The organism is Kaistia terrae, assembly GCF_026344005.1.
Lineage (GTDB): Bacteria > Pseudomonadota > Alphaproteobacteria > Rhizobiales > Kaistiaceae > Kaistia > Kaistia terrae.
In genome coordinates, this window is the sequence record NZ_JAPKNH010000001.1 from 680,154 (window position 1) to 1,130,303 (window position 450,150).

The following is a 450,150-nucleotide window of genomic DNA, read 5'->3' on the forward strand; positions in this document are numbered from 1 at the left end:
TGGGAAGGCGTCGGTCTTGCCTCGTATCTGCTGATCGGTTTCTGGTTCAAGCGTCCGGCCGCCAACGCCGCCGCCATGAAGGCTTTCGTCGTCAACCGCGTCGGCGATTTTGGCTTCGCGCTCGGCATCTTCGGCATCTTCGTGATGTTCGGCTCGGTCGATTTCGACACCATCTTCGCCAACACCGGCAGCGTCGCCGGCCAGACCATCCATTTCCTGTCGTGGGATTTTGATGCGCTGACCGCGATCTGCATCCTCCTGTTCATCGGCGCGATGGGCAAGTCGGCGCAGTTCCTGCTGCACACCTGGCTCCCGGACGCCATGGAAGGCCCGACCCCGGTCTCCGCGCTGATCCATGCCGCCACCATGGTGACGGCTGGCGTGTTCATGGTTGCCCGCATGTCGCCGCTGTTCGACCTGGCGCCGACGGCGCTGACGGTCGTGACCTTCTTCGGTGCGACGACGGCGTTCTTCGCCGCAACGGTCGGCCTGGTGCAGAACGACATCAAGCGCGTCATCGCCTATTCGACCTGTTCGCAGCTCGGCTACATGTTTGTCGCGCTCGGCGTTGGCGCGTATGGCGCGGGCGTGTTCCACCTGTTCACGCACGCCTTCTTCAAGGCGCTCCTGTTCCTCGGTGCCGGTTCGGTGATCCACGCCGTCTCGGGCCAGCAGGACATGCGTCACATGGGCGGCCTGCGGAAGCAGATCCCGATCACCTACTGGACGATGATCATCGGCACGCTGGCGCTGACCGGCTTCCCGCTGACCGCCGGCTACTACTCGAAGGACGCGATCATCGAGAGCGCCTTCGTCGGTCACAACGCCTTCTCCGGCTATGCCTTCGTGCTGACGGTGGCGGCGGCCCTGATGACCTCGTTCTACTCCTGGCGCCTGATCTTCATGACCTTCCACGGCAAGCCGCGCGCTTCCGCCGAAGTGATGAGCCACGTGCACGAGTCGCCGCCGGTCATGACCGTGCCGCTGCTGGTGCTGTCGATCGGCGCGATCTTCGCCGGCATGGTCTTCGCCAACCAGTTCATCGGCGAGGGTTATGCCGAGTTCTGGAAGGGTGCGCTGTTCACCAGCCCGGACAACCACATCCTGCACGAGATGCACAGTGTGCCTGCGCTCGTGAAGTACTCGCCCTTCATCGCGATGGTGATCGGTCTTGCCGTGGCCTACTGGTTCTACATCCGCTCGCCGGAGACGCCGAAGCGCCTCGCGGCGGAGCAGCCGATCCTTTACCGGTTCCTGCTGAACAAGTGGTATTTCGACGAGCTTTACGACTTCATCTTCGTCCGTCCGGCCCGTTGGCTCGGCCGCTTCCTTTGGAAGAAGGGTGACGGAATGGTGATTGATGGCCTCGGCCCCGATGGTATCTCGGCGCGCGTCGTCGATGTCACCAACCGGGTGATCCGGCTGCAGTCCGGCTACGTGTACCATTATGCCTTTGCCATGCTGATCGGCGTCGCTGCGCTGGTCACGTGGATGATGTTTGCGGGTTGAGGGGTTTTAGATGACTGACTGGCCGATCCTCTCGACCGTTACCTTCCTGCCAACGGTCGGCGCACTCCTGCTTTTGCTGATCCGCGGCGATGACGCGGCGGCGCGGCGCAACGTCTATTGGATCTCGCTCTGGACGACGATCGTCACCTTCCTGGTGTCGATCCTGATCTGGATCGACTTCGACAATTCGAGCGCTGCGTTCCAGTTCGTCGAGCGCGCCGACTGGCTCGGCGGCAAGATTTCCTATTCGATGGGCGTCGACGGCATCTCGATGCTGTTCGTCATCCTGACCACGTTCTTGATGCCGTTCTGCATCGTGGCGTCGAAGTATTCCGTGAAGGTCCGCTTCAAGGAATACATGCTGGCGTTCCTGGTGCTTGAGACGCTGATGATCGGCGTGTTCTGCGCGACCGATCTGGTGCTGTTCTACGTCTTCTTCGAAGGCGGCCTGATCCCGATGTTCCTGATCATCGGCGTCTGGGGTGGCCAGCGTCGCGTTTATGCCGCGTTCAAGTTCTTCCTCTACACGCTGCTCGGCTCGGTGCTGATGCTGCTCGCCATCATGGCGATGTACTGGCAGGCCGGCACGACCGATATCCCGACGCTGCTCGAGTACCAGTTCCCGGCCTCGATGCAGACCTGGCTCTGGATCGCCTTCTTCGCTTCCTTCGCGGTGAAGATGCCGATGTGGCCGGTTCACACCTGGCTCCCCGACGCGCACGTCGAGGCGCCGACGGCCGGTTCTGTCATCCTGGCAGGCGTTCTGCTGAAGATGGGCGGCTACGGCTTCCTGCGCTTCTCGCTGCCGATGTTCCCGATCGCTTCGGCCGACTTCGCGCCGCTGATCTACACGCTCTCCGTCGTCGCCATCATCTACACCTCCCTGGTGGCGCTCGTTCAGACGGACATGAAGAAGCTGATCGCCTACTCGTCCGTTGCCCATATGGGCTATGTCACGATGGGCATCTTCACGATGAACGCCCAGGGCGTCGAAGGCGCGATCTTCCAGATGCTGTCGCACGGCATCGTCTCGGGTGCGCTCTTCCTCTGCGTCGGCGTCATCTATGACCGGATGCACACCCGCGAGATCGCGGCCTATGGCGGCTTGGTCAACCGGATGCCGTTCTACGCGACCGCGTTCCTCGTCTTCACGATGGCGAATGTCGGCCTGCCGGGCACCAGCGGCTTCGTCGGCGAATTCCTCGTGCTGGTCGGCATCTTCAAGGTCAACACCTGGGTCGCCGCCTTCGCGGCTTCGGGCGTCATCCTGTCGGCAAGCTACGGCCTGTGGCTCTACCGCAAGGTGATCATGGGCGCGCTGGACAAGGCGAGCCTCAAGTCGATGTTTGACCTGTCGCGTCGCGAGATTGCCATTCTCGTCCCGCTCGTCGTGCTGACGATCTTCTTCGGCGTCTACCCGATGCCCGTCTTCAACGTGACGGGGCAGGCGGTCGATAACTTGATCACCAACTATCAGGCTGCGCTTTCCGCTGCCGGCAAGCTCGCGCTGGCAGCGCAGTGAGGAACTCGGACAGATCATGATGGACCTCGCTACGTTCCCCTCGCTCATGCCCTTCCTGCCGGAGCTCACTCTGGCGGTTGGCGCTCTTGTCCTGCTGATGATCGGCGCCTTCGGCGGCGAGCGGACGACTTCGCTCGTCACGACGCTTTCGGTAATTCTGGTGCTGGTCGCGGCACTCGTCCTGATCTTCGGTGCTGAGGACGGCGTCACCTTCAACGGCGCTTTCGTGCTCGATCCGTTCGCGCGCTTCATGAAGCTGCTGGCGCTGATCGGCTCCGGCTTCGCGATCATCATGTCGACCAGCTACACGAAGCAGGAAAAGATCGCCCGCTTCGAGTATCCGGTGCTGATCCTGCTCGCGACGCTGGGCATGATGCTGATGATCTCGGCAAATGACCTGATCGCGCTCTATCTCGGCCTCGAGCTGCAGTCGCTCGCGCTCTACGTCGTCGCTGCCAGCAACCGCGACTCGGTCAAGTCGACCGAAGCCGGCCTGAAGTACTTCGTGCTCGGCGCGCTTTCGTCCGGCATGCTGCTGTACGGCATCTCGCTGATCTACGGCTTCACCGGCCACACGCAGTTCCAGGGCGTGGCGACCGCGTTGGCCGCCGGTCCGGTCTCGGTCGGCGTCGTGTTCGGTCTGGTCTTCGTCATCGCCGGCCTTGCCTTCAAGGTCTCGGCCGTGCCGTTCCATATGTGGACGCCGGACGTCTATGAGGGCGCGCCGACTTCGGTCACGGCATTCTTTGCCGCGGCTCCGAAGGCCGCCGCCATGGCGCTTCTCGTTCGCGTACTGGTTGGGCCGCTTGGCCCGGCGGTTGCGGACTGGCAGCAGGTCATCACCTTCATCGCGATTGCCTCGATGATCCTCGGCGCCTTCGCCGCGATCGGTCAGCGCAACATCAAGCGACTGATGGCCTATTCGTCGATCGGCCATATGGGCTTCGCGCTTGTCGGCCTCGCCGCCGGCAATGAGTCGGGTGTGCAGGGCGTCCTGATCTACATGGCGGTCTATGTCGCCATGACGCTCGGCGCCTTCGCGGTCATCCTGTTCATGCGCCGCCAGGGCCAGATGGTCGAAGACACCAGCGATCTCGCCGGCATGTCGCGGACCCATCCGGTCGTCGCTTTCATCTTCGCGATGATCCTGTTCTCGCTGGCGGGCATTCCGCCGCTGGCCGGCTTCTTCGCCAAGTTCTACGTCTTCCTCGCCGCCATCGAGGCACAGCTCTACGTGCTGTCGGTGATCGGCGTGCTGTCGAGCGTGGTCGGCGCCTACTACTATCTCCGTCTCGTCAAGATCATGTATTTCGACGAGCCGGCCGAAGCCTTCGAGCCGATGCCGGGCGAGCTCCGCGTCGTTCTCGGTCTTTCAGGATTGTTCGTGATCCTCTTCGTCTTCCTCGCCGGGCCGCTCGGCACGGCGGCGAGCGTCGCGGCCAAGACGTTCTTCTGATTTGACGGAGTTCAAGCTCGGCCGGGCCTCAAGCGACAGTCACTACCGCCTCAAGTTCTTTGAGACGACGGGGTCGACGAATGCCGAGGGCTTGGCGGCCGCGCGTGCCGGGGATCCCGGCCGCTGCTGGTTCGTGACGGCGCAGCAGACGGCGGGCAGGGGGCGCCGGGGACGGCCGTGGGCGATGCCCGTGGGCAACCTCGCCGCTAGCCTGCTCGTTGTCGTTCCCAATCACCCGGCAACCGCCGCGACGCTCGGCTTCGTGGCTGGTTTGTCACTCGACGAGGCGCTGCGTTCGGTCGCTCCCGATCTCGCGTTCCGCATCGGCCTGGATGGTGTTGAGGGTACCGGTGCTGCCGGCCGCCGCGATCGCCTTCGCCTCAAATGGCCGAATGACGTGTTGCTGGACGGCGGCAAGCTCGCTGGCATTCTCCTTGAAGCGGAACCGCTCCCGGATGACCGACTGGCAGTCGTCATCGGCATCGGGGTGAATGTGGTCGCGGCGCCAGAAGGCTTGCCCTATCCTGCGACTGCGCTTGCCGATTTGGGCGTAGGGATCGATGCGGCTCGCTTGTTCGAGGCGCTGTCGGATGCCTGGTCCAGCGTATCCCGTGTCTGGAATGAAGGACGCGGCTTCAAGTCCGTCAGAAAATTATGGCTCGATCGCGCGGCCGGTCTCGGGGAGACGGTAGCGGTTCGGGTAGGCGAACAGGTATTCTCTGGAGTATTCGAGACGATTGACGAGGAAGGCCGCCTTGTCATCCGTTCTCCCGAGGGTTTGATCAGGACCATCGCCGCCGGCGAGGTCCATTTCGGTACAGTGGCGACGTCGAGACAATGAGCGCAAAAAAAGCAGCGACGGACGACTTCGTCTTCCTTCCCCTGGGTGGCGTTGGCGAGATCGGTATGAATCTCGCTCTCTATGGATATGGGCCTTCGAATCGCCGGCGCTGGATCGGCATCGATTTCGGCATCAGCTTTGGCGGGCCGGACCTGCCGGGCGTCGACGTCGTACTTCCCGATATCCGCTATATGGTGGAAGAGCGCGATTTCATCGACGCGATCATCATAACCCATGCGCATGAAGACCATTTTGGCGCGCTGCTCGACCTGTGGCCGCGCCTGCGCGTGCCGGTCTATGCGAGCCCCTTCACCGCCGGATTGCTGAACGCCAAGCGCGCAGCCCAGCCTGGCGCGCCTGAAATCCCGATCACCATCGTCAATCCTGGCGACCGCATCACGATCGGTGATTTCGAAGTCGAATTCATCGCGGTGGCGCATTCGATCCTGGAGCCGATGGCTCTGGCGATCCGCACGCCGCTGGGCACGGTGGTTCACACCGGCGACTGGAAGCTCGATCCCGAGCCTGTCATCGGTCCGCTGACCGATGCGGCGCGATTGGCGGCGATCGGCGACGAGGGCGTTCTCGCGCTTGTCTGCGATTCGACCAATGCCATGCGCGAAGGCCGCAGCCCTAGCGAGACGGAGGTTGGCCGCTCGCTGACCGAGATCGTCAAGGAAGCAACCGGCCGCGTCGCCTTCACGACCTTCGCGTCGAATGTTGGCCGCATCAAGTCGATCGCCCTGGCCGCACAGGCTGCCGACCGGCAGGTTGTCGTCGTCGGGCGCGCGCTTCGCCGCGCCATCGAGGTAGCGACCGAGCTTGGCTACATGGAGGGCTTGCCGCCCTTCCTCGACGAGGAATCTTATGGCTATCTGCCACGCACCAAGGTCGTGGCGATCCTGACCGGCAGCCAGGGCGAGCCGCGCGCGGCCCTTGCCCGGATTGCCGAGGATGAACACAAGTTCGTCGGCCTTTCGCCCGGCGACACAGTGGTGTTCTCGGCGCGTCCGATTCCGGGCAATGAGAAGGCCATCGGCAACATCATCAATGCGCTCTGCGACCAGGGCATTGTCGTCATCACCGATCGCGACCGTCTCGTGCATGTCTCCGGACATCCGCGCCGCGACGAACTGGCGGAGATGTATGGCTGGGTTCGTCCCGAGATCGCCATTCCGGTTCACGGCGAGGCGATGCACCTCTGGGCCCATGCGGCGTTTGCCCGCGATATGGGCGTCAAGCAGGTCGTGCTGACGGAGAATGGCAACATTGTCCGTCTGGCGCCGGGACCGGCCGAAGAGATTGACGACGTACCGGTTGGTCGGCTGTTCAAGGATGGCATCATCATCGCCGACGAGGCGGGGGTGGGCGTTCCGGACCGTCGCAAGCTCGCCTTTGCCGGCCATGTCGCTATCTCCGTCGTGCTCGATTCCAAGGGCGGCATCGCCGTTGATCCCGAGATCGCGCTGACGGGCCTGCCGATCCAGGGTGTGTCCGGTCATCCGTTCGAGGAGACCGTGATGACGGCGGTTCTCGGCACGATCGAGAGCATCCCGCGCGCGCGGCGTCGCGACTCCGAACTCGTCCGCGAGGCGATCCGTCGGTCGGTTCGCGCCTCGGTGCGACAGGCTTGGGGCAAAAAGCCACTTTGCACGGTCTTCGTCGCAATCGTATGAAGCCTTTGCGGGCGTGATGCCTGCGGAAGGATCGTTTGCGATGATTGGCCGACTGAACCATGTAGCGATCGCGGTGTCCGATCTGGATGCCGCGACGCGGATTTACCGGGACACGCTCGGCGCGCGCGTTTCCGCGCCGTTGAGCCTGCCCGAACATGGCGTGATCACGGTCTTCGTCGAACTGCCCAACACCAAGATTGAGCTATTGGCGCCGCTGGGCGAGGATTCGCCGATCGCGAAATTTCTCGCCCGAAATCCGGATGGCGGCATCCACCACCTCAGCTATGAGGTGGACGACATCATCGCCGCGCGCGACCGGCTGAAGGCCGAGGGCGCACGCGTGCTTGGAAATGGTGAGCCGAAGATCGGCGCCCATGGCAAGCCCGTGCTGTTCCTGCATCCGAAGGATTTCTGCGGTACGCTGGTCGAACTTGAGGAGGCCTGAACACCATGCCGATCTACAGCATCTTTGCCGTCTATTTCATCGTCTGGTGGCTGGTGATTTTCATGGTGCTCCCGTTCGGGATTCGCACGCATGAGGAAGAGGGCAATGTCCTGCTCGGAACGACCTCGAGTGCGCCGGCTAACTTGCATCTGGCTCGCAAGGTGATCATCACCTCTGTTATCAGCGCCATCATCGTCTATGGCATTTGGTACGGCTACGTGAAGATGGGCTGGACGGCGGAAGCGCTTAGCCACGTTTCCTTCTGATCCAGTCAAGAAACCCGGCAGTATCCGCAAAAAGAAAAAGGCAAGATCCTCGCGGATCTTGCCTTTTCTAGTTCGCGTTCAACCCCTCAGCCGAGCTTTTCGCTCGATTGGCTTTGATCGAGCTCATTATGGTGAGCTCGGCGGCAGCTGCTTTTCAGCGCGCCAGAGGGGGCTTCCTCCCAAGACCTAGACCGCGTGCCTTTGTTGGAGCCTCGCTTTACTGCGAGGTCCTTTATTGTGACCCGACGTTATCCAATGACTTCGCTCTTGTCATCTAATTGTGCATCGGTAGCCCAAATTTTTTGCGTCAGCATGACTGACCTTAGTCCCGGGATTGCGCCAATAGCCAATTTGGCCGTTCGAATGTGCGTCGATCACCTGGATACCCCGGCACGAGGCTCCTTCATTCGCCGCGACAAAGGCGCCAATTTCCGGGACTTGTGTTTTCGTCCGTCTATGGCTTGATGTGCGCCCATTCGACTCGCTGGAGCCCTTTTCTGATGCGCCTTTCCCGCTCATTCCTGCCGACCCTCCGCGAGACACCGAAGGAAGCCGAAATCGTTTCCCACCGGCTGATGCTCCGGGCCGGTCTTGTCCGCCAGCAGAGCGCGGGAATCTACTCCTGGTTGCCGCTTGGCCAGAAGGTTTTGGCCAATATCCAGCGCATCGTTCGCGAAGAGCAGAACCGGGCCGGCGCCATCGAGATCCTGATGCCGACGCTTCAGTCGGCCGATCTCTGGCGCGAGAGTGGTCGTTACGAGGACTACGGCAAGGAGATGCTGCGTATCGAGGACCGGCAGGAGCGCGAGATGCTCTACGGCCCGACGAACGAGGAAATGGTCACCGACATTTTCCGCAGCTATGTGCGCTCCTACAAGGAGCTGCCGATGAATCTCTACCACATCCAGTGGAAGTTCCGCGACGAGCTCCGTCCGCGCTTTGGCGTCATGCGCGGTCGCGAATTCCTGATGAAGGATGCCTATTCCTTCGACATCGACGAGGCTTCTGCCCGCCGCGCCTACAACCGCATGTTCGTTGCCTATCTGCGCACCTTCGACCGTCTTGGCGTCAAGGCGATCCCGATGCGTGCCGATTCCGGCCCGATCGGCGGCGACGCGACGCATGAGTTCATCGTGCTGGCGGCGACCGGCGAAAGCGCCGTGTTCCTCGACAAGCGGGCGCTTGATACACCGGTACCCGGTGACGATATCGACTTCTACGGCGATCTGACGCCGATCGTTTCGGCCTGGACCGAGAAGTACGCCGCGACCGAGGAAATGCACGACAAGGCCGCGTTCGAGGCTTTGCCGGAAGAGAACCGGGTCGAGGCGCGCGGCATCGAAGTCGGGCAGGTCTTCTATTTCGGCACGAAGTACTCGGAGCCGATGGGCGCCAAGGTTACCGGCCCGGACGGCGTGGATCACCCGGTCCACATGGGCTCCTATGGCATTGGCGTCTCGCGTCTGGTCGCTGCCATCATCGAGGCGAGCCACGACGAGTCCGGCATCATCTGGCCGGAGAGCGTTGCTCCCTACAAGGTTGGCCTGATCAACCTCAAGGTCGGCGACGCCGCGACGGATCTGGCCTGCGACGGGCTGTACGAGCGCCTTACGAATGCCGGAATCGAAGTCCTCTACGATGATGTTGAGGGACGCGCCGGGGCGAAGTTTGCGACCATGGATCTGATCGGCCTGCCTTGGCAGCTGATCGTGGGTCCGAAGGGACTGGCGAGTGGTGAAGTTGAGATCAAGCGACGGGCGACGGGCGAGCGCGAATCCGTTAGCCTGGATACGGCAGTGGCCAAACTTCTGGGCAGCTCTTAACGCGCGGCGCGCCGCGATCGGGACAGGAATGGCTGAGCCGACCGGCACGAAACCGTTTTCAACGTTCGAATGGATGCTGGCGGGGCGCTATCTGCGCGCTCGCCGGCGCGAGACGTTCATCTCGATCATCGCGGGCTTTTCCTTCATCGGCATCATGCTCGGCGTTGCGACGCTGATCATCGTGATGTCGGTGATGAACGGCTTTCGCGGCGAACTGATCGGCAAGATCCTCGGCATCAACGGCCACGTTGTGCTGCAGCCCCTGGACACGCCGTTCACGGACTTTGCCGACGTCGCCACGCGGCTGTCGATGGTCAAGGGCGTCACAGCGGCCATTCCGCTGGTCGAGGGGCAGGTACTCGCTTCCGGGGCGAACAACTCGACGGGCGCCCTGGTTCGCGGTGTGCGGGCCGAGGATCTGCCCAGTCTTCCCAGCATCTCGAATAATGTGAAGCTCGGCACGCTCGACAATTTCGATGAAGCCGAAGGCGTGGCGATCGGCACGCGGCTCGCCACCAATATGGGCGTCTCGATCGGTGACAAGCTGACGCTGGTCTCGCCGCGCGGCAATGTCACCCCCATGGGGATGACGCCTCGGATCAAGGCTTACCCCGTGGTGGCGATCTTCGAGATCGGCATGTCGGAGTACGACTCGTCCTTTGTCTTCCTGCCGTTCGCCGAAGCGCAGGCCTTCTTCAATTCGGACGACAAGGCCTCGGCGATCGAGATCTATATCTCCGATGCCGATCAGACCGGAGCGATGCGCGAGGCGATCGAGGCGGCCGCCGGCCGGCCGGTTCTGCTGACCGACTGGCGGGAGCGCAACATGACGTTCTTCTCGGCGCTCGAGGTCGAGCGGAACATGATGTTCATGATCCTGACGCTGATCGTCCTCGTCGCCGCGCTCAACATCATCTCCGGCCTCACCATGCTGGTGAAGGACAAGAGCCACGACATCGCCATCCTGCGGACGATGGGCGCGACGCGGGGCTCGATCCTGCGCGTATTCTTCATAACCGGCGCGGCGATCGGCACGGTCGGCACCGCCTTCGGCGTGTTGCTCGGCACCGTCGTCTGCCTGAACATCGAGTCGATCCGGCAGTTTGTCTCCTGGCTGACGCGGACCGAAGTGTTCTCGCCGGAGCTGTATTTCCTTTCGAAGCTGCCGGCCGATATGAATCCCGGCGAAACGATTTCGATCGTCGTCATGGCGCTCGTGCTCAGCTATCTCGCCACGATCTACCCGGCGTGGCGCGCGGCCCGGCTCGATCCGGTTGAGGCATTGCGATACGAATGAGTGATGCCGTGACCGCAGAACGTCCGTCGCAAAGCGCGCCCGCCGCCGATACTCCCGCCCTTCGCCTCGTCGGCGTCGAGCGCCACTACAAGGAAGGCTCGGGCAAGCTCTCCATTCTCACCGGTGCGGATCTCGCGATCTATCCGGGCGAGATCGTCGCGCTCGTCGCGCCCTCGGGCGCCGGCAAGTCGACGGTCCTGCATATGGCCGGCCTGCTGGAACGGCCGGATGGCGGCGATGTCGAGATTGGCGGCCGGCTGGCCGGCTCGCTCGGCGACGCCGACCGTACGGCCATTCGCCGGCTCGAGATCGGCTTCGTCTACCAGTTCCATCATCTGTTGCCGGAATTCACCGCGCTTGAAAACGTGATGATGCCGCAGCTGATCCGTGGCCTTGGCCGCAAGGAAGCGGCGCGGCGCGCAGCGGAACTGCTCGCCTATATGAAGCTGGAAGCGCGCGTCACGCACCGCCCTTCCGAACTCTCGGGCGGCGAGCAGCAGCGCGTCGCCATCGCCCGCGCCGTTGCCAACGCACCGCGATTGCTCCTGGCCGATGAGCCGACCGGCAATCTCGATCCGAAGACGTCTCACTATGTCTTTGACGCGCTCGAAGCCCTCGTGCGCGCCTCGGGCCTCGCAGCCCTGTTCGTCACGCACAACATGGAGCTGGCGGAACGGATGGATCGGCGCATCACCCTCGAGGCGGGTAAGATCGTCGAATTCTGACCTTTCCGCCTTTTGTGCGCGGGGAGGGCCTTTCCTAGGACAGCCATCCTATCCGGGCCGGCAATTGAGATAACTGTTTCTCGAATGCCTTTCTGGCGCTTGCTACTTTGCTCATCCCATTCCTTGGCTAGGCTTCGTCCGCGCCAAAATCATGAGCAAGGAACCACGATGCGTCGCCTTCCGGTTGTAACGGCTGCGGTCCTTTTTGCGCTCGGCGCGCTGCCGGCATTCGCCGAGGCGCCAAGCTCGATCCTCAATGCTTCCTATGACGTTTCGCGCGAGCTGTTTGTCGCCGTCAACAAGGAGTATGCCGCGAAATACCTGAAGGACACCGGCAAGACGCTGGAGATCAAGCAGTCGCACGCCGGCTCATCGAAGCAGGCTCGCTCGATCCTCGAGGGCCTCGACGCCGATGTCGTGACCTTCAACCAGGCAACCGACGTGCAGGTTCTGGCCGACAAGGGCTTTGTCGCCGCCAACTGGTCGGAAAAATTCCCGCATGGCGCGTCGCCCTTCTACTCGCTGCCGGTCTTCCTGGTTCGCGCGGGCAATCCCAAGGGCATCAAGGACTGGAACGATCTGGTCCGCGATGACGTCAAGCTCGTCTTCCCGAACCCCAAGACCTCCGGCAACGCCCGTTACACCTATCTGGCCGCCACTGCCTACGCGAAGGAAGCGTTCGGCAATGACGAGGCCAAGGTCAACGAGTTCGTCAAGAAGTTCCTGGCCAATGTCGCGGTGTTCGACACTGGCGGCCGCGCGGCGACGACGACCTTCGTCGAGCGCGAGATTGGCGACGTTCTGATCACCTTCGAGACCGAGACGACCGGCATCCGCAAGGAATTCGGCACTGACAAGTTCGACGCCGTCGTTCCCTCCGTCAGCCTGCTCGCCGATTTCCCGGTCGCAGTCGTCGACAAGGTGGCCGAAAAGCGCGGCTCCACGGAGATCGCGACCGATTATCTGAACTTCCTGTATTCGCCGGAAGGCCAGACCATTCTCGCCGAGAACGGCAACCGCGTTCGTGACGAGGCGGTGGCCAAGAAGTTTGCCGCGTCGTTCCAGCCTGTCCGTCTCGTGACCGTTGACGAAGTCTTCGGCGGCTGGCCGGCCGTCAACAAGACCTATTTCGGTTCTGACGGCCTGCTCGATCAGCAGCTCGCCGGCCAGTGAGTTCCGTCGGTTTAGACGGGGGCGGCGTCGCGGCGCTGTCGCGCGGCCGTCCATCGCAGGCAAATGGAAGAAAGCAAAGCCGGGTAGTTCCCGGCTTTCGCCTTTCGCTGGGCATTACGCTTTTCTACGCCGCATTGATCATCTGCCTGCCTCTGGCGACGCTGATTCTGGTCGGCGCGCGATTGGGGCCGGCCGATTACTGGGCCGTCGTCAGTTCTCCGCGCGCGCTTGCCAGCTATCGCGTCACGCTGGGCGCCGCCGCGCTCGCGACGGTTTTCAATACCTTCTATGGCTTCGCGCTCGCCTGGGTGTTGGTGCGCTATGAATTCCCCGGGCGTCGGATCCTCGACGCCATTGTCGATCTGCCCTTCGCGCTGCCGACGGCCGTTGCCGGCGTCGCGCTGACGGCGATCTTCGCCAAGAATGGTTGGTTCGGGGAACCGCTGGGCGCGCTCGGCATCACGGTCGCCTATACGCCGATCGGCATCGCGCTCGCCATGGCGTTCACCAGCCTGCCCTTCATCGTGCGCACCTTGCAGCCGGTGATGGAGGAACTGGACGGCGAGATCGAGGAAGCGGCGAAAACCCTCGGTGCCAACAAGGTCACCATCTTCTTCCGCGTCGTCCTGCCAATTCTCGTGCCGGCGCTGCTGGCAGGCGTTTCGCTCGCCTTCGCACGCTGCCTCGGCGAGTTCGGCGCCGTGATCTTCATCGCCGGTAATCAGCCCTACAACACCGAGATAACGGCCTTGCTCGCCTTCATCCGCATCGAGGAATACGACTATCCGGCCGCCGCCGCGATCGCCACCGTGATGCTGGGCACTGCCTTCGTCCTGCTCATCACCACCAACGCGCTGCAGGCCTATGCGCGTCGCCACGAGATTGCCCCATGAGCGGTGCCTCCAACCTCGATCGCGCGACATCTCGCCAAGGCTGGTCGCGCTTCGTCTTGATTGGGGGCGTGCTCCTGGTCACGGCTCTCGTCATCGGCGCGCCGGTCGTCGCGGTTTTCAGCCAAGCCTTGTCCAAGGGGCTTGGCTACGCGCTCGAATCGCTGGCGCATCCCGATACGCGCGCCGCGATCTGGCTCAGCGTCACCGTCGCGATCGTCGTCGTGCCGATCAACACGGTGTTCGGCATCGCGGCTGCCTGGGCAATCGCCAAGTTCCGCTTCCCAGGCCGCAAGCTGCTGCTGGCCATCGTCGAATTGCCGTTCTCGGTCTCGCCGATCGTCGCCGGTATTTCCTATCTGTTCGTCTATGGCGGGCAGGGGCTCTTCGGGCCGTGGCTGGAGGCGCATGATCTGAAAATCATGTTCGCGCTGCCGGGCATCATTCTCGCCACGACATTCGTGACGGCGCCCTTCGTGGCGCGCGAGCTGATCCCGCTGATGCAGCTTCAGGGCAATGGCGACGAGGAAGTCGCGGCGACTCTCGGCGCGCGGGGCTGGCAGACATTCTTCCGCGTGACGCTGCCCAACATCCGCTGGGGCCTGCTCTATGGCGTCGTGCTCTGCAATGCGCGGGTGCTTGGCGAATTCGGCGCGGTGTCGATCGTCTCAGGCAATATCCGCGGCGAAACCAACACGCTGCCGCTGCATGTCGAGCTGCTGTACCACGATTATAACGCGGCCGGCGCCTTCGCGGCAGCTGCGGTGTTGACGCTCGTGGCGCTTGTTACCCTTTTGGTCAAGACGCTTATGGAACGGGTCATACGCAGCGCCTGATGAGTGACAGAGGGCCGGTGCACCTTCAGCAAAGGCTGAGGCGCTCCAGTTCGATGTGGCGCTTCAGAACCACGTGTCGGGAACTCGGCAGGGCGATGGTGCCGGCGCATTCCAGTTGGGTCATCGTACGGGATACGGTCTCTATCGTGAGCCCGAGATAGTCGGCTATGTCCTGGCGCGACATCGCCAGGTCGATCTCGTCGTCACAGCCTTGCCGTTCCGCCATCTCGCTCAGGAACGAGCCGATCTTCTCCAGCGCCGTCTTGCGACCCAGCAGCAGCGAGTGCTGCTGGCTGGCATCAAGGTTGCGCGCTGTGATGTCCCAGAGTGCGCGGGCGACCTCCGGTTCGCGTCCGGCAGCGGCGAAGGCGGCGCTGCGACTGATCATGTGGACCGTGACATCCGTGATCGCTTCGGCGGCGAAGCAATGGGTATCGCGCGCCTCCATGCCGAAATAGTCGCCCTTCATCAGGAAAGCGCCGATCTGACGGCGGCCGTTGCTGAGCAGCTTGCAGGTGCGCGCGGTGCCGCTGACGATCTGGTAGATGTACTCGGCCGGTTCTTCTTCCGCGAAGATCTCGGCGCCGCGCTCGTAGCGAACGGTGACGCCCATCAGGCCCAACACATTCGACGTCGCAAAGCGGGAGCCGGAGTGGATGACAGAGGCCGCGCGGTCCTTCATTTCCGAAACGATGTTTCGGGTCGTTGCAACCGACGTCAGCATGTCGTCATCCTCGAATTTCATATGCGTTGACGCAGGATTAGGATGACGACTGGCGCTATGAAATTCAGATCATGTACCTAAGGGGTATCCCTTAGGTCCTTGGGGCCGCGCGTGGGCTATTGTTATTGACGATGCGAACAGAGGTGGCCGGGATCGGCGCAGCCGCTGCGCGATGCTGGAGGTTGGCGGTTTGGCCATGAAGCTGTTTTCCTGGCCTGTTACCGGGCGGCGCTGGCTCGTGCTGTCGACGCTCGCGGTAGCACTGCTGATTGCGCTTGCCTCGTGGCTGTCGTTGCAGCCGATCTTCCGCGCCCAGACGACCTTCCTCCTCTATATCCCGGCCGTCATCGTTGCCGCCGGCATCGGAGGTCTTTGGCCAGGGCTGGTCGCGACCGTGATCAGCCTGTCGCTCGGCATGCTGATCTTCGCGGGCTCCAGCGGGCTGGACCAGGCGCATGTCTGGAATGGCGCTGCCTTCGCCGTCATCGGCGGCAGTCTGGTGGCGCTTGGCGAATGGCTGCGGCGGGTGCGCCGGCAACTCGCAACCGTAGCTGTCGACCTTCGTTACCGGGAGGCTCATCTTCGCTCGATCCTCGATACCATTCCGGATGCGATGATCGTCATCGACGAGGCGGGGTTGGTGCAATCGTTCAGCGCCGCGGCACAGCGCATGTTCGGCTACACGGCGGATGAGATCGTCGGGAACAACGTCAAAAGGCTGATGCCATCGTCCTATCGCGAGCATCATGACGGCTATCTGGATCGCTACCGCAAGACGGGCGAGCGAAGGATCATCGGCATCGGCCGCATCGTCGTCGGCGAGCGCAAGGACGGTTCCACCTTTCCGATGGAGCTGGCCATAGGTGAGATGATCTCCGGTGAGCAGCGCTTTTTCACCGGCTTTATCCGCGATCTCTCCGAGCGGCAGCAGACGGAAGCCCGTCTGCAGGAATTGCAGGCGGAGTTGGTCCACATATCCCGCGTAACGGCAATGGGCGAGATCGCCTCGACCTTGGCGCATGAATTGAACCAGCCGCTTTCCGCCGTCGCCAATTATCTGCGCGGCTCGCGGCGCTTGCTCGAAAGCGGTACGGCCGAGAACATCCCCAAGGTGAGGGCGGCTCTCGCGAGCGCCGCCGACCAGGCGCTGCGGGCGGGCGAGATCATCCGCCGGCTGCGCGATTTTCTGGCGCGCGGCGAGACGGAGAAGCGGGTCGAAAGCCTGGCGAGGCTGATCGAGGAGGCGAGCGCGCTGGCGCTTGTCGGCGCCAAGGAAAAGGGTATCCGCATCGGCTTCAAGCTCGATCCGGAGATCGACCTGCTGTTTGGCGACAGGGTTCAGATCCAGCAGGTCCTCGTCAATTTGATGCGCAACGCCATCGACGCTATGGAGGAGGGCGGCGGTCGGGACCTGGTCATCTCCAGCGCGCTGGAGCCTGACGACATGATCAAGGTACAGGTTTCCGATCGCGGTACGGGCATCACCCCGGAGATCATGGCTCGGCTTTTCCAGCCCTTCGTGACGACGAAACAGACCGGCATGGGCGTGGGGCTGTCCATCTGCCGGACCATCGTCGAGGCGCATGGCGGACGAATCTGGGCAGAGAACAACCCGGGCGGCGGCACCGTCTTCAACTTTACGGTGCCTGCGGTCCGCAATGAGGAGACAGAGCGTGTCAGTTGAGACCATCGTTCACGTCATCGATGACGATGATGCAGCGCGGGATTCCCTGGCCTTTCTGTTCGAGAGTGCTGATATCGCCGTCCGGACTTATGCTTCGGCGACTGAATTCCTGGCGGTTGCGCCGGGTCTGTCGGGTGGATGCATCGTCACCGATGTGCGGATGCCGGATATCAACGGCATCGAGTTGCTGAAGCGGTTGAAGGCGCAGGGAATAGCCCTGCCGGTCATCGTCATCACCGGCCATGCCGATATCGCTCTGGCCGTCGAAGCGATGAAGAGTGGCGCCGTCGACTTCATGGAGAAGCCGTTCGACGACGAGGCGATGCTGCGCGCGGTACGGTCGGCTCTCCTGCGTCATGGCCGGACGCGCGAAGAAGGGCAGGAGCGGGCGGCAATCCGGCAGCGGCTTGCCATTCTTTCCAATCGCGAACAGCAGGTTCTCGAAGGGCTTGTGGCTGGGCACGCCAACAAGCGGATCGCGCATGATCTGGATATCAGCCCGCGTACCGTCGAGATCTATCGCGCGCATGTCATGACCAAGATGGCGGCGTCGAGCCTGTCCGAACTGGTGCGCATGGCGCTGATCACCGACGCCACAGGCAAGGTCGCTGCCTCCGAAGGATGAGGCGCGACTTGCGATGGATCAATGCGGATAGGGCGCGACCGGGCATTCTCCGTATTTTCCACGCGAACGTTTTACCGATGGCAGTCCCGACAGCGCACGACCCTCAGCAGCATGGACTGGTCTTCATCGTCGACAGCGATGGCGCCGTCCGGCGCTCGCTCCGTTTCGCACTCGGCATCGATGGCTTTTCGGTCGAAACATTCGGCGATGCCGAGACGTTCCTGCGAATGGCCGACCCGCGATCTGGCGCCTGCATCGTCGTCGACTACAATCTGAAGGGGATGAACGGGGTCGAGCTGATCGAGACGCTGCGCAAGCTCGAATGCCCGATACCCGCGATTCTCACGGTCACCAACCCTTCGCCGGCGCTTGTCCGTCGGGTTGCCGCCGCGGGGGTCGCCCTGGTCGAAAAGCCGCTGCTCGGCTCTGCTCTCCTCGACAGCATTCGTGAGGCATTTGCCGGCCGATCCTCGCTTCCCGATGGGCGTGGCCCTTTGGAGGGCTGAAACGCCAGTCCGTCGTGACGTCCGCAGGCGGCAGTGTCACGATGCCGGGCTACGGCTCGCGTATGGATTGCGCAGTCGAATCAGGCTTCGCGTGATACGACGCTATGCATCGATATCGCGACCATGACCCAGCTAGGTTTTGCAATGAACGAACCGTCCCGCACGACTGAACGCAGCCCGGTTCCGGCGCTGCTCGGGATCTGCACCGTGACCCTGATCCTGGCCGCGATGTACTGGGCGCAGACCGTGTTTGCGCCGATCTGCTTCGCGCTTCTGATCATCGCCATGGTCTGGCCGCTTCAGCGCGCTCTGCAGACGCGCGTGCCGCAGCTGGTGGCACTGCTGGTCTGCCTTGCCGGCACCATCGTCGTGATGACGATCTTCACCGTGCTGCTCGGCTGGAGCTTGAACCGCGTCGGCCTCTACGTGCTCAGCGATACGGCGCGTTTCCAGTCAATGTACAACGACCTCGCGGCTTGGCTGGAAGGGCATGGCGTCGCCGTTTCCGGCCTCTGGGAACAGCATTTCAACGTCAGCTGGATCCTGCGCATCGTCCAGCAGGTCACCGGCCGCCTCAACAGCACCCTCACTTTTTCGCTGGTCGTGCTGATCTATGTCATGCTCGGCCTGCTCGAAGTCGGCGATGTCGGCCGCAAGCTGCGCCGTTTCAAGGCTGGCAGCATCGGCCAGGCTTTCCTCATCGGCAGCGGCGAAACCGGCGCCAAGCTGCGCCGCTACATGCTGGTGCGCACGCTGATGAGCATCATGACCGGCGTGCTCGTCTGGGGCCTGACCTACAGCGCTGGCCTCAGCCTCTCGGCCGAGTGGGGCGTGATCGCCTTTGCGCTCAACTACATCCCGGTGATCGGACCGCTCTTCGCCACCGTGCTGCCGACGCTGTTCGCCATCGCGCAGTTCGAGACCTGGCAGGCGGCCGTCCTGATCTTCGTCCTGCTGAACCTGATCCAGTTCCTCGTCGGCAGCTATCTCGAGCCGCGCATCGCCGGCAAGTCGCTGTCGATCTCGCCGGTCATGGTGCTGTTCGCGGTGTTCTTCGGCACGTTCCTGTGGGGCATTGCGGGCGCGTTCATCGGCGTGCCGATCGTCATCGCCATCGTGACGATCTGCGCCCACCACGAATCGAGCCGCTGGATCGCCGATATTCTCGGCGCCGGCCAAGCCGATCCGGCCGACGCGAACCGGGGTTAACGCGCAGCCGGATTGGTAACGGTTCGTTAGCCCTGCGTCAGCGGCTGGACAATCGCGGGATGCGGCGCCGGAACGACGATCCGTTCCGGCCGCGCCAGCGCCAGTCCCTTGCCGTCGACATGCAGCGTGTGAATGTAGAAATAGCTGTCGTCGGCATTGGTCCCCTCCATCACCGGCGAGGGGGCGGAGATGATGGGCAGGCCGCCGCTCTCGCCGATCCAGTCGACATGACGATGGCCGTGCAGGACGACGGCGCGCCCGGCAAAACGCGTCAGCCGACGCACGAACCAGCTGCCATTGATCAGCGCCGTCCCGATCCGCTCCGATAGCGCATGCGCCGGTTGCGGATATTCGACGACATGATGATGCAGCGCGACGATCCAGGACGCTTCCGGATAGTCCGCCTTTACCGCATCCATCGCCCGCGCCTGCTCCAGCGACACCATGCCGAGCGCGTTGGTGAAGGAGAAATGCGTTTCGGCGTTCGAGTTCAGCACGATGATGCCGAGCCCGTCCGGGCGTGACGGCGGCTGGATCATCGGGAACGATGCTGTCCAGATATCCGAAATCGGTCGCCAGGCTCGGCGCGAGGCACGGTCGGCGAAGGCCTCGATCGAGGCTCGCTGCCGGTTCATCGCCTCGCCAAGCGTCTCGCCAAGGCGACGCTGGTCGCGGTCGACCAGCCGGTAGCGGTCGCCCTGCAGCACCTCCATCGCCGAGAGCGTGCGCAGCTGGCGCAATCGCTTGTTCGGGCTGGTCGGCAGATCCATGCGGGCAGGGTTGTTACGATCGACGACGTTGACGTCGTGATTGCCCGGAAGAACCGTGATGTGCGCCAGCAGCTCCGTGAACGGCTCCAGCGCGTCAAAAAACTCGGCCCATTCGGTCGAGATCCCGGCATCGGTCATGTCGCCGGTGATCAGGATGGCGTCGAGCGGCTTTTTCGCATGAAGCTCGCGCAGTTTCTCCAGCGTTGCCTTGAATTTCTCGTTGCCGCGCGGGCCGACACGGCCGCTCTCGATGCGAAAGCCATAGCGCTCGCCGACGCAATGGATGTCGGAGAGATGGGCTACCCGCCAGTGTGGCGCATCCACAGGGGCGGGCCGAAAGCCGGTGAAGCTGCGCGGCTGCGCCATGGTGGCGTCGGCGATGCCCCAGATGAGGGCGGCGATGGCCAGATAGGCGCATAGCAGCAGCGTGCCGTTGGCGAGCGCGATGATGACGACGCGGCGCGGCGCGCTCAGATCGGCGAGGGTGCCGGTCCAGTGGGTGGCGGGCCAGACGAGACCGGCGATGCCGAGCGCCAGAATGCAGACGGTGAGCCCGGCGACCGCCGCCGTCATGGCGCGCGCCTTGGCAATCATCGCCGGCGGGGCATCGATGCGGCGAAGCAGGCGGTGCTCGATCAAATGGCGCAGCGTCTCGCGGCAAAGCGCATAGGCCGGCTGCACCGCGATCGAGTTCAGCGACCAGAAGCTGCTCTCGATCATCCGGAACAGCGGGCGGCCGCCGAACCAGGCGACCAGGCCGAGGATCGCCAGCAGGAGGACAGGCGCCAGGCCGGTATAGATCTCCGCCGCCTGGCGGGAGACCGTGCCGATCCAGATCGACAGGAAAAAGGGGATCAGCCCGAGCGCGAGCCCAGGCAGGCCCATCAGCAGGGTCCAGGCAAGGATCAGCTTCAGCGGGCTGATCTCGGCCAGGAGCGATCCGGCAATCGAAAACAGCGAACGCTGCTTTGTGCTGGATGCGTCATCTTCAATGTCGCCCTTGCGGGGATCGACGATCGGTTTCATCGGCGGCACAGGAGCAAGGGCGACATCTGGTTCCTTAGCTCGTCGCGCCGGTGGAAGGCGTTGCTTCCGTTGCCGGAACTTCGGCGGGGGCGGCGGAGTGGTCGGCCAGGGCGGCGCGAAGCGCCTTTTCCTGCTCGTCGGTGAGCGAGGTCTGCATGACGGTGCCGCCGACGCCGCGCAGATCCGCCAATACCTTGTCGGTGGTCATCTTGCGGATCAGCAGGAAAAGGCCGGCATTGCCGGGCGCAAGCGACTGGGCCGCGTCCTTCATGAACTGGTCGTTGATGCCGATATCGGTCAGCTTGCCGCCGAGCGCGCCGGAAGCCGCGCCGATTGCCGTGCCGACCAGCGGCATCAGGAAGATGAAGCCGATCAGCGTGCCCCAGAACGCGCCCGAAACCGCGCCGGTCGCGGTGGTGTTCACCAGCTGGTTCAGCTTGATCCGGCCGTTGGCATCGCGCACGGCGACGACCGCGTCACCCAGCTCGATCAGATATTCCTTCTGCATTTCCAGCACGCGGTCGCGGACTTCTTCGGCTTTCTGTTCGGTAGGGAAGGCAATGAAGACGAGATCGCTCATTGGGAAACTCCATCGTTCGGGACGATTCTAAAACAGGGTGCCGGTTGGCCAGGACATCGATTGATAGGTCATGGGCCGCCAGTCGGCCGACGACGCCCCGGAGGGCGCATCATTCGGCGATGCCACCATAGCGCGATGCCAGAATTTTGCGAGCGCCCGAAGTCCCACGGGAAGGCTTTGCGTTCCGAAATTTGGCCGTCCGCGCACTTGGGCTGAGATCGCACTTCACCGAACTCGCCTCGCGAGCGGGGAAACAGACTCACCCCAGTCCGCAGCAACGAGTCGTGCTCTCGTCGGGCTGGCAATGTCGGCTCCCAAACGCCAAGGCGGGACAAGGCTGGCTGAGGGGCCATGTGTCCTGCTACCGCCGTGGAAATGCCCCTTCGACGATGGGGCTTGACCGATAGAACAAAACGTGAACATATGAGATATCGACAGTCCGATAAGGAGTTAGCCATGACCGCCTATATCCGTGACGTTGCCGCCCTGGGTGCGCTGATGCTGTTCATCACGATGGTGAGCCTCTGGTCCGATCTGATCGCTCACGTCGTCTGACCCTCTCCCATGCCCTGAGGCAGAGCGAGTTTGGGGGAAAGGCGGCGATGCGATGGACAGGCGCGGCGCTCTGGACGTAAATCAGGCGGAAGAGGATCGCCTGATGAGTCAAATTGCCCGGGACGTCGGATTTGTGCATCTGCGCGTCCACTCCGCCTATTCGCTGCTCGAAGGCGCGCTGCCGCTGAAGACGCTGATCAAGCTGGCAGCGGCGGACAAGATGCCGGCGCTCGGCCTGACCGATACGGGCAATCTCTTCGGGGCGCTGGAATTCTCGGAAAAGACGGTCGAGACCGGCATCCAGCCGATCATCGGCTGTCAGGTCGCGGTGCAGTTCGACGATGGCTTCGAGCCCTCGCGTCGACCGGTTCCCGGCCAGAAGAGCCTTTCCGATCTGATCATGATCGCCTCGAACGAGGAGGGGTACTGGAACCTCGTCCGCCTCGTGTCGCGCGCCTTCATGGAGACGGATGCCGGCGACAAGCCGCATATCAAGTTTGGTGATCTCGAAGGCGCGCATCAGGGTCTCATTGTCCTGACGGGTGGCGGCACCGGCCCGCTGGATCAGGCGATCCGGATCGGGCAGGGCGACTTTGCCGAGCGGCGGGTCGCGCGCATGGCGGGCCTGCTGGGCGATCGGCTCTATGTCGAATTGCAGCGGCACCACACGATCGAGCAGCAGCGCGCCGAACCGGAACTGATCGATCTCGCCTATCGCCATGGTTTGCCGTTGGTCGCGACCAATGAGGCGTTCTTCCCCAAGCGCGACGATTATGAAGCGCATGACGCGCTGGTCGCGATCGCGGAAGGCTCGGTGGTTGCCGACGAGAAGCGGCGGCGGCTGACGCCGGAGCATTATTTCAAGTCGCGCGCCGAGATGGTCGAGTTGTTCGGCGATCTCAGGGAAGCGACCGACAATTCGGTCGAGATCGCGCTGCGCTGTTCTTATCGCGCCATGAAGCGCAAGCCGATCCTGCCGCGCTTCGCCGGCGCCGATGCCGACGCGGAGGAGGCGGAGCGCGCCGAGGTCAAGGCGTTGCGCGATCTGGCGACATCAGGCCTGGAAAAGCGGCTGGCCTTCCATGGCCTCGCGCCGGGCCTGACCGACAAGGATTATTGGGATCGGCTCGAATTCGAGCTCTCCGTCATCGAGAAGATGAAGTTCCCCGGCTACTTCCTGATCGTGGCCGACTTCATTCAATGGGCGAAGCTGCAGGGAATCCCCGTGGGGCCGGGCCGTGGTTCGGGCGCGGGCTCGCTCGTCGCCTGGTCGCTCACCATCACCGATCTCGACCCGATGCGCTTCGCGCTGCTGTTCGAGCGCTTCCTCAATCCCGAGCGCGTCTCGATGCCGGATTTCGACATCGACTTTTGTCAGGACCGGCGCGGCGAAGTCATCGACTACGTCCAGCAGAAATACGGCGCCGCCCAGGTGGCGCAGATCATCACGTTTGGAACGCTGCAGGCCCGCGCCGTGCTGCGCGACGTCGGCCGCGTGTTGCAGATGCCCTATGGCCAGGTCGACCGGCTCTGCAAGATGGTGCCGCAGAACCCGGCCAATCCGGTGTCGCTGGCGCAGGCGCTGATCGATGAGTCGCGCTTGCGCGAGGCTCGCGACGAGGATCCGGCGGTCGCCCAGTTGCTCGCCATGGCGCAGAAGCTCGAAGGGCTCTATCGCCACGCCTCGACGCACGCCGCCGGTATCGTGATCGGCGACAGGCGCCTTGATGCGTTGGTGCCGCTCTACCGCGATCCGCGCTCGACCATGCCCGTCACCCAGTTCAATATGAAATGGGTCGAAAGCGCCGGTCTTGTGAAGTTCGACTTCCTCGGCCTGAAGACGCTGACCGTCATCGATACGGCGGTCAAGCTGATCGCCAAGCGCGGCATCGCCGTGGACATGGCCGCCATCCCGCTCGACGACAAGCGCTCCTACGAGATGCTGGCGCGCGGCGAGACGGTCGGCGTGTTCCAGCTGGAAAGCCAGGGCATGCGCAAGGCCCTGATGGGCATGAAGCCGGACCGTTTCGAGGACATCATCGCGCTCGTGGCGCTCTATCGCCCGGGTCCGATGGACAACATCCCGACCTACAACGCCCGCAAGCACGGCGAGGAGAAGCCCGACTACTATCATCCGCTGATCGAGGTCGTGCTGAAGGAAACGCACGGCGTTGTCATCTACCAGGAACAGGTGATGCAGATCGCGCAGATCCTGTCCGGCTATTCGCTCGGCGAAGCCGACATGCTGCGCCGCGCGATGGGTAAGAAGATCAAGGCGGAGATGGACGCCCAGCGCGACCGTTTCGTCGTCGGCGCCATCAAGCAGGGCCTGACCAAGGATCACGCCGACACGATCTTCGACATGCTGGCGAAGTTCGCCGACTACGGCTTCAACAAGAGCCACGCGGCCGCCTACGCCCTCGTCGCCTACCAGACCGCCTATCTGAAGGCGAACTACCCGGTTGAATTCCTCGCCGCGTCGATGACGCTCGACATGGGCAACACCGAGAAGCTGAACGACTTTCGTCGCGAGGCGATGCGGCTCGACTTCACCGTCGATCTGCCCTCGGTTAATCGTTCGGGCGCCGTGTTCGACGTCGAGGATGGCCGCATCCTTTATTCGCTGGCCGCCATCAAGGGCGTCGGCAGCCAGGCGGTGGAGCATCTGGTCGAGAGCCGTGGCGACAGGCCGTTCCGTGATCTCGCCGATTTCGCCAACCGCATCAATCCGCGCGTCTTGAACAAGCGCACGCTGGAAAGTCTGATCTGCGCTGGTGCGTTCGATGGTTTCACACCGGACCGCGCCCGCGTCATGGCTGGCGTCGAGCGCATCATGGCGATCGGCAGCCGCGCGGTCGAAGGCGCGGCGATCGGCCAGGATGAGCTTTTTGGCGGTGGCGGGCAGGGCGAGTCGCTCACCTTGCCCTTTGCCGATGCGTGGCTGCCCTCGGAGCGGTTGCAGCGCGAGCACGCCGTCGTGGGCTTTTATCTGAGCGCGCATCCGCTGGATGAATATACGCCGATCCTGAAGCGGCTGCGCGTGCAGACCTGGGCGGAGTTTTCCGAGGCTGTCCGGCTCGGCTCGGCCGCCGGCCGTCTCGCCGGCACGGTGACGACAAGGCAGGAGCGCAGGACGAAGTCCGGCAACAAGATGGGCATCGTCCAGTTCTCGGACCCGACCGGTCAGTTCGAAGCGATCATGTTCTCCGAGACGCTGAACGAATATCGCGACAAGCTGGAGCCGGGCCAGTCGGTGATCGTCCAGGTCGCAGCCGAAGACCGCCCCGAGGGCATCAGCGTTCGCATCGTCACGGTGAAGCCGCTCGACCAGATGACGACGGGCCTGAAGCAACTCCGCATCTTCATGCGCGACGATGAGCCCTTGAAGAGCATCGAGCGGCATCTTTCGCGCGGCAAGGGGGATGGGGATGTCAGCCTCGTCCTGATGCTGGACAAGGGCCAGCGCGAGGTCGAGGTGCAATTGCCCGGCCGCTACCTGCTCTCGCCGCAGATCGCCGGCGCCCTTCGCGCCGTCAGCGGCGTGGTGCAGGTCGAACTGGTTTAGCGAGATCGGGTTCGGGGGCAGGTAGAAAGCAAGCAAGACCCTCACCCTCTCCCGCAAGCGGGCGAGGGCTTTGGGGCCGGTGTTGGGTGTAAGGCCGGGCTCGGTCAATTCCCTCTCCCGCGAGCGGGAGAGGGTTGGGGTGAGGGGCTTTCCTGACAGGGCTTCTCGCCAGCCCGTCTGGCGCTTGCTGCAAACCGCATGATCATCCTCCTGAGGTGCCCGGCAAAGCCGGGCCTCGAAGGAGGGGCCAGATGTCTCCTTGCCTGCGTGCATCCGACGGTTCCTGACAGCTAGCCACAGGATGCGGCGCTCGCAGTCGAGGTTCCGGAGCTTCGCTGGACCCTCCTTCGAGGCTTCGCTCACGCGAAGCACCTCAGGGTGATGGGGAGGGATTAGCGACTGGCACTCCATACTGTCTGGACGACAGCGACATCCTGAGCCTGTGCCTGGGAAAATGGACCTGGCTCCGGCAGGGTGGCGCGCGCCGTCCGCGATCCCCATCTTGTGTTGCGTCAGGGCAGCGAAACCCTTGCGCTCTGGCCTTGGCCCGCCTATAAGGCGCGCATTCCACACGTGGGGCTCGGGCTCCGGCGGCGAATTTTCATTCGTCCGACGGGACCCACCGGTGTCGCAATCGCGGCTTTCCCCACGGAGGCTGAACCGGTAAAAAGGAGATAGGGCTATGGCTCTTCCGGATTTTTCTATGCGTCAGTTGCTTGAGGCAGGCGTTCACTTCGGTCACCAGAAGCATCGCTGGAACCCGAAGATGGCTCCGCACCTCTATGGCGTGCGTAACAACATCCACATCATCGACCTGGCCCAGACCGTGCCGATGCTGCATCGCGCCCTTCAGGCTGTCAGCGACACCGTCGCCGGCGGCGGCCGCGTTCTGTTCGTCGGCACCAAGCGCCAGGCTTCCGAGCCGGTCGCTGCGGCTGCCAAGCGTTGCGCCCAGTATTACGTCAATTCGCGTTGGCTCGGCGGCATGCTGACCAACTGGAAGACGATCTCCAATTCGATCCAGCGCCTGCGTCACCTCGACGAACTGCTTTCGTCGGATGTCCAGGGCCTGACGAAGAAGGAGCGTCTGACGCTGACGCGCGAGCGCGACAAGCTTGAGAACGCTCTCGGCGGCATCAAGGACATGGGCGGCATTCCGGACCTCCTGTTCGTCATCGACACGAACAAGGAAGCCCTGGCGATCCAGGAAGCCCGTCGTCTGAACATCCCGGTCGCGGCGATCATCGATTCGAACTCCGATCCCGATGGCATCACCTACCCGATCCCCGGCAATGACGACGCCGGCCGCGCCCTGACGCTCTATGGCGACCTGATCGCCCGTGCAGCGCTCGACGGCATCATGCGCGCTTCGGGTGGCGCTGGCGTCGATCTCGGCGCTCAGGAAGAAGTCTACGAAGAGGCTCTCGGCGAGGAAGTTTCGGCTGAAGCTGCTGCCGAGGAAGTCCCGGCTGCTCCGGCCGCCTGATTTCTGCCGCTGCTGCGCTCCTGCGTAGCGACGAAATGACCAATTAAATCAGCCGGGCGCTTTTGCCCGGCTGTTCTTTAGACAACGAGAAAAACGAGGCAGACGATGACCATTTCCGCTTCGATGGTGAAGGACCTGCGCGAGAAGACCGGCGCGGGCATGATGGATTGCAAGGCGGCGCTGATCGAGAACGGCGGCGACGTCGAGGCTTCGATCGATTGGCTGCGGACCAAGGGTCTCGCCAAGGCTGCGAAGAAGGCTGGCCGCGTCGCGGCTGAAGGTCTCGTCGGCGTCGCGTCGGAAGGCACCAAGGCTGTCGTCGTCGAAGTCAACTCCGAGACCGACTTCGTCGCCCGCAACGCCGCCTTCCAGGAAGTCGTTTCGAGCGTCGCCCAGGCGGCTCTCGGCACGGACGGTTCGGTCGCAGCGGTTGCTGCAGCCAACTATCCCGGCTCCGACAAGACGGTCGAGGCTTCGATCACGACCGCTGTCGCGACGATCGGCGAGCACATGAACCTGCGCCGTTCGGCCGCCGTCACGGTGACCGATGGCGTTGTTGCCTCCTACGTCCACTCGGCCGTCGCGCCGAACCTCGGCAAGATCGGCGTTCTCGTCGGCCTGCAGTCGACGGGCGACAAGGACAAGCTGGTTGCGCTCGGTCGCCAGATCGCGATGCACATCGCCGCCACCAACCCGCTTTCGGTTCGCAGCGATGAGCTCGACGCCGAGGTGGTTGCGCGCGAGCGTGCCGTTTACGCCGAGACTGCTCGCGAGTCGGGCAAGCCGGAAGCCATCATCGAGAAGATGGTCGAGGGTCGCATCCGCAAGTTCTACGAGGAAGTCGTCCTTCTCTCGCAGGCTTTCGTGATCAACCCCGACCTGACCGTCGAGAAGGCGCTCCAGGCGGCTGAGGCCGATGTCGGCGCGCCGATCGAGCTCACCACCTTCGTCTCCTTCCGCCTCGGCGAAGGCGTCGAGAAGGAAGAGTCCGATTTCGCGGCCGAAGTGGCTGCGGCTGCTGGCACGAAATAATTCGGGGAACATCTGTTCCTTTCCAAGAAAAGACAGGGCGCCGGATGACATCCCGGCGCCCTTCGTGTATCCGAAGGCGCCTTTCATAAAGCGAAGAGGAAGCAAACATGACGGAGTCGGTCCGTTTTCGACGTGTCCTCCTCAAGGTATCAGGCGAAGCCCTTCTCGGTGATCAGCCCTTCGGCATCGATGAAAAAGTCATCGACCGGATCGCCGGTGAAGTCGGTCAGGCCGTCGAACTGGGCGTCGAAGTCGGCCTGGTTGTCGGCGGTGGTAATATTTTCCGTGGCATGACGATCGCCAAGGCAGGCGGCAACCGCGTCGCCGGCGACCATATGGGCATGCTGGCGACCGTGATGAACGCCATCGGCATGCATGAGGCGCTGGAGCGCCGCGGCATCTCCTCGCGCGTTTTCTCGGCCGTGCCGATGCCGACGATCTGCGAGACCTTCAGCCAGCAGCGCGCCGAACGGGCGCTCAAGCGGTCGAAGGTCGTGCTGTTCGCCGGCGGCACCGGCAACCCGTTCTTCACGACGGATTCGGGCGCGGCTCTGCGCGCAGCGGAAATGGGCTGCGACGCGCTGTTCAAGGGCACGCAGGTCGACGGTATCTATTCCGCCGATCCCCGCAAGGATCCGACCGCCATTCGCTTCGAGCGCATCACCCACGCCGAAGTTCTGGCGCGCGGACTGCAGGTCATGGATACGGCCGCCGTGGCGCTCGCTCGTGACAACGGCATTCCGCTTGTCGTATTTTCGATCCAGGAACCGAACGCGTTTGTCGACATTCTGCGCGGCAAGGGCCGTGCGACGATTGTCGCTGACGAATGATGCACGCATCGGTAAACTCCGACGCGCACCAGAATTAAGAGGATGCCATGAACTTGGACGACCTGAAACGCCGAATGGACGGCGCCATCTCGGTCCTGAGGACAGACCTCGCCGGCCTTCGTACCGGCCGCGCTTCATCGGGAATGCTCGACCCGATCATGGTCAATGCCTATGGCTCGCACATGCCGATCACGCAGCTTGCGACGATCAGCGTGCCGGAACCGCGCCTGATCATGGTGCAGGTCTGGGACCGCGCCACGGCATCGGCCGTCGAGAAGGCGATCCGCGAGTCGAGCCTCGGGCTCAACCCGGTCGTCGAAGGCCAGGTTTTCCGCATTCCGATCCCGGAGCTCAACACCGAGCGCCGCATGGAATTCGTCAAGGTTGCGCACAAATACGCCGAGTCGGCCCGCATTTCGGTTCGCCATGTCCGTCGCGACGGCATTGACGGGCTGAAGAAGGCGGAGAAGGACGGCAGCATGAGCGAGGACGACAGCCGCCGTATGGCTGAAAAGGTCCAGAAGCTCACCGACGACACCATCGCCGAGATCGACGCGATTCTCGCGGCGAAGGAAGCGGAGATCAGCCAGATCTGAGCAGGGCGGTAAAGCCATGAACTCGAATGCCGACGATTCGGGCGCCGAGCTTCTGGCGAAGCCCTCTGACATGGCGGTAACCCCGCTCAGCGTGCCGCGTCACGTTGCCATCATCATGGATGGCAACGGTCGCTGGGCGCAGGGGCGGGGCCTCACTCGCACCGAAGGCCATCGCCGCGGCATGGAGGCGGTACGCGCCGCCGTCGAGACGTCGCGCGAACTGGGCGTCTCCTATCTGACGCTGTTCAGCTTCTCCTCGGAAAATTGGTCGCGGCCGCCTCTGGAGATCCAGTTCCTGTTCGGCCTGCTGCGCCTGTTCATCCAGCGCGACCTGGCCGACTTGCATCGCAACAAGGTGCGCGTCACCGTCATCGGCGACCGCGTGCGCCTCTCGGCCGATATACGCTCGCTGCTGGAACAGGCCGAGAAGCTCACCCGCGACAACACGGGTCTTCGGCTCGTCATCGCCTTCAATTACGGCGCGCGCGACGAAATCACCCGCGCCGTTCGCCGGCTTGGCGAGGAAATCGCCAACGGCACGCTCAGCCCGGACGCGATCGACGAGAATGCGATCCGTGCGCGGCTCGACACCGCCGACATGCCGGATCCCGATCTCGTCATCCGCACCAGCGGCGAGATGCGGCTTTCCAATTTCCTGCTTTGGCAGGCGGCTTACGCCGAACTGGTATTTCTGCCGGCCTATTGGCCTGATTTCGACCGCGCTGCCTATGTGCAGGCGCTCGAGGAATATTCGCGTCGTGCGCGGCGCTTTGGCGGAATTGCCGCCCGGAGGAGCGGTTGAAATCCCTGGATCCCGTGGGCTCACCCGCGAATGACGGCAAACCGCGACGAAGCGATCTGGTGCTTCGGCTCTGGTCGGCCGCGGTTCTTGTTCCCGTCGCCCTTCTCATCACCTGGTGGGGCGGCCTGCCGTCCTTCCTGCTGGTGGCACTTGTTTCGGCCATCGTATTCGCCGAATGGGCCAACATCGTCGGTCGTTCGCCGCGCCTTCTTCCCACCACGCCGGATGTCTCGATAGGCGTGGCCTTTGTCGCGCTCTCGGCCATCGTCGCCGGCCTGCAGGGGATTGGCGCCGGTCTCGCCGTGCTGGTCGCTGGTCTTGTCGGCGTCGCGCTGATCTCGCGCTCGGCCTGGCTCGCCGCCGGCGTTGTCTATGCCGGCCTGCTCGGTGTCTGTCTTGCATCGCTCCGCAGCGACAGCGCTTCCGGCCTGTGCGCCGTGGTCGTGATTCTCGTGCTGGTCTGGGGCACCGACAGCTTCGCCTATTTCGCCGGTCGCACGCTCGGTGGCCCCAAGCTCTGGCCCCGCGTTTCACCGAAGAAGACCTGGTCGGGTTCGATTGGCGGCCTGATTGGCGGCGTCATCATCGCCTCGATCACGGCGGCGCTTTTCGGCGTCCGCGTCGGGCCGCTGCTGGTTTTCTGCCTGGTGCTGCTATCCATCGCCTCGCAGGCAGGCGACCTGTTTGAATCCGCCATCAAGCGCCACTTCGACAAGAAGGATTCCGGCTGCATCATCCCCGGACATGGCGGCATGATGGACCGGGTCGATGGCCTGATCTTCGCAGCGATTGGCGCCGCGCTGATCGGCTGGGCCAATGGCGGCGACCATCATCTCGGCCAGGGACTGCTTACATGGTGAGAAGCCCCGCTTTGCCGGAGGGGCGCACCCGCGCTGAAAAAGCCCGCCGTACCCTCTCGATCTTCGGAGCCACTGGCTCGATCGGCCGCAGCACGGCCGATGTCGTGCTCCAGCATCGCGACGCCTTCGACGTCGACGTGGTGACGGCGCAAAGCCGGGTCGAGGAACTGGCGCAGACGGCGATCCAGCTTGGCGCCAGGCTCGCGGTCATTGGCGACGCCACCCTCCATGAAACACTGCGCGCCCGACTGGCGGGAACCGGTATCGCCGTCGCCGCCGGGCAAAAGGCCATCGTCGAGGCGGCGTCGCATCCGGTCGATCTCGTCGTCGCCGCGATTGTCGGCGCGGCCGGGCTGGAGCCAACGCTGGCGGCGATCGAAGCCGGGGCGGATATCGCGCTCGCCAACAAGGAATGCATGGTTTGCGCCGGGGCGTTGTTCAATCGCCGGGCGGCCGCGGCCTCGGTTCGCGTCTTGCCGGTCGATTCCGAGCATGACGCGATCTTCCAGTCGCTGGAGGCCAACAACCTCCATGCCGTCGAGCGGATCACCATCACCGCTTCCGGCGGGCCGTTCCGCACCGCCACGCTCGACGAGATGCGCCGCGCCACGCCCGAACAGGCGTTGAAGCATCCGCGCTGGGCGATGGGGCCGAAGATCTCGATCGATTCGGCGACGATGATGAACAAGGGCCTCGAACTGATCGAGGCGCACCACCTGTTCGATATCGAATCCGCACGGCTCGACGTGCTCGTGCATGCGCAGTCGATCGTGCATGGCTTTGTCACGTATGCCGATGGTTCGGTCATCGCGCAGCTCGGCGCTGCCGACATGCGCATTCCCATTTCTCATTGCCTGAACTGGCCACGCCGGGTCCTGACGGCAACGCCGCGGCTCGATCTTGCTTCCGTTGGGACGCTAACCTTCGAAAAGCCGGATTTGGAGCGCTTTCCAGCGCTCGTGATCGCACGGGCCGCGCTGGAAAATGGCGACTGGGCAACCAATATTCTGAATGCTGCCAATGAGGTCGCCGTGGCGGCGTTCCTCGAAGGCGCCATCGGTTTCCTGGAAATCGCGGCGACGGTCGAGGCGGTACTGGATCGGGCGACCGCCACGGTCGGCGGGACGGTGTTCGACACGGTTGAAACCGTCCTGGCGCTGGATGGCGAAGGGCGGCGACTGGCCGCCGAGCAAATTGAATTCCGAGGACGGCGCGCCCTCTGATGGCGCTGCACGCGAAAGCGGAAAGGTAATGTGAGGAATGGACTTTCTGGCTCCCTTGGGACAATTCGGATCGAGTACGCTCGGCTACCTGATACCGTTCCTCTTCGTTCTGACCATCGTCGTGTTCTTCCACGAGCTGGGCCATTTCCTCGTCGCCCGCTGGTGCGGTGTGCGGGTCAAGGCGTTCTCCATCGGCTTCGGTCCCGAACTGATCGGCTTCAACGACAAGCGCGGCACGCGCTGGAAGATCTCGGCCATTCCGCTTGGCGGCTACGTCAAGTTCCTCGGCGACGAGGACGCGGCCAGCACGCCGAGCCGCAACGCCATTGACGCCATGCCGGAGGAGGACCGCAAGGACACCTTCTTCGCCAAGAACGTCTGGCAGCGGGCGGCCATCGTCGCCGCCGGGCCGATTGCCAATTTCATCCTCGCCATCGTCATCTTCGCCGGCATCTTCACGCTGTATGGCCGTGAAGTAACGAGCGCCCGCGTCGACCAGGTGGTTTCCGGCGGCGCCGCGGAAGCGGCCGGCTTCCAGGTCGGCGATCTCGTGCTGTCGATCGACGGCAGCGAGATTTCCTCCTTCAACGACCTGCAGCGGATCGTCAGCGCCAGCGCCGACCGTCCGCTTTCGATTCGCGTCGAGCGGGCCGGCGGCGAGCTGACACTCGAAGCGACGCCGCAGCGGCGCGAGATCACCGACCGATTCGGCAATGTCCACAAGATCGGCCAGCTCGGTCTTTCGCGCAGCGCCAGCAGCGCCGATGTGAAGCTGGAGCGATTCTCGCCGCCGCAGGCCGTCTGGGAGGGCGCGAAGGAGACGTGGTTCATCGTCACCCGGACCTTCGACTATATCGGCGGCATCTTTTCCGGCCGCGAGTCGACGGAAGAGCTTGGCGGACCGATTCGAGTGGCCCAGGTTTCGGGGCAGGTGGCCACGCTCGGCGTGGTTGCATTGATCAATCTGGCAGCAATCCTGTCGGTCTCGATTGGTCTGCTCAATCTTTTCCCGGTGCCCATGCTCGATGGCGGGCACCTGATGTTCTATCTCTTCGAGATCGTTCGCGGTCGTCCCTTGAGCGAAAGGGCGCAGGACATGGGCTTCCGCATCGGCCTCGCCGCCGTGCTCATGCTGATGATCTTCACAACGTGGAACGATATCATCCACTTGAGTTCGCTTTGAGTGAGCGTGGCCCGTTGGCAACGGACCGTTAAATTCCGTTGTGTCACTATGGGGCTCGGCTTGCGAACGGTCTGGGCGCGTGCCACAAAGCTGCAGTCAATCAGTCCGGTACGAATCCCGTTTCGGGGCTCGGTCTGGGAAGTCAGAATAGAGCAGGGCGTTTGAACCCAATGAATTCCTTCAAGACTTTCACGCGGGGAGCGGCCCGTGCCGCGGCCATCACAGTGGCCGTCCCGGTTCTCGCCGCGCAAATGTCCGTCATTGGGGCAACGCAAGCCCATGCTGACGTAGTGCGTAACATCGTCGTGCAGGGCAACTCGCGCGTCGATCCCGAGACCGTCCGCAACTACCTCACGATCGAACCGGGCCGGAACTTCGGCGCAGGCGAGATCAACGAATCCGTCAAGGCGCTCTACGGCACCGGATTGTTCTCCGACGTGAAGATCACGCGTCAGGGCAACAACCTGGTCGTCAGCGTCAAGGAAAACAACGTCGTCGGCACCGTGCGCTTCCAGGGCAACAAGAAGCTCAAGAAGGACATGCTGCAGCCGATCATCGAGACGAAATCTCGTGGGGTGTTGACCCAGGAGAAGCTCGATGGCGACGTTGAGCGCATCAAGGAAGCGTATCGCCGCAACGGCCGTTCCGAGGCTGGCGTCACGGTCCAGACGACGCCGCGCGACAATGGCCGTATCGACGTCACCTTCGTGATCAACGAAGGCACGCGTACCGGCATCGCTAGCATCGACTTCGTCGGCAACAAGCACTTCTCGCGGACCCGTCTTCGCGACGTGATGACGACCAAGCGGACGAACATCACCAGCTGGCTGTCCAAGCGCGACACGTTCGACGAAGCACGCTTTCAGTCGGACCAGGAACTCATCCGCCGTCTCTACATGCGTAACGGCTTCGCCGATTTCCGCATCGTTTCGGCCGAGGCGAACTTCGACGAGGCGGCCAACCGCTATCGTCTGGTGATCACCGTTGATGAAGGCGCGCGCTACCGTTTCGGCGCCATCAACGTCGATTCGTCGATCCCGGAAGTCGATGCCGCCAATCTCAAGGGCCTGGTTCGTACCCGTGAAGGTCGCGTCTTCAACTCGACCCTGATCGAGCGCACCACCGAGGACCTGAACACGGCTGTCGCCCGCCAGGGTTACTCCTTCGCGCAGATCCGTCCGCGTGGCGATCGCAATTACGAAAACCACACGATCGACGTCACCTATCTGATCGATGAAGGTCCGCGTCTGTATGTCGAGCGCATCAATGTGCAAGGCAACACCCGTACGCGTGACTATGTCATCCGTCGTGAATTCGACCTGTCCGAAGGCGATGCATTCAATCGCGTCATCATCGACAAGGCCGAGCGTCGCCTGCGCAATCTCGGCTACTTCAAGACGGTTGCCGTCACGACCCAGCCGGGCAGCACGCCCGACAAGGTTGTCATCAACGTCCAGGTCGAAGACCAGTCGACCGGTTCGTTCCAGGTTGGCGGTGGCTACACCACCGATCAGGGCGGCGGCTTCATCGCTTCCGTCTCGATGACCGAGAAGAACTTCCTGGGCCGCGGTCAGTACCTCAAGGCTTCGGTCGGCGGCGGTGTCGACGATCGTACCGTGAACCTGTCGTTCACCGAGCCGTACTTCCTCGGTCGTCGCATGTCGCTCGGCTTCGACGTGTTCTACAACCAGGCCAAGGATACGGATTTCCGTCCGTACAACATGGATAGCTGGGGTGGCACGGTCCGTTTGGGCCTGCCGATCACCGACGACTTCAACGTCCAGTTCAACTACAAGCTGGTGCAGCGCGACGTCACGTCGTACGGCAGCAACTATCAGCAGGACATCAACAGCGGTCTGCTGGAGACGCTCTATCCGCTCGGTTCGGAGATCAACTCGTCGGTTGGCTACATGCTGACCTACTCGACGATCGACAACCTGCAGGATCCCCGCGACGGCGTGTTCCTGCGCTTCGCGCAGGACTTCGCCGGTGTCGGCGGCGACGGCCAGTTCGTGCGCAGCATCATCGATGCGCGCATGTACAAGGAGCTGTGGCCGGATTCGGGTGTCGTCGGCTTCGTCAAGGGCGGCGCCGGTAACATCACCGGTTACGGAAGCGATGACGTCGCGGTCCTCGACAACTTCTTCCGCGGTGGCGAGACGATCCGTGGCTTCCAGTCGTTCGGTTACGGCGGTCGCGTACAGGGTGCCAACGACGACTACGCCATCGGCGGTCAGAACTACTGGAATGTGACGGCGGAAGCTCAGTTCCCGCTGCCGCTGTTCCCGGAAGAGTTCGGTCTGCGCGGCGCCGTGTTCGCCGATGCCGGTTCGCTCTGGGGTCACGACGATCTTCAGGGGCTCGACGTTCAGGACAGCTCGATGGTCCGCTCGTCCGTCGGCGCCTCGGTCATCTGGAACTCGCCGTTCGGTCTGCTGCGCGCAGACTTCGCGGAAGCGCTTACGAAGGCTGACTACGACAAGACCCAGGTGTTCCGCTTCAGCGCTGGCACCCAGTTCTAATAGCCTTTATAGACATCTGAGGGGCCGCCGGGTGAGCCGGCGGCCTTTCTATTTGTGGACCTCCGCGGCATGACAGATCCCGTCTTTTTCGCTCCGTCAGGCCCGATCTCGCTCGATGACATTGTTGCCCTTACGGGGGCCCGGATCGCGAATGGCGTCGACGGACGCCGGCTGGTCCTCGGTGTCGCGCCGCTCGATCAGGCGCGTTCGTCGGACCTGACCTTCATCGACAATCCGCGCTACACGCCGCTTCTGGCCGGCACCCAGGCCGCTGCCTGCTTCTGCTCGCCCAAGCAGAGCGCTTCCGTTCCGGCCGACGTCGCGGCGCTGGAAGTCGACAAGCCGCACGACGCTTACGTCGCGGTTCAGATCAAGCTTTACCCATCCGCGCTGCGGCCCGCCTTCGTCTATGGCGAGGGCATTTCGCCGGCAGCCCATATCCACCCATCCGCCCGCATCGAAGCCGGCGCGACGGTCGAGCCCGGCGCCGTCATCGGCGCCGATGCCGAGATCGGCTCCGGCACGCTGATCGGCCCCGGCGCCGTCATTGGCGCGAGCGTCCGCATCGGCCGCGATTGTTCGATCGCTGCATCAACGACGGTCACCAACGCCTTGATCGGAAACAGAGTTATCCTGCATCCGGGCGTGCGCATCGGCCAGGATGGCTTCGGCTACCAGATGAGCGCCAAGGGCCATATCAAGGTGCCGCAGATCGGCCGCGTCGTCATTCAGGACGATGTGGAAGTCGGCGCCAATACGACGATCGATCGCGGCGCCAACCGCGATACCGTGATCGGCGAGGGCACCAAGATCGATAACCAGGTGCAGATCGGTCACAACGCGACCGTCGGACGGCATTGCATCATCATCTCGCAGGTCGCGCTCGCCGGCAGCGCCACGCTGGGCGACTTCGTCGTGCTGGGCGGCAAGTCGGGCGTGCTCGGCCATGTCACGGTCGGTTCCGGCGCGCAGGTCGCGGCGACGGCCAGCGTCAAGGATGATCTCGCGCCCGGTGGCCGCTATGGCGGTGCGCCCGCGCGCAATGTCCGTGATTGGTACCGCGAGGAGGTGGCGATTCGCCGCCTCGCACAGCGTGAAATCAAAGCCGGACACAACAGGGACAACAAGGGGGAATAAGCCCATGACCGAAGACGCCAAGGTTCTGGCCACGGCCGATATCCAGAAAATCCTGGAGCTGTTGCCGCATCGCTATCCGTTCCTCATGGTGGATCGCATCGTCGATATCGACCGCGACGAAAGCGCCAAGGGAATCAAGAACGTCTCCTTCAATGAGCCGCATTTTCAGGGTCACTTCCCGGGGCATCCGGTTATGCCGGGTGTGTTGATCCTCGAGGGCATGGCGCAGACGGCCGGTGCAATCTGCATCGCCAATGCCGGCACGGACGGCCCGCCGAAGATTGTCTATCTGATGACGATCGACGCCGCGAAGTTCCGCAGGCCGGTGGTTCCCGGCGATGTGCTCGAATATCACGTCCGCAAGACGCGTTCGCGCGGCGCGGTCTGGAAGTTCGAGTGCGAGGGGATCGTCGCAGGCACCAAAGTCGCAGAAGCGCAGATCAGCGCCATGCTGATCGAGAAGTGAACGGAGCTTCATGAGCAACATTCATCCCACCGCCGTCATCGAGGACGGAGCGCGTCTTGGCGCCGATGTCCGCGTCGGCGCGTTTTCCCTCATCGGCCGTGACGTCGTTCTCGGCGACGGCGTGGTGGTCCATAACCACGTCTCGATCGCCGCCCATACGACGATCGGCGAGGGGACAACGGTTCACCCGTTCGCCTCGCTCGGCGGCAATCCCCAGTCCGTCCACTACAAGGGCGAAGTGGGACTGGTGACGATCGGCAAGAACTGCGTCATCCGCGAAAACGTCACGATCAGCATCGGCTCTGTCGGCGAGCGGCGCGAGACCAAAGTCGGTGATCGCTGCTTCCTGATGACCGGCGTGCACATCGCGCATGATTGCCAGCTCGGCAACGACGTCATCATGGCGAACTGCGCGACGCTGGGCGGCCATGTCGAGATCGGCAACAACGTCTTCCTCGGCGGCCTGTGCGCGCTGCACCAGTTCGTGCGCGTCGGCGATCAGGCGATCATCGGCGGCCTCTGCCCGATCTGGCACGATGTCATCCCGTTCGGTGCCGTTCGCGAAGGCGCGGAAGGCCTGGGCGGTCTCAACATCATCGGCCTGAAGCGTCGCGGTTTCGACCGTCCGGCGATCCAGCGCCTGCGCGCGGCCTATCGCGACCTGTTCTTCGGTCCCGGCCAGTTGGCCGAGCGCATCGAGACGGTTGCGGAGCGCTATGTCGACGACGCCAACGTCATGCATGTCATCAACTTCATCCACAATCGCGGCAAGCGCCGGCTGACGACGCCGCGCGCCGCTGCGACCGAACACCACGATTCGGACGCGTGAGAGGTTGGCCGTGACAGAAACGGCCCAGACAGCGCCGAGCGCGCCGGATCCCGGCACGCTCGGCATCATTTGCGGTGGCGGGGCGTTTCCCACCGTGGTCGCGGAAGCCGCGCTAAAAGCCGGTCGAAAGGTTTTCCTGCTGCCGATCCATGGCTACGCCGAAGCTGCCGCCGTCGCGCGCTATCCGCATGAATGGATCCATATCGGCGCCTTCGGCAGGCTTTCCTCGGTGCTCCGGCGCAATGGCTGCCGCCAGGTTGTCTTCGTCGGCACGGTGCTGCGACCCAGCATCACCAAGCTGCGCGTCGATTGGGGTTCGCTGAAGCTGATACCGCGCGTGCTCGGCATGTTCCGCGGCGGCGACGATCATCTCCTGACCGCGGTCGGACGCATTTTCGAGGAAAACGGGTTCGAGCTGGTCGGTGCGCATGAAATCGCGCCGGAGCTTCTCGTGCCTGTCGGCGCGTTCGGCGCCCATCAACCCAGCGCCAGCGATCTCGCCGATGCGCATTTCGGCTTTGAGGTCGTGCGTGCGCTCGGGCGATATGACATCGGCCAGGGCGTCGTCGTCGGCAGCCGTCATGTGCTGGCGGTCGAAGCGGCCGAAGGCACGGATCTCATGCTGGAGCGGTGTCGCGAACTGCGCGCGAATGGCCGTATCCGGCGGCATGGCAAGGCGGGTGTGCTGGTGAAGGCGCCGAAGCCCGGACAGGATCGCCGGCTGGATCTGCCGTCGATAGGCCCGCGCACCATCGAACTCGCGGCCGAGGCTGGCCTTGCCGGCGTGGCTGTCGAGGCGGGCGGCGTCATTGCCGCCGAAATCGAGGCCATCGTGCGGATCGCCGACGAAAAAGGCCTGTTCATCATCGGACTCGACTCATGACGTTGCCGGCCAGCAAGCCGCTCGACCTGTTCATCATCGCGGGCGAGGAATCGGGCGACATTCTCGGCGCCGGCCTGATGCGGGCTATCGCGGCCAAGCGCGGCGGCCCGATCGCCTATCGCGGCGTCGGCGGCCATCGCATGGCGGAATCGGGCCTCGCAAGCCTCTATGCGATGGACGATCTGACGGCGATGGGTTTTGGCGCGGTGATCGGCAAGCTGCCGACCATCCTCAAGCGGATGCGCCAGACCGTCGAGGCGATCGTTTCCAACCCGCCGGATGTCCTGATCCTGGTCGATGCGCCGGATTTCACCCACCGCGTCGCGGCGCGGGTGCGAAAGCGCCTGCCCAATCTGCTGATCGTGAAATATGTGGCGCCGACGGTCTGGGTATGGCGGCCTGGTCGCGCCCGCGCCATGCACGGCTCGATCGACCATGTGCTGGCGGTGCTGCCCTTCGAGCCCGAGGTGATGCATCGCCTCGGCGGACCGGATACGACCTATGTCGGCCATCCGCTGCTGAGCGAGATCCCGCAATTGCAGCCGACGGCGGCCGATCTGGCGCTGCGCAATGGCGAGCCGCCGATCCTGCTGGTTCTGCCGGGCAGCCGTCGCATGGAGCTGAAGCGGCTCGGCGAGCCGTTCGGCAAGGCACTCGACCTGCTCAAGGCGCGTGGACACGATTTCCAGCTGGTGCTGCCGACGCTGCCGCGCATGGTCGATGTCGTGACGGAGACGACGAGCCACTGGTCCGTCCGCCCTTATATCGTTTCCGGCGAGGCGGCGAAGCTGGCGGCGTTCCGCTCGGCTCGGGTGGCGCTTGCCGCGTCCGGCACCGTGACGCTGGAGCTGGCGCTTGCCGGCGTGCCGTTCGCCGCCGCCTACCGGGTCCGCGAATGGGAAGCGCGCCTTCTCAGCATGATCATCACCACCCGCATGGCGACGCTGCCCAACATCATCCTGAACGAGATGCTGGTGCCGGAACTGATCCAGCATGATTGCACGCCGGAAAAGCTGGCGGACGCCCTGGAGCCGTTGATTGCGGACGGGCCCGCGCGTCAGCGCCAGCTGGACGGTTTTGCGCGGTTGGACGCGATCATGAGCACCGATGGCGTCGCGCCGTCCGACCGCGCGGCAGAGACGGTTCTGGAGCTGCTGGCAGCGCGCTGAGGTCGGGGCTCTTTCACGCTGCCGGCCCCCCGCGCTCTCCGTCATCCCGGGCGGAGACCCGGGATCCATTCAGCCGGGTTTTGCGTCGCGGCGTGGCAAACATCCCGGCTGCATGGGTCCCCGCTTTCGCGGGGATGACGGCGAGGAATGGGCTACCTCACCCCTTACCCCTTGAACGGCACCAGCGGCAGGCCTTTGACGCCGACGTCGAGGGCGAACAGGCCGCCGGGGTTTTGCTGGCCCGCGAGCTGATCCGGCGTACGATTGTAGATCGCCGTCGTTACATAGAGTGTATCGAGATCCCGCCCGCCGAACTCGCAGCAGGTCGGCAGGTCCGTCGGTAGTTCGATGGTGCGCACCAGCTTTCCAGCCGGGTCGAAGCGCAGCACCTTGCCCTGGAACGGGATCGTCGCCCAGTAGCCGCCCTCGGCATCTACCGTGGAGCCATCGACGACACCACCGCCCATTTCCGAGAGATCGAAATACGGCCTGCGGTTTTCGACATCGCCGGTCAGTGGGTCAAAGTCCCAGGCCCAGACGACCGGGCCGTGGCTGTCGGTGTAGTACATCGTCCGGCTGTCGGGGCTCCAGGCGAGCCCGTTCGAGCAGCCGATACCCTCGACGATTCGGTGGACCGAGAGATCGGCATCCATCCGGTAGAGCGAGGCGTTCTTTACCACCGGCTTGCCCGGCGCCTCGAACATCGAGCCGGACCAGAACCGGCCCTGCCGGTCGGTCTTGCCGTCATTGAAGCGGTTGTCCGGCAGGCTTTCTTCCGGATCGGTGATCTTGTCGAAGTGGCCGGTCGTGGAATCGAAGAAATAGAACCCGCTCGCCATCGTCAGCACCAGCCCGCCGCGCTCGCGCACGGCAATGCAGCCGAGCAGTTCGGGTGCGATGTGGGTTTCCGTCTGGCGCGATACCGGATCGAAGCGGTGGATCGCCTTCTGGTAGATGTCGATCCACCAGAGCGCTTCCGTCGTCGGGTCCCAATAGGTGCTTTCGCCGAGCTGTGCCTTGGCGTCAACGACGCATTCGATGTCGGTCATGAGGATCTCTCAGGCGGCTGGGCCGCGCTGCCGGCCGAAGCGGGGCAGGGCGGCGAAAAGGCTCGATAGGGCTTCGCTGGCGAGCGAGACGGTGACGAGGATGACCACGCCATAAACGATCAGCAGCGCGCCGCTGGAGAGGTTCAGCGCCGGCAGCAGCCCGGTCAGGATCGTCAGCACGAGGGCGCCGGCGATGGTGCCGATATAGTGGCCCGTGCCGCCGAGGATCGATGCGCCGCCAATCGCCACCGCCGCGATCGAGGTGAAGAGATAGGGATCGCCCATGCCGAGATAGGCCTGCGCCGTGTAGCCGGTCAAAAGCATCCCGGCGAGCGCTGCCGTGAAGCCGGACAGCGTATAGGCGAGCACGGTGGTGCGCAGCGTCGGCACGCCGGAGAACTCGGCCACCGTGGCGCTCGTGCCGACGGCATAGAGATGCCGGCCGAACGCCGTCTTCGACAGCAGGATGGTGGCGAAGGCGGCGAGCACGATCCACAGGATCAGCACGACCGGGAAGCCGGCGATGCGGCCGACGGCGAGGAACTGGATCGCTTTTGGCGCGGTCGAGGTCGGTGCACCGCCGGTATAGACGAGGATGCCGCCCTGCAGGATGACGTTGACGGCGAGCGTCATGATGATCGGCGGCACACCGAAGATGGCGACGCCGAGGCCGTTGATCATGCCGACCAGCGCGCCGGCGGCGAGCAGCATCGGCACGATCCAGAGCAGCGGCGCGTCCTGGCTGTTGGCGAGCAGCGTCATCAGCACGGCGGCCGAATTCAGCACCCAGGGCACCGACAGATCGATGCCGCCGCCGATGATGACGAAGGTCTGGCCAAGCGCGACGATGCCGATGAAGGCAGCGAGCACGGCCGTGCTGCGCAGGTGCGTCGCCGACAGGAAGCCGGGTGCTACGACGCTGGTCAGCAGCAGTAGGATGATCATGCCGAGATAGGCAAGCAGGATGGCGCGATGCCGGCGGATGTTCATGAGAGGCTCCGTCGCGCGGATTTCTCGGCGATCGAGCTGGCCAGGACGGCGACGAGCAGGATGATGCCGGAAACGATGGGCTGCCAGTAGCTCGAGACTTCGAGCACGAAGACGAGATTGCCTATGATGGTCAGGATGAAGGCGCCGATGATGGTGCCGACCAGCCCGCCGCGACCGCCGAACAGGCTGATGCCGCCGATCACCGCCGCCGCCACCGAGGGCAGGATGTAGTCCTTGCCGATGGTGGGTGAGCCGGCGCCGGTTTGGGTGGTCAGATACAGCGCGGCGAGCGCGGCGAAGATGCCGGAGAGGCCGTAGGTCGCGATGTTGATGCCGATCGGCGAGACGCCAGAGAGGAAGGCCGAGCGCTCGTTGGAGCCGGTGGCGCGGATGGCGATGCCGAGGCGGGTGCGCTTGAACCAGATCCAGAACACCAGCAGCACGGCGAGCAGCCAGACCGAACTGGAAAGGCCGAGCTTGGTCGAGACGCCGAACATCGTCCAGCCGGAGGGCAGGCTGCCGCCATCGGTCGGCAAAATGATCATCGCCGTGCCGGAAAGGATCGACCATGTGGCGAGCGTGACCAGGAATGGTTGCAGCCGCAGCGCCGTGATCAGGATGCCGTTCAGCGCGCCGACGAGGCCGCCGATGGCGACGATACCGAAGGCCCAGGCGGCGGCCTGCGCCGGGTCCGTTCCGAAGCGGGTGGCCGCCAGCACGGTGCCGAGGCTGATCATGCCGCCGATCGAGAGATCAATGCCGCCGCGCAGAAGCACGATGGTCTGGCCGGTCGCGGCGAGGATCAGCGTCATGGCCGCCGCCGTGTCGAGGTTCAGCTCGTCGAGCGTGAAGACGCCGTCGCGCAGCGACGCATAGACCAGCAGCAGGCCTATTAGCATCACGCAGGGGATGATCAGCGAGGCGCGGTCCAGCAGGGCCGACTTCCAGATCGCCGCGCGGGACGGGCGGTGAGCCAGCTCGCTGGGGCTGGATGTTGCGACCGTCATTTTCAAAGGGCTCATCGGGTCCGCGACGCTCATGCCGCCCTCGTCTCTAGCATTGCGGCGCGCAAAATCTGACGCTCGGAATTCTGCTCGCCTTCGAGAATGGCGGCGAGGCGGCCATTGCGCAGCACGGCGACGCGGTCGGCGACATGCACGAGTTCGGCGAGGTCGCTCGAATAGAACAGGATGGCGTAGCCCTTGGCGGCGAGGTCGCGCATCAGCTGGAAGATCTCACCCTTGGTGCCGACATCGATGCCGCGCGTCGGGTCATAGAGCAGCAGGATGCGCGCCTCGGTCAGCAGCATCTTGCCGAAAATCACCTTCTGCTGGTTGCCGCCGGAAAGGGTCCCGGCCAGTTGCTCCGGCGTGCCCGTCTTGATCTTCAGCGTGGCGATCATTTCGTCGACCAATGCGCCCTCGCGCCTGGGATCGGTGATGCCGAAGCGGGTGAAGCGCTGGATGACCGAAAGGGTGAGGTTTTCGCGCACGCTCTTGGCCAGCAGCAGGCCGTGATTGCGCCGGTCCTCCGGCACCAGCGCCAGCCCGTCGCGGCCGGTCAGCGCCTGGCGCGGGCTGCGGATGGTCTTGGGCTTGCCCCAGACATCGACCGTGCCGCGCGAGCCGCCAATGCCGAACAGCGCCTGGAACAGTTCGCGCTGGCCATGGCCCTGCATGCCGGCGACGCCCAGCACTTCGCCCTCGCGCAGATCGAGATCGATATCGCTCAGGCGATGATCGACGCCGAAGCCGCGCAGGCCGAGCGCGACGGTATCGGTCGAGGTCTTCTTCCGTTCCGGATAGAGCCGGTCCATGCGCCGGCCGAGCATGTCGGTGATGATCGTCTCGTCGTCGACAGCCTGGGTGTCATAGGCGGCGACCGTCGCGCCATTGCGGAACACGGTGATGCGGTCGGCGATCTCTCGCACTTCGCCGAGGCGGTGCGAGATGTAGATCACCAGCGAGCCGGCATCGGCGAGGCCCCTTGCGAGGCCTAGCAGCCACTCCGTCTCCTGCGGACCGAGCGCCGAAGTCGCCTCGTCGAGGATCAGCACTTTTGGATCGCGCGACAGCGCCTTGGCGATCTCGATCACCTGACGTTCGGCCAGGGTAAGCCGGCGCAATTCCTGATCCGGACGGATCGAGGGAAATCGATGCCGGGCGAAAAGTTCCAGCGTCGCCTCGCGCATGGCGCGGGCGCGCACCGTACGGACGGCCGAAAGCGGTTCGTGGCGAAACCAGATGTTCTCCTCGACCGTCAGATCGGGCACCAGCGACAATTCCTGGAACACCGGCGCAATGCCGGATCGCTGCGCTTCCTGCGGATCGCGCGGCCGGTAAGGTGAACCGGCGAGCGTCACCGTGCCGCCATCGGGCCGGACAGCGCCGGCCAGGATCTGGATGAAGGTGCTCTTGCCTGCGCCATTTTCGCCCAGCAGCGCATGGACCTCACCGGCGCGCGCGGAAAAATCGGCCCGGCTCAAGGCGGTGATGCCGCCATAGCGCTTGGTGATGGCCGTTGCGTTCAGAAGTTCGGTCATGGAGGGCCGGACCTTCAGTCAGGAATTTCAGGAACAAGTTATGTTTCGGCAGTCGAGATTGGCTCGGTCTGCTCCCTCTCCCGCTGGCGGGAGAGGGCTGGGGTGAGGGGCTTCCTCACTTTCCGATCTTCCGAGGCAAGACCCTCAGGCTACATCTGGTTGGAAGCGCCATTCTTCACCTCTCCCTCAGGGAGAGGTCGACGCACGAAGGGCGGCGGGTGAGGGTTTACGGCCTCACCGGATGGTTTCCTAAACCCTCACCCGGAGCTTCGCTCCGACCTCTCCCTCAGGGAGAGGTGAGAACGAGTGCCGCCCTTACGTACCGGCGGCTTCCTGCGGGGTGATTTCGACCCAGTCGGGCGAGATCGGCAGCGACAGGCCGGGAGCCAGATCCGGGAAGGCGGTCTTGCCAATCTCGATCTGCTGCATCTTCACGTCCGGATAGAGCTTGGACGGAGCCGGATGCGTCGACTGGAATGGCCCATAGACGAAGATGTGCTTTTCCTTGGCTTCCTTGCCGTCGAGGATGTCGACCGCGAGCTTGATCGCCTCGGCCGAGAGATAGGCCGGGTTGGTCTCGAGGATGCACTGCGCGCCCTCCGTCTGGGCGCAGACGAGCGAGGCCGAGTTGTAGCCGCCGCCGGCGACGGGGACGAGCGGCCGGCCGGCATCCTGCAGCGCCTTGATCGCGCCGGAGCCATAGCCCTGGGTCAGGATCGCATCGACCTGCGGATGGGCGGCGAGCAGCGAGGCGACGCCTTCCTGCTCCGGTCCGAGCGCGTAATTGCCGTTGAAGTAGCCGACGATCTCGATGCCGGGATAGGTCTTCAGCACCTTCTCGAAGCCCGACTGCAACTGCTCGGAGATCGGCGCGCCGGCGAGGCCGCGATCGACGAACACCTTGCCCTTGCCGCCGATCTTCTCGGCGATCCACTCGGCCTGGACGGCCGGGAGCATGTTCCAGTCGGATTCGACCTTGTAGGCGCAATCGGCCGTGACGACCTGGTCAAAGGAGATGACCAGGATGCCGGCGGCGCAGGCCTTTTCGAGGGTCGGATTGAGCGCGGTCGGCGAGCCGGCATCGACCAGGATCGCGTCCGGCTTGGTGCGGATGATGTTGTTGAGCGAGTTGATCTGCGCCTGCGTCGTCGTCTCGACATTCTCGATCTTGAGATCGACGCGGCCGAGGAGTGGCGGCTTCTTCACGACGGTTTCGGCGATGCGCAGCATCTGCTGGCGCCAATCATTGCCGACGAAGTTGTTGGACAGATAGATCTTGTAGGTCTTGCCTTCGGCCATGGCGGGCGGGGCGACGACCCCGGATATGGCGGCGGAAAGGCTGATTGCCGACAAGGCGGCGAATGCGGCGGCTGTGCGCTTCACGGAATTTCCTCCCTCAAGGAACGTTTTTTGGACGTATGCGTGCGGATGCTTCGGACAACCGAAGGCATCCGTCATGGCGACGCGTCATTCCCCTCCCGTTCGAGCGTCTTCCCGCCCTGAACGGTCGCAGCTGATCCTCATCGCTGCGATGAAATGTATGTTATTATAATCTCTTGGGTGTGTCCAGATACGCCGCTGGTTCTCAGACCAGATCGTTGGGGGCGTCGTAGGAGAGGCTGAACAGATCGGCGCGGTTCTTGTTGATCGTCAGTTCGACGGGTTCGCCCGCGGTCGAGAGATAGAGCATTTCGATGACGAGGATCGGGCCGCCGACCCTGTAGTCGAGCGTCTTGGCGAGCGCCTCGTCGGCAATGTCGGCCCGGACGGTGATCTTGGCGCCGGAAAGCTGGATGCCGAGATGGCGCTGGACCGCACGGAAGACGACGACATCGTCGAAATCGGTGCGCTTCAGCCGCGCGCCGATGGCGGGCGGGAAGTAGAAGGTCGTCTGGCCGGTCGGGCCATCCTTCTGATGCAGGGTGGCGCGCAGGCAGTGGCACGTCTCATCCGGCTTGAGGTCGAAGGCGGCGCTGGCAGCGGCGGAGCGCTCCCTGCGGTAGGAATGGATCTCCAGCGCGCGGCCCTTGGTCGAGTCGGCAATCTGCGCAAAGCTGCGGAAGGCGAAGCTCGGCAAGGCCGGCGCTTCCGGCGCGACGACAATGGCCGGCTTCGCGGCGCGCTTCTTGATCAGGCCGTCATTTTCGAGATCGCGCAGCGCCTGGCGCACGGTGATCAGGCTGACGCTGAAGCGATCCGCGAGATCGGCCTCGCGCGGCAGCGAGGTTCCCGGAACCAGCGTGCCATTGGCAATCGGTTCGCGCAGGATGACGGCGAGCTGTCGGTAAAGCGGCCCGTCGTCGCGCGAAAGGGCGCGCGGCATGAAGCTTTCGAGAGAAGCGACGAGGCCTGCTGCCTCGGACTCGTTCTGGGCCGCTTGTCCGGTCTTGCTTGCTTTCAACCTGATCAATCCTCAGAATCGTATTTGTTCGCATCTCAAATTAGCGAAACTTTACCCGACATACTATTCGACCGAGAGCGCGGCGAACGGCGCCGAACGCCGGGTCGAACGGTTGCTGGCCTCCATATTAGATTATAGTATCATAATATATCAATAAGTCCGGCCGGTTCGGACGAATGCCGGGGAGGGCAGGCGCATGCGCAGCGATTTGACGGGGAAGGTCGCCTTCGTGACGGGGGCAGCCGGCGGCATCGGGCGCGGTATCGTCAGCCGGCTGGCGGCGAATGGCGCGTCGATCGTCGTCGCCGACATCAACGAGGAGGGCGCGCGCGACGTGGCGGCCAGCCTGCCGGACGCGCTGCCGGTAACGGTCGACATCCGCGACGCGGATTCGATCGACCGGGCGGTTTCCAGGACTATCGAGACCTATGGCCGGCTCGACATTCTCGTCAACAATGCCGGCGTCAACACGCAGGCGCACCGGGTCAATGTCGACACGTTCCCGATCGAGGAATGGCATCGCATCGTCGGCATCGATCTCGACGGACTGTTCTTCATGACCCAACGCGCGCTGGAGCCGATGCTGGCGGCGGGCCGGGGCGGCCGGGTCGTCAACATCGCCTCGGTCGTCGGCCTCGCGGCGATGCGGTTGCAAAGCCCCTTCGTCGCCGCCAAGGCCGGCATGATCCATCTGACCCGCTCGATGGCGCTGGAACTGGGGCCGAAGGGCATCGCAACCAACGCTATCGCGCCCGGATCGATCATGACCGAGGCGACGAAGCTGTTGTTCTATGGCGAGAAGGGCCAGTTCCAGAGCAAGACCGCAGCGTTCATGAAACACATCCCGCTCGGCCGTCCCGGTACGCCGGAAGAGATCGGCGAGGCGGTACTGTTCCTGTCATCGCCGGAGTCTTCCTACATCAACGGCCAGGTTCTCGCAGTCGATGGCGGCTGGACCGCCGGGTACATGATGTGAGTCTTTGACGGAATGAAAAGGGGCCGGCGCATGAACAGCGCCGGCCCCTTTTTGCTTGTGTAGCTTGGCTGTGCAGACCGGCACGAAACACCGACTTTCCTTCACCTCTCCCTGAGGGAGAGGTCGACGGCGTAGCCGGCGGGTGAGGGTTTACGGCCTCACCGGATAGTTCCCTAAACCCTCACCCGGAGCTTCGCTCCGACCTCTCCCTCAGGGAGAGGTGAAGGAGAGCGCTTCTCAGACCAGCAGGCGCAGCGGCGCTTCGATCAGGTCGCGGAAACCGGTCAGGATGCTACCGGCATCGACTTCGGAGATCGCCTCCGCGTCATGAATCACCAGCGCTTCCGCCGCCGTTGCGTCATCGCTGGCGACGACCAGGATGCGCAGATCGACGCCTGAAGGCAGGCTGCCGGCGACTGGCCGCACGCCCTTCGCCGCCAGCCTTGAGACGACCATCACCTTGTCCGCTGAGACGGAGACATTGGCATCCGACCCGATCAGCCGGTCGATTTCCGTCGGCGCCAGGGCCACAGCGCGCGCGAGCGTCACCGCGCCCCCTTCCGGCCTCATCCAGCGAATGGATGTGGCATGGGCGCCAGCGCTGCGCGCCGCCGCCTTGATGACAAAGGCGTCGATCGACAGGCCGGTTCCGGACGCGGTGATGAACGCGGCCAGCGGCGCCAGATCGATCGTCGCGGCAAAGGCCGAGATCGAACGAGCCGGCGCGAAGGCGGGCGCTGGTGCCGGGGCCGCCATCGGAGCCGCGACGGCTGCCGGGGCTGGTTCCGGAGCTGCGACCGCAACAATCCGCAAGAGATCGTCGGCGACAATGCGGCCGTTCGGTCCTGTGCCGGTGACGAGCGACAGAGTCACGCCGCGCTCGCGGGCGAGGCGCTTCGCATAAGGCGAGGCGAGGGTTCGGGCGTTCATGGCGTTCCCCTCAGCGCCGGACGCTGCCGATGCGGCCGCCCATCGGCACGACCGTGCCCTTGGGCTGCTCGATCGGGCCGAGCGTGCCGTCGATTGGCGCTTCGATCTCGACCACGGCCTTGTCGGTCTCGATCTCGGCGACGATCTCGCCGGCCTTGACCGCGTCGCCTTCCTTTTTCAGCCAGCCGACGATCGTGCCTTCGCTGATCGTCAGATCGCCGAACGGCATGGTGATCGGTTCGCCGTCGCCGACTGCAACCGGAGCGGCGGCTACTGGAGCGGGTGCTGGCGGCGTAACAGCCTTGGGTGCTGCCGGTGCGACCGCCACAGGGGCGGGAGCCGACTGGCCGCCGAGATAGCGCCAGTGTTTCGGCACCGGCGGCTTGCCGTCCAGAACGCCCTTGGCGCCCGCGACGATCTTGTCGGCATCGACCAGCATGGCGCGTTCCAGCGCTGGGGCGAGGGGATGCGGCTGCGGATCGGTATGCAGCCGGCCAACCGGCGCATCGAGATCGTCGAAAGCGAGCTCGTTCATCGCCTGCGCCACCTCGGCGCCGACGCCGAACGCGCCCCAGCCTTCATCGACCACCAGCAGCCGGTGCGTCTTGGCAACCGATTTCGCCACCGTGCCGACATCGAGCGGCATGATGGTTCTGAGGTCGATCACCTCGGCCGAGATATCTTCGGCTGCCAGCTTTTCCGCCGCCTCCAGCGCGCGGTGCACCAGCTGTCCGGCCGCGACGATGGTGATGTCGGCTCCTTCGCGGGCAATCCGCGCCAGGCCGAACGGCACGAAATGCTCGGCGGTGGGTACTTCGCCCTTGGTGGCGAACAGCGCCTTCGGCTCCAGCATCAGGACGGGATCGCCGGCCCGCAGCGCCGTCTTCATCAGGCCCTTGGCGTCGGCGGGCGTCGAGGGCATGCAGACGATCAGGCCCGGAATATTGGCCCAGCTCGGATGATAGGTGCCACTATGGTGGGGACCGGCCGAGCGCACCGCGCCGGAGCCGACGCGCACCACCATCGGCGCGTTCATCTGGCCGTTCGACATGTAGCGCAATTTTGCCGCCTGCAGCACGATCTGGCCGGCCGCCTCGAAGACGAAATCGGCGAACATCAGGTCGGCGATGGTGCGCGATCCCGTCGCCGAAGCGCCGATCGCCGCCCCCGTAAAACCCTGCTCGGAGATCGGCGTATCGACCATCCGGTTCGGGCCGAATTCGGTCCAGAGGTTCTTGGTGTGTGCGAACGTGCCGCCGCGCTCGCCGGTGCCTTCGCCGAAATAGAGGATGTGCTTGTCGCGTCGCATCTCTTCGGCGATGCCGTCGCGCACCGCGTCGAGCCAGCTCTGCGTCACGGTCGCCGTCGGGGCGGCCTGCACCAGCGCATCGGCCGGGTTGATCGGCTCGGCATAGACATAGAGCGAACTGGTCGTCGCGTCCGGCTCCGGCGAATTCCTTGCGAATTCAAGCGATTCGGCGACGATCTTGTCGATCTTCGCGTCGATCGCGCCCAGCTCGTCGGCCGATGCGGTGCCGAAATCATCCAGGATACGCGCGCGGAACAGGTTGATCGGGTCGCGCTTCAGCCAGAGGTCGACTTCCGCCTGCGTGCGGTAGGTGCCGGTGACGTGGTCGCCTTCATGGTGGCCGACGGTGCGATAGGTCTTGGCCTCGATCAGCGTCGGGCCTTCGCCGGAACGGGCGCGGGCGATCGCGTCGGCCATGACCTGCCAGACGGCGATGACGTCATTGCCGTCGACGGCGATGCCGGGAATGCCATAGGCTGCCGCGCGGGTGGCGATCTCCGGGTTCAGAGTCGCCGAGGCGAGCGGCGTCGCGGTGGCGTACAGGTTGTTTTCGCAGACGAGGACGGCGGGCGCCTTCTGGATGCCGGCGAAATTCAGCGACTCGTGAAAACCGCCATGGTTGGTCGCGCCATCGCCGAAGAAGGCGACGCCAACGCCGTCCTTGCCCTGGGTCCGGGCGGAAATGCCGGCGCCGACGGCGTGGCTGATGCCGGCGGCGACGATGCCGTTGGTGCCGAAAAGCCCGGTCTTGCGGTCATAGAGATGCATGGTGCCGCCGCGCCCGCCACAGCAGCCGTCGCGCTTGCCGAACAACTCAGCCATCAGGATGTTGGGCTCCATGCCCTTGGCCAGCGCATGGCCATGGCCGCGATGCGTCGAGGTGATCCAGTCGGTCGGGCGAAGATGCGCGCAGACGCCGACGGCGGTCGCTTCCTCGCCGATATAGAGATGCAGGAAGCCGGGCGTCTCGCCCTTGCGGCAGGCGGTCTGCGCCACGCTCTCGAATCGGCGCAACAGCACCATCCGCTCGTAAAGCTCCAGCAAAGCGGCGGCCGTCAGCCCGGCCGGGACAATCTTGCCGGGCGCGCTGCGAAAGACCGGATTGTGGATTTCCGGGGCGCGGATCGCCGGATTCATCACTTGAGCGCTCATCATCCCTCCCTGACCCCCGCTCCTGCAGGGCGATGCGTCCTCTAGCCCGGTGATGGACATCGCATCTAAAATTATAATAGCATGATGTTATGTTATCGAGCCGTGCCTTGCCAAGGTCTAATCGTGGGTCCGGCTCAATTCACAGGCGGGACGTCGGGCGTTGCGAGAAACCGGCCGATGCCGCATAGGTCCGTTCGGGGGGAACTAGTCATGGAAATCGAGATCTCAGGCCAATCGGTGCGCATCGTGGGCGAGGACAACGCCATCCTGGCGGCCGTCGTCGCGGCGCTCACCGCCAATGGCGCGCTGGTCTCGCGCGAGGCGGGCGAGGGCGCGCCGGACATTCTTATTCTCTCGCACCCGCTCACCCCCGATGCGAGCTACCGGCCGGAAGCCTTGGCGGCGCAAGCGGAATCAGTCGCGAGCGCGATGGTCTCGCGAGGAACGGGCCGCATCGTCCATCTCGCCTCGGCCGCCGGTCTCGTGCCTATGCGTCGCCATCCCGCCTGGTCGGCGGCGATGGCCTCGGTGCTTTCGAGCGTGCGCGCGCTGGCGATGGTTTCTGGGCCAGCCGTGCTGGTCAACGCCGTCGCGGTCGGCCGCGTCGACGAGGCGGGCGACGAGGCGATGCTCTCCCATGTGCCATCCGGCCAGGCCGGCAAGGCGGAAGACGTCGCCAATGCCGTGCTGTTCCTGGTCGATCCGCTCAACAGCTACACGACCGGCCAGTCCCTCGCCGTCGATGGCGGCTGGACGACGGGCTACGGCCGCAATTTCTGAATTTTGGGGACGGTTTCGGGTGGGGGGCGTCCCAAGGCGGTCATGCAGTACCCCCCATGCCCATCATCCAGAGGTGCTTCGCGCCAGCGAAGCCTCGAAGAACGCACGGCCTATCGGCGGGGAGGGCTTCCGTCTTGCACGAGCGCTGTGCGTCCTTCGAGGCCGCCTTGAGGCGGCACCTCAGGATGATGAAGGCCGGGATTTGCAGGAAAGTCGGTAGCCGCATGAGCTTCTTACGAAGAAGCGTAGCGGCACGATCCATCCCGCGTCGCCCCCAGCCGCCAGTCCACGCTCGCCGTCATCCCGGGCAAGCGTAGCGCGACCCGGGATCCATGCAACTGGGTTGTCGGCGGCATGGCTCAACAGGCCGACCGTCCGGATCGCGCGCAACTTCCATTTTTCGACCCACTCAGCACGGCGGGCTCGCTACCATCGCCACAACCAACAAGCCGCCTCAGGAAACGCCAGCATGATCGAACTCGCCGCCGGAGACTTGACCCTCGTCCTCGCGCCGGAGATCGGCGGCTCGATCGCCGCTTTCCGGAAAAGCGGCATCGACATCTTTCGCGCGCTGACGCCGGATCGCGCGGCTGCGGGCGATGTGCTCGGCGTCGGCTCGTTCCCGATGCTGCCCTATGCCAACCGCATCGACGGCAACGCCTTCACCTTCGACGGCGTCACCTATCGCTTCAAGCCCAATAACGGTACCGAGCGTTTCAACGTGCATGGCACCGGCTGGCAGTCGGAATGGCAGGTCGAGGAAGCGTCCAAAACCTCGGCGCGGCTGACGCTGGAACGCCGCGTTGCCGGCGAGCCGTTCCTCTACCGCGCGACCCAGCATTTTGCGCTGGCGCCCGAGGGGCTGACGCTGACGACGAGCCTCGAAAACCTTGGCTTCGTCCGCATGCCGTTCGGCTTCGGCCATCACCCCTGGTTCGAGCGCGACGCCGATACGGAACTTCGCTTCAAGGCCAGCCACTTTTGGCTCGAAGCCCCGGACGGCGTCGCCGGCTCGCGCATCCAGCTTGCGCCCGAACTCGATTTTTCAAACGGCGCGCCGCTGCCAAGCCATTGGCGCAACAACAATTACTCCGGCTGGGACGGCCTCGCCGAACTGCGCTTTCCCACGCGCGGCGTGACGCTGACGATCGAGGCCGACCCGATTTTCCAAAACCTGATGCTCTACGCCGACCCGAAGCAGAGCTTCTTCTGCCTGGAACCCCAGACCAACGTCCCCTGCGCGGTGAACAAGTTTGAAGCCGGCGAGGAAGGGCTGGGGCTGGTGGTGCTCGCACCGGGTGAGGGGATGTGGGGGGTGGTTCGGTTCGGGGTGGGGTGATCTGGTCAGGTTCTATTTGTAGTTGAACCTGAGGGTATTCGCCTATATTGGGTGTATCTGAGTATCTACTCATTGGGATCGAGCTTCGCTGAAATGGTGAGCTAAATTGCAGTTCAGAATCCTGACAGCTCTAGCTATATTCTTGGGATCGTACCTACCTCTGAGCTTTATTTTGCTTGCTCAAGATTTTGCCTACGAGAACCTCAGTGGGCAGATATGCTGGGCTCCCTGGCGGGATGATTGCGCGCTTCCTTTCAAGAATCCATTTTTCTCGATTGGTATATTTCTTGCTTGCGTGATGTGTTTGATTGTCACGCTGGTGAGCTTGAGGTTGATTAAACCAAAGCAAGAGATATTAATCAAAGAAGCTAAGCATGTTCCGTCTGATCTGATGAACTATACTTTGCCTTACGTTGTTTCATTCATGAGTATAAGCTATCAGGATTCGGGAAAATTTGTTGGATTTGTCGTATTTTTAGTATGGATGTTTTGGATATCATATAAATCGGGTCAGATAATTCTTAATCCAATGCTGATTGTATTGAACTGGCGTCTTTATGACGTCTCATATGAATATGTCGGCGGGTCTGGCGTGCAGAAGGCAAATGTCTTGTCAAAGGGCAGTATAGAGGCCGGAAAGCGTTATTTTCAGGTCCCGATTCAAGAAATTCTCGTGATAACCGATACCGATTCGTCGGGGGGATGATATGCCGCTGCCGGAATCTTTTCAGAATTTCGATATAGAAAATTCTAGCGTACAGATTTGGCTGTTCAAGAAGTGGAGCCAGCCAGATGGATTATTACGTTTTTCCGGGCGATGGATTGATACTGATGACGACTTAGACCAAGCCCTGAAGCAGGCGATTGCGTTTAAACGTCAGAGCATTTTGGAGGTTAGTGACTACACGCTGCTAGCCGCGGCCAATGATGGTATTGCGCTACGAATCGATGCGCTGGCCACTCATGCCGGTGTGGTCGCCGCCGAGGCCGCCAACCCTCTTCCTGCTCGAAAAATACGATCTCTCGACGATGTACAGAATACGAAGTTTTACGTGATCAAATTGACCAGTGGCGACAACGTCTTGTACGCGGTCCGGAAGACGGATGCCACATGGCAGTCCAGGCGAGTTAGTGGCTTTCTATCTGTAATATATTCTGATGACCGTCTTGGTCTAAATGAGAATCCGGGATTCAATATTTCGAGAGATATTGATTTTTTTATCATTGAAGATGATGTTGTTATTACCAATAAGCCTGCATTCGAATCTGTTCTTAGCTATAAAGAGGCGCATGTTGCCGACTTTAATCTGCTTCAAGCAGACGATGAATTTTCATCACTCTTCTCTGATCTTGGTCCGCTGATTGATTTCATTGGAGTGAATAAGCTTCATTTGAGGCGCGCGTGCGCAATTCACCAGAAGGGACACTATCGTGATGCAGCGTTCATGACGAGATTGCGCCAACGACATGCTCAATGCGGACTGCAGCTCGTATTCGACGATCAAGGGCGCATAGTAGCTACGCTGGAGAGTTGTTCTGATATCATGCGCGCACTGCTCGACCATCGATTGTCATCGCTCTTCTCTGAAAACAACTATGACGTACCTGATGCAACGGTTGTGGCTTAGGTCGAGTTGCTCCCTAAGGTAACGGTGCCGTCAGGCTGCCATCCGCCGTAAAGGCGCTGTCGGTGATGAAGGACGTGTCGTCGGCGAGCAGGAAGGCGATGGCGCGGGCGAGCTCGCCTTTCACCTCTCCCTGAGGGAGAGGTCAGCGCGGAGCGCCGGGTGAGGGGTTAGGGAACCCTCCGGATAAGGCGTACTGCCGCAGGGTGGTGTGCCGGTGACGCCGTAAACCCTCACCCGCCGGCCTTCGGCCGTCGACCTCTCCCTCAGGGAGAGGTGAAGAGGGGCGCGATCCGGCGCGTGCGCCAATCGCCTGGGCCGATTTCTTGGTGCGAACAATCGCTTGCCGCTGCCGATCCTCGTGAAGCGCGCACAACAGCAGCGCCTTAAGCGCGCCATCCGCCGTGAAGGCGCTCCACGTCACAGGCGAGGCGTCGTCAGAGAGCAGGCAGCCGATAGCCTTGGCGAGTTCGGGTAGATCGGCGACGCGCGTGGCCTTGCGTTCGTCGAAGTAGAGCCCTGCCGCCTCGACCCTTTCTCTATTTCGAACGCTCAGGCGTTCGCTGCCTTCCTCCCCCGGATCCCGATGGAATTGCCCCACGGATCGCGAAACTGCGCCATCCATTCGGCGGCGTCGATTTCCATCGGGCCGCGATAGAGTTTTGCGCCGACTGACTGGAAATGGGTTAGCGCGCGGTCGAAATCTGCGACGGCCCAATAGACCACCGAGCCGGCAGCGCCGCTTGCCACCTTTTCGTCGGCCTGGACCAGTTCGAGCTGGATCGGGCCGATGGCGAGATAGCGGAAGCCGGAGGGTTCGCTCGTCTCGATCCGCGCTTCCGGGAAGGCGTTTGCGTACCAGGCGAGGCCCGCTTCCGGGTCGGCGACATGCACGAGAATGGCGGAGATGAAGTTCGTCACGGTCGGTCCCTGGCTGCGCTGGCGGCGAGGTTCGATGTCGCAAAAGTGGCGCGCGAGATCAACCGGCGGGCGAGGGCGCTCTCGCGCCGGGTGCGGTGCTTCACCTCTCCCTGAGGGAGAGGTCGGAGCGAAGCTCCGGGTGAGGGTTTAGGAAACCATCCGGAGAGGCCGTAAACCCTCACCCGCCGGCCTGCGGCCGTCGACCTCTCCCGTGAGGCGAGAGGTGAAGAGGGGTGAGCCGGCGAGGCGGGCCGGTGTTGCTACCCTCTACCAAAAAACTCCCCCACAAGGAGAGGCGAAGTGCCGAGCCTTGCCCTCAGAGCAGCAGCGCCGTCAGGCCGCCATCGACGACAAAGCCGCTGCCGGTGACGAAGGAGGCGTCGTCGGAGATGAGGAAGGCGATCGCCTTGGCGAGCTCGAGCGGGTCGGCGACGCGCGGCACTTTTCGTTCGTCGAAATAGAGGCCCGCCGCCTCGACCTTTTCGCGCGCGTCCGGCGCGTCGCCGAGCGTCATCCGGGTGGCGACCGAGCCGACGATGACGGCGTTGACGCGGATGCGGTCGCAAGCATAGTCGAGCGCCATCTGCTTCGACAGGCCGACGACGGCGGCCTTGGTCGCGGCATAGGCCGGCACGCCGGGGACGGTGGCGACCGCATGCACGGAGGCAAGGTTGACCACCGAGCCGCCGCCCGAGGCGCGGATCAGCGGCAGGCTCGCACGGCAGACGCGAAAAATCGCGGTCAGGTTTATCGCGACGGTCAGGTCCCATTCGGCATCGGAAACGTCTTCCAGCCTCTTGCCTGTGGCGTAGATGCCGGCGCAATTGACGACGGCGTCGAGCCGGCCATGCTCGTGGTGGCAGGCGGCGACGGCGGCGCGCACCGCCGCGTCATCGGTCAGGTCGACCTCGCGGAACGACAGCGGCAGGTTTTTGGCCGCTGAGGCCGCGTCGAGCGCGCGGCCGGCGTCGCCATCAAGGCCGATGCCGAAGACGCTGGCACCTTGCGAGACGAGATATTCCGCCGTGGCGCGGCCGATGCCGGTTGCAGCGCCGGTAACGAGGACGACCTTGCCGTCGAAGCGTCCCGCCATCATGCGCGTCCCGCGCCGGCGGCGAGCGCCTGTTGCTGCAGGGTGGCCTGCGCCGTCGTGATCGAGCGCAGCACCTTGTCCTCGCTGCCTTCGCCGCGCGTGAACTCGTCGACGATGCGGCCATCGGCGACCACCAGGCAGCGGTCGGCGAGGCCGATCACTTCCTCCAGCTCCGAGGCGACAACGACCAGCGCCACGCCCTTGTCGGCGAGGTCGACGATCAGCCGGTAGATCTCATGCCGCGTGCCGGCGTCGACGCCCTTGGTCGGTTCATCGAGCAGCAACACGCGCGGCGCGCTCATCAGCACGCGGGCGAACAGCAGCTTCTGCTGGTTGCCGCCGGAGAGATGGGCGACGGAGGCCTGCGGCGAGCGCGCCTTGACGTTGAGCGCCCGCATGGCGGCGAGCACGGCGCTTTTCTCGCGGCCCTCGCGCACCATGCCGTGGCTCGACAGCGGCGCCAGATTGCCGATGGTGATGTTGGCGCCGACCGGCAGGTTGAACAGCAGGCCGTCGCGCTTGCGGTCCTCGGTCAGGAGCGCCACGCCGGCGGCGCGCGCGTCGGCCGAGCGCTGGATCGCGACGGGGCTGCCGTCGATCTCGATCTCGCCGGAGAACGGGATGCGGCCGTAGATGGCGTGCAAGATTTCCGTCCGGCCGGAGCCGAGCAGGCCGGCGAGGCCGAGGATTTCGCCGGGGCGCACATCGAACGAGACGTCGCTGACGCCGCGATTGACGCCGAAACGGCCGGCGATCGAAAGGTTTTTTACGGAGAGAAGGGGCGGGGTCTTGGCCGGCGGAGCGACGTGGTCGGGATAGAGGCGCTGCAGCTTCTGGCCGGACATGGCGAAGATGAAGTGTTCCTCGTCAAAATGCTCGCGGTCGATCTCGGCGGCGACGCGACCATCGCGCAGCACGGTGGCGCGGTCGCAGATCGCGAGCACTTCCGGCAGGCGGTGGGTAATGAAGATCATCGTCTTGCCCTGCGCCTTGAGCCGGCGGAGCACGGAAAACAGCCGCTCGACCTCGACGCCCGAGAGCGAGGCCGTCGGCTCGTCCAGCATCAGCACGCGGGGCTTGAAGGAGAGGGCGCGGGCGATCATGACGAGATGGCGCTGCGCTGATGTCAGGCTTGCGACCAGCATGCGCGGATCGATGGCGAGGCCGAGATCCTGGAACAGGGCGCGGGCTTCGGCTTCCATGCGGCGGCGGTTGATGATCGGGCCGCGGCCGAGGCCGGTATGGCCGGCAAAGACGTTTTCGGCGACCGAGAGCTGTTCGAGAACCTCGATCTCCTGCGGCACATAGCCGACGCCCTCGGCGCGGGCGGCCGAGGTGGAGGCGAAGGCGACCGGCTTGCCGTCGACGAGGATTTCGCCCGAATAGGAGCCGGCCTTGTGGACGCCGTTCAGGATCTTGACGAGGGTCGATTTTCCGGCGCCGTTCTGGCCGAGCAGGGCATGGATCTCGCCCGGATGAACCGCGAAATCGACGCCGCGCAGCGCCTGCACGCCGGAGAAGCTCTTGATGATGGCGCGGGTCTGGATGACCGGCGGGGCAGTGATTGGGTCGGTCATGTCGTTGGTCCCCGGATACTTTCTTTTACCTCTCCCGTGAGGCGAGAGGTGAAGGGTAGAAAGTCCCTCACCCAACCCTCTCCCGCAAGCGGGCGAGGGCCAAGGGAGCAAGACCCTCTCCCGCGTGGCGGGAGAGGGCAAGGCAGGTTCGCGGGCTTACTGGCCGGCGCTGTCGAGCATCCTGTAGTAGGGCTCGAGGTCGGCGGCGGTGATGACGCCGGCCGGCAGCGGGTTCAGATAGGTGACCGTCTTGCCTTCGGCGAGGTCGTTGGCGAGTTCGGCCGTCTTGGCGCTTTCCTCGTAAAGCGGCTGGGCGACGACGCCATAGGCAGCGCCTGATTTCACCAGGTCGAGGTTCTGGCGGATGTAGTCCATGCCGATGATGACGAGCGGGCGGTCCGCCTTGCGGGCGGCGCCCGACCAGGTCTGCGCGCCGTTGCCGGTGGTCGAGAAGGCGGCGTTGACGTCCGGATTGCCCTGCAGCAGCGCGACGGCCTTGCCTTCGGCGGCGGAGGGCTCGAAGCCTTCCATCTGCGTCTCGAGGATTTTGATGTCTGGATACTTTTCAGCGATCGTCTTGCGGAACGAGTCCGCCATGACGTTCTCGGTATCGTTGGACGAGCCCTGCGTCAGGGCGATGACACCCTTGCCGCCGAGTTTCTCGCCCATGGCGAGGGCGGCCGAATTGCCGGCGCTCGGAATGTCCTCGCCGACGGCTGCCTTCAGGCCCGGGACGGAACCTTCCGGCGGCAGCACGTGCCAGGTGACGACCGGGAAACCTTCACGGCCGAGCTTGCCGATGAACGGGAAGATTTCGGGGCCGGGGCCATAGACGGCGATGGCGTCGAACTTGGTGCGGGCCATGGCCGCTTCAGCGAGCGGGATCGACGAGGAGACGTCGTAATTGGTCGCGCTCGGATTGCCGACGATCTCGCAGGTGTTGCCGAGTTCCTTGCACTTGTTGAGGAAGCCGGCCTGCATGAGGCGATGCACCGGATGGTCGCGCATCGGCTGCACCCAGAGGATGTTCTTGCCGGCGGCAAGGCTGGCGTCCGGCACGGCAAGCAGGCCGCCCGTCATGGCGACGGTAGCGAGCAGCGCGGTCTTCATCAGGCTGGAAATACGGATCTTCATGAGTAGTCCTCCCTCTGGTCGACCGGCCTTGTGACCGGCCATTTTCGATCCTTCGCGTCGTCCGGGCGCAGGCTCCTCCCTGGCCCGAACTAGCTCAGGATGGATTGCTTGGTGTTTCGGCGACGGGCGCGGAGCTGGAACCGGCGATGAAATAGCGGCGGCGCAGGATGTCGAGGCCGACGGCCAGCACCATGATCACGCCGACGGCGATCTGCTGCCAGTTGGCGTTGACGCCGACGACGACGAGGCCGCTGGTGACGACCTGCAGCAGCAGGACGCCGATCAGCCCGCCGGCCATCGTGCCGGCGCCGCCGAACAGGCTGACGCCGCCGACGACGACGCCGGCAATGACGTTCAGCTCCCAGCCGCTGCCGATCGAGGTGGTGCCGGAAGCGAGGTCGGCCATGACGAACATGCCGGCGACGGCGGCGAGCGCGCCAACCGTCATGAAGGCGCCGATCTTGTAACGGGCGGTGTCGATGCCGACGAGGCGGGCGACTTCCGGGTTGCCGCCGGTCGCATACATGTTGCGGCCGAGCACGGTCCGGCGAAGCACGAAGTCGGCGATCAGGGCCGCCGCGATGAAGAAGACGAAGCTCCAGCCGAGCCCGAACAGGAAGTCTGCATAGCCGATCTCGGTGATCACAGGCGGCAGCGGATAGACCGGATAGCCGTTGGTGACGACTTGGATCAGGCCCTGGCCGATGAACAGCATGCCGAGCGTCTGGATGAAGGCCGGGATCTTGAGCTTGACGACGACGAGGCCGTTGACGAGGCCGACACCGGCGCCAACCAGCACGCCGCCGAGAAGCGCCAGCGGCACCGGCAGGGCGAGCGCTGTCATCAGCTTGGCGCTGCAGACGGCCGAAAGGCCGGCGACCGCGCCGACAGAAAGGTCGAACTCGCCGCTGACGAGCAGGATGGTCTGGCCGATGGCGATGATGCCGATGAACGAGACGACGCGCAGGATGGCGCGGATGTTGCGCTCCGACAGGAACGCCGGCTCCATGATGTAGAAAAAGGTGACCAGCACGATCAGCGCGAGCAAGACGCCCACTTCGCCCACCGCGACAAAGCGGGTCAAACGATCGCGCATCGCGCGGCCAGATCCCTCGAAGCCGGAATCCCGCTCAACGGTACGTTCCATATGTTCCTCCCTTTCCACCAGGCGCGTCCTCCTCGACACGGTCCTCGGCGGGGCTCCTTCAGAACGTTGAAGGGGCCAGATGACATAACATCATGCTATTATAATTTTATCAACGTTCCGCATTGGGCCGCCCCCGAAAAAATATGCGTCGGGCGTTGGGCTGCAAGGCGGGCGCCACGCGCCAGGCGGATGCCGCGGCATGGGGGGCGAAGGTTCGTCGCGATCGACGAGCGAGATGGGTTGGACGTGAGCGCCGCTTGTTTCAGGTCGCGATGACCGGAGCCGAGGCAAGCCCTCCGCTCACGCCAGTGGACGAGGGCTTTTCGACCCGTAGTCGGCGATGCCTCGGGGCATGCGGCCCATCGACCGTCCGGCCCGATCGGTGCGCGCACTCGACGGCTCATCAAGCCGCTACCGCCCAAAAAAAATCCGGCGGGGGCCAAATGACCAACCCGCCGGACCAATGTGTGGGCCGCCTATGCCGCCGCTCGTGAGCGGAGGCGAGGGACGTCGGCCGCAGCTAGCCTAGCGCAGGCTTGCCGCCGCCTGGATGAGGCCGGCGGTGGAGGAGTCGCGCGACGAGGCGTCGGCGCGGCCATCGACCATCGGCAGCAGCTGCATGGCGAGCTGCTTGCCGAGCTCAACGCCCCACTGGTCGAACGAATCGATGCCCCAGATCGCGCCCTGCACGAAGACCTGATGCTCGTAGAGGGCGATCAGGCGGCCGAGCGTGAAGGGATCGAGTGTCTTGTAGAGGATCGTGTTCGACGGCCGGTTGCCCGGGAAAGTCTTGTGCGTTGCCAGACGCTCGACTTCCGTCGGCACCTTGCCTTCGGCTGCCAGCTCGGCTCGCGCCTCATCCGTCGTGCGGCCGCGCATCAACGCTTCCGTCTGGGCGAAGCAGTTGGCGAGCAGCAAGGCGTGGTGAACCTTGTCGGTTTCATGCGCCGTCGCCGCGATCAGGAAATCGCAGGGGATGACGTCGGTGCCTTGATGGATCAGCTGGTAGAAGGCGTGCTGGCCGTTCGTGCCGGGTTCGCCCCAGACGAGGGGACCGGTCGCGAGCGTCACGGCATTGCCCTCGAGGGTCACGCGCTTGCCGTTCGATTCCATGTCGAGCTGCTGCAGATAGGCTGCGAACCGCTCCAGGCGCTGGTCATAGGGCAGCACGGCCTTGGCCGGGAAGCCGAGGACGTTGCGGTTCCAGATGCCGATCAGCGCCAGGATGACCGGAACGTTGCGGTCGAGCGGCGCGGTGCGGAAATGCTGGTCCATCGAATGAGCGCCAGCCAGGAACTCGCGGAAATTCTTGGAGCCGATGGCAATCATCACCGGCAGGCCGATCGCCGACCAGACGGAATAGCGACCGCCGACCCAATCCCAGAAGCCGAACGCGCGCGAGACGTCGATGCCGAAGGCGCTGACCTTGTCGAGGGCGGTCGACATGGCCGCGAAATGCGCGCCGACAGCCGCCTCGCCCAATGCCGCGACGATCCAGGCCCGCGCCGTGCCGGCGTTGGTCATTGTCTCGATGGTGGTGAAGGTCTTGGAGGCGACCAGGAACAGGGTGGTGGCCGGGTCGAGGCCTTCCAGCGTGTCGTGGATATGCGCGCCGTCGACATTCGAGACGAAATGCAGGCGCGGACCGTCATGATAGGGGCTGAGCGCGCGGGTCACCATGGCGGGGCCGAGGTCAGAGCCGCCGATGCCGATATTCACGACATCCGTGAAGCGGCCGCCGACGCCGGCAATCGAGCCGTCGCGGATGCCTTCGGCAAAGGCGGACATGGCGGCGAGCACCGAATGCACGTCATCCACGACATTCTTGCCGTCGACGAGATATCTCTCGTCCGCTGTGGCGCGGAGCGCGACATGCAGGACGGCGCGGTTCTCGGTGACGTTGATCTTCTCGCCGGCGAACATGGCGTCGCGGCGCTCCTCGACACCGGCGGTGCGGGCAAGATCCAGCAGCGCCACTACGGCGGCGGCGTCGATGCGGTTCTTCGAATAATCAAGCAGCAGGTCGTCAGCACTTACCGAAAGTCGGCTGAAACGTGCGGGATCGGCGGCGAACATCTCACGCATGGTCTGTGCTTCAACGCGGTCGCGATGGCTGCGAAGCGTGGCAAAGGCATCGGAGATAGCTGCCGCCGTAGCGGCGGTTCGGGCGACGGTCATGTTCGGACGTCCTTCGAAGCGATGGGCCTACGGGGCAGAGGACGACATACGACGGCATCATCGTCGCGGCAAGTCCGCCTCCCTTTTGAGCGGGTGGACATTACATCGCCACTCTCACTTGCAAAAATTGGTATTCATTGCTGATGTTCGCAAAGAAGAGCGCCTGGGAATCAATTATTGATAGGCCATTCTGCGGGCGCGGAGAAAACTAGTGCAGAGCAAAGCCGACACCGAACTCGTGCGTCGCCAGAACCGAGGCCTGGTCCTGGGAGCGCTGCGGCGTGCCGGACCTTTGGCGCGGGTCGAACTCGGCCGCGAGACGGGGCTGAGCCCCGCCACGATCTCGGCCATTACCGGCGATCTTCTGTCCGAACACATTCTCGTGGCCGCCGATATCGACGAGCGCGCCGAACGGCCGCTGGGTCGCGGCCGGCCGCGCGTGGCGCTGACGCTGAACGACGACGCCGCCTACGTGCTGGGCGTCAAGATCGCGCTCAACACGGTGACGCTTCTCCTCAGCGACTATTCCGGCCATCTGCGCGACAGCCGCCGTCACACCGTCTCGACGATGGGGCTGGATGCCCCAGCCTTCGTGGCGCGCCTGATCGACATCATCCGGGGCTATCTTGCCGATCGGGAGATTGCGCCTTCGCGCGTCTCGGAGATTTCGATCGCCATTCCCGGCACAGTCGACGAGACGACCGGCACCTTGCTCTGGAGCCCGACGGTTGCCGTCGATGTCGGGGCGATCCCCGGCCCGGTTTCCGAAGCGCTCGGCATTCGTGCGTCGATGACCAATGACGTCAACATGATCGCGCAGGCGCTGCATTCGCGCGATCCGGTTCGTTTCGGCGGCACCTTCGCCACCATCTTCATCGCCTATGGCGTCGGCATGGGGCTCTATATCAACGGGCGGATGTTTACCGGCGCCTATGGAGCGGGCGCCGAGTTCGGCCATGCCAATCACATGCCCGGCGGCGCGCTGTGTCGCTGCGGCCGGCGCGGCTGCATAGAAGCGTATGTCGCCGATTATGCGATCTATCGCGCGGTCGAGGACCTGCCGCCGGATCTGTCGCCGACCGAGATCGATCCCGACGCCGAGACGATGGCCAAGCTCGAGGCCAGGGCGCGAGCGGGTGAGGATCGCGTGAAAATGGCCTATCATCAGGCAGGCTTGGCGCTGGGTTATGGCCTGTCGCGGTTGATCGCGCTGCTCAACCCGCAGCGCGTCGCCTTCACCGGGCGCGGCGTCGCCGCCTTCGACCTGATGGAAGCGGGCTTTCGTGCCGGCCTCGATGAGGGGTTGGTGCCCGAGCTGGCGCGCATGACCGAGATCGAGGTTTCCTCCGCCGAGGACGATCTGGTCGATGTCGGCATTCTTGCCGGCGCCATGCAGCGGCTCGACCGCGAGGTTTTTGCCAGTTCCGACCATGATCCGGTCGTGCTGCCGAAGCCGGCGGTTACGCTGCACGCACCGGCCGAATCCGCCAAAGCCTGATCATTCAGGCTAGCCAGTTCTCCAGCCGCTCGGCCGCTTCGGCGATTTCCGTCGTCGCGCCGGCGAAGGAAAAGCGGATATGGGCCGGGCCGTGGATGCGGTCGAAATCCGCGCCCGGCGTGGCCGAAATGCCGGCCTCGGCAAGCATCTTCTGCGCGAAATCGGCCGAATCGTTCGAGAAGCGGCGCACCGACGCGTAGATGTAGAAGGCGCCATCGACGGGGAAATAGTCGTCGAAGCCGATCTTCGGCAGCTTTTCGAGCAGCAGCTTGCGGTTGGCGGCATAGCCGGCCTTGATGATTTCCAGTTCGTCGGTCGCATCGAACGCGGCAAGGGCGGCGCGCTGCGACAGGTCCGGCGCGGAGATGTAGAGGCTCTGGGCGATCCGCTCGATCGGGCGCACCAGAATTTCCGGCAGCACCATCCAGCCGATCCGCCAGCCGGTCATGCAGTAATATTTCGAGAACGAGTTGATGACGATGGCGCGGTCGCTGGTCTTCAGCGCCGTCTCGGCGACGCCGTCATAGACGAGGCCATGATAGATTTCGTCCGAGATGAAGCGGATGCCCAGTTCGTCCGAGGCGCGGATCAGGGCGGCCAGCGCGTCCGGCGTCATCATCGTGCCGGTCGGATTGCCGGGGCTGGCGATCAGGATGCCGGCCAGCGGCTTTTCCGCATGCACGCGCTCCAGCATTTCCGGCGTGATCGCGTGCCGGGTCTCGGCTGATGTCTCGATCTCGACCACCTCCAGCCCGAGCGCACCCAGAATGTTGCGATAGGCGGGATAACCCGGCGAGGCGATCGCGACACGGTCGCCGGCGTCGAAAGCGGCGAGGAAGGCGAGGTTGAAGCCGGCCGATGAACCCGTCGTGATGGCGATCCGCGAGGCGGGAACCTCGATGCCGTGCGTATCGGCATAATATTGCGCGATGCGCTGGCGCAGCGCCCGTGAGCCAAGCGCTTCGGTATAGCCGATGCGCCCCGCGTCGAGCGCGGCGCGGGCAGCATCTAGCACCGGCTTCGGTGCCGAGGCGCCGGGTTCGCCGATCTCCATGCGGATGATCCGCTCACCCTTCGCGATCCGATCGAACGCTGCCGACATCACGTCCATGGCGATGAAGGGGGAGACATCGCTTCGACGCGATGGCGAACGATCGGGAGGCAACATGGCAGGCGGTTCCGGACACGGGAGGAAAAGTCTTGCTATCGCCCCATTTTCTGCGCATCCGTCCAAGGGGGATGTCGTTTGCGATAGCGCAAGGCGGCTTCATACAATTCGCCGGCCGCGAGGGAAAGGCTGGAGGAGGGGGATCCGTGTCGATTGCAGTAGAGCGCGTGGTTCGAGGTATTCTGGGCGGGCTCGTCGCCGTCACCATGATAGGGGTGGCGACGCTGGAACGCGCGCAGGCTCAATCGCGCGTGGCGCTGGTGCGCGATGCGGAAACCGAAGCGCTGATCCAGGATTATCTGAAGCCGATCTTCAAGGCGGCGGGCCTGCGCGCTACCTCGGTCGAGCTCTATCTGGTCAATAATCCGTCCTTCAACGCCTTCGTCGCCTCGGGCGACAAGATTTTCGTCAACACCGGCGCCATCATCGATTCGAAAACGCCGAACGAACTGATCGGCGTGCTCGCGCACGAGACCGGGCATCTCGCCGGCAATCACCAGATCCAGCTTCGCCAGCAGCTCGAGACCGCCAGGACGATGGCCATGATCGGCAGCGTTGTCGGCATGGGCGCGGCGATCGCGGGTGCGGCATCCGGTTCGGGCGACGCGGCGCGCGCCGGTGGCGGCATCGCCATGGGGTCGGGCGAAGTGGTCCGGCGCGGCCTGCTTGCCTATCAGCGTTCGGAGGAGATGGCGGCCGACCGTTTGGCGCTCACCTATCTCGACAAGAGCGGCCAATCGGCCAAGGGCATGATCACGACGTTCCAGCGTTTTGCCGACAACACGCTTTTCTCCAGCCAGGGCACCAATCCGTATCTCCAGAGCCATCCGATGCCGAGCGAGCGCATCGACCTGATCGAGAGCGCGGCCAGAAAGAGCAAGTTCTACAACACCCTGGATTCGAAGGAGCTGCAGGCTCGCCACGACATGGTGCGCGCCAAGCTCTCGGCCTTTTCCGAAGACTCGATGCAGGTGATACGGCGCTATCCGCCGAGCGACACCTCGATGCCGGCGCGCTATGCGCGGGCGATCCTGGCGTACAAGGCCGGCAATTCGCGCAACGCCATCGACCAGGTCGGCGCGCTGATCAAGTCGCGGCCGAACTTCCCCTATTTCTACGAGCTCCAGGGCCAGGTCCTTCTGGAATCGGGACGCGCGAAGGAAGCCGTCGCGCCGCTGCGCAAGGCCGTGGCGGCAGCGCCGCGCTCGGGCCTGCTGCGCATCATGCTGGGGCAGGCGCTGGTCGAGCTCGGCGATCCCAAGTCGATCGACGAGGCGGTGAAGAACCTCACCATCGGCCTGCAGACGGATCCGGATATGCCGATCGGTCATCGCAGCCTGGCGCGCGCCTATGCGCTGCGCGGCGACATCGCCATGGCCGACCTTGCTACCGCGCAGGGCGAATTCGCCGAAGGCAAGTTCAAGGAAGCGAAGTCCCGCGCCAAGCGCGCCCAAACCAAATTTAAGGCAGGATCGCCTGCCTGGCTTCGTGCCGACGACATTCTGTCTTATACACCGCCTTCGAAGAAATAATTGATCCGGTCTGCCTGTCGGTCGCCGCTGGCGATTGGTAGCCCGGCCCCAAACAGGTGAATGCAATGTCGAGACACTTCTTCGCTGCGGCCTTCGCCGCGCTCGCCCTGACCGTTGCCATGCCCGCCGTCTTGCCGGCGCAGGCCGCGAGCTTTTCCGAAAGCCAGCAGACCGAGATCGGCGACCTGGTGAAGGACTACCTGATGAAGAATCCGGAAGTCATTCGCGATGCGATGGAGGAACTCCAGCGCAAGGAGCAGCTCGCGGAGGCCGAGGCCCGCAAGACCGGCGTCGCCAAATATGCCGATCAGCTGTTCAATTCGAAGCGCCACGCCGTGATCGGCAATCCGAAGGGCGACGTCACGCTGGTCGAGTTCTTCGATTACAATTGCGGCTACTGCAAGCGCGCCCATGCCGACATGCAGAAGCTGATCGACGAGGACAAGGGTCTTCGCGTCATCCTGAAGGAATTCCCGGTTCTGGGGCAGGGCTCGGAGGAGGCCGCCCAGGTCGCCGTCGCGGTCAACCGGCTGTCGCCGGAGAAGTACAAGGCGTTCTACGACGAGCTGCTGATGAGCCGCGGAGCGGTCGACGGCGCGCGGGCGCTCGCTGTCGCTGCCGACCAGGGCCTCGACAAGGCCGCAATCCAGGCGCACCTCAAGGATCCCGAAGTCGCCGCCACGATCAACGAATCCTATACCCTGGCGCAGGCTCTCGGCATCAACGGCACGCCATCCTACGTTCTGCAGAACGACGTGGTGGTTGGCGCGGTTGGCTATGATGCGCTGAAGGAGAAGATCAAATCCGTGCGCGCCTGCGGTTCGGTGACGTGCTGATCGTGTAATCGCGCGAGTGTTTCACCGTTTCCCTGAAACGGCGCAACACTCTAACTCTTTGTCTGGTCGCGTTTTCTTCACGCGAACCGCACACACTTCGCTTGAAAACGCTCGAGGGATGAGCCGGTCGAGATTCATGAAACGTTAAGCGAAATTCGTGAATCGCCAGGCCGAGATTCTTGGGACAGTATCCCCGAGGCGACAGTTTCGGGGCTTTTCCTTTATTCCGCGACCCCCTATAACCGGCCAACTTCGCCGCAAGGGTCCATCCTTGCAGGGCCCTCGGTAGAAAAATCATCGATGACAGTCGCAGTACTCGTTCTCAACGGTCCCAACCTGAACATGCTCGGCAAGCGGGAGCCCGGCGTTTACGGCTCCAAGACGCTGGCTGAAATTGAAGTGGAAACGAAGGCTGCCGGCGAGCAGTTGGGCCTGGCGGTTGATTTCCGCCAGTCCAACCATGAAGGCATGCTGATCGACTGGATCCACGAGGCGCTCGGACGGTTCCGGGGCATCGTGATCAATCCCGGCGCCTACACGCATACTTCGATCGCCCTGCACGACGCGATCCGCGCCGTGGGACTCCCCACGATCGAGCTGCATCTTTCCAATGTCTTCGCGCGCGAAGATTTCCGACATCATTCCTATGTTTCCCCTGTCGCCGCTGGCGTGATCTGCGGTTTCGGAGCCGCAGGCTACGGGCTGGCGCTTCAAGCGCTGCAACCGCTCGTCGAGTGAGCGAGGGGGAACGGCCTCAATGAAAGAACAAAGGGCATGACGAGCAAAAATTCGACGATCGATCAGACATTGATCCGGCAGCTTGCGCTGTTGTTGACCGAGACGGATCTCACGGAGATCGAAGTCGAGCACGAGGATCTTCGTATCCGCGTCGCGCGCAACGTCACGGTCGCACCCGCTGCCTACCAGGTAGCGGCACCGGTCGCTCCGGTCGCCGTGGCATCGGCTCCGGCAGCACCCGTGGAAGTCAGCCTCGCTGGCCATCCGGGCGTTGTCCCGTCTCCGATGGTCGGCACGGCCTACCGTTCGGCAGAGCCCGGCGCCAAGACCTTCATCGAGATCGGCGACACCGTCCGCGAGGGCCAGACGCTGCTGATCGTCGAAGCCATGAAGACGATGAACCAGATTCCGTCGCCGCGTTCCGGCGTCGTCAAGGCCATCATGGTCGAGGACGGCCAGCCGGTTGAATATGGCGAACCGCTTCTGATCATCGAATGAGCGCTGTAGTGCCGATGTTCAACAAGATCCTGATTGCCAATCGCGGTGAAATCGCCCTCCGCATCCTTCGCGCCTGCAAGGAGCTCGGGATTCAGACGGTCGCTGCGCATTCGACGGCCGACGCCGATGCCATGCACGTTCGCCTCGCGGATGAGAGCGTCTGCATCGGCCCGCCGCCCGCGCGCGACAGCTATCTGAATATTCCCTCGCTGCTCGCCGCCTGCGAGATCACGGGCGCCGACGCCATCCATCCCGGCTACGGCTTCCTCTCCGAAAATGCGCGCTTCGCGGAAATTCTCGAAGCGCACAACCTGACCTTCATCGGACCGAAGTCCGAGCACATTCGCATCATGGGCGACAAGATCGAGGCGAAGCGCACGGCGAAGCGCCTTGGCATTCCCGTCGTTCCCGGTTCGGAAGGCGCGCTCAAGGACGAAGCCGACGCGATCCGCAACGGAGCCGAGATCGGCTATCCGGTGCTGATCAAGGCATCGTCGGGCGGCGGCGGTCGCGGCATGAAGGTGGCGCGTTCGGAGGCTGATGTCGTCATCGCCTTCCAGACGGCCCGTTCGGAGGCCAAGGCAGCCTTCGGCGACGACGCCGTCTACATGGAAAAGTATCTGGAGAAGCCCCGCCACATCGAGATCCAGATTCTCGGTGACGGCAAGGGCTACGCCGTGCATCTGGGCGAGCGCGATTGCTCGCTGCAGCGTCGGCACCAGAAGGTCTGGGAAGAGGCGGGTTCGCCGGCTCTCAACGACGACGAGCGCCACAAGATCGGCGCCGTCTGCGCCAAGGCTGTCGCCGATCTAGGCTATTCCGGCGCCGGCACGATCGAGTTCCTCTACGAGGACGGCGAGTTCTATTTCATCGAGATGAACACGCGCCTGCAGGTGGAGCATCCGATCACGGAAGCTGTCACCGGCATCGATCTGGTCAACGAGCAGATCCGCATCGCCGCCGGCAGCGGCCTGTCGTTCCGGCAGGAAGATGTGAAGTTCCAGGGCCACGCCATCGAATGCCGCATCAACGCCGAGGACCCGCGTACCTTCGCGCCGTCACCGGGCAAGATCACCTACTACCACCCGCCGGGCGGTTTGGGCGTTCGCGTCGATTCGGGCGTCTATCAGGGCTATAAGATCCCGCCCTATTACGACAGCCTGATCGGCAAGCTGATCGTGCATGGACGCAACCGCGTCGAATGCATGATGCGTTTGCGTCGCGCGCTCGATGAGTTCGTCGTCGACGGCATCAAGACGACGATTCCGCTCTTCCGCCAGCTGGTGGACGATCAGGACATCGCCGACGGCCGCTACGACATCCATTGGCTGGAAAAGAAGCTGGCTGTGGACCAGTAGGTCCATCGCTACATCCCCCTTTGAGGCGGCACGGGAACATGACAATGTTCTCGTGCTCTTCCAGGGAGGGGGCGCGATGCGCGGGAATCAGCCAGCGAACACAGATAGTTCCCCGTTCGATTCGTCACGGCTGGAACGCTATCCTGGTGTTGCGTGATGGCGCGCAAATCGGATCGCTACCCCGAAATAACGCCGCAGATCCTGCTGAAGGCGTATGCGTCCGGCATCTTCCCGATGTCCGACTCGGCCGAGGATCCCGGCCTCTACTGGATCGAACCCGAAAGCCGCGGCATCTTCCCGCTCGAGACGTTCCACGTCCCGCGCCGGCTGGCGCGCACCATGCGTCACCAGCCCTACGAGATCCGTATCGATTCGGATTTTGATGGCGTGATCGCCGGCTGCGCCGGCAATGCCGACACGCCCTATCGCGACAAGACCTGGATCAACCAGCGCATCCGCGCGCTCTATCACGAGCTGTTCACGCTCGGATATTGCCACACCGTCGAGGCGTGGCAGGACGGCAAGCTGGTGGGCGGGCTTTACGGCGTCCGGCTACGCGGCGCGTTTTTCGGCGAGAGCATGTTCAGCCACGCGCGCGACGCATCGAAGATCGCGCTCGTCTATCTCGTGGCGCGACTGAAGGCGGGCGGCTTTACGCTGCTCGACGCCCAGTTCACCACAGAGCATCTGTCGCAATTCGGCGCGATTGAACTCGACAAGGAAGCCTATCACCAGCGGCTTGACGCCGCCCTTGAAGGCGATGGCGAGTTTTACGGCTTGGACGGGCGCGCGACGGTCGACGAAGTCTTGCAGTTGGCAAGCCATACGTCATAGACGGCGTGGTCCACGGCATGCAGGCCGGGGCTGTCCGCGAACATCCAGCCGGTGAAGATCCGGCGCACCTTGCGGTTCAGCGTGATCTCGTCGACCTCGACGAAGGAGTCCGTCTGCGGCTGCTCTGTCGGCGGGCGGGAATAGCACGCCCGCGGCGTCACCTGGAGCGCGCCGAATTGCACCGTCTCGTCCATGTAGACGTCGAAGGTGATGATCCGGCCGGTGATCTTGTCGAGCCCTGCGAACTCGGCGATCGGATTCGTGATCCGCTCCGCGTTGGCGGGCGTGCCAACGAAGAGAGAGGCCAGGGCCGCCACGACAAATGCCGGGCCGCTGCGTCGTGAAATGAAACGTGTCATGGGATCCCGATGATGACCTTGCACCGCCGGGTTGGTGCTTAACACGCGATTCCGGCGGGGAAAAGGCGTTGCGCGCATTGAGGCGGCCCGGCCGTGCCGTCCGGGTCTGAAATCGCGCCATATGGCGACCTTTGCGCCTTGATGCGGCACAACGCGGTTGCACCTCGCGGCGAGCGGGTCCTATGATCGATGGGCTTTAGGGGGATCGATCGAGGAGGCAGCTCTTGCGGGCTGGATCGGCATGAACGAGGCCTCGGCCAATCGCGACACGGCGCCCCGAAAATTCGGCATGGGCGCAGCCGTCCGGCGCAAGGAAGACCCGGCCCTGATTGTCGGGCGCGGCCTGTTTACCGACGATTACGTGCCGGAGGGCCTGCTGCACGCATTTGTCGTGCGCTCCGCCATGGCGCATGCCCGCATCACGCTCAACGGCCTGGAAGCGGCCCGCGCGGCACCGGGCGTCAGCCTGATCCTCACGGGCACCGAAGTCGCCGACTATCAGGGCCCGCCGGCCAAGGAATTCCCGCCGATCGTGCTAGGCACGGAGCGCCATTTTCCGGACCGGCCGCTGCTGGTCGCGGATGTCGCGCGCCATGTCGGCGATCCCATCGCCTTTATCGTGGCCGATACGATCGAGGCGGCGCAGGCGGCGTCCGAACTGATCGATATCGACTATGACCCGCTGCCGACTGTGACGGACGCCAAGCAGGCTGTGTCTCCGGATGCGCCGCTCGTCTATCCGGAATTCGGCACCAATGTCGCCTACACCCATCATCGCGGCAGCAAGGATGCCACCGACGCGGCCTTCGCGATTGCAGCGCAGGTCGTCCGCATCGAGGTCATCAACCAGCGCCTCGTCGCCAACTACATGGAAACGCGGGGCATCGTCGCCGAGTACAACGCGGAGAGCGAGCGCTTCACGCTGACGCTCGGCACGCAGGGCGGCCACAAGATGCGCGATATTATCGCGCAGGACATTCTCCGGATCGACCCGAAGCGGATCCGCGTCGTGACGCCGGACGTTGGTGGAGGATTTGGCACCAAGTCCTTCGTTTATCACGAGTATCCGCTTGCGGCGCTCGCCGCTCAGGCGCTCGGCAAGCCGGTGAAATGGATCCAGGAGCGGGCCGAGCACTTTCAGATCGACGCGCATGGGCGCGACAACATCACGGCGGCCGAGATGGCTCTGGACGGCAATGGCCGCTTCCTGGCGCTGCGGGTCGACCTGCTGTCGAACCTTGGCGCCTATGTCTCGCAATATGGCGCCGACATCGCGGTCGGCGGCATCACCATGTCGACCGGGCTCTATGACATCCCGGCCATGGACGTGACGGTGCGCGGCATCCTGACGACGACGACACCGACCGACGCCTATCGCGGCGCTGGACGGCCGGAGGCGGCATATCTGATCGAGCGACTGGTGGATCTCTGCGGCCGCGAGACGGGCCTTGGCCCCGTCGAGATCCGCAAGCGCAATTTCATCCGCCCCGACCAGCTTCCCTACCTGACGCAGGGCGGCCGAAAGTACGATACGGGCGACTTTGCCGGGCATCTCGATCGCAACCTCGCCATCATGGATTTCAATGGCTTCGAGGCGAGGGTTGAGGCGTCGAAGCAGCAGGGAAAGCTGCGCGGCTTCGGCATCGCGACCTATGTCGAGGCCTGCGCCTTTCCAGGCTCGGAGCCGGCGACGGTGACGCTGAACGGCGACGGCACGCTGACGCTGCTGATCGGCACGCAGACCAACGGGCAGGGCCACGCCACCGCCTATTCGCAGTTCATCGCCGCGCATCTCGGCGTCGAGATGGACAAGATCCGGGTGATCCAGGGCGATACCGACCAGGTGCCGACCGGCGAAGGCACGGGCGGATCGCGTTCGATCCCGCTCGGCGCGGTATCGGTTGACCGCGCTTCGGTCATGCTGGTCAAACAGCTGAAGGAGATCGCCTCGGAGGAACTGGAAGCCGGGGTGGAAGATCTCGAAGTGGCCGACGGCGCCATTCGCGTCGCCGGCACCGATCAGTCGATCACGCTGTCCGAGATCGCCAGGCGGCCCAAAAACCCAGCTCTGCTGACGGCAGTTGGCGAGTTCGTGCAGGACGAATGCACCTATCCGAACGGCACGCATATCGCCGAGGTCGAGATCGATCCCGATACGGGCGTCGTCAGGGTCGTCGATTTCTCGATCTGCGACGATTTTGGCGTGACGGTGAACCCGATCCTGCTGGCGGGACAGGTGCATGGCGGCGTGGTGCAGGGCATCGGCCAGGCGCTTTACGAGCGCACCGTCTTTGACGGCGACGGTCAACTGCTGACGGCGACCTTCCTCGACTATTGCGTGCCGAAAGCCGACCACCTGCCGAACTTCCGCTTCGCGACCCACAATGTGCCCTCGACGACCAATGCGATGGGTATCAAGGGCGCCGGCGAGGCGGGGACGATCGGTGCGACGCCGGCGGTGATGAACGCTGTCGTCGATGCGCTGGCCCGGGCCAGGGGCATCACCCATTTCGATATGCCGGCAACGCCCGAAAAAGTTTGGGCGGCATTGCACGCGAACTAAACTACGGCCCTGCCATCCGGGCAGGACCGCCGCAAGACAAGCTCTGAAGCCGGCCGCGTCCTCCGCGGCCCACGAATGAAGAAACGGACCGTCCCCCGGTCCGATCGGTCTCATGGAAACGCCAGAACGGGGCCAGCCGCTATTCGGCGTGCTGCTCAAGGTCATCTCGACCATCGCCTTCACCGCGATGGCGACGCTGATCAAATATATCTCGGACTTCTATCCGCCGGGCGAGGTCGCGTTTTTTCGCTCGGCCTTTGCGCTCGTCCCCGTGCTGATCTGGGTGGCGTGGCTGGGCAATTTCCCGACCGTTTTCATCACGCCGCGTATCGGGGGCCATGTGCTGCGCTCGATCGCCGGCGCGACGTCGATGTTCTTCGGCTTCTCCGCCCTGGCGCGCCTGCCGCTATCGGACGCGACCGCCATCGGCTACGCCTCGCCGCTCCTGACGGTCGTGCTTGCCGCCGTGCTGCTCAAGGAGGTGATCCGGGTCTATCGCTGGACGGCGGTGGTGATCGGCCTGATCGGCGTGCTGGTCATCCTGTCGGATTATGTCGGGCCGGAGAGCGGCCCGGACCGCAGCACGCTTGGCGCGGTCTTCGCGATTCTTGCCGCCTTCTTCGGTGCGCTGGCGGCGACCCAGACGCGGCGGCTGACCTGGGTCGAATCACCCGGCACGATCGTCGTCTACTTCTCGCTGTTCACGGCGATCTTCATGCTGGTGACCGCGCCGTTCGGCTGGGTCATGCCGGATTGGGAGCATGTGCCGTTCCTGGTCGGCGCCGGTATTTTCGGCGGCATCGGACAGGTATTGCTGACGCAGAGCTATCGATATGGCGAGGCGTCGCTGATCGCCCCGTTCGAATATATCTCGATGCTCTGGGCGATCATTGTCAGCTACCTGCTGTTCAACTCGACGCCCAGCACCACCATGCTGCTCGGTTCGGCGATCGTCGTTGCATCCGGCCTGTTCGTGATCTATCGCGAGCATCGGCTCGGCCTCCGCAGGAGCCGCGAGCGCGCGTCCAAGACCCCGGCGGGGCCGGGCACCTGAGAGACAAGGACAAGCCGACATGACAGCCATCGCCGTTACCATCGCCGGCTCGGATTCGGGCGGCGGCGCCGGCATCCAGGCCGATCTGAAGACTTTTTCGGCGCTGGGTGTCTACGGCGCCTCGGTGATCGCGGCGCTGACGGCGCAGAACACGCTGGGCGTGACGGCCATCCACGATGTTCCCGCCGATTTCGTCACCGCGCAGATCGACGCGGTGTTTTCGGATCTCGCGGTCAACGCGGTGAAGATCGGCATGCTGTCGCAGCCGGGCGTCATCCGCGCCGTGGCAGCCGGGCTCGACCGCTATGCCCAGATGAACGTCGTGCTTGATCCGGTCATGGTGGCGACCAGCGGCGACATGCTTTTGCGCGATGAATCGGTCGCCGTGCTGATCTCGGAGCTTTTGCCCCGCGCGGCCCTCGTCACGCCGAACCTGCGCGAAGCGGCGCGGCTGCTCGAAACCGATGTCGCAGAAGATGAGGCGGGCATGGAGCGCCAGGCGGAGGCGATCCTGCGCCTTGGCGCTCGCGCCGTGCTGGTCAAGGGCGGACATGGCACAGGGCCGGAGAGCGCCGACCTGCTGATGTCGGCCGAGGGCAAGCGATGGTTCCACGCGCCACGCATCGACACGCTCAACACGCACGGCACCGGTTGTACCTTGTCCTCGGCCATCGCCGCCGGCCTTGCGCAGGGACTGGCGCTGGAGCCGGCGGTCGAGGCGGCAAAGCGCTACATCACCGAAGCGATCGCCGCCGCCGACCGTCTGCAGATCGGCCGCGGCCACGGCCCGGTGCATCATTTCCACAAGTGGTGGTGAGGCGCCGGCTCAGGCAACCGCGACCGCGGGCTGCCGGGTAGCTTTCCGAATGCCCGGTGCCAGCGCCTTGAGATCCCGGCCGCTCGGATTCTGGAATATGCAGAGATCGAACTCCGGCAGGATGGCATAGAGGTGATCGAATATATCTGACTGGATACCTTCATAGCTCGCCCAGGCGACGGTGTTGGTGAAGGCGTATATCTCGATCGGCAGTCCATCGGCGGCGGGAACCATCTGTCGCACGAGAATGGTCATGTCCTGCCGGATGCCGGGATGATTTCGCAGATACGTCTCCACATAGGCGCGGAAGGTGCCGATGTTGGTGGATCGCCTGCGGTTCGCGGCGAAGTTGGCGCGCTCGCCAAGCTTGCTGTTCCAATCGTCGAGTTCGGCCTGCTTGCGCGTCAGATAGGTTTCCAGCATGCCGAACTGGGCAAGCTTGGAAAACTCGCCGGGTTCGAGGAAGCGGATGCTCGTCTGGTCTAGGTGCAGCGAACGCTTGATCCGCCGGCCGCCCGACTCCTGCATGCCGCGCCAGTTCTTGAACGGATGGGTGACGAGCGTGCGGATCGGAAGCGTCGTGATCGTCTTGTCCCAGTTCTGCACCTTGACCGTGTGGAGAGCGATCTCGATCACGTCGCCATCGGCGTTCTGACCCGGCATCTCGATCCAGTCGCCGACCCGCACCATGTCGGTCGAGGATATCTGGATGCCGGCGACCAGCGAAAGCAGCGTGTCCTGGAAGACGAGAATCAGGACGGCGGCCATGGCGCCAAGGCCCGAGAGCAGGATGATCGGCGACTTGTCGATGAGGGTGGCGATGATCAGCAGGGCCGCGATCACATACACCGCGATCTTGACGACCTGGATGTAGCCCTTGATGGGTTTCAGTCGCGACGATGGGCGGCGGTGATACAGCGTGTCGACGATGTTCAGCGCCGCGCTTACGGATAGCGCCAGCGACAGGATTATGAAGGCATTCGCGACATTGTGGACGATCGTGACGACCCCGGGCGGCAGATCGGGAATGAGCCCGATGCCAGAGGAGACGACGAAGGCCGGCATGATGTTGGCGAAGCGCTGGATCGCGCCATGGCGACGGATCTGTTCGTCGCGCCCATACGCGGTCAGGCCGATGAAGTGATTGAATACCCGCAACAGCAGCGCCTTGACGACAAAGTTCGCGAACAGCGCGGCGAGGACCAGGGCAGCCAGGGCGAGCAGGGGGCTGACCCAGTGATGTTCCGCGAAAATGCGGTCGATGTTGTTCACCGTTACTCCTCAGGAGGCGTAGACAGCGCTCGGTCCGGGCTCATCGAGAGTTGTGCCGGGATCGGTTGCGCGCCTGATGGGAGGCATCCGTACGCGTTGTGCGGGGCCTGCGCCGACGATCAAGCAGGCTGGATACCGGGAAGGCAGAGGACGCCCGGCTAAGGGGGCTTCATCCACGCGAATGGTCCCTCTGGCGATCGAGGATCCCCGAAAGGACATGGCGCATCGGAACGCGCCGGACCATGTGGCGCAGCCTGCCCGCTGTGGCGGCTTGCGTCAATGCCACCGGACTCCGGGGTGGAAAACAAAAAAGCGGCCGACGCGCAAGGCGTCGGCCGCTTTCAATTCGTCAGCTTCGGTCGCCGGGCTTAGCCCTTGTAGGCGACGAATTCCTGTTCCTGGTCGCCCAGGCCCTGGATGCCGAGGCGAACCTTGTCGCCGGCCTTCAGGAAGCGCGGCGGCTTCATGCCCATGCCGACGCCCGGAGGGGTGCCGGTGGTGATGACGTCGCCCGGATCGAGCTGCAGGAACTGGCTGATGTAGCTGACCAGATGCGCAACGCCGAAGATCATCGTCTTCGTGTTGCCCGTCTGGACGCGCTGGCCGTTCAGGTCGAGATACATGTCGAGGTTCTGGATGTCAGCGACTTCATCCGGCGTGACCAGCCAGGGTCCGAGCGGACCGAAGGTCGGCGAACCCTTGCCCTTCATCCACTGGCCGCCGCGCTCCGTCTGGAAGGCGCGCTCCGATACGTCGTGGCAGACCGAGTAGCCGGCGACGTAGTTGATCGCGTCTTCTTCCGAAACGTAGCTGGCCGTCTTGCCGATAACGATCGCCAGCTCGACTTCCCAGTCGGTCTTTTCCGAACCCTTGGGGATCGTGACGTTGTCGTTCGGGCCGACGATGCAGTTCGGGGCCTTGTTGAACAGGATCGGCTCGGCCGGGATCGGCATGTTGGTTTCATGCGCGTGGTCGACATAGTTCAGACCGACGGCGATGAAGTTGCGCGTTCCGTTGACAACCGGGCCAAGGCGCGTGCCGGCCGGCACGACGGGCAGCGAAGCCGCGTCGACCTTGGCGATCGCAGCGATCGCGCCGTTCTTGAGCGTCTCGGGGGTGATGTCGGAAACGACGCCCGAAAGATCGCGAATGGTGCCGTCCTTGTCGAGAAGGCCCGGCTTCTCCGAGCCAGCGGCCCCGAAACGTACGAGTTTCATTGATATATCTCCGTGTTGGCGGGCGGATCATGGTCGAGGGGACGCTGGCTTGCAAGCGCAGATGTCTGACGACTTGAGCAATGCAGTTTGGCCCACAGGGAACAACTGCGCAGCCACCTTCGCCCTGACTGGAAATGTCAGCATTATTGACCTATTGCGGCGGCCGTGGCATGGAATGAGTCCGGTCTCGGGAGGACCCCATGGAACATGTGCTGGCCATTCTCGGCTTCGCGGCGGTGATGGCGTTCACGCCGGGGCCGAACAACACGATGCTGATGATTTCGGGCGCCAACTGGGGTGTCGTGCCCAGCGTGCCGCATATGCTCGGCATCACGGTCGGCTTTCCGCTGATGGTGTTCGCGGTCGGCATGGGACTTGGCGGATTTTTCGAGACCTATCCCGTCCTGCACGAGATCCTGAAATACGTCTCCTTTGCCTATCTGGTCTATCTGGCCTGGAAGCTGGCGCGCGCCGGCCGGCATGACGCCGACGGGAGGAAGCAGGGCAGGCCGATGACCTTCCTGTCCGCGGCGCTGTTCCAGTGGGTCAATCCCAAGGCCTGGATCATGGCGGTCACCGCCATGGCGCTGTTCGTTCCCGCCGGAAGCGCGATGCTGCCGGCCGTGCTGCTGCTGGCAGCCATCTTCGCGCTGACGTCGCTGCCTTCGGCCGTGACCTGGTGCCTGTTCGGGACGGCGATTTCGCGCTTTCTCGACAGCGATCGCCGCGTCGCGATTTTCAACGCGGCGATGGCGCTGCTTCTCGTCCTGTCGATGGTGCCGACCCTCTTCTGAAGACTGTCACAAATCTGTGGCGCGTGTCGGCTAAGCAATCGACACCGGTCTCATGGATGAGGACGAATCAACATCATGACGAGCGATGTCGCTCCCCGTCATCTCCGCACGCTCTTCCTGTCCGATTTTCATCTCGGCACACGAGGAAGCCAGGCTGATCTTCTGCTCGACTTCCTGAAGTGGCACGATGCCGAGACGATCTATCTCGTCGGCGATATCATCGACGGCTGGCGGCTGAAGAAGAGCTGGTATTGGCCGCAGGCACACAATGACGTCGTGCAGAAGTTGCTTCGCAAGGGACGCAAGGGCGCTCGGCTCGTCTACATCCCCGGCAATCACGACGAATTCCTGCGCGACTATCTCGGCCTGCAAATGGGTGGCGTCGAGATCGCCGACAGCATCATCCACGAGACGGCGGACGGCAAACGCCTGCTGGTGATGCATGGCGACCAGTTCGACGTTGTCGTGCGGCATGCCAAGTGGCTCGCCTTCCTCGGTGACCATGCCTACAACCTAGCGCTGGCGCTCAATACGGTCGTCGGCAAGGTTCGCCGCAAGCTCGGCTTTGAATACTGGTCGCTTTCCGCCTGGGCCAAGCTCAAGGTCAAGAACGCGGTTTCCTTCATCGGCGCGTTCGAGCAGGCGCTGCTGACCGAGGCAAAGCGGGTAGGGGCGGACGGTGTCGTCTGCGGCCACATCCACCACCCGACCATCCGCGACGATCTCGGCATCCGCTACATCAATACGGGCGACTGGGTCGAAAGCTGCACGGCGATCGTCGAGCATCATGACGGGCGGATGGAGATGATCCGCTGGGGCGATATCGCCGGCCAGTATGCGGTCGAATTCGAGGATGAGCCGGAGATCGACAAGGTCGCCGCATGAGCCGGATCCTGATCGCGAGCGACGCCTGGCATCCGCAGATCAACGGGGTCGTGCGGACGCTGGAGCGACTGGCCCGGCATCTGCCGGAATTCGGCGCGACGCCCCTCCTGCTGACGCCGGAAGGCTATCGCACGGTCCCATGCCCGACCTATCCCGAGATCCGGCTGACCCTCGCCGCTCCCGGTGCGATCGGTCGGCGGCTCGACGAGGCAGCTCCCGATCATGTCCACATCGCTACCGAAGGGCCGATCGGCTACGCCGTGCGGCGTTGGTGCCGCAAGCGTGGGCGGATCTTCACGACCAGCTATCACACGCGGTTTCCCGAATATCTCGCCGCACGCCTGCCTGTGCCCGTCGACTGGACCTATGCGGCGCTGCGAGCCTTCCACAATTCCGGCGCGGGATGCATGGTCGCCACCGCATCGTTGCAGGCTGAACTGGCAGGGCGCGGCTTCACCCATCTGATGCGCTGGTCGCGCGGCGTCGATGCGGAGCTGTTCAACCCCGCCCGGCGCAGCGAGATCCTCGATCTGCCGCGGCCGATCTTCCTCTATGTCGGTCGCGTCGCCGTCGAGAAGAACATCGGCGCCTTCCTCGATCTCGACCTGCCGGGCAGCAAGGTCGTCGTCGGCGACGGCCCGGCGCTGGAAAGCCTGAAGCGCGCCCATCCGGAAGTCTCGTTCCTCGGCAGCAAGGTCGGCAACGCCCTGGCCGATGTCTATGCGGCGTCGGATTGCTTCGTCTTTCCAAGCCGCACCGACACGTTCGGCGTCGTCATGCTCGAGGCGATGGCGTCCGGCCTGCCGGTGGCGGCCTTTCCGGTCGCCGGCCCGCGCGACGTCGTCGGCGGGACGGGGGCGGGCGTTCTCGACGAGGATTTGCGCAAGGCGGCGCTGACGGCGCTCGATATCCCGCGCGACGAATGCCGCGCCGTGGCGCTGCGCCATTCCTGGCAGGCGGCGACGCGACAGTTTCTCGACAACGTTCTGGCCGCGCAAAAAGGCTGCGCTGGCCGCGCTTTCGTGTAACGTTAAGGGCGTCCCACACGGCCGTTGGCAGAGTCATGACCCCCACCATTGACGATATCCGCATGGCAGCGAAGCGCATCGCTGCTGAAGCCATTCGCACGCCGCTGATTTCCAGCCCGGCGCTGGACGAGATCACCGGCGGGCGGATTTATCTCAAGTGTGAGAACCTCCAGCGCACGGGCTCGTTCAAGTTTCGCGGCGCCTTCAATGCCATCGCCTCGTTGAGCGAAGCGGAGCGGGCGCATGGCATCGTGGCCTCGTCCTCCGGCAATCATGCGCAGGGCATCGCGGAAGCGGCGCGGCTGTTCGGCGTACCCGCCACCATCGTCATGCCGGGCGACGCGCCCGCCGCGAAACGCGAAGGCACGCGCCAGCGTGGCGCTTCGATCGTCGCCTATGACCGGGCCAGCGACGATCGTGATGCCATCACAGCCTCGATTGTCGCGGAGACGGGGGCGGAGCTCATTCACGCCTATAATGACGGTCGCGTCATTGCCGGGCAGGGCACCATCGGCCTCGAGATCGCCGAGGATCTGGCCAAGCGCGGCGAGCATGCCGATATCGTGGTCGTACCCTGCGGCGGCGGCGGCATGTCGGCCGGCATCGGACTGGCGATCGCGGCGGAAAGCCCCAACACGCAGGTCTTTTTGGCCGAGCCGGCTGGCTTTGACGATTATGCCCGCTCGCTGGCTTCGGGCTCGATCCAGCGCAATCCGCGGACGGATGGTTCGATCTGCGATGCGCTGATGGCGCCGCAGCCGGGAGCCATCGGCTTTGCCATCAACCGCGCGACGGGCGCGCGGGCTGTCGCCGTGTCCGATATCGATGCCATGGCCGCCGTGGCCTTCGCGTTCCGGACGTTGAAGCTGGTTGTCGAACCGGGCGGCGCCGCCGCCTTGGCCAGCCTGCTGTCCGGCCGCATCGATGCGCGTGGCAAGACGGTGGTCATCCTGCTCTCCGGCGGCAATATCGACCCGGACGTTCTGGAGCGCGCGCTCGCGGCGTGATATCGGCTGCTTCCCGTTCGGACGGGAGAATCGATCCGTAGGCGCATCCCCCTGCGCTCTTCTTCTTGCGCCGCGCCATTCGCGCCGGCTTTCAGGTTTCAGGCATCATGGTTGCCGCGCCGCGCCATTTCGGCCCCCGCATCTCGCTCTTCTATACGGGCTTTTTCGTCGTCGGCGGTTTGATGACGCCGTTCTTCCCGGTCTGGCTGCATCAGCGCGGGCTGACGCCGGAGCAGATCGGCGTCTGTCTCGCCTTTCCGCTCGCGGCGCGGCTGCTGTTCATGCCGGTTGGAAGCGCCTTGGCGGACCGCGCCCCGAACCGGCGCTTTGCCGTCATCATCTTCGCGCTGCTCGGGCTACTGTTCTTCATTCCGGCGACGATGGTCGGTGGCTACTGGCCGATCCTCGTCCTGACCGGAATTGCCACGGCGACGCTCGGCCTGACCATGCCGGCCATCGATGCTCTGGCCTTGACCGGCGTACGCCGCTTCGGGCTCGACTATGGCAAGATGCGGGTGTGGGGATCGATCAGCTTCATCGTTGTCAGCCTCGCCGGCGGCGTCATCTTCGGGCATTTCGGCCCCGCTTCGCTCTCGCCCATGCTGATCGGCGGCTATGTCATCGCGGCGCTGTCGGCCTTCCTGCTGCCGGTTACACCGCCCGGGATCCGCGCCGCCGATGATGCGGCGAAGCCGGAGCCCGTTTCGGCGCGCTCGATCCTGATGAGCCGCAGCTTCCTCGTCGTGATGGCCTCGACTGCTTTCATCACAGCGACCCATGCCGTCTTCTACAGCTTCGGCACGATCCAGTGGGAAAAGCTCGGCTTCAGCGGCGGCGAGATCGGCCTGCTCTGGGCGTCGGGCGTCGTCGCCGAGATCGCCATGTTCTTCGTATCGGGCAAGGCGCTTCGCCGCGTGCCGCCCGAGCGGCTGATCCTGATCGGGGCCATCGCGGCGCTGGTGCGGTGGAGCCTGTTTCCGCTGGCGACCGAGCTTTGGTCGTCCCTGGCGCTGCAGATGCTGCATGCACTGACCTTCGCGGCTGTCTATGCCGGCATGCAGCTTGCCATTGCCCGCGACGTGCCGGAGGAAATGACTGCCTCGGCGCAGGGCATTTCGCAGACGACGTCGGGTCTGGCGCTGGCGCTCGCGACCCTGCTGTCAGGACCGCTCTATGCCCATCTTGGCGCGATGGCTTTTCCCGTCATGGGGATCGGCGGCGTCTTGGCCATCCTTGTTCTGCTATTGCCGAAGGATACCCGGCCTAGCCCCATAGCGCGGGAGCGGGCGGGCTGACGAGGCTGCCCTCGTAGACGAGGCCCGGCGAACGATCGCGCGCCAGCAGCAGCGGGCCGTCAAGATCGACGAACTGGGCGTCCTGCGCCAGCAGCACCGCCGGCGCCATGGCGAGCGACGTGCCCACCATGCAGCCGATCATCAGCGTGAAGCCAAGCGCTTCCGCCGACTTGCGCAGGCGCAGCGCCTCGGTGAGGCCGCCGGTCTTGTCCAGCTTGATGTTGATCGCGTCGTAGCTGCCGACGAGATGGCCGAGATCATCCGCGACATGCAGGCTCTCGTCGGCACAGACCGGTACAGGCCGGTCGAGATGGCGAAGCAGTTCGTCCTTGCCGGCGGGAAGCGGCTGTTCGATCAGTTCGACGCCCGCCTCGACACAGGCGCGCATGTTGGCGTCGAAATTCTCCGCCGACCACGCCTCGTTGGCATCGACGATGATCCGGCTCGTCGGAGCGCCGCGCCGGACCGCCGCGATCCGTTCGATGTCGCCGTCGCCGCCGAGCTTCACCTTGAGGAGAGGGCGGTGCGAGGCGACTCGCGCCGCCTCCGCCATGCTGGCGGCTGTGCCGAGGCTCAGCGTATAGGCCGTGATCAACGCCTTGGGCGCGACGATGCCGAGCGTGTCGGCGACGGAGATGCCGCTGCGCTTGGCTTCGAGGTCCCACAGCGCACAATCAATGGCGTTGCGGGCAGCCCCCGGCGGCATCGCGGCACGCAGCGCTTCGCGGTCGGGCGGGCCGGAAAAGGTTTCGAGCGCGGCGCGGATCGTGGCGACGACTCCCTCGACCGTCTCGCCGTAGCGCGCATAGGGCACGCATTCGCCGTGTCCCGTCCACGCGCCGTCCCGCAGCGTGACGACGACGACATGGGCTTCGGTGCGGGAGCCACGCGAGATGACGAAACTGCCGGCGATCGGCCAGCTTTCGACATCGACGGAAGCAGAGAAGGTCATGAGCGAGGGAAGTCCTGCAGGATGCGGTCGACGATCGGGCCGACGCCGGTACGGATCGGATCGACGGCGGGAATACCATGTTCGCTCGCCGCCGCATCGAGCACTTTTCGCGCCGCCTCGTCATCGAGCGCCTGGGTGTTGATGGCGATGCCGACGCAGCGGATGACGGGGTTGGTCAGCCGGCCACAGGCGATCGTCAGGTCGATCACCTGCTGGATCGACGGCAGGGGATGCTCTACGCCCCGCATCGTGATGCGGGTCGGCTCATGGCAGACGACGAAGGCGTCGGGTTGCGCGCCATGCAGAAGGCCCAGCGTCACGCCGGCGAAGGAGGGGTGAAAGAGCGAACCCTGCCCCTCGATCAGATCCCAATGGTTGGTTTCCGCTTCCGGCGACAGCCACTCGACCGCGCCGGAGATGAAATCGGCCACAACGGCGTCAATGGCGACGCCCCGGCCGGAAATGAACACGCCGGTCTGCCCGGTGGCCCGAAAATCGGCATCGAGGCCGGCGGCCCGCATGCCGCGCTCCAGCGCCAGGGCCGTGTATTTCTTGCCGACCGAACAATCGGTGCCGACCGTCAGCAGGCGCAGGCCGCTGCGTTTGGTTCCCTTTCCGGTGGCGAAGCGCTGCGTCGAATGGCGGACGTCGTGCAGCTTGCCGCCGGAGCGCGCGGCCGCGTCGCGGATCGCCGGATTGTCACTGAGGCGCGAGTGCAGCCCCGTCGCCACGTCAAAGCCAGCTTCGAGCGCTTCGACGATCGAGGCGACCCAGTGATCGGGCAGCACGCCGCCGGCATTCACCGCGCCGACGATCATGGTTCGAACGCCGGCCTCTCGGGCCTCGGCGATCGTCATGTCGGGAATATTCGCGTCCGCACGGCATCCGGCGAGTCGCAACTGGCCGAGGCACCACTCCGGACGCCAATCGACGATGCCGAGCGCCGTCTTGGCCGCCAGGGCGTCAGGAACGTCACCCAAAAACAACAGGTAGGGTGTTGCGATCTGCATCCCGACTTCCTTTCCAGCCAAGGGCTTGCCCGCGCTTCCTTGCTCGTGCAAACACCTATGAGGTAGGGAGCTTAGGAGGCGCCCAGCGGCGCCACAAGCCCCGCGCAAGCGCCCCTATCCCGGATGCAGGCTTCGAACGCGGAGCGGTCGTGGCAACGGCAATTGTAGCGCAACTCGATTTTTCGGACACCGACGGGCAAGCCCGGTTGCGGGCGGTTGGCTCATGGACCGTGCGCACCGTTGGCAATCTCGAGCCGTCGATCGACAAGGCAATCTCCGACGTTTCCGGCGCGACGGTCATCGACCTGTCCGGCATCGAGCACATCGATACCGCAGGCGCCTGGCTGCTCACGCGGCTCCACCGCGGACTGAGCGCCAAGGAAGGCGACGTCTCGGTCGAAGGCGCCTCCGAGAATGCCCAGCGGCTACTCGACGCGCTCAATCCGACCGAGCGCGAAACACCGCCACCGCCGCCGCAGATCGGCGCCGCGCAGGAACTCGTCGAGGCCGTCGGCCGGACGATGTATTTCTCGTGGCAGGATCTGCTCGCCGGCCTGAACATTCTGGGCGGCGTCACGCGCGGCCTCGCACGGGCCATACGCCACCCGGCGCGGTTCCGCATCACGTCGATCATCTTCCACATCGATCGCACCGGCCTGCGCGCCGTGCCGATCATCACGCTGATGTCGCTGCTGATCGGCGCGATCATCGCGCAGCAGAGCGCCTTCCAGCTCCGCGCGTTCGGCGCCGAGATCTTTTCCGTCGACCTCGTGGCAATCCTGGTGCTGCGCGAGATCGGCGTCCTGCTGACGGCGATCATGATCGCCGGCCGCTCCGGCAGCGCCATCACGGCCGAAATCGGCTCGATGAAGATGCGCGAGGAGATCGACGCGCTCAGCGTGATCGGCGTCGATCCCGTCGAAGTGCTGATCATGCCCCGGATCGTGGCGCTGATCATCGCCTTGCCGATGCTTGTGTTCCTGGCCGACATCGCCGCGCTCGTCGGCGGTGGGCTGGTGAGCTGGGTGTATATCGGCATTGCGCCGGAGGCCTATATCGACCGGGTGCGCGACGCGGTCGCGCTCAACACGCTCTTCGTCGGCCTGATCAAGGCGCCGTTCATGGCCCTGATCATCGGCATCATCGCGGCCTCGGAAGGCCTGAGCGTGCGCGGCAGCGCCGCGTCGCTTGGCCAGCACACCACCGCTGCGGTGGTGAAGTCGATCTTCATGGTGATCGTCGTCGACGGCCTGTTCGCCCTCTACTTCGCAGCGGTGAACTACTGATCATGGCAGAGCCGTTGAACGGGCATGGCAGCGAGAGGGAAGTCGTTATCAGCGGCCGTGGAATCACGGTCGGCTTCGGCGACCGGCTGATCCTCGAAAATCTCGATATCGACGTCTATCGCGGCGAGATCCTGGGCGTCGTCGGCGCTTCCGGCACCGGCAAGTCGGTGCTGCTGCGCACGATCCTCGGCCTTCAGTCCAAGCGGGCAGGGTCCGTCGAGATCCTCGGCACGCCCTATGACGATGCCGACGCCGATACGCGCGCCTCGATCGATCGCCGGCTCGGCGTTCTGTTCCAGCAGGGCGCGCTGTTTTCGTCGCTGACGGTGCTTCAGAACGTCGAATTCCCGATGCGCGAGCATCTGCATCTGTCGCAGCGGCTGATGGATGAACTGGCGCGCGTGAAGATCGACCTCGTCGGTTTGGCGCCGGAAGCGGCCGACCGCATGCCCTCCGAGCTTTCCGGCGGCATGATCAAGCGCGCCAGCCTGGCGCGGGCGCTGGCGATGGATCCGGCCATCGTCTTCCTCGACGAACCGACCTCGGGCCTCGACCCGATCGGCGCGGCCGAGTTCGATGAATTGATCGCCACCCTTCGCGATACTTTAGGGCTCACCGTGTTCATGGTAACCCATGACCTGGATAGCCTTCACACCGTATGCGACCGAATCGCGGTATTGGGCGAGCGACATGTGCTGATCGAGGGAACCATGCAGGATATGCTGGATTTCGATGATCCCTGGGTTCAGAAATATTTCCGCGGCGTGCGTGCGCGTCGCGTGGAGAACGAAGTTTAATGGAAACGCGCGCCAACTATGCAACGATCGGACTGTTCACGCTGGGCGTGATTGTTGCCTGCTTCGTCTTCATCTACTGGCTCGCGCGTTATGACGAGAGCGGCATCCGCAAGCCGCTGCGCATCCTCATTCCCGGATCGGTCACCGGCCTTGCTCCCGGCAGCCAGGTTCTCTTCAACGGCATCAAGGTCGGCGAAGTGAATACGCTCCGGATCAATCCGGACGATCCGAACGAGGTCGAGGCGATGGTTTCCGTCGACCCGAACCAGCCGATCAAGAAAGACACCAAGGCTTCGCTGGGCATTCAGGGACTGACCGGCATTGCCTATGTCGAGTTGAGGGGCGGCACGGGCTCGCTGCCGAACCTCCTCGACCAGCAGGGCATTCCGACTCTGACGGCGCAGGGATCCGGCCTGCAGGACCTGATCGCCAGCGCCCAGGAACTCGTGGCCAAGGTCAACACGGCGGTCGATCGCGTCAACGGCTTCATCGATACGGCCGAGCCGGCGCTGAACGTTTCCGTCAAGAACATCCAGACCTTCACAGGCGCTCTGGCCGAGAATGCGGACGGCGTGAAGGAATTCATGGCCAATGTCGGCGACCTCTCCAAGCGGATCGGCTCGCTATCGGAAAGCCTGAGCGGCGTCGTCGGCAAGGCTGACAAGATCATCTCGGCGATCAATCCCGCCAAGGTGGCCGATACCCTCGACAACATCGCCAGCGTGACCGAAAAGCTCTCGGCATCGTCGGACGCCTTCCCCGAAATCATCGGCAATGTAAAGCAGATCTCCGAGCAGTTGGAGACCGCGCTGGCCGGTGCCGAGAAGATCATCGCGGCGGTCCAGGTCGAGGCCGTCAAGAGCACGATCAACGACATCGCCATGGTCGCCCGGCGCGTCCAGACGGCCACCGTCGACGTCAACAAGATCGTCGCGGACGCGGGCAAGACCGTCTCCGACGCCAGGGATTTCGTCGCCGGCGTCAAGGAAAAGCAGCCCGACATCGATCTGATCGTCAACAATACCCGCGACATGGTGCAGAAGCTGAATGCCGCCTCGACCCGTATCGACGGCATTCTCGGCAAGGTGCAGGACCTCGTGTCCGATCCAAACGGCAAGAACTTCTTCGCCGAGGCGACCGCCGCCGCCGCCGCGATCCGCAAGGTCGCCGAGGCGTTCTCTGGCAAGGCCGGGCAGATTGCCGACAACCTCGCCAATTTCAGCGGCAGGGGCCTGCGCAACGTGGACGGTCTCGTCGATCAGTTGCGCCGGACAACGACGCAGTTCGATCGGGCGATCAATTCGATCCAGAGCAATCCGCAGCGTCTCATCTTTGGCAATCCGACGGTACAGGACTACAACCGGAAATGACGAACACCGGGGACACGCCAAACATGCGAACCGCCAAGCGATCCCTGTTGCCGGGGATGCTCACGACGATCCTGTGCGCCGCGCTGCTGTCTGGCTGCGTGAGCCGCCTGCTGACGTCACCGCCGCCAACAACCTACGATCTGCCCGGCGTCGAATCGGCGCCGGCCGTCAAGGGCCGGACCTCGTCCCAGGTCCTGGTGCCCGAGCCGTTCGCGCTGCAGACACTGGCCAGCCAGCGCATCGTCGTCACGCGTGGCCCGCTCGTCGCCTACTACCCCAACGCCCAGTATCCCGACACGCTGCCGCGTCTGGTGCAGAGCCGGATCATCCAGGCGTTCGAGAAATCGAAGGGTGTGCGCGCCATCGGCAGGCCGGGCGAGGGGCTGTCGATCGATTACCAGCTGCTGACGAACATTCGCACCTTCGCGTTCGACGTGACGCCGGCGGGTCGCTTCGCCGAGATCGAGATCTTCGCGCAGGTCATGAACGATCGCACCGGCAAGGTGGTCGAGGCGAAGCTGTTCAAGGCATCGGTGCCCGTCGCCGAGGATACGGCTCCCGCCGCCGTAACCGGCCTCAACGCGGCGCTCGATCAGGTTCTGGTCGAGATGGTCGCCTGGGCCGTTCCGCGCCTGTAGCGCGTACCGCGTGACCTCCTCTGTCTTCTCACCTCTCCCGGCGGGAGAGGTTGGCTCGAAGAGTCGGAGAAGGATCAGGGAGCTATCCCGTGAGGCCACAAATCCTCAACCGCCGGCCTTTGGCCGAGCCGGCGAAGGATGAAGCTTCCGCGTGTTCGGCGCGATGCAGCACGCAGCCGTTCGTAACGGCCGCATTTCAGGCTGGGCCGCTTACAACTGTCTGCGATGTCTTTTTGGGAGGTTGTGGCGCGGAGGGAAATTGCCTCGACGCGCGATCCTTGGCCGGCTAATCGCCGGGAACCAGCGGCGGTCGGGCTCAGCCAATTTCCGCCGACCATGCCACCGTCTCGCGGCGGCATGGTGAGATGCCGCGAAGCGGCATCAAACTCAGGAAGACGATGTCGGCAGGCGGACCGGGCGCAGCAGGAACTGCGGCACGTGATCGCCGAGGCCGATCACCTTGTCGTCCGGCTCGTTGCGATCACGACGATCGTTGCGGGCAGGGCGGTCGCGCTGATCACGCTCGCGGCGCGGGTTTTCCTGCTGACGAGACGCTTCCTGCTGACGCGGAGCGTCCGGCTGGCGGGAAGGTTCCTGCTGACGCGGGGCTTCCGGCTGGCGGGCGGTTTCCTGCTGACGGGGAGCTTCCTGCTGGCGCGGAGCTTCCGGCTGACGGGCAGCTTCCTTCTGGCGGGGCGCTTCCTGTCGACGCGGTGCGGGCTCGGCCTTCGGCTGGCGAGCTTCGGCGACGATTGGCTCGGCTGCGACCGGCGCGCTCTCCGGCGTCTCGGCCGCGGTCTTTTCGACCTGGCGCGCTACGCTCGAACGCGATGCGCGCGGCTTGCGCTCGCGCTCGGCGCGGGGCTCTTCGCCCTTGTCGCGGGCACGGCCGCCACGGGGAACCGGAGCCGCCGCAGCGTCGGCCGCTACGGGCTCGCCGATCCACTCGACGCCGTCACCGGTCAGCTTGTCGATCGCCGAAAGATACTTCTGGTCCGACGGTCCGACGAGCGTGATGGCCGTGCCGGAACGGCCGGCGCGACCCGTACGGCCGATGCGGTGGACATAGTCGTCCGCATGGGTCGGGATGTCGAAGTTGAAGACGTGGCTGACATCGGGGATGTCGAGGCCGCGCGCCGCAACGTCGCTGGCGACTAGCAGCGTCAGGCGGTTGTTCTTGAACGCGTCCAGCGTCGCCATGCGGGCACGCTGGTCCATGTCGCCATGCAGCGCGCCGACCGAGAAGCCATGCTTCTCGAGCGAGCGGGCGAGGACAGCCACATCGCGCTTGCGATTGCAGAAGATGATCGCGTTCTTGAGGTCGACCGCCGTGCGGATCAGTTCGCGCAGCGTCTCGCGCTTGTCGAAGGCATCGCGACCGGTGTGGACGAAGCGCTGCGTTACCGTCTTTGCCGTGCTGGCAGGCTTGGCAACTTCGACGCGGACGGGGTTCGACAGGAACGTGTCGGCGAGGCGCTGGATTTCCGACGGCATGGTGGCCGAGAAGAACAGCGTCTGGCGCGTGAACGGGATCAGCTTGGCGATGCGCTCGATATCGGGAATGAAGCCCATGTCGAGCATGCGGTCGGCCTCGTCGATGACGAGGATTTCGACGCCGGTCATCAGAAGCTTGCCGCGCTCGCAATGGTCGAGCAGGCGGCCGGGCGTCGCGATCAGGACGTCGACGCCGCGGTCGAGCTTCTTTTCCTGGTCGTTGAAGGAGACGCCGCCGATGAGGAGGGCGACGTTCAGCTTGTGGTTCTGGCCATACTTGTTGAAGTTCTCTTCAACCTGCGCTGCCAGTTCGCGCGTCGGCTCGAGGATCAGCGTGCGGGGCATGCGCGCACGAGCGCGGCCCTGCTCCAGCAGCGTGATCATCGGCAGAACGAAAGATGCTGTCTTGCCCGTGCCGGTCTGGGCGATTCCCAGAACGTCACGACGCGAGAGCACATGCGGGATGGCCTCTGCCTGGATCGGCGTCGGCGTGGTGTATCCGCTTGCCTCAACGGCAGCCAACACTTTCGGGCTCAGTCCGAGCGTAGAGAAGGTCATGTTTTGAAATGGGGCCCAAAGCCCGATGGGACGACAAACAGGCGCATCGCCATCGATGAAAAGATGCACGCAAATACGAGGTTTTGCGGGCTCTTGTCAATTGTTTCGCGAAGAATGGCGGATTCTGGCCGCTTCCGGCGGCAGGATTCTAGTTGCTGGCAGGGCCGAAACGATAGGTCTCGTCATCGCCGATGAAGAGTTCATAGCTCTCCTTGGCGGCGTTGGGGGCGGTCGGATCTATCATTTCGAGGAAGATGCTGAGACCGTCTGGGTCGGCTTCGGCGACGAGGTTGCCGACATTGCGCTTCAACTCGATCATTTCCTTGATATCGACGCTGCGCAGGACCTGCGCCGTTCCGTCGCTTCCCCGGGCCAGCCACTGGACGAAGATCCGGGCCGTGGGCTCCGGGCCGCTGCGGGCGACGATGATGCGGTAGGCGCCCTTTTGACCATCCTTCTCCCAGGTGCCAAGCACGCGGACATCCTGGATCGCCGGGGACAGCGCCGTGACGCTGTCGGCGACCGGATCGGCGCGCAGCGGCGCCGCCATCGCGACGGAGAGAAGGCAAGCTGCCAGAAGTGAGCGAACGATCATAAGTGAACCTCCGTAGGAAGCGGACCCGATGGCTGGACCCGAGGGCATGGAACGGTCCATGGGCGGATACTGGCTGTTCGCCGCGCTCTCGGCCAGGTTCGGCCGAAAGGCGAGGGCGATCAGATGTCGAGTTCCCGGACGAAGACGGCCCGCTCCTGGATGAAGCGGAAGCGTTCCTCGGGCTTGTTGCCCATCAACTGCTCGACGACATCCTGCGTAAGCTCAATGTCGCCGTCAACGATGCCAACCCGCAGCAAGGTACGCTTCGACGGCTCCATCGTCGTTTCCTTGAGCTGGCCGGGCATCATTTCACCGAGGCCCTTGAAGCGGCCGATCTCGACCTTGGCCTTGCCCTTGAACTCCGTCGAAAGCAGCTCTTCCTTGTGCTTGTCGTCGCGGGCATAGAGCGTCTTGCCGCCCTGGCTGATGCGGTAGAGCGGCGGAACGGCGAGGTAGAGATGCCCCTTGTCGATCAGTGCCGGCATCTCGCGATAGAAGAAGGTGATCAGCAAGGAGGCGATATGCGCGCCGTCGACGTCAGCATCGGTCATGATGATGACCTTGTCGTAGCGAAGGTCGTCGTCGCGATAATGGCTGCGAGCGCCGACGCCGAGTGCCTGCATCAGATCGGCGAGCTGTTGGTTCTGCGCCAGCTTCTCACGGCCGGCATTGGCGACGTTGAGGATCTTTCCACGCAGGGGGAGCACGGCCTGGCTGGCACGGTTGCGCGCCTGCTTGGCCGAGCCGCCGGCGGAATCGCCTTCGACGATGAAGATTTCGCTGCCCTGGGCCGCCGTCTGGCTGCAATCGGCCAGCTTGCCCGGCAGGCGCAGCTTGCGAACCGCTGTCTTGCGGCTGACTTCCTTCTCTTGCCGGCGGCGAAGCCGTTCCTCGGCCCGCTCGATCACCCAGTCGAGCAGGCGCGATGCTTCTTGCGGAGCTGCCGTCAGCCAGTGGTCGAACGGGTCGCCGATCGCCTTTTCGACGATGCGCGTCGCTTCGGCGCTGGAGAGCTTGTCCTTGGTCTGGCCGACGAATTCCGGCTCGCGCACGAACACGGACAGCATGGCGGCGCAGGAGGTCATCACGTCTTCGGCGGTGATGGCGGAGGCGCGCTTGTTGCCGGAGAGTTCGGCATAGGATTTGAGGCCGCGCAGCAGAGCCAGGCGAAGTCCCTGCTCATGCGTGCCGCCTTCAGCGGTCGGAATGGTGTTGCAATAGGAATGGACGAAGCCGTCGCCGGGATACCAGGCGATGGCCCACTCCGCCGCGCCATGACCGCTTGCCTTCTCGGTCCGGCCCGCGAAAATCTGGGCCGTGATCATTTTCTCGTTGTCGAGTTCGGCGGCGAGGAAGTCCTTCAATCCGGCTGGGAAATGCAACACCGCATTGGGCGGTGTCGCGGCATCGGGACCAAGCAGTTCCGGCGCGCAGGTCCAGCGGATCTCGACGCCACCAAACAGATACGCCTTCGATCGCGTCATCGCGAAAAGGCGATCCGGCTTGAAATGCGCGCCGACGCCGAAGATCTGCTCGTCCGGCTTGAAGCGAGTCTTGGTGCCGCGGCGATTGTGGACTTCGCCGACGGTTTCCAGCTTCGAGGTCGCATGGCCGCGCGAGAAGGTCTGGCGATAGAGGCGCTTGCCGCGCGCCACCTCGACTTCGAGAACTTCCGACAGGGCGTTGACGACCGAAATGCCGACGCCGTGCAGGCCGCCCGAGGTCTCGTAGACCTTCGAGTCGAACTTTCCGCCCGAATGCAGCGTCGTCATGATGACTTCGAGCGCGGACTTGTCCTTGAACTTGGGGTGCGGATCGACCGGGATGCCGCGACCATTGTCGGTGACGGTGACGCTGCCATCGGCGGCGAGCTCGACATCGATGAAGGTCGCGTGGCCGGCGACGGCCTCGTCCATCGAGTTATCGATCACCTCGGCGAAGAGGTGGTGCAGGGCCTTTTCGTCCGTGCCGCCAATATACATGCCGGGGCGACGGCGCACCGGCTCCAGTCCCTCGAGGACTTCGATGTCGGCAGCCGAATAGCTTCCCTCAGCGGAGGGCACGGCCGCGATCCGCCGCGGAGCGGGCTCCTCGCGCAAGGGGGCTTCCGGCTTGATCGCTCGTGCGGTCGCACCGGATCCGAAAAGGTCGTCGGTCTCTGCCATGGTCATCCGTAGCTGTGTGGTTGTTGCAATGGCGTGGTCGAGGCGGCGAATCAAGACGGAATTTTGCCACGCCCGGCGCTACGGCGCGAGTGTGTTCCTTGTTTGTTCGTCGTAGAAGTGGATTCTCCGCCGTGAGCTGGAAGAGCGCTGACACTACCCGTCAAACGAGTCTTGGGGAGGTGGTCACGATTCCTTGTTGCGGGCGAGCAACACTCCAATCGCAACTCGCGCACCGCCCCTGATGCCCGCCTCAATCGCCGCCTTTCAGCCATAAAGTGGAACGACCGTGCTCTTCATCCGGGGGCGGATAGGACAAACTTTGCGTATTGTCGGCACACGTTCTCATTCGTCTTTAAGGGTACACGCAGCTGTGATGGCGCGAACGATCGAACGCATGGGTAGCAGCCTCGGATTCGCCCGAAACCAATGCCATATTGGGGCAAATCGGAATCTCCGCCTTTTTGCGGATCAGCAAAAGTTTTTCGCTTCGGCGACCCTGGCGACCCTTTGGTCGTTGGCGGGCGCAAGCGTCTCGAATGGTGTGGCGTGCAATGCGCATCTGTAACGCAATCGGCGGTGTCGCCCTCTTTGGAATTAGCGTGCTCGCCGGCATCAGCGGATGGTCGGGGCAGGCATCGGCGCTCGACGCGCGGACGCTGGATCGCAACGCTACGCCGGTCGAAGCTTTTCGCTTCGGATTCAACGCCTACAAGCAGGGCGACAAGGACACCGCCGTCGAGGCGCTGACCTTCGCGGCCGACAAGGGTCACGCGGTTGCCCAGTGGAAGCTGGGCCGCATGTATGCCGAGGGCGACGGCCTCACCAAAGACGACAAGAAGGCGTTCGAACTGTTCAGCGAGATCGCCGACGCCCATGCCGACGATAATCCCGACGCTCCTTCGGCGCGCTTCGTGTCGAATGCCTTTGTCGCGCTCGGTTCCTATTATCGTGACGGCATTCCCAACAGCTCTGTGCTGCCGGATGTCAGCCGGGCTCGGCAGATGTTCTCCTATGCGGCGTCCTATTTCGGCGACTCCGACGCCCAGCTCAATCTCGCCCGCATGTATTATGACGGCGAGGGCGGCGAACGGGATGCCCGCCAGGCGGCCCGCTGGGCCAAGCTTGCGGCCGACAAGGGCAATGTCGGCGCCCAGGCGCTGCTCGGCCACATGCTGTTCGAAGGCGACGGCGTGAAGCGCCAGCCGGTCGTCGGACTGATGTTCCTGACCATCGCGCGCGGCCGCTCCGGGGCCGGCGATCCCTGGATCCTGAAGCTCCAGGAACAGGCCTTCTCGGTCGCGACCGAGACCGAGCGCCGAACGGCCCTCGCCATGGCGGACGACTGGATCGGCAAGAACCCGCAGACCGTCCAGTAGCTGGCCGCTCGGCGTCCAGCGCCGCCTTCCGGCACTGACATTCGGGCAACACACCCCCACTCTCTCGCATCCCCCGCAAGCTTGCCGGGGATGAACCGATCCGATGCTTGCGGGATGGCCGCGAATGCGGTCAGGATCGCTCCTGCAAACGTCTGTCGACCAGACCGCCCTCGGGGTGGTTCGCATGGGCAGCCGGGAGGGAGAAAAGATGAAGAGCAGCTCGGTTCAACGGGCCTTGTCGGGCTGGTTGTCTGGGTTGTGCCACGCGGGTAAGTGCCGCTCGCTTCCGGCGGTTTTGCCATGAATGCGTGGCGCCTTTCGCTCATCTCCGGTTTTCTGCTCGTCACCATCCTGACCATCTGGGCTCTCGCCAGCACGCTCGGCGAGGTCGAAGCGGATATCGGCGCGCGCGTCGACAGCCAGCTTTCGCTTGATGGCCAGCCCTGGGCCTCGGCCAAGATTCGGGGCCGTACCGTCATTGTGATGGGAACCTCACCGACGCTGATATCGCAGCGCCTCGCCGTCGAATCGGCGGAACGCGTCTGGGGCGTCGGCCGCGTCGTCGACGGCAGCGGCGTCATCCCGCTCCAATCGCCCTATACATGGTCGGCGACGCGCGCCGGCGACCAGGTCGAGATCAGCGGCTTCGTGCCGTCCGAGGAGGCGAGGCTCGCGGTCATGGCCTCGGCCGACCGCGAAATGCCCACGCTGAACCTCGAGGACAAGCTGGTGCTGTCGCGCGGCCAGCCCATCGGCTTCCTCGTCCTGACCGATTTCGCTCTCAAGCGATTGGCCGAGCTGGAGAATGGATCGGTGTCGCTGACCGGTTCCGGCCTCACGATCGACGGCACCGCTGTCGACGAGGCGCGTTTCGCCTCGGCCGCGCGCGCCATCTCCGCCAGCATCCCCGCCGGTGGACAGCTTCGTAACGTGCGCGTCCTGCCGCCTTTGAAAAAGGCGTTCACCTGGACCCTGGTCTATGACGGCAAATCGGTCGAGCAGAAGGGCTACGTTCCTTCGGTCGCCGTCCGGCGCGATATCGCAGACGCGCTGGCGGTGGCTCTGCCCGGCGTGCCCATGATCGATGCTACCCAACTTGCTTCGGGCGGGCCGGAAGGCTTCTCCTTCGCGGCAGTGTTCGCGGCCTATCAGCTGGCACGGCTCGATACCGGCTCGATCTCGATCAACGAGTCGCTGCTTTCCATCGAAGGCAAGGCCAAGACCGTGCCTGACTATGAAATGGCGCTGGCCGAAATCGAGGCTCGCCGCAGCAAGCGCGCGGTCGGGGTCGGCATCGGCTCGGTCGATCTGCTGCCGGCGCGGGTGGATCCCTATGTCTGGCGGGCGGATCGCGCCGGAACCAGCGTCGTCATGACCGGATATGTCCCTTCGGTCGAGGCCCATGATGAGGTTCTGAGCGCCGCGGCTCGCCTCTTCCCTGACCTCACCGTTCTGGACCACGTGCGTGTCGCCGACGGCGACCCGAAGATGGACTGGATCGGTGCGCTCAAATACGCGCTCGAGCAATTGTCCTGGCTCAGCAAGGGCTCGGTCGCGCTGACCGGGCGCCAATACGACATCGTCGGCGAAGCCGTCTCGACCTCCGCTTATTCCAACCTCACCGAAGCGCTCAAGAAGACGCTGCCCGCCAGCATGGAACTGCGTCGGTCCGCCGTTTCACCGGGGGCCGTTTCGCCATTTGTGTTTGCGGCGGCGCGTGTGCCCGATGGCCTGACGCTGAGCGGCTATGTGCCGACCGATGAGGTTGTGCAGAAGATCATCGCCGCCGCCCGACCCAAATTCGGGCCGGACCGCATCGAGCTGCGCTTGTTGCTCGCCGGCGGCGCGCCGGATGGGTTTGTCGAGGCCGTCGACGTCGCGCTTCAGGCTGTGAGCCGGCTGCAGGGCGGTCGCTTCGATCTCGTCGACACCAAGCTGTCGCTGTTTGGTGTCGCTGTTTCGGAAGGGGCGAAGGCCGATATCGAGGCGACGGTCAGGGCGAACCTCCCGGAAGACTTCGAGCTGACGCCATCGCTGACAGTCGCGGTTGGCGGAGATCCGCTTTCAGCGGCGGATTGCCAGGTCGCCCTGCGGACGGAGAGCGTGCGCGAAAAGGTGCAGTTCGATGGGGCGACGGCGCGCATATTGCCCAGCAGCTTTGGGCTTCTCGACAGGATCGCCGCCATCGTCCAGCGTTGTCCCGTCGCTACCGTCGAAATCGGCGCCCATACCGATTCCTCTGGCGGAACGCGCCGGAACCAGGCCCTGAGCGTCGAGCGGGCCCAGTCGGTCGTCAATCATCTCGTTTCCGATGGCGTCCGGCGCGAGCGTCTCAGCCCCGTTGGTTACGGCGGAAGTCGTCCGATTGCGTCGAATTCGAAGGCTGCCGGTCGTGCGCAGAACCGGCGCATCGAATTTGGCATTGTCGGGCAATAGGGGGCGGGATGGCTTACGTGATCGTGCACTATCTGCCCTTCCTCGCCGCCGCGGCCGGCCTTGGCTTCCTGATCGGCTGGTGGGCGACAGGTTCGCGCCGGGGACGCGGCGCCGATGACCTGCCCGCGACCCGCGATGCGGGCGAGGGGGAAACGTCATGATCCGTCACGCTGCCGAAGTCTGGGCGACGCTTGCTGTCTGCTTTGTATTCGGCGCGCTCTTTGGCTCCATCGTCCAGAGGACGGTCGCGCTGACGGCGCTACGGCAGGGACAGGCACGCCTGATCCGGTCGATCGACCGCGCCGTGCTCTGGCTGGAGCGAAACCTCGTTCCCCGCCGTGGCACGGTGCCGACAGTGCTTCCACGTACCGTGCCTGTGCCGCCGCCGGATTTTGGTCATGGTATCGTGGCGGATGAAACGATGCCGCTGGAAGCAACCGAGCCCTTTGCGCCCCATTTGATCGATGAAACAGGTGCGTTTCACCCCGTAGCGCCAAGCACCGGTCAGGTATCCGGCAACGTCCGGGCGGCCGAGCCGACGCCAAGACATGCCGAGGCTGTGGCGCGTGGCGACACCGTGGGCGTCCGGCCTTTGGCCTTGAACGCGCCGCGCCAGGGCGGACCGGATCCGCTGACCTTGATAAGAGGCGTCACCAAGCGGCATGCAGCCAAGATGGCGCAGGTGGGTATCTTCCACTTCAGCCAGATCGCGTCCTGGACGCCTCAGGAAGTGGCGTGGGTCTCTGGCTATCTTGGAGTGGGCGATGCGCTGACGAGCAAGGACTGGGTCGGGCAGGCGATCCTGTTTGCCAGTGCCGACGAGCCCGTCCGGCTGCCTGAGCCCTCGCCGGAAGCGGGTGGCGTCGCGACCCGGAAGAAACGCCAACCGAAGAAGACGGCGGCGGCTCAAGACTCCGTCGGGAGTGAACCGCTGCGTCGCAAGCCGGCCAAGCGCAAGGCAAGAGTGAAAGCTTCGGACGACAGGCAGCAGGAAGACCGTCCGGCCGAACTTGCTATCGCCGAGCGAACCGACAACGGAGATAGCCAGACGTAGGCTACGCCCACGCTGGCTAGGCCGGTTTGATCTGGGAAATTGGAAATGTCCCTGCCGTCGAAACGGCAGGGAGTGTCTCAGCCTCGCCCGCCGCGATTGAGATCGCGGCTGATGACAAGGGCGGGCTCGCCCAGGCGGGCGCGATAGACCTGCAGGTTTTCCATGCAGCGCATCACGTAGTTACGCGTCTCGCTGAACGGAATCCGCTCGATCCAGTCGACCGCGTCGACGTTGGGATCGCGCGGGTCGCCATATTGCGCGACCCACTTCATCACTCGGCTCCGGCCCGCATTGTAGGCGGCGAACGACATGATGTAGGAGCCGTTGAAGCCATCGACGAGCTCAGCCAGATGGGCAGCACCGAGCGTGGCGTTGTAGCCGGCGTCGGAGGTCAGGCGGTCGAGCGAGTAGGGCAGGCCGGACGCCTTGGCGACGATCTTGGCCGTTCCGGGCATCAATTGCAGCAGGCCGCGCGCGCCGGCATGGCTGACGGCACTCGGATTGAACGCGCTTTCCTGCCGCGCGATGGCGTAGACGATCGACTTCTCGATTCTGCTCGTCTTCATGGAACGCGGGATGGCGGCGGTCGGGAACGCCAGCGTCTCGACCGGTAGGCCGCGCGTATACGCCTTCTTGCCGATCTGCAGCGCCATCTGGTGCATGCCGCGCTTTTCCGCCATCTGCGTCAGGAGCGCCATCTCGGCCGGGTTGGTCAGCGTCTCGGACAGGCGGATATAGAACGCGCGAGAGCGATCCTCATACCCTGCTGCCGCGAAGCGCTGGGCAGCCAGCACCATCGGACGGCTGTTGAAGCGCTTCTGAATGGCGCTGTCGGCGGCCGGCGGGGAGGACAATCTCAGCTGCTTGGTGCCAAGCTTGGCTGCGGCGAGCTGTCCGTAAAAGGTGGTAGGGTAGGCTGCGGCCAAGCGATACTGTGCCAGGGCCTCGGCCTTCTCGCCCATGGCCTCCGCCGTCCGTCCAAGCCAGTATTCGGCTCGCGACTGGCTGAGCGGCATGCTCGAAACGGTCTGGATAGCCTGAAAATGACGCCGCGCCGCGGCGGGGCTGTTCAGGAAACGGAGCGCGTACCAGCCCGCGTGGAATTCGGCATCAGCCTGATTGGTGCTCGATTCCGCCGCATGTTCCGACACCAGCTTGTAGGCGAGCTTGGCATTGCCGAGGTCGAGCAGTTCGCGCGAAAGAACGCGCCGCTCGATCCACCATGCATCCGGATCAACCAGCGCGGCGCCGTCGCGCGGCGCCGTCAGCATCAGCGCCGCCGCATCCTGGTAGTTGTCGCCACGGCGCAGGTGCTGGACCTTCGAATAGATATAGCCCGGATCCTTGCGCAGCCGGGCTGGCACCTTGGCGAGCAGCGCGCCGGCGTTCTTGTCCTTGCGCACGACGGCGGCCCGGGCGGCCGCCAGTTGCTGGACGTCGGCGCCGAGCATCTTGGCCATCGCCAAGCCTTCCTTGGCGTCGTTGTCATAGAAGAACTTGTCCATCCGCGCCTTGTGATCGGCGGCGGTCAGCAGGGAGCCAAACTCCTTGAGGATAGTCGCTTCCGTGCTCTCGGAGAACGAATCCTTGCGCCACTTCGGGCGAAGAAGGGCAACCGCGTCCTTGGTGCGGCCGGCGCTCACATACGCACGCAGCAGCAACAGGGTTCCCTCATCGGAGCCGGGCTGCGTGCCGCCGAAAGCGCTGATGACGGTGGCCGGGTCGGCCTTCATGCGGGTCAGCGCCTGCTCGGCGCGACGACGCAGCAGCGCCTGGCTGGGCCAGTCCGGCAGATCTTGCGTCACTTGCGTGATCTGCGAAACCGACACGTCGGGGCTGCCGCTCTGCGCGACCATCCAGGCGATGATGCTCTGGTTGGTGCGGTCCGGCATCATGCGGCCGAGCGCCTGTGCCTTGCCGATCTGGCCGCTTTCAATCAGCTTCAGCGCGGCATCGAGGCCGAGCTGGCTGGGCGAGAAACTTTCAACGAGATCGTTGGCCGGCGACGCGACGCCGGCCCGGGCAGGGCGCGAGGGGCGTGCGACCGGGGTTATGCCGGACGTCGTAAGGTCATCCGATCCCGCATTCGAACCACGGCTGGGATTGAGGCGTGGAACGGGAGCCGACTGAGCCAGCGCGTCTCCCACGATCCCGAGACTGATCAACGCGCAGACAGCGACTTGCGTCAGCATTCCGATGCGACGCGGCAAGCTGCGATCTGCTTTAGCGATCATGTCGTCCCCACTCGTTCTCTCCGCGCCCGTGCGCGGCACACTCATGTACAGTCAGGATGTCGCCACAATGACCGGGGTCATAGGCGCAGCACCTGTTCCTCGATTCCGACCTTACGTCGCCATGGTGAACAAAGGCTTGACGCGACAACGTCCAATGCGGGAGTTCTTGCCCTGTCCATGGGCAGCGACTATGTTCGCCGCCCAAGTTAGTGCAAGAAACAGAGCATGTTGGACGACGCCATCACCGGTCATAATCGGGGCGGATTTCGGCCAATTGACGGCAAAAGGTGGAAGAGCGCGATGTTCAAGGGTTCGATCACGGCCATGGTCACCCCGATGCGGGAGGACTCGGTCGACGAGGACGCGTTGCGTTCCTTCATCGATTGGCAAATCGCAGAGGGAACCCACGGTCTCGTGCCGGTCGGAACGACGGGCGAAAGCCCGACCCTTTCGCATGCCGAGCACAAGCGCGTCGTCGAAGTGACGATCGAGGTTGCCGCGGGCCGGGTTCCGGTGATCGCCGGCGCCGGATCGAACAACACCGCCGAAGCCATCGACCTTGCCCGCCATGCGGAGAAGGCCGGTGCGGACGCCGTGCTCGTCGTCACGCCCTACTACAACAAGCCTAATCAGGAGGGCTTGTACCAGCATTACAAGGCGATCAACGACGCCATTGGTGTTCCGATCATCATCTACAACATCCCGCCGCGTTCGATCATCGACATGTCAGTGGAGACGATGGCGCGGCTGTTCGAGTTGAAGAACATCATCGGCGTCAAGGATGCGACGGCCAAGCTCGATCGCGTCAGCCTGCAGCGCCATGCCATGGGCTCCGACTTCCTGCAGCTTTCGGGCGAGGACGGCACGGCGCTGGCCTTCATGGCGCATGGCGGCCATGGCTGCATCTCGGTCGCGTCCAACGTCGCGCCGCGCCTTTGCGCCGAATTCCAGGAAGCCTGCATGGCAGGCGACTTCGCCAAGGCGCTCACCTATCAGGACCGCCTGATGCCGCTGCACAGCGCCATCTTCGTCGAGCCGAACCCGACCGGCGTCAAGTATGCGCTGTCGTTGCTCGGCAAGATGGAGGATCGCGTCCGTCTGCCGCTCGTCGGCATCACCGAATCCACCAAGACCATCATCCGCAGCGCCATGGCGCATGCGGGACTGGTCAACTGAGGCATTGATCCATGAGTAGCGGCACCGGCGATCCGCGCTATCGGCTTGCCGCCGACAATCGACGCGCCCGATTTGATTTCGAGATTGGCGACGTCTTCGAGGCCGGCATCATGCTGACCGGCACGGAAATCAAGTCGCTCCGTGGCGGCCGCAGCACCATCGGCGACTCCTACGCGGCCGAAAAGGGCGGCGAGGTCTGGCTCTACAACGCCTATATTCCGGAATATCTGCAGGCGAACCAGTTCAATCACGAGACGCGCCGGCCGCGAAAGCTGCTCCTGCACAAGAAGGAGATCGCGAAGCTCTCGCAAGCCGTGCAGCGCCAGGGCATGACGATTGTCGCGTTGAAGATTTACTTCAACGAGAAGGGGCGGGCGAAGGTCGAGATCGCGCTGGCTCGTGGCAAAAAAGAACACGACAAGCGCCAGACCGAGAAGGCGCGCGACTGGAACCGCGAAAAAGGTCGCCTGATGCGCGACAAGGGCTGACTGGTTTTCTCGTCGCCAGATTGGAATTCAAAAAGCCCGGTCGCGATGCGGCCGGGCTTTTTTGTTGCGCCGGCGGAGCGCCGCCTGCGTCCCATAAAAAAAGCCCCGCCGAAATTCGGCGGAGCTTTCTAACCTATGCGTCCGATGGGGAGATCCACCGGACGCGAGATCGCCGAGGCGACCTGGAATTACCAGGAGCGCTTCAGGAACAGGTTTGCGGTCCAGGAGTCGCCCGAAACTTCGGCGACCGGGGTGTCGAGGCTGACGTCCGTGTAGAAGACGTCGGCAACGAGGTCGAGGCCCTTGACCGGGGTGTAGGCGGTGTTGAAGCCAACGCGCCATGCGTCGACAGTCAGGCCGTTCAGGCTGTCGGAACCGTCAAAGTTGGCGTAGCCGCCCGAGAGCGACGACCAGAGCTGCGGGGTCCAGACGTGCTTGTACGAAGCAAGCGCGCTCCAGCTCGAGCCCGAAGCGATGGACAACAGGTTGTCCGGGAGGCCGAGAGCGCCGACGACCGACGTGCCGCCCGAGATGCCCGTGAACGAGTTGGCGTTGTCGCCGTATGCAGCCGACACGAAGAAGCGATCGCCAGCCGAAACGTTGTCGAGAGCGATCTCGAGACCGCCACCGATTGCCCAGCCGTCCTTACCTTCCAGCGTATCGAAATCGACAGCAGAGTTCGTGTACGCGCCAGCAACCTTCGCGCTGAAGATGCCCGACGAGTAGGTGACCGCAGCGACGATGTCCGGAACGTTGTTGTTGCCGAGATCTTCGTCGATGTAGCCGAACGAACCGCGATCGCGCTGGTCTTCGATCGACAGGGCCAGACCGAAGCCGTTGACGGCATAGGTCAGCTGGATGTGATCGGTGGTCGAATCCGAACCGAACATGCCGGTGTCGTCATAGCCACGGCCGAAGTCGAACAGCGACGTGAAGTAACCAGCCTTCAGCGGGCCGAGCTCAAGGTAGGCGCTATCGACGTAAGCCGAATTCGTCGACGTATTGATGTACTGAGCCAGGTCTTCGCCCTGGCCAGCCTCGTTGCCGGTCTTGGCGCGCATGTCGATGAAGCCGGTCAGGTTACCGTATTCGGTGACCGACGAAGCCGTCAGCTGGATCGAAACTTCCGTGTAGAAGTTGCCCCAGTTGTTGTTCGCGCTGTCCAGGCCGCCGAAGTCGCCGCCGCCGAAGGACGTGCCGAACTCGACATAGCCGCCGACCTTGATGCAGGTGTCGGTGCCGGGGGAGTAGAAGAAGCCTGCGCCGAACGCGTCGCAAACCTTCACGTAGTCAACCGGCTCAGCGACGGTGAGATCGGCAGCCTGAGCGCCGCCGGCGAGGATGATTGCTGCGGCGGAGCCGAGCAGAAGGGACTTAAAGTTCATAACCTGACCTCTGGTTGTCAGGGGATTGAGGCGGCCTACTTGCCTTCGGCCCGCACTGTTTCCAGCGCTCCGAAAGGGCGAGTCCATGCCGCGTCCCCCAGCCAATAATCTGCCCACGACCCCCCATGGGAAACAGGCAGAAACTTTCTCCAAATCACTCTTCGAAAGTCAGTTGAACTTAGCGATCAAGGTGATTCACGTAACTCAAAAACAGCCTGATCTCCGATATGGAGGGGTGATTGTAAGCTTGAGTGGCTAATTTGCGACAAGGTGCGTTTGGAGTTGTCTGGAAGTCGAGGGAAACGCTGCGGAATGGGGTGGGGAAAATATCGGGCAGTCCGACGCTTGAGCATCGCGGGCGGCTCGGAGGATGCCCATATTGGCCAAGCGCAGAGCCGATGAGCCCTGCTGAGGGCATATGATGATGCATGGAGCAGCATCAAACCTGCCGGAAATCGCGGCTCTATGGCGGGTTGTTGCGGGTCGAGGCTAGGCGGGCCATGCGGTGCTTCGCGAGGCAACTCATTCAATCGCACGCGTCAGCGCGTGTCGGAATCTATGAATTCGCGAACGTCCGAAAAGACGTCCTGGAACATCTGTGGCGTCAGGACGCCGGTGTTCGTGTTGTATCGCGAGCAGTGGTAGCTATCGAAAACGCTAAGTGCGCCGATGTTATGCCGCGCGCGATGTCCGAATTTGTGCCGCGCCATCCGCTCGCCGAGCGCGACGACGACGCTGTCATGCGCGATCTTGCCGAGAGCGATGATCGCGCGAAGGCGAGGCATCGCTGCGATCGTCGCCGTCAGGAACGGGCGGCAGGTACGGATCTCGTCTGTCGTCGGCTTGTTCTCGGGCGGCACGCAGCGGACGGCGTTGGTGATGGCTGTATCGATCGGCGTCAGGCTGTCGTCCGGCCGCGCCTCGAAGACGCCGCGGGCAAACCCGAAGTCGAGCATGGTCTGGTAGAGCAGGTCGCCGGCATAGTCGCCGGTGAACGGCCTTCCGGTCCGGTTGGCGCCACGCAGCCCGGGCGCGAGCCCGACAATGAGCACGCGGCCATCATCAACGCCGAAGGAGGGGACTGGCGCGTTGTTCCAGTCGGGCTGTTTGGCGCGCCACTCCCGACGGAACGCCACAAGGCGCGGGCAGAGCGGGCAATCTGGCGAAGGATCGGAAGTCGACAGCGGCACGGCTCAGGATTCCACGACTCAAGACTGTTCGCGCGAGCGATCGAGGAAAAGCATGAAGCCGATCAGATCTCGTCCTCGAAGCCGTCTTCGAATCCGCTGGTCGCCTGCTGGCGCTCATGGGTGCGGTGCGCGCGCTCGGCCGGGTCGCGGCCGATCCGGCTCTGCAGCGTGACCAGGTCGATGAAGTGGTCAGCCTGGCGGCGCAGTTCGTCGGCGATCATCGGCGGCTGGGTCGCGAGTGTCGAGATCACGGAAACCTTGCGGCCCTTGCGCTGGACAGCCTCGACGAGCGAGCGAAAATCGCCATCGCCGGAGAAAAGCACGACATGGTCGACGAACTCGGCGACTTCCATGACATGGACAGCCAGCTCGATATCCATGTTGCCCTTCACCTTGCGGCGGCCGGCGGCATCGAAGAATTCCTTGGTCGGCTTTGTGACGACCGTATAGCCGTTGTAGTCGAGCCAATCGATCAGGGGGCGGATCGAGGAGTACTCCTGATCCTCCGATAGCGCCGTGTAATAATAGGCGCGCATCAGATAGCCCTTGGACTGAAATTCGCCGAGCAGCTTCTTGTAGTCGATGTCGAAGGCGAGGGATTTGGTGGCGGCGTAGAGATTGGCGCCGTCGATGAACAAGGCGATCTTTTCGCGAGCGTCAAACATTTTGATTATCCAAAAAAATACGAAAAACAAAAACGGTGTATTCGCCAGCCCCAACGGGTCGGTCCGAACGATGCAATACCGCATCATTATAGGCTCGCTACGCAGGCGGCAAACAATTCATGGTGTACGGTTGCGGGCGTAAGCGCCGACATGCGGCGCGTGCACAGCGGGCGCCGACCCGTCATAATCTCTTGCAATCCGCCGTCCGCGCACTTATTCATGCGCGCTTGAACCCCAGACTATTTCGAACAGGAGACCTGACATGGCGCGCGTCACCGTGGAAGATTGCGTCGACAAGGTCGAGAACCGCTTTGAATTGGTCCTCCTTGCCGGCCATCGCGCTCGTATGATCGCCAGCGGCTCGCCGCTGACGATTGCCCGCGACAATGACAAGAATCCCGTCGTCGCCCTGCGCGAAATTGCCGACGAGACCGTTCACCCCGACGATCTCAAGGAGGATTTGATCCACTCCTTGCAGAAGTATGTCGAGGTCGACGAGCCCGAGCAGGACATGCAGCTTCTCGCCGAGGATTCGGCCGACGAGGACAATGGCGTCGCGTTTGACCGCATGTCGGAAGAAGAACTGCTGCGCGGCCTCGAGAACATGGTTCCGCCGGACAAGCAGGACGACTTCTAAGGCACAACGCCGCATCGCGGCCAAACCGCTTGTCGTTTGGCCGCGCGCGCTGTCCTATATGAACGGATAGCCTTCTGGCCGGGTTATGCCCGGCCTATTCGTGTGCCTTCGGAAATTGCGCCATGATGCGCCAATATGAACTCCTCGAGCGTGTCCAGCGGTACAACCCGCAGGCTGACGAGGGGCTTTTGAACAAGGCCTATGTGTACGCCATGCAGAAGCATGGCTCGCAGCAGCGCGCCAACGGCGATCCCTACTTCTCGCACCCGCTCGAAGTCGCCGGCATCCTCACCGATCTGAAGCTCGACGACGCCACCATCGCGGTCGCGCTTCTGCATGACACCATCGAGGATACGGACGCGACGCGCTCCGAGATCGACGGGATGTTCGGCGAGGATATCGGCCGGCTGGTCGAGGGCCTCACCAAGATCAAGCGCCTCGATCTGGTGACCAAGAAGGCCGCCCAGGCCGAGAATTTCCGCAAGCTCCTGCTCGCCATCTCCGAGGATGTGCGCGTTCTGCTGGTGAAGCTGGCCGACCGGCTTCACAACATGCGCACGCTGCATTTCATGCCGGAGGAGAAGCGCGGCCGGATCGCCGAGGAAACGCTGGAGATCTATGCGCCGCTCGCCGGTCGCATGGGCATGCACGACATGCGCGAGGAGCTCGAAGAGCTGGCCTTCGCCGTCGTCAACCCGGAAGGCCATCTCGCCGTCACCAACCGGCTGGCCGAGGTTCGCACGCGCAACGAGACCCTGATCGAGGCGATCGAGAAGGACCTGCGCGAGAAGCTCGAAAAGCACGGCATGAAGGCCAAGGTCTTCGGCCGGACCAAGCGTCCCTATTCGATTTTCCGAAAGATGGAACGCAAGGCCGTTTCGTTCGAGCAGCTTTCCGACATCATCGGATTCCGCGTCATTCTCGAGACGACGGCCGATTGCTATGCAGCACTCGGTATCGTCCATACGACCTGGCCGACCGTGCCGGGGCGGTTCAAAGACTATATCTCGACGCCGAAGCAGAACGACTACCGCTCGATCCACACTACGGTGGTCGGCCCGGGGCGCCAGCGCGTCGAGCTGCAGATCCGCACGCGCCAGATGGACGATGTGGCGGAATACGGCATCGCCGCCCATGCGCTCTACAAGGACAAGGGCAACGGCAACCTGAACGATGAGAGCCGCGCCTATACCTGGCTGCGCCGTACCGTCGAGATGCTGGCCGAGGGCGACACGCCGGAAGAGTTCCTGGAGAACACCAAGCTCGAACTCTTCCACGATCAGGTTTTCTGCTTCACGCCGAAGGGCCGGCTGATCGCGCTGCCGCGCGGCGCCACACCGATCGATTTCGCCTATGCGGTGCATACCGACATTGGCGACACGTGCGTGGGCTGCAAGATCGACGGCCGCATGATGCCGTTGACGACCGAACTGCATAATGGCGCCGAGGTCGAGATCATCTGCTCCAAGGCGCAGGTGCCGCCGCCGGCGTGGGAATCGATTGCCATCACTGGCAAGGCGCGCGCCTCGATCCGTCGCGCCGCCCGCAGCGCGATTCGCAAGCAATATGCCGGGCTTGGCCGCAAGATCGTCGAGCGCGCCTTCGAGCGCGCCGGGCGCGAGTTCTCCGAGGATCGCCTGAAGGCCGCTCTGCCGCGTCTCGCGCAGCAGAACACGGAGGACATGCTGGCCTCGGTCGGTCGCGGCGAGATCCCTTCGATCAATGTGCTGAAGGCGGTCTATCCCGATCACAAGGAAGAGCGCGCCGCCGTTCCCAAGGGCGGCAATGGCACGGGCGGCGAGCCGGGCTGGTTCGGGCTGAAGAAGGGCTCGGGCATGATGTTCCGCGTCCCCAGCGGCGAGCCGCAGGCGGAACTGCCGGCGATTCCGATTCGCGGCCTGCACGGCGACATGCCGGTTCGCTTTGCGCCGGAGGCCGGTGCCGTGCCGGGCGACCGCATCGTCGGCATCATGACGCCGGGCGAGGGCATCACGATCTATCCGATCCAGTCGCCCGCCCTGAAGGACTTTGATGACGAGCCGGATCGCTGGCTTGATGTCCGCTGGGATATCGACGCCGCGAACCGCGAGCGTTTTCCTGCCCGCATCGAGGTAACCGCGATCAACGAGCCGGGCACCCTTGCCCAGATCGCCCAGATCATCGCCGACAATGACGGCAATATCTCAAACCTCAGGATCGTGAAGAGCGCCCCGGACTTCTCGGAGCTGGCGATCGATCTCGAGGTGTGGGATCTGAAACACCTCAACCGCCTTCTGCGCGACCTTCGCGAACGCCATGTCGTGAGCGCGGCAAGTCGCGTCAATGCCTAGAGCCGCGTCAAGCCAGACGACGCCATGACAAGATCTGAACGGGACACAGAATGAACCAGGCCGAAATCCTCGAAGTTTTCCGCGAATCCGGCGCTCTGCTCGAGGGGCACTTCATCCTGAGCTCGGGCCTCCGTAGCCCGATCTTCCTGCAGAAGGCCCGTGTCTTCATGTATCCGGACCGGACCGCGCGTCTGTGCAAGGCGCTGGCCGAGAAGATCCGCGAAACGGGCATCGAATTCGATCTCGTCGTGTCGCCGGCGCTTGGCGGCCTCATTCCCGGCTATGAAACGGCGCGGCATCTCGGCGTGCCGGCCATGTGGGTCGAGCGCGAGCAGGGCGAGTTCCGCCTGCGTCGGTTCGAGCTGCCGGCGAATGCGAAGATCCTTGTCGTTGAAGATATCGTCAGCACCGGCCTTTCGATTCGCGAGACGATCGCGGCCCTTCGTGGCATTGGCGGCGATGTTGTCGCAGCGGCTTGCCTGATCGACCGGTCGGATGGCGAGGCGGATGTTGGCATCCCGCTCATTTCGCTGACCCGCTACAAGGTGCCGGCATACCCCGCGGATCAATTGCCGCCGGAACTGGCTGCCATCCCGCCCGTAAAACCCGGCAGCCGTAGCCTTTCATAAGGCGCAAGCCTTCGGGCTTAGTCCCCTGGTCCCCCCGCCATGCTGTTTCGCCGCCGCCGCCCGCTCAGGTTTCATCAGAAGCTGAACCACTTCATGTGGCCGAAGGGCGGTTGGTCGCGAGCCATTCGCTACTACTCCAAGCGGCTGTTGCGAATTTCCGGCTCGCCCCATTCGATCGCGAGGGGGTTTGCGTCCGGCGTCGCGCTGGCGATGACGCCGTTTATCGGCTTCCACTATCTGCTCTGCTTCGTCGTCGCCTTCGTGGTTCGTGGCAATCTTCTCGCGGCCGTGCTGGGGACGACGATCGGCAACCCGCTCACCTTTCCCTTGATCTGGGTTGCTACCTACGAGACGGGGAGCCTTGTCCTTGGCTGGTTCGGCATGTCCCCGGAGCCCTTGGACTTTCACCACCTCAGCCATAAATTGCTGACCGAGTCGTGGCGGGAAATATGGCCGGTCGTCGAGCCGATGCTCGTTGGCGCCGTGCCGCTTGCCTTGATGTTCGGCGGGCTTTCCTATGTCCTGGTCTACATCGCTGCCAAAAGTTTCCAGTCGTCGCGCCGACAGCGCTTTGCCGTGCGCCGTCGGACGCTGCATGGTAAGTAGCGACCGTCATCTGATGAGGGGGAATATGCTGTGACTGTCCGCAACGCGCTGCGTCTCGGGATCAATGTCGATCACGTCGCCACCATCCGGAACGCCCGGGGCGGCGAGCATCCCGATCCCGTCCGCGCGGCGGAGATCGCGGTCGCAGCCGGCGCCGATGGCATCACGGCCCATCTGCGCGAAGATCGCCGGCATATCCGCGACGCTGACATTGATCGGTTGCGCGCCGAGATCGACCTTCCGCTCAATTTCGAGATGGCGGCGACCCGCGAAATGGTCGATATCGCGCTGCGCGTGAAGCCGCATGCCGTCTGCCTCGTGCCGGAACGCCGCGAAGAACGTACCACCGAGGGTGGGCTCGACGCCGCTGGCCAACTCGCCCATCTGGTGCCATTGGTGCGGGAACTCAACGCGGCCAGGATCCGCGTCTCGCTTTTCATCGCCGCCGACCGACAGCAGATCGACGCCGCCTTGGCGCTCGGCGCCCCGGTGGTGGAATTGCATACCGGGACCTATTGCGAGGCCTTCCATGAGGGCCCTGAGGTGTTTGAACGCGAGCGCGCCCGCATCGAGGATGCGGCGCGCTATGGCGCCAAGTTCGGGATCGAGATCCATGCCGGCCATGGCCTGAACTACGACACGGTCAAGCCGATCGCCGCGATTCCCGAGATCCGGGAGTTGAACATCGGACACTTTCTTATCGGTGAGGCCGTGTTCGTCGGGCTGGATCAGTCCATCCGCACGATGCGCGCCCTGATGGATGAAGCGCGAAGCGCTGTGGGAGAACCGGCATGATCATCGGTCTCGGCAGTGACCTGATCGACATCCGGCGTGTGGAGAAAACGCTGGATCGTTTCGGCACCCGCTTTACGGATCGTGTGTTTACCGAAGTCGAGCAGAAGAAGTCCGATCGCCGCGCCGAGCGGGCGGCTTCCTATGCCAAGCGCTTCGCCGCCAAGGAGGCTTGCTCCAAGGCGCTGGGGACGGGGCTCAGCCATGGCGTCTTCTGGCGCGACATGGGCGTCGTCAACCTGCCAAGCGGCAAGCCGACGATGGCGCTGACGGGTGGGGCGGCCGAGCAACTGGCGAAAATGATGCCCGCCAACCACCATGCTGCCATCCATCTGACGATCACCGACGACTATCCGCTGGCGCAGGCCTTTGTGATCATCGAGGCCCTGCCGGACCCCGCCTGACACTCTGCGCGCCTGCGGCAGGAGTTAGCCTGCAGAAGGCTCGCGAACTTCGCGCAATTTCCAGGCGAGGCGGGGGCTGCGCGTTGCGCGGAAGCCATCGAGCCGGTATGTACCAACCTCCGCCGGATGGCGAGCTGAGAGACAGATTGGAAGGACGCATGAGCGTGGCGGGCGAAAAATACAAGGCCGAGCGCGGCGGCACCGGCGAGACCGTCAAGATCGTCATCAATGCACTCATCCTGGCGCTCATTGTCCGAACTTTCCTGTTCCAGCCGTTCAACATTCCCTCGGGATCGATGAAGTCTACCCTGCTGGTCGGCGATTATCTGTTCGTCTCGAAATACGCCTATGGCTACAGCAAATACTCGATCCCCTTCGCGCCGGACCTTTTCTCCGGCCGGATCTGGGCGACACCGCCGGAGCGCGGAGATGTGGCCGTCTTCAAGCTGCCGCGCGATCCGTCTGTCGATTACATCAAGCGGGTCATCGGCCTGCCGGGTGACAAGATCCAGATGATCGACGGCGTGCTGCAGATCAACGGCAAGCCCGTGCCGAAGGAAAAGATCGACGACTATGTCACGGCCGATGAGTTCGGAACCCTGACGCATGTGCCGCGTTTCAAAGAAACGTTGCCGAATGGCGTGAGCTATACCGTTCTCGATCTCGATCCGCGCAGCTTTTCCGACGATACGCCGCTGTATGAAGTGCCGCCGGATCACTATTTTATGATGGGCGACAATCGTGACAACTCGACCGACAGTCGTGTTCTGGGCGCGGTTGGCTATGTTCCCTTCGAGAATTTCGTCGGTCGCGCAGGGATGGTCTTCTTCTCCGTCGAGGAAGGCGCGCGGGCCTGGCAATTCTGGAGATGGCCGTGGACCGTTCGTTTCGACCGTCTATTCAAGGTAATCTGAGCTTGGCTTCTGAAGAACCGTTGCAACGTCTTGAAGAAACCATCGGTTACCGGTTTTCCAACCGTGGCCATCTGGTTCGGGCTTTGACGCATGCGAGCGCCATTGCGGAAAGCCATCTTGCGCAGGGCGAAAGCTACCAGCGCCTGGAGTTCCTCGGCGACCGCGTGCTGGCCCTCGTCATCGCCGACATGCTTTTGGCTTCGTTTCCCGGCGCCGAAGAAGGTGAACTGGCGCGACGGCTCACCGGCCTGGTCCGCAATGAGAGCTGCGCCGAAGTCGCGCTCGACATCGATCTTGGCAGCTGGATCCGCCTCGGCGGCGGCGAGGTACAGTCCGGCGGTCGCCGCAAGGCGGCAATCCTCGGCGACGTCTGCGAAGCGGTGATCGGTGCTATCTTCGTCGATGGCGGATTGCCGGCGGCGCAGGCTTTCATCGACAGCCACTGGCGCAAGCGTATGCTGAACTGGACGGGCCCGTTGCGGGACGCCAAGACGACCTTGCAGGAATGGGTGCAGGGACGTGGCCTTGCCGCGCCCAAATACGATATCGCAGAGCGGAGTGGCCCGGACCACGCTCCGCACTTTACCGTTGAAGTGAAGATCGAGGGCATGCCGGTTGTCCTCGGTTCCGGCCGTTCAAGGCGCGAGGCGGAGCAGAAAGCGGCGACCTCCGTGCTGTTGGCCCAAGGCGTATGGAGAGAAGAAACGCATGGCGTCTGATCTGGTAATTCCCGAGGAGACCGCGACCCGCTGTGGCTTTGTCGCGCTGATCGGCGCGCCGAACGCCGGCAAGTCGACGCTCCTCAACCAGCTTGTGGGCACGAAGATTTCGATCGTCACCCACAAGGTGCAGACGACGCGCGCCATCATGCGCGGCATCGCGCTCGAAGGCGCGGCGCAGATCATCTTCGTTGATACCCCCGGCATCTTCCAGCCGAAGCGCCGGCTCGACCGCGCTATGGTCGATACGGCCTGGGGCGGCGCCAAGGATGCCGACCTGATCGCCGTCCTGATCGACGCTGAGCGCAGCAACAAGGGCGAGACCGCCCAGATCCTCGACAAGGTCGCGGCCATCAAGGGCCCGAAGATCCTCGTCATCAACAAGATCGACACGGTCGCGCATACGTCGCTGCTGGAAATGGCCGCCAAGGCCAATGCCACGGTGAAGTTCGAGCAGACCTTCATGATCTCGGCCCTCAAGGGGCATGGCTGCAAGGATCTGATGACCTATCTCGCCGGTCGGGTTCCGCCGGGTCCGTGGCTTTATCCCGAGGACCAGATCTCCGATCTGCCGCTGCGGGCGCTCGCCGCCGAGATCACGCGCGAAAAAATGTTCCTGCGCCTGCATGACGAGCTGCCTTACCAGTCGACCGTGGAAACGGAACTCTGGAAGGATCAGGCCGACGGCTCGACCCGGATCGAGCAGACGATCTATGTCGAGCGCGAGAGCCAGAAGAAGATCGTGATCGGCCACAAGGGCGAGACGATCAAGGGCATCTCGATGGCGGCGCGCACCGAGATCCAGGAGATGGCCGAACGGCCGGTCCACCTGTTCCTGTTCGTCAAGGTTCGCGAGAACTGGGGCGATGATCCCGAGCGCTACCGCGAGATGGGAATCGAATTCCCGCGCTGAGTTTTTGACGATCGGAGCGGGTAAAACCCTCACCCCAACCCTCTCCCGCACGCGGGAGAGGGAGTTCGCCTGTGTTTTTCAAGCGCCAAATCGATGAAGAGCGCCGGCCAAAACCCTCGCCCGCGTGCGGGAGAGGGTAGGGTGAGGGGCTTGCTTGAGCTTCGTCCATCGACAGAGGGCGGCGGTTCGCATCCTGCCTCTGTTCACACCCGTTGCCTCTATCCCTCTTCGCGCAGCCGCTTCAGGTAGTCCGCGAGCGTCTTGCCCTTTTCCGGCCTGAAGATCTCGTCGAGGATCGTCGCCTCAACGATGCGGTCGAGCCGGAACATGCGAAAGTCCTCACGCAGTTCACACCAGGCCGTCGCGGTCCAGGCGTGTCCCCACGCCTCGATCGCCAGCGGGCGGACGGTGCGCGCCGTCATGGCTTCACTGGCGCTTCGATAATTCAGCTGCATCTTGTGCCGTTGCCGGATCGCCTTTCGAAACAGTGCCAGTTGCGTGTTCGAGGCCGTGATCAGGGCCGGTGATTTGACGTTGACCGCGTCGCGCCAGATCTCGCCGCGCCGGGACTCCGGCAACACCGCATCGATCTTGACCAGCGCTTCGCTGACGGCGGCGGCCAGTTCCGGGTCCGCCCATGCCTCGACGAAGCGCGCGCCGAGCGCCAACGCTTCCAGCTCCGCCTGCGAGAAGGCGAGGGGCGGCAGTAGCAGCGTGCCGCGCAGGACATAGCCGACGCCGCGCTCGCCCTCGATGGGGACGCCGGTCGCGACCAGCGCGTCGATGTCGCGATAGACGGTGCGCACAGAGACTTCGAGCTTGTCGGCGATCTCCTGCGCCGTCCGTAAACGAGCGCCTCGAAGCACCTGGACAATCTCGAAAAGCCGATCGGCGCGCCGCATGGCTCAACCGGAATAGGCGACGGGATAGTAGCCGCTCTGGAATGACGGCCTGTCGATCAGTTCGGAGAAGGCGACGGCATCCGGATTGCGCGCCAGCTGCGCACTCGCGGTGCTGGCGGAGTCGCGGTCGAGCCAGTGAACGATCTCCGTCCAACTGCCATCCTCGGCCTTGGCGATGCTGCGGGCGAGGAAGCCGCGCTGCCGGCGCAGCACGCTCATCGCATCGTCGGCGGCACGGACGAACTGACGCTCGTCGATGCCCGGCAACAGCGAATAGGAGCTGATTTCGAGAATGTTGTGGTTCATGGCGATATCCTCGCGGACAGTGTCGATACTGCCAACTTAAGGATACCCAACTGACAGCGTTGTGTCAGTTGGGTTCGCATGCTCGCGTTAATGTGCAAGCCACTCGATAGAGCGGCCGTGGAAGTCCGCGCGGGCGATCTCACGATCGGTCCCACCGGGCCAGAGCCTTAGCCGGACGGCGGCGGTATCCCGTCCGTCCGCTTCCATGCGCAGCCAGGCCACCGGCGCCTCGGGCGTCGCCTGCTGGCCGGCCGCTTCCATCGTCGCTGTGATGGCGGCGCGCGTCGCTTCGGGGAGATACTGCCAGACGATGGTGTGGACGAGCACGCGCGCCGCGCCTGAAGTGGGCGGCGCGGAAAAATGCTTGGCGACCCAGCCGGCAGCATCCGCCTTCTCGACCCGCCAGGACGCTGCGGCGGCGACATCAAGCGCGGCATCGGCGCGGGTCAGCCGCTCGGACTGATCAGCCCAGATATATGAAAGCAGGCGTTCTCGATCCTTTCGCGAGCCGGGATCGAGTGGGTTGAGGTCGCAGCCGGCGCGGGCGCGAATCTCAACCGGCGCAGCGGTTTCGGGACCAGGGCCGCGCCACTCCGAGCGAACCAGCACAGGCGAGTCGGTTGCGCCCCAGGAGGCTGATCCAAAGTCGTAGCGGTAGCGGTCGAAGCCGAGATTGAGGCCCATGCTCGCGCCGATCTCATGCCAGTCGAGCGGCAGGCCCAACTCGCTGCCCAGGATCAGGGCTGCGCCAAGCAGGACGGAGGAACGCGCGACTTCATTGGTCTGCGGTGGGCTGTCGAGCCAGTCATGCAGGAAGTCGTCTTCGGCTATTATGGCGTCCAGCAACGCGTTGGCGAGGGCGTTGCGATCCAGCGGGGCCGGCGGATAGACGCCGGCCAGCCCTGTCGATCGCCCCGCACGTTTCAGCGCGTGAAAGCCAGCGGCGGCGCGTAGCGCCAGCGCGTCGGCAACGGGGTCGCCTTGCCAATCCAGGACGCGTCTTCCGAAGCGGCTGGTCTCGTCGAGGCGTTCGGCGAGGATCGCGCACACTTCCGCCGTGAAGGGCGAACCGAGCTTTCGACAGGCCGTTGCCTGCATTTCGAACGACTTCAACACATCGCCGTCCATCGTCTGTCTCCGCTAGAGCATTTTCCAGTGAAGTGGGAGCCGGCTAGCGTGAAGAAGCGCTCTAGCCGGTCGGCTCGTCGAGATGGGATGGCAGGGTTGTGTCAAAACCTTTGGTGGCGTTGCGCCGGCTGCCGACCCAGATGTTGTGCCCGGCGGTGAAGCGATCCGGCTCGTCGAGCGAGGCCAGCGTCACGTCGATCTTCAGCGGGTCGTCTGTCGTGGTCATCATCAGCGGCGTGCCGCAATCGGCGCAGAAATGGCGGCGTCCGGTGGCGGAGGATTCGTTGACCTTCGGGCGCCCGGCAGTCAGCTGGAACGCGCTGGCGTCAAAGGTCGCCCAGGTCAGGAACAGCGCGCCGCCAGCCAGTTGGCACATCCGGCAGTGGCAGTGGCAGACGATCCGGGGCGGACGATTGATCGTGTAATGGATGCGGCCGCACAGGCAGCCGCCCGTGATCGGCGCCGCGCTCATAACCTGGCTCAAATGCGAAGCTCCACATGGATGGGAACGTGGTCCGACGGCTTGTCCCAACCGCGGACATGCTTGTCGATCCCAACCGACACCAGACGGTCGGCGGCCTGGGGCGACAGCAGCAGATGGTCGATGCGGATGCCGTTGTTCTTCTGGAAGGCGCCGGCCTGATAGTCCCAGAAGGTGTAGAGGCCGCCTTCGTCCGTGGTGGCGCGCAGCGCGTCGGTCAGGCCGAGCGTCTCGAGGGCGCGGAACGCCTTTCGCGATTCCGGCTGGTAAAGCGCGTCATTGACCCAGAGCGATGGATTCATGGCATCGCGCGGTTCGGCGATGACGTTGTAGTCGCCGGCCAGCACCAGCGGCTCTTCATAGGTCAGCCGCTCGGCCGCCCAGACGCGCAGGCGCTCCATCCAGGCGAGCTTGTAGGGGAATTTCGGCGTGTCGATCGGATTGCCGTTCGGCAGATAGAGCGAGGCGACGCGCAGCGCGCCGCTTTCGACCGAAAACACGCCCTCGATGAAACGGGCATGCTCGTCCGCGTCATCGCCGGGCAGGCCGCGATTGACCTCGTCGAAGGGCAGCTTCGACAGCAGGGCGACGCCGTTGAATCCCTTCTGGCCGTGGGTGGCGACATTGTAGCCGAGATCCTCGAAGGCGGAGGTAGGGAACCCCTCATCGACCGATTTGATCTCCTGCAGGCAGGCGATATCGGGCGATGCCTCCTTGAGCCAGGCAAGGGCAGTGTCGATTCGGGCTTTGACGCCGTTGATATTCCAGGTCGCGATCTTCATGGCGACAGACTATCCGATCCTCTGGCAGATGCCATCGGTCGGATTACATCCGCCCCGCATCTTGCACACCTGCCGTCACCGCCTAACTCTAGTGGCTCCGGCAAGGACCGGAGCGGAACGCGAAAGGGAGACAGGAATGCCGGTCAGGACATCGGACGCGAAGTGGCAGGGCGATCTCAAGAGCGGCAAGGGAACCGTTCATCTGGGCAGCGGCGCCTGGGAAGGGCAGTTCAATTTCTCGTCGCGCTTCGAGGAAGGCAAAGGCACGAATCCGGAAGAGCTGATCGCGGCGGCCCATGCCGGTTGCTTCTCGATGGCGCTTTCCGGTGGGCTTTCGGGAGCGGGCTTTACGGTCGATTCGATTTCGACGACTGCCAAGGTGAAGGTCGAGCCGGTGCCCGGTGGATTCGAGATCACCCAGATCACGCTCATCACCGAGGCGAAGGTTCCCGGCATCGACAAGGCGGCTTTCGACAAGATCGCGGCTGCGACCAAGGAAGGCTGCCCGGTTTCGAAGGCGCTCAAGGCCGTCCCCATCGAACTCGACGCCAAGCTCGTCTGATCCTTCGGGAGAAGCGAAGTCATTCAGCCGGCGCGTGTCTTGACCGCATGCGCCGGCTGGCCGACAGTCGCGCCCGAAAGTGGGGGTGACATGAGTACCGATCCCGTTCTGTTCGATACGCCGAAGCCGATTGCCAGCGAGACATTCACCGATCCGGACCTGGCCATCGCCAGGCTCGAGGAAATCTACGATCTGCACACGGCGCATCTGCGCGACCGCTTCGATGCCCTGCTGAAGGGGCATCCCCCCATAGGCCGCGTCCGCGCCACCTATCCCGAGATTCGCTTCACGACGACGAGCTACGCCAAGATCGACTCGCGGCTGGCCTATGGCCATGTTTCGGGGCCGGGCAGCTATGCCACGACGGTGACGCAGCCCTCGCTGTTCCGGAGCTATTTGAAGGAACAGATCAAGCTGCTCGTGCGCAATCACGGCCTGCCGGTCACGGTCGGCCCGTCCAATCTGCCGATCCCGCTGCATTTCGCCTTCCCGAATGGCGTGCATGTCGAGGGGCAATTGGCGGAACGGATCGAGCGTCCGCTTCGCGACATGTTCGACGTGCCGGACCTCGCGGTTACCGACGACGCCATCGTCAATGGCACGTTCGAACCCGCACCGGGCGAGCCCATGCCGCTGGCGCCTTTCACCGCGCCGCGCGTCGACTATTCCTTGTTCCGGCTGTCGCATTACACGGCGACGAGCGCCGAGCATTTCCAGAACTTCGTCCTGTTCACCAACTACCAGTTCTACATCGACGAATTCTGCGTCCGCGCCCGCAAGCTGATGGCTGAGGGCGGCCACGGCTATGAGGCGTTTGTCGAGCCCGGCAACGTCATCACGCCGGCCGGATCGACGGAGCCTGTCGGCGGCATAGCGCCGCCACGCCTGCCGCAAATGCCGGCCTATCACCTGAAGTTCGCCGGCAATGCCGGGCTGACCATGATCAATATCGGCGTCGGTCCTTCCAACGCCAAGACGATCACCGACCATGTCGCCGTGCTGCGCCCGCATGCTTGGCTGATGCTCGGCCATTGCGCCGGCCTCCGCAACACGCAGGCGCTCGGCGACTATGTGCTGGCGCATGGCTATGTCCGCGAGGACCACGTCCTCGACGCCGACCTGCCGACCTGGATCCCGATCCCGCCGCTCGCCGAGGTGCAGATCGCCCTCGAAGACGCGGTCGAGGCGGTCACGGGCCTTGAAGGCTATGATCTCAAGCGGATCATGCGGACGGGCACGGTCGCGACGATCGACAACCGCAATTGGGAGCTACGCGACCACCGCGAGCCGGTGCAGCGTTTCTCGCAGTCGCGCGCCATTGCGCTCGACATGGAGTCGGCGACGATCGCCGCCAATGGCTTCCGCTTCCGCGTGCCCTACGGGACGCTGCTTTGCGTCTCGGACAAGCCGCTGCATGGCGAGTTGAAGCTGCCGGGCATGGCGTCGGATTTCTACCGTCGCCAAGTCGGCCAGCATCTCGAGATCGGCATTCGTGCCATGGAAATGCTCCGCGAAATGGCGCCCGAACGGCTTCATTCCCGCAAGCTGCGCAGCTTTACGGAGACGGCGTTCCAGTAGGAACGCCGTTTTCGGGCTTAGAGCGCGAAGCTGGTGCCGCAGCCGCAGGATGCCGTGGCATGCGGGTTGCGGATCTGGAAGGACTGGCCGATGACGTCATCGACGAAGTCGATCTCGGAGCCATCCATATAGGGCAGCGAGATCTGGTCGATTAGCACGGTCGCGCCGTTCTTTTCGATCACGAGATCGTCTTCGGCGCGGGCCGCGTCGAGATCGAAGCCATACTGGAAACCCGAGCAGCCGCCGCCCGAGACGGTGACGCGCAAGGCCGTGCCGCTCGGTTCCTTCGAAAGGATGCGGGCGATGCGCTTCGCGGCGCGGTCGGACAGGGTGACATCGAGCGTTTCAGTGGTCATGGCTGCTTCCGAAAATAGGGGTACCTTGCAGGTGCCCGAACCCGATAGTTAGGAATGCGATTGGCGGTGTCAATCGTTGCAGTGCAATAGAGGGGCAGAGGAACACGCGAATGGAAGGCTTGATCGGCTTCGGCATCGGTCCGCATGCGGCCTTTGCCGTGGATCCAACGATGAGCCGGGGGCGACTCTATCCCGAGCCCGAAAGCCCGACTCGGACGCCTTATCAGCGCGACCGCGACCGGATCGTCCATTCGACCGCTTTCCGTCGCCTCAAGGACAAGACGCAGGTCTTTCTGTTCGATGAGGGCGATCATTATCGCACTCGGCTGACGCACACCATCGAGGTGGCGCAGATTGCCCGCGCCCTGGCACGGGCATTGCGGCTCGACGAGGATCTCGCCGAGGCCATCGCTTTATCGCACGATCTCGGTCATACGCCGTTCGGCCACGCCGGCGAGCGGGCGCTCGATCGGATGATGCAGGGTCACGGCGGTTTTGATCACAATGCGCAGAGCCTGCGCGTCGTCACGAAGTTGGAGCGGCGCTATCCGCACTTTGACGGCCTGAACCTCTCTTGGGAGGCCTTGGAAGGGCTGGTCAAGCACAACGGCCCCTTGCTCGACGGTCAGGGCAGGGGCGTTGGTTCCTATGAAGGCAAGGCTCTGCCGGCAGCGATTCTTGCCTATACGGCCGAACAGGACCTGCAGCTTGCGACCTACGCCTCGGCCGAGGCGCAGGCGGCGGCGATTGCCGACGACATTGCCTATGACGCGCATGACATCGACGATGGCATGAGGGCAGGGCTGCTGACCGTGGAAGGGCTGCGCGAGGTCGATTTTCTTCGGGAAATTCTCGACGCCATCGAGGCGGAGCATCCGGGACTGGAGAAGCCGCGCCTGGTGAACGAGGTCGTCCGCCGCGTTATCACCCGGATGATCGAGGACGTGATTGCCGAGGCATTGCGACGGCTGGGCGAGACGAAGCCGGCCTCCGCCGATGCGCTTCGCCATGCCGGCCGACCGATGATCGCCTTCTCCGCTGGGCTCGTCGCCGCCGACAAGGCGATCAAGACGCATCTCTGGCACCGTGTTTATCGCCATCCTCGCGTCATGCATGTGATGACGGCGGCGGAGGGCGTTGTCCAACGTCTATTCGAGCGCTACTGGAACGATCCGGATGCCCTGCCGCCGGAGTGGCGGACCGGGCTGGACGCAGCGGATACCGATCGTCGCGCGCGACGAATTTCCGATTTTCTCGCCGGCATGACCGACCGCTATGCATTGCGCGAGCATCAGCGTCTGTTTGACGCCTCACCGGATTTGGGTTAGGCGCGCAGCAAGAATTTTCCTTCCGCCCGAAGGGCTGTATCCCGCTATGAATATTTTTCGCGACTTCACCGCACGCGTAACCTCGGCCGTCGAGGTCATCCTGGCCGCGCGCGACAGCGTGCCTGTCGATCTCTCCCGCATCGTCGTCGAGCCCCCGCGCGACGCCGCCCATGGCGATCTGGCGACCAATGCCGCGATGGTGCTGGCGAAGCCGCTCGGCCTGAAACCGCGCGACCTCGCCGAGGCCATCGCCGGCCGCCTGCGCGATGACGAAGACGTTGCCTCCGTCGAGGTTGCTGGTCCGGGCTTCATCAATCTGACGCTGGCCGCGCCGTATCGCGCCCATGCCCTGAAGTCGTTGATCCAGGCCGGAGGCACCTATGGCCGCAGCCGCATCGGCGCGGACCTCAAGGTCAATGTCGAGTATGTCTCGGCCAATCCGACGGGTCCGATGCATGTCGGCCATTGCCGTGGCGCCGTCGTTGGCGACGCGCTCGCCAGTCTGCTGGATTGGGGCGGCTTTGACGTTACCAAGGAATACTACATCAACGACGCGGGCGGTCAGGTCGACGTCCTCGCCCGCTCGGCCTTCCTGCGTTATCGCGAAGCGCTCGGCGAGGACATCGGCGCGATCCCCGAAGGCCTCTATCCCGGCGACTATCTGAAGCCGGTCGGCGCGGCATTGGCCGATATCCATGGCCGCACGCTTCTCGACATGGCCGATGCCGAATGGCTGCCGATCGTCCGCGACGCAGCCATCGCCGCCATGATGATCCTGATCCGCGACGACCTCGCGCTGCTGAACGTCCATCACGACGTCTTCTTCTCGGAGCGGACGCTGAGCGGCGAGAATGGCGGCAAGATTGCCGAGACGATCGCCGACATGGAGCAGAAGGGCTTTGTCTATACCGGCACGCTGCCGCCGCCCAAGGGCCAGTTGCCCGACGATTGGGAAGACCGCGAGCAGCTTCTTTTCCGCGCCACCGAGGTCGGCGACGACATCGACCGGCCGCTGGTGAAGTCGGACGGCAGCTACACCTATTTCGCCGGCGACGTGGCCTACTTCAAGGACAAGTTCGACCGCGGCTTCCGGCAGATGATCTATGTGCTGGGTGCCGATCACGGCGGCTATGTGAAGCGGCTTCAGGCCGTGGGCCGCGCCATTTCCGGCGGCACCGCCTCGGTCGACGTCCTGCTTTGCCAGCTCGTAAAGCTCTTCCGCGCCGGCGAGCCGGTCCGCATGTCGAAGCGTTCGGGTGATTTCGTCACGCTGCGCGACGTCGTCGAGGAAGTGGGCCGCGACGCGGTGCGCTTCATGATGCTCTATCGCAAGAGCGACGCGCCGCTCGATTTCGACTTCCAGAAGGTAACGGAGCAGTCCAAGGACAACCCCGTTTTCTATGTGCAGTATGGCCATGCACGCGCATCGTCGATCCTTCGCAACGCGGCGCAGGACATGCCGGCGCTCGATCTTTCGGTCAGTTCACTGGCTAATGCGGATCTGTCGCTGCTCGACGATCAGGGTGAAATCAGCCTCCAGCGTCGGCTCGCGGAGTTTCCGCGAATCATCGAATCGGCCGCCGAGGCGCATGAACCGCACCGGATCGCGTTCTACCTTTACGAACTTGCAGCAGAGTTCCATCAACAGTGGAACCGGGGCAAGGATCTGCCGCAATTACGCTTTATTAACTCTGATCAACCACAGTTGACTTTGGCCCGGCTCGCCCTTGTTCATGCCACAAAGCTGGTGCTGTCATCCGGGTTGCTGGTGCTCGGGGTCGATGCGCCCGAAGAGATGCGGTGAAGTCTCTCAGGCAGCTTGGCGTCGGGTTTGACGGGCGGCACCGGTTGAAGCGGAAAGTGGAACGCGATGGCAGATCGCTACGATAATTCGTTCTCGCGACGGCCTGCGCCGCTCGACGGGAACACGGGGCGCCGTAACGAGCAGCCTTCGCCGGTGGAAGATGATCCGCTGGTCGAACTGGCTCGGATGGTCTCCGGCAATTCAAGCTTTGATGACATCGTTGGCGGACGCGGCACGGTCGCGTCGCCGGTTGTGCGCCCGGCGCAGCAGTCCGGCGTTCGCGATACATCGTTCGATCTCGAATCCGAACTGATGAACGATCTCCAGACGTCCTTCGATCCGGCGGTTCGCACCGCTTCGGGGCGTCCCGCGCAGGTCGAGCCGCCGCGTGCCGCTCCGCCGCGTGACGAAGGCTTTGACCATATGCGCATGCGCCCCGGCGCGCCGGCCGCGCCGTCGCAGCAGTGGCAGGCTGCCCAGCCGCCGCGTCAGGCCGAGCGCACGCAGCCGCGCTATACGCAGGAAACCTATGCCCAGCCTGCGGCCGAGGAAGAAGATCCCTATGCCGGCACCGCTTACGCGGGCGCCACGGACTATGGCCGCGAGCGCGGACAGCCCGCCCAGGCTGCAGCCTATGACCAGGGTCAGTATTATTCCGGCCAGGAAAATGGCGCGGATGATCACTCTGCCGGCTACGATGACTACGTCGATGATCCGAACGCCGGATATGACGACAACAGCTATGACCAGCGCCACGATCAATCGGAGCGCTATGCCGAGCCGCGTCGCTCGCGCAAGGGTCTGATCACTGCGGCGGTCGTGCTCGGCGTTGTCCTGGCAGGTGGCCTCGGCGCTTTGGCGCTGAAGGGTGACGGAACCACCAGCGGTGGTGCACCGGCAATCATCGCCGCCGATGAAGGTCCGACCAAGGTTCAGCCGGTAGCGTCGGCGGATAGCGAAGTCGCCCAGAACAAGCTGATCTACGACCGCGCCAGCCCGGAACTGGCCGGCGACGAACAACTCGTTCTCCCCGACGATGGTCCGATCGACGAAACGCCGGCTTCGAACGAATCCCAGGCCAGCCGCGAGATCTCGCGCATCATCTTGCCTGGCGCGCCGGGCGCTGACGGCAATCCGTCGTCGATTGACGATCTGGCGGGTGATTTTCCGGCGGCCCCTGCTTCATCCGCTGAACTGGATGCTGGCCCGCGCAAGGTTCGCACCGTCGTGGTGAAGCCCGATGGCACGATCATTTCGAGCGAGGCGCAGCCGCGCAATGCCGGTTCCAATGCGAACCAGGCAGCGCCTTCGACGAATGCGCCGATAGCGGCCGCTCCGGAGCCTGTCGCAACGCCTGCGACACCGGTTCGGACCACGGACGCCGAGGCTCCGGCCCCGGTTGCCGCCGAGCCGCAGGTTGCGGAAGTGCCGGCTGTCGAGCCGGCCACGCCGCGCGCTCAGCCGGCGGCTCCGGCCGCTGCGGCCCGCCCCGCTGCGTCGGGTGGCTTCGTCGTCCAGGTCGCTTCGCAGCGCACCGAAGAACAGGCGCTTGCCTCCTACAAGGCGATGCAGCGCAAGTTCTCCAACGTGTTTGGTGGACAGGAGCCGAATATCGTTCGCGCCGATCTCGGCGCCAAGGGCATCTACTACCGTGCTCGCGTGGGTCCGATGGCGACCCGCGACCAGGCCGTCTCGTTCTGCGAGAGCCTGCGTGCGGCCGGTGGCGACTGCATCGTCCAGAAGAACTGATCGCGAGAGACGAGCGGCGGATCCAATCCGCCGCTTGCGGCCTGCCCGGCGGGCGGCTAGAGCGTTTTCGAGCGAAGTGTGACACAGTTCGCGTCAAGAAAACGCGACCAAGCAAGGAGTTAGAGTAGGGCGCTGTTTCTGGTAAACGGTGAAATGCTCTAGGGCCGAACAATGACCGCCAAAGCATTCATTTCTGGTTGTGCAGGGCGCAGCCTTTCGGATGATGAAATCGCGTTCTTCCGCGATGAACGGCCATGGGGCCTCATCCTCTTCAAGCGCAACATAGGCACGCCGGAAGAAGTCTGCGATCTTGTCGCGACTTTTCGCGATCTGCTCGGCGATCCGGACCGGCCCGTCCTGATTGATCAGGAAGGCGGCCGCGTCCAGCGCATCGCCTCGCCGCATTGGCGCAATCGCCCGTCCGCGCGGAGCTCCGGTGACCTCTATGCCGAGGATCAGGCAGCCGGTCGACGCATGGCCTGGCTGCAGGGTCGCCTGATTGCCTCGGATCTGATCGATCTCGGCATCACGGTGGACTGCGTTCCCGTGCTGGATGTCGGCACCCCGCAGACCCATGCCGCAATCGGCAACCGCGCCTATGCGGAAGATGCCGAGCTGGTCTCGATCCTGGGTCGTGCGACCGCCGATGGCCTTGCCGCCGGTGGCGTGCTGCCCGTGATGAAGCACATGCCCGGACACGGCCGCGCGACCGTCGACAGCCATCTGAGCCTGCCGGTCGTCGAGGCTAGCCTGCGCACGCTGGAGGCATCGGACTTCGTGCCGTTCAGGGCGCTGAACGATTTGCCCATGGCGATGACAGCGCATATCGTCTTCACGGCGGTGGATCCCGAACGCCCGGCAACTACCTCGAAGATCGTCGTCGACGAGATCATTCGCGGTCGGATCGGCTTTGACGGGTTGCTGATGAGCGACGATCTTTCGATGAAGGCGCTCGGCGGCGACTACGCCAGCCGCGCGGCGGCCGTGCTTTCGGCTGGCTGCGACATGGTCCTGCATTGCAACGGCATCATGGAAGAGATGGCGGATGTGGCACGCTCGGTTCCCGAATTGACGGGCAGGGCGGCCGAACGGGCAGCGACGGCGCTTGCCGCGCGCAAGCCGCCGCACACGCTCGATCGCGAAGCGGCGGAGGCGGAGTACGCCACGCTCACCGACCGCGCCGGCTGGCCACCGGCGGCGGCCTGAGGCGACCGAATCCGATGGCCGCGACCCGCGACAAGGACGGCCAGAGCGAACTCTGGGAGATGGCTCCGGGCGAACGCAAGGATGGCGACGCCGCGCTCGTCGTCGATGTCGACGGCTTCGAAGGTCCGCTCGACCTGCTTCTCTCTTTGGCGCGGACGCAAAAGGTCGATCTCGCCAAGATCTCGATCCTGGCGCTGGCCGAGCAGTATCTTTCCTATATCGAGGAACTGCGGCGCCTCCGGTTGGAGCTCGCGGCCGACTATCTCGTGATGGCGGCCTGGCTCGCTTATCTAAAATCGCGGCTGTTGCTGCCGTCGCCTTCGCCCGACGAAGAGCCGAGCGGTGAGGAAATGGCGGCGGCGCTCGCGTTTCGTCTGCGCCGATTGGAAGCCATGCGCGAAGCGGCGGCCAAGCTGGTCAATCGCGATCGCCTCGGCCGCGAAGTGTTTGCTCGCGGCATGCCGGAGGCGGTCGAGATCGTCCAGCGCAGCGATTATGCCGCCACCCTTTACGACCTGCTGATGGCCTACGCCTCGCAGCGGCAGCGCCAGATGGTGTCGGTCGTGCATGTGCGGCGGCGTCAGGTCTGGTCGCTGGCCGAGGCGCGCGAGGTGCTGACGCGGATGGTTGGCAGCATCGCGGACTGGACGCCCGTCGACGTGTTCCTGTCGCCCTGGATCCTGACGCCCGAAATGCGCGCAACCGTGGTCGCCAGCTCCTTCAGCGCCAGCCTGGAACTGGTGCGCGAGGGCAGGGTGGAATTGCGTCAGACGGCCCCCTTCGCGTCCCTCTACATGCGGGATCGCGATCGCGATGGCGCGGAGACAAAGAACGATGGTTGATCGAGACAATCTGACCTTGCTTGCGCCGGAAGGGCACCGCATGGCGCTGCGCATTGTCGAGGCGATGCTGTTTGCAAGCGCCCATCCGCTTGGCGCCAAGGAGATCGCGGCGCGGCTGCCGGAAGGCAGCGACGTCGACGCGCTGATCCGTGAAATCGAGCACCTCTATTCCGGGCGCGGCGTGAACCTGGTCAAGGTTGCGGGCAAGTACATGTTCCGCACGGCAAGTGATCTCGCCTTCCTGCTGCAGCGTGATTCCGGCGAACAGAAGAAGCTTTCGCGCGCTGCGCTCGAGACGTTGGCAATCATCGCCTATCACCAGCCGGTGACACGAGCCGAAATCGAAGAGATCCGGGGCGTCTCGATCTCCAAGGGTACGCTCGACGTGCTGATGGAGGCGGGCTGGATCAAGATGCGCGGCCGCCGCCGCACGCCGGGCCGTCCCGTGACCTATGGCACGACCGAGAATTTCCTTGTCCATTTCGGACTGGAGATGATCGGCGATCTGCCGGGTCTCGAAGAGCTGAAGGGGGCCGGTTTGCTCGACGGACGCATTCCGCCGGGCTTTTCCGTGCCCGAGCCGCGTGATGGTGACGCGCTGAGGGACGACGAAGACCCGCTCGACCCTGATGACCTCCTCGCGGCCGGCCTCAGCGAACACGACTGAAGCCAGCGATGTGGATGGACCTTCCGGGGAGGCGGTCAGTTCCTGCATGAGGTCTGGCCTGCCCTAGATGTCAGTCATGATGAGTTTTGGAAACTCTACGGCAGATTGGCGCCTTGCGCGTTGAGGGCGGCACCGCGCGTCATGAATATTTAGTCTCCGTTCCTTGACGCGCTCGCCGCTACTTGCGCGGGTCGGGCTCAAGCCTATGCTCCGGCGCGGAGAGGGCCGTCAGACGCGGCCCGGCGTCAGCCTGGGGAGGCAGCTTTGTCCGATTTTTCATTCAATCGTCGTCAATTACTGACCATCGGCACCGGAATAGCCGCGATGGTGGCTCTGCCCGCGCCCGGGTTCGCCCTCTCGCCGACGCATCCGGTGATTGCTACCGGCGGCAAGGGCGGCGTTTTCTATCCGTATGGCAAAGCAATTGCCGACGTCCTGGCGGGCACGGTGGAGGTCACCGGCGGCTCTGTCGACAACGCCCGCCTTGTTCACTCGGGCAAGGCGGCAATCGGCTTTTCGACCCTTGATTCTGCCTATGACGCCGTTCACGGCGTCGGCGCCTACGCAACGGACGGCAAGCTGGATCTGCGCGTCCTGGCCGTGCTGTACGATTCCTTCCTGCATGTTGTGGCGAATGCCGATGCTGGCATCGCGACGATTGCCGATCTGAAGGGCAAGCGCGTCTCGATCGGCTCGGCGGGCTCCTCGACCGAATCGATAGCCGACCGCGTGCTTCAAGCGGCCGGGCTGGATCCCGCCAACGGGGTTGTGCGCAGCAATCTTGGCGTGGCCGAATCCGCCGAGGCGCTGAAGGACGGCAAGATCGACGCTTTCTTCTGGATTGGCGGGGTTCCTACCGCCGCCGTGCGCGAGCTTTCGGAAGGAAAACCCGCTTTGACGTTCATCGCAACGGGCGGTGAATATGCGGCGATCGACCAGAAATACCCCGGCCTCTATCGCCAACTCGTCCTGCCGAAATCGGCCTATGCCGGGTTGAAGGCCGACGTGCCGTCCCTTGGCGTCGCCAATATTCTGACTGTCTCCGCCAAGGCCGAGGACGCGTTCGTCACAGCCACCCTGAACGGAATCTTCGACAATCTCGGCGCGATCCACAAGTCACACCCCGAGGCTGCCAAGCTGGCCTTGACCAGCGCTGGCGTCGCGACGGCCGTACCGTTCCATCCGGCTGCCGAAGCCTTTTACAAGGCAAAGGGCGACTGACATGCCTCCGCCCGTCGGCCGGATCGGATTACTGCAAACTCGACGCCGGCGACGACAGGCGCTAAACCGCATCTATGACTGCAAGCACGCAATGGATTGAACGCACTGCCTGGGGCCGTCGCGGCACCGCCGGTGTCACGATTGCCGCTCGGCTCGGCTTTGACGGTGTCACGCATCACTACGGCGACGAGCCGTCGTTGCGTGGCATCCATCTCGAGGTGGAACCGGGAGAGGTTGTCTGTCTTCTCGGCCGTTCCGGCTGTGGGAAAACGACGCTTTTGCGCGTCACGGCAGGGCTTGAGCGCCCTTCCGGTGGACGCATCACGGTCAATGGCCGCGAAATGGCGTCCTCCACCGTATTTGTGCCGCCGGAGAAGCGCGGCGTCGGCCTGATGTTCCAGGACTATGCGCTATTTCCGCACATGACGATCCTGAAGAACGTCATCTACGGGCTCAATGATCTTCCGCGCGCGGAGGCCGAACGTCAGGGGCGGCTTGCGCTCGCGCGCGTCGGACTGGACGGGTACGCGTCGTCGCACCCTCATGCGCTATCGGGTGGCGAACAACAGCGTGTCGCGCTGGCTCGCGCCATCGCGCCACGCCCTTCCATGCTGCTCATGGACGAGCCGTTTTCCGGTCTCGACAAGCGATTGCGCGATCATGTCCGCGAGGAGACGATGGCGATCATCCGCGAGACGCGGGCGACATGCATCATCGTCACCCATGATCCCGAGGAAGCGATGCGTATGGGCGATCGCATCGCCCTCATGCGTGGCGGCAAACTGCTCCAGGTCGGCACCGCGCGGCATCTCTACGAGAATCCTGTCGACCTCTATGCGGCCCGATTCTTCTCGGAACTGAACGAGTTCGAGGCCATCGCCCGAAATGGTCGCGTGGAAACGCCGATCGGAACTTTTGCCGCGCAGGGGCATTCGGACGGCTCGACGATCTCCATCGGCATTCGGCCGCAGGGTGTCGGGTTTACCATTGCCGGGAACGGCGTGCCGGGACGCATTGTCGGCCACCAGTTTCTTGGAGAGGTTGATCTGCTTAGCGTTGCGATCGACGGCATGGATGTCCCGATCCGTGTTCGCACGCGCGATAACGCCGAACCCTTCGTGGTCGGCAGTGCCGTGTGGCTGACCATAGATCCACGCGACGTTCTGGTGTTTGCTAAACCGGCCGGATAACCCTACATGCGTGTCAGATGGTTGGTTGCGGGCGCAGGGTCCGTCTGCGATAGTCGCCCACCAAACGCATAGCGCGTGATTTTTGTGGAGATGAGTTGATGGGTTCTTTCAGCATCTGGCACTGGCTGATCGTGCTGGTAATCGTCCTTCTGCTGTTCGGCAAAGGCAAGATTTCCGACGTGATGGGTGACATGGCGAAGGGCGTCAAGAGCTTCAAGAAGGGTCTTGCGGACGAAGACGAACCGGTCGCCAAGCCTTCTATCGACAGCAAGCCTTCCGATGTCGTTTCGTCGAATACCGACGAGAAGACCCGCGCCAGCTAAGTCCTGAACAAGGGCCGCGAAGCTGCTTCGCATCCGCGCTTTTTGAGCGCGGATCGCAGGGCAGGTGGATCGGTGTGATATAATGCTGGATATCGGCTGGAGCGAACTTCTCCTCATCGCCGTCGTTGCTATCGTTGTGGTCGGTCCGAAGGATCTGCCGCCGATGCTGCGTGCGCTTGGACGTACCGTGTCCAAGATGCGCAAGATGGCGGGCGAGTTTCAGGGGCAGTTCAATGAAGCGCTCAAGGAAGCCGAGCTCGACGACGTCAAGAAGTCGTTCGACGAGCTTCGCGGCCTGAACCCGCTCAATGACATCAAGAGCAGTCTGAGTTCGCTTCCCGAGGCGATCGCCAAGCCGTCGCCGTCTCCGGTGCCGCCGCCTGCCGATCAGCCGGCACAACTCATGACGGATTCGGATATATTGCCGACACCGCCGCCGGAAGTGTCCAAGTCGCCGGTCGAAGCGTCCAAGGCCTCGGCATCGCCGGTCGAAGCGTCCAAGACCGTGGAAGCGGTTGCGCCGGTCGTCGCGCCGAAGCCGAAGCGTGCCGCAGCGACGAAGGCTGTATCCGCCGAGGGCTCGGTCCCGAAGCCGCGCGCATCGCGGGCGAAGCCCAAGTCGATTGATGGCGTCGCTGCCGTATCGGCAGAAGCCAAGGCGCCGGCTCGGATTCGCAAGCCGAAGCCGACGGTGGAGACCGCCGCACCTGCCGCCAGCCTATCCGCTGCCAACGAGTCGGTAGTTGCCAGCACGACCGAAGAGTCCAAGACATGAGCGACAAGCCTTCGGCCGAAGACGAGATCGAAGCGAGCCGCATGCCGCTCATGGAGCATCTGATCGAGTTGCGTTCGCGACTGATCAAGACGCTTGTCGCGGTTCTCGCCGCCTTCCTGATCTGCTTCTATTTCGCGGGTACGATCTACAATATCCTGGTCATCCCGTATGAGTGGGCCGTCGGCCCGGCGCAGGACGTCAAGCTGATCTACACGGCGCCGCAGGAGTATTTCCTGACGCAGATGAAGCTGGCGCTGTTCGGGGCCGTATTCATCGCGTTTCCGGTGATCGCGATGCAGGTCTACAAATTCGCGGCGCCCGGTCTCTACAAGCACGAGAAGCGGGCCTTCGTGCCCTACCTGATTGCGACGCCGGTGCTGTTCATCATCGGTGCGGGGTTGGTCTATTTCCTTATCCTGCCGATGGCGCTCCACTTCTTCCTGTCGTTCCAGCAGACGGGCGGCGAGGGCAAGGCGCAGATCGAAGCGCTGTTCAAGGTCAACGAGTATCTCGGTCTGATCATGACCCTGACGCTGGCCTTCGGCATCGTGTTCCAGCTGCCCGTCGTTTTGACGCTTTTGGGGCGGGCCGGCATCGTTTCGAGCCAGATGCTCAAGGACAAGCGGCGCTATGCCATCGTGCTGGCCTTCGTGGTCGCGGCCGTGCTGACGCCGCCGGATGTTATCAGCCAGATCTCGCTCGCCATTCCGGCAATGCTTCTTTACGAGCTCTCGATTGTCTCGGTCCGCATGGTTGAGCGCAAGCGCGCCGAAGCCACGGCCGCGGATGACGAGGACGAAGCCGAGGCGAAGTAGGGCGCTCGAAGCCTGAAGCCGGATTTCATTGGAGCCGCGCCATCCCGAGGGATCGCGCGGCTCTTTTTGTTTTCAGCGATGGCGGAGCGACGGTTTCGTCGCTTTCTCTCACCGGGCGCCGTGCTGCCGGGTTGATCCTTCGACAGTCTCCCACTATCCGTCATGCGAATGCTTTGCTCTTCCGCGGCCGGAACGATGGCCGCCATCTCTTCGAGGCACGATCATGCTCGACATCAAATGGATCCGCGAAAACCCTGAAGCGCTTGACCGTGCGCTCGCCAGTCGTGGAGCCGAGCCGATCTCGTCGAAGCTGATCGCGCTTGATGAAGCGCGCCGGGCCCATATCGTCCAGGTCCAAGCCGCCCAGGAGCGCCGCAACGCCGCCTCCAAGGATATCGGCAAGGCCAAGGGCGCCAAGGACGAAGAGACCGCCGCGCGCCTGATGGCGGAAGTCTCGACCATCAAGGAGTTCCTCGCGCATGCCGAGGAGACGGAGCGTCGGCTCAACAAGGAGCTTGATGACGCGCTGGCGGTCCTCCCGAACGTGCCGCTTGAGGACGTTCCTGCCGGCAAGGACGAGAACGACAACATCCAGTACTTCGGCCGCAACCAGACCGAAGAGCACGCGGCATCGGCGCGCCCCAAAAAGCGCGTGCATGCCTTTGCAGCCAAAGAGCATTTTGAAATCGGCGAAGCGCTCGGCCTGATGGACTTCGAGGCGGCCGCGAAGATCTCCGGCAGCCGTTTCGTCGTGCTCAAGGGCCAACTCGCCCGCCTGGAGCGCGCCATTGGCCAGTTCATGCTCGACCTCCACACGAGCGAGCATGGCTACACCGAGGTTCAGCCGCCCTTGCTGGTCAAGGACGATGCGTTGTTCGGCACTGCCCAGCTGCCGAAGTTCGCCGAGGATCTGTTCAAGGCCGGGGAGCAGCATTGGCTGATCCCGACCGCCGAGGTGCCGCTGACCAATCTGGTGCGCGAGAGCATCCTCGACGAGAAGGAGTTGCCGCTCCGCTTCACGGCGCTGACGCCTTGCTTCCGTTCGGAAGCTGGGTCGGCTGGCCGCGATACGCGCGGCATGCTGCGCCAGCATCAGTTCAACAAGGTCGAGCTGGTGTCGATCACCACGCCCGAGACCTCCGGCGATGAACACGAGCGCATGCTCGCCAGCGCCGAGGAAGTGCTGAAGCGGCTCGACCTGCACTATCGCGTCATGCTGCTCTGCACCGGCGATATGGGCTTCGGTTCGCGCAAGACCTACGACATCGAGGTCTGGTTGCCGGGCCAGAACGCCTATCGCGAGATTTCGTCCGTCTCGGTCTGCGACGATTTCCAGGCCCGGCGCATGAATGCGCGCTATCGCCAGGGCGCCGAGAAGGGCAACCGCTTCGTCCATACGCTGAACGGTTCCGGAACAGCGGTAGGCCGCGCGCTGATTGCCGTCATCGAGAACTACCAGAACGAGGACGGCACGATCTCGGTTCCTGACGCGCTCAAGCCCTATATGGGCGGGCTCGACAAGGTTGGGGCGGCATAGCCGCTCCCATCCGGTCTTGGACACCGACCAACGGCTTGCTCTCGACCTGCACCCTGACGAATAGCGAAGGCTGACCCAGACATGCGCATTCTGATCACCAATGACGACGGCATCCACGCCCCCGGGCTCGCGGTGCTGGAGCGCATCGCACGGACCTTGTCCGACGATGTCTGGGTCGTCGCGCCGGAAACCGACCAGTCCGGCCTCGCGCATTCGCTGACGCTGAACGATCCGCTGCGGCTGCGCCAGGTCTCCGAAAAGACCTTCGCGGTGCGCGGCACGCCGACCGATTGCGTGATCATGGCTGTCCGCAAGGTGTTGGACCGCGCGCCGGATCTCATCCTGTCGGGTGTCAATTCCGGCCAGAACGCCGCCGACGACGTCACTTATTCGGGAACCGTCGCCGGCGCGATCGAGGGGACGCTGCTGGGTATCCCGTCGATTGCCCTGAGCCAGGCCTACGAGTCGGTGGACGGTCAGCGCGTCATTCCGTGGGATACCGTGGAAGCGCATGCGCCGCGCATCCTGAAGAAGCTGGTGGATCATGGCTGCCCGCGCGGCGTGCTCTACAATCTGAACTTCCCGAACACGGCGCCCGGCCTCGTCACCGGTATCGAGGTGACGTCGCAGGGTGTCGTCTCGCACGGGCTGAGCGTCGACGAGCGCCATGACGGGCGCGGCAATCCCTACTTCTGGCTGATGCATCGGCGCATCGCCGAGGAACATGCGGCCGGCACCGATGTCGACGCCCTCCAGCGCCGCGTCATCTCGGTCACGCCGCTTCGGATCGACATGACGGCCTACGACCAAGCGCATGGCCTCAAGGCATTGTTCGACTGAGCGCTCTCGCGCCAAATGCTTCGCGGATCGCTGGCTTGAGGGTCTGCGATCCGCATTCTGCCCCGAAATGACGCAAATTCGTCGGCGATGCTGCGTGTAATAAGACGCCGTTTACCACCTTGGCCGCATGAGTAGGGCACATAAGGCGAGGGCGCGTAGCGTATGGCACTCGAGGCAGTTCAGTTTCATCCGATGGACTATGAGGCGTTCGACGATAATCTCGTCCCGATCGCCCAGTTTCTGCTGCGCCTGCGCCAGTTCGGCATCATGGATCGCCGCATGGTGGATGCGTTCGAATCGGTGCCGCGTCAGCCCTTCCAGCCGACCGATGCCAAACGCGGCCCGCTTTTCGGCGAACGGCCGCAGCCGATCGATTGCGGGCAGCTCGACACCCCGCCCATTCTTGCTGCGCGCATGATCGAGGCGCTTGCGCCGACGACCCGCTGTCGGGTGCTCGAAGTCGGCACCGGTAGCGGCTACCTGGCGGCTGTCTTGTCGCGGCTTTCCCGGCGGGTCTATACGGTCGACCGTTTTCGCACCTTGGCATTCGCGGCGCAGGCGCGTTTTGAAATGCTGCGGATCGCGAACATCACGTCTGTCTTCGGCGATGGCCTCGACGGCTGGCCGGAGAAGGGGCCATTCGATCGTATCGTCTCCTCAGCGTCGGCCCAGGCCGTGCCGCCTGCCTTTATCGAGGCGCTTAGCACGAGCGGTACGCTGGTAATGCCGATCGGTCCCGATGACGGCATCCAGACATTGACGCGCTTTATTCGTGTCGATCGCCAACTGGTTGCCACACCGATCTGTTCGGTGCGCATGGTGCCGCTGATCAAGGGCAAGGCAGCACGCCTCTAGGGCATTGCCTGGTTGCGCTTTCTTCACGTGAGCCGTTTCGCGCGACGGTCTAGAGCAAGATTCATCTGGGTCGATTCCTACTTTCCCGCATCTCCCTCAGGGAGAGGTGAAGAACGATGTTTCAAATCAGATGGATCTTGCTCCAACTTCGTCGATCCCGCAGCCTCGATCGCGAACCATTCCACCGAAGCGGATGCTGACTTTCACAACGCTGCTCAAGGCCCGCCCACGCTTGTCGCGGGCGCCTTGTTGGTTAAGGACCTGCGCGCCTGTGGTTCGCGGCCAGGCGCTGGAATAAGGCGCCGGAATGCCGGTTCTCCGGAATTCTGGCATCGCTGCGGCCTGAACCGGGCGGAATCCGGGGATTTCCTGGATCTTTGTTTCCGTTTCGAGTGATGCCGACGAAGTTTCGCATCGTGCTTAAGCCTTTATCAACGTTACCAGCGTCTATTGGCGTCATGTGTGGTGTGGCGTTGCGAGTAGGCTCGATGTGCAGAAATGCTTCCTCTTTTCGGTCTCGGACTCTCTCTCAGGTTGCGGTTATTGCGCTCCTTTCGGGGTTGACCGCGGCCTGCAGCGCTGACGGTTCGCGATATGGTTCGATTTTTACCGGTAGCACGGCGAACCAGAAGCAGATCATCGGCGGTTCGCAGCCGATGCCGGCTCCTGTCGATTACAGCTACAACAACGCCGGCAATGGCGATGTCGTCGCAACGCGGCCTGCTACGCGTGGTGTCAGCCGCTCCGATCTGCCGATGCTGCCGGGCGTGCAGCAGAGCAATCAACCCCTGGCCTCGGCTCCGGCCTACGGGTCGGCTGAGACCTACCAGCCGCCGCGTTCCTACACCCCGCCGACCGATACGGTTGGCTCGGTCCAGTCTTCCGCTCCCACTCAGGTCGCTTCCGCCGCCCAGCCTCCGCGTCGCGGCGGTGCCTGGTCGACCGAAGGCGGCACCTCGGTGACGCTCGGGCCGGGCGAGACGCTCTCGTCCGTGTCCCGTCGCTATGGTGTTCCGATCAAGGAGCTGGCCCGCGTCAACAACATCGGCAATCCGTCGCAGGTTGGCGCCGGTACGCGGCTGACGATCCCGACCTACGGCCAGGGCAACGCTGCTGTCGCCGAAGCGCCGGCTCCGCAGGGTCGTGACAATACGCAGCTGGTTGCCGGACCCGCCCCGGCTGGCGAGCGCAAGAACCTTGCCTCGGCCGAAGGTGCGCCGCTCAACGGTCTGCATACCGTGTCGCCGGGTCAGACCCTGTCGTCGATCGCCCGTCTCTATGGCGTCAGCGCCAAGGATCTGGCGTCCGCCAACGCGCTCGGCTCGACCAACCAGTTGAAGTCCGGCCAGAAGCTCAAGATTCCGGGCCATGACGGCCAGCAGCAGGCTGTCGCCCTGCGCACCGACCCGTCCCGTCGCGAGGAGAAGCCGCGCGGTGAAGATCCGAACGCCAAGCCGGACGCCGCCAATGGGCTGAACAAGTCCCCGAGCGCAGATCCGGCGACGACGGCAAGCGTTGCCAAGCCGGTCGAAACAGCTTCGATCGCCAAGCCGGCGACCCCGAATCAGCCGGTGGCCTACGCGCCGCCGTCCGAGACTGCACCGGCTGCGACCAATGCCAGCGCCGACGCCGGCTCAACCAACGGTACGACGTTCCGTTGGCCGGTTCGTGGACGCATCATCACGGGCTTCGGCGCATCGGCAACGGGCGAAAAGAACGACGGCATCAATCTCGCTGTCCCGGAAGGCACGTCGATCAAGGCCGCCGAAGCGGGCACCGTCATCTATGCCGGCAACGAACTCGAGGGCTACGGCAATCTGGTCCTCGTCCGTCATGCCGACGGCTGGGTCTCCGCCTACGCCCACAACAGCAAGATCCTGGTCAAGCGCGGCGATGCCGTGCGGCGCGGCCAGATCATTTCGCAGGCCGGCTCGTCCGGTTCGGTCAACGCGCCGCAGCTTCACTTCGAGCTCCGTCGCGGTTCGAAGCCGGTCAATCCGCTGGATTACCTGCAGAGCTGACCCGTCGAAGCACTTCGCGCGAAGCGGATAGCCGTTCGCGCGAAGACAATGCGACAGTTGAACCGTGGTTGGTGCCTTTCACCAAACCGTGCAAGACGCCAATCTGGCCGGCCTGATCTCATCTCGTGATGGATATTCCGGCCACAATACTGGCGGGGCGGCTTCAGCCCGCAAGAGCGACCCCAAGTCGTCCCGCCAGATTCTGCACATACTGCCAGGCCACGCGTCCTGAACGCGCGCCGCGCGTTGTCGACCACTCCAGCGCCTCGGCCCGCAAAACCTCCGGCTCCACCTTCAGCCCGAAGTGCTCGGCATAGCCGTTGACCATGTCGAGATAGTCGTCCTGGCTGCACTTGTGGAAGCCGAGCCACAGACCGAAGCGGTCCGACAGCGACACCTTCTCTTCGACAGCCTCGCCGGGATTGATCGCCGTCGAGCGCTCGTTCTCCATCATGTCGCGCGGCAGCAGATGGCGCCGGTTGGACGTGGCGTAGAAGACGACATTCTCCGGCCGACCCTCGACGCCGCCGTCCAGCGCCGCCTTCAGCGACTTGTAGGACGTATCGTCATTGTCGAAGGAAAGGTCGTCGCAGAACAGGATGAAGCGGCGATCCTGGGCGCGCACCAGCGTCATCAGCTCCGGCAGGCTGTCGATATCCTCGCGATGGATCTCGATCAGCTTCATCGGATGACCGCCGGGCAGCGCCGCGGCATTGCTGTTAATCGTCGCATGCGCCGCCTTGACCAGCGAGCTCTTGCCCATGCCGCGCGCACCCCAGAGCAGCACGTTGTTGGCCGGCAATCCGCGGGCGAAACGATCGGTATTCTCGACCAGGATATCGCGTACGCGGTCGACGCCCTTGAGCAGGACCATCTCGACGCGGTTGACCTTCGGGACCGGCTGCAAGGTGCCTGTCGATGCCTGCCAGACGAAGGCGTCGGCGGCGTCCGGGTTGAATTTCGGCCGTGCCGGGGGAACGGCGCGCTCGATCAGGGCGATCAGCCGGTCGAGACGATCGGCGACGGATTTCAGCGTATCTTCTGTCACAGTGCATTTCCTCGGGCCAATCCCTACCTCCCGCGTGTCGAGAGGTCTGAGGGCGTGCCGGCGGCTGGGGTTAAGGCGTTCAGACGAAGGCAAAACCCCTCATCCGGCTCTCCGGGCGATCTCTTCCCGCGTGCAAGCGAGGGCTCCGGACGACATTCGCCACTATCATGCTGGCGCGGCCATTTGCAAAGGCTTGCCGCGTGGTTATATTCCGCGCCGTTTCGCGTATCGCTGTCTCTCCCTATGTGAAGGTCGGCGCCAACCACGCGTTTTGATCGGGCGGGCCAGCAGTGGACCCGTCAACGCTACAGGGAGCAACCATTTCCATGTTCATTACCCCCGCCTTCGCACAGGCTGCCGGCGCATCCGCCGGTGGTGCCGACCTGCTCATCCAGTTTGTGCCGTTCATCTTCGTCTTCGCCATCATGTGGTTCCTGATGATTCGTCCGCAGCGGCAGAAGCAGAAGGCACATCAGGAAATGATCAAGGGCGCCCGTCGTGGCGACACGGTCGTGCTGTCGGGCGGCCTGATCGGCAAGATCAACAAGGTCGTGGACGATTCCGAGCTGCTGCTGGAAGTCGCCGAGGGCGTGCGCGTCCGCGTCTCCCGCGCCTCCATTGCTGATGTGCGCGCCAAGGGCGAGCCGGCCAAGGACGGCGAGTAATCCTCGTCTAGCTCCCCCTTGATGAAACGGCTCCTGTAGGAGCCGAGATCGACTGGAACGGTTTCCATGCTGCACTTCACACGCTGGAAGATGATTGCGATCCTGACCGTAGTTGTGGTCGGGCTTCTCGCCGCGCTTCCCAATCTCTTCTCGAAGGAAACCGTCGAATCCTGGCCGAGCTGGGTGCCGAAACGGCAAATGGTTCTCGGCCTGGATCTCCAGGGGGGCGCTTATCTTCTCTATGAGGTGGATAAGCAGGACTACGTCCAGAAGCGCCTGCGCTCGCTCGTTGGCGACATCCGCAAGGCGATGCTGGAAGAGCCGCGCATCGGCTATTCGGGCCTCGGCGTCCAGGGGCAGGGCGTTCAGCTCCGCATCCGCGACCTGTCGCAGCTCGACGAGGTCAAGAAGCGCCTCGAGCCGTTGCGCAACCAGCTTGCGACCTCCGCGCTCGGTGGCACGGCGGTCAACGAATTCGACCTGACCGTCGGCAACGACGGCCTCGTCCAGATGGCCTATTCGCAGGCCGGCCTCGACCAGCGCATCCGCCAGATCGTCGATCAGTCGATCGAAGTCATTGGCCGTCGTATCGACCAGCTCGGCACCGTCGAGCCTTCGATCCAGCGCCAGGGCGCCGACCGCATCCTCGTCGAGGCTCCCGGCCTTGACGATCCGGAGCGCTTGAAGACGCTCGTCGGCCAGACCGCCCAGCTGACGTTCCATCTGGTCGATACCGGCGTTTCGCCGACGGCCGATACGCGCAAGCCGGGCACGATCGTTCTCAATTCCACAGACAACCCGCCGGTCGCCTACGTCCTCGAAGAAGCACCGCTTCTGACCGGCGAAGACCTGACGGACGCCTCGGCAACCTTCGATTCGCGCACCAACGAACCGGTCGTCTCGTTCCGGCTCTCCAGCGCCGGCGCCCGCGTCTTTGGTGAAGTCACCCAGAAGAACGTCAACCGCCCCTTCGCCATCGTGCTTGACGACAAGGTGATCTCGGCTCCGGTCATCCGCGAGCCGATCCTCGGCGGCTCCGGCCAGATTTCCGGCAATTTCTCGATCCAGTCCGCCAATGACCTTGCGATCCTGCTGCGCGCCGGTTCGCTGCCGGCCAAGCTGACGATCGTCGAAGAGCGCAACATCGGTCCGGGCCTCGGCGCTGACTCGATCCGTTCGGGCAAGATCGCCGCGATCATCGGCACCGTCGCTGTTTGCGCCTTCATGGTCATGACCTATGGCGTCCTCGGCTGGATCGCCAACATCGCCGTGATCGTGAACGTCATCCTGATCTTCTCGATCGTGACGATACTTGGCGCGACACTCTCGCTACCGGGTATCGCGGGCGTGATCATCACGGTGGGAACGGCGGTGGACTCCAACGTTCTGATCTATGAGCGCATACGCGAAGAGTTCCGATCCGGACGCTCCGCCATCGCCTCGATCGATGCCGGCTTCCACAAGGCGCTCGGCACCATCCTGGACGCGAACGTGACGACGCTGATCGCCGCCCTCGTGTTGTTCTACATGGGCTCCGGTCCGATCCGCGGCTTCGCCGTCACGCACGCCATCGGCGTCGCGACGACGATGTTCACGGCGTTCACCTTCACCCGCCTTCTGGTTGCGATGTGGGTGCGCTGGCGCCGTCCGACCACGATTTCGCTCTGAATCGAAGCGAGGACACAAACCCATGGCTCATCTTCGCATCGTTCCCGACAACACCAAGATCCCCTTCATGCGGATGCGGAAGTGGACGTTTCCGCTCGCCGCCTTCCTCTCTGTCATGTCGGTGATCCTGTTCTTCACCGTCGGCCCCAATTACGGCATCGACTTCCTTGGCGGCACCGTCATCGAGATCCAGACCAAGGAAGCGAAGCCGGATCTCGGCAAGCTGCGTTCGACGCTGAACGATCTCGGTCTCGGCGACGTCCAGGTGCAGACGATCGGTTCCGACAACACGATCCTGATCCGCATGGGTCAGCAGGCCGGCGGCGAGGAGGCCCAGCAGGCCGCCATCGGCAAGATTCGTGCGGCGCTCGTCGATCAGGCGGAGTTCCGCCGCACCGAGATCGTCGGTCCGCGCGTTTCGGGCGAACTGGCCTCCCGAGGTGCGCTCGCCTTGCTGGCCACCTTCGCGGCCATCGCCGTTTATGTGTGGTTCCGTTTCGAGTGGCAGTTCGCGGTCGGCTCGATCATCTCGGCCGCCAACGTCGTGGTCATGACCTTCGGCTTCTATGTCGTGACTCAGCACGAGTTCAACCTGACCTCGCTCGCAGCGATTTTGACGACCATCGGCTATTCGCTGAACGACACGGTCGTGGTCTATGACCGAATTCGCGAGACGTTGCGCAAGTACAAGAAGATCCCGCTTGGCGACCTGATCGACCGCGCCATTAACGACATGCTGGGTCGTACCGTCATCACGACGGTGACCACGCTGATCGCCCTGTTCTCGCTTTACCTGTTCGGTGGCGAGGTCATCCAGGCGTTTACGCTCGCCATGATCTTCGGCGTTCTCGCGGCGATCTTCTCGTCGGTCTGTGTGGCGGCTCCGATCCTGATCTATTTCGGCCTGCGCCAGGATCAGATGACGAAGAAGGAAGACGTGGAGGCGGCCGGCAAGGCCTGAGCCGATATGGCGCTTTTCACGCGACCGTCCATATCGGTCCGCGACCAGCATTTTCCCGGTCAGGCTCCGATCGATGTCTACGGCGAAGGGGTCTTCCGCTTCGCCGAGATGTCGCATCCGGGTTCGATTCTCTGCCTGCCGAGCGGCATCTACGGATGGCCGGTCGGCAGCGCGGCGGAAATCACCGCCGAGACGCTGGCGGATGTGTTTGCCGAGGCCGCCGACATCGCCCTGCTGGTGATCGGTTGCGGTCGCGACATCGCCGTCATACCGAAGGGCTTGCGGGAGCAGCTCAAGGAAAGCGGCATCGGCGTCGAAGTGATGGCGACCGGGCCCGCGGTCCGCACATACAATATCCTGCTCGCCGAGGGCCGCCCTGTCGCGGCTGCGCTCGTCGTCATCTGATTGGTTTCGTTCCATGGACGTCTTCGCCCTTTGCGCCGATGAAGTACGCGCGCATGACCGGGATCGGTTTCTGGCCGATCTGTTCGCGCCGGAAGCGAAGCGGCGCTATCTCTTCGCGCTCCACGCCTTCAACCTCGAAATCGTTCGCGTGCGCGAACTCGTCAGCGATCCGATGCCGGGCGAAATTCGCCTGCAATGGTGGCGGGACGTTCTGGCGGGTGAGGCGAGGGGCGAAGTGGCCGGCCATCCGGTCGCCGCGGCTCTGCTGGAGACGATTGGCCTTCACAATCTGCCGCGCGCCGCCTTCGACAATCTGATCGAGGCGCACATCTTCGATCTCTACAACGACCCGATGCCGACGCTTGGCGATCTCGAAGGCTATGCCGGCGAGACCGTCTCGGTGCTGATCCAACTGGCGGCGCTTGTGCTGGCCGGTGGCGAGGATCCGCATACGGCTGACGCTGCCGGCCATGCCGGTGTCGCGCAGGCGCTGACAGGCCTTATGCGAGCCCTGCCGTATCATGCCCGGCGGCAGCAGCTCTTTATCCCGACCGATCTCATGGATCGACATGGGGTGAAGGCGGATGAGATCTTTGCCGGGCGGACGACGCCGGAACTGCTCGCCCTACTTGCCGATCTGCGCAGCACGGCGCGACGCCATCTGGAGGCCGGCCGCGAGGCGCTGGCCCGGATCGACCGCGTCGCTTTGCCTGCGTTCCAGCCGGTCGCCCTGGTTGCTCCCGTCCTGAGCTTGATGGACCGGGCCGACTATGATCCGTTCAAAACGGTGATCGACCCGCCGCAATGGAAGCGGCAATGGTGGCTCTGGCGTGCTGCCCGGCGCGGTTCGTTCTGAGCCACGGCTTTTTCGCGATCCCGGTGCGTCGGCTTTCGTATCCTGGCGCCGTGTATCCGTGAAAATCATCCACGCCAGCAAGGCGTTAACGCCGGATTTTGAATCGATCCCGCAGCCCCGACATCACGCTGCGCCGTGCGTCAGCACGTCGATGTTGTGGGCGTGGCGGACGGCGCCGCGCGCCGCCTCGTTCTGGTTGAAGATCTCGAGCGTCTCGGTCTCGTCGTCGACGACCGGCATCAGGGCCGCGTCCATGTAGCTCGCCTTGTCCGGGGTCGCCTCGATCCGGCGGCGCTGGCGTTCGAGCTTGAGGCCGAGCCAGATCAGCGTCGCGCTCTTGGCCAGCGTTTCCCAGGCATGGCGGGGATAGAAGCGCCAGATCGGTTCGATCGGCATGCCGGGGCGGCGGTCGAGACGGTCCTTGAACCGCACGACGCCGCCTTGCAGCGGGTGCACATGCTCGACATCGACCGAGGTCGAGAACCACATCAGCAGTTTCATGATGCTGGTTGTGCGGACACCCGTGGCGGCGGCGCGACGCAGGATCGTCACCATGTGCTCCGGCGAATAGAACAGCCGCCAGGCCTCGCGATAGATCCCCTCCCATTCCTGCTGCGACATCAGGCCATGGCCGGTGACGGCGTGCTCCAGGTCGTACTTGTTGAGGTCGCTATCCATGGCCACGCCCTTGCGGTGCAACGTCTGGTGATCCTCGGAGCCAGGCAGCGGCGTCAGGAAAAAGAACTCCAATATGTCGAGCGGCAACTCGCGTTGGATGATGCCGATATCGCGGCGAATGCTCTCGGGCGTATCGCTCGGGAAGCCGAGAATGTAGCCGGCATAGGTGATGATGCCCTGGTGCTTCCAGTCGAGCAGCATGCGGCGATATTCGGTGATCTTGTTCTGGCGCTTCTTCGCCGCCATCAGATTGTCGGGGTTGATGTTCTCAAGCCCGATGAACACGCGGCTGACGCCGGCCCGCTTACATTTCTCGATGAAGTTCGGGATCTTGTGGCAAAGCGTATCGACCTGGACCATCAAGCCGATCCACATGCCTTCCTTTTCCTTCAGCGCGATGATGCGGTCGAGGATGATCTCCCAATCCTTGTTGCGGGCGAAATTGTCATCGGTGATGAAGTAGTTATGGATGCCTTGGGCAAGGTTTTCGCGGATCAGTTTTTCGATATCGTCGGGCGAGCGGCGGCGTGATTTGCGGCCCTGCACGTTGATGATGGTGCAGAACGAGCACTGGAACGGGCAGCCGCGGCCCGCGTCGAAGCTGGTATTGCCGCCGAGCGTGCGCGCGACGTAGCCAGCGGGCAGGAAGGGCGGCGGCGTGCCTTCGACGCTCGGCAACTCCTTCATGTAATTATAGAGCGGCTGCAGCGTGCCTGCCGCCGCATCGAGCAGGACGCGGTCTAGCCGTTCCTCGGCCTCGCCGGCAAACAGGCTGACGCCGATGTCGAGCGCTTGTTGCAAATCGACATGCAGATCCGGCAGCATGGCCAGACAGCCCGAGACATGAAATCCGCCCATCGCGACGGGAATGCCGGCTTCGCGTAGCGGCCGCGCAAGATCGAGCGCGCGCGGATACTGGTTGGACTGGACTCCGACGAGGCCGACCAGCCCGAAATTGCCGTTGCTGCGAAACGCCTCGACGATCTGGTCGACGCGCACCCGCGTATTGGTTTCGTCGATGGCGCGGATATCGAGGGTGACGTCCGCGCCGAGTACCTTGCGATCCTCGCAATCGGAGGCGAGCCCATAGAGGCTGGCGAGCGAGTTGGAAGGGATCATGGAGCGGTGCCAGCGGATCACATAGCCGTCGTCGTCATAGTGCGACGGCTTGATCAGCATCAGCAGAAAGGACCGCTTCATGAGCGGATCCCGGAATGCGTTTCGGACTGCATGAGTGGCTTTCCCCCTTACGGCGGCTTTAGCGCATGCGAATTCTCGAAATGAGCATAGCTTGAATCAATGGATAATTACCTTACGGAAGGCCGGCGCATTCGGCAATGCCAAGCGCGCCGGTCTCCAGTCGTGGCTATTCGGCAGCGGCGACCGAGGCAGCGGCGGCCGAGGCCGGGCCATTGAGCCAGGCGGCCGTGTCGGCGCGGGCCCGGGCCGTCAGCGCCTTTCGCTTGGCGACCGTCTTGTCGGTGCCGCGCAGCTTGACGCCGGGCTCCTTCGGAACCTCGATCGGCGGGAACAGGCCGAAATTGACGTTCATCGGCTGGAACGAACGGCTTCCGGCCTCTTCATCGACGATATGACCGCCGGTGATGTGGCCGAGCAACGCGCCGAATGCCGTGGTCACAGGCGGCGGCACGGGCACTTCGCCGAGGCGTTCGGCAGCCGCGAAGCGGCCGGCGAGCAGGCCGATGGCGGCGGATTCGACATAGCCTTCGCAGCCGGTGATCTGGCCGGCAAAGCGCAGGCGCGACTGTGCCTTCAGGCGCAGCAGCGGATCGAGAAGTTTTGGCGAATTCAGGAAGGTGTTGCGGTGCAGGCCGCCGAGACGAGCGAACTGGGCGTCCTCGAGGCCGGGGATCATCCGCAAAACGTCGGTCTGCGCGCCATATTTCAGCTTCGTCTGGAAGCCGACCATATTGTAGAGCGTGCCGAGCGCATTGTCCTGGCGAAGCTGGACGATGGCGTGCGCCTTGACGGTCGGATTGCGCGGGTTGGTGAGGCCAACCGGCTTCATCGGTCCGAAGCGCAACGTCTCGCGGCCGCGTCCGGCCATGATCTCGATCGGCAGGCAGCCGTCGAAATAGGGCGTCGAGGCTTCCCATTCCTTGAAATCGGCGGTGTCGCCGGCGATCAGCGCGTCGAGGAAGGCGTTGTACTGCGCCTCGTCCATCGGGCAGTTGATGTAGTCGGCCCCGTTGCCGCCCGGTCCGACCTTGTCATAGCGCGACTGGAACCAGGCGATGTCCATGTTGATCGAGTCGAAATAGATGATCGGCGCGATGGCGTCGAAAAAGGCGAGCGAATCCGCGCCCGTCAGGTCGCGGATGGCCTCCGAAAGGTCCGGCGAGGTGAGGGGGCCGGTCGCGACAATGACGTTGTCCCATTCGGCCGGCGGCAGGCCGGCCATTTCGGTGCGGTCGATGGTGACGAGGGGGTGGTCTTCGAGCGCCTTGGTGACGGCTTGGGAAAAGCCGTCGCGGTCGACGGCGAGCGCGCCGCCGGCAGGCACTTGATTGCTGTCGCCCATGCGCATGATGAGCGAGTTCGCCATCCGCATTTCCGCATGCAGCAGGCCGACGGCATTGTTCTCGGCGTCGTCCGAGCGGAAGGAGTTGGAGCAGACGAGTTCGGCCAGGCCGTCCGTCTTGTGCGCTTCCGTCTCGCGGACAGGGCGCATCTCGTGCAGGACGACGGGGATGCCGCGATTGACGATCTGCCAAGCGGCTTCTGTGCCGGCAAGACCACCGCCGATGATGTGAATTGGATCTGTTGTCATGGCGCGGAGAATATTGCGCCGGAGCCCTTCGGACAACTGCGCAGTTCGCAGTTTGGTCCGGACAAAAGAAAACGCCCGTCGGGGAGGAGGTCGACGGGCGTTCTCTTGGGATGGCGCATCGCGAGGGAGGAGGTTCGCTAGCGCCGTATCGCTGGGAACAAGGGAGGAGGTTTGTTCCCGCGCGAATTTCGTGTCGGCTTAGTAACCAGCCGTCTGCTTGGCGATCTGGGTGATATCGCCACGGTTGATGCCAAGGTCATTGAGCTCGCGGGACGTCAGACGCATCAATTCGCTGCAGGTCTCGCGATACTTGCGCCAGTTTCTGTAGGAAGTGAGGATGTTCGTAGCCACGGTCATTTTCCTTCGGACATCGGACAGTTAGGGAAGCGGTAGTTGTTGTCTGTGTGTCCACCGCTCTTGTTGATCCCAATGTAGGGGATGCTTCCCAAAACGAGCACTGTGAAAAATCGCATGGCTGCGCTGCGCATGACGCAAAGCAACATACAATTGTGATTATATATTGCACTGCAGCATTGCCCAAAGAGGCAGCATTCGCCACGATGCAGGCGAGTCGAGCCGGTTCGCTTCTACGAACGCGGCTTCCGCCATAGGGGGATTCCGGATGCTACTGAGACGCTGGTCGCAAGGTTTGGCGGCTGTCCTGATCCTTGCCCTCTCCGGACCCGCCGTCGCGCAGTCCCTTTCGCCGATCAAGATCCGCTATTGCCATGGCTATGGCTGCAAGATGCGATCGCCTGTGGTGTTCTCCCGGGCCGACCTGCTGACGTTGAAGCGGATCCTGGAGGCGGGCCGACGTAGTCCCGAGGCGGAGCGGGCGGCCATTTCCCGCGCCGATCAATGGTATGAGCGCAAGGCAGGGGCTGCGACCGGCACATCGAGCGATGCCGCGAAAGGAGAGTTTGGCGTCTATACGCCCCTGACGCAGCTCGATTGCATCGACGAATCGGTGAACACGACGACGCTGCTGAAGTTGCTTGAAGGCCAGGGATGGCTCCAGCATCACCGCGTCGGCAGCGTGGCCAGTCGCGGGCTCCTGTTCGATGGGCGCTATCCCCACAACACGGCAACGATCATTGAAAAAGTGAGCGGCCGGCGTTGGGTCGTGGATAGTTGGGTCCGCGCCAACGCCCAGCCGCCGGATATCAAGCCGCTGGATGTCTGGAAGAAGGAAGGCGGGCGGCGCGGCTGAGGGAGCGTCAGCCGGTGCCCATTCGCCGCGCTGGATGCGGCACTACTCAGCCGCATCGTGGTCTCAAAGGGCACGCCGCCGCCTGGGGCAGGGGCGTGCCGCGCATTCTCTCCGGCCTTCCAGCCTGAACTCCCGATTGCAGCGCTTCCGCCTTGCGTGGCTCGCGGCTAGACCACGACCTTGCGATAGAGATGCCAGGTCGCATGGCCCAGCACCGGCATCACGACAGCGAGCCCGAAGAAGAACGGGATCGAGCCGACAGCGAGCGATACCGCCACGATCAAGCCCCAGAGCGCCATGACGCCGGGGTTGGCGAGTACGGCGCGGATGGATGTCAGGATAGCGGGGGCAAGCCCGACATCGCGGTCGAGCAGGAGCGGGAACGACACCACGCTGATCGTCAGCACCATCAGCGCGAACAGGAAGCCGACGCCGTTACCGACCAGGACGAGCGCCCAGCCAGCCGGTGTCGTCAGCACCCGATGCAGGAAATCGGGCATGGAGGCTGCCGGGCTGTAGCCGAAATACGAGACATAGATGGCGTTGGCGACGGCGATCCAGACGAAAAAGACCACCATCAACCCGACGCCGAGCATCAGGATCGCCAGCATGGATGGCGAGTGCCGGGCCTCCAGTATCTTCGGCAGTGAAATGTCCAAGCCCTGTTCTCGCCGCCGCGACAGCTCATACAGGCCGAGCGCCGCGAACGGCCCGAGCAAGGCGAAGCCCGCCATGATGGGAAAGAGCAGGGGCAGGATGTCCGCCCCAAACACGGCCCGGCCGATGAGAAGGCCGACGATCGGGTAGATCACCACCAGGAAAATTGCGTGGGTCGGCATGGCCGAGAAATCTTCCCAGCCGAGGCGGATCGCGTCCCGGAGATCGGCGACCGTGATGCGCCGCACCGTGGGCATGGCTGTGTCGGGTGAAGTCGAGCCGGTAATCAGATGCGAGTGGGTGGAATAGTCACTCATTTGCGCGGCCATGAGCGTGTTCTCCTGCTCTGCCCCCAAAGTTGAGCAATCACAGCGCCGCCGGGACCAAAGTCGATCGCAGGCCGCAGCGCCCCGATGTACTCCGCGACACAATAGCGCGGAAGCGGTGGTGGCGCGATCACGATTTTGCGTAAGCGCGGCCGTTCTTTTCCCGTCGATGCTGTGGAAGGGCCGAATGGCAGCTCCCATATGTTGTTGAGGGAGCTCTGAGCGTGAAACTTCCGCGCGTGGCCCTTTTCGTCGCGGTTACCGCCGCGATTCCGATTTCGCTACTGGCTGCCTCACCGCCTCCCGCGCCGACAGCGGCGAACCCGTTGCCCTCAGGCCTGATGATCGAAATCGAGGGTGCGATTGGTCCGGCAACGGCGCGCGCGGTGAAGGAAGGCCTTGCTGCAGCCGCGGCGCGATCGGCCGAAATCGTGATTCTCCGCCTCAACACGCCCGGTGGTCTTGCCTCCAGCATGCGCGATATCATTGTCGATATCGTTGCCTCGCCGGTGCCCGTCATCGGCTTTGTCGCGCCGTCCGGTGCGCATGCTGCCAGCGCCGGTACCTATATCCTCTACGCAACCCACATCGCGGCCATGGCGCCCGGCACCAATATCGGCGCCGCGACGCCAGTCGAACTCGGGGCTCCTATTCCTGGGTTGCCGGGTGGCGGCGAGGGCGGAGAACCGACGAAGGGAACGTCGCCAAACACTGGTGGCGATACGTTGACCGCCAAGGCGACGAATGACGCGGTCGCACTGATCCGCAGCCTCGCCGAACTGCGCGGCCGCAATGCCGATTGGGGCGAGAAGGCGGTGCGCGAGGCAGCGAGCCTTTCCGCCAATGCCGCGCTTGACGCGAAGGCGATTGATCTCGTCGCCCGGGATGTACCGGAACTGACGACAAGGATTGACGGTCGCACGGTCGAACTTGCTAACGGTGCCCAACGCACCCTGGCGACACGCGGAATTGCGGTAGACCGCTATGATCCCGGCTGGCTGATCCGCCTTCTCTCCGTCATCACCGATCCGAACATCGCCGTGCTGCTGATGCTCGCCGGCGTTTACGGCCTGCTCTTCGAATTCATGAGCCCCGGCCTGATCGCGCCGGGCGTCATCGGCACCATCTGCCTGTTGCTCGGCTTCTATGCGCTGAACCTGTTGCCGATCGACTATGCCGGTCTCGCGCTCATGTTGCTTGGCCTGACCTTCCTTGCCATCGAGGCCTTCAATCCGACCGTCGTGCTGGGGCTGGGCGGCCTCGTTGCCTTCCTGCTGGGAACGGCAATGCTGTTCAAGGTCGAACAACCCGGGTTCACCCTCTCGAAGCCGGTGGTCGGCGGCGTGGCCATTCTTGTATTCGGTCTTTCCGCGCTCACCGCCCGTGCGCTTTGGCGCATCCGCAAACGTCCGGCCCTGGTCGGCGGCGAAGCGATGCCGGGCATGCCGGCGGAGGTTATCGACTGGCACGGCGACCGGGGCCACGTCTTCGCCCATGGCGAGCGCTGGCGGGCGCAAGGCGGCGAAGCCTTTCTTCCCGGCGATAAGGTTGAGGTGGCGGTGATTGATGGTTTCACCCTGACGGTGCGCCGAACGACCGGCCGCAACGCCGAACCCGATGGAGAACGTCCATGAGTTTGATGCTTGTGCCCTATCTGGTGGTCTTGCTCATCCTGGTCATCTTCCTGCTGGCAGCGATCAGGGTGCTGCGGGAATATGAACGCGGCGTCGTCTTCACGCTTGGTCGCTTCACCGGCGTCAAAGGACCGGGGCTGATCATCCTGGTTCCGTTCGCGCAGCAGATGGTGCGGGTCGATCTGCGCGTCATCGTCCACAACGTGCCGCCGCAGGATGTCATCTCGCGCGACAACGTCCCGGTGAAGGTCAATGCTGTGCTCTATTTCCGCGTGCTCGACCCGGAGCGCGCCATCATCCGCGTCGAGAACTTCATGGCCGCGACCAGCCAGTTGGCGCAGACGACGCTTCGATCCGTGCTCGGCAAGCATGAACTTGACGAGATGCTGGTCGAACGCGATCGCCTTAACGCCGACATCCAGTCGATCCTCGACAGGCAGACCGACACCTGGGGCATCAAGGTCGCCAATATCGAGATCAAGGACATTGACCTGAATGACAATATGGTGCGCGCCATCGCCAAGCAGGCCGAGGCGGAGCGCCTGCGTCGCGCCAAGGTCATCAATGCCGAGGGCGAGCAGCAGGCGGCCGAAAAGCTTGTCGAGGCGGGCCGCATCCTGGCGCGGGAGCCGCAGGCCATGCAGCTTCGCTATTTCGCGGCGCTGCATGACGTCGCCAGCGAACGCACCTCCACCATTGTATTTCCGCTGCCGACGGAACTGCTTGGCCTGTTCAGGCGGCGGCCGCCTGTTTCGGAAGAGGGCGGAAGAGAATAATCTTACCGGGCAAGACAGCGTAGGAGAGCGCTATGGTCACGATCGATCATCTGGATCATCTCGTGCTGACGGTCGCCAGCATTGCTCAAACCTGCGCCTTCTACGAGAAGGCACTGGGCATGAGTGTCGAGACCTTCGGAGCCGACCGGGTGGCGCTCCGTTTCGGTCGCCAGAAGATCAACCTCCATGAGGTGGGCCATGAGTATGAGCCGAAGGCCCGGCTTGCGACGGCGGGTTCGGCGGATCTGTGCTTTCTGACCAGCACGCCGCTGGAGGACGTCGAGACGCATCTCGCACGCATAGGTGTGCCCATCGAAATCGGTCCAGTCCCGCGCATTGGTGCGATGGGAACGATCCTCTCCGTCTATATCCGCGACCCCGACGGCAATCTGATCGAAGTTTCCAATGCGAGCCGCGCTTCTGGCGCTGCGGGCTGAGTTCGGCCTCAGGCTCGCTTGCCGGCGAGTGCGAACATGGCGCCCTGCGGATCCTTGCACTGGGCGATCCAATCGCCGCCCGGAACCTCGATTGGCCCGTTCAACAGCTTGCCGCCGCTGCCTTGGACCCGCATCAGGGCAGCGTCGATGTCATCGACATTGAAATAGAAGAGCCAGAACGGTGGCGGCATGTGGTGTGGCTTGTTGAACATGCCACCGATCGGCGGGCCACCGGCCGTGAACAGCTGATAGATGCCCATCTCACCCATATCCATCGGGTCGCCCTTCTGCCAGCCGAACAGCGCTGCATAGAAGTCGAACGCCTTTTCCCAGTCCTCGGCATAGTATTCGTGCCAGCCGATATAGCCGGGGGTGCCCGGGGCGGGTTCTTCGGGCGCCTGTTCAGGTGGCAATGGCCTGAAGAGGGTGAAGACGGCCTTTTGCGGGTCGGAGACGACGGCGAAGCGACCGACCTGAGGGATCTCGGAGGGCTGCACATGCACCGCGCCGCCGAGGCTCGTCACCTTCGCGGCGGCAGCGTCAACATCCGCAACGGAAATGTAGCCGATCCAGCCGGGCGGCGTTCCCATCTTGCGGGCTTGCTCCGGCAGGTCCATCAGTCCGGCGACCGGGCTCTCTCCGACGGTGAGAAGCGTGTAGGCCATGTCGGGCTGCGAGGCATCTCGCGATCCCCAGCCGACCACCGAACCGTAGAACAGTCTGGCGGCCGCGGTGTCGGTCGTCATCAGTTCATACCAGACGAAACGGCTTGCAAGATCGGTCATTCCGGCCTCCTTCCGTTACGGAGTTGCCAACTTACACGAGATGACGCAGCGACGGAATTGCACGTCGTCGTGTCCGGGACAGCAGACGGATAGTGCTTCGCGCGCAACAAGGAGAGGCTGACTTCATGCCCGAGCCCGGATGCTGTTGCGTCACCATCCTGTCTGGGGATATGAGAAAAGAACTCGACTGGACCCGGTGAAAATCCGGGTGGCTCTTCCGGCCGCCGATCCGCCGGACAACGCAGATTGAAAGCACGGACGGTTCTTGGCGCGAAAGCGCACCCTCCGCATCTGCCGCGAAGCATCCCATCATGAACAGTTTTTCCACCATCCGCCGCGAATGGTTTTCCAACCTGCGTGGCGACATCCTTTCGGGCATGGTCGTTGCGCTGGCCTTGATCCCGGAGGCGATCGGCTTCTCGGTGATCGCCGGCGTCGATCCGAAGGTTGGCCTCTACGCCTCGGTCGTGATCGCCTGCGTCATCGCCTTCACTGGCGGTCGCACGGCGATGATCTCGGCCGCGACGGCGGCTACCGCCGTTCTGATGGGCGGGCTGGTGCGCGAATATGGCATCCAGTACCTGTTCGCTGCGACCATCCTCATGGGCGTGTTCCAGATCCTCGCGGCGCTGTTGAAGCTCGGTCTGCTGATGCGCTTCGTTTCGCAATCGGTGATGACCGGCTTCGTCAATGCGCTGGCGGTGTTGATCTTCATGGCGCAGTGGCCCGAACTGGTAAACGTGCCGACAGCCACTTACGGGCTGATCGCGCTGGGGCTTGCCATCATCTACCTGCTGCCGCGATTCACTCGGGCAGTGCCGTCGCCTCTGGTGGCAATCATCGTCGTGACGCTGGTCGCCTTCCTCTTCAAGATCGACGTGCGTACGGTTGCCCATCTTGGCGAGCTGCCGTCCACCCTTCCGAGCTTTGGTCTGCCGGATGTGCCGTGGACCTGGGAAACGTTGCGCATCCTGCTGCCCGTCTCGCTGCCGCTGGCAGCGGTTGGTCTGTTGGAATCGATGCTGACCGCGCAGATCCTCGATGACATGACGGATACGCCGAGCAACAAGAACCGCGAATGCGCGGGGCAGGGCCTCGCCAACATGGCGTCGGCGCTGTTCGGCGGCATGGGCGGCTGCGCCATGATCGGCCAGTCCGTGATCAACGTTTCGTCCGGCGCGCGCGGGCGGTTGTCGACCCTGGTCGCAGGCTCCTTCCTGCTCGTGCTGCTGGTGGCGATGCAGGACCTCTTGGCGATCGTGCCTGTCGCGGCGTTGACGGCGGTGATGATCATGGTGTCGATCAACACCTTCTCCTGGCGCTCGATCCTTCGGCTTCGAAGCAATCCCTGGCCTTCGTCAGTCGTGATGCTGGCGACGGTCGCGACCGTGTTCGCCACGCATGATCTGGCCAAGGGCGTGCTGGTCGGCGTCCTGCTTTCCGGCGTCTTCTTCGCCGGCAAGGTCGCGCGCCTGAGCCGGGTGACGTCTTCCCTGTCCGAAGATGGGCGGACGCGAACCTACCGTGTCGAGGGACAGATCTTCTTCGCTTCGGCCAGCACCTTTGCCGAGTCGATCGACCTCCAGGAAGATCTGGACCGGATCGTCATCGACGTCCATGCTGCCCATTTCTGGGACATTTCGGCCATTTCCGCGCTGGATCGCGTTGTACTCAAAGCGCGGGCTCGTGGCCGGGTCGTCGATGTCGTCGGGCTCAATGCCGCGAGTTCGACCATGGTTGAACGCTTCGGCGAGCACGACAAGGATGGAACCGTTTCGGCTCCGGTCCATTGAGGTCTCCAATACAGCCTTGCATCGCGAGCGCCTTGGTCGCTTCTACCGCACAACCCTGCTAAACTTACCCCGTCTATGCAACGTCGCGTCCGGCGTCGGCAACCGAACGAAACGCTTTGAACAGAGAAGTCCTCCCATGAATCATAGAATTCCCGCCTTGGTCGCCGTGCTGGCCGCCGTCGCTCTCGCTGGTTGCGTGTCGCAGCCCAGGCAGGTATCAGCGCCTCCCGGCCTTTCGCCGGTATCCGAGCCCCTGACCTGGGTTCGCAAGGACGGCCAGAGCGGACGCGCGAACCCGGCCTTGGCCGATCAGTTCGCCGCCGACCGCGCTGATTGCGTCCGCGCTCCCGGCGACAACGCGGCGCTGCGCGAAGCCGAGGCCTGCATGGGCAATCGCGGCTATGCGCTGGTTCCCGCCTCGCAGGCAGCCTCCCGCGCGGCCCAGTATCGCCGCATGGCCGGCTACTAATCCTGCCTGAATAGGTCTTCGCCGACAGGCCTCAGGGCCTGTCGACGAAGATGATTTCGCGCGTCCTGGCGTCTTCTTCCTGGAAGGAGAGCAGGGCTTCGGCTTCGCGCATCAGCGCCTGTCTATCCCCGCTCTCGAGCCGTATAAGTGGCGTGATCCGCAGCGTCGCCCGGTCTCGATCGCGATCGATCCGCCAGCTTCCAGCAGCAAAGCCGTCGATAAGGAAAGCCGGTATCATCCCGTTTTCCTTCATGAAATGACCCCTGTGGTCATCATGGACGATCCGGCTACGGTCGGCGTGCCCCAGCATGACATTGTCATAATCCGGCAGGAAACGCGGCGGCGCGACCGTGTCCTCCGGTGGCCTTGGCGCCTCTGGCAGGTCGTAGAGCACCTTGCCGTTCTCATCGCGGAATTCGACCAGCCGCGGCTTCAGCCGTTCCATCGCATCGGCGAGTTTCGTCAATCCCGACCACGCCTGAACATCGATAGTCGAGGCTGGGCCAAAGGCGGCGAGATAGCGCAGGATGACCGCATCGGGCTTGTCATCGGTGGAGACATGCTCCCCAGTCCAGTTTTGAAGCGTCGTCGAGATGGCCTGACCGCTGCGGCGCCAGAGACCGCGCGGCGTCACTTGTACCAGCGGCAGGATCGCCCGCACCGCCTGGGACAGCGCATGGCCGTCGCGGCCGGGGAAGTGTGGCGCAAGTTCCGCCTCCAAAGCCTTGTTGGAGCGCGGTTTTTCCGCAAGGATTTTCTCTCCCAATCCAAGCAGAGCGTCCATGTCGAGCCCGGCCAAGGCGCGGCCATAGACACTGCCCGGTGTCATGTTGCGCTCGAAAACCTTCTGCATGACGGGGCGCAATTGGGCGGCGTCGGCGACCGAGACGAGGTGCAGCGTTCCTCGCATCAGCGCAATCCGAACGAGCTTTCGCGCTTCCGTCAGTTCGGACACTTCCTCGGCGCGAAACCCTTCCAAACGGGACCAGAGCCCGAGATAGGGATTGCCGGGGATCTGCGATTGCAGCCCGACCAGCCGCTCGATGGCCGTCGAGGCCGGAAGCGGAACTCGGGCCAGCAACATCTGACGTGCCAGCAGCGCCCGGTTGAGCGCGCGGCGCGAGAGGATGGTGGGTTCCGCTGCCATGCTTTTCGACGTCCTCGCTGTTAGCGCGCCGTTAGCGATCCGTTAGCGGGCTTCAAGGATCAGGCGGATGCCGAGCGCGCCGATGACCGCGCCGGCAAAACGGTCGATCCAGGTCTTGGCGCCGAGATAGAGCGCACGCGGTCGCGACGACGAGAAGGCGAAGGCGACGAGGGCATACCACGCCGTCTCCTGCACGAAGATCAGAGCGGGCAGAGCGAGGTCGAGCCAGAGCGGCCGCTCTGCCGGCAGCAGGGCGGCGAACACCGCGCCGAAGACCGCGACGATTTTTGGATTGCTCATTTGGGTGGCCAAGGCCAGCCCGAACGAGCGGCCAAGGTTGGAGCCTCCCCCGGTGCCGTTTCGGGCGACTTCGACCGGCTGCTTGGCGCCGCACCAGATCCTGTAGGCGAGATAGAGGAGATAGACGCCGCCGGCGATCTTCAGCACCATGTAGAGGCCGGCGGCCTCGTTCATCAATGTTCGCAGGCCGAGCAGGGCAAGCGCTCCAAACAGCGCCGCGCCGACTCCCATGCCGACCGCCGCCGCGAGGCCATCCGCCCGCGACTGGGCGACGGCGGTTCGAACCACGAAGACGAAGCTCGGGCCCGGGCTGATCGCGCCGATCAGCAACGCTCCCAGAATCGCGAACAGCGCGGCAAACGGCGTCATGACGGTTCCTCGGCGGACGAGGCGGTCGATCCGCGCTCGGATTGGGCTTGGACTAGGACATGGATGCGGCCTGGAGAGTAGAGCGCCCGTCGCCGGGGCGGCAAGAGCCGCGCTCCGGCGACGGGACTGTTCCTAGAGACCGCTACCGGCCTGTTCGCCCTCATGCAGGCCGACGCCGGCCGCCGAAAGCTTCGCCCAGACGTCTTCGGCGCTTTCGGCAAAATCGAACAGGGTCAGGTCCTTGGCCGAAATCACGCCTTCCTCGACCAGCGCCTCGAAATTGATGACCTTCTTCCAGTAGGCGCTGTCGAACAGGATGATCGGGATCGGCGGCGCCTTGCCGGTCTGGCGGAGCGTCAGAATCTCGAACATCTCGTCGAAGGTTCCGAAGCCGCCCGGAAACACAACCAGCCCATTGGCGCGCATGGCGAGGTGCATCTTGCGCATGGCGAAATAGTGGAAGCGGAAGGTGAGTTCCGGCGTCGAATAGCTGTTCGGCTCCTGTTCGTGGGGCAGGGTGATGTTGAAGCCGATCGAGGGGGCGCCGACATCGGACGCGCCGCGATTGGCCGCCGCCATGATGCCGGGGCCGCCCCCTGTCGCGATGACGTTGTCGCGAAACGTGCCGTTGGAGACCAGCGCGCCGCCGCGTTCGGAAACAATGCGGCCGACCGCGCGCGCCTCGTCATACCAGCGGGCATGATGGCCGGCGCCACCTTCATGGATGCGGGCGCTGCCGAAAACCACGATCGTCGAGCGCACGCCCCAGAGCCGCAATGCCTCCTCGGCCTTGCTGTATTCCAACATGAACCGTACGCCGCGCATGGAATCGCTGAGCAGGAAGTCCTGGTCGAGGGCCGGCAGACGGTAGGAGGGGGAGCTCATCTGCGGGGTAACTGGAATGCTATCGGTCATATCGCCATCGTTTTCTGAATCGAGCGTGGATTATGCCGCGATGCGGCAATAATCGGTAGGGTGTCGCCTGCGCGGGGTCGTCGCGGCCAGGCTTTTGCCGGAGAGTCCGGGATTGGCCCAGGGCACGGCGCGGACGGAGGGAGCGCTGCTATGTCGAGGTTAGATAGGGATTTCGAGCCCTTCCTGCATCGCTGGAATCTCGCGGCCGATGGCGAGCCAATCGTCACGCACACCAGTCGCCTGTTGCCGGTGCGCCGGAATGACGAGTCGCTGATGTTGAAGGTCTCGCATGCCGAGGAGGAGCGCTTCGGCGGGCTATTAATGCTCTGGTGGGACGGCGAGGGCGCCGTGCGCGTGGTGGCGCATGAGGGAGACGCGCTGCTGATGGAGCGCGCCGAAGGCCCGCTCAGGCTTTCCGACATGGCGCGCAACGGCGAGGACGACGCGGCAAGCCGCATCCTCTGCGATGTCGCCGCCCGGCTACATGCGCCCCGCCCCGGCGCCCTGCCGGAAGCAACGCCGCTCGACCTCCGGTTTCGCGAGCTCTGGCCGGCGGCACAGGCGCATGGCGGGGTGCTCGAAGAAAGCGCCGTCGCCGCCCGCGCTTTGCTGGAAACTCCGCGCGAAGTGCGCGTGCTGCATGGCGACCTGCATCACGAAAACGTCCTCGATGGCGGTGACCGCGGCTTTCTCGCCATCGATCCGAAACGGCTGGTCGGCGAGCGCGGGTTCGACTTCGCCAACATCTTCTGCAATCCCGATGCGACGATTGCCCTGGCTCCGGGCCGCCTGGCGCGACAGGCGGATGTCGTCGCCGAGGCGGCAGGCCTCGATCGGTCGCGGTTGCTGCGGTGGATCCTTGCCTATGCCGGCCTCTCGGCCGCCTGGCATCTTGGTGACGGCAGCGATCCGACGATGGCCCTCGCCGTCGCCGAAATTGCGCTCATCGAGATCCAGGCAGGGTAGAGACGCTGCCGCATGCGTATCCTGGGGCGTAAGCCGAAGGCTCAGCTGACCACAACGCGGACGAAGCGGGTGATCTCGGTCGCGACGTTTTCATAGGCGTAAGGCTGGGCGCTGCTGTAAACCGCATAATCGCCAGCCTCGATGGTCAGCGGCCCTTCGGCCAAGGTGACCCGAAGCCGGCCCTGAACGACGGATATCATTTCATGCCAGCCATCCGGATCGGGTTCGGCGGCATAGCGATCTCCGACGCCCAGCGACCAGGACCAGAGTTGCGCTTCTTTTCTGGCCGGTGTGCTGGCCTGGATCATGCCGATGCTGGCCGGATCCTCCCCGCGCCATACCAGCGCGTCAATGCGGCGGGTCTCCGCTTCGGGATCGCTGACGATGTCGACGAAGCCAACCCCGAGCGCCTCGGCCAGGCGATCGAGGCTCGAAAGGCTGATGTTTTTGTCGCCCGCCTCGACATTGACGATCATGCGGCGGCTCAGGCCGGACGCATCGGCAAGCGCTGCCTGGCTCATGCCGGCCCGTTGCCGCAACAGGCGCAGGTTGCGGCCGACATGCGATAGCACATCGCTTCGCGGGGGTTGATTGTGCATTATATTGCTCATATGGGTATGCGCACTATGGTGCACATTTCCGGTTTCCGCAAGATTCCCTTCTCCCTGTCACGGCAGGAACTCCTTCTCGTCGCCATCACGATGGTCTGGGGAGGGACGTTCCTTGTGGTGCATATTGCCATGCGCCATAGCGGCCCGTTGTTTTTCGTCGGCCTGCGCTTTGTCGCCGCCGGCTTGCTGACGCTGCTGCTGTTCCGGCGAAGCATGGCCGGCCTCACCCGGCTGGAGTTCCGGGCGGGCCTCTCGATCGGCGTAGCGATTTTCCTCGGCTATGCGCTGCAGACCTATGGCTTGCAGACGATCACCAGCAGCCAGTCGGCTTTCATCAGCGCGCTCTATGTGCCGATGGTGCCGTTTCTCCAGTGGTTCGTCCTGCGGCGGGCGCCGCATCCGATGAGTTGGGTCGGGATCGCCTTTGCCTTTGTCGGCCTGCTTCTGCTGGCCGGGCCGGCGGCAGGCAGTGTCGCGCTTGGCAAGGGCGAGGTGGCGACGCTGCTCGGTGCGGTCGCGATCGCGGTCGAGATCATCCTGGTGGGCCGTTATGCCGGCAGGGTCGATACGCGCCGCATCACCATCGTCCAGCTTCTCGCCGCCGGCATGTTTTCGCTGGTCCTGATGCCGGTCGCCGGCGAGGCATTGCCCGAATTCTCCTGGACGCTGTTTGCCTGCGTCATCGGCTTGGCCGTCGCCAGCGCGCTCATCCAATTCTCGATTAACTGGGCGCAGAAGACCGTCTCGCCGACGAGGGCGACCGTCATCTATGCCGGCGAGCCTGTCTGGGGAGGTCTTATCGGACGACTGGCGGGAGACAGGCTGCCGGCTCTCGCGATAGTCGGCGCGGGGCTGATCGTCGTCGGCGTCCTTGTCAGCGAATGGCGGCCAGGTCGACGGAGCCAGCGCAAGACGGCCCGCACCCAGCCTCTCGCCAATCACGTTGAGCCGTCGCAGGCGGAGATCTGATTGGGCGCCGTCCGAGGCGCGGCGCGCGGTACTGTGCCGTAGCGTTCGAAGGGGCTGAACGGCGCCGGATCAAGAAGTCGGTCGCCCGATCTGGCCTCTTGACCCTGCGGCGTCTCGCTCCTGACGTAGCGGCCCGTGCAGGCCTTATGAACGACGCGTGCAAAGTGCATAATTTCGTTTGTGCGCCGGATCAACCTGCGCCATGCTCATCTTTAGCCCCGTTTTAAAGAGGGCATGGGAGGAAACAACATGTCGAATTTCGCAAGGTCTCTGCTCGCTGCCGGCGCGATTTCGCTCGCCGCGATGTCGACTGCACCGGCGCCCGCACTTGCCCAGGACAAGATCGAGATCTTGACCTCGGTCCCCGGTCTGACGTTCCCGTTCTTCGTCCACATGATGAACGCGTTCAAGGCTGAGGCCGAGAAGCAGGGCGTCACCGCCATCGAGAGCGACGGCCAGGTGTCCTCGCCCAAGCAGACGGCCGACGTCGAAGCGGCTATTGCCCGCGGCGTGAAGGGCATCGTCATCAGCCCGAACGAAGTCGACGCCATGGCCCCGGCCTTGCAGCAGGCCGTCGAGGCCGGCATCCCGGTTGTCACCGTGGATCGTCGCGTCGCGCAGGTCGAGGGCATTCTCGGCCATATCGGCGCCGACAACGTCAAGGGTGGCGAGGCCCAGGCCGAGCTGATCCTGAAGCTCTACCCGAACGGCGCGAACATCGTGAACCTGCAGGGCCAGTCGGGCGCCTCGCCGGCGATCGATCGCAACAAGGGCCTGCACAACATCCTCGACAAGCAGGCTGACAAGTACAAGATCGTCTTCGAGCAGACGGCCGGCTTCGACCGCGCCAAGGGTCTTTCGGTGACGGAAGCCGCGCTTTCCGCTCTCAAGGAAGCCCCGCAGGTCATCGTGGCCGCCAATGACGACATGGCGCTCGGCGCGATGGAAGCCGTCAAGGGCCGCAACCTTTCGGGCATCGCGATCATCGGCTTCGATGCTCTGCCGGAAGCTCTCGGCCAGGTGCGTGACGGCGGCCTGACGGCCACCATCGAGCAGTTCCCGGGCAAGCAGAGCGCCATGGGCGTCGACATGCTTGTCGACTTCATCAAGAACGGCAAGAAGCCCGCCGAACCGCTGACCCTGCTGACGCCGGTGGCGATCACCAAGGAAAACCTCAACGTTTCCGAGCGTCTCGGCGAACTGAAGTAGTCCAGCATTCAGGCAAGGCGCTCCGTGCCGCTGGCATGGAGCGCCTTCGCCGCGCCTGTTGCCGCCATTCGTATTCGGGCCCTGTCGGACCTGCCGTTTACGCCGCCTGCTTTCCGGAGCGAGGCGGTTTTCAAAGCGGTTGCATGACAGCGTCTGTCAATCGACAGCTGCGGCACGGATATCGGGCACTCCGGTGCCCCGCCTTTGAAATTGCCGGATCCCGCCGGCCGCTGTGCCGAAGCATGTCCGCGCCGCTTATTCGATCTCGTCCTTGCCCGCGCCGGTGGGGCAGGCGATTCCCTTTCTCCATCGCAAGCGAAGACTGATGACCGATCCGAAACCCCTGCTGAAGATGACCGGCATCGCCAAGAGCTTTCCCGGCGTCAAGGCGCTCGACGGCGTCGATCTTGAGGTCGCCTCCGCCGAAATCCACGCCCTGCTCGGTGAAAACGGCGCCGGCAAGTCGACATTGCTGAAGATCCTCGCCGGTGCGCAATCGCCGGATCGCGGCACCATTTCCTTTGACGGGCAGGAAGTCACGCTCGGCACGCCGCAGGATTCCCAAAAGCTCGGCATCGTCACGATCTACCAGGAATTCACGCTCGCGCCCGACATGACGATCGCCGAGAACGTCTTCATCGGCCGCGAGCCCGGCCCGCGCTTCTTCATCAACTGGCCGAAGATGGAAGCCGAGACGCTGAAGCTGATCCGCCGCATCGGCCTTGAGCGCAGCCCGATGACGCTGGTGCGCGACTTGTCCGTCGCTGAGCAGCAGATGGTCGAGATTGCCCGCGCGCTCTCCATGCAGTCGCGCATCATCATCATGGACGAGCCGACTTCGGCGCTGAGCTCGGCCGAGGTGGAAAAGCTGTTCCGCATCGTCCGCCAGCTGAAGTCGGAAGGCATTTCCATCATCTTCGTCACCCATCGGCTGGAGGAGGTGATCGAGATCTGCGATCGCCTTACCGTGCTGCGCGATGGCCGCAATGTCGGCGCCGGCACGGTGGCCGAGACGACGATCGACGGCATCATCCGCCTGATGGTCGGCCGGGAGGTCAATGCGCTCTATGCCCACCGCGAGGCCGGCGAGGTGGGTCCCATCGCGCTTGCCGTCGAGGGGCTGACCCGGCTGCGCACCGCGCATGACCCGCATGCGACCGAACTGAAGGATGTGACGCTGCATGTGCGGCGTGGCGAGATCCTCGGCATTGCCGGGCTGGTCGGCGCCGGGCGAACCGAAATGGCGCGTGCGATCTTCGGCGCCGATCCGTTCGATTCCGGCCGGGTGCTGATCGATGGCGAGCCGGTCGACATCCGCTCGCCGCGCGACGCCATCCGGCGCGGCGTCGGCCTTGTGCCGGAAGATCGCAAGCAGCAGGCGCTGTTCCTGGCGCAGGCGATCCGCAGCAATCTCTCCATCGCGGCCCTCGACCGCCTCGGTCGCTTCGGTGTGTTCGTCGACGAGCGCAAGGAACGCGACATGGTCGAGGAATACCGCAAGCTTCTGAACATCCGCATGGCGAGCCCCGACCAGGCTGTCGGCAATCTCTCCGGCGGCAACCAGCAGAAGGTGGTTCTCGCCCGCTGGCTGGCGCTGCGGCCCAAGGTCTTGATCGTCGACGAGCCGACGCGCGGCATCGATATCGGCGCCAAGGTCGAGGTGCACAATCTGCTTTTCGAGATGGCGAAATCCGGCATCGCCGTGATCGCCATCTCCTCCGAACTTCCAGAGGTTCTCGCGGTCGCCGACCGGATCGTCACGATGCGCGAAGGGCGCGTCACCGGCGAGACGATGCGCGCCGACGCGAACCAGGAAAAACTCATGACCATGATGACGCTCAGCGCCGCCAGCCGAGCTGCGTGACAAGACAAGGGATACGGTAATGACGGACGCACAACGAGTAACGGCGGAAAGCGCGCGTTTCGACTGGTTCGGAATGCTGGCGCGGTTCGCGCCGCTGATCTTCCTGGTCGCGCTGATGATCATCTTTGCGGTGCTGGAACCGCGCTTCATGTCGTCGATCAATCTGTTCAACGTCATGCGGCAGGTGTCGATCACCGGCTTGCTCGCCATCGGCATGACCTTCGTCATCCTGACGGCCGGCATCGATCTTTCGATCGGCTCGCTGCTGGCCTTTGCCGGCCTGGTCGCCGCCGCCGTCGCCAAAGGCGGCATGCAGGATCGCTTCACCGTGGGCGAGGGCGTTATCGGCTGGGGCTGGGAGCTCGCGGCGCTGGCGGCGATCGCCGTCGGCATCTGCGGCGGCCTGTTGCAGGGCCTGGCCATCACCAAGCTGAAGGTTCCGCCCTTCGTGGTGACGCTGGGCGGCATGTCGGTGTTTCGCGGCGCGGCTTTGCTGTTCGCGGCCGGCGGCCCGATCTCCGGCTTCCAGCCCGATTTCACCTGGTGGGGCCAGGGCAAGATCGGCCCCGTCCCGGTTCCGGTCATCATCTTCCTGGTCGCGGCGCTGCTCGCCCATATCGCGCTGCGCTACATGCGCTATGGCAGGCAGGTCTACGCCGTTGGCGGCAATCCGGAGGCGGCGCGACTATCCGGGCTGAACGTCAACTGGGTGATCTGCAGCGTCTACGTCATCATGGGCTTTTTCGCAGGCCTCGGCGCCTTCGTCCTGTCGGCGCGGTTGAACTCGGCTGAAGCGGTCGCCGGCACGGGCTATGAGCTGACCGTCATCGCCTCGGTCGTCATCGGCGGCACGTCGCTGTTCGGCGGCGCCGGCACGATCTTCGGCACGGTGATCGGTTCGATCCTGATCGGCGTCCTGCTCAACGGCCTCGTGCTGATGAACGTCTCGTCCTACATCCAGCAGATCATCATCGGCGTGATCATCGTGCTGGCGGTCGCCTTCGACACGTTTGCAAAGTCGCGTCGCCGCAAGGCGTAGGCAGAGTCCGGGCGGTTCAAATCCTTCAACAAAAATGGCCGCGCACTGCGCGGCCATTTGCATTTCCCGGGCGCGCATTTCCAGTCTGCTGCCGTAGGGGCGATCACGAGATATCGAACACGATCGCCTCACAACTCGTGATAGCATCCCGCCGCCATATGGCTCTCAGCCGGTCCAGAGGAGGAAGCAATGCTCATGCATGCACTCACGCCGCCATGGGGTTTGTGGCGCCATCGGGGGATGGCGCTGGCCGCAGGCTTCGCAACAATGTTGGCATTTGGCGCCCCGGCAGAGGCCCAGGACGCCGCGGCGAATGCCGAACAGAACCGTCAGCAGGCGATCGAAATCGTCAAGCGCATGGCGACCTATGTCAGCAGCGAGAAAGACCTCACGCTCTCCTATGACAGCGAACTGGAAGTCGTCACGCCGCAGATGGAGAAGCTTCAGTTCAACAGCTCCGGCAAGGCGTCGCTCAGCCGTCCCGACAAGTTCCGTGTCAGCCGCACCGGCGGCTATGCCAATGTCGAGTTGGTCTATGACGGCAAGAGCGTGACCGTGTTCGACAAGGATTCCGATACGTATGCCGTCGAGCCGGCGACCGGATCGATCGACAACGTCGTCGAACGGCTGCGGAGCGAATGGATGCAGGACCTGCCGGCGGCCGACCTCCTGACCACGGATTCGTTCGAAGCGCTGATGGCCGATGTGATCGAGGCGAAATATATCGGTCCCGCCGTCGTCGGCGGCGTCGACTGCGAGCACGTCGCCTTCCGCAATCACGATACGGACTGGCAGCTCTGGGTCGAGAGCGGCGAGCGGCCGATCCCCTGCAAGTTGGTGATCACCAGCAAGACGGTCGGCGGAGCGCCGCAATATTCGGTCCAGTTGACCGACTGGCAGAGCGGCGAATCCTTCCCGGCCGCCGCCTTCACCTTCGCGCCGCCATCCGGCGCCAAGCAGGTCGAGCTCAAGGCGCTGGCCCATGTCGATGAACTACCCTCGGGTGCCACGGTGGGAGAACCGAAATGACCCGTATCCTCAGTTTGCGCCGGCTCGGGCTGGCGCTGGCGATCATCGCTGGCCTGTTCGCAGGCGAGGGCACGTCGTGGACGTCGCCGATTACCGCGATCAGCCAGGCCGAGGCTCGCATCGGCCGGCCGCTGACGCCGCTCAGCTATGCGGGTGTTGCGCGTCGTACGACGCGAAGGGCCGTGGTTGGTGGCGCGGTGGTGGGCGGGGCCTATGTCGCCGGCGCCTATGTGGCGGCGCCCCGCGTTGGCTGCTACCAGGTCGTCGACGCCTATGGCCGCATGATCTGGCGCTGCCCGTAAGGGGCGGCTTTGAATGTGGCCCGACGTGCTTCGAGACGGCCCTGCGGGCCTCCTCAGCATGACTGGACGAGGGCCTTCTGGCTCAGCCGATAGCATTCCGCATTTCAGTCCGAACAGACCCTCACCCCGACCTCTCCCGCGCACGGGAGAGGGGGTTCGCCTGCGCTTGTTGGAACACTCGCTGGAGGTCGTCGGCCGAAACCCTCGCCCGCTTGCGGGAGAGGGCAGGGTGAGGGGATTGATGAATCAATGCTTATTCGGCGGCGATTGCCTTGCGCTTGCGGTTGGCGGCGCGGGCCTTTTCGAGAACCGGCTTGAGGAAGTGCCCGGTGTAGCTGCGCGGTTCCTTGACGATCTGTTCCGGCGTGCCGGTCGCCACGATCTCACCGCCGCCGTCGCCGCCTTCCGGGCCGATATCGATGATCCAGTCGGCCGTCTTGATCACTTCGAGATTGTGCTCGATGACCACGACGGTGTTGCCCTGGTCGACGAGGGAATGCAGCACTTCCATCAGCTTGGCGACATCGTGGAAATGCAGGCCCGTCGTCGGCTCGTCGAGGATGTAAAGCGTCTTGCCGGTGGCCCGGCGTGACAGTTCCTTGGCGAGCTTGACGCGCTGCGCCTCGCCGCCGGAAAGCGTCGTCGCCTGCTGGCCGACCTTGACGTAGCCGAGGCCGACTTCCTGCAGCGTCGCCATCTTGTCGCGAATGCTCGGCACCGCCTGGAAGAACTCGTGGCCCTCCTCGACCGTCATGTCGAGCACGTCGGCGATCGACTTGCCCTTGAACTTCACGTCCAGGGTTTCACGGCTGTAGCGCTTGCCCTTGCAGACTTCGCAGGTGACGTAGACGTCGGGAAGGAAGTGCATCTCGATCTTGATCACGCCGTCGCCCTGGCAGGCCTCGCAACGGCCGCCCTTGACGTTGAACGAGAAGCGGCCGGGACCATAGCCGCGCACCTTGGCTTCCGGCAGGCCGGCGAACCATTCGCGGATCGGCGTGAAAGCGCCGGTGTAGGTGGCCGGGTTGGAGCGCGGCGTGCGGCCGATCGGCGACTGGTCGATATCGATGATCTTGTCGATGAACTCCAGGCCTTCGATGCGGTCATGCGGCGCGGGATGAATATGCGCGCCGTTCAGCCGCCTCGCCACGGCGGCATATAGCGTATCGATCAGGAATGTCGACTTGCCGCCGCCGGAAACGCCCGTCACGCAGGTGAAGGTGCCCAGCGGAATATCGGCCGAGATGTTCTTCAGATTGTTGCCGCGCGCCCCGATCACACTGATTTTTCGGCTTTTGGAGATGGCGCGACGCTCTTCCGGCACTTCGACCGAAAGCTCGCCGGAAAGGTACTTGCCAGTCAGCGAGTTCGGATTGGCCATCACTTCGGCCGGCGTTCCCTTGGCGACGATGTGACCGCCGTGGATGCCCGCAGCCGGGCCGACATCGACGACGAAATCCGCCGTCATGATCGCGTCTTCGTCATGCTCGACGACGAGCACCGTATTGCCGATGTCGCGCAGATGGCGCAGCGTTTCGAGCAACCGTTCGTTATCGCGCTGATGCAGGCCGATCGACGGCTCGTCCAGCACATACAGCACGCCGGTCAGACCAGAGCCGATCTGAGAAGCGAGGCGGATACGCTGGCTTTCGCCGCCCGACAGTGTGCCGGAATTACGCGCCATCATCAGATAATCGAGGCCGACATCGACCAGGAAGGACAGCCGCTCGCGGATTTCCTTCAGGATGCGGACGGCGATCTCGTTCTGCTTGTCGTTCAGCTCAGCCGGCAGCGCCTCGAACCACTTGTAGGCGTTGCGGATGGACATCTGCGAGATCTGCGAGATGTGATTTCCGGCGATCTTCACCGCCAGCGCTTCCGGCTTCAACCGCATGCCGCCGCAGGCCTTGCACGGCGTCGAGCCCATATAGCGCTCGATCTCCTCGCGCGCCCAATTGGACTCCGTCTCGCGCAGGCGTCGTTCCAGATTGGTGACGACACCCTCGAACGACTTCTGCGTCTTGTAGGAGCGCGTGCCGTCATTATAGACGAACTCGATCTCACCCTTGCCTGTGCCGAACAGAATTGCCTTCTTCGCCTCCTCGGGGATCTCATCCCAAGGCGCGGTCATCTTGAATTCGTAGTGGCGGGCGATCGCTTCCAGCGTCTGCGCATAATAAGGCGATGACGATTTGGCCCAGGGCGCGACGGCGCCCTGCTTCAGCGAAACCGAGCCGTCCGGGATCACCAGATCGGGGTCGATCTTGCGCTCCGAACCGAGCCCGTCGCAGGTTGGGCAGGCGCCGAACGGGTTGTTGAACGAGAACAGCCGCGGCTCGATCTCGGTGATGGTGAAGCCGGAAACCGGGCAGGCGAACTTTTCCGAGAAGATGACGCGGCGCTCATTGCCCTTGTCGTCCTTCTCATCGGCATATTCGGCGATCGCGATGCCGTCGGCGAGTTCCAGCGCGGTCTGAAAACTGTCGGCCAGGCGGGCGGAAATATCGCCGCGCACGACGATCCGGTCGATGACGACGTCGATGTCGTGCTTCAGCTTCTTGTCGAGGACGGGCGCCTCGTCGATCTCGAAGAAGACACCGTCCAGCTTGATGCGCTGGAAACCCTTCTTCTGCAGCTCGGCCAGCTCTTTCTTGTATTCGCCCTTGCGGCCGCGGATCATCGGCGCGAGCAGGAACAGCCGCGTTCCTTCCGGCAGCGTCATGACGCGATCGACCATCTGGCTAACCGTCTGGCTTTCGATCGGCAGGCCGGTCGCCGGCGAATAGGGGATGCCGACGCGAGCGAACAGCAGGCGCATGTAGTCGTAGATCTCGGTGACCGTGCCAACGGTCGAACGCGGGTTCTTCGAGGTCGTCTTCTGCTCAATCGAGATGGCAGGCGACAGGCCATCGATCTGGTCGACGTCCGGCTTCTGCATCATCTCCAGGAACTGGCGCGCATAGGCCGAAAGGCTTTCGACGTAGCGGCGCTGCCCTTCGGCATAGATCGTATCGAAGGCGAGCGAGGACTTTCCGGATCCGGACAGGCCCGTCAGCACCACCAGCTTGTCGCGCGGAATGTCGATGTCGACATTCTTCAGATTATGCTCGCGCGCACCCCGGACGGAGATAAACTTGCCGGAACTCGCGCCGGGAAGCCGCGCGTCATCATGCTGAGCCATGTGTCGTCTGTCCAAATGGAAGGGGCCGGCGTCGAGACACCAAGGCCCAAATTTAGGCTGTCGGCCCTTCCATACAAGGAGAAGGTCCGGATTGTCGCGGCATTCGGTTGATTCACCTGACGGGATCTTGCCAGTTTGAATGCGATTGTCTAGAACAAAAAGAGAACATCTGGATTTCAGTGGCCCAAGACCCGATTGTCTGGTGGACAAGGCCTGATTGTCGCGGGCGGGTCGTGTCATTTCGGGATAGTTTGGAGCCAGCAAAGAGGCAGAAGGAACAGACCATGGCCGGAAGTGTCAACAAGGTCATTCTCGTCGGCAATCTCGGGCGTGACCCGGAAGTGCGGCGGATGAATTCGGGCGAGTCGGTCGTCAATCTGAACATCGCGACCTCGGAAAGCTGGCGCGACAAGCAGAGCGGCGAGCGCAAGGAAAAGACCGAGTGGCATCGCGTGGTGATCTTCAACGAGAACCTCGCCAAGATCGCCGAGCAGTATCTGAAGAAGGGCTCGAAGGTCTACATCGAGGGCCAGCTGCAGACCCGCAAGTGGCAGGACCCGTCCGGCGCCGAGAAGTTCACCACCGAGATCGTGCTGCAGCGTTTCCGCGGTGAGCTGACGCTGCTCGACGGTCGTGCCGGTGGCGGCGAGCAGTCGGAGTATCAGGGCGGCGGCGGCAGCGACTTCGGTCGGTCCAGCCCGCTCGAGGCCCCGCGCGGCGGCGGCCAGGCGGCCCGTCCCCCGGCGGCTTCCTCGTCCTACGCGGCCGACCTCGACGACGACATCCCGTTCTAGGATTGGTCCGTTCTGGACCCGAAAGAAAAAAAGCCTGGGAAGCGGTCGCTTCCCGGGCTTTTTCTTGCGGGCCATTCGGCGACAGCCGTCCTTTTGGTCCGATCGATCTCCGGCATCCTCCTTCGAGGCCCGGCTTCGCCGGGCGCCTCAGGATGATGAGTGAGTTTAGGGCGTGAAGGCCCGGACGAGGCTCAGACCATCACACCGTCGAGGATGGCGCGGAACTCTTCCGCCGTCGCGGCGCGCGGGTTGGTGGCGTAGGAGTGATCGGCCAATGCCCGCTCGACCACCCAGGGCAGTACGTCGTCGGTGACGCCCAAGGTTCGCAGGCCGACCGGGATGCCAAGCCGGCGGTTCAGCGCGTCGAGTTCGTCGGCGAGATCGGCGGAGGCGGGCAGGCCCATCGCGGCGGTGAGGCGGTCGACCTTGGCCGGCACGGTTTCGCGGTTGAAGCGCACGATCGCCGGCATCAGGATGGCGTTCAGCGTGCCGTGATGCAGGCTCGGGCTCTTCAGGCCGCCGAGGGCATGGCTCAGCGCATGCACGGCGCCAAGGCCCTTCTGGAAGGCGAGACCGCCTTGCAGCGCGCCCATCATCATCTCGCTGCGGGCTTCCAGATCGCTGCCATTGGTGACCGCGCGCTCGATATGGTCCCAGATCCGGCGCGCGCCATCGAGGCCGATCGCGTCGGCAACGGGGTTTTCGCGGGGCGACAGGAAGGTTTCGATGCAATGGGAGAGCGCGTCGAGACCGGTCGCCGCGGTCAGGCCCTTGGGCAGGCCGAGCGTCAGTTCGGGATCGCAGATGGCGCGCTTGGGGATCAGATGCGGGCTGATGAAACCGAGCTTGCGGCCGTCATTCAGCGTCAGCAGCGCGGCGCGACCGACTTCGGCGCCGGTGCCCGCCGTGGTCGGGATAGCGATGATCGGCGCCACCTTTGCGCTGATGCGGGCGATACCGCCGAGGATCGCCGCATAGGGCTCGAGCGGGCCTTCATGCGTCGCGAGCAGGGCTACGCCCTTGGCGAGATCGATCGGCGAGCCGCCGCCGACCGCGATGACGCCGTCGCAGTCGCCGGCCCGATAGGCTTCCAGCGCTGCCAGCACGGCGGCTTCGGTCGGGTTGGGCGGCACGTCGAGGAAGATCGTTGCGTCGGCGGAAAGGAGATCGGTGACGCGGGAAAGCAGGCCAGAGGCCTGCAAGCCGCGGTCGCTGACGATCAAGGGGCGCTTCACGCCGAGGGCCGCCAGCGCTTCTGGCAGGACCGACACGACGCCGGCTCCGAATTCGATCTGCGTCAGGTAGTTTATCGTGCTCATCAATCTCTCTTCCCGCTAAGCTCCCGGGCCGGGGCCCGGCGGGAGATTGCCAGCTAAGGCGCGGAAGGGACAGGCTGTTTTTGCGTGTCTTTGCGGTGTTGAAAATGTTCGGCCGGCGATAAAAGGGAATACGAGCGATGCCAATTCTGCCGGATGTGCTGGCGCCGGGTTTGAACATCGTCTTCTGCGGCACGGGGGCGGGCGCATGGTCGGCGCGGATCGGCGCCTATTATGGCAATCCCGGCAACAAGTTCTGGCCGACGCTGCACGCCATCGGCCTGACGCCGCGCCGCATTGCGCCGGCTGATTTTCTTGATGTGCTGACCTTCGGCATAGGCCTGACGGACGTCGCCAAGGAGCATGTCGGGCAGGATACGGCGATTGACCTGGAGCTTGTCGACGCGAGCGCCCTGCGCGAGAAGATCGGACGCTACAGGCCCCGCCACTTTGCGTTCACCAGCAAGCGGGCGGCTAGCCTCTATCTCGGACTGGCCACAGGCGCGATCCCTTATGGCATACAGGAAGAGTCCATCGGCGCGACACGCGTCCATGTTCTGACTTCGCCCTCCGGCCAGGCAGGGCCGCACTGGACGATCGAGCCGTGGCGGGAACTGGCAAGCATGGCTACCGGCTAGGCTGGACAAGCCGGACGTTTCGCCTCTCAATGCCGGACACATTCGTGCCCGATGGCGATAGGCCGACCGTGGCCGCACAGGAAATCCGCATGGCTCAGATCGCCTCTCTCTATCGCTATCCGGTGAAAGGCTTCTCGCCGGAAAAGCTCGACACGGCGGCGCTGAGGGCAGGGTACCGGTTTGATAGCGACCGGATCTATGCGGTGGAGAACGGTCCGTCCGGTTTCGATCCGGCCGCGCCCGCGTATAAGCCGAAGGTCAGGTTCCTGTGCCTGATGAAGAATGCACGGCTGGCGCAATTGCAAACCCGCTTTGACGACGCGACGCATGTCTGGTCGATCAAAGGTCATGGCGAGCCGTTTGCCGCCGATCTCTCCACGATCGAAGGACGCGAGGCGACGGAAGCGTTCCTCGCCGAATTCATGGGCGAGGAGCGGCGCGGCCCGCTTAAGGTGCTTTCGGCGCCGGGCCATGCCTTCACCGATGTCGGCAAGCCCTACATTTCGTTTATCAATCTCGCCTCGGTGGCGGCGGTTGCCAATTGGGTCGGCCAGCCAGTCGATCCGCTGCGCTTCCGGGCCAACATCTATCTGGACGGCATGGAGCCGTGGCAGGAGCTGGAACTCGTCGGCCGGGAGGCAACGATCGGCGAAGCAAGGGTGCGGTTCGCCAAGCGGACCCAGCGCTGCGCCGCGACGAATGTGAGCCCCGATACGGCCGAGCGCGACCTCGACATACCCGGAACGCTGCTGCGCAAGCTCGACCACACGGATTGCGGAATCTACGCCGATGTGATCGAAGGCGGGCGCATCGGTGCGGGGGCTGCCATGCGGCTGGACTAGATGGCCCCGGCCGTTTGTCGGACTCGGAGATACCATGCGCGTTGTCGTGATCAATCTGGACCGATCGCCGGATCGGCTTGCGATGTTTCGCGAGCAGGCGGAGAAGCTCGATATCGCTTTCGAGCGGTTGGCCGCGATCGATGCCGCGACGATACGCGAGCAACGCGGACGGATGACGGTCGGCGAAATAGCGTGTTTTGAGAGCCACCGCCTAGCCTGGACGCGGCTGGTTGAGAGTGGCGAGCCTTGGCTTGCTGTGTTCGAGGATGATGTCATTCTGGCACCGCCGATCGCGCCGCTGCTCCGCTCGCACGACTGGATTCCAACGGGTGTCGATCTGGTCAAGGCCGAGACCTTCGAGGCGAGCACCAAGGTCTCGCCGACAGGAATTCCGGTCGAAGGAACGGTGTTGCACAGACTGCTGACAACACACTGCGGAACGGCCGGCTACATGGTTTCGCGCAAGGCGGCAGCGGATCTCCTGATGCGGACCGAACAGTATATGCGGCCTGTCGACATCGCCATGTTCGATCCCGAGCAGGATTCCTGTCGACATCTTAACATCGTGCAGATGATCCCTGCACTATGCATTCAGGAGCGCTTCCTGGCCGACCGGAAGCAAAGCCTGCCGCAGCATGCCGATCTGATCGCTCGATCCGAGGTGTTTGATCCGCCTCCGCGACTTCACGGCGCAGCGAAGTACGGGCGCGAGGCCAAGCGCATTCTGGGTCAGATTGGCCGCCCCCGTAGCCTACTCCGCTCCCTGACGCCTTCTCGTCGACTGGTTGTTCCTTTCCTGGAATCCTAAAAGCGCTCTTTCAGCGTTTCCAGAGCCGGAGCGGGTGGTAAACAGAGCCGGAGGCAGGCCGAGCGCTGCGCTTGCTTACCAGAAGCGCTTGGCAGTGCGGAATTCTTGCCAGAGCTTATCGAGCGCCGCCAGCTGAAACGCCTTGTCGCGGACCGTCCAGCCGGCGATGGCGCCGACCGCGCGCTGGCTGATCGGCGAGGGATCGTCCGAAGCGATCCGGTTGAGGAGCTGTTGCGCCGCCCTCGCGTCGTTCAGCGAGCCGAGCACCGATTGCAGCGCGTTGATCCGCTTCTGGTAGCGCCGGATCCGGTTCGAACGCGGCCAGATCGGCTCGAGCCACTCGATCGTGTAGCGCAGTCTTTTGACCTCGATGCGCAATTCATGGCGCGCTTCGTCGGTGAGGTTTTGAAGCTGCTTGCCATGGTTCCTGAGCTGCCTGTCGGCGCGTGAAATCTCGCGCGTTGCCCTACGGCGAATGCCGCCGGCCAGTCGCTTCGAAATCACGCCGGCCTCACCGCGCCAGTGTTGCTGCGAGAGGGCGAGGGCGAGCCCCAGAAGCAGTTTTTGCGGCAAGGGACCGTCGAGAAGGACGCGGACCCGACGGTAGCTGTCGTGGCGCGCGGTGGCGGCGGCTTCCGTCAGCGCGGCGACATCGGCGATGCCGGCCAGCCTGTCGATATGCGGGGCCAGCGTCTCCTCGATGAGAATATCCCAGTTGCGGCTTTCGCCGAGCGAATCGGAAAGCGCATGCGCGTCGCGCTTGAGATCGTCCAGCGCCTCCGTGTCGGCCCACCGCGTGGAGAGCGCCAGAGCGGCGCGCAGGCGGCGAAGCGCGACGCGCAGCTCATGCACCGTCTCCGGCATCGGCCGGTCGAGCGCCGCACGCAAAGAACCCACCAGGTCGACCTGGCTTTGCGACAGGACGAGGGTGATGGCGTCGTCGACTGTCATGCGGGACGTGAGAAGGCCCAGGGGAGGGACGGGAGCCTTGGCCCGGCTAGCGTTCTTTCGGTCGGACATGGTCTTGGCTCTTGTCGCTATTTTCTAAAACTCGGTCGTTCGCTTGGCCGCTGCAAATCGGCCGCCTGTCACGGGTGGCCTGCGCGAAGCGTCTGAACTCGCATCTGTAGACCCATTTCACCGTTTCCCGGAAACGGCGCAATGCTCCAACACCTGGCGGGCGCGCGTTTTCTTCATGCGAACCGGTTTCCCACTTCGTTCCAAACGCTTGAGACCCATCCAGGCGGGCCTGAAAGGTCGCTAGAGCGGAGATCCATCTGCTTTGGAAAATCGTTCTCCACCTCTCCCTCAGGGAGAGGTGGAAAGTAGGAATCGACCCAGATGGATCTTGCTCTAGCCGACGTGCATCGCTGCTCGGGCAATCTCGGTTACGCCGTCAGCGACGAACTGCACGGCGAGCGCGGAGAGCAGGACGCCGAGAAGGCGCGTCAGCACGATCCGGCCGGTATTGCCGAGGAGCCGGTCAAGCGGGCCAGCGAGCAGGAAGACGAGCAGGCACGAGCCGATCAGCGCGGCGACAATGACCAGTAGGCCGACAAGGCCGAGCGTGCTTGGCGCCGAGGCCGCGATCAGGATGGTGGCGGAAATGGCGCCGGGGCCGGCGATCAGCGGGATGGCGAGCGGGAAGATCGCGAGGTGGTGGATATCGGCATGGTCCGGCACGATCTCCCCGTCGAGGGCCTTCTGGGCGTTGGCCATCTTGCGCTGGTCGCGGCGCTCGAACACCATTTCGAAGGCGATCCAGAACAGCATCAGGCCGCCGGCGATACGGAATGCCGCGAGCGATATGCCGAGGGAGGTCAGGAGCCCTTCGCCCACCACCGCGAAGGCGTAGAGGATGATGGTGGCGGTGACCGTGGCGCGGATCGCGATCTGCCGGCGCTGGTCGCGGCTCATGCCGCGCGTGAGGCCGACGAAGATTGGCGCGAGGCCGATCGGGTCGATGGTGACGAAGAGCGTGATCAGCGCATTCAGAAGATAGTCGAGCACGCCTGGCCCCTCTGCTGGCGAGAAGGGCGCCATCGTGACAGGCGGCGCGGCGCTCCGCCAGTGCGTCCCTCGATGCGAAGAGGCCCTGCGGCGCTGGATTGGCGCCGGCGCGACGGCTCGTCGCCCGACGTTCGCGACGATCCGCCGGGCGGATGACGGAACGCTTGCGACAAAACGGCGTTTAGCGGCGAAAAGCGCCGTGAATCCTGCGGTTTTGGCGGGATTCCTTGATGCGGCCACATGCGGGCTCTATGATGGCTGTAGCAGAAACTGATTCCGGAAAATAACTTGTCCGACACCCACGAGCCGCCGCGCCCCGATGAGCCGGGCGATGGTCGCCCATCCGATCACGAAACGATCTCCATCACCGATGAGATGAAGCGGAGCTATCTCGATTACGCGATGAGCGTGATCGTGAGCCGCGCGCTTCCGGACGCGCGCGACGGCCTCAAGCCGGTTCACCGCCGCATTCTCTATTCGATGCACGAGAACGGCTACGACTGGAACAAGTCGTATCGCAAGTCGGCCCGCGTCGTCGGCGACGTGATCGGTAAGTACCATCCGCACGGCGACGCCTCGATCTACTTCGCGTTGGTCCGCATGGCGCAGGATTTCTCCATGCGCGTCATGCTGGCAGACGGTCAGGGCAATTTCGGCTCGGTCGACGGCGATAGCCCGGCCGCCATGCGTTACACCGAAGTAAGGCTCAGCAAGGCGGCGCATTCGCTGCTGGACGATATCGACAAGGATACCGTCGACTTCCAGGATAACTACGATAGCTCGGAACGAGAGCCCGTCGTCCTGCCGGCGCGCTTCCCGAACCTGCTCGTCAACGGCGCCGGCGGCATCGCCGTCGGCATGGCCACCAACATTCCCTCGCACAATCTCGGCGAGGTGATCGACGGTTGCATCGCCTATCTGGAAAATCCGGGCATCAGCATCGAAGAGCTGATCGAGATCATTCCGGGTCCCGACTTCCCGACCGCCGGTTTGATCATCGGCCGCGCCGGCATCCGTTCGGCCTATCACGAAGGCCGCGGTTCCGTGCTGATGCGCGGTCGCGTGACGGTGGAGACGGTTCGCAAGGAGCGCGAGGCTCTCATTATTCATGAGATCCCGTACCAGGTGAACAAGGCGACGATGATCGAGAAGATCGCCGAACTCGTCCGCGACAAGCGGATTGAGGGCATCTCCGACATCCGCGACGAGTCCGATCGCCTCGGCATGCGCGTCGTCATCGAGCTGAAGCGCGACGCCGTCGCCGATGTCGTGCTGAACCAGGTCTATCGTTATTCGCCGCTGCAGACGTCGTTTGGCGTCAACATGGTGGCGTTGACGGGCGGCAAGCCGCGGCTGATGAACCTGAAGGACCTGATTCAGGCCTTCGTCAATTTCCGCGAAGAAGTCGTCGCCCGGCGCACACGCTTCCTGCTCAACAAGGCGCGTGACCGTGCGCATGTGTTGGTCGGTCTCGGCATCGCCGTCGCCAATATCGACGAAGTCATCCACCTGATCCGCACCGCGCCCGATCCTTCGACGGCGCGCGAGCGGCTGATGGAACGGCACTGGCCGGCGGTCGACATCGCCCCCCTGGTTGCGCTGATCGACGATCCGCGCCACAGGCTGGCCGCGGACAATACCTACCAGCTGTCGGAAACGCAGGCGCGCGCGATCCTCGATCTGCGCCTGCAGCGCCTGACCGCCCTCGGCCGTGATGAAATCGCGGACGAGTTGAACAAGCTCGGCGCCGAAATCGCCGATTATCTCGAAATCCTGCGCTCGCGCGCCCGCATCGTCGCGATCATTCGCGATGAACTGGTTGCCGTTCGCGACGAGTTTGCTACCCCGCGCAAGACCGAGATCCTCGACGGCGGCATCGACTTCGAGGATGAAGACCTCATCCAGCGCGAAGACATGGTCGTCACGGTCAGCCATGAGGGCTACATCAAGCGCGTGCCGCTGGTCACCTATCGGGCCCAGCATCGCGGCGGCAAGGGCCGCTCCGGCATGGCGACGAAGGACGAGGATTTCGTCACCCGTCTGTTCGTGACGAACACCCACACGCCGGTGGTGTTCTTCTCGTCGCGCGGTATCGCCTACAAGATGAAGGTCTGGCGCCTGCCGCTGGCAGCGCCCCAGGCTCGCGGAAAGTTCCTGAACAATCTGATGCCGCTCCAGGATGGCGAACGGATCACGTCGATCCTGCTGCTGCCCGAGGATGAAGAGCAGTGGGCAACGCTCGACGTCATGTTCGCGACGACGCGCGGCACGGTTCGTCGCAACAAGCTGTCCGACTTCGTCCAGGTGAACCGCAATGGCAAGATCGCCATGAAGTTCGACGAGGAAGGCGACGCGATCGTCGACGTCCAGCTCTGCTCAGAGCATGACGACGTGCTGCTGACGACGGCGAACGGCCAGTGCATCCGTTTTGCGACCACCGACGTGCGCGTCTTCAAGGGCCGCGATTCGACCGGTGTGCGAGGTATCTCGCTGGCCGAAGGCGACCGCATCATCTCGATGGCGATCCTGCATCACTTCGACGCCAATGGCGACGAGCGCTCGGCCTATCTGAAGATGAGCCGCGCGGTGCGTGGCGAGGTCGAGGATGCGACGGTCATCGAGCACGATGCCGACGAGACGCCGGGCAATGAGTCGCTGCCACAGACCCGCTATGCGGAAATGAGCGCGGCGGAGCAGTTCGTCCTCACCATCTCCGAGAACGGCTACGGCAAGCGGACCTCGTCCTTCGAGTACCGCATCACCGGACGCGGCGGTAAGGGCATCGTCGCCATGGCCGTCAACGAGCGGAACGGGCAGCTGATTGCTTCCTTCCCGGTCGAGGACTCGGACCAGATCATGCTGGTAACCGATGCCGGCCAGATGATCCGCATGCCGGTCGGCGGCGACAAGCCGATCCGCATCGTCGGTCGTGGCTCGCAGGGCGTCATCGTCTTCAACACGAACGACAAGGAAAAGGTCGTTTCGGTCGATCGCCTGACGGATGTCGAGGAAGACGAGCCCGACGCGGAAGTGCCGGCGGCCGGAACGGACGTTCCACCTGCGCCTGAAGCGCCAGACGCACCGGAGGTGCCGCCTGCGCCGGAATCTCCGCTGGAAGGCTGAGAAGATCCTCAAAAAGAAGACGCCGGCCTCAGGGGAAAGGCCGGCGTTTTCATGAGATGGGTATGCTTGGAGGTCTTAAGGGTGAGGGGAAACCCTCAGTTCGCATCCGCGACGGGGATGCGCGTGATAACGGAATAGCCTTGCTGGTGATCGACGACGGCTATCATGCGCGCGTCGGTATTGTCGGCGGTCGAAACCACCAGGCGATCAGCCTTCTTGGCTGCCGGAACATCCCTTTCGGAATAGACGGCGGCGCTAGCAAAGCCGACTGCGATGGTTGCTGCGGCGCAAGTTGCGAGAATGATGGTATGGAACCACGACGTCATAGCTTGCCCTCCGTGTTCTGTTGCGCCGGAATTTGTACGCAACATGAACTTTTGCCTATGAACCGCATCACAACTCGCCGTTCATTTGCTATTCATCTGGGAAGGCAATGCGCGTTTGGGAAGTTGGTTCCTTAAGGAAGTCCTATTCCCCTTCGTAAAGCTTGCGTGAGAATCCGAGAGCGTTCCGGGAGCGATATGTGATCATGGCGAGCGTTGGACTGTATCCCGGCTCTTTCGACCCTCCGACCAGCGGCCATGTCGACATGTTTCGCGCGGCGCTGAAGGTCGTCGACAGGCTGGTCGTGGCGATCGGAGTCCATCCCGGCAAGACGCCGCTGTTCTCGTTCGAGGAGCGCGTTGCGCTGATCCGGGAGTTGGCAGAGGGCATTGACGGTGCAGCGAGCCGGATCGACGTGATCGCCTTTGACGGGCTGACGATCGACGCGGCGCGCGATTGCGGAGCTTCGGTGATGATACGCGGGCTTCGCGACGGCACCGATCTCGACTATGAGATGCAGCTTGCGGGCATGAACGGCGCGATGGCGCCGGCGATTCAGACCGTGTTTCTGCCGGCAACGCCTGCGACGCGTCACATCACCGCGACGCTGGTGCGCCAGGTTGCCAAGATGGGCGGTGACGTATCCGCCTTTGTTCCGACAAGCGTTGCCCGAAAGCTGACACAAAAATTCAGTTCCTGATGCCGTCGCAAAAGGCGGCGCCGTCTACCGACCGGAGAACTCAGTGACCCGTTTCCTTGGCCTGTTCGCGGCGATCGCCGCCGTATTCCTTTTTGCCGCCGCGCCCGTCCAGGCCGCGAGCGAAAAGCTCGACCCGGAAAATACGATCAATCTCGACCTGAAGGATGGTCGCGTCGTGATCAAGCTTCGCCCGGACCTGGCGCCGAAGCATGTCGCGCAGATCAAGAAGCTGACCCGCGAAGGCTTCTATGACGGCATCGTCTTCCACCGCGTGATCGACGGCTTCATGGCCCAGACGGGCGACCCGACCGGCACCGGCATGGGCGGCTCGAAGGATCCCGACATCAAGGCCGAGTTCTCCAAGGCGCATTTCGCGCGCGGCACGCTCGGCATGGCGCGTTCGCAGAACCCGGACTCCGCTAATTCGCAGTTCTTCATCATGCTCGCCGATGGCGGCTTCCTCGATGGCCAGTATACCGTCTGGGGCGAGGTTGTGAGCGGCATGGATTTCGTCGACAAGATCGCCAAGGGTGAGCCGCCGGCAAACCCCGACAAGATCGTCAAGATGCAGATCGCCGCCGACGCGAAGTAAGTCGGCTCTCGCCGCGCCACCTTCCGGCGCGGCCCCTCAGAAGGAGATAACCGTGGCCGAAATCAAGGACCCGGAAAACACGCTCATCCTCGAGACCACCCAGGGCACGGCGACCATCGCCCTGCGCCCGGACCTCGCTCCGCTGCACGTTGCGCGGATCAAGGAACTGGCTCGCGAAGGTTTCTATGATGGCATCGTGTTCCATCGCGTGATCGACGGCTTCATGGCGCAGACCGGCGATCCGACCGGCACCGGCATGGGCGGTTCTGGCAAGAAGCTGAAGGCCGAATTCTCGCGCGAGCCGCACGTCCGCGGCACCGCCTCGATGGCCCGCTCGCAGGATCCGAACTCCGGCGACAGCCAGTTCTTCCTTTGCTTCGGCGATGCCGGCTTCCTGAACGGTCAGTACACCGTCTGGGGCCAAGTCATTGAAGGCATGGACAACATCGACAAGATCAAGCGCGGCGAGCCTGTCCAGAACCCGGACAAGATCGTCTCGATGAAGGTTGCCGCCGACGTCGCGTAAGCCGTCGCGGTTCGCGGCCGGAATTCCCGGCTGCCATATCTGAAATGCAGCGCGTCCCGGCCATCGCCGGGGCGCGCTTTCTTGTAGTCGGGGGCCATGCCGCGTGCCGTCCGATTCAAACGCGGCGCTACCGTCTGGCCGATCCAACCCTCGCGCCAAACCGAATTTCACAGGATACGGATCATGCTCGGCGTCTCGGTGGCGGGCTTTCCTCGTGCGCGGATCGAACCGCCGACGCTCATCGGCATCAGCGCGGTGCTGATGTGGAGCGCCACGATCGGCCTCTATCGCAATATTTCGGAGACGTTCGGCGCCGTCGGCGGCTCCGCGCTGATCTTTACCTTCAGCGGCATCGTCGCGACGCTCTATGGCGGGCGCGCCGCCTTTCGCGGCCATTCGCGCCTCTATCTGCTCGTCGGCGGCGCGATGTTCGTCACCTACGAGATCGCGCTGGCGCTTGCCGTCGGCCTTGCCCAGGACCGGGTCCAGACGGTCGAGGTCGGCATGATCAACTATCTCTGGCCGAGCTTCACGATCGGGCTCGCCGTCCTGGTCGGGCAGGCGAGGGCGGATTTTCTGCTGATCCCGGGGATCCTGCTCTCGCTCGCCGGCGTGCTGCTGGCCTCGTCGGGCACCGGCATTTCCATCCATTCGATGCTCGGCAACATCGCCGGCAACCCGCTGCCCTATCTGCTGGCGCTGATCGCGGCGATCACCTGGCCGCTCTACACGATCTTCACCCGCCGCCTGTCCGGCGGAAAGAGCGCGGTGCCGCCTTTCCTGCTGATGACGGCGGCGCTGCTGTGGATCCACTATTTCACCAGCGACCAGCCGCCGCTGCACTTTGATATCCGTGGCCTTTCCATGGCCCTGCTGTTCGGCGTGCTGACGACGCTGGCCTATTCCGCCTGGACCTATGGCGTCACCCACGGCAACCTCACCCTCATGGCGACGGCCTCCTACTTCACGCCGCTGCTGTCGGTGATGATCTCCAGCATCCTGCTCGACATGATGCCGGGTATGAATTTCTGGGGCGGGGCGCTGCTCGTGACCGGCGGTTCGCTCGTCTGCTGGTACGCCTCGCGTCAATAAGCCTTGCGGGCGGCTGTTGAGGTCGGGGCCTTCGCCCGCTAGGAAGGGCGCGCATCCGCAGCGGAATGAGAACATGCGCGTCGACCTTTTTGATTTCGATCTCCCCGAGGAGAACATTGCCCTGCGACCGGCCCGGCCGCGCGATAGCGCGCGCCTGCTCGTCGTTCGGCAGGATGCAGCCCTTGAGGACCGCATTGTCCGCGAGCTACCGGACATGCTGCGCCCCGGCGATGCGCTCGTCTTCAACGATACCAAGGTGATCCCGGCCCAGCTTTTCGGCGAGCGCGTGCGCGACGGCGTTTCGGCGCGGATCGGCGTGACACTGCATATGCGCGAGGCAGCCGACCGCTGGCGTGCCTTCGTCCGTCCGGCCAAGAAGCTGCAGCTTGGCGACCGCATCCAGTTTGGCGAAAGCGCCGATCGTGCCTGCCTGATCTCTGGCCTTGCCGCGACCGTGGCGGAAAAGGGCGAGGCCGGCGAAGTCGTGCTGGCCTTCGATCTTTCCGGCCCGGTTCTTGACGAGGCCATCGCCTCGGTCGGCCATATCCCGCTGCCGCCCTACATCGCCTCCAAGCGCGGCGAGGATGGCGAGGACAAGCTCGACTACCAGACGATCTATGCCCGCGAGGAGGGCGCCGTGGCGGCGCCGACGGCGGGCCTGCATTTCACGCCCGACCTGTTTGCCCGCCTGGATGCGTTGGGCGTCGAGCGGCATTTCGTGACGCTGCATGTTGGCGCCGGCACCTTCCTGCCGGTCAAGGCCGACGATACGGCGGAGCACAAGATGCATGCCGAGCGCGGCGAGGTCTCGCAGGCGACCGCCGATGCGCTGAACGCCGTGCGCGCTCGTGGCGGCCGCGTCGTCGCGGTGGGCACCACATCGCTGCGCCTGCTCGAAAGCGCTGCCGGCGAAGACAACATCATCCGGCCGTTCCACGGCCCCACCAGCATCTTCATCACGCCCGGCTATCGCTTCCGCGCGATCGACCTGCTGATGACCAATTTCCATTTGCCACGCTCGACGCTGTTCATGCTGGTTTCCGCCTTTGCCGGGCTGGAGACGATGCGGGCGGCCTATGAACATGCGATCGCCACCGGCTATCGCTTCTATTCCTATGGCGACGCGTCGCTGCTTTTCCCGTCGGAGTCGGGCGGCGGATAAGACGTTTTTCACCTCTCCCTGAGGGAGAGGTCGACGGCGAAGCCAGCGGGTGAGGGTTTAGGAAACTCTCCGGATGCGCCGTAAACCCTCACCCGGCCCTGGCGGGCCGACCTCTCCCTCAGGGAGAGGTGAAGAGATGCGAGACAGAATGACCGAGCAATTCACCTTCACCCTGCTCGCCAAGGACGGTATGGCGCGACGCGGCGAACTCTCGATGCCGCGCGGAAAAATCCGCACGCCCGCCTTCATGCCGGTCGGCACGGCCGGCACCGTCAAGGCGATGTATCCGGGCCAGGTGCGCGACCTTGGCGCGGACGTCATCCTCGGTAACACCTACCATCTGATGCTGCGTCCCGGCGCGGAGCGGGTGGCCAAGCTGGGTGGCCTGCATACCTTCGCCCAATGGCCGCATCCGATCCTCACCGATTCCGGCGGCTACCAGGTGATGTCGCTCTCCAAGCTGCGCAAGCTGAACGAGCGCGGCGTCACCTTCCAGAGCCATATTGACGGTCGTCGCTACGAGATGACGCCGGAGCGCTCCGTCGAGATCCAGGGCCTGCTCGGCAGCGATATCCAGATGCAGCTCGACGAGTGCGTCGGGCTGCCGAACCCGGAAAAGGAAATCGAGCGCGCGATGCAATTGTCGCTGCGCTGGGCCGAGCGCTCCAAGGCGGCGTTCGGCAACCAGCCCGGCAAGGCGATCTTCGGCATCGTTCAGGGCGGCGACAATCCGCGCCTGCGCGTCGAAAGCGCCGAGGCGCTGGCGGCGATGGACTTCAAGGGCTATTCGGTCGGCGGGCTTGCCGTTGGCGAGCCGCAGGAAGTCATGCTCGAAATGCTCTCGATCACCACCCCGGTGATGCCGGAGCTGAAGCCGCGCTATCTGATGGGCGTCGGCACGCCGGACGACATCATCGAGTCGGTCGCGCGTGGCATCGACATGTTTGACTGCGTCATGCCGACCCGCGCCGGCCGCCACGGCCTGGCCTACACTCGCTTCGGCAAGGTGAGCTTGAAGAACGCTCGCCACGCGGAAGACCATCGCCCGCTCGACGAGGCGTCGGATTGCCCGGCGAGCCGCGATTACTCGCGCGCCTACCTGCACCACCTCTTCAAGTCGCAGGAGACGCTGGCGTCGATGCTTCTGACCTGGAACAACCTTGCCTACTACCAGAGCCTGATGGCCGGCATCCGCGCCTCTATCGATGAAGGCCGCTTCGAGGATTTCCGCCTGGCCACCAAGGAAGGCTGGGCGCGCGGCGACATTCCGGCGCTGTAGAGGCCCGCTTTTGTTGAGGTCGGGGGTCGGTTTTCTGCGTACAACTCTGGCGTCATCCCGGACGTAGCGAAGCGGAGATCCGGGATCCATGCAGCGGTGGCTTTGGGAGGTTTGCGTGGCTCGGACCCCGGCTGTATGGATCCCGGGTCAAGCCCGGGATGACGGCGAGGGGGGCGTCGTCAGATCGTCGGTTCTGTGTCCCGGATCAGCGAGCAGCCAGCAATTTTCCAGCTGCCGTCGGGCTGCTTCTCGAACCGGTAGAGCGCCACCCAGTTCTGGCCGTCGGGGCCGGCCACATAGACCTTCTGCACGAAGCCGATCGGGCTGTCGGTGACGTCGCCATAGGCGACGCTGCGCGGCCGGTATATCGGCGGATAGGCCTGGCGGACCATGCTGAGGAAGATGTCCGGCGAGGGAAACATCCGCTGGATGCCCGGCGCGGCCAATCCATAGGCGGCATCGCCGTCGTCACGCTGGAACGCCGCGAGCTGATCGCGGACGGTCTGCTTCATCTGGCTCTTCTCGGCAACAGTCGGCTCTGCGGCTAAGGCTGAGGTGGAAAACAGGGCGGTCGCCAGCAGGAAGACGATGGTGAAGGCAATACGGGACATGACCATTTGCTCCGGCGCTCGGCAAGATCGCGTTGATCCTCTGCCTTGAACTAGCTACGCAGCGCGTCGAGACAAGGTTTCGCCGCGCAATCGATGATTGCGCGGCGGGTCGGGATCGCCCGAAATGGATGATTGGCGACCGCCCTGCTTGTGCGAGCGCATTGCGGGGAGGGGACCGGACCTGATATCCCGTCCCAGAGATAACGCGCTGCCGGAGGCCCCATGCGAGCCCTTTTCGTTCAGATAAAATGCCATCTCGGCCGTGCCTATGAGGTGGCCAACGCCATCGCCGACGCCGAGATCGCCTCGGAAATCTATTCGACGGCCGGCGAGTTCGACCTTCTGGTCAAGTTCTACCTGCCCGACGACGCGGACCCCGGCCATTTCGTCACCGAATCGGTGCAGCGCTTCGATGGTATCCGCGACACCCGCACGATTATGACGTTCCGCGCGTTCTAGAACGCTCCCGCTTCACAGAACCGGCACATTGCTCCGGCTCTCTGCCTTGTCGCGTGTCGTCACGTGAGCCGGTACCCACAGCGAGATCCATGATGAAGAAACTCAGCCTGATCGCTTCCACCCTGATGCTGGCGCTGCCGGCTGCCGGTCATGCCGCCAACAAGCCCGTCGCTCCGCCCGTCATGGTCAGCGCCGGCAAGTGCGACAAGCTGATTGTCGCCGGCAAGGACGCCACCAAGCAGTGCAAGAATTCGGTCGCCAGCGTGCCAACGCCGGGCGGCGTCGTCATGTTCATCTTCACCCAGGGCAAGACCCTAATCGGCTTCAGCGGCGACGCCACGAAGCTGGCGGGCGACAAGAAGACCGGTATTGCCGGCGTGCCGGTGCTGGATGTCACCATCCGCTCCGACAAGGAGCCGCAGGTGATCGCGGCCACCGAAGGCTTCTGCAAGTTCAGCGATCCCTATTCCGGCAAGCCGGCCATCGTTTCCTGCACGGCCAAGACGGCCGAGGGCACGTTCACGGGATCGTTCAAGTCGAACGGCAAGAAGCCCACGGCGCAGTAGGCAGATCCAGGGTCAGCCGCGCGGCGCGAGCAGGATGATCGCCGCGCCGGCGAGGCAGACGGCGGCGCCGGTCAGGTCCCAGCGGTCGGGCCGGGCGCCTTCGATGATCCAGAGCCACAGGATCGACATCGCAATATAGATGCCGCCATAGGCGGCATAGGCGCGACCGGCGGCGGCGCTGTCGACCAGCGTCAGCAGATAGGCGAACAGCGCCAGCGCCAGGACACCGGGAACGAGCCACCAGACGGAACGGTCGAGCTTCAGCCATGCCCAGAAGGCGAAGCAGCCGGCGATTTCGGCCAGCGCCGCGGCGACATAAATCGCGATCGTCATTCTATGAGAAGCCCCGTCCGCGTACCGTCTCTGGCGATTGTGCGCCAGTTCCCTGCGCGCACTCGCCTCGACAAGGCAGCATCGCCTTGGGTGTCATCGGTGGAATATCAGGGGAGTGGTGAGCCCGTCGGGATTCGAACCCGAGACCCCATGATTAAAAGTCACGTGCTCTACCAGCTGAGCTACGGGCTCATCGAGGTTGGGCCTCGAATTCGGGCGGAACCTAGTCGCCACGACGGGGCGGGTCAAGACACCTTCCGGCAACGATCGCTCGGTGGTCCACCGATTTTATCGGTGGCTCAAGCGTCCCTGTCGCATTCGCGCGAGATTGCGGCCTTCGAATGCGTTATGAACGCACCATATTTCTCCATTACACTGCTCCCTTGGTCATTCTCTCGGGAAAATCGAAGGCATCACCATGCGCATCGCGATGATTGGTTCTGGTTATGTCGGGCTCGTTTCCGGCGCTTGTCTGGCGGATTTCGGCCATGACGTGACCTGCATCGACAAGGATGCGGCCAAGATCGAGGCTCTGAAGCAGAATCAGATCCCGATCTTCGAGCCGGGACTGGAGGCGCTCGTCGCCTCGAACGTCCGGGCAGGGCGCCTGTCGTTCACCACCGAGTTCGAGGGGCCGGTCGCGGCCGCCGACGTCGTCTTCATTGCCGTGGGCACCCCGTCGCGACGCGGCGATGGTCATGCCGACCTTTCCTATGTCTACGCGGCGGCGCGCGAGATTGCGCTGGCGGTCAAGGGCTTCACCGTCGTCGTCACCAAGTCGACCGTGCCGGTCGGCACCGGCGACGAGGTCGAGCGCGTCATTCGCGAAGCCAACCCCGACGCGGATGTCGCCGTCGTCTCCAATCCGGAATTCCTGCGCGAAGGCGCCGCCATCGCCGACTTCAAGCGGCCGGACCGCATTGTCGTCGGCCTCGATGGCGATCGCGGCAAGGAAGCCATGTCCGAGGTCTATCGGCCGCTCTATCTCAACCAGGCGCCGATTCTGTTCACGTCCCGTCGCTCGTCCGAGCTGATCAAATACGCCGCCAACGCCTTCCTCGCGATGAAGATCACCTTCATCAACGAGATGGCCGATCTGTGCGAAAGCGTCGGCGCCGACGTCCAGGCGGTCTCGCGCGGCATCGGCCTCGACAATCGCATCGGCTCCAAGTTCCTGCATGCGGGCCCGGGCTATGGCGGCTCGTGCTTCCCCAAGGATACCATTGCCCTCGTCAAGACGGCGCAGGATCAGGGCACGCCGCTGCGGCTGATCGAGACCACGGTGTCGATCAACGACCAGCGCAAGCGCGCCATGGCGCGCAAGGTGATCCAGGCCTCGGGCGGCGAGATCCGCGGCAAGAAGGTCGCCATCCTCGGCCTGACCTTCAAGCCGAACACCGACGACATGCGCGAGGCGCCGTCGCTTTCGATCATCCAGGCGCTGCAGGATGCCGGCGCCAGGGTTTCGGCCTTCGATCCCGAAGGCATGGAGCCGGCGCGCCAGCTTCTTGGCGGTGTCGACTACGCGAGCGATGCCTATGACGCGGCGCAGGATGCCGATGTCCTTGTGATCGTGACGGAGTGGGACGTTTTCCGCGCACTCGATCTGAAGCGCTTGAAGGCAGCGATGAAGTCGCCGCTGATGGTTGATCTTCGCAACATCTATCGCCGTGACGATGTCGTTCGCGAGGGCTTCCGCTATGTCAGCATAGGCCGGCCGGGCGATGACGCTGCGTTCCAGCTGGACGTTGCTGCCGAGTAATCGGCTTCCATGAGTTGCGTCGTCTAGGCGCTTGAATTCATGTAGAAAAGCGACTTGTGGGAGCGGCCGGTCACGTTTTGGTCTGGTCATTCCTCTTGGGAATGGCATGATCCGATAGGGATTCTGAAAAGAATCGCGCGGGGATGCCATGCTCAACAGACGTATTCGTAGGACAATCGCCACTCTTGTGCTGGCCGGAGGAGCGTCTCTGCTTCTTTCGGCGTGCTCGGAGGAGAAACCGGCGCCTTTGCCGCCGCGGGCGGTTCGCACCCTCGTCGTCGAGAAGAAGCCGATGATCCTGACGGCCGAGGGGGCCGGCACGATCCAGGCGCGTTATGTCAATAATATCGGCTTCCTGGTGAGCGGGCGGCTGCTGACGCGAAATGTCGATGTCGGCGCTTTCGTCAAGAATGACGACCTTTTGGCGAGCCTCGATCCTGTCGACTACAAGTCCCGGCTTACGGCGGCTGAATCGCAGGTGACGTCCGCGCAGGCGGCGCTCGACCAGGCAGCCGGCGAGGAGAGCCGCTTCAAGGAACTGCTGAAGAACGGCTTTACCCCGCAGGCGCGTTACGACCAGGCCCTGAAGGATCTGCAGACGGCGCAGGCTGGCGTGGTTGGCGCCAAGGCCAATCTCAAGCTGGCGCAGGACCAGCTTCGCTACACCGATCTCCATTCGCCGACCGAGGGCGTGGTGACCCAGACCGGCGCCAATGTCGGCCAGGTGGTGCAGGCGGGCGAAATGGTCATCCAGCTGTCGAGTTTCAGCGACCGCGACGGCGTCTTCTCCGTACCGGTTCTCTACATCAGCGCCGCCAAAGTCGGCATGGCGGTCAAGGTCTGGTTGCAGGCCAAGCCGACCGAGATCGTGCAGGGCGTCGTCCGCGAGATCGCGCCGAACGCCGATCCGATCACCGGCACCTACACGGTCAAGGTCACGCTCGTCGATCCGCCGGCCGATATGTTCATTGGCGCGGTCGTGGTTGGAGAGGTCGACACCGAGGGGCACGAGGTCGTCACGGTGCCGGCGACCGCCATCCTCCAGACCGGTGACAAGCCGGAGGTCTGGGTTGTCAGCGCCGACAATGTCGTGAAGAAGGTTCCGGTGACGGTCGACCGATACGACACGTCAACCGTCACGATCTCGAGCGGCATCGTCCAGGGCGATCGCATCGTCGTCGCCGGCGTGAATTCGCTCAACGACGGCCAGAAGGTGGCGATCGAACCGACGGACGCACCGTGATGGGGCGCCTCAATCTCTCCGAATGGGCGATCAATCACAAAACGCTGGTCACCTTCTTCATGGTGCTCTGCGTCGTCGCCGGCGTGAAATCCTATATGAGCCTCGGCCGCGAGGAGGACCCGGAATTCGCGGTCCAGACCATGCTGGTGCAGGTCAACTGGCCCGGTGCCACGACGGCAGACACCATCTCCGAAGTCACGATGCGGCTGGAGAAGAAGCTGCGCGAAACGCCGAACCTGGACTACATCAACAGCTACACGACGCCGGGGCAGGCGGTCATCTATGTGAACCTGCTGCAGTCGACCCCGCCGGAGCAGATACCCTTCATCTGGTATGAGGTCCGCAAGAAGGTCCACGACATCCAGACGACTCTGCCGCAGGGCATACAGGGTCCGTTCTTCAACGACGAATTCGGCGATGTGTTCGGCGTCATCTATGGGCTGACCTTCGACGGTTTCACGCTGCGGCAGACGCGCGATTTCGCAGAGCAGGCCAAGATCGCGTTCCAGAACGGGAACGATGTCGCCAAGGTGGTGATGTTCGGCCAGCAGGACCAGACCTTCTACCTGTCGTTCTCGCCGCAGAAGCTGGCGGCCCTCGGCCTCAATCTGAACGACGTGCTTTCCTCGATCGCGGACCAGAACGCGCTCGTCCCTTCCGGTGTCGTCAACACGCCCGACGAAAACATACTGGTCAACGTGACGGGCGGGTTCCTGACGAAGCAGAACCTGGAAGCCGTCAACCTTTTCATCAACGACCGCTTCTTCCACCTGACCGACATCGCCACCGTCCAGGAAGGCTATGTCGATCCGCCGACCAAGATGTTCCGGGTCAATGGCAAGCAGGCCATCGGCCTCGGCGTTTCGATGAAGGCGGGGGGCGACAATCTTGCTTTCGGACAGGGGCTGGCGGCAATCGCCGCCCACCTTGAGCAGGAATTCCCCATCGGCATCGATGTCGTGCTGGTCTCCGACCAGCCGCAGGTGGTCAAGCACGCCATATCCGGCTTCACCGATGCGCTGCTCGAGGCGCTGATCATCGTGTTGGCGGTTAGCTTCCTCAGCCTCGGCCTGCGCGCTGGGTTGGTGGTCGCGTTTTCGATCCCGCTCGTGCTTTCGATCGTCTTCATCGGCATGGAGATGGCGCATATCAGCCTGCAGCGCATCTCGCTCGGAGCGTTGATCATCGCCCTCGGCCTTCTGGTCGATGACGCCATGATCACGGTCGAGATGATGGTTTCAAAGATCGAGGAAGGCTTCGAGAAGGCCAAGGCGGCGACCTTTGCCTATGTGACGACGGCATTCCCGATGTTGACCGGCACGCTGGTGACGATCTTCGGGTTCTTCCCGATCGGCTTCGCGGACAGCAATACCGGCCAGTACTGCTTCTCGCTCTTCGCGGTGATCGCGATTGCCCTGGTCTCGTCGTGGTTCGTGGCCGTGGTGTTCGCGCCGGTGATCGGCGTCTTCGTGCTGCCGAACAAGATCGTCGCGAAGCACAAGGAAGGCGCGCGCGAATACGGGCTCATCACGACGGTCTACAAGCATTTGCTGCTTGCCTGCATGCGAATGCGCTACCTCACCATCGCGGTGACGCTGGGCCTGTTCGTGCTGGCGCTGTTCGGCCAGCAATTCGTGCAGCGGCAGTTCTTCCCGTCGTCCGATCGTCCGGAACTGCTGGTCACGATCGATCTACCGGCGGCGGCGTCGATCTTCGCCACCGAGGAAGTGGTCACGAAGATCCAGACCCTGATCGACGGCGACCCCGATATCGAGCGTTACTCGAATTACATCGGCGGCGGCGCCATCCGCTTCTACCTGCCGCTCGCCGTCCTCAGCGACAACTCCTTCGTTGGCCAGTTCGTCATCGTGACGAAGGGCATCGAGGAGCGGGTTCGCGTCAAGGCGAAGCTTCAGGCGGCTCTTACCGATGCGGTACCGAATGCGACGACCTTTGTGCAGGATCTGGAACTCGGGCCGCCAGTCGGCTGGCCGATCCAGTACCGCGTGACGGGGCGGACCCCGGACGAGGCGCGCCGCTATGCGGATCAGCTCGTCAAGGTAATGGTCGATTCCGGCTACGCGCGCGACGTGAACTTTGATTGGCGCGACAAGAACAAGACGCTGAAGGTCGTGGTCAACCAGGACGTCGCGCGTCGGGTCGGCCTGAGCTCGAAGACACTGTCGCAGGCTTTGCAGGCGGTGCTTTCGGGCACGACGATTACCCAGATGCGGGACTCGATCTATCTGATCAATCTCGTAGCGCGCGCCGACGACAACACGCGCGCTTCTCTGGACGGCGTCCGCGACCTGCAGATCAGCCTGCCGAACGGAAAGTCCGTGCCGCTCCGCGAGGTTGCGACGATCGATTACGTGCTCGACGAAGGCTATGTCGGGATGCGGAACGGCATGCCGACCATGACCGTCCAGGCCAACATGATGCCGGGTCTTCAGGCGGCAACCGTCTATACCCGCCTGCGACCGGCGGTCGAGCAGATCCGCTCCACCCTGCCGCCCGGCGGGCTCCTTGTCGAAGGCGGCACGGTTGAGAAGAGCGCGCAGAGCAACGCCGCCCTGATGGCACAGGTGCCGCTGATGCTCGGTCTGATGCTGATCATCCTGATGGTCCAGTTGCAGAGCGTGTCGCGTCTGCTGCTGGTGATCAGTGTCGCGCCCTTGGGATTGATCGGCGTCGTCGCTGCGCTGCTCTTCACCAACACGCCGATGGGGTTCGTCGCAACTCTTGGCATCATCGCGCTGGCCGGTATGATCATCCGCAACTCGGTCATCCTGATCGATCAGATCGAGACCACGCGCAAGCATGGCGAGGATGCGTGGGACGCGGTGATCGAGGCGGCGCAGCATCGTTTCCGCCCGATCATGCTGACCGCGTCGGCGGCCATACTGGGCATGATCCCGATCATGCGCGACGTGTTCTGGGGCCCGATGGCCTATGCCATCGTCGGCGGTCTGGCGGGAGCGACGCTTTTGACGCTGCTGTTCCTGCCGGCGCTCTATGTGACGAGCTTCCGGATCAAGGAAACCAAGCGTCCGGCGGCTGGGCCCGAAGGGCAGGAGACGGCGGCGGTTCCGGCGCATTAGGGGTGGCCTTCTTTGCAGCCACTGGAGCAAGATCCATCTGGGTCGATTCCGACTTCTCACCTCTCCCTGAGGGAGAGGTCGGCTCGAAAAGCCGGGAGAGGGTTTAGGGAACCATCCGGTGAGGCCGTAAACCCTCACCCGCCGACCTGCGGCCGTCGACCTCTCCCTCAGGGAGAGGTGAAGAATGATGTTCCAAAGATGATGGGTCTGCTCTAGCCGCATCATGCCGCAGATGTCCCAATGGGCCGTCTCGACGCACGCATGGTGTCCATGGCGCCCAATCGCGACCCATCAACCCTATGTCACCTCTTGATGGCGGGCGGCGTGCGATGGATAAGGGGCCATTGGAACCAGTTGGTATGGATCAGATGGACGTAGTGGAACTCCTGGCGGCCCTGCACCAGGCCTTGCAGGCCGGCGCTTCGGTCGAGGACACCGAAAGCTGGATGCAGGCCTATGCCGTCATCCGTCGCGAGGTCGAGGCCGACGCGACTTGTGACAAGTACGATATCGAGACGCTCGACGTGCTGGCCGGCAAGCTGGCGACCCTGATCGCCGAGATCAACGCAGGCAATCCGGAGCCCGATTTCACCCCAGCGCGGACCTGGGTTGCAGCGCTCGCCGCCGCGATCCACCGGCGTCACGCCTAGATTGGCGTCGATGTCGCATCGTTCGGGTGGAACTCGCGAGATGTCACGACATTGGACAAGGGTTGAATTGCCTTCCCCTCAGCCTTCGCTAGTCTGGATTTCATGAGCACCGCTCGAATTCTTTCCTACAACGTCCACGCCTGCGTCGGGACGGACAAGAAATTGTCCCCCGAGCGCATTGCCCGCGTGATCGAGAGCTGCGCCCCGGATATCGTCGCGCTGCAGGAGATCGACGTCGGTCGCCCGCGTAGCGGTCGGATCGATCAGGCGCAGGTCCTGGCCGAAATCCTGGGCATGGACGCGCACTTCCATCCCTCGACCCGGATCGGCGTCGACGAGCACTATGGCGACGCGATCCTGACGCGGCTTCCCTATACGATGAAGAAAATGGGCGTGCTGCCGGGCTTCCACGACCGCATCAAGGTCGAGCCGCGCGGCGCGCTCTGGGCTTCCGTGCAGGTTGGCGGTGTCGAAGTCCAAGTGGTGAACACCCATCTGGGCGTCTGGCCGCACGAACAGATGCTGCAACTCTCGGCCCTGCTCGGGCCGGAATGGCTGGGCCATCCCGACTGTCGCGAGCCGGTTGTCTTCCTCGGAGACTTCAACGCCCCGCCAGGCCTGTCGCCCTATCGGCGGCTCGCCTCGGAGTTTGTGGACGTGCAGAAGGTGTGGGGCGAGCGCAAGGCCAAGCCGACCTTCCCCGGTCGCCTGCCGACGCTGCGCATCGATCATGTCTGGCTGCGCGGCCGGGCGACGGTTCAGAATGTCGAGGTCGTGCGGACGCCGCTGGCGCGCGTCGCCTCGGATCATCTGCCGCTCGTCGTCGATCTGGATTTCAAGGCCCATCGCCGGGAGAACGAACGCGAAGCGACCGTCGGCGCAGCCTGAGGCGCCGTTCGTTGCATCGCCGGATTTTGGTTCTTCTATCCGCCTTGACCCGACCGCTCCACTTCACGCGAGCAACGGGAGGCTCCGTTCAGCGCTTGCGCGCGGCGCGGGCTAATTCGCTGCGACGATGTTCGTCGGAACGGTTGCCGGTTTCGGTACGCATCCTGCAAAGATCTGAGACCAGATCGTCGAAACGCGAAATCTCGGAGCGGTTCATCCGGGAGAGCATCAGCGCCCCCGCGGCAAAATTGGAGCCGAACTGCAGGGTACGCGTGCTCAACGAAGGCTTCAGAGTCGAGTTGGCCATAGAATTCCTCCACGGCTTGCTGCGCTCTGACACAATGATTGTGGTGAAGCGCGGGTTCCATGACGGGGCAGGAACGGCGCCATATTAGATCAGAATCTTTCCCTGTGAAGGTCTCTGTTAATTATTGGTTAAAATAATTGATGAGCGCTCGAATTGCCTTCCGTTACGGTAATCGGATGATTCGGCAAGGTGCGCCCTCCGCCTCCGCTGCGGCGAAGGGCGGTCGCACGATCAGGCAAAGCGCCTGGGCGAAGGTCGACAGCATCGAGCTGTCCTGACGCGGCAAGGGGGTCGCGATATGCCGTCCGTCCGGGAGGTCGACCAGGCTGGCGCGGACATAATCCTGTCGCTTGTCATTTTCGCGCACCGGCGCACCAAGCTCGGCGAACTCCGTTTCATCGAGGAGCGGCAGGCCGAGCAGGCGCTGCATCAGCGGCTTCAGGAAGAGTAGGGCGCAGACGAGGCTGGAAACGGGGTTGCCGGGAAGACCCAGCACGCGCATCGGTCCGAGCCGGCCGAACATCAGCGGCTTGCCGGGCCGCATGGCGATCTTCCAGAAATCGAGATCCATGCCCCGATCCATCAAGACCTCGCGGACAAAGTCGTGTTCGCCGACCGAAGCGCCGCCGAGCGTCACCAGGATGTCGGCGCCGCTCGCCGTCGCGCGGTCGATGGCGTCGGCGAGTTTTGCACGATCATCCGAGACGATGCCGAGATCGATCACGGTGCCGCCCAGCGTCTCGACGAGCGCGGCGATGCCAAAGCTGTTCGAGGCGACGATCTGGTTGGGACCTAGCGCCGATCCGGGCGGGACCAGCTCGTCGCCGGTGGCGATGATGGCGACGCGGGGACGACTGCGGACGGGAATATCGCCATGGTTGAGGGCTGCGGCGAGCGACAGCTGGCGCATGCCGAGCCGTGTGCCCGTCGGCAGCAAAACCTGGCCCTCGACGAAATCGAGCCCCTTGGCGCGAATGTGCTGCTGCAAGCGGACGGCCTCTGTCGCGCGAATGCGCCCATCCGGGTCGACGACAGCGTCTTCCTGCAGCAGGACCGCATCGGCGCCTTCGGGAACAGGCGCGCCGGTGAATATGCGCACGGTCTGGTTCGGGCCGACGAGGCCTTCGAAGGCGTGGCCTGCCGGGGCCGAGCCGATCAGCGTCAGATGCGCAGGGACGGTGGCCACGTCGGCGGCGCGCACCGCATAGCCATCCATGGCCGAGACATCGAAGGGCGGCTGCGTACGCCGTGCTGCGAGCGGTTCGGCAAGGATGCGGTTCAGTGCCATGCCAAGCGGCACGGTTTCGGGCGGGGTCGGCAATACATCCTGCGTGATGCGGGAAATCGCGTCCTCAACCGGCAACAGGGCATCGGCCATCAGTCTGCCTTCCCGGCTTCGGCGTGCCAGTCGCCCGACTTGCCACCGGTCTTCTCAACGAGGCGGATGTTGCCGATCGTCATGCCGCGATCGACCGCCTTGGCCATGTCGTAAATGGTGAGGCAGGCGACGGAGACGGCCGTCAGCGCCTCCATCTCGACGCCGGTGCGTTCGGCGACCTTGGTCGTGGCGCGGATGCGCAGGCCCGGCAGCTGATCGTCGAACTCGATCTCGATCTTGACCTTCGACAGCATGATCGGGTGGCAGAGCGGGATCAGCTCATGCGTCTTCTTCGCCGCCATGATGCCGGCGATCCGCGCCGTCGCGATCACGTCGCCCTTCGATGCCGTGCCGGAACGGATCAGGTCGAGGGTGGCCGCCTGCATGGAGACGGTGCCCTCGGCGACGGCCGTGCGCTGGGTGATGTCCTTGGCCGAGACATCGACCATGTGGGCGGCGCCGGTCTCGTCGAGATGGGTGAGGCGAGGGGACATCAGCCAAGCTCCTTGCGCATGAAAAGCCGGGTATCGAGCGGCAGGCCCGAGAGCTCTTCGCCAGCGTGCAACAGAAAGAAAGCCGGCGTCCAATCGTCCGGCAGGACCTCGACAAAACCGCGCCGCTCATAGAATGGCCGGTTCCACGGCACATCGCGAAACGTCGCCAGCGTCAGGCGCGACAGGCCGCGTTGGCGCGCTGCTTGCTCGGCCGCCGCCAGCAGCGCACTGCCGAGCCCGCGACCGCCATAGGTCGTGGTGACGGAGATCTCGTAGAGGTGCAGCGCATCGTCCAGCCGGCCGGCCAGCAGGAAGCCGACCGGTGCATCGTCCTCTTCGGCCGCGCAAAGCACGACGCCATGCGCGAAGATCGAACGCAGGAAGCCTTCGCTGCAGGTATCGCTATCGGCGACGGCTTCGAGGCCAACCGCGCGAAACCGCTGCGCCGCCTCGCGCTCGATGGCGCGAAGCGAAGGGCATTCGTCCAGGTGGGCAGACCGTATTGAAATAGGCATGTCGTAGAACGATCCATCCAATCGAGACGGCGGACTTTCACCTCTCCCTGAGGGAGAGGTCGACGGCCGAAGGTCGGCGGGTGAGGGTTTACGGCCTCACCGGATAGCTCCGCTCCGACCTCTCCCTCAGGGAGAGGTGAGATCAGGGAGGTCAGGCCAGGGCGCGGCCCAGAAGATGCGCGGTGGCAGCCGCTACATCCTCCTGCCGCATCAGGCTTTCGCCGACGAGAAAAGTGCCAATCCGCGCCTTGCTCATCCGGGCGATGTCGGCCGGCGTGAAGATGCCGCTCTCGCCGACCAAAATCCGGTCTTCCGGCACCAGAGGCGCAAGGCGCTCGGAGGTTTCCAGCGACACCTCGAAGGTGCGCAGGTTGCGGTTGTTGATACCGATCATCGGCGAGGTCAGCTTCAACGCCCGCTCCAGCTCCGCCTCGTCATGCACCTCGATCAGCACGTCCATGCCGAGATCGATCGCCGTTGCCTCCAGCGAGCGGGCGACGTCGTCGGAGACGCCGGCCATGATGATCAGGATGCAATCCGCGCCCCAGGCGCGCGCTTCATGGACCTGATAATCCTCGTAGAGGAAATCCTTGCGCAGCGCCGGCAGGTCGACCGCTTCGCGGGCAGCGATCAGATAGTCCGGCGAGCCCTGGAAATAGGGCGTGTCGGTCAGCACGGAGAGACAGGCGGCTCCGCCCGCCTTGTAGGCGCGCGCCAGCGACGGCGGGTCAAAATCCGGGCGGATCAGGCCCTTCGAAGGGCTCGCCTTCTTGATCTCGGCGATCAGCGCCGGCTCGTTGGCGGCAAGCTTGCGGCGGATGGCGTCGACAAAGCCACGCGCCGGCGGCTGGTCTTTCGCCCGGGCGATGATCTCGGCCGGAGGGACCTTCGCCTTGGCGGCGGCGATTTCTTCGCGCTTGGTCGCTTCGATCTTCTTCAGGATATCGGTCATCGGCTCATCCGTTGGTGATCGCGACCAGGCGATCGAGGCGCTCATAGGCGCGGCCTTCGTCGATCGAGGCGGCGGCGAGCGCCACGCCTTCGGCAAGAGTCGCAGCACGACCGGCAACGATCAGCGCCGCGCCGGCATTCATCAGCACGGTGTCGCGATAGGCGCCTTGCTCTCCTTCGAGCAGGGCGCGAAGGGCTGCCGCATTATACGCCGCATCGCCGCCCCGGATCGCCTCGACAGGCGAGATCGCGAGCCCGACCGAGCCCGGATCGACGGTGAACGTCTCGATCCGACCGTTCTTGAGCGCTGCCACCTTGGTCGGGCCTGCCGTCGTGATTTCGTCGACGCCACCGGCGCCATAGACGATCCACGCACTTTCCGAGCCGAGCGCCGCCAGCACCTGCGCGATCGGCTCGACCCATTCTTCCGAATAGACGCCGATCAGCTGGCGCTTGACGCCGCCGGGATTGGAGAGCGGTCCAAGCAGGTTGAAGATCGTCCGCGTGCCGAGTTCGACGCGGGCAGGGCCGACATGCTTCATCGCCGAATGATGCATCGGCGCGAACATGAAGCCGATGCCGGCCTCGCGGATCGCCCTGCCGATGGCTTCCGGCGCGATGTCGACATTGACGCCGAGCGCCGTCAGCACGTCCGCGGCGCCCGATTTCGACGAGACGGCGCGGTTGCCATGCTTGGCGACCGGCACGCCCGCGCCCGCCACGACAAAGGCCGAGGCGGTCGAGATGTTGTAGGTGTGGGCGCCGTCGCCACCAGTGCCGACAATGTCGATGGCGTCCAGCGGCGCGTCGACTGGCACCATCTTGGAGCGCATGGTCGCAACCGCGCCGGCGATCTCCTCGACGGTTTCGCCGCGTACGCGCAGCGCCATCAGGAAGCCGCCGATTTGGGCCGGCGTCGCCGAGCCGGACATGATCACGTCGAAGGCCGATTCCGCCTCTGCCCGACTGAGCGATTGGCCCGAGGCGACCTTGGCGATATGGGATTTCAAATCATTCATGCTTCGATCCGCCTCACGCGACCGACCGGGAGGCGCGGTTTCGCGCGTTCCACTCGGCCGCCATGTCGAGGAAGTTCTTCAGCATCAGATGCCCATGCTCGGAAGCGATGCTCTCGGGATGGAACTGCACGCCATGCATCGGCAGGGTCTTGTGCATGGCGCCCATGACGACGCCGTCCTCCGATTCCGCCGTGATTTCCAGCACGGCCGGCATGGTCTCGCGCTTCACCGTCAGCGAGTGATAGCGCGTCGCCTTGAACGGGCCGTTGATGCCGCGAAACACGCTCTTGCCGGTGTGAGTGATGGTCGAAATCTTGCCATGCATCTGGGTCGGCGCGCGGATGACGTCGCCGCCCATCGCCTGGCCGATTGCCTGATGGCCGAGGCAAACGCCAAAAATCGGGATGGTGTCGCCGACGCGCTCGATCAGATCCAGGCAGATGCCGGCCTCGTTCGGCGTGCAGGGGCCAGGCGAAAGGACAATGCCTTCCGGATCGAGGGCGATCACTTCCTCGACCGTGATCTTGTCGTTGCGCTTGATGATCAGCTTGGCGCCAAGCTCCCCGAGATAGTGGACGAGGTTGTAGGTGAAGCTGTCGTAATTATCGATGACGAGAAAGGCCATGCTGCTGTTCCCTCCGCTTCGATCTACTGCCCGCGTCCAGCCTGAGAAGCGAACTTTACCGCTTCTTCGGCCGCACGGAAGAGCGCGCTCGCCTTGGCGATGCACTCTTGATGTTCGCTCTCGGGGACCGAGTCGGCCACGATGCCGGCTCCGGCCTGCGCATACATCTTGCCATCCTTGACGATCGAGGTGCGCAGCACGATGCAGGTATCCATCGCGCCATCGGCCGAGAAATAGCCGACGCAGCCCGCATAAATGCCGCGTTTCTCGCCCTCCAACTCGTCGATGATCTGCATCGCGCGAACTTTTGGCGCGCCGGAAACGGTGCCGGCCGGGAAGCCGGCGGCGAGCGCATCCAGCATGTCGTATTCGGACGAAAGCCGGCCGATCACATTCGAAACGATGTGCATCACCTGGCTGTAATATTCGAGGAAGAACTTGTCCGTGACCTGGACCGAGCCGATTTCGGCGACTCGGCCGACATCGTTGCGGCCGAGGTCGAGCAGCATCAGATGCTCGGCCAGTTCCTTCGGATCGGCGAGCAATTCCGCCGCCAGCGCCTTGTCGGCCTCCGGCGTCGCGCCGCGTCGGCGCGTGCCGGCGATCGGGCGGATCGTCACCTCGCCGTCGCGGACGCGCACCAGGATTTCCGGGCTCGAACCCGCGACCGCGAAGCCGCCGAAATCGAGGAAATACAGGAAGGGCGACGGGTTGGTCCGGCGCAGGGCGCGGTAGAGCGCGAAGGGCGGCAGGCTGAAGGGCGCTTCGAAACGCTGCGACAGCACGACCTGGAAGATGTCGCCGGCGGCAATGTATTCCTTCGCCTTGGCGACCATCTCCAGATAGCGCTCATGCGAGGTGTTGGAGACAACCGGCACGTCGAGGTCGATGTCAGAATAGGAGGCGCCGCGGTTCAGCGGGCCTTCCAGCGTATCGACCGCCGCCGTCAGCCGCTCGATGGCGCGGGCATGAGCTTGCGCTGCCGTGACGCCCTCCGTCGGGCGAATCGGCGTCACGAGCGTGATCACGTCCTTGATCGAATCGAAGATCACCATGACCGTCGGCCGCATCATGATGGCGTCGGGAACGTCGAGCGCGTCGGGGTTGGGCGCGCCCAGATCTTCCATCTGGCGCACCATGTCATAGCCGAGATAGCCGAAGATGCCGGCCGACATCGGCGGCAGGCCCTTCGGCAGGTCGATATGCGATTCTGCGATCAGGCGGCGCAGCGCGTCGAGCGAACGGCCTTCCAGCGGCGCATAACCCTCTGGGTCAACCGCAGGCGCGGTGTTGATCTCGGCACGGTCGCCGATGGCGCGGAAGAGCAGGTCGGGCTCGATGCCGATCATCGAATAGCGGCCGCGAACGGCGCCGCCCTCGACCGATTCGAGCAGGAAGCTGTTCTGCCTGCCTGCGGAAAGCTTGAGCATGGCGGAGACGGGCGTCTCCAAATCGGCAACCATTCGGGTCCAGACGACCTGCGCGCGGCCTTGTTCGTAGGCAGGCGAAATCGTCTCCAGCGACGGCTCGATCAACATGGTTTCAGTCCATCAGTTCGGGAAGGCTCATGGAGCCTTGAATGGGTACGCGACGCGGGAAGCGCGGCAATGGCGTGATCAATCCCGGCCGGAGCCGGAGGCGATCAACGCCATCGCCAGGTTTGCGTGCGCCGCCACCCTGCCGTCGACGCCTCATTTCCCGTGGACGGCCAGACGCCGGCCCCGGAAAGGGCCTGCGTTCCGTCGAAGGCAGATCCGGCGGCGTGCGCGAGGCACGTCCGCTCAGATCGCATTTCGGGCAAATGGCGTGGCGACATTGTTTCCAACCAACCCTCAGATGGCGCTGATGATCTGCTGCAGAACGTTCTGGTTGACCGTCACGCCAAGCTGGCGCTGCAACTCGGAAACATACTGCTGCAGGAGATCGTTCTGCATTGCGTCCGCAAGCTGCTGGGTCACAGCCGCATTATCGGTCGCGGGAGTGTAGGGCGTCTCGATGACATCCGCTACCTGCAGGACGATGTGTTCGCCGTCCTGCGCGCCGGGTGCAACCTCCGCCGAACCCTTGGGACCCGCGAAGGCCGCCTTGAGCGCTTCGGTCGAGAAGCTGTCGGCGGGCTTCGAACTGCGGGTCTGCTTGTCGAGGGTCTGCACGGGGAGGCCCAGCGACGTTGCGACGGCCTCCAGCGTCTGGCCCTTGCCGAGCTGGTCCTTGGCTTCCTTCGCCTTGGCAACGAGCTTGTCGGTCGTGGCCTGCTTCTTCCAGGCCTCGATGACCTTGTCCTTGACCTCGTCCAGGGCCCGGTCGTGCGCCTCGTTGATGTCGGTGATGCTGAACCAGACATAGCCGCCGTCATCGGTCGGGATGGCGGCATTGTCGATGCCGATATCGCTGGCGAAGGCGTCCTTGAGCAGTTGCGCCTGAGCCGGGATGTCGGCGAAGGGGTTGCCGGCAGCGTCGTTGCCGGTCTGGTCGACGACGATCTTCTTGACCGTCAGCTTGTTGTTGGTGGCGATCTCGTCGAGCGTTCCGCCGCCGGCGCGCGCATCTTCGATCGAATCGCGCAGGACGTTGATGTCGGCCTTGGCCGAGCTGAGGGACAGTTCCTTCTTGATCGCGTCCTTGACCGTCTCGAAGGCCGTGACCGTGGCCGGAACGACGTCGGTGACGTGGACGACGACGGGGCCGAAGCTGCCCATGACGACATCGCTCGAGCCGTTGGCCGGGAGAGCGAAGGCTGCCTCGGCGACCTTCGGGTCGATCAGCTTGTCCTTGGTGACGACGCCGAGATCGCTGTCGGAGAGCTTCTTGCCAATGCCTTCCAGCATCGATTCGAAGGATTCGCCGGCCTTGAGCTGGTCGGCTGCCGTCTGGGCGCTCGTCTCGTCGGTGAACACGGCCTGGAAGACATGGCGCGTCTCGGGCGTCGTGTAGCGCGCCTTGTCGGCGTCATAGGCCTTCTGGGCGTCGGCGTCGGAGATGTCGCCGGGACGGGCAACGTCTTCCGGACCCAGCGCGATCAACGAGATCGTCCGGGTTTCAGGAGCGCGCCAGTTGCCCTTGTTGTCATTGTAATAGGCGGTCAGCTCGTCGGCGTTCGGCGCCGCGATCTCGCCGACAGACGAAGCCGGCAGCACGAGGTAGTGGATGTCGCGCTGTTCGGTCTGGAAGGCGTGCAGCGCCTTGGCCAGGGCTTCCGGCGCGGTCGCGCCGCCCGAGATCGACTCGGCGATCTGCTGGCGCTTCTCCTGGGCGAGGCGATCCAGGACATAGGCGTCCTCGGTCATGCCGTTGTTGCGCAGGAGCGAAACGAAATAGTTGCGGTCGAACGTGCCGCCGGCGCCCTTGAAGGCGGGGTCCTGGGCGATCTCGCGGATCAACATTTCGCGCGAAACGCCAATGCCCAGATTCGTCGCCTGGTCATCAAGCGCGGCTTCGGTGACAAGGCGGCCGAGAACCTGGTTCGGGATGCCGAGCATCTTGGCCTGGTCCGGCGTGATCTGCTGGCCGACGCGCTGGCTCATCGCCTGCAATTCGCGGCGATAGGCGCGATCGTAATTGACCGACGAAATGTCCGTGGCGCCGACGCGGGCGACGGAATGATTGCCGACGCCGGTGAAGACATCCGCGATGCCCCAGGCGGCAAAACTCAGCACGAGCAGGCCGAGTAAGATCTGTGCCACCCAGCCGGCGGCGTATTTGCGCATCGTATTGAGCATCGACGTCCTCTAACGCGCGGGGGCTTTACCGGCCCCGCTTCGGGCGCGCGATCATAGGAAGGAGGCCCCTCCGGAGCAAGGTGAAGCGACATCTCTCTGCAAGTCGGCTTCGAATCGGCGCTTTGTGCGCGGATTCCCTCGTCTTTAGGCTATCGAGATTGGCGTAGCCGGCGTGCCATCGTGAACTCCAGCGGGAAAATACCGGGTCCTGCAACCGGATTGGCCGGCCGTTTCGCCTGTATTCGGCTCCGGCCCTTGACTTGTCGTGGCCGGGTCGGTGCATAGGATGCAACCAACTCGATCCACATCGTATCTCAGGAAGCGCCATGCCCATTTCCGGAAGCGCCTTGCCCAGCCCGAAGCCGATGATCGCCGGCAACTGGAAGATGAACGGTCTGAAGGCCTCAGCGGCCGAGCTCGGCCAGATCATGGCAGGGTACGGCGCGGATCTGCGGGGCAAGGTGGATCTCGCCATCTGCCCGCCGGCGACGCAACTGACCACCTTCGCCGTCGTCGCGCTCGGCAGCCGCGTGCTGATCGGCGCGCAGGATTGCCACGCCAAGGCGAGTGGCGCACATACCGGCGATATCTCTGCCGAGATGGTCGCCGATACCGGGGCGACGCATGTGATCGTCGGCCATTCCGAACGCCGCACCGACCATGCCGAGACGGACGCGACAGTCCACGCCAAGGCGGAAGCGGCATGGCGCGCCGGATTGGTGGCCATCCTCTGCATCGGCGAGACCGAGGCAGAGCGTCGCGGCGGAACGACCCTTTCCGTCGTCGATACCCAGTTGGCCGGCTCGGTTCCGGAAGGGGCGACAGCGGCGAATCTCGTCATCGCCTACGAGCCCGTCTGGGCTATTGGCACGGGGCTCACCCCCTCCAATGCCGATATCGCGGAAGTTCATGCCCATATTCGCCAGCGGCTGGTGAAGCGGTTCGGTGCGGAAGGCGAGGGGATGCGAATCCTCTATGGCGGCTCAGTCAAGCCGTCCAACGCCGGCGAAATACTCAAGATTGCAGACGTTGACGGCGCGCTCGTGGGTGGCGCCAGCCTGAAGGCCGTGGACTTCCTCGGCATCGCCGCAGCCTATGCATGATGCCGCGTTTGGCTTGTCTCCGGATTTCCGCTCTCCATATCAGGGGCGCGGCACTGGAAACCGCCAGACCGATCGTGTACAAGGCCGCCAGCTTTTTATGAATTCTGATCAGAGACATCGATGCAGACAGTTATCATCGTGATCCACCTTATGGTGGTCGTCGCGCTCGTCGCCGTTGTTTTGCTGCAGCGGTCCGAAGGTGGCGCGCTTGGTATTGGCGGCGGCGGCGGCGGCTTCATGTCGGCGCGCGGTTCGGCCAACGTACTGACGCGTACGACGGCCATCCTCGCGGCGATTTTCTTCGTTACGTCGATGGGCCTGACCTTGATGGCCCGCTACGGCGACCGGCCGTCCTCCATCCTGGACCAGATCCAGGGCCAGTCCTCGACGTCGGCGCCTGTCGGTACGGGCACCGGTATTCTGGACCAGTTGCCCGGCCAGGTTCCGGCGGCGGCTCCCGCTGGCGGCGCGGCTCCGGCCGCAGACGCTCCGGCTCCGGCAACCACTCCGGCTCCGGCTGGCGCTTCGGCTCCGGCAACCGCTCCGGCTCCGGCAACCACTTCGGCTCCGGAAGCTACGCCTGCCCCGGCAACACCGGCACCGGCTGCGCCTGCAGCTCCCGCTGTTCCGAGTTCGCAGTAAGCGCTTAAAAGCCTTTCTCCCTTCGCGTCGCCGCGCGTTTTCGTGCGGCGACGTTTTATTTGGGGCAGGCTGATTGTTGAATTGAGGCTCCGTCGTCATTCTGTGCGACGGCTTGTCTTTGTCGTATGAACCGATCGATCGAAAACTGAGGTAGAGGCCCATGGCGCGGTACGTATTCATAACCGGCGGTGTGGTTTCCTCGCTTGGCAAGGGCATCGCCTCTGCGGCGCTCGGAGCAATGCTCCAGTCGCGCGGCTACAAGGTCCGCCTGAGGAAACTCGATCCCTACCTGAACGTCGATCCGGGCACGATGAGCCCGTATCAGCACGGTGAAGTCTTCGTCACGGACGATGGCGCCGAGACCGATCTCGACCTCGGCCACTATGAGCGCTTCACCGGGCGCCCGGCCTCGAAGGCCGATTCGGTGACGACGGGCAAGATCTACCAGGAGATCATCGCCAAGGAGCGCCGTGGCGATTACCTCGGCGGCACGGTGCAGGTGATCCCGCACGTCACCGATGCGATCAAGGCGTTCGTGCTTTCTGGCAATGACGATGTCGATTTCGTTCTCTGCGAGATCGGCGGCACGGTCGGCGATATCGAGGCGATGCCGTTCCTGGAAGCGATTCGCCAGATCGGCAACGATCTGCCGCGCGGCAACGTCGTCTATATCCACCTGACGCTGATGCCCTACATCCCGACCGCCGGCGAGCTGAAGACCAAGCCGACGCAGCATTCGGTCAAGGAACTGCGCTCGATCGGCATCCAGCCGGACATCCTGCTTTGCCGCAGCGACCGCCCGATCCCCAAGGAAGAGCGCCGCAAGCTGTCGCTGTTCTGCAATGTGCGCGAATCGGCTGTCATCCAGGCGCTCGACGTCGCCCACATCTACGACGTGCCGACGAGCTATCACGCCGAAGGCCTCGACGACGAAGTGCTGGCAGCCTTCGGTATCACCGATGCGCAGCCGCCGGTCCTCGACAAGTGGAAGGCGCTGACCACCAAGCTCCGTCATCCGGAGGGCGAGGTCACGATCGCCGTCGTCGGCAAGTACACCGGCCTGAAGGACGCGTATAAGTCCCTGATCGAGGCGCTGCAGCACGGCGGCATCGCCAACACGGTCAAGGTCAACATCGACTGGATCGAGAGCGAGATCTTCGAGAAGGAAGATCCGTCGCCCTATCTGGAGCGCGTCAACGGCATCCTGGTGCCCGGCGGCTTCGGCGAGCGCGGCTCGGAAGGCAAGATCAAGGCCGCCGGTTTCGCGCGCCGTCGCAACGTGCCGTATTTCGGCATCTGCTTCGGCATGCAGATGGCCGTCATCGAGGCTGCCCGCAGCCTCGCCGGCATCGAGAAGGCCAGCTCGACCGAGTTCGGCCCGACCGAAGAGCCGGTCGTCGGCCTGATGACCGAATGGCTCAAGGGCAACATGCTTGAGAAGCGCCATTCGGCCGGCGATCTCGGCGGCACGATGCGTCTCGGCGCCTATGAAGGCCATCTCGAGCCGGGCTCGAAGATTGCCGACATTTATGGCGCGACGACGATCTTCGAGCGTCACCGCCATCGCTACGAGGTCAACATCGAGTACAAGGATCGGCTCGAGGCCTGCGGCATGCACTTTGCCGGCATGTCGCCGGATGGCGTCCTGCCCGAGACGGTCGAATTGCGGGATCATCCCTGGTTCATCGGCGTTCAGTACCATCCGGAGCTGAAGTCGCGGCCGCTCGATCCGCATCCGCTGTTTGCCTCGTTCATCGCGGCCGCCATCGACCAGTCGCGCCTCGTCTGAGGTTTTTCACGGGTCCTTGTGGCCCGTGATAAACCTCCCGAACGAATGTCGGTCGCGTCCCGCGCGATCGGCCATGGATCCGCCGCGATGTCGGGGTGTCCTCTCTCGCCATGGGCGAGTTTTCCCTCTCGTTTCGCCGCGGCGACATGGTTTTCACGCGAAGGTCGCATCGCCGCCGCTGACGTTGTAAGGATCGAGCCGCGGTTCGACGATTTCCAGGCCGCGACAGTTCTCAGGCACGGTGAGTAATGACGACTGAACCCAATGCGCATGTCTCCGCCGGCAAGGCGACCTTCGGCAATGATCTGCCGCTGACGCTGATCGCGGGGCCGTGCCAGCTGGAAAGCCGGCAGCATGCGTTCGACATGGCCGGTCGTCTCAAGGAAATCACGACCAGGCTCGGCATGGGCTTCGTCTACAAATCCTCCTTCGACAAGGCGAATCGCACCAGCATCGCTGGCAAGCGCGGCGCGGGCCTCGATGCGGCGCTGCCGATCTTCGCTGATATCAAGAAGGAATTCGGCGTCCCAGTGCTGACCGATATCCATGAGCGCGAACAGTGCGCGATCGTGGCGGAAGTCGTCGACATCCTGCAGATCCCGGCCTTCCTGTCGCGCCAGACAGATCTGTTGGTCGCTGCAGCCGAGACGGGCAGGGTGATCAACGTCAAGAAGGGCCAATTCCTCGCGCCCTGGGACATGAAGAACGTTCTCGCCAAGCTGGTCGACAGCGGCAACCCGAACATTCTCCTGACCGAGCGCGGCGCCAGCTTTGGCTACAACACGCTCGTGACCGACATGCGCGCGCTGCCGATCATGGCGGCGATGGGCGCTCCGGTGATCTTTGACGCAACCCATTCGGTGCAGCAGCCGGGCGGGCAGGGTACGTCTTCGGGCGGCCAGCGCGAATTTGTTTCCGTGTTGGCGCGTGCCGCCGTCGCGGTCGGTGTCGCCGGCGTCTTCATCGAGACGCATCAGGACCCCGACAACGCGCCTTCCGACGGTCCGAACATGATCCAGATCGACGAACTGCCGGCGCTGCTGGAGCGGCTGCTGGCATTTGACAAGCTTGCCAAGGCATAAAGAGCCAGTCGTTTTGTCGCGACTTGCGGGATGATGTAAAACGATCGCAGGATGTCACCCTGCGTCATGCTGGAAGAAGCTCTGCCCGATGGACCCGAACGAACTAGTCGTCATTCTCGATCGGGCGATTTCGAACCTTCCCGACCCGTCGGCGGATGGTCGCCGGCGTGTCTATGAACGGGTCGAACGCACCATCCGCGCCACCTGCACGCCGGAAGGCGGCGAGTTGGACATGGAGCGCTATCAGCAGCTCCGGCGCGATCTCGGCACCGCAATCGGCATTATCGAGCAGCAGCGACGGGCACCGGCTCCACCGAAACGTGCAGCGACACCGCCGCCTGCCGTTGCCAGCCCGGCGGTTACAGACCCCACGCCAACTGCTGCCACAGTCACAGCGCGGCGCACTGTCGCCAATCCGGCCGCCGTTGGCCCGACAGCCGCCATCTCTGCTACTGCCGCGCCGCCGCCGCCGTCTGAATACTCCGAACATGACGAGGGCGAACCGTCGTCTCCGCGTTGGCTGAAGCGTGTCGGCATCGCCGCCGGGGCCATAGCGGTCGGGCTCGGCGTCGTCATTGCGGTCCTTCCTGGCGGACCTTTGCGAGGCCTGCTGGCGGGGGGCGACACGAACGTCTCCAGCGAGCCGGCTCAACCCGGGATCCAGCCACCGGCCGATACTGCCGCTCCATCGCCAACGCCGGCACCCGCCGTCGTCGATGTGCCCGCACCGCCAGTCGAACCCGATGCTGGAAGCGATAGCACGACCGCCTTCGCGCCGGTCGCACCGACGCTGCCTGGTGTCCCACGCGTCACCGACGTCAAGGTTTCGATTCTTAACGGCGCCTCGGAATGGCGCACCCAGCGTCTGAATGGTTATGACGACCAGCCCTCCGGCCCGCCGGTCATGGCCATTGCCCAGGACCGCGATTCGCCGCTCGTCGTCTCGCTCTATTGCGACACGCCGGATCTGACGGTTTTCCGCGTCGCCTACGGTACCGATACGAGCACGCTTCGCCAGGAGATCTCCGAGCGCGGCAGCATGGACGGCATCGAGCGTCAGAAGATTCAGATCAAGACGGATCGCAATGAAGGCTTCGCAGGCGAGTTCCTAGCGCTGACGGCCCATAGCTGGGGAATCCGCATGGCGCCGGAGAATATCGAGACGCTGCGGGCCGGCAAACTGATCGAAATCTCCATCGGCGATTCGGTCGCCGGCACGGTGTCGCTGAGCGGCGCAACGCCGGCCATCGACGAAGCACTTAACGGCGGCTCCTGCACCTAGGCCAGATAAGCCGTCGAGCCTTATCGGCCTCAGCCGCGCCCGCGATAGGGGGCAACGCCCTGGTCGGGCAGCCAAAGGTTGGCCGGAACCGGGCCGCTCTGCCAGAACACGTCGATCGGAATGCCGCCGCGCGGATACCAGTAGCCGCCGATGCGCAGCCAATGCGGGTCGAGCAGGTCGATCAACCGCTTGGCGATGTCGATCGTGCAGCCCTCATGAAACGCGCCGTGATTGCGGAACGAGTGCATGTAGAGCTTCAGCGACTTCGATTCGACCAGCCAATTCTTCGGCACGTAGTCGATGACGATATGCGCGAAATCGGGCTGGCCCGTCTCCGGGCATAGCGACGTGAATTCCGGCACCGTGAAGCGGGCGACATAGAACGTGTCCGGATGCGGATTGGGGACGCGGTCGAGGATCGCCTTTTCCGGGCTTTCGGCGATGCCGACAGTCCGGCCAAGTTGCAGTTCGTGTTCCGTCATCATCGGACGCTCCCGGTAAGATGCCCTAGCGCGGCGCAAACAGCTCGCGCGTGTCGCGATTGAAGCGCCATGCGGAGAAGCCCTTCATTTCGGTTCCGCCCCACCAGCGCTTGATGCCATTGGTCGAAACATGGTCCTGGTCGCCGGAAAGGATATCCTCGCCGACCATGCTCAGCTTCAAGGGCGCGGTGACATATTCGGCGTGCACTTCCGAATCGGCATGCGAATAGGGCGTGTAAAGGCCCTCGATCAGCGGGAAATCGCAGAAGGCGAGCGAGTCGATCACGGCGTAGAAGGGCCAGGTGCCCATGAACGCGGCTTCCTCGGCCTGGCGAGCCTGATGGAACAGGGCGGCCGCCGACATATCCTCCATCCCCAGCGAATCGAGCAGCCGCATTTCCGTCCGGTTCAGGCCGGTCTTTGGCTGAGGCAATTCTTCGAGGAAGCGCGCCAGCGCGGCTTGCATGAAGGGGAAGCCCTTGATCGGCTTCGATGCGCGCTTGGCGATCAGCTCCGGTGTCGGCGAGGTCAGCTCGGCCCAGATCTTCGCCGCCGTGTCGAGATGGCCCTGCGTGACGCGCACGCCATCAATCGCGAAGCGCATCACCGTGTCCGGCCGTTCCATGGCGAAGAAGCTGTCGGCCTGGACGATGACGATGCCCTGCGACCGTTTCTCTCTGGCGAAGAAATCAAGGATCTGAAGCAGTTGCAGCTGGTCGTAGAGATCGTGCTCGAACCATAGCTCGATCCGATCGAACTCGGCATGGCGCCCCATCACCGCGTCGCGCTCAGCAAAAGTCGCCGCGACTGTCTCCGGATCGAACTTGAAGACTTCGGCCAGATGCACGGCGCGTACAGCCGAGACCGCCTCGAGCGTATCGAGCGGCGGGATCGGGCCTTCATGCAGCGCGTCGCGCCACGGCATGATGATCGCGCGGCTGCCGGCGGCGGTGAGAAGATCGGCGGTCTGGTCGCCGTCGGTGATGAGGAGCGTCGTCATGACGTCTTCATCATCCGATGCGAGACGGAAGGCAACAGAGAGGGCGCAAACTTCGCGTTCTGGCCGGCCACTGTGGCATGTGTGCCCTGATTATCGGGCCACAGCCGATCACAGTTTCTCGCCGGTCCCCTTCCGCCTTCATTCGCGGCAGGCTAGAAGCTGCCATAGCTGATCCGTACCGTTCGAGAACAAGGATTTCCGCATGACCGCCATCATCGATATCACCGCCCGCCAGATCCTCGACAGCCGTGGAAATCCGACGGTAGAGGTAGACGTTCTGCTGGAGGACGGCTCGCTCGGTCGCGCCGCGGTTCCGTCGGGCGCGTCCACGGGCGCACATGAGGCGGTCGAGCTTCGCGATGGCGACAAGTCCAAGTATCAGGGCAAGGGCGTCCTGAAGGCTGTGGAAGCCGTCAATGGCGAGATTTTCGACGCGATCGGCGGCATGGAAGCCGAAGACCAGGCGATGATCGATCACACGATGATCGATCTCGACGGCACCCCGAACAAGGCCCGCCTCGGCGCCAACGCCATCCTCGGCGTTTCGCTGGCGCTCGCCAAGGCTGCTGCCGAGGCTTCCGGCCAGCCGCTTTACCGCTATGTCGGCGGCGTCAATGCCAAGGTCCTGCCGGTGCCGATGATGAACATCATCAATGGCGGCGCCCATGCCGACAATCCGATCGACTTCCAGGAATTCATGATCCTGCCGGTCGGCGCGCCGACGTTCGCCGAGGCCGTGCGCTGGGGCTCGGAGGTGTTCCACACGCTGAAGAAGGCGCTGAAGGATGCCGGCCACAACACCAATGTCGGCGACGAGGGCGGCTTCGCCCCGAACCTGCCTTCGGCAACTGCTGCCCTCGACTTTGTCGCCAAGGCGATCGAGAAGGCCGGCTTCCGCCTGGGCGAGGACATCTATCTTGGCCTCGATTGCGCCGCGACCGAGTTCTTCAAGGACGGCAAGTACAACTATGAAGGCGAAGGCGTCATCCGCTCGATCGACGAGCAGGTCGCGTACCTTGCCGATCTCGCCTCGAAGTTCCCGATCATCTCGATCGAGGACGGCATGAGCGAAGACGACTGGGCCGGCTGGAAGGGCCTGACCGACAAGATCGGCAACAAGGTTCAGCTGGTGGGCGATGATCTCTTCGTCACCAACACGACGCGCCTGTCGCGCGGCATCAAGGAAGCCACGGCCAACTCGATCCTCGTCAAGGTCAACCAGATCGGCTCGCTGACCGAGACGTTGGACGCCGTCTCGATGGCGCACCGCGCCGGCTACACCGCCGTCATGTCGCATCGTTCGGGCGAGACCGAGGATTCGACCATTGCCGACCTCGCGGTTGCCACCAACTGCGGTCAGATCAAGACCGGTTCGCTGGCTCGTTCGGACCGGACCGCCAAGTACAACCAGCTGATCCGCATCGAAGAGCAGCTTGGCCCGCAGGCGGAATACGCAGGCCGCAGCATCCTGAAGGGCTGAGTTCAGCCTTCCAGTGGCGGATCTCGTTTCTAAATAAATAGCTCTCGGGCGCGGTACATGCGCCCGGGAGCTTTTTTTATCGTGGGCTATCCGGGGAGTCCCACCGGCTGCTGCTGCGTGATGCAGTGGATGTTGCCGCCGCCGAGCAGGATTTCGCGGGCCTCGATGCCGACGATACGGCGGTCGGGATGCAGCGCGGCGATGATCTCCATCGCGGCCGGATCCGTCTTCGGATCGAGCAGCGGCATCACCACGAGGCCATTGGCGATGTAATAGTTGGCGTAGGACGCGGCGAGCCTCGCGCCGCCCTGCCGGACGGCGCTGCCTTCGGAAACGTCGATGCCGGCGGCTTCCGCGTCGGTCATGTACAGCGGCCCCGGCATGGGCAGCTTGACGATCTCCAGCTTTCGCCCCCGCGCGTCGGTCGTGCTGGACAGCCGCTCATGGGCGTCGTGCGAGATCGCATATTGCGGGTCGTCGGGATCCTCGCACCAGGTCAGAGCCACGACGCCCGGCCGCGCGAAGCAGGCGAGATTGTCGATATGGCCGTTGGTCTCGTCGTGGAACAGGCCGGGCCCGAGCCAGATCGTCTTGCTGATGCCGAGGCGCGCGGCGAGTTGTTCCTCGATCTCGTCGCTGTCGAGGTAGGGATTGCGGTTGGGGTTCAGCAGGCATTCCTGCGTCGTCAGCAGCGTACCCTCGCCATCGACATGAATGGCGCCGCCTTCGAGAATGAAGGGCGCGCGATAGCGTGGGGCGCCTTCGATCTCCAGGATCTTGGCCGCGACACGGTCGTCCTGGTCCCAGGGGGAATAAAGCCCGCCATTGAAGCCGCCCCAGGCATTGAAGCGCCAGTCATTGCCGCGCAGGCGTCCGTCGTCGCTAACGACGAAGCTCGGCCCCGTATCGCGGCACCATGCGTCGTTGGTGGTCGCCTCGACGAGACGGATATGCGCAGGCAGGCGCTGGCGGGCGTTTTCCCACTGCGCGGATGACACCAGCATGGTCAGCGGCTCCGCCTCGGCGATCGCCGTGGCGACGGCGACAAAAGCCTGCTGCGCCGGCTTGGCGCCGAGCCGCCAATTGTCGGGCCGCTCCGGCCATATCATCCAGGTGCCGGCATGCGGCTTCCATTCGGCCGGCATGCGGAAGCCGTCGTCGCGGGGGAGGCTCTGGAGCGTTGCGGACATGATGCTCGTTCGTTGTCTTCGGAAGGATGATGCGATCGAAGCGGGAATGCCCTTCGAACGCAAGCGTGCTAGACGTGGCTATCGACGACTTCCAACGGATTACGCCATGCAGCTGCGCGCGCTCCTGTTCGACAAGGACGGGACCTTCCTCGATTTCGCCAAGACCTGGGACGCCGCCACGGGCTCGGTCATCGCCACGCTGGCGGAGGGCGACGCCGCCGTCGCCGCGCGTCTGGCCGCGATCGTCCACTATGATCTGGAGGCGCGGGTTCTGCTGCCGACCTCGCCCTTCATTGCCAGCTCGGTCGGGGAGCTGATCCCGCTTTGGGCCGAAGCGCTCGGCCGTCCGGGCGAAGCCGCTTTCGACCAGCTTCTGCGCGACCTGTTCCATGATGCGACGCTTCATGCCGCGACGCCGATCGGCGAGCCCTCGGCCGTGTTCGAGACGCTGCAGCAGGCGGGCTATCGCCTCGGCGTCGTCACCAATGATTCCGAGCGCGGTGCGCGGTCGCAATGCGAGCGGCTCGGCCTTGTCTCCTGGTTCGATGCGATCTTCGGCTATGATTCCGGCCATGGCCGCAAACCCGAGGCTGGCCAGATCGTGGCCTTCCTCGACCAGTTCGGTTTCCAGCCGGGCGAGACGGCGATGATCGGCGATACACTGCACGATCTGCATGCCGCCCGCGCCGCCGGCGTGATCGCCATCGGCGTCGAGAGCGGTTTCATGTCGGCCGAACAGCTGGCGCCGGACGCTGATTATATCATCAGCGATATCAGTAAATTGTCGGAACTTCTTCAGACGATGAACTAGCCCGCGCGGGTCTCCGGGCGCGCCGGATCGAGATGGTGTCGGATCTCGGCGATGTGCTCCGGGCCGATGCCGCAGCAGCCGCCGACGATCGAGGCGCCGGCGTCGATCCAGCGTGTCGCCCATACCAGATAGCGCGCCGGCGTGACGTCGGCGCGGATGTCCGAAATGCCGGCATAGGGCTCGTCGCTTTCCGCTTCGGCGGCAAAGGCATTGGCATAAACGCCGAGGCTCACGTCGCTGCGGCCGTTTGCATCGAGTGTTTCGCGCGCCTCGCGGATGGCAGCCTCCATGACTTCCGGCTGGCTGCAGTTGAACAGGATCGAGACGGCGCCGGCCTCGACCGCCTTGGTGACGCCGGTGGCAACCGTCTCGCCGGAGCGAAGTTCCGGCGGGCCTGTGCGGCCGGCCTCGTCCTTCAGCGTGTAGGAGACCCAGATCGGCTTCGGATGGTCGGCAATCGCCGCGATCGCGGCCAATGCCTCGACCGTCGAACTCTGCGTTTCGATCAGCCAGAGATCGACATGCGGCGCCAGGCCCTCGACCAGCACGCCGAGGATTTCGGGCGCGCCGGCGGCGTCGAACAGTTCCGGCCGGTAGGATTCGAAAACGGGCGGCAGCGATCCGGCGACGCGGACCGGGCGTCCCGCCTGATCGGCGGCGGCGCGGGCGACACGGCCGGCGCGATCGGCCAGCAGCAATCCTTCCGCCTCGAAGCGCTCGGCGCCGATCTGGTGCGGCTTGATGGCATAGGTGTTGGTGGTGACGATTTCGGCGCCGCTCTCGATGAACTGCTCATGTGCCTTTTGCACCAGATGCGGCGCCTCGATCAGCGCCAGCGCCGACCATTCCGGCAGTCGGAACGGTGCGCCGATGCGTTCAAGCTGCCGGCCCATGCCGCCGTCGAGAATGGTCACCTTGTCATGCGTCGTCATGGTTCTTGTCCTTGCAGGTATCGGACACGTCGTGGCCAGGCCGGCGACGGTCAGGATCGTTTGGTGTTGCTGGTAGCACCCGGAAAGCCGCGCCCAAAGCGTCGTTCGAGCTTGGCCTGGCAGAATTCGAGAAGGATCGACATCGCCCAGTAGATCGCGGCGGCTGTCGTCAGCATTTCCATGTATTTGTAGGTAGAGCGGCCGTAGGACTGAGCCAGGAAGTTCAGTTCCCAGACGCCCATCAACGATACCAGCGCCGAATCCTTCAGCATCGACACGACCTGCGTGCCGGCGGGCGGGATGATGACGCGAAGCGCCTGCGGCGCGATCACCTTCCAGGCGATGCGCCAGCGCGGGAGGCCGAGCGACATCGCGGCTTCCCATTGGCCGGCGGGAACCGAGCGGACGCCGCTGCGGACGATCTCGGCGTTGTAGGCGCCATAGTTCAGCGAGAGCGCCAGGATGCCGGAGGTGAGCGGGCCGAGAATGATGCCGATCTGCGGCAGCGCCAGATAGATCAGCAGCACCTGGATCAGCAGCGGCGTGCCGCGAAACAGCGAGCCGTAGAAGGTCGCGATGGCGAAGCAGAACGGGTTGGAAGACATCCGCCCCAATGCCGTCACCACGCCCAGGAACGCCGCGAAGCCGACAGAGCTTGCCGTGACGAACAGCGTCATCGCGGCGCCCTGGATCATGCCGTTCGGCGTCAGCCGGATGCCGAGCATGAACGGCAGGCGCTGGGCGATGGCGCCGCCATCAAGCCCGAACTGTACAAAGCCGACGACCAGTACAGCAAACAGGCCGGCCCACACGAGGCCGACCTTGATGCCGAACCGGCGTTGCGCCGAGAAGCCCGCGAGCCATGGCGTCGCGCCGGCCAGGAAGCGTGGCCGGCGGACGCCGCTGTCTCGTGGCAGTTCCTGCCTCAGCTCAAACGTCATTGCGCGTGATGTCGGTGCCGAGCCATTTCTCCGAGATTGCCTTCAGCGTGCCATCCGCGCGCAGGCCCTCGATGATCTCGACCACCTTGGCGTTCCACTCGGCGTCGCCCTTGTCGACGGCGATCCAGTTCGGCTCGCCGAACAGAGGTTCACCGACGACCTTGAGCGGTGAACCAGCGTCGATATGGCCCTTGGCGGTGGCGATGTTGGCGACAATCGCGTCGAGCCGGACGCCGGCGCCCAGCGCCAGGTTCTGGAAGTTGATGGTCTCGTCGGTGGGGACCTTGACCGGGTGCTCGAACGGGAAGGCGATGGCCTTCTCACCCGGAATGACGATGGTCTTGTCCAGATAGGCCTCATAGCTCGAACCAGAGCCGACGCCGACGCGCTTTCCGGAGATGTCCTTGATCGACTGGATCGCGGTCTCGTCCTTGTTGACGACGAGGACGGCCGGCGAACTGTAATACTGGACGATGAAATCGAGCACGGTGGCGCGGTCCGTCGTCGGCGTGATCGAGCAGATGCAGATGTCCCAACGCCCGGCCCAGCGGCCGGCGGTGATCACTTCCCAGCCGGGGACGGAATTGACGACCTTGACGCCCAGCTTGTCGGCGACGGCCTGCGCGACGTCGATGTCGAAACCGGCGAGATTGTTGTCCTTGTCGAGGAAGGTGAAGGGTGGATAGTCGTCGACCACGACGTTGTTCAACACCTTGGTGGAAAGCACCCGGTCCAGCGTCTCGCCGGCATGGGCGAAATTGGGCGCAAGCAGAAGGGTCGCCGCAAGAGCGAGCGCAGGACGAAAATTCATTCTATTTGAACTCCAGTGTGACCGTGAAGGTCATGGATCAATATGGATTTGAGCCTGGAGCAAATCTCAAACGCATAGGGAACGTCTGCCCGAAGGTGGACGATTTTTGCTTTCAATCCGAAATATAGGACGAATTCATCCTTCGTTTCAGAGCGCTTGAAACATGCCGGGGCATCAATATTCTTGTTCAAATATTGAACATTGATGTCGGCAAGTTAAGCAACACCATGCCATTTCGATGCGGCGCGGTGGAATGCCGTCCTGCGAAACCGTGCCGTCGAATGATATGAAGGCGATCAGCGCCCGGCGGCGAGGGGATGGCGTCCGTCCAGCGTCGTCAGCGCGCCATAGAGGTCCGGCCGCCGATCGCGAAACACGCCCCAGGAGCGGCGTTGATGGGCGATGGCATCGAGATCGAACGTCGCGGTCAGCACGCTCTCGCTGCCGCGGTCGGCCTCGACGAGCTTGGCGCCGGTTGGGTCGGCGATGAAGGAGGAGCCGTAAAAGGTGATCTCGGTGCCGTTCAGGCCGCGCTCGGTGCCGATGCGGTTGGAGGCGACAAGCGGCATCAGATTGGCGCCGGCGTGGCCCTGCATGACACGCTGCCAGTGTGGGGCGGAATCGAGCGAGGAATCCTGCGGCTCGGAGCCGATCGCCGTCGGATAGAACAGGATCTCGGCACCGCCCAGCGCCATGGCGCGGGCCGATTCCGGGAACCACTGGTCCCAGCAGATGCCGACGCCGATCTTGCCGAAGCGGGTCGGCCAGACGCGAAAGCCGGTATCGCCGGGCGAGAAATAGAACTTCTCGGTATAGCCGGGGCCATCCGGGATGTGGCTCTTGCGATAATTGCCGAGCACGCTGCCATCGGCGTCGACGATGGCGATGCTGTTATAGGCGGTCTGGCCGGCGCGCTCGAAATAGCTGACCGGCAACACGACGGAGAGTTCCGCCGCCAGCGCCGCGAAATGCGCGATCAGCGGATTGCCCTCGAAGGGCTGGGCCAGGTTGAAATGGTCGTGAAACTGGTCCTGGCAGAAATAGGGCGTCTCGAACAGTTCCTGGATCAGGATAATGTTGGCGCCCTCGGCCGCCGCCTGCCGCACCAGGCGTTCCGCCCGCGCGATGTTGCCGGGGCGATCCCAGTCGCACTCCATCTGCGTGGCGGCGACGGTGACTTGGCGCATGGTTCTACTCCCGCTCGGCGAGGCGATTGAGGATGCCCCGATAGGGCGCGAACAGCTTCTCATCGTCAAGCGGGGCATCATCGTTCCAGCTTGCGACGACACAATGAACGCCGCCATCCCTGTTGACGACGCGGGTCGAAAGGTTGAGCACGCCGATCTCCGAACCGCCCTTGTAGGCGACGGATTTCCAGGCCTTGGCGCTGGCGAGGCCGGGATTGATGCCGACGCTGGGAAGCGCGGCTGTCTGGTCGAGCAGGCGGCAGAGTTCGCGCGCCGTGAAGAACCATTCGACCTCATGGGTGGCGCTGGAACTGATCGCCCCAACCGGGGGCAGGGGCTCCTTCGCGATTCCGTCCAGAATGGCGCGGCGCACGGCGGCGTCGCCCGCCACCCATTCGGCCCGCATCGGAGCCTTGTCGGCCGTCTTCAGCGTGAAGAGTTCGCGCGTGGTCGGGAAGGGCGCGTTGGCGGGCGATATGGCCTCGACCACCTCGCGGCCGGCAATGCGGATCAGCGCGTCGGTCGCGGTGTTGTCGCTGATCGAAATCATCAGATTGGCGAGGGTTGCGAGCGTCAGGGGCGTGCCGTCCGGCCAATCCTGCAACTGGCCAGAGGGCAGGGACTTCCACGCCGGATCGAGCGGCACCACCTGATCCCAGCGTAGCCTTCCCTGCTCGACCGCGCCCTGGACCGCGACAAGGACGGCGAGCTTGGCGGCGGATCCGACGGCCAGCGGCTGCTCTGCCGCATGGGCGAAGATGTCCTGGCCGTTGCTGATGACGAGCAGCGCCGTCTTGCCGGGCAGGGCCTGGATCTCCTGCGCGAGGTCCGCGATCGCGCCTTGGGTTTCGGCCGCGCCGAACCAGAGGCCGATGATGCGGTCATCCTTGTCCAGCGTGATCGAGGTCGGCAGGTTTGCCCTGGCGAAGCGCAGCGTGAAGCCTTCGCCGGCCGTGTGTATCCCCTGCAACGGGCCATGCTTGGCGATCAGGCTGGCAACCAGCGCCTCGACCTCTGCGAACGAGACCTGGGCGAGGAAGCGCGCGTCGAAACGGGCGGCCGTCAGTCCTTTGGGCGTCATCAGGGCTTCGAGCGTTGCTTGCGGCGTCATGGTCTCGGCCTTGGCAGGTAGGGAGGTGAGAAGAGCGGCGGTGAGGGCGATGGCTGTCGTCAGATCTTTGAACAGTCGCATGCTCGATCCCGTTTTGTGCCCTCATCGGCAAGGGCGATACGCTCCATGGCGAACCGGACGCCGCCGCGCTATCGTCGGACGGCAAATGGAACGGTTCCAAGCCGCAGCCATTGGCCAATCGACGTGAAGGAGTAGCACCATGGACAAGTCGACCGTCAAGACCTTGAAGCTGATCGATCCGACGCTCGTAAAGGACCAGTGCTATGTCGATGGGGCCTGGGTCGGCCAGCCGTCGATCGATGTCACCAACCCGGCGACGGGCGCCGTCATTGGCCGCGTGCCGCGCTTTGGTGTCGATGAGACGACCGCAGCCGTCGATGCCGCCGCCGCCGCTTTCAAGCTCTGGGCGGCCAAGACCGCCAAGGAACGTTCAAAGCTGGTCCGGCAGTGGTTTGAGCGCATCCGCGCCCATCAGGATGACCTCGCCATGATCCTGACCTCGGAGCAGGGCAAGCCGCTGGCGGAAGCCAAGGGCGAGATCGACTACGCGAATTCCTATGTCGAGTTTTACGCGGAAGAGGCCAAGCGCATCGCCGGCGAGACGCTGCCGAGCCATCGCGCCGATGCGCGCATTCTCGTGCTGCGCCAGCCGACCGGTGTTGTCGCGGCCATCACGCCGTGGAATTTCCCGGCCGCCATGATCACCCGCAAGGTTGCGCCCGCACTGGCTGCCGGTTGCACGGTCGTATTGAAACCGGCCGGCGAGACGCCCCTCACGGCGCTGGCGCTGGCCGAACTGGCCGATCGCGCCGGCATTCCCAAGGGCGTGTTCAACGTCGTCACCGGCAGCGCGTCGGAAATCGGCGGCGTGCTGACGTCGCATCCGGCGATCCGGCTGGTGAATTTCACCGGCTCGACCGAAGTCGGCAAGCTGCTGATGCGGCAGGCTTCGACCACGGTGAAGAAGATGGCGCTGGAGCTTGGTGGCAACGCGCCGTTCATCGTCTTCGACGACGCCGATCTCGATGCTGCGGTCGAGGGCGCCATGATTTCGAAGTTCCGCAACATGGGCCAGACCTGCGTCTGCGCCAACCGTATCTATGCGCAGGCCGGCATCCACGACGCTTTCGTCAAGAAGCTGATCGCGGCGGTCGAGAAGCTCAAGGTTGGCAATGGCACGGACGACGGCGTCACGCAGGGCCCGCTGATCAACGACAAGGCGATCGAGAAGGTCGAGGAGCATCTGAAGGACGCCACGAGCAAAGGCGCGAAGGTGGCTCTTGGCGGCCATCGGCATTCTCTGGGGGGCTCGTTCTACGAGCCGACCGTGCTGACCGGCGCGACGCGGACCATGCAGCTTGCCCGCGAGGAGACGTTCGGCCCGATCGCGGCGGTGTTCAAGTTCGAGACCGAGGAAGAGGTCATCAAGGCCGCTAACGACACCGAATTCGGCCTCGCGGCCTATTTCTATTCGCGCGATATCGGCCGCATCTTCCGCGTCGGCGAGGGGCTCGAATACGGCATGGTCGGCATCAATTCCGGCGTGCTTTCGACGGAATTGGCACCGTTTGGCGGCGTCAAGGAATCCGGCAACGGACGCGAGGGTTCGCATCACGGCATCGATGAATTCGTCGAGAAGAAGTACCTTCTTGTCGCCGGCCTCGACCGGTAGGCTGATTTCACTAGGCACCACAACGCGATAGGCGGGCAACATGTCGAAGGCAGTGCGCTGGCAGAGCTGGGACGGCGAGGGGCTGGAGCATATGGTCTTCAGCGACCGTCCGACGGGGATCGCCGCCGAGGGGGCGATCCTGTCCGGCGGCGAGGCGCGCTTCGCCGCCCATTACGAACTCTCCTGCCACCCGGACGGCCACGTTGCCGAGGCACGGGTCGCCATTGTCGGCGGTCCGTCGATAACGCTGCAATCGGATGGCGACGGGCTTTGGCGAAACAGCGACGGCAAGCGGGTGCCGGCATTGGTCGGCGCCAGCGACGTCGATTTTTCCGCCAGTCCCGTCACCAATATGCTGGCGATCCGGCGGTTGGGGCTGGCCGAGGGGGAGGTGGGCGAGATCACGGCGGTCTATGTCCGTTTTCCGGATCTGGAAGTCGAACTGGATCGACAGCGCTACACCTGCCTGCAGGCCGGCCGCCGCTATCTCTACGAGGCGATCGACGGCACATTCCGCGCCGAGATCGAGACGGAAGAGAGCGGCCTGCCCACGCTTTATCACGGGCTGTTCCGACGCATTCCCTGAGCGTCAGGCCATTTGCATGCTGCATTGCCCGGCCGCAGGAAAATGCGGCGCGGGCGATGCGGCGATGTTGGATCAGGCGTCGGCGACCTTGCCGTTCGTGCCGAGTGGATCGTAGCTGCCGAACGACCACTCATAGCCCTCGCTGTCGCGGCAGGAATACTCCCGCGAGCCGTATTCCATATCTTCCGGCGGGCGGGTGATCTTCGCGCCCGCGGCGACCGCCATGTCGTAGTGCGCATCGACGAAACGGACCGAAACATAGACGCCTCCGGTTCCGCCGCTCGCCGTCCGTCCGCTGGCGACCAGTTCCGGCGTGAAGCCGCCCAGCATGACCATCGACTGCCCCAGTCGCAGTTCCGCATGGACGATTTCGCCGTCCGGTCCTTCATGCTGCGCGTGAATTTCAAAGCCGAACCCTTTGATCAGAAACTCTATCGCGGCTCTTGGATCTCTGTAGCGCAGCACCGGGAAGATATGGGACGTTCGGACCATTCGCGTTTCCTCCAATCGGTTCGCTATTCGTTTCAGGCACCGGCCTCGGCGTCTGCTTCCGTCGCCTGGGCAAGAGCCTGCTCGAACACATCTTCCGGCTGACAGCCGGACAGGGCAAGACGTCGGTTGAAGACGAAGAACGGCACGCCGCTGATGCCGCCCTGGGCAGCGGCGGCAGCTTCCTGGCGCGTGATCTCCAGCTCTGCTGCATCGGTTGCCAGCCGCCGCGCTTCCTCGGCCGTGAAGCCATGCCGTGCGCCGATTTCGGCGAGGACGTCCGGGTCGGCAATGTTGCGGGCATCCATGAAATGCGCCTCGAACAGGGCGGTCGCCAGCGCGTCCTGAGTGCCCTTGTCCAGCGCGTGGCGGATCAGCGTATGCGCCGCAGCCGTCGGGCGCATGCGTGGCTGCTTCGACAGGTCGAGCGCGATGCCGCTCTTGCGGGCTTCGGCCTCGACACGGGCGAACATCGGCCCCGGGTCACCGCCGAACCGCTTGCGCATCTTCTCGGCCACGTCGATCCCTTCCGGCGGCACGGTCGGATCGAGGAAGAACGGATGATGGATGATCTGCGCTTCGGTTCCGGCTTCGGCGAGCACCTTGTGCAGCCGTTTGACACCGATGAAGCACCAGGGGCAGACGATGTCGGTGACGACGTCGATCTGGATCTTCGACATAAAAATCTCCCGTCGCGCGGAAAGGTCGCGTCAACCAATCGGAAATGAACGTCAGCTATACCAAGCCTGCGTGACTGAGGACACAGTCGCGCTTCCGGATCGGTGCTATCCCTTCCGGCGAACAGATTCCAGTCTCAGGACAAAACCATGCGTATCGCTTTCGCAGCCTTTTTCGGTTTGATCTTCGGCGGCATCGTCGGCGTCGGAACGGGAGTGGGCATCGGCATGCTGTTGCAGCGGATAGTGGATGTGGGCTGCAATGCAGGCGGATGCGCAAATTTCGTGATGTTCTGGGCTGGTCTGGGTCTGGTGGTCTGCGCCCTGCTCGGCGCTGTTCTCGCTGGCGTCCTGACCCGCGAAGATGTTCGCGCCAGCATGCCCCGTCCCCAGTAGGCTTCGACGTTTCTACCCGACTTCGGCGAAGGCTGCGTGATAGCGGACTTCGCCTGCTGGCGTTTCCTGTCCTGGCGGCAGGACGAGCGCCATGAAATATTCGGGCGGTATGCCTGACAGGGTCCATCGCGGATCGGCTCGAAAACCGAACCGCTGATAGAATTCCGGTTCGCCGACCAGGACACAGCCGGCTGCGCCCAGCGCCTTGATGCGCTCCAGTCCCGTTTCGATCAGGGCTCGGCCGATGCCGCGCCCCTGCATCTCCGGAAGCACCGCCACTGGCCCCAGCCCGAACCAGCCTTCGTCCGCGCCGTCAATCGTGACGGGGGAGAAGGCGACGTGACCGACGATCTTCCCATCCTCCACGGCGACGAGCGAAACGTGCAGTGCACCATCGGCGCGCAAGGCCTCGACGAGGGCCCCCTCGCGCTGCTGGCTGTGCGGGTGACCCTGGAATGCCGCGGCGATCACCTCGCTTATGGCCTTTCCGTCCCTGGCGGTTTCGTCCCGAATGTTCATTCTTCGATGATCGTCTTGTTCTTCTCGGGAAACAACTACTTTTAAATTCAAATTTTGAACAAATATTCTGCAAGAATAGGAATTAATATTTATTTTCAACATTGTTGTGCGCTGCAAAATGAAGCGATACTAATCGGCGTATCCGAATAACAAGCAAGTTTGTCTAATCGTAATGCTTACGATTTCGACTGGACTGCTCTGCATGAACGGACGCTGCCACGTGAACAAACCTATCAAGAGCCAGTTTGACCCGGTCGTTCCGACGCAAACCAAGGCATCGCTTCGCATGGTGCTCGCCGGCGCAAGCGACCGCGCCGAGTTGGCCGCTGGCCCGCTGGCCCATCTCGTCACTTTTACAGACGAGCTTTTCCGCAGCGATGGCACGATGCGGGATGTCTACCCGGTCCTGGCCGTCGTCGCCTCGCCGGCGGGAGCGTCGGAGATCGACGCCATCTGTGCCGCGCTCGTCAAGATGGCGACCATTCCCGCGCCGCCCGTCATCCGCATCGATCGCGATGTGGATGGTGTCGCCGCGCTGATCCAGACGGTTCTCGAATCCGGCCTTGGGCGCATCTCCAGCTATGCCAGCACCATGGCGACGGAGCTGGTCATGCTGCGCCGGGAGCGCGAGACGCTGTTCGAGAATTTCCGCGTGCTGGAGGATGCTTTCCGGGCTCGCAACTGGGAGCCGGCGAGCGAGATCTTCGCCCATGACGCCTTTGTCGATCCGAAGGACGAGGGCATCGGTCGCCTGATGCGCGAAGGCTGGGTGGAGCAGTTGTTCCCCGTCTCGAGCTTTGGCGTCTCCGGTTTCGCACTGCATTTCCGCAATCTGGCCAAGGGCAGCGGCGAAGTGATCGTCACGCTCGACTATGTCGAGAACGGCGAGGGCGTTGCCGAGTGGATCGTGCCCTTCTCCGATCTCGCGGCGGACTGGAACTTCTTCTCCCTGCCCAAGGCCTGCGATGGCAGCCCGCGCACGCTGCGGCTGCGGATCTCGGCCAATGGTGCCGAGCCGCCCGCGCCGTCGCTGGGCCATCCGATCGCCAGCCGCCGCTACGCAGCCCGTGCCCGCACGCCGCATGGCGATCTCGATCACCGGCCGCTGGCGATCAAGATCTATTCCGGCATTCCCGGCGTCCGTCCGACCGCGCTGCCGAATTCGATCGCACCAAGCTCGCTCATCGGCGGTCGCCGGATCGAGGATTATCGCCTGCCGATCGATGCGCTGCGCGCTGTCGCCGACGTATCCGTCAGCCCGATCGTGCCCGATTTCCAGACCATCCGCTTTCTCGAGCACGAGGACGCCATCGTCTGTCATCCGCTGCCGGCCGGCATTTCGGCCGGTGCGGTCGCCAACGCGGTCGCGCCCGGTACGGTCCGCTTCTCGGCCCGCGCCACCATCGACCATGCAGAGGGGCAGCCGGCGCTCGTCGGCTTCCTGCTGGCGCCGAGTGCCGCCAATCTTCGCTCCGAGATCGCTATTCTCGAGCGGGAGGGAGCGGCCCGACGCTCCGCCTACTTCAGCGGTTGGCGCGACGTGATTGCCGGGGAGTCTGCCAGCATCAACATTGTGCTCGACAGCCCGACGCAGCGAACGATGAACCTCGTCATCCTGAGCCGCGCCAAGGGCGACTCCGTCGATTTCTCCTGGCTCAAGGTGTCCGACTTCCGTCTGGTCCGCCATTTCGAAGTCGAGCCGCGCGGGGAGGTTGCCCATGCGCAGTGAGGCCGCCGATCTCGTCGTCATCGCCATGCCGCTCTATGGTCACGCGGCCCTGGCCGTCGAGGCGCTGGAGACGGCCTTTGCGTCAAGGACCGAGTGCCGCATCGAGGTCGTCGTCTCCGTCGACGGCGATCCGCGCCGCGAAGTGTTCGACGCGCTGACGCTTTATGCTGCGACGCGGCCCGAGTTGCATGTGATCTTCGGGCCGAATGCCGGCCCCGGCGGCGCGCGCAACCGGGCGATCGATTTCATCGTCGAGACGCTGCCGGACGCGAAGGCGGTCTATTTCCTCGACGCCGATAACCGCGTGCTGCCGACGACCATCGAGACGCTGTATGAGCGGCTCAAGGCCGAGCAGTGCGGCTGGGTTTATACCAATATCGACACCTTCTCGGTGCGTTGGGGCGCGCACTATGGCGACGGCTATTCACGCCTGACGCACTGCGTCGCCGATAATATCTGCGACACCGGCTCGATGATCTCGATCGATGTCTTCCATGCCGGCGTCCGTTTCGACGCCGACCGGCAGAATGGTTTTGAGGACTGGGAGTTCTGGCTCTCCTGCATCGAGGCCGGTTTCGTCGGCGTGCCTTGCCACGACACGGCCTTCGAGTACCGGCTGCGCGCCGAAAGTCGCTTCAAGGAGGCGAACCGCGACCGCGCTGCCTCGGTGAGCTTCCTGCGTCGGCGCCACAAGGCGCTGTTCCGCCGATCGACGCTGGTCGATTTCGAGCATGAGGAAGCGCCGCGCTACGCGATGCTGCGCACCGGCGACGGCGCGATCGCCTGCTTCACCGATCCGACCATGCAGCCCTCGATTCTCGATTTCGACGAGGCAATCCGCGCCTTCTGGGGCAGTGCGGCCGAACCCGACAATTTTCATTTTCCGCCATTCCTGGCCGCGGGCAGCGCCGAGACGCTGAAGCTGCTGCAGGAATCGCGTCTCTGGCCAAACCTGCTGGTTCATCTGGAGCGCGCGACCGAGGCTGCCAACGTCGTGTTCGTGCAGATCCGCAATGTCGCGGCCGAGCGCGGCATCGACATCGAGATCCAGCCTTCCGGCCATGTCCGCAAGGGCCGGGCCGACCTCGTCTTCATGTCGTCGATCATCGCGCGCGATGCGATCCAGAACAACGCGATGGACTGGTTTGACTCGATCGCCGCCGACCAGGTCTGGCCGACCGTTGCCGTGGTCACGCTGCGCTTTCCATTCCCCGGCGCCGCACCAAAGCGTTCGTCCGCGACCCCCGAGCAGTCGCTGATCAACCTGGTTCACACCATCGCCACCAGCCCGCTGCGGACCTTCGCCGGCAAGCGCTGGACATGGCGTGGGTCGAGACTTCCCGCCCTGTCGGAACTCTACAAGCAGCTTCGCACCGAAATTGGCGGCGCACCGGTCCTGCCGCTCGGCCATGCCAAGAACGGCAAGCGCACGCTGGCGCTTCTGGTGCCAAACGCCTCGTTCGGCGGTGCCGAAAAGGTCGCTTTCGCGGCGGCGCGCGAGCTGAAGGCAGAGGGCTTCGAAACGCATCTGTTCGTGCTGGGTTCGGCGCGCATGGACGTTCTCGACGAGTTCGACGCCTCATTCGACTACATCCATTTCTGGAAGCAGGGCATCCCGGCCTGGGGCGGCACCAATCGCTTCCTCGGGCAGGACTTCATCGCCGAGTATCACGATGTCGACTGGAATGCGCTGAAGGGCGTGCTTTCTGGCTTCGACCTGATCATCAACAACCACGTTATGGCGGTGCATCCGCTGATGGCGCGGCTGCGTTCCGAGGGTGCGCGCACCGCCTGCTATCTGCATGTGGTGGACGAGACATCCTTGCGTCGCCCGGCTGGCCAGCCCTTCGCGGCGATCGCGCACGAGCATTGCTACGATGCCTTCCTGACCTGCTCCGAGCAGCTCAAGGTCTATCTGCACAGCTATGGCGTGCCGCTCGAGAAGATCTATGCGGTCGCCAACGCCCCGAGCATTTCGGTCAAGCCGAAGATGCTGAGCGAGATCGTGCAGAACCGGCAGGCGCGCCCCACCGATGCGCCACTGCGGATCCTCTACATGGGCCGCTTCGAGCCGCAAAAGGGCATCGACCGCATCCATGCGGCGCTACAGATCCTGCGCGATCGCAACATCCCGTTCGAGGCGTTGGCGGTGGGCGGCGAGATCCTTGCCGATCAGCCGAGCTCCTGGACCGGCAAGCTGCGTGAACTCGGCGTCACCGTCCGGCCGCCGATCTTCAGCGGTCGCGAAATTGCGACGATCCTGGCCTGGGGCGATATCCTGATCATGCCGTCGCGCTGGGAAGGCGCGCCGCTGATGATCGCCGAGGCACAGCTGGTCGGCTGCGTGCCGGTTGCGACAGCCGTTGGCGCTGTCGACGAACTGGTCACCGATGGCCGCGACGGCATCCTGATCGAAGGCGAATCCGACCTCAAGATCGTCGCCGATCTTGCCGGCGCCGTGGAGCTTCTCGCTCGGGACAGGGCCCGTCTCGGCCGTCTTCGCGATGGTGGTCTCTTCACCGCGTCGGGCCGCTCCTGGGCGGCTTCGTTCGGCCCCTTCGTCGAATGGTGCGACAGCACCGTTTCCGCGACACCCCGGATCGTTGCGCGCGCGCCGCGCCGTCCGCTCGATCAACCCATTACCGAGATTGAAGTCCAAGCCGTCGCCTGACGATGGCAGGACAAGAGGAAAGGTGCGTTTGCATGCGTTCGAGAATCCTGATCACGGGCATTCCCGGCCACTATACGAGGCTCGTCCGGAGCGCGAAGGGCGCGACCGTGAACTATGGCGAGCAGCAGCCTCAGCCCGAGAGCAAGGAAGCTTTCCTGCGTGAGCTGAACAACATCAGCAACACGGGCAATTACCTGATCGGTGAGGGCGCCTTGCGGGCCATGCCGGCCGGCGCCACGCAGGTGCCGTTCTGGCACCTCCACAATGCCTGCACCAACGGCACCGGCCTCGATGAGATCAACGCCAATTTCGACATCTGCGTCTTCACCTGCGCCAACCTCCTGCGCAAGGGCCTGTCGGCGGATGCCGAGGCGCTCGTCCTGAAGAACCTCAACATGCCGATCGTCATGCTCGGCATCGGCATCCAGAACCGCGCCGACCTCGAATCCGGCCTGCCGGAAGGCACGCAGGCGCTGCTCGATATCCTGAAGGGCAAGGAGCACTACTTCCTCACCCGCGGCCACGAGACGGCCGAGTTCCTGAAGTCGCGAGGCTTCTCCTTCGTGCGGCCGACCGGCTGCCCCTCGGTCTATTTCCAGCCCCATAACATGCGGGCCTCTCTGAAGCGCCTTCCGGACGTCAAGGTCGGCAGCGGCCGGACGGTATTCTCCGGCTATCTCGGCGCGACGGAAGAAGCCGTTCGCGACGTCAACATGCTGAGCAAGCCGGAAAGCGAGAACTTCTATGTCGTGCAGGACGAATTCCTGCATTTCGACATGAAGGTCGAGCCGAACAAGGACGGCCGGGTCTATGACTCGACCTCCGGCGAGATGATCGGCGATATGGCCTACAAGCATTCGGACCAGATGGAGCGCAAGCTGAAGCTCCATACCTTCTTCGATACCAACCAGTGGCGCGCCTGGACCTCTTCGATGGACTTCTCCATCGGCAGGCGGTTCCACGGCAACATCATCGCACTCCAGGCCGGCGTTCCCGCCCTGATGGTGGCGGTCGATGACCGCATGCGCGAAATGCTGAATTTCACCGGTCTGCCGGCCATCGAGGCTTCCGCGCTCGAAGCGGCCAACGATCGTGCCGAGTTCGTCTCCGACCATCTGGCGGATCTGAACGTCCCGCAGGTCGTGGAGAAATACAACGACCGGGAGACCAACTTCCGGACGGCGCTTCGCGATATCGGCCTGAACTAGCTCTGCGTTTGCCGCCCGCCCGACCCGGTCCGAAAACGGGCAGGGCGGCCTCCCGTTTCCGATAACCAGATCATTCAAAGGACAAGCGTCATGCGCATTTTGCTGACCGGCATTCCTTCCTACCTTCAGCGTACGGTTGCCAGCGCCTCGGGCGCGACGGTGCGCCACCGGCCCTACTTCGACGATATCCGTTCGAAGAAGGACGTCATCGACCAGGTCAAGAAGATCGCCAACACCGGCAACTACCTGATTGGCGAGGGCGCGGGCCAGGCGCTCAAGGGGCATGACGTCACCTATGTGCCGTTCTGGCATCTCGCCAACAGCCTGTCGCAGCCGGGCGCGTATGACGAGTTGAGCCAGGCCTTCGACATCTGCGTTTTCGCCTCCGCAAACCTGCTGCGTCCCGGCTATTCGGCCGATCTCGAAGCGCAGGTCTTCGAGAAGCTGAAGATGCCGGTCGTCGTGATGGGCATCGGCATCCAGAAGAAGGCCAATCTTCGCGACGAGCTCCCCGCCGGCACGCAAAAATTCCTCGACGTGCTGCGCGCCAAGGAGAGCTATTTCCTGACGCGCGGCTACTTCACCTCCGAGTTCCTGAAGGAGCAGGGGATGAAGTTCGTGCGGCCGACCGGCTGCCCGTCGCTCTATTTCAATCCCGATGGCATGCGCCAGGCGCTGACGAAGCTGGCCAATCCCGAACTGGTCGAATCCCAGAAGATCGCCTTCGGTGGCTATCTCGGCAGCGTCGCCGACACGATCGTCGATGCGCATGTGCTGCTGAAGCCCGACAGCACCGCCCACTACGTCATCCAGGACGAAGTCGTCGTCTACAACATGAACATCCAGGGCGATGATGCGACGCCGGCCTATGACGCGCCGTCCGGCCGCATCGTCGCGCCGCTGGAATACAAGCATCAGGAAAAGTGGCAGCGGAAGAACGACCTGCATGTCTTCTTCGACACCAATCGCTGGCGCACATGGGCCTCGCAGCTCGATCTGAGCTTCGGCCGCCGCTTCCATGGCTGCATCATCACCATGCAGGCCGGCGTTCCCTCGCTGATGATCGCCGTCGACGATCGCATGCGCGAAATGCTGGAGTTCATCGGCTTCCCGCATCTCGAGGCCGGCATCTGGAACCGCGAGGCGCAGAAGAAGGCCTATCTGAAGGAGTTCCTCTCGACCATCGACGCCCAGGCCTCGATCGATCGATACAATGCCTGCGAGATCAATTTCCGCACGGCCTTGAACGACATCGGGATCCAGCAGCCGGGCTTCCCGCAGCCGGCGAAGCCCGCCGCCCCGCAGCCGGCAGCCCGTGCTCATGAGCCGGCCTGATCCACGCATGCCTGCACGCATCGCCCCGGCTTTGGCCGGGGCGATGGCGTGGCTAGGCGTCCTCTGCGGTGCTCCCGCCGAGGCCGCCGAACTCGGCTTCAACCGGGTCAATCTTGGCTGGAAGAAGCCGGCCGAGCGGCAGAATGTCATTGATCAGATGAGGCAGAGCGGCGTCGCATCGGTGCGTCTGTCGCTGAGTGCACCGGTTGACCCGAGCCTTGATGCTGTCCGGATCGCGCACGAGGCCGGCCTGCGCATCCTGCTCGAAATCTCGCTCAATAATCCTGACTTCTATCCCAAGGGCACCAAGCGCCGTCCGGCCAAGGGCCAGAGCCACGACGCCTATCGGCTGTCGGATCTCGATCCCGAGCGCTATCGCATCGTCATGCGCGATGCGTTGGCGAAGCTGGACCAGATGGGCGTGACGGTGGTGGCGGTCGAGCCCGGCAACGAGATCAACTGGGCCGGCTACAATGGCGACCTGACCGTTAGGCCTGGCAAGGCCAGTGGCGCCATCACGCCTGGCGACCCGGCCAAGGTCGCGCAGGGGTTGGATCGTTATGTGGAGATCATCCGCGTTACGCATGAGGAGCTTCGTGCCTCGAAGCTGAACCGCGACGCGAAGCTGATCTCGGCCGGTCTCTCGGACATGCCCGTGCCATTCTCTCGCCGCGTCGGGCTGGAAATCATGCCCGCTGCCGATTGGACGGCGCGCATGCGGGAGCGCGGCCTCGATACGCTGGTCGATGCCTATGGCATCCATGTCTATCCCGGCAGCACCGGCACGAAGAAGCGACGGGATACGCTCGTGCGCGAGGCGCTTGCCTTCTGTGGGACCGCCCAGTCGGGCAAGCCGTGCTGGATCACGGAGTGGGGCGTCGCCAACACCTCGCCGACCTGCCCGATCGCGGACGACAAGCGCGCCGCGCTCGTCGACCAGGTCCGCGCCATCATTGACGAGGACATCGAGGCCGGCCGGGTCGAGGCTGCCTACTATTTCGATTGGGACAGCAAGACGCCCTACAGCGTCTGGCGTTGCGGCGGCCTGTCTTCGGCGGGCCGCGCCGCCGTCCGGCCTGTGGCCGACTGAAATCCCGATCCCGTTTTGAAGTTTTAGGGAGGAATGCGCATGGCGCTCCGGACTATCGTCATCGGTGGCTCAAACACGGTCATGCAGCCTGGCTACTGGCCGAGCTTGCTCGCCACCATGGCGCGACGCGGTGTGGCGCTCGACGTGGTCGCGGATCTCTCCGTCGGCGGTACGACGTCGGGCTTCGGCCTTTTCCAGCTGAAAGCGAACGAGCATCATCTCGCCGAGGCCGATGTCCTGATCATCGAATACGCCTTGAACGATGCCTTCGTGTATGGCGACGAACGGCGGCCGTTCCGTCATTGGGCCCGCTTCTACGAAGGCATCATCCGCTATGCGCGGGCGCAGAACCCCAATCTGCGGATCGTCTCGCTGGTGTTCGGAGCCCGCGGCGGCTCGTATGTCAGCGCTGTGCCGGCGATCGATGCGGGCATGCATTACATTTCGGAGTGGTACCAGACCTCGGTCGTCAATGTTTCGCGCCACCTGATGCTTCGCTTCGGCCGAGAGGTCGTCACCGATCCGTCGTTCTATTCGGACCAGGGTCACTATGCTCGCCCGATCCCGACCAGCATCGTCGCCGATATCGTCGCGGGCGAGCTGGAGCAGATCCTCGCCGCGCCGTCACAGCCGCGCGCCCTGCCGCTGCCGATCGATGTGCATCACTTCGCCGAAGCGAAGGTGCTCGACGCGAAGACGCTGATCGATACCTGCGGCCTGCCGGCGCGCGATTATCGCAACCGCCGCTTCGCGGCGACGACGGCTGATCTCGGTCCATACCGGTTGAAGCTCGAATTCGAGAAGGGCAGGCCGCTCGCCTTTGCCTATGTCTGCGCTCCGGAAGTCAGTGCGCTCGAAATCGCCATGCCGGGCGAGACGGTCGAGGCGGCGATGCTGAAGGGGGGCGTCCGCGACGGCGTCTTCAAATTCCTGCTGTCGATGCTCAGCTGCGAATTTCTCTATCCCGGCCCCACTCTGCTGCAGGAGCCGACGAAGCTCTCCTGTTCGATCCAGGTGGCGCAGGGCGTGCCGGGCGTCAATCGCCATGTGCCGAAGGACAATGTCGCCCATGGCGAATTCGACGCCTCGGCCGAGCGCGTGATGCCGCTGCTCGGCATGCTCTATACGGGAACGCTGAAATCCTGCGTCGCCGAGCCGGTCGCGGATATCCGGCCTCAGCCGGCGGCGGCAACCGAGCGCATCGAAGCGCCCAGCAGCTGAGCCATCAGGGATCGCTGCCGCGTCAGGCATTTGCCGAGTGCATAGCGCTCGATGATCGTATGGCGCGCGGCCCTGCGCATGTCGGCGAATGCTTCCGGCCGTGCGAGCACATCAAGAAGAGTGTCCGCCAGCGCCTCGGGCTCGAAGAACGGCACAAGCAGTCCGTTCTGGCCATGCCGGATCACTTCCTGCACTGGTGGTGTCGCCGAGCCGATCACCAACGCTCCGCATGCCATGGCCTCCAGCACGGACCAGGACAGCACGAACGGGTAGGTGAGATAGATATGCGCCGTCGAAATCTGGAATAACTGCGTCAAGATCTCGTGCGGAACCTGCCCGGGAAAGAATACCCGTGTCGGATCCAGCGGGGTTTCTTCCAGGATGGCGTCTTTCCACGACTTTCCATCGCGGCGCGAGGCGCCATAGCTGTTCGAATCGCCGCCCACGAAGACGAAGATCGCGTCCTTGTTGCGTTCCAGAACGCGGGCGGCCGCTTTCACGGCCTGCGGAAAGCCGCGATAAGGCTCGAGGTCACGCGCCGCGAAGGTGATGACGGGATCGCCGGCCTTGATGACACGTCCATCGGGGAGGGAGAGCCCGCGCCCGGCATTGGGGCGGAACCGCTGCACGTCGATGCCGTCATGGCAGACGGCGATCCGGCGCTGGACGCTTTCGGGATAGCGACTGCGCTGCCATCCGGTCGGGCTGATGCCCGCCTCGATGGCATCGAGCGTCACGAGTTGTGCGGCATTGCGCAGCCGGAGCCGCTGTCGCACATCCAGGTCGATGACATCCGCGGGATCAAACCCGACATCGGCGCCCTCGGCGCTGTAGAAGAACTCGCAATAGCCAAGCGCCGGCGTTCGCGGCACGACATCCTTGACGAACATCATGCTGCCCCAGCCGATATGGCCGACGATGATGTCGGGCGGACCTTCGGCTCGCACGAGCGCATCCAGCGTCTCCGCGACCCTGAGGCCGATCCGCACGTGATGTTCAGTGGTCGCCAGCGGGCTGCTTTGCACGACGCCGGGTCTTGGCGGCGGCTCGGCCCGATGTCGCACGATCCGCACACCCGCCAAGCGACGATCCACGCTCTCCGTAACGAGCGTCACCTCGCTGCCCCTGGCGGCGAGGTCGGTGGCCAGATGTTCGAACTGGCCTACCCCGCGTCGGTGAATGAACAGCACCTTCACGCGACAACACCCTGTGGTCCAGCCAACGGGACGCGGACCCGGCTAGACGCCGTATCGCGTCGCATTGGTCCAGACCAACTCCAGCTTCTGGAGAAGGCGATAGGCGTTGTCGAGCTCACGCGATTCGACTTCATCGCGGACGAGAAGGCGATGATAGGTGTCATCCGCAGTGCGCAGAGCGTTGCACAGATCGTGCCCCTTGGGTGACAGGCTGATGCGGGCCGAGCGACGATCGCGCTGTGACGCGACACGGTCGATATAGCCGAGATCAACGAGCTGCTTCAGGTAGTAGGAGACGTTCGAGCCGAGATAGTGGCCCTTGTCGAGCAGGTCGCGTACCGAGAGTTCCCCGTTGCCGATGGTGAACAGCACCATGACCTGCGCGGGTCCGATGTCGCCCACGCCGAGCTTGCCCATTTCGATCCGAAGCAGATCGGTAAAGCGCCGATTGACCCGCTCTATCGTCCTGGCGAGTTCGAAATGCGTGACATGGCCACCGTCGTGTTCGGTAACCACAGTAATCACGCTGGAGGAGGATGGACTGCCGTTCGATGAGTAGATTCTGGCCGACTCTTCGACTTCTACCGCCGCTTGCAGAAGTTCTCGCGTCATTGTGACCCCGCATTGTTAAAATTAGCTAGAATTTACAAGTAATTTTTGATCGCCATGTCATTTGAGTGGATTCCCCAACACTAAAGACGATACCGAATCAAGATCTCAGTAAGACTGTCGTGAATTTGCCCTAGTTGTATGTTCTGGACACCCTTGAAGCAGGACGATAAAGTTCAGAAATGACAATTTCAAGGCAATACAATATTATGCCGAAAATTGAAGCAACCTTGCACAAGCGTTCGGCAAACAAGACGCAGGGGAACGCTGGCCTTTCTCAAACTCTCGTCGTTGTCGAGGCCCGTCGCTCCTTTATGGTTGGGCTGGGGTACGCAGCAACCCTTAGTGCCTTTATCAATGTCCTTCAACTGACGGTTCCCCTGTACATGCTACAGGTACACGACCGCGTGTTGAATAGCCGGAGTATGGACACGCTCGCCATGCTGTCGGCCTTGGCCGCCGGCGCGCTTATCCTGTACGGCATACTGGAATTCATCCGCTCGCAGGTCTTCCTGGTGATGGGCGGCAGGCTGGTGCGCCGGTTGAATGAGCCGGTTCTCTCCGCCTCGATCCGCGCTACGGCGCGCGAAGGGACCGGCAAAGCAGCCCAGGCGCTTCGTGATCTTTCGGATCTGCGCAACTTCCTGACTGGCCATGCTGTGAGCGCGCCGCTCGAAGCGGCATGGAGCCCCATCTTCCTTGCCGTTCTGTTCATGCTGCATCCAGGGTTCGGCATCGCCGGTATCGTCTCGGTCCTCGTCCTGATCCTCTCCAGCGTGGCCATGGACCTGTTCACACGCGGGATTTTGAGCGACGCGAACAGGGAGAATATCGACTCGATCAGCAATATTGCCGGCCAGGTCCGGCATGCTGAAGTGATCGAGAGCATGGGCATGCTGTCCGCCTTGTCGGCCCGTTGGCGCATCGCGCAGTTCCGTGCCCTCGAGTTGCTGGAAACCGGCAATCGCCGGGGCCGAGCCATTTCCTCCATCACGCGTACCGTTCGATATGGCATGCAACTCTTCATCCTTGCCCTTGGTTGCATTCTGGCAATCCGCCAGGAAATATCCAGCGGCGCGATGATCGCGGCGACGATTGTCACCGGACGACTTCTGCTTCCGTTCGACAGCGTCGTCGAAAACAGCCGGCAATGGATTACGGCGAGTGGTGCGTGGAAGCGGGTCCGCAGCCTGCTCGAAACCGAAGGTACCGATCGCCAGACCATGTCGACATCGGTCGCCGATGGGGACCTCGTCGTCGACCGGCTGATCTACGCGGCGCAGGGACAGGATGTCCCGATCATCAAGGGCATCTCCTTCAGCCTTTCGCCCGGCGAAGTGCTGGGCGTTATCGGGCCATCGGCAGCCGGAAAATCGACGCTGGCGCGGTTGCTTGTCGGCATCATCAAGCCGACGGCGGGCGGCGTCTATCTGGACGGTAACAGCGTCTTTCTCTGGGAGCGGACCTCGTTTGGGCAGCTGGTCGGCTATCTGCCGCAATCCGTTTCGCTGCTCGACGGTACGATCCGCGAGAACATTGCGCGGATGGAGGATGGCGATCCGCGTGCCGTCATCGAGGCGGCGCGCATCGCAGATGTGCACGAAATGATCGGTCGCCTGCCGCTCGGCTATGACACGCCGGTGGGCGATGCGCGACTGACGCTCTCTGGTGGCCAGCGCCAGCGCGTGGCCCTGGCGCGCTGCCTCTACGGCCATCCCAGGCTGATCGTTCTGGATGAGCCCAACGCTAATCTGGACTCGAATGGCGAGGCGGCGCTGATCCGTGCGATTCGGGCGGCCAAGGCGGACGGAGCGATCGTCATCATGATCGCTCACCGACCTGCCATCATGGAAATCGCCGACAAGCTGCTGGTTCTCGAGAATGGTCGCGTTTCCCAATACGGACCGCGAACCGACATCATCGCGCCCATGACCGCCGAACGGCAGGGGCCCAAGCCCAGCCCGGCAATTGCGCAAGGTGGAGATCGGCGATGACATTGCCAAAGCAGACCCATACCGAGCTTGAAAAAGCTCGGCGCGAAGCCGTTCCTGCCATCATCTACGCCAACGCAGCCCGCCGCGCCCAACATGAAACGCTGGAGCGCGAGCCAAGCCTGCGGACCCCGATCATCGCTGGGGTCGTGGCGGTGGTTGTCGGCTTCGGCGGCTTTGCCGGCTGGGCCTATTCGGCCAATCTCGATAGCGCGTCCGTCGCCTCGGGCATTGTGATCGCCGATACCAAGCGCAAGACAATCAGTCACTACGAGGGCGGGATCCTGAAGCAGCTTCTCGTCAAGGAGGGCGAACTGGTAAAGGCCGGTCAGCCGCTTATCCTGCTCGACGATACGCGGGCCCGATCCGAGCTGCAGCAGCTCACGTCGCGCAGATTCTCCCTGATAGCGAAATTGGCGCGGCTACGCAGCGAGCAGTCCGATGCTCCCAGCGTGGTGTTTCCCGACGAATTGCTCCAGTCGACTGACGACGCCGCGCAGGATGCGATCACTGCCGAACGGCGGTTCTTCAAGACGCGGGTGGCTGCCAAGAGCGGGCGGCTTGACGTTCAGAAGAAGTCGGTCGAGCAACATGAAGCGGAGGCGCAGGCCCTGTCGGCGCAGATCGACGCGACAATCCGGCAAAAGGAACTGATTCAGGAGCAGCGCGATACGATCGCGCAGCTCGTGGCCAAGGGTTACGCCAAACGCTCACAGCTTCTGGAACTTGATACGCGCGCGAGCCAGCTCGTCGGCAATGGCGGCGAGATGGCTGCCAACAAGGCGAAGGCCGAACAGGCCAAGGCCGGCGCCAAGCTGGAACTGCTTGCGCTCACGTCGGACTGGCTGCAGCAGGTGGCTGGCGACATTGCCACGACACGTGGCGATCTGGCCGATGTCGACGAGAAGATCATTGCCTCGCGCGATGTCCTGCGACGACTGGAGGTGCGGTCTCCCGAGGCGGGCATCATCGTCAACTCCCAGATCCGCACTCTCGGCGCTGCCATCAGCGCCGGGGCGCCACTGATGGATATCGTTCCCGAGAATGAACCGCTGATCATCGAGGCTCGTGTCGCCCCTACCGACATTGACACGATCAGCCTCGGTCAGAAGGTGCGTGTCCGCCTGACGGCCTACAATCAACGCAATCACGCGCCCCTGGAGGGCAGGCTGATTTATGTCGGCGCGGATCAGGAGGTCGATCCGCACACGAATTCCGCCTATTTCGTCACCCGCTCCGAAGTGCTGCCGGAGTCGCTGGCGGCGGCCGCTGGCGTCAAGCTCTACCCCGGCATGCCGGCGGATGTGCTGATCATCAACAAGCCCCGGCTCGCCATCGACTACCTGCTGTCGCCGATCACGGACAGCCTCAACGCCGCCTTCCACGAGGAATGAGCCTACGCTGCAATGCAGCAATTTAAGGCGGAATATAATTCGAAATTCGATTCAAATTAATTCTATAGATCTACAAGTAACGCGGCAAATATCTCCATATACTACAGCAAATGCCTTGTTTTGCTTAAGGTCTTCTGAGTAGATTCTTTGAATTGGCCTTTGAATGTTTTCCGCCTTCGCTTATAGTGCAGTGCGTCATATCTTCCGTAGGCCAATAGGTCGGGAAGATGGGGCAGCCGCGGAGATGCTTCCATCTGTGCGGTATGAACCGACTGGCATAGGAGACTTCCATGGCCACACTAGAAGGCGGGGCGTATGACGACGTCCTTTTTGGATCGCGCTTCAGCGACATCATTTTTGCCCACGCCGGCAATGACTTTGTTTTCGGCGGCGACGGTGACGATACGATCTTCGGCGAAGCGGGCGACGACACGCTTTATGGCGACGCCGGCAATGATCTTCTGTTCGGCGGAGCCGGTTCCGATACGCTCTTTGGCGGCGAAGGGCACGACATGCTCTTCGGCGGCGATGGCGATGATCAGCTCTTCGGTGACGCCGGCAACGATATCCTCGACGGCGGCGCCGGCAACGACGTCCTCGACGGCGGTGCGGGCAACGACATCCTTCTCGGCGGCGCAGGCGATGACGTTCTGCGTGGCGGAGAGGGTAGCGATATCCTGAATGGCGGCGCCGGTAACGACATCCTCGAAGGTGGTGCCGGCAACGACATCCTGACCGGCGGCGCGGGTCAAGACGTGTTCGTCTTCACCGGCGGCGGCGGCAACGACGTCGTGCTCGACTTCCATGCCGGCGAAGATCTTCTGCAGATCTCGCAGAACATCAACGGCACGGACATCTCCAGCGCAGATGATCTCGCAGCGCGTGCCACCCAGGTCGGGGCCAATACGGTCATTGATCTTGGCCACGGCGATTCGATCACGCTCGTTAACGTCAATGCAGACGACGTTCACGGCCATCCGAGCAGCTACTTCGTGATTGGCTGACATTTAGTCAGCTGATGGTCTGCGGCGTCCGGATCCCTCCCGCCGGACGCCGCAGTTCTCTTTTGCGTTTACGATATCGAGGTGCCCGGCATGCTGGAAATCGTCCCGTTATCGTCTCGCGATAACCAAGCCGAAGCGATCCGCAGCATCAAATTGGCCTCGGATGTATCGCTGGTAGTCTGGGATCTGCCCGGACCTTGCGCCGTACCCCCGCGCTGCGCCCGCCAGGATGGCGAGATCATAGCTCCGCTGGCCAGCCTCCGGCTTGGCCGCGTCGATGGTGGGACGCGCATTCTGTGGGCCCTTCGCCCCCGTATTCCGCTGCGTCTGGTCGTGTCGGCTGGTACGCTCGGCCCTTCGGACAGGATCGATGTCGATCCGGCCGATCCGTTCATTGGCTCCGATATCACCAGCCTTGTCGAGGATCTCGACGGTCGCGCGCGCGTCTCGCTGCTGACGGCCTTCCTGACCTCCTGGTGCGGCGCATTTCGCCTGTCGCGCTCGCCGGCCTTTGCCGAGGTCGTGCAACTGCTTGCCGCCGAGCTGCAGCCTGGCAATGCGCAGGCCATGGTGGCCTGCCAGCCGACGCGCGACACGACGCTCATCGAATTTGCCACCAGCGCGGATCTTGGCGCCATTGCCTCGGCCCATCTTGTCACCGCACAGGGTGTGCGGCGGCTCGCCTGCGAAGTCTATGCCCGCAAGCCGGACCGCAGCGGCCGACGCGGCCTCGTCCTTCTCGTCGAGGGCGACGCCACCGCCTTTCCGTCTGGTACGCTGGTTTTGATCGGCGAGCACGGCACCGCCATCCGCGCGCTCGGCAAGAGCGCCAAGGGGCCCGCCGGCTTCCTGCGTTGGTGGGGCACGCGCCGCGGCGACGGGGCGCTGACCGAGTTCCTCGTCCGCAGCCTTTCCGTCAAATCGGAAGAGGCGCGACTTGCCGTTATCGACATGCAGGCGCGGGCCGCCATGCCGCCCAAGGCGGCGGAACTGGCCGCGTTCCAGCCCGGAGCGGAAGTCGATCTCGCTTTGTCGCTGGATGGCGGCCTGCTGGTCGGCGGCTGGTTTCGGGATCCGCAGGGTCTCATTGCCGGCATCGATCATGTCGCCGCCGAGGCGACCCGGTCGCTGGACAAGGTCTGGCATCTGTTCCCCGGCCGCGTCGGCACAGACGAGGGCACCGGCGGCCATGACGCCACCGGCTTCATCGCCTATCTGCCGCATGACAAGCCGGCCGGTCCCATCCTGCAGCCGCGTTTCCGCCTGCGATTGAAGACCGGCGGCGAGATCAGCCTGATCCCCAAGCTGCAGCCGATCGACGCCGCGACCATGCGGGCAGGGGCGCTTCGCTCCGTGCCGCTTCAGCACGCGACCGGCTCGCTACTGTCGACGACGCTGGGCCCGGCGCTGGCCGAAATCCAGGGCCGCGTCGTCAAGTCGGTGGCGGTTGCCAAGGTCGAGCGTTTTGGCCCCGTGCTGGACGAACCGCTGTTCTCTATCGTCATCCCGCTTTACCGCGTGCTTGATTATCTCCGTTTCCAGGTGGCGGCCTTCGCCACCGATCCGGGGCTGCGCGACCAGACTGAGGTCATCTTCGTGCTCGATTCCCCCGAGCAGGCCGACGACGTCAGCCACATGCTGGGCGGGCTCTATCGCCTCTACAAGATGCCGATGACCTTGGTCGTGATGAGCGCCAATGGTGGCTATGCCCGTGCCAACAATGCCGGCGTGGAACTGGCGCGCGGGCTTATCGTCAACCTTCTGAATTCCGATGTCATCCCGACGGAGCACAACTGGCTTGGCAAACTGGCCGACAAGCTCGGCGGCTCGCCGAGCGTTGGCGCGGTCGGTCCGAAGCTGCTGTTCGAGGATGGCTCGCTGCAACATGCCGGGCTTTATTTCCAGCGCGATGCGCGTGGAACCTGGCTCAACCATCACTTTTTCAAGGGCATGCCGGGCGGACACTTGCCCGCGAACCGGGCTCGGCTTGTCCCCGCCGTGACGGGCGCCTGCCTTGTCATGCTGCGCGAAACGTTCAGCGCAATCGGCGGGTTTTCGGAGGACTATGTCATCGGCGATTACGAGGACAGCGACATCTGCCTGAAGATACGCGAGGCCGGCCAGAGCGTCGCCTATGAGCCCGGCGTTGCGCTCTATCACCTGGAGCGTCGCTCCATGCGCCGCAATGGCGACTACATGCGCGGCATCGCCTCCCGCTACAATTCCTGGCTCCACACCCAGCGCTGGGATGGCGTGATCGGCACGCTGATGGATAAGGAAGCCGCCCCGTCCGAGCTGCCGAAAGCGGTAGAGATGACCCATCGCAGGAGCGCTGCATGACGGCTGTTACCGCTTTGAAGCCCGTTCCTGAAGTTTTCGCGCGACCGGATTTCGACGACCGGCGCCTCGACTGGCTGATGGAAAGCGTGAGGGGCAACAAGTTCCTGCCAGAACCAACCATCGATAGCATTTTCGTCGGAGACGGCGACTATCGCGCCATCGGCACCGAGTTCCTCGGTCATCTGGTCCGTCTCGGCGGCATCCAACCGAATGATCGCGTGCTCGACATCGGCAGCGGTATTGGCCGCATCGCCGTGCCGCTGACGCAATATCTGTCGCCGGGCGCAGCCTATTGGGGCGTCGATCCGGTGGCGGAAGGCGTTGCCTGGTGCAGCCAGAACATCACGCCGGTCTATGACAATTTCCGCTTCGACCACATCGATGTCGCCCATCACATCTACAATCCGAAGGGCGCGATCAAGGGCGAGGCGCTGCGCCTGCCTTACGAGCCGGCGAGCTTCGATTTCATCTTCATGATCTCGGTCGCGACGCATCTGCCGCCGCTGGAAATCGCCGCCTATGTCCGCGAGGCGAAGCGCCTGCTCGCTCCGGGCGGGCGGCTGTTCATCACGGCCTTCATCCTGGACGAGACCGCGCAGAGCGCCCTGCCGCAGCGCGATCCGCGACTGGCGTTCAAGCGCGAGGGCGAGGGGCCCGCTTGGCTGGTCGATCGCACCGCGCCGCTCAGCGCGGTCGGGTTCGATGACGGCTTCTTCGAGCGGCTTTTTCGGCACATCGGGCTTTCCGTCTGCCTCAAGAGCCTGGGCCATTGGCGCGGTCAGCCGGCGGCGCACTACCAGGACATCCTGGTCGTCGAGAAGAAGGGGTGAGCATGACGGAACGCATTCTGGTCGTTGCTCACAACCATCCCGACCTCCATCCCGGCGGCACGGAGATCTTCGCCCACGACCTGTTCCGCGCCTATAAGCGGGCGGGCTCCGAAGCCCTGTTCCTGGGTGCCACCAACCGCATCCATCGTGACGAGAAGCCCGGCACCAGCTTTCAGGGCATCGGCGACGGTCCCGACGAGATGCTGCTCTGGGCCGGCCATTTCGACCGCTTCTTCATGAGCCAGGTCGATCTCTATGGCGTCGTCCCGGACCTTGAGGCGCTGCTGACGGAGTTCCGGCCGGACGTCGTCCACATCCACCATCTGCTGTTGATCGGGGCGGAATTTCCAGCCCTCGTCCGGCGTGTGCTGCCGAACGCGCGCATCGTCATGACGCTGCACGACTATTATCTGATCTGCGCCCATGACGGGCTGATGATGCGCACGACCGGGCGCGAGCGCTGCCATGGCGCGTCGCCGGATCGCTGCCATGGCTGTTTTCCCGAGATTGCCGCCGATCAGTTCCTGCTGCGTGAGCGCTATCTGAAGACGCTGCTAACGACGGTGGATCGCTTTGTATCGCCGAGCGCCTTTCTGAAGGATCGCTTTGTCGCCTGGGGCCTGGCCGCTGACCACATTGATGTCATCGCCAACGGCCAGCCGGGCGAGGGGCGGGCGCCGACTCTGCGCGAAGACGGCGCGCCGCGCAACATCTTTGGCTATTTCGGCAATCTCAATCCCTGGAAGGGCGGCACCGTGCTGCTCGATGCCGCCGAGCGGCTGATCTCAGGCGGCGTCGATTTCGGACTCCGCGTCCATGGTGGTTCGCCGTTTCAGGCGGAAGCCTTCCGCACCGAACTCGATGAGCGCTTTGCCCGCACCGCGTCGCACGTAGCCCGGCGTGGCCCCTATCGGCGCGAGGATGTGCCGGCGCTGATGGCGGCGGTCGACTGGGTCGTCGTGCCGTCGATCTGGTGGGAAAACGCGCCTCTCGTCATCCAGGAGGCCCAGCAGCAGGGCCGGCCTGTCATCGTCAGTGGCATTGGCGGCATGGCCGAAATGGTCAAGCACGGCGCCAATGGGCTGACGGTTTCGCCCGATGATCCAATCGACCTTGCCCGCGCCATGCGCCAGGCAGCCAGCGATCCCGATCTCTGGCGTCGTCTCTCCGCCAACGCCACGCAGCCGCCGACCATCGATGCGGTTGCTGGCGAGTATCTTTCCCTTTTTGGTGCGCTCGCGCGCGCCAAGATCCCCGCCTGAAGGAGGTCACCATGCCACCGGTCGCGGAAGCCGTTTCCCTGCAACAGCCCCCCAAGCCCACGGAAGTTCCGCTCGGACTGACCGGGCGCGTCGACGCCATCGACAATGGCCGCCTGTATGGCTGGGCGTTCGATCGCAGTCAGCCCAGCTCGCGCATGCAGATCATCGTGTCGCTCGGCTCCCAGCGCGTTGCCGAAGCCACGGCCGACAAGCTGCGCTCCGACCTTCGCCGCAATGGCGTCGGCGACGGGCAGCACGCCTTCGATATCCCGCTGCCAGAGAGCGTCACGGCGCGGCAGCGCGATCTGTCGATCGTCGCGGTTTCGCCAACGGGCGAGGAACGCATCCTCTACGCCCCGACGCTCGACGAGCAGGCGGCCGAGGCGTTGATCGCGGCGCCGCTCACCCGTGTGCTCGAAAAGCTCGAAGTGCTGATGGCCGCGCAGCGGCAGCTTCAACTGAACCAGCGCGGACTCCAGCGCGCCGGCGAAGCCTCCGCCACCGGCGTGGACGCGCCACCCGCCCAACTCGACCAGATCGAGGTGACGCAGACGGAAATCGTCAGCCGGCTCTCCGAGCTGGAAGTCTTCCTGATGCGTTTCGACGGCATCGTGGCCGGGCTGGAAGGCCGTATCGACACGCTGTCGAAGCGGGGGCGCGGCGACATGAAGCCATTGCTGATCGTCATGGCGGGCCTGACCGGTGCAGTCATCGGCGCCGGCGTGACGCTCATTTCTTTTCTCACCTGAACGGATCGAGCCGGGACAGAATGATGTATCGCGTCGACGAGGAACCGGGGTCAAAGGGCAAGGGCGGGCAGCCGCCAACGGCCAAGGCTGGCCCATTGCCTCCGACCAAGACCGCATCGTCGCAGCCCCGGCGTGGCGGCGAAGCCCAGCCCGTCGTCGAAACCGTGATCGCCTGTCCGATCAACGAGACCCTCGTATTGCTGCTCGGCGCAGGCCCGCTGATGAGCGGCGCGCAGCCTGTTCTTCTCAACGGCGACCCGACGCTGCCGGGCAAGGTCCCGATCGTGAGTTGGCCACTGGTCGACAACAAGGGACACGCAACGCACGGCTTCGTCGCGCTTGTCTTTACCGGCCCGTTGAAGGGCGAACGCCTGAACTCGCTGACATTTCGCGCGCAGGGACGGGCCGTGTCCTACCGTGTCTCGCCCGATCTCATGCGACCCGCGGCGCTTGCCGGCGCGTTGGGTGACCTGGCGGGGCCGGGAATGCCGGCCGTCGTCGATGCCATTGTCGGCATGCTTAGCCAGGGGCCGATGAGCCGGCGCAAGCTCGCTGCGATGACGTCGTTTGTCGAGGCCGGCGCTCAGGCGGATGGGTTCATCGAAATCATCGGCGCGTTCGAGGATGGCGACGTCTACCTGCAGGGCTGGTCGCAGGAAATGACGCCCGGCATCAGCCGCGTGCTGATCGCCGGCGCAACGCCGCAGATCGCTGAATGCACGGCTGCCGCCTTCGACAGGCAGGACCTGAACAACAAGGGCAAGGGCTTCGCCGCCATTCTGGTCGCCCCCGAGGCGATCGATCCCTTCGGCATGCAGCGGCTCTATTTCCGCTGCCGCGACGGCTGGCGCTATGCGGATGTCTACGAACTGCGCCTGCTGGCCTCGCCGCGCGAAACGCCTGGCTATGCCCGCGCCATCCTGCCCAAGGTGCGTGGCTCGGCGGAGGTGGTCGTCAGGCTGCGCCAGGCGGCCTATCGCTATGAAGGACTGGATACAGTTTCTTCTCTGGCGTTGCCGGTCCGGATGGCCATCGATCATGCGCTGCGCACGGAACAGGGCGGCCTGCTGATCAGCGGCTGGTTCCTCGATCCCGACAACCGCGTCCAGGAGATCAAGCTTCGTCGCCGCCAGACCTCGGTCGATCTGAAGCCGGCCTGGAGCCGCATCGACCGGCCGGACGTCTCCAGGGCCTTCGACGGCAAGGCGCCGTTCCTGTCGCAACTCGATCCGGACCGACACAGTCACGGCTTCGTGGCCTTCATCCCCGACTTCGATCCGGACGGCAACGCGCCGGTCTATATCGAATTTGTCATTCCCAATTCACCGCCCGCCTACATGCCGGTCGTGCCGAAGCGTGTGACCTACCGGGACGCGGTTGCGCGGCAGCTCAAGTCGATCAGCGCGCGCGCCGTCTCGATGTCCGAGATCGTCGAACGGCACCTGATCCCGCTGGTCACGACAGCCGCCACCAAGTCGGCCGGTATCGAGACAATCGAGCATGTCGGCGTCGCAGCGTCGGCCGCGGCCGATACGACGCTGGTGATCGGCCTCGACGAGCAGACGACCGATGTCGCTTCGCTGGTCGCGCTGCTGGCGCTCGATGCGCAGATCCGCATCGCGCCGATTGTTCTCGCTGGGCCGGAGCGTACGATCGTCGAACTGCGCGGCGAAGTGCGGCGTCTTGCCCAATTCTATGGCCTGTCGGTGGACCTCGTGGCCGTCAGCGGCTTCACCGACGTGTTCGACGCGCTCATCGTCGGCGCGGGCGCCGCGAAGTCTGATCGTGTCGTGCTTTTCTCAGGCGCGCTCGTTCCTTCCGAGCGTGGCTGGTTTGGCCGGCTGCGGGCTGATCATATCGAGCGCGACGCATCGGCCATCGTCTCGCCGGCGCTGATCTATGAGGACGAGTCGATCCGGTGGGCCGGCTATCGGCTCAGCGCCGATGAGAGCGGGCTTCAACTCGGCGGCCTCGCGGAGAACTATGTCGGCTATCCCGCCGCGACGCTGGATACGATCGTGTCCGCATCCACGCCGGTCGCCAATCTCGAATGCTGCATCCTGTCCAAGTCAGCCATCGCCGCTATGGAGCAGGATGGCTACGGCTATCTGGGCAACCGCGAAAAAGGGCTCGACCTGGCGCTGCGCCTTTCGAAAGCTGGGCTCAAGGCCTTCTGGCTGCCCGGTGTCCGCGTTCTTGGCGCGGAAGCGCCCGCTGACGGAATGAATGCCTGGGAAGTCCACGCCCGCAACATCGATCGCGCCGTGTTCAACGCGCGCTGGGCCGAGACGATCACGACGATGGCGCAGGCGGAGGCAGCATGACGGACAATCTCCGCGTCCTCGTCGTCAGCCACGGCCATCCAAGCCTGTCGCTCGGCGGCGCTGAAATCGCCTCGCACAATCTGCACAAGGGGCTTAATGCGCTGGCCGGGGTCGACTCGGTCTATCTCGCTCGCGTCGGTGCGCCGACGCCGCGCCATGCCGGCACGGCGCTGATGAGCCTGCGACAGAGCGCCTCCGACATCTTGTTCCACAGCGACGACTACGATCATTTCTTCCTGTCGAACCGCAACACTGACGACATCCGGCGCGATCTGGTGCGCTTCGTGCGCGACCTGCAGCCTCATGTCGTTCATTTCCACCATATCCTCGGCCTCGGGCTGGAAGCGCTTTATGCGATCCGCGAGGCACTGCCGGACGCGGCGATCGTCGTGACGTTCCATGAGTTCCTGTCGATCTGCCACCATCACGGACAGATGGTGAAGACGAAGGGCTCGCAACTATGCCGCCGCGCCTCGCCGACGGATTGCCACAGCTGCTTCCCCGACATCGCGCCGGCCCGCTTCCTGAAGCGCGAGCGCTTCGTCCGCTCGATGCTGGAACTCGCCGACGTCTATGTCTCGCCGAGCCGCTTCCTGGCCGAGCGCTATGCCGAATGGGGGCTGTCGCCCGACAAGCTCTTCGTCATCGAGAACGGCCTGGCCATAGCCGAGCCGGTGCCGCCGCGGGTGCTGCCGGGCTCGGAACAACGTCGCAGCCGCTTTGCCTATTTTGGCCAGATGACGCCGTTCAAGGGCGTCGATGTCCTGATCGATGCCGTGGCGCGCGTGCCGGAACGGATCTGGGGCGAAGATTCCCGCCTGATGATTTTCGGCGCCAACCTCGAATTCCAGCCGCCGGAGTTCCAGGAACGGATGAAGAAGCTGATCGAGGATGCGGGCAGCCGCGTTCGTTTCTATGGCTCCTACCAGAATGGCGAAATGCCGGAATTGATGCAGACGGTCGATTGGGTCGTCGTGCCTTCGATCTGGTGGGAGAACTCGCCGGTCGTGATCCAGGAGGCGCTGTTTCATGGCCGCCCGCTGCTGTGCAGCAATATCGGCGGCATGGCGGAGAAGGTGCGCAACGGCCAGGACGGCCTGCACTTTCGCGTCGGCAGCCCCGAAGATCTGGCGGATCGTTTCGTCGAGGTGCTGTCGGATGGCCAGGCCTGGGAGGGACTTCGCGGATCGATGCGCCGTCCCCTCGGCCATATCGATTGCGCCGAGCAACATCTGGCGCTCTATCGCGCCGTCCTCGATCGCCAGTCCCATGCGGACGGCGGCGAAGTCGGCCAACTCGAACGCGCGTAAGCGATTGCGCGCAAACCGCCCGGAACAGGCGCGGAATCCCTGGGGGGATAAGGAGGAGGCCGTAATGGCACGTTTGCTGGTGATTATCCCGTCAGGCGAGATCTACGATCATGACTGTGTGCGCTGGTATCAGTACCAGAACGTGCAGCGCTCTATCGATAGCTACCACAATATAGGCGATGCGTTCGTCTTCGATTCCTCGTTGAAGCTGCTGAACTTCGACAAGATCGGCGTGTTGGAGATCAACAAGCCGGATTGGGCCAGTCTCGATCGGCTGCGCGAAGAATACGACTACGTCCTGCTGCGCGGCTCCAACTACATCCATAGCGAAATGGAGTGGCATGACACAGCCGCCGTCCTGAAGAAGCTCGGCCTGCCGGTGATCGCCTTCGGGATCGGCGCCCAGGCTCCGGTCAAGGGATTGATGGAGCTCTCCGAGTCGACGAAGGAGGTGCTGCGCGTCATCTCGGATCTGAGTACCTCCATTGGCGTGCGCGGCGCCTTTTCCGCTGAGGTTCTCGCCGATATCGGCATCGACAATGTCCGCATCGTCGGTTGCCCGACCGCATTCCGGGGGCTCAATCCCGATCTCAACATCAAGCTGGGGCCGCTCGAGGGTATCGAGAAGGTCGGCATTACCGTCCGGCGAGAAGTGTCGCCGACCTATGCCCAGAACATCGAGCGCTACCTCACCTTCCACCGCGATCTGGTGAAATCGCTCGCAAGGCGCTTCGACACCACGTTGATGGCGCAGGGCGAGGTCGAGGAGAAGAAGCTCGTCTTCGGAACCGACGACCAGAAGGAAGAGGCGATGGCGTCGTTGCGCGCCAATGGCTGGGCTTCCAAATGGTATCTCGATGACGAGATCGAGCGGCTCTATCGCGAGCGGCTGTTCTATTCGGACGTCGTCGCCGACTATGAAACGCTCGTGCGGAAGCAGGATCTGGTGCTCGGCTATCGCCTGCACGGCAACCTGATGGCGCTCGCGAATGGCGTCCCGTCGATCTACTTCACCTATGACAGCCGCACGACCGAGTTCGCTGAGACATTCAGGATCCCGAGCTTCGACGTGTTTCGGGATGGGACTTTTGTGCTCGAGGACTATTGGGAATCCTGGCGCTTCGACGCGTTCAACGCCGCGTGGCGCGATGTCTACGACGAAACCCGCAAATTTCTCGTCGAGAACAACGTCGACAACAAGCTGATCGACCGCGCAGCGCGGACGACAGGGGTCGACATGCTGCAAGTCGCCTGAGGCCTGTCGCCTGAGGCTTAGCGGATGCGAGAGGGGAGCATTCACCATGGTCGACGTTCACGGAACACCGGGCAGCGATACGATTGTCGGTACTGCCGGGCCTGACAATCTTTTTGGTGAGGCCGGTGATGATGTCATCACCGGCAATGGTGGGCTCGACCGCATCGAGGGTGGCGAAGGCGATGACAGGATCATCGTTTCGAGCGTGTCGATTGCCGAGGGAGGCAACGGTTTCGACACGCTTGTCGTCGATGCGTCCGGCTTCCGTTTGGGCGAGGCAGGGGGCCCCGGTTTCATCACTTGGCATCAGCCGAATGGCGATCTGTTCCTGGCCGATGATGGCGACTACATGTCGCCGGAGGGTCAGATGGCGACGGGCTTCGAGCGGCTGGAGTTTCTGGGCTCGGAACATAACGACATCGCATTCGGCACCAGCGGCGACGACATCCTGATTGGCGGCGCCGGCAATGACGATCTGGGCGGCTTCGGCGGAGCAGACTGGATGGACGGCGGCGATGGCGATGACCATCTCTGGCAGGAGCTGGAGTTCAACCTCGCGCCCCCGGCCAATCCGGACACCGTGATGCTCGGCGGGGCGGGTAACGACACCTTCGCCGCGCGGATCAACTTCGGCCTGATCGACGGTGGCGACGGCTTCGACACCGTGGCCATCACCGCCGTCGACTCCGACGGTCCCGTCAGCCTCGATATCCGGCCCTGGACTACGCTCGGCAGCAAGATCGTCAATGTCGAGAGCTTTGATGTCTCTGGCGCCTCCGGCAACGACGTTCTGTTTGGTGGCAATGGCGACGACACCTTCCGTGGCAATGGCGGCGACGACGTGCTGCGCGGCGGCAAGGGCAATGACTGGCTGATGGGCGGCGACGGCAACGATGTGCTCGATGGCGGCGCTGGTGCCGACCGCCTGGAGGGCGGCGAGGGGAAGGATCGTGTCGACTACGGCAACTCGACCGCCGGCATCGACGTCAATCTCGACCGTGCCAGCCAAATCGGCGGCTTCGCCCATGGCGACGTGCTGGTTGGGATCGAGGATGTTTGGGGCAGCAACTACAACGACGTACTCGTCGGCAATGCGGGCGCGAATGTCATCCACGGCGGCGCCGGCGACGACCAGATCAACGGCCGGGGCGGCTTTGATCGGATCAATGGCGGTGACGGCAACGACACCATCTACATGAGCGACATGGGCGCCGACTGGATCGACGGTGGCGACGGTGTCGACATGCTGCAGATCAAGTCGCCATCCACCGGCTCGTACTGGATCGACATGCAGAACGGCGAGACCTCGACCGGCTCGTCCTTCCAGAACATCGAGAAGCTGACCCTGTTCGGTCCCGATTACGGCCCGAACGGCTACACGCCGCCGGTCGCTTTCGACGTCATCGGCGGTAGCGGCGACGACTATGTCCAGATGCTGACGACCAGCGGCCTCGTCACGTTCCATGGCGGCACCGGCAACGATGTCGCCCACGGTGGCAAGGCCAACGACCTGTTGTTCGGGGACGATGGCGACGACCGCCTGCGCGGCTTTCGCGGTGACGACACCCTGACCGGCGGCGCCGGCGCCGATACCTTCATCTTCGACGGCCAATACAATGAAGGCTTCGACACCATCACCGATTTCAGCGCCGCCGAGGGTGACCAGCTCTATTTCCAGCCGGTCACCGGCCGTGCCTTCGCCAACTACGCCGGCTTCCAGGCGCATGCGTACGACACGCCGGAGGGCGTGCATGTCGATTTTGGCGGCGGCAGCGGCTTCCTGATCGCCAATGTCACGCTGGCCGAGATCGGTCCGGATCAGATGAGCTTTTACTGACAACAAACCTCCAGCCAAACAGCAGGAACACGCAATGACCGTTCTCGTCACAGGTGGCGCAGGCTATATCGGCAGCCACATGGTGCTGGCGCTCGCCGATGCCGGGCGCGACACCATCGTCCTCGACGATCTCTCGACAGGCTTCGCCGACCAGATTCCGGCCGGCGTGCGGCTGATCCAGGGTGATTGCGGCGACGAGGCGCTGGTGCAGCGGTTGATCCGCGAATACGGCGTCACGGCCATCGTTCATTTCGCCGGTTCGATCGTGGTACCGGATTCGGTCACGGATCCGCTCGGCTATTATTTCAACAACACCGCCAAATCGCGCGCGTTGATCGCCGCCGCCGTCGCCGGCGGCGTGCGAAATTTCATCTTCTCCTCGACCGCGGCCGTCTATGGCGAGCCGGATATCAGCCCAATCTCGGAAAGTTCCGCGATGCAGCCGATTTCGCCCTATGGCGCGTCCAAGCTGATGACGGAGTGGATGCTGCGCGACACCGTGGCGGCGCATGACATCCGTTCCGTCGTGCTCCGCTATTTCAATGTTGCCGGCGCCGATCCCGAGGGCCGCTCGGGTCAGTCGTTCCCGCGCGCCACGCATCTGATCAAGCTCGCCTGCCAGGCAGCGCTCGGCCAACGCAGCCATCTAGACGTGTTCGGGCAGGACTATGCGACACCGGACGGCACCTGCGTGCGCGACTACATCCATGTCAGCGATCTGGCCCGTGCGCATGTCCTTGCGCTCGACCATCTGCAGAAGGGCGGCGAGAGCCTGACGATGAATTGCGGCTATGGGCGCGGCTTCTCTGTCCTGGAAGTGATCGAGGCGGTGAAGCGCGTTTCCGGTGTCGATTTCGCAGTCCGCCTCGCCCCGCGTCGCGCCGGCGATCCGCCGTCGCTGGTGGCGGCGACCGATCGGATTCGCGAGCGTCTTGCCTTCCGTCCGGAGCGGGACGAACTCGACCTGATCGTCGCCGACGCCCTCGGTTGGGAAGTATCGCTGCAGCAGCGTGTTCAGGAACGGCGCGCCCCAAGGGCGAACTCGGCCACGCAGGGCGCACCAGCCTTCGCGGTTTGATATCTGCCGCAGCGGGCGACGCGAGACGGGCTGCTGGATGTCCGCCTGCATGAAACGTGCGAACAGGCGTTTTGGCGCCCGGTTCGCACGACGCGGATTGGCCAAACCGGGCGAAGATCGCATATAGAAGGGACAAATGGCACACGTTCCCCGGCAAGACCTATAAATATGCAGCAATATCAAAGACATAAACTGTCCGTCGCTCCAATGATGGATTGGACCGACCGTCATTGCCGCTATTTTCACCGTCTGCTTTCGGCGGAAACGCTGCTCTACACTGAGATGGTCGTGGCCGATGCGATCCTGCATGGCGACCGGCAAAAGCTGCTGGGCTTTGACCCGGCCGAGCAGCCGCTGGCATTGCAGATTGGTGGCTCGGATCCGGAGAAGTTGGCCAAGGCGGCCCGGATTGGCGCTGATTTCGGCTATAGCGAGATCAACCTGAATGTCGGTTGCCCGTCCGACCGCGTGCAGTCGGGTACGTTTGGTGCCTGCCTGATGCGCGAGCCACAACTCGTCGCGGAATGCGTCTCCGCAATGAAGGCCACGGTCTCGATCCCGGTGACGGTGAAGTGTCGGATCGGCGTTGACGAACAGGATGTCGAAGTCGCCCTCGACACCTTCGCCGACGCAATGGTAGCCGCCGGCGTCGACGCGCTGTGGGTTCATGCGCGAAAGGCCTGGTTGCAGGGCCTGTCGCCGAAGGAAAACCGCGATATTCCGCCGCTCGATTATGATCGCGTCTATCGCCTGAAGGCGCGTATGCCGGACGTCTATGTCGGCATCAATGGCGGCATCAAGAGCCTCGACGAGGCCGAAGCGCATCTCGCCCATGTCGATGGCGTCATGATCGGCCGCGCCGCCTATCATGAGCCGGAACTGCTCGCCGCCGCTGACCGTCGTCTTTATGGCGCCGACCGGCCGGATGCGGATCCGCGCGAGATCATAGAGGCGATGCTGCCTTACATTGCCAAGCAGCTGGCCGCCGGGACCCCCGTCAGTCACATGGCGCGCCATATGCTCGGGCTCTATCACGGTCGGCCCGGCGCGCGTCGTTTCCGCCAGATCCTGACGGTCGAGGGCGCGGGTCGGCAGGCCGGTATCGACGTGTTCCACCGCGCCATGGACGCCGTCGACGCGATCACGGCAACGGTCGCAGCGAGCGCGGCCGAAAGCGAGGCCTATGCCTTAGCGCATGGCAACATCGCCGCCGCCTGAGACAAGGTGCTGTGCCGGGAAGTCGCTTTCTCGTGACCGTGCGGGCCGGTATGGATGATGGCACAACCGATTCCGGCCCTAGCAAGCCCGTAGCGAAAGCATTCCCGACATGACGATTCGCGGTTTCACGATCGACGGTTTCCTGATCGCGCTGGTGCTCGTGGTTATCGCAGCCATTGCGTTTCCGGGGCCGGGCGAGAGCGGCGGCGTCCTGCATATGGATCTCATCGCCACCTATGGCGTCGCGGTGATCTTCTTCCTGTACGGCCTGACGCTGGCGCCCGAGCGCATGCATGCCGGCATTCGGCATTGGCGCGTCCATATCGCCGTTCAGCTCTGCACCTTCGTGCTGTTCCCCATCGTCGTTCTTACCTTGGGCACGCCGTTCAAGAGCTTCATCCCGGAAGAGGTCTGGATCGGCTTCTTCTTTCTGGCGGCATTGCCCTCGACGGTGTCTTCCTCTGTCGCCATGACCTCGCTGGCACGCGGCAACGTGCCGGTCGCGATCTTCAACGCGACCCTGTCGAGCCTGATCGGCGTCTTCGCGACGCCGCTGCTGATGGCGTGGTTCCTGTCGGCGTCGGGTGTCGGCATGGCGCTGCTACCGGTCATCGGCAAGATCGTTCTGCTGGTCCTGCTGCCGATCATCGTCGGTCAGATCGCGCGTCATTGGCTCTATGCCTGGGCGACGCGCCACATCAAGTCGATCCGTCTGGCGGACCGGGCGATCATCCTGGCGATCGTCTACAACTCGTTTGCCGACTCAATCGCCGAGGGCGTCTGGGCCGGGCATGACGTCAGCCTGATCGCCTCGATTATCGTCGGCGTGATCGCGTTGTTCTTCATCATCTACGGCCTGATGCTGATCCCGTGCCGTCTGATGGGGCTGAACCGGGCCGATACGATCGCCTGTTTGTTCTGTGCTTCGAAGAAGTCGCTGGCGACCGGCGTGCCGATGGCCAAGCTGATGTTCTCCGGCTCGCCGGCCCTCGGCCTGATCATCGCGCCGATCATGCTCTACCATTTCTTCCAGTTGCTGATCGTCAGCGTCATCGCGAACAAGGCGGGCCGTCGCGCAGAGGCCGAGGCAGCTACCGCCTGAAGCCAGACGTTCTCAAGAGGGCGCTGGCCGTTTCCGCCAGCAACAGAACGGCCGCCTTGGGCGGCCGTTTTTTGTCGGTATCGATCGTCGTGAGATTGGCGCTGTGCGTCAGTCCTGCCGCAGAAGCTTCGTTTGGGGCTCGTGGGCCACTTGCTTTCCCGTATGACCGCTGTCACACGCCTTTGACCGGTATAGCGACGAACGGCAGGCGTATTTCTTGGTAATTGAAGAATTTGGTCCGGTCGCCCATGCGTCAGGCGTCAACCTTCGCAAGTCCTTCGAGGCGGATGGCCAACGTGTTCATCACGACTTGGCGTTGCTCGTCGCTCATTCGCGACCAGTGGCTGATCTCGTCCAGCGACCGGCCGCATCCCTCGCAGAGTTCCGTCTCGGGATCGAGAATGCAGAGGCTGATGCAGGGCGAGATCATGACGAGGCGACGATGGCCATCAAATAGGTGATCAGCGTGATCTGCTGCACGGCGCCGAGCGTGTCGCCGGTCTGGCCGGCAATCTGCCATGCACAGAGCTTCTGGAAGGCATAGCCCGCTACTCCCGCCACGGCGAGCGCCACGACTGCCGGGAAAATGCCGGTGCCGATCGCCCCGCAGATCAGCGCGGCAAGGATCGCGATGCCGATGGCCGTCAGGCCGGTATCGCGTGACGGGCGGCCGGTCGCGCTGGCCAATCCCTCGAAGCGAGCGGGGGGCAACGCTGCCCAGAGCTGGACGATCGCGGCGCGGCTGACGATCTCGGCGCCAATCAACGCGGTGGCGACGGGCCAGGCGCCGTAGGGCAGCAGAGCGGCCAGCAGGCTTGCCCGCAACAGCAGGGAGAGCACCAGCGCAACGCCGCCAAACGTGCCGATCCGGCTGTCGCGCATGATCTCCAGCTTGCGCGTCGCCGTGGTGCCGCCGCCGAAACCGTCGGCGGTGTCGGCCAGTCCGTCCTCATGCAGCGCACCGGTCAGCGCGATGGTCGCCGCCAGCGAAAGCGCGGCGGCGGCGATCGTCGGCAAGCCGAGGGCGGAAGCGATCAACAGGGCGAGGGCGCCGACAATGCCGACGATCAGGCCAACGCCCGGAAAGGCGCGGGCGGCAATGGTGAAATCGGGCCGACGTTCGGCTGCGACGCCGAGCCGGGCAGCCGGTAGCCGGGTCAGGAAGGCCGTCGCCGCCGCGAGCTCGGACAACGAGGTGCGAATGGCGGTCCGGTACGAGTCGTCGGTCATCGGAATTGCCCCCGGTCGGCGGATAGTCGCACCGAGTCGCCGTCATCGGCGCTTGCGGTACGCTGAGGGACCGTTATAGATCGCCTCGCGGCCGGCCGCCAAGCGTCGTGAATCACAGCAAGTGTCGTGTAACACGGCCCGGCGCGCCGCTTCCATCCACCCCGCATCAAGCCGAGATACATATGGCCCGCTCCGCTTCCGGACTTCCCTTCGACGACATTCGCGCCCTTTTCGACGCGTTGCCGGGACCCGACGAGGCGGCGGTTCTCGCCATCCGGGCGCGCGACGCCCAGTTGACCAAGCCGGCCGGCTCGCTTGGCCGTCTTGAGGACTTGGCCGAATGGCTCGGCGCGTGGCAGGGCAGGGCTCGTCCCGCCGTCACCCGTCCGCTGGTCGCGATTTTCGCTGGCAATCACGGCGTCGCGGCGCGTGGCGTCTCCGCTTTCCCTTCCAGCGTCACCCAGCAGATGGTCGAGAATTTTGCCGCCGGCGGCGCCGCGATCAACCAGATCTGCATCGTCTACGATCTCGGGCTGAAGGTGTTTGACCTCGCTCTCGATATTCCGACCGGCGATATCACCGTCGAAGCCGCGCTGGATGAAGCGGGCTGTGCCGCCACCATGGCCTTCGGCATGGAAGCAACCGCTGGCGGCATCGACCTCCTGGCGATTGGCGAAATGGGCATCGGCAACACGACGATCGCCGCCGCGGTCGCGGCCGGCCTGTTTGGTGGCACCGGCAGCGAGTGGGTCGGCCCTGGCACCGGCGTCGATGCCGAGGGATTGGCGCGAAAGGTGGTGGCAATCGACACGGCGCTGGAGTTGCATTCGGCCCATCTCGGCGATCCGCTCGAAGTGCTGCGCCGTCTCGGTGGCCGCGAACTCGCCGCCATCGCCGGCGCGATCCTCGCCGCCCGCATGAGCCGCATCCCGGTCATCGTCGACGGTTATGTCGCAACGGCTGCCGCTGCTGTCCTCTACAAGATGGATCCGACATCGCTCGATCATTGCCAGTTTGGTCATGTCTCGGCCGAGCCGGCTCACGCCAAACTGCTGGCGGCGATGGGCAAGACGGCCCTGCTCGATCTCGGAATGCGCCTTGGCGAAGGCACGGGCGCGGCTATGGCCGCAGGCCTCGTCAAGGCTGCGGCCGAGATCCACACCGGCATGGCGACGTTCACGCAGGCCGGCGTTTCGGGTAAGGCCGACTGAGGTCAGCCGGCCGCGCGCCAGAGGATCTCGGTCTCTTCCGCCAGTGGCGTCTCTATCGCTGGAGATTCCGTCTCGATGACGCGGGAGCGGGGGAAGCAGGCGAGGGCTTCCGTGCCGTCGCCAACGCTTGAGCGCAGTTCGAAGGTGCCGCCATGAAGCCGGGTGATCGCCTCGACAATCGGCAGGCCCATGCCGGCGCCGGGTTCGGCCATCCGGATCGTGCTTTCACCCTGCCCGAACGGTGACATCACGGTCGCGATTTCCGCGACCGCGATGCCGGGGCCATTGTCGCGGATCGATATGTACTGGCCGCCCCCCGCCGTCCACCCGGCGCGGATGAAAATCTCGCCGCCCGTTGGTGTGAATTTGACAGCGTTGGACAGCAGATTGAGCGCGATTTGCCGGATACCGCCCGGATCGGCGCGAAGTTTTGGCAGAGCGGGTTCGATCTCCACCAGGATTTGTAACCCGCGATTTCGGGCGCGCGGGCCGACGAGAGCCTCGCAGGCAATCAGGACCTCGGCCAGGTCCACAGCCCCTTCGTTCAGTGCATAGCGTCCGGCTTCGAGACCCGACAGGTCGAGGATCTCGTTGATCAAGCCAAGCAAATGGCGACCGCTGGCATGGATATCACCGGCATAGTCGCGGTAGGCCGGGTTATGCATCGGTCCCAGTACTTCGCTCATCATCACTTCGGAGAAGCCCAGAATGGCGTTGAGCGGCGTGCGGAGCTCGTGGTTCATCGTTGCCAGGAAGCGCGTACGCGCCAGATTGGCCTCATCCGCAATCCGCAGGGAATGCTTCGAAGTCGCCTGCGCCGCTGCCAGCTCGAACGCAAGACGAGCCTGTTCAGCCTGATGCACACGCTCGCTGCGGATGCATCGAAGCGCGCTGAGCAGAGCACAGGCGCTGAGCGCGACGCCGGTCCCCATAACCACTGGAACCGAGGCTGATGGGAGCCAGACTGGTGCCAGGGCTGCGGCCGCCAGAATGAGTGCTGGCACAGTGAGGCAAGCGGCCAATCGCACCGGCGCAGTGTTCGCGCGTAGAGGGCGTCCGGCTTCGGCATTTTGGAAAGGGGCAGGGCCGGCTTCAGTCAGAGGGTCGCGAAAGAGCCTGGTCCCCGCGCGACGCCGTTCAAGGTCGTCGTCGGGCCGGGGAGGGTATTCGCCAATGACCGTCTCTGCCGACAGGCGCTGCATCTCACAACTTCCAGGAAGGAAGTAATCTAGGGTTGTCCTTGAATTTGCGTTTCGAACGCTTAATACCGACTTGATGAGCATGGTTAAGTCATTGCTAAATCCCGCAGCGCCGCCGACTTCCGGGCTGGACAGGATGCTCGCCGACATTCGTGCTTGCCGCATCTGCGTGGAGCACCCCATCGGCCGCCGCTTGCCGCACGAGCCGCGCCCGGTTGTCTGGGGCTCCGCCACCGCACGAATTCTGATCGCGGGCCAGGCGCCGGGGACGCGCGTGCACGCTTCCGGCAAACCGTTCACGGACCCCTCCGGTGACCGGCTTCGCGCATGGATGGGGATCGACGAGGCTGACTTCTACGACGAGACGCGGATCGCCATCGTGCCGATGGGCTTTTGCTTTCCGGGCCTCGACGCCAAGGGCGGCGACCTGCCGCCACGCCGCGAATGTGCGCCTGCATGGCGCCACGAGCTTTTGGCGCGGATGCCGGCGGTCGATTTGGTCCTCGCCGTCGGGCTCTATGCGCAGCAATACCATCTGGGCAAGCGCGCCAAGGGAAGCCTCACGGAAACCGTCGCGGACTGGCGACAATTGCTCGAAGACACGGCGCCTGTGCCGGTCCTGCCATTGCCCCATCCGTCCTGGCGCAACTCCGGGTGGATCAAGCGGAATCCGTGGTTCGAAGCGGAGCTGATCCCGACGCTGCAAGGCCTCGTTAGCGCACGGCTTGCGGGTCAGAGTTGACAACTTCCTGCGATTTGAGCATTTATCGAAGAATAATTTTCCCCATTCAGTGATATCGATAGCCTTCATTGGAAAATGATACTCGATTCACCGGAGTTTTAGGCAGAGGGTTTCTGAATGATCGACCGGCTCGACCGAAAAATCCTGCAAATCCTGCAGGAAGACGCAACCATCCCCGTCGCGGAAATTGGTCGCCGAGTCGGCCTTTCGACGACTCCGTGCTGGCGGCGCATCCAGAAGCTGGAAGAAGACCGCGTTATCACCAAGCGCGTCGCCGTCCTCGATCCGAAGAAGGTCAACGCCAAGGTCACGGTGTTCGTCTCGATCACCACCAGCCAGCACAATGAAGAATGGCTGAAACGCTTCGCGGAAGTGATCCGCGACGTTCCGGAGGTGGTCGAGTTCTATCGCATGAGCGGTCAGGTGGACTATCTGCTGCGCGTCGTCGTGCCGGACATCGAGGCCTACGACCTGTTCTACAAGCGGCTGATCTCGCGGATCGATATCGCCGACGTTTCGTCGGCCTTCGCGATGGAGCAGATCAAATATGCGACGGCGCTGCCGCTGAACTACATCCCGCTCGAAAAAGACAAGGGCATGGCATAGAGCGTTTTCGAGCGAAGTGCGCTGCGGTTCGCGTGACGAAAACGCGGCCAAGCATCTCTACGCGCACAGGCCTTGGGCTGCGGTTGAACCATGTCCGGCGGTGATCCGCCGGACATGGCGATCAGGCGGAGCGGAGGTGCCGGGTGAGACGATGTTCGAGCTTGTCCCACACGCGCCGAATGATCTCGACAACGACCAGATAGAGCACGGCCGCCCAGAGATAGACCTGGAAGTCGAAGGTGCGCGAATAGGCGAGGCGGGTAACACCCATCAGGTCGAACACAGTGACGATCGCCGCCACCGAAGACCCCTTCACCATCAGGATCACTTCATTGCCGAGCGGGCGCAGCGCGATCAGGATCGCCTGCGGCATGACGATCTTGCGGAAGATCTGGCGTGGCTTCAGGCCAAGCGACATCGCTGCCTCGCGCTGGCCGGCCGGCACGGCGCGGATGGCGCCGCGCAGGATTTCGGCCTGATAAGCGCCGGTGTTCAGCGTGAAGGTGAGCACGCAGCAGAAGAACGCATCCTTGAACAGCCACCACAGACCGATTGAGTCGAGCTGTGTCCTGAACTGGCCGGCGCCGTAATAGACGAGGAAGACCTGCGCCAGCAGCGGCGTCCCCCGGAAGAAATACATGTAGCCAAACGAGATGGCCCGCAGGATGCGGCTCCGGCTCATCCGCGCCAGCGCAACGGGGATGGAAAGCAGCGCGCCGAGCGTGATCGAGATGGCGACCAGTTGCAGCGTGACGACGAGGCCCTGCAGCATGCGCGGGCCATAGGTGGCGAGGGCGTCCCAATTCATGACGCTCTCCTCAGCCCGCGATTGGCCCAGCGCTCTATGGCGACGATGCCGATCGACGAGATCATCGACAGCGCCAGATAGATCAGGCAGGCGACGCCGAAGAACAGGAACGGCTCCTTGGTCACTCGCACGGCAAGGCCCGTCTTGCGCAGAAGGTCGTCCAGCGCGATCACCGAGACAAGCGAGGTATCCTTGAGCAGGATCAGCCAGAGATTGGCGAGGCCGGGCAGCGCGAGGCGCACCAGTTGCGGCACGATGACGAGGCGCAGCGTCGTGGCGGGCCGAAGCCCGAGCGCGTAGGCCGCTTCATACTGACCGCGCGTGATATTGTTGAAAGCGCCGAGAAAAACCTCTGACGCGTAGGCCGAGAAAACAACGCCGAGCGCCACCATGCCGGCGATGAAACCGTTGACCTCGACCGTGGCGTCGCTGAACAGTCCGACGATGCGTTGCAGCGCGATCTGGCCGCCGAAATAGACGATGAAGATCGTCAGCAATTCCGGCAGGCCGCGAAACACGGTCGTATAGGCGTTGCCGAAGGCGCGGAGATAGCGGTTGGGGCTGCGTTTGGCCAGGGCGATCAGAAAGCCCAGCGCCAGGCCGAAGGGAACCGTCGCCAGGGCGAGTCGGATCGTGAGCCAGGTGCCCTGAAGCAGTTCGTCGCCCCAGCCATCCGGCCCAAAACTCAGCAGTCTCAGTAGATCCACGCCGCCCGTCCCCCCACGGTCCTTTCATGCGGAACCGCGAGGCAGGGTGGGTGCCCTGCCTCGCGAAATCCTTATTCCTTCCAGATCGAGAAGGGGAAGTACTTGGCGTTGATCTTGTCGTAGGTGCCGTCGGCCTTGATCGCCTCGATCGCCGCCGAGATCTGGTCGCGCAGGTCGGTATCTTCCTTGCGCACGGCGGCGCCGACGCCATCCGTCGGCAGATCGGTGCCGACGAACTCGTAGTTGGCGCCATCCGCGGTCTTCAGCCAGTCGAGACCGGGCAGCTTGTCGACGAAGAGCAGGTCGATACGTCCGGCTACTAGGTCGAGGTTGACCTCATCCTGCGTCGGATAAAGCTTGATCACGGAATCCTTGTACTTTTCCTCGAGCTCGGTCGCCTGGACGGTCGAGGATTGCGCGCCGATCGTCTTGCCCTTCAGGCCTTCCGGCGAGGTGTCCTTGATGCCGGAGGTCTTCGGCGCGACGAAGGAGGACGGAGACTGATAGTACGGACGGGAGAAGTCGACGACCTTCTTGCGCTCGTCCGTGATCGACATCGACGAGATGATGGCGTCGAACTTGCTGGCTTGCAGCGCGGGGATCAGGCCATCCCAATCCTGCACGGTGAAGGTGCACTCGGCCTTCAGATTCTCGCAAATCGCCTTGGCAATGTCGACGTCGAAGCCGCCGATCTGGTTGTCGGCGCTGACGAAGTTGAACGGCGGGAAGGCGCCCTCGACGGCGACCCGGATGTTCTTCCATTCCTTTGCCTGAACGGCGCCGGTGACAGCCATCAAGGCCAGGGCCGCGATGGCGGCCTGCTTAACGATACGCATTTGCATTCCCTTTGACGCGCGTTTCTACATTTTTCGGAGTGCGCCACGCCCTCCGCTTCTTCCCAGGCCGGCGCTCTCTTGCTGTATCTTCCCACCTTTTTCAGGCGGGCCGCAACTCTCCAGGAATTCGAACCAGATTCAGGAGGAATGAGCGTTGGAAAGCCAGGCGTCCGCCTCGTCGCGCTCTTCCGGCGTATTCAGATTGAGGAAAGGGTCAGGGCCCTTGAGTGGCAGTTCGAAGGTGATGACGGTAAAGCCACAGGAAGCAAGGAAGGCCCGCACGCCCTGGCTTCTAGCCGTCTGACGCCACTCCTGCAACGTGTCCGCGAGGGCTACTGGCCAAAGGCCGACGACAGGATGGTCGCGCTCGCCGGATGCCGCGATGGCGATGCGCGGTTGGCCGCTTCGGCCGGCGTCGAGGCGCGCGACCAGATCAGCCGGGAAAAAGGGCGTGTCGATCGGGATGGTGGCGACGAATTCCGGCCGCGTGGGCAGCGTCTCGGCCCAGCGCAAGCCGGCAAGGACGCCCGCCAACGGTCCGGTATCCGCCCGGTCGTCGGCGAGAACCGGCACGCGATAGGCATCGAATCGGGCCGGGTTACCATTGGCGTTGATGGCCAGCGCATCGACCTGCGGGGCTAGCCGTTCGATCGCGTGTTCGATGAGAGGTCGGCCGCCAAGGCGAACAAATGCCTTCTCGCTGCCCATGCGTTGCGAATTACCTCCGGCGAGGATCAGTCCAGCGATCGTCATCGGCTCCATTTTCGGTTGAGGAGCATGAAGGCCCCGCCTGCGACTATCCCCCAGAATGCCGCGCCGACACCGAAAAAGGAAAGGCCGGAAGCTGCCGTAACAAACGTCACGATTGCCGCATCTCTGTGCGCTGCGACGGCGATGGCGCCTGCCAGCGCGCCGCCAAAGGCGCCAAACAGCGCCAGTCCGGTCGCTGCCTGGATCAGAACCGGCGGCGCGACGGTAACCAGGGCAGCGGCAAGCGTCGCGCCGAGGCCAAGGAACAGATAGGCGATGCCTCCGGTAAACGAGGCAATCCAACGCCGCGCGGGATCGGGATGCGCATCCGGCCCGGCGCACATCGCCGCCGTGATCGCCGCGAAGTTGAGCGTGTGGCCGCCAAACGGCGCGGCGAGAATGCTGACGATGCCCGTACCGACAAACACCGGCCCGACCGGCGGCTCATAGCCATTGGCTCGCATGACCGCGATGCCGGGCAGGTTCTGGGACGCCATGGTGACGATGAAGAGAGGGATGGCCAGTGAGATCAGGCCCTGCAAGGTAAAGCTCGGCATGACGAAGACGACGTCGGGCATGGCGTGGTCGATTGCCAGGCCGCCGGGCGGCAGCGTCCAGATGATCAGCGCTACCGCGGTGGCGACCGCGGCCGGAACGGCCCAGATCCGCCGGATCCGGCCGACAAATGCCCATACCAGAACGACGGGGAGGGCGAGTTCCGGTTCCAGACCGACCGCCTTGGCCGGCGCAAGGCAGAGGCTGAGCAGGATGCCGGCCAGCATGGCGCTTGCCAGCACAGGCGGGATCGCCGAGACGATGCGGCCGAATGGCTTGATCAGGCCGGCCGCGATGATCAGAACACCGGTGAGGATGAAGGCGCCGACCGCCGCTGGAAAGCCGCCCTGGATCAGGCCAGTGGCGGCAAACAGTACCGAGCCGGGCGTCGACCAGGCGATGGTGATCGGGATGCGGTAGCGCCAGCTCATGACGATCGCCAACAAGCCCTGCGCGATGCAGATTGCCAGCAGGCCGGAGGCGGCTTGCGCCTGGGTTGCACCGACGGCAACAAACCCTTGCAGAACAACGGTAAACACGCCCGCGAACCCGACAAAGGCTGCGATGATGCCGGCGATGATCGGCTGCACTAGCCCAGCCGGGCGGCTCGAGAACTCAACGTCGCCGGCGCGTTTCGCCGCGTCGAGAGTAGAGGTCCGCGCCTCGGTTGGCATGTTCATGGTCGGGATCCAGATTGCGTTTGTGGGTCGAATTGTTAAATTGGATCCAATCGACAGGCAAGAGCAGCGCTTCGGCTTTTCGCGCGGGGGAATCGAATATGACGGATAGGTTGCTGCAATTGGTCGAAGCCGCCGCGCCGCGTTTTCGCACGGCGACCGAATATGTCGAGGCGACGCTTCGCCAGGCAATCCTTTCGGGGACCATCGCGCCGGGCACGCCCTTGCGACAGGAGGAACTGGCCGCGACCTTCAAGGTCAGTCGAATGCCGATTCGTGAGGCTTTACGGCAGCTTGAGGCGCAGGCGCTGGTCGACTTCGAGCCGCATCGCGGTGCTGTCGTCGTGCAGATCACCTGGCTCGACGCGATGGACAATTACGTCATCCGCGCCGCCCTCGAACCGCAAACGCTGCGCCATTCCATCCCGAACCTGACCGAGGACGACTTTGTCATTGCCGAGGAGATCCTGGCAGAGATCGATCAGGAGCAAGACCCCGGCCGGATGGGCGAATTGAACCGACGCTTCCACATGACACTTTATGCCCAAGCCGGCCTGCCACGCTTGATTGCGCTGACGGAGCAACATCTTGCGACAGCCGATCGCTACCTCCGCTTTCACCTGGCGGCAGTCGGCGACATGGGGCAGGACGAGCATCGCGAGATGTTGGCCGCCTGCCGCGCTCGCGACGAAAACCGCGCTGTCGAGGCGCTGGCGCGCCATCACAACCGCGCCAGCGCGGCGATGAAAGCCTTTTTCGAGGGGCGAAAGTCCGGATAGAGCCGTAAGAGTTCCAGCCACCTCGATGCAAGTTTGGCTGCGGAACTAACGGGTCGAGCTCACCTATCCCTTGAAGCAATGCTCGCGGTGCCATTGCAGGAAATGAGGGTGAGGCCGCTCGCGTTTATGCATGAACGGGGGCGTACAGGCTCGTCCGGTCGGATTGATGAACGCTCTCACACTATCGATATCGTTGACCTGGCGCGAAATGAGGACTTCTAGATCGTCGCTGAGGCTGATGAGCCCGCGGTCAAACATCCAATGCGCCGTGCCGGAAAGGGCAATCCCGTTGCTGACGATGTCGGGGCCATTTGCTTCAACCGGTCGGATATGCGCCGCATCCACTTCCGCCCGACCTCCACCATTTATCAGCTTCAGCCCGGTGATCGCGCAGCGTTTGTCATAGGCTCCAAGGATCAGCCGCCGGAATGCTCTATCTCGAGCGATGCGGGAAGTGACAAGTGTCACGCGTTCGCGCGTTTCGTCGAATATAAAGGGTGCCTGACCGCTGTGAATGTCCGAGAATTCCAGCGCATTCCCAATGCGCGGCAATTCAGCCTCGCTGTCGTCGAGCCCCAACATAACGATGCGGTTGAAATCGGTCGCCGAGAGCGGCCGGACCGCAGATTGGGCACGACCCGATATGCGTCCCAGTTCGTTGAGCACACCAAGTTCGACGAGTCCGTCAGGGCCTTTGAAAGGTACCGGATTGACGAAATCGAGATAGCTGCCCGGCTCGATCATGGCGATATGCATGCCGGGCTGCGATATGTCGGGTATGACGGAATGGATCATTGCTACAGCAAAATAGCCGCGTGTTTCGCGAACTTTGCTGGGCTCATAATAAACAATCCAGTCACCGATACAGGCTTGAACACGCCGTAAATACTGCCCAGGGAACTGATACCGCTCCGCTGGACTGTCATCGTAGATTGAATCTGAGCGATGAATGAAGACCCCGAATCCCATACACTCTGTATAGCGCGCTCCTTATCGCTGTACACGCGCTGATTCGCTCGACCCATGTTCAGTCGCCCCATCTCCATGGATGACCTTCTGTCGTAGTCACTCCGAGTTGGTCGCCTGCGGCTTCATCCGCGACTTCGCTGTCGCGGGATGGTATGAGCGAAACTCGTGTGCCACCCGTCATCCGCGCAGTCCTTTCAAGGGGCCAGTCTAGCAATGCCGTCCATGAACAAAGCCAGAGCGGTATGGGATCCTGCTGTTTGCTCTCAGTCCATTGGTGGTCTCCAAGGCATCAGCCCGCCCTGCGTCGTTCGCTCCAACCAGCGGATTGGTTCGTGATCGATCCTGTTTCGACCTCCCTCGCGCTTGCCAACATGGGCTGGTCCGATTTCTTCGCCGACCAGGTCGAGGGCGACGATCTCGACCTCGTGCCGATGCGGATCGCGACGGTGCATAGGGCGCGGATGAGTGCCTTCTCGGTCGATGGCCCCGTCCGGATGATGCTGCCGCCCCACACCAACACCGGCGACTACGCGGTGGGCGATTGGGTGCTGGTCGAGCGCGGGACAAACTGGCTCCGCCGCCGGCTCGAAAGACGCACGCTGTTGCAGCGCCGGGTCGAGGGCGGCACCGCACCGCAATTGACCGCCGCGAATGTCGACACGCTGTTCATCGTCACCTCCTGCAATGCTGATTTCAACGTTGCCAGGCTGGAGCGCTATCTGGCGCTCGCCAACCAGGCCGGGACGCGCCCGGTGATCATCCTGACCAAGGCCGACACGGTCGAGGATTCGCAATCCTATGCGGCCCAGGTGGCGACGCTGCAGCGTGGGATCGATTGCGTGACGCTGGATGGGCGCAGCGGCGAGGCGGCGGCAGCGCTGGCGCCCTGGTGTGGGTCAGGGCAGACGGTGGCGCTGATCGGTTCTTCCGGCGTCGGCAAGTCGACGCTGCTGAACACGCTGGCCGGACCCGATCAGGACGCGCCGCAGGTCACCGGCGGTATTCGCGAGAGCGACGCCAAGGGCCGTCACACCACGACCTCGCGCTCGCTGCACCGGATTGCCGGCGGTGGCTGGGTGATCGATACGCCCGGCATGCGGACGCTGCATGTCAGTGACTCGGCCGAGGGCATCGATCAGCTGTTCGCCGAAATCACCGAACTGGCGCCAAACTGCCGGTTTCGCGATTGTACGCATGAGCACGAGCCCGGTTGCGCGGTTCAGGCAGCGGTCAAGGCCGGGACGCTCGATCCGGAGCGCCTAAACCGCTGGCGAAAACTGCAGGACGAAAACCGCGCCAAGACGCCGGTTCTGAAAGGGCCGAGGGGCAACAAGCGGTGATCCGGAAGACAGGGGCGCTCGCCTTCGTCATCCCGGCAAGCGGATTGGATCTCTGCCGCAAGTAGCCGGCCGGTCTCGTTGTTGTAACGAACTTTTGTGAGAACGATGCGGCCGAGCGTTTGAGCTTGGCATCGAGGTCTAGTATCGTCCGCGCGTCGTGCGAAAAGCTACTCCTGCAGTAGTCCGAATATTTCATACGTCTGCCATATCGAATTTCAAGGCTGATTTGTCGTCGCAGTGATGTTTTCGCTTTGCGGAGTCACGTCATGATTTCACGAAAACTGTTTTCACTCCTTATGATTTCGTCCGGCCTTTGTATTGCCTCGGCCCATGCGCAGACGATCAACGGAACGCCGGGAGCGCCGAGCGCGACACAGACCATCGACGGGCGCTATATTCCGAGCCCGCCGCTGCCGTTCGGCGGCGTCATCAATCTCGACGCGGCGAACTCGAAGCCGTTCTGGCCGCCGACCGTGGTGCCGCCGGCAGGCGCGCCCAATGTTCTGCTGATCATGACCGATGATGCCGGCTATGGCGTCTCCGGCACGTTTGGCGGCGTTATTCCGACGCCGGCTCTCGACCGGGTCGCCAATGCCGGCCTTCGCTATACGACGTTCAACTCGACGGCGCTGTGCTCGCCGACGCGCGCAGCCCTGATCACCGGCCGCAACCATCACTCGGTCGGCTTCGGCGTCATCACCGAGCAATCGACCGGCTTCCCCGGCTACGATTCCGTCATAGGGCCGGAAAACGCCACTGTCGGCGAAATCCTCAAGGAAAACGGCTTTGCGACGTCCTGGTTCGGCAAGGAGCACAATACGCCGAGCTTCCAGTACAGCCTCTCCGGTCCGTTCAACCAATGGCCGGTCGGCATGGGCTTCGAATATTTCTACGGCTTCATGGGCGGCGAGACCAACCAGTGGACGCCCTATCTCTTCCAGAACACCACCCAGGTTTTCCCGTGGATCGGCAAGCCCGGTTACAATCTGACGACCGACCTCGCCGACAACGCGATCGACTATCTGCGGCAGACCAATGCCGGGGCGCCGGACAAGCCCTTCTTCCTCTATTTCGTGCCGGGCGGCACCCACGCGCCGCACCAGCCGACGCCCGAATGGATTGCGAAGTTCAAGGGCAAGTTCGACATGGGCTGGAACGCCATGCGCGACCAGATCTTCGCCAATCAGAAGCGGCTTGGCGTGATCCCGGCCAATACGGCGCTGACGCCCTGGCCGGACAGCCTGCCGAAATGGGACACGCTCGCGCCCGACGACAAGAAGATGTTCGCCCGCCAGGCCGAGGTCTACGCCGCCTATGTCGCTTACACCGATCACGAGATCGGCCGCGTCATCCAGGAGGTGGAGGACCAGGGCAAGCTCGATAACACGCTGATCATCTACATCGAGGGCGACAATGGCACGAGCGCCGAGGGTTCGACCCTCGGAACGCCGTTCGATCTCGCCGCCATCCAGGGCATCGACATTCCGGTCAAGGACCAGTTGCCGTTCTATGATGTCTGGGGCTCCGACAAGACGACGCCGCACATGTCTGTCGCATGGTCCTGGGCTTTCGATACGCCGTTCAAATGGACCAAGCAGATCGCCTCGCATTTCGGCGGCACGCGGCAGGGCATGGCGATGGCCTGGCCGGCGCGCATCAAGGATGCCGGCGGGATCCGCCATCAGTTCCACCACATGATCGACATCGTGCCGACAATCCTGGAAGCGACGGGTATCCAGGCGCCGGTATCCGTCAATGGCATCCAGCAGCGGCCGATCGAGGGCGTCAGCATGGCCTATAGCTGGGACAAGGCGAACACCGACGCGCCCTCCGCCCGGACGACGCAGTATTTCGAGATGTTCGGCGATCGCGCCATCTATCACGATGGCTGGATCGCCTCGACCAGGCCGCCGCAGCCGCCTTGGCTGCTGGGCCTGGCGAAAATGCCGGACGTGATCGGCGGCTATGATTGGGAGCTTTACAACCTCGCCGAGGACTATTCGCAAAACAACGATCTCGCCGCTGCCAACCCGCAGAAGCTGCAGGAACTCAAGGATCTGTTCCTCGTCGAGGCTGCGAAATACAACGTCTTCCCGCTCGACAACTCGATCGTTCAGAGGTTGCTGGCGCCGCGCCCGTCCGCGACGGCGGGGCGGAACAGCTTTGTGTACGCCAGTCGTTTCTCCGGCCTTCCGGCCAGCGCCTCGCCCGATCTGCTGACCCGGTCCTACACCATCGAGGCGGATGTCGAGATCCCCGATGCCGGAGCGGAGGGCATGCTCGCCACGCTGGGCGGTCACTTCGGTGGTTATGGCCTCTATCTGCTCAAGGGCAAGCCGGTGTTCGCCTACAACCTGCTGGCGCTCGATCACTTCCGCTGGGAAGGCAAGGATGCGCTGACGCCCGGCAAGCATAGGATCGGGTTCGAATTCACCTATGACGGCCCCGGGCCGGGCAAGGGCGGGACGGGTGTCCTGAAGGTCGACGACAACGAGGTCGACCGCCAGCAGATCCCGCATACCACGCCGTTCCTGATGACGATCGACGAGACCTTCGATGTCGGCGTCGACACGCGCACCTCCGTGAACGAGGCGGACTATCAGGTCCCCTTCGCCTTCACCGGCAAGCTGGACAAGATCACCTTCAAGCTGGGCCCGACGCAGTTGAGTGCCAACGAACAGGCCGCGTCGCGAACCAAGCTGGCGCGGGCGAGAGACTAGGCGAGGGGCGGGCGTACATGCTCGCCCCCGGGCACCTCGACCTCTGACACAATTGTGGGTGGGGACCGCAAGCCACATAGGAGTGTCAAATGGGCCGACGCACGGAGAATGCGCCGGCCACCCTGCTCGACATCGCTTTAAGCCCGTTTGGCTTGCTTCGCCTCGTTGAGCGCGATTGCTGCCTTGACCAGCGCTTTGAAGGCGGCGGCGTCGATCGTTTCGCCTTCACGAATGTCTATGGCCCGACGTGTGCCGCCGCCAAAGCCGGCGTTGAACAGCCCTGTGGGATCGTCAAGCGCGGCACCGTGCGCGAAAGTCAGTTTGACGTAGGTCTTGTAGACCTCGCCCGTACAGAGGATCCCGGCATGCTCCCAGGTCGGCACGCCTGAGGGGTTCGTTGGCTTGACCCACTTCACCGCCTCGACCACGTCGGGATCTGCCGCACGGATCAGTTCGCGCATCCGCGCCAGCACCTCGCCGCGCCAGTCGCCAAGAGAAGCGAGCTTCGCGTCGATCCGGCTGGACGGCAAATCTGGATCGCTCATGCATCCTCCCCGATGATCTTCCTGCCGATCCCCAAAGGATCGCGGAATTCCTTGGTACGCAGAAGTAGGCGCAGCAAAATTTGCCCTCAGGCCGTGCTTCCTTCGAGACGGCTCGCTGCGCAAGCCTCCTCAGGATGTTGGAAATCGAGACCTGCACTACCGACATTCGGGTTGTGCGCAGGTCTCCCATGAGCGGCGCATCAGGGCGTGCCGGCGCGTCAGCCGCGCCGCGCGGCCTCGATGGCGGCGACGTCGATCTTCTTCATCTCCATCATGGCTTCAAATGCGCGCTTGGCCTCGGCGCCGCCGGCTGCCATCGCCTCGGTCAGCACGCGCGGCGTGATCTGCCAGGAGATGCCCCACTTGTCCTTGCACCAGCCGCACATGCTTTCCTGGCCGCCATTGCCGACGATGGCGTTCCAGTAGCGATCGGTCTCCTGCTGATCGTCTGTCGCGATCTGGAACGAGAAGGCTTCACTGTGCTGGAATGCCGTCCCGCCATTGAGGCCGAGGCAGGGGATGCCGGCGACCGTGAAGTCAACCGTCAGGACGTCGCCAGCCTTGCCGGAAGGATAATCGCTGGGAGCCTTGTGAACGGCATGGACCGCGCTGTCTGGAAATGTCTCGGCATAGAAGCGGGCGGCCGCTTCGGCATCCTTGTCGTACCACACGCAGATCGTGTTCTTGGCGATCACCATGGCTTGTCCTTTCGCATCTGAAGGCCAATTCCGGTTCAACTTCGCAACAAGGCTAGAATGCGCGCTTGCCGTGTGGCGTTCCGCTGGCTGCGCTCGAAAAAATATAGCGGGCAGGGGGCTGCCCGCTAATTGGCCAGATCTGGCGCTGGTTCAAGGCTGCGTCATGCGCCGGCGCGAAGCCTCACGCCAGATACTCCTTGAACCAGTCGATCGTGCGCTGCCAGGCGAGGTCGGCGGCTTCCTTGTCGTAGCGGGGCGTCGAGTCGTTGTGAAAGCCGTGGTTGGCGCCGGGATAGATGTAGCCCGCATAGGTCTTGCCATTGGCTTTCAGCGCGGCCTCATAGGCCGGCCAGCCCTCGTTGATGCGGGTGTCCAGTTCGCCATATTGCAGCAGGATCGGCGCCTGGATCTTCGGCACGTCCTCGACCTTGGGCTGGCGGCCATAGAAGCCGACGGCGGCGCCGAGTTCGGGATAGGCGACCGCCGCCGCGCTGGCGACGCCGCCGCCATAGCAGAAGCCGACAATGCCGACCTTGCCGGTCGTGCGCTCGTCCTTCATCAGGAACTCGATGGCCGCGAAGAAGTCGTTCATCAGCTTCGTCGGGTCGACCTGTTGTTGCAGCTCGCGGCCCTTTTCATCATTGCCGGGATAGCCGCCTTTCGAGGTCAAGCCGTCCGGCGCCAGTGCGATGAAGCCGGCCTTGGCGACGCGGCGCGCGACATCCTCGATATAGGGATTGAGGCCACGGTTCTCGTGCACGACGACGACGGCCGGCAATTTGCCCTCGACCTTGGCAGGACGAACGAGATAGCCGCGCACTTCGCCATGGCCGTTGGGCGACGGGTAGGTGATGTATTCGGCGACGATGTCCGGATCGGTGAACTGTACCTGCTGGGCCAGCGCGTAATCAGGCGACATCGAGCTCAGCAGCGCCGCGGCTGTGACGCCGGCAACGGCGAACTTTGCCGCACGGTCGAGGAACTCGCGCTTCGTGATCCGTCCATGTGCGTAATAGTCGTAGAGTTCGAGCAGTTCCTGCGGGAAGTCCTTGGCGGTCAGGCGGGTCATGGCGCGTCTTTCTTCCAACTTGAATGGGTCTTACCGATCGCGGATGGCGGGGATGATAGTGGCTGACGAGCCGCTGTCGACCGTCAATCCTGCGCGAAGCCCTCAAGGTTGCGCGGAGCGGTTGTACAGGGGGTGTTGGGGGCGCAATCGCGGGCGCGGCGGAGAGCCGCTCCCGTCACGCGATGTTTTCCTTGGCGGACCGGCGCTAGCGCTCTATCTCGAGGCTGCCTCGCGAACGCCGGATGTTCGCGTTTCGGCCGCCGTGCCGGCGGGACGGAGGCGAAGTCGGGCGGCCAAGCAGATGGGGTTGGTGTGAGAGCAAGGACCAGAGGCGCGGCATGACGCAGGATCCGCGAAGCGGAACGCGCATGCGCGCCGTTCTGCATGCCAGTCGCCGCGCCGGCTACGTCGCGCTCGGCTTTGCCTTCGTGGCGCTCGGCATCATCGGGGCGTTCCTGCCGGTCATGCCGACGACCGTGTTTCTCATCCTCGCCGCCTGGAGCTTTGGCCGGTCCTCGCCCCGGCTGGAGGCGTGGATGCTGAACCATCCCAAATTTGGCGGCGTGATCCGCGATTGGCGCGAGCATGGCGCGGTGCCGCGCCGGGTGAAATACCTGGCCTGCGGCGGCATGGCGTTCGGCTATGCGGTATTCTGGTTGTCGGCCCATCCGTCCTGGTGGCTGGGGGCGCTGGTCGCCCTCGGAATGCTCGCCTGCGCCATCTGGATTTCGACGCGGCCGGAACGGGAAGCAAGCCCGCCAGCCCTGCCCGAATAGGATTTTGTATCAGCCATGGGGCAGCGCGGGGCCGCCCCATGGCGCGTTCGTCAGGCCGCGAGGCCTCGGGTCAGATCCATCGCCTGCCGTTCGAACAGCCTGCGATAGATGCCGTCCTCGGTGCGGACGAGCTCTTCATGCGTGCCTTCTTCCGCGATGCGGCCACGGTCGAAGACCAGCAGGCGGTCGAGCGCGCGCACCGTCGACAGGCGGTGGGCGATGACGATCGCCGTGCGGCCTTCCATCAGCCGCTCCATCGCCTCCTGGATCAACGCCTCGGATTCCGAATCGAGGCTCGATGTCGCCTCGTCGAGGATCAGGATCGGCGCGTCGGCCAGGAAGGCGCGGGCCAGCGCCACGCGCTGGCGCTCGCCACCCGACAGCTTGACGCCGCGCTCACCGACCAGCGTGGCATAGCCCTGCGGCAGGCGCTGGACAAAGTCATGCGCGTTGGCAAGCTTCGCCGCCTCGATGATCTCGGCCATGGATGCGCCGGGGCGGGCATAGGCGATGTTGTCCGCCAGCGAGCGGTGGAACAGGATCGGCTCCTGCTGGACGATCGCGATCTCGCCGCGCAGCGAGGACTGCGTGACATGGGCGATGTCCTGCCCGTCGATGACGATGCGGCCATCCGTGACGTCGTAGAGACGCTGGATCAGCTTGACGAACGTCGTCTTGCCGGAACCGGAATGGCCGACCAGGCCGATCTTCTCGCCCGCCTTAATGGTGACGTCGAAATCCTTGTAGAGCGGCGTTTCGTGGCCGGCATAATGGAAGGTGACGTCGTCGAAGCGGATTTCGCCAGCGCCGACGACCATCGGCACGGCATTAGCCTTGTCCTCGATGCCAAGCGGCTGGGCATGCAGGGCGACCAGTTCCTCCATGTCGTTGACCGAGCGCTGCAGGTTGCGGATATGCACGCCGACATCGCGCAGATAACCCTGCAGCAGGAAGAAGGCCGTCAGCACGAAGGTGACGTCGCCCGGCGTCGCCTGGCCATGCCACCAGAGCAGCAGCACGGTGCCGATGATCGCGCCGCGCAGCAGAACGAGCAGAATGCCCTGCGCCGTGCCGTTATTGGTGCCGCGGATCCAGGTACGCGAGGTGCGGGCGCGCCATTTGGCGACGACGCGCGACAGGCGGTTGTCCTCGCGCTTCTCCGCGCCGAACGCTTTCACGACGGCATTGCAGGAGACCGCATCGGCGAGCGCGCCGCCGAGCTTGGTGTCCCACTGGTTGGCGAGGCTGGCGGCCGGCGCGACGTAGAACAGCGACAGCGACACGGCAATGGCAATGTAGAGCACCGAGCCGACAGCCACGATCAGGCCCATCACCGGCCAGTAGGAGCCGAGCAGGATGGTCGAGCCGATCAGCATCACCACCGAGGGCAGCAGGGCCAGCAGCAGCGTGTCGTTCAGCAGGTCGAGCGCCCACATGCCGCGCGTGATCTTGCGCACGGTCGAGCCGGCAAACGCATTGGCGTGCCAGTTGGTCGAGAAGCGCTGGACGCGGTGGAAGGCTTCGCCGGCGATATCCGTCATCATGTTCAGCGTCAGCCGGATGATGGCGAGGAAGGCGCAATGGCGCAGCGCCATCATGCCGACGCCGAGCGCCATCAGCGCGCCAAACGCATGCAGCGCCGCCGAGAGGGCCTCGTCGCGGTTCGTGATGCCACCGGCGATGGCGTCAACGAGGCGGCCGGCATAGAGCGGCAGCAGCACGTCGGCCATGGTGGAGACCAGCACGGTCAACGCGATGCCGACGATCAGCAGCGGCTGCTTGCGCCAATGGGCGAAGGTGAAGCCCAGCACGTTGGAAAAGGCGTCGGCCCGCCATCGGATACGAAAGCGGGGGAATTTGAATCGAGTCATGGTGACAATCCGGATGCGTCAATGACGCCGATCCGGTCCCTGAAAAAGGAGAAATAGGACTGCGAGCCGACGCGCAATCGGGGCGCGGAGGCTCGCGGCTAAACAGGTTGTTGTCGAAAGGGCGGGTTCTCAGAGAGCCGCGGAATGGAACCGGGGCGATGCCCGCGGAACGTCCGAATTAGCTGCGGGGAAAACCCGAAACCGGCTTTACCGGGGCGACGATCATATGCAGCGATGCCATGCAAATCCCCCGTGCTCGGAGTTGAAGAGGCGTTTTTTATAGCTGCGACGTCATGGATTGCAAGTGCGGCCCGCGCAGTTTGCGCGCCGCGTGTCGTCGCCGCAACAGGGGAACGGACGTGTTTTGCGCGAAAAGGGACGCCAAAATGCGATCGGCCCGGGCAAAGCCGGGCCGATCTGAGGTGTTTTCGTCGATTTCTGAGCGATCCGCTGATTGGCGACGAAGCTCAGTTCACCGGCTTCACTTCGGGGAAGGCCCATTCGCCGCTCAGGATGACCTGCTCCGGGCGATAGAGCCGGGCGGTGTAGTTCCAGCCGTCGACGATCGGCAGGCAGTTCGCGATCTTGCCGTCACAGCCGCCGAACTGGATCGTCACCGAACCATCCGCATTCTTGTCCGCGGTGATGTTGTTGACCGAATAGGCGTTGTGGTCGTTCTTCTCGAAGAAGCCCTGCTTGTTGTAAACGCTGACCGACCAGAAGGCCTGCACCGGCACGTCCTTCGGCAGGGTGACGGTATAGACCGTCTTGCCGTCGTTATTCGCGGGCGCGAAGCTCTGGTAATTAGCCTCGCTGTCCGGCAGGCCGCCCCAGCCGGCTGCCGTGCCGATCAGGTGCTTGATGGGATCGACCTGCTCGCGTGTTCCGAAGGCGCCGCTAAACGACGTCTGGTGCTTTGCCAGCGTGAGCAGCCCATTGCGGATATCGGTGAGGCTGTCCTGATCCCAGTCGGGGAGCTCGAGCTTGCCCGCGTCCGCCTGGCTGACGACGATAGCATCCTGCAGCTTGTGGACCGCCTCGACATCCTTGGGGTCGTTGGGATCGACGAGGGTTCGGATGGCGGCGAAGGCATATCGGGTACCGAGCGATTCCTGCGTCAGCGTAACCGACTCCTTTCCGTGCGCGACGGTCGGGATATAGTGGTCCTGGTCGACGATCATCATCGACATGTAGCGCTCGCCAGAATCCGGCAGCGAAATCGTGGCCGGACCAGCGGCAAGATCAAACACGGCAAAAGAATAGAGCGTATCGCGGTTCATGCGAATGACGGTCTGGTCGTCGATCGAGGCTGGTTCCCGCGAGTGCTGGAACTTGCCCAGGGCGCCCACGACCTTCGCATTCGTCGCGAGGTAATTGTCGGTCTCGGCGCGGACGAAGTTGTCCGTGGTGACCAGAGATTTGCCGTCTGATGCCTGGGCGAATGCACCGCCCGTCAGGGCGACTGACGCGAGGAAAAGACCCAATCCAACCGAGCGAAACATAGACATACCCCTTGATTCCAGACTGCGCTGCGTAACCGCGCGGACGATTTCACAAGGCTCGGCCGTGTGCAACTCAAATGGCACCCAGGGCCGGACCATCCACTAGGGGTAGGTCCGGAAAATGACCGGCATAAAACAACCCGGCGCAATTCCATGCGCTCCGAGGGGACGTCGTGGTGGGGCGGACATAGAGTCTTGAGCGGGCAGACCGTGAGCCTCCACTCTCCAAAATCGGCTACTTTTGACGGGGCCTACCGCATGCGCAAAATGGCCTTGGCCGCAGGGATGCCGTGGCTCCAAAACGCACTCGGCCCGGACATGCCGGGCCGAGGCTTCTGTTCGAACGGGTGTCGAGATCAGCCGATCTTCTTGCCGCGCGCGATGTCCTGATCGAAGCAGAGGTCCAGGATGCGCTGGATCTCGGCGGCGCGGCGGAAGCTCGGATCGCCGTTGACGCCCGAGTTGCAGGCTTTGACGAAGCGCTCGTAGGTCGTGACGACAGGCGGGCACTCGACCGGCTTCCAGGTCTGCGTCTCGATATCCGGGCCGGTGCAGATCTTCAGCGACGAAGCCTTGCCGTCGGTCTTCACCTGAAGCGCGCCTTCGGTGCCGAACAGGAGCAGGGTGAGGTCGTTGGCATGGCCGGTGGCGAAGCGGGTCGCCGTGATCGTGCCGATCGCGCCATTGGCGAATTCGGCCATCATGACGGCCGAGTCATTGGCGTCGAGCTTGTATTCGCCGATCTGGTCGCCATCCGCCTTGTGGAAGGTCTTCAGGCGGCTTTCTACCGTGGTAACGTCGCTATCGGCGCCGAACGAGGCGAAGTCGACGATGTGCACGCCGATGTCGCCCAGCACGCCCTTGGAGCCGTGCTCTTCCGACAGACGCCAGAGCCAGCGCGATTCCGTGCGCCAGTCGCCCCACTGCTTGCCGACCAGCCAGCTCTGCAGATAGGACGCCTCGACGTGGCGGATCCCACCGATCTTGCCAGCCGCTACCAGCTCGCGTGCCTTCTGCAGCGCGGGCGAATTGCGGTAGGTGAGGTTCACCATGTTGATGACGCCCTTCGCCTCGGCCGTTTCGGCCATTTCGAGGGCGTGCGGGTAGTCGGTCGCCAGCGGCTTCTCGCAGAAGACATGCTTGCCGGCGGCGAGCAGCTTCATCGTCGTGGCGTAGTGGACGGCGTCCGGCGTCACGTTGGCGGCGGCGTCGAACTGCCCCCAGGCGATCGCGGCGTCGAGATCAGCGAACAGGTTGGTGATGCCGTGCTTCTTGCCGAAGGCGGCGCGACGCTCGGCATCGGTCTCGACAGCGGCGACGACGGTTGCGCCCGGCGCTGCCTTGAAGGCGACGGCGTGGCTTTCGGCCATGCTGCCGGTTCCGAGGATGAGGATCTTGACCATGGATATCGCTCTTGGCTGACGGGAGGCTCTTGGCGGACGGGAGCGGATCCCGAGGGGGGCAACGGTAAGATTTCATCTCCCGCCGCGCGGGAGAGGTCGACAGCGAAAATGGCGGGGCGGGCGTAAATCGGCCGGGTGAGGGCGCAAACCCTCATCCGGCCTTGAGCCTCTCCCTTCCTGGAAGAGAGAGGCAAACGCGACGCCCGCCAGGCAGGCCTGCTCCGACTAGTGGAAGCCTTCTTCGCCGCGCTTGTGCAGCGTCTCACCCTTGATGGTGAGCGGGCCGTTCGGAGCCTTGTCGGCCGGGGTGTTCGGCGCCTTCTCGATGCCGGCCCAGGCCGGAGCGGGGTTGTAGGCCCACTTCACGGCGTTCTTCAGCACCTGCTTGACGTCGGGGTTGTAATAGATCGGGTAGGTCTCGTGGCCGGGCGAGAAGTAGAACACCTTGCCGCCGCCACGACGCCAGGTCAGGCCCGAACGGAACACTTCGCCGCCTTCGTACCAGGTGACGAAAACCGTCTCGTCGGGCTCCGGAACCGTGAAGGGTTCGCCGTACATCTCGGTCTGCTCGAACTCGAAATAATCGGACAGGCCCTGGGCGATCTGGTGATTGCGGTTGATCACCCAGACGCGCTCGAGTTCACCGGCTTCGCGCCACTTGAGCGAGCAGGGGGTGCCCATCAGGCGCTTGAAGATCTTCGAGAAGTGGCCCGAATGCAGGACGATCAGGCCCATGCCTTCCCAGACGCGCTTGGCAACGCGCTCGACGACGGCGTCGGAAACTTCGCCATGCGACTTGTGTCCCCACCAGATCAGCACGTCGGTATCGGCCAGGCGCTGCTCGGTCAGGCCGTGCTCGGGCTCCTGCAGCGTCGCGGTCGACACTTCGATGACGGGATCCTCGTCGAGGCCCTTGGCGATGGTGGTGTGCATGCCTTCCGGATAGATCTTCCGGACGACTTCATTTTCTTGCTCGTGGACGTTTTCGCCCCAGACAACAACGCGGATCGTCATGACCATGGTCTCCCTAGACGCTTCCTTGAGCGCGATCTTGCCGATCGCGCTATTGCGATGATGATTGCCCTGGTGGACCCGCGGTGGGAAAGCCGGGAGGGGCTGGGTCCATCCAAAGCGCTTTGAATCGTAAACCAGCCCACCATAACCTGCATCCCCGTTGACGCAATATCCCCTGTTCTTGGCCAATCTGTCGCAGAGGCGAGCGCGGGCTGAAAACCCCTCAGGACCCTTTTGCGGGCTCGGCGATTGCCGGGCCCCGGCCGGTCAGGTCGTCGCCCGCGGTTCGCGGCAGGCGCGCACAGACAAAGGCCGCGAGCAGCGAAATGCTGGTGACAGTCAGGAAGGCGGCCGAAAAATCGGCCATGACCGGCTGCGTCCGCCCCGAAACGGCGACGGCGACATGCAGCACGGAAGCCGAGACGCAGATGCCGAGCGACAGCATCATCTGCTGCATCGTCGTGTAGAAGCCCGTCGCCGCGCTCATGCGGTCCCGCTCGACCTCGGCATAGGCGATGGTGTTGTAGGCCGTGAACTGCAGCGACTGCGAGAAGCCGCCGATCAGCAGCACGAGATAGATGGCGGCGAGCGGCCAGTCCGGCCGGAAGGTCGCATAAATCGCCAGGAAGGCGCTGGCGATGACGCTGTTCCAGATCAGCGTGTTGCGGAAGCCGAAGCGGCGCAGGATCGGCGCGGCCGAGGCTTTCATCGCCATCGCGCCGGCGGCCGAAACGAAGGTGACGAGGCCGCTATGCAGCGCGGACATGCCGAAGCCGAGTTGCATCATCATCGGCAGCAGGAAGGGCATGGCGCCCGCCGTGATCCGCGCGAGGCCGCCGGCGATGACCGAAAGGCGGAACGTCTTCAGCCGCATCAGCGTCAGATCGAGGATCGGCGCGGCGTGGCGACGGGCATGGGCGATGTAGAGCGCGCCGGTAACAAGCCCGACAACCAGCAGCAGCAGGGCGGTGCGCGGCGACGCCTCGCCGCGTCCGCCTGTCTCGAAGGCGAAGAGAAGTGAGGCGAGCGATGTGCCGGACAGCAGCAGCCCGAGCACGTCGAATGGCCGGCGGATTTCTTCGCAGACATTGTCGATGTACCGGCTGGCGAGCGCGATGCCGACGACGCCGAGCGGCAGGTTCACATAGAAGATCCAGCGCCAGTCGAGATAGGTAACGATGACGCCGCCGACCATCGGGCCGATCACCGGGCCGATCAGGGCCGGCACCATCACCCACGCCATGGCCGAGACGAAATCGGCTCGCGATACGGTTTTCAGGATCACCAATCGGCCGACCGGCACCATCATCGCGCCGCCGAGCCCCTGCAGCACGCGGGCAAACACCAGGAAGGGCAGGCTATGCGCCTGGGCGCATAGCAGCGATCCCGCCATGAAAATCGCGATCGCGGCGCAGAACACATTCCGCGCGCCAAAACGATCGGCGATCCAGCCGCTGGCCGGAATGAACACAGCCAGGCTGAGCAGATATCCCGTCAGCGCGACGCTCATGTCGAGCGGCGATACGCCAAAGCTGCGCGCCATGGTGGGAAGCGCCGTCGAAAGCACGGTCGAATCCAGCTGCTCCATGAACAGAGCGCTGGCGACGATGAGGGCGGTGATGCGGTAGGTGGGGGCAGGGGCGGCGGGCGAGACGCCTGCGCCGAGGACAGTGTCGCTGGGCATAAAGGCTGCATTTCGTAAGGTGGGCTGTCTATCTGACTGATAGGCCCGCAAGGCGCAATTCACAATCCCGTGGTATAAGGTGGCGGCCCGGCTTGACTTGATCGGCCACGGCAATCTATATCCGGCCACCTTCCCCGGAACGCTTTCTCCGGTCGGCAAGGGCGGTTAGCTCAGCGGGAGAGCATTCGCTTCACACGCGAAGGGTCACTGGTTCAATCCCAGTACCGCCCACCATTTTCCTTTCTTCATCGGCAGCGATTGAGTTGGCTCGCATCACCCTTTCCAGGTGATTTGCGGGCAGCGATCGGGCTTGGACGCGATGGCGGGTCGGCCCGCTGCCGGGTGCGGCTGCTTGATGGTTGCGTCATCCCAAACGCTCGTCTCAGGAAATGTCCCGCGATCGCCCCACTGCTTCTCGACGAGGGCAGACAGGGATGGTGTCCCGGCGACAGGCTTGCTGCGCCTCATTGGCTGTTTCTGGCTGGGGTAGGGCGTCAGAGGGGGCTCTGCCCGTTGGGACAGCCGCGCCGCGCGCGACGGACTGTCCGATAGGTTCTCAAAGGGTGGGGCGCTCAGGCCTGTTCCAGCATCAGGTGGAGCTGGCTTTGCTCGGCGACGCGTTCGTGTTTTTCGAGTTCGCTCTTGATGCGGTACTGCAGCCGGCCGCCGGATTCGGGGAGGGCTGCGATGATGAGATAGGTGCCGGGAGCCGAGCTGAAAATCTTGCTCCTGTCCATGGTGACCCGTTGTCCAACTTTAAATGTATGTGCCATGCTAAATTTATAGCAGAAAAATGCTTTAAAGAGTCGGTCTTTTATGATGCGTTTTTTATCGCTCATCGATCCGGCAGCATGGGAAGATCAGCCGGCCACATTGGCTCGTCCAAAAATGACTTGAAGAATAATTTGCATTTACCGTTTCATTCGTCTAGGGTCTCTCATCCCAGCCGAACAGAGCGGGAGTTCGACAGGCGCATTCGTCAATGCAGCGGTCGTCCACGTTTGAAGCGGACGGATGTACTCCGTTTCTGGTTTTCCCTGATCGTTTGACGATTGATCAGATGCTCTGGTTGGGTTTGCGAACTTGATCGGTGAATGTTGCCGCGCGCCTTATGGGCTGCCGGTGGTGCTCCCGGTCCGGTTCGCTTCGAAGGCGCGCTGGCATGGTGCTGGCGTGAATGACTAAGGTAGTTTTCTAAATGGCCGATATTGGCACCGTTAAGTTCTTCGATTCCACGCGCGGCTTCGGCTTCATCGCGCCTGACGCCGGTGGTCCGGACGTCTTCGTGCATGTGACCGCTCTTGAAGCAGCCGGCATGCGTTCGCTCAATGAAGGCCAGAAGGTTTCCTTCGACGTCATCAGCGATCGCGGCAAGACCAAGGCTTCGAATCTCGCTGCTGTCTGAGCCTTAAGGCCCAGACTTGAAATCGAAGAGCCCGGCTTAGCGCCGGGCTTTTTTGTGTCTGGATTTCTGCGGGGCGGAAGCTAGGCCCTCACCCCAGCCCTCTCCCGCAAGCGGTAGAGGGGGTGGGTCGTGTCCCGTTGCGGGGGCCAGCCACCAGGACCCAGCAGAGCCAATTCGACACACGGCGAGCAAATTGGACCCACGGCGAACCGGTCCGCCCAAGGGGGCTCGATCCCACCAAAGCGCCGGCGGAAAAGCCCTCTACCGCCTGCGGGCGAGGGTTGGGTGAGGGCTTCCTTCGTTTGTGCAACGACGTGCTGCACCGGAACGAGAGCCTTTCAGAGCGGGATCGCCAGTTGTCCGTCGCCGCCGACGCGCGGCACGATGCGGACGTTCATCGCCTTGATTTCCTCATAGCGCTTCATCTCGCGCGAATAGGGGCGCCAGTCGTAGAGCAGCAGCTCGGCCGGACGCCAGAGACCGACCCAGCCGGCGATGATAAAGCCCTCGCCGAACAGGCGACCGACCGCATTGCCCTTGAAGATCAGCTCTTCGAACAGCAGCGACAGCGCCAGGCAGATGCCCCAGAACACGAGGCCGATGCGCAGCGCCTTTCGCCCCTCGAGCCAGATCTCGCGCTTCTTCTGCACGGCGAGGCGGATCTGCGCGTTGCAGTAGTTGGTGATGGCGATGCTCACCTTGGCCGGCAGGCCGGGTTCGATCATCGCTTCCGGCAAGTGGATGACGATACTGCTGATGCCCTTTTTGCCGCCGGGGCGGGCATTCATCGTGTCGATCAGCTGATCGATACCCGACGCCTCGATATTCTCGCCGAGGAACGGATCGACTTCCGGTGTCTGGAAGAAGTTATGGATATCGCTCAGATAAAGATCGACGGTGTCGTCAGCCGGGCTGGTCATTCTGACTGGACTCGTTTCGAGAGAGATATCCGACAAACATGAATGGCCGGCCCAATCTGGACCGGCCATGATTTAGATCACGTTGCTGCCCATCGAACCATCCGCGCGGATGGTTCGAACCGGATCGATCAGACGCTTTGCGCTTCGACCGCCGCGAGCGCCGTCATGTTGACGATGCCGCGCGAGGTGACGGACGGCGTCAGGATATGGGCGGGCTTGGCGGCGCCGAGCAGGATCGGGCCGACATGCAGCGCGTCGGTCATCACCTTGACGACGTTCATCGTGATGTTGGCGGCGTCGAGGTTCGGGAACACCAGCAGGTTAGCCTCGCCTGTCAGCTTGGACTTCGGCATGACGCGGGCGCGCAGCGTTTCCGAAAGTGCGGAGTCGCCATGCATTTCGCCGTCGACTTCGAGGTCCGGCGCCGTCTCCCAGAGCAATTCGGTCGCCCGGCGCATCTTGGCGCTCGAAGCATTATCGCGAGAGCCAAAATTCGAATGCGACAGCAGCGCCGCCTTTGGAGTGATGCCGAAGCGGCGAATGTGGTCGGCGGCAAGCCGCGTCACTTCGGCGATCTCTTCCGCTGTCGGGTTCTCGTTGACATAGGTGTCGGTCAGGAACGTCGTCGCGCCGGACGAGATCAGCAGGCTCATGGCCGAATAGGCATGGCTGCCCGGCCGCAGGCCGACGATGTCGCGGATGACCCGGAAATTGGTCCGGAACTGACCTTCGAGGCCGCAAAGCAGCGCGTCGGCGTCGCCGCGGATCAGCGCCAGCGCGCCAATGACGGTCGCATTGGTGCGGACGATGGTGCGCGCCGCATCCGGGGTGATGCCGTGCCGGCCCATCTTGTCGAGGTAGAGATCGACATAGTCGCGATAGCGCTTGTCGTCCTCTGGGTTGATGATCTCGCAATCGACGCCCGGCTTGAACCGCAACCCGAAGCGCTTGACGCGCACCTCGATCACAGAGGGGCGGCCGATCAGGATCGGCTGCGCCATTCCATCTTCCAGCGCCACCTGGGCGGCGCGCAGAACGCGCTCGTCCTCGCCATCGGCGTAGATGACGCGCTTCACGTCCTGCTTGGCGGCAGCGACCATCGGCTTCATCAGCAGGCCGGACTTGAAGACGAAGCGCGTCAGCCGGTCCATATAGGCGTCGAAATCGGTGATCGGCCGGGTTGCAACGCCGGAGTCCATCGCCGCCTTCGCCACGGCCGGCGCGATCCGCAGGATCAGGCGCTGATCGAAGGGCGAGGGGATCAGGTAGTCCGGCCCGAACGAGAGCTGCACGCCGCCATAGGCCTGGGCCACGACATCGGACGGCTCTTCATGCGCGAGCGCCGCGATGGCATGCACCGCCGCCTGCTTCATTTCCTCGTTGATCGTCGTCGCGCCGACATCGAGCGCGCCGCGGAAAATGTGAGGAAAGCAGAGTACGTTATTGACCTGATTGGGAAAATCCGACCGGCCGGTGCAGATCATCACGTCCGGGCGCACGGCGCGGGCGTCGTCCGGCATGATTTCCGGCTTGGGGTTGGCCAGCGCCAGGATCAGCGGCCGCTCAGCCATGCGGGCGACCATGTCGGGCTTCAGCACGCCGGCGGCCGAGAGGCCGAGGAACACGTCGGCGCCGTCGATGATCTCTGCCAGCGTCCGCTTGTCGGTCTTCTGCGCGAAGACGGACTTCCATTGGTCCATCAGGACTTCGCGGCCCTCATAGACAACGCCTTCCAGGTCGGCGACCCAGATGTTTTCGAGCTTGGCGCCAAGCGCCACCATCTGGTTGAGACAGGCAAGCGCCGCGGCGCCCGCGCCCGAACAGACGATCTTCGCCTCAGCGATTGGCTTCGCCTTCAGCCTCAGGCCGTTGATGACGGCGGCGCCGACGATGATCGCCGTGCCGTGCTGGTCGTCATGGAAGACGGGGATCTTCATGCGGGCGCGCAGCTTGCGCTCGATCTCGAAGCATTCCGGCGCCTTGATGTCTTCGAGGTTGATGCCGCCGAAGGTCGGCTCCAGCGCGGCGACCACATCGACGAACCGGTCGATGTCGCGTTCCTCGACCTCGATGTCGAACACGTCGATGCCGGCGAATTTCTTGAAGAGGACGGCCTTGCCTTCCATCACCGGCTTCGAGGCCAATGCGCCGATCGCGCCGAGGCCGAGCACGGCGGTGCCGTTCGAGATGACGGCGACGAGGTTGCCACGGGCGGTATAGTCGAAGGCCTTGGCAGGGTCGGCCGCGATGGCGAGGCAGGGTGCCGCGACGCCAGGCGAATAGGCCAGCGCCAGATCGCGCTGATTGCCGAGCGGCTTGGTAGCCCGGATCTCAAGCTTTCCCGGCTGCGGGAAGCGGTGATAGAAGAGCGCGCTCTCGTCGAGATCGGCGCCCGCCGGGCTTTTTTCGGTCATTTAATCTTGCCTGCGAACGATACGGATGGATGGCAGTTACCCTGCCGGTTTCCGTCCTAGCCGATCAGGGCAAGCGAGGCGAGCGAATGAGTGTCAGAAAGCCGCGAAGTTCGAACGAGTCGCAGCACCGCAAGCAATACCCTTGGTCATGCACATGCTGATGGCCGAGGTACGCGGATCGCGGAGGTCGGAATGCGAGGGGCGCTGGACGAGTTCGGCCAGGCCGATACCGACCAAGGTTGCAAAAAGGGTGACGGCGAAGAACGAACGGGTGGCCATACGCGATACTCCAGAAGCCTTAGGTCGATCGTCGGATCCTGCGCCCCCGCAACTGAACCCAACCTGAAACCTGCGTTTAGATTGCGTTCGGAATGATTGCGATTTGATTAAAATTGTCCCGATCTTAGGGTTTTGGTGACGTTGATGGCGGGACTGTGGATGGCTTGCGTCTTGACGCTACGGGCGAATTCCTGCATCACGCTGGCATGACGGCTTTTCCGCGTTTCAACGGCATTACCTGCTGCGGGATTATTACCGGCTAGCTCACGCTGGCTGAGGCCGTTCCTCTGTTCCATTCCGATAGAGACGAACGCCAAGGCCGGCGCGCTTTTGTTCATTCGGGATCGTTCAATGACACTGCGCCTCTACAATACGCTGACCAAGGAGAAGGACGCTCTCGCGCCGCTCCTCCGCGATCCCGTCACGGGCAAGGACCATGTCCGCATGTATGTGTGCGGGCCGACGGTCTATGACTTCGCCCATATCGGCAATGCGCGCCCCGTCATCGTCTTCGACGTGCTGTTCCGGTTGCTGCGCCATCTCTATGGCCCGGATCATGTCACCTATGTCCGCAACATCACGGACGTGGACGACAAGATCAACGCACGCGCCGCCGTCGACTATCCCGATCTGCCGCTCAACGCGGCGATCCGTCTGGTGACGGAGAAGACCGACGCGCAGTTCCAGGCGGATGTGGCGGCCCTTGGCTGCCTGCCGCCGACGGAACAGCCGCGCGCCACCGAACATATCGACGGCATGAAGGCGATGATTGAGCGTCTCGTTCAGCGCGGCGTCGCCTATGTGGCAGAGGGCCATGTGCTGTTCTCGCCATCGGCCATGGACAAGCTGAACGGCAAGCTGCCGCGCTATGGCGCGCTCGCCCGCCGCTCGCTCGACGAGATGCTGGCCGGTGCCCGCGTCGACGTCGCCCCCTACAAGAAGGAGCCGATGGATTTCGTGCTCTGGAAGCCTTCGGCCGAAAACGAGCCGGGCTGGCCTTCGCCGGCGGGCATCGATGGGCGCGGCCGTCCGGGCTGGCACATCGAATGCTCGGCCATGTCGATGGCGAAGCTCTTGGAGCCGTTTGGCGGCGGGCTGAATTGCGACGACCCGCTGAAGAACACGTTCGACATCCATGGGGGCGGCATCGATCTCGTCTTCCCGCACCACGAGAACGAGATCGCGCAGTCCTGCTGCGCCTTCGATGCGCCGCGCATGGCCAATATCTGGATGCATAACGGCTTCCTGCAGGTCGAAGGCGAGAAGATGTCGAAGAGCCTCGGCAACTTCGTCACCATCCGCGAACTGCTGGAAACGGGAAGCTTTGGGGAGCGCATCTGGAGCGGACCTGTACTGCGGCTGGCCATGCTGAAGACGCACTACAGGCAACCCATTGATTGGACCGCGCGCGCTCTGGAAGAGGCCGCCGGAACAATCAATGCCTGGCGCGAGATTGTTCGAGGTATTCCACTCGCACCGCAGGACGCGCCAAGGAATGTTTCCGAGGACGTGATCACGTCTTTGGCAGACGATTTGAATTTCTCCCAAGCTCTGGCTGCGATGCATAATTTGGCGCGGGAAGCGCGGCGTGGAAACGCCGAAGCCGCTAAGTCGCTGGCGGCAACGGCGGACTTCATCGGCCTCGATCGGCATCTCTGGGGTGGCAACGAAGACGCAATGATCTTCGCTCGGGCAACCGATAGGGCGCTGGATGACGCAATCGATGCGCTCATCGCCGCCCGTCTCGAAGCCCGGCGTGCCAAGAACTTCGCCGAGGCCGACCGCATCCGCGCCGAGCTCGACGGGATGGGCATCGTGCTGAAGGACGCCAAGGATCCGGTGACCGGCGAGATTGTCACGACATGGGAGGTGAAGCGTTGAGCGCGGCCCCGTCCCACACACAGTCCGTCATCCCCGCGAAGGCGGGGATCCATGCAGCCGGGTTCGTCGTGGTCCGTAAGATCGCAGTTTCAATTCCAAGAGCTTTAACGCCAGGCGCTTCAGCGGAATGGATCCCCGCCTTCGCGGGGATGACGGCGAATGGGCTGCCGTTGACTGCGCTCGCCCCGACGTCCGGCCAAAGAATTCACGCGCGCTGAACCGCGCGCCAACCAGAAAGACAAACCAATGACCAAGATTCCGCTCGACGAAGCCCTGATCGACCAGCTCATTGCTGACCGTATTGCAGCGCGTGCCGACAAGGATTTTGCCAAGGCCGACACCATCCGCAAGCAGCTCGACGCCATGGGCCTCGTCATCATCGACGGCAAGGACGAAGCAACCGGCGAGTTCTGGACCACGTGGGATCGCAAGGCGACACCAGAAGAAGAATCCGAATGACGAAAGAGCGCCTTTATCTTTTTGATACGACGCTGCGCGACGGTGCGCAGACGAATGGTGTCGACTTCTCGGTCGAGGACAAGGTCTTGATCGCCGGCATGCTCGACGCGCTCGGCGTCGATTATGTCGAGGGCGGCTATCCCGGCGCCAATCCGACCGATACCCGCTTCTTCACCGAGAAGCGGACGAACCGGGCGAAGTTCACCGCCTTTGGCATGACCAAGCGGGCAGGGGTCAGCCTCTCCAACGATCCCGGCATCAACACGCTGCTCGCGGCTTCTTCGGACGCGATCTGCTTCGTTGCCAAGACCTGGGACTATCAGGTCAAGATCGCGCTCGGCGCCACCGAGGAAGAGAACCTCGAAGGCATCCGCCAGTCGGTCGAGGCGGCCGTCGCAGCCGGCAAGGAAGCGCTCGTCGATTGCGAGCATTTCTTCGATGGCTACAAGGCCAACCCGACCTATACGCTGGCCTGCGCCAAGACCGCCTATGACGCCGGGGCGCGCTGGATCGTGCTTTGCGAGACCAATGGCGGCACGCAGCCGGATGAGGTCGAGCGGATCGTGCGCGAGGTGGCCAAGGTCATTCCGGGCGATCATCTCGGCGTTCATGCGCATAACGACACCGAGCAGGCGGTTGCCAATTCGCTGGCGGCCATCCGTGGTGGCGCACGCCATATCCAGGGCACGCTGAACGGCATCGGCGAGCGCTGCGGCAACGCCAATCTGACCTCGATCATTCCGACCCTGATGCTGAAGCCGGTCTATGCCGACCAGTTCGAGATCGGCGTGACGATGGAAGGCTTGCAGGGTCTGACGGCGCTGTCGCACCGCTTCGACGAAATCGTCAACCGCGCGCCAAATCGCCAGGCTCCCTATGTCGGCGCGTCGGCCTTTGCCACGAAGGCCGGCATTCATGCCTCGGCCATCGTCAAGGATCCGAGCACCTATGAGCATGTGAAGCCGGAATCGGTCGGCAATCATCGCCGCGTGCTGGTTTCCGATCAGGCGGGCCGCTCGAACCTGCTCGCAGAGCTGTCACGGCTCGGCATCACCGTCGACAAGGGCGACCGTCGTCTCGACGCGCTGCTTTCCGAGGTGAAGGAGCGCGAGGCGGTCGGCTATTCCTACGAGGGCGCCGACGCTTCGTTCGAGCTTCTGGCTCGCCGCACGCTCGGTCATGTGCCGGATTACTTCACGGTCGAGAGCTTCCACGTCACCGTCGAGCGCCGCTTCAACGCGGTCGGCAAGCAGATTTCCGTCTCGGAGGCCGTGGTCAAGCTGATCGTCGGCGGCGAGCGTCTGCTGACGGTGGAAGAGGGCAACGGCCCGGTCAACGCACTCGACCGGGCGCTGCGCAAGGATCTCGGCGTCTACCAGGACATCATCTCGGATCTCGAGCTGATCGACTACAAGGTCCGCATCCTGAACGGCGGCACCGAAGCGGTGACGCGTGTGCTGATCGAGACGCGCGACGAAACCGGCGATAGCTGGATGACGATCGGCGTGTCGGAAAACGTCGTCGACGCCTCGTTCGAGGCGCTGCTCGACTCGATCATCTACAAGCTGGTGCGTTCCGGCGCGAAGCCGGCCAAGGGGTAGGCTGGCCCCGTCATAAACAAACGGCCAGGGCGAAAGCTCTGGCCGTTGGCGTTTCAGAGGTCGGAAATCGGGATCGCCTCGGCAGCCATGCGCTGGGCCGGGGCATGGCGCGCGGCCAACAGCTTCGGCACGATTTCCTCGGCCGTATTGGCGACGATGTAGTTCACCTCGAAGCCATTCCGGATGAAGCCGGCATCGGCCATATGGCGCAGAAGGACGATCAGCGGATCCCAGAAGCCGTTGATGTTGGCGATCAGGACCGGCTTCTTGTGCTGGCCGAGCTGGGCCCAGGTCATCATCTCGACCAGTTCCTCCAGCGTGCCAATGCCGCCGGGAAGCGCCACGAAGGCATCCGAACGCTCGAACATGATGCGCTTGCGTTCATGCATATCCTCGGTGACGACGAGGTCGTGCGCCGTCTCCAGCATCACTTCGCGTTCCTTGAGGAACTGCGGGATGATGCCGGTCACATGGCCGCCGGCGGCCATGACGGAGCGGGCCGTGATGCCCATCAGGCCGATGGCGCCACCGCCATAGACGAGGCCGAGGCCGGCATTGCCCATGGCCGTGCCGAGCTGTTGCGCGGATTCGGCATAGATCGGATCGTCGCCTGCGGAAGAACCGCAGTAGACGCAAATCGAGGAGAGCTGTGTCATGAGGGCTTCGTCGCATCGAAAGGGGCAAGCGTCAAGCCGCTGGCAATTGCATCACAGCGCCCGAAAACTGCGGTTTCGCTGCCTTGTCGCGCTGCGGAAAGCAGGTATAACAGAACCATGAGATGCCGGGAAAACAGCCAAGAATCGGCGGATTCCGGCAGGGGAAATTGAGCCCGCCGGGCGCGGAACCCGAGAGCCGTTCCGTTTTGAGCGACAGGTTTGTGCATCGATGGCTGAGAAGACACCTCCCGGACCGAAGACTTCCGGCCGCGTTGCCGGCGTAGCGGCGGCCGCCGCTATCCTGGTCGGGGGCTATTACGGCCTCGTCGTCAGGCCGGCTTCGACGCCTGCGCCCGAAGCGACGAGCGCCGGCGCAACCAAGGCGCCCGATGCCGCGCCAGTTGCTTCCGACGCGAAGCCCGCCGACAGCAAGCCCACGGAGGCGGCAGCCGCCGCCGCTGCGAAGCCTGCCGAGAAGGCCGAGGCCGCGAAGGACGAAGCCGCGATTCCGACCGAAGGCTCCGTGCCGAGCTTCGATATCGTCCGCGTAGAACCGACCGGCGAAACCGTGGTGGCCGGCCTTGCCGCGCCGAAATCCAAGGTCGAACTGATGGACGGTTCCGCGCCGATCGCCACCGCCGAAGCGAATGAGCGCGGCGAGTGGGCGATGGCAATCGAGAAGCCGCTCAGCCCCGGCACGCATGATCTCTCGATCCGCACGACGTCGGCCGACAAGAAGACCGAAAGCCTTTCCGAGCAAAGCGTCGCCGTGCAGGTGCAGGAGCCCGGCAAGGGCGAAGCGCTCGTCGTGCTGAACACGCCGGACGCCGCCAGCAAGATCCTGCAAAAGCCCGAAGTCGCGGGCGAAACCCAGGTTGCCGCCGCCGCGACTCCTTCGGCGCCCGCCGGGACAGAAACACCGGCCACGCCAGAAAACGCCGCCGCGGCCCCGGCTGCTCCGGACGCCGCGGCCAGGCCTGACACCGCGGTCAAGCCTGACGCAGTTGCCACCGCGTCTAAGTCTGACGCAGCTGCCACGCCTGAAGCAGCATCCCAGCCCGACACGGCGGCCAAGCCTGACGCAGTTGCCAAGACGGATGCGCCCGCGACGCCAGACGCGCCTGCGAACGCGGATACGCTGGCCGAGGCCGACAAGGCTGCCAATCCCGACACCAAGCCTGGTGTCGCCCCCGCGGTTCAAACCCATGCGATGACGGCCGAACAGCCGGCCTCGATGCCGGATACCAAGTCGCCGGATACCAAGACGGCCGAGGTTACGCCGCCCGCCGCGGCGCCACAGGTTACCGTTGATGCGGTCGAGGTCGAGGACGGCAAGACCTTCGTCGCCGGCTCCGCCAAGACGAGCGCGCCGGTTCGCGTCTATGTCGACGAGAAGCCGATCGGCGAGGCCAAGCCGGGCGAGGGTGGCCGCTGGCTGCTCGAGACGCCGACGGCAATCGAGCCCGGCCGCCGCGTTGTCCGCGCCGATCAGGTTGAGCCGGATTCCGGCAAGGTCGTTTCCCGCGCTGAGGTGCCGTTCGAGCGCACCGCCGATGTGGCTGCGCTCTCGCCGGTCGTGGCGGGTGGCGGCGGTGCCGGTGGCGCGAGCGCCGATGGCAATGTGCCGGCCCCGCAGAACGTCATCATCCGTCGCGGCGACAATCTCTGGAGCATTTCCCGCCGCCTTTATGGCCGCGGCATTCGCTTCTCGACGATCTACGCGGCGAACGACGATCAGATCCGCAATCCGAACCTGATCTATCCAGGCCAGACCTTCGTGTTGCCGACTGGCGACGCGAACTGGACGAACTGAGTCAAAATCACCATGTGAGCGGAGCGCGCGGATGCGCGCTCCTTCTTTCCACCGCGCCCGGCCCGATGCCGAGGCGCGGTTTTGCCGTTGCGCCCGCGCGCGGCGACGCCTGCGATAATCTGGAGAGACGCCAATGAGCGCGAACCAAAGCGCCAAGCCGCAGCCCGCCAAGGGCGTGCCGGACGAAGAAAAGGACGCGACCGCGTTCTCCACGATTGCGAGCCTCTGGCCCTACATCTGGCCGAAGGATCGCGCCGATCTCAAAATGCGCGTGGCGGGCGCTCTCGTCATCCTGGTGCTCGCCAAGGTCCTGACGGTCTGCATTCCATTCCTCTACAAATGGGCGACCGACGCGCTCGTCTCGCCCGCCAACGCCGCCGGCGACAAGGCAGGCGTGGCGATGATCATCACCGTGCCGATCATGCTGGTGGTCGCCTATGGCGTCGGTCGAATCCTGCTCAACGCCTTCAACCAGATGCGCGACGCGCTGTTTGCCCGCGTCAGCGAGAACGCGATCCGCAAGCTCGGCCGTCGCGCCTTCGTCCACATGCACCGCCTGTCGCTGCGTTTCCATCTGCAACGGCGCACCGGCGGCCTGTCGCGGACGATGGACCACGGCATGAAGGGCATCGACTCGATCGTCGATCACATCATCCTCAACACCTTCCCGACGCTGCTCGAGTTCCTGCTCGCAGCCGTCGTCATCGCCTGGCAGTTCAACCTGACCTATGTCGCGGTGATCGCCGTGACCATCGTCGCCTATGTCTGGTTCACCATCGTCGCCTCGAACTGGCGCATTTCGATCCGCCGCGAGATGAACGCTTCGGACACGGACGCCAACGCCAAGGCCGTCGACTCGCTGCTCAACTATGAGACGGTGAAGTATTTCGGCAATGAGGCGATGGAGGCCGACCGCTACGACAAGTCGCTGGAGCGCTATGAGGCCGCCTCGATCAAGACCTGGACGTCGCTTGCCTGGCTCAATTTCGGCCAGACGGTGATCTTCACGACCGGCATGACCATCTGCATGGCCCTGTCGGGTGCTGCGATCATGCGTGGCGAGCAGACCATCGGCGACTTCGTCATGATCAACGCGCTGCTGGTCCAGCTTTCCTTCCCGCTGAATTTCATCGGCACGGTCTATCGCGAGCTGAAGCAGGGCCTGGCTGACGTCGAGGCGATGTTCCGCCTGCTCGACATGCCGGAAGAGGTTCAGGACAAGCCGAACGCCCCGGCGCTCGTGGTCAAGGAAGGCACGGTTCGCTTCGAGAACGTGTCATTCCACTACGATCCGGCGCGCGAGATCCTGAAGGGCGTCGATTTCGAAGTTCCGGCCGGCAAGACGGTCGCCATCGTCGGCCCGTCCGGCGCCGGCAAATCGACCATCTCGCGTCTGATGTTCCGCTTCTATGACGTCACCGCCGGACGCATCACCATCGACGGCGTCGATATCCGCGACGTGCAGCAGACCAGCGTGCGCGCCGTCATCGGCATGGTTCCGCAGGATACGGTGCTGTTCAACGACACCATCGCCTACAATATCGGCTATGGCCGTCCGAGCGCGTCGATGGACGAAGTGCGCGAAGCGGCGCAGATGGCGCAGATCGCCGGCTTTATCGAGATGCTGCCGGATGGGTTCGATTCGGAAGTGGGCGAGCGCGGGCTGAAGCTCTCCGGCGGCGAGAAGCAGCGCGTGGCGATTGCCCGCACCATCCTGAAGGCGCCGCCGATCCTCGTTCTCGACGAGGCGACCTCGGCGCTCGACACCCACACGGAGCGCGAGATCCAGGGCGCGCTCGACCGTGTCTCCGCCGGACGCACGACGCTGGTGATCGCGCATCGCCTTTCCACAGTTGTGACAGCCGATGAAATCATCGTGCTGGAGGCGGGGCGGATCATCGAGCGCGGACGCCATAGCGATTTGATGCTGACGGGCGGTCTTTATGCTTCGATGTGGGATCGGCAGCGCGAAGCGGACGAGGCTGCGGAGCGTCTGCGCCGGGTCCAGGAGACGGATACGCTCGGAATCGTGGTGCGCGGACCGAAGGCAGAAATGGAAACCGTAAGCTAGGATCGCTTGGTTCGGGCTTTTCTCATGCCCTGTGCCACGCCTCATCCGCTCCGCCCTCATCCTGAGGTGCTTCGCGCAGCGAAGCCTCGGAGGAGGATTCAGCGGGCGTCCGGATGCGACACGACTGGGAGATTTGGCTGCCATCTACCTTGGGGGATCGCTGGAACCTCCTTCGAGGCCCGGCTTTGCCGGGCACCTCAGGATGATGGTCGAGCGTTGCAGGGATTTACGCGTGCGCTCCCCGCGAGGGGAGGAAACGGGACAGGGCGGCTTCACACCCCGGCCTATCCGTGATTTACCGGACGCGACTTATTCAGGAGACAGGGCAAAGCATGGATTCTGTGCTGAAATCGATCCGGGCGAATTTCGTGCCGATCCACCGCGAAGGTTATCCCTTCATCGCGATCCTCGCCTTTGTCACGCTCTTCCTGGGCTGGCTCTGGGGGCCGTTGTTCTGGCTCGGCCTGATCGTGACGGCGTGGTGCGTCTATTTCTTCCGCGATCCCTCTCGCGTGACGCCGCTCGATCCCGATCTGGTGATCAGCCCGGCAGATGGCCGCGTCTCGGCCGTGGGGCCCTGCGTCCCGCCGCCAGAACTCGAACTTGGCACAGCGCCGCGCGTTCGGATTTCGGTTTTCATGAACGTGTTCAATTGCCATGTGAACCGCGCACCCGTCGCCGGTCGCATCCATCGCATCGCCTACAAGCCCGGCAAGTTCCTGAATGCCGAGCTGGATAAGGCGAGCGAGGACAATGAGCGCAACGGTCTGGTGATCGATAGCGCGCACGGCCAGCTGGGCGTTGTCCAGATTGCCGGCCTCGTTGCCCGCCGCATCGTCTGCTTCACCCGCGAGGGCGTGCAGCTCTCCGCTGGTGAACGTTTCGGCCTGATCCGTTTCGGTTCGCGCCTCGACGTCTACCTGCCCGAGGGCGCCGTTCCGCTGGTGGCCGAAGGCCAGACGGCGATTGCCGGCGAGACGGTTCTGGCTCGTTTCGGCACGGCCAGCAGCGGTGCTGCTTCCGGCGTGCGGATCGACTGACATGGAAACGATTTTCCCGCCGTTCGATCCCGACGACGAGGAAGGCCAGCGGCGGGAGCCGCGACAGGTTCGCCAGATTCCGATCCGGATGATCCTGCCCAATCTGGTGACGCTGCTGGCGCTCTGCGCCGGTTTGACCGCGATCCGCATGGCGATCGAGGCGCGCTATGGCGAGGCGATCGCGATGATCGTCGTCGCCGCCGTGCTGGATGGCATCGACGGCCGCGTCGCGCGCTTCCTGCGCTCGACCTCGCGCTTCGGCGCAGAGCTGGATTCCTTGACCGACTTCGTCAATTTCGGCGTTGCACCGGCGATCCTGCTCTACGCCTGGGCGCTGGACGAGGTTCGTTCGCTCGGCTGGATCGCGGCCCTCGTCTTCGCAATCTGCGCAGCGCTCCGGCTTGCGCGCTTCAATGTTGCGATCGACAACCCGAACAAGCCCGAATGGCAGGCGAATTTCTTCGTTGGCGTTCCGGCACCGGCGGGTGCCCTGATCGTGCTGCTGCCGGTCTATCTCGAATATCTGGACCTGCCGCATGGGCGCTTCACCGCGCCTGTGGTGCTGATCTACACGGTGGCGTGCGGCCTGCTGATGGTGAGCCGTCTGCCGACATGGTCGGGCAAGAAGTTCGGCACCCGCGTTTCGCGCGAAGTCGTGCTGCCGCTGTTCGTGTTTGTCGTCGTGCTGGCGGCCATGCTGTTCAGCTATCCGTGGCATGTGCTGGCAGCGGGCGCGCTCGTCTATCTGGCGGCGTTGCCGTTCGGCTGGCAGGCCTGGCGCAAGCATCTGCGCGAAGAGCCGGCCCCCACTGCCGTGGACACGGACGCCAAATAGCAAAAAGCCCGAAAAGTCGCGGACTTTTCGGGCTTTTTGTCTGTTCGAAAATCTGGATAGGGCCCGATCGTCGCGTGAAGCGGATCGGGCCTTTTCTTGTCAGCCGTGGCTGGCGACGGCCTGCATGCGCTCGTCGAACGGCACATGGCCGAAGGCGGTGTTGGCCGTACCCGGCGCCATCAATTCGAGGACGCGACGCATCTGGGCGATCTGGAGATCGAGCGCTGCCATGAAACGGGGATCGTCGGCGGGAAGGCTGGTTGCCTGAAACTGCGTGTGCGCGGACTGCATTCTGCCCTCCTTGGGGACGGTGGCAGCAGGCGGTCGCTACCAATTATTTAGATTTTGAGCCATGTAGGTTAACGCCGCGTGAATCAGCGAGGCCCGTTAACGCTGTAATTGCAGGCTTGCCGCGAGGCGGAGCCTTCGAAGCGACGACGACGATAACCATTCTGCGAGAGACCGGGATCAGCATGACGACGACCTACCCACGTGACCTCATCGGTTATGGCCGCAATACACCCGATCCGAAGTGGCCGGGCGGGGCGAATGTGGCCGTGCAGTTCGTCGTCAATTACGAGGAAGGCGGCGAGAGCAGCATTCTGGATGGCGACAAGTCGTCTGAGTCGCTGCTGTCGGAGATCGTCGGTGCGCAGCCCTGGGTCGGCCAGCGCAACCTCAACATGGAATCGATCTACGAGTACGGCTCGCGCGCCGGCTTCTGGCGCCTGTGGCGGATGTTCTCCAGCCGGCAGGTCCCGGTTACCTGCTATGGCGTGACGCAGGCCATGGCCCGCAATCCGGAAGCCGTCGCGGCGATGAAGGAAGCGGACTGGGAGCTTGCCAGCCACGGCCTGCGCTGGCTCGAATACAAGGACTTCTCCGAAGAGGAGGAGCGCCGCCATATCCACGAGGCGATCCGCCTTCATACGGAAGTCGCGGGTTCGCGGCCGCTCGGCTTCTACCAGGGCAAACCCTCCGACCACACGCTGAAGATCCTGATGGAGGAGGGTGGTTTCCTTTATTCCTCCGACAGTTACGCCGACGACCTGCCCTATTGGGTGGCGGGACCGAATGGTCCGCATCTGATCATCCCCTACACGCTCGAAACCAACGACATGCGCTTTGCGACGCCGCAGGGTTTCAACTCGGGCGACCAGTTCTTCACCTACCTCAAGGACGCGTTCGACGTGCTCTATGAGGAGGGCGAGCAGGGCGCGCCGAAGATGATGAGCGTTGGACTGCACTGCCGTCTTGTCGGCCGGCCGGGACGCGCTGCGGCGCTCGCCCGCTTCATCGACTACGTCGCCTCCAAGGAGAAGGTCTGGATCCCGCGCCGGATCGACATCGCCTGGCACTGGCACGCGCACCACAGGCCGGCATAAACGGCAGGCTCCTGCGGCTTTTGCTTGAATTGGCTGGGTTCAGCGGATACTCCCATCAGGCATGGGAAAAGCGCTGATTCCGCCGGATGGCGGCCATGTCGAAAGCATCAATCTTCGGGACGCTCTTGAAGAGCGTTATCTCGCCTACGCGCTCTCGACCATCATGGGTCGAGCGCTGCCGGACGCGCGAGACGGGCTGAAGCCTGTCCACCGCCGCATCCTGTACGGCATGCACCTGCTGCGGCTCAGCCCGGATTCGGCCTTCAAGAAGTCCGCGAAGATCGTCGGCGACGTGATGGGCTCGTTCCATCCGCATGGCGACCAGTCGATCTATGACGCGCTCGTGCGATTGGCGCAGGACTTCTCCTCGCGCTATCCGCTGGTCGACGGCCAGGGCAATTTCGGCAACATCGACGGCGACGGCGCAGCGGCATACCGCTACACCGAAGCGCGCATGACCGCCGTCGCGCAGATGCTGCTCGAAGGGATCGACGAGGATTCGATCGATTTCCGCGAGAATTACTCCGGCGATCTGAAGGAGCCGGTCGTCCTGCCGGCGAGCATCCCGAACCTGCTCGCCAACGGCACCTCCGGCATCGCCGTCGGCATGGCCACGTCCGTGCCGCCGCACAACATCGCCGAGCTTTGCGACGCTTCGCTGGTCCTGATCCAGAACCCGGACGCGACGACCGAGGAACTGGTCCAGCACGTTCAGGGCCCGGATCTGCCGACCGGCGGCATCATCGTCGACAACCGGGCGCAGATCACCGAGGCCTATCGCACCGGCAAGGGCGGCTTCCGCGTTCGCGCGCGCTGGCATGTCGAGGATCAGGGTCGCGGCACCTATCTGATCGTCATCACCGAGATCCCCTATCAGGTGCAGAAGTCGCGCCTGATCGAGAAGATCGCCGAACTGATCCAGACGCGAAAAGTGCCGCTGCTGGCGGACGTCCGCGACGAGTCTGCCGAAGACATCCGCGTCGTGCTGGAGCCGCGCGCCCGCACCGTCGACGCGGCGCTGCTGATGGAGTCACTCTTCAAGCTCACCGAGCTGGAGAGCCGCATCTCTCTCAACATGAATGTCCTTTCGAAGGGCATCGTGCCGAAGGTGATGAACCTCGGCGAGGTTCTGCGCGAATGGCTGGAGCACCGCCGTGAGGTGCTGGTAAGGCGCTCGGCGTTCCGCCTGGCCCAGATCAAGCATCGCCTCGAAGTGCTGGAAGGCTATCTCGTCGCCTACCTGAACCTCGATGAGGTGATCCGGATCATCCGCTATGAGGATGAGCCGAAACAGGAGTTGATGAAGACCTTCTCGCTGACCGATTTGCAGGCCGAGTCGATCCTCAACATGCGCCTGCGCTCTTTGCGCAAGCTTGAGGAATTCGAGATCCGCAGCGAGCACGAAAAGCTCTCGGCCGAGATGGCCGAGATCGAGGCGCTGCTCGGGTCCGAGGACAAGCAGTGGAAGACGGTGGCCTGGCAGATCAAGGAGGTCCGCAAGACCTTTGGCCCGGAAACCGAACTGGGCAAGCGACGCACCGGCTTTGCCGACGCACCGTCGCATGATGTCGAGGATATCCAGCAGTCGATGATCGAGCGCGAGCCGGTCACCGTCGTCGTTTCCGAAAAGGGCTGGATCCGCGCGCTGAAGGGCTATGTCAGTGATTTCACGACGCTGACCTTCAAGACCGATGACAGCCTGAAGATGGCGTTCCACGCCGAGACGACGGACAAGCTGCTGGTGTTCTCCACCGGCGGCAAGTTCTACACGCTCGGCGCCGACAAGCTGCCGGGCGGTCGCGGCCATGGCGAGCCGATCCGCCTGATGGTCGATATGGACAACGCCCAGGACATCGTCACGGTCTTCGTCCACAAGCCCGGCCGCAAGCTGCTGATCGCCTCGACGGACGGGCGCGGCTTCGTCGTGCCGGAGAGCGAAGTCATCGCCAATACCCGCAAGGGCAAGCAGGTGCTGAATGTCGACGGCACCGAGGAAGCGCGGGTCTGTGTCGAGGCGGCGGGCGATCTCGTCGCCATCATCGGCCAGAACCGCAAGTTCCTGATCTTCCCGGCCGAGCAGATTCCGGAAATGACGCGCGGCAAGGGCGTTCGCCTGCAGCGCTACAAGGATGGCGGGCCTTCCGACGTCCGCTTCTTCTCGACGGCCGAGGGCCTGACCTGGATGGATTCATCCGGCCGGAGCTTTACCCGTACGATCGATGAGCTGCGGGCGTGGGTGGCGGAACGTGGCCAGGCCGGCCGGTTGCCGCCGGACAAGTTCCCCAAGACGAATAGTTTTGGAACGCCGCCGCTGAAGTAGGGGCGACCCTGCCATTCTTCACCTCTCCCTAAGGGAGAGGTCGGAGCGAAGCTCCGGGTGAGGGTTTAGGGAACTATCCGGTAAGGTCTTAAACCCTCACCCGCCGCCCTTCGGGCGTCGACCTCTCCCTCAGGGAGAGGTGAGGGCCTTGCTTACCTGAAGGCGATCACTCGCTGCCCTGGCCCGCTGGTTCCCAGCCGCGCGGGCCGAGATGCTGCTGGGGCTTGAAGCGGGCCTTGTAGGCCATCTTCTTCGAGCCATCGACCCAATAGCCCAGATAGACATAGGGCAGGCCCATCCGACGGGCGCGGCGGATGTGATCAAGGATCATCAGCGTTCCGAGCGACCGGTCGATGAAATCCGGCTCGTAGAACGAGTAGACCATCGACAGGCCATCCGAGAGCAGGTCGGTCAACGCGGTCGCGATCAGCGGGCCTTCGCCCACGCCGGTGATGCCGCTATCCGGCCCGCGAAACCGGTACTCAACCAGCATCGTGTCGACATGCGTGTCCTCGACCATCATCGCATAGTCGAGCACGGTCATGTCGGCCATACCGCCCTGCGAATGGCGGGCGTCGAGATAGGCGCGGAAGAGCGAATATTGTTCTGAGGTCGGCGCCGCGTCGACGCGTGTCCCGATCAGATCGTTATTCTTTTCGAGCACACGCCGAAAACTGCGCGTCGTTTCGAACAGGTCGACGGGGACGCGGATGGAGACGCAGGCCTTGCAGGCCTCGCAGGCCGGCCGGTAGGCGATATTCTGGCTGCGCCGGAAACCACCCTGCGTCAGCACTTCGTTCAAGGCCGAGGCCTTGTCGCCGACGAGATGCGTAAAAACCTTCCGCTCCATCTGGCCCGGCAGATAGGGGCAGGGCGATGGAGCGGTGAGGAAGAATTGCGGCGTTTCGGTCGAGTGATGGGTCATCGCACAACGGGCCCGGACGATTCAGGCATATACCAACGATAGTACGCCAACACCGGGAGCCAATAGCGAAATTTAATCAGCGCCGGGTCCGCATCAGCGGGCCGGCGTTGAGAATGACCGTGCCGAGCAGCATGTCCTGCAGCAGGCGCTTGCGATTGGAGAACAGGCCAACCAGCAGCACCAGCGGCGTCAGCACCGAGATCGAGAACCAGAAGATCAGCGCATGCGCGGCGGCGATGATCACGCCGATGCGCTGCCCGTCGGTGCTGCGGATCGTTACGCCGGCCATGCGCATGCCCGGTGTCGCCGCCTTGGGGCCGCCCAGCGTCAAGCCGATATAGAGCAGGGCGACGATGGCGAACATCGGCAGGGCGAACAGGAACCACGCCAGCCCGAAGGTGAAAACGCCCATTGCCAGGATGACCAGCGACGCCAGCAAGAGAAAGAAACCGATCAAAATCGCGTCGATGATGCACGCAAAAAAGCGCTTCGACAGCACGCCGTCAAAGAGTTCGGGTTCGCGCACGGGGTCGAAAACCATACCGTCGGAACGATAAGCGTCATCGTAGTGCGTCATGGTCGTTTCCTGCTCGAGTCTCATTGTTATCAAATGGGAGGCACTGAACTCTCATACAAGAAGATCGACGTTCCGGCTGCCTGCCTCAGGGCGGATCCATGCGCTGTACAGAGTAATGGCGCGCTTCCAGGGCGGCAACGATCTCTCGCGCGTGGTCGGGGCCGTGCGTCTCGATCGTCACGTCCAGACTGGCGCCCTTCGCCGGCACCGAGAGCAGATGGCGATGATGCGATACTTCCAGGATGTTGCCGCCGCAATTGCCGATCGTCTCGGCGATGTCGGCCAGCACGCCCGGGCGGTCGGGGATGGTCATGCGCACGGCGACAATGCGTTCCGAACGGGCCAGTTCGCGCACCATGATCGAGGCGGCGATGCGCGGATCGATATTTCCGCCGGTCAGGACCAGCCCGACCCGTTTGCCCCGGAAGCGGTCCGGGTCGGCCAGCATGGCGGCAAGCCCCGCCGCACCGGCCCCTTCGGCCATGGTTTTTTGCAGCGTCAGATAGGCGTTCACGGCGCGCTCAATGGTCGTCTCGGAGACCAGGACGACGTCGTCGACACATTGGCGGACGATTTCCAGCGTCAGGACGCCGACATTCTTGACGGCGATGCCCTCGGCGAGGGTGTTGCCGCCGCATTCGCTCTCGACGCCGTCCAGCGCCGCCCGGATCGACGGATAGAGTTCGGTCTCCACGCCGATCACCTGCGTGTGGGGCGCCAATGCCCGGGTCGCGATGGCGATGCCGCTGATCAGTCCGCCGCCGCCGACCGGCACCAGGATGCAGTCGAGCTCCGGCCCATCTTCGATCATTTCGAGGCCGACCGTGCCCTGGCCGCGAATGACATGCGCATCGTCATAGGGATGGACCCAGATGGCGCCGGTTTCATTGGCGATCGTGGCGGCGATCAACTGGCAGGCCGCCAGCGTCTCGCCCTCGACGACCACCTTGGCGCCAAACGCTTGCGTCGCCTCGACCTTCACGAACGGCGTCGTCTTCGGCATGACGATGGTAGCCGGAATGCCGAGCCGCTGGGCGTGATAAGCGACCGCCTGGGCGTGGTTGCCGGCGGACATGGCGACGACGCCATTGGCGCGTTCTTCTGCTGTCAGCGACAGCAGCTTCACCAGCGCGCCGCGTTCCTTGAACGACGAAGTCACCTGCAGATTGTCGTATTTGACGTGGACCTCGGCCCCTGTCAGCCGCGACAGGCGAGGGGCGGGCAGGAAGGGAGTCCGGATCAGGACGCCGTCGATCTGCCGGGCAGCGTCGCGAATGTCCGCAAGCGTCGGGATCCCGGCCGTCAAAGGCGAGGTCGACGATGTCTCAGCCGGCGATCTTTTGGTCATTGAGCCTCCAGACTTCACGATAGGCGCGTTCCACGTCCCTCTTCCAGCACTGCACTCCGGCCGAGCAGGCCGTCTGGACGCAACAGGAACAGCAGTGTGAGGGCCGAGAGTACGACGATGTCGCGCGAAGATGAGTCGAAATAGGCGGACCAGAGGGTTTCGAGCGTGGCGATCAGCAACCCGCCGAGCACCGCGCCCAGCAGCGACCCGGCCCCGCCGACCAGGCTTGCCAGCAGCGCCTTCAGCCCGACGATCAGGCCCATGGAAAAGTTGATCGTGCCATAGCTCAGGGCGAGGACGACGCCGCCGCCGGCGGCAAGTGCCGATGCGAGGACCAGCGTACCCGTCGTGACCAGCGCCGGGTTGATGCCTGACAGCCGCGCCATCACCCCGTCATCCGCCACGGCCCGCCAGGCCCGGCCGAAGGGCGTGATCCGCATGAGGATCAGGACGGCAGCCAAGACGAGCGCGGAGACTGCGATGATCAGCAGGCGCATCTCGGTGATGACGACGGGAAAGGCGCCGCCGGTCAGGAGCACCGGCGTTTCCAGAATCGGGTCGATCCAGATTTCGCGGGCGCCCTGTGTCAGGCGGAGCATTTCGGAAAGTGCGACGCCGAGGCCGATCGTGGCGATGATGAAGGCGCGGTCCGGCCGGTTGATAAGCGGCAGGACGACAGTGCGCCCGACCAGCCAACCCCAGAGCGCCGCCAGCGCGACCGCGCAGGCAAGCGTCAGCCCGATGGTGGCGGCCAATCCAAGCGAGGGCATGGAAGCGGCTGCGACGATGCCGAAGATCGCGCCATAGCCGCCGATCACGGCGATCTGGCCAAACGCCATGTTGATGCGCCGGATCAAGCCGTAAATCAGCGCAAAGGCCAGCGCCAGCGGCGAATAGAGCGCCGCGAGATTGAGGATGTTGGTGAGTTGCTGAAGCGCGAAGCCGACCGATTTCGCCGGGGCCCAGGAAAAGACCTGGAGGGTCGGCGGTTGCCAGTTCGTCTCGGCCACGGCCCGGTCAACCGCGGCATCCTGGGACAGGAACCAGCGATACATCGTCAAGAGTTGCCGCTCCGAGAGCACGCCGTCATAGCCGCGAACGCCGATGACGTCGCGCCGGCCAGTTTCCAGCGTGCCGCCGCCAAAAGCACAGTCGACATAGAGCGGCAACGGCATCTTGGGGACGCTGTAGTTCACCCGCACCGCGTGGCTGACACCGACGAGCGGGATCACCGACTGGATGGTGACCTTCTGATTTTCCGGGGCGACGGCCGTGGCGACCGCCACGCAGATGCGAGCCTGCTGGCGGTCGACATCCGAGCATGCGGAAAGCAGCGCTGTCGCGCAGAACAGGAGCGCCACGACTATGGCCGTTCTGGCCGCCCCCATCATCGGCGCGTCCCTATTAGCGCGGCAAGAGGGGCGCGACGAGCGGCGCGAAGTAGGTCAGGATTCCGTCCGCCCCCGCCCGCTTGAAGGCGGCGAGGCTTTCGATGAAGGCGCGGTCGCCATCGATCCAGCCATTCTGCGCCGCCGCCTGCAGCATCGCGTACTCACCCGACACCTGATAGGCGAAGGTCGGCATGGCGAAGGTCTCCTTGACCCGCTGCAACACGTCCAGATACGGCATGCCGGGCTTGACCATGATCATGTCAGCCCCTTCCTGAATGTCGAGTTCTACCTCGCGCAAAGCCTCGTCGGTATTGGCGAAGTCCATCTGATAGGTGCGCTTGTCGCCGATCAGCGTCTTCGACGTGCCGATCGCATCACGGAACGGACCATAGAAGGCCGAGGCGTACTTGGCCGAGTAGGCCATGATCTGGATATCGAGGAAGCCGGCGTCGTCGAGCACCTCGCGGATCGCCGCGACGCGGCCATCCATCATGTCGGACGGCGCGATGACATCGGCGCCCGCCTCGGCCTGGGCGAGGGCCTGCTGGACGAGCAGGGCGACGCTGGCATCGTTGACGATCCGATCTCCTTCCAGCACGCCGTCATGGCCATGGCTGGTATAGGGGTCGAGCGCGACATCGGTGATCAGGCCGATATCCGGCACCGCCGCCTTGATGGCGCGACAGGCGCGGCAGACGAGATTGTTCGGATTGAGCGATTCCGAGCCAGTCGGATCGCGCAGCGAGGGCTCGGTGAACGGGAACAGCGCGATGGCCGGAATTCCGAGCTTCGCGGCCTTCTCTGCCTCCACGACAGCCTGGTCGACGGAGAGGCGCTGGACGCCCGGCATCGAGGTGACGTCCTGCCGGACATTCGTGCCTTCGACGAGGAAGATCGGCCAGATCAAATCGTTGACCGTCAGTACCGTCTCCCGCACCAGCCGGCGCGACCAGTCCGCCTTGCGATTGCGGCGCAGTCGCCTGCCGCCCAGGATCGCGTTCATATCGGGCGGGGTGAAGAACTGGCGAGTCATGTTGTTTTCCTTAGAAGGCGCGGCGGCGGGACGTTAGCACCGGGAACACCGGTCGCAAGCGCCGCGCTGTCGCGCCCTCGAATGGTATGGAGCGACTTAGCTCTTTCGGACGAGAACCTTGTCGATCCGGCGGCCGTCGAGGTCAACTACCTCGAAGATCCAGTCCTCGTATGTGAAGAATTCGCCCGGCACGGGGATATGGCCGAGGTGGTGCAGCATGAAGCCGGCGACGGTGGCAAAGTCCTCGTCGCGGCCGAGGTCCTTGAGGCCAAGCGTGCGCTCGGCCGTATCGATCGGCGCGCTGCCGTCGATCAGCCACGAACCGTCGGCGCGCTGGATCGCGTCCGGCACGTCGTCGCCCTCGTGCTCCGGCATATCGCCGGCGATCGCTGTCAGGATGTCCATCGGCGTCACGACACCCTGGAAGCTGCCATACTCGTCCAGCACGACCGCCATATGGACGCTCGACGTCTTGAAACGATCGAGCACCTTCAGGATCGGCATGCGCTCGTCGACATAGAGCGGCTCCCGGATTACCGGCGTCAGATCAACGGTCTGGCCCTTGTAGATCTGCTCCAGCAGGTCCTTGGCGTGGACGATGCCGATAACGGCATCGATCTCGCCACGGCTGACCGGGAAGCGCGAATGGCCGGATTCGATGACCGCGTCGCGGATGTCGCCCGGGCTATCCTCGGAATCGAGCCAGACGACGTCGGGTCGCGCCACCATGATCGTGCGCACCGAACGGTCGGCGACGCGGATCACCGCCTCGATCATTTCGCGCTCGGCCTGATGGAAGACACCGGCTTCGGTGCCTTCGGCGATCATGGTCTTGACCTCTTCCTCGGTCACGCCGCGCTCGTCATTCTCCTGTTTGCCGAGAATGCGCAGCACGGTGTTCGTCGAAAGGCGCAGGAACCAGACGACCGGCAGTGCGAATCGTGCGAGCAGGCCGACCGGCCGCGCGACGAAGCAGGCGAGCCGTTCGGGGTTGGTCAGCGCCAGGCGCTTGGGCACCAGCTCGCCGCAGATCAGCGAGAAATAGGCCAGCCCGACCACGACGATGACGGTCGCGATCGTCGAAGCGCGTGCGCCGAGGCTCGGGAATTCATAGAGCAGGAATTCGGTCAGCGGCGTTGCCAGCGCGGCCTCGCCGAACGCGCCGGACAGGATGGCGACGAGCGTGATGCCGATCTGGACCGCCGACAGAAAGCCGGTCGGGTCCTCCGACAGCTTCAGGGCGGTCGAGGCGCCACGGACGCCTTCGCTGGCCATGAACTGCAGACGGGCGGGGCGGGATGAAACGACGGCGATCTCGGATAGAGCAAAGAAGCCGTTGAAAGCGATCAACACAGCGATGATCAGAAGGTCTTGCCAGGGCATGTGTCGTTTAGCGCGCGGCGATCATTGAGGAGGGCACCATGGGTTCCATTTGGCCGTAGAAAAAAGGCCGGCAAGCAGGGCCGAACGGCCGTGCTCCGGAGTATAACTTCGCATCATCTATCTCGACATGGCGCTGATCATATCGAACGCGGCTTGTTCTCGCCAGCGGACAGATGAAGCAATCGCGGGCGCTCGAATGAGGTGGGGACGGAGCCGATCCACCCTTGCCGCAAAGTCCTCTCCGTTTACCATCGGCGGCTTCGAGCGCCGGAGGCAGAATGGCCGAGCCAGAGATACTTTTCGAACGCCAGGGACATGCGGGTCTCATCACGCTCAACCGGCCTGGCGCGCTCAACGCGCTGTCGCATGGGATGGTGACGGCGCTGTCGGATGCCCTCCGGCAATGGCGCGACGACCCATCGATCCGTCTGGTGATCGTGCGGGCGGTCGGACGCGCCTTTTGCGCCGGTGGCGATGTCCGTACCGTTATCGAGGCAGGGCAGGGCGACCCGGTCCAGAAGTCGTTTTTCGAGGCCGAGTATCGCCTGAACGCTGCCATCAAGGCATTTCCAAAACCCTATATCGCGCTTGTCGACGGCTATGTCATGGGCGGCGGCGCCGGTATTTCGGTGCATGGCTCGCATCGGGTCTTCGGGGAAAAAGCCGTCTTCTCGATGCCGGAGACCGGGATCGGCTTTTTCCCGGATGTCGGCTCCAGCTTCTTCCTTTCGCGCATGCCAAGCCAGATCGGACTCTATTGCGCGCTCGCGGCCGTCCGCCTGGCGCGGGGCGATGCCCTGCACGCCGGCATCGCGACCCATGCGGCGCCGGCGGCTGCGTTTGACGCCATCGTGGCGAGCCTTGCCGAAACGGACGACGTCGACGCGGTGCTTGCCGGGTTCATCGAGCCGGTGGCCCCGGAGACGCTGGGCACGCTCGATGCCGCCATCGAGGTGGTCTTCGCGACAGGATCGGTCGAATCGATCCTGGCCCGGCTGGATGGGTTGGAAGGCGCGCTGGCGGAGTGGGGCGGCCGGACCGCGGCTGCGATCCGTACCAAATCGCCCACCAGCCTGCGGGTCGCCCTGCGGCAGATCCGCGCCGCGCGCGACCTCGAGTTCGAGGATTGCATCCGGCTCGACTGGCGGATCGCCTGCGCCATGCTTGATGGCCATGATTTTTACGAAGGGGTTCGCGCCGCCCTGATCGACAAGGATCAGTCGCCGCGCTGGAACCCGGGCACGCTGGACGCAGTTGACCCGAGGGCGATCGAAGGGCACTTCGTGGCTCCCCTCGATGGAGACATTCCGCTGCCATGATGGACAATGAAGTCACCCAGCTCCCGAGCGAGCCGGACAATCCCTATGATCTGGCGCTCGATGTCTATCTGCGGGGCATCGCGGCCGTCCTGCTCCTGCTCGGACTGCGTCATTGGCTCTATATCGCCGGCGTGTTCCAGGATGATGGCTGGAGCCTGGAGACGATGTCGAACCATTGGCGGTTCGTCACCATCAACCTGGCCGTGGTCGACCTCGTCGCGGCCGTTGGGCTCTGGATGCGCGTCGCCTGGGGCAACGTGATCTGGATCTATGTCGCGCTGTTCGAAGTGGCGATGCACACGGTGTTCGCGGACACGTTCGGTTTCGACTGGTTGATCGTCTCGTTCCACGTCATTTCGCTTCTGGTCTTCGTCGGCCTGCTGGTGATGAGCCGCCGCCACGAGGCGGCGGCCGGCTAAAAGTCAGGCGGGGCCTAGGCTTGGCGGCGAGCATAGTAAGTTTTTAACGATAAGAACCGTTTCGGACGCCAAGCCACGAGGTAATCTGACGTTAAGCCTGATCCTTAAGATGATATTCAAATGATCACTCTAAGTTCCGTTGTCATGAGGTGAGAAGAATACTTGCCGCGGAAACAAGAGGCAGACAAGATGATCAGCGCGAAGCGGGCAGTCGAAACAGCAGTTCAGCCCCAGTTTACTCCGGATCTCAAGCCGCTTTACATGGAAGCGTTGACGCTCGTTGAGCGTCTGCATCGTCGCCTGCTCGACGTCGTCAAGGACGAGTTCGACCGTTCGGGTCGCTCCGACGTCAACAGCATCCAGGCGCTGCTGCTTTTCAACATCGGCGACGCCGAGCTGACGGCCGGCGAGCTTCGCACCCGCGGCTATTATCTTGGCTCCAACGTCTCCTACAATCTGAAGAAGCTGGTCGAGATGGGCTACATCCATCACCAGCGTTCGCGGATGGATCGTCGCTCGGTCCGCGTCAGCCTGACAGACAAGGGCCAGGAAGTCGCCGCGATCGTCGGTGGTGTCTATGAGCGCCACATGAAGTCGATCGAGCAGGTCGGCGGCATCGCTGTCGATGATTTCCAGCAGCTCAACCGCTCGCTGCAGCGCCTCGAGCGCTTCTGGACCGACCAGATCCTGTATCGCCTCTGAAATCGGACTGTCTGACCTTCCAAAAGCCCCGGCCGCCCCTGCCGGGGCTTTTGCACGTTTGGAGCCGGCCGTGAAGGATACGGTAACCATCCTCATGCAGCATGACGGAAGTGCTGCGGTGCAGCGCGGCGACATGAAAGCGCCATACTGACGTGACAGCCAAGGACAGGTGAGTTAAGTCGCGTCCTTCGGTCAATCGCCCTTGTGGCGAGGTCCGATGGCAGGCTGCTTGGCCTTTCGTTCAGGTTGCGACGTCGATGGGCAGTCGACGGTGTTTTCAGGGTTCGCGGCGCGTGCAAGCCGCAGTCGAAATCGGGGGCGGCGATCGGTTCGCGTAGCTCCCTGTACCAGCGGGCTACCAGAAGTATCGACATGAGCGGATCAAAGAACATCACTCTCTTCCCGGCCACCGCGATGACCCGCCGTGGCGCATTGCGCTCCATGGCCGGTGCGCTGGCAGCCTCGGTTGCTATGCCGATCGCGGCGTTTGCCCAAGACATGGACCCGATCAATCAGGTTCTGCAGAGCGGCAGTAGCGACTGGTCCGATGGTTTCGATGCCGCGTCGAGCGGTGCGGCCTCCGTGCGCACCTCGGCGCCGATCCTGTCGCCGGACACGGCGCAGGCCGTGGAATATGCAATCCAGAATTACACCGACATCGTCGCGCGTGGCGGCTGGCCGATGGTTCCCGGCGACAAGAAGCTCAGCCTCGGCCTCAAGGATCCCAACGTCGTCATCCTGCGCCAGCGCCTGACCGTTTCCGGCGATCTGGCCGCCGGCGCCGGCAATTCGCAAACCTTCGATTCCTATGTCGACGCAGGTCTCCGCCGCTTCCAGGCACGGCACGGACTGCCGGCTGACGGCGTCGCCGGTCAGTCGACCATCAACATGATGAACGTTACCGCCAACGTCCGTCTCGGCCAGTTGCAGACCAATCTGGTTCGCCTGCGCTCGATGTCGGGCTTCCTCGGCGAGCGCTATGTCATGATCAACATTCCGGCCGCGGCGATCGAGGTCGTTGAAGGCGGTCGCGTCGTGTCGCGCCATACCGCCGTCGTCGGCAAGGTCGATCGCCCGACGCCGGTCCTGGCCACCAAGATCTATCGCGTGAGCTTCAATCCGAACTGGACCGTGCCGGCGTCGATCATCCGCAAGGATCTGATCCCGCTCATGCGGAAGTCGCCGGATTACCTGACCAGCAAGCACATCCGCATCTATGATTCGGCCGGTGTCGAAGTTCCGCCGACCCAGATCGACTGGAATACCGACCAGGCGACCAAGGGCTACATGTTCCGGCAGGATCCGGGCGACTTCAATTCGCTCGGCAGCGTGCGCATATCGTTCCACAATGACGAGCAGGTGTACATGCACGACACGCCGCAGAAGGACATTTTCGGCCGCGAGCAGCGCTTCGATTCGTCGGGCTGCATCCGCGTGCAGAACATCCGCCAGGTCATCGGCTGGCTGCTGCGCGATACGCCGGAATTCCCGCGCGAGCGCATCGATGCGATCTTCAAGTCTGGCGAGCAGGTCAACGTCAATCCGAAGCCTGAAATTCCGCTTTACCTGCAGTATGTCAGCGCCTGGGCGATGGCCGATGGCGTGACCCACTTCCGCGATGACATCTACAATATGGATGGCATCGGCCAGCTGGCGCTTCAATAGGTCGCTGCTAGCTCTTAAAATGGTTGTTCCGTGCCAAGTGCCCGGAACGACCCCCGTTAATTGAAGGGCCGATGAGGCCCTTTTTCTTGGCGTCTACCCCCACATATGGTACGCCGCGCGAGTCCCGGCCGTGCCGTCATTGGCACGAATCCGGTTCCGCCAACAGGATGGACCGCCCCATGTCTCTGACGGATCGCGCTGATAGCCTTTCCTCGACCTCCGCTTTCTTCAACCGGACCCTGGCCCAGGCCGATCCGGAAATTGCCGATGCAATCGGCAAGGAACTCGGTCGCCAGCAGCATGAAATCGAGCTGATTGCTTCGGAGAACATCGTCTCGCGCGCCGTTCTGGAAGCGCAGGGCTCGGTGCTCACGAACAAGTATGCCGAGGGTTATCCGGGCAAGCGCTATTACGGCGGTTGTGAATTCGTCGACATCGTCGAGACGCTCGCCATCGAGCGCGCCAAGAAGCTGTTCGACTGCCAGTTCGTCAACGTGCAGCCGAATTCCGGCAGCCAGATGAACCAGGCGGTGTTCCTGGCGCTGCTGGAGCCGGGCGATACCTTCATGGGCCTCGACCTGGCGGCCGGTGGACATCTGACGCACGGTTCGCAGGTCAATATGTCCGGCAAGTGGTTCAAGGTGGCGCCGTATGGCGTGCGCCGCGAGGACCAGCTGCTCGACTATGAAGAAATCCAGCGCATCGCCGAAGAGACCAAGCCGAAGCTGATCATCGCCGGCGGCACCGCCTATTCCCGCATCTGGGATTTCCAGCGCTTCCGCCAGATCGCCGATTCGGTCGGCGCTTACCTGATGGTCGACATGGCGCATTTCGCCGGTCTGGTCGCCGGCGGCGCCCATCCGTCGCCGCTGCCGCATGCGCATGTCGTCACCACGACGACGCACAAGTCGCTGCGCGGCCCGCGCGGCGGCATGATCCTGACCAATGACGAGACGATCGCGAAGAAGATCAACTCGGCCGTGTTCCCCGGTCTGCAGGGCGGCCCGCTGATGCATGTGATCGCCGCCAAGGCTGTCGCCTTCGCCGAAGCGCTGCGTCCGGACTTCAAGGTCTACGCGAACAGCGTCGTCGAAAATGCTCGTGCACTTGCAGAAACGCTCAAGGGCTCCGGCTTCGACATCGTTTCGGGCGGTACCGACAATCACCTGATGCTGGTCGATCTGCGGCCGAAGCGCGTGAAGGGCAACGTGTCCGAGAAGGCGCTCGTTCGCGCCGGCCTGACCTGCAACAAGAACGGCATCCCGTTCGATCCGGAGAAGTTCTTCATCACCTCCGGTATCCGCCTCGGCACGCCGGCAGCGACGACGCGCGGTTTCGGCGTTGCCGAGTTCCAGGAAGTCGGCCGTCTGATTGCCGAAGTTCTGGGCGCCGTATCGCAGTCGGAAGACGGTTCCGCTCCGCTCGTGGAAGCTTCGGTCAAGGAGCGTGTCCATGCTCTGACCGCTCGCTTCCCGATCTATTCCTGATCGGAAAAACCCATGCGTTGTCCCTATTGCGGTAGCGACGACACGCAAGTGAAGGACTCCCGCCCGTCGGAGGACAATACGTCCATCCGGCGGCGGCGGGTCTGTGCGGATTGCGGCGGTCGTTTCACGACCTTCGAACGAATCCAGCTGCGTGAGCTGGTTGTTCTGAAGAAGAGCGGCCGGCGCGTTCCCTTTGATCGCGACAAGCTGATGCGTTCGGTCCAGGTGGCGCTGCGCAAGCGGCCGGTGGATCCCGATCGCGTTGAGCGCATGATCAATGGCGTCGTTCGCCAATTGGAAAGCAGCGGCGAGAGCGAGATCAACGCCGAGCAGATTGGCGTTTATGTCATGGAGGCGCTGAAAGGCCTCGATGACGTCGCCTATGTGCGGTTTGCCTCGGTCTATCGCAATTTCCGCGAAGCCAAGGACTTCTCCGCCGTACTCGACGAGCTCTCATCGCAGGACCTTGTGGATACCGAGGACCGCGACTAGGCCAGAATCTGGAGCCTTTCGCCGTTTCGATGAAGCGGGGAAGGGCTCCGGAGTGCTTTCAAGCGACGTGGATTCCGGTTCGCAAGAAGGCGCGACACGACAAAGAGCTAGGCGCTTTCGAACGATCTGCGGGGTTTCGGATGACGACTGAGCGAACCGGCAATTTCGATGCCGAGATGGACCGCCGGCTGATGGCCGTCGCGCTTCGGTTCGGCCGTCGCAATCTCGGTTCCACGGCGCCCGCGCCCGCCGTCGGGGCGCTTGTCGTGGGTTCAGAGAGCGGCACGCCCATTATCCTCGGTCGTGGCGTGACGGCGGCCGGTGGCGCCGCCCGCGCCGAAACAAGTGCGCTCGTCATGGCGGGCGATGCGGCGCGCGGCGCCACGCTCTACACCACACTGGAGCCGTCGCCCGATCCTGTCGAAGGCGTTTCTGTCGTCCAGACGATGATCGCGGCGGGCGTTTCTCGCGTTGTCAGCGCGCTGGAAAATCCCGATCCGCGCGTTGCCGGTCGCGGCCACGCACAATTGCGCGACGCCGGCATCGCCGTCACGACCGGGGTGCTTGGCGACGAGGCGCGGCGGCAGCATGCCGGAGTTATCTCCGTTCTGGCGGCGGGAAGGCCGCATGTCACCCTGAAGCTTGGCGTTTCCGCCGACGGCATGATCGGCCGCGTTTCGGGCGAGCGCATGCTGGTCTCGGGCCGCGAGGCATTCGCGCGGCTTCAGACCATGCGCATCGAGGCTGACGCGACGCTGATCGGCATCGGCACGGCGATGATCGACGATCCGAGCCTGACCGTCCGGGTTCCGGGCCTGCGCGCCCATTCTCCGATCCGCATTGTTCTGGACACGCAGGCGCGGCTTTCGCCTCATTCGTCGTTGGTGAAGGGCGCCGCCGACACCGCACTCTGGGTCGTTTGCAGCGCCGAGGCGCCACTCGTCAATCGGGTCGCATTGAGGGCGGCGGGCGTCGAGGTGCTGGAGGTTGGCACCGGTTCCGGCGGAGTCGATCTTGAGGCCGCCTTGCGCCTGCTGGCTGAGCGCGGCGTCACGCGCCTGCTGGCGGAGGGTGGCGCCAAGGTCGCTGCGTCCCTTTTGGCGCGCGGCATGTTGGACGAGGTCGTCTTGTTTCACGCGCCGGTGGTGGTCGGGCCGGATGGCGTGCGTGCGCTCGCCGGCGGCGCGCTCTCGGCAATCGAGCGCAGTCCGCGCTTCCGCCGCTTCGAAGAAGCGCGTCTCGGCGAAGACCGAATGGTTCGCTACGAAAGGGCAGTCTGAGTATGTTTACGGGCATCATTACCGACGTCGGCAAGGTCGCCGCCGTCGAGCGCCGCAACGACGTCAACAAGATCACCATCGACAGCCGCTATGACGGCGAGACGATCGCCATTGGCGCGTCGATCGCCTGCGCCGGCGTCTGCCTGACCGTGATCTCGATCGACAAGCAGCCGAATGGACGCACCTTCTTCGACGTCGAGGCAGCTCCCGAAACGCTGGCGCTGACGGAAGTCGGTCATTGGGAAGCCGGCCAGCCGCTCAATCTCGAGCGCGCCCTAAAGCTTGGCGATGAACTGGGCGGCCATATGGTCTCCGGCCATGTCGACGGCCTTGCCACCATCGTCAGCCGCGAGGATCTCGGCGAAACGACGCGATTTGTCTTCGAAGCGCCGGCTGATTTGGCGCGTTTCATCGCCACCAAGGGCTCCGTCGCGCTCGATGGAACATCGCTGACGGTGAACTGGGTCGAAGGCAACCGCTTCTCGGTGCTGCTCATCCCGCACACGCTGAGCCCCGATGTTACGACCTGGGGCGCGCGAAAAGTGGGCGACCGCATTCACCTCGAAGTCGACCAGATGGCGCGCTATGTGGCACGTCTGACAGAAGCCGCGTAGGCTGCATCTCCGTGTGGCGGCGACATGCGGTCCCGCCACTCTGGATCGGCATCGCCGGAGCCTTTGCGCCAACGCCCCGTCTGGGCGGGAAGGCGGCGGCTGCGGCGTTCTTTTCCCTTTACAGCGCAGGGACCGCGTGGTTCACCTGCCGCCCGTTCCTATCCGGGTGACCGGTCAAAGTGAGAACCTCAACATGAGCGATTCGGCCCCCCACCTTCTCGTCATCGATGCCCGCTTCTACGACGACATCTCGGACGAGCTGTTCAATGGCGCCAAGGCCGCCATCGAAGCTGCCGGCGCGACCTTCGAGCGTGTATCGGTTCCCGGCGTCCTCGAGATCCCGCCCGCGCTTTCGATGGCGCTGGCTGCCATGGATGAGGGTGAAGTCCAGTATGACGGTTTCGTCGTGCTCGGCTGCGTTATCCGCGGCGAGACCTCGCATTACGACATCGTCGCCAACGAGTCGGCCCGCGCCATCATGGACATGGCCGTGATCGAGTCGCTCGCGATCGGCAATGGCATCCTGACCGTCGAGAACGACGCGCAGGCCTATGCCCGCGCTCGCGTCAGCGAAAAGAACAAGGGCGGCGCCGCCGCCGAGGCCGCGCTCGCCATGGTCGCCCTTCGCACCAAATTCGGCTTCTGATCATGACCACCGCTGACAAAGCCCCGCCGACGCCGCGGGCCTTTCGCCCGGCCAACCAGCGGGGCGCGGCCCGGCTGGCGGCCGTTCAGGCGCTCTACCAGCTTGATGTCGGCGGTGCGCAACTGACCGAAGTCGTGGCCGAGTTCGAGAACTATCGGCTCGGCAAGGAAGTTGACGGCGATCAGTATCGCGATGCCGATGCCGCCTTCTTCCGGGACATCATCGCCGGTGTCGTGCGCGAACAGCGCAACCTCGACCCGGCGATCCACGTCTCCCTGACCTCGGATTGGCCCCTGAAGCGGATCGACGTAACGCTGCGCGCCATCCTGCGCTGCGGTACGTACGAGCTGATGGGCCGCAAGGACGTCCCCGGACGCGTCGTCATCACCGAGTATGTCGACATTGCCCGCGCCTTCTTTGGCACAGGCGACGAGCCGCGCATGGTCAATGGCGTGCTCGACACCGTCGCCCGCAAGCTGCGCGGCGAAGAGTTCGGCGAAGAACCGCCAGCCGACAAGGACTGAGCATGCCGGAGCGGGGAGAACGGCCCGGCGAGTTCGGGATGATCGCCCGCTATCTGCGCCCATTGGCCGATGACCCGGGCGCCTTCGGATTGACCGATGACGCGGCTTTGCTGCGTCCCGAACCCGGCTTCGACCTGGTCCTGACCAAGGACATGGTCGCCGCCGGTGTTCATTTCTTTCCCGACGATCCGCCTGAATCGATCGCCCGCAAGGCGCTGCGCGTCAATCTCTCCGACCTCGCCGCCAAGGGCGCCGCGCCGATCGGCTATCTGCTCGGGCTGGCGCTTCCCGCCGACTGGACCGAGGATTGGATGGCTGCCTTTTCGGCCGGCCTCGCTGAGGATCAGCAGCGCTATGGCATCCCGCTGCTCGGCGGCGATACGGTCAAATCCCCGGATGGACTGATGCTGTCGGTCACAGCGCTCGGCCAGGTTCCGGCAGGCGGCATCGTCCGCAGGGCGGGCGCCAGTGCAGGCGATGTCATCGTCGTTTCCGGCACGATCGGCGACGCGGCGCTGGGGCTGCGGCTTCGACTCGGCACGCTGGACGGCAGCGCGGCAGGCGAGGGCGCTGCCCACCTGCTCGACCGCTATCTGCATCCCCAGCCGCGTCTTGGCCTGGCGGAGGCTGTGCGCCGCTTCGCCACCGCCTCGCTCGACATTTCGGACGGGCTGATCGGCGATCTGAGCCATGTCACCCGCACCTCCGGCGTTTCCGCTCTCGTCGAGGCCGAGCGAATTCCGCTCTCCGATGCGGCGCGAGCGCTGATGGCGGCCGACCCGACGGTACTCGCCAGTGTGCTGACGGGTGGAGATGACTACGAGATCCTGACGACCATGCCGGCAGATCGCTTTGCAGACTACGAGGCGGCCGCCGCCCGCGCGGGAATTTCCGTCGCCCGGATCGGCCGCATCGTTGAAGGTGAGGGCGCGCCGACCGTGATCGACGCGGCGGGAGAAGAAATCACTCTGGGACGCGCCTCGCACGATCATTTCTGATCGCCGAGCGCATTTCTGCTAGAGCGTTTTTGCGCGAAGTGGTTCGCGCGAAGAAAACGCGACCAAGCAGAACCTGTCGCATTGCTCCGTTTCCGCGAAACGGCGAAATGTGACAGACGATTTTGCTTCGGCGCAGATATTGCCGATTCCGGTCGGGCGCAGGAGAGCGGTCGTGGATACCCAGAACAGCTTTGAGCTCGATCGTCAGATCCGCCGCAACGCATTCGTCCTGATGTCGGCGAATGCGGTCAACGCGTCGATCCTGCCGATTGCCGTCACGCTGGGCGGCCTGGCGGGTTTCTATCTGCTCGGAGCGGACAAGTCCCTCTCCACCCTGCCGATCACCGCCTCCACGCTCGGCGCGGCGCTGACCACCATTCCGGCCGCCATGCTGATGGGCCGCATCGGCCGCCGCAAAGGCTTCGTCTTCGGTGCGTCGCCGGCAATCTTCGGCTGCCTGCTGGCAACGTTCGCCCTGTTGCAGGGCTCTTTCTGGCTCTTCGTGATCTCGCTCTTCCTGATGGGCATGTCGAATGCCTTCAACCAGCAATACCGGTTCGCCGCCATCGATGCCGGCAGCCCTTCGGTACGCACCAAGGCGATGTCGCTCGTTATGGCGGGCGGCATGTTTTCCGGCATCATCGGACCGCAGACCGTCATCCTGACCAATGGCTGGCTGGGACCGGTTCCTTTCATTGGCAGTTTTCTGGCCGCGGCAGGGCTCGGCCTAATCGGCCTGCTGATTGCGAGCCAGGTGCGTGACGTCGTGCCGCCGCGGCCGGTAGAGACGCTGCTGGACGCGCCGAAGGGGCGGTCGCTGAAAGTCATCGCCCGCCAGCCGCGCTTCATCGCAGCGGTGCTCTGCGGCATCTCCTCCTACGCCCTGATGAGCCTCGTCATGACCGCCGCGCCGCTCGCCATGATCGGCTGCGGATTCAGCCAGGGCGAGGCGGCGCTGGGTATCCAGTGGCATGTGCTGGCGATGTATGGCCCGAGCTTTTTCACCGGCCGTCTGATCGTTCGATTCGGCAAGGACCGAATCGTCATCGCCGGCTTAGCGCTTCTGACCGCCTGTGCGCTCGTCGGCATCTCGGGAATCTCGCTCGCCCACTTCTGGATCACGCTGATCCTGCTCGGCCTCGGCTGGAATTTGGGCTTCATCGGCGCCACGGCGATGCTCGCGGAAACCTACCGCCCCGAGGAGAGAGGCAAAGTACAGGGTCTGAATGATTTCCTTGTCTTAGGCTCGGCGGCTACAGCATCGCTGCTCTCCGGCAAGCTGATCGGCGGGCCCGGTTGGACCTTCATCAACATGATCGTCTTCCCGGTGGTGATCCTGAGCCTCGTTGCCCTGACATGGTCGTTCGTGCTGCGCCGATCGTCTGGCGGGGAGAAAGCTTGACCGCGTCGTAAAGCCGTTCTCAACTCGCTTGACGGGGGGAAAAGCTGGGAGGAACGCTGCTCTTTCCCGCCGCACGGTTCAGCCGGCGCGGCGTCTTTGGACGGCCGTAATAAAAGGCCGGCCAGAGGAGGAAAGTGGACGTGATCTATCTCATAATTCTATGTGCGTTGCTTGCGCTCGCCTATGGTGTTTGGGCGACGCGATCGGTCCTCGCGGCCGATGCCGGTTCTGCCAGAATGCAGGAAATCGCGGCGGCGGTCCGGGAAGGCGCAAACGCCTATCTCAAGCGCCAATACACGACGATTGCCATCGTCGGCGTCGTTATCTTCGTCATCGTTGCTTGGCTATTGTCGCTGACCGTGGCGATTGGCTTCGCAATCGGCGCCATTCTCTCTGGCCTTGCCGGCTTCATCGGCATGAACGTCTCCGTTCGCGCCAATGTCCGCACCGCCCAGGCGGCAACGAAAAGCCTGGCGGAAGGCCTCGAGATTGCCTTCAAGTCGGGCGCCATCACCGGCATGCTGGTGGCGGGTCTCGCCCTGCTCGGCGTTGCCGGTTACTACCTGATCCTCACGCATTTTGCCGGCTATTCGCCGGATGATCGCATTGTCATCAATGCGCTCGTCTCGCTCGGCTTCGGCGCATCGCTGATCTCGATCTTTGCCCGCCTCGGCGGCGGCATCTTCACCAAGGGTGCGGATGTCGGCGGCGATCTGGTCGGCAAGGTCGAGGCGGGTATTCCGGAGGACGATCCGCGCAATCCGGCCACCATCGCCGACAATGTCGGCGACAATGTCGGCGATTGCGCCGGCATGGCGGCCGATCTGTTCGAAACCTATGTCGTGACCGTGGTGGCGACGATGGTGTTGGCGGCGATCTTCTTCGCGGCCTCGCCGATCTTCGGCAACATCATGCTCTATCCGCTCGGCATCGGCGCCGCCTGTATCCTGACCTCGATCGCCGGTACCTTCTTCGTCAAGCTCGGCGCCAACCAGTCGATCATGGGCGCGCTCTACAAGGGCTTCATCGCCTCGGCGCTTCTTTCGATCATCGGCCTTGCTGTCGCGACTCATCTCTTGATCGGCTGGGGCGAGATCGGCACGGCGGCGGGCTTCCTCATCACCGGAAAGAGCCTGTTCCTGTGCGGCCTCATCGGCCTCGCCGTGACGGGCCTCATCGTCTGGATCACGGAATACTATACCGGCATCGGATATCGGCCGGTCCGGTCGATCTCCCAGGCCTCGGTGACGGGGCATGGCACCAACGTGATCCAGGGCCTCGCCGTGTCGCTGGAAGCAACGGCGCTACCGACTCTTGTCATCGTTGCCGGCATCATCTCGACCTATTCGCTGGCAGGCCTGTTCGGCACCGCCGTCGCCGTTTCGACCATGCTCGGTCTCGCCGGCATGGTGGTGGCGCTCGATGCCTTTGGTCCCGTCACGGATAACGCCGGCGGCATTGCCGAAATGGCCGGATTGCCCAAGGAAGTGCGCAAGTCGACCGACGCTCTCGACGCGGTCGGCAACACCACCAAGGCGGTCACAAAGGGCTATGCCATCGGCTCGGCTGGCCTCGGCGCGCTCGTGCTGTTCGCGGCCTACAACTACGACCTGACCCACTTCATCACCGAGGCGAACAAGGAAGGGTCGACAAGCTTCCAGTACTTCAAGGGCGTCATTCCAGACTTCAGCCTGTCCAATCCCTATGTCGTGGCTGGATTGCTGCTGGGTGGCCTGATTCCCTACATCTTCGGCGGTATCACCATGACCGCCGTGGGGCGTGCCGCCGGCGCGATTGTCGAGGAAGTGCGCAGGCAGTTCCGCGATAAACCGGGCATCATGGCCGGCACGGAGAAGCCGGACTATGGCCGCGCGGTCGACATCCTGACCAAGGCGGCGATCAAGGAGATGGTGGTTCCCTCCCTCCTGCCGGTGTTGGCGCCGATCGTCGTCTACTTCCTGATCTACTGGATCGCCGGCAAGAGCGAGGCGTTCTCGACGGTTGGCGCCATGCTGCTCGGCGTCATTGTCACCGGCCTGTTCGTCGCCATTTCGATGACTTCGGGCGGCGGTGCGTGGGACAATGCCAAGAAGTCGTTCGAGGACGGCTTCGTCGATGCCAGCGGGCAGACCCACTACAAGGGCTCTGACGCGCACAAGGCTTCGGTGACGGGCGACACCGTCGGCGATCCCTACAAGGATACGGCCGGTCCGGCCGTCAATCCGGCGATCAAGATCACGAATATCGTGGCCTTGCTGCTGCTCGCCGTGCTCGCGCAATAGCGCGGACCACCCAAGAAAAAGGCCCTCTCCGCATCGCGGGGAGGGCCTTTTGATTCGTGTCTCGAATCGATTCGGTGACTAGCCGCCGAACGGATTGGCGCCCATGCCGACGGTTCCGGTCAGAACCTGCTCCAGGAAGCCCTGGTCCTTGCCGCTCGTCGGCGTCGTCTGGCTGACGTAATCGAAGATCTTGCCGTCCTGGATGCCGTAATTGGCGACCTGGGACACTTCGCCCTTCTTGTTGAAATAGACCGCCAGGATCTTCTGGTCGACGACCTTGCGGTTCATGAAGGCGACCGGACGCTTGCGCGTCTGGCTGATGTAATAATAAACCTCGCCGTCATATTCGGCCGTGGTCGAGGGCGAACCAAGCACGATCTGGACCTGCTCGCGGCTGGCGCCGACCGGCACCTGCTCGATCGCGTTGCGCGGCGGAACGTAGCCAGACTGGTAGGTTTCGTTGATGCCGCCGAGGCCGCTGGCCCCGCTGGTGATCTTGGTGCAGGCGCCAAGCGAAACGATCGCAACCGCCGCCAGCATGCCAACGCCGGCGCGCCTCACGAAGGGGCTGACAGCCAAGCGTCGATCTCTCATGCTGAACTCCATTCCATTCTCCTCGCCCAGTGACTGGGTTGGCATTCTCCCTAGCGTGCGCTAGGGCTCGTGGCAATCGTCCTTGCAAGGGCGGCGGACAGCACCATCTCTGGCAAGAGACCGCTGTCACCCTGCCCAACGGACCAACCGGATATTGGAGATCGGTCGAATGTTCCGCCGCCTGTTCACTCGCAATCGCAGGAACGAGGCCATAGCATATTCGCTTTACGGCGCCATCGTGGCGCAGGCACGGCAACCCGCGCTCTATACCGAATTCGCTGTGCCCGATACGCTGGATGGCCGCTTCGACATGGTCGTGCTGCATGGCTTTCTGCTGTTTCATCGACTCAAGGCTGAAAGCGCCGACGACCGCCAGGTCGGCCAGGACGTATTCGACATCTTCCTGAAGGACATGGACGGAACGCTGCGCGAAATGGGCGTCGGCGATATTTCCGTGCCCAAGAAGCTGAAGAAAATGGCTGAGGCCTTCTTCGGTCGCATCCGCGCCTATGACGAAGCGCTTCTCTCGGGCGATCGTGCCAAGCTCGTCGATGCGATCGAGCGCAATGTGTTTCCCGACGGCGCGCCGGCGGGCGTCGGGGGGCGGATCGCCGGCTACATGGAGGCCGCCGTCGGCACATTGGCGGCGCAATCGCTGCCGACGATCTTCTCCGGCAAACTCGACTATTCCCCCCTTCCTTCTTCGTCGGCGGCAGCATGATGACCGAACTCACCTTCACCCGCTCTTTTGACGTCTCTCACCTTGGCAAGTCCGGCGCGAAGCAGCACCTCGTCGCCAACGACACCGAGCGCGCTGCCCTCAAGAAGGATTTCGACCTTCTGTCGCTGGAGAACCTCACGGCCGATCTCGATATCGCGCCTTGGGGCCAGAAGGGCGTCAAGGTCGAGGGGCGGATTCTCGCCGATGTCGTGCAGCCCTGCGTGCTGACGCTGCAGCCCGTGCCTTCGCGAATCGATCACCGATTCTCGCTGAGCTTCCTGCCGGCCGATGCGATCGCCGCCGATCCGAAGACGGTCGCCGAGGCCGAGGTGATCGTCGTCTATGACGAGGAAGATCCGCCGGAGCCGCTTGAGGGCAATTCGATCGACTTCGGGCCGATCCTGGCCGAACAACTGGCGCTGGCGCTGGATCCATACCCGCGCGCACCCGGTGCGACGCTGGAGGAAACGGTGGAAGAGGGCGCTGAAAATCCGGCGTCGCCTTTCGCGGCTCTGTCGAAGCTCCGCGACAAATAATACTAGAAGGTCTTGAATCGGCCACACGGTGGTTGAAAGACTGTTGTTTCACCGGCCGAAACAGTTATTTTCCAGCGCCGTCGTCGCCGGGCCTTCGCTCAGAGCGGCCGCGTCGAACAGGGGCGGAATGGTTCAAGCGATTAGAATAGCGATCGACGCGATGGGCGGCGATAACGGTCCCGCGGTAGTGCTCGCGGGCGCCGATATTGCCTTGGTCCGTCGTCCTGAGCTGCGCTATCAGCTCTTCGGCGAGGAGAAGGCGGTTCTTCCGCTTCTCGAGTCGTATCCTCGGGTCAAGGCGGCATCGACCTTCACCCATTGTGAAGTCACCGTCCAGATGGACGACAAGCCCAGCCAGGCCTTGCGCAAGGGCCGCTGGAAATCGTCCATGTGGCGAGCGCTGGAAGCCGTGAAGAAGGGCGATGCCGACGCAGCGCTCTCCGCCGGCAATACCGGCGCGCTGATGGCGATGTCGAAGTTCTGCCTGCGCACCATGGCCGGCATCGAACGCCCAGCTCTGGCCGCGATCTGGCCGACCTTGCGCGGCGAAAGCGTCGTGCTCGACGTCGGCGCGACCATCAACGCCGATGCGCAGCAACTGATCGATTTCGCCATGATGGGCGGCGCCATGGCGCGTGCCCTTCTCGATGTCGAGCGGCCAACCGTTGGCCTGCTCAACATCGGCGTCGAGGAAATGAAGGGTCTCGAGGAAGTCCGCGTCGCCGGGCAGCTCCTCCGCGAGGCCGACCTGAAGCACCTGCGCTATATGGGCTTCGTCGAGGGTGACGATATCGGTAAGGGTACGGTCGACGTCGTCGTCACCGAGGCTTTCGCCGGCAATATCGCGCTGAAGACGGCCGAAGGTACGGCGCGCCAGATCTCGACGCATCTGCGCGACGCGATGAGCCGGACGCTGATGGGCAAGATCGGCTATCTGTTTGCCAAGGGCGCGTTCCAGCAACTGCGCCAGAAGCTCGATCCGCGCGCCTCGAACGGCGCCGTCCTGCTTGGCCTGAACGGCATCGTCATCAAGAGCCATGGCGGCACGGACGGTGTCGGTTTCGCCAATGCGATTGAAGTCGGCTACAGCATGGCCAAGAACGACTTCCTGTCCAAGATTAATCAGGATCTCTCCGACTACCACCGCGCGGGTTTTGCGCGGGGAGTGGCAGCGATCGTCGATGAAGGTGTGATGTGAGTTTCATCCGTTCGGTCGTTCTCGGTTGCGGCAGCTATTTGCCCGAGAAGACCCTGACCAATGCGCAGCTGTCGGAAATTGTCGATACTTCCGATGAGTGGATCGTCCAGCGTACCGGCATTCGCGAGCGGCACATCGCCGCCGACGGCGAGCTGACGTCCGATCTGGCGACCGCAGCGGCGAAGCTCGCGCTGGCCGATGCCGGGCTTTCCATCGGCGAGATCGACATGATCATCGTTGCGACGGCAACGCCCGACGATACGTTCCCCGCCACCGCCGTCACCGTGCAGCGCAAGCTCGGCATGGAACATGGCGCGGCCTTCGATATGCAGGCGGTCTGCTCCGGATTCGTGTTCGCGCTTTCGACCGCCGACGCGTTCATCCGCGCCAGCCAGGCCAAGCGAATCCTCGTCATCGGTGCGGAGACGTTCTCGCGCATCCTCGACTGGACCGACCGCACGACCTGCGTTCTGTTCGGCGATGGCGCTGGCGCGGTCATTCTTGGTGCCTCCGTCCAGGACGGTACGCGCGAGGACCGCGGCGTGCTGACGACGCATCTGCGCTCGGACGGCCGCCATCGCGAAAAGTTGTATGTCGACGGCGGACCGTCTTCGACGGGCACGGTCGGCCATCTGCGCATGGAGGGCCGCGAGGTCTTCAAGCATGCGGTCGGCATGATCACCGACGTGATCGAGGACGCCTTCCGGGCAACCGGCTATGGCGCCGACGATGTCGACTGGTTCGTTCCGCACCAGGCCAACCTCCGCATCATCGATGGCAGCGCCAAGAAGCTCGGCATCGAAAGCGACAAGGTTGTGCGCACGGTCATGCTGCACGGAAACACCTCCGCTGCTTCGATCCCGCTGGCTCTTTCGGTCGCGCGTGACGATGGTCGCATCAAACGCGGCGACCTGATCCTGCTCGAAGCGATGGGCGGCGGCTTCACCTGGGGCTCCGTGCTGCTTCGCTGGTAGGATTCTGCCAGAGATGCCCGGACCTTAGGATGAAGGACGTTGACCGTTCCCTGCTCTGGCAATAGGCTTGCCGGTGGGGAAGTTACGTTGGGTCACCAAGCAGAACATCGGGAAACGAGACCATGTCAGGCAAGACGGTGACGCGCGCCGACCTTTGTGAGGCGGTTTATCAAAAGGTCGGTCTGTCGCGAACGGAATCCGCCGATTTGGTCGAGTCTGTTCTCGACGAGATCAGTGCGTGCATAGTGCGGGGCGAATCTGTCAAACTGTCGTCATTCGGATCGTTCCTGGTCCGCTCCAAGGGGGAGCGGGTAGGGCGCAATCCAAAGACGGGTGAAGAAGTTCCGATCGCACCGCGCCGCGTGATGGTCTTCAAGCCCAGCAATGTCCTCAAGCAGAGGATCAACGGCTCTCTCGTCCCCAACGGGCATGACACGTCCGAGGACGAGTGATCATCTCAGCCGGACGAAGTGGGCGCCGAAGCGTGAGAGTTGATGTCCAAGGGTCCTGACGCCTTCCGGACGATCAGTGAAGTGGCCGAGGAACTCGACCTGCCGCAGCATGTGCTGCGGTTCTGGGAGACCCGGTTCACCCAGATCAAGCCGATGAAGCGAGGCGGCGGTCGGCGCTACTACCGCCCGGACGATGTCGAGCTGCTGCGAGGCATCCGGCGACTGCTTTATGGCGAAGGATATACCATCAAGGGCGTCCAGCGGATCCTGAAGGAACAGGGGCCGAGGCATGTCATCGTCGCAGGGCAGGGCATCGGTCTCGATCCCGCTCCCGAAGGTGGCGAGCCCGACGATTATGGCGACGATACCGCCCAGGATATGGATTTCGAGACGGCTTCCGAGCCAGACGATTTCGACGTCGATTCCGACGAAGTCGACAGCGGCGGTCGGCGCGAGCCCCAGTTCGGAACGCGCGCGGAACCGTCGCTGGATCGCCATCCCGTAGCACCTTCGGTCCACGTATCGGGCGAGCGCCAGTCACCGCCGGTACACTCGCGTATTCCGACGGCTCCGCCCGATTTGCCATCTTCGGCGGAGGACTATCTTCCGCCTCTGGTGTCCGAATCGCCGATGCCGCCCGAGCGGAGCGGCGCGCAATCGCGCCAGCCATCGCAATACGCACCGCAACCGGCACCGGACCGTCGCGATACTCACTATGCACCGTCCCGGGCGCAGGGTGGTCAGGGCGGCTATGACCAGCCCGATTCCGAAGCTGCAGCGCCTGCGTCACGTCCGGCCGAGCGTCACGCCCAGCCACCCGCCGGTCTCGGACATGGCGATCGCGAAAGGCTGCAGTCGACGCTGATGGAGTTGCTCGAGTGCAAGCGCATCCTGGACAACGTCCGCTAGGCGGTCGGCACTGGACGGGTGCGATGCGTGCCGGCTTTCTGTCGAAGAAAGCGAACCATCCACCGAAATGATGAGACCTCGGGACGCGTGTGCCGAATAGCCGGTGACAAGCCCGATCGAACCATGCTACCAGCGGCGCATTGACAGACAACCAGTGACTGTCGATGCGGTTTCGACCGCTTCGGGGCCAAGGCCCTGGAATAGAATGCGGATTTAATCCGATGGTTACGGAGCGTAGCGCAGCCTGGTAGCGCACTTGTCTGGGGGACAAGGGGTCGCAGGTTCAAATCCTGCCGTTCCGACCAACACTTAGCTCTTTGTTTCGGATCGCCCTAAGAGGCTGATTGGGAGCACGAGCGGCTTCCCGTACAATCCCTGCAGATCATCGGCTCGGTCGCATCGACAGCGCTTTTCAGTTAGTTCGCCACCGTTCCGTGCTCATACCAGGCAGAAGTCGCAACTGCCGCCTTTGGCGAGTGGCCGAACATTCCTGAACGATCCGGGTTCGTTGCTCGGCGTGCGATCGGGCGAAGCTCAGGTCACAGTGCCTGCCGAACCGAAGACAGGCTCTTTCGCCAAGAGCGATCGCAGCGCGAATTCCATGAAAATCCACCTTGGCCTTTGTCGAATCTGTGCATAAATAGCGCACCTGCCGCAGGGGATTGGTGGGGAGTTTCGGATTTGGGTCGACGCAGGTTCCTCTGCAGCCGGCCCATACCACGAAGCTAGGGCGGGCATTCATCGGTTGTGGATTGGCAGTGTCGGCGCTCGGTTTGGGCATTGTCCCGAAGACCGTGGCTGGTTTAGCGGGGGAGTAAAGCCAATGATTTTTTCATATCGAGAATTGGTCCGGGCCGGGCTCGCAGCGGGGCTCTTGATGAGCCTGGCCGGGACGGTATCGGCGCAGACAATCAGCTACTCCGAAGCGGGTGCCTTGCTCGCTCAGAGTTGCGGCAAGGACATTGTAAAGTTCTGTCCCAAGGTCAATCTGGGTGGTGGGGCGCTCCGGGATTGCTTGACGCAGCGCGCCGACAAGATCAATCCGCAATGCATCGCCGACTACAAGGCCGTGGTGGCGTCGCTGGACGCTCGCCTCGCGGCACAGGCGGCCGTGACCAAGGCCTGTCGCGGTGATGCGACGCAGTTCTGCCAGGGAACGGCGCCTGGAAACGCGCACTATCTCGGCTGCCTGAACGCCGCCAAGAAAGTCGTTAGCAAGCGCTGCACCACTGCCATCACCAACGCCGGGTGGAATTGAGCGTCATGTCGAGATCAATCCGGAATACATCGTCCCTGTCGTTCGCTGTTGCTGTCGTCGCGTTGCTCGGCGGCGCGCACAGCCCTGCCAGTGCGCAAACAGCGCTAAGCGGCGACCAGATTGTCCAGACCATGGGGAGCGCGGCGCGGGCCGCCCCTCCCGGTCTCACGGCAGCGCTGATCCGCCAGGCGGTACAGCAGCACATGATCGACAATCCCGGCATGCCGATTACCTGGAAGCCGCTGGAATTGCTGAATAATCTCGCCCAGATCGATGTCCAGATCCAGTTTGCGCTGAATTCGGCGATCATCCGGCCCGAATCCTATTCGACAATCGGTTCGATGGCCGATGCGCTGCATCATCCCGTGCTGGGGGGATACAAGTTTGTCGTCACGGGCAACACCGACACGACCGGCAACCGCAAGGACAATCTGGCGCTGAGCCAGGCCCGCGCTGACGCCGTCGTTGAGGCGTTGACGACGACTTTCAGCGTCGACCCAGCTCGCGTCGAAGCGGTCGGCCTCGGCCAGGAGGCGCTGGAAGACGTCAAGAATCCGAAAAACCCGATTAACCGCCGCGTCCAGCTGATCAATATCGGCAAGTATCTGCCGGGCAAGTAACAGAAGCGACCAGGACGGGCGGCACCCAAGGGCGCCGCCCGCTCGGGATCGACACGACCGGGGCAAGAAGACGGAGCTTTGCCAAAGGGCAGGGCATCGCTGGGATCGGCTGCGCCGGCGTCAGATAGCGTCGCCCATCGCCAGTATTATCGCGCCGCCGTTGCCGCCGAATTTTCGCTGCCTGCGCCACAACCAGGACGCTCAGCTCTGTCGCCGACTCGCGCGTCGTCGTACATCTGAATACGCACGCGTCGCCGACTTCATCGCGACGCTGTCCGGCGACGCTCGGATTTCCCCGAGGCCGTTCATTGGATCATTTCGTCAGATCGACAAAAGAGGAACGGGCACCATGTGCGACATCTGTCTGGGACGCGCCGCCGGACGCTACGCGCCTATGCGGGCGAGCGACCACACGCTGGGCGCTGCGGTTGCGCCGCCCGAGCGCGGGGCGGCGACGCCTACCGAGGCGCTGCGGGTGCTGATCGAAGGCAATGCGCGCTATGTCGCCAACGAGCCGCGCGAGCGTGACTTCTCGGCAGGTCGTGCCAGCCGCGCCGTCGGCCAGGCGCCGTTTGCCGCCATCCTCGGTTGCGCCGATTCGCGCGTCGCGCCGGAGCTCGCCTTTGACCAGGGGCCTGGCGATCTGTTCGTCGTCCGCTTGGCGGGCAATTTCGTTACGACGGAAGGGCTGGCAAGCCTCGAATTCGGCGCGGCCGTGCTCGGCACCAAAGTGATCGTCGTCCTCGGTCACAGCAGCTGCGGCGCGGTGAATGCAACGGTTGCGGCCATCCAGAACGGCAATGACCTTCCCGGTCATATCAAGGACCTCGTCGACACCATGTCGCCGGCGATCGTGCCGGTCGTGGACATTCCGGGTGACGATCTGGCGGACCGCGCTGTCATCGCCAACGTCCGCCACAATGTCGAACGGCTGCGTCAGGCGACACCAATCCTCAGCGAGCTCGTCGCCAAAGGCGACTTGATCGTCGTCGGCGCGGTCTATGATCTTCCTACCGGGACAATCAATCTGGTCTAGCCAAATAGCGGTCGCTCGCAGCGCGCGTCGCTGGACGACAGATAGAGAGGGCCGGATCAAAACGGCAAATGATTTGGCCCTCCTTTTGTCCGCGTGCTCTGCGGCGAGCCGATTCTCTTCTTCGGCTCCACGCTCCCCTTCAGCTTGCAGTCGAGGCTGGAGCTTCCTGCGACATAATTCTTGTTATGCGCCGGGGAATTTCCTAAATTGAATCATAGTTTAGTCAGATTCTTGGATTACATGAATTCACTATGCTGATGATGTTTCATTTTTTTGTTGCAAGGCTCTCCGGAAAAACGCGGGGTTTTTCCTGGAGTGGGGTTTTCACGAGCTGACCATCGCGCAGTTCTTTTCCACTCCGGGTGCATCGATCGCCGATCCGCAAGCCAGATCATCGTGTGAAGTGACACGGTGCCGGAGTTTTCTAATGCCAGATTTCAAGTCTATATTTACGTTCCGTTCCGGTAAGTCTTCATCGGGCGACATGTCGCTCGCGCTTGTACGTTCATCTCTGCCTGTCTTCGCTCCTCGCATCGACACCACGCTTCGCGATGTTGCCGCAGCACCTCGGGGGCGTGCCTGATGGACGAGTTGATCATGGAGCGCCCCTCCAGAAGAATTGTTCCCATCGAGGATGGCGACTCGTTCCAACAATTTGGTGCGCTGCCTTGGCGACGCAACAAGCGCGGCGACATTCGCGTCCTGCTCGTCACGTCGCGTGAGCGTGGCCGCTGGCTATTCCCCAAGGGATGGCTGGATGACGGGCGAACGCCGTCCGAGAGCGCGGCTACCGAAGCCTTCGAGGAAGCGGGCGTGATCGGCGACATTTGCGATCGCGATATCGGCTCCTACAGCTACACCAAGATTCTTCGCGACCAGTCGACTGTCGATTGCATCGTCACGATGTTTGCGCTGCGGGTGCGGGGAACGTTGCTGCATTGGCGCGAGCGGGGCGAACGCAAGCGCCAGTGGTGCAATCTCTCAGAGGCGATCGGGATGGTGTCCGACGAGGGGCTGAGCCAGCTTTTGCGCGAAGTAGAGGCCAATGGCAGGTTGCTGGCCGCAGGGGGCGACGCTGGCAAGAGTTGAGGTCGCGCCGCCAAGATCGCGCGGCTTGAGCCCTGCTGCATGCGCGCGGCGTGCCGCCTGGCGCGCATGCCGAGCTCCTAGTTGTCAGAGTTCGTTGAATATGGCGGGGCAGGGTAGATGCCCGTCCGCCCCTCCTCCTGGAGCATTTCACCCTTTCTTTGAAACGGCGCAATTCTCTAGCTGCTTGTTTGGTCGCATTTTCTTTCCGCGAGCCCGTACCCGCTTCGCTAAAAAGGCACTCTAGGCTGCGCGCGGCAGCGCGACCGGTCCGAAGATGATCGGAGAGGCAATGGGCTGCTGGCGAGCGAGGCGTCGTGTTTTCCACTCGACCGAGTAGATGCCCCACAGCAGGCCGTAGAGCAGGAAGAGATGCCGCCAGTGATCGTTATCGATCACGTTGTGGATGATCAGGTGGCCAAGATAGACGGCGTAGACGCTCTGGATGAAGGGCGTCCAGGGTCGCTTCTTGAAGATCAGCGGCGTCGCGATCACCAGCGTCCAGACGACAAGCGCAATATAGGCGAAGCCGCCGAGCCAGCCATAGGCGGTGAAGCCCTTGAGCCACATGTTGTGCTCGTCCTCGCCCATCCGGATGCCAAACTGGAAGGGGCCGAGGCCGAGCGGATGTTCCTGGATCAGGAAGAAGCCGATGATGTGCCGCTCGAAGCGGCCGAGCCTTCCGCCGTCATATTCCTGCACCAGCTTGAAGCGCTGGGCAAAGAGATCCTGTACCAGCGGGATCGATAGCAGCAGCGCCAGCAGCAGCGCGATGACGAGGATTCCCCCGGCGATATAGGCGAGCATCCGCAGCCGGTGGCTTGGGCGTCGCTCGGTCAGGAAGGCCAGCACCGTCACCACGAACAGGGCGAAGACGGCGAGCCCCCATGCCGCGCGCGAGAAGGACAGGAAGATGCCGGCCAGCAGGATCAGGATGCCGGCCATGCGCCAGAACGAATTCGCCAGGCGATCTGTCAGCACGGCCCGGGTCAGCACCACCAGCGGCAGCACGAGAAACGGCCCGAAGACATTCGGGTCCTTGAACGCTCCCTTGGCGCGGTCATACAGCGTGAAAAGCTCCGCGTGAGGGAACTTGCCGAAATAGGCGAGAATGCCGATCAGCGCGCAGACGATGGCGGCAGCGACGTAGCTGCGTTCTATCACCAGCAGCCGGCGCTCCGTATCCACCTGGATGACAGCCGCGAAGAAGATGGACGAGATGACCAGAAAGGCCGTGACCGCCATATAGACGGCCGGCTTCTGAAACGCATCCAATTGGGTGAATGAGAGCAGGCCGCCTGCCATATAGGCCAGCATCAGCACGATCATGGGCAGCATCGGCCGGCTCAGCTTCAGGCCGACAAAGGCCCAGACGGCGACGACGAGGCACAGCAGCAGGTCGGAAGGGGCCGGTTCATAAAGAACGAAGCCGCTGAGAAAGACGAGAGTCCCGATGATCGCGTTGGCGATCATGCGCGCCGGAATTGCGCTGGGTCGCGTCACCACGCGCATCAATAAGCGTTCTCGGTATTGATCAGGCAGAACGGCGTCATCACCAGAATGTACAGATCGAAGGCGACGGACCAGCGCTCGATATATTGCAAATCGAACTCGACGCGACGTCGGATCTTCTCGGGCGTGTCGACCTCGCCCCGCCAGCCATTGATCTGAGCCCAGCCGGTGACGCCGGGCTTGACCTTGTGACGCGCGAAATATCCATCGACGACCTCGTCCCAGAGCCGGTTTTCCGTGTGGGCGTTGACCGCGTGCGGCCGGGGGCCGACCAGAGAAAGGTTGCCGCGCAGCACATTGACCAGTTGAGGCAGCTCGTCCAGCGACGTGAGGCGGATGATGCGACCGACCCGCGTGACACGCGAATCGTTCTTGGTCACGGCGACCTTGGCCTCGGGATCGCTCATGTGATGGTACATCGAGCGGAACTTCAGGACGTCGATGACCTCGTTGTTGAAGCCATAGCGCTTCTGCCGGAACAGGATCGGCCCGCGGCTGTCTAACCGGATGGCGATCGCAGTCGCCAGGATGACCGGCGACAGCAGGATCAGGGCGAGGCTGGCAATGACCACATCGAACACGCGCTTCACGAGCGAGTCCCAGCCGGCAATCGGCCGATCGAACAGGTCGATCAGTGGAACCGGGCCGACATAGGAATAGGAGCGGGGGGTGAAGCGCAGCTTGCTGCCCAAGGCGGAAATGCGAATATCGACGGGCAGAACCCAAAGCTGCTTCAGGACCTGAAGGATCCGGCTTTCGGCGCTCATCGGCAGGGCGACGATCAACAGTTCAATGCGCGCGAGGCGGGCGAACTCGACCAGTTCGGCAATGGTGCCGAGCTTTGGCACGCCGGAGACTTCGTCCGGCGAACGATCGTCGTTGCGATCATCAAACAGGCCGCAAACCCGGACATTGGTCGAGGCCTGGTCCCCGAGGGCTGCCAGAAGCTCGGCCGCTTGCTCGCCACCGCCGACGATCACCGCCCGGCGTTCCAGTCGGCCCTGTCGTGTCCAGCGCCTGACAAGCGCCGCGACCGCGACCCGTTCGAGAATAAAGAACCCGACGCCCATCAGGAACATGATGCCGAGCCACACTCGTCGGCCACCGGAATCCAATCCGAAGAAGAAGCTGGCGGCAGCCATGATGGCGATCGTCAGACCCCAGGCAATGAGGATGCGCGACAGAACCGGCAGATAGTTGCGAAGCGCCCCGACGGTGTAGCCGCCCGTCGAACGGATCGCGAAAATGACGATCAGTGGCGCGGCGATGACCGGTATCGCTTCGCCCCACTCGAACGAGGCGGTATCTGGCGAGGATGCAAGCCAGAAGATGCAGCCGATGGTGACAAGCGCGACGGCCTCTATCGCCTGGATAGTTCCGGCGAGCATGCGCGGCGAAAACGCTTCGGTCGAAAGGCTTGCCGCGACCGTGCGCGCGTGCTCGTTCAGCGAGCTACGCATCATCGTCATGTCGTGGCGCTGTGAGGGATTGATTGTCAATGCGTCGCCAAACTGTAAAGGACGGCAGCAGAATAGCTGTCGAGCGCTAACAAACCTTTGCTGCGAACCACTTTTGGGGAGCGTCGAGAGCCATCGCCTTGCGAGCTATGAAGGGGCTCTTGAAACCCGCCTCTGGCCGTGTGGACGGCCCGCTAAGCGAGCTAAAGGAGGGGTTGCCGGCTACCGGCAGCCACAGTCTCGCCGCTCCGGCAATCACGATACAGCGCATCGACGACATCCGTCATGTGCTGGATCGAGAAGTGCGGGCGCACGATTTCACGCAGCCGGTGCGCCTGTTCGTTGGCGCGGGCAGGATGATCGAGAAGAAGCTCCATCTCGGTCGCCAGGGCGCGGATGTCGCTCGGGGCGACGAGCCGGCCCTGTTCTGTATCGAAAATTTCCGGAATGCCGCCGACTCGGGTGGCGACGATCGGGCGGCCGGCCGCTGCCGCTTCGAGAACGACATAGGGCATTGATTCGGCGCGCGACGGCACGACCACGATATGGGCCATTCCAAACGCGGTCCGCGTCGCCATGGCGGGATGAAACCGCGTCGTTGCCTCCAGGCCCAGCCTGCGGACCTGAGCCTGATATCGTTCCTTGTCGTCGCCGTCTCCAACGATCTCGGCCGTCGGCGCGGCGCCGCGCTTGTCGCGAAGCAGCGCGAGCGCGTCAATGAAGACGTCCGTGCCCTTCAGGTCGCGCATCATGCCGATATAGAGGAAATCCGCTGCATCCGGCCGTGTCTCGACCGGTTCGAATTCCACTTCACTGATGCCGTTCGGCACGATCCGCCAAGGCTTCCGGGGGGCTCCAACCTTTTGCCCGTAGGTCTTTGCCTCGTATGCGCTAACAAACACGAGCGCGTCGGTCAGGCGTTCCAGCAGGTGCTCGATACGGAAGAGCAACCGACCAGACCGCGTCGCGGTGTCGTAGTGCAGGCTGCCGCCATGCGGACAGTAGATTCGGACGACGCGCGAACCAAGAACGCGCAAGAGCGTACCGATCGTTCGCCCGTACACCCCGCCCTTGGCGCCATGCGTGTGGATGATATCGGGGCGCAACCCCTTGATGAGGCGGAAGAGACTTAGCAGCGCCAGGATATCGAACGGCGAGATGTGGCGCCGCATCGGCGTTCGGTGCAGCCCCAGTTCCAGATACGGCAGGAGCGCCTGGATCAATTCCTCTTCGCGAGGACCGCCAGTCGACGAGTCGCACAGAATTCCGACGCTGTGACCAGCGGCGGCCTGTGCCTTGGCGAGATCTCGCACATGGCGAAAGATGCCGCCGACGGGTGAACGAAGACAGTGAACAATCCTGAGGCTGGCGCCCGGATGCGCATGAGAATCATTCAACTGTTCGGACATTTGGCCTTAGAAAAAGCGCTCGCGCACATTGACGGTATCGCCGGGGAATATCGGCTGCGTCGGCAATAGCCGGACAGTCGTGACTTTTCCGTTCACTTGGCGAGTGACGTCTACATCTGCACGCTGGGCTCGTGGCGTAAAGCCGCCAGCGATCGCGACCGCGGTCTGCGCCGTCATGCCGTTCACGTAGGGATACTGGCCTGCGCTCGTTACTTCACCCATGATGAAGAACGGCCGGTAGCGATCGACTTCAACCGAGACATCAGGATCACGCACGAAACCCTTGCGCAGCTTGGCGGCGATGTCGCCTTCCATCTCCTGCGTGCTGCGGCCGCGTGCCGCCACGGCGCCAATCAGCGGCACGGAGATGTAGCCGGCCTGGTCGATGGTGTAGCTGTTCGTCAGATCTGCCTGCCCGAAGACCACGACACGAAGGCGATCGCCGCTGTCGAGACGATAGGGCGCGATCAGCGCCTTATAGGTCGCGGGATCCTGCGGCGGGTAGGGCGAAGCGCAGCCACCGAGCAAGGCAACGCCGATAAGGGTCGCGACAAAAAGGAAAAATCGCATCAGTAGGGCGTCCGGCTCGCGAGGGAATCTGTCGAGCCGACTGTCACCTGTCATGGTTAATGTCTGGTAAAGCGCCCTTACGCTTGCCTTACCTTTAACCAGCGATCTTAACGTCCGCTCGCCAAAGTTAACGCGGTAGTTACCCTGATTTTCGATGATGTCGCATTGGCAGGGAATTGACTCGACGATGACGGATAGCCGCCTCGGGCAAATCGATGATGTAGAACTCGACATGCGGGCGCTGCTCGGGGCGCTTCTGCGTGCGTCGCCATGGCTGCTGCTCGGCAGTATCCTCTTCGCAGGCGCCCTCTACATCGGGCTAAATTTCCTCACGCCGCGCTACTCGGCCGAGACGAAGATTCTCATCGAAAGCGGTGAGTCGGAAATCACCCGGGCCGGGACCGGCACGGAGGAGGCGAGGGCCCTACTCGATTCCGAGGGTATCGCCAGCCAGGTCCAGCTCATCGGCTCGCGCGACATCGCGACAACCGTCGTCAACGCGCTCGATCTGTCCCAGCGCACCGAATTCAACAAACCTCGTTTCCTGCCAAGCTTCGACCAGATGCTGGTGCGTTTCGGTCTCGGCCGCCCGGTTGCGGAAGGCTCCGTCGACGAACGCGTTCTGCAGCGATTCTCCGATCGGCTGGATGTATTCTCGATCGACAAGACCCGCGTCATCACCGTCGGCTTCACCTCGACCGATCCGCAACTCGCGGCGCAGGTCGCCAATGGCGTTGCCGACGAATATCTGGCGCTCGAGCGCGCGGCCCGCCGCTCGACCAACGCCGATGCGACCCGCTGGCTTGAAACGCAGATCGCGGATCTCCGGACCCAGGTGAGGACCGCCGAAGCTCGAGTGGAGGCGTTCCGCACGGAACACGGCCTGTTTTCCGGCGGGCAGAACAATACGTCGCTGGCACAGCAGAAGCTCAACGACCTCAACGCGGAACTCGCCCGACTGGTCGCGGCAAGATCCGCCGCCGAAGCCAAGGCGGCCTCGGTCCGTAAGAGTCTCGCAAACGGGGCAACACCCGATATACCGGACGTGCGCGACTCGCAGTTGATCCAGCGCTTGCGAGAGCAGCAGGTGGCGCTGCGCTCCCAGGTCGCCCAGCTTTCGACGACGTTGCTTTCAGGCCATCCACGTGTCCGTGAATTGAATGCGCAACTGGCTGATCTTGACGCGCAGGTGCGACGCGAAGTGACGCGTATCCTGCAAAGCCTCGAAGGGGATGCGGCGACGGCGCGCGACCGCGAGGTCGATATCGGCAAGGATATTGCCAGCGCCAAGGCCGCGACCGGCCGGACCAACCAGGACGAAGTTGAACTGCGTGCGCTGGAGCGGGAGGCGACGGCGCAGCGCGACTTGCTGGAGAGCTACCTCAAGCGCTTCCGCGAAGCGTCATCCCGCCAGAACGGCGACTACCTGCCGGTCGATGCGCGGATCATCTCGCGCGCCGCCGTCCCGCTGGAGCCGACCTTCCCGAAGAAGCTGCCGATCACAGCCGCCACCACCATCGCGCTGCTGCTGCTGGCGATCGCCATCATCCTGATCCGCGAATTGACCTCCGGGCGGGCGCTTCGCCGGATCTCGGACGATACGCCGCCGCTTGCGCCCAACGTCGTGCCCGTTGAGGAGGCGACGCACCGGCAGGATATGGCGCCGGTTTCGGAGCCCTTGCCGCCGGCCAGCCACCCGCTGCCGACCGAGCCCTTGGCAACGCTCGAGCCAGCACCAGCCCGCGCGCTCAGCGCTGAGGCGCAGGATGCGCTGAACTCGATCGTTGATCACATCGTCGGCGCGAAGGCCCGTCGCGTTCTGCTGTCGACGGCAGCGTTGCATTCACCGGGACGACCACTCGCTGCCGTAGCGCTGGCCCGCATCTTGTCGCGCCGGGGTAATCGGGTCCTGCTGATCGATCTTCATGCCGACGGCGCCGACGGCCAGGCGATGGCGGCCGGCGAACGTCTGCCGGGACTGACCGATCTTTTCGCGGGTATCGCGACGTTCGCGCAGGTCATCTTCCGCGACCGCCGCTCCCACGCGCATCTCATCCCGCACGGCTTGCTCGAATTCGGCCCCGACGCTGCCAAGGGCAAGCGCTTTGTCAGCATTCTGGATGCGCTGGATCAGACCTACGATCAGATCCTGTTCGACGCCGATTCTGACATCGCCATGCAACTGGCGTCACAGGCCGGCGTCGTCGTGATCGTTGCCGATGGCAGCGCCAGCGACCCGGATGTCGCGCGCGTCTACGAGGCGATGAAGGCAGCAAGCCCGGCCGAGGTGATGATGCTGATCGCCGAGGCGCCGTTGCAAACCGAAGATGCCTCGATCGAACCGGCTTTCGCCTGATCAGTCGGCATCGGCCGGAGCGGGCTTCTCGGCCTTGCCGCGCCAGCGCCGGATTGTCTTCGCCAGTTTCCAAAGCTTCGGATTGTCACGGATACGCCGTTCCGCCTGATCCTTGAGGCGGAGCAGGGCGGCGGCGGCGCGGCCAAGCATCGATACCGGCACGATGGCGCGCACATGTGGCTCGACGACATCGAGCCAGGACGCCTTGTAGCGCTCGTCGCCACGGCCGAGATCCAGCGCCGTCAGGCCGCGCGCGCAGCTTGCCGCAATCACCTCATGGAGCATCAGTTCACCGGGGCTGACACGCCGCCATTCATCGTCGGAGACCGACATGAAATAGCCGCTCAAGCGTTTAGACTGCGTTCCGCTGCCGAGAATGGCGCGAATTCCGCCGTCAAACTCTAGTGCGTCCAACTCGATCAGCGACGTGTCGCCGCCGCTCCAGCGTCGTTGGACGAGCGCCCGGAAGAAGTCGGCCACACCCGGCTCGGCGAAGCTGTCGGCGATGCCCTGGCTGCGGAACCAGGTTGCCTTCTGGGCGAAATAGGTGTCGAGGATCGCCAACGCCTCGTCGGCGGAGGCGGCGCGGCGAAGCTGGAAACCGCCAACGGGCTCCAGCGTGTTCGCTTGCCAGCGATGTTTCTTGGCCTTCCTGGCGCCGCGGTGCGCCTTGAGTACGGCGGCAAAGTCCGGCTCAAGCCGCATCCTGCTGACATCGCAGCGCGCAGAGCCGACTCCGGCGAGGGCGGCCAGCGGATTGGCAACGCCGGCCCATTCGACCGGCTGGGCGTCGAGATCGTAGAGGTCGATGCCGCCGATGGCGCGCGCGACGAGGCGGAGCAGGTCGTCGGCCGTGGCTGGATCAAGCGCCGCTCCGAACGCCGTGTCGAAAATTCCCATCCGGATATTGGCGTGTTCACCGCCGAGGAAGCGAGCGACCCGCAAAGGTCCGATCCGCTCGATGCCAAGCGGCAGGATCGCGACGAGGCGCTCCTCGCGACGGATGGCAACGATCGCAGGCCTGATCCGTTGCGGCCCCGTAGCGGCCTCGACCCAGCAATTGATCCAGTCGAAGCTTTGGTACACGGAGATGGGCAGGGCCTTTTCGAGCGCGCGCCAATCATCCTCGATTTCGCGAGCGGAGGCATGAACCGCGATCCGCAGTTCCGCGACGACGATGGGGGCCGCCGCTGCGTCCAATGCGTTCATGCCTTGATTTCCATTGCGTGCCAGAATTGTTGGAAGCCGTATCAACCTATCGTAAACATCGCGTTCGTATGAACCATGCGCCGATTGCACATGGGCCGAATGTAATGGCTCGGACATAGATGGCCCGGATGGCTGGATCGTTGATGCCTGATCTGAAAGTCGCCGGCTACAAGGCGGGCCTGAACGCGCTCTATTGGAGCGGCGTTCACCGGCTCTTTGCCGACCGTACGCAAGGCGCCGGCGCCATTTTGATGTTTCACCACGTCAGGCCCGAAAGCGCCTCGCGCTTCCAGCCCAATGCCCATCTCGAAGTAACCCCGACCTTCCTCGGAGACGTGGTCGAGCGGGTTCGGGCGCGCGGGATGGACATCGTCGATCTCGACGAAGCCATGCTCCGGCTCGCGAATCCAGGCAAGGCGCGCCGCTTTGTGGTGCTCACCTTCGATGACGGCTATCGCAACAATTTTACGAACGCCTATCCGATCCTGAAGGCGCTGGGTGTTCCGTTCACCGTCTATGTCGCAACGGGCCTGATTGATGGGACCGCCGTGCCGTGGTGGGAGGTGATCGTCGCAATCATCGAGCGGGCAGCGGGCGTTCAGATCCGCATCGGCGACCGGGATTTCGACCTCGCGACGGACAGCCTCACAAAGAAGCGCATCGCCGCGCGAATCCTTGCCCGCAAGCTCTGTCTGGTCAGCGAGGATGCGCAGCGCGAGGCCATCGACCGGGCGGCATCGGACTACGCGGTCGACACCCGCCACATGCTCTTGGACGAGATGATGAACTGGGACGAGGTTCGCGCCCTCTCGGCCGATCCGCTGGTAACGATCGGGGCCCATACGGTGGGCCACTATGCCCTGGCCAGGCTGGAACCCGGACGCGCCGAATGCGAGATGACCGAGAGTCGTGATCGGATCGAGGCGATGACTGGCTCGAGGCCCCGCCACTTCGCCTATCCCTATGGCTCGCCCGGCGCGGCTGGTGAGCGCGAATTCGATCTCGCAGAAAAGTTGGGCTTCGCCACCTCCGTCACCACGCGACGGGGCGTCCTTGCTCCGACCAGCCGGATGACGGCATTGCCGCGGATTTCAATGAACGGCCACTACCAGTCGACTCGCTATGTCGATCTGCTGCTGTCCGGCGTTCCTGTCGTGTTGGAGCGCCGGATCCGGAACTGGGCGGGAAGCGCCCTCAGTTCTTCGGCGCGGTAGGCTTCTGCATCCAGGCGATGATGGCGCCGGCGGGGAAGACCCAGGCGAGGCCGACGACGACGTAGTAGATCATCTGCGCCCAGCGCGGCGCTTCCGGGAGTTTCAGCTGGGCGATCACCATCGCCACGAAGGCGTAGACGATCACCAGCACTACGAGCGCAATCATGCCGATGAATTTGCGGAGCCGGATGGGCATGCTTGGCCTTTCGTGCAGGGCGGGCGGTTCGCGATGGCGTAGCCGAGGGCATAGCGCGTTCGTCGCCCAACCGCAAAGCCCGGAATGGCCGTCGCCCACGACGTGACGTTGCGCGACCGGATGTCGCGCGGCCGATTGGTACGGCGATCGCTGCCTCGGTTGTCCGGGGCGCGGCAAGTCGTTAATCCAGCCTCAAGAGCTCTTGAGGTGCGCGATGGCGATCGACGGTTTGGCAGCGAACAGTACAGTGAAGCAGGCTCCCTTGCGGGACAGGACGCGCGACCGCGCGCTGATCCGCATCTGGCTTGGCGCCGTGATTGTGATGGTCATCGCCATGATCATCGTCGGCGGTGCTACGCGCCTGACAGGTTCCGGCCTCTCGATTACCGAATGGAAGCCGATTCACGGTGTCATTCCGCCGATCGGCGACGTCGAATGGCAGGAAGAATTCGACAAGTACCGGCAAATCCCGCAGTACGAGCTCGTTAACAAGGGCATGACGGTCAGCGAGTTCAAGCAGATCTTCTGGTGGGAGTGGGGCCATCGCCTGCTCGGTCGTCTGATCGGCGTCGTGTTCTTCGTCCCGTTCGTCCTGCTCTGGGCAACCGGACGGATTGAGCGCCGGCTGGTTCCGCCGCTGTTGGGCCTGTTTGCGCTGGGCGGCCTTCAGGGCGGTATCGGTTGGTGGATGGTCACCAGCGGGCTCGCGGACCGCGTCAGCGTCAGCCAGTATCGACTGGCGATCCATCTCACCATCGCCTGTTTCATTCTCGCGGGCGCCGTGTGGATCAGCCGTGGGCTCGCGCCCGATCGGGGCGAGAATCGCAAGAACGCAGCGCCGCTCAAGGGCATGGCGACGTTTCTTGTCATTGTTGTTTTCCTGCAGATTTTCCTCGGCGGTCTCGTTGCCGGCCTGAAGGCGGGCCTGACCTACAACACCTGGCCGCTGATGGCGGGCAATATCATTCCCGATGGCGTCTACGACTATGATCCGAAATGGCGCAGCGTCTTCGAAGACGTCATGACGGTGCAGTTCGACCACCGCGTCGTCGCCTATCTGCTGTTCATCGCCGCCCTGATCCATGCCTTCCAGGCCTGGAAGCTGGCGCCGCGTTCGCCGGCCGCGCGCCGCGCCCGCCATCTGGCGCTGTTGGTCACCGCACAGGCCGGAATCGGCATCGCCACGCTGATTGCGGTCGTGCCGTTGGATCTGGCACTTCTGCACCAGTTCGGCGCGGCAGTCGTGCTGTGGGCCGTTGTCGCACACCGTCGGGCGATGAACGAACCGACCCCGGTGACGACGTAGCCGTCATTGTGAAACGGGACGAGACTGCGAGGAAGACTCGCTCGTCTCGTCCGCCTGGCGTTCAGTTCATTCCGCGGGAGCCACGAACACGTCGCGCGGCAACCGGCTGACGATGCGCGGACCGTCCGCTTCCAGAATGACGATCTCTTCCAGCCGGATGCCGAACTTGCCCTGCAGATAAATGCCGGGTTCGATCGAGAACACCATGCCCTCTTCGAGGATGGTTTCGCTCGTCGAGGTCAGATAGGGCGGTTCGTGCCCTTCGAGGCCGAGGCCATGGCCGGTGCGATGGGTGAAATAGGGTCCATAGCCCGCCGCCGTGATGACGCCGCGCGCCGCCGCATCGACTTCCCGAGCCGCGACGCCAGGACGAGCCGCCTCGCAGGCCGCCTGGACAGCGGCTTCAACCACGGCATGAACCTTCAGATATTCCTCGCTCGGTGTGCCGACAAAAGCCATGCGGGTCAGATCGCTGGAGAACGAGCCGGAACGGGCGCCGATATCCATGACGATGGCATCGCCAACGGCCACCGGTTGGTCGCCCGTCGCATAATGCGGGAAAGCGCCATTGCCGCCGGCGCCGATGATGACGAAGAGCGGCGTTGCACCGGCTTCCTCGAACACGGCGCGGGCCGCGTCGGCGATCTCGCGCTCGGTGACGCCGGGACGGATCGCCGCAAACGCGGCTTCCATGGCGCGGTCGTCGATCTCGGCATTGCGCAGGATTTCCGCCACTTCCGCGTCATCCTTCGACAATCGCATCCGGCCGACGCTTTCCGAAGCAAAGGCGGTCTTGGGCCCTCCGAGTGCCTCGATGACGAGCAGCGCGAAATCGGCGCGCATCGTCTCGTCGACCTGCACCAGTTGGGTGTCCTTCTCTATACCGAGCGACTGGATCAGCGCGGCGAGCGCTGCCTGAGGTCCGGTGGCGTCGGACCAGGTGAAGAAGGGCAGGTCGGTCTGCCGGCGCATCTCGTCGGCGTTCAGCTCCGGCATCAGGATGGCCGCGCCGCCGGGTGTCGCGATCAGCAGGCAGGGGCGCTCGTCGGCATGGGGATGAACATCGGCGATATAGGCCATGTGCGGGCCCGGGCCGAGCGCCACGACGTCGACGCCATTCTGGCGGAGCATGGATTGAAGGGTTGCGAGCCGTGTCATGGATGTCCCCTAGCTGAGTTTCACTATTGGTAAAAACTCTACCCGGCGCGGTCAACCGATGCGGCGGTTTCCGTCCACGCTTGCGAAGCGAACTCGATTGCGTCATTCCATTGCAAAGGCCGATCCGGCCGCAGGGTCATGATGCGCGTCCTTCTCGTCAAACTGTCTTCGCTCGGCGATGTCGTCCACACCTATCCGGCGGTGACGGACGCTGTACGCGCCATTCCCGGCCTTGAAATCGATTGGGTCGTCGACGAGGCCTTCGCGCCGCTGGCCCGCCTTCATCCCGCCGTGCGCAACGTCATTGCGCTGCCTATCCGCCGCATGAAGAAGAAGCCGCGCGAGACTTTTGCCGAGATGAAGGACGCCGTGTCAGCACTCCGAGGCGGCGGCTATGATCTGCTCATAGACGCGCAGGGACTGATGAAGAGCGCGCTCGTCGGAGTGTTCTCCGGCGTCACGCCCCGCCATGGCTTTGCCAAGGGCAGCGCGCGCGAAAGCATGGCGACATGGTTCTATCAGGTCGGTCATGACATCCCCGAAACCGAGCACATGGTCACGCGGATCCGAAAGCTGTTTGCGCAGTCGCTCGGTTATCCGATGCCCACGACCGCAGCCGATGCGGGCCTGGTGCCGGATTTCGCCAATTCCGGCATCCGCACGCGCAGCGGCGATGGCATCGTCCTGATCCACGGCACGAGCTGGGCCACCAAGACCTGGACGGTAGAAGGATGGCGCGGCGTTGCCGAGCGCTGTGGCGCAGCCGGCCTCAACGTGAGGCTTTTTGCCCATGGCGCCACGGAAACGGAACGCGCAGCCAAGATCGCTGCGGGCCTCTCGAATGTGGAGCAGGTTCCGGCCGGCGGGTTGGAGAGCATCATCCCGGTGATTGCCAACGCGGCCGGCGTCGTCACCGTCGATACCGGGCTTGGCCATCTCGCCGCCGCCTTTGGCATCCCGACGATCGGCATCTACGGTCCGACCAATCCCGGCCTGACGGGGCTCGTTGGCCCGGACGTGGAAGAATTCCTGTCGACGCGCGATTGCGCGCCCTGCGAACAGGCGAGCTGCCGCATCAAGCCGGATTTCGGCGAGGGGCCGCCCTGCATGGCCGACCAGACACCGGACCGGGTCTGGACGGCACTGGCCAGGCGCCTCCGGCTAGCCTCAGTCAGCAGTCTTTGATCCAAAGGCCTCGTCGGCTTCGAACAGCGCACCCATCATGTGATAGAGCGTCGAAGCCGGCATGTGATCCACCAGCGGCGAACCGTCCGTGTCGATGCGGTCCATCCAGCCGCCTTCCATCGAATCCGGCGCAAAGCTCAACAGGCTCGCCATCAGATGATCGGCCATTTGCGATGCGCCGGGCTGCCCTTCGCGCGTCGCCGCGACGAGCGCCTTGACGCCTTCGGCATGCGGCCACGAGCGGAAGCTCGGGATCATCACGCTGCCTGAATCGGTGACGGCATCGACAATCAGGCCTGTCTCCTGATCCAGTCCGTTGTCGATGGCGAACATCAGCAGACGGTCGGTCACGGTTTCCGGCACCGAGCCACCGAGACGGCGATATTCGCCCAGCAGCCAGTACCACTCGAACTGATGACCCGGCTCGACGCGGTTCTTTCCGCGCGGCTGGAGCGGTGTCCAGTCGGGCGAGAAATCCTCCAGCAACGCGCCGCTTTCCGCGTCGATGAACCGCTCCAGCGCCAGCGACACGAGCGCTCCGGCGCGGGCAAAGTCTCGCGCGCGTCCGGTCGTCTCATAGAGCGCCAGAACGGCTTCCAGCAGATGCATATGCGGGTTCTGCCGACGGGTCGGGTCCGTCGATGGCGACGCGTCGAGATGGCCGCCATGTGGAGCCGCCAGAACCATGTCGACTTCCGCAAGCGTCTCGTCGGCCAAGCGGATCGCGTGCGGATCACCCGTCAGGCGATGGCTCCACGCCAGCGCGTAGATGATGAAGGCATGCGCGTAGAGATCGCGGGCGCGGCTGGCGGGCGTGCCGTCCGGGGCAATCGAAAAGACCCAGCCCGGATGACCATCAGCGCGATGATAAAGCCGCTCGACATTGGCGAGGCAGGAAACGACCGACTCATCTGCGCCCTTGTACCAGCCCTTGAGGCTGGCGCGGGAAAAGGTGGCGATCTGGCGGGCCTGCACCATCAACCGGGTGGCGGGCAGGGCAATCGGCCGGCGGTCGAAATCCAGCCGCTCGTGAAACAGGCCGCGTTGCGTGTCGAAGCCAGCGCCGCTCCAGAGCGGCAGCGCGAGCTCGGTCGCCCAGCCCTTTGCGAAATCGAGACTCTTCACGATTTGGCCGCCGCGACGAGGGCGCTTGTCGAACGCCCGGCCACGAGATTGGCCAGAACGACCTTGCCGCCGCGCGCCTTCACGAAATCGCCGCCGACTACCTGATCCTCCCGATAATCCGCGCCCTTGACCAGGATATCCGGCTGTATCGTCTGGATCGCTTCTAGCGGCGTATCCTCGTCAAACAGCACGACGAGATCGACGGCGCGTAACGCACCCATCACGCGCGCTCGTGCTTGTTCGTCCTGAATCGGCCGGGTTGGTCCCTTGAGGCGTCGCACCGACTCATCGGTATTGAGCGCGACGACCAGCCGGTCGCCCTCTTTGGCCGCCGCCTCGATCAGGGCGATATGGCCGGGATGCAGCAGGTCGAAGCAGCCATTGGTGAACACCACGCGCGAGCCGCGCGCCTGCCAGCGGGCGACAATCTTGGCCGCCTCCTCGCGCGAGACGAGCGCGCCGGCGTGATCCTCGGCATGGCTTGCGCGATCGAGCGCTGCCGTCAGTTCGGCCCGCGTCACGACGGCGGTGCCGAGCTTGCTCACAGCGATGGCCGCGGCTGCATTGGCGATGACGACGCTGGTTTCGAGTGGCTGACCGGTTGCGAGCGCGACGGCGAGCGCCGCAACGACCGTGTCGCCGGCGCCGGAGACGTCGAACACCTCGCGCGCCTCGGCCGGCACATGCGTGACCGAGCCATTCTGCCGCCAGAGCGTCATGCCCTTTTCGGCGCGGGTGACCAGCACGTCGCCATCGAACTGGAGCCCGGCGGCGGCAGCTGCGCGCACGGCGTCCTCGTCCGTATCGTCGTGCAAGCCGGTGGCCTCGAACAGTTCCTTGCGGTTCGGCGTTACCAGCGTCGCGCCGCGATAGACGTCGAACGTACGGCGCTTTGGATCGACGATCACCGGCACGTTGCGGGCCCGGGCCTCGGCGATGAGCGCGGCAACGACGGCATCGGTCAGCACGCCCTTGGCATAGTCCGAGAACACTACGACGTCCGCCTCGGCGATGGCTGTCTTGCCCGCCGCGATCAGATTGGCCTGTGCTTCCGCGCCCGGCACGCCGGGGCTTTCGGCATCGATGCGGACGATCTGCTGGCGACCGCTCATGACGCGGGTCTTGGTCACGGTCGGCCGGGAATTGTCGACGACAAGGTGGTTCAGGCGGATGGCCGGATAGACGGCGAGAACGGTGCGAAGCTCTTCGGCTTCGACATCCGCGCCGACATAGCCGACCAGGGTGACCGACGCGCCAAGGCCTGCCGCATTGGCGGCGACATTGGCAGCACCACCGGCGACGATGCGGACATTGCCGTGCAGCAGCACGGGAACCGGCGCTTCTGGCGAGATCCGGCTGACGGAGCCGGTGATATAGCGATCCACCATGACATCGCCGATGACGGCCACGCGTCCGGAATGCAGTTCGTCCAGCATCGATAGATCCTAGTTAGGCCCAGCGGCAATGCCCGCCTGTAGGAGCACCCCGGCAACGAAAACGTCAAGATCTCCGCCGGGGAAGCGGTATCCAGGAATGCCGGCAGCCGACGCCGCTGCCATGTCGCTCGGTCTGTCGCCGATCAGGAACGACCGGCTCGCATCGATCGGCAGATCCGCAAACGCGCGCAGGATCATGCCCGGCTTCGGCTTGCGGTCCGGGTGATCCACGCGGTACTCGGCCACGGTGCCTTCCGGGTGATAGGGGCAGCTGTAGAATGCGTCGATCCCCGCACCGGCCTTGCCAAGCTCCGCCTGCATATGGGCGTGGAATCGTTCGACGTCCACTTCGCTATAGAAGCCCCGTGCGACGCCGGACTGGTTGGTGACGACCACAACCAGGTAGCCCGCCTCGTTCAATCTGCGGATGGCAGTCCTCGCGCCATCGATGAAGACCATGTCTTCCGGCTTGTAGGTATAGCCGTGATCGACATTGATCACCCCGTCGCGATCCAGAAACGCGGCCGGCTGGAGCGCCTCGCTCAAAGCGCGACGCCCTTGGCAAGATAGTCGCCAACGTAGCTCTGGATGCCATCTTCCAGCGAGCGGAAGTCGGCATTGTAACCGGCGCGGCGAAGCTTCGTCATGTCCGCTTCGGTGAAGTACTGGTAGGCGTTGCGGATCTGCTCAGGCATGTCGACATAGTCGATCACCGGTTCACGACCAGCGGCATGGAACACGGCACGCGCCAGATCAGCGAAGCTGCGGGCCTTGCCTGTGCCGACATTGAAGATACCGCTGACGCTTGGGCTGCCGATCAGCCAGCGCGCGACATCGACGCAATCCGCGACATGGACGAAATCGCGCAACTGGCCGCCATCGACATAATTGGGGTCATGCGAGCGGAACAGCGTCACGGCCTCGCCGGCGGCGGCGGTCGGAAAGATCTTGTGGATCACCGAGCGCATGTCGTCCTTATGCGCCTCGAACGGGCCATAGACGTTGAAGAACTTGAGACCCGCCCATTGCGGCGGCGTGGCACGACCGGCGCGGACATCGTCCATGATGCGGCGATCAACGGCGAGCTTGCTCCAGCCATAGGCATTGAGCGGCTTCAGCTTCGCGAGATGCTCGGGATCTTCGTCATCGACAAAGCCGACCTTGCCGTCGCCATAGGTGGCAGCCGATGAGGCATAGATCAGGCGGATGTCGTGCCTGGTCGACAGAACCCAGAGATCGAGGGTCGCGCGGATGTTGCGCTCGACGATCAGGTCGACGTCAGCCTCGGTGGTCGCCGAAATGGCGCCCATATGGACGATGGCTTCGACGCGACGGTGGTTTTCCTCAAGCCAGGCCAGTGTTGCCTCCGGCCGGATGACGTCATCGAGCCGGATGTCGGCGACGTTGAGCCATTTGCGACCGGTGCCGAACCAGTCCGCAACGACGATCCGCCAGCCATCCGCCGCGAGCGCACGCGCCATGTTGGACCCGATGAAGCCAGCGCCGCCGGTCACCAGAATCGTGTCGCGTCCGTCTCTCGAATTCACGCTCATTGGCATCATCCTCGGGGGCGCGCAGGATCGGCGCAGCGGCCGGTTGGATAGCGCATGTCAGGCTTGGATGGAACTACCGGCCTCGGCGCGCGCTACCGCGATAACTCGTTCCACCGCGTCAAACACGCGACGTGCGTCGATGCCTTCGAGGCAGGCCAGCGTCCCCAGAGGGCACTCGCGCTTGAAGCAGGGACGGCAGGACAGTTCGATCGAGACGATTTCGGCATTGGGCGCGGTTGGCGGCGTCATCTTCTCCGAGCTGGAGCCGTAGACGACGACCAGCGGCCGGTCGAGCGCGCCGGCGACATGCATCAGGCCCGAATCGTTGGAGACGACCGCGTCGCAGCGGCCAAGCAGGGCGGCTGCCTCGATCAGCGAGGTTCGGCCCGATACATCATCGATCGGCACGCCGGCGAGGCGAACGATCTCGGCCGAAATCGCCTTGTCCTTCGGGCCGCCGAACAGGCGAACGCGGTAGCCGGACTCGTCGGCGAGCCGGGCCAGGGCCGCGAACTTCGCTGCCGGCCACTGCTTGGCAGGACCGTATTCAGCCCCGGGACAAAGACCGAGGACCGGACGGTCGTCGTTGAGCCCGAAACGGGCAGCGAGGGCGGCAAGGTCGAGTTTTGGCTGCTGAAGGCGAGGGCGCGGCGAGGCGGGCGGCTGGCCGGCTGGACCGGCCAGCGCGACGAAGCGGTCGATCGTGCGTGCCGTCTTGCGGTCGGAATCATTCCGCGCATCGGTCAAAAGAATGCTGCGGCCCTCGGCGGCATAGCCGACGCGCTCCGGAATCCGGGCGGCGAAGGGCGGGATCGCCGCCTTGAAGGCGCGTGGCAGGACGATCGCCGTGCCGTGACCGGCAGTTTTCAACGAGCGCCCGATCCTCCATCGGCCAACCAGCCCAAATTGACCATGGCCGAAGCCGAGCGGAATGGTGTTTCGCACACCCTCGATCAAAGACGCGATCGGCAGAGACGCGGGCGGCGCGAGCACATCGACGGGGCGGTCGGGAAAACGTTGGCGCAGGGCCGCGACCAGACTCGCAGCCATGACCATATCGCCGACCCAGGAGGGGCCGACGAGAAGGATGGGCGAGGTGGTGTCTGTGGCGCGCATGTGGGTCGGGACTTCATGGCCCCGACCCGTCCGGGCGTCAAGCCGGATCAGCCGCGCGGTTCGGAGATCGGGAACTCCTGCGGCGAATTGCCGGGGAGTTCCTGCGGTATTGGCGGGATATCCGGCGGGCTCGGCTGAGGATCGGGCTGGGGCTGCGGATCATGGACCGGCGGCATGGGCTGCGGCGGCGCAGGATTGGGTACGTCCGGGTTGCCCGGCAATTCCTGTGGCGGAATCGGCGGTATATCCGGCGGCCGCGGGGGTTGGTCGGGCTGCGGTTTCGGATCGTGGACCGGCGGCGCGGGTTTTGGCGGCTGGCCAGGATCTGGGACATCGGGGCCTGGGGCTGCGTAAACCGGACGGTTCGGATCGGACATGTAGTTCTCCCTTCGCTCTATCAACGGGAGCGAGCGAAGGGAGTTCCTGTCAGACGTTGCCAGCGTCGGCTGTCGGGCCGGATTCGGGCGGCGGCTGGTCTGCCTCATCGCTACCCTTCGCGCCGCCGAAGAGCAGGCGCTGGTAGACAAGGCCGATGCCGATCAGCACTGCGCCGAGCCCCATGAAGGAGAGGGCGCGCCAGACCCCTTCGAGATTTGACATGTCGATCAGGAACACCTTCAAGACCGTCACGACGATCAGCAGGGCCGAGGCAAGGCGCGCTGCCCGCTGCTGGAACACCAGCCCGAAGGCAAGCAGCAGGATGCCGAGCACCAGCCATGCCACCGAGTAGGTGTAGGATTCAGCCGAGCCGATCGGATCCCAGGAGAGATCCGGCGAGGTCGCGAACAGGAAGCGGATTTCCAGTGTGACCGCGGCAAAGGCCAGGATCAGCGCCACCACACCCGTAGCCGCCTGCAGCCAGCGCAGACGAAGCGGCGGCGTTCTGAGAGCCACCAGACCGGCCAGCACCGCCGGCAGGCCATAGGCGAGCAGGATTTCGTTGAAGACTGGCCCGCCGCCGACAGCATCGCCGGTGAACAGCGGATTGGCGACGAAGCCGAGGCCGATGACCGCATTGAGCAGACCGAGGACGCGGGCAATCACGCTACCCAGCCCGAAGACGGGGCTCGGCCGGCTCTGGGCAAGGCGCGAAAGCCCGAGCGAGAAGGCGAAGGCCGCCGCCGTCGTCAAACCCTGTTCGCTGAGCGCGGTCGTCGGCGACAGCAGATCGCCGCCAAAAACGATGGCCCGGATCTCGAACACGACGAGCAGGGCAGCCATGATGACGGCCAGCGCTTCCGCCGCGAAAACGCTGCGGTCGACGCGGACGCGACGAAGCAGGACGGAAGCAATGGCGAAGGCCGCGGCCGGAATGCCATAGCCGATCAGGACTGAAAGATAGACCCCGCCTCCGGCGCGAACGCCGAAGATGTACGGGTCCCAGGCGATGCGAGCGAGCACGAGCAGCGCCAGCACGGCGACGGCATAGCGCAGCACGCCGATAGGACGCCGGAGTTGTACCCATGCCGCGCCAAGAGCCGCAAGCGCGAGAGCCGTGGTCAGCATGCCGCCTTCCAGTGCCATCGTGAGCGCCGAAGCACTGGCGGCGATGGCCCCGGCGGCGAACAGGCCCGTCGGCACTTGATCCAGGGCAGATTCAGGGCGCTCACGCCGGGCGAAACGTTCGGTCAGCACGGCGTAAAGTGCCGCAAGGGCCAGAGCGATCGCCGCGAAGGCGATGCTGGAGACGAAGCCGGTGATGCGAAGATAGGCGACGATGGCGACGATGACGGGCCCCGCGCTGGCAGCTGCGGCTTGAGCCGTGGTCGCGAACGGGCCGGCCTCCGGTGTTGCCTGCAACCGCGTCAGCGCCGTCGCGATCAGGGCGGCCGCGCCGAGCAGGCCGACCACGCCGAACATGCGGATGGCGTCGGGCAGGGGGAAGTAGATCGAGAGCGCATCGACGATATAGGTGACGGGCGCAACCGCTGCCTGCGACACGGCCGGCCAGAAATACAGCAGCGCGATCAGTTCGATGGCCGCGACCGGGGCGACGAACGCTACTGCGTCATACCTACGGGAGAGCAGCAACAGCATGGCGCCGCCGACGAGGCAGGCGGCGATGCTGGCGGAGGTGAAATGGCTGGCGATGGCGCCGAGTACGAGGAGAGCGGCGAGGCCCGCCAGCACGCCGATCGCGAACCAGTCGGGCCGGTCCGTCGTCGTATCGCGCTGAACGTCGACGACGAGGAAGATCGAGGTCAGGGTGAGCAGGATGATCGCGTAGATGCCGCCCTCGATGGCGCTCGCGCCACCAACCAGCATGCCAACGCCCCAGAGAATCGCGGCGACGCTGGCCGCGATGGCCAGCCAGCGCCAGAGGCGAAGCCGTGCCAGCGCAAAGGCGAAGGCCGTGACGACGATCAGATAGATCATCAGCGCCAGAATATTGGGCGCGTCGGTGGAGATCAGCAGCGGCGTGACGTAGGAGCCGACGAGGCCAAGGCCGGACAGCCAGGCGCCATGCAGGCCCGCGGCCGCCATCGTTCCCATTCCGATGACCGCGAGCAGGATGAACGCAGCCGTCGGTCCGATCAGGCCGTAAAGCGCATAGGCGGCATAGACGGTTGCGAACAGGCCAACCGTGCCGGCCGCCGTCAGCACGCCCGGCACGTTGGCGGCCGGTATGCGCGAAAATGAGGTTACCCGGTCGGAGCGGCGCAGCCATTCGCCCAGTCCCAGCAGGACAAAGGAGAACAGAGCGCCAAACGCGATGCGCACGCCTGGGCCAAGCAGCCCGGCCTCGATGGAGAAGCGGACAAGGAAGATGGCGCCGAGCGCCAAAGCCAGGCCACCAACCCAGACGGCCCAGCGCGCACCGAGTTTTTGCTCGAAGCTTTCCTTCGGACGCTTCGGTTCCTTGGAAGGCGATACCCCGGTTGCCTCGACCCACTCGGGCAGGGCGGGCTCTTCGGACTCAAAACCTCCGGTACCAGAATCGGACGGGATGCCGGTGGCGGGTACCGTCTTGGGAGTATCAGTCTTGGGAGTATCGGTCTCGAAGGACAACGGGTCGGGAGCGATGTATGGCGGGGTCTCGAAGGGCATGGCGGCAATTGCCCCGGAACCACGAGCCTCCAGCAGGCTTAGCCGTGACTCGAGCGCACGGATGCGACTGCGCGCCCCGAGCGACATCACAAACGCTGCAATGGCCATGATCGGCAAGGCGATCAGGGCGATGATTCCGATGGCAATCCATTCATCCATGCCGAGTCTGTTAGCATGACTTCGACTTGTCGGCTGTGATCGTATTCTCATGCGATTTGCAGCGACGGCCTGCGTTCGATCCGCGCGGAACCGCCGCCGGTGTTGCTGCGGCGCAGACTTCGCTATATCCCGCTGGCTTCAGGCAAGCATATTGAGGACGATAAGCGCGTGGGCAGAGCCGAGGCGACCGCTGGCGGGACGGAGGCGATCTGGTCACGCCTCGCGACGACGATCGAACGCGCGGTGGACCGGATTGCCGGATCATCGACGGCGAGTCTGGCCCTGATTGCCATCGTGGCCCTGCTTTCCTTCCTGCCGGGGCTCGCGACGCTGCCGCCGATCGATCGCGACGAGCCGCGCTTCGCGCAGGCCACGCACCAGATGGTCGAGACCGGCAATTACCTCGATATCCGCCTTCAGGAAGAGACGCGCTACAAGAAGCCGATCGGCATCTACTGGCTGCAGTCCGCTGCCGTCTGGTTGACCGGAACGGGCCCGGATGCGCCGATCGGCGTGTATCGCCTGCCGTCGATGATTGGAGCGATCCTGGCGGCCTGCCTGACCTGGTGGCTGGCAATGGCCTTCGGACGGCCGCGCGCGGCGCTGCTGGCCGGGCTGTTGATGGCCACGACTGTACTCCTCGGCGTCGAGGCGCGCCTCTCCAAGACCGACGCCGTGCTGCTCGCGACGACCCTCGTTGCGCATGGCGCCCTGGCGCGAGCCTGGCTCTCGCCATCGACGGAGCGCAATCTGCGCCTCGCCGCGATCTTCTGGACAGCGCTCGGCGCTTCGATCCTGATCAAGGGTCCTGTCGGGCTCGGGGCCATCATCTGTCCGCTGCTGCTGCTTTCGATTGTCGGCGGATCGTTCCGCTGGCTGAAGCAACTGGCGCCGCTGCCGGGCCTGATCTGGATGCTGGTCGTCGTCGCCCCCTGGTTTGTCGCCATCGGCATCGCCAGCAAGGGGGCCTTCTTCCAGGAAGCGCTGGGCAAGGACCTGATCGGCAAGGTCGTCAGCGTCCAGGAATCGCATGGCGCACCGCCTGGCGCTTACCTGCTGCTGATGTTCTTCACCTTCTGGCCGGTCGCAGCCTATTTCACCGCCAGCCTCTCCTGGATCATGGACCGCTTCAAGCAGCCGGTGGTTCTCTACGCCGTGGTTTCGGTGGTGCCGTTCTGGCTGGCCGTGGAAGCAATGCCGACCAAGCTGCCGCATTACGTCCTGCCGCTCTATCCACTGATGGCGCTGGCAACCGCCGCGGCCCTTGATGGTGGCGGCATCCGCACGAGCGGCTGGTTCGCCCGCTTCGCTGCGTCTGGCGCGGCCTTGTTCCCCTTCGCACTCGCCGTCGCCGCTGGCGTGATCGCGGTGTTACTCGGCGAACCGATGCCGGTCGCTGGCATCCTCGTCTTGCTGGTCGCGACCGCGGTCGGTCTGGTATCCGGAAAGCTCTTCGCGCTTTCGCCGATAGCCAGCAGCGTCGTTGCGGTTCTGACAGCGATGATCACCTATCTCGGCATTTTTGGAATGGTTCTGCCCGGCTATCAGTCGATACGGATCAGCGAGAACCTGGCCCGCACGGGTCATGCCGCCCTGAGCTGTCCCAACCCGCAATTCGCCAGCGCCGGCTATGCCGAGCCGAGCCTCGTCTTGCTGGCCGGCACCAAAACACTGCTGACGGGCGGGGCCGGTGCCGCCGACTTCCTGTCGGCTGGTGATTGCCGCGCCGCCTTTGTCGAAAAGCGTCAGTTACAGACTTTCAACGAGCGAGCCGACGATCTCGGCATGGTGGTGACAGAAGCGGGCACCGTCCGTGGCTATGCCCTCAATGGCGGCCGGATCCTCGATTTCCACGTCTTCGTCGCTCGGAGTGCTACCCCATGAGTGTTTGGCGCTTCCGCCTCTCGAAGCGAATGTCCTGGCCGCGCGAAAACTGCGCCGCGATTGCCGAGCGCGCGCGGCGCGTTCAGTTGCGGCCCTCGATCCACGCTCCGGTTTTCCAGACGTCGGACATCCTCGCGCTGGTGGTCATCAGCGCGGCGCTGGTCGGCATTGTCGGATTTGCCTTCGACGCTCTGTCGGTCGAGCGCGCCCGCGCCCTGCCAAGCGCGGTCCTGCTCGTCGCCAGTTGGCTATCTTATTTCGGCAAGTCGCAATGGGAGCTGATCCCGGCCGGCATCCTTGTGCTCGTCCTTCTCTCCGGCCGCTGGAAGATAGTGCCGCCCTTGGTCCGGGCCGCCTGGGCCGAGATCGGTGCGCTTTCGGCCTATATCTTCCTGGCAATCGCCGGCTCCGGCATTATCGTCAACATCTTCAAGCAGTTCATCGGTCGCGGCCGGCCACCGACCTTTGACGAGTATGGCGCCCTGGCGCTGCATCCGTTCGAATTTGCCTATCGTTTCCAGAGTTTTCCGTCCGGCCATGCGACGACGGCCGGAGCCATTATTGCCATCGGATTCCTGGTCATTCCACGCTGGCGGCTCGGCCTGTTGATTTTCGGGCTTGCCATGGCGGCAAGTCGAGTTGCTGTTGGCGCGCACTATCCAAGCGACATTCTGGCAGGGCTGATCTTCGGCTACGCCTTCAGCCTTTGGTTGGCCGGACGTTTTGCCACCTCAGGCTGGGGCTTTGCACGCGGATCGACCGGCTCTATAACCGCGCGCACTGCGGCGATCCGAACCAGTTTCGAAAGTCCCGCGCGCGTTGCGATCCTGTTTGCCGGGCTTCTGGACGCGCTCGTGGGACGGCGCATCTGGATCGCGGCGCTTAAATCCATCGGAGACGGTTCCTATGACGATGCCCGCTTCCGGCGAGACCGTCTTGAAAAGCCCTGATACGGACGCCGGCCTGATGGCGCGGCCGGACGTTTCGGTGGTCATTCCGTGCAAGAACGAAGCGGAAAACCTGCCCGAGCTTATCGGCGAGGTTGCCGCCGCTCTGGCCGGCCGCAAGTTCGAGTTGATCGTCGTCGACGACGGCTCGACAGACGCCACGCCCGCGGTTGTGCGCGAGATGATGCGTGACCGGCCGTGGCTGCGTTCGATGCGCGATGAGCGGTCGAGCGGGCAGAGCGCTGCCGTGCGCACCGGCCTGTTGGCGGCGCGTGGCGATATCGTGCTGACGCTCGACGGCGACGGCCAGAACAATCCGGAATTCATGCCGGCGATGCTGGAAGCGATGGAGCAGGGTGGCCCCCGGACGGCTCTGGTCGCCGGTCAACGCCTGAAGCGCACTGATTCCGGTGCCAAGCGCATGGCGTCGCGTTTCGCCAACCGCCTTCGCGGCGCCATCCTCAAGGATGGTACGCGCGATTCAGGCTGCGGGTTGAAGGCGATTCGCCGCGACGTGTTCCTGCTGTTTCCCTATTTCGACGGCTGGCACCGCTATCTGCCGGCGTTGACGATCCGCGAGGGCTACAAGGTCGCGCATGTCGACGTGGTCGACCGCAACCGTCGCCACGGAACGTCCAAATACGGCATCCTGGATCGGGGCCTCGTCGGCGCGCTCGATCTGTTCGGTGTCTGGTGGCTTATCCGGCGGCGGAAGAATATTCCCGCGCCGATAGAGGTGAAGATCGATGGTCGGTAATCTTTTCGGCTCTTTTGCCGCCTGGCTGCATCATGTTTTCGTCGAGCAGTTCGACATCTGGATCCTGCTCGGATTCGTCGCGCAAGCGCTCTTCACCATGCGCTTTGTCGTGCAGTGGATCGCCAGCGAGCGGGCAAAGAAGAGCGTCGTGCCCGCCGCCTTCTGGACCTTCTCGATCCTCGGCGGCGCGCTTCTGCTCGTCTATGCCATTTACCGCAAGGACCCGGTCTTCATCGCCGGGCAGGCGGCTGGCCTGTTCATCTATTTCCGCAACGTCTGGTTTATCCTGCACGAGCGGAAGCATGCGCGCGAGACGGGCGCCGTCAGCTGAGGTTGCTGACGCGCGCGAAGCTTGCTTCCAGGTCGGCGATCAGATCGGACGTATCTTCCAGGCCGATCTGAAGCCGGATGATGCGGTCCTCTGCCGGCCAGGCGACCGCGGTGCGGTTGGGCCGACCGATGATGGCGAGGCTTTCGTAGCCGCCCCATGAATAGCCGAGCCCGAACAGCCGCAGGCCATCGAGGAAGGCCTTGACCTTGTCGAGGCTCCAATCGCTCATGACGATGCCGAACAGGCCGCTGGAGCCCGTCATGTCGCGCTTCCAGATCGCGTGGCCCGGGTCGCTGGCGAGGCCGGGATGCAGGACGCGGGCGACCTCGGCACGGCCTTCGAGCCAGCGCGCAATCGACATCGCTGATTGCATCTGCCGATCGAGCCGGATGCCCATCGTGCGGATGCCGCGCAGCGTCAGATAGATGTCGTCAGGCCCGACGCACAGACCCAGATCGCCATGCGTGTCGCGCAGCATCTTGTAGGTCCGCGCATTCGCCGCGACGGTTCCGATCATCACGTCCGAATGGCCGCAGAGATATTTTGTGCCGGCCAGGATGGCCAGATCGACGCCATGCTCCAGCGGCTTGAAGAAATAGGGGGTCGCCCAGGTATTGTCGGCCAACACGAAGGCATCGCGCGCATGGGCGACAGCGGCGATCGCCGGAATGTCGGAGATCTCGAAAGTCAGCGAGCCGGGGCTCTCGAGATAGACGGCGCGCGTGTTCGGCCGGAACAGGGTCGCGATTTCGGCCCCGATCTTCGGATCGAAGAACGTCGTTTCAATGCCGAGCCGATTCAGCAGGCTGCGTGCGACGTTTCGGGCCGGGTCATAGACATTGTCGGCCATCAGCAGATGGTCGCCGGCACGCAGGACAGAGAGCAGGGCGGTTGAAACGGCCGAGAGGCCCGATGGGCAGAGGACGGCGCCCTCGGCGCCCTCCATCTCCGTCATAGCCATTTCCAGCGCTTCGATCGTCGGGGTGCCGCGGCGACCGTATGTGTAGCGCTGCTGGCCACCGAGAAGATCATCCGAGTTCTCGAACAGCACGGTCGAGGCGTGGATGACCGGCGGATTTACGAACGGACCCGTGATGTCGTGATCGCGACCGGAGCGCACCAGGCGCGTCAGCGGCTTTTCCATCGACAGATCACGCTCATTCCGGGACATGCAGGACTCCGAAGAAAATAGCTGGCGGGGGTTGGCTCTTCGATCCTGCGCATGTGCCTCTTTCGAAAACACATGCTGAAACAATGGTCTGCAGTCGGAACCACGCCCCCTTGACCCGCTTGGCATAATGCCATGTGATGCAGGGGTCAATTCAAGTTCTATCAGGCGGTCTATCGATTAAGGTTAGGCAGCGACGCGTCCGGGCAAGATGGAATGCGACAATGAACGCAATCCTGGGACGTTGATTGAATTCGTCGAAGATCTCGGTAACGAGACGATACTGCTTCAAATCGAAAGACTGATATTCCAGGGGAAGAGAAGGCTGTGAAATGAACAGGAATTTTGCATCTATTCTGGTCGGAGCCGCGCTGGCACTGGCGAGCGTTACAGCAGCAGGGGCCGGCACGTTGGAAGACGTGAAAGCCAAAGGTTTTCTTCAATGCGGCGCCAATGGCGGTAATTTGATCGGCTTCGGCGCTACGGATGAAAAAGGCGAATGGAGCGGTATCGACGTCGATTTCTGCCGCGCCATGGCGTCAGCGATCTTCAACGATCCGACCAAGGTCAAGTTCACACCGCTCAACGCCAAGGAGCGCTTCACGGCGCTGCAGTCGGGCGAAGTCGACGTGCTTTCCCGCAACACCACCTGGACGATGTCGCGCGACAGTTCGCTGGGCCTGCAGTTCGTCGGCGTCACCTATTATGACGGCCAGGGCTTCATGGTCCGCAAGTCGCTCGGCGTTTCGTCGGCGCTTGAGCTTTCGGGCGCCAAGGTCTGCACACAGACCGGCACGACGACCGAGCTGAACCTCGCCGACTATTTCCGCTCGAACAACATGCCCTACGAGGTGGTTGCGTTCGAGAAGAACGAGGAAGTCCTCCAGGCCTATGAAGCGGGCCGTTGCGACGCCTACACGACCGACGCCTCGGGTCTCTATGCCGAGCGCCTGAAGCTGGTCGCTCCCGACGATCACATGATCCTGCCGGAGATCATTTCCAAGGAGCCGCTCGGACCGGCCGTTCGCCAGGGCGACGACAAGTGGTTCACGCTGGCGAAGTGGACGCTGTTCGCGCTGCTCAACGCCGAGGAACTCGGCCTGACCAAGGCGAATATCGACGAGAAGAAGACCTCCGATAATCCGGAGATCAAGCGCTTCCTCGGCATCGAGGGCGATTTCGGCACGCCGGTCGGCCTGTCGGGCGACTGGGCCTACAACATCATCAAGAACGTCGGCAATTACGGCGAGATCTTCGATGCCAATATTGGTCCCTCGACCAAGTTGGGTATCGCTCGCGGCCTGAACAATCTCTGGTCGAAGGGCGGCATCCAGTACGCTCCGCCGATCCGCTAGTTTCATCGCGTAAACCACGGGCGGTTTTCCGCCCGTGGTCCTGCCGCGGCTGATGGGCGCCAAGACCCAGGCCGTGCCGATGAACCGACAGTGACCGCCATAGGCCTGTCGTCGAGGGGATACACGTTTGGCTGTACGAGGCGCGGCGTCCGCAGGGGGACGCATGGCTACTTTCCTGAACAATCCGACGATCCGGGGTTGGGTCTTCCAGATCCTCTTCGTCCTCGTGCTCGGCTGGTTCGTCTGGGACATCATCGACAACACCTCCCGCAACCTTCAAAAGGCCAACATAGCTGCCGGTTACGGCTTTCTCGAGCGGACGGCCGGTTTCGGCATCGTTCAGAAGCTCGTGCCATACACCGAGGCTTCGTCCTATGGACGGGCGCTGTTTGTCGGCCTGCTGAACACGCTGTTGGTCGCGGGAATCGGCATCGTGCTGGCGACGCTCCTCGGCTTTATCGTCGGTGTGGCGCGGCTCTCGTCGAACTGGCTGGTGTCGCGGGTCGCGGCCACCTATGTCGAGGTTCTCCGCAATGTCCCGCTGCTGCTGCAGTTGTTCTTCTGGTATTTCGCCGTTCTGCGCTCCGTGCCCGGAATGCGCGAGAAGTGGTCGTTCCTTGGCATTTTCCACCTGAACATCGGCGGACTACACGTCCCCAAGCTGATCCTCGGGGAAAGCGCATGGATGATCTTCGCGGCCATCCCGGTTGCCATCGCCGTCATGATCTTCGTCGCGAAGTGGGGCCATGAACGGCAAAGCCGCACCGGCATCCGTCCCCCGATCGGGCTGATCAATACTGCCGTGCTGATCGGCTTGCCGGTCATCGCTTTCTTCATCGCGGGTCGGCCGCTGCATATCAGTATGCCGGTTTTCACCGAAACGGGACCGCTCCTTCGGCGCGGGTTCCAGACCGATTCCGGCATGACCATCATCCCGGAATTTCTCGGGCTGCTGCTGGCATTGTCGCTTTATACGGCTGCCTATATCGCGGAAGTCGTCCGGTCTGGCATCCAGGCCGTTACCCGGGGCCAAACGGAAGCAGCCGCTTCCCTGGGGCTCCGTCCGCGCCAGACACTGCGGCTCGTCGTCTTGCCGCAAGCGATGCGGATCATCATCCCGCCACTGACCAATCAGTATTTGAACCTGACCAAGAACTCGTCGCTGGCTGTCGCCATCGCCTATCCGGACCTCGTCGCGGTCGGCGGCACGGTCCTGAATCAGACGGGGCAGGCCGTGGAAGTGGTGAGCATCTGGATGATTTTCTATCTGGGCCTCAGTTTCCTGACATCCGCTGTGATGGGCTATTTCAACAAGCGCGTCGCGCTGGTCGAACGGTGAGGGGCGCATCATGAACAAACCCGGCTCCGCCTTCGTTCGCGACTCGCTCCTTCCCGCCAGGGCGCCACCACCAAACTCGGTCGGCATCGTCGGCTGGATGCGCCAGAACCTTTTCTCCACGCCGCTGAACAGCGTCATGACCGTCGTCATCCTGGTGTTCATCGTATGGGCGGTGACCCCGTTCTTCCGCTTCACGCTGGTCAACGCCGTGTGGACCGGCGAGGACCGGCAGGCCTGCGCTACGGCGACGGGCGCCTGCTGGGCCTATGTGAAGGCCTATCTGCCGCAGTTCATCTATGGTCGGTACCCGATCGGCGAGCGGTGGCGCGTGGACGTCGTCTTCTGGACATTGGTTGTCGGGCTCATCCCGATGCTGATCCCGCGCGCGCCATACAAGCGTCTCAACGCCCTGTTCCTGCTCACGGTCTTTCCGGTCATCGCCTATATCCTGCTGACCGGCGGCCACCACCAGTTCTCCGGCCGGTGGATCCCGAACAGCTGGATGTCGCCGTCGCCGCTCCGCTTTGCCGTCGAATATGCGCTGGTCTCGGCCGCGGTGTTTGGCGTCTCGACGCTGTTTTCCTGGATGTCGGGCAGGCCGATAACGGGATCCTGGCGCACGCTTGGCTTCATCCTTGGCGCGTTCGCGATCGTGCTGGCGCTCGTCAGCCTCGATTTCGGTCTCGTGCCTGTGGAGACCGCGAATTGGGGAGGGCTGCTCGTCACGCTCGTGGTCGCCATTACCGGTATGGTGGCCTCGTTACCGCTCGGCATCCTGCTGGCGTTGGGCCGGCGATCGAACATGCCTGTCGTAAAGTTGGCCTCGACCATTTTCATTGAGGTCTGGCGCGGCGTGCCACTGATCACCGTGCTGTTCATGGCGTCGGTGATGCTGCCACTGTTCCTTCCAGACGGCGTGACCTTCGACAAGCTGCTGCGCGCGCTGATCGGTGTGGCGCTCTTTAACGCCGCCTATATGGCCGAAACCATCCGTGGCGGCCTGCAGGCCATTCCGCGCGGCCAGTATGAGGGGGCGCAGGCGCTTGGCCTCGGCTATTGGCAGATGATGCGGATGATCGTCCTGCCGCAATCGCTCCGCATCTCCGTTCCTGGCATCGTCGGCTCGTTCATATCCCTGTTCAAGGATACGACGCTGGTCATCATCATCGGCCTCTATGACTTCCTGGGCCAGATTCAGGCTTCGGCAAACGATGCCAAATGGGCGTCTCCGGTCACCGGACTGACGGGTTATATTTTCGCGGCCATGGTGTTTTGGGCATTCTGTTTCTCGATGTCGCGCTATGCTGCCTATACAGAAAGACGGCTCGACAGGGGCCGCAGATGAAATCGAAGGGGAACTGAAGATGTCGGATCTTTCCGTCGCCGCCGAAGAATTACCGCCGGTAGCGCCCGCCCTGACCGTCTCATCGACCGACGTCGCCGTCGAAATGGTCGACGTCAACAAGTGGTATGGCGAGTTCCATGTGCTGCGCGACATCAACCTGAAGGTCATGCGCGGCGAGCGCATCGTCATCTGCGGACCATCCGGCTCCGGCAAGTCGACGTTGATCCGTTGCGTCAATCGGCTGGAAGAGCACCAGAAGGGCCAGATCGTCGTCGACGGCAAGGAGCTCACCAACGATCTGCGCAAGATCGACGAGGTGCGCCGCGAGGTCGGCATGGTGTTTCAGCACTTCAACCTGTTCCCGCATCTGACGATCCTCGAGAACTGCACGCTTGCACCGATCAACGTCCGCAAGATGCCGAAGCGCGAGGCCGAGGACATCGCGATGCACTACCTGAACCGGGTCAAGATTCCCGAGCAGGCGAACAAATATCCAGGCCAACTCTCCGGCGGACAGCAGCAGCGCGTGGCCATTGCCCGCTCGCTCTGCATGAACCCGCGCGTCATGCTGTTCGACGAGCCGACCTCGGCGCTCGATCCCGAGATGATCAAGGAAGTGCTCGATGTCATGGTCGGGCTGGCGCTCGAAGGCATGACCATGATCTGCGTCACGCACGAGATGGGCTTCGCCCGCCAGGTCGCGAACCGGGTGATCTTCATGGATGGCGGCCAGATCATCGAGCAGAACGATCCGGTCAGCTTCTTCACCAACCCGCAGCACGAGCGGACGAAGCTGTTCCTGAGCCAGATCCTGCACTGAACATCTTGCGACGGGTTCCAGATTGAAAAAGAGCCCGGCAGGTGACTGCCGGGCTCTTTTGTGTTTGAGGGCTTCTAGCGACCCTGCAGCAGGGGCGTGATGTTGCGAATGGTGACGCGACGGTTCTGCCGCTCCGGTCCGTCCGTCGGGATCTTCAGATAGCGCTCGCCATAGCCCTGGCTGACGAGGGCATCGCGCGGAATGTCGAAGTAGTCCGACAAGATCCCGGCGACCGAGGCGGCGCGGCGATCCGATAGCTCCAGATTGGCAAAATCGGTGCCGACGGCGTCCGTATGGCCTTCGATCAGGAACACGGCACCGGGATTGCGATCCACGACACGACTGATGGCGCGGCCAATCGACTTCAGCTTGCGCACCTGGTCGTCCGGGACGCGAGCCGAACCGAACTCGAAGGTGATCGCGTCGAGATCCACGCGGCGCACCATGTCGCGTACTCGCGGATCGCGACGGATCTCATTCATCGAGTAACCGCGGTCGAGCCGCTGGACCGGCGCAGCGCGGAACGTGTCCTCGATCTGCCGCTCGGTGGCGCGGCCGCCATCGATGAAGCGATTGTTGGAGCGATAGGGACGACCGCCATAACCCGGAGGCGGGGGCACCTCGCGGTCGCCGAGGCCGGGGCCGTCAATGAAGATGTCGCGCTGCCGAGGTGGTTCGCGATAGTCATCGCGATACGAGCTATCGTTGTCGCCGGGGCGCGGCGGTCGAGCGTCAGGACGGGGGCGGTCATCGCCGGGGCGAGCCGAATTCGGCCGGCCTTGTTCGCCGCGCGGCGGACGGTTGCTCGTCGCGTCGGGACGGCGGTCCGGCGCAGGACGCGCATCCGGCTGGCCCTTTGGCGGCTGCTGCGGCTTCGGCCGCTGTTCACTCTGGGCGGGCGGAGCGGGCTTGCGATCCGGCGTAGGTGTCGCGTCGGGTGCTGGCTTGGCAGCGGGAGCATCCGGCTTCTTCGCACCTGCCGGCGGCTGGTACGCCTTGGGCTGGCCGCCATTGTCAGGACGCGGGTTCGGTTCTGCCTGCCGGGGGGCAGGGCGCGTCGGCTCCGTCTCAGCCGGAGCCCGTGGCGCGGGCGCGGAAGCGCCGCCGCCACCGGCCGACTCGGCCGCGCGGAGATCCTTCATGGCATCGGCAACGCCGCGACGAGCAGCACGAACGTCACCACCCGTATCTTCTGCCTGCTTGAGCGATTCCTGTGCCTGCTCCAGCAATTGCCGAGCCCGGGCGACGCGGTCCTCAGCCTGCGCAACCACCATCGGGCGGTTGTCGAGACGCGCTTCCTGACCAAAGGCCAGCGACGAGCCACCCAGAAGGACCGGGATCGCCACCGATGAAAACAGAATGAACTGGGAGGGTTTCATAGGCTTCCTACAGCTTGGCTTCAGCCGACGGTTTTGTCGAACACCCGAGCATCACTCCGGCGCCGATACCGTTCTGCTTGCCGCGAAAATGCGGCGACCATGAGGGAAGTATGCGCTGAGGGCCCCTGAACGGTGCCTGAATGCATGGTTCAGCCAGCACGCAGGAATGCCGTGCCGCCTCGGCGAGGTACACCCGAGGCGGTAATGGCTGTGCCGACGCGACATGCGGGCCGCTCAGAGAAATGGATGCACCCGATAGAACAAGATCCATCTGGGTCGATTCCGACTTTTCACCTCTCCCTGAGGGAGAGGTCGACGGCCGCAGGCCGGCGGGTGAGGGTTTACGGCCTCACCGTATGGTTCCCTAAACCCTCTCCCGGCTCTTCGAGCTGACCTCTCCCTTAGGGAGAGGTCAAGAAGGATGCTTCAGAGCAGATGGATCTCGCTCCAGGGCCGCGTCAGGCCGGGTCGGCGGGCCCTGTCACGACCGGGGCATCAGCCGCGCCGCCCCATTCGGCCCAGGAGCCATCATAGAGCGCAACATCTTTCGCACCGATCGTGCCAAGAGCGAGCGCCAGAATGGCGGCGGTCACGCCAGATCCGCAACTGGTGACGATCGGCTTGGACGGATCGACGCCCGCTGCGGCAAATGCCGCTTCGATCTCGGCCGCGCTCGTCAGCTTGCCATCCACCACGAGGGAGCCGGCCGGAACATTGCGGCTGCCGGGCATGTGGCCGGTGCGAAGACCCGCACGCGGCTCGGGCTGTTCACCACGAAAGCGTTCGCCCGGACGCGCATCGACAATCGTCACGCTGTGATCCGCGACCAGCCCGCGCATATCGGCGATAGAACGAACACCCGCTGCATCGAGCTTGGCATTGAAAGTCTTTGGCGTCGGCCTAGAGTCGCCAGCCTCGACCGGCCGCGCTTCGGCGATCCACTTCGGGAAACCGCCTTCGAGGATCCAGACATCCTTCGCGCCCATGATGCGGAACGTCCACCAGACGCGGGGGGCTGAGAACAGGCCCGCGCCATCATAGACGACTATGGTTTGCGTCTCGGATATGCCGAGCTTGCCGACCGTCTCCGCGAACTGTTCGGCCGAGGGCAGCATGTGCGGCAAGCCGGAGCTGGTGTCAGCGACCTTGTCGAGATCGAAATAGACCGCGCCTGGAATGTGCGAATTCAGAAATTCGCCGGCTGCGTCCCGGTTGGCGTTCGGCAGGTACCAGGAGGCGTCGACGATGGCGATCGACGGGTCGCCGAGGTGGTCTGCGAGCCAATCGGTCGAAACGAAGGTGGTTGCGCGGTCGATCATGTCCGTCTCCGGTAGGCAAGAAATTCAGTGGGATTGTCAGACTTGAGAGTCCGACCGACTCCCTCAGGCGAAGCGGATGCGGACGCGCCGGTTCTGCTTGCCCTTGTTCTCGATTTTGGCGACCACAAGGGCGCCGATCTCGGCCGTCGTCTGCACATGCGTACCGCCGCAGGGCTGCAGATCGATGTCGCCGATGCGGACGAGCCGGACACGACCGCTGCCCATCGGCGGCATGACGCTCATCGTCTTGACCAGGCCCGGATTGGCGAGCAGTTCCGCGTCGGTAATCCATTCCGTCGAGACGGAGTGATCAGCGACGGCGAGCGCGTTGAGCAATTCTTCGATCGATTCCTTGGCCGGCACGGCGCCGTCGATGTCAAAATCGAGATGGCCCTCATCGGCGCCGATGCGACCGCCCGATACCGGGAACGGCAGCGCGACGGTCAGGAGATGCAGGCCGGTGTGGATGCGCATGTGGCGGTGGCGTGTCGCCCAGTCTATGTGCTGGACCAGTGTTTCGCCGGACGATGGCAAGGTAGAACCCTCCGCCGGCACATGCACGATCTCGCTCTTGCTGTCGCCATATACGGTAGTGGCAATCTTGATCATCGACCCGTCCTCGCGCTCCAGCGTGCCGGTGTCGCCGGGCTGGCCACCGCCGGTCGCGTAGAAGATCGTCCGGTCGAGGATGATGCCGCCCCGCTCGTTGATACCGACGACTTTCGCCTCAGCGGTCGAAAGATAGGCGTCATCTCGGAAGAGCAGGGTCGTCTCGGCCATTACTGCGCCTTTTCGTATGGGACGATGATGTCGGTTTGGCGTTCGAGCCAGCCGGGGACCGGCAATCCCTTTTCGCGCAGGAAGGCCGGATTGAACAGCTTCGATTGATAGCGCGTGCCGTAATCGCAGAGGATGGTCACGATGGTGTGGCCGGGACCCAGCGCCTTGGCGAGGTGGATTGCGCCGGCGATGTTGATGCCCGAGGAGCCGCCGAGGACGAGGCCTTCATTCTCGGCGAGATCGAAGACGACCTCCAGCGCTTCCGCGTCGGTGATCTGGTAGGCGGCGTCGATGGGCGCACCTTCGAGATTGGCGGTGATGCGGCCCTGGCCAATGCCCTCTGTGATCGAAGAGCCTTCCGACTTCAAAACGCCGGTTGTGTAGTAGCTGAACAGCGCCGCGCCCAGCGGGTCGGCCAAGGCGATCCGGATGTCGGGATTGCGTTCCTTCAAGGCGATGCCGATGCCGGCCAGCGTACCGCCCGAGCCGACGGCCGAGACGAAACCATCCACCTTGCCGTTCGTCTGTACCCAGATTTCCGGGCCGGTTGTCTCGATATGCGCCTGGCGATTGGCAACATTGTCGAACTGGTTGGCCCAGATCGCGCCGTTCGGCTCGGTCCGCGCCAGTTGCTCGGCAAGGCGGCCGGACAGCTTCACGTAGTTGTTCGGATCCTTGTAGGGGACAGCCGGCACTTCGATCAGTTGGGCGCCCGCGAGCCGAAGCGCGTCCTTCTTCTCCTGCGATTGGGTATCGGGGATGACGATGACCGTCTTGAAGCCGAGCGCGCTGGCAACCAGCGCGAGGCCGATGCCGGTATTGCCGGCCGTTCCCTCGACGATCGTCCCGCCCGGCCGCAACTGTCCCTTGGCGATCGCATCCCGAATGATGAAGAGCGCAGCGCGGTCCTTGACCGACTGGCCGGGATTCAGGAATTCGGCCTTGCCGAGGATCTCGCAGCCCGTCGCTTCGGACGCCCGGCGCATGCGGATCAGGGGCGTGTTGCCGATGGCTTCGATGACGGAAGGAAAGACGGACATGATGACTTTCTTATGCGGGATGCAAAGAGGCTAACGGGGCCCACAGACTGGCTTCAAGCGGGCCTGCGGGGCAAAGCACCATTCCCCGGCAGCTTATGCCCGGACGAAATATCATGCTTCAATCATCTGTAAATCCGGAAGACGAATCCACTTCCTCCTCGCGCATTTGCGCAAAGGCGCGCAAAGCCCTTTCGCGTGTAGCACCGAGATCTACAATCGGCTCCGGATATCCGGCGACTCCGCCCGACTTCCAGGGGGCATGGATCTGCTTCGCCGGGACGTTGGCCAATTCGGGAACATAGGTCCGCACATAGTCCCCCCGAGCGTCGAATTTCTCGCCCTGCAGGACGGGATTGAAGACGCGAAAATAAGGCGCGGCGTCGGCTCCTGAGCCGGCTACCCATTGCCAGCTCGCCGGATTGTTCGCGGCATCGGCATCGACCAGCGTGTCCCAGAACCAGGCCTCGCCAATCCGCCAGTCAACCATCAGGTTCTTGATCAGGAACGAGGCGACGATCATCCGCACCCGGTTATGCATGAAGCCGGTCTGCCAAAGCTCCCGCATTCCGGCATCGACGATCGGGATGCCAGTGCGGCCCTGTTGCCACGCAACGAGCGACGCCTCGTTCACAGCGGGCCACGGAAACGCGTCGAACCGCGACTGGAAATTCCGTGTTGCTAGATCTGGCTGATGGAACAGCAGGTGCCACGAGAATTCGCGCCAACCGATCTCCGACAGGAACTTGTCGACATTGGCCAGTTCGATCTTCGGTGTTTCGGCCAGGGCCTCCGGGGAAACGCCATGCCAGAGCTGGAACGGGCTGATCTCGCCGAAGCGCAGATGCGGCGACAAACGCGACGAAACGTCGGCGGCCGGTTCATCGCGGCGAGCGGCATAGTCCTTCAGGCGCTCCGTCCGGAAGGTTTGGAATTGTGTCCGCGCACCGGCCTCGCCGGGCGTCCAGGTAGCCCGCAGGCCAGCGGCCCAATCCGGCTTAGTCGGCATTAGCCTCCAATCGGAAAGGCTGTCGGTACGAACGTCTGGGAGCGGCAAGGGCAGGGCGTCCGGCGCGGGCAAAGGCGTGCGCGGCGGCAGTTGAGCCCGGCACGCCTTCCTGAACGGCGTATAGACCCGAAATGGCTGGCCTGCCTGCGTGCGTACCGTCCAGGGTTCGTGGAGCAGATTGGCCTGAAAGCTCTCCACCACAACGCCCGTTGCCTTGAGTGATGTCTTGATTGCCGCGTCGACGGCGCGCTCGCCGCCGCCATAGCGGCGATTCCAGAAGACGTGGCCGGCACCGATTTCGCCAGAAAGTTCCAGCAGGACGTCCACTGCCGGACCATGGCGCAGCACAAGTCGTTGCCCGCGCGATGCCAGATCCTTGCTCAATGCCTCAAGCGAGCCGTGCAGCCACCATTTCGCCGCCCCGCCAAGCGGACGGATGCCCTCGCTCATCTCGTCCAGAATGTAGACAATGACCAGCGGCGCGCCGAGCTGTGCTCCGGCAGCCAGTGCGGGATTGTCGGCGAGACGGAGATCGTCGCGCAGCCAGACCAGCGTGGGCTTTTCGATATCGGTCATCCTATTGCGCTGGCGCGAGCGCGCCTGCTTTCACACGGTCAATATGGGCCCAGCCAGGCCGCTTGAACAGGAAGCTCAGGCGCGTGTCCCGCACCGCCCAATAGAGCAGTATCGGCACGACCACGCCGGCCGCCGTCACGATCAGCGACACGGTGCCGAGATCGGGAATGATGCCGGTCTTGAGCAGCAAAACGCGTGTCGCCGCCATGGGCAGGAAGAAGGCGAGGTAGATGACGATAGACTGCTGGCCGCAATAGCGCAGCGGCGCCATGAGGTCTGCTTTGGAAAGCAGCGCCGAGAAGGCAATCACGGCGCAGGCGCCAAGAACGCCGAGCCCGAGCCCGACGAAGGGCAACTCGGAGAAGCCGCCGAACACCGCGAAGCCGTTCACGACGGCCCAGGCCAACAAGCCGACTACAGCCAAGGCTGGCCGGTCAATGACGGCGGCCGCCAGCCGGAACACCTGCGGCGCGAATACATATCCGGCATAGAAATAGACGAAGCGTGAGGCGAATTCGTCCGGGAGCGTCCATCCTGTATGGATCGGCGCGATTTCGAGTGCTGCCGCCACGATGAGGACAATCCAGGACGGCACGCCGCGCAGAAGCTTCGTCACGGTGAAGAAGATCGGCAGGAGGTAGATGAACCAAAGCGTGCCGAAAGGCTCGATAAAGGCAAGCAGGAATGCTCCGAGCGCACCCCCGACACCGTCCTCCGCCATCATGCCCGGCGCCTTGAAGGCGAACTGGATCATCAGCCACAGGACGTAGAAATAGGCAAAATGGACGATCTTGCGGTCAGCATAGCTCCGCCAGTCGCGATCAATGACGCGGGAGAGAAACAGCCCCGAGATCAGGAAGAAATCCGGCATCCGGAAGGGGCGGGCAAAGGCGACCACATGACCGAGCCAGCTTTCCGCCCCGGCTGCCTTTTCGACGCCCAGCGTCGAGTGCATCATCACGACCATGATGATGCAGAACCCCTTGGCGTAGTCGACCCAATCAATGCGTGTGCGTTCCGGCATCGATCCCCAACCCCGTTTTGATCGCGAGCGAGACTATCCGCTGAAGACGACGATCCTGTTAGCGCACAAGGCGGCGAGAGAACCCGCCGCCTTGTGCAATTCAGAATAGTCCTTAGCGGAAAGCGCGCTACTGCACACCGCGCTGGGCGGCGCAATTCTTGGCGACGGCGACTTCGATCAGGGCGATCCGCTCGCCGCGCGCGCGGGCCATGAACTCTTCATACGTCGGATTCGGCGTACGGATGCCCAACAGGATAAACTGCAGCGTCGGGTTGCGGCGAAGCTCGGACCAGCTGTTGTTATTGCTGGAGATCGGGACGTTGAGCGCCTGGATACGAGTCGCGATCTCGTCGCAGGAGAGCTTGCTGAACTGGCTCGAATCGACCTTTTCGATTTCTTCGGACTGAGCGTGGGCGGACGTCGCGGCGGCAATCAGGCTGAAGCCTGCCAGTGCGATCAACGAAAAGCGTCTCATCAAATTCTCCTGTCGCCGAAGCCGAACAAATACGGTTCGGTCGAATATAGAACGGCCTGCGGTGGTTTGCATCGCGCTTTGATGGAAACGAAGGCGCTCATGCACGGGTGGGTGGAGAGTCAGGGCTTCTGCAATGCTGCCGCATCGGCTTCGGACAGGCTAGCGGATCGTACGGCTCTTTCGGGAAGCACGACTGCCGAACCCGAGGCTCCAGCCTCGAGAATGCCTTCCAGCACTTCCAGCACATGCAGCGCCAATTCGCCGGAAGCACGCGGCGGCGTGCTGTCGCCAAGAGAGCGGGCCAGATCGGCGACGCCCAGCATTCGGTAGTTGGCGCGATCCGGCACGTCATAAGGCCAGTTGATACGGCCGTGCAGGGTGTCAGCCGTCGAAAGCTCCTGCCATGGCTCGCCCCGCGTGCTCAGCGCGAGCGTGCCCCCGAACGTGTCAGGGTCCGGCAGCCGCAGCGACCCTTCGGTGCCGTGCAGTTCGATCGGATGGTTGCCATGCCGGAACACGTCCCAGCTCATGCCGAGCGTGACGCTGGCGCCGGAGACGAACTCGATCAGCGCCATGATCGTCGTCGGCGTGCCGACCGCGAAGGATGTGCCGTTGTTGGGGCCGGGCGCTGTGATCACGCGCTGCGCCTGTCCGATCGTGCTAAGCGCCATCACGCGCTTCGCCGGCCCCAGTAGGTTGACCAACATGGTGACGTAATAGGGGCCCATGTCGAGTATGGGACCGCCACCGGGTTGGTAATAGAACTGCGGGTTTGGATGCCAGTGCTCCATGCCGCGGCCCATCATGAAGGCGGTTCCCGCCACAACCCGGCCGATTGCGCCCTCATCCATCAGCCGCCGCGCAAGTCTGCCCGCTGCTCCGAGGAACGTGTCCGGCGCCGAGCCGATGGCGAGTTTGCGCTCCCTTGCTTCTGCCACCAGCCGCCGACCTTCGGCGGCAGTGGCGGCGAGGGGCTTTTCGGTGAAGACGTGCTTGCCGGCCGAAAGCGCCGCCATCGAGATGTCGAAGTGAGCATTCGGCACCGTCAGGTTCAGGACCAGATCGACATCCTCGGCAGCCAGCAACGCGTCGACGGTCAGTACCCGCAGCCCATATTCGTTCGCTCGTCTCTGCGCCGCCTCCGGCTGCATGTCGGCACAGGCTCGTAATTCTACGCCCGGAAACAGGGCCGCGTTGCGCAGATAAGTGCTGGCGATGTTGCCGCAACCGACAACGCCGATACCCAATCGCTTCATATCGATCTCCCCCCCACAGGCGCCGCGCCAGTTCCCCGAAACACCCGCACGCGCGTCGATGCGCATTCGTGCATCATCATGCTTGACCGCCGCGCACAAAACAGCAAGCATGATTTCAACGAAATCACGCCGAAGCCGCCTCGCGGACGGTCCGAAACCCGGAACATGCTCACCATGATGCAGATCGGTTGCCAGACCTATACGTGGGAAATGCTCGGCGACCGCTGGACCGGTGGCCCGGACGATCTGCTCGATGCCATATCGGCCGCCGGCTACTCCGGCATCGAGATCACCGACACCATGATCGGCCATTATGCCGGCAAGCCGGAGGCCTTTGGGCGCGCTCTCGCGGCGAGGGGGCTGGAACTGGCCGCGTTCGCTTGCGCCAGCGACAGCGGCTACACCGAGCAGGACCAGTTGGAGAGTGATCTCGCCATGGTCGATCGAACCCTCGATTTCGTGGCCGCCTTTCCGGGCGCCGTGCTTTCGCTCGGAAGCGCCACCATCATGTCTCCCGGCAGTCTCGACGGGAAATTCGCTGCAGCAGCAGCCTTTTACAACGCAGCCGGCGAACTGGGCCAACGGACCGGCGTCCCGGTCGCTGTGCATCCGAGTTCGCACCACAACACGCTGCTTTTCACCCGCGCTGATTATGATCGGCTGTTTGCTCTGCTGGATCCGGCGCGAATTGGCTGGGTACCTGACACCGGCCATATTTTGCGCGGCGGCCAGGACATTCTCGACACGCTGACGACCTACCGCGACCGCATCCGGTATCTCCATCTGAAAGACGTCGATGCGAGCGGCGACTGGCAGATGCTGGGCAGTGGCATCTGTGACACGCGCGCGGTGGTCGACATCGTCGCCACGAGCCCGAACTTCAACGGTTGGCTCGTGCTCGAAGAAGAATCGGACATTGCCGCCGCTGATCCGGCCAAGGCCGTCCAGACCAACCGCGAGACGATGCGAGCGCTTCTCGCCTGAACGCCAAGAAGGACATTCCATGATCAAGAAGGAAGCGCGCAGGCTGCGGGTTGGCGTACTCGGCTGTGGCCCGATCGCGCAATTCGCCCATCTCGAATCCTCGGTGAAAGCGCGCAACGCTGATCTCTATGCAATCTGCGATGCGGCGCCCGATCTGTTGGCGCGAATGGCGGCGACCTATGAGCCAACCAAGGCCTATGCCGACTATGACGCGATGCTGGCCGATCCGGAGGTTGAGGCCGTAATCGTCGCGATTTCAGACGCTTATCATGTGCCGATGGCGATCCGGGCGTTGGAAGCCGGCAAGCATGTGCTGTGCGAAAAGCCGCTCGGCACCTCGGTCGAGGAAGTCGAGGCGCTGAAGAAAGTCGTGGAGCGGACCGGGCAGACCCTGCAGGTCGGCCATATGAAGCGCTTCGACCCCGGCCTGGAGGCGGCTGAAAAGTTCATCCAGACCGAGATGGGTCAGATGCTGTCGCTAAAGGCTTGGTATTGCGACAGCACACATCGCTACACGATGACTGACGCCGTCCAGCCCTTGCCGATCACGAGCAAGCTGGCGAAGAAGCCCAGCGGCGATCCGAAGGCGGATCTGAGGCGCTATTTCATGCTGGCGCATGGCAGCCATCTTGTTGATACGGCACGTTTTCTCTGCGGCGAGATCACCGAGGTCCGGGCGCGCCTGCTGGAGCGTTTCGGCGCCTATAGCTGGTTCGTCGAGACGGGCTTCGCCAATGGCGTGCTCGGTCATCTCGACCTGACGGTCGCCGTCCGAATGGACTGGTTCGAGGGCTTCCAGCTCTACGGCGAAAACGGCAGTATCGTCGCGAAGACCTACAATCCCTGGTATTTCAAATCGAGCGATGTCGAGATCTTCTCCGAGAAGGACGCGACCTATCATCGCCCGCTTGGCGCCGACGGCCATTTCTTCCGCCGTCAGCTCGAAGGTTTTGCTGACACCATTCTCAACGGTGTGCCGCAGCGCGGCGCCAACATCGACGACGGGCTCGCTTCTGTCCGTGTGATGGCGGCGATTGCCGAGTCGGCGCGCACCGGCAAGGCGGTCAGCGTCACCGACATGCAGGGGGCGGTCTGATGCGTCTCGGCATCTTCGCGAAGACGTTTTCTGGTAACGATCCGTTAACCGTGCTGAGCGCGGTCAAGGCCGCCGGCTATCCAACCGCGCAGTTCAACATGGCCTGCGCCGGATTGCCGGCCATGCCGGATGAAATCCCGGCCGAGACGATCGAGGCGATCCGACAGGCCGTCGCCGCGACCGGAGTCGAGCTGGTCGCGCTGTCCGGTACCTACAACATGATCCATCCTGACGTCGCTGTTCGCGACGAGGGGATGCGCCGGCTCGGCGTCATGCTCGATGCGGCGAGACAACTTGGCATACCGCTGGTGACGCTCTGCACCGGCACGCGCGATCCCGTCGACCAATGGGCGCACCATCCCGACAACGCGACGCCGGAGGCCTGGGCCGACATGCTGACCGAGATGACCAAGGCGGTGGATCTTGCAGAGGCAGCCGGAGTCGATCTCGGCATCGAGCCCGAGCAGGCGAATGTCGTCACCTCGGCCGAGGACGGTCGTCGCCTGGTCGAGGCTATCGGCTCGGGCCGGATCCGCTTCGTGCTTGATCCTGCCAATTTGTTTGAAATCGCCGACCGAGATGCCGCGCGCAGCATTGTGGCACAGGCCGTAGAGCTTCTCGCCGGGCGCATTGCGATGGCGCATGCCAAGGACCGCAATTTGGACGGCAGCTTTGCTTCTGCCGGAACCGGTGTCGTCGACTTCAAGGACTTCCTGGCTCGGCTCAAGACGACAGGCTTCGACGGTCCTGTCGTCACGCATGGCCTGACAGCAGACGAAGCACCCGGCGTCGCCAGGTTCCTCTCCGGCGTGCTTCACTCATGACCCGCTCGACCTTCCGGCGAGATGACGCCGAACTCAGCGTGTTCGACAGCGTCGATGGTTGCCCCGTCGTGTTCCAGCACGGGCTTGGCGGTGACAACGGGCAGGTCGTGGAGAATTTCCCGGATGGCCCAGACTATCGCCGGCTGACGGTCGAATGCCGGGCACAGGGCCATTCGACGCCCGGTAATGTCCGGCCGTTCTCGATTGCCATGTTTGCCAACGACATTCTGGCTGTTTGCGACGCACGCGGGATCGAGCGCTTTGTCATGGGGGGGATCTCGATGGGAGCGGCGATCGCGCTGCACATCGCGCATCATCATCCCGAGCGTGTCGCCGGCCTCGTGCTGGCACGCCCCGCCTGGCTGTTCGATCCGGCACCGGAGAACATGCGTCCCTATGCCAAGGTGGCGGAAGTCCTGCGGCTGTATCCGCGCGAGGAGGCGGGTGCTGCCTTCGAAGCACTGCCTATCGCCGCGCAACTTCGCCGCGACGCACGGGACAATCTGGCTTCGCTGCTGAAATTCATCGATCGACCGAACGCGGAGCTGACGGCGGACCTCCTGTCCGACATCGCCCATGACGGACCGGGCGTGACCATGGCGCAGGCGGCTGCTCTGGATGTGCCGACGCTGGTGATCGGCCATGGCGTCGATCACGCCCATCCGCTCGCCTATGCGCAGCAACTTGCCGCCACCATTCCGGACGCGCGCATGGTCGAGATCGCCCCGAAGGCGACCGACAAAACGCGCCATGTTTCCGAGTTTCGTAGCGCGCTGCACGACTTCCTGCGCGCCCTGCATCCGATTCAGGAGAAGACCGCATGACGACCTCGAACAAGCCTGCCGCCGGTTGGCTCAAAGCCCTGCCGCGCAACCGACTGCTTGGCGAATTCTCGCTGTGGTCGGCCGATCTCTGCAATTTCGAGCGCGATATCGCGCGGATTGATGCGCATGTCGATCTTCATCATATCGACGTCGCAGACGGGCATTTCGCCCCGGCTCTACTGTTCTTCCCGGATCTCGTCGCTCGCATTCGTGGCCTGACCAGCAAGCCGCTGCATGTGCATCTGATGGTTCAGGACGACATCCTGCTGAACCAGATCCGCCAGTTCGCCGAGGCCGGTGCTGACCTGATCTCGATTCATGTCGAGAATGCCGCCGTGGCCGAGGAAGCGTTGGCGCTGATCGTCGATCTGGGCGTCGAGGCCGGCATGGTGCTCCGGCTCGAGACGCCGGTTGAAACAGTCAGGCCGTGGCTGCCAAGGCTGGCATTCGTCACATTGCTCGGTACGGCAATCGGCGTGAAGGGGCAGGGGCTCTCGGATGAGGCCTGCCCGCGCCTTGAGGCCGTCCGCGCCATGTTGAAGGAAGCCGGTCTGGAAGACGCCGTCCGGCTGGCCGCTGATGGCGGCATCCGCGAAAACACCGTACCGCGCTTGCGTGCCGCGAGTGCCGAGACCGTCGTGCTCGGCTCGCTCGCCTTTGGCGATCCCGATCTGGCCGGACGCATGGCCTGGCTGCACGCACTTCCGGCTCCCGGCGAGGCGGCATGACGCGCGCGGCGCTCGCCATCGATCTCGGCGGGACGGAACTGCGCGCTGCCGTCGTCGAGGCAATGGGCCGCGTCGCCGCCTTCGCCGCGACGCCGACCGACGCGCTGGGCGGGCCGCAGGCTGTCATCGCCCAGATGGAAGCGTTGATCGGCCAGGTGCGGGCGGAAACGCCTGGGGCCAGCATCGTCGGTCTTGGCATTGGCGCACCGGGGCCGCTCGACCCCGATGCCGGCGTCGTTGTCGACGCGCCAACGCTGCAAGGCTGGCGGGACGTTCCGCTGGCGGCGATCCTTTCCGAGCGCCTCGGCGTTCAGGTCAAGCTGGAAAATGACGCCAATGCGGCGGCGCTTGGCGAGTGGCGCTTCGGTGCTGGCCAGGGGACGCAGTCGATGGTGTTCATCACCGTCTCGACCGGCCTCGGCGGCGGCGTCATTGTCGATGGCCACCTGCTGCATGGCCGGCGTGGGCTTGCCGGTGAAATTGGCCACATGACGATTTCCGAACGTCCAGAACGGTGCGCCTGCGGCGGTGTCGGTTGCTGGGAGGCTTTTGCTTCTGGCACGGCGCTGGCTCGCGAAGCCGCCCGGCTCGTGGCGTCCGGCGACGCGCCCGAGATGGCGCGGCTCGCTGGCGGCCGTCCCGTCACGGGGCGCCACGTTGCCGAGGCCGCGCAGAAGGGCGATGTACCTGCCCTGAAACTGCTCGATGACGAAGCGCGCTGGCTCGGTATCGGCCTGACCAATCTGCTGCACCTCTATTCGCCCGAGCGGTTGATCCTTGGTGGCGGCGTCGGAAGTCTGCTGCCGCTGATGCACGAGACGATCAAGCAGACGATCCGCGAACGGGCCATGTCGGCCTTTCGCGATGTTCCGGTGGTGGCAGCAGCACTTGGCCGCAATGCCGGCCTTGTCGGGGCTGCCAGCCTCGTGCTCAAGGGGGCGGCATGACCATCGACGAAACGCCCCCACCTGGCCCGACCGACTCCGAAACTGGCAGCGGCGCCCTTCCTGCGCTTCGGCACAGCCGGCTGCTGCATTATCTGCAGGATCGCAGCCAGGCGACGGTGGCGGAACTGGTCACCCTTCTGGAGGTCTCGCGCGACACCGTCAGGCGCGATCTCGACCTGCTGGAGCGGCGGGGCCTGCTCGTGCGCACCCATGGCGGCGCGGTCACGAAGGATCGTCTGGTCCGGGTCGATACGACCATGGGCCTGCGCATGGACGAGCATGTCGAGGCGAAGCGCCGGATCGGTCAGGAGGCGGCGAACCTGATCCGGGATGACGAAACGCTGATCCTGAATGGCGGCTCGACGATCTGCTTTTTTGCGGCGGCGCTGGGCGGGCGGCGAAACCTCACCATCGTCACCAACAACCTGCGCCTGCCGGCCGTCGTGCCGGAGGGCAGCATCCAGTCGATCCACATTCTGGGCGGATCCTACTGGCCGAACTATCAGGTAACGATCGGCGCCATTGGCTTTGCTGCGGTGGCCGGCATCCATGTCGACACGGCCGTGATCGGTTGTTCCGGCGTCTCCGCTTCCGGCATCTCGATGACCAAGCTGGACGAAGCAGCGCACACTGCCGGCATGATCGGCGTGGCATCCCGCACGATCGTCGTGGCGGATCAGAGCAAGTTCGGCATCACGGCGTTCGCCAATATCGTCGGGCTGGACGAGATCGCGTGCCTTGTCACCGACAGCCTTCCGCCGCCGGATCTGGCGGCGGCGCTGGAGCGGGCCGGCGTGCAGGTGATTGTCTGCGGGGACTAGTTCAGGCCGCCGCCATTGCGCGAGACATAGACGTGGCCGCGCCGTTCGGAGAAGTGGTCGCGGATCTGCGGATGGCGCAACGGCTCCTCGGAATCGTCGAGGACCAGGTTCTGTTCCGAAACATAGGCGACGTATTCGGTATCGGCGTTTTCGGCGAGCAGATGATAAAATGGCTGATCGCGCGACGGACGGGCGTCCGCCGGGATCGCGTCCCACCATTCTTCGGTGTTGGAAAAGACCGGATCGACATCGAAAACCACGCCGCGGAACGGGAAGTTCCGATGGCGGACGATCTGTCCGATCTGGAATTTGGCGGTGCGCGGCTGAACCATCGGTTGTCCATTTATCACGGGCTGGCCAGAAGCCACGATGCTCCGGCCACGTCAACCTCTACGACGAATTTCGCGCTCCGGCATCGAGCGGATCAGAGGTGCGGCGTCAGCCCCTGGCGCATGACCAGCCGCTTCAGGGACGGCAATCTGTCGATCGCGAAGAGGCCGATTCCGCGCAGCGCCTGGACGGGCAGGAAGTCCGTCAGCAAGGTGCGGTTCAGCGCATCGACAGCCGTCGTCCTCGATAGAATATCGCCGCTGCGGGCGCGGTCATAGGCTGCCATCGCCTCGGCCCCGCCGGGATCGTCACGATGATCGCGGACGACGGCGGCGAAGGCCGCGGCGTCGCGCAGGCCGAGATTGAGCCCCTGCGCGCCAATCGGCGGGAAAACATGGGCCGCTTCGCCCAGCAGTGCGATGCGCCGCGCGGCGAAATGACGGGCGGTCTGGCCGGACAGGGGAAACACCTGACGGCTGCCGACAATCTTGATCTTGCCGACGATGGAGCGGGAGCGGCGTTCGAACTCGGCCGCCAACGCCTCGTCGTCCAGCTTCGACAGCCGTTCCGCTTCGGCCGGGCTTTCGACGCAGACGATGGCTGAACGCAGGCCCGGCATGGGAACGATGGTGAAGGGACCGGTCTCGGTGTGAAACTCGGTCGAGACGTCGTCATGCGGCAGGCTGTGGCTGATGTTGGCGACGAGCGCGGCCTGCGGATAGGACCAGCTGCGCACGGCAAGGCCGGCGGCATCACGAGCCTTCGAGCGGCGTCCGTCGGCGGCGCCGAGCAACTTGGACCGCACAGACGCCCCATCGACCGTTACGACAGTGACCGCGTCGTCATCCGGCAGAACTTCGGAGGCGAATCCCGTGACCCGCTCGATACCGGCCTTGTCAGCCGCCTCATCAAGGGCCGCGATCAGCACCGCGTTCGGGATGTTGTAGCCGAACGCCTCGCGCTCGACTTCATGGGCGTGGAACTCGACCAGCGGCGCGCGGATCAGCCGGCGGGTCGCATCGACGATTCGCATCGTGCGCAGCGGCGCGGCCTTCGCTTCGATCGATGACCAGACGCCGGTCTCCTTGAGGATATCGACCGAGGCGCCCAGCATGGCGACCGTGCGCTCGTCGCGCGGCGGCGCCTTTGGCGCGATCAGCGTGACGGAGGCACCATGGCTGCGCGCCAGAATGGCAGCAACCAGCCCAGCCGGGCCGGCGCCGACAACGGCAACATCGCTGATACGATCGGTCATGGTTGAGCCTGCGTTCTTTCATCGCCTGGGTTCTGGCGGTCGCGGATCAGCCGGACGGCCAGGGAACCCACCGCCATCGCGACGAGGAAGATCAGAATGTCGGGCAGCGCGAATGCGATATTGGCGATGGCCGGTCCCGGGCACAAGCCGGAGATTCCCCAGCCGATGCCGAATACGATCGAGCCTAGTACCAGCGGAACATCGACGCGCCGCGAGGCCGGCGACGAGAAGGTGGGGGCGGCGAGGGGATGTCGATGGCGGTGCGCGATGCGCAAGCCCGCCATGCTGACCAATACCGCCGCTGCGAGCACAAAGGCGAGGCTCGGGTCCCAGCCGCCGCTGCCGATGGCACCGATATCGAGGAACGCCTTCACCTTGGCTGGATAGATCATGCCCGAGATCGCCAAGCCCAGGCCGAACAGCAGGCCCGACGCTGCAGCGCCGACGTAGAAACGAAACGAAGGAAGCGACGCGCTCAAAGCCCGTGCCTCGCGATGAAAACCGTGATGACGGCTGCGAGCATGAAGACAAGCACGGCGACGATGGAGCGCACGGAAAGGCGGGCGAGGCCGCAGACGCCGTGACCGGACGTGCAACCCCGCGCCAGCGCCGTGCCGACGCCGACCAGGAGACCGGAGACCGCCAGATCGAAGCGCCCGAGGGCGAGATCAGGCAGGGCGGCCGAAGCATCGGAAATCAAGCGCGGCGCAACCATGACGCCGATCACCGCCCCGAGGGGCAGGCCGACCAGGAACAGCAGCCGCCAGAGGGTATCGTCGAACCGGGGCGACAGCGCCGATCCGAAGATCGACGATATGCCGGCGATGCGGCCATTGACGATCCATAACAAGCCGGCGGCGGCCCCGATCAAGGCGCCTCCGATTATCGCGGACACGGGCGAAAAGCCGATCATGCGGTACTCCTGCAACAACCGCATGGTGGGCGAGGCGCATCGACGGAGCAATCCTGTCGAATGTCGCAGGTCACGACGCCGCAGAGGCTATTGCCACTGAGCCGTTCTGCACGTATCGACAGAACATGTAGCCAAAGGCGCTGAATGACGCCGCACAACCATACGGCCTGTGCCGGCGACGATTCAGCAGGGGAGCCTCATGCCGACGACGAAGACTTGGGCCGTTCATCTTCTTACGGCGAGCGGTGCTGGCTTCGCGATGCTCGCGGCGCTGGCTGTCATGCGCGGCGCCTGGATGGAAACCTTCATCTGGCTGGGCGCGGCCCTTTTCGTCGATGGAGTCGACGGTCCGCTGGCGCGCGGCTTCCGGGTCGGCGAGCGCGTGCCGTGGTTTGACGGCGCCATCCTCGACATGGTGATCGACTACACGACCTACGTGTTCATTCCGGCGCTGATCCTGGCGCGTTCAGACCTGATGCCGCCTGGATTGGCGACGCCGGCCGGCATTCTCGTCGCCGTCATCGGCGCGCTCTATTTCGCCGATACGCGGATGAAGACGCGCGAATATGGCTTCCGCGGCTTTCCGGCAGTCTGGAACATGGTCGTGTTCGTGCTGATGGTATTTTCGCCGTCGCCGATCTTTTCCGCCATTGTCATCGTCGCGCTGGCAGCACTCACCTTCTCTCCGGTCGAGTTCGTGCATCCGGTGCGCGTGCAGCGACTGCGCCCGCTGACGCTCGCCGTGACGCTGGCCTGGTCGATCTTCTCGCTACTGGCCGTATTCGCCGAACTCCGTCCGAATCAGTATGTGCTGGCTGGCCTGGGACTGACGACGATCTATCTGACCTTTATTGGCGCGGTGCTTCAGGCCACGCGTTTCAGACTGCCCCCCCGAACGTAGACGAGGCGTCGCGCTCCATGAACGTAGACCTTCTGTTTCAACCCGCCGCCTGGGCGAGCTTCCTGACGCTTTCCGTCATGGAAATCGTTCTGGGCATCGACAACATCGTCTTCATCTCGGTTCTCGTCGCGCGCTTGCCGGCAGAGCAGGCCAAGCGCGCCCGCCAGATCGGCCTCGGGCTGGCACTCGTGTTCCGCATCCTGCTGCTGATGGTGCTGGCGTACCTCGTCGGCCTGACCCAGCCTGTCTTCACCCTGTTCGACCACCCCTTCTCGTGGCGCGACCTGATCCTGCTCGCTGGCGGCCTGTTCCTTGTCTACAAGGCGACGCACGAGATCCATAAGAGCGTTGAAGGCGAGGGGGATGGCGTGTCCGGTCCGATCACGGCCGGCTTTGCCGCGGTCGTCTCGCAGATCATCGTCATCGACATCGTCTTCTCGGTCGACTCGATCATCACCGCGATCGGCATGGCCGAGCATCTCGAGATCATGATCGCCGCCGTCATCGTGGCGATGATCGTCATGTACATCGCTTCCGGCCCGATCTCGCACTTCATCGAGCATCATCCGACCACCAAGATGCTGGCCCTGGCCTTCCTGCTGATGATCGGCGCGGCGCTGATTGCCGACGGCATCGGCTTCCACATCCCGCGCAATTATCTCTACGCGGCGATGGCGTTCTCGACGCTGGTGGAAGTGCTCAACGTGATGGCGCAACGAAACAAGAAGAAGCAGGCCTGAGCGGAGAAATCCGCACAAGCGGGGCCGATTGAATCGGTTCTAGAATCGGTTGCAGGGGCGCTGGGGCCCCTGTACAAGGGAATTTCTCCATTTGGCGGGCGTTTCGCCCGGATGGCGCATCCATCCACGCGGTTCCGACTGCGTCCACCACCCCAGCATTGACCGAGTCCGAAATGGGCCTTTCCTTCGCGTCCGCACGCCTCATCATGGCGCTGTTCTTCTTTTATTCCAGCTCGATGTCGAACTGGCTGATCCGCATTCCGGACGTGCAGCACAAGCTGGGAATGGAGCCGGCGACGCTGGCGATCTGCCTGCTCGGCGTACCGATCGGCCTGGTCACATCGATGGCGTTTTCCGGCGCGGTGGTCGAATGGCTGGGGCCGCGCCGCGCCATCCAGATCGGCTTCCCGCTGCTGCTGGCGCCGTTGCTGCTGCCCGGTTTCGCCAACACGCCGACGCTGCTGTTCTTCGCGCTCGTTCTTGTCGGCCTCGGCATGGGACCGCTCGAGGTTGCGCTCAACGTAACGGCGGACCGGATCGGTCGCGCCATCGGCCGCACCGTCATGTCGCGCTGCCACGCGTTCTGGAGCTTCGGTTTGATGGGCGGCAGCATCACCGGATCGCTCGCAGCCACTTACGGCGTGTCGCCCGAGATCCACATGATCATTGTGGTCATCTGCGTGTTCGTGATCGGCGAACTGCTCGCTTCGCGCCTGCCGCAGATCCAGGCTGAGGAAAGCGCGGGGCCGAAGGTCAAGACGTCGCATTTCGTTCTGCCGTCGCCCAAGATCGTGCTGCTCTGCCTGTTCGCCTTCGGCATGCTGCTGGTCGAGGGCGGTATCATCGACTGGAGCGCCATCTACCTCCGCGACGTTTTCGGTTCCACCCCGCCGACGACCGGCTACGCACTCACCGCCTTCAGCCTCGTCATGGCGTTTGGCCGTCTGGCTGGCGATTGGCTTTCCATGCGCTATGGCGCGGTACAGATGGCGCGGGTCTGCTGCATTGTCGCCCTCGCCGGGCTGGTCGTCATGGTCTTCGCGGTTGACCCGTTCATGGTGATCGTCGGCGCGGCCGCCACCGGCTTCGGCGTCTCGATCGTCTTCCCGCTCGCCGTGACGGCGGCCGCCTCGCGGGAGGGGCCGCCCGCCGTCAACGTCGCGGCCCTGTCGCTGCTGTCGTTCTCGGGCTTCCTGCTCGGACCGCCGATGGTCGGCTTCGTCGCCCAGTTCGGCGGCTATCGGCTGGGCATGGCGACGCTGCTGCTCGCAGCTCTCATGAGCCTCTGGCTTTCTGGCGAAGTCCGGCCGCGCAAGCCCGGCAGCACGCTGGTGCCAGCCAAGGGCGCGGGCAGGGACACCGCTACCGAGTCGGTGTAGCCTTCGACAAAGGAGACCGGATCTATGCCGGTCTCCGTCAATTTCATGCAGAGAGAATGGAGACTGTCATGGTCGAGACGATCCAGGTTCACGCCATTCGGGTTCAGTCGCATGGCGGCCCGGAAGTCCTCTCCTTTGACAAGGTCGAGGTTGGCGCGCCGGGCGCCGGCCAGGTCCGCCTCCGCCATACCGCCATCGGGCTCAACTTCGTCGACACCTATTTCCGCACCGGGCTCTATCCGGCGCCCGGACCGTTTCCCTTCGTGCTCGGCAGCGAGGGCGTCGGCGTCGTCGAGGCAGTGGGCGAGGGCGTCACGGAGTTCAAGATCGGCGACCGCGTCGGCTATGCCGACCCGATGGGCTCCTATGCCGAGGCGCGCCTCTCGCCGGCGGCCCGCCTGATCCATGTCCCGAATGGCATCAGCGACGAGATCGCCGCCTCGTCCATGCTGAAGGGCATGACCGCACGCTATTTGCTGCGCGAGACCTTCAAGGTCGGCCCCGGCCATACGATCCTCTATCATGCGGCCGCCGGCGGTGTCGGCCAGATCGCTACGCAATGGGCCAAGGCGCTCGGCGCCACCGTGATCGGCACGGTTGGCTCGGACGAGAAGGCCGAGATCGCCCGCCGGCTCGGCTGCGACCACGTCATCAACTACCGCACCGAGGATTTCGTCGAGCGCGTCAGGGAGATCACCGGCGGCGCCAAGGTCGATGTCGTCTACGACTCGGTCGGCAAGGACACGTTCCCGGCCTCGCTCGACTGCCTGAAGCGTCGCGGCACCTGGGTCTCATTCGGCAACGCGTCGGGCGCGGTGCCGCCGTTCTCGATCGGCATTCTGAACCAGAAGGGTTCGCTCTACGCCACGCGACCGTCGCTGGGCGCCTACATCGCCGAGCGCAGCGAGCTGGTCAAGACGGCGAAGGACCTGTTCGACGTCATCCTCTCGGGCAAGGTGGTGGTCGCCGAGCCGCAGACCTACAAGCTGGCTGACGCCGCCGAGGCGCAGCGCGCGCTCGAAGGCCGGCAGACGACGGGCTCGGTGGTACTGATCCCGTAAGGGGGGATCAGAACTGTCTCGAAGGCATGAGCCTAGCAACTGGATGCGTCGACATCGGGGCTGATGCGTCCGTGCCTCCCTCCGCCGTCATCCCGGCGGAGGCCGGGATCCATACGCGCCGGCCGGATTCCAGCAGACTCGGCCACCATTGCCTTGGCCGGTGGCTATGGGCCCCGGCCTTCGCCGGGGCGACGCCTTGGTGCCTCCTTCGAGGACTTGGCTTGCGCGAAGCACCTCAGAAGCCGTCCCATGGTCGATCAACTGCCTTTCACCTCTCCCTGAGGGAGAGGTCGGCGCACGCGGTGCGACGGGTGAGGGTTTACGGCCTCACACGTCCGGCTCCCACGGGACGGCGCTCCATCCGGATCGTTCCCTAAACCCTCTCCCCGAGCTTCGCTCCGACCTCTCCCTCAGGGAGAGGTGAGGGGCTTGTCCTGCAGGAACGCGGTCTGCCCCGTTCTCGGGTGAGAATGCCACACCCCTCAATACAGTCCGTCCCTCGCGGCAAAGTGGCTGCTGGCGAGGTTGAAGAAGGCGGCGGGGGCGTAGCGCAGGTCGCCGCCCTTGCGGATCACCATGCCGAAGCGGTTGAGCGGCAGGCCCTTGTCGGCGATCGGCCGGAACACGACTTCGCCCGACGCCAACTCCCGCTCGATGCCAAGCGGCGTCATGAAGGACAGATAGCGCCCGGTCTTGGCCAGTTCGAACAGCATGCGGATCGAATTCACCTCGACGAAGGAACCCCCCCGCGACCCGTCCTGGTCCAGGAAAGGTTCGATCACCTCGCGGATCGAGAGGCCCTGCCGGGGCACCGCGAAAGGGTGCGAAAAGCAGGTGGCGAAGCTTGGCCGCATCTCGTCGGCGAGCGGATGATCGGCTCGCATCACCGCGCCGATCGGCAGGTCACGGCGGATCGCGATCTCGATGCCGCGATGCTGGGCCGCCAGGAAGGTAAAGCCGATATCGACCTCGGAATCGACCACCAGGCCGATTGCCTCCTGCGCCGACGCCATCCGGATATCGACATGCAGGCTCGGATACTGCGCGCTGAAATCGGCGACAATGCTGGGCAGGATGGTCAGGCCGACGCTCTCGACGGTGGCGATCCGGACCGTTCCGGTCTTGAGCCCGGCCAACAGGCTCAGTTGCGACACCGCCGCCTCGAGCGGGCCGGTCAGTTGCCTGGTGTGGCGGAACAGGATCTCGCCGGCCGGGGTCAGCTTCAGCCGCCGCGCCTCGCGGCTGAATAGCGGCATGCCGAGCGTCTGCTCGAGATGGCCGATCTGGCGGGCGACGGCTGAGGACGCGACATTCAATCGACGCGCGGTTTCGCGCATCGACAGGGTTTCCGCGACCATCGTGAAATAGAGCAGCGACGGGGTATGGAACAGCCGTGCCAAGCTTGCCGGCGAGAGGACGCTTTTGCTCTCCGCGACCATCACGACCCACCTCGCCATTCTGCCAGTTGATGCCTTTTTGGCAGCACCCTGTGCTCCAACTGGCAGTATCATGGACATTGGAGGCGTTCTAGCATGATGATGGGGGATGGCGGCAGGATTGCGTTGCAGTCGCCGCCTGCCGCATTAAGATGCACCAGTTGATCAAAAAATCCATTTGATCAAACCTTAGGCATCTCTCTATCTTCGTCCAGGCTGGACGCGTGAGAAGCATTGGAAATGGACCGCAGATGGGTCGCCTTACCACACACGTTCTCGATACCGCCGCAGGCCGGCCCGCCGCGGGCCTCAAGATCGACCTGTACCGGCTGGGACCAGATCCGATCCTCCTGAAAACCGTGACCACCAACGCCGATGGCCGGGTAGATGGCGGTCCGCTGCTCGAAGGCGCGGCCTTGGAGGAGGGCAGCTATGAGCTCGTCTTCCATGCCGGCGACTATCTGCGCGGTGTCAGCGACGCCCTGCCGTCGACGCTGTTTCTGGATGTCATCCCGATCCGCTTCGGCATCGCCTCGGCGGCCGAGCATTATCACGTGCCGCTGCTGATCTCGCCTTACGGCTATTCGACCTACCGGGGCAGTTGAGCAGCACCATGCGCGAGACCATTCGTTTCATTCGCCGCGGAAAGATCGTCGAGGTCGCCAATGTCGATCCGATGATGACGCTGCTTGATTATCTGCGCCTGTCGGAAGGCTCCACCGGGACCAAGGAAGGCTGCGGCGAGGGCGATTGCGGCGCTTGCACGGTCGCCATCGGCCGCTCGCGCAACGGCAAGGTCGTCTACGAGCCGATCAATGCCTGCATCCAGCTTCTGGGACAGGTCGACGGCGCCGAGATCGTCGCGGTCGAGGATCTGGCCGAGGGCAACGAACTCCACCCCATCCAGGCCGCCATGGTCGAGAAGCACGGCTCGCAATGCGGCTTCTGCACGCCGGGCTTCGTGATGAGCGTCTTCTCGCTCTATCAGGGCACGGACGGCGCGGTCGGGCGCGACCAGATCAACGACACCATCGCCGGCAATTTGTGCCGCTGCACCGGCTACCGACCGATCGTCGAGGCGGCACTTTCCGTCTGCGCGAGCCCGCGCGACGACAAGTTCCGCAAGGCGGCGCAGGATACCGCCGGTGTTCTCGATTTCATCACCGACGACAGCGACATCTTCATCGGCGACGACGACCGCTTCTTCGCAGCACCCGCTTCCGTTGACGGTCTGGCGGCGCTTTATGCGCGCCATCCGGACGCGATCCTCGTTGCCGGGGCGACCGATGTCGGTCTCTGGATCACCAAGCAACTGCGCGATTTGCCGAAGATCATCCATCTCGGCCGGGTCAAGGACCTCGACGGCGTCGAGGATACCGGCCGCGAAATCCTGATCGGCGCGGCCGCGACCTATGCGCATGTAGAGCCCTATATGCGGACGATTGATCCCGACCTCGGCGAACTGTTTCGCCGTATCGGCTCGAAGCAGGTTCGTGCCAGCGGCACGGTCGGCGGCAACGTCGCCAACGGCTCGCCAATCGGCGATACGCCGCCGGCGCTGATCGTGCTTGGTGCGACGATGGAACTGCGCCGTCGTGACCGCTCCCGCATTCTGGCGGTCGAGGACTTCTACATCGAATACGGCAAGCAGAACCGCGCTGCCGGTGAGTTCGTCACCGGGATCCTGGTGCCAAAACTGCGGCCGGACCAGATCTTCCGCTGCTACAAGGTGACGAAACGCTTCGACCAGGACATTTCCTCGGTCATGGGCGCGTTCCGTTTCACCATCGATGCGGAAGGGCTGATCACCGAGGCTCGCATTGCGTTTGGCGGCATGGCCGGCACACCGAAGCGCGCCAAGGGCGCCGAGACGGCGCTGCACGGCGCGGGCATCCGCGATACCGCCGCATGGGCCAAGGCTTTCGCTGCCCTTCGCGACGATTTCTCGCCGCTCGATGACCATAGGGCCAGCGCCAATTATCGGGCCGAGACGGCGCATGCGCTGCTCGGCAAGGCGCTGATCGAAGCGGCGGGAACGCCGACATCGCGCACGCGTCTCGTCGGACGGCGGGAGGGTTTTGTCCATGCCGCTGAATAGCAAGGTTGATGCAGTGACCGCCGATTCCGAGCTTGCCGTCATCCGCAAGCCGCTGCCGCATGACAGCGCGCCGCGCCATGTGACCGGCTCCGCCGCCTATATCGACGATATCCGCGAGCCTGCCGGCACGCTGCATGTCGCGCCCGGTTATGCGCCGATCGCCAAGGGCCGGATCACCGGGCTTGATCTCGAAGCCGTGCGCGCCTTTCCGGGCGTTGTCGCGGTGCTGACCGCCGCGGACATTCCTGGCGCCAACGATGTCAGCCCGAAGCTGATCGGCGACGATCCGGCACTCGCCGTGGACGAGGTTCGCTTCCACGGCCAGGTCGTGTTCGTCGTCGTCGCCAAGACGCGCGACATCGCCCGCCGTGCGGCGGCGAAAGCCAAATTCACCACGGTGGCCGAGGCACCGGCCATTGACCTGGCCGACACCACCGACACCGTCTTGCCGGAATATTCTTTCGGTCGCGGCGATGTCGAGGCGGGCCTCGCCGCCGCGCCGCTGAAGCTGGAGGCGAGTTTCCGCATCGGCGGGCAAGAACATTTCTATCTCGAAGGCCAGATTGCCATGGCCGTGCCGGGCGAGGCGAGCGAGATGTTCGTCTACTCTTCCACCCAGCATCCGAGCGAAGTGCAGCACCTCGTTGCCCATGCGCTCCATATCCCGTCCAGCGCCGTGACCGTCGAGATCCGCCGGATGGGTGGCGGTTTTGGCGGCAAGGAGAGCCAGGCCTCGCAATGGGCCGTTCTGGCAGCGCTCGCGGCACACAAGACGGGCCGTCCCTGCAAGATGCGGCTCGACCGCGACGACGACATGATCATGACCGGCAAGCGGCATGACTTTCGCGTTGATTACCGGGTAGGCGCCAACCCCGAGGGTCTGCTGGAAACGGTCGACGTGGTGCTCAACGCGCGCTGCGGCCATTCGGAAGATTTGTCCATGGGCGTCGTCGACCGGACGATGTTCCATTCCGACAATTCATATTTCTACCCGACCTGCCGCGTCCTGACGCGGCGGATGCGCACCAACACGGTCTCCAACACGGCGTTCCGTGGCTTTGGCGGCCCGCAGGGCATGACCTTTGCCGAGCGAATGATGGATCACGTTGCCTATACTTTGGGCAAGGATCCGCTCGAGATCCGCAAGCTGAACTTCTACCAGGGCGACCGCGATCACACGCCCTATGGCATGAAGGTCGAGGACAGCCTGCTGCAACCTCTGGTGACGCAGCTGGAAGCATCATCGGACTATTGGGCGCGGCGTGAGGAGATCACCGCCTTCAACGCCAGCAGCCGCATCCTGAAGAAGGGATTGGCGCTGACGCCGGTGAAGTTCGGTATCTCTTTCACGCTGATGATGCTGAACCAGGCGGGCGCGCTGCTGCACCTCTATCGCGATGGTTCGCTCAACCTGAACCATGGCGGCACCGAGATGGGGCAGGGCCTGTTCCTCAAGGTGGCGCAGGTCGTGGCCGAGGAATTCGGCGTCGACATGGGCAAGGTCGCGATAACAGCGACGCGGACCGACAAGGTGCCCAACACCTCGCCGACCGCTGCCTCGTCCGGCACCGACCTGAACGCCATGGCGGCGCTCAATGCCTGCAACATCATCAAGGACCGGCTCTACACCTTCATCGAGGCGAAGTGGCAGGTCCGCCGCAACCAGGTGTCGTTCCGCGACAACCAGGTTGTCATCGGCAACCACGTCATGAGCCTGGCAGCCCTTGCGGACGCCGCTTACGTCGAGCGGGTCCAGCTTTCGGCCGCCGGCTTCTACAAGACGCCCAAAATCGCCTGGAACCGCGACAAGGCCGAGGGTCGGCCGTTCTTCTATTTCGCCTATGGCGCTTCCTGCTCGGAGGTCACCATCGACACGATGACCGGCGAGATGAAGGTCGACCGGGTCGACGTGCTGCACGATGTCGGCAAGTCGCTCAATCCGGCCATCGACATCGGCCAGATCGAGGGTGGTTTCGTCCAGGGCATGGGCTGGCTGACGACGGAAGAGCTGGTCTGGGACAAGCAGGGCAGGCTGCGCACGCATGCGCCCTCGACCTACAAGATCCCCGCGGCGTCGGATATTCCCGAGCACTTCCGCGTTGAATTATTCCAATCGGAAGGGCCGCGCGAAGACACCATATTCAAGTCGAAGGCTGTCGGCGAACCGCCGCTGATGCTCGGCATTTCGGTTTTCTGCGCGATCAACAACGCGATCGCCAGCCTGAAGCCGGGCGTGATGCCCGCCCTCGACGCCCCGGCGACGCCGGAAGCGATCATGCGGGCGGTCCGCGGCATGACGGCAGCTTGATGATGGCAGGATAGGATCATGTTGGTCTGGCAGCGTCTCCTTCAAGCGATCGATCGTCACGGCAAGGCTGCCATGGCGACCATTGTGGAGACGCGCGGATCAGCGCCGCGCGAGGCAGGCGCCCGTATCGTCGTGCTGCCGGACGCGACCTTCTTCGGCACGATCGGCGGTGGCACGCTGGAATGGCGCGTCATCGCAGATCTCCAGGCTGCGCTCGCGCGCCAAATCCCGCATTTCTATACCAGCCAGCGCGTCGCGCTCGGTCCCGAACTCGGCCAGTGCTGCGGCGGGCGGGTCGATCTGGCCCTGGAAGTGTTCGATCGCTCGCGCCGGGCGGAGGTCGTTGAACTCGCGGACGCCGAAGCGTCCGGCCTGTTCCGCACGCGCGGAACCCAGCTGTCGGACGGCAAGCTGCATCGCTCCATCGAGACGACAAGCCAGTTGCCGATCGGCTCGGCGCGGATCGATCACGGTGTCGTCGAAGAGGGCTTTGGCGACGATAGCCGCGTCCTGTATCTCTTCGGCGCGGGACATGTCGGCCGGGCGCTCGTGATGGCGCTGGCGCCGCTGCCGTTCCGCGTCGTCTGGGTCGATCCCAGACCGGACGCCTTTCCACAGCATGTTCCCGCCAATGCGCACTGCCTCCAGCCGCAGGACACACCCTCGGCGCTGGATGGCGCGCCGGAGGGGAGCTTTGTCCTGGTGATGTCGCACAGCCATGCGCTCGACTTGGCCATTGTCGCCAAAGCCTTGAAGGGGCAGCCTTTTGCCTATGTCGGGCTGATCGGCAGCGAGACCAAGCGCGCCCGTTTCTCGCACCAGCTCGAGCGCGCCGGGATGGCGCAGGACGATATTGCGCGGCTGGTTTCACCGATCGGCGTCCCCGGGATCAAATCGAAGCTGCCGGCAGCTATTGCGGCTTCGGTCGCCGCCGATCTACTGGTACGCGATGAAGCGATACGACAGGCGCTTGCGTATGGGACGATGGGGCCCGCCGAAGCATCGGCGCGAGCAGTAGGGGGACGCTGACGTGGAGCTCATCAAGGAGGGGGCGGCCAGCATGGCGCAAAGCCGGCATCGACCCGATAGCCCGCCGCTCCTGCACGCGATCGGCATCACCAAGTTGTTCGGCTCGTTCAAGGCCAATGACGGCATCGATCTGGCAATCCGCCCCGGCGAGATCCATGCGCTGCTCGGCGAAAATGGCGCCGGCAAATCGACGCTGGTCAAGATCCTCTATGGCGTTCTGCAACCCACCGAAGGCCGCATTCTCTGGAAGGGCCAGCCGGTTGGCATCCCCAACCCCTCCACGGCGCGAAAGCTCGGCGTCGGCATGGTGTTCCAGCATTTCTCGCTTTTCGAGGCACTGACCGTCGTCGAGAATATCGCGCTCGCGCTGTCTGATCGAAAGAGCCGCTCGGCCCTGGCTCGTGAAATCGAGACGATCTCGCTCGAATACGGTCTGCCGCTCAATCCGTGCTCGGTCATCGCCGATCTTTCGGTTGGCGAGCGGCAGCGCGTCGAGATCGTGCGTTGCCTGCTGCAAAATCCCGAACTGATCATCATGGACGAGCCGACCTCGGTGTTGACGCCGCAGGAGGCCGACGACCTGTTCGTCACGCTCGACCGGCTCACCGCGCGCGGCTGCGCTGTCCTCTACATCAGCCATCGGCTGGAAGAGGTGAAGCGGATCTGCCATCACGCGACGATCCTTCGCCACGGCAAGGTCGTGTCCGAATGCGACCCGCAGAAGGAAACCGCCGCCAAGCTCGCGACCATGATGGTCGGCGTCGAGGTGCGAAAGCTCTCCTCCGACCTGCCGCCTCCGCAAAATACCCGCACCCGGCTGTCGGTCCAAAACCTCTCCATGCCGCAGCCGCATCCCTTCGCGGTCGCCCTCAGCAACATCACGCTCGAGGTCAAGGCGGGCGAGGTGATGGGGATCGCCGGTATCGCCGGCAACGGGCAGGGCGAACTGTTCGACGCGCTGTCCGGCGAACGCCCTTGTCATGCGGCGAATTCGGTCTCGATCGACGGCAAGCCCTGCGGCGACATGGGCGTGACGGCGCGGCGACGGATGGGCGCCGCCTTCGTGCCGGAAGAGCGGCTTGGCCATGGCGCGGTGCCGCGAATGCGCCTCTCCGACAATGTGCTTCTGACGCGTCACGCCACGGGCGATGGTCTTTTGCGCGGCGGCGTTCTGAATCCGGACGCGGCGCGGGAGCTTTCCGATCGCGTCAGCCGCTCGTTCGATGTGCGCAAGGGTACGCCGGATCCAGAAGCCGGCTCACTATCCGGCGGAAACCTGCAGAAATTTGTCATCGGACGCGAGATCGACCGCCAGCCCGGCGTCCTCGTCGTCAGCCAGCCGACCTGGGGCGTCGACGCCGGTGCTGCGGCGATCATCCGCCAGGCCCTGATCGATCTCGCCCGTTCGGGCTCTGCCATTTTGGTGATCAGCCAGGATCTCGATGAGGTTCTGGAGATTGCGGATCATGTCGCGGTGATCTCCAAGGGACATCTTTCACCTTCGCGGCCGACCTCCGGGTTGACGCGCGAGGAAATCGGCCTGCTGATGGGCGGAATGGGCGAGCCGCACTCGGCCGACCGGGGGACTGCATATGCGGGTTGAGTTGGTACGGCGGAGCGAACGATCCGCTGCCATGGCCTATTTGTCGCCCTTGCTGGCGCTGCTTCTGACGCTGATCGGCGGCGCGCTGATCGTCATCGTCTGGCGCCTGTCGACCGTCGACCTGTCGAACCCGGCCTCGGGCGGCTTCTTCGGCGCGTTGCAGCAGGGCTTCGTCGATTACGGCCGTTTCCTCTATGTCTTCTTCATCGAGCCGCTGACCGAGCTCTGGTCGCTGGAGGAACTGGTCGCCAAGGCGACGCCGATCATCCTCGTCGCAATCGGCCTGTCGCTCTGCTACCTGTCGAACACCTGGAACATCGGCGCCGAGGGGCAGATTGCTGTCGGCGCGATCACGGGCTCATTCCTGCCGATATTCTTCCCGGACTGGCATGGCCCCTTCATGCTGCCGGCCATGCTGATCCTAGGCATGCTGGGCGGCATGGCCTATGCCGCGATCCCGGCGCTGCTGAAGATCCGCTTCGGCACCAATGAGATCCTGACCAGCCTGATGCTGGTTTATGTGGCCCAGCTCTTCCTCGACTATCTGGCGCGCGGACCCTGGCGGAACCCGGCGGGGCACAATTTCCCGGATAGCCGCGCCTTCGACGGCGGCCAGATCCTTCCGACGCTGTTCGACACCAACATCCGCATCAGCCTGATCTTCGTCTTCGTTGCCGCCTTTGCCGCATGGTTCCTGATGCGCTGGACCAAGATGGGGTTTCAGATCAAGGTTTTGGGCCAGGCGCCGCGGGCAGGGGCCTTTGCCGGCTTCAGCCAGAGCCGCATGGTGCTGATCACCTTCCTGATTTCCGGGGCGCTTGCCGGCCTTGCCGGCATCAGCGAGGTCGCCGGTCCGGTCGGCCAGCTGCGGACCACCGTTTCGCCCGGCTACGGCTTCACCGCGATCATCGTCGCCTTCCTCGGTCGGCTGAACCCGATTGGCGCGATCTTTGCAGGATTCCTGCTGGCGCTTTCCTATCTCGGCGGCGAGGGCGCGCAGATCGCGCTCGGCATGTCCGACCAGACGACACGGGTGTTCCAGGGCATGCTGCTCTTCTTCGTTCTGGCCTGCGACAGCTTCATCTTCTACCGGCTGCAGATCGTGCGCACCCCGGTGATGCAGACGGGAACGGTGGCGTCATGACTACGCTCATGCTGGAAGGCATCCTGCTCACCATCATCACCGCCGCGACGCCTCTGCTGTTCGCCTCGATCGGCGAATTGGTGACGGAGCGCTCGGGTGTGCTCAATCTCGGCGTCGAAGGCATGATGGCGATGGGCGCTGTCGTGGGCTTCGCCGTCGCGCACTCGACCGGCAATATCGCGCTCGGCGTCGTCGGCGCGATTGTCGCCGGCATGGCGATGGCGGCGCTGTTCGGTGTCGTGACCCTGATCTTCGTTGCCAACCAGGTCGCCTCGGGATTGGCGCTGACCCTGTTCGGGCTCGGCCTCTCCGGGCTGATCGGCGACGCCTTCGTCGGCGTGCCCGGCGCCGGCCTCGCCCGCGTCTCGATCCCCGGGCTCAGCGATCTGCCGGTTGTCGGCCTGCTGTTCCGCCTGGATCCGCTCACCTATCTCGCCGTCGCGATCACCATCGCCGTATCGTGGTTCCTGTTCCGTATGCGCGGCGGGTTGATCCTGCGCGCTGTCGGTGACAGCCATGTCTCGGCCCATGCGCTCGGCTACAGCGTCATCCGCGTCCGCTTCATGGCAGTGCTGTTCGGCGGCGCCTGCGCCGGTCTGGCGGGCGCCTATCTGTCGCTCGTCTACACGCCGCAATGGACGCAGGCGATGACGGCGGGGCGCGGCTGGATCGCCCTGGCGCTTGTCGTGTTCGCGACCTGGCTTCCGGGCCGGGTGGTGATCGGCGCGCTGCTTTTTGGCGGCGTCAGCATCCTGCAATTGCATGCCCAGGCGCTCGGCGTCGGCGTGCCGTCGCAGTTCCTGTCGGCGCTGCCTTATCTCACCACGATCGTCGTCCTGGTGATCATTTCGCGCAATCGTGCGCTCGTGCGGGCCAATACCCCGGCGGCGCTCGGACAGTCATTCGTTCCCGACCGCTAGGGAACGCTCGTCCGGGAACTGCCGCAGCGATCCGCGGCAAAAATCCTGCAGGGGAATGGATCGCAATTGGTTAAAGCCAGAGGGAAGCAGGCAATGAAGAGAATTCTTACCGCTGCGACGGCCGTCATCGCGCTCGCCGTCGGCATCGGTTCCGCCAATGCGGCCGACAAGCTGAAGGCTTGCTGGATGTATGTCGGTCCGCACAATGACGGCGGCTACAGCGAAGGTCACGACGTCGGCCGCCAGATGGTCGAAAAGCAGCTCGGCGACAAGGTCGAGACCTCGTATGTCGAGAGCATCGCCGAAGGTCCGGACGCCGAGCGCGCGCTTGAGCGTCTCGCCCGTTCCGGCTGCGAAATCATCTTCTCGACTTCGTTCGGCTTCATGGACCCGACCATCAAGGTCGCCGCCAAGTTCCCGAAGGTGAAGTTCGAGCATGCGACCGGCTTCAAGTCGTCGGAAAATGTCGGCACCTACAATGCACGCTTCTATGAAGGCCGCTACATTGCCGGCCAGATCGCGGCCAAGCAGTCGAAGGCCGGCGTCGCCGGCTACATCGTCTCGTTCCCGATCCCCGAAGTCGTGATGGGCATCAACTCCTTCATGCTCGGCGCGCAGTCGATCAACCCCGACTTCAAGCTGAAGATCGTCTGGGTCAACTCGTGGTTCGACCCCGCCAAGGAAGCCGACGCTGCCAAGGCGCTGTTCGACCAGGGCGCCGACATCATCACCCAGCATACGGATTCGCCCGCGCCGCTGCAGATCGCCCAGGAACGCGGACTGCACGGCTTCGGCCAGGCGCACAACATGTACAAGTTCGCGCCGAAGGCCCAGTACACGGCCATCGTCGACACCTGGGGTCCGTATTACGTCAAGCGCGTCCAGGCGGCTCTCGATGGCACCTGGAAGGCCGAGCAGATCTGGGACGGCCTGAAGGACGGCATCATGGAGATGGCGGACTACACCAACCTGCCGGACGATGTCGTCGCCTCGGCCAAGGACACCCAGGCCAAGATCGAAGCCGGCACGCTGCATCCTTTCAAGGGCCCGATCTTCAAGCAGGACGGCACCGAAGTGATCGGCGAGGGCAAGACGCTCGACGACGGCACGCTGCTCAGCATGAACTGGTACGTCAAGGGCATCGACGACAAGCTGCCCCAGTAACAGCGACCGCGACCCGGCCCGGACGCCTTGGGGCGTCCGGGTTTTCGGTTGCTTGCGCTCCGGCGGGCGACCGTCGGCGTGTCGAAGAAGATTCTCGGAACCGGCACCTGCGCGCCCACACGCACCCGGCACCTCAACGAGACTGAAACCCGCTCCATGTCCGCATTCGTCGTCGATTGGCTGAACCTCCTGATCCGCTGGGCCCATATGATCGTGGGCATCGGCTGGATCGGCACATCCTTCTATTTCATCGGTCTGGATCTCTCGCTGAAGAAGCGCGAGGCGATGAAGGAGGGCGTGTATGGCACCGCCTGGGAGGTGCATGGCGGCGGCTTCTATCACGTCGAAAAATATCTGGTCGCGCCGCCGGCGCTGCCCTCCGACCTGATCTGGTTCAAATGGGAAGCCTATCTGACCTGGGTCACCGGCTTCCTGCTGCTGATCGTCCAGTATTACTGGAACGCCAACACCTATCTGATCGACAAGTCGATCCTGCCGATGCTGCCGTCGCAGGCGATCGTCATCTCCATGTTGTCGCTGATCGGCGGCTGGGTCATCTATGACCAACTCTGCAAGTCGATCATCGGCCGCTACACGCCATTGCTGGCGGTCTGCCTGTTCGTGCTGATCGTCGGCGCGGCCTACATGTTCACGCATGTCTATTCGGGTCGCGGCGCGCTGATCCATGTCGGCGCCTTCATCGGCACGATCATGGCCGTCAACGTGTTCGGCGTGATCATTCCGAACCAGAAGAAGATCGTCGCCTCGCTGCTCAAGCACGAGAAGCCGGATCCTCGCCTCGGCGCGATCGGCAAGCAGCGCTCGGTCCACAACAACTATCTGACGCTGCCCGTGCTGCTGATGATGGTCTCGAACCATTATCCGATGCTCACCAGCCATCCGCAGAGCTGGATCCTCGTCGCCTTCGTCCTGCTGCTCGGCGGCTCGATCCGCCATTTCCTCAACCGTCACGAAGCGCACGACCCATTCCGCAAATTCGCCTGGACGATTCCGGCGGCGGCGGTGGCTTTTGGTGTGCTGCTGGTGATGACGGCGCCCCGCCCGGTCGAGATCGATCCGAGCCTCCAGGTGTCGGACGCCGATGTGCTGACACTGACGGCAAAGCATTGCGCCATGTGCCATGCGACCAAGCCGACGCATGACGGCTTCGACGCGGCGCCCAAGGGCGTGGTCCTGACTTCGACCGATCAATTGGCCGCCCACAAGACGCAGATCATGGCGCAGGCCGTGAACGGAACGGCCATGCCGCTCGGCAATGAGCACGGCATGACCGAGGACGACCGCAAGAGGCTTGGCGCGTGGCTGCAAAGTCATTAGACAAGCGGAAGTATTGCCTGCAACCGGGATGAAATGTCGACCCAACCGCTGATGCTCGCCGCGGTCAACCGCATGGATGAAGACGCCTTCGTGGCGAGTTTTGGCGACATCGCCGAACACTCGCCATGGGTGGCGAAGGTGGCGGAGAGGGCGCGGCCCTATCTCGACCGGACTGCGATGGTGACCGCCTTCGTCGAGGCTGTCGGCGCAGCCGAGCGGGACGCGCAACTGGCACTGCTGCGCGAGCACCCAGACCTGGCCGGACGCGCGGCCATCGCCGGCGAGCTGGCACCTGAATCCCGCAACGAGCAGGCCGGTGCCGGGCTCGACCGCATGAGCGCCGCCGAATATGAGCGCTTCTCCCGGCTTAACACCGCCTATCGCGACCGCCACGGCATTCCCTTCATCCTCGCCGTCAAGGGCGCGACGAAGGACCAGGTGCTGGAAGCCTTCGAGGCGCGCCTCGACAACCCCGCCGATATTGAATTCGCGACCGCGCTGACGCAGGTCCAGCGGATCATCCGTTTCCGCCTCGAGGACCGTGTTTCAGCATGACCGACATCGCCATTTCCCGCGCCATCGGCAAACGTGCGCAGCAGATGATCGACGGGCTGGCCGCGATCTCCGCCAGCCCCGACAATCTGACCCGTCTCTACCTGACGCCCGAGCACAAGCGCGCCGCAGAACTCGTCGGCGACTGGATGCGCGAAGCCGGCCTTTCCGTCCGCATGGATGCGGCAGGCACCATGCGCGGATCGCTGCCTCCCGGCCGTGCCGGGCGCAGCGGCAACAAGTCCCTGCTGATCGGCTCGCATATCGACACCGTGATCGATGCCGGCCGCTATGACGGCAATTTTGGCGTCATAGCGGGGCTGCTTGCCGTCGAAACACTGAAGGCGCGCGGCGTCGCCCTGCCATTCGGCCTAGAACTCCTCGCTTTCGGCGACGAGGAGGGCGTTCGCTTCCCGATCACGCTGACTTCCTCGGCGATCGCCGCCGGCATTTTCGAGACCCCGACGCTCGACCAGACCGACCGCGATGGCATCACCATGCGCGAGGCGCTGACCCAGTTCGGCGCCAACCCGGAAGCGGTCGGAAACGAGGCCTATCCGGCGGATTCCGTGCTCGGCTATCTGGAGGTCCATATCGAGCAGGGGCCGGTGCTGGAACGCACCAACGCGCCGCTCGGCGTCGTTACCGCGATCGCCAGCCAGAGCCGCCACCGCATCCGCATCAAGGGCGAAGCGGGACATGCCGGCACCGTGCCGATGGCGATGCGGCGCGATGCGCTCGTCGCGGCCGCGGAGCTGATCGTCGGTATCGAGGCCATCGCCAAGAAGGACCGCAAGAACGCGCTCGTCGCGACCATCGGCCAGATGGACGTCTTGCCCGGCGCGTCGAACGTCATCCCGGCCGAGGTGCGGTTCTCGCTCGACGTTCGTGCAGCGACCGACGACGCCAGGCGCGACGCCGTGGCGGCGATCCTGACGCAGGCGCGCAAGGTCGAGGCCGTGCGCCAGGTTTCGTTGAGCTTCGACAACGTGCTGGAAAAGCCCTATGCGCCCTGTGGCGAACGCCTGACCGCCGCCATCGAGACGGCAACCTCGCAGGTGATGGGCAAGCCGGCGCAGAGGCTGCTTTCCGGCGCCGGCCATGACGGGCTGTCGATGGCGCATCTCACCGAATACGGCATGATCTTCGTGCGCTGCCGGGGCGGCATCAGCCATAACCCGGCCGAGTTTGTCACCGTCGACGACATGGGGCTGGCCGTCGAGGCCCTGGTCGCGACCATTCTGGAACTGGCGAGGCAGGAAGAGCTGCCATGATACGCGACGCCGTCGCCGCCAATTGGGAGCGCGAAGTCGCGTTCCTGAAGGCGCTGATCCGGATCCCGAGCGACAACCCGCCAGGAAACTGCGCTCCCCACGCGGAAGCGACGGCGGCGGCGTTGGAAGCGTTCGGCTTCACGGTCGAGCAGCATCCCGTACCCGAGCCCTATGTGCGCCAGCACGGCATGAAGAGCGTCACCAACCTGATCGTCCGCAGGACGTTCGGCAGCGGGCAGGGGCCTGTCATCGCCCTCAACGCACATGGCGACGTCGTTCCGCCCGGCGGCGGCTGGACCACCGATCCCTATGGCGCGGAAGAACGCGACGGCGCACTTTTCGGACGAGGGTCAGCGGTTTCGAAATCGGATTTCGCGACCTATGCCTTCGCGCTGCTGGCGCTGGAGCAATCGACCAAGCGGCTGGATGGCGGCGTCGAACTGCATCTGACTTATGATGAGGAGACCGGTGGCTCGGTCGGGCCGCAATGGCTGCTTGCGCATGATCTCTCGCAAGCCACCCACGCGATTTCGGCCGGCTTCACTTACGCCATCACCACGGCGCATAATGGCGCATTGCACCTCGAAGTGGTGGTGCGTGGCCGGCAGGCCCACGCGGCCATGCCGTCCTGCGGAGTCGACGCGCTGGAGGCGGCGACTCCGATCCTCGCCGCCATCTATGCCGAGCGTCGTCGCCTGCAGGGACGCGTCTCGACCGAGCGCGGCATCGGTTCGCCGCAGATCACCGTCGGGCTGATTTCCGGCGGCATCAACACCAATGTCGTCCCGGATCGTATCGCCTTCCGCATCGACCGTCGCCTGATCCCGGAAGAGCAGGGCGAAGTGGTCGAGGCCGAGTTGATCAAGCTGATCGAGGCGGCCACGCCTGAAATCCCCGGTATCGAGGTGGAATGCCGGCGTATCATGCTGGCCGAGCCGCTGCGGCCGCTACCGGGCGTCGAGCGCCTTGTCGCCGCCGTGCAACGGCCGGCGAAGGCCGTGTTGGGGCTGTCGATCGAAGCTACCGGCGTGCCGCTCTATACCGACGCGCGGCACTACTCGGCCGCCGGTATTCCGACAATCCTCTATGGCGCGGGGCCACGTTCGATCCTGGAAGCCAACGCCCATTCGGCCGATGAACACATTCAGCTGTCGGACCTGCGAGCGGCCACCGAGATCGTAGCACTGGCGCTGGAAGACTTGTTGTCTGCCTGAGCCAGCTCCGGGTGAGTCCGTAGACCCTCACCCGCCGGCCCTTGGCCGTCGACCTCTCCCTCAGGGAGAGGTGAAGACGGGTGCTGGTAAGTAGCCGCCCCGGATGACCTGCGAGCCGCCAGAGCCCGGTTCTCGATCCGGATCCGGACGGCGAGCAGGATGAGGTTCAGAACGCCGAAAACCAGCGCAGGAATCGGCAAATCGAGGATCAGTGCCAGAAGCGGCACTTCCAGAGCGACGACGACATAGTTGGGGTGACGCAGGAAGCGGTACGGCCCGACCCGTTTCAGCGGCGCGTCGTCAAGCGTGATAATGCGCGTCGTCCAATAGGGACCGAGACTCGCCAGAACCCATATCCGCAGAACCTGCAGCAGTGCGAAAACAGCGATCAGGCCCCAGTTCACCGGCGGGTCTGGTGCCGTGAGCAAAGCCAGCGTCGCAAGCCAGCTGGCATGCAGGGCGACGATCAGCGGATAGTGTTCGCGCCCAACCTCGCGACCGCCTCGCGCCAGAAGCGCGCGCGTATTGCGGTTGGCGCGCGCCAGCTCGACCAGCCGCTGGATTGCCACCGCGATGAGCAGCCAATAGGCCCAGCCGATTGTCATCGGTCCGATGCTCCAGCGCCGACCGAAACCATCTGGAACGCAGCCGTAAAGCCCGGCCCCAGCGACGACATCAGTAGTTCGCCTTGGCTGCCGGATCTCAATAGATCCTCCAGCACGAACAACACGGTCGGCGCCGACATGTTGCCGTAGGCGGCCAGCACCCGCCGTTCGGCGTCGAGGGCGAATTTCGGGTAGCCGAAGACGATCTCCAGCTCGTCCATGACCTTGGCGCCGCCTGGATGGCAGCAGGGGCGGTCGACGTCGGATCGACTCAGACCGTGCCTCGCCAGAAAGCCGTCGAGGGCGGCCGGATATTGATCGGCGATGATCTGCGGAATGCTCTGCTGGAAGATGACATCAAAACCGTTGGCGTCGATGTTCCAGCCCATGACATCGAGCGTGTCGTGCCAGCAATGCTCGCCACCGACGCCAAGCGTGGCGAGACGCGGCGTCGCAATGCCGGCATCGCTGGTGACGACGGCCGCCGCCGCGCCATCGCCGAACAGCGCACTGGCGACGAGGTTGCTCTTGGTCAGCCGGTCATAGCGGAAGGCGAGGCTGCTGAGCTCGACGACAATCATCAGGCAGCGCAGCCCCGCCTGCGAGCGCGCCATCTGGGCCGTGCGGGTCAGGCCGAGCACGCCACCGGCGCAGCCGAGCCCGAAGATCGGCAGCCGCATCACATCCGAGCGGAAAGGAAGCAAATTCATCAGCCGCGCCTCGATGCTGGGCGTCGAGATGCCGGTCGAGGAGACGAAGACAAGAACGTCGATATCTTGCGGCCGGAGCTGCGCCGATTGCAGCGCGAGATTGGCCGCCTCGAAGGCGAGGGCGGTCGCGTGCTCCTGATAGAGCCGCGTCTTCTCTTCAAAATCGGCCGGCCCCAGAAACCACTCGACAGGCCGGCAGCTGTAGCGCGCGTCGATGGCGGCGTTGTCGAACACCTGCTCGAGCTGGTCGAAGAAGGGCATGCGCGAGGCGAACACCTCGCGCGCCCGCTCCTTGGCGACCGTTTGCGGAATACGAAACGGCGGCACGACCGTCACCAGCGACCGCAACGCCGCCGTGACCGCTGCAACGCGGGGCGGATGGGCCACAGCGACGGTATCGGGAAACTGGATCAGGTTCATGCCGTGCCTCTCCTTGAGGAGCCTGTTTCCAGTTTCAGTCGACGGGATTGCCGGAAATGGCGGCTGCGAGATCTTCGTATTGCTCGCATTCCTTGTTGCCACAAAGCTTCTCGACGATCCCCAGCTCGGCCTTCGCCAGTTCCATGCGCCCGGCGCTGGCATAGCCTTCGCCGAGATATTCATGGGTGTTGATGTTGTTGGGATCGATCGCCAGCGCCTGCTTGTAGAAGCCGATGCCAGTGTCGGTATCGCCCTTCTTGCGGTGGCTGTAGCCGATATAGGTCAGCACCATCGCGTCCTGCTTGTTACGCACGGCGGCGAGGACAGTCAGGGCGTCGTCATAGTGACCGGCCAATGCCAGCGCACGGCCCTGTTCCAGCAGATCCTTGTCGGGAACATTGCTCGACTGGGCGCGGACGCAGCGCTGGGTCTTCTTGTCCCAGACCAGCCCCTGCCGACATTGTGGTGGCGCACTGCCACCGCTTCCGGAGGAACCGCTACCGCCGCTCGCCGCGACGGCCGGCATAATGCCGGCAAGGCCGATCAAGGCCGCGCAGGTTATTGCGGCCAGGCTGTTCATTTTCCGATGGGAGATCTGTCGTGTCATCGCCGTTACCCTTCCTGATTGATCCGGAGAGGAAACGCCTATAGCTGGCGCTCTATTCGATCGGTGCCGGGCCGGCCACGATCACGAAGCGGTGATGACGAGTGGTGGGCTGTTCGGAAGACGGTTGGCCGGCGACGCCTGCTGCAACATCGCCGGCCCTGGCGCGTCTTCAACGACAGCCGTCTATTCGACCGGCTTGCCGGAGACTGCGGCTGCGAGATCTTCATATTGCTCGCATTCCGTATTGCCGCAGAGCTGCTGGACGATCGTCAGCTCAGCCTTGGCCAGTTCCATGCGACCGGCGCTGGCATAACCTTCGCCCAGATATTCATGCGTATTGAGATTGTTCGGGTCGAGCGCCAGCGCCTGCTTGTAGAAGTCGATGCCGACGTCGGTGTCGCCCTTCTTGCGATGGCTGTAGCCGATATAGGTCAGGACCATGGAATCCTGCTTGTTCTGCACGGCATCGAGCACATCCAGTGCGTTGTCGTAGTAGCCGGCGAGCGCCAGCTGGCGGCCCTGCTGGAACAATTCCTTGTCATTGAGCTCGCTGTGCCGCGCCTTGACGCATTGATGCGACTTCATGCTGTAGACAAGGCCGCGCTTGCAGACCTGATCCGCCGGCATGAAGTGGCTGTTGCCTCCGGTGCTATGGCTGCTGCTGCTGCTCCCGCCGCTGCTACTGCCGCCACCGCCCATACCACCGCCGCTGCTTCCACCGCTGCTTCCGCCGCCGCCGCCACTGCTGCCGCCTCCACCGCCACCGCCTCCGCCACCACCGCCGCTATGGCTGAGGGCGGCGCCGGTAGACGCAAGCAGGCCAACAATGGCCAGGGTGATCACGGATCGACTCGTCTTTTCGAACATGGTTGTCATCGGACCCTCCGACTGGTTTGCTCTCGCGACTGAGACGAGAGTCGCGGCAAGAACAGCAGGGCCGGGAGCCCTATTCGCTCGCCCATGTCTAGATCGGATCACGATGCGGTGAAGGCAGGACTGGCGCTTCATCTGGAAGCGCTCTGGCGCTATGGCCTCGTCCTGTCCCGCAACCGCGACACGGCGGAAGACCTGGTCCAGGCAACCTGTTTGCGCGCGCTGGAACGATCGCACCAGTTCCTGCCCGGCACGCGGCTGGACCGCTGGCTGTTCGCCATCGAGCGCTCCATCTGGATCAACGAGCTGCGCGCCCGACGCGTCCGGCAAGGCGCCGGCGTCGTCGACGCCGAGATTGCGCTCGTTGTCGATGGCGGGCACGAGATTGAAACGAATATTCTGGCGTCGCAGGTGTTAAGGGAGATTGGAAAGCTGGCGGAGGCGCAGAGGGAAACCGTGCTGCTCGTCTATGCGGAAGGTTTCTCCTACCGCGAGGCGGCCGATTTTCTCGGCGTCCCCATCGGCACGATCATGAGCCGGCTTGCGGCGGTTCGCGAGAAGCTGGGCGGTATGTCGGAAACGCCGCAAGGGCGCGTAGACAGGAAGCAAGGCGGCGATGACGGATAATAGTCATCCAGACGATGCACGGCTGATTGCTCACCTCGAAGGCCGGCTTCCGGTCGAGGAGCGGGAGGCGCTGATCGCACGCCTGTCTACCGATGATAGCTTGCGTATGCGTCTCGACCGCATCGAGCGGGGCGGGCCGATCATCGCCCCGGCCTTCGAAGCGCTCAAGGCCGACGCACCGCGCGCCCGGCTCGAGTCGCTGCTATCGGCAGCCATCGCCACCGACGAAACGCGCCGCGTGCTGGAGCGGCCGCGGACCCGCACGCTGCGGATGCCTCGATGGCAGCCCGGCCTCGTCGCCGCGGCGACAGCGCTGTTCCTGCTCGGCGGCGTCGTGGGCGCTGCGCTGAGTGGCTGGATCGGCAGCGACAATAGCGAGATGGCCGATAGCCAGGATTCCGAAATGCTGGTGCGTGCGCCGGAGGGTTGGCGTCAGGCTGTGGCCGAATACTGGTCGCTGACCACGGCGGATACGCTGGCGCTGGTGCCGACGCCCGAACGCGCGGCGGCCGAACTGCGCGCTGCATCCGCCAAACTCGGCGTTGATCTGGCCGGCGCGCCGGAGGCTTTCCCAAACCTGTCGTTCCGGGGCGCGCAGCTGTTCGATTTTCAGGGGCGTCCCCTGGTGCAGATCGCTTATCTCGATCCAGTGCACGGGCCAATCGCCTATTGCGTCATTGCCAAGCCGGACAAGGCCGACTTGCCATTGACGACGGAAGAAATGGACGGGTTCACCATCGTGCATTGGGCGTCCAACGGACAGGCACGGCTCCTGATCGGTCGCGCGCCTGCCGAGCACCTTCAGGCGTTGGCTCGAAAAGTCGCCAGCTAGAAGGCGAGGGCAGGGCCGATCCGAGCCCGACCCGACGCTTGATTCCTTGCGGCGGCGTGTCACGCGGGCTTGTTCTGCGGTCCTCCCGTACCTAGCTGTGGCGCGAGCGAAGCGGAAGGGAAAATCATGGAAACGAGCGGATTGATCCAACCGGCGACGGGCGTGGATGAAGCCTCGATCCGCCGGTTGGTTCACACCTTCTACGATCGCGTCTGCCTCGATCCGCTGATCGGCCCCATCTTCGACGCGCAGATCGACGACTGGGACGAGCATCTCGATAAGCTTTGCGCCTTCTGGTCCAACGTCGTCCTGCGTACCGGCCGCTATCAGGGCAGGCCGATGCAGAAGCATTTGCGCCTGCCGATCGAGCCCGCGCATTTCGACCGCTGGCTCGCTCTTTTCCGCACCACAGTCCATGAGACCATGCCGCCCGAGGCGGCGGCGATTTTCATCGACCGCGCCAACCGAATCGCCGACAGCTTCGAGCTCGGCATCGGAAGTGTCCGGGGAGAGATCCGCTCGCCACGCCACGCTGTCCGATCCTAAAGGGAGGTTTCCCCTACGGAATATTGCGAGCTTAAAAAGCCGCTCTATATTTGTAGGGACGGCTGACCGATCGAGCCGCGCCAAAAGGGGCTTTCCAATAAATGTCAGTGCTTTTCGAACCGCTTCAGGCGGGCGTTCTCCGGTTGCCCAACCGCATCATCATGGCGCCCTTGACGCGCAGCCGGGCAGGGACCGAGCGCGTGCCAAACGCGCTGATGGCCGAATATTACGCGCAGCGCGCTAATGCGGGCCTCATCATCAGCGAGGCGACCAGCGTTTCCGCGCAGGGTGTAGGCTATTACGGCACGCCGGGCATCTGGTCCGATGAACAGGTTGAAGGCTGGAAGCTCGTCACCAAGGCCGTGCATGACGCCGGCGGGCGGATGGTTTCGCAGCTCTGGCATGTCGGCCGCGTCTCCGATCCCGAATTTCACGGCGGTGAATTGCCCGTCGCCCCGAGCGCGATCGCGCCGGCCGGCAATGTCAGCCTGCTTCGACCGGTCCGGCCCTATGCGGTTCCGCGGGCACTGGAGACGGATGAAATCCCCGGCATCATCGAAGATTTTCGACGTGGCGCCGAGAACGCCAAGCGAGCCGGCTTCGACGGCGTCGATGTGCATGGCGCCAATGGCTATCTGCTCGACCAGTTCCTGCAGGACAAGAGCAACCACCGCACCGACCGCTATGGCGGCTCGATCGAGAACCGGGCGCGCCTGATGCTGGAGATCGTCGACGTGGCGATTTCGGTCTGGGGCCCGGACCGCGTGGCAGCGCATATCCGGCCGCGCGGCGACGACCACGATCTGGGCGACAGCAACCCGCGCGCCCTGTTCACCTACCTCGCGGCGGAGCTGAAAAAGCGCGGCATTGCCTTCCTTTTCGTGATCGAGCGCGAAGGTCCGGACAGCCTGCTTGGCGAGATCAAGCAGGCCTTCGGCGGCGTTGTTATCGCCAACCAGGGCATGAGCAAAGCCGACGCCGAGCGATTGATCCGCGAGGGCAAGGCCGACGCGGTGGCTTTCGGGCGCAACTACATCGCATCGCCGGACCTGGCGGATCGCTTCGCCAGCGATGCGCCGCTGAACCAGCCCGATCCGTCGACCTTCTATACGGCAGGCCCTAAGGGCTACACCGATTATCCGACGCTCGAAACCGTCGACTGATACGGCAAGTTCGCATCGAAATGCATGGGCGCGGCGAGGGTAGGGCAGGTTCCTCCCTCACCGCCACCGGCTACCCCAGAACCAGCAATTCCTCGAAATGGTTCATGTCGTCGAAGCTGCAAAAGGCCGGCGGGCGTAGCTCCAGGATCGGCGCTTCGCGGGCGATCAGGGCGCGGCATTCGTCGAACAGCGCCTCCCAGGCCGGCAGACGATCCTCGGCAATCCAGTCGATCATGTAGGCCAGCGTGACGTGGAAGCTGTAGTCGTCATGGTCGGGATGGCGATAGCCGAAGCTTTCGGCGAGCGCGTTGCGCCATGCCTTCATGATGCTGCGATCGGCTTCAGTTGCGCCGGCGACCGTCAGGCCGGTTGGAACGACGTCCATGACTTTGACTCGAAACGGCCCGGCGTCGCGAAAATCTTGCAGCCGGTCGAGATAGTGGCGCGTCATCGCGTCGATCCCGCTATCGAGCGCCATCGATTCCGGCCAGTAAGGCAGGGTGCGCCGACCTTCGAGAATGCCTTGGAAGAGCGTCATGTGCAGGCTGGAGACCGGCGTGAAGGCGAGCTGGCCGGCATCCGGCATCGCCATCATGCGGCGGCGAACCTCGACAATCGCGGCCTGCGATTTCGAGCCTTCGGCGAGGTGGCAAACCACTGTATTGCCTGGCTCCGGCAGGAATACGCCGCTGCGGTCGTAGCGGCGCCCAAGATGCCTGGGCGGCATGGTTTGCGCGCTGGCGGCATAGCGGGCGAGGGAGGCGGCGGCGAGCGTCGTTGTCATGCGAAGACCATTCGTTGGCGTCGGGCGTCGCCGCTTGGACCGGGCGCGACGACCGGCATCTAGCGCTCGACCATGAAGCACGCGTGACGGTGTCCGTCGAGACGCGATCGGCGCGGCGCGGGCAGGGCGCACAGACGCCCTCCCCACATTGACTCCGCCTGCCCCGGCGCCAGTTCAAGGCAAGTGTCGGCGTGGTCCTTGTCGTGCAACGACGGCGCAAAACGGGCTCTTCCAAAAAGGAATCTCGCGGTGGTCAAATCATCGGTGCCCAGCATGCGGATCACGGTCACGAAAGATGGCCCTTATCTGGTGCGCGGGCAGGTGCCGCTGAGCCGACAGGCGATCGGTGCCGATGCGGCGGGCGACTCGGTCGAATGGGTGCTGCTGGAGAGCATCGCCGCCGGCGCGGCCTATCGGCTATGCCGGTGCGGCCAGTCGGCGACCAAGCCGTTCTGCGACGATAGCCACATCCGGATTGGCTTTGTCGGGAACGAGACAGCAAGCCGGAAGCCCTATGCGGCACTGGCGCAGGAGATCGACGGCCCGGCCATGGCCCTGACCGATGCCGAATCCCTCTGCGCCTTCGCCCGCTTCTGCGATCGTGACGGCAAGGTCTGGAACAATGTCTCGCACGCAAGCTCCGAACCCGCTCGCGAGGCCTTTGTGCATCAGGTCGGCCAATGTCCGTCCGGTCGTCTCGTGGCGTGGGATTTCGAGACACGGGCGCCGGTCGAGCCAAGCCTGCCGGCATCGATCGTCCTCGTCGAGGATCCGTCGCAGGGTGTGAGCGGCCCGATCTGGGTGCGTGGCGGCATCGTCATCGAGGCGGCCGACGGCACGCCATACGAAATCCGCAACCGGGTGACGCTCTGCCGCTGCGGCCAGTCGAACAACAAGCCGTTCTGTGACGGCACCCATGCGGCGGTCGGATTCAAGGATAGCTGAAGGCGTTCGCATCCGATGGCCGGCGAACGCAATGCCGGATTGGCCGACAGCAGTGCTTCAGGCGGTCTGGGGGGAGGAAGCGGTGGACACAAGGCCTATCCTGCTTCGGACATCCTCAATTCGCATAAGATATATTATGGAACTATTCTGTTTGTGCGGATTGAGGTGACCTGGAGCCTTTGAGCCATGAGCTGTTCGCCCTGTCCGTCTGGCCTGCTCGTCCCAAACGTCGGGATCCGGCAAAACTGCTAATGCCAATGTTGGCCGGATGCGTTCGGTTTGTCTCCAGCCAGATCGACAGACTGCAGCGTCATTCGTCCGCCGTTCCACGCCGCCAGTATGCAACTGCCAGCTGCTCGCTCTTGCCGAGCTTGCAGGTGTCGCGCCAATGGGTTCGGATCTTCTGGATGGCGTCGAATTCGGTTCCGGCCCAGCAAAAGACATTTCGGTCCGACGGTATGGCGATACGCTGAACTTCGTCGACGATCGGGTTCTGCGACCCATTGCGCGAGATCCACTGAACCTGGATCCCTTCAGGCGCCGCGAGCGGCACGGCGTCGTCACCGGGTTCGATCTCCAGCAGCACGTGGCCTTTGGCCGACGGCGGCATATTCTCCAGAGCCCGGGCGATGGCCGGCAGAGCCGTTTCATCGCCGACAAGGAGATACCAGTCCGCTGGACGGATGCCCCGTCCGCCCGGCCCGGCCATGCCGACAAGCGCTCCCGGCTCGGCGCTTTTCGCCCAGTCGCTGCCCGGACCGGGAATGGCGTGAAGCACAAAGTCGATGTCGACTTCGCTGGTATCCAGGTCGATGCTGCGGATGGTGTATTTCCGGACATCGGGCTTACGCGCCGGATCTTCGGCGATCCCCAGGCCATCAGCGCCGCGAACGGGCCAGCCCGGCTCGGCCGGATCCTTTGGGAAGTAGAGCCGGACGTGGAAGTTCTCGTCGGTCGAAAACCGGGTAAGATCCTGTCCTTTCAACGTGATACGCCGCATATGTGGTGTCAGGTCGACGACGCGAACAACGCGCATTTCGCGAAAATCGGCGAAGGCCTGACGGTCGGAGAATCCTGTCCATTGGATCGCAGGCCGCTCCGGATGCGCGAATTCGAGCACGTGCGACGCGAGAAAGCTGGTGACGTCTTCCAGGCCGGACTGGCTCGGCGCCCGTGCCTCCAGGGACAATTCGCTCGGAGCGGACTGAAAGATCACCTCGCCGCCATACGGCAATGTCGCCACCCGGTGATCTTGCTGGCCGACAACGGCAATGTCATGCTCGGCGAGATGCGCCTGCAGCGCGTCCAGAACCTTTGCGGGATTTTTGAGGCGGATGGTGGCTTGCGAAGACAGCAAGGCAGAATCTCCTGAGCGTCAGACGGTAGAACGTGGTGGGACGGCGCTTTCGGGCAATACGACGACCTGGTCGCCGATCCGCTCGACACGCGCATGGACGCCATAGACATCGGCCAGCATCGCGGGCGTGAGAACGTCCTGCGGAGAGCCGGTGGCGTAGAGTCGACCGCGATCGAGAACGATCACCTGATCGGCCCAGCGAGCCGCCAGCGACAGATCGTGCAGCACCATGATCACAGCGGCGCCCTCCTCTGCCAGAGCCCTCACCTGCTGCATGACCTGCAACTGGCGCGCGAGGTCGAGCGCACTTGTCGGCTCGTCGAGGAAAAGCAGTCGCGGTGACCGTGCGATGGCTTGTGCCAGGCTGACGAGCTGCCGCTCGCCACCGGAAAGCTGGTCCAGCGACGACAGGGAAAGCTGCACGATGTTCAGGCGTTGCAGAACAGCGACGGCCTGCCGTTCGAGACCGCCCTTGGAGACGGCTCCCTGCATCGCCACGATGACGCTTTCGATCACCGTCAGTTCCGTGCCCTGCGGCAAAGCCTGTGGCATGAACCCGATCAGGCCCGCCCGCTCGCGCGGCTTCAGCAAGCGCAGGTTCGTTGACCCGAATAGTAGCGCACCTGTCGATGGAACAATCTGCGCCAAAGCTTTGAGAATAGTCGATTTTCCAGCGCCGTTCGGACCGACCAACGCGGTAACGGTGCCGGCTCGGATGGTCGCTAGGCTCAGCCCATCGATCGCCTTGCGGCGGCCATAGCTCACGGAAAGTGCTGTTACCACCAGTTGTTCGTGCACTGTCATGCCGGCCGCCGATGGCGTCGCACGACGAGCCAGACGAAGCCCGGCAAGCCCACGAGCGCCGTGACGATGCCGATCGGGATGACGATGCCGGGGACGATCAGCTTGGAGGCAATCGAGGCGGCGGAAACGGTAAGCGCACCGACGAGCAGGCTGGCCGGAAGAAAATAGCGATGGTCCTCGCCGACCAGCATCCGCGCGATATGCGGGGCGATGAGGCCGACGAAGCCGACGACGCCGACAAAGGCCACGCTGGTTGCTGCCAGCAGGCTGACCCGAATGAGCGCCATGAGCCGAAGACGATCCGTGTCGAAGCCGAGGCTGATCGCCCTCTCCTCGCCCAGTCTTAACGCGGTCAGCGGCCAGGCCGCCCGTAGCGAGAACGGCACCACAAGCACGAGTACACCGGCGAGGATTGAGAGCACGGTCCAATCGGCGCGCGCGAGGCTGCCCATGCTCCAGAAGACGATCTGCTGCAGCGCTTCGGCCGAGGCGATGAACTGCACCAACGACAGCACGGCGCTGGCGGCAAAGCCGAGCGCGATGCCGAACAGGATCAGCGTTTCCGCGCCGGCATTGGTGAGGCGCGTCAGTGCCTGCACCAGAAAGAGCGCCGCCAGGGCGAAGAGAAAGGCGTTGCCGGCAACCAGCCAGGGGCCGCCCAGCGAGGTCACGCCAATGCCAAGGACGATGGCCAGCGCGGCCCCAAGGGCGGCGGCATAGGAGATGCCAAGCGTGAAGGGCTCGGCGAGCGGGTTTGCAAGCACCGTCTGCATCTCGGCGCCGGCGAGCGACAACGATGCACCGACGAGCACAGCCATGACCGCCACCGGCAGCCGGACTTGCCACAGGATGACGCCCTGAGCGCGCGACAGTTCCGTAAAGCCCAGGAGGCTAGATGCGGCATCGCGGATCGAAATGGACGCGGGGCCGGTCCCGAGATCGAGAAGGAAGGCCGCGATCACGCCGAAGCCGAGGATGGCGAGCAGGATACGGCGGCGGCGCTTGAGGCCGGCATAAGCCGCAAGTGCCTCATCGGCCAGCCGCTCATGCTGGGAAACGACGGTGCTCACGGATCGACCCAGTAGGTTCCAAGCATCGGAACGGCCAGATAGTCGCGATTGATCGCGTCGATCGTCGCCTGCGGATCGATATCGGTGAAGAGCTCCGGATGCAGGATTTTCGCGAGCTTCTCGATCAGGACAATGTTCACCGGGCTGTCGTTGAACATATGCCAGACGGCAAAGGCGCGCCCTTCCCTCACAGCCGTCAGATCGGCGATGCCCGGTGTCGCGAGCAGCCTTGCAAAGGTGGTTTTCGCCGTTTGATCATCGATGCCGGTTCCGAGAACGAGGCCGCCACGAGCCGCCAGATGGGCGCCGCCCGTGGCGATGTAGATCTGGGGATCGTCCACCAGCAATTGCTCGAGGCTGACATCGCCGTAGAGACCGGGAACATGGGCCAGCGCCAGGTTTCGGCCGCCTGCGATCTCGATCATCTCGTTGAAGACGCCGCGACCGGGCGTCGAGCAACAGGGCATTCCGCCAGCATGAACATGCATGAAGACGCCGGGACGATTGATGGCCTGCTTGGCGAGCCGGTCCTGAATGGTCGAAAGCTTGCCTTCGTAGAAGGCGATGAAATCCTCTGCCTTCGGCTCTACGCCAAGCGCTTTCCCGAGCAGGCGCAGGCTGGGCAAGGCGTTGTCGAGTGGCTGCGAGAAGAAATCGACGACGAGGACAGGAATGCCCAATTGTCCAAGCAACTCGATCGAGCGGGCCATGGCAGGCGCTTCGGCGTCATAGAGGCTGAGAACCACGAGATCCGGCTTCAGCGTGGACACGGTTTCCACCGACAGCGTTTCCCCTGCCCCTCCGCCGACGACCGGGATGTCCGAGATGGCCGGGAATGCTTTTTGCCACGCCGCGTAGCTTGCCGTGTCGCGTTTGAAATCGTCGCGCCAGCCGACAATCCGCGATACCGGGTCCGGATGGATCAGGGCCAGAACGCTGATGCTGCGCCCGGTGCCGAGCACGATCCGCTCAGCCGGCTTCTCCAGCGTAACCGTCCGGCCAAGAATGTCCGTCATGATGATCGGCGACGCATAGGCAACGGCCGGCGCGAAGAGCAGAAGCACCCACGTGAAGAACGCGACCGCCGCTTCGAAACGCGGTCGAGCCGCCGGTTTCCCGGCGGCTCCTGCAAGATGTTGAATAGAGTTTGAAATTACCATGAGTACTTCAGATTGGCCGTGATCGTGCGTCCGGCGCCGTAGTTGCAGCTACCGCCGGTAGCATTCAGGCAGTGCGACACATAGGTTTTGTCGAACAGGTTGCTGACGTTGACGCGCAGCTTGGTGCCCTCGAACTCCTTGCTAATCGCGCCGAAGTCAACCTCGGCGCCGATGTCGACCAGGGCTCGTTCCGGGATCTCAAGCTGTGCCAGATAGGCCGGTGACGTCTGATAGGACGAAGTGGCACGAACGCCGGCGCTCAATGCCAGTCCCGGAGCGAAATCGGGCTGATAGCGCACCCACACCGAGCCCTGATGCTCCGGCAGGCGCAGCATCGGACGACCGATATCTGCCACGGTGCTGGATTCCAGGATTTCCGAGTTCGAATAGGCGTAGGCCGCGAGGACTTCCAGCGACGACGAAATCTCGTACTTGCCCTCGAACTCGACGCCGCGGACTCGGCTCTTGCCGCTCTGGACGTAATAGAGCGTGTTGGTAATGTCAGGCGTCAGGCTGTTGTCCGTCGTGAGATCGAACAACGACACACCGATCATGCCGCGTCCGTTCGCGGGCTCGTATTTGATGCCCACTTCATACTGGGTTGCGGTCTGGGGCGTGAAGGGATCACCGGCAAGAGTGGTGCCGAGCATGGGCTGGAACGACGTCATGTAGCTGACATACGGGGCCAGGCCATTGTCGAAGAGATAGGTAAGGCCAGCGCGACCGCTCAACGCCTGATCGTTTGTGTTGACGTTGGTTCCGGCGAGGCGATTTTCGCTGTCGATATCCGACAGATCATAACGCAGGCCGAACGTCCCGACCCAGTTGTCATAGCGGACCTGATCCTGCGCGTAGAAGCCGAGCTGGTCCTGCTTCTGTACACCCGAGCGGGTGACCGGCGAGATCGGGAAGTTGAGACCATAGATCGGATTGAGATAGTCAATCGGCGGGACGACGACCCCGCGTCCGGTATTGCCGAACTGGGTTTCCGACGTCGATCGAATGTAGTCGAGGCCAAACAGAGCCGTATGTTCAAAGGCGCCTGTCTGGAATTTCGCCTCGGCCTGATTGTCCACGGCGAACGATGTAAGGGAATCGTCCGACATCGCAGTGACGCGCTCAAGAACGGTGCCAGGTCCGTTATATGCGAAGGCCGGATTGACCAGAGCAAGGTCCATGTTCTGGTCAGAATGCGCATAACGCAGGTTCTGCCGCACGGTCCATGTGTCGTTGAAGCTGTGTTCGAACTCATATCCGAGCGCGTAAAATTCGCGATTGAACTCTCCGAAGCTTGGATCTCCCAGGAAAACGTCGCGCGGAATCTGGCCGGCTGGGTTCGGCAGCAGCGTACCGACCGCCGGGTAAAAGCGCGGCGAGAAGGTCGGCGTGTCACGCTGGTAATAGCCATAAAGCGTCAGGTTTGTGTCGTCGGTCGGCGCCCAGGTGATGCTGGGCGCCACCATGATCTGCTGGTCGCTCTCATGGTCGATCTGCGTGTTGAGATCCTTGCCAAGCGCCGTGAAGCGATAGAGCCACTGGCCGTCCTGGCTGATCTTGCCGGTCATGTCGACCGCGCCCTGGATGCCGCCGAAAGTGCTCGTCTGGACGGAGGCTTCGCGGTAGGTCTCGGCCTGGGGCCGCTTGCTGACTAGATTGACCAGGCCGCCGGGGATGGTGCGACCGTAGAGAACCGAAGCCGGCCCCTTGAGCACTTCCACCCGCTCCAGCGCGTAACTGTTGATGCTGGGTGTCGCGTATCCGGCGGGATCGCCGGGCAGCATGAGGCCGTCGAGCCAGGTATTGCCGAAAGTGTTGAAGCCGCGGATGTACAGCCAGTCGTAGCGGATGTCGTAGCCGTTCGGCTCGGCGTCTACGCCGGGAGTGTAGCGAAGCGCCTGGGCGACCGAATTCGCGCCCTGGGCGTCCATCTGCTCGCGCGTGACTACGTTCACGACCTGCGGCGTCTCGAGCAGCGGTGTCGCCGTCTTCGATGCGCTTACGGACTTCTTCGCGACGATGCCGTCGTCCGGCCCCCTTGCCGGTTCGCCGTCCTTGCTGTCGCCATCCACGACGATCTGTTTGAGTTCGACTGGCTGCTGTGCCAGAGCGGGCGCCGCGAACGCGACAACCCCGACGGCCGTAGTGGCCAGCAGAAGCGACCTAATCGTCATCCCGAAACTCCGCACCATAGACCCCCGACTAAAATCTAACTATCATGGTCATGTTATGGAGGTTCGTAGGGCAACTTAGCTCGGCGGACAACGGTTTGGCCTTTGCGCTCCAATCGGAGTCGTTTGCGCAAGCCGCAAAGTTTCGATGCTGCAGAAAATGGGCGACAGGCCGTCTCGTGAATTCATCAGAAGAAGCACAGAAAGCTGCCAGCCAGGGACTGGGCGCCGTCATGCGGGTCGCCGATCTCGAGCGACGGCCGGGTCTCACCTTGGAAAGCGACAACGACCGTCTTTCGCACGAGGATCCCTTGTTTCGCGGCGAATTCTGGCATCGCGAAATGCGTCGCGGCCTGCATGTACACGCGAGCAACGTGTTCGAAGTCGAAGGCTTCACGGCCCTTTCTTCACAGAAGGCGGGTCTCTCCTGCATCTTCCTGATCGAGGGAGATGTCGCCATCGAAGTTGGCGAGCGTCGCTTCGATTTTCACGGGACCGGCGCGGTGCATGAGGGCGTGCTCATCCCGAGCGCCCGCCCCGAACAGTTCCGGCGCATCTCGCGCGGCAATCAGAAGCTGCGTCATCTGGTGATCACGGTGAGCCCCGAGTGGCTCGATCGCGACGGCCTGGAAACGGTGAGTGACCACCGGTTGGCGAGCGGCCTCGCCAGCGATCATCTGGGCGGTCAGTCGTGGAAAACAACGCGGCGGCTGGGCGAGTTGGTTCACCGCATCCTGGCGCCCACCTGCGCGCCGTCGGATCTGCGCGATCTGCTGATTGAGAGCGCCGCGGTCGAGATCATCGCCGAAGCATTGGGCGCGTCAACGCATCAGGAAGAGCGAACTCTCACGACGTCGCTCACCCCATTCGACCGAAGCCGATTGCGTCGAGCCGAGGACTACATCGCCGGACACAGTGGCGCTCTTTTGGTCGAGGATATCGCTCGCGAAGCCGGCACGAGTGGTAGCGGATTGCAGCGTCTCTTCAAGACCGCGCATGGCACCAGCGTGGTCGAGCACGTCCGGCAAAGACGTCTGGAACAGGCGCGCCGCGCTTTGGCTGAGGATCAGGTATCGATCCAGGAGGCCAGCGCACTTGCCGGCTATGGCAACGCTGCGAATTTCGCTACCGCCTTCAAGCGGCAATTCGGTGTGTCGCCCTCCGAAGTGAGAGCGCGCACAAGGTAGGCACGGTTCTCGTCGTTGGAAGCTGCCGCTCTGTTAAGGGCCGTTCGGATCGCCCGAGGACGAGATCCAGCGTGGCGGCGACGTGAACTTCGATACCGCCGAATCGCTCCAGCGCATCACGTTGTCGACCAGCTTTTCGCTCTGGGTCACGACAGTCGAAGCCGCGGATTTGGCCATGCCGCCAACCGATGACGGCTCGCGCTCGATCGGGCCGAGGTTTTCATCCGGCGTTGCGATATCCAGCGGCGGCGAAATGCCCCTGGTCATGGGTTGTTCGATTTCGCGCGTCGACAGGACCCGAGGCTGTTCAGGCCGCGGAGCAGGCGGGGCCGCCAGGGCCTTGGTGACGGTCGTCTCCCAGGAAACGCAATCATCCGCCTCGCAGGAACGAGCGGCATCGTCTGGCCTTGCAGCCCGGGGGGCGGAGGACTTGGCTAGCGGCTTTGCCTGAGGCTTGGGCGGGATGGCTGCGACGGCTTCGGGCTTGGGTGCCTCTTCGGCGGCCGGGAGCGGCACGGCCTGACGGATCTCGGGCGTTGCATCGGGCGACTGAGCGTCCGGCATCACATAGATCTCGGCGGTTGCCGGCTGTGGCTGGCGTGGCAGCTGCGATCGCGTCAACATGGCATTCGTGACGAGCCCGGCGCCAAGCACAGCGACCAAGGCAGCCGATCCCAGCAAGACTAGACGCGGCACCCGGCGAAGAAGATTCGGAGAGATCTCGTCATTGATTTCAGCCACGGCGATTCCCCTGCTTTGGCGAAGGCAATGCCCTAGTAGGCACCTGATTCCCGGCCTCAATGGGGCCGCTTTCGGGCGAAGCGACGACGCTGACGGGCCGATTTGGCGGCATTCGGCCGTTTCCCAGTCAAAAACGAGCCTCAATGGCTCGATTGACACCCCCAAAGGCTAATCTTATCATAATACCATTGATCGCAAGGATCATCGCAGAATGGAGGAGGGCAGCCCCCTGCCCTTGGGCCTTCCGGAGCCGCGTCTGACGCTGCGCCGCGGCCCGACTGCGTCTTGTCGTGGTTGGATTTGGAGGAAGTCCCTTGGTTTACAGTACCCATCCGCGTCCGCAGATGGAGCGCAGCCAATGGCAGCCGCTCGATGGCGCCTGGCAGTTCGCTTATGATGATAAGGCGCAGTGGCAGCGGCCGGATCAGCCGGATTTCGCGCTGACCATCCAGGTTCCCTATGTGCCGGAATCCCCGCGCAGCGGCATTCACGACGAAGGGTTTCACCCGGTCGTCTGGTATCGCCGCACCGTCGAGTTGACGGATGAACTGGCGCCCGACGCCGCGCAGGACCTGATCCTGCACTTCGGCGCCATCGACTATGCCAGCGATATCTGGATCGACGGTCAGCACGCCGCGTCGCATTTCGGCGGCCACACGCCGGTCCGCATTGCCCTCGGCTCGCTGATCAAGGGACGCTCGTTCGAAATCGTCGTCCGCGCCGAAGATGATCCGGCCGACATGCACAAGCCGCGCGGCAAACAGGACTGGCTCGCCAAGCCGCATGGCATCTGGTATCCGCGCACAACCGGCATCTGGCAGAGCGTCTGGATCGAGCGCGTCGGCCGCAGCCATGTCGATCGTCTGCACTGGTCGGCCGATTTCGCCCGCTTCGAGATCCGTCTCGACGCGCGCGTCGCTCAGCCGCAAGGCTGCCGCCTCAAGGTGAAGCTGTCGCTGGACGGCCGGGTTCTGGTCGAGGACGAATACGCCGTCTCCGGCAAGGATACAGGTCGGGTGATCGCCCTCCCCGACCCCGGTATCGACGACGCACGCGCCCAGTATGTCTGGTCGCCCGAGCATCCTCAGTTGATCGACGCCGAAGTCACGCTCGTCGATGCGAATGGCGCGGTCGTCGACGCGGTGAAGAGCTATACCGCGATGCGCGGCGTTTCGACGGCCAACGGCCGCTTCGTCATGAACGGACGGTCCTACTTCCTCCGCCTCGTGCTCGATCAGGGCTATTGGCGCGAAGGCATCATGACCGCCAGCGACGACGAGCTTCGCCGCGATGTCGAACTGACCAAGCAACTCGGCTTCAACGGCGTGCGCAAGCACCAGAAGATCGAGAACCCGCGCTTCCTTTACTGGGCGGATGTCCTCGGCCTGCTGGTCTGGGAGGAAATGCCCAGCGCCTATGCCTTCTCGACCGAAGCGATCACGCGGGTCACGGCGGAATGGCAGGAAGCGATCGAGCGCGATTTTTCGCATCCCTCGATCGTGGCCTGGGTGCCGTTCAACGAGTCCTGGGGCATTCCGGAACTGCCCCATGATGCGCGCCAGCGCAGCTATCAGCAGGCGCTTTACCATCTCACCAAGTCGCTCGACCCGACCCGTCCGGTCAGTGGCAATGATGGTTGGGAGCAGATGGCGACCGACATCTTCGCCGTGCACGACTATCACTATAGCGGCGACGTTCTCGATGGCCGCTACCGCTCGGAAGCCGTGTTCCGCGATACGCTGACGACCTTCCGCTCTGCCGGTCGGGCGCTGGCGCTTGAGGGCCATGCCTGGGCCGGCCAGCCGGTCATGCTGACGGAGTTTGGCGGCATCGCCTTCTTCATGGGGCAGGAAAGCGGCTGGGGTTACAGCCAGGCGAAAGATGCCGACGATTTCCTGGTGCGCTATGCCGACGTGCTGCGTGGCGCTACCGGTTCGTCGCTGCTGGCCGGCTACTGCTATACGCAGTTGACCGACACCTATCAGGAGCAGAACGGCGTCCTGACCATGGACCGCAAGCCCAAGGCCGACATCGCCCGCATCCGCGCGGCCAATCTCGGCGTTTCGGTTGAGCGGCTTTCGGAAGATCCGCTGGGCTACAGCGCCCGTTGGGTCGCAAGGCAGGCCGGAATCCAGAAGAACTAGCTTCTGCCCTTAGCCATCCCAGACACGGAAAAGCCGCGGCTTCTGCTGCGGCTTTTTTCATGCCGTCAGTTCACAATGATGATCAGGATACCGCCCTAATCCATTGAAGTGACGACATCTAGTCGAGATCTTTTCGGCCGAGTTGCGTCTTCTCGAACACCAGAACGACGATGAGCGCGATCGCAAACGGGATCAGCAGATAGAGCAGCCGGAACACGATCAGAGCCGCCAGAACGTCATTCGGGTTCATCTCGGGCAGCGCCGCCAGAAACGTCACCTCGAGAACGCCCAGTCCGCCCGGCGCATGGGACAACAGCGCCAGCGTGAAGGAGGCAAGAAAAATCCCGAGAATGATGAGATAGCCCGGATTTCCGGCGGCCGGCAGGGCGAAATAGATGATCGCACCGGCAGCGGCCAGTTCAAGCGGCCCGGCCAGCATCTGGCGCGTGACGATCGGCAGGCGCGGGTATTGCAGCGTGAAACGCTTGAATTGCCATGGCGGGAAATGCAGCCAGGAGCCCAGAACGTAGAGGCCGACCAGAGCGAGCATAAGGACGCCGATGCTGAACGACACCCAATCCGGTATATCGATCAGCCGCCGCACGATATGGGGCTCGACCGTCAGCGCGAGGCCGCCCATCAGCACCGTGCCGATGAAGAAGGTGAACGAGCAGAAGACGATCAGCAGCCCGATTTCCTGCGGCGTCAGCCCTCGTGTCGAATAGGCCCGGTAGCGCACGACCGCGCCGGAAAGAACCGATGCGCCAATGTTGTGCGAAAGCGCATAGGTCGTGAATGAGCAGAGCGAGATGAAAGGCCAGGAGACCTTCTTGCCCAGATGCAGGATGGCGATCCGGTCATACCAGGCAAGGGCGGCATAGGCCACGAGGGTGGCAGCGACAGCGAGCGCCCAGTTTCCCAAGGTTATCGCTGCAAGGCTATCCGCCACTTCGGCAAAGGAAATACGGCGAAACTCGCGGTACAGGATGAAGACAGATACGGCGACGGCGCCGATCCCGAAAACGGACCAGGCCGCATTTCGCATTTTCATTAGGCAGGATCTCCTTACCCCGCGCCGGTTCCCAACGTTCCGCCGCATGCTGATTCCAAGAGTGGCACGTCCTTCCGGAGGGAACCAGTCCGTAACCCCTCGCCTTCGATGATGAATCCGCCCTCAAAGCCCGAGCGTTACGACCATGCCGTCATAAGCCGGCTCGACATCGCCGGGGACATGAGCCGCCAGGACGGCATAGTCGAGATCGCCATGCATGTGGGTCAGAATGGTCTTCCGCGGCCGCAGCCGCTCCTGCCAGGCGAGCGTATCTTCGACACTGAAATGGCTTGGATGGGGCCGCCAGCGCAGCGCATCGACCATCCAGAGCGAGAGGCCGGCGAAATGCGGCAGGCTGTCATGCGGGATATCGCTGATATCGCTTGAATAGAGAAAATCGCCGATACGGAAGCCGAGGCTGTCGATGTCGCCATGAATCTGGCGGACGGGCAGGATGTCGAGCCGGCCGCCTGAGCCATCGACCGAGAAGGCAACGCCTGCCTCGAGGCGGGTGCGGCCGAGTATCGGCGGATAGCTGCCGCCGGACGGCGTGCGGAAGCAGTAGCCGAACGCTTCTTCCAGCCGCTCTTGGGTGAAATCGTCCGAATAGATCGGTACGAGCCGATGCGTATCGAGCCAGAACGAGCGCAGGTCGTCGATCCCGTGCGTGTGATCGGCGTGAGGATGGGTGAACAGCACGGCATCGATGCGGTCGACGCGCGCGTCGAGAAGCTGGTTGCGCACATCCGGGCCGGCATCGACGAGGATACGCGTCGGATAGGGATGATCACCGCGAAAGGCGTCGATCAGGATCGAGGAGCGGGTGCGCCGGTTCTTCGGCTCGGACGGGTCGCAGGCGCCCCAGTCATTGCCGATGCGCGGCACGCCGGGCGACGCGCCACAACCCAGCACGGTGATGCGCAGCCGGTCGGCGCGTGGCGCTCCCGCCCCGCCCTCAGCCATGTTGCGCTGCCATCTGGCCGGCCAGCGCGTCGCGCGGCACCTTGGTGAAGAGACGCATGAAATTCTCCGTCGTCGCTCTAGCGATTTCCTCGGCCGAGACGCCCTTCACCTCGGCCAGCACGGCAGCGGTGTCGCGGACATAGGACGGCTCGTTGCGCTGGCCACGATGGGGCACCGGCGCCAGATAGGGGGCGTCCGTCTCGACCAGCAGCCGATCCATCGGCACGAACGCGGCGACATCGCGGATCGCCTGGGCGCTCTTGAACGTCAGGATGCCGGAAAAGGAGACGTAGAGCCCGAGTTCAAGGCCAACTCGTGCCAGTTCCGCGCCGGACGAGAAGCAGTGCAGGATGGCCGGGAAGGCACCCTTCCCCATCTCGTCACGCAGGATGGCAATCATGTCCTCGTCGGCGTCGCGGGCGTGGATGACGAGCGGCAATTGCGTGATGCGGGCGGCGGCGATGTGACGGCGCAGGCCGTGCGCCTGAAGCACCTTGTGCTCGGCGCCATAGAAGTAATCGAGACCCGCCTCCCCGATCGCGACAACCTTCGGGTGCTGCGCCAGCGTGACCAGCTCGTCGGTGGTGATGTCCGGCTCTTCATGGGCGCTGTTGGGATGGGTGCCAACCGAGCAATAGACCTCGTCATGCCCTTCGGCGAGCGCACGGATCCTGTCGAACTGGCGCACCCGCGTCGAGATCGTGACGATCAGCCCGACGCCCGCATCGCGCGCGCGCTGCATCAACGCCTCGCGGTCGGTGTCGAAGTCGGCGAAATCGAGATGGCAGTGGCTGTCGACCAGCATTGTTTTCAATCGCTCGGATGTTTGCGTCATGAGCGCAAATATGGGGTGTTTCGTGCGCAGTCAGTAGCGGCTTACCGCCGCGCTGTCGACCATTGTGGACAGTCGAGAGATCGCACCTCTACAGTGCCGCATGTGACCGCAGGCGGCCGGGGATTCGCACTTGCAACTCAGCCAACGCACTCTCTTCGCGATCCTTCCGAGGCGCCTCAAGGAAGAGGCCCTCGTGCGCAAGCTGGCGGCCCGGTTGCCGGCCATGCCCGGCGCACCCGCGTCGCTGGTCTTGACGCAGTCGACGGACGCCCGCCACCGCTTCCAGATCGATTTTGAACGGATCGGTACGCAGTTGCAGGTCCGGCTCGACCTCGATCTGATGGCGCGCGACCCCTACCAGTTCCAGACAGTCTGGCGGCGGCTTCCAGCCCTCATCCACATCATGGCCCGCACGGCCCCCGGCGTGACCTCGGCCATGGCGAACATCTCCGATGGCGGCGGCAACATTCCGAACGAGATCGCCTATTGCGCCGACGAGCCGCAGGCGATCCTCGTGCCGGATCCGGGTTTCATGAAGCCCGAGATCTACCAGTCGTTCCGCCGGCTCGCTGAAAACCGGCCGGGCCAATGGGCGACGCGGCACGATACGCTGCTTTGGCGCGGCGCCATTTCCGGCCCCGGAGACACGACCACCGATGCGATGGACATAGACGACCCGAACCTGAAGCAGCGCGTGCGCCTTTGTCTGGCGCTGCGCGGGCTCGACGATGTCGACGTTCGCCTGTTCATCCCCGAGCGCGACCGCGCCGCGCAATCGGTGCGTCAGGCGATGGAAGCGCATGGCATCCTCGGCAGCTATGTGGCGCCGTCGCGCTGGATCGACGTCAAGTTCGCGATCGATATCGACGGCCCGAGCAATAGCTGGGGCAATCTCTATACGCGAATGCTGCTCGGTTGCTGCGTGTTGAAGGTCGCCTCGCCGTCTGGATTCCGGCAGTGGTTTTATGACGAGTTCGTACCGTGGACGCACTTCATCCCGGTCGCGGCGGATCTGTCGGATATCGTCGAGAAGGTCGAGTGGTGCCGCACCCATGACCAGGCCTGCCGCGAGATCGCGGCGGCGGGTCAGGATTTCGCGCTTCGGCGGACGCGCGAATCCGAAACGATTGCCACAGTCCAGCGCATCAACGACCGGCTCGGAGCGGGCTAACGAAGAGATAGAGCGATCCGGGCCAACGCCATGGAGCGCGACCCGGATCCTGTTCTTAGGCGGACTTTTCGCTCTCTTCCGCCTCGACATAGCGCGGGAAGACACCGGCGGGCGTGGGCAGCGTCGATCCCGGCGCCAGACGGCCGGCAGCGCCCAATGAAGCAAAGCTGCGGCCTGCCTCCGGGATCGCCAGAAGATCGAGGATCTTCGCCGCAGAACTCGGCATCACCGGCTGCGACAGGATCGCGATCTGACGGATCACCTCGGCCGTGACGTAGAGCACGGTCGCGGCGCGGTCGGGATCGGTCTTGCGCAGCTGCCACGGCGCCTGGTTGGCGAAATAGCGGTTTGCCTCGGCAACGACACCCCAGACCGCGTTCAGCGCCTGGTGGATCTGCTGTACGTCCATCGCGGCGCGGCAGATCGGCAGCAATCCGTCCACGGCGGCGAGGATTTCCTCGTCGGCAGGCTGCAACGCGCCCGGCTGGGGCACGATCCCGTCCAGGTTCTTGCCGATCATCGACAGAGAACGCTGCGTCAGATTGCCGAAATCATTGGCGAGATCGGCATTGATCCGGTTGATGATGGCTTCGTGGCTGTAATTTCCGTCCTGGCCGAAGGGCACTTCGCGCAGGAAGAAGAAGCGAACCGGATCGACGCCGTAATGATCGATCAGCGAGAACGGATCGATCACGTTGCCGAGCGACTTCGACATCTTCTCGCCGCGGTTGAACAGGAAGCCGTGCGCGAAGACGCGCTTCGGCGGCTGCAAACCGGCGGAAAGCAGGAAGGCGGGCCAGTAAACCGAATGGAAACGGAGGATGTCCTTGCCGATGACATGCACGTCGGCCGGCCAGTAGCCCTTGAAGCTCTCGCTCTCGACATCCGGGAAGCCAACCGCCGTGAGGTAGTTGGTCAGGGCGTCGACCCAGACATACATCACATGCTTCGGATTACCGGGAACGGGAATGCCCCAGTCGAAGGTCGTGCGCGAGATCGAGAGGTCCTTCAGCCCGCCCTTGACGAAGCTGACCACCTCATTGCGGCGCTCGTCCGGACCGATGAAGTCGCGATTGGCTTCGTAATGCGCGAGCAGGCGATCTTCATAGGCGGAAAGGCGGAAGAAGTAGCTCTCTTCCTCGACCCAGTCGACGATCGTGCCCTGCGGACCATAGCGCTTGTCGTCGGCGCGGACTTCGGTCTCGGACTCGGCGTAGTAAGCCTCGTCGCGGACCGAATACCAGCCGGCATAGGTGTCCTTGTAGATGTCGCCATTGGCTTCCATGCGACGCCAGATCTCTTCCGAGGCGCGATAATGGCGTGGCTCGGTGGTCCGGATGAAGTCGTCATTGGAGCAATTGAGCGCTTCGGTCATCGCCTGGAAGCGCGGCACGTTGCGATCCGCCAACTCGCGGGCGGTGATGCCGTCGCGCGCCGCCGTCTGCACCATCTTGATGCCGTGCTCGTCCGTTCCGGTCAGGAAGAAGACGTCATATCCATCCAGCCGCTTGAAGCGGGCGAGCGTATCCGTTGCCAGCATTTCATAGGCATGGCCGATATGGGGAACGCCGTTCGGATAGGAGATGGCTGTCGTGATGTAGAATTTCGGCGCTGTCACCGCTGTCTCGCTTTTTGTTGAACGCAACCAATAGTCTGTGCGCCAGCTAACGCCGGCCGTTCGACAGCTTCACATTCGGGTCGCGCGAGCGAGGATGTTCATGGTCGTCAGCACAAACTGTTTGCGGTCGAGATTGAGCGCCTCGACCTCAGCCGAAGACTGTCGCAGCTTTTCCCACACCTCCGCCCAAGTCGCAAGCGGCGTTGCCGCCACGCATTCGGGGATTGGCGAGCCATCCGGCTCGGTTAGCCCCCGGGCGCGCCGGTTGAGCCAGGCGAAGACCAGATCGACGAAATTGCCAAACGCCTCGTCGGCGCCGCGTTGCGCAACGAGGTCGCCAAGCGCATGGGCGGACGGGCCGTCAAGCTGCGGAAAGCGCGCCACGACGCGCGAAAAGGCACGTCCCATGGCAGCCGCGTCTTCATCGAGAAAGCCGATGGCGCGGCGCAAACTGCCCTGCCCGGCCTCGGCCGCGAAGCGCTGGATATCTTCATCGACATCGGAATGCCGCCGCAGCGCCGATTGGATCGCCGGCACCGTCAGAGCCGGCAAATCAAGCCGACGACAGCGCGAGCGGATGGTCGGCAGCAGCCGGCCCGGCGCATGCGAGACCACCAGGAACAGCGATCGCTTCGGCGGCTCTTCAAGAACTTTCAACAACGCATTGGCGGCATTCGGATTCATGTCGTCGGCCGAATCGACGATGGCAATGCGCCAGCCGGCCTCGCCTGCCGTCGAGCCAAAAAACGGGATCGTCCGGCGGATCTCGTCGATGGTCAGGCTCGCCTTGAAGCGCTTGCCCTGCTCGTCCCACGGCCGCGACAGCGTCAGGATGTTGGGGTGCGAACGCGCCGCGATCTTCGCGCCCGCGGTGGAACTCGCCGGCACGGCCAGTGTCTCGGCATCCGGCGCCGTGGCAGGATCGGGATAGGTCAAGGCGAAGCGCGCAAACCGGTAGGCGAGCGTCGCCTTGCCGATGCCGCGCGGGCCGCCGATCATCCAGGCGTGGTGCATCCGCCCGCCGCGATAAGCTTCGATCAGCAGTCTCTCAACCGCCGGGTCGCCATGCCATTCGGTTTGCTCTTCCGGCAGGGGCCAGCCCTCGATCGCATCGGGGCGCGTAATGTCTGGCGCTGCCATGGTTCAGTTCAAGCTTTCATTCAGACGAAGGTTTACACCCTGCCAAATCGCGTCGGCGACCTGATCCTGGGTCTGGTTGGCGTCAATGACGAGGCAGCGCTCCGGTTCGTGCGCTGCAATCGCCAGGAACAGGTCGCGGCGGCGAGCGTGCCGCTCGACAGTCTCGCGCTCGAAGCGGTCGGCCGGCCCCGCCTCGCCGCTTCGGCGTCTGGCAGCCCGGCCAAGGCCAATCTCGACAGGAAGATCAAGGACCAGAGTCAGATCCGGCCGCACATTGCCGATGGCGACCTTTTCCAGTCCATCGAGCAGCTTCGCATCGACGCCATCCGATCCCTGGTAGGCGCGAGTTGAATCGATGAAGCGGTCGCAAAGTACCCAGTCGCCGCGCGCCAGCGCCGGCCGGATCAGCCGGTCGACATGGTCGGCGCGTGCCGCCGCGAACAGCATCGTCTCGGCCTCGGGGCCCAGACCCTCGGCAGCCCCGGAGAGGATGAAGGTGCGGATCTGCTCGGCCATCTCCGTGCCGCCCGGCTCGCGGGTCACCACGACGGTCAGCCCATGCTCGCGCAGGCGATCGGCCAGGCGTCGGATCTGGGTCGATTTCCCAGAACCCTCCCCGCCTTCAAAAGTGATGAACCGGCCCGGCAAACGCGTCGTCATTTCCCGTGGCATCATTTCCATTGTGGCAACCAACCGATCAGCAATTGCCGAACGGCGTCGAGGGCCCGCTGATCCATTGTGCCTCTAGCGATGGCTGCCGTTGTGAACAGCGGCTTTTCCAGAACCTCGGCATCGCCGACCCAGATCCGAACGATGCCGACCTGTCTGCCCTGCTCGACCGGCGCGATCAAGGGCCCGCTATAGCTGATCCGGGCGCGGATGCGCTCGCGATTGCCTCGCATCAACAGGATGTCGAGCGGCTCCTGCGTCGCGAGTCCCACCGAACCCGATGCGCCGCCATAGACCCGCGCGTCGCCTACCGCCTCGCCGCGGTCGAAGAAACGCAGCCGTTCGAAGGCGGTGTTGCCCCAGTCGAGCAGCTTGCGCGCCTCTTCGGCGCGGTCCTTGTCGCTTTCGAGGCCGCTGATCACGACGATCATACGGTGGCCGTCACGAACTGCCGAAGCCGTCAGGCCATAGCCTGATTCCTTCGTGAAGCCCGTCGAAAGCCCGTCCGCGCCAATGCCGGCCGAGAGCAGCGGATTGCGATTGCGCTGATAGATGTTGTTCCAGGTGAAATCCGGCTCCGAATAGATCTTGTAGAGGTCCGGATAGGTGCGGATCAGATAGTCGGCGATCTTGTACAGATCCTGGGCCGTGACCTTCTGAGCCGGGTCGGGCAAGCCCGAAACATTGGTGAAATGCGACCCCGTCAGGCCCAATTCCTTGGCCTTGCGGTTCATCATCTCGACAAAACCGCCCTCCGAGCCGGCGATCCCTTCGGCGAGGATAATGCAGGCGTCGTTGCCGGCCTGCACGATCGCGCCGCGCAGCAGGTCGGCGACGGAGATCGTCGATTTCAGCTTGGCGAACATGGTGGCGCTGCCGGAAGGCGCCCCGCCCGTCCGCCAGGCGAATTCGCTGACCGGAAAACTGTCCTGAAGATGGATCTTGCCGGCGCGGATGGCGTCGAACACGACCGCCATCGTCATCATCTTGGCCATGGCGGCCGGCTGGAACGCCGCGTCCTCTTCCTTGCTGAAGAGAATGGTGCCGGAATCGACGTCGACGAGCAGCGCGCTGGCGGCCTTGCTCTCATAGGGCGCTGCAATAGCGGAGCGTGGCCCCACAACCGCGCCAAGGACCATGAAAATGGCCAGCACGAGGGAAAAACGCAGCGGGAACCAGCAGGAAATCATCACCAAATGCCGGGCGCCTAAACCAGAGAAGGAGCGGCGCGAAGCCGCTCTCTTCTGGTTAACAGGCTCGGTACCCTACGATCAATGCTGGTGGTCAGCGGACGACCAGATAGGCACCGGACAAACCGGCTGCTTTCGCCGCGGCGACGGCATCGACGCCGCTCGACGCGCCATCGGCCAACACAAGTCGAAGCGACTGCATGGGGCGTCCATCGACGTCGATGCGTGTCGACGTGACCCGGCCGAGCCCTGCGAACTTGCCGGCAACGGCTTGGGCATTGGCGGAATTGGAAAACACGCCAAGCTGGACCACGTCGGCATCGGCGCTGCGCTCGGACGCGACCCGACGGACAGCGTCATCAAGCGAGGCCTGCAGCTTCTCGCGGCCCGAGGCGCCGGAAGCCATTTCTGCTGCGGCCTGCTGCGCCGGCGATGTCGCCAGATCGGCCGCATAGGACGAACGGGCCGAGCGCCGGACGGGCAAAGCATATTCGTCCGGCATCGGGGCCGGTTCGGCGTCGGAATATCCGACCGGGCTGTTGACGGTAAAGGAGCCGAGCGAGCGCTCGCCGTAATTGCTGCCTTCGACGCTCGGAGCCGCATCCGCAACGACGCGCCGCGCCGGCTGGGCTTCGGAATAGGCGATTGCCGGATCGAAAGCGCCGCCGTTTTCATAATAGTCGGGGCGCGAGCGCGGTATCGGAGCCAACGCCGCCATGACGATGGCCGGATTGGCGCTCGGCGCCTGCATGACCGGAGCCATAGCGAGCATGGTGTCGCCCGAGGTGCTGCTGCCGGGCCCCTTATAGGAAGCGAGCAGCATGCGCTGGTCATGGCCTTCCATCTTGGCGGGGCCGATATATTCGACCTTCACCTTGGCGGTGCCGTGATGCTTCATGTCGAGCACTTCGGCCGTCCGCGAGGAAAGATCCATCACGCGGTCGCTGGCATATGGTCCGCGATCGTTTACGCGGACCATGACCGAGCGGCCATTGCGCATATTGGTGACGCGCGCATAGCTCGGCAGCGGCATGGTGGGATGGGCGGCCGAGAGGCCGTCCATGTCATAGACCTCGCCATTGGCCGTGTAGCGGCCATGGAAGGCGGAACCATACCAGGAAGCGTAGCCGACGGCGGTATATCGCTTGTTCTCGAACGGCTTATAGACCCGGCCCTTTACCGTATAGGGCTTGCCTACCATATAGCGACCGCCGCCCTGCGGAACCTTCTGGCCATACTGGACCACGCGCGGGCTGGCTTTGACGCCATATTCCTTTTCGGAGAAATATTCCTTGCTGCGCTTGGCAGGCTTTGTTGGGGCGGTGGCGCAAGAAGCGAGGAGAGCGGCGGCGGCGACTGCGGTCGCGGCCTTCAGCATCACCCTGCCCTGCGGCGCTTCCGAGCCAAACAGGCCCAGAATCTGTTTTTTTGAAATCCCCATCTCGCCTATCCGATAGCAGCAACCGAAGAACTTGTCGATCTGATCGACGGGCGCCGACGCCTTTCGGGCCTGAAGGACATCGCGAAAACGGCGCGACACTCCAGCAAGCATGAACCCGCATTCAGCCGGTTTGGCCTTTCCGGCTGGTTAATCAACCGTGGCCGAAATGCGTCAAATACATGGAACAACCGGGACTCGGGCTGGAGGGTTAATCAATTGCCCTCGTTTCGAGCGTGTTGGGCCGTCATCCACATCTGGATGGAAGGTTCCACTTGCATTCGGATCAAGGGTTCAGCATTGATCCCGGATTGACCCGGACGGGTGGCCGAGTGGTTTAAGGCAGCGGTCTTGAAAACCGCCGAGGGTGCAAGTCCTCCGTGGGTTCGAATCCCACCCCGTCCGCCATAATTAATTGATTTTATTGACTAAATTGAATGGCTGGTTCGCCGCCGATAAGCTCGTGAGGTAAGAACGAAGCGGGTTCGTTCGGGAGCATCCGGGCGAAAAGCTGCAGAGACGGGACAAAAGTCCCGAACAAAGTTGCGGCTCCGCCCCTTCTGCAGCATTCGGCGTTGCCGCCTCGGCCGATCTCTACCGGGTGAACCTCACCAGCTTGACGCCAGGCGTCAAAGCCTCGTCGCGCGCTACATCGCCCGCCAGCAAGACTGATTACCTCAGCAGGTAACCCCCCGGAAAGCCTACGCGTCTACAAGCGGAATCAGGACGGCGCCGGGCTCAATCGGCAGTCGATTGAGACGGGAAGCACATGGCGGCAGATCAAACCACGGGAATCGCGATCATCGGCTGCGGCTATGTCGCCGATTCCTACCGGCAATGCCTGTCGCTGCATGCGGATACGCTGCGCCTCGCCGGCGCCTTTGACCGGGATCCGCAGCGCCTTGCCGCCTACACCGCGACATGGGGCGGCCGCGCCTATGCCTCGCTGGACGAGGTGCTGGCCGATGGTTCCTGCGCAATCCTGCTCAACTTGACTGATCCCGAAAGCCACGCCGCCGTGACGCAGGCAGCTATCGCCGCCGGCAAGCATGTGTACTCGGAAAAGCCACTGGCCATGACGGCAACCGAGGCGGCGACACTTCGCGACGCGGCGCGAAATGCCGGCGTGCGGCTTGCCTCCGCGCCGTGCAATCTGCTCGGCGAAAGCATGCAGACCGCCTGGGCCGCAATCCGCGCCGGGACGATCGGCAAGGTGCTTCTCGCCTATGCCGAGATCGACGACGGCATGATCCATCGCGCCGGTTATGATTCCTGGGTCAGCCGCAGCGGCAAGCCATGGCCGGGACGCGGCGAATTCGAGACCGGCTGTACCTATGAACATGCCGGCTATGCGCTGACCGTCTTCGCCGCCCTGTTCGGTCCGGCGCGTCGCGTGACCTCCTTCGCGGCGCTGCTGGTCCCCGACAAGGGCACCACGCCGCCGCTTGCGCATCCCGCGCCGGATTTTTCCGTCGGCTGCATCGAATATGACAATGGCGTCGTTGTGCGGCTGACCAATTCCATCGTCGCGCCCTATGACCACCGGATGCGGATCATCGGCGAGACCGGAACGATCGAAATCAAGGAACCCTGGGACTACGCCTCGCCTGTCATCCTGCGCCGTCCGGGCCAGGGCCGGATCGCGCGCTTCATCGAACGTCGACTCGGCGGCGGTCTCGGCAAGCGCCTGCCGATGGCGCGGCGCGTGCCGTTCAAGGGCGGGCGCGGCAAGCCGACCATGGACTTTCTGCGCGGGCCAGCCGAGTTGGCCGCCGCGATCCGCGAGGACCGCCCGTCGCGGCTCGACGAGGATTTCGCCGTGCATGTGACGGAATTGACCGAAATGCTGCAGCATCCCGAACGCTTCGACCGCCCTGCCCTTGTGCAATCGCGCTTCGCGCCGATCGAACCGATGGACTGGGCGCGATGAACGCTACACCGCAAGCCAATCTGATTACCTGCTCGTTCCGGGGCGATCTCGATGTCTGCCGGATGCTATGCGAGAGCATAGATCGTTTCGTACCCGCAACGATCCCGCACAGCCTCTATGTGCCGCGTGCCGACCTGAAGCTGTTCGCCGATCTCGCCTCGGACCGCCGCACGGTCGCGGCGCAGGAAGATTTACTGCCGAGCTGGTTCGTGAAGTTGCCGCTGCCGGGGCCGGAATGGCGCAAGCGGCTGCATCTGCCCCGCCGTAACATCTATGTGACGCCGTTCAGTCCGCCGGTGCGCGGCTGGATCGCGCAGCAGATCATGAAGATCGCGGCCACGGCCAACGCCTCGGCCGAAATCGTCGCCCATATCGACAGTGACAATGTCTTCATCCGCCCCTTGACGCTCGAAGCCCTCGCCCGCGACGGCAAGGTGCGGATCTATCGCGATCCCGTGCGGGTCGAAATGGAGACACATCGCGTCTGGCAGGAGACGGCGGGAAGGCTGCTCGGCCTGCCATCCAGCCGCTATTATGGCGCGGAATACATCAATCCCTTTGTCGTCTGGCGCCGCTCCGTCATTCACGGCCTGATCGAGCGGATCGAGGGCATCGCCGGCCGCGACTGGCGCATCGTCCTCGCCCGCACCCCGCATTTCGCCGAATATGTGCTGTACGGCGTCTATGCCGAGCAGGTGGTCGGCCTCGAACAAGCGGACCTGATGCCGGAGGATTTCACGCTCTGCCATTCGCGATGGGGCGATGAATTCGCCGGCGCCGAAGACGAGGCGTCGTTCATCCGCTCGCTGCGGCCGGAGCATGTCACCTGCCTGATCCAGTCGACCATCGATACGTCGATGGCGAAGCGGCGGGCGATCTTCGATCAGGTCGCAGCGCTTGCCGCCGAGCAGGATCAGGCGCGCTTGGGGGGGGGCGCCTCGCGGTAGACGGGATAGAGGCGGCCGAAGGACAATTTTCCCAGCACGCCGGCCCAGCGATAGCCAAAATCGGCCTTGGCCGCAGCCCCTTGTCGCCGGACGAGCGGATAGCGCAAGGCCAACAGCCCGAGTTGGACCATCGCCTTGGCGCGCAGCCAGCAGCGGGTGGCCAATGGCGCATCGCTGTTGCCGGCGACGGCCTCGGCATAGACCTGTCCGCCGGCAAAGAAGCGGCGGCGCAGATAGGCGGGATCGCAACGTCCGGCTGGGACGAATTCGAACACCCGCGCCTCCGGTAGCCAGCCGAACCGGCGGCCGCGCGCCTGCAGGCGGCAGAACAGATCGAGGTCTTCGCCGCCGGCATGGCCGAAGCGCGGATCGAACGGCTGGTCATCGGCAAGCGTTGTGGCGCGACGAAAGATCGAATTGCAGGTCGCCACCGTGATGGCGCGCTCTCCGCGCTTGCCGAGCGCCACGACATCCTGGCCCGATGGCGCCTCGATCTGGCGCGAGAACAGGGTCTGGATCGCCGGAGTCACGCGGTCAGGTGTCTCGAATACGGGATCGACGCCGCCGAAAAAAACGTCATGGGGATGTTCGCGCAGGCCGGCGACGACGGCGGCGAGCCAGCCCGGCGCCAGTTCCTCGTCGTCGTCGATGAAGGCGATGATCGGCGAGGTCGCGGCGGCGATGCCGACATTGCGCGCGACCGAGATATTGGCCGGATGCGCCGCGACATAGCGGATCTCGAACGGGCCGGCTGCATTGGCAGCTTCGACCACGGCGGCGGCCGAACCCTCATCGCTGTTGTCGGCGACGATGACGGTGAGGCTTGTCCCCTCCGGCAGAGTCTGCATGCGAATGCTCACCAGCGCCTTGGCGAGAAGATCCTCGCGTCGAAAGGTGCAGATGACGATCGAGAGATCGATCTCCGTCGCACCGGTTGTCGTAACCTTGCCCAAACCGCCTGCCCCCGCCCGTTCGTGCTCGTTCCTAGAGCAAAGCATCGTGCGCGGCCATGCGAGAACCGCCACCGGCCAGATGTTGCGGCCGACCGTCGGCGAGATCCCGGCTGCGCGACAACACGAACAGGAACAGAACCGCGACGTTCGAAAGCACCGCGCCGCGCATGAACAAGGTCGCCTCGGTCAGATTGTGCAGGAGATAGAGCCAGAGCAGCATGGCCATGAAGCCGATCGCCGCACGATCCGGGCGCGGTAGCGCGCGCGCGCTCGCCTGCGCCGTGCCGGATAGAGCCCCGTTCAGGACGATCAGGACGGCGACAATCATCGCCGGCAGGCCGAGATGCAGCCAGAGCTCCAGATAGCCGTTATGCGCCTGGTTGATGGTGCCGATGTCGACGTCGCCGAGCCAGGTTCCCGGCTCCAGGCGCTGTAGCGGATCGGCCGCCAAGCCGACATCCCAGAACGCGCCATAGCCATGGCCGAACCAGAAGCGCTCCTCCGCCGAACGCAGCGCGAAGGCCCAGAGTTCGTCGCGGCCGGTAAAGGACGCATCGCCCAGCGTCGCCGTCAGCACCCGGTTAGTGTCAAAATCGAAGACCGCGAACAGGCCAAGCAGCCCGGCCAGCCCGACAAGGCCAACAAAGATCATCAGCAGGATAAAGCGAGCCCCCCGCCATTCGGCGCAGGCGAACAGGGCGATGAGCATCAGCGCGGCGCCGGCGAGGCCGATCGACGTCTTGGAGCGGGTGAGAACGAGAAACAGGATCGCCGGGGCCAACATCAGCGCAGCGATCAGGACCGAGCGCGCGCGCGTCGCGCCGAGCATCCAGGTGGCGCCCGCGACGACCGTGATCATCGCTACCAGGCCGGCGACATTCTTCTGGCTGTAGAGCCCGCGCACGCCGATGTCGGTGATGGCGACGCCGGGCCAGAGTGCGGTCCCGACCAGATTGACCAGCATGACCAGCGTCAGGCCGACGAACCAGGTCGTGTGGAACCGGCGCAGATCCTGAAGACTGGCCGCGATCCCGGCCGCAATGGTGGTCAGGAAGACGAGAAGCAGAGCCCGACGCAGTGTTAGGCCAGGATAATCGGACCAGACGAAGCTCAGCAGAGAGAAGCCGGTCAGAGCGACCAGCGGCAGGTTGCGGAGACAAAGCGACAGCGCGGCGCGGTAATGAACGACAAGGGCCACCAGCGCCAGCGCGAAAAGCCCCAGCACGACGAGACGGTCGAGCGGGCTGCCTTCAAGACGTTCGGCTACCGAAGCATCGGCGAACGGGCGCGTGCCGACCAGCGTATAAGCCATGAAGCCGACCAGCAGCACGCCATGCAGCCCGAACGCGCCGACGACGCTGCGCGCGTCGCTCGCCGCGCGCAGTTCAACCGGTATCGGGGCATCACTCATGCGGATCGGTTCCGAGGCGGGTCAAGGTTCGGACACCGTCCAGCCACTCCGGTTACGCCTGTTGGACGGTATGTCTAGTTCGGTTATCCTGACCATCCGTCCAGCTTGCTATCACAGATTCGCAGGATCGGCGTCCCGGCGCAAAGCCCGTAACGAGATTGTCCTGCAGCCTGCATTTTAGCGCGCCCAACGACACTTCCAAGCGGCAATGAAGGTTTTACAGGTGGGCAGCGTTTCCATCGTCATTCCCACCTTGAACCGGCCAAGGGCTCTGCGACGCGCCGTCGAGAGTGCGCTTGCGCAGACCGATCTCGCCGATCTCGACATTGAAATCCTGGTGATCGACAACTCGTCTGATGGCAACGCCCGCGACCTGGTCGAAGCCATCGCGCCGGGCGCCAACCGGCCGGTCCGCTACGTCTCCGCCCCGGTGCCCGGCGTCGCGAATGCGCGCAATGCCGGCGTCAACGCCGCGCAGGGGCGCTGGGTCGCCTTTCTCGACGATGACGAGCAGGCATGCGAAACCTGGCTCAGCCGGCATGTCGAGACGGCCAGGCACAGCGGCGCCGACGCTGTCTTTGGTCCCGTGACGGCGCGTGCGGAGGATGGCCGGACAATCGGCCCGCTCGCCCCGTATTTCTCGCGCCAGTTCGACCGGATCGATGGCGAGGACGTGACCGACCTCGCCCCGTATCTTGGCACCAACAATTCCATGTTCGACCGAGTCCGTTGCCTGCAGGGCGAAGGCGGCCCGTTCGATACCAGCTTGAACGAGACCGGCGGCGAAGACACGCTGTTGCTCAAGCGCCTGGCCGAGGGCGGCAAGCGCTTTACCTGGTCGGCACAGGCAAGCGTGACGGAATGGGTGCCGGAGCGGCGGATGAGCTGGGCCTATGTCCGCAAGCGGAAATTCCTGAGCGGCCAGATCCGGGTGATGGTCCACCACAAGTTGCATCCGGCGCAATGGAGCCGCATCGCCTTCTGGATGTGTGTCGGGATGGCGCAGATCGTCCTGTACGGCATCGCCGCCATTGCGCTGCGGCCGTTCAGCAGGCTTCGGGCGCAGAAGGCCTCGGTGAAGGTCTTTGGTGGACTTGGCAAGGTGCTCTGGATGCCGCGCTTCCGCCCTGCCCTCTACGGTTCTGGCCTGGTATCGTGACGCAGAACGCACCGACGCGGCGTTTGGTGCTGGCGGGCGGATTGGCGGCCGGACTCATCGGCGCCATGCCGCCGACGGTTGCGCGCGCCAATTCACGCTGGATGCTGCGGATCGCCGATGGCGGACCGGGAACCCCGATCAGCCCGCTGATCTACGGTTCGAACGAGATCGGCACCATGGACGGCGGCGCGCCCTCGGCCGAACTCGACCAGGCGGCCGGCGTCACGGCGCGGCGCCTCGGCGGCAATCTGATGACCAGCTATAACTGGGTCAACAACGCGGCGAATTCCGGCAAGGACTATCATCAGTTCAACGGCCCCTTCCTGCTCGAAGCGCTCGGGATCGCAGAGAGTGACTGGCAAAAGCCGGGCCGGCTGATCGAGACGATGCACGAATCCTCGCTGGCGATGGGGGCGAAAAGCCTCGTCACCGTGCCGCTTGCCGGCTATGTCGCCGCCGATTTCGACGGCCCCGTGCCGGAGAATGCCAGCGCGCCCTCGCCGCGTTTCGTGCCGATCCGTTGGGAGCCCGGCGCGAAGGCGGGCGATCCGATCGATCGCCTTGTCGCCGACATCCCGCAACTCCTGGCTCGCCTGACCGCCCGCTTCGGAGGCGCCGACAGCGAGAAGGGCATTTATGCCTATGCGCTCGACAACGAGCCCGGGCTCTGGCCGGAGACGCATCCGCGCATCGTGACCGGCAAACCGACGATCCGCGCCTTTCTCGAACGCTCGCTGGCGGCAGCGCGCGCGATCAAGCGGGCCGATCCGGCAGCGCGCGTGTTTGGTCCCGTCAGTTGGGGCGCATCCGAGATGGTCAATTTCCAGGACGCACCGGACTGGAGCGATTATCGCCAGTTCGGCAGCTTCCTCGCCGCCTATCTCGACGCCTTCCGCCAGGCATCCGAGCGCGACGGCATCCGGCTGCTCGATGCGCTCGACGTCCATTGGTATCCCTACAGCAACCGGGGCAACCTGTTCCGCAGCGAGGATCCGGCGTTGGCAAAGGCCCTGCTTGACGCGCCGCGCTCGCTGACCGAGCCGGGTTTTCGCGAGGAGAGCTGGGTGGTTCGGGCGCTCGGCAACGCCGATAGCGACCGCGACGTCGGCTTGCCACTGCTGCCAAGCCTGCGCCGCATCGCTGATCATGGCTTTCCCGGAACAGCGATCGCCGTCACCGAATTCAACTATGGCGGCGCCGGGCAGATTGCCTCGGGACTGGCGCTGGCCGACGTACTCGGCCGCTTCGGCCAGCAGGGCGTCGCCTTTGCCAGCCATTGGGGCAGTCTCGATGGCTCGCTCGGCGCGGCCTACCGGCTGTTCCGGCTGCCGGACGCGAGCGGCCAGCGTTTTGGCCCTCGATCGCTCGGCGTCACCATCGAGGGCAATCCGGATCTCGTCGCTTATGCTGCCGCCAACGCGGATGGCCGGCCGGGCGTGCAACTGGTGGTGATCAACAAGTCGGAAGCTGCAGCGCTGGTCGATATCCGCTTCGAGACAGCCAGCGACCGGAAGTGCGCCTCCGTACTAGGCTTCGATGAGGCCAACCCAATGACAGCGCCGCTGGCAGCGATGCCATTAGCGGCCGATGGTGGCTGGCAGCTGGAATTGCCCGCCCGTTCGGCGCGGCGCTACGCTTTTGGCTGAGGCGGCTGTTTGACGATCGTTCGCGCAAGGCCCTCGGCGAGGCCGGTGCGCGAAGCCAGGCCTAGAGCGGCGGCCGCATCGGTCCGGTAAATGGCCTTGCGGCCGAAGATCGCCATTTCGGCGCGTGTCGGCGCCAGCGCCGCGCGGCGCGACACCGGCAGCCCCAGGCGATGCCCGATCTTGCTCAGGACGGCAACAAACTGTCGCACAGCAAGGCCGAAACCGCCGAGCCGAGGCAGTTTTGGCGCGCCGATCCGCTGGGTGAGAGCGGCGAAATACGCGTTCCAGCTCGGCGTCTCGGGTCCAACGAGCGTGAGAATTGTCACCCTGCCCCAACCGCTCGCATCACGGGTCAGGCGGAGCGATGCTTCCGCGACGACCGCGCCGATATCATCGACATGGACAAGCGCTGCCGGGCCATCGGCAGCGGGTCCGAAATCGGCCCACGCCCCGGCGACGATCCGCTCGGCCAGTTTGTCGGTCCAGAAGACGCTGCCCGTGCCATAGACAATTCCCGGCCGCAGGATCAGCGCACGCCGGCCGGGATGCGCCGCATCGCTGGCCCAGGCACTCACCAGTGCCTCGCAGGCGAGCTTCGCCCTGGCATAGGTCCCGAGCGAGCCCACCGGCGGCATGGTTTCGTCGATCGCACCCGTCCGCTCGCCATAGACGGCGATCGAGCTGAAATAGATCAGCCGCTCGATGTTCGCATCGCTCATGGCGTCGAGCAGCGTCCGGCACTGCGCCACCATGGCCGCCTCGTCGCCATAGGCGGCATGAACGACCAGTTTCACATCCGCGACGGCGCCGCGCATCTGCGCCCGATCGTCGAGATCGCAAGGGATCGGCACGAGGCCCTCCGGCGAGTTCGTCGTGGAGGGCGACCGCCGCGTGCCGGCGCGCACGGCGAAAGCGCCTGCCGCCAGTCGGGCTGCGACGACCGATCCGATGAAGCCCGTAGCGCCGGTTACCAGGACGGGGCAGCGCGGTTTGACAAAAGCGGGCATGCGGTCGGGCTTTGGGGAAATAGGATCGGACATGATTTCAGGCATGGCTTCAGACATGGGTTCAGGACTCCGCGGTCGTGGCCAGCCGGGAAGATGGCCGCAGGATCCCCAGCAGGGTCCGCAAGGTCGGACGAGCGAAGACGATCAGAAGCCCCACATAGCAGACAACGCCGATCGCCACCGAAAGGATCAGCGCCAGTGGACGGCTGATCTCGTCCATGGCGAACCCACTCGCGGCGACTACCACGCCCATGATGGAAGCGAGCCCATAGGCCGGCAGCAAAGCACGAAAGCGGTCGATCCGCGACCAGGCGAGATGGCGGGCCGGCAGGCCAACCGCGAACAGCGCCTGGAAGCCATCGCCGACAAGCCGTGACAGGCCGACGCTGATTGGTCCGAGCGGGGTGGCCAGCACCAGCAGCGCCATCGTCGCGCCAAAACCCGACAAAGCGGCGATCAGACTGAATTCCGGCCGGGCGCTGGCCGACAGCGCCGTATAGACGAGGCGCGCCGGCAGCAGGATGGCGGCGCCGATAGCGAGGCAGATAGCGATGGGAATCGCCGCGTCCCAGCCGGGTCCGGCGACGATCGGCAAAAGGATCGGCGTCACGGCTGCCATGCCGATGAACAGCGGCGCGATGACGAAGGCGGCGTTGGCGACGACCGGCTCGAGGCGGTCACGCAGGCGGCGAGGATCGTCGCCGGCGCTCGCAAAATAAGAAAAGGCAAGGTTGTGCGAGGTGGCGATGATGGCGCCGCGGATCGGCTCGATCAGGCGCATCGCCATGTTCACATAGCCCAGAACCGTGATGCCATAGAGCGCGCCGACGAGATTGTTGAAGGCGAGATAGGTCAGATTGTCGGCCAGTCGATCGAAGAAGGAGATACGCGCGAACCGGCCGACATGGCCCAGATGCGTCCTCGACCAGCGGGGTAGAATGAGGAATCCGAGCCGCCATTGCAGCAGGATGGCGCGGGCCACGACCACCAGCAGGCGCTGGGCGATCAACGCCCAGATGCCACCGCCGCCAAAGGCGATCGCCAGCGCCAGCGCGATGCCGATCGCATGGCCGCCCAGAGTCGCGAACGCCACATCGTTGAACCGGTGCAGTCGCCGCGCCAGCGCGGTCGCGATATCGGAATGTCCGCTGAAGAAGATCGAAAGCATGGCGACCGGCAACAGCAGCCGCATCTGCGGTTCGCCATAAGCGTTTCCAAGCCAGAACCCGCCAGGGATGGACAGGGCGAACAGGACGAGGGCCACCAGCCAGGCGGCGGCAAGAGCGGCACCCAGATGCGAGCGGCGCAGTGCGCGCCTTTGCGCCAGCGCCTCCTCGAATGGCGCGCCGACGCAGACGGAGGCGACAGCGACGAGGGTCAGGACCAACGCGCTTATGCCGAAATCGCGCGGCTCCAGCATCCGAGACAGGATGACGGTACTGCCGGTAAGCAGGGCAAGCCGGCCGATCGCATCGGCGCCCGCCCAACCGATCCAGCCCAGCAAGCGAGGCGTCTTGCGCTGGATCATGGAGGGGTTCGCTTTGTCGGACGACCGGAGCAGCGGGGCATCGTCAAGTCGGCATCGGGATCTCGCCGGAGGACGCCATGGGGCGGGCCGACGCATGACGACGGGGCTCGAGCCGGGAAAGCGAGCCGAAGGTGAGCATCGCCCGAAGCGTCAGCAAGGCCATGGCGAGGATCCCGCCGAAGGCGGCACCGAGGACACTCCAGGCCAGTTGACCCGCGAGCGACTTGCGCGCCGGCGGCGGCTGCGCGACCGAGACGATGCGGACGGCGCCGGGATCGATGCGGCCGAATTCGCCTGCCTGCAAGGCGCGCGTCTTGAAGGATTCGAGCAGGGTGCGATGGGTCTCGACCTCCTGCTCCAGCGCGCGCATCTCGATTTTCGCCTGCTGTGCCTTGGCGACAGCGTCGGAGAGCGTTGCGACCGAGCGAGCGACCGCTTGCTGCGTCGTGCGGGCGCGCTCGAGATCCGCGCGGGCGGCGAGCCGGATGCGGGCAAGTTCGAGATCGATCCGCCGTCCGATTTCCGCGACGCGGCCGCGCGCCGCCGTCAGATCGGGATGCCGATCGCCGAGCCGTGCAGCCAGGGCCACGAGATCTTCCTGCGCCGCGTTCTGGCGCTCGATCAGAAGGGTCAGCGAGCGTGTGTCATCATTGGCGCCCAGCATGCCGACATCCTGGCGCGAGGAATCGAGCTGAGCCGCGCGCGATGTCGCCTGATCGAGCCGCAATTGTGCGGCGCCGACCTCGGTGACCGCGTCGGCCAGCTTCTGCTCGACCACCAGCCGGTCGCCGGTGCTGATCAGTCCGTTCTGCATGCGGAAGGCGTTGGCCTTCGCTTCGGCGTCGCTCAATTGCTGCCGCAAGGTGTTAAGCCGGGACGTCAGCTCATCGGCCAGACGGCGGGCGGTGGCCGTACGGTTCGCCGCATCCGCCTCGACATAGGCCTCAACCACCGCATTGGCGAGGTTGGCGGCTGCGGCCGGCGTCGCGGCGGTTGCCGCGACATCGATGACAAAGCTGCGCTCGGCCCGCGTCACCTGGATGGAACGCTGGAGGGCTGCAAGGGCCGCGGCGTTGCCGCCTGCGGAATCGAGGCTCGGGCGCAGCGGCATCGGTTCGGTCGGCGTCGCGTTCTTCGCTTCGACATCTTCATCCGGGGCCAGATCGTTCATCAGGCTCTCGTCGCGCAGGACCTTCGACAACACGCGCTCGGAGGTCAGGATGCGCATCTGGCTCTCGACGACGCCGATCTGGCTGTTGGCGTCGAACTGGGCGGTGGAGACATCGCCGGGAAACACGGGCAACCCGCGCGGATCGAGCAGGAATTGCGCCGTCGCCGTATAGCGCGGCGGCAGGGAGGATTTCGCGAAGAAACCGAGGCCGCCGAACACGACGGCTGCCAGCAGGATCCAGCCAAGCCCGCGTCGGAGCGAGACGGCCAGGACGGCGAGCGCGACCGGCCACGGCCCGGCATCGCTTACCGAGGCCGCGTTGGCTGTTCCGAGGATGCGGGAACCGTCGGCCATGAACGCGCCGGTTTTCTTTCTCTGTTTGCAAGAGGCTCTCTTTGAGCCGCCAGCCGCCGCCGAAATGCAGATTAGGAATTCTAGCCCGCTGGCAAGGGAGCGGGATCGAGATAGTCGAGACTAGTCGCCGGCGGATTAATTTTCGGTTCAGAGGCTACGGCCACTTCATAGGCCGGCCTTAGCGTAAGACACACTTATCGAGGCCTATAGAGACAGACGATCGCGATAATCGGTCGGCGATTGCCATTAAATGTCCAGTTGTCAGCTGAATTTGTGGCTAGATGCCACTCGGCAGATCGCCGACACCACAACGAAGTCGGTATTACCTCCACGAAGACAGCCGCCTGTGTTGAGACATGAGACCGGCGCGCAACCACACGCGGACCCCGGGCCGCCGGCGGCAGTAGAAGCCGGCCGGCGCCTCATTCGCCGCGCCAGCCTGTCGATTGGGCAAGATGCCTGACGGGGCCCGTCGACGCTTGAGCGTTGCCTCAACCAGATTCGCGCCATCAAATAACCAAATCAAATCAGGCGAATTCCATCGCGCCGAGTTCGCGATAGAAGCGTCCCAGTTGGAGGATGTCTGTCTCGAACCATCCGGCCAGCCAGCGGTGATAGGCTCCCGACAGTTCGGCCGGCGGCGCCTTGCCGGAAAGGCTCGCCTCGATCAGCTGGCCGGCGAGCGTGCCGGACATCAGCGCCTTCAGCACGCCATGCGAGGATGCTGGGTCGAGCACCGCCGCGGCGTCGCCGACGATGAACCAGCCGGGACCGGAGGTCTGTGTCGCCATCCGCCATGTGACATCGGCGCCTTTCGTGCGCCCGACCGGAGAAAGGCGGCGCAGTTCCTCGGGTGGGCCGATGTCGGTCCCCGTCTCGCCGAAGCGCATGCGCGTCCACTGATAGAGTCCCAGCTTAACGCGTGCCGTCCACGTCCACCCCGAGGCATCGGCGACAAGAAGCGGGGCCTGGTCGCGTTCGGGGCAGGAGCCTTCGGCATAACCGTAATGGGCGATCAATCGTGGCGAACGGGCGGGCGTGTCTATGCTCATAATACGCCCGAGCCAGCGCGCGGCGCCCGTCGCGTCGACCACCATCCGCGCCGAGATATCGCCATCGGCCATGCGCACGCCGCAAACGGCCGGGCCGGTGCGGAGCACGTCACGCGGCGCGCAGCCCCTGCGGATTTCGACGCCAAGTTCAGCGGCACGGCCGAGCAGCAGGGCGTCGAAATCGGCGCGCCAGACCTGCAGGCCCATCCAGCGGTCCCCGACCCCGCCGCCAAAGGCTTCGAAGTGGCGCTTGCCCGATTTCTCGATCCAGATCCCCTCGTGGCGCGCGCCGGTCACGCCGGCGAGACGGTCAGCGACGCCGAGCTGGGTCAGGATCGCCTCGGCGCCGGGATGCAGCGTCTCCCCGGGCCGGTCGCGATCGCCCTTCTCGCGCTCGCAAAGGATCACCCTCAGCCCGCGCTGGGCGCAGGAAATGGCGGTAGCGCTGCCCGCCGGGCCGCCCCCGACAACGACTATGTCGGTATCGAACGATCGACGGTCCACGGCTTTCCTGCGCGCTGAATCAAGACGGTGTTGCCACGGACATAGGCTGTCGCCTGCTCCAGAACCTCGACATGCGTGGTGTGCTGGTCTGACGGATCGGCCGTCTGCGCGCCCCAGCGAAAGACGTGGAACCGATAGCGAGGCGATCCGCCGGGCCCATCGCCAAGGTTTGCACCCGACACCTTTTCGGCCTCGCCCAGATCCGCGTCGCCCTCGGCGACGGTGCGGAAGGAGAGGACCGCCCAGGTGGCCTTCTCCCGCAATACCTGATTGACCGCGTCGACGGCCCCGAAGCGTTGGACGAATTCGGGATCGCGAATGCCGAGCGCCCAGTAGATGGCGGCCATGGCGAGGATGCGCCGCTTGTATTCCTCGGCATCGATGCGCGCGGTCAGCGCGGCTGTCATGGTGCCGACCATGTCGATGTAATCGACCCGGAAGGCGTTGGGATAGGCGACCACCGGCTGGTCCTCGATGGCGATCAGCTGTGGGCCGCGCACGCCGTCCCAGGACAGATAGCGGCCATCGGCGAGCGGCGCGCTGCCGATCTCCTCATCCGTCAGCGGCGCGATGGTGGGATAGGGATAGCGACGACCGCCGATCTTCTTGTCGGGCGCGAAGGTTCGGGTCGAGTCCGGCGCCACGCCCGGCCAGTAGGCCCCGAGCGCCGCGCACAATTTGGCGTCCTCTATGAACGGCGAGCCGAGCCCGTAGCCGGCCATGAATCGCTGCAGCGGCAGGTTCGGGTCTGAAAAATAGATGCCCTGGCTCGTATCCCAACCCGGATCAAAGAGGCCGGGAGAGCCGTCCGGCAGGCCCGTCTTGCGGACGGTCCAGGGACCGTTTGGCGTCTGCGCGACGCGAGGCTCTGTTCCGGGCTGGGTGACGATCGCCGTGATCGTCGTGTCGTCCAGGCTGAAGCCGGCCGGCAGGGTGACATTGCCGGCAATCCGGGTCTGCGAAAGCGCGAGCGGGTGGATGGCCCAGAGCGAGCCCCGGATCGCCTCGGGAACCTCGGTCTGCCACCAGGTCATCAGGTCGCGCTGCGTGACGCCAGGGAAGAAATCTGGCAGGGCAACCATGGCATAGGCGGGCTTCACCGCATCGACGCTTTCGGCAAGTTGCGGGCAGATTGCCTCGATCCAGCCGTCCCCGACGCCATCATAGTAATGCAGCGCCTCATAGCCTCCGGCTGCGATGACTTCGTCCATGTCCGGCCGCAGATTTAGGTTCTCGATCTGGCCGTTGGGAAGGACGCGGTGACGGATGTTGATGTATTCGGGGGCTGGCCGCTGCGCATCCTGCGCCGAATCCAGCATGTAGCGCGGCTGCTCGTCCTCATCGCCCAAGGGCAGGACCTGCATCGCGGAGAGTTGCAGATTGCCGAGGTCCGACGTGTATTTCCCGTCGACCGGAAACGTCAGCAACCGTCCTTCATACTGGGCGGCCGTGACGAGCGGATTGGCGCGGGGTTCGAGCAGGCCGCCACCGAAACCGCGTCGCTGCGACAGGGAGCCGATCCTCTCGTCCTTGATCAGGAACGGAAAATTCTCGAGATCCTCGCCGCGCCAGTTGTTCTTGAGGCCCTGCAGGTCGAGAAAGCGGTGGAACTGCGCGAGGCCGTCATTGCGGAGGTTGCGGCGCAGATCGACCTCCAGGTCGAGGTCCGCGATGCACTCGCTGCCGCTGAAGAGCTTGTGGATCGGCACCCAGAAGGCGAGTTTCTCGTCTCCCGGCTGCGGATCCTGGGGACCGAAGGCCTCGGCCGCGCCTGTCATCTCGATCGCGAGATAGGGCGCGAAGCGTCGCGGCAGAACGGGGAAGTCGAACGGCCGCGCCTCGTCCGCCGCAACGAAGCCGCGCTCTTTCGCGTCGTAAGTCGGGGCGAGCGTGCCGAGGCGGGCGATGCCGGAACGCGAGAAGCAAAGCTCCGCATGGCGGCCATGCACGGACATCGGCGCATTCTGATATTGCGGCGCGAACACGACGATGCCGAGCGGCTTGCCGCCGGCACGGTCCCGCAGATCCTTCATGGTCGGAGGATGGACGCCGTAGACGAAGTTCTCCACCGCTTCGATTTCGGCAAGGCTCGGGAAGTCGCCGAGCGGCCGACCGGCGGGGTCCATGACGACGGTTGGCGATGCAAACGCATGATAAAGCAGGCTCCGGTCTGGGCTGCCCGGTTCGACCGCGCTTTTTCCGGCGAGCGAGAAATCACCGAAGCCGGGATAGGTCCGATCGATGCGCGACAAGGGCTTCGTCAGTTCGCTCGAAAGGTCACGCGCCCCGATATCCAGTTCGCCGCCGGTGGCTTCCAGGAGAAGCGATCGCCATCCGGCCGCGCTGAGGCGCTCCAGGGCCGCCGAAACGGGATCGACCAGACGCGGCGCTTCATGTGCGAAGGCAGGCAGCGCCCGCGAGATGGTGAAAGCGCCTGCCCCGAGCGCTGCGTATCGAAGAAAGTCCCGTCTGGTTGTCATGGCTCCCCCTCAAGCCGGGCGCCATTTCGCATGATGCCCTAGCGTCATATTGGCACGAAATCGGCAGAACGAAACATTTACTTGCGTTACCTTTGGTTCGCTGACACCGGGTAGAAAGCGATTTCTTTTGGTGTCGCATTCCTCCCTTTCGATGTCGCCGCGTTTCGGGCTGTCGTGTCGGGACAAAGGCAATCAGAATCCACGGGAGTGCGCGAAATCCGGCGCATTCTGGCGCCATGGCGACGGCCGTCACATCGGCGTCACGGCCGCCACCGTCAAGTATAATTGCCAGAACCGGTGGCGGGCGGTCGAGTGCTATCCTTGTACGCTTCTGTTTATGACTTCGGTTGCCCTAGCGTCGATTCGATTTGTCGGTGCAATCATCGGTGCCGCGCTGGCGCGATGACAGGCTGAAGCCTAACATCTCCGCTGAATCGCGGCGGGGTCTCCGGCGCCAAACGACGGGGGCGTCATGAAAGCGGACAGGAAGCGTTGGACGGTGTCGCGAAAAGATCGCGGTCGCGCCGGTGGTGCGGTTGGGGCCAGCACGGCCTCGCGGCTTCGGCATGCCATCTCGATCGTCAGCGGGAACGGACGGGGCTTCGTCTGCGCAATGGCTCTCGGCTGCATCAGCCTCACGGCGGCCGCGGCCCATGCGCAGACTGCATCGTCGCCGCCAGCGATCCCGCTCGAACTTGGCGCCATCCCACCCCAGGACATGATCGCCCTCGCGCCCGGCGGAACCGAAAAGGCCCTTGCCGCGCTCCCCGCGATCATCGACGACACGATGAAGCGCAGCGGCATTCCGGGCATGGCGGTTGCCGTCGTGCATGGCGGCAAGACGGTTTTCGCCCAGGGTTTCGGCGTGCGCGAAATCGGCAAGGACGCTGCGGTCGACCCACAGACGGTGTTTCAGATCGCCTCGCTTTCCAAGCCGATTGCAGGGACAATCGCCGCCATTGAGGTCACCGCCGGCAAGGTCAAATGGGATGACAAGGTGGTGCGCTTCCTGCCCACCTTTGCCCTTGCCGATCCCTATCTGACGGCGAACGCCACGATCGGGGATTTTTATGCGCACCGATCGGGCCTGCCGCTCGCGGCGGGCGACGATCTCGAGGATCTCGGTTTCGACCGGCACACCATCATCGAGCGGCTGCGCCTCCTGCCGCTCGATCCGTTCCGAACTTCCTATCACTACGCCAATTTCGGCATCACGCTCGGCGCCGAGGCGGTCGCGGCCGCCTCCGGCCAGACATGGGAAGAACTCGCCGCCAGCGCGTTGTTTGAGCCGCTGGGCATGACGTCGACCAGCACGCGGCACCAGGAATTCCTCGCCCGCAAGAATCGCACCGTGCTTCATGCGCTGGAGGACGGGCGCTTTCAGGCGCTGTTTGACCGGAACGCCGACGCGCAGTCCCCGGCCGGCGGGGTGTCGTCGAACGTTGTCGATCTCGCCGAATGGCTGAAGCTTCTGCTGGCCGGAGGAAAGTTCGGCAGCACGCAGATGATCAGCGCCGAGGCCCTGGCTCCCATGCTGCGCGCCCAGGCCTTCAGCGCCCCCTCGCCATCGCCGGACGCTCGATCGGGTTTTTACGGCTATGGCTTCAATGTCGGCGTTGGCGCCAACGGGCGGCCGATCATGAGCCATTCCGGCGCCTTTGTGTTGGGCGCGGCCACCAACCTGCAGATCCTTCCGTCGGCCGATGTCGCCATCGTCGTGCTGACGAATGGCGGCCCGATCGGAGCGGCGGAGACCGTTGCGACCCAGTTCATGGATTATGTCCAGTATGGCGCCTCGACGCGCGACTGGTTCGAGCTGTTTCGCGCGCGGGTGATGAACTACTACGACCCGGCCGGCGATCTCGTCGACGCCAAGCCGCCGACCGACCCCATGGCCGCCAGCGCTCCCGCTACCTATGTCGGCACCTACCGCAACGACTATTTCGGCCCGGCAAGGATCGAGCTCGACGGACAGGACCTCTTCTTCTCGGCCGGTCCGAAGGCCGCGAAGTTGAAGCTTTCGCACTGGGCCGGCGACACGTTCTCCGTCGCCCCGCGCGGCGAGAACCAGGCCTTCGGTTCGCTGTCCTCGATCAAGTTCGACGTGAAGGATGGCAAGGCCGTTTCCTTCAGCGTCGGCTATCTCGACGGCAACGGGCTGGGCACGTGGCGCCGGTGACGTCCGGCCGCGTGCGGCGCAGGATCATGGGGCCGATCACGGACTCTCGCATCCTGACGGCGCGTTTCAGTCTCCGTCCGGTTCGTGCTGGCATGCTCCAACCGTGTCGTCGCGGCTCGCCTTTCAACGGAGTGAAGTTGCGATGAACCGCGTGCCTAAGCGGCCGCGATCAGACCTGTTCCGATAAGGACGACAGGCGTAACCACATCCTTGCCATGCAGCCTGGTCAAATGGTCGAGGAGCCCCTGCATGATGTTGGCGCGCGCCTGCAGCGAGGTGAGTTGGCGCACCGACGTCATGTAGGTGTATTCGATCGCGTTGCGCGCGCCTTCGCGGCCGGCTGCGATCAGGACATCGCTGACAGCCTTCGGCAGTTGTTGGCTGGCCGGCGTGACCAGCGTGGTGACCATCGCGCTGAGATCCGGCGGCGAATGCGGGCTCTCATAGGAGAACGCCATTGGCACCTTAAGCGCCTCGCGGTCGCCTGCCGCCAGCAGCGCGATGTACCTGAGCACACGCATGTGTACTTCGAATGCGGAATCGGGATCCGCCATCTCGATGCCGCGGTCGTAAAATGCCACCGCAGCGGCGAAGTCGCCCCGCGCCTGCCGCAACTGCCCGAGCACCGGCAAGGCGGCGGCCGAGTCAGCCATACGGGCAAAAGCCCTGTCTGCGAGATCCTCGGCGAGCTCGAGATGACCGCGATCGACGAAATAGAGCAGCTTGGCTGCGGTCAGTGTCAGCAGCGGGTTGGTTTCGATGAGTGGCAGGCAATCCAGCACGGTCGCCTCGATCTCGCTCTCGATCTCGTCGCGCTCATCGCGGCCGATGCCGGTGAAGGGATTGGTGAGGACAAGGCGCGCAAACAGATGCAGGCACCATTGCAGGGCAATGTCCGCACTGGTCGGATTCTGCGCTCGCGCGTCACGCAGCTGCAGACCCTTCTCCAGCCATTTCGGGTTGGAGGCCGACAACAGGGTCGATGCGTTGCGCAGGCGGATTTCAAGCGACTGATCGGCAGGTGTGCCAAGCCCTTCCGAGGCCTCCGCCAGATTGCGCTGCAATGCCTCGATGATGCCGATCGAGGCGCGTTCCACCTCCGGAAGAAGCGAGGCCATGGTGGCGTTGCCGAACTCGAGCCGGAAGGCCCGGATAATGCGCCGTGAGGCCCCTTCGCGCAGGGTAGCGGTGCAATCCAACCGATCCCCGTTGTCCTGAAAGCTCACCTTCAGGACATAGCGCGCTGCGTGCGTCGCAGGGCCGTCTTCACGCCCCAGCACGATCACGGTCTCGCCTGCGCCAAGCCGAGCCGCGATCCTGTCGCGCATATGCTTGGTTACAGCGTCCGCACGGTCCGTAAGGGGCTTGTCATGCCGTGGGACGATAGCGGCTATCGCCAGAAGTCCGCTGACCGGAGCCGGATCGGGCCTGGGGGCAACGGGGGGCAAACTCGTCGCGATCCAGACGTAGCCCTCGCCATATTGCGTGGCGATGAAACGGGGGGATCGTGCGCTATCGCCGAGCTTGGTACGCAGGCGGTTGACGAGAAAGTCGACATTGCGGTCGGACGCATCGGCCTGGGTCGGCGCGATCGCGCCGAGCAACTGACTGCGTTGCATCAGGCGGTGCGGGTTCCGGGAAAGCACAAGCAGGAGCGCGCGCTCGCTGCGCGTGAATCGAATTTGCTCCCCGTTGCGATGAGCGAACAGGCAGGTGTCATCCAATACGACATCACCCATCACCAATCCGCCGAGCTGCGGCATCCCACGCTTCATCCGAACGCCCCAGACCGCCGGTCGACACGGCATGAAATCTCGAAAACACACGGCACCAGAATGTACGAAGCTTGACGTCCGGTCCATGCCGTTGGGGCACGCAGCTTTCTACCGTGTCCTGCCGCGAGGAACGGGGCAAATCGGACCATGTCTGCCGAGACCAGGCATCACGCGTGACCGGGTCACCCTCCGATTGATGCACGCTTTCAAATATCAGGCAAACAATCGCCTGCTATAGGCGATCTGAGCCAGAAATGGCCGCATAGACATATTGTCCGGGCAGCCCTGTCATTCATCTGTGCGCAAAGACTACCAGCAAGCGGGGGACGCCATGGCGCAGTCAACAAATCGTCCGATCCAGCATCGCCCCATATCGATGCGCGTTTCGAGCAAGGGCTTGCGCCAGGACGGAAGGTTGACGCGTCATCGCCGCAGCCTGTTGACCGGTGCCGCGGTCCTGCCGGCAGCGGCGCTCTGCCTGTTGATGGCCGGCACGGCTGCACGCGCGGAAAACATTCAATGGATAGGTCAAGGCGATTGGTCCGATGCCGAAAACTGGCAAGTTTTGCCGAACGGCGCCCATGTTTTGCCGGGGGAAAACGACAACGTCTTCATCTACACTCGAGGTCCGAACGTCAACGCTGCGGATGCTTTCACCCGCCAGTTGACTATCTCTGGTGCCAATAGCTCGCTCACGGTAAGTCCCGGGGGGACGCTTACGACCACTTATGGCGCATACCTGGGTAGAGGCACAAACACTGTCGGCAAGGCAACGGTAAGCGGCGCAGGAGCCGTATGGAATGCGGACACCATCTTCTTCGGCGCAGATGGCGGATCAGGTACGGTAACCGTCTCCGACGGCGGCAAGATAAATGGAGGAATTGATCTTAGCGCGGCCGGCAGCTTGCTAACGGTAACGGGAGCCGGGTCAGAGGTTAACAGTGATTTTATTCGCCTCTTTCGTGGAAAAACTGTCGTTTCTGATGGAGCTTCGTTATCTAGCAGCCACATATTCTCGGTCCAAGGCAACGCGAATCTCTTCGTTGGCGGGGGAACTGCCGACGCAGCGGATGCCAAGGCGCCCGGCTTCATTGCAATGTCAGGCGGCAGCATTTCGATGGCTGGCGCAGGCACCATCAACTTCAATCATACCGACCAGACCCGCAAATACGTGTTTGCGCCTGCCTTGTCGGGCGGTGGCACCCTTGAGTTCATCAACGGTGCCACGGTGCTGACCGCCAATAGCAGCGCCTTCACCGGCACCACCAATGTCCGCGAGAAGGGCACGCTGGTCGTCAAGGGTTCGCTGGCCGGTTCCGACGTCAATGTGTGGGGCGTACTGGCTGGCAATGGCGCCGTGAAGAGCGCGACCATCAAGGGCAACGGCAAGATCGAACCGGGCAATTCGATCGGCACGCTGCATATCAGCGGCGACCTGACGATGGAGGCGGAGTCGGACTACACGGTCGAGATCAACGGCAGTGCAAGCGATCTCATCGATGTCGGCGGAAGCGCAACCATTCTGAGTTCCACGTTCGAGATCCAGCGCTACGATACTGCGCAGTCGCCGGTTTTGCCGGGCACCACCTACACCATTCTGAAAACAGTAGGCGGCCTCACCGTGCAGTCGCCAACGGTCGCCGTCGCCGATTTTCCGTTCCTGAATTTCACCCTGAGCGAGGACGGCTTCAACGGCTATCTCACCACGTCGCGCAGCAGCGAGCGGTTCGCGGAGCTGGCTTCCACGCCGAACGAGATCGCGGTTGCGAACGTGCTGGACGGGATCGGTTCGGGCACGGCCTGGGAGCAGGTCGTCGGCGCAAGCGAGGCGCAGGCACGCTCCGCCTTCACCAGCCTCGGCGGGGCGTCCTTTCACGCCAGCGCGCTCAGCGTATTGTCCAACCAATCGCATTTCCTGCGCGACGCGGTGATCAACCGGCTGGCCGGCGCGAACGCGGGCCAGCTCCAGGCCATCGATGGCCTGTCGGCGACGAACGATCCGGCGACGGTGACCGCGTCTGACCCGGCCTATGCGATGTGGGGACAGGTCCTCGGCAGCTGGGGCGCATTCGACGGCAGCAGCAACGCGACGCGGGTCACGGATTCGATCGGCGGCCTCGTCACCGGCGTGGATGTATCGGTCGCCGAGACATGGCGTTTCGGTATCGCCGGCGGCTACAGCCACAGCTCCTTCGAGGCCACGGATATCGCGGCATCCGGTTCCAGCGACAGCTATCACGTCGCGCTTTATGGCGGATGGCAGTCGGATGGTTGGGCCGTGCGCGGTGGTGCTGCGTATTCGTGGAACGACATCGACACGTCGCGCCAGGTTCAGGTGGTCGGGATCGGTGACGTGCAGGA

401 protein-coding genes, 4 tRNA genes, 2 pseudogenes and 1 other annotated feature (1 of these 408 cut by a window edge) are annotated in these 450,150 nt (G+C 63.9%); of the genes and pseudogenes, 246 read left to right on the forward strand and 161 right to left on the reverse strand.

The genetic code is table 11. The annotated features are described in order from the left end of the window. The 13 genes from nuoL to cysW form a co-directional block, all read left to right on the forward strand. Positions 1-1,509: the 3' portion of an NADH-quinone oxidoreductase subunit L gene (nuoL, locus tag OSH12_RS03155; protein WP_266342032.1), read on the forward strand. It extends 567 nt beyond the left edge of the window; only the last 1,509 of its 2,076 coding nucleotides appear in the window; its start codon lies off the left edge, out of view; it ends in the stop codon at positions 1,507-1,509. A gap of 10 nt (positions 1,510-1,519) precedes the next feature. Next, positions 1,520-3,031 (forward strand): NADH-quinone oxidoreductase subunit M, encoded by a 1,512-nt coding sequence (locus OSH12_RS03160; RefSeq protein ID WP_266342033.1) that lies wholly within the window; start codon positions 1,520-1,522, stop codon positions 3,029-3,031. 16 nt (positions 3,032-3,047) lie between these two features. Beyond that, complete coding sequence (gene nuoN, locus OSH12_RS03165) at positions 3,048-4,487, forward strand: NADH-quinone oxidoreductase subunit NuoN (RefSeq protein ID WP_380223772.1); 1,440 nt, start codon at positions 3,048-3,050, stop codon at positions 4,485-4,487. A gap of 1 nt (position 4,488) precedes the next feature. Beyond that, complete coding sequence (locus OSH12_RS03170) at positions 4,489-5,328, forward strand: biotin--[acetyl-CoA-carboxylase] ligase (protein ID WP_266342034.1); 840 nt, start codon at positions 4,489-4,491, stop codon at positions 5,326-5,328. Next, positions 5,325-7,004 (forward strand): ribonuclease J, encoded by a 1,680-nt coding sequence (locus OSH12_RS03175; protein ID WP_266342035.1) that lies wholly within the window; start codon positions 5,325-5,327, stop codon positions 7,002-7,004. Before OSH12_RS03170 ends, OSH12_RS03175 begins: the two co-directional genes overlap by 4 nt. A 40-nt stretch (positions 7,005-7,044) precedes the next feature. Continuing rightward, entirely contained in the window at positions 7,045-7,449 is a 405-nt protein-coding gene (gene mce, locus OSH12_RS03180) for a methylmalonyl-CoA epimerase (protein WP_266342036.1), read from the forward strand. A gap of 5 nt (positions 7,450-7,454) precedes the next feature. Beyond that, entirely contained in the window at positions 7,455-7,715 is a 261-nt protein-coding gene (locus OSH12_RS03185) for a DUF1467 family protein (protein ID WP_266342037.1), read from the forward strand. Between the two features lie 500 nt (positions 7,716-8,215). Further along, complete coding sequence (gene proS, locus OSH12_RS03190; RefSeq protein WP_266342038.1) at positions 8,216-9,538, forward strand: proline--tRNA ligase; 1,323 nt, start codon at positions 8,216-8,218, stop codon at positions 9,536-9,538. 16 nt (positions 9,539-9,554) lie between these two features. Further along, entirely contained in the window at positions 9,555-10,835 is a 1,281-nt protein-coding gene (locus OSH12_RS03195; RefSeq protein WP_380224334.1) for a lipoprotein-releasing ABC transporter permease subunit, read from the forward strand. Beyond that, the gene (locus OSH12_RS03200; RefSeq protein WP_380223767.1) at positions 10,832-11,560 is read left to right on the forward strand and encodes an ABC transporter ATP-binding protein; all 729 of its coding nucleotides are present in this window, start codon (positions 10,832-10,834) and stop codon (positions 11,558-11,560) included. Before OSH12_RS03195 ends, OSH12_RS03200 begins: the two co-directional genes overlap by 4 nt. A gap of 168 nt (positions 11,561-11,728) precedes the next feature. Then, positions 11,729-12,733: a sulfate ABC transporter substrate-binding protein gene (locus tag OSH12_RS03205; RefSeq protein WP_266342041.1), complete on the forward strand. Its 1,005-nt coding sequence runs from the start codon at positions 11,729-11,731 to the stop codon at positions 12,731-12,733. Positions 12,734-12,840: 107 nt separating this feature from the next. Continuing rightward, positions 12,841-13,626, forward strand: a complete 786-nt coding sequence (gene cysT, locus OSH12_RS03210) for a sulfate ABC transporter permease subunit CysT (protein WP_380224332.1) — start codon at positions 12,841-12,843, stop codon at positions 13,624-13,626. Next, a complete protein-coding gene (cysW, locus tag OSH12_RS03215) occupies positions 13,623-14,459 on the forward strand; it encodes a sulfate ABC transporter permease subunit CysW (RefSeq protein ID WP_266342042.1) in 837 nt (278 codons plus the stop codon). The genes cysT and cysW overlap by 4 nt, the downstream gene beginning before the upstream one ends. Before the next feature lie 25 nt (positions 14,460-14,484). On the opposite strand, the gene OSH12_RS03220 is transcribed toward cysW, so the two are convergent. Then, positions 14,485-15,183: a helix-turn-helix domain-containing protein gene (locus tag OSH12_RS03220; RefSeq protein ID WP_266342043.1), complete on the reverse strand. Its 699-nt coding sequence runs from the start codon at positions 15,181-15,183 to the stop codon at positions 14,485-14,487. A 196-nt stretch (positions 15,184-15,379) separates the two neighbouring features. Between OSH12_RS03220 and OSH12_RS03225 the strand changes: the two genes are divergently transcribed. The 4 genes from OSH12_RS03225 to OSH12_RS03240 all read left to right on the forward strand — a co-directional run bounded on the left by OSH12_RS03225 (position 15,380) and on the right by OSH12_RS03240 (position 19,207). After that, the gene (locus tag OSH12_RS03225; protein WP_266342044.1) at positions 15,380-16,867 is read left to right on the forward strand and encodes a PAS domain-containing sensor histidine kinase; all 1,488 of its coding nucleotides are present in this window, start codon (positions 15,380-15,382) and stop codon (positions 16,865-16,867) included. Next, positions 16,857-17,492 (forward strand): response regulator FixJ, encoded by a 636-nt coding sequence (fixJ, locus tag OSH12_RS03230; RefSeq protein ID WP_266342045.1) that lies wholly within the window; start codon positions 16,857-16,859, stop codon positions 17,490-17,492. Before OSH12_RS03225 ends, fixJ begins: the two co-directional genes overlap by 11 nt. Before the next feature lie 77 nt (positions 17,493-17,569). Further along, positions 17,570-17,998, forward strand: coding sequence for a response regulator transcription factor (locus OSH12_RS03235; RefSeq protein WP_266342046.1), 429 nt, complete (start codon positions 17,570-17,572; stop codon positions 17,996-17,998). A 144-nt stretch (positions 17,999-18,142) separates the two neighbouring features. Further along, positions 18,143-19,207 carry an AI-2E family transporter gene (locus tag OSH12_RS03240; RefSeq protein ID WP_266342047.1) on the forward strand — a complete coding sequence of 355 codons (1,065 nt, stop codon included), beginning with the start codon at positions 18,143-18,145 and terminating at the stop codon, positions 19,205-19,207. Between the two features lie 26 nt (positions 19,208-19,233). Here the strand turns inward: OSH12_RS03240 and OSH12_RS03245 are convergent, their stop codons facing one another. After that, on the reverse strand, positions 19,234-21,003 hold the full coding sequence (locus OSH12_RS03245; RefSeq protein WP_266342048.1) for a metallophosphoesterase family protein: 1,770 nt from the start codon (positions 21,001-21,003) through the stop codon (positions 19,234-19,236). 34 nt (positions 21,004-21,037) lie between these two features. After that, positions 21,038-21,583, reverse strand: coding sequence for a DUF1269 domain-containing protein (locus OSH12_RS03250; protein ID WP_266342049.1), 546 nt, complete (start codon positions 21,581-21,583; stop codon positions 21,038-21,040). Between the two features lie 658 nt (positions 21,584-22,241). On the opposite strand from OSH12_RS03250, the gene dnaE reads away from it, so the two are divergent. The 15 genes from dnaE (at position 22,242) to lpxB (ending at position 40,721) form a co-directional block, all read left to right on the forward strand. Then, on the forward strand, positions 22,242-25,703 hold the full coding sequence (dnaE, locus tag OSH12_RS03255) for a DNA polymerase III subunit alpha (protein ID WP_266342051.1): 3,462 nt from the start codon (positions 22,242-22,244) through the stop codon (positions 25,701-25,703). A 682-nt stretch (positions 25,704-26,385) separates the two neighbouring features. Continuing rightward, positions 26,386-27,189 carry a 30S ribosomal protein S2 gene (gene rpsB / locus OSH12_RS03260; RefSeq protein ID WP_266342052.1) on the forward strand — a complete coding sequence of 268 codons (804 nt, stop codon included), beginning with the start codon at positions 26,386-26,388 and terminating at the stop codon, positions 27,187-27,189. A 105-nt stretch (positions 27,190-27,294) separates the two neighbouring features. Then, positions 27,295-28,221, forward strand: a complete 927-nt coding sequence (gene tsf, locus OSH12_RS03265; protein ID WP_266342053.1) for a translation elongation factor Ts — start codon at positions 27,295-27,297, stop codon at positions 28,219-28,221. A 107-nt stretch (positions 28,222-28,328) separates the two neighbouring features. Continuing rightward, on the forward strand, positions 28,329-29,051 hold the full coding sequence (gene pyrH, locus OSH12_RS03270) for a UMP kinase (protein ID WP_266342054.1): 723 nt from the start codon (positions 28,329-28,331) through the stop codon (positions 29,049-29,051). Positions 29,052-29,098: 47 nt separating this feature from the next. After that, positions 29,099-29,647 (forward strand): ribosome recycling factor, encoded by a 549-nt coding sequence (gene frr, locus OSH12_RS03275; protein WP_266342055.1) that lies wholly within the window; start codon positions 29,099-29,101, stop codon positions 29,645-29,647. Between the two features lie 70 nt (positions 29,648-29,717). Next, positions 29,718-30,449, forward strand: coding sequence for an isoprenyl transferase (locus tag OSH12_RS03280; RefSeq protein WP_266342442.1), 732 nt, complete (start codon positions 29,718-29,720; stop codon positions 30,447-30,449). Continuing rightward, positions 30,446-31,309 carry a phosphatidate cytidylyltransferase gene (locus tag OSH12_RS03285; RefSeq protein ID WP_266342056.1) on the forward strand — a complete coding sequence of 288 codons (864 nt, stop codon included), beginning with the start codon at positions 30,446-30,448 and terminating at the stop codon, positions 31,307-31,309. The genes OSH12_RS03280 and OSH12_RS03285 overlap by 4 nt, the downstream gene beginning before the upstream one ends. Then, positions 31,303-32,532 (forward strand): 1-deoxy-D-xylulose-5-phosphate reductoisomerase, encoded by a 1,230-nt coding sequence (gene dxr / locus OSH12_RS03290; RefSeq protein WP_266342057.1) that lies wholly within the window; start codon positions 31,303-31,305, stop codon positions 32,530-32,532. The genes OSH12_RS03285 and dxr overlap by 7 nt, the downstream gene beginning before the upstream one ends. A gap of 37 nt (positions 32,533-32,569) precedes the next feature. Then, positions 32,570-33,715, forward strand: coding sequence for an RIP metalloprotease RseP (gene rseP / locus OSH12_RS03295; RefSeq protein WP_266342058.1), 1,146 nt, complete (start codon positions 32,570-32,572; stop codon positions 33,713-33,715). Positions 33,716-34,005: 290 nt separating this feature from the next. Next, complete coding sequence (gene bamA, locus OSH12_RS03300; protein ID WP_266342059.1) at positions 34,006-36,237, forward strand: outer membrane protein assembly factor BamA; 2,232 nt, start codon at positions 34,006-34,008, stop codon at positions 36,235-36,237. Positions 36,238-36,306: 69 nt separating this feature from the next. Further along, on the forward strand, positions 36,307-37,374 hold the full coding sequence (gene lpxD, locus OSH12_RS03305; protein WP_266342060.1) for a UDP-3-O-(3-hydroxymyristoyl)glucosamine N-acyltransferase: 1,068 nt from the start codon (positions 36,307-36,309) through the stop codon (positions 37,372-37,374). 4 nt (positions 37,375-37,378) lie between these two features. Beyond that, positions 37,379-37,840, forward strand: coding sequence for a 3-hydroxyacyl-ACP dehydratase FabZ (fabZ, locus tag OSH12_RS03310; protein ID WP_266342061.1), 462 nt, complete (start codon positions 37,379-37,381; stop codon positions 37,838-37,840). A gap of 10 nt (positions 37,841-37,850) precedes the next feature. Then, positions 37,851-38,669, forward strand: coding sequence for an acyl-ACP--UDP-N-acetylglucosamine O-acyltransferase (lpxA, locus tag OSH12_RS03315; protein ID WP_266342062.1), 819 nt, complete (start codon positions 37,851-37,853; stop codon positions 38,667-38,669). A 10-nt stretch (positions 38,670-38,679) separates the two neighbouring features. Beyond that, on the forward strand, positions 38,680-39,552 hold the full coding sequence (locus OSH12_RS03320) for an LpxI family protein (protein WP_266342063.1): 873 nt from the start codon (positions 38,680-38,682) through the stop codon (positions 39,550-39,552). Beyond that, positions 39,549-40,721, forward strand: a complete 1,173-nt coding sequence (gene lpxB / locus OSH12_RS03325; protein ID WP_266342064.1) for a lipid-A-disaccharide synthase — start codon at positions 39,549-39,551, stop codon at positions 40,719-40,721. The genes OSH12_RS03320 and lpxB overlap by 4 nt, the downstream gene beginning before the upstream one ends. A 164-nt stretch (positions 40,722-40,885) precedes the next feature. Here the strand turns inward: lpxB and OSH12_RS03330 are convergent, their stop codons facing one another. From OSH12_RS03330 to OSH12_RS03355, 6 genes are all read right to left on the reverse strand, one after another. Continuing rightward, positions 40,886-41,770 (reverse strand): SMP-30/gluconolactonase/LRE family protein, encoded by an 885-nt coding sequence (locus OSH12_RS03330; RefSeq protein ID WP_266342065.1) that lies wholly within the window; start codon positions 41,768-41,770, stop codon positions 40,886-40,888. 9 nt (positions 41,771-41,779) lie between these two features. Continuing rightward, positions 41,780-42,760, reverse strand: coding sequence for an ABC transporter permease (locus OSH12_RS03335; RefSeq protein ID WP_266342066.1), 981 nt, complete (start codon positions 42,758-42,760; stop codon positions 41,780-41,782). After that, entirely contained in the window at positions 42,757-43,767 is a 1,011-nt protein-coding gene (locus OSH12_RS03340; protein WP_266342067.1) for an ABC transporter permease, read from the reverse strand. The genes OSH12_RS03335 and OSH12_RS03340 overlap by 4 nt, the downstream gene beginning before the upstream one ends. Positions 43,768-43,796: 29 nt before the next feature. Then, positions 43,797-45,302: a sugar ABC transporter ATP-binding protein gene (locus tag OSH12_RS03345; protein WP_266342068.1), complete on the reverse strand. Its 1,506-nt coding sequence runs from the start codon at positions 45,300-45,302 to the stop codon at positions 43,797-43,799. Between the two features lie 315 nt (positions 45,303-45,617). Beyond that, positions 45,618-46,685 (reverse strand): sugar ABC transporter substrate-binding protein, encoded by a 1,068-nt coding sequence (locus tag OSH12_RS03350; RefSeq protein ID WP_266342069.1) that lies wholly within the window; start codon positions 46,683-46,685, stop codon positions 45,618-45,620. A 202-nt stretch (positions 46,686-46,887) separates the two neighbouring features. Next, positions 46,888-47,703, reverse strand: coding sequence for a GntR family transcriptional regulator (locus OSH12_RS03355; protein ID WP_266342070.1), 816 nt, complete (start codon positions 47,701-47,703; stop codon positions 46,888-46,890). Between the two features lie 196 nt (positions 47,704-47,899). On the opposite strand from OSH12_RS03355, the gene OSH12_RS03360 reads away from it, so the two are divergent. Then, entirely contained in the window at positions 47,900-48,679 is a 780-nt protein-coding gene (locus OSH12_RS03360; protein ID WP_266342071.1) for an SDR family NAD(P)-dependent oxidoreductase, read from the forward strand. Between the two features lie 237 nt (positions 48,680-48,916). Here OSH12_RS03360 and OSH12_RS03365 read toward each other — a convergent pair whose 3' ends face one another. Together OSH12_RS03365 and OSH12_RS03370 are read right to left on the reverse strand one after the other, a co-directional pair. Next, entirely contained in the window at positions 48,917-49,609 is a 693-nt protein-coding gene (locus OSH12_RS03365) for an E3 binding domain-containing protein (RefSeq protein WP_266342072.1), read from the reverse strand. A 10-nt stretch (positions 49,610-49,619) separates the two neighbouring features. Further along, entirely contained in the window at positions 49,620-52,073 is a 2,454-nt protein-coding gene (locus OSH12_RS03370) for a thiamine pyrophosphate-dependent enzyme (protein WP_266342073.1), read from the reverse strand. Between the two features lie 207 nt (positions 52,074-52,280). Here OSH12_RS03370 and OSH12_RS03375 point away from each other — a divergent pair, with 207 nt between their 5' ends. The 4 genes from OSH12_RS03375 to OSH12_RS03390 all read left to right on the forward strand — a co-directional run bounded on the left by OSH12_RS03375 (position 52,281) and on the right by OSH12_RS03390 (position 55,817). After that, the gene (locus OSH12_RS03375; RefSeq protein WP_266342074.1) at positions 52,281-52,850 is read left to right on the forward strand and encodes an SDR family NAD(P)-dependent oxidoreductase; all 570 of its coding nucleotides are present in this window, start codon (positions 52,281-52,283) and stop codon (positions 52,848-52,850) included. 469 nt (positions 52,851-53,319) lie between these two features. After that, the gene (locus OSH12_RS03380) at positions 53,320-54,189 is read left to right on the forward strand and encodes an aldose 1-epimerase (RefSeq protein WP_266342075.1); all 870 of its coding nucleotides are present in this window, start codon (positions 53,320-53,322) and stop codon (positions 54,187-54,189) included. A gap of 106 nt (positions 54,190-54,295) precedes the next feature. Then, positions 54,296-54,895 carry a hypothetical protein gene (locus OSH12_RS03385; protein WP_266342076.1) on the forward strand — a complete coding sequence of 200 codons (600 nt, stop codon included), beginning with the start codon at positions 54,296-54,298 and terminating at the stop codon, positions 54,893-54,895. 1 nt (position 54,896) lies between these two features. Beyond that, on the forward strand, positions 54,897-55,817 hold the full coding sequence (locus OSH12_RS03390) for a Kiwa anti-phage protein KwaB-like domain-containing protein (protein ID WP_266342077.1): 921 nt from the start codon (positions 54,897-54,899) through the stop codon (positions 55,815-55,817). Between the two features lie 549 nt (positions 55,818-56,366). Here the strand turns inward: OSH12_RS03390 and OSH12_RS03395 are convergent. The 6 genes from OSH12_RS03395 to pgi all read right to left on the reverse strand — a co-directional run bounded on the left by OSH12_RS03395 (position 56,367) and on the right by pgi (position 63,864). Beyond that, positions 56,367-56,735 carry a VOC family protein gene (locus OSH12_RS03395; protein WP_266342078.1) on the reverse strand — a complete coding sequence of 123 codons (369 nt, stop codon included), beginning with the start codon at positions 56,733-56,735 and terminating at the stop codon, positions 56,367-56,369. Positions 56,736-57,051: 316 nt separating this feature from the next. Continuing rightward, positions 57,052-57,831: an SDR family NAD(P)-dependent oxidoreductase gene (locus OSH12_RS03400; protein WP_266342079.1), complete on the reverse strand. Its 780-nt coding sequence runs from the start codon at positions 57,829-57,831 to the stop codon at positions 57,052-57,054. Next, entirely contained in the window at positions 57,828-59,405 is a 1,578-nt protein-coding gene (locus OSH12_RS03405; RefSeq protein WP_266342080.1) for a sugar ABC transporter ATP-binding protein, read from the reverse strand. The genes OSH12_RS03400 and OSH12_RS03405 overlap by 4 nt, the downstream gene beginning before the upstream one ends. A 156-nt stretch (positions 59,406-59,561) precedes the next feature. After that, the gene (locus OSH12_RS03410) at positions 59,562-60,539 is read right to left on the reverse strand and encodes a sugar ABC transporter substrate-binding protein (protein ID WP_266342081.1); all 978 of its coding nucleotides are present in this window, start codon (positions 60,537-60,539) and stop codon (positions 59,562-59,564) included. A 94-nt stretch (positions 60,540-60,633) separates the two neighbouring features. Beyond that, positions 60,634-61,686, reverse strand: coding sequence for an ABC transporter permease (locus OSH12_RS03415; protein WP_266342082.1), 1,053 nt, complete (start codon positions 61,684-61,686; stop codon positions 60,634-60,636). Between the two features lie 525 nt (positions 61,687-62,211). Beyond that, on the reverse strand, positions 62,212-63,864 hold the full coding sequence (pgi, locus tag OSH12_RS03420) for a glucose-6-phosphate isomerase (RefSeq protein WP_266342083.1): 1,653 nt from the start codon (positions 63,862-63,864) through the stop codon (positions 62,212-62,214). A gap of 211 nt (positions 63,865-64,075) precedes the next feature. Here pgi and OSH12_RS03425 point away from each other — a divergent pair, with 211 nt between their 5' ends. After that, complete coding sequence (locus tag OSH12_RS03425) at positions 64,076-65,362, forward strand: ROK family protein (RefSeq protein WP_266342084.1); 1,287 nt, start codon at positions 64,076-64,078, stop codon at positions 65,360-65,362. A gap of 4 nt (positions 65,363-65,366) precedes the next feature. Here the strand turns inward: OSH12_RS03425 and OSH12_RS03430 are convergent, their stop codons facing one another. Then, the gene (locus OSH12_RS03430) at positions 65,367-66,530 is read right to left on the reverse strand and encodes a pyridoxal phosphate-dependent aminotransferase (protein ID WP_266342086.1); all 1,164 of its coding nucleotides are present in this window, start codon (positions 66,528-66,530) and stop codon (positions 65,367-65,369) included. A gap of 146 nt (positions 66,531-66,676) precedes the next feature. Here OSH12_RS03430 and OSH12_RS03435 point away from each other — a divergent pair, with 146 nt between their 5' ends. The 6 genes from OSH12_RS03435 to aat all read left to right on the forward strand — a co-directional run bounded on the left by OSH12_RS03435 (position 66,677) and on the right by aat (position 72,326). Then, positions 66,677-68,062 carry a M48 family metalloprotease gene (locus tag OSH12_RS03435; protein ID WP_266342087.1) on the forward strand — a complete coding sequence of 462 codons (1,386 nt, stop codon included), beginning with the start codon at positions 66,677-66,679 and terminating at the stop codon, positions 68,060-68,062. A 65-nt stretch (positions 68,063-68,127) separates the two neighbouring features. After that, entirely contained in the window at positions 68,128-68,898 is a 771-nt protein-coding gene (locus tag OSH12_RS03440) for a DsbA family protein (RefSeq protein ID WP_266342088.1), read from the forward strand. A 300-nt stretch (positions 68,899-69,198) separates the two neighbouring features. Continuing rightward, positions 69,199-69,636 carry a type II 3-dehydroquinate dehydratase gene (aroQ, locus tag OSH12_RS03445; protein ID WP_266342089.1) on the forward strand — a complete coding sequence of 146 codons (438 nt, stop codon included), beginning with the start codon at positions 69,199-69,201 and terminating at the stop codon, positions 69,634-69,636. A 36-nt stretch (positions 69,637-69,672) separates the two neighbouring features. Next, positions 69,673-70,134: an acetyl-CoA carboxylase biotin carboxyl carrier protein gene (gene accB / locus OSH12_RS03450; protein ID WP_266342090.1), complete on the forward strand. Its 462-nt coding sequence runs from the start codon at positions 69,673-69,675 to the stop codon at positions 70,132-70,134. A 14-nt stretch (positions 70,135-70,148) separates the two neighbouring features. Then, entirely contained in the window at positions 70,149-71,492 is a 1,344-nt protein-coding gene (accC, locus tag OSH12_RS03455) for an acetyl-CoA carboxylase biotin carboxylase subunit (RefSeq protein WP_266342443.1), read from the forward strand. 156 nt (positions 71,493-71,648) lie between these two features. Continuing rightward, a complete protein-coding gene (aat, locus tag OSH12_RS03460) occupies positions 71,649-72,326 on the forward strand; it encodes a leucyl/phenylalanyl-tRNA--protein transferase (protein WP_266342091.1) in 678 nt (225 codons plus the stop codon). Here aat and OSH12_RS03465 read toward each other — a convergent pair. After that, positions 72,263-72,685, reverse strand: coding sequence for a DUF2155 domain-containing protein (locus tag OSH12_RS03465; protein ID WP_266342092.1), 423 nt, complete (start codon positions 72,683-72,685; stop codon positions 72,263-72,265). The genes aat and OSH12_RS03465 overlap by 64 nt on opposite strands. 241 nt (positions 72,686-72,926) lie before the next feature. On the opposite strand from OSH12_RS03465, the gene OSH12_RS03470 reads away from it, so the two are divergent. The 3 genes from OSH12_RS03470 (at position 72,927) to thiD (ending at position 77,119) form a co-directional block, all read left to right on the forward strand. After that, positions 72,927-75,248, forward strand: coding sequence for a xanthine dehydrogenase family protein molybdopterin-binding subunit (locus OSH12_RS03470; protein WP_266342093.1), 2,322 nt, complete (start codon positions 72,927-72,929; stop codon positions 75,246-75,248). A gap of 112 nt (positions 75,249-75,360) precedes the next feature. Then, positions 75,361-76,302, forward strand: a complete 942-nt coding sequence (locus OSH12_RS03475) for a DMT family transporter (RefSeq protein WP_266342094.1) — start codon at positions 75,361-75,363, stop codon at positions 76,300-76,302. Between the two features lie 19 nt (positions 76,303-76,321). Then, positions 76,322-77,119: a bifunctional hydroxymethylpyrimidine kinase/phosphomethylpyrimidine kinase gene (thiD, locus tag OSH12_RS03480; RefSeq protein WP_266342095.1), complete on the forward strand. Its 798-nt coding sequence runs from the start codon at positions 76,322-76,324 to the stop codon at positions 77,117-77,119. Positions 77,120-77,128: 9 nt separating this feature from the next. Here thiD and OSH12_RS03485 read toward each other — a convergent pair whose 3' ends face one another. After that, the gene (locus OSH12_RS03485; RefSeq protein WP_266342444.1) at positions 77,129-78,382 is read right to left on the reverse strand and encodes a mechanosensitive ion channel family protein; all 1,254 of its coding nucleotides are present in this window, start codon (positions 78,380-78,382) and stop codon (positions 77,129-77,131) included. A gap of 377 nt (positions 78,383-78,759) precedes the next feature. Next, entirely contained in the window at positions 78,760-79,608 is an 849-nt protein-coding gene (locus OSH12_RS03490; protein WP_266342096.1) for a fumarylacetoacetate hydrolase family protein, read from the reverse strand. Between the two features lie 200 nt (positions 79,609-79,808). Here OSH12_RS03490 and OSH12_RS03495 point away from each other — a divergent pair, with 200 nt between their 5' ends. The 5 genes from OSH12_RS03495 to OSH12_RS03515 all read left to right on the forward strand — a co-directional run bounded on the left by OSH12_RS03495 (position 79,809) and on the right by OSH12_RS03515 (position 84,617). Then, positions 79,809-80,402, forward strand: a complete 594-nt coding sequence (locus OSH12_RS03495; RefSeq protein WP_266342097.1) for a LysE family translocator — start codon at positions 79,809-79,811, stop codon at positions 80,400-80,402. Positions 80,403-80,477: 75 nt separating this feature from the next. Next, complete coding sequence (locus OSH12_RS03500; RefSeq protein WP_266342098.1) at positions 80,478-81,287, forward strand: UDP-2,3-diacylglucosamine diphosphatase; 810 nt, start codon at positions 80,478-80,480, stop codon at positions 81,285-81,287. Beyond that, the gene (locus OSH12_RS03505) at positions 81,284-82,315 is read left to right on the forward strand and encodes a glycosyltransferase family 4 protein (protein WP_266342099.1); all 1,032 of its coding nucleotides are present in this window, start codon (positions 81,284-81,286) and stop codon (positions 82,313-82,315) included. The genes OSH12_RS03500 and OSH12_RS03505 overlap by 4 nt, the downstream gene beginning before the upstream one ends. 35 nt (positions 82,316-82,350) lie before the next feature. Next, positions 82,351-83,322 (forward strand): threonine ammonia-lyase, encoded by a 972-nt coding sequence (locus tag OSH12_RS03510; RefSeq protein WP_266342100.1) that lies wholly within the window; start codon positions 82,351-82,353, stop codon positions 83,320-83,322. A gap of 107 nt (positions 83,323-83,429) precedes the next feature. Next, positions 83,430-84,617 carry an MFS transporter gene (locus OSH12_RS03515; RefSeq protein WP_266342101.1) on the forward strand — a complete coding sequence of 396 codons (1,188 nt, stop codon included), beginning with the start codon at positions 83,430-83,432 and terminating at the stop codon, positions 84,615-84,617. On the opposite strand, the gene dgcA is transcribed toward OSH12_RS03515, so the two are convergent. Together dgcA and dgcN are read right to left on the reverse strand one after the other, a co-directional pair. Then, positions 84,586-85,569 (reverse strand): N-acetyl-D-Glu racemase DgcA, encoded by a 984-nt coding sequence (dgcA, locus tag OSH12_RS03520; RefSeq protein ID WP_266342102.1) that lies wholly within the window; start codon positions 85,567-85,569, stop codon positions 84,586-84,588. The genes OSH12_RS03515 and dgcA overlap by 32 nt on opposite strands. After that, the gene (gene dgcN, locus OSH12_RS03525; RefSeq protein WP_266342103.1) at positions 85,566-86,579 is read right to left on the reverse strand and encodes an N-acetyltransferase DgcN; all 1,014 of its coding nucleotides are present in this window, start codon (positions 86,577-86,579) and stop codon (positions 85,566-85,568) included. Before dgcN ends, dgcA begins: the two co-directional genes overlap by 4 nt. Before the next feature lie 230 nt (positions 86,580-86,809). Here dgcN and OSH12_RS03530 point away from each other — a divergent pair, with 230 nt between their 5' ends. From OSH12_RS03530 to OSH12_RS03545, 4 genes are read left to right on the forward strand one after another with little or no spacing between them, the layout of a single operon-like run. After that, the gene (locus OSH12_RS03530) at positions 86,810-87,865 is read left to right on the forward strand and encodes an ABC transporter permease (protein ID WP_380224329.1); all 1,056 of its coding nucleotides are present in this window, start codon (positions 86,810-86,812) and stop codon (positions 87,863-87,865) included. Positions 87,866-87,867: 2 nt separating this feature from the next. Further along, on the forward strand, positions 87,868-88,662 hold the full coding sequence (locus OSH12_RS03535; RefSeq protein WP_266342105.1) for an ABC transporter ATP-binding protein: 795 nt from the start codon (positions 87,868-87,870) through the stop codon (positions 88,660-88,662). Then, complete coding sequence (locus OSH12_RS03540; protein ID WP_266342106.1) at positions 88,662-90,032, forward strand: MlaD family protein; 1,371 nt, start codon at positions 88,662-88,664, stop codon at positions 90,030-90,032. The genes OSH12_RS03535 and OSH12_RS03540 overlap by 1 nt, the downstream gene beginning before the upstream one ends. A 23-nt stretch (positions 90,033-90,055) precedes the next feature. Continuing rightward, the gene (locus OSH12_RS03545; protein WP_266342107.1) at positions 90,056-90,670 is read left to right on the forward strand and encodes an ABC-type transport auxiliary lipoprotein family protein; all 615 of its coding nucleotides are present in this window, start codon (positions 90,056-90,058) and stop codon (positions 90,668-90,670) included. A gap of 387 nt (positions 90,671-91,057) precedes the next feature. Here OSH12_RS03545 and OSH12_RS03550 read toward each other — a convergent pair whose 3' ends face one another. The 3 genes from OSH12_RS03550 to parE form a co-directional block, all read right to left on the reverse strand. Continuing rightward, on the reverse strand, positions 91,058-92,722 hold the full coding sequence (locus OSH12_RS03550) for a DEAD/DEAH box helicase (protein ID WP_266342108.1): 1,665 nt from the start codon (positions 92,720-92,722) through the stop codon (positions 91,058-91,060). A gap of 148 nt (positions 92,723-92,870) precedes the next feature. Next, positions 92,871-93,317: a hypothetical protein gene (locus OSH12_RS03555; protein WP_266342109.1), complete on the reverse strand. Its 447-nt coding sequence runs from the start codon at positions 93,315-93,317 to the stop codon at positions 92,871-92,873. A gap of 119 nt (positions 93,318-93,436) precedes the next feature. Then, complete coding sequence (gene parE / locus OSH12_RS03560) at positions 93,437-95,482, reverse strand: DNA topoisomerase IV subunit B (protein WP_266342110.1); 2,046 nt, start codon at positions 95,480-95,482, stop codon at positions 93,437-93,439. A 551-nt stretch (positions 95,483-96,033) separates the two neighbouring features. Here parE and OSH12_RS03565 point away from each other — a divergent pair. The 4 genes from OSH12_RS03565 to OSH12_RS03580 all read left to right on the forward strand — a co-directional run bounded on the left by OSH12_RS03565 (position 96,034) and on the right by OSH12_RS03580 (position 100,348). Beyond that, on the forward strand, positions 96,034-96,858 hold the full coding sequence (locus tag OSH12_RS03565; protein WP_266342111.1) for a tetratricopeptide repeat protein: 825 nt from the start codon (positions 96,034-96,036) through the stop codon (positions 96,856-96,858). A 300-nt stretch (positions 96,859-97,158) separates the two neighbouring features. After that, the gene (locus tag OSH12_RS03570) at positions 97,159-99,294 is read left to right on the forward strand and encodes an OmpA family protein (RefSeq protein WP_266342112.1); all 2,136 of its coding nucleotides are present in this window, start codon (positions 97,159-97,161) and stop codon (positions 99,292-99,294) included. Positions 99,295-99,302: 8 nt separating this feature from the next. Then, positions 99,303-99,455 (forward strand): hypothetical protein, encoded by a 153-nt coding sequence (locus OSH12_RS03575; protein WP_266342113.1) that lies wholly within the window; start codon positions 99,303-99,305, stop codon positions 99,453-99,455. Beyond that, a complete protein-coding gene (locus tag OSH12_RS03580) occupies positions 99,452-100,348 on the forward strand; it encodes a hypothetical protein (protein WP_266342114.1) in 897 nt (298 codons plus the stop codon). Before OSH12_RS03575 ends, OSH12_RS03580 begins: the two co-directional genes overlap by 4 nt. A gap of 77 nt (positions 100,349-100,425) precedes the next feature. Here the strand turns inward: OSH12_RS03580 and OSH12_RS03585 are convergent, their stop codons facing one another. Further along, positions 100,426-102,582: a lytic transglycosylase domain-containing protein gene (locus OSH12_RS03585; RefSeq protein ID WP_266342115.1), complete on the reverse strand. Its 2,157-nt coding sequence runs from the start codon at positions 102,580-102,582 to the stop codon at positions 100,426-100,428. Between the two features lie 300 nt (positions 102,583-102,882). On the opposite strand from OSH12_RS03585, the gene dapA reads away from it, so the two are divergent. Continuing rightward, the gene (dapA, locus tag OSH12_RS03590; protein ID WP_266342116.1) at positions 102,883-103,758 is read left to right on the forward strand and encodes a 4-hydroxy-tetrahydrodipicolinate synthase; all 876 of its coding nucleotides are present in this window, start codon (positions 102,883-102,885) and stop codon (positions 103,756-103,758) included. Positions 103,759-103,769: 11 nt separating this feature from the next. Beyond that, complete coding sequence (smpB, locus tag OSH12_RS03595; RefSeq protein ID WP_266342117.1) at positions 103,770-104,246, forward strand: SsrA-binding protein SmpB; 477 nt, start codon at positions 103,770-103,772, stop codon at positions 104,244-104,246. Positions 104,247-104,434: 188 nt separating this feature from the next. Here the strand turns inward: smpB and OSH12_RS03600 are convergent, their stop codons facing one another. The 3 genes from OSH12_RS03600 to OSH12_RS03610 all read right to left on the reverse strand — a co-directional run bounded on the left by OSH12_RS03600 (position 104,435) and on the right by OSH12_RS03610 (position 107,486). Further along, a complete protein-coding gene (locus OSH12_RS03600; RefSeq protein WP_266342118.1) occupies positions 104,435-105,631 on the reverse strand; it encodes a porin in 1,197 nt (398 codons plus the stop codon). Positions 105,632-106,170: 539 nt separating this feature from the next. Further along, complete coding sequence (locus OSH12_RS03605) at positions 106,171-106,821, reverse strand: uracil-DNA glycosylase (protein ID WP_266342119.1); 651 nt, start codon at positions 106,819-106,821, stop codon at positions 106,171-106,173. Between the two features lie 62 nt (positions 106,822-106,883). After that, the gene (locus OSH12_RS03610) at positions 106,884-107,486 is read right to left on the reverse strand and encodes a LabA-like NYN domain-containing protein (protein WP_266342120.1); all 603 of its coding nucleotides are present in this window, start codon (positions 107,484-107,486) and stop codon (positions 106,884-106,886) included. 262 nt (positions 107,487-107,748) lie between these two features. On the opposite strand from OSH12_RS03610, the gene rpoZ reads away from it, so the two are divergent. The 9 genes from rpoZ to era all read left to right on the forward strand — a co-directional run bounded on the left by rpoZ (position 107,749) and on the right by era (position 115,430). Further along, on the forward strand, positions 107,749-108,123 hold the full coding sequence (gene rpoZ, locus OSH12_RS03615; RefSeq protein ID WP_266342121.1) for a DNA-directed RNA polymerase subunit omega: 375 nt from the start codon (positions 107,749-107,751) through the stop codon (positions 108,121-108,123). Positions 108,124-108,245: 122 nt separating this feature from the next. Next, positions 108,246-110,453 (forward strand): RelA/SpoT family protein, encoded by a 2,208-nt coding sequence (locus OSH12_RS03620; RefSeq protein WP_266342122.1) that lies wholly within the window; start codon positions 108,246-108,248, stop codon positions 110,451-110,453. A 50-nt stretch (positions 110,454-110,503) separates the two neighbouring features. After that, entirely contained in the window at positions 110,504-111,082 is a 579-nt protein-coding gene (pyrE, locus tag OSH12_RS03625; RefSeq protein ID WP_266342123.1) for an orotate phosphoribosyltransferase, read from the forward strand. A gap of 39 nt (positions 111,083-111,121) precedes the next feature. Continuing rightward, positions 111,122-111,688: a DUF2062 domain-containing protein gene (locus tag OSH12_RS03630; protein WP_266342124.1), complete on the forward strand. Its 567-nt coding sequence runs from the start codon at positions 111,122-111,124 to the stop codon at positions 111,686-111,688. A gap of 30 nt (positions 111,689-111,718) precedes the next feature. Further along, positions 111,719-112,483 carry a pyridoxine 5'-phosphate synthase gene (locus tag OSH12_RS03635; protein ID WP_266342125.1) on the forward strand — a complete coding sequence of 255 codons (765 nt, stop codon included), beginning with the start codon at positions 111,719-111,721 and terminating at the stop codon, positions 112,481-112,483. After that, positions 112,480-112,884 carry a holo-ACP synthase gene (gene acpS / locus OSH12_RS03640; RefSeq protein WP_266342126.1) on the forward strand — a complete coding sequence of 135 codons (405 nt, stop codon included), beginning with the start codon at positions 112,480-112,482 and terminating at the stop codon, positions 112,882-112,884. Before OSH12_RS03635 ends, acpS begins: the two co-directional genes overlap by 4 nt. A gap of 158 nt (positions 112,885-113,042) precedes the next feature. Continuing rightward, the gene (gene lepB, locus OSH12_RS03645) at positions 113,043-113,798 is read left to right on the forward strand and encodes a signal peptidase I (RefSeq protein ID WP_266342127.1); all 756 of its coding nucleotides are present in this window, start codon (positions 113,043-113,045) and stop codon (positions 113,796-113,798) included. 20 nt (positions 113,799-113,818) lie between these two features. Beyond that, positions 113,819-114,517: a ribonuclease III gene (rnc, locus tag OSH12_RS03650; RefSeq protein WP_266342128.1), complete on the forward strand. Its 699-nt coding sequence runs from the start codon at positions 113,819-113,821 to the stop codon at positions 114,515-114,517. Then, complete coding sequence (gene era / locus OSH12_RS03655; RefSeq protein ID WP_266342129.1) at positions 114,507-115,430, forward strand: GTPase Era; 924 nt, start codon at positions 114,507-114,509, stop codon at positions 115,428-115,430. Before rnc ends, era begins: the two co-directional genes overlap by 11 nt. A gap of 218 nt (positions 115,431-115,648) precedes the next feature. Here era and OSH12_RS03660 read toward each other — a convergent pair whose 3' ends face one another. From OSH12_RS03660 to xth, 5 genes are all read right to left on the reverse strand, one after another. Next, complete coding sequence (locus OSH12_RS03660; RefSeq protein WP_266342130.1) at positions 115,649-116,332, reverse strand: helix-turn-helix transcriptional regulator; 684 nt, start codon at positions 116,330-116,332, stop codon at positions 115,649-115,651. A gap of 3 nt (positions 116,333-116,335) precedes the next feature. Continuing rightward, positions 116,336-116,638: a hypothetical protein gene (locus OSH12_RS03665; protein ID WP_266342131.1), complete on the reverse strand. Its 303-nt coding sequence runs from the start codon at positions 116,636-116,638 to the stop codon at positions 116,336-116,338. Between the two features lie 87 nt (positions 116,639-116,725). Beyond that, positions 116,726-117,766, reverse strand: coding sequence for a DUF2332 domain-containing protein (locus OSH12_RS03670; RefSeq protein WP_266342132.1), 1,041 nt, complete (start codon positions 117,764-117,766; stop codon positions 116,726-116,728). 61 nt (positions 117,767-117,827) lie between these two features. After that, positions 117,828-118,250 (reverse strand): GFA family protein, encoded by a 423-nt coding sequence (locus OSH12_RS03675; protein ID WP_266342133.1) that lies wholly within the window; start codon positions 118,248-118,250, stop codon positions 117,828-117,830. After that, on the reverse strand, positions 118,247-119,029 hold the full coding sequence (xth, locus tag OSH12_RS03680) for an exodeoxyribonuclease III (RefSeq protein ID WP_266342134.1): 783 nt from the start codon (positions 119,027-119,029) through the stop codon (positions 118,247-118,249). Before xth ends, OSH12_RS03675 begins: the two co-directional genes overlap by 4 nt. Positions 119,030-119,165: 136 nt before the next feature. Between xth and OSH12_RS03685 the strand changes: the two genes are divergently transcribed. Continuing rightward, positions 119,166-119,591 carry an OsmC family protein gene (locus tag OSH12_RS03685; RefSeq protein WP_266342135.1) on the forward strand — a complete coding sequence of 142 codons (426 nt, stop codon included), beginning with the start codon at positions 119,166-119,168 and terminating at the stop codon, positions 119,589-119,591. A gap of 90 nt (positions 119,592-119,681) precedes the next feature. Next, positions 119,682-121,169 (forward strand): AMP nucleosidase, encoded by a 1,488-nt coding sequence (locus OSH12_RS03690; protein WP_266342136.1) that lies wholly within the window; start codon positions 119,682-119,684, stop codon positions 121,167-121,169. 17 nt (positions 121,170-121,186) lie between these two features. On the opposite strand, the gene erpA is transcribed toward OSH12_RS03690, so the two are convergent. Next, positions 121,187-121,525, reverse strand: a complete 339-nt coding sequence (gene erpA, locus OSH12_RS03695) for an iron-sulfur cluster insertion protein ErpA (protein ID WP_266342137.1) — start codon at positions 121,523-121,525, stop codon at positions 121,187-121,189. A gap of 110 nt (positions 121,526-121,635) precedes the next feature. Between erpA and OSH12_RS03700 the strand changes: the two genes are divergently transcribed. The 15 genes and pseudogenes from OSH12_RS03700 to OSH12_RS03770 all read left to right on the forward strand — a co-directional run bounded on the left by OSH12_RS03700 (position 121,636) and on the right by OSH12_RS03770 (position 138,698). Beyond that, positions 121,636-122,853 (forward strand): deoxyguanosinetriphosphate triphosphohydrolase, encoded by a 1,218-nt coding sequence (locus tag OSH12_RS03700; RefSeq protein ID WP_266342138.1) that lies wholly within the window; start codon positions 121,636-121,638, stop codon positions 122,851-122,853. Between the two features lie 46 nt (positions 122,854-122,899). Further along, positions 122,900-124,657, forward strand: coding sequence for an arginine--tRNA ligase (argS, locus tag OSH12_RS03705; RefSeq protein WP_266342139.1), 1,758 nt, complete (start codon positions 122,900-122,902; stop codon positions 124,655-124,657). Positions 124,658-124,723: 66 nt separating this feature from the next. After that, a complete protein-coding gene (locus tag OSH12_RS03710; protein WP_266342140.1) occupies positions 124,724-126,406 on the forward strand; it encodes an SPOR domain-containing protein in 1,683 nt (560 codons plus the stop codon). A 171-nt stretch (positions 126,407-126,577) separates the two neighbouring features. After that, the gene (gene nagZ, locus OSH12_RS03715) at positions 126,578-127,612 is read left to right on the forward strand and encodes a beta-N-acetylhexosaminidase (RefSeq protein ID WP_266342141.1); all 1,035 of its coding nucleotides are present in this window, start codon (positions 126,578-126,580) and stop codon (positions 127,610-127,612) included. Between the two features lie 14 nt (positions 127,613-127,626). Next, entirely contained in the window at positions 127,627-128,454 is an 828-nt protein-coding gene (locus OSH12_RS03720; protein ID WP_266342142.1) for a segregation and condensation protein A, read from the forward strand. Further along, positions 128,447-129,121, forward strand: a complete 675-nt coding sequence (gene scpB / locus OSH12_RS03725) for an SMC-Scp complex subunit ScpB (RefSeq protein ID WP_266342143.1) — start codon at positions 128,447-128,449, stop codon at positions 129,119-129,121. Before OSH12_RS03720 ends, scpB begins: the two co-directional genes overlap by 8 nt. 264 nt (positions 129,122-129,385) lie before the next feature. After that, positions 129,386-130,342 (forward strand): TAXI family TRAP transporter solute-binding subunit, encoded by a 957-nt coding sequence (locus OSH12_RS03730; protein ID WP_266342144.1) that lies wholly within the window; start codon positions 129,386-129,388, stop codon positions 130,340-130,342. Between the two features lie 74 nt (positions 130,343-130,416). Further along, entirely contained in the window at positions 130,417-131,532 is a 1,116-nt protein-coding gene (locus tag OSH12_RS03735) for an ABC transporter ATP-binding protein (RefSeq protein ID WP_266342145.1), read from the forward strand. A 98-nt stretch (positions 131,533-131,630) separates the two neighbouring features. Continuing rightward, entirely contained in the window at positions 131,631-131,855 is a 225-nt protein-coding gene (locus OSH12_RS03740) for a twin-arginine translocase TatA/TatE family subunit (RefSeq protein ID WP_266342146.1), read from the forward strand. Positions 131,856-131,937: 82 nt separating this feature from the next. Beyond that, positions 131,938-132,630 carry a Sec-independent protein translocase protein TatB gene (tatB, locus tag OSH12_RS03745; protein WP_266342147.1) on the forward strand — a complete coding sequence of 231 codons (693 nt, stop codon included), beginning with the start codon at positions 131,938-131,940 and terminating at the stop codon, positions 132,628-132,630. Then, positions 132,627-133,445, forward strand: coding sequence for a twin-arginine translocase subunit TatC (gene tatC / locus OSH12_RS03750; RefSeq protein ID WP_266342148.1), 819 nt, complete (start codon positions 132,627-132,629; stop codon positions 133,443-133,445). The genes tatB and tatC overlap by 4 nt, the downstream gene beginning before the upstream one ends. A 223-nt stretch (positions 133,446-133,668) precedes the next feature. Further along, positions 133,669-134,982: pseudogene (serS, locus tag OSH12_RS03755) on the forward strand (serine--tRNA ligase); the annotation flags it as partial. An 81-nt stretch (positions 134,983-135,063) separates the two neighbouring features. Then, on the forward strand, positions 135,064-135,822 hold the full coding sequence (gene surE, locus OSH12_RS03760; protein ID WP_266342150.1) for a 5'/3'-nucleotidase SurE: 759 nt from the start codon (positions 135,064-135,066) through the stop codon (positions 135,820-135,822). Positions 135,823-135,984: 162 nt separating this feature from the next. Next, positions 135,985-136,677: a protein-L-isoaspartate(D-aspartate) O-methyltransferase gene (locus OSH12_RS03765; RefSeq protein ID WP_266342151.1), complete on the forward strand. Its 693-nt coding sequence runs from the start codon at positions 135,985-135,987 to the stop codon at positions 136,675-136,677. A gap of 656 nt (positions 136,678-137,333) precedes the next feature. Further along, on the forward strand, positions 137,334-138,698 hold the full coding sequence (locus OSH12_RS03770; protein WP_266342152.1) for a LysM peptidoglycan-binding domain-containing M23 family metallopeptidase: 1,365 nt from the start codon (positions 137,334-137,336) through the stop codon (positions 138,696-138,698). A gap of 163 nt (positions 138,699-138,861) precedes the next feature. On the opposite strand, the gene OSH12_RS03775 is transcribed toward OSH12_RS03770, so the two are convergent. Continuing rightward, positions 138,862-139,746 (reverse strand): ATP-binding protein, encoded by an 885-nt coding sequence (locus tag OSH12_RS03775; RefSeq protein WP_266342153.1) that lies wholly within the window; start codon positions 139,744-139,746, stop codon positions 138,862-138,864. A gap of 326 nt (positions 139,747-140,072) precedes the next feature. Here OSH12_RS03775 and yajC point away from each other — a divergent pair, with 326 nt between their 5' ends. From yajC to OSH12_RS03800, 5 genes are all read left to right on the forward strand, one after another. Next, positions 140,073-140,411 carry a preprotein translocase subunit YajC gene (gene yajC / locus OSH12_RS03780; protein WP_266342154.1) on the forward strand — a complete coding sequence of 113 codons (339 nt, stop codon included), beginning with the start codon at positions 140,073-140,075 and terminating at the stop codon, positions 140,409-140,411. 66 nt (positions 140,412-140,477) lie between these two features. Next, positions 140,478-142,079, forward strand: a complete 1,602-nt coding sequence (gene secD / locus OSH12_RS03785) for a protein translocase subunit SecD (protein WP_266342155.1) — start codon at positions 140,478-140,480, stop codon at positions 142,077-142,079. 22 nt (positions 142,080-142,101) lie between these two features. Beyond that, a complete protein-coding gene (secF, locus tag OSH12_RS03790; protein ID WP_266342156.1) occupies positions 142,102-143,040 on the forward strand; it encodes a protein translocase subunit SecF in 939 nt (312 codons plus the stop codon). Positions 143,041-143,046: 6 nt separating this feature from the next. After that, on the forward strand, positions 143,047-143,445 hold the full coding sequence (locus OSH12_RS03795; protein ID WP_266342157.1) for an Mth938-like domain-containing protein: 399 nt from the start codon (positions 143,047-143,049) through the stop codon (positions 143,443-143,445). Positions 143,446-143,458: 13 nt separating this feature from the next. Continuing rightward, positions 143,459-144,301 carry a phytoene/squalene synthase family protein gene (locus OSH12_RS03800; protein ID WP_266342158.1) on the forward strand — a complete coding sequence of 281 codons (843 nt, stop codon included), beginning with the start codon at positions 143,459-143,461 and terminating at the stop codon, positions 144,299-144,301. 123 nt (positions 144,302-144,424) lie between these two features. On the opposite strand, the gene OSH12_RS03805 is transcribed toward OSH12_RS03800, so the two are convergent. The 3 genes from OSH12_RS03805 to OSH12_RS03815 form a co-directional block, all read right to left on the reverse strand. After that, entirely contained in the window at positions 144,425-146,179 is a 1,755-nt protein-coding gene (locus tag OSH12_RS03805; protein ID WP_266342159.1) for a B12-binding domain-containing radical SAM protein, read from the reverse strand. 166 nt (positions 146,180-146,345) lie between these two features. Then, positions 146,346-147,770 carry a methylenetetrahydrofolate--tRNA-(uracil(54)-C(5))-methyltransferase (FADH(2)-oxidizing) TrmFO gene (trmFO, locus tag OSH12_RS03810; protein ID WP_266342160.1) on the reverse strand — a complete coding sequence of 475 codons (1,425 nt, stop codon included), beginning with the start codon at positions 147,768-147,770 and terminating at the stop codon, positions 146,346-146,348. A gap of 198 nt (positions 147,771-147,968) precedes the next feature. Continuing rightward, positions 147,969-148,127 (reverse strand): DUF1127 domain-containing protein, encoded by a 159-nt coding sequence (locus OSH12_RS03815; protein ID WP_266342161.1) that lies wholly within the window; start codon positions 148,125-148,127, stop codon positions 147,969-147,971. Between the two features lie 265 nt (positions 148,128-148,392). On the opposite strand from OSH12_RS03815, the gene OSH12_RS03820 reads away from it, so the two are divergent. Next, positions 148,393-148,980 carry a hypothetical protein gene (locus tag OSH12_RS03820; protein ID WP_266342162.1) on the forward strand — a complete coding sequence of 196 codons (588 nt, stop codon included), beginning with the start codon at positions 148,393-148,395 and terminating at the stop codon, positions 148,978-148,980. Between the two features lie 167 nt (positions 148,981-149,147). Here the strand turns inward: OSH12_RS03820 and OSH12_RS03825 are convergent, their stop codons facing one another. After that, positions 149,148-149,894 (reverse strand): DUF2189 domain-containing protein, encoded by a 747-nt coding sequence (locus OSH12_RS03825; protein ID WP_266342445.1) that lies wholly within the window; start codon positions 149,892-149,894, stop codon positions 149,148-149,150. Positions 149,895-150,187: 293 nt separating this feature from the next. Between OSH12_RS03825 and OSH12_RS03830 the strand changes: the two genes are divergently transcribed. The 3 genes from OSH12_RS03830 to OSH12_RS03840 are packed head-to-tail and all read left to right on the forward strand — an operon-like array spanning position 150,188 to position 152,810. Then, positions 150,188-151,597 (forward strand): NfeD family protein, encoded by a 1,410-nt coding sequence (locus OSH12_RS03830; protein WP_380223722.1) that lies wholly within the window; start codon positions 150,188-150,190, stop codon positions 151,595-151,597. Continuing rightward, entirely contained in the window at positions 151,594-152,373 is a 780-nt protein-coding gene (locus OSH12_RS03835; RefSeq protein ID WP_266342163.1) for a slipin family protein, read from the forward strand. Before OSH12_RS03830 ends, OSH12_RS03835 begins: the two co-directional genes overlap by 4 nt. Positions 152,374-152,405: 32 nt before the next feature. Beyond that, positions 152,406-152,810, forward strand: coding sequence for a VOC family protein (locus OSH12_RS03840; RefSeq protein WP_266342164.1), 405 nt, complete (start codon positions 152,406-152,408; stop codon positions 152,808-152,810). Positions 152,811-152,818: 8 nt separating this feature from the next. Here the strand turns inward: OSH12_RS03840 and OSH12_RS03845 are convergent, their stop codons facing one another. Then, positions 152,819-153,595: a VOC family protein gene (locus OSH12_RS03845; RefSeq protein WP_266342165.1), complete on the reverse strand. Its 777-nt coding sequence runs from the start codon at positions 153,593-153,595 to the stop codon at positions 152,819-152,821. 186 nt (positions 153,596-153,781) lie between these two features. Beyond that, positions 153,782-153,837: a sequence feature (sul1 is cis-regulatory element that is thought to sense ions involved in sulfur or methionine metabolism; They are found in Alphaproteobacteria), on the forward strand. A 69-nt stretch (positions 153,838-153,906) separates the two neighbouring features. Between OSH12_RS03845 and OSH12_RS03850 the strand changes: the two genes are divergently transcribed. Together OSH12_RS03850 and OSH12_RS03855 are read left to right on the forward strand one after the other, a co-directional pair. Then, positions 153,907-155,388, forward strand: a complete 1,482-nt coding sequence (locus OSH12_RS03850; protein ID WP_266342166.1) for a SulP family inorganic anion transporter — start codon at positions 153,907-153,909, stop codon at positions 155,386-155,388. A gap of 136 nt (positions 155,389-155,524) precedes the next feature. Further along, the gene (locus OSH12_RS03855) at positions 155,525-155,857 is read left to right on the forward strand and encodes a hypothetical protein (protein WP_266342167.1); all 333 of its coding nucleotides are present in this window, start codon (positions 155,525-155,527) and stop codon (positions 155,855-155,857) included. A 31-nt stretch (positions 155,858-155,888) separates the two neighbouring features. Here OSH12_RS03855 and OSH12_RS03860 read toward each other — a convergent pair whose 3' ends face one another. The 3 genes from OSH12_RS03860 to OSH12_RS03870 form a co-directional block, all read right to left on the reverse strand. Beyond that, positions 155,889-157,004, reverse strand: coding sequence for a winged helix DNA-binding domain-containing protein (locus OSH12_RS03860; protein WP_266342168.1), 1,116 nt, complete (start codon positions 157,002-157,004; stop codon positions 155,889-155,891). A 42-nt stretch (positions 157,005-157,046) separates the two neighbouring features. Then, positions 157,047-157,673 (reverse strand): LysE family translocator, encoded by a 627-nt coding sequence (locus OSH12_RS03865; protein WP_266342169.1) that lies wholly within the window; start codon positions 157,671-157,673, stop codon positions 157,047-157,049. Positions 157,674-157,805: 132 nt separating this feature from the next. Then, entirely contained in the window at positions 157,806-158,588 is a 783-nt protein-coding gene (locus tag OSH12_RS03870; protein ID WP_266342170.1) for an LOG family protein, read from the reverse strand. Positions 158,589-158,738: 150 nt separating this feature from the next. Between OSH12_RS03870 and OSH12_RS03875 the strand changes: the two genes are divergently transcribed. Continuing rightward, on the forward strand, positions 158,739-159,554 hold the full coding sequence (locus OSH12_RS03875) for an aminoglycoside phosphotransferase family protein (RefSeq protein WP_266342171.1): 816 nt from the start codon (positions 158,739-158,741) through the stop codon (positions 159,552-159,554). 41 nt (positions 159,555-159,595) lie between these two features. Here OSH12_RS03875 and OSH12_RS03880 read toward each other — a convergent pair whose 3' ends face one another. Beyond that, entirely contained in the window at positions 159,596-160,153 is a 558-nt protein-coding gene (locus OSH12_RS03880; RefSeq protein ID WP_266342172.1) for a helix-turn-helix domain-containing protein, read from the reverse strand. 27 nt (positions 160,154-160,180) lie between these two features. Here OSH12_RS03880 and OSH12_RS03885 point away from each other — a divergent pair, with 27 nt between their 5' ends. The 6 genes from OSH12_RS03885 to OSH12_RS03910 all read left to right on the forward strand — a co-directional run bounded on the left by OSH12_RS03885 (position 160,181) and on the right by OSH12_RS03910 (position 166,577). After that, positions 160,181-161,134: a DMT family transporter gene (locus OSH12_RS03885; protein ID WP_266342173.1), complete on the forward strand. Its 954-nt coding sequence runs from the start codon at positions 160,181-160,183 to the stop codon at positions 161,132-161,134. A 249-nt stretch (positions 161,135-161,383) separates the two neighbouring features. Then, complete coding sequence (locus tag OSH12_RS03890) at positions 161,384-162,343, forward strand: substrate-binding domain-containing protein (RefSeq protein WP_266342174.1); 960 nt, start codon at positions 161,384-161,386, stop codon at positions 162,341-162,343. 325 nt (positions 162,344-162,668) lie between these two features. After that, entirely contained in the window at positions 162,669-164,207 is a 1,539-nt protein-coding gene (locus tag OSH12_RS03895; RefSeq protein WP_266342175.1) for a sugar ABC transporter ATP-binding protein, read from the forward strand. A gap of 19 nt (positions 164,208-164,226) precedes the next feature. Then, the gene (locus OSH12_RS03900; RefSeq protein ID WP_266342176.1) at positions 164,227-165,246 is read left to right on the forward strand and encodes an ABC transporter permease; all 1,020 of its coding nucleotides are present in this window, start codon (positions 164,227-164,229) and stop codon (positions 165,244-165,246) included. 189 nt (positions 165,247-165,435) lie between these two features. After that, a complete protein-coding gene (locus OSH12_RS03905; protein ID WP_266342177.1) occupies positions 165,436-166,275 on the forward strand; it encodes a DUF2092 domain-containing protein in 840 nt (279 codons plus the stop codon). Next, positions 166,272-166,577 (forward strand): hypothetical protein, encoded by a 306-nt coding sequence (locus tag OSH12_RS03910; RefSeq protein WP_266342178.1) that lies wholly within the window; start codon positions 166,272-166,274, stop codon positions 166,575-166,577. Before OSH12_RS03905 ends, OSH12_RS03910 begins: the two co-directional genes overlap by 4 nt. Before the next feature lie 253 nt (positions 166,578-166,830). Here the strand turns inward: OSH12_RS03910 and uvrA are convergent, their stop codons facing one another. Then, entirely contained in the window at positions 166,831-169,758 is a 2,928-nt protein-coding gene (gene uvrA, locus OSH12_RS03915) for an excinuclease ABC subunit UvrA (RefSeq protein ID WP_266342179.1), read from the reverse strand. A 284-nt stretch (positions 169,759-170,042) separates the two neighbouring features. On the opposite strand from uvrA, the gene ssb reads away from it, so the two are divergent. Next, positions 170,043-170,552 carry a single-stranded DNA-binding protein gene (gene ssb / locus OSH12_RS03920; protein WP_266342180.1) on the forward strand — a complete coding sequence of 170 codons (510 nt, stop codon included), beginning with the start codon at positions 170,043-170,045 and terminating at the stop codon, positions 170,550-170,552. A gap of 191 nt (positions 170,553-170,743) precedes the next feature. Here ssb and OSH12_RS03925 read toward each other — a convergent pair whose 3' ends face one another. Then, the gene (locus OSH12_RS03925; RefSeq protein WP_266342181.1) at positions 170,744-171,871 is read right to left on the reverse strand and encodes an iron-containing alcohol dehydrogenase; all 1,128 of its coding nucleotides are present in this window, start codon (positions 171,869-171,871) and stop codon (positions 170,744-170,746) included. Positions 171,872-172,008: 137 nt separating this feature from the next. On the opposite strand from OSH12_RS03925, the gene OSH12_RS03930 reads away from it, so the two are divergent. From OSH12_RS03930 to OSH12_RS03940, 3 genes are all read left to right on the forward strand, one after another. Beyond that, complete coding sequence (locus tag OSH12_RS03930) at positions 172,009-172,506, forward strand: mismatch-specific DNA-glycosylase (RefSeq protein ID WP_266342182.1); 498 nt, start codon at positions 172,009-172,011, stop codon at positions 172,504-172,506. A gap of 89 nt (positions 172,507-172,595) precedes the next feature. Further along, the gene (locus OSH12_RS03935; RefSeq protein WP_266342183.1) at positions 172,596-173,348 is read left to right on the forward strand and encodes an MOSC domain-containing protein; all 753 of its coding nucleotides are present in this window, start codon (positions 172,596-172,598) and stop codon (positions 173,346-173,348) included. 34 nt (positions 173,349-173,382) lie between these two features. Next, positions 173,383-174,156: a glycosyltransferase family 25 protein gene (locus OSH12_RS03940; protein ID WP_266342184.1), complete on the forward strand. Its 774-nt coding sequence runs from the start codon at positions 173,383-173,385 to the stop codon at positions 174,154-174,156. A gap of 75 nt (positions 174,157-174,231) precedes the next feature. On the opposite strand, the gene OSH12_RS03945 is transcribed toward OSH12_RS03940, so the two are convergent. Next, entirely contained in the window at positions 174,232-175,107 is an 876-nt protein-coding gene (locus OSH12_RS03945; RefSeq protein WP_266342185.1) for a CHAD domain-containing protein, read from the reverse strand. Positions 175,108-175,509: 402 nt separating this feature from the next. Then, a complete protein-coding gene (locus OSH12_RS03950) occupies positions 175,510-176,166 on the reverse strand; it encodes a MarC family protein (protein ID WP_266342186.1) in 657 nt (218 codons plus the stop codon). A gap of 375 nt (positions 176,167-176,541) precedes the next feature. On the opposite strand from OSH12_RS03950, the gene gyrA reads away from it, so the two are divergent. Beyond that, a complete protein-coding gene (gene gyrA / locus OSH12_RS03955) occupies positions 176,542-179,289 on the forward strand; it encodes a DNA gyrase subunit A (RefSeq protein ID WP_380224326.1) in 2,748 nt (915 codons plus the stop codon). Positions 179,290-179,384: 95 nt separating this feature from the next. Here the strand turns inward: gyrA and OSH12_RS03960 are convergent, their stop codons facing one another. Further along, the gene (locus OSH12_RS03960) at positions 179,385-179,660 is read right to left on the reverse strand and encodes a hypothetical protein (RefSeq protein ID WP_266342187.1); all 276 of its coding nucleotides are present in this window, start codon (positions 179,658-179,660) and stop codon (positions 179,385-179,387) included. Positions 179,661-179,818: 158 nt separating this feature from the next. Between OSH12_RS03960 and coaD the strand changes: the two genes are divergently transcribed. The 6 genes from coaD to tgt all read left to right on the forward strand — a co-directional run bounded on the left by coaD (position 179,819) and on the right by tgt (position 184,964). Continuing rightward, on the forward strand, positions 179,819-180,313 hold the full coding sequence (coaD, locus tag OSH12_RS03965) for a pantetheine-phosphate adenylyltransferase (protein WP_266342188.1): 495 nt from the start codon (positions 179,819-179,821) through the stop codon (positions 180,311-180,313). A 73-nt stretch (positions 180,314-180,386) separates the two neighbouring features. Beyond that, complete coding sequence (locus tag OSH12_RS03970; protein ID WP_266342448.1) at positions 180,387-180,905, forward strand: peptidylprolyl isomerase; 519 nt, start codon at positions 180,387-180,389, stop codon at positions 180,903-180,905. 52 nt (positions 180,906-180,957) lie between these two features. After that, positions 180,958-181,431, forward strand: coding sequence for a peptidylprolyl isomerase (locus tag OSH12_RS03975; protein ID WP_380223708.1), 474 nt, complete (start codon positions 180,958-180,960; stop codon positions 181,429-181,431). A 183-nt stretch (positions 181,432-181,614) separates the two neighbouring features. After that, positions 181,615-182,523 carry an aromatic amino acid DMT transporter YddG gene (yddG, locus tag OSH12_RS03980; protein ID WP_266342189.1) on the forward strand — a complete coding sequence of 303 codons (909 nt, stop codon included), beginning with the start codon at positions 181,615-181,617 and terminating at the stop codon, positions 182,521-182,523. 73 nt (positions 182,524-182,596) lie between these two features. Further along, complete coding sequence (gene queA, locus OSH12_RS03985; protein ID WP_266342190.1) at positions 182,597-183,685, forward strand: tRNA preQ1(34) S-adenosylmethionine ribosyltransferase-isomerase QueA; 1,089 nt, start codon at positions 182,597-182,599, stop codon at positions 183,683-183,685. A 148-nt stretch (positions 183,686-183,833) separates the two neighbouring features. Beyond that, the gene (tgt, locus tag OSH12_RS03990) at positions 183,834-184,964 is read left to right on the forward strand and encodes a tRNA guanosine(34) transglycosylase Tgt (protein WP_266342191.1); all 1,131 of its coding nucleotides are present in this window, start codon (positions 183,834-183,836) and stop codon (positions 184,962-184,964) included. 179 nt (positions 184,965-185,143) lie between these two features. On the opposite strand, the gene OSH12_RS03995 is transcribed toward tgt, so the two are convergent. Continuing rightward, on the reverse strand, positions 185,144-185,575 hold the full coding sequence (locus tag OSH12_RS03995) for a DUF4864 domain-containing protein (protein WP_266342192.1): 432 nt from the start codon (positions 185,573-185,575) through the stop codon (positions 185,144-185,146). A 222-nt stretch (positions 185,576-185,797) separates the two neighbouring features. Here OSH12_RS03995 and OSH12_RS04000 point away from each other — a divergent pair, with 222 nt between their 5' ends. Both OSH12_RS04000 and OSH12_RS04005 read left to right on the forward strand, forming a co-directional pair. After that, positions 185,798-186,034 (forward strand): Lrp/AsnC ligand binding domain-containing protein, encoded by a 237-nt coding sequence (locus OSH12_RS04000; protein ID WP_018184528.1) that lies wholly within the window; start codon positions 185,798-185,800, stop codon positions 186,032-186,034. 89 nt (positions 186,035-186,123) lie between these two features. Beyond that, positions 186,124-186,600 carry a hypothetical protein gene (locus OSH12_RS04005; protein WP_266342193.1) on the forward strand — a complete coding sequence of 159 codons (477 nt, stop codon included), beginning with the start codon at positions 186,124-186,126 and terminating at the stop codon, positions 186,598-186,600. A 12-nt stretch (positions 186,601-186,612) separates the two neighbouring features. On the opposite strand, the gene OSH12_RS04010 is transcribed toward OSH12_RS04005, so the two are convergent. Beyond that, entirely contained in the window at positions 186,613-186,933 is a 321-nt protein-coding gene (locus OSH12_RS04010; RefSeq protein ID WP_266342194.1) for a YnfA family protein, read from the reverse strand. Between the two features lie 116 nt (positions 186,934-187,049). Beyond that, positions 187,050-187,125: transfer RNA gene (locus tag OSH12_RS04015), tRNA-Lys, on the reverse strand. A gap of 226 nt (positions 187,126-187,351) precedes the next feature. Between OSH12_RS04015 and OSH12_RS04020 the strand changes: the two genes are divergently transcribed. The 5 genes from OSH12_RS04020 to OSH12_RS04040 all read left to right on the forward strand — a co-directional run bounded on the left by OSH12_RS04020 (position 187,352) and on the right by OSH12_RS04040 (position 194,577). Beyond that, the gene (locus tag OSH12_RS04020; protein WP_266342195.1) at positions 187,352-188,695 is read left to right on the forward strand and encodes a UDP-glucose dehydrogenase family protein; all 1,344 of its coding nucleotides are present in this window, start codon (positions 187,352-187,354) and stop codon (positions 188,693-188,695) included. A 247-nt stretch (positions 188,696-188,942) separates the two neighbouring features. Beyond that, entirely contained in the window at positions 188,943-189,938 is a 996-nt protein-coding gene (locus OSH12_RS04025) for an efflux RND transporter periplasmic adaptor subunit (protein ID WP_266342196.1), read from the forward strand. After that, positions 189,938-193,039, forward strand: coding sequence for an efflux RND transporter permease subunit (locus tag OSH12_RS04030; RefSeq protein ID WP_323180591.1), 3,102 nt, complete (start codon positions 189,938-189,940; stop codon positions 193,037-193,039). The genes OSH12_RS04025 and OSH12_RS04030 overlap by 1 nt, the downstream gene beginning before the upstream one ends. Before the next feature lie 359 nt (positions 193,040-193,398). Further along, the gene (locus tag OSH12_RS04035; protein WP_266342198.1) at positions 193,399-193,689 is read left to right on the forward strand and encodes a hypothetical protein; all 291 of its coding nucleotides are present in this window, start codon (positions 193,399-193,401) and stop codon (positions 193,687-193,689) included. Between the two features lie 102 nt (positions 193,690-193,791). Continuing rightward, positions 193,792-194,577, forward strand: a complete 786-nt coding sequence (locus OSH12_RS04040; protein WP_266342199.1) for an endonuclease/exonuclease/phosphatase family protein — start codon at positions 193,792-193,794, stop codon at positions 194,575-194,577. A gap of 88 nt (positions 194,578-194,665) precedes the next feature. On the opposite strand, the gene OSH12_RS04045 is transcribed toward OSH12_RS04040, so the two are convergent. The 9 genes from OSH12_RS04045 to OSH12_RS04085 all read right to left on the reverse strand — a co-directional run bounded on the left by OSH12_RS04045 (position 194,666) and on the right by OSH12_RS04085 (position 203,585). Beyond that, on the reverse strand, positions 194,666-194,884 hold the full coding sequence (locus tag OSH12_RS04045) for a hypothetical protein (protein WP_266342200.1): 219 nt from the start codon (positions 194,882-194,884) through the stop codon (positions 194,666-194,668). 163 nt (positions 194,885-195,047) lie between these two features. Next, positions 195,048-196,262 carry a molybdopterin molybdotransferase MoeA gene (locus OSH12_RS04050; RefSeq protein WP_266342201.1) on the reverse strand — a complete coding sequence of 405 codons (1,215 nt, stop codon included), beginning with the start codon at positions 196,260-196,262 and terminating at the stop codon, positions 195,048-195,050. After that, positions 196,262-196,756, reverse strand: a complete 495-nt coding sequence (moaC, locus tag OSH12_RS04055) for a cyclic pyranopterin monophosphate synthase MoaC (RefSeq protein ID WP_266342202.1) — start codon at positions 196,754-196,756, stop codon at positions 196,262-196,264. The genes OSH12_RS04050 and moaC overlap by 1 nt, the downstream gene beginning before the upstream one ends. Continuing rightward, positions 196,756-197,271 (reverse strand): GNAT family N-acetyltransferase, encoded by a 516-nt coding sequence (locus OSH12_RS04060; protein ID WP_266342203.1) that lies wholly within the window; start codon positions 197,269-197,271, stop codon positions 196,756-196,758. Before OSH12_RS04060 ends, moaC begins: the two co-directional genes overlap by 1 nt. Positions 197,272-197,422: 151 nt before the next feature. Further along, positions 197,423-198,223 (reverse strand): indole-3-glycerol phosphate synthase TrpC, encoded by an 801-nt coding sequence (gene trpC, locus OSH12_RS04065; RefSeq protein WP_266342204.1) that lies wholly within the window; start codon positions 198,221-198,223, stop codon positions 197,423-197,425. 4 nt (positions 198,224-198,227) lie between these two features. Beyond that, complete coding sequence (gene trpD / locus OSH12_RS04070) at positions 198,228-199,241, reverse strand: anthranilate phosphoribosyltransferase (protein WP_266342205.1); 1,014 nt, start codon at positions 199,239-199,241, stop codon at positions 198,228-198,230. Positions 199,242-199,254: 13 nt separating this feature from the next. Continuing rightward, positions 199,255-199,866, reverse strand: a complete 612-nt coding sequence (locus OSH12_RS04075; protein WP_266342206.1) for an anthranilate synthase component II — start codon at positions 199,864-199,866, stop codon at positions 199,255-199,257. Between the two features lie 23 nt (positions 199,867-199,889). Beyond that, a complete protein-coding gene (gene trpE / locus OSH12_RS04080; RefSeq protein WP_266342207.1) occupies positions 199,890-201,404 on the reverse strand; it encodes an anthranilate synthase component I in 1,515 nt (504 codons plus the stop codon). A 294-nt stretch (positions 201,405-201,698) separates the two neighbouring features. Beyond that, positions 201,699-203,585, reverse strand: a complete 1,887-nt coding sequence (locus OSH12_RS04085; protein ID WP_266342208.1) for a peptidylprolyl isomerase — start codon at positions 203,583-203,585, stop codon at positions 201,699-201,701. A gap of 326 nt (positions 203,586-203,911) precedes the next feature. Here OSH12_RS04085 and tpiA point away from each other — a divergent pair, with 326 nt between their 5' ends. From tpiA to OSH12_RS04110, 5 genes are all read left to right on the forward strand, one after another. Then, positions 203,912-204,688: a triose-phosphate isomerase gene (gene tpiA, locus OSH12_RS04090; RefSeq protein WP_266342209.1), complete on the forward strand. Its 777-nt coding sequence runs from the start codon at positions 203,912-203,914 to the stop codon at positions 204,686-204,688. Positions 204,689-204,808: 120 nt separating this feature from the next. After that, a complete protein-coding gene (secG, locus tag OSH12_RS04095) occupies positions 204,809-205,330 on the forward strand; it encodes a preprotein translocase subunit SecG (protein WP_266342210.1) in 522 nt (173 codons plus the stop codon). Between the two features lie 160 nt (positions 205,331-205,490). Further along, positions 205,491-207,119: a CTP synthase gene (locus tag OSH12_RS04100; RefSeq protein WP_266342211.1), complete on the forward strand. Its 1,629-nt coding sequence runs from the start codon at positions 205,491-205,493 to the stop codon at positions 207,117-207,119. A gap of 248 nt (positions 207,120-207,367) precedes the next feature. Continuing rightward, a complete protein-coding gene (gene kdsA, locus OSH12_RS04105; RefSeq protein WP_266342212.1) occupies positions 207,368-208,201 on the forward strand; it encodes a 3-deoxy-8-phosphooctulonate synthase in 834 nt (277 codons plus the stop codon). Positions 208,202-208,289: 88 nt separating this feature from the next. Next, positions 208,290-209,483, forward strand: coding sequence for a hypothetical protein (locus OSH12_RS04110; RefSeq protein ID WP_266342213.1), 1,194 nt, complete (start codon positions 208,290-208,292; stop codon positions 209,481-209,483). A gap of 29 nt (positions 209,484-209,512) precedes the next feature. On the opposite strand, the gene queF is transcribed toward OSH12_RS04110, so the two are convergent. Both queF and OSH12_RS04120 read right to left on the reverse strand, forming a co-directional pair. Continuing rightward, positions 209,513-209,965: a preQ(1) synthase gene (queF, locus tag OSH12_RS04115; RefSeq protein ID WP_266342450.1), complete on the reverse strand. Its 453-nt coding sequence runs from the start codon at positions 209,963-209,965 to the stop codon at positions 209,513-209,515. Positions 209,966-209,990: 25 nt separating this feature from the next. Next, complete coding sequence (locus OSH12_RS04120) at positions 209,991-210,965, reverse strand: hypothetical protein (protein ID WP_266342214.1); 975 nt, start codon at positions 210,963-210,965, stop codon at positions 209,991-209,993. Between the two features lie 202 nt (positions 210,966-211,167). Between OSH12_RS04120 and eno the strand changes: the two genes are divergently transcribed. Next, positions 211,168-212,445, forward strand: a complete 1,278-nt coding sequence (gene eno / locus OSH12_RS04125) for a phosphopyruvate hydratase (RefSeq protein ID WP_266342215.1) — start codon at positions 211,168-211,170, stop codon at positions 212,443-212,445. A gap of 86 nt (positions 212,446-212,531) precedes the next feature. Here eno and aguA read toward each other — a convergent pair whose 3' ends face one another. Continuing rightward, positions 212,532-213,635 (reverse strand): agmatine deiminase, encoded by a 1,104-nt coding sequence (aguA, locus tag OSH12_RS04130; RefSeq protein ID WP_266342216.1) that lies wholly within the window; start codon positions 213,633-213,635, stop codon positions 212,532-212,534. Positions 213,636-213,741: 106 nt separating this feature from the next. Between aguA and OSH12_RS04135 the strand changes: the two genes are divergently transcribed. Then, a complete protein-coding gene (locus OSH12_RS04135) occupies positions 213,742-214,446 on the forward strand; it encodes an HAD family hydrolase (protein ID WP_266342217.1) in 705 nt (234 codons plus the stop codon). Here the strand turns inward: OSH12_RS04135 and OSH12_RS04140 are convergent. The 5 genes from OSH12_RS04140 to OSH12_RS04160 form a co-directional block, all read right to left on the reverse strand. Further along, entirely contained in the window at positions 214,443-215,378 is a 936-nt protein-coding gene (locus OSH12_RS04140) for a homocysteine S-methyltransferase family protein (protein WP_266342218.1), read from the reverse strand. The genes OSH12_RS04135 and OSH12_RS04140 overlap by 4 nt on opposite strands. A gap of 50 nt (positions 215,379-215,428) precedes the next feature. Next, on the reverse strand, positions 215,429-216,319 hold the full coding sequence (locus tag OSH12_RS04145; RefSeq protein WP_266342219.1) for an amino acid ABC transporter permease: 891 nt from the start codon (positions 216,317-216,319) through the stop codon (positions 215,429-215,431). Further along, entirely contained in the window at positions 216,309-217,130 is an 822-nt protein-coding gene (locus OSH12_RS04150) for a transporter substrate-binding domain-containing protein (RefSeq protein ID WP_266342220.1), read from the reverse strand. Before OSH12_RS04150 ends, OSH12_RS04145 begins: the two co-directional genes overlap by 11 nt. Positions 217,131-217,426: 296 nt before the next feature. Next, a complete protein-coding gene (gene aguB / locus OSH12_RS04155) occupies positions 217,427-218,317 on the reverse strand; it encodes an N-carbamoylputrescine amidase (RefSeq protein WP_266342221.1) in 891 nt (296 codons plus the stop codon). Between the two features lie 4 nt (positions 218,318-218,321). After that, a complete protein-coding gene (locus OSH12_RS04160) occupies positions 218,322-219,509 on the reverse strand; it encodes a serine hydrolase (protein ID WP_266342222.1) in 1,188 nt (395 codons plus the stop codon). A 139-nt stretch (positions 219,510-219,648) separates the two neighbouring features. Here OSH12_RS04160 and OSH12_RS04165 point away from each other — a divergent pair, with 139 nt between their 5' ends. After that, positions 219,649-221,121 carry an NAD-dependent succinate-semialdehyde dehydrogenase gene (locus tag OSH12_RS04165; RefSeq protein WP_266342223.1) on the forward strand — a complete coding sequence of 491 codons (1,473 nt, stop codon included), beginning with the start codon at positions 219,649-219,651 and terminating at the stop codon, positions 221,119-221,121. 40 nt (positions 221,122-221,161) lie between these two features. Further along, entirely contained in the window at positions 221,162-221,707 is a 546-nt protein-coding gene (locus OSH12_RS04170) for a putative glycolipid-binding domain-containing protein (protein ID WP_266342224.1), read from the forward strand. Between the two features lie 72 nt (positions 221,708-221,779). Here OSH12_RS04170 and OSH12_RS04175 read toward each other — a convergent pair whose 3' ends face one another. Further along, the gene (locus OSH12_RS04175; protein WP_266342225.1) at positions 221,780-222,199 is read right to left on the reverse strand and encodes a VOC family protein; all 420 of its coding nucleotides are present in this window, start codon (positions 222,197-222,199) and stop codon (positions 221,780-221,782) included. 32 nt (positions 222,200-222,231) lie between these two features. Continuing rightward, on the reverse strand, positions 222,232-222,876 hold the full coding sequence (locus tag OSH12_RS04180; protein WP_266342226.1) for a DsbA family oxidoreductase: 645 nt from the start codon (positions 222,874-222,876) through the stop codon (positions 222,232-222,234). A gap of 147 nt (positions 222,877-223,023) precedes the next feature. Between OSH12_RS04180 and OSH12_RS04185 the strand changes: the two genes are divergently transcribed. Further along, positions 223,024-223,269: a hypothetical protein gene (locus OSH12_RS04185; RefSeq protein WP_266342227.1), complete on the forward strand. Its 246-nt coding sequence runs from the start codon at positions 223,024-223,026 to the stop codon at positions 223,267-223,269. A 12-nt stretch (positions 223,270-223,281) separates the two neighbouring features. Here OSH12_RS04185 and OSH12_RS04190 read toward each other — a convergent pair whose 3' ends face one another. Then, entirely contained in the window at positions 223,282-223,890 is a 609-nt protein-coding gene (locus tag OSH12_RS04190; protein ID WP_380223689.1) for a GNAT family N-acetyltransferase, read from the reverse strand. A 184-nt stretch (positions 223,891-224,074) separates the two neighbouring features. On the opposite strand from OSH12_RS04190, the gene OSH12_RS04195 reads away from it, so the two are divergent. The 6 genes from OSH12_RS04195 to OSH12_RS04220 all read left to right on the forward strand — a co-directional run bounded on the left by OSH12_RS04195 (position 224,075) and on the right by OSH12_RS04220 (position 233,042). Beyond that, positions 224,075-225,517 (forward strand): DUF6212 domain-containing protein, encoded by a 1,443-nt coding sequence (locus tag OSH12_RS04195; protein ID WP_380224323.1) that lies wholly within the window; start codon positions 224,075-224,077, stop codon positions 225,515-225,517. Next, entirely contained in the window at positions 225,507-228,188 is a 2,682-nt protein-coding gene (locus OSH12_RS04200; RefSeq protein ID WP_266342229.1) for a glycosyltransferase, read from the forward strand. The genes OSH12_RS04195 and OSH12_RS04200 overlap by 11 nt, the downstream gene beginning before the upstream one ends. Before the next feature lie 32 nt (positions 228,189-228,220). Next, positions 228,221-229,396, forward strand: a complete 1,176-nt coding sequence (locus tag OSH12_RS04205; RefSeq protein WP_266342230.1) for a polysaccharide pyruvyl transferase family protein — start codon at positions 228,221-228,223, stop codon at positions 229,394-229,396. Positions 229,397-229,486: 90 nt separating this feature from the next. Beyond that, positions 229,487-230,731 carry a polysaccharide pyruvyl transferase family protein gene (locus OSH12_RS04210; protein WP_266342231.1) on the forward strand — a complete coding sequence of 415 codons (1,245 nt, stop codon included), beginning with the start codon at positions 229,487-229,489 and terminating at the stop codon, positions 230,729-230,731. Between the two features lie 7 nt (positions 230,732-230,738). Continuing rightward, positions 230,739-231,821, forward strand: a complete 1,083-nt coding sequence (locus tag OSH12_RS04215; RefSeq protein ID WP_266342232.1) for a glycoside hydrolase — start codon at positions 230,739-230,741, stop codon at positions 231,819-231,821. Positions 231,822-231,860: 39 nt separating this feature from the next. Further along, complete coding sequence (locus OSH12_RS04220) at positions 231,861-233,042, forward strand: SGNH/GDSL hydrolase family protein (protein ID WP_266342233.1); 1,182 nt, start codon at positions 231,861-231,863, stop codon at positions 233,040-233,042. On the opposite strand, the gene OSH12_RS04225 is transcribed toward OSH12_RS04220, so the two are convergent. Together OSH12_RS04225 and OSH12_RS04230 are read right to left on the reverse strand one after the other, a co-directional pair. After that, complete coding sequence (locus OSH12_RS04225; RefSeq protein WP_266342234.1) at positions 232,997-234,238, reverse strand: glycosyltransferase family 4 protein; 1,242 nt, start codon at positions 234,236-234,238, stop codon at positions 232,997-232,999. The genes OSH12_RS04220 and OSH12_RS04225 overlap by 46 nt on opposite strands. A 42-nt stretch (positions 234,239-234,280) precedes the next feature. Next, positions 234,281-234,850, reverse strand: a complete 570-nt coding sequence (locus OSH12_RS04230; RefSeq protein WP_380223685.1) for a MarR family transcriptional regulator — start codon at positions 234,848-234,850, stop codon at positions 234,281-234,283. 206 nt (positions 234,851-235,056) lie between these two features. On the opposite strand from OSH12_RS04230, the gene OSH12_RS04235 reads away from it, so the two are divergent. From OSH12_RS04235 to OSH12_RS04310, 14 genes are all read left to right on the forward strand, one after another. Then, on the forward strand, positions 235,057-236,841 hold the full coding sequence (locus OSH12_RS04235; RefSeq protein ID WP_380223683.1) for a type I secretion system permease/ATPase: 1,785 nt from the start codon (positions 235,057-235,059) through the stop codon (positions 236,839-236,841). Continuing rightward, complete coding sequence (locus tag OSH12_RS04240; protein WP_266342236.1) at positions 236,838-238,232, forward strand: HlyD family type I secretion periplasmic adaptor subunit; 1,395 nt, start codon at positions 236,838-236,840, stop codon at positions 238,230-238,232. Before OSH12_RS04235 ends, OSH12_RS04240 begins: the two co-directional genes overlap by 4 nt. A gap of 290 nt (positions 238,233-238,522) precedes the next feature. Beyond that, the gene (locus OSH12_RS04245; RefSeq protein ID WP_266342237.1) at positions 238,523-239,236 is read left to right on the forward strand and encodes a calcium-binding protein; all 714 of its coding nucleotides are present in this window, start codon (positions 238,523-238,525) and stop codon (positions 239,234-239,236) included. 90 nt (positions 239,237-239,326) lie between these two features. Continuing rightward, on the forward strand, positions 239,327-241,576 hold the full coding sequence (locus OSH12_RS04250; RefSeq protein ID WP_266342238.1) for a glycosyltransferase: 2,250 nt from the start codon (positions 239,327-239,329) through the stop codon (positions 241,574-241,576). Beyond that, positions 241,573-242,406 carry a class I SAM-dependent methyltransferase gene (locus OSH12_RS04255; protein ID WP_266342239.1) on the forward strand — a complete coding sequence of 278 codons (834 nt, stop codon included), beginning with the start codon at positions 241,573-241,575 and terminating at the stop codon, positions 242,404-242,406. Before OSH12_RS04250 ends, OSH12_RS04255 begins: the two co-directional genes overlap by 4 nt. 2 nt (positions 242,407-242,408) lie before the next feature. Beyond that, complete coding sequence (locus OSH12_RS04260; RefSeq protein WP_266342240.1) at positions 242,409-243,668, forward strand: glycosyltransferase family 4 protein; 1,260 nt, start codon at positions 242,409-242,411, stop codon at positions 243,666-243,668. An 11-nt stretch (positions 243,669-243,679) separates the two neighbouring features. Then, entirely contained in the window at positions 243,680-244,417 is a 738-nt protein-coding gene (locus OSH12_RS04265; RefSeq protein ID WP_266342241.1) for a hypothetical protein, read from the forward strand. Positions 244,418-244,437: 20 nt separating this feature from the next. Next, positions 244,438-246,741, forward strand: a complete 2,304-nt coding sequence (locus OSH12_RS04270) for a hypothetical protein (RefSeq protein ID WP_266342242.1) — start codon at positions 244,438-244,440, stop codon at positions 246,739-246,741. Continuing rightward, positions 246,738-248,051, forward strand: a complete 1,314-nt coding sequence (locus OSH12_RS04275) for a glycosyltransferase family 4 protein (RefSeq protein ID WP_266342243.1) — start codon at positions 246,738-246,740, stop codon at positions 248,049-248,051. Before OSH12_RS04270 ends, OSH12_RS04275 begins: the two co-directional genes overlap by 4 nt. Before the next feature lie 64 nt (positions 248,052-248,115). Further along, the gene (locus OSH12_RS04280; protein WP_266342244.1) at positions 248,116-249,306 is read left to right on the forward strand and encodes a polysaccharide pyruvyl transferase family protein; all 1,191 of its coding nucleotides are present in this window, start codon (positions 248,116-248,118) and stop codon (positions 249,304-249,306) included. Between the two features lie 46 nt (positions 249,307-249,352). Then, complete coding sequence (locus OSH12_RS04295) at positions 249,353-251,143, forward strand: calcium-binding protein (RefSeq protein WP_323180594.1); 1,791 nt, start codon at positions 249,353-249,355, stop codon at positions 251,141-251,143. A 34-nt stretch (positions 251,144-251,177) separates the two neighbouring features. Beyond that, a complete protein-coding gene (gene galE, locus OSH12_RS04300) occupies positions 251,178-252,221 on the forward strand; it encodes a UDP-glucose 4-epimerase GalE (protein ID WP_266342245.1) in 1,044 nt (347 codons plus the stop codon). Between the two features lie 168 nt (positions 252,222-252,389). Continuing rightward, positions 252,390-253,439, forward strand: a complete 1,050-nt coding sequence (dusA, locus tag OSH12_RS04305; RefSeq protein WP_266342246.1) for a tRNA dihydrouridine(20/20a) synthase DusA — start codon at positions 252,390-252,392, stop codon at positions 253,437-253,439. Between the two features lie 109 nt (positions 253,440-253,548). Then, entirely contained in the window at positions 253,549-254,541 is a 993-nt protein-coding gene (locus OSH12_RS04310) for a bile acid:sodium symporter family protein (RefSeq protein WP_266342247.1), read from the forward strand. A 253-nt stretch (positions 254,542-254,794) separates the two neighbouring features. Here OSH12_RS04310 and OSH12_RS04315 read toward each other — a convergent pair whose 3' ends face one another. Both OSH12_RS04315 and OSH12_RS04320 read right to left on the reverse strand, forming a co-directional pair. Beyond that, complete coding sequence (locus tag OSH12_RS04315) at positions 254,795-254,971, reverse strand: DUF1289 domain-containing protein (protein WP_266342248.1); 177 nt, start codon at positions 254,969-254,971, stop codon at positions 254,795-254,797. After that, the gene (locus tag OSH12_RS04320; protein WP_266342249.1) at positions 254,968-255,771 is read right to left on the reverse strand and encodes an adenosylcobinamide-GDP ribazoletransferase; all 804 of its coding nucleotides are present in this window, start codon (positions 255,769-255,771) and stop codon (positions 254,968-254,970) included. Before OSH12_RS04320 ends, OSH12_RS04315 begins: the two co-directional genes overlap by 4 nt. A gap of 182 nt (positions 255,772-255,953) precedes the next feature. Between OSH12_RS04320 and cobT the strand changes: the two genes are divergently transcribed. Continuing rightward, positions 255,954-256,982, forward strand: coding sequence for a nicotinate-nucleotide--dimethylbenzimidazole phosphoribosyltransferase (gene cobT, locus OSH12_RS04325; RefSeq protein WP_266342250.1), 1,029 nt, complete (start codon positions 255,954-255,956; stop codon positions 256,980-256,982). A 2-nt stretch (positions 256,983-256,984) separates the two neighbouring features. Here cobT and OSH12_RS04330 read toward each other — a convergent pair whose 3' ends face one another. Then, positions 256,985-258,184: a sensor histidine kinase gene (locus OSH12_RS04330; RefSeq protein WP_323180595.1), complete on the reverse strand. Its 1,200-nt coding sequence runs from the start codon at positions 258,182-258,184 to the stop codon at positions 256,985-256,987. A 73-nt stretch (positions 258,185-258,257) separates the two neighbouring features. On the opposite strand from OSH12_RS04330, the gene OSH12_RS04335 reads away from it, so the two are divergent. Both OSH12_RS04335 and OSH12_RS04340 read left to right on the forward strand, forming a co-directional pair. Next, a complete protein-coding gene (locus tag OSH12_RS04335) occupies positions 258,258-258,923 on the forward strand; it encodes a uracil-DNA glycosylase family protein (protein WP_380223674.1) in 666 nt (221 codons plus the stop codon). 120 nt (positions 258,924-259,043) lie between these two features. Further along, entirely contained in the window at positions 259,044-259,529 is a 486-nt protein-coding gene (locus tag OSH12_RS04340; RefSeq protein ID WP_456077692.1) for an Lrp/AsnC family transcriptional regulator, read from the forward strand. A 121-nt stretch (positions 259,530-259,650) separates the two neighbouring features. On the opposite strand, the gene OSH12_RS04345 is transcribed toward OSH12_RS04340, so the two are convergent. From OSH12_RS04345 to OSH12_RS04365, 5 genes are all read right to left on the reverse strand, one after another. Further along, positions 259,651-260,337 carry an ABC transporter permease gene (locus OSH12_RS04345; protein WP_266342252.1) on the reverse strand — a complete coding sequence of 229 codons (687 nt, stop codon included), beginning with the start codon at positions 260,335-260,337 and terminating at the stop codon, positions 259,651-259,653. Further along, complete coding sequence (locus OSH12_RS04350) at positions 260,334-261,044, reverse strand: ABC transporter permease (RefSeq protein WP_266342253.1); 711 nt, start codon at positions 261,042-261,044, stop codon at positions 260,334-260,336. Before OSH12_RS04350 ends, OSH12_RS04345 begins: the two co-directional genes overlap by 4 nt. 71 nt (positions 261,045-261,115) lie before the next feature. Then, positions 261,116-261,880, reverse strand: coding sequence for an ABC transporter substrate-binding protein (locus OSH12_RS04355; RefSeq protein ID WP_266342254.1), 765 nt, complete (start codon positions 261,878-261,880; stop codon positions 261,116-261,118). A 138-nt stretch (positions 261,881-262,018) separates the two neighbouring features. Beyond that, the gene (mobA, locus tag OSH12_RS04360) at positions 262,019-262,633 is read right to left on the reverse strand and encodes a molybdenum cofactor guanylyltransferase MobA (RefSeq protein ID WP_266342255.1); all 615 of its coding nucleotides are present in this window, start codon (positions 262,631-262,633) and stop codon (positions 262,019-262,021) included. Beyond that, positions 262,630-263,859 carry a benzoate/H(+) symporter BenE family transporter gene (locus OSH12_RS04365; protein WP_380224321.1) on the reverse strand — a complete coding sequence of 410 codons (1,230 nt, stop codon included), beginning with the start codon at positions 263,857-263,859 and terminating at the stop codon, positions 262,630-262,632. Before OSH12_RS04365 ends, mobA begins: the two co-directional genes overlap by 4 nt. A gap of 104 nt (positions 263,860-263,963) precedes the next feature. Here OSH12_RS04365 and OSH12_RS04370 point away from each other — a divergent pair, with 104 nt between their 5' ends. Next, positions 263,964-264,641 (forward strand): GntR family transcriptional regulator, encoded by a 678-nt coding sequence (locus OSH12_RS04370; RefSeq protein WP_266342257.1) that lies wholly within the window; start codon positions 263,964-263,966, stop codon positions 264,639-264,641. 63 nt (positions 264,642-264,704) lie between these two features. Here the strand turns inward: OSH12_RS04370 and OSH12_RS04375 are convergent, their stop codons facing one another. Further along, complete coding sequence (locus tag OSH12_RS04375) at positions 264,705-265,610, reverse strand: HNH endonuclease (RefSeq protein WP_266342258.1); 906 nt, start codon at positions 265,608-265,610, stop codon at positions 264,705-264,707. Positions 265,611-265,981: 371 nt separating this feature from the next. On the opposite strand from OSH12_RS04375, the gene rsgA reads away from it, so the two are divergent. After that, entirely contained in the window at positions 265,982-266,950 is a 969-nt protein-coding gene (rsgA, locus tag OSH12_RS04380; RefSeq protein ID WP_266342455.1) for a ribosome small subunit-dependent GTPase A, read from the forward strand. 266 nt (positions 266,951-267,216) lie between these two features. Then, on the forward strand, positions 267,217-269,670 hold the full coding sequence (locus OSH12_RS04385; protein WP_266342259.1) for an arylsulfatase: 2,454 nt from the start codon (positions 267,217-267,219) through the stop codon (positions 269,668-269,670). A 137-nt stretch (positions 269,671-269,807) separates the two neighbouring features. Here OSH12_RS04385 and OSH12_RS04390 read toward each other — a convergent pair whose 3' ends face one another. From OSH12_RS04390 to yghX, 3 genes are all read right to left on the reverse strand, one after another. After that, positions 269,808-270,215 carry a DUF1801 domain-containing protein gene (locus OSH12_RS04390; protein ID WP_266342260.1) on the reverse strand — a complete coding sequence of 136 codons (408 nt, stop codon included), beginning with the start codon at positions 270,213-270,215 and terminating at the stop codon, positions 269,808-269,810. 218 nt (positions 270,216-270,433) lie between these two features. Beyond that, positions 270,434-270,913 (reverse strand): VOC family protein, encoded by a 480-nt coding sequence (locus OSH12_RS04395; RefSeq protein WP_266342261.1) that lies wholly within the window; start codon positions 270,911-270,913, stop codon positions 270,434-270,436. A 181-nt stretch (positions 270,914-271,094) separates the two neighbouring features. Then, positions 271,095-271,982, reverse strand: a complete 888-nt coding sequence (gene yghX, locus OSH12_RS04400) for a YghX family hydrolase (RefSeq protein WP_266342262.1) — start codon at positions 271,980-271,982, stop codon at positions 271,095-271,097. 368 nt (positions 271,983-272,350) lie between these two features. Here yghX and OSH12_RS04405 point away from each other — a divergent pair, with 368 nt between their 5' ends. Further along, positions 272,351-272,758: a YbaN family protein gene (locus OSH12_RS04405; protein ID WP_266342263.1), complete on the forward strand. Its 408-nt coding sequence runs from the start codon at positions 272,351-272,353 to the stop codon at positions 272,756-272,758. 50 nt (positions 272,759-272,808) lie between these two features. On the opposite strand, the gene OSH12_RS04410 is transcribed toward OSH12_RS04405, so the two are convergent. The 5 genes from OSH12_RS04410 to OSH12_RS04430 form a co-directional block, all read right to left on the reverse strand. Continuing rightward, on the reverse strand, positions 272,809-274,629 hold the full coding sequence (locus OSH12_RS04410) for an ABC transporter ATP-binding protein (RefSeq protein WP_266342264.1): 1,821 nt from the start codon (positions 274,627-274,629) through the stop codon (positions 272,809-272,811). 467 nt (positions 274,630-275,096) lie between these two features. Further along, entirely contained in the window at positions 275,097-276,131 is a 1,035-nt protein-coding gene (locus OSH12_RS04415; RefSeq protein ID WP_266342456.1) for a DUF1254 domain-containing protein, read from the reverse strand. 356 nt (positions 276,132-276,487) lie between these two features. After that, positions 276,488-277,534: a Gfo/Idh/MocA family protein gene (locus tag OSH12_RS04420; protein WP_266342265.1), complete on the reverse strand. Its 1,047-nt coding sequence runs from the start codon at positions 277,532-277,534 to the stop codon at positions 276,488-276,490. Between the two features lie 225 nt (positions 277,535-277,759). Beyond that, positions 277,760-278,548 (reverse strand): ThuA domain-containing protein, encoded by a 789-nt coding sequence (locus OSH12_RS04425; RefSeq protein ID WP_266342266.1) that lies wholly within the window; start codon positions 278,546-278,548, stop codon positions 277,760-277,762. A 223-nt stretch (positions 278,549-278,771) separates the two neighbouring features. Beyond that, on the reverse strand, positions 278,772-280,232 hold the full coding sequence (locus tag OSH12_RS04430) for a DHA2 family efflux MFS transporter permease subunit (RefSeq protein WP_266342267.1): 1,461 nt from the start codon (positions 280,230-280,232) through the stop codon (positions 278,772-278,774). A 159-nt stretch (positions 280,233-280,391) separates the two neighbouring features. On the opposite strand from OSH12_RS04430, the gene OSH12_RS04435 reads away from it, so the two are divergent. Then, positions 280,392-280,466: transfer RNA gene (locus tag OSH12_RS04435), tRNA-Val, on the forward strand. A 338-nt stretch (positions 280,467-280,804) separates the two neighbouring features. Here OSH12_RS04435 and OSH12_RS04440 read toward each other — a convergent pair. Next, positions 280,805-281,071 carry a hypothetical protein gene (locus OSH12_RS04440; protein ID WP_266342268.1) on the reverse strand — a complete coding sequence of 89 codons (267 nt, stop codon included), beginning with the start codon at positions 281,069-281,071 and terminating at the stop codon, positions 280,805-280,807. A 359-nt stretch (positions 281,072-281,430) separates the two neighbouring features. Here OSH12_RS04440 and OSH12_RS04445 point away from each other — a divergent pair, with 359 nt between their 5' ends. Then, entirely contained in the window at positions 281,431-281,637 is a 207-nt protein-coding gene (locus tag OSH12_RS04445) for a cold-shock protein (protein ID WP_018184614.1), read from the forward strand. A 338-nt stretch (positions 281,638-281,975) separates the two neighbouring features. On the opposite strand, the gene OSH12_RS04450 is transcribed toward OSH12_RS04445, so the two are convergent. The 4 genes from OSH12_RS04450 to OSH12_RS04465 form a co-directional block, all read right to left on the reverse strand. Beyond that, positions 281,976-282,557, reverse strand: coding sequence for a hypothetical protein (locus tag OSH12_RS04450; RefSeq protein ID WP_266342269.1), 582 nt, complete (start codon positions 282,555-282,557; stop codon positions 281,976-281,978). A gap of 128 nt (positions 282,558-282,685) precedes the next feature. After that, positions 282,686-284,971: an NADP-dependent malic enzyme gene (locus OSH12_RS04455; RefSeq protein WP_266342270.1), complete on the reverse strand. Its 2,286-nt coding sequence runs from the start codon at positions 284,969-284,971 to the stop codon at positions 282,686-282,688. 93 nt (positions 284,972-285,064) lie between these two features. Beyond that, entirely contained in the window at positions 285,065-285,250 is a 186-nt protein-coding gene (locus tag OSH12_RS04460) for a hypothetical protein (RefSeq protein WP_266342271.1), read from the reverse strand. 107 nt (positions 285,251-285,357) lie between these two features. Beyond that, positions 285,358-285,588, reverse strand: coding sequence for a hypothetical protein (locus OSH12_RS04465; RefSeq protein ID WP_266342272.1), 231 nt, complete (start codon positions 285,586-285,588; stop codon positions 285,358-285,360). 13 nt (positions 285,589-285,601) lie between these two features. On the opposite strand from OSH12_RS04465, the gene cysS reads away from it, so the two are divergent. The 3 genes from cysS (at position 285,602) to cimA (ending at position 289,191) form a co-directional block, all read left to right on the forward strand. Beyond that, the gene (gene cysS / locus OSH12_RS04470) at positions 285,602-287,131 is read left to right on the forward strand and encodes a cysteine--tRNA ligase (RefSeq protein WP_266342273.1); all 1,530 of its coding nucleotides are present in this window, start codon (positions 285,602-285,604) and stop codon (positions 287,129-287,131) included. Between the two features lie 246 nt (positions 287,132-287,377). Beyond that, a complete protein-coding gene (locus tag OSH12_RS04475) occupies positions 287,378-287,590 on the forward strand; it encodes a CysS/YqeB C-terminal domain-containing protein (protein WP_266342274.1) in 213 nt (70 codons plus the stop codon). Continuing rightward, a complete protein-coding gene (gene cimA, locus OSH12_RS04480; protein WP_266342275.1) occupies positions 287,587-289,191 on the forward strand; it encodes a citramalate synthase in 1,605 nt (534 codons plus the stop codon). The genes OSH12_RS04475 and cimA overlap by 4 nt, the downstream gene beginning before the upstream one ends. A gap of 53 nt (positions 289,192-289,244) precedes the next feature. Here cimA and OSH12_RS04485 read toward each other — a convergent pair whose 3' ends face one another. Beyond that, positions 289,245-289,847: an LOG family protein gene (locus OSH12_RS04485; RefSeq protein WP_266342276.1), complete on the reverse strand. Its 603-nt coding sequence runs from the start codon at positions 289,845-289,847 to the stop codon at positions 289,245-289,247. A gap of 229 nt (positions 289,848-290,076) precedes the next feature. On the opposite strand from OSH12_RS04485, the gene OSH12_RS04490 reads away from it, so the two are divergent. From OSH12_RS04490 to pssA, 4 genes are all read left to right on the forward strand, one after another. After that, positions 290,077-291,660 (forward strand): LysM peptidoglycan-binding domain-containing protein, encoded by a 1,584-nt coding sequence (locus OSH12_RS04490; RefSeq protein WP_266342277.1) that lies wholly within the window; start codon positions 290,077-290,079, stop codon positions 291,658-291,660. 133 nt (positions 291,661-291,793) lie between these two features. After that, entirely contained in the window at positions 291,794-293,731 is a 1,938-nt protein-coding gene (locus tag OSH12_RS04495) for an ABCB family ABC transporter ATP-binding protein/permease (protein WP_266342278.1), read from the forward strand. 311 nt (positions 293,732-294,042) lie between these two features. Next, positions 294,043-294,771, forward strand: a complete 729-nt coding sequence (locus OSH12_RS04500) for a phosphatidylserine decarboxylase (protein WP_266342457.1) — start codon at positions 294,043-294,045, stop codon at positions 294,769-294,771. Position 294,772: 1 nt separating this feature from the next. After that, positions 294,773-295,606 carry a CDP-diacylglycerol--serine O-phosphatidyltransferase gene (gene pssA / locus OSH12_RS04505; protein WP_266342279.1) on the forward strand — a complete coding sequence of 278 codons (834 nt, stop codon included), beginning with the start codon at positions 294,773-294,775 and terminating at the stop codon, positions 295,604-295,606. Positions 295,607-295,705: 99 nt separating this feature from the next. On the opposite strand, the gene OSH12_RS04510 is transcribed toward pssA, so the two are convergent. Continuing rightward, positions 295,706-295,897, reverse strand: a complete 192-nt coding sequence (locus tag OSH12_RS04510; protein WP_266342280.1) for a hypothetical protein — start codon at positions 295,895-295,897, stop codon at positions 295,706-295,708. A 182-nt stretch (positions 295,898-296,079) separates the two neighbouring features. Between OSH12_RS04510 and puuE the strand changes: the two genes are divergently transcribed. Together puuE and parC are read left to right on the forward strand one after the other, a co-directional pair. Beyond that, positions 296,080-296,991: an allantoinase PuuE gene (puuE, locus tag OSH12_RS04515; protein WP_323180599.1), complete on the forward strand. Its 912-nt coding sequence runs from the start codon at positions 296,080-296,082 to the stop codon at positions 296,989-296,991. Between the two features lie 61 nt (positions 296,992-297,052). Beyond that, positions 297,053-299,311: a DNA topoisomerase IV subunit A gene (gene parC / locus OSH12_RS04520; RefSeq protein WP_266342281.1), complete on the forward strand. Its 2,259-nt coding sequence runs from the start codon at positions 297,053-297,055 to the stop codon at positions 299,309-299,311. Between the two features lie 166 nt (positions 299,312-299,477). On the opposite strand, the gene OSH12_RS04525 is transcribed toward parC, so the two are convergent. From OSH12_RS04525 to OSH12_RS04550, 6 genes are all read right to left on the reverse strand, one after another. Then, a complete protein-coding gene (locus OSH12_RS04525; protein WP_266342282.1) occupies positions 299,478-300,236 on the reverse strand; it encodes an arginyltransferase in 759 nt (252 codons plus the stop codon). Positions 300,237-300,312: 76 nt separating this feature from the next. Further along, positions 300,313-300,813, reverse strand: a complete 501-nt coding sequence (locus OSH12_RS04530; protein WP_266342283.1) for an RDD family protein — start codon at positions 300,811-300,813, stop codon at positions 300,313-300,315. A gap of 85 nt (positions 300,814-300,898) precedes the next feature. Beyond that, a complete protein-coding gene (locus OSH12_RS04535; protein ID WP_266342284.1) occupies positions 300,899-302,161 on the reverse strand; it encodes a threonine ammonia-lyase in 1,263 nt (420 codons plus the stop codon). Positions 302,162-302,175: 14 nt separating this feature from the next. Continuing rightward, positions 302,176-303,552: a branched-chain amino acid ABC transporter permease gene (locus tag OSH12_RS04540; RefSeq protein ID WP_266342285.1), complete on the reverse strand. Its 1,377-nt coding sequence runs from the start codon at positions 303,550-303,552 to the stop codon at positions 302,176-302,178. Between the two features lie 13 nt (positions 303,553-303,565). Next, a complete protein-coding gene (gene hemB, locus OSH12_RS04545; protein ID WP_266342286.1) occupies positions 303,566-304,585 on the reverse strand; it encodes a porphobilinogen synthase in 1,020 nt (339 codons plus the stop codon). A 96-nt stretch (positions 304,586-304,681) separates the two neighbouring features. Further along, the gene (locus OSH12_RS04550) at positions 304,682-305,968 is read right to left on the reverse strand and encodes a hemolysin family protein (protein WP_266342287.1); all 1,287 of its coding nucleotides are present in this window, start codon (positions 305,966-305,968) and stop codon (positions 304,682-304,684) included. 278 nt (positions 305,969-306,246) lie between these two features. On the opposite strand from OSH12_RS04550, the gene OSH12_RS04555 reads away from it, so the two are divergent. The 13 genes from OSH12_RS04555 (at position 306,247) to OSH12_RS04615 (ending at position 319,798) form a co-directional block, all read left to right on the forward strand. Then, positions 306,247-307,287 carry an enoyl-CoA hydratase/isomerase family protein gene (locus tag OSH12_RS04555; protein ID WP_266342288.1) on the forward strand — a complete coding sequence of 347 codons (1,041 nt, stop codon included), beginning with the start codon at positions 306,247-306,249 and terminating at the stop codon, positions 307,285-307,287. After that, positions 307,284-307,706 (forward strand): DUF6163 family protein, encoded by a 423-nt coding sequence (locus OSH12_RS04560; protein ID WP_266342289.1) that lies wholly within the window; start codon positions 307,284-307,286, stop codon positions 307,704-307,706. The genes OSH12_RS04555 and OSH12_RS04560 overlap by 4 nt, the downstream gene beginning before the upstream one ends. Before the next feature lie 189 nt (positions 307,707-307,895). Continuing rightward, positions 307,896-308,408, forward strand: a complete 513-nt coding sequence (gene ldtR / locus OSH12_RS04565; RefSeq protein WP_266342290.1) for a transcriptional regulator LdtR — start codon at positions 307,896-307,898, stop codon at positions 308,406-308,408. A gap of 372 nt (positions 308,409-308,780) precedes the next feature. Further along, positions 308,781-310,073, forward strand: coding sequence for a L,D-transpeptidase family protein (locus tag OSH12_RS04570; protein WP_266342291.1), 1,293 nt, complete (start codon positions 308,781-308,783; stop codon positions 310,071-310,073). 179 nt (positions 310,074-310,252) lie between these two features. Continuing rightward, positions 310,253-311,560: a serine hydroxymethyltransferase gene (gene glyA / locus OSH12_RS04575; protein WP_266342292.1), complete on the forward strand. Its 1,308-nt coding sequence runs from the start codon at positions 310,253-310,255 to the stop codon at positions 311,558-311,560. Between the two features lie 12 nt (positions 311,561-311,572). Then, positions 311,573-312,052, forward strand: coding sequence for a transcriptional regulator NrdR (gene nrdR, locus OSH12_RS04580; protein ID WP_266342293.1), 480 nt, complete (start codon positions 311,573-311,575; stop codon positions 312,050-312,052). Positions 312,053-312,192: 140 nt separating this feature from the next. After that, positions 312,193-313,332 (forward strand): bifunctional diaminohydroxyphosphoribosylaminopyrimidine deaminase/5-amino-6-(5-phosphoribosylamino)uracil reductase RibD, encoded by a 1,140-nt coding sequence (gene ribD / locus OSH12_RS04585; RefSeq protein WP_266342294.1) that lies wholly within the window; start codon positions 312,193-312,195, stop codon positions 313,330-313,332. Positions 313,333-313,334: 2 nt separating this feature from the next. Further along, the gene (locus OSH12_RS04590; RefSeq protein ID WP_266342295.1) at positions 313,335-313,946 is read left to right on the forward strand and encodes a riboflavin synthase; all 612 of its coding nucleotides are present in this window, start codon (positions 313,335-313,337) and stop codon (positions 313,944-313,946) included. A 193-nt stretch (positions 313,947-314,139) separates the two neighbouring features. Then, complete coding sequence (gene ribH / locus OSH12_RS04595; RefSeq protein ID WP_266342296.1) at positions 314,140-314,592, forward strand: 6,7-dimethyl-8-ribityllumazine synthase; 453 nt, start codon at positions 314,140-314,142, stop codon at positions 314,590-314,592. Between the two features lie 2 nt (positions 314,593-314,594). After that, positions 314,595-315,116 carry a transcription antitermination factor NusB gene (gene nusB / locus OSH12_RS04600; protein WP_266342297.1) on the forward strand — a complete coding sequence of 174 codons (522 nt, stop codon included), beginning with the start codon at positions 314,595-314,597 and terminating at the stop codon, positions 315,114-315,116. Between the two features lie 2 nt (positions 315,117-315,118). Further along, complete coding sequence (thiL, locus tag OSH12_RS04605; protein ID WP_266342298.1) at positions 315,119-316,114, forward strand: thiamine-phosphate kinase; 996 nt, start codon at positions 315,119-315,121, stop codon at positions 316,112-316,114. Positions 316,115-316,286: 172 nt separating this feature from the next. Continuing rightward, positions 316,287-317,516, forward strand: coding sequence for an MFS transporter (locus tag OSH12_RS04610; RefSeq protein ID WP_266342299.1), 1,230 nt, complete (start codon positions 316,287-316,289; stop codon positions 317,514-317,516). A gap of 134 nt (positions 317,517-317,650) precedes the next feature. Then, the gene (locus OSH12_RS04615; RefSeq protein WP_266342300.1) at positions 317,651-319,798 is read left to right on the forward strand and encodes a sodium-translocating pyrophosphatase; all 2,148 of its coding nucleotides are present in this window, start codon (positions 317,651-317,653) and stop codon (positions 319,796-319,798) included. Positions 319,799-319,876: 78 nt separating this feature from the next. Here the strand turns inward: OSH12_RS04615 and OSH12_RS04620 are convergent, their stop codons facing one another. After that, the gene (locus OSH12_RS04620; RefSeq protein ID WP_266342301.1) at positions 319,877-320,392 is read right to left on the reverse strand and encodes an outer membrane protein assembly factor BamE; all 516 of its coding nucleotides are present in this window, start codon (positions 320,390-320,392) and stop codon (positions 319,877-319,879) included. Between the two features lie 169 nt (positions 320,393-320,561). Between OSH12_RS04620 and OSH12_RS04625 the strand changes: the two genes are divergently transcribed. From OSH12_RS04625 to OSH12_RS04675, 11 genes are all read left to right on the forward strand, one after another. Beyond that, on the forward strand, positions 320,562-321,113 hold the full coding sequence (locus OSH12_RS04625; protein ID WP_266342302.1) for a ubiquinol-cytochrome C chaperone family protein: 552 nt from the start codon (positions 320,562-320,564) through the stop codon (positions 321,111-321,113). Beyond that, the gene (locus OSH12_RS04630) at positions 321,110-321,649 is read left to right on the forward strand and encodes a YceD family protein (protein ID WP_266342303.1); all 540 of its coding nucleotides are present in this window, start codon (positions 321,110-321,112) and stop codon (positions 321,647-321,649) included. The genes OSH12_RS04625 and OSH12_RS04630 overlap by 4 nt, the downstream gene beginning before the upstream one ends. A gap of 127 nt (positions 321,650-321,776) precedes the next feature. Beyond that, positions 321,777-322,847 (forward strand): phosphate acyltransferase PlsX, encoded by a 1,071-nt coding sequence (gene plsX, locus OSH12_RS04635; RefSeq protein WP_266342304.1) that lies wholly within the window; start codon positions 321,777-321,779, stop codon positions 322,845-322,847. Next, positions 322,844-323,821: a beta-ketoacyl-ACP synthase III gene (locus OSH12_RS04640; RefSeq protein ID WP_266342305.1), complete on the forward strand. Its 978-nt coding sequence runs from the start codon at positions 322,844-322,846 to the stop codon at positions 323,819-323,821. The genes plsX and OSH12_RS04640 overlap by 4 nt, the downstream gene beginning before the upstream one ends. A gap of 122 nt (positions 323,822-323,943) precedes the next feature. Beyond that, positions 323,944-324,273, forward strand: a complete 330-nt coding sequence (locus tag OSH12_RS04645) for an integration host factor subunit alpha (RefSeq protein ID WP_266342306.1) — start codon at positions 323,944-323,946, stop codon at positions 324,271-324,273. Positions 324,274-324,315: 42 nt separating this feature from the next. Next, a complete protein-coding gene (locus OSH12_RS04650) occupies positions 324,316-325,182 on the forward strand; it encodes a MerR family transcriptional regulator (RefSeq protein ID WP_266342307.1) in 867 nt (288 codons plus the stop codon). A gap of 228 nt (positions 325,183-325,410) precedes the next feature. Further along, a tRNA-Pro gene (locus tag OSH12_RS04655) sits at positions 325,411-325,487 on the forward strand. Between the two features lie 572 nt (positions 325,488-326,059). Beyond that, complete coding sequence (locus OSH12_RS04660) at positions 326,060-326,440, forward strand: hypothetical protein (RefSeq protein ID WP_266342308.1); 381 nt, start codon at positions 326,060-326,062, stop codon at positions 326,438-326,440. 5 nt (positions 326,441-326,445) lie between these two features. Then, positions 326,446-327,060, forward strand: coding sequence for an OmpA family protein (locus OSH12_RS04665; protein WP_266342309.1), 615 nt, complete (start codon positions 326,446-326,448; stop codon positions 327,058-327,060). 349 nt (positions 327,061-327,409) lie between these two features. Beyond that, positions 327,410-328,096, forward strand: a complete 687-nt coding sequence (locus OSH12_RS04670; protein ID WP_266342310.1) for a carbonic anhydrase — start codon at positions 327,410-327,412, stop codon at positions 328,094-328,096. Between the two features lie 582 nt (positions 328,097-328,678). After that, the gene (locus OSH12_RS04675) at positions 328,679-329,185 is read left to right on the forward strand and encodes an NUDIX hydrolase (RefSeq protein ID WP_266342311.1); all 507 of its coding nucleotides are present in this window, start codon (positions 328,679-328,681) and stop codon (positions 329,183-329,185) included. A gap of 240 nt (positions 329,186-329,425) precedes the next feature. Here OSH12_RS04675 and OSH12_RS04680 read toward each other — a convergent pair whose 3' ends face one another. The 4 genes from OSH12_RS04680 to OSH12_RS04695 form a co-directional block, all read right to left on the reverse strand. Continuing rightward, the gene (locus OSH12_RS04680; protein ID WP_266342312.1) at positions 329,426-330,685 is read right to left on the reverse strand and encodes an O-antigen ligase family protein; all 1,260 of its coding nucleotides are present in this window, start codon (positions 330,683-330,685) and stop codon (positions 329,426-329,428) included. An 8-nt stretch (positions 330,686-330,693) separates the two neighbouring features. Then, positions 330,694-332,157, reverse strand: coding sequence for an undecaprenyl-phosphate glucose phosphotransferase (locus OSH12_RS04685; RefSeq protein WP_266342313.1), 1,464 nt, complete (start codon positions 332,155-332,157; stop codon positions 330,694-330,696). Between the two features lie 197 nt (positions 332,158-332,354). Continuing rightward, positions 332,355-333,560 (reverse strand): glycosyltransferase, encoded by a 1,206-nt coding sequence (locus tag OSH12_RS04690; RefSeq protein WP_266342314.1) that lies wholly within the window; start codon positions 333,558-333,560, stop codon positions 332,355-332,357. Positions 333,561-333,566: 6 nt separating this feature from the next. After that, positions 333,567-334,130 (reverse strand): polysaccharide biosynthesis/export family protein, encoded by a 564-nt coding sequence (locus tag OSH12_RS04695; RefSeq protein ID WP_266342458.1) that lies wholly within the window; start codon positions 334,128-334,130, stop codon positions 333,567-333,569. 187 nt (positions 334,131-334,317) lie between these two features. Between OSH12_RS04695 and OSH12_RS04700 the strand changes: the two genes are divergently transcribed. Then, positions 334,318-336,486 (forward strand): GumC family protein, encoded by a 2,169-nt coding sequence (locus tag OSH12_RS04700; RefSeq protein WP_266342315.1) that lies wholly within the window; start codon positions 334,318-334,320, stop codon positions 336,484-336,486. Here OSH12_RS04700 and OSH12_RS04705 read toward each other — a convergent pair whose 3' ends face one another. Next, positions 336,487-337,695, reverse strand: a complete 1,209-nt coding sequence (locus OSH12_RS04705) for a GNAT family N-acetyltransferase (protein WP_266342316.1) — start codon at positions 337,693-337,695, stop codon at positions 336,487-336,489. It lies immediately after the preceding gene. Between the two features lie 143 nt (positions 337,696-337,838). Between OSH12_RS04705 and OSH12_RS04710 the strand changes: the two genes are divergently transcribed. After that, entirely contained in the window at positions 337,839-338,909 is a 1,071-nt protein-coding gene (locus tag OSH12_RS04710; RefSeq protein ID WP_266342317.1) for a polysaccharide deacetylase family protein, read from the forward strand. On the opposite strand, the gene OSH12_RS04715 is transcribed toward OSH12_RS04710, so the two are convergent. Further along, complete coding sequence (locus OSH12_RS04715; RefSeq protein WP_266342318.1) at positions 338,890-339,105, reverse strand: DUF2842 domain-containing protein; 216 nt, start codon at positions 339,103-339,105, stop codon at positions 338,890-338,892. The two genes, OSH12_RS04710 and OSH12_RS04715, sit on opposite strands and share 20 nt — an antisense overlap. A gap of 214 nt (positions 339,106-339,319) precedes the next feature. Here OSH12_RS04715 and OSH12_RS04720 point away from each other — a divergent pair, with 214 nt between their 5' ends. After that, positions 339,320-340,411: a COX15/CtaA family protein gene (locus OSH12_RS04720; protein WP_266342319.1), complete on the forward strand. Its 1,092-nt coding sequence runs from the start codon at positions 339,320-339,322 to the stop codon at positions 340,409-340,411. 66 nt (positions 340,412-340,477) lie between these two features. Here the strand turns inward: OSH12_RS04720 and OSH12_RS04725 are convergent, their stop codons facing one another. Further along, complete coding sequence (locus OSH12_RS04725) at positions 340,478-341,569, reverse strand: M24 family metallopeptidase (protein ID WP_266342320.1); 1,092 nt, start codon at positions 341,567-341,569, stop codon at positions 340,478-340,480. A 138-nt stretch (positions 341,570-341,707) separates the two neighbouring features. Between OSH12_RS04725 and waaC the strand changes: the two genes are divergently transcribed. After that, positions 341,708-342,754 carry a lipopolysaccharide heptosyltransferase I gene (waaC, locus tag OSH12_RS04730; protein WP_266342321.1) on the forward strand — a complete coding sequence of 349 codons (1,047 nt, stop codon included), beginning with the start codon at positions 341,708-341,710 and terminating at the stop codon, positions 342,752-342,754. Here waaC and OSH12_RS04735 read toward each other — a convergent pair. From OSH12_RS04735 to OSH12_RS04760, 6 genes are all read right to left on the reverse strand, one after another. Continuing rightward, positions 342,737-343,879, reverse strand: coding sequence for an AGE family epimerase/isomerase (locus OSH12_RS04735; RefSeq protein ID WP_266342322.1), 1,143 nt, complete (start codon positions 343,877-343,879; stop codon positions 342,737-342,739). The genes waaC and OSH12_RS04735 overlap by 18 nt on opposite strands. After that, a complete protein-coding gene (rfaE1, locus tag OSH12_RS04740) occupies positions 343,876-345,315 on the reverse strand; it encodes a D-glycero-beta-D-manno-heptose-7-phosphate kinase (protein WP_266342323.1) in 1,440 nt (479 codons plus the stop codon). The genes OSH12_RS04735 and rfaE1 overlap by 4 nt, the downstream gene beginning before the upstream one ends. 9 nt (positions 345,316-345,324) lie before the next feature. Next, complete coding sequence (locus OSH12_RS04745; RefSeq protein ID WP_266342324.1) at positions 345,325-345,861, reverse strand: D-glycero-alpha-D-manno-heptose-1,7-bisphosphate 7-phosphatase; 537 nt, start codon at positions 345,859-345,861, stop codon at positions 345,325-345,327. Continuing rightward, complete coding sequence (gene rfaD, locus OSH12_RS04750) at positions 345,858-346,868, reverse strand: ADP-glyceromanno-heptose 6-epimerase (RefSeq protein WP_266342325.1); 1,011 nt, start codon at positions 346,866-346,868, stop codon at positions 345,858-345,860. Before rfaD ends, OSH12_RS04745 begins: the two co-directional genes overlap by 4 nt. A 57-nt stretch (positions 346,869-346,925) precedes the next feature. Next, positions 346,926-347,984: a lipopolysaccharide heptosyltransferase II gene (gene waaF / locus OSH12_RS04755; RefSeq protein ID WP_266342326.1), complete on the reverse strand. Its 1,059-nt coding sequence runs from the start codon at positions 347,982-347,984 to the stop codon at positions 346,926-346,928. A gap of 426 nt (positions 347,985-348,410) precedes the next feature. Then, positions 348,411-351,191, reverse strand: coding sequence for a DUF2339 domain-containing protein (locus OSH12_RS04760; RefSeq protein ID WP_266342327.1), 2,781 nt, complete (start codon positions 351,189-351,191; stop codon positions 348,411-348,413). A gap of 168 nt (positions 351,192-351,359) precedes the next feature. On the opposite strand from OSH12_RS04760, the gene OSH12_RS04765 reads away from it, so the two are divergent. The 4 genes from OSH12_RS04765 to OSH12_RS04780 are packed head-to-tail and all read left to right on the forward strand — an operon-like array spanning position 351,360 to position 355,110. Beyond that, positions 351,360-353,075, forward strand: coding sequence for an ArnT family glycosyltransferase (locus tag OSH12_RS04765; RefSeq protein WP_266342328.1), 1,716 nt, complete (start codon positions 351,360-351,362; stop codon positions 353,073-353,075). After that, a complete protein-coding gene (locus tag OSH12_RS04770; protein WP_266342329.1) occupies positions 353,072-354,025 on the forward strand; it encodes a phosphatase PAP2 family protein in 954 nt (317 codons plus the stop codon). The genes OSH12_RS04765 and OSH12_RS04770 overlap by 4 nt, the downstream gene beginning before the upstream one ends. A gap of 16 nt (positions 354,026-354,041) precedes the next feature. After that, complete coding sequence (locus OSH12_RS04775; protein ID WP_266342459.1) at positions 354,042-354,779, forward strand: glycosyltransferase family 2 protein; 738 nt, start codon at positions 354,042-354,044, stop codon at positions 354,777-354,779. Further along, positions 354,769-355,110 carry a lipid-A-disaccharide synthase N-terminal domain-containing protein gene (locus tag OSH12_RS04780; RefSeq protein WP_266342330.1) on the forward strand — a complete coding sequence of 114 codons (342 nt, stop codon included), beginning with the start codon at positions 354,769-354,771 and terminating at the stop codon, positions 355,108-355,110. The genes OSH12_RS04775 and OSH12_RS04780 overlap by 11 nt, the downstream gene beginning before the upstream one ends. Here OSH12_RS04780 and metC read toward each other — a convergent pair. Next, the gene (gene metC / locus OSH12_RS04785; protein WP_266342331.1) at positions 355,103-356,281 is read right to left on the reverse strand and encodes a cystathionine beta-lyase; all 1,179 of its coding nucleotides are present in this window, start codon (positions 356,279-356,281) and stop codon (positions 355,103-355,105) included. The genes OSH12_RS04780 and metC overlap by 8 nt on opposite strands. Before the next feature lie 329 nt (positions 356,282-356,610). Here metC and OSH12_RS04790 point away from each other — a divergent pair, with 329 nt between their 5' ends. From OSH12_RS04790 to OSH12_RS04805, 4 genes are all read left to right on the forward strand, one after another. Then, a complete protein-coding gene (locus tag OSH12_RS04790) occupies positions 356,611-357,633 on the forward strand; it encodes an amino acid ABC transporter substrate-binding protein (protein WP_266342332.1) in 1,023 nt (340 codons plus the stop codon). Positions 357,634-357,796: 163 nt separating this feature from the next. Further along, positions 357,797-358,972, forward strand: a complete 1,176-nt coding sequence (locus OSH12_RS04795) for an amino acid ABC transporter permease (protein ID WP_266342333.1) — start codon at positions 357,797-357,799, stop codon at positions 358,970-358,972. Between the two features lie 10 nt (positions 358,973-358,982). Then, positions 358,983-360,317 (forward strand): amino acid ABC transporter permease, encoded by a 1,335-nt coding sequence (locus OSH12_RS04800; protein ID WP_266342334.1) that lies wholly within the window; start codon positions 358,983-358,985, stop codon positions 360,315-360,317. A gap of 19 nt (positions 360,318-360,336) precedes the next feature. Beyond that, positions 360,337-361,137, forward strand: a complete 801-nt coding sequence (locus OSH12_RS04805; protein WP_266342335.1) for an amino acid ABC transporter ATP-binding protein — start codon at positions 360,337-360,339, stop codon at positions 361,135-361,137. Between the two features lie 74 nt (positions 361,138-361,211). Here OSH12_RS04805 and OSH12_RS04810 read toward each other — a convergent pair whose 3' ends face one another. From OSH12_RS04810 to OSH12_RS04845, 8 genes are all read right to left on the reverse strand, one after another. Beyond that, on the reverse strand, positions 361,212-362,516 hold the full coding sequence (locus tag OSH12_RS04810) for an OmpA family protein (protein WP_266342336.1): 1,305 nt from the start codon (positions 362,514-362,516) through the stop codon (positions 361,212-361,214). 458 nt (positions 362,517-362,974) lie between these two features. Then, on the reverse strand, positions 362,975-363,835 hold the full coding sequence (gene sseA / locus OSH12_RS04815) for a 3-mercaptopyruvate sulfurtransferase (protein ID WP_266342337.1): 861 nt from the start codon (positions 363,833-363,835) through the stop codon (positions 362,975-362,977). 63 nt (positions 363,836-363,898) lie between these two features. After that, positions 363,899-364,615 (reverse strand): alanyl-tRNA editing protein, encoded by a 717-nt coding sequence (locus tag OSH12_RS04820; protein ID WP_266342338.1) that lies wholly within the window; start codon positions 364,613-364,615, stop codon positions 363,899-363,901. Further along, positions 364,615-365,655, reverse strand: a complete 1,041-nt coding sequence (locus OSH12_RS04825) for a cysteine synthase A (protein WP_266342339.1) — start codon at positions 365,653-365,655, stop codon at positions 364,615-364,617. Before OSH12_RS04825 ends, OSH12_RS04820 begins: the two co-directional genes overlap by 1 nt. Positions 365,656-365,773: 118 nt before the next feature. Continuing rightward, a complete protein-coding gene (locus tag OSH12_RS04830; RefSeq protein ID WP_266342340.1) occupies positions 365,774-367,237 on the reverse strand; it encodes a cryptochrome/photolyase family protein in 1,464 nt (487 codons plus the stop codon). A 1-nt stretch (position 367,238) separates the two neighbouring features. Continuing rightward, complete coding sequence (locus tag OSH12_RS04835) at positions 367,239-368,261, reverse strand: acyltransferase family protein (protein ID WP_266342341.1); 1,023 nt, start codon at positions 368,259-368,261, stop codon at positions 367,239-367,241. A 127-nt stretch (positions 368,262-368,388) separates the two neighbouring features. After that, positions 368,389-368,736, reverse strand: coding sequence for a hypothetical protein (locus OSH12_RS04840; protein WP_266342342.1), 348 nt, complete (start codon positions 368,734-368,736; stop codon positions 368,389-368,391). Positions 368,737-368,855: 119 nt separating this feature from the next. Further along, positions 368,856-369,992 (reverse strand): Gfo/Idh/MocA family protein, encoded by a 1,137-nt coding sequence (locus OSH12_RS04845; RefSeq protein ID WP_266342343.1) that lies wholly within the window; start codon positions 369,990-369,992, stop codon positions 368,856-368,858. A gap of 165 nt (positions 369,993-370,157) precedes the next feature. Here OSH12_RS04845 and OSH12_RS04850 point away from each other — a divergent pair, with 165 nt between their 5' ends. Genes OSH12_RS04850 through OSH12_RS04880 form a run of 7 tightly spaced genes read left to right on the forward strand, consistent with a single transcriptional unit; the run spans position 370,158 to position 376,216 of the window. Then, positions 370,158-370,976 carry a sugar phosphate isomerase/epimerase family protein gene (locus OSH12_RS04850; protein ID WP_266342344.1) on the forward strand — a complete coding sequence of 273 codons (819 nt, stop codon included), beginning with the start codon at positions 370,158-370,160 and terminating at the stop codon, positions 370,974-370,976. A gap of 19 nt (positions 370,977-370,995) precedes the next feature. Beyond that, positions 370,996-372,072 (forward strand): Gfo/Idh/MocA family protein, encoded by a 1,077-nt coding sequence (locus tag OSH12_RS04855; protein ID WP_266342345.1) that lies wholly within the window; start codon positions 370,996-370,998, stop codon positions 372,070-372,072. After that, positions 372,072-372,896, forward strand: a complete 825-nt coding sequence (locus OSH12_RS04860; RefSeq protein WP_266342346.1) for a sugar phosphate isomerase/epimerase family protein — start codon at positions 372,072-372,074, stop codon at positions 372,894-372,896. The genes OSH12_RS04855 and OSH12_RS04860 overlap by 1 nt, the downstream gene beginning before the upstream one ends. Next, positions 372,893-373,720, forward strand: a complete 828-nt coding sequence (locus OSH12_RS04865; RefSeq protein ID WP_266342347.1) for an alpha/beta fold hydrolase — start codon at positions 372,893-372,895, stop codon at positions 373,718-373,720. The genes OSH12_RS04860 and OSH12_RS04865 overlap by 4 nt, the downstream gene beginning before the upstream one ends. Beyond that, positions 373,717-374,448: a ribulose-phosphate 3-epimerase gene (locus OSH12_RS04870; protein WP_266342348.1), complete on the forward strand. Its 732-nt coding sequence runs from the start codon at positions 373,717-373,719 to the stop codon at positions 374,446-374,448. The genes OSH12_RS04865 and OSH12_RS04870 overlap by 4 nt, the downstream gene beginning before the upstream one ends. Continuing rightward, complete coding sequence (locus OSH12_RS04875; RefSeq protein WP_266342349.1) at positions 374,445-375,395, forward strand: ROK family protein; 951 nt, start codon at positions 374,445-374,447, stop codon at positions 375,393-375,395. The genes OSH12_RS04870 and OSH12_RS04875 overlap by 4 nt, the downstream gene beginning before the upstream one ends. Then, entirely contained in the window at positions 375,392-376,216 is an 825-nt protein-coding gene (locus OSH12_RS04880; protein WP_266342350.1) for a DeoR/GlpR family DNA-binding transcription regulator, read from the forward strand. The genes OSH12_RS04875 and OSH12_RS04880 overlap by 4 nt, the downstream gene beginning before the upstream one ends. Here OSH12_RS04880 and hspQ read toward each other — a convergent pair. The 4 genes from hspQ to OSH12_RS04900 form a co-directional block, all read right to left on the reverse strand. Further along, positions 376,213-376,548 carry a heat shock protein HspQ gene (gene hspQ, locus OSH12_RS04885; protein WP_266342351.1) on the reverse strand — a complete coding sequence of 112 codons (336 nt, stop codon included), beginning with the start codon at positions 376,546-376,548 and terminating at the stop codon, positions 376,213-376,215. The two genes, OSH12_RS04880 and hspQ, sit on opposite strands and share 4 nt — an antisense overlap. Before the next feature lie 92 nt (positions 376,549-376,640). Beyond that, positions 376,641-377,801 (reverse strand): UbiH/UbiF family hydroxylase, encoded by a 1,161-nt coding sequence (locus OSH12_RS04890; RefSeq protein WP_266342352.1) that lies wholly within the window; start codon positions 377,799-377,801, stop codon positions 376,641-376,643. Beyond that, the gene (locus OSH12_RS04895; RefSeq protein WP_266342353.1) at positions 377,798-378,280 is read right to left on the reverse strand and encodes a DUF6691 family protein; all 483 of its coding nucleotides are present in this window, start codon (positions 378,278-378,280) and stop codon (positions 377,798-377,800) included. The genes OSH12_RS04890 and OSH12_RS04895 overlap by 4 nt, the downstream gene beginning before the upstream one ends. After that, the gene (locus tag OSH12_RS04900; protein WP_266342354.1) at positions 378,277-378,714 is read right to left on the reverse strand and encodes a YeeE/YedE family protein; all 438 of its coding nucleotides are present in this window, start codon (positions 378,712-378,714) and stop codon (positions 378,277-378,279) included. The genes OSH12_RS04895 and OSH12_RS04900 overlap by 4 nt, the downstream gene beginning before the upstream one ends. Before the next feature lie 199 nt (positions 378,715-378,913). Here OSH12_RS04900 and OSH12_RS04905 point away from each other — a divergent pair, with 199 nt between their 5' ends. From OSH12_RS04905 to OSH12_RS04920, 4 genes are all read left to right on the forward strand, one after another. Beyond that, positions 378,914-379,615 carry a CDP-alcohol phosphatidyltransferase family protein gene (locus OSH12_RS04905; protein ID WP_266342355.1) on the forward strand — a complete coding sequence of 234 codons (702 nt, stop codon included), beginning with the start codon at positions 378,914-378,916 and terminating at the stop codon, positions 379,613-379,615. Between the two features lie 17 nt (positions 379,616-379,632). Further along, positions 379,633-380,355 (forward strand): TerC family protein, encoded by a 723-nt coding sequence (locus OSH12_RS04910; RefSeq protein WP_266342356.1) that lies wholly within the window; start codon positions 379,633-379,635, stop codon positions 380,353-380,355. 173 nt (positions 380,356-380,528) lie between these two features. After that, positions 380,529-381,734, forward strand: a complete 1,206-nt coding sequence (locus tag OSH12_RS04915; RefSeq protein WP_266342357.1) for an MFS transporter — start codon at positions 380,529-380,531, stop codon at positions 381,732-381,734. Positions 381,735-381,802: 68 nt separating this feature from the next. Then, the gene (locus OSH12_RS04920) at positions 381,803-382,795 is read left to right on the forward strand and encodes a quinone oxidoreductase family protein (protein WP_266342358.1); all 993 of its coding nucleotides are present in this window, start codon (positions 381,803-381,805) and stop codon (positions 382,793-382,795) included. Between the two features lie 482 nt (positions 382,796-383,277). Here OSH12_RS04920 and OSH12_RS04925 read toward each other — a convergent pair whose 3' ends face one another. Next, positions 383,278-384,234, reverse strand: a complete 957-nt coding sequence (locus tag OSH12_RS04925) for a LysR family transcriptional regulator (RefSeq protein ID WP_266342359.1) — start codon at positions 384,232-384,234, stop codon at positions 383,278-383,280. Positions 384,235-384,482: 248 nt separating this feature from the next. Between OSH12_RS04925 and uraH the strand changes: the two genes are divergently transcribed. From uraH to OSH12_RS04985, 12 genes are all read left to right on the forward strand, one after another. Next, the gene (uraH, locus tag OSH12_RS04930) at positions 384,483-384,836 is read left to right on the forward strand and encodes a hydroxyisourate hydrolase (protein WP_266342360.1); all 354 of its coding nucleotides are present in this window, start codon (positions 384,483-384,485) and stop codon (positions 384,834-384,836) included. A gap of 8 nt (positions 384,837-384,844) precedes the next feature. Beyond that, a complete protein-coding gene (gene xdhA, locus OSH12_RS04935; protein WP_266342361.1) occupies positions 384,845-386,329 on the forward strand; it encodes a xanthine dehydrogenase small subunit in 1,485 nt (494 codons plus the stop codon). After that, entirely contained in the window at positions 386,316-388,637 is a 2,322-nt protein-coding gene (xdhB, locus tag OSH12_RS04940; RefSeq protein ID WP_266342362.1) for a xanthine dehydrogenase molybdopterin binding subunit, read from the forward strand. The genes xdhA and xdhB overlap by 14 nt, the downstream gene beginning before the upstream one ends. An 18-nt stretch (positions 388,638-388,655) precedes the next feature. Next, positions 388,656-389,666 (forward strand): xanthine dehydrogenase accessory protein XdhC, encoded by a 1,011-nt coding sequence (xdhC, locus tag OSH12_RS04945; protein ID WP_266342363.1) that lies wholly within the window; start codon positions 388,656-388,658, stop codon positions 389,664-389,666. 31 nt (positions 389,667-389,697) lie between these two features. Beyond that, entirely contained in the window at positions 389,698-391,269 is a 1,572-nt protein-coding gene (locus tag OSH12_RS04950) for an ABC transporter ATP-binding protein (RefSeq protein ID WP_266342460.1), read from the forward strand. Continuing rightward, entirely contained in the window at positions 391,259-392,413 is a 1,155-nt protein-coding gene (locus tag OSH12_RS04955; protein WP_266342364.1) for an ABC transporter permease, read from the forward strand. Before OSH12_RS04950 ends, OSH12_RS04955 begins: the two co-directional genes overlap by 11 nt. Positions 392,414-392,421: 8 nt before the next feature. Beyond that, the gene (locus OSH12_RS04960; protein ID WP_266342461.1) at positions 392,422-393,333 is read left to right on the forward strand and encodes an ABC transporter permease; all 912 of its coding nucleotides are present in this window, start codon (positions 392,422-392,424) and stop codon (positions 393,331-393,333) included. 93 nt (positions 393,334-393,426) lie between these two features. Then, the gene (locus OSH12_RS04965; RefSeq protein ID WP_266342365.1) at positions 393,427-394,497 is read left to right on the forward strand and encodes a BMP family ABC transporter substrate-binding protein; all 1,071 of its coding nucleotides are present in this window, start codon (positions 393,427-393,429) and stop codon (positions 394,495-394,497) included. 156 nt (positions 394,498-394,653) lie between these two features. After that, positions 394,654-395,835, forward strand: coding sequence for a urate hydroxylase PuuD (locus OSH12_RS04970; RefSeq protein ID WP_266342366.1), 1,182 nt, complete (start codon positions 394,654-394,656; stop codon positions 395,833-395,835). 33 nt (positions 395,836-395,868) lie between these two features. Then, the gene (gene uraD / locus OSH12_RS04975; RefSeq protein WP_266342367.1) at positions 395,869-396,390 is read left to right on the forward strand and encodes a 2-oxo-4-hydroxy-4-carboxy-5-ureidoimidazoline decarboxylase; all 522 of its coding nucleotides are present in this window, start codon (positions 395,869-395,871) and stop codon (positions 396,388-396,390) included. Then, on the forward strand, positions 396,387-397,661 hold the full coding sequence (locus tag OSH12_RS04980) for an allantoate amidohydrolase (RefSeq protein ID WP_266342368.1): 1,275 nt from the start codon (positions 396,387-396,389) through the stop codon (positions 397,659-397,661). Before uraD ends, OSH12_RS04980 begins: the two co-directional genes overlap by 4 nt. Beyond that, positions 397,658-398,875: an ArgE/DapE family deacylase gene (locus OSH12_RS04985; protein WP_266342369.1), complete on the forward strand. Its 1,218-nt coding sequence runs from the start codon at positions 397,658-397,660 to the stop codon at positions 398,873-398,875. The genes OSH12_RS04980 and OSH12_RS04985 overlap by 4 nt, the downstream gene beginning before the upstream one ends. Before the next feature lie 119 nt (positions 398,876-398,994). Here OSH12_RS04985 and OSH12_RS04990 read toward each other — a convergent pair. From OSH12_RS04990 to OSH12_RS05005, 4 genes and pseudogenes are all read right to left on the reverse strand, one after another. After that, positions 398,995-399,480: pseudogene (locus OSH12_RS04990) on the reverse strand (isoprenylcysteine carboxyl methyltransferase family protein); the annotation flags it as partial. Further along, positions 399,477-400,610, reverse strand: coding sequence for a type III polyketide synthase (locus OSH12_RS04995; RefSeq protein WP_266342370.1), 1,134 nt, complete (start codon positions 400,608-400,610; stop codon positions 399,477-399,479). The pseudogene OSH12_RS04990 and the gene OSH12_RS04995, both read right to left, overlap by 4 nt. A gap of 34 nt (positions 400,611-400,644) precedes the next feature. Next, positions 400,645-401,190: a tetratricopeptide repeat protein gene (locus tag OSH12_RS05000; protein ID WP_266342371.1), complete on the reverse strand. Its 546-nt coding sequence runs from the start codon at positions 401,188-401,190 to the stop codon at positions 400,645-400,647. A 210-nt stretch (positions 401,191-401,400) separates the two neighbouring features. Beyond that, complete coding sequence (locus OSH12_RS05005; protein ID WP_266342372.1) at positions 401,401-402,093, reverse strand: tetratricopeptide repeat protein; 693 nt, start codon at positions 402,091-402,093, stop codon at positions 401,401-401,403. A gap of 84 nt (positions 402,094-402,177) precedes the next feature. Here OSH12_RS05005 and OSH12_RS05010 point away from each other — a divergent pair, with 84 nt between their 5' ends. The 4 genes from OSH12_RS05010 to OSH12_RS05025 all read left to right on the forward strand — a co-directional run bounded on the left by OSH12_RS05010 (position 402,178) and on the right by OSH12_RS05025 (position 405,258). Further along, complete coding sequence (locus OSH12_RS05010; RefSeq protein WP_266342373.1) at positions 402,178-402,717, forward strand: RNA polymerase sigma factor; 540 nt, start codon at positions 402,178-402,180, stop codon at positions 402,715-402,717. Continuing rightward, a complete protein-coding gene (locus OSH12_RS05015; RefSeq protein ID WP_266342374.1) occupies positions 402,707-403,549 on the forward strand; it encodes an anti-sigma factor in 843 nt (280 codons plus the stop codon). Before OSH12_RS05010 ends, OSH12_RS05015 begins: the two co-directional genes overlap by 11 nt. Positions 403,550-403,675: 126 nt before the next feature. Then, positions 403,676-404,095, forward strand: coding sequence for a group III truncated hemoglobin (locus OSH12_RS05020; RefSeq protein ID WP_266342375.1), 420 nt, complete (start codon positions 403,676-403,678; stop codon positions 404,093-404,095). Between the two features lie 101 nt (positions 404,096-404,196). Then, positions 404,197-405,258 carry an alkene reductase gene (locus OSH12_RS05025; protein ID WP_266342376.1) on the forward strand — a complete coding sequence of 354 codons (1,062 nt, stop codon included), beginning with the start codon at positions 404,197-404,199 and terminating at the stop codon, positions 405,256-405,258. Positions 405,259-405,328: 70 nt separating this feature from the next. Here the strand turns inward: OSH12_RS05025 and OSH12_RS05030 are convergent, their stop codons facing one another. Further along, a complete protein-coding gene (locus OSH12_RS05030) occupies positions 405,329-406,042 on the reverse strand; it encodes a DUF1868 domain-containing protein (RefSeq protein ID WP_266342377.1) in 714 nt (237 codons plus the stop codon). Between the two features lie 249 nt (positions 406,043-406,291). On the opposite strand from OSH12_RS05030, the gene OSH12_RS05035 reads away from it, so the two are divergent. Continuing rightward, positions 406,292-406,987 carry a CDGSH iron-sulfur domain-containing protein gene (locus OSH12_RS05035; protein WP_266342378.1) on the forward strand — a complete coding sequence of 232 codons (696 nt, stop codon included), beginning with the start codon at positions 406,292-406,294 and terminating at the stop codon, positions 406,985-406,987. 310 nt (positions 406,988-407,297) lie between these two features. On the opposite strand, the gene OSH12_RS05040 is transcribed toward OSH12_RS05035, so the two are convergent. The 5 genes from OSH12_RS05040 to OSH12_RS05060 form a co-directional block, all read right to left on the reverse strand. Continuing rightward, positions 407,298-408,344, reverse strand: coding sequence for a siderophore-interacting protein (locus OSH12_RS05040; protein ID WP_266342379.1), 1,047 nt, complete (start codon positions 408,342-408,344; stop codon positions 407,298-407,300). A gap of 18 nt (positions 408,345-408,362) precedes the next feature. Next, a complete protein-coding gene (locus OSH12_RS05045; protein WP_266342380.1) occupies positions 408,363-409,148 on the reverse strand; it encodes an ABC transporter ATP-binding protein in 786 nt (261 codons plus the stop codon). After that, positions 409,145-410,218 carry a FecCD family ABC transporter permease gene (locus OSH12_RS05050; RefSeq protein WP_266342381.1) on the reverse strand — a complete coding sequence of 358 codons (1,074 nt, stop codon included), beginning with the start codon at positions 410,216-410,218 and terminating at the stop codon, positions 409,145-409,147. The genes OSH12_RS05045 and OSH12_RS05050 overlap by 4 nt, the downstream gene beginning before the upstream one ends. Then, positions 410,215-411,234 (reverse strand): ABC transporter substrate-binding protein, encoded by a 1,020-nt coding sequence (locus OSH12_RS05055; protein WP_266342382.1) that lies wholly within the window; start codon positions 411,232-411,234, stop codon positions 410,215-410,217. The genes OSH12_RS05050 and OSH12_RS05055 overlap by 4 nt, the downstream gene beginning before the upstream one ends. Before the next feature lie 137 nt (positions 411,235-411,371). Next, complete coding sequence (locus OSH12_RS05060) at positions 411,372-413,549, reverse strand: TonB-dependent siderophore receptor (RefSeq protein WP_266342383.1); 2,178 nt, start codon at positions 413,547-413,549, stop codon at positions 411,372-411,374. 230 nt (positions 413,550-413,779) lie between these two features. Between OSH12_RS05060 and OSH12_RS05065 the strand changes: the two genes are divergently transcribed. Next, complete coding sequence (locus tag OSH12_RS05065) at positions 413,780-414,733, forward strand: helix-turn-helix transcriptional regulator (protein ID WP_266342384.1); 954 nt, start codon at positions 413,780-413,782, stop codon at positions 414,731-414,733. A 33-nt stretch (positions 414,734-414,766) separates the two neighbouring features. On the opposite strand, the gene OSH12_RS05070 is transcribed toward OSH12_RS05065, so the two are convergent. Beyond that, positions 414,767-415,396, reverse strand: a complete 630-nt coding sequence (locus OSH12_RS05070) for a hypothetical protein (protein WP_266342385.1) — start codon at positions 415,394-415,396, stop codon at positions 414,767-414,769. Between the two features lie 392 nt (positions 415,397-415,788). Here OSH12_RS05070 and OSH12_RS05075 point away from each other — a divergent pair, with 392 nt between their 5' ends. After that, positions 415,789-417,618, forward strand: a complete 1,830-nt coding sequence (locus OSH12_RS05075) for a glycoside hydrolase family 2 protein (RefSeq protein WP_266342386.1) — start codon at positions 415,789-415,791, stop codon at positions 417,616-417,618. A 118-nt stretch (positions 417,619-417,736) separates the two neighbouring features. Here OSH12_RS05075 and OSH12_RS05080 read toward each other — a convergent pair whose 3' ends face one another. The 3 genes from OSH12_RS05080 to OSH12_RS05090 all read right to left on the reverse strand — a co-directional run bounded on the left by OSH12_RS05080 (position 417,737) and on the right by OSH12_RS05090 (position 420,437). Further along, entirely contained in the window at positions 417,737-418,669 is a 933-nt protein-coding gene (locus tag OSH12_RS05080) for a lysylphosphatidylglycerol synthase transmembrane domain-containing protein (RefSeq protein ID WP_266342387.1), read from the reverse strand. A 123-nt stretch (positions 418,670-418,792) separates the two neighbouring features. Further along, positions 418,793-419,632 (reverse strand): MBL fold metallo-hydrolase, encoded by an 840-nt coding sequence (locus OSH12_RS05085; RefSeq protein ID WP_266342388.1) that lies wholly within the window; start codon positions 419,630-419,632, stop codon positions 418,793-418,795. Beyond that, entirely contained in the window at positions 419,625-420,437 is an 813-nt protein-coding gene (locus OSH12_RS05090; RefSeq protein ID WP_266342389.1) for a TatD family hydrolase, read from the reverse strand. Before OSH12_RS05090 ends, OSH12_RS05085 begins: the two co-directional genes overlap by 8 nt. A gap of 223 nt (positions 420,438-420,660) precedes the next feature. Between OSH12_RS05090 and OSH12_RS05095 the strand changes: the two genes are divergently transcribed. Continuing rightward, positions 420,661-421,638: a glycosyl transferase family 90 gene (locus OSH12_RS05095; RefSeq protein WP_266342390.1), complete on the forward strand. Its 978-nt coding sequence runs from the start codon at positions 420,661-420,663 to the stop codon at positions 421,636-421,638. Between the two features lie 55 nt (positions 421,639-421,693). Here the strand turns inward: OSH12_RS05095 and metG are convergent, their stop codons facing one another. The 5 genes from metG to OSH12_RS26240 form a co-directional block, all read right to left on the reverse strand. Beyond that, the gene (gene metG / locus OSH12_RS05100; protein WP_266342391.1) at positions 421,694-423,283 is read right to left on the reverse strand and encodes a methionine--tRNA ligase; all 1,590 of its coding nucleotides are present in this window, start codon (positions 423,281-423,283) and stop codon (positions 421,694-421,696) included. 42 nt (positions 423,284-423,325) lie between these two features. Next, positions 423,326-424,396: a DNA polymerase III subunit delta' gene (locus OSH12_RS05105; protein WP_266342392.1), complete on the reverse strand. Its 1,071-nt coding sequence runs from the start codon at positions 424,394-424,396 to the stop codon at positions 423,326-423,328. Positions 424,397-424,399: 3 nt separating this feature from the next. Beyond that, on the reverse strand, positions 424,400-425,056 hold the full coding sequence (gene tmk, locus OSH12_RS05110; RefSeq protein WP_380223607.1) for a dTMP kinase: 657 nt from the start codon (positions 425,054-425,056) through the stop codon (positions 424,400-424,402). Positions 425,057-425,067: 11 nt separating this feature from the next. Further along, positions 425,068-426,255 carry a D-alanyl-D-alanine carboxypeptidase family protein gene (locus OSH12_RS05115; RefSeq protein ID WP_266342463.1) on the reverse strand — a complete coding sequence of 396 codons (1,188 nt, stop codon included), beginning with the start codon at positions 426,253-426,255 and terminating at the stop codon, positions 425,068-425,070. A gap of 94 nt (positions 426,256-426,349) precedes the next feature. Continuing rightward, a complete protein-coding gene (locus tag OSH12_RS26240; RefSeq protein ID WP_380223605.1) occupies positions 426,350-427,696 on the reverse strand; it encodes a septal ring lytic transglycosylase RlpA family protein in 1,347 nt (448 codons plus the stop codon). 315 nt (positions 427,697-428,011) lie between these two features. Here OSH12_RS26240 and OSH12_RS05125 point away from each other — a divergent pair. The 3 genes from OSH12_RS05125 (at position 428,012) to OSH12_RS05135 (ending at position 430,570) form a co-directional block, all read left to right on the forward strand. Beyond that, a tRNA-Ser gene (locus OSH12_RS05125) sits at positions 428,012-428,101 on the forward strand. Positions 428,102-428,462: 361 nt separating this feature from the next. Beyond that, entirely contained in the window at positions 428,463-429,623 is a 1,161-nt protein-coding gene (locus OSH12_RS05130) for a Gfo/Idh/MocA family protein (RefSeq protein WP_266342393.1), read from the forward strand. Beyond that, complete coding sequence (locus OSH12_RS05135) at positions 429,620-430,570, forward strand: DUF6492 family protein (protein ID WP_266342394.1); 951 nt, start codon at positions 429,620-429,622, stop codon at positions 430,568-430,570. The genes OSH12_RS05130 and OSH12_RS05135 overlap by 4 nt, the downstream gene beginning before the upstream one ends. Here OSH12_RS05135 and OSH12_RS05140 read toward each other — a convergent pair. Then, positions 430,537-431,523 (reverse strand): glycosyltransferase family 2 protein, encoded by a 987-nt coding sequence (locus OSH12_RS05140; RefSeq protein WP_266342395.1) that lies wholly within the window; start codon positions 431,521-431,523, stop codon positions 430,537-430,539. The two genes, OSH12_RS05135 and OSH12_RS05140, sit on opposite strands and share 34 nt — an antisense overlap. 31 nt (positions 431,524-431,554) lie before the next feature. Next, on the reverse strand, positions 431,555-432,934 hold the full coding sequence (locus tag OSH12_RS05145; protein ID WP_266342396.1) for an O-antigen ligase family protein: 1,380 nt from the start codon (positions 432,932-432,934) through the stop codon (positions 431,555-431,557). Between the two features lie 223 nt (positions 432,935-433,157). Here OSH12_RS05145 and OSH12_RS05150 point away from each other — a divergent pair, with 223 nt between their 5' ends. Together OSH12_RS05150 and OSH12_RS05155 are read left to right on the forward strand one after the other, a co-directional pair. Continuing rightward, on the forward strand, positions 433,158-434,093 hold the full coding sequence (locus OSH12_RS05150; RefSeq protein ID WP_266342397.1) for a glycosyltransferase family 2 protein: 936 nt from the start codon (positions 433,158-433,160) through the stop codon (positions 434,091-434,093). Continuing rightward, the gene (locus tag OSH12_RS05155; protein ID WP_266342398.1) at positions 434,090-435,739 is read left to right on the forward strand and encodes a glycoside hydrolase family 44 protein; all 1,650 of its coding nucleotides are present in this window, start codon (positions 434,090-434,092) and stop codon (positions 435,737-435,739) included. Before OSH12_RS05150 ends, OSH12_RS05155 begins: the two co-directional genes overlap by 4 nt. Here OSH12_RS05155 and OSH12_RS05160 read toward each other — a convergent pair. From OSH12_RS05160 to OSH12_RS05180, 5 genes are all read right to left on the reverse strand, one after another. Continuing rightward, the gene (locus OSH12_RS05160; protein ID WP_266342399.1) at positions 435,724-436,803 is read right to left on the reverse strand and encodes an NAD-dependent epimerase/dehydratase family protein; all 1,080 of its coding nucleotides are present in this window, start codon (positions 436,801-436,803) and stop codon (positions 435,724-435,726) included. The two genes, OSH12_RS05155 and OSH12_RS05160, sit on opposite strands and share 16 nt — an antisense overlap. Positions 436,804-436,807: 4 nt before the next feature. Further along, the gene (locus tag OSH12_RS05165; protein WP_266342400.1) at positions 436,808-438,274 is read right to left on the reverse strand and encodes an oligosaccharide flippase family protein; all 1,467 of its coding nucleotides are present in this window, start codon (positions 438,272-438,274) and stop codon (positions 436,808-436,810) included. 43 nt (positions 438,275-438,317) lie between these two features. Next, entirely contained in the window at positions 438,318-439,799 is a 1,482-nt protein-coding gene (locus OSH12_RS05170; RefSeq protein ID WP_266342401.1) for a GumC family protein, read from the reverse strand. Positions 439,800-440,326: 527 nt separating this feature from the next. After that, on the reverse strand, positions 440,327-441,355 hold the full coding sequence (locus tag OSH12_RS05175) for an NAD(P)/FAD-dependent oxidoreductase (RefSeq protein ID WP_266342402.1): 1,029 nt from the start codon (positions 441,353-441,355) through the stop codon (positions 440,327-440,329). Beyond that, entirely contained in the window at positions 441,325-443,835 is a 2,511-nt protein-coding gene (locus tag OSH12_RS05180) for a hypothetical protein (protein WP_266342403.1), read from the reverse strand. The genes OSH12_RS05175 and OSH12_RS05180 overlap by 31 nt, the downstream gene beginning before the upstream one ends. A gap of 472 nt (positions 443,836-444,307) precedes the next feature. Here OSH12_RS05180 and OSH12_RS05185 point away from each other — a divergent pair, with 472 nt between their 5' ends. Then, positions 444,308-446,014, forward strand: coding sequence for a serine hydrolase (locus OSH12_RS05185; RefSeq protein WP_266342404.1), 1,707 nt, complete (start codon positions 444,308-444,310; stop codon positions 446,012-446,014). 155 nt (positions 446,015-446,169) lie between these two features. Here OSH12_RS05185 and OSH12_RS05190 read toward each other — a convergent pair whose 3' ends face one another. Next, on the reverse strand, positions 446,170-447,777 hold the full coding sequence (locus tag OSH12_RS05190) for a winged helix-turn-helix domain-containing protein (RefSeq protein ID WP_266342405.1): 1,608 nt from the start codon (positions 447,775-447,777) through the stop codon (positions 446,170-446,172). A 343-nt stretch (positions 447,778-448,120) separates the two neighbouring features. Here OSH12_RS05190 and OSH12_RS05195 point away from each other — a divergent pair. Next, a partial coding sequence (locus OSH12_RS05195) for an autotransporter outer membrane beta-barrel domain-containing protein (RefSeq protein ID WP_266342406.1) occupies positions 448,121-450,150 on the forward strand: 2,030 nt, incomplete at its 3' end.

Excerpts from the sequence above, each read along its gene's own strand:
- OSH12_RS04915 (WP_266342357.1), top strand. The coding sequence starts at position 380,529 with ATGGGCCTTTCCTTCGCGTCCGCACGCCTCATCATGGCGCTGTTCTTC.
- smpB (WP_266342117.1), top strand. The coding sequence starts at position 103,770 with ATGAGTAGCGGCACCGGCGATCCGCGCTATCGGCTTGCCGCCGACAAT.
- OSH12_RS03895 (WP_266342175.1), top strand. The coding sequence starts at position 162,669 with ATGACCGATCCGAAACCCCTGCTGAAGATGACCGGCATCGCCAAGAGC.
- ldtR (WP_266342290.1), top strand. The coding sequence starts at position 307,896 with ATGATCAGCGCGAAGCGGGCAGTCGAAACAGCAGTTCAGCCCCAGTTT.
- pyrE (WP_266342123.1), top strand. The coding sequence starts at position 110,504 with ATGAACCAGGCCGAAATCCTCGAAGTTTTCCGCGAATCCGGCGCTCTG.
- OSH12_RS03365 (WP_266342072.1), bottom strand. The coding sequence starts at position 49,609 with ATGAACGCCCGAACCCTCGCCTCGCCTTATGCGAAGCGCCTCGCCCGC.
- OSH12_RS04185 (WP_266342227.1), top strand. The coding sequence starts at position 223,024 with ATGCGTATCGCTTTCGCAGCCTTTTTCGGTTTGATCTTCGGCGGCATC.
- OSH12_RS03175 (WP_266342035.1), top strand. The coding sequence starts at position 5,325 with ATGAGCGCAAAAAAAGCAGCGACGGACGACTTCGTCTTCCTTCCCCTG.
- OSH12_RS03910 (WP_266342178.1), top strand. The coding sequence starts at position 166,272 with ATGACCCGTATCCTCAGTTTGCGCCGGCTCGGGCTGGCGCTGGCGATC.
- OSH12_RS03205 (WP_266342041.1), top strand. The coding sequence starts at position 11,729 with ATGCGTCGCCTTCCGGTTGTAACGGCTGCGGTCCTTTTTGCGCTCGGC.
- OSH12_RS03800 (WP_266342158.1), top strand. The coding sequence starts at position 143,459 with ATGGACGTCTTCGCCCTTTGCGCCGATGAAGTACGCGCGCATGACCGG.
- hspQ (WP_266342351.1), bottom strand. The coding sequence starts at position 376,548 with ATGGTTCAGCCGCGCACCGCCAAATTCCAGATCGGACAGATCGTCCGC.
- puuE (WP_323180599.1), top strand. The coding sequence starts at position 296,080 with ATGACGACGACCTACCCACGTGACCTCATCGGTTATGGCCGCAATACA.
- OSH12_RS04830 (WP_266342340.1), bottom strand. The coding sequence starts at position 367,237 with ATGACCGATATCGAAAAGCCCACGCTGGTCTGGCTGCGCGACGATCTC.
- OSH12_RS03600 (WP_266342118.1), bottom strand. The coding sequence starts at position 105,631 with ATGAACTTTAAGTCCCTTCTGCTCGGCTCCGCCGCAGCAATCATCCTC.
- OSH12_RS04315 (WP_266342248.1), bottom strand. The coding sequence starts at position 254,971 with ATGATCTCGCCCTGCATCAGCCTCTGCATTCTCGATCCCGAGACGGAA.
- OSH12_RS04775 (WP_266342459.1), top strand. The coding sequence starts at position 354,042 with ATGGCGCGGCCGGACGTTTCGGTGGTCATTCCGTGCAAGAACGAAGCG.
- aat (WP_266342091.1), top strand. The coding sequence starts at position 71,649 with ATGGCGCGCAAATCGGATCGCTACCCCGAAATAACGCCGCAGATCCTG.
- pyrH (WP_266342054.1), top strand. The coding sequence starts at position 28,329 with ATGACGGAGTCGGTCCGTTTTCGACGTGTCCTCCTCAAGGTATCAGGC.
- OSH12_RS03885 (WP_266342173.1), top strand. The coding sequence starts at position 160,181 with ATGGTGCACATTTCCGGTTTCCGCAAGATTCCCTTCTCCCTGTCACGG.
- OSH12_RS03570 (WP_266342112.1), top strand. The coding sequence starts at position 97,159 with ATGAATGCGTGGCGCCTTTCGCTCATCTCCGGTTTTCTGCTCGTCACC.
- plsX (WP_266342304.1), top strand. The coding sequence starts at position 321,777 with ATGGTTCAAGCGATTAGAATAGCGATCGACGCGATGGGCGGCGATAAC.
- OSH12_RS04880 (WP_266342350.1), top strand. The coding sequence starts at position 375,392 with ATGACCATCGACGAAACGCCCCCACCTGGCCCGACCGACTCCGAAACT.
- OSH12_RS03240 (WP_266342047.1), top strand. The coding sequence starts at position 18,143 with ATGAACGAACCGTCCCGCACGACTGAACGCAGCCCGGTTCCGGCGCTG.
- coaD (WP_266342188.1), top strand. The coding sequence starts at position 179,819 with ATGGCGAGCGTTGGACTGTATCCCGGCTCTTTCGACCCTCCGACCAGC.
- rpoZ (WP_266342121.1), top strand. The coding sequence starts at position 107,749 with ATGGCGCGCGTCACCGTGGAAGATTGCGTCGACAAGGTCGAGAACCGC.
- waaC (WP_266342321.1), top strand. The coding sequence starts at position 341,708 with ATGATGCGCGTCCTTCTCGTCAAACTGTCTTCGCTCGGCGATGTCGTC.
- OSH12_RS04910 (WP_266342356.1), top strand. The coding sequence starts at position 379,633 with ATGAACGTAGACCTTCTGTTTCAACCCGCCGCCTGGGCGAGCTTCCTG.
- dgcN (WP_266342103.1), bottom strand. The coding sequence starts at position 86,579 with ATGCAGATCGCAACACCCTACCTGTTGTTTTTGGGTGACGTTCCTGAC.
- rfaE1 (WP_266342323.1), bottom strand. The coding sequence starts at position 345,315 with ATGCTGGACGAACTGCATTCCGGACGCGTGGCCGTCATCGGCGATGTC.
- OSH12_RS03875 (WP_266342171.1), top strand. The coding sequence starts at position 158,739 with ATGTCGAGGTTAGATAGGGATTTCGAGCCCTTCCTGCATCGCTGGAAT.
- OSH12_RS04220 (WP_266342233.1), top strand. The coding sequence starts at position 231,861 with ATGGCGCTCCGGACTATCGTCATCGGTGGCTCAAACACGGTCATGCAG.
- OSH12_RS04870 (WP_266342348.1), top strand. The coding sequence starts at position 373,717 with ATGACGACCTCGAACAAGCCTGCCGCCGGTTGGCTCAAAGCCCTGCCG.
- OSH12_RS04280 (WP_266342244.1), top strand. The coding sequence starts at position 248,116 with ATGGCACGTTTGCTGGTGATTATCCCGTCAGGCGAGATCTACGATCAT.
- OSH12_RS04405 (WP_266342263.1), top strand. The coding sequence starts at position 272,351 with ATGCGCGCCGTTCTGCATGCCAGTCGCCGCGCCGGCTACGTCGCGCTC.
- OSH12_RS04045 (WP_266342200.1), bottom strand. The coding sequence starts at position 194,884 with ATGGCCAACTCGACTCTGAAGCCTTCGTTGAGCACGCGTACCCTGCAG.
- trpD (WP_266342205.1), bottom strand. The coding sequence starts at position 199,241 with ATGAATGATTTGAAATCCCATATCGCCAAGGTCGCCTCGGGCCAATCG.
- thiL (WP_266342298.1), top strand. The coding sequence starts at position 315,119 with ATGCCGGAGCGGGGAGAACGGCCCGGCGAGTTCGGGATGATCGCCCGC.
- dxr (WP_266342057.1), top strand. The coding sequence starts at position 31,303 with ATGGTGAGAAGCCCCGCTTTGCCGGAGGGGCGCACCCGCGCTGAAAAA.
- OSH12_RS04190 (WP_380223689.1), bottom strand. The coding sequence starts at position 223,890 with ATGTTGAAAATAAATATTAATTCCTATTCTTGCAGAATATTTGTTCAA.
- OSH12_RS03185 (WP_266342037.1), top strand. The coding sequence starts at position 7,455 with ATGCCGATCTACAGCATCTTTGCCGTCTATTTCATCGTCTGGTGGCTG.
- OSH12_RS04530 (WP_266342283.1), bottom strand. The coding sequence starts at position 300,813 with ATGACGCACTACGATGACGCTTATCGTTCCGACGGTATGGTTTTCGAC.
- mce (WP_266342036.1), top strand. The coding sequence starts at position 7,045 with ATGATTGGCCGACTGAACCATGTAGCGATCGCGGTGTCCGATCTGGAT.
- OSH12_RS04275 (WP_266342243.1), top strand. The coding sequence starts at position 246,738 with ATGACGGACAATCTCCGCGTCCTCGTCGTCAGCCACGGCCATCCAAGC.
- OSH12_RS03245 (WP_266342048.1), bottom strand. The coding sequence starts at position 21,003 with ATGAAACCGATCGTCGATCCCCGCAAGGGCGACATTGAAGATGACGCA.
- OSH12_RS03610 (WP_266342120.1), bottom strand. The coding sequence starts at position 107,486 with ATGTTTGACGCTCGCGAAAAGATCGCCTTGTTCATCGACGGCGCCAAT.
- proS (WP_266342038.1), top strand. The coding sequence starts at position 8,216 with ATGCGCCTTTCCCGCTCATTCCTGCCGACCCTCCGCGAGACACCGAAG.
- rpsB (WP_266342052.1), top strand. The coding sequence starts at position 26,386 with ATGGCTCTTCCGGATTTTTCTATGCGTCAGTTGCTTGAGGCAGGCGTT.
- OSH12_RS03390 (WP_266342077.1), top strand. The coding sequence starts at position 54,897 with ATGCCGCTGCCGGAATCTTTTCAGAATTTCGATATAGAAAATTCTAGC.
- tpiA (WP_266342209.1), top strand. The coding sequence starts at position 203,912 with ATGCCCATTTCCGGAAGCGCCTTGCCCAGCCCGAAGCCGATGATCGCC.
- OSH12_RS04240 (WP_266342236.1), top strand. The coding sequence starts at position 236,838 with ATGACATTGCCAAAGCAGACCCATACCGAGCTTGAAAAAGCTCGGCGC.
- OSH12_RS03905 (WP_266342177.1), top strand. The coding sequence starts at position 165,436 with ATGCTCATGCATGCACTCACGCCGCCATGGGGTTTGTGGCGCCATCGG.
- uraH (WP_266342360.1), top strand. The coding sequence starts at position 384,483 with ATGGGTCGCCTTACCACACACGTTCTCGATACCGCCGCAGGCCGGCCC.
- OSH12_RS03665 (WP_266342131.1), bottom strand. The coding sequence starts at position 116,638 with ATGAACCACAACATTCTCGAAATCAGCTCCTATTCGCTGTTGCCGGGC.
- erpA (WP_266342137.1), bottom strand. The coding sequence starts at position 121,525 with ATGACCACTGAAACGCTCGATGTCACCCTGTCCGACCGCGCCGCGAAG.
- OSH12_RS04000 (WP_018184528.1), top strand. The coding sequence starts at position 185,798 with ATGCGAGCCCTTTTCGTTCAGATAAAATGCCATCTCGGCCGTGCCTAT.
- OSH12_RS05135 (WP_266342394.1), top strand. The coding sequence starts at position 429,620 with ATGAACGCTACACCGCAAGCCAATCTGATTACCTGCTCGTTCCGGGGC.
- OSH12_RS04460 (WP_266342271.1), bottom strand. The coding sequence starts at position 285,250 with ATGGCCACCCGTTCGTTCTTCGCCGTCACCCTTTTTGCAACCTTGGTC.
- OSH12_RS05025 (WP_266342376.1), top strand. The coding sequence starts at position 404,197 with ATGTCAGTGCTTTTCGAACCGCTTCAGGCGGGCGTTCTCCGGTTGCCC.
- OSH12_RS04995 (WP_266342370.1), bottom strand. The coding sequence starts at position 400,610 with ATGAACCTGATCCAGTTTCCCGATACCGTCGCTGTGGCCCATCCGCCC.
- OSH12_RS04320 (WP_266342249.1), bottom strand. The coding sequence starts at position 255,771 with ATGACCGACGACTCGTACCGGACCGCCATTCGCACCTCGTTGTCCGAG.
- OSH12_RS04865 (WP_266342347.1), top strand. The coding sequence starts at position 372,893 with ATGACCCGCTCGACCTTCCGGCGAGATGACGCCGAACTCAGCGTGTTC.
- OSH12_RS04330 (WP_323180595.1), bottom strand. The coding sequence starts at position 258,184 with ATGCAGCGCCTGTCGGCAGAGACGGTCATTGGCGAATACCCTCCCCGG.
- OSH12_RS04450 (WP_266342269.1), bottom strand. The coding sequence starts at position 282,557 with ATGACCAGCCCGGCTGACGACACCGTCGATCTTTATCTGAGCGATATC.
- OSH12_RS03995 (WP_266342192.1), bottom strand. The coding sequence starts at position 185,575 with ATGTCCCGTATTGCCTTCACCATCGTCTTCCTGCTGGCGACCGCCCTG.
- OSH12_RS04335 (WP_380223674.1), top strand. The coding sequence starts at position 258,258 with ATGAGCATGGTTAAGTCATTGCTAAATCCCGCAGCGCCGCCGACTTCC.
- OSH12_RS04955 (WP_266342364.1), top strand. The coding sequence starts at position 391,259 with ATGCGGGTTGAGTTGGTACGGCGGAGCGAACGATCCGCTGCCATGGCC.
- OSH12_RS04040 (WP_266342199.1), top strand. The coding sequence starts at position 193,792 with ATGAGCACCGCTCGAATTCTTTCCTACAACGTCCACGCCTGCGTCGGG.
- OSH12_RS04625 (WP_266342302.1), top strand. The coding sequence starts at position 320,562 with ATGTTCCGCCGCCTGTTCACTCGCAATCGCAGGAACGAGGCCATAGCA.
- OSH12_RS03575 (WP_266342113.1), top strand. The coding sequence starts at position 99,303 with ATGGCTTACGTGATCGTGCACTATCTGCCCTTCCTCGCCGCCGCGGCC.
- secF (WP_266342156.1), top strand. The coding sequence starts at position 142,102 with ATGGCTCATCTTCGCATCGTTCCCGACAACACCAAGATCCCCTTCATG.
- OSH12_RS04630 (WP_266342303.1), top strand. The coding sequence starts at position 321,110 with ATGATGACCGAACTCACCTTCACCCGCTCTTTTGACGTCTCTCACCTT.
- ssb (WP_266342180.1), top strand. The coding sequence starts at position 170,043 with ATGGCCGGAAGTGTCAACAAGGTCATTCTCGTCGGCAATCTCGGGCGT.
- OSH12_RS03735 (WP_266342145.1), top strand. The coding sequence starts at position 130,417 with ATGACTGCAAGCACGCAATGGATTGAACGCACTGCCTGGGGCCGTCGC.
- hemB (WP_266342286.1), bottom strand. The coding sequence starts at position 304,585 with ATGACTCGCCAGTTCTTCACCCCGCCCGATATGAACGCGATCCTGGGC.
- OSH12_RS04525 (WP_266342282.1), bottom strand. The coding sequence starts at position 300,236 with ATGACCCATCACTCGACCGAAACGCCGCAATTCTTCCTCACCGCTCCA.
- OSH12_RS03375 (WP_266342074.1), top strand. The coding sequence starts at position 52,281 with ATGGAAATCGAGATCTCAGGCCAATCGGTGCGCATCGTGGGCGAGGAC.
- OSH12_RS04900 (WP_266342354.1), bottom strand. The coding sequence starts at position 378,714 with ATGATCGGCTTTTCGCCCGTGTCCGCGATAATCGGAGGCGCCTTGATC.
- OSH12_RS03495 (WP_266342097.1), top strand. The coding sequence starts at position 79,809 with ATGGAACATGTGCTGGCCATTCTCGGCTTCGCGGCGGTGATGGCGTTC.
- OSH12_RS03630 (WP_266342124.1), top strand. The coding sequence starts at position 111,122 with ATGCTGTTTCGCCGCCGCCGCCCGCTCAGGTTTCATCAGAAGCTGAAC.
- OSH12_RS03710 (WP_266342140.1), top strand. The coding sequence starts at position 124,724 with ATGGCAGATCGCTACGATAATTCGTTCTCGCGACGGCCTGCGCCGCTC.
- secG (WP_266342210.1), top strand. The coding sequence starts at position 204,809 with ATGCAGACAGTTATCATCGTGATCCACCTTATGGTGGTCGTCGCGCTC.
- pgi (WP_266342083.1), bottom strand. The coding sequence starts at position 63,864 with ATGACCGTCGCCCGAACCGCCGCTACGGCGGCAGCTATCTCCGATGCC.
- OSH12_RS05170 (WP_266342401.1), bottom strand. The coding sequence starts at position 439,799 with ATGGCCGACGGTTCCCGCATCCTCGGAACAGCCAACGCGGCCTCGGTA.
- OSH12_RS04175 (WP_266342225.1), bottom strand. The coding sequence starts at position 222,199 with ATGGTCCGAACGTCCCATATCTTCCCGGTGCTGCGCTACAGAGATCCA.
- lpxB (WP_266342064.1), top strand. The coding sequence starts at position 39,549 with ATGACGTTGCCGGCCAGCAAGCCGCTCGACCTGTTCATCATCGCGGGC.
- OSH12_RS03685 (WP_266342135.1), top strand. The coding sequence starts at position 119,166 with ATGCCGGTCAGGACATCGGACGCGAAGTGGCAGGGCGATCTCAAGAGC.
- OSH12_RS04980 (WP_266342368.1), top strand. The coding sequence starts at position 396,387 with ATGACCGACATCGCCATTTCCCGCGCCATCGGCAAACGTGCGCAGCAG.
- OSH12_RS04165 (WP_266342223.1), top strand. The coding sequence starts at position 219,649 with ATGGACAAGTCGACCGTCAAGACCTTGAAGCTGATCGATCCGACGCTC.
- OSH12_RS04390 (WP_266342260.1), bottom strand. The coding sequence starts at position 270,215 with ATGAGCGATCCAGATTTGCCGTCCAGCCGGATCGACGCGAAGCTCGCT.
- queF (WP_266342450.1), bottom strand. The coding sequence starts at position 209,965 with ATGACGGAACACGAACTGCAACTTGGCCGGACTGTCGGCATCGCCGAA.
- OSH12_RS04485 (WP_266342276.1), bottom strand. The coding sequence starts at position 289,847 with ATGACACAGCTCTCCTCGATTTGCGTCTACTGCGGTTCTTCCGCAGGC.
- xdhA (WP_266342361.1), top strand. The coding sequence starts at position 384,845 with ATGCGCGAGACCATTCGTTTCATTCGCCGCGGAAAGATCGTCGAGGTC.
- tatB (WP_266342147.1), top strand. The coding sequence starts at position 131,938 with ATGCTGGATATCGGCTGGAGCGAACTTCTCCTCATCGCCGTCGTTGCT.
- OSH12_RS04810 (WP_266342336.1), bottom strand. The coding sequence starts at position 362,516 with ATGAAACCCTCCCAGTTCATTCTGTTTTCATCGGTGGCGATCCCGGTC.
- OSH12_RS04200 (WP_266342229.1), top strand. The coding sequence starts at position 225,507 with ATGCGCAGTGAGGCCGCCGATCTCGTCGTCATCGCCATGCCGCTCTAT.
- OSH12_RS05080 (WP_266342387.1), bottom strand. The coding sequence starts at position 418,669 with ATGAAAATGCGAAATGCGGCCTGGTCCGTTTTCGGGATCGGCGCCGTC.
- OSH12_RS04695 (WP_266342458.1), bottom strand. The coding sequence starts at position 334,130 with ATGCGATTTTTCCTTTTTGTCGCGACCCTTATCGGCGTTGCCTTGCTC.
- yghX (WP_266342262.1), bottom strand. The coding sequence starts at position 271,982 with ATGACCCGCCTGACCGCCAAGGACTTCCCGCAGGAACTGCTCGAACTC.
- OSH12_RS05115 (WP_266342463.1), bottom strand. The coding sequence starts at position 426,255 with ATGATTTCCTGCTGGTTCCCGCTGCGTTTTTCCCTCGTGCTGGCCATT.
- queA (WP_266342190.1), top strand. The coding sequence starts at position 182,597 with ATGCGCGTCGACCTTTTTGATTTCGATCTCCCCGAGGAGAACATTGCC.
- OSH12_RS03795 (WP_266342157.1), top strand. The coding sequence starts at position 143,047 with ATGGCGCTTTTCACGCGACCGTCCATATCGGTCCGCGACCAGCATTTT.
- OSH12_RS05145 (WP_266342396.1), bottom strand. The coding sequence starts at position 432,934 with ATGAGTGATGCCCCGATACCGGTTGAACTGCGCGCGGCGAGCGACGCG.
- OSH12_RS04710 (WP_266342317.1), top strand. The coding sequence starts at position 337,839 with ATGCCTGATCTGAAAGTCGCCGGCTACAAGGCGGGCCTGAACGCGCTC.
- OSH12_RS03545 (WP_266342107.1), top strand. The coding sequence starts at position 90,056 with ATGCGAACCGCCAAGCGATCCCTGTTGCCGGGGATGCTCACGACGATC.
- OSH12_RS03465 (WP_266342092.1), bottom strand. The coding sequence starts at position 72,685 with ATGACACGTTTCATTTCACGACGCAGCGGCCCGGCATTTGTCGTGGCG.
- OSH12_RS04960 (WP_266342461.1), top strand. The coding sequence starts at position 392,422 with ATGCTGGAAGGCATCCTGCTCACCATCATCACCGCCGCGACGCCTCTG.
- OSH12_RS04875 (WP_266342349.1), top strand. The coding sequence starts at position 374,445 with ATGACGCGCGCGGCGCTCGCCATCGATCTCGGCGGGACGGAACTGCGC.
- OSH12_RS03490 (WP_266342096.1), bottom strand. The coding sequence starts at position 79,608 with ATGAAACTCGTACGTTTCGGGGCCGCTGGCTCGGAGAAGCCGGGCCTT.
- OSH12_RS04195 (WP_380224323.1), top strand. The coding sequence starts at position 224,075 with ATGGTGCTCGCCGGCGCAAGCGACCGCGCCGAGTTGGCCGCTGGCCCG.
- OSH12_RS04140 (WP_266342218.1), bottom strand. The coding sequence starts at position 215,378 with ATGACGACGCATGACAAGGTGACCATTCTCGACGGCGGCATGGGCCGG.
- OSH12_RS04145 (WP_266342219.1), bottom strand. The coding sequence starts at position 216,319 with ATGACGTTTGAGCTGAGGCAGGAACTGCCACGAGACAGCGGCGTCCGC.
- OSH12_RS04255 (WP_266342239.1), top strand. The coding sequence starts at position 241,573 with ATGACGGCTGTTACCGCTTTGAAGCCCGTTCCTGAAGTTTTCGCGCGA.
- OSH12_RS04375 (WP_266342258.1), bottom strand. The coding sequence starts at position 265,610 with ATGGGATTCGGGGTCTTCATTCATCGCTCAGATTCAATCTACGATGAC.
- OSH12_RS04550 (WP_266342287.1), bottom strand. The coding sequence starts at position 305,968 with ATGCCCTGGCAAGACCTTCTGATCATCGCTGTGTTGATCGCTTTCAAC.
- nusB (WP_266342297.1), top strand. The coding sequence starts at position 314,595 with ATGACCACCGCTGACAAAGCCCCGCCGACGCCGCGGGCCTTTCGCCCG.
- OSH12_RS04645 (WP_266342306.1), top strand. The coding sequence starts at position 323,944 with ATGTCAGGCAAGACGGTGACGCGCGCCGACCTTTGTGAGGCGGTTTAT.
- waaF (WP_266342326.1), bottom strand. The coding sequence starts at position 347,984 with ATGCGCGCCACAGACACCACCTCGCCCATCCTTCTCGTCGGCCCCTCC.
- OSH12_RS04075 (WP_266342206.1), bottom strand. The coding sequence starts at position 199,866 with ATGGCCTTTCTCGTCATCGATAATTACGACAGCTTCACCTACAACCTC.
- galE (WP_266342245.1), top strand. The coding sequence starts at position 251,178 with ATGACCGTTCTCGTCACAGGTGGCGCAGGCTATATCGGCAGCCACATG.
- OSH12_RS04150 (WP_266342220.1), bottom strand. The coding sequence starts at position 217,130 with ATGAATTTTCGTCCTGCGCTCGCTCTTGCGGCGACCCTTCTGCTTGCG.
- OSH12_RS03945 (WP_266342185.1), bottom strand. The coding sequence starts at position 175,107 with ATGACAGTCGACGACGCCATCACCCTCGTCCTGTCGCAAAGCCAGGTC.
- OSH12_RS04415 (WP_266342456.1), bottom strand. The coding sequence starts at position 276,131 with ATGTTTCGCTCGGTTGGATTGGGTCTTTTCCTCGCGTCAGTCGCCCTG.
- OSH12_RS04005 (WP_266342193.1), top strand. The coding sequence starts at position 186,124 with ATGATGAAGAAACTCAGCCTGATCGCTTCCACCCTGATGCTGGCGCTG.
- tmk (WP_380223607.1), bottom strand. The coding sequence starts at position 425,056 with ATGACGACGCGTTTGCCGGGCCGGTTCATCACTTTTGAAGGCGGGGAG.
- OSH12_RS03360 (WP_266342071.1), top strand. The coding sequence starts at position 47,900 with ATGCGCAGCGATTTGACGGGGAAGGTCGCCTTCGTGACGGGGGCAGCC.
- OSH12_RS04215 (WP_266342232.1), top strand. The coding sequence starts at position 230,739 with ATGCCTGCACGCATCGCCCCGGCTTTGGCCGGGGCGATGGCGTGGCTA.
- OSH12_RS03280 (WP_266342442.1), top strand. The coding sequence starts at position 29,718 with ATGGCGGTAACCCCGCTCAGCGTGCCGCGTCACGTTGCCATCATCATG.
- xth (WP_266342134.1), bottom strand. The coding sequence starts at position 119,029 with ATGAAGATCGCGACCTGGAATATCAACGGCGTCAAAGCCCGAATCGAC.
- OSH12_RS04590 (WP_266342295.1), top strand. The coding sequence starts at position 313,335 with ATGTTTACGGGCATCATTACCGACGTCGGCAAGGTCGCCGCCGTCGAG.
- OSH12_RS03940 (WP_266342184.1), top strand. The coding sequence starts at position 173,383 with ATGCGCGTTGTCGTGATCAATCTGGACCGATCGCCGGATCGGCTTGCG.
- OSH12_RS04310 (WP_266342247.1), top strand. The coding sequence starts at position 253,549 with ATGACGATTCGCGGTTTCACGATCGACGGTTTCCTGATCGCGCTGGTG.
- OSH12_RS04410 (WP_266342264.1), bottom strand. The coding sequence starts at position 274,629 with ATGACTCGATTCAAATTCCCCCGCTTTCGTATCCGATGGCGGGCCGAC.
- OSH12_RS04690 (WP_266342314.1), bottom strand. The coding sequence starts at position 333,560 with ATGTCCGAACAGTTGAATGATTCTCATGCGCATCCGGGCGCCAGCCTC.
- OSH12_RS03840 (WP_266342164.1), top strand. The coding sequence starts at position 152,406 with ATGGTCACGATCGATCATCTGGATCATCTCGTGCTGACGGTCGCCAGC.
- OSH12_RS04805 (WP_266342335.1), top strand. The coding sequence starts at position 360,337 with ATGTCGGATCTTTCCGTCGCCGCCGAAGAATTACCGCCGGTAGCGCCC.
- nuoN (WP_380223772.1), top strand. The coding sequence starts at position 3,048 with ATGATGGACCTCGCTACGTTCCCCTCGCTCATGCCCTTCCTGCCGGAG.
- OSH12_RS04345 (WP_266342252.1), bottom strand. The coding sequence starts at position 260,337 with ATGAATTGGGACGCCCTCGCCACCTATGGCCCGCGCATGCTGCAGGGC.
- OSH12_RS04835 (WP_266342341.1), bottom strand. The coding sequence starts at position 368,261 with ATGCCGGAACGCACACGCATTGATTGGGTCGACTACGCCAAGGGGTTC.
- OSH12_RS04675 (WP_266342311.1), top strand. The coding sequence starts at position 328,679 with ATGGACGAGTTGATCATGGAGCGCCCCTCCAGAAGAATTGTTCCCATC.
- OSH12_RS04820 (WP_266342338.1), bottom strand. The coding sequence starts at position 364,615 with ATGGCCGAGACGACCCTGCTCTTCCGAGATGACGCCTATCTTTCGACC.
- OSH12_RS03765 (WP_266342151.1), top strand. The coding sequence starts at position 135,985 with ATGGCACTCGAGGCAGTTCAGTTTCATCCGATGGACTATGAGGCGTTC.
- frr (WP_266342055.1), top strand. The coding sequence starts at position 29,099 with ATGAACTTGGACGACCTGAAACGCCGAATGGACGGCGCCATCTCGGTC.
- rsgA (WP_266342455.1), top strand. The coding sequence starts at position 265,982 with ATGGGCTGGTCCGATTTCTTCGCCGACCAGGTCGAGGGCGACGATCTC.
- argS (WP_266342139.1), top strand. The coding sequence starts at position 122,900 with ATGAATATTTTTCGCGACTTCACCGCACGCGTAACCTCGGCCGTCGAG.
- OSH12_RS04795 (WP_266342333.1), top strand. The coding sequence starts at position 357,797 with ATGGCTACTTTCCTGAACAATCCGACGATCCGGGGTTGGGTCTTCCAG.
- OSH12_RS04230 (WP_380223685.1), bottom strand. The coding sequence starts at position 234,850 with ATGACGCGAGAACTTCTGCAAGCGGCGGTAGAAGTCGAAGAGTCGGCC.
- OSH12_RS04420 (WP_266342265.1), bottom strand. The coding sequence starts at position 277,534 with ATGGTCAAGATCCTCATCCTCGGAACCGGCAGCATGGCCGAAAGCCAC.
- OSH12_RS04620 (WP_266342301.1), bottom strand. The coding sequence starts at position 320,392 with ATGAGAGATCGACGCTTGGCTGTCAGCCCCTTCGTGAGGCGCGCCGGC.
- glyA (WP_266342292.1), top strand. The coding sequence starts at position 310,253 with ATGTCTCTGACGGATCGCGCTGATAGCCTTTCCTCGACCTCCGCTTTC.
- rseP (WP_266342058.1), top strand. The coding sequence starts at position 32,570 with ATGGACTTTCTGGCTCCCTTGGGACAATTCGGATCGAGTACGCTCGGC.
- OSH12_RS04840 (WP_266342342.1), bottom strand. The coding sequence starts at position 368,736 with ATGAGACGCTTTTCGTTGATCGCACTGGCAGGCTTCAGCCTGATTGCC.
- OSH12_RS03200 (WP_380223767.1), top strand. The coding sequence starts at position 10,832 with ATGAGTGATGCCGTGACCGCAGAACGTCCGTCGCAAAGCGCGCCCGCC.
- OSH12_RS03585 (WP_266342115.1), bottom strand. The coding sequence starts at position 102,582 with ATGATCGCTAAAGCAGATCGCAGCTTGCCGCGTCGCATCGGAATGCTG.
- OSH12_RS04970 (WP_266342366.1), top strand. The coding sequence starts at position 394,654 with ATGTCCGCATTCGTCGTCGATTGGCTGAACCTCCTGATCCGCTGGGCC.
- OSH12_RS04265 (WP_266342241.1), top strand. The coding sequence starts at position 243,680 with ATGCCACCGGTCGCGGAAGCCGTTTCCCTGCAACAGCCCCCCAAGCCC.
- OSH12_RS04725 (WP_266342320.1), bottom strand. The coding sequence starts at position 341,569 with ATGACACGGCTCGCAACCCTTCAATCCATGCTCCGCCAGAATGGCGTC.
- OSH12_RS04020 (WP_266342195.1), top strand. The coding sequence starts at position 187,352 with ATGCGCATCGCGATGATTGGTTCTGGTTATGTCGGGCTCGTTTCCGGC.
- OSH12_RS03430 (WP_266342086.1), bottom strand. The coding sequence starts at position 66,530 with ATGTTGCCTCCCGATCGTTCGCCATCGCGTCGAAGCGATGTCTCCCCC.
- OSH12_RS04425 (WP_266342266.1), bottom strand. The coding sequence starts at position 278,548 with ATGACGATCCGCGTTGTTGTCTGGGGCGAAAACGTCCACGAGCAAGAA.
- OSH12_RS04385 (WP_266342259.1), top strand. The coding sequence starts at position 267,217 with ATGATTTCACGAAAACTGTTTTCACTCCTTATGATTTCGTCCGGCCTT.
- OSH12_RS03805 (WP_266342159.1), bottom strand. The coding sequence starts at position 146,179 with ATGAAGCGGTCCTTTCTGCTGATGCTGATCAAGCCGTCGCACTATGAC.
- acpS (WP_266342126.1), top strand. The coding sequence starts at position 112,480 with ATGATCATCGGTCTCGGCAGTGACCTGATCGACATCCGGCGTGTGGAG.
- OSH12_RS04890 (WP_266342352.1), bottom strand. The coding sequence starts at position 377,801 with ATGACCGATCGTATCAGCGATGTTGCCGTTGTCGGCGCCGGCCCGGCT.
- OSH12_RS03410 (WP_266342081.1), bottom strand. The coding sequence starts at position 60,539 with ATGAAGATCCGTATTTCCAGCCTGATGAAGACCGCGCTGCTCGCTACC.
- OSH12_RS04985 (WP_266342369.1), top strand. The coding sequence starts at position 397,658 with ATGATACGCGACGCCGTCGCCGCCAATTGGGAGCGCGAAGTCGCGTTC.
- OSH12_RS03220 (WP_266342043.1), bottom strand. The coding sequence starts at position 15,183 with ATGCTGACGTCGGTTGCAACGACCCGAAACATCGTTTCGGAAATGAAG.
- OSH12_RS05165 (WP_266342400.1), bottom strand. The coding sequence starts at position 438,274 with ATGATCCAGCGCAAGACGCCTCGCTTGCTGGGCTGGATCGGTTGGGCG.
- OSH12_RS04860 (WP_266342346.1), top strand. The coding sequence starts at position 372,072 with ATGCGTCTCGGCATCTTCGCGAAGACGTTTTCTGGTAACGATCCGTTA.
- OSH12_RS04825 (WP_266342339.1), bottom strand. The coding sequence starts at position 365,655 with ATGTCCGTCTTTCCTTCCGTCATCGAAGCCATCGGCAACACGCCCCTG.
- OSH12_RS05105 (WP_266342392.1), bottom strand. The coding sequence starts at position 424,396 with ATGGCAGCGCCAGACATTACGCGCCCCGATGCGATCGAGGGCTGGCCC.
- OSH12_RS03930 (WP_266342182.1), top strand. The coding sequence starts at position 172,009 with ATGCCAATTCTGCCGGATGTGCTGGCGCCGGGTTTGAACATCGTCTTC.
- OSH12_RS04085 (WP_266342208.1), bottom strand. The coding sequence starts at position 203,585 with ATGCTCAATACGATGCGCAAATACGCCGCCGGCTGGGTGGCACAGATC.
- OSH12_RS03935 (WP_266342183.1), top strand. The coding sequence starts at position 172,596 with ATGGCTCAGATCGCCTCTCTCTATCGCTATCCGGTGAAAGGCTTCTCG.
- OSH12_RS05010 (WP_266342373.1), top strand. The coding sequence starts at position 402,178 with ATGTCTAGATCGGATCACGATGCGGTGAAGGCAGGACTGGCGCTTCAT.
- rfaD (WP_266342325.1), bottom strand. The coding sequence starts at position 346,868 with ATGAGCGTGAATTCGAGAGACGGACGCGACACGATTCTGGTGACCGGC.
- OSH12_RS04205 (WP_266342230.1), top strand. The coding sequence starts at position 228,221 with ATGCGTTCGAGAATCCTGATCACGGGCATTCCCGGCCACTATACGAGG.
- OSH12_RS03405 (WP_266342080.1), bottom strand. The coding sequence starts at position 59,405 with ATGACCGACCCAATCACTGCCCCGCCGGTCATCCAGACCCGCGCCATC.
- pssA (WP_266342279.1), top strand. The coding sequence starts at position 294,773 with ATGGAAACGATTTTCCCGCCGTTCGATCCCGACGACGAGGAAGGCCAG.
- xdhC (WP_266342363.1), top strand. The coding sequence starts at position 388,656 with ATGTTGGTCTGGCAGCGTCTCCTTCAAGCGATCGATCGTCACGGCAAG.
- OSH12_RS04555 (WP_266342288.1), top strand. The coding sequence starts at position 306,247 with ATGGCCGAGCCAGAGATACTTTTCGAACGCCAGGGACATGCGGGTCTC.
- OSH12_RS04540 (WP_266342285.1), bottom strand. The coding sequence starts at position 303,552 with ATGATGGGGGCGGCCAGAACGGCCATAGTCGTGGCGCTCCTGTTCTGC.
- cysW (WP_266342042.1), top strand. The coding sequence starts at position 13,623 with ATGAGCGGTGCCTCCAACCTCGATCGCGCGACATCTCGCCAAGGCTGG.
- OSH12_RS03835 (WP_266342163.1), top strand. The coding sequence starts at position 151,594 with ATGAGTTTGATGCTTGTGCCCTATCTGGTGGTCTTGCTCATCCTGGTC.
- OSH12_RS04685 (WP_266342313.1), bottom strand. The coding sequence starts at position 332,157 with ATGATGCGTAGCTCGCTGAACGAGCACGCGCGCACGGTCGCGGCAAGC.
- OSH12_RS04050 (WP_266342201.1), bottom strand. The coding sequence starts at position 196,262 with ATGGCCGATGCCCTGTTGCCGGTTGAGGACGCGATTTCCCGCATCACG.
- OSH12_RS03960 (WP_266342187.1), bottom strand. The coding sequence starts at position 179,660 with ATGTTGCGTACAAATTCCGGCGCAACAGAACACGGAGGGCAAGCTATG.
- OSH12_RS03900 (WP_266342176.1), top strand. The coding sequence starts at position 164,227 with ATGACGGACGCACAACGAGTAACGGCGGAAAGCGCGCGTTTCGACTGG.
- lepB (WP_266342127.1), top strand. The coding sequence starts at position 113,043 with ATGAGCGTGGCGGGCGAAAAATACAAGGCCGAGCGCGGCGGCACCGGC.
- aguB (WP_266342221.1), bottom strand. The coding sequence starts at position 218,317 with ATGCGCCAAGTCACCGTCGCCGCCACGCAGATGGAGTGCGACTGGGAT.
- OSH12_RS04510 (WP_266342280.1), bottom strand. The coding sequence starts at position 295,897 with ATGCAGTCCGCGCACACGCAGTTTCAGGCAACCAGCCTTCCCGCCGAC.
- OSH12_RS04465 (WP_266342272.1), bottom strand. The coding sequence starts at position 285,588 with ATGAACAAAAGCGCGCCGGCCTTGGCGTTCGTCTCTATCGGAATGGAA.
- OSH12_RS03400 (WP_266342079.1), bottom strand. The coding sequence starts at position 57,831 with ATGATGGCGGGACGCTTCGACGGCAAGGTCGTCCTCGTTACCGGCGCT.
- trpC (WP_266342204.1), bottom strand. The coding sequence starts at position 198,223 with ATGACCGATATCCTGAAGAAGATCGAAGCGACCAAGCGCGAAGAAATC.
- OSH12_RS04030 (WP_323180591.1), top strand. The coding sequence starts at position 189,938 with ATGGGGCGCCTCAATCTCTCCGAATGGGCGATCAATCACAAAACGCTG.
- OSH12_RS04925 (WP_266342359.1), bottom strand. The coding sequence starts at position 384,234 with ATGGTCGCGGAGAGCAAAAGCGTCCTCTCGCCGGCAAGCTTGGCACGG.
- secD (WP_266342155.1), top strand. The coding sequence starts at position 140,478 with ATGCTGCACTTCACACGCTGGAAGATGATTGCGATCCTGACCGTAGTT.
- cobT (WP_266342250.1), top strand. The coding sequence starts at position 255,954 with ATGGCCCGCTCCGCTTCCGGACTTCCCTTCGACGACATTCGCGCCCTT.
- OSH12_RS03535 (WP_266342105.1), top strand. The coding sequence starts at position 87,868 with ATGGCAGAGCCGTTGAACGGGCATGGCAGCGAGAGGGAAGTCGTTATC.
- OSH12_RS03345 (WP_266342068.1), bottom strand. The coding sequence starts at position 45,302 with ATGACCGAACTTCTGAACGCAACGGCCATCACCAAGCGCTATGGCGGC.
- OSH12_RS04365 (WP_380224321.1), bottom strand. The coding sequence starts at position 263,859 with ATGCCAACCGAGGCGCGGACCTCTACTCTCGACGCGGCGAAACGCGCC.
- OSH12_RS03470 (WP_266342093.1), top strand. The coding sequence starts at position 72,927 with ATGAACGAGGCCTCGGCCAATCGCGACACGGCGCCCCGAAAATTCGGC.
- OSH12_RS05065 (WP_266342384.1), top strand. The coding sequence starts at position 413,780 with ATGCGGGTCGCCGATCTCGAGCGACGGCCGGGTCTCACCTTGGAAAGC.
- OSH12_RS04850 (WP_266342344.1), top strand. The coding sequence starts at position 370,158 with ATGCTCACCATGATGCAGATCGGTTGCCAGACCTATACGTGGGAAATG.
- OSH12_RS05055 (WP_266342382.1), bottom strand. The coding sequence starts at position 411,234 with ATGACGGACATTCTTGGCCGGACGGTTACGCTGGAGAAGCCGGCTGAG.
- OSH12_RS05130 (WP_266342393.1), top strand. The coding sequence starts at position 428,463 with ATGGCGGCAGATCAAACCACGGGAATCGCGATCATCGGCTGCGGCTAT.
- OSH12_RS04670 (WP_266342310.1), top strand. The coding sequence starts at position 327,410 with ATGTGCGACATCTGTCTGGGACGCGCCGCCGGACGCTACGCGCCTATG.
- yddG (WP_266342189.1), top strand. The coding sequence starts at position 181,615 with ATGCTCGGCGTCTCGGTGGCGGGCTTTCCTCGTGCGCGGATCGAACCG.
- OSH12_RS04245 (WP_266342237.1), top strand. The coding sequence starts at position 238,523 with ATGGCCACACTAGAAGGCGGGGCGTATGACGACGTCCTTTTTGGATCG.
- metC (WP_266342331.1), bottom strand. The coding sequence starts at position 356,281 with ATGTCCCGGAATGAGCGTGATCTGTCGATGGAAAAGCCGCTGACGCGC.
- OSH12_RS04210 (WP_266342231.1), top strand. The coding sequence starts at position 229,487 with ATGCGCATTTTGCTGACCGGCATTCCTTCCTACCTTCAGCGTACGGTT.
- OSH12_RS04560 (WP_266342289.1), top strand. The coding sequence starts at position 307,284 with ATGATGGACAATGAAGTCACCCAGCTCCCGAGCGAGCCGGACAATCCC.
- parE (WP_266342110.1), bottom strand. The coding sequence starts at position 95,482 with ATGGCAGAGACCGACGACCTTTTCGGATCCGGTGCGACCGCACGAGCG.
- OSH12_RS03550 (WP_266342108.1), bottom strand. The coding sequence starts at position 92,722 with ATGACCTTCTCTACGCTCGGACTGAGCCCGAAAGTGTTGGCTGCCGTT.
- OSH12_RS04950 (WP_266342460.1), top strand. The coding sequence starts at position 389,698 with ATGGCGCAAAGCCGGCATCGACCCGATAGCCCGCCGCTCCTGCACGCG.
- OSH12_RS04110 (WP_266342213.1), top strand. The coding sequence starts at position 208,290 with ATGGACCCGAACGAACTAGTCGTCATTCTCGATCGGGCGATTTCGAAC.
- OSH12_RS04495 (WP_266342278.1), top strand. The coding sequence starts at position 291,794 with ATGAGCGCGAACCAAAGCGCCAAGCCGCAGCCCGCCAAGGGCGTGCCG.
- OSH12_RS03580 (WP_266342114.1), top strand. The coding sequence starts at position 99,452 with ATGATCCGTCACGCTGCCGAAGTCTGGGCGACGCTTGCTGTCTGCTTT.
- OSH12_RS04395 (WP_266342261.1), bottom strand. The coding sequence starts at position 270,913 with ATGGTGATCGCCAAGAACACGATCTGCGTGTGGTACGACAAGGATGCC.
- OSH12_RS03330 (WP_266342065.1), bottom strand. The coding sequence starts at position 41,770 with ATGACCGACATCGAATGCGTCGTTGACGCCAAGGCACAGCTCGGCGAA.
- OSH12_RS05190 (WP_266342405.1), bottom strand. The coding sequence starts at position 447,777 with ATGCCGCAGCTCGGCGGATTGGTGATGGGTGATGTCGTATTGGATGAC.
- accB (WP_266342090.1), top strand. The coding sequence starts at position 69,673 with ATGACGAGCAAAAATTCGACGATCGATCAGACATTGATCCGGCAGCTT.
- OSH12_RS03670 (WP_266342132.1), bottom strand. The coding sequence starts at position 117,766 with ATGGACGGCGATGTGTTGAAGTCGTTCGAAATGCAGGCAACGGCCTGT.
- OSH12_RS04170 (WP_266342224.1), top strand. The coding sequence starts at position 221,162 with ATGTCGAAGGCAGTGCGCTGGCAGAGCTGGGACGGCGAGGGGCTGGAG.
- OSH12_RS04160 (WP_266342222.1), bottom strand. The coding sequence starts at position 219,509 with ATGCGACTGTTCAAAGATCTGACGACAGCCATCGCCCTCACCGCCGCT.
- accC (WP_266342443.1), top strand. The coding sequence starts at position 70,149 with ATGTTCAACAAGATCCTGATTGCCAATCGCGGTGAAATCGCCCTCCGC.
- tsf (WP_266342053.1), top strand. The coding sequence starts at position 27,295 with ATGACCATTTCCGCTTCGATGGTGAAGGACCTGCGCGAGAAGACCGGC.
- aroQ (WP_266342089.1), top strand. The coding sequence starts at position 69,199 with ATGACAGTCGCAGTACTCGTTCTCAACGGTCCCAACCTGAACATGCTC.
- OSH12_RS03225 (WP_266342044.1), top strand. The coding sequence starts at position 15,380 with ATGAAGCTGTTTTCCTGGCCTGTTACCGGGCGGCGCTGGCTCGTGCTG.
- kdsA (WP_266342212.1), top strand. The coding sequence starts at position 207,368 with ATGACGACTGAACCCAATGCGCATGTCTCCGCCGGCAAGGCGACCTTC.
- OSH12_RS03235 (WP_266342046.1), top strand. The coding sequence starts at position 17,570 with ATGGCAGTCCCGACAGCGCACGACCCTCAGCAGCATGGACTGGTCTTC.
- OSH12_RS04760 (WP_266342327.1), bottom strand. The coding sequence starts at position 351,191 with ATGGATGAATGGATTGCCATCGGAATCATCGCCCTGATCGCCTTGCCG.
- OSH12_RS04845 (WP_266342343.1), bottom strand. The coding sequence starts at position 369,992 with ATGAAGCGATTGGGTATCGGCGTTGTCGGTTGCGGCAACATCGCCAGC.
- OSH12_RS03565 (WP_266342111.1), top strand. The coding sequence starts at position 96,034 with ATGCGCATCTGTAACGCAATCGGCGGTGTCGCCCTCTTTGGAATTAGC.
- OSH12_RS04905 (WP_266342355.1), top strand. The coding sequence starts at position 378,914 with ATGCCGACGACGAAGACTTGGGCCGTTCATCTTCTTACGGCGAGCGGT.
- surE (WP_266342150.1), top strand. The coding sequence starts at position 135,064 with ATGCGCATTCTGATCACCAATGACGACGGCATCCACGCCCCCGGGCTC.
- sseA (WP_266342337.1), bottom strand. The coding sequence starts at position 363,835 with ATGATCGACCGCGCAACCACCTTCGTTTCGACCGATTGGCTCGCAGAC.
- OSH12_RS04535 (WP_266342284.1), bottom strand. The coding sequence starts at position 302,161 with ATGACCAAAAGATCGCCGGCTGAGACATCGTCGACCTCGCCTTTGACG.
- OSH12_RS26240 (WP_380223605.1), bottom strand. The coding sequence starts at position 427,696 with ATGGGGATTTCAAAAAAACAGATTCTGGGCCTGTTTGGCTCGGAAGCG.
- aguA (WP_266342216.1), bottom strand. The coding sequence starts at position 213,635 with ATGTCCGCAACGCTCCAGAGCCTCCCCCGCGACGACGGCTTCCGCATG.
- OSH12_RS04180 (WP_266342226.1), bottom strand. The coding sequence starts at position 222,876 with ATGTCGAAGATCCAGATCGACGTCGTCACCGACATCGTCTGCCCCTGG.
- OSH12_RS04010 (WP_266342194.1), bottom strand. The coding sequence starts at position 186,933 with ATGACGATCGCGATTTATGTCGCCGCGGCGCTGGCCGAAATCGCCGGC.
- OSH12_RS04260 (WP_266342240.1), top strand. The coding sequence starts at position 242,409 with ATGACGGAACGCATTCTGGTCGTTGCTCACAACCATCCCGACCTCCAT.
- OSH12_RS04715 (WP_266342318.1), bottom strand. The coding sequence starts at position 339,105 with ATGCCCATCCGGCTCCGCAAATTCATCGGCATGATTGCGCTCGTAGTG.
- OSH12_RS04135 (WP_266342217.1), top strand. The coding sequence starts at position 213,742 with ATGCAGCTGCGCGCGCTCCTGTTCGACAAGGACGGGACCTTCCTCGAT.
- trmFO (WP_266342160.1), bottom strand. The coding sequence starts at position 147,770 with ATGACAACAGATCCAATTCACATCATCGGCGGTGGTCTTGCCGGCACA.
- OSH12_RS04855 (WP_266342345.1), top strand. The coding sequence starts at position 370,996 with ATGATCAAGAAGGAAGCGCGCAGGCTGCGGGTTGGCGTACTCGGCTGT.
- OSH12_RS03620 (WP_266342122.1), top strand. The coding sequence starts at position 108,246 with ATGATGCGCCAATATGAACTCCTCGAGCGTGTCCAGCGGTACAACCCG.
- OSH12_RS03845 (WP_266342165.1), bottom strand. The coding sequence starts at position 153,595 with ATGACCGATCTTGCAAGCCGTTTCGTCTGGTATGAACTGATGACGACC.
- OSH12_RS03855 (WP_266342167.1), top strand. The coding sequence starts at position 155,525 with ATGAATCATAGAATTCCCGCCTTGGTCGCCGTGCTGGCCGCCGTCGCT.
- OSH12_RS04790 (WP_266342332.1), top strand. The coding sequence starts at position 356,611 with ATGAACAGGAATTTTGCATCTATTCTGGTCGGAGCCGCGCTGGCACTG.
- OSH12_RS03740 (WP_266342146.1), top strand. The coding sequence starts at position 131,631 with ATGGGTTCTTTCAGCATCTGGCACTGGCTGATCGTGCTGGTAATCGTC.
- uraD (WP_266342367.1), top strand. The coding sequence starts at position 395,869 with ATGTCGACCCAACCGCTGATGCTCGCCGCGGTCAACCGCATGGATGAA.
- OSH12_RS04100 (WP_266342211.1), top strand. The coding sequence starts at position 205,491 with ATGGCGCGGTACGTATTCATAACCGGCGGTGTGGTTTCCTCGCTTGGC.
- OSH12_RS04035 (WP_266342198.1), top strand. The coding sequence starts at position 193,399 with ATGGATCAGATGGACGTAGTGGAACTCCTGGCGGCCCTGCACCAGGCC.
- fabZ (WP_266342061.1), top strand. The coding sequence starts at position 37,379 with ATGACCGAAGACGCCAAGGTTCTGGCCACGGCCGATATCCAGAAAATC.
- OSH12_RS03505 (WP_266342099.1), top strand. The coding sequence starts at position 81,284 with ATGAGCCGGATCCTGATCGCGAGCGACGCCTGGCATCCGCAGATCAAC.
- OSH12_RS04235 (WP_380223683.1), top strand. The coding sequence starts at position 235,057 with ATGCCGAAAATTGAAGCAACCTTGCACAAGCGTTCGGCAAACAAGACG.
- OSH12_RS04295 (WP_323180594.1), top strand. The coding sequence starts at position 249,353 with ATGGTCGACGTTCACGGAACACCGGGCAGCGATACGATTGTCGGTACT.
- OSH12_RS03370 (WP_266342073.1), bottom strand. The coding sequence starts at position 52,073 with ATGATGAGCGCTCAAGTGATGAATCCGGCGATCCGCGCCCCGGAAATC.
- OSH12_RS03770 (WP_266342152.1), top strand. The coding sequence starts at position 137,334 with ATGCCGGCTCCTGTCGATTACAGCTACAACAACGCCGGCAATGGCGAT.
- OSH12_RS03720 (WP_266342142.1), top strand. The coding sequence starts at position 127,627 with ATGGCCGCGACCCGCGACAAGGACGGCCAGAGCGAACTCTGGGAGATG.
- OSH12_RS05000 (WP_266342371.1), bottom strand. The coding sequence starts at position 401,190 with ATGAACAGCCTGGCCGCAATAACCTGCGCGGCCTTGATCGGCCTTGCC.
- thiD (WP_266342095.1), top strand. The coding sequence starts at position 76,322 with ATGACAGCCATCGCCGTTACCATCGCCGGCTCGGATTCGGGCGGCGGC.
- OSH12_RS03850 (WP_266342166.1), top strand. The coding sequence starts at position 153,907 with ATGAACAGTTTTTCCACCATCCGCCGCGAATGGTTTTCCAACCTGCGT.
- OSH12_RS05185 (WP_266342404.1), top strand. The coding sequence starts at position 444,308 with ATGAAAGCGGACAGGAAGCGTTGGACGGTGTCGCGAAAAGATCGCGGT.
- OSH12_RS05160 (WP_266342399.1), bottom strand. The coding sequence starts at position 436,803 with ATGTCTGAAGCCATGCCTGAAATCATGTCCGATCCTATTTCCCCAAAG.
- dapA (WP_266342116.1), top strand. The coding sequence starts at position 102,883 with ATGTTCAAGGGTTCGATCACGGCCATGGTCACCCCGATGCGGGAGGAC.
- OSH12_RS05180 (WP_266342403.1), bottom strand. The coding sequence starts at position 443,835 with ATGACAACCAGACGGGACTTTCTTCGATACGCAGCGCTCGGGGCAGGC.
- OSH12_RS04445 (WP_018184614.1), top strand. The coding sequence starts at position 281,431 with ATGGCCGATATTGGCACCGTTAAGTTCTTCGATTCCACGCGCGGCTTC.
- OSH12_RS05085 (WP_266342388.1), bottom strand. The coding sequence starts at position 419,632 with ATGGCTGAGGGCGGGGCGGGAGCGCCACGCGCCGACCGGCTGCGCATC.
- OSH12_RS04780 (WP_266342330.1), top strand. The coding sequence starts at position 354,769 with ATGGTCGGTAATCTTTTCGGCTCTTTTGCCGCCTGGCTGCATCATGTT.
- OSH12_RS03335 (WP_266342066.1), bottom strand. The coding sequence starts at position 42,760 with ATGAACATCCGCCGGCATCGCGCCATCCTGCTTGCCTATCTCGGCATG.
- OSH12_RS04060 (WP_266342203.1), bottom strand. The coding sequence starts at position 197,271 with ATGCCTATTTCAATACGGTCTGCCCACCTGGACGAATGCCCTTCGCTT.
- OSH12_RS04475 (WP_266342274.1), top strand. The coding sequence starts at position 287,378 with ATGACCAAGATTCCGCTCGACGAAGCCCTGATCGACCAGCTCATTGCT.
- OSH12_RS04455 (WP_266342270.1), bottom strand. The coding sequence starts at position 284,971 with ATGACCGAAAAAAGCCCGGCGGGCGCCGATCTCGACGAGAGCGCGCTC.
- mobA (WP_266342255.1), bottom strand. The coding sequence starts at position 262,633 with ATGACGATCGCTGGACTGATCCTCGCCGGAGGTAATTCGCAACGCATG.
- OSH12_RS04490 (WP_266342277.1), top strand. The coding sequence starts at position 290,077 with ATGGCTGAGAAGACACCTCCCGGACCGAAGACTTCCGGCCGCGTTGCC.
- OSH12_RS04370 (WP_266342257.1), top strand. The coding sequence starts at position 263,964 with ATGACGGATAGGTTGCTGCAATTGGTCGAAGCCGCCGCGCCGCGTTTT.
- dnaE (WP_266342051.1), top strand. The coding sequence starts at position 22,242 with ATGAGTCAAATTGCCCGGGACGTCGGATTTGTGCATCTGCGCGTCCAC.
- OSH12_RS04250 (WP_266342238.1), top strand. The coding sequence starts at position 239,327 with ATGCTGGAAATCGTCCCGTTATCGTCTCGCGATAACCAAGCCGAAGCG.
- OSH12_RS03510 (WP_266342100.1), top strand. The coding sequence starts at position 82,351 with ATGACCCCCACCATTGACGATATCCGCATGGCAGCGAAGCGCATCGCT.
- OSH12_RS05005 (WP_266342372.1), bottom strand. The coding sequence starts at position 402,093 with ATGACAACCATGTTCGAAAAGACGAGTCGATCCGTGATCACCCTGGCC.
- ribD (WP_266342294.1), top strand. The coding sequence starts at position 312,193 with ATGACGACTGAGCGAACCGGCAATTTCGATGCCGAGATGGACCGCCGG.
- cysS (WP_266342273.1), top strand. The coding sequence starts at position 285,602 with ATGACACTGCGCCTCTACAATACGCTGACCAAGGAGAAGGACGCTCTC.
- yajC (WP_266342154.1), top strand. The coding sequence starts at position 140,073 with ATGTTCATTACCCCCGCCTTCGCACAGGCTGCCGGCGCATCCGCCGGT.
- OSH12_RS03880 (WP_266342172.1), bottom strand. The coding sequence starts at position 160,153 with ATGCACAATCAACCCCCGCGAAGCGATGTGCTATCGCATGTCGGCCGC.
- OSH12_RS03815 (WP_266342161.1), bottom strand. The coding sequence starts at position 148,127 with ATGACCGTGGCTACGAACATCCTCACTTCCTACAGAAACTGGCGCAAG.
- OSH12_RS04665 (WP_266342309.1), top strand. The coding sequence starts at position 326,446 with ATGTCGAGATCAATCCGGAATACATCGTCCCTGTCGTTCGCTGTTGCT.
- OSH12_RS04660 (WP_266342308.1), top strand. The coding sequence starts at position 326,060 with ATGAGCCTGGCCGGGACGGTATCGGCGCAGACAATCAGCTACTCCGAA.
- OSH12_RS03690 (WP_266342136.1), top strand. The coding sequence starts at position 119,682 with ATGAGTACCGATCCCGTTCTGTTCGATACGCCGAAGCCGATTGCCAGC.
- dgcA (WP_266342102.1), bottom strand. The coding sequence starts at position 85,569 with ATGACCTTCTCTGCTTCCGTCGATGTCGAAAGCTGGCCGATCGCCGGC.
- OSH12_RS03860 (WP_266342168.1), bottom strand. The coding sequence starts at position 157,004 with ATGGCAGCGGAACCCACCATCCTCTCGCGCCGCGCGCTCAACCGGGCG.
- OSH12_RS03540 (WP_266342106.1), top strand. The coding sequence starts at position 88,662 with ATGGAAACGCGCGCCAACTATGCAACGATCGGACTGTTCACGCTGGGC.
- OSH12_RS03820 (WP_266342162.1), top strand. The coding sequence starts at position 148,393 with ATGCTACTGAGACGCTGGTCGCAAGGTTTGGCGGCTGTCCTGATCCTT.
- tgt (WP_266342191.1), top strand. The coding sequence starts at position 183,834 with ATGACCGAGCAATTCACCTTCACCCTGCTCGCCAAGGACGGTATGGCG.
- lpxD (WP_266342060.1), top strand. The coding sequence starts at position 36,307 with ATGACAGATCCCGTCTTTTTCGCTCCGTCAGGCCCGATCTCGCTCGAT.
- OSH12_RS05045 (WP_266342380.1), bottom strand. The coding sequence starts at position 409,148 with ATGACAGTGCACGAACAACTGGTGGTAACAGCACTTTCCGTGAGCTAT.
- era (WP_266342129.1), top strand. The coding sequence starts at position 114,507 with ATGGCGTCTGATCTGGTAATTCCCGAGGAGACCGCGACCCGCTGTGGC.
- OSH12_RS04920 (WP_266342358.1), top strand. The coding sequence starts at position 381,803 with ATGGTCGAGACGATCCAGGTTCACGCCATTCGGGTTCAGTCGCATGGC.
- OSH12_RS03555 (WP_266342109.1), bottom strand. The coding sequence starts at position 93,317 with ATGATCGTTCGCTCACTTCTGGCAGCTTGCCTTCTCTCCGTCGCGATG.
- OSH12_RS03890 (WP_266342174.1), top strand. The coding sequence starts at position 161,384 with ATGTCGAATTTCGCAAGGTCTCTGCTCGCTGCCGGCGCGATTTCGCTC.
- nagZ (WP_266342141.1), top strand. The coding sequence starts at position 126,578 with ATGACCGCCAAAGCATTCATTTCTGGTTGTGCAGGGCGCAGCCTTTCG.
- OSH12_RS04800 (WP_266342334.1), top strand. The coding sequence starts at position 358,983 with ATGAACAAACCCGGCTCCGCCTTCGTTCGCGACTCGCTCCTTCCCGCC.
- OSH12_RS05090 (WP_266342389.1), bottom strand. The coding sequence starts at position 420,437 with ATGCTGGTCGACAGCCACTGCCATCTCGATTTCGCCGACTTCGACACC.
- OSH12_RS03340 (WP_266342067.1), bottom strand. The coding sequence starts at position 43,767 with ATGACGGTCGCAACATCCAGCCCCAGCGAGCTGGCTCACCGCCCGTCC.
- OSH12_RS03865 (WP_266342169.1), bottom strand. The coding sequence starts at position 157,673 with ATGACGCCGTTTGCCGCGCTGTTCGCGATTCTGGGAGCGTTGCTGATC.
- xdhB (WP_266342362.1), top strand. The coding sequence starts at position 386,316 with ATGCCGCTGAATAGCAAGGTTGATGCAGTGACCGCCGATTCCGAGCTT.
- OSH12_RS03700 (WP_266342138.1), top strand. The coding sequence starts at position 121,636 with ATGGAAGGCTTGATCGGCTTCGGCATCGGTCCGCATGCGGCCTTTGCC.
- OSH12_RS04770 (WP_266342329.1), top strand. The coding sequence starts at position 353,072 with ATGAGTGTTTGGCGCTTCCGCCTCTCGAAGCGAATGTCCTGGCCGCGC.
- OSH12_RS04965 (WP_266342365.1), top strand. The coding sequence starts at position 393,427 with ATGAAGAGAATTCTTACCGCTGCGACGGCCGTCATCGCGCTCGCCGTC.
- OSH12_RS04440 (WP_266342268.1), bottom strand. The coding sequence starts at position 281,071 with ATGAGCGATAAAAAACGCATCATAAAAGACCGACTCTTTAAAGCATTT.
- scpB (WP_266342143.1), top strand. The coding sequence starts at position 128,447 with ATGGTTGATCGAGACAATCTGACCTTGCTTGCGCCGGAAGGGCACCGC.
- OSH12_RS05020 (WP_266342375.1), top strand. The coding sequence starts at position 403,676 with ATGGAAACGAGCGGATTGATCCAACCGGCGACGGGCGTGGATGAAGCC.
- OSH12_RS05015 (WP_266342374.1), top strand. The coding sequence starts at position 402,707 with ATGACGGATAATAGTCATCCAGACGATGCACGGCTGATTGCTCACCTC.
- OSH12_RS03475 (WP_266342094.1), top strand. The coding sequence starts at position 75,361 with ATGGAAACGCCAGAACGGGGCCAGCCGCTATTCGGCGTGCTGCTCAAG.
- OSH12_RS04355 (WP_266342254.1), bottom strand. The coding sequence starts at position 261,880 with ATGCGTATCGTTAAGCAGGCCGCCATCGCGGCCCTGGCCTTGATGGCT.
- OSH12_RS04650 (WP_266342307.1), top strand. The coding sequence starts at position 324,316 with ATGTCCAAGGGTCCTGACGCCTTCCGGACGATCAGTGAAGTGGCCGAG.
- parC (WP_266342281.1), top strand. The coding sequence starts at position 297,053 with ATGGGAAAAGCGCTGATTCCGCCGGATGGCGGCCATGTCGAAAGCATC.
- OSH12_RS03515 (WP_266342101.1), top strand. The coding sequence starts at position 83,430 with ATGGTTGCCGCGCCGCGCCATTTCGGCCCCCGCATCTCGCTCTTCTAT.
- OSH12_RS03825 (WP_266342445.1), bottom strand. The coding sequence starts at position 149,894 with ATGCCCACGGTGCGGCGCATCACGGTCGCCGATCTCCGGGACGCGATC.
- ribH (WP_266342296.1), top strand. The coding sequence starts at position 314,140 with ATGAGCGATTCGGCCCCCCACCTTCTCGTCATCGATGCCCGCTTCTAC.
- OSH12_RS04700 (WP_266342315.1), top strand. The coding sequence starts at position 334,318 with ATGACGGATAGCCGCCTCGGGCAAATCGATGATGTAGAACTCGACATG.
- OSH12_RS03415 (WP_266342082.1), bottom strand. The coding sequence starts at position 61,686 with ATGGAACGTACCGTTGAGCGGGATTCCGGCTTCGAGGGATCTGGCCGC.
- cimA (WP_266342275.1), top strand. The coding sequence starts at position 287,587 with ATGACGAAAGAGCGCCTTTATCTTTTTGATACGACGCTGCGCGACGGT.
- OSH12_RS03160 (WP_266342033.1), top strand. The coding sequence starts at position 1,520 with ATGACTGACTGGCCGATCCTCTCGACCGTTACCTTCCTGCCAACGGTC.
- OSH12_RS03380 (WP_266342075.1), top strand. The coding sequence starts at position 53,320 with ATGATCGAACTCGCCGCCGGAGACTTGACCCTCGTCCTCGCGCCGGAG.
- OSH12_RS04270 (WP_266342242.1), top strand. The coding sequence starts at position 244,438 with ATGATGTATCGCGTCGACGAGGAACCGGGGTCAAAGGGCAAGGGCGGG.
- OSH12_RS04120 (WP_266342214.1), bottom strand. The coding sequence starts at position 210,965 with ATGACGACGCTCCTCATCACCGACGGCGACCAGACCGCCGATCTTCTC.
- OSH12_RS04720 (WP_266342319.1), top strand. The coding sequence starts at position 339,320 with ATGGCGATCGACGGTTTGGCAGCGAACAGTACAGTGAAGCAGGCTCCC.
- trpE (WP_266342207.1), bottom strand. The coding sequence starts at position 201,404 with ATGTTGATCGAGCCGTCGCTGGAGACGATTTCGCCTGCCTACGAACAA.
- uvrA (WP_266342179.1), bottom strand. The coding sequence starts at position 169,758 with ATGGCTCAGCATGATGACGCGCGGCTTCCCGGCGCGAGTTCCGGCAAG.
- OSH12_RS03925 (WP_266342181.1), bottom strand. The coding sequence starts at position 171,871 with ATGAGCACGATAAACTACCTGACGCAGATCGAATTCGGAGCCGGCGTC.
- OSH12_RS03250 (WP_266342049.1), bottom strand. The coding sequence starts at position 21,583 with ATGAGCGATCTCGTCTTCATTGCCTTCCCTACCGAACAGAAAGCCGAA.
- OSH12_RS05060 (WP_266342383.1), bottom strand. The coding sequence starts at position 413,549 with ATGACGATTAGGTCGCTTCTGCTGGCCACTACGGCCGTCGGGGTTGTC.
- OSH12_RS03660 (WP_266342130.1), bottom strand. The coding sequence starts at position 116,332 with ATGCGGCGCGCCGATCGGCTTTTCGAGATTGTCCAGGTGCTTCGAGGC.
- dusA (WP_266342246.1), top strand. The coding sequence starts at position 252,390 with ATGCAGCAATATCAAAGACATAAACTGTCCGTCGCTCCAATGATGGAT.
- OSH12_RS04430 (WP_266342267.1), bottom strand. The coding sequence starts at position 280,232 with ATGCCCAGCGACACTGTCCTCGGCGCAGGCGTCTCGCCCGCCGCCCCT.
- nrdR (WP_266342293.1), top strand. The coding sequence starts at position 311,573 with ATGCGTTGTCCCTATTGCGGTAGCGACGACACGCAAGTGAAGGACTCC.
- eno (WP_266342215.1), top strand. The coding sequence starts at position 211,168 with ATGACCGCCATCATCGATATCACCGCCCGCCAGATCCTCGACAGCCGT.
- OSH12_RS03500 (WP_266342098.1), top strand. The coding sequence starts at position 80,478 with ATGACGAGCGATGTCGCTCCCCGTCATCTCCGCACGCTCTTCCTGTCC.
- moaC (WP_266342202.1), bottom strand. The coding sequence starts at position 196,756 with ATGTCCCCTCGCCTCACCCATCTCGACGAGACCGGCGCCGCCCACATG.
- OSH12_RS04705 (WP_266342316.1), bottom strand. The coding sequence starts at position 337,695 with ATGAACGCATTGGACGCAGCGGCGGCCCCCATCGTCGTCGCGGAACTG.
- OSH12_RS05030 (WP_266342377.1), bottom strand. The coding sequence starts at position 406,042 with ATGACAACGACGCTCGCCGCCGCCTCCCTCGCCCGCTATGCCGCCAGC.
- OSH12_RS03870 (WP_266342170.1), bottom strand. The coding sequence starts at position 158,588 with ATGACCGATAGCATTCCAGTTACCCCGCAGATGAGCTCCCCCTCCTAC.
- gyrA (WP_380224326.1), top strand. The coding sequence starts at position 176,542 with ATGAAGCGGAGCTATCTCGATTACGCGATGAGCGTGATCGTGAGCCGC.
- tatC (WP_266342148.1), top strand. The coding sequence starts at position 132,627 with ATGAGCGACAAGCCTTCGGCCGAAGACGAGATCGAAGCGAGCCGCATG.
- OSH12_RS04570 (WP_266342291.1), top strand. The coding sequence starts at position 308,781 with ATGAGCGGATCAAAGAACATCACTCTCTTCCCGGCCACCGCGATGACC.
- OSH12_RS03440 (WP_266342088.1), top strand. The coding sequence starts at position 68,128 with ATGTCGAGACACTTCTTCGCTGCGGCCTTCGCCGCGCTCGCCCTGACC.
- lpxA (WP_266342062.1), top strand. The coding sequence starts at position 37,851 with ATGAGCAACATTCATCCCACCGCCGTCATCGAGGACGGAGCGCGTCTT.